Genomic DNA, 461,373 nt, shown 5'->3' with positions numbered 1-461,373 from the left:
ATTGTTAGTTCCTCAACGAGTGCGGCTGATAAAGATAGATCGGAGCGTATAGATGAAGTTAAAGGATTTATAATAAAGCCTATTTCCAAGGAAACTTTTATGGAGGTTTTCAGCAGGGCTTAAATAGTTTGCAGCTTCTTATAATTATCAATGTGGCTGCTAAAAAAACATTAATTGGTAATTCCTGATTAAAGCAGAAGTTTATAGGCCTGAGATTAAGCTTGCCTTTTTATACGCTAAGAACAATCTTTTTGGAACCTGATTTTTTTGCAGCTTTTTCAGTTCTCTTATTTGGAGGAGTAGTAGTCGGGGTCGGTTTTCTCTTTGCCAAAAGAAAACACCTGTAAAATTAAATATCTTTAGTTTATTCTTTTATAATAGAAAGTCTTAAAGAAAAAGCGTTATCAGACTACTGTAGCCAGATAACGCTTTTTCTGCTAAAAGAGCCTTTAACTCCGGTTTAATATGAGCTTTGATCTTGTTTAAAATATACATTAAAAACAGATCCTTTGCCTTCTAAACTTTCTACGGAGATCCGGTCTCCGGTATTTTCTAGCATTTTCTTTACAAGGAATAAGCCAATGCCAGAACCTTCTACATGAGAATGCGCTCTTTTAAACATATTAAAAATTTTGTTTACTTGGTTTTCCGGAATGCCTAATCCATTATCAGCCACTGATAATAGATATTCGCCGGTAGGAGTAATGCTGGTACTTATTCGTATCTGGGGATGGCGGTGCGGATCGGCGTATTTTATAGCATTGGAAACCAGGTTGTACAATATACTCCGCAAATTTTTGCGCGAATAAAATAGCTTCTGGAATTCCTGTTTTTCTACTATTATTTCAGCATTCCGAGTTTTAATTAAATCCCGCATGCTTTCCCTGACATCTTCTAAAACAGCCTGAAAATTTACGCTTTCAACTTTATCTTTTCCTTGTTGGATATTGGTAATATCGGCCAGATCACTTATTACATTTTTTAAGGTAGTAACGGTACTTTCCATCATGAATAGTATTTCCTGATGTTTATCCTTTTCAGTACCTAAATCTTCCCCCAAAGCTAGTAAAAGACCTTCCAGGTTGGATATAGGCGATTTTAAATCATGAGAAGCTGTATATACAAAGTTATCCAGGTCGTTGTTTATGGCAACTAGTTCTTTATTTTTCTTAGTAAGTTCTTCGTTTCGGCGGCGTTCGGTTAAGTCGCGAGTAACCTTGGCAAAACCCAGCAGGCGGTTTTCAGCATTATGCACCGGCGATATTACTACGTTGGCCCAAAAAGCTGTACCATCTTTCCGGATGCGCCAGCCTTCATCCTCAAAACGTCCGGTTTGCAAAGCCCTGGTTAATTCAAATTGCGGAAAGTCGCTTTCTACCGCTTCGCGCGGGTAAAAAGCAGAAAAATGCTTGCCTATAATTTCTGTTGACTTGTACCCTTTAATGCGTTAAGCCCCCGCGTTCCAGCTAACAATAAGCCCATCCGGATTAAGCATAATAATGGCATAATCTTTAACACTCTCTATGAGCATACGGGTTTTTTCTTCACTTTCTTTAAGTTCTTCGTTTATCCGAAACAGTTGTTCTTCCAGTTGCTTTTTCTCACTAAGGTCACGGGTTATTTTAGAAAAACCTATCAGTTCCTGCCGGCTGTTATAAATGGCAGTTATTACCACATTGGCCCAAAAGGCTGTTCCATCTTTCCGGTACCGCCAGCCTTCATCTTCAAACCTGCCGGTGGTCCGGGCCACTGAAAGTTCATATTCCGGGAAGCCTTTTAATACCAGGTCGCGGCTATAAAATTTAGCAAAGTACTTGCCAATTATTTCGGAGGCTTCGTATTGTTTAATACGTCTCGCGCCTGCATTCCAGGTAGCTACATGGCCGGCTGGGTCCAGCATAAAGATAGCGTAATCTGTTACCCCTTCTACCAATAACCGGTACCGCTCTTCACTGTCTTTTAATTCTTCGTAGGCTTTATATAAATCGTCTTCTGCTTTTTTACGTTCTGATAAGTCTCGGGTAACTTTAGAGAAACCAATAAATTCCCCTTTTTTATTATAAATGGTGGTTATAATAACGTTTGCCCAAAAAACCGAACCATCTCTACGCACCCGCCAGCCCTCGTCTTCGAATTTCCCTTTCGCTTTTGCTTCTTTCAGTTCAAAGAGTGGAAATTCCCTGGCATTTGCTTCTGAGGTATAAAAAACTGAAAAATGTTTACCAATTATTTCGGAGGCGTCGTATTGCTTAATGCGTTTGGCGCCTGCGTTCCAGGTAACTATATGGCCGGTAGGGTCCAGCATAAAAATAGCATAATCTGTTACTCCTTCTACCAATAACCGGTACCGGGCATCAGTTATGCGATTTTCATCTGTATTGTGATTTTCCAAACCTGTTGTGCTTCCAGAGGAAAAAGTATCAATATCTGTTACTTTACTCATTATAGTAGTTAAACATTTTAAAGAAAGTTTTCACCTGCCAAATGAGGTGAACAGCACCAACCAACCCTTCTAAAAGCAAAAGAAATAGCTTTGGGAAAACTAACTAAAACTGGGTTTGTAAGTAATAGTAATAGGCTTTTATTTCTTAGCTTCTATAAAACTTATTTTTTACGTATAAATAGTATGAATGGTTATTTATTAGTTGCTGGTTAACGCAAAAATCAAAAGGTAAGTAAGTGTCTTTAAATTTTGGTTTAAGTTATTTATTTAAAAAAGAAAGCGGTAGGCAGGGCAGGAACATTTTATTATTTTGAAAATTTAATCTTTAATGGACTTGTGGGATGAATATAGTAAACTTGAAGTTTACGCCTTCCTTACTTTCCACCTGAATATGGCCGCCATATTTGTCTTGAGTGCGCTTAACAAGGTAGAGTCCAATGCCACTGCCTTCCACATAACTATGAAACCGTTTAAAAATAGTAATAATCGAGATTTTATAAAATTTTAAAATAACTCGACTGCCTTTATGGTATATTTTTATTTTGGTGGATCGGTGGGTACCGGAGGCGGCAAGGTAGAAGTAATAAAAGAATTTATCTAAGCTAATACCTCTAAAGCGGATCATGCATCAATATATTAAGTTTAACAATTAAAAAAAGTCATATCCAAACCTATGGCTTTTTTAATTGTTTTTCAGTACCAAGCAATTAATAAGGACTAGCTCGTTAAAAAGACTGAGGCAGGAAAATAGTGAATTGTGTTCCTACGCCTTCGGTACTGTCTGCTTCAATTCGGCCCCCGTTGTTTTCAATGGTTGCTTTTACAATGTACAGACCAATTCCGCTGCCTTCTACATGGCTATGAAACCGTTTGAATATGGTAAACAGTTGCGAAAGCTGTTTTGGGTTCATGCCTAAACCATTATCTGAAAAATGAATTTCTACGCCGCCTTCTACTTTTTTGGTGCCAATAGTAACAACTAGCTGGCGTTGGGGTGAGCGATATTTAATAGAATTAGAAAGCAAATTGAATAAAACACTGCGCAGGTGTATCTGGGAGAAAACAATAACATCTACTTCATTTAACACTTTTATTTTTGCATTACAAGCTTGGATATCACGGTCCAGCTCCTGCTGGATTTCTTCCATTAACCTCGAAATAGAAACATTAACTTGTAAACCAATAATGGTCTGCTGAGAACGGATAATCTGGGCCAGACCATCTATGGTTCTTTTTAAACTAGAAATAGAGTTTGCCATTAAATGGACCACTTTGACCTCTCCATTCAGAATAGTTTCCAGAGCCGGCCGTAAATCTTCAAACAAAATCTCAATATTATAGATGGGCGTTTTCAGGTCATGACTCGTCATTTGTACAATAAATTCCAGGCCCTGATTTATCCGTAATAGTTCCTTATTCTTGGTTTCCATATCCAGGCTGCTTTTTATTACTTCCTGAGCCATCAGGGCCAGTTCCCGGTTACCCTGTTGCAGTTCAACATTTCGCGATTGCGCTTTATCATGGGCATTTTGCAGCCTGGCATGCGCTTTTTGTAAATGGGCATCAAAGGCGTTTAGCCGTTGGAGGTAAAAATAGGTAAGGGGCAGGGTAATCAGACAAGTCAAGAGAAAAAGGCTCAGAATGCTTAATCCTGGTGGTAAGTGCCACCGGTTCAGGGTAAATAAGTAAAACCCAATGAAAATAGGGGACACCAATAAAAAATAACCAAACGTATAACGGGCGAGGGTGCCACCTGCAAACCGGCTGGAAAGTAATTTTAACCATCCTTTAGATGGACAATAGGTTAATAAGGCTAAACTTTGAAAGCAAAAGCCCAAAATCACCAGATTTGCAACATTATTATAATCAGCCTGGAAGGCCAAGCCGTTTATGCCATAAATATTACCGATTAAAGAGGCGTAGGTCACAATAAAAAGTAATCCTGCCAAAATCTGGGCGGCTCCAATCCAATCGAGGGTAATTATAAAAATGGTAATAGTGAGCAGTAAAAAACAGACGGTACTAAATACCGGCAACCGAATAGGTATAGTTTCTGCGTATTTACTGGAGGCGTAGGAAAGCAGCCAATCATCTATTCCAAGATCAATGCTGAATATATGCTCGTAAAGGGTTGAAAGGCAAACGAAAGATACGGCTACTAGTAATAACCGGGATATGATTATTTTTTTATAAAAAAGTAATAAGGTGCTTACTCCCAGTAAAATAAAGGCTATGGCGGCATTTACTTTTATGGTGGCGCCATCGGAGAAGCCATGTTTAATAACCGGTAAATCCAACATCCAGCCACCTAAACCTAACAAGCCTATTGCAATTACCAACCAGGTAAAAGTTTGAGAAGCAAGGCGCCATGTACTTATTAATTTATGTTTGGCCTGATGCATTTTGTTGGTTATCTAAACCTGGTAAAGAATAATAGTTTTAATCTTTTTATGTTTAATTATTTATTCTCCTCGGATCCAGGTGTTATTTCATTAAAACAGGAGGGAATATTTCCCGGTAGTACAGTACGTATTTTGCCCTGTATTTAATAAAAAAAATTAAAAAATCAAACAATTTTAGGAGAGGATTTTTGGTGCTAAAAATGAAAAACGTTTTAAAATTTAAAAAATTTTAATTCAGGAACTATATAGTGCTTTAAAAGAGAAAGCCATAGCATTTTTGCTATGGCTTTCTCTTTTATTATTGATTTTAATTTAATTTTTAAGAAAATGAATATTGGCGTAACCAGTCTTCTGCTTTGCTTTTATCATCAAAAACCTGGGCCTGAAAAGATTTTAGATTAGAATAAAAGTTGTGAGCGGTAGAGCCTCCAAAGGTTTCCGGTGTGGTAATCATAGCAAAATATTTTAACCCGGCCCGGGCGGCCTTGGGTGCCCAATCATTCAAAACCCATTCTAAAGAATGATCCCAGCCGCCTACTATCAGGCGGGTATCATTTAATACACATTTATAACCAGCTTCTGCCAGGGCATTGGTATAGGCGGCAGCTCCTGTTTTAATATTTTCTTCCGTTAAATAGCCCATCCAGTTTACATGCACCCACTTATTTTTATCATCTACATCTATGGTTAGAAAAACGCGACCAAAAGGATTCCTTAGTTCTTGTATCATGTTAGCTATTGAAAATACAAAGGTATTAAACGAAAGTTTAAGAGTAAAGCCGCCATTAAGTATAGCTTAAATCAAATATCAGATTGTTTCTTTAGTTTATGGTTTTCTCGTTGAAAATGAGAATTTTAAACGTTTAATCTTTTAAAATATCCATAACAAATATATTTAAAAAATAGGTGAAGCTGGCTGTTTGGGTTAAACAATCGATTAAAATACCTGTTTCAAATAAGTAGAAATTATGTACTTTCGCCCAAGCTACAGGTCTTTATTTTCTAAACATTTGCGGGAAATTCAGTTTTAACCCGGTGCCATGCCTACAAACGAATGAAAAATAATACCATCCGATATTTAATTGTTGTTTTTGGCTTTACGCTTGTTTTATTATTAATTAGTTCGGTCGCCTCTTACATAAGCATAAACCGGCTGGTTAGTAGTTCCAATTTCATCAATAAGGCTAATGCTGTTTCGCTGCAGTTAGAAACCATTGTTTCTAACATTAAAGATGCAGAAACCGGTTTCAGAGGTTTTGCTATAACCCAGGACTCCAGTTTTCTAGAGCCTTATAATGGTGCTTATAACCGCGCCATGGAAAACTTTAGCCATACTCAAAATTTAACGGCTGAAAACCCGGTTCAACAAAACCACCTTCGCCAATTAAAGCCCCTTATTGATAAACGGTTTGCTATCTGGGAAAGAGCCTTAAATGGTGAGTTTGTAATAGGCAACCGCCGACGAATTTTTAATGAAGGCAAAGTTGTAATGGATCAGATCAGGGCTCTGGTAGATAAGATGGAGGAAGAAGAGGCCAGTTTAATCTCGAACCAGAACCAGTCACTTAAAAAATATATTACCGCAACTCCCGTTCTGGTCTTAAGTACGGCTTTTATAACGGTACTGATTACACTGTTAGCTTTTTTCCGGATCAGGAGTGATTTCAGAAAAAGTCAGGAGTTACAACAACAGTTGGAGTTGTCTGCCGAAACGATGAAGGAAAGGGTGACCCTGATTTCCGACATGGTGAAAAGAATATCGGAAGGAGACTATCAGGTAAGAATAGAGGACCGGGAGAAAGCAGGTATGGGGGTATTGGCCGATGCTTTAAACCGGATGGCTTCCGATTTGCAAAAAAACCAGGAAGAAGCAGCACAACAGGATTGGTTACGCAAAGGCTACATTGAACTGAATGACCAACTAAAGGGAGAAAAAAGCCCGCAGCAGTTTTCGCAGCATGTATTAACCGAAATGGCTAAATACTTGAATGGTAAAGTAGGCTTATTTTATATGTTAGACGACACTTCTAACCTGTTGAATCCTACCGCTTCGTATGCTTGTTCTTTGGAAGCCAATAAAAACATAGCCATGGGAGAAGGCTTAGTAGGGCAAGCGGCTTTAGATAAGGCTCCTGTGGTTTTAACCAATGTGCCGGATAACCTGGTTAAGGTTAATTCGGGTTTGCTGGAGGGGCCCCCGACTACAATTATTATCCATCCGCTGATTTATAATGACGAGGTGCAGGGCGTGCTGGAACTGGGCCTAATGGGCGAAGTAACAGAAATAGAAAGTCAGTACCTATATTGGTGTGGGCAGAATGTGGCCAATGCCCTGGTAACAGCTAAAAACCGGTGGCGGGTACACGATTTGTTACAGGAAACGCAAGCCCAGGCCGAGGAGCTTCAGGTACAGCAGGAAGAATTACAGCGCAGCAACGCGGAACTGGAAATGCAGTCGCAGAAATTACAGGCTTCGGAAGAGGAACTGCGGGTGCAGCAGGAAGAATTATTGCAATCTAATCAGGAACTAGAGGAGAAAGCGCAAATACTGGAAGAGAAAAACCAGTTTATTGATCAGAAAAGCCGGGAATTAGTGCAGTTGTATAAATCGCTGGAAGAAAAGAACCGGGAGCTTGAGCAGGCCAGTAGATATAAATCGGAGTTTCTGGCGAATATGAGCCACGAATTACGTACGCCCCTGAACTCAATTTTATTGTTAGCCAAGCTGCTGGCCGATAGTAAAGACTTGGATTTAGGAGACGACCGGTACGAGTATGCCCGGGTTATTCATAGCTCTGGTATAGGCTTGCTGGAGCTCATAAACGAGATACTGGATTTATCCAAAATTGAAGCAGGCCAGATGCAGATTTCTATAGAGGAGGTGCCATTTGTAGAAATAAAACAGGATTTAATAGCCATGTTCAATCCCTTAGCTAAGGAAAAAGGATTGGAGCTGGTGTTAGATTTTGATGCCACATTGCCGCATTCGTTTAAATCTGATAAGTCGCGGTTAGAGCAAATTCTGAAAAACTTACTTTCTAATGCCATAAAATTTACCGAATCAGGACAGGTAAGTTTAGAAGTAAGCCGGCAGCCAGTAAGCAATGTAAAGTTCATAAACAGCCAGTTAAATCAGGTTGAAGTAATTGCTTTTAAAGTAACAGATACTGGTATTGGCATTCCGTTAGAAAAGCAGGCCTTGGTTTTTGAAGCTTTCAAGCAGGTGGATGGTTCCAGTAGGCGCAAGTACGGTGGAACCGGATTAGGCTTGTCTATCAGCCGCGAAATAGCCAAGTTATTGGGCGGTGAAATCCAGTTGGAGAGCGAGCCAGGAAAAGGAAGTACGTTCACGCTTTATTTACCTATCTATTTGGTTGATGAAAAAGATCAGACATTGGAGATAGAAGCCCAGCCAGCTTCACCTGCTAAAGAACTAATTAAGGTAACAAAAGCATTAGCGGGAACGGGCACTACCAAAGAAGATACAGAAGCAACCAATAGTCCTGCTCCGGTATTACCGTATATTCAGGTACCAGATGACCGTGATTTTCTTAATCCGCAGGATAAAGCCATATTAATTGTTGAGGATGATATTCCTTTTGTAAAAGCTCTTATTCCTTTTGTGAGAAGTAATGGGTATAAAGCTTTAGTTGCTACCCGTGGCGACGAAGGAGTTTTATTAGCCCGCAAATACCAGCCGGTAGGTATTTTATTAGATATAAATTTGCCGGTAATGGATGGCTGGAGTGTAATGGAGCAATTAAAACAAGATTTTGCTACCCGGCATATTCCTGTACACACCATGTCTTCGGACGAAGCCCGGCGGAAAAGTTTAAATCTTGGTGCCATTGATTTTATTAGTAAGCCCTTAGCTGAGAAAGAACTGAACCAGGTATTGCACCGAATAGAAGAAGTAGGGCAGAAAACAAGCCGGATGTTATTGATTATTGAAAACCATCAGAAACACGCGGATGCCCTATCGCAGTATTTTCAGGAGAATAACATTCAGACAACAGTAGCACTTTCAGGTGAGGAAGGTTTAAGCCTGCTTAAAAAAGAGCCTTTTGATAGTGTTATTCTGGATATATCGGTGGATGAAAAAGTAGCCTTTAGCCTACTGGATCAGATAAAATCTGATAAACGGTTTGAAACGGTGCCGGTAATTGTTTACACGGGTCATACCATAACTACTGAAGATGAGAAGCGCATAAACCAATATGCCGCCACCAGTATTGTCCGAAAAGCCAATACCTACGAAAAGCTTTTAAATGAAGTAAGTATCTTTCTGCACCTGGTACAGGAAAACCAGGAAGGAAATACAAAAGAAAAGCGGAGGAATAAACTTATAGATCGGGATTTGGCCGGAAAAACCATATTGATTGCCGATGATGACGCAAGAAATATTTTTTCTTTATCTAAGGTTTTACAAAACCATGAGGTAAATGTTATTACGGCAGCAAATGGCAAAGAAGTAATGGCTTATTTGGAAAAAGAACTCCATCTGGATGCTATTTTAATAGACATAATGATGCCCGAAATGGATGGATACGAAACAGCAACGGCCATTCGGAAAAATTCTAGGTATAAAAACATTCCCATTATTGCCGTTACGGCCAAAACAATGCCTAACGACCGAAACAAATGTATAGAAGCCGGAGCTTCGGATTACATTGCCAAGCCGGTAGATATAGACCAGTTGCTATCGCTTTTACGCGTGTGGATGTATTAATTTTTTTAGCTGACAAAAGAATATAATGGCAACAGACAAAAAAACTGTTTTAATAGTAGACGACGAGCAAAGTAATATTTTTGCGTTATCGGCCGTGTTAATTCCTCGTGGCTTTACTTGTACCGCTGCCTTGAACGGAGAGCAATGCCTAAATATATTAAGCGAGCGGACGGCTTTTGATATTATATTGATGGATATTATGATGCCTTTTATGGACGGCATTGAAACCATTCAGATGATCCGGGAATTGCCCCAATACAAAAACACCAAAATAATTGTAATAACCGCCGACGATAATCCGGCCCTGCGATTAAGAAGTATGGCGGTAGGAGCCAATGGTTTCCTAAATAAACCAATAGACGTAGATAAACTAGTTGCCCTATTTTAATTCTTGAGCAAAAATGGCTGATAAACCTTTAGTTTTAATTGCTGATGACGATGCCCGCAATATTTTTGCCTTAAAAGCAGTATTAAGTACAAAAGGGTATGCAGTAATTACGGCAACTAATGGCCGCGAGTGCCTGGAAGTCCTGGAAAAAGCTCCTCAGGTGGATATTGTGCTGATGGATATGATGATGCCCGAAATGGATGGATATGAAGCCACGCAGGCAATCCGCAAAAAGCCGGAATTCCAGCATTTACCTATTATAGCCGTTACTGCACAGGCCATGGTAGGCGATAAGGAAAAATGCCTGCAAGCCGGTGCCACCGATTATATTTCTAAACCAATTGATGTAGAACAACTGGTGCAGGTTATGAGTACATATATCACCAAATAATAAGTGATAGGGCATGCAGGAGTTGGCTTTAAAAATTTCCGAGGAAGAGCTGGATCAGTTTTTAAAAGTAATCATTAAAGTTTACCGCTTTGATTTTTCTTCCTACTCGCGGGAGTCGCTAAAAAGGCGGGTAAACCGGGTATTGGCTCTGGAAAAGTTTCCCAGTATTGCGGAGTTGCAGTACCAGGTTATTTCTGATCCGGATTATTTTAGTCATTTTGTAGAAGAACTGACTGTAAACGTAACAGAGATGTTTCGGAATCCTGCTTTTTTCCGGGCTTTGAAAGAAGAGGTGTTTCCAAAACTGGCCCAACAGAAATTTATCCGGATTTGGCATGCAGGTTGTTCTACCGGTGAAGAAGTTTACTCGTTAGCTATTTTACTCCAGGAAGCTAATTTATTGGAGCGATCCCTGTTGTATGGTACCGATTTAAATCCGCAGGTTCTTCACAAAGCAAAATCAGGATTATTTCATATTTCTACCCTTAGAACTTACTCGGAGAATTATATTCAAAGTGGCGGACAATCTAGTTTGTCAGAATATTATACCGTGCGGTACGGACAAGCCCTTTTTAAAGAAGAGTTGCGCCGGAAAATGGTTTATTCTGTGCATAATTTGGCCACCGATCAGTCTTTTAATGAATTTAACCTGATTTTATGCCGCAACGTTCTCATATATTTTAATCGCGACCTGCAGGATAAAGTGTTTGGTTTATTTACTCAAAGTTTACCGAATGGAGGTTTTCTGGCTTTAGGAGCCAAAGAAACCTTACAGCACTCCAATTTTAAAGATTATTATACTTATTTAAACAAACAGGAAAGAATTTGGTTGAAGCTATAAAATAGATTAAATTCTATGCAGGAGCAGGCGTATAAACTAGTTGTAATAGGAGGATCTGTTGGTAGTGTTGGGGCTGTAATGAAAATAATTCCTGAACTATCGCCTAATTTTAAACTCCCTATAATTTTGGTTTTACATCGCAGCGCTACTTCGCACAATGGTTTTATAACTAATATTTTGCAGGATAAATCACCTTTGTTTATTAAGGAGGCTGAAGAAAAAGAACCTGTAGCGCAAGCAACGGTTTATGTAGCTCCGGCTGATCATCATTTACTTATTGAAAGTGATTTTACATTTAGCCTGGATGTTTCTGAAAAGGTACATTACAGCCGGCCCAGTATCGATGTGACCTTTGAAAGTGCTGCCCAGCATTATACATCCAACCTTATAGGTATTTTGTTGACTGGCGCTAACACCGACGGTGCAGAAGGAATAGCAGAAATTGCCAAATCAGGAGGCCTAACCATTGTGCAAAAACCTGAAACAGCTGAAGTGGATACCATGCCCCAAGCAGCTATTAAAACAGGCCAGGTACAACATATATTAACCCTGGACGAAGTAATTAATTTCCTGAACAACCTGTAAAACCTAATTATTACTAGTCTTAATACTTTTGTAATAGTATGTAGCCTGTCCTGACCCACAAGCTTAGTTTTGGCTTTATTAAAAATAAAAGTTTAGATAAGTCTGCTTCAGGGTAATTTTGTGCAAGAAGCAATATTAATATTCTAAAAAAGTATCTAACATTGCCTGGTTATTAAATATATTAACGAATGGTAAAGCGTTTTGCCTGAAATTTACCTACAGAAGCATAATGGAGGAAGTAATTAGTTGGTTAAATAATATTATTTGGAGTAATGCGCTTATCTTATTTTGTCTTGGCGCAGGTATATATTTCTCCGTTGTTACCCGGTTTATGCAAGTCCGCTATTTTCGGGAAATGCTTCGGTTGCTTTTCGCGGGTAAATCTTCGCAGGTAGGAGTAAGTTCTTTTCAGGCTTTTGCTATTGCAATTGCTGGCCGGGTAGGTACCGGAAATATTGCAGGGGTAGCTACGGCTATAGCCATGGGTGGGCCAGGCGCTATTTTCTGGATGTGGGTAATGGCTTTATTAGGCAGTGCAACAGCATTTATTGAGGCTACCTTAGGACAAATTTATAAAGAGGTAAAAGATGGCCAATATAGGGGAGGGCCTGCCTATTATATTCATAAAGGCTTGGGGCTTAAGTGGTATGCGGTACTATTTGCAGGTGTAACTGTATTCAGTTCTGCAATATTTTTCCCGGGAGTGCAAAGCAACAGTATTGCCTCCAGCATGCAAACAGCTTTTGCTGTGCCTCCTTATATCACTGGCCTCGTTATCACCTTTCTGTTAGGACTTATAATTTTCGGCGGCGTAAGACGAATTGGGAAAGTAGCTGAGGTAGTGGTGCCGTTTATGGCAGGTGCTTATATTCTTATGTCGGTTATTGTTATTGCCATTAATTTCAGAGAAGTGCCGGCAGTTTTTAGTTTAATTATTAAATCGGCATTTAATTTGGAGCCCGCTTTTGCTGGAGTTTTTGGTATGGCAGTTTCCTGGGGAGTTAAAAGAGGAATTTACTCCAATGAAGCCGGTATGGGATCGGCTCCTCATGCGGCGGCGGCGGCCGAAGCTAGCCATCCGGCCAAGCAAGGTTTGGTGCAGGCCTTTTCAGTTTATATTGATACTCTATTTGTTTGCTCGGCTACGGCTTTTATGATATTATTCACCGGGCAATACAATGTTCAGAACCCGGAAGGCGGTTTTTTGGTAGAAAATTTACCAGGGGTAGGCATAGGCCCGGTTTTTACCCAACAAGCTGTAAATATCTATTTCCCATCCCTCGGTAGTAGTTTTGTGGCTCTTTCCTTATTGTTCTTTGCCTTTACCACAATTATGGCTTATTACTATATTGCGGAAACAAATCTTAGTTTTTTAACAGCGATTACCAATAAATGGCTGTTGTGGTTATTGCGGCTACTTACGCTGGCAACTACTTTTTATGGTTCCATAAAAGCTGCCGAAACTGTCTGGGGACTGGCCGATATTGGGGTAGGTTTAATGGCCTGGCTTAATATTGTTGCTATTCTTTTGTTACAAAAGCCGGCCTTAAAAACCTTAAAAGATTACCAGGCACAAAAAGCAGCCGGTAAAGAACCTGTGTTTAATCCCACCGCTTTAGGAATTAAAAATACAGAAGTCTGGAATAAATAAGTTTAGATGCCGTGTTTTTGTTTTGGCTGGCAATGGCGAAACTAAAAAAAGTAATCAGGCCCGTAGAGGTGCTTATTTGTGGGGTTAGTAGATACTAAAAAAGCCACAAGCGATAAACTTGTGGCAGAGGTGTATTTATATCTAATTTAGATGCTAGCTAATAAGCTTTACGTTTACCGCATTAAGACCCTTTTGTCCTTTTTCCACTTCAAAAGAAACTTTGTCATTTTCTTTAACCGACACGGTTAGTGCGTTTTGGTGGATGAAAATGCTTTCTTGCGTTACGTGATCTTTTATGAATCCATAACCTTTGGAAGCATTAAAGAAGCTAATAGTGCCTTTCCGGATTAAATCAGCCGGATCAATAGGCGCCTGTCTGGATACGCCAATTTGAATTTCTTCCTGGCTTATTTCTTTTTTCTTCTTTGAGGGATCGGGAGGCGTATTGGTAATATTACCGTTATCATCTACGTAGGCAAACATTTCTTCCAAATCCTGGCCTTTAGCTGAGGTAGCTTTCCGGTCTTCCTTTTTCTGTTCTTTGTCTTGCCGCTTTTTTAATCTTTTTTTCTCTTTTTCTTTTTTACTAAAGGTTTCTTGTGATTTCCCCATATTGTATTGTTAATCTTTCTTTTTTTAAGGTAATAGGATGGAAGGCTTTTAGGCCTGGCCTCAGGTTAATATTGGAACAGGAAATTTGTTCCGTTGCGGATCCACTTTTCGAAAAAGTTATTATCATTAAATTCACCAGAAACTAATCCGGCTTCTGTATTATCTTTATTGGACCGGGTGCCCAAAAAGTTTTCTAAAAACTTTTGATTAGTCGGAGACCAATCTTTTCCCTTTTGCAGAGCTACGCATAGATATTCGCGTGTAATGGGATCTACCAGGTATTTTCTATTCATTTTTAAGAATTTAATTTTTAAACCCTTTTCTGCAATGGCTGCAAGAACTAATTACTTGTTGAAAAAAATAAAAAAGCCCTACTGATTGTAAGGCTTTTTTTTGATGACATTTTTGTTAAAACTAAGCACGCTTAACGTTAACTGCATTCATTCCTTTTTTTCCTTCTTTTAACTCAAAAGTCACTTCGTCATTTTCTCTGACATCGTGTACCAGTCCAGAAACGTGTACAAAATATTCCTGATCTGAATTTGTTTCTTTAATAAAACCAAAACCTTTTGAGTCATTAAAGAATTTTACTGTTCCGCTATGCATGTTATTTTTAATTATTATATACCTACTACATAAATAAGCACGTATATGTTCCAAATTTTTTACAAGATAAGATAAATATTTTACAAGTCTGGTGATAATATTCGTAAAAAGGCTTTTTCTATAAAATACTCCTTAATAAATTTAAGCTATACGATAGGGAGGTTGCTTACATTATAGTATTATTTAATTTTATTACTGAAATCGCAATCCAATTTTATAATTAGATATTTTTAACAAGAAAAGTTGCTTTATAATGGCCCAAGGTTTTCCAAAATGTAAATCTTTTCCATGATAATTGTCTAAATCTGACAGATTAAACTTTTATATACGCTTGTTGCCTACCTGTTTATTGAGTCAGGATTACAAGTTTATAGGTAGGTTATTGTATATATAGATAACGTTTAGCTTTAATAATTGTACCTTTGCCGTTTAAGCTCATTATTAGGGTCTAAACTTATAATTTCCATGGATTTTTCTGCCTTTGGTTTATCTGCTCCTTTACTGAAAGCTATTGCAGCTCAGGGATATGTAACGCCTTATCCTATTCAGGAACAAGCTATTCCAGCTATACTAAATGAACATGACATTTTGGGGATTGCCCAAACTGGTTCCGGAAAGACAGCTAGTTTTGCCCTGCCATTAATAGAGCAATTCCGGGAAAGGAAACCAACGCGCAATAGGTATGTTAAAACATTAGTACTGGTACCTACACGGGAATTGGCTTTGCAGGTGGCTACCGTTTTTCAAAGCTTTAGCTTGTATTTAGGTAATCGGGTTAAAACACTGGCTGTGTTCGGTGGCGTTAGTATCAATCCGCAGATGAAGTCCATGAGTGGTACCGATATATTGGTTGCTACTCCAGGTCGCTTACTTGATTTGATAGAAAACAAGGCCGTTCATCTCTCCGAAGTAGAAGTATTAGTGCTGGATGAAGCCGATAAAATGCTGAATCTAGGCTTTGCAGAGGAGATGGACCGAATTTTTGCCTTGCTGCCTCCTAAACGGCAGAACCTGCTTTTCTCTGCTACCCTGGCCGATGACATAAAAGCTATAAAAGCAAAATTACTCCGTAACCCTGTTGTTATTTCAATCTCATCAGATACTGATGAGACGCAGGTAGAATTGATTAAACAAGTTGCTTACCGGGTTACTCCCGAGCAAAAAGGACCATTCCTACGCTACCTGATTAAACAGCAAAACATGGAGCAGGTGCTAGTGTTTGTGTCCAGTGTCCGGAATGCTGATAACCTGGTAGTAAAGCTGAACAAAAACGGATTGGAAGCAATGGCTTTGCATGGTGAAAAAAGTCAGGGAGCCAGGACCGAAGCGTTACGGCGATTTAAAGCGGGTCTGGTGCGGATATTGGTGGCTACAGATCTGGCCTCACGGGGAATTGACATCCAGTTTCTGCCCTTTGTTATTAATTATGATTTACCCCGGTCGCCTAAAGACTATGTACACCGGATTGGCCGGACAGGCCGGGCTGGGGCTTCTGGTGAGGCCATCTCCCTTATAACCCCAGAAGATGAGCATCATTTTAAAATTATCCAGAAAAAAATGAAACGTTTAGTAGAAACGCACGAAACTGCGGATGTAAATCTGCAGGGCTTCTAAATAAAATGATAAGATAAAATCCAAATAAGTTTTAGGCTTTAATATCAAAATTAGGTTATTAGCTTCTTTCCCCAGATTATATCTTAAGTTTACTTTACTTCTGCTTACAAGTAGCCCAGGTTTACCTGTTAAAAATTGAACTTGGGAATGTATGCAAAAACAGCAGAATGCAACGCTGGTGCGTGTCTATACATTGATTCTTTTATGGTTTTCTGAAATGCAAAGGACCGGCCATATTATTCCTTAATTAATATCTTTTTTATCTCCTTTTAGCAAGCTATCTCTGAAACCAGAAGTTTGATTCACTAAGTACCTCTACGAAAGCCCATATCTGTAGTGAGGTTTATAATAGTTATTTATCCCATTTTTCAATAATATAGATAGTTTCCTTTGCCGGTTGAAACAAACTGGTATAAAACTCCTATACCGGAAAATATAACTATGGAAAATAAAATTATTGTTGGACCCATTTTAGGATTTAGAGGGATGCAGGATGGCAGCTGGTGTACGTCTGCCTTACTAGTTACGCAGGGCAATAGTAATCCGCCACATCTTACTTACACTTCTACAAATGCAACGGAGGTAGCAGCAACGCCAGTTTTATTAAAGCAATTTGAAAATAATTTTTGTTGGCGGATGGACTGGTCGGTGCGTCAAACAGAGGAAGAACAACAAGTAGAATATACGGTAAACAGGTTAAGTACCTTTCGGTATGTTGTTCCGGGGCAGAAAAATCGCTTTCGAATTTGTTATGGTTCGTGTTTTGGTGTGTCAATTCAGAAAGATATAAATAAGGTTCGTAACAAAAATAAAATGTGGAAAGTCCTGGCGCAAGTACATCAGGAAGAGCCATATCACCTGTTTTTTCTGGGAGGGGACCAAATTTATTCTGACCAGGTCTGGGATTTTGTGGAGCCCCTTAAAAAGTGGTTAAGTAAAAAGTTGAAAAAACGCTTACTGGAGCCGTTTACTCCAGATATGGAGCAACAGGTAAACCAATTTTATTTCAAACTTTATATTCAGATTTGGAGCCAGAAAAGACCTGCCGCTATTTTAAGCCAAATTCCAACCCTCATGATGTGGGATGACCATGATATTTTTGATGGTTGGGGCTCTTATATGCCGAAACAGCAAGCCTGTGCTGTATTTCAGGGGGTTTATAAAATAGCCCGTGAGAACTTCCGGCTTTTTCAATTACAGGCAAATGATGAATTTAATTTAGAAAGGGCCACAATATTGGGGGCAGATGGTTTTACTTATGCTTACCAATTAGGAGAATTAGCATTAGTGGCGTTGGATTTGCGTTCGGAACGGACCCAGAATCGGGTAATGCTGCCAGAAACGTGGGAACGATTACATGGATGGTTAGATAAAATAAAAAACCACCAGGCTAATGAGCATAACTCAGATAAACGGTGCAGGCATTTGCTGGTTATGTCTGGTATTCCCATTGTAAATGCTGATTTAACCTTATTGGAAACTGCTTTAAACATTAAGCCGGGGCACCAAAGAATGGAAGATGATTTACGGGATCAATGGCTCAGTAAAGCCCACCAGCAGGAACGTTTGCAGTTTATTCGAAAGTTGTTTGTATTCTCCCAGGAAGCTGCCTGCCGGGTTACAATTATTTCCGGGGATGCGCATGTTGCTTTTACAGGCATATTACAATCCCATAAAGAATCTGGTTCGGTTCCAGAGGCCACCATAATCAACCAGTTTACCTCTTCGGCTATGGTTAATTTACCACCTCCAGCTTTGGTTATTTACATGATGGAAAAATTATTAGCTGGTAAAAGAGAAATATTAGATAAAGAAATTACCGCCCATTTATCTAAGTTTCCGGGAGCATCCCGGCGAATTATTAGTGCCCGTAATTTTTTATCACTTTCTATAGATGAACAGGCAAAACTTAAAGCCGAGTGGTTTGTAGAAGGCATGGAGAAACCGTTTACCAAGGAGGTTTATCCGGTGGGGGCTCGTTCTGCTTAATACCTTATCGTTCTAGTTAGATAAATGGGCGTAAAAAAGTAAACCCTTCCAATCACTTTATTAGGTATTAGCCACTTTTATTCTGTCTATTTATATATTTATTTGTTCCTCCTTTTTACTTAATAATTTATTTAAAGGCTACAAACCACTTTCAAGATCAAAAAAAGATTTATAAAGTTGATTTTACGATAATTTGAAATTCTCAGTGTTTTTATTTTTTGGTTAGGGTAAGAAGGATAGGAGAGAAGACAAAATATTTAATCTAACTGGTTTTGTCGGAATCGCCACAGAGACTAAAAATAAATTGCTGATTTAGGTGGGTGTTGTAAGTAGTTTAAGCCAGTAAAAAGAAGTAAAAATTAAAGAGGATTTTGAATAAGTAAATAAAAAAGAGCCATAGGTATTAACTATGGCTCTTTTTTAGCAAAAGAGGATTATCCCCGGTTATACAAATGGGTCCATTCCTTTAGCGTATTTTCAGCTTGTTGGTTAAGTTGACCGGGAATTAACCGCCAGCCCCAGTTCCCATCAGCGGCACCAGGAGTATTCATGCGTCCCTGCTCATCAATACCTAAAACATCCTGCAGCGGCAATATGGCGGTTTTGGCTACAGAAGCATAGGCCAGGCGGGCAAATACCCAGTTAATATCATGTTCACTTAATCCCCGACCTACATAATGCTCAATCTGCTGGTGATATTTATGGCCTTCCTGGCGGTACCAGCCCAAAGTTGTATTGTTATCGTGGGTGCCGGTGTAAGCGATAAAGTTTCGGGCATAATTATGCGGTATGTAATCATTCTGAGGCATTTCATCGCCAAAAGCAAACTGCAGTATTTTCATACCCGGTAAGTTAAAATCATCGCGCAATTTTAAAACCAGATCATTTATTTCACCTAAGTCTTCGGCTACAAATGGCAAACTTCCCAGTTCCTTCTCCACAAAGGTGAAGAAATCATTTCCTGGTCCAATTTTCCATACCCCGTTTTTAGCAGTACTCTCACCAGCTGGTACTTCCCAGTAGTCGGCAAATGCCCGGAAATGGTCTAGACGCACAATGTCGTATAATTCCATATTCTTGCGCAAGCGGCCAATCCACCAGTCATAGTTGCGATCTTTCAGCACGTCCCACTTAAATACTGGCATCCCCCAAAGCTGACCATCGTCTGAAAAGGAATCGGGTGGTACACCGGCCACACCGGTCATGTTGCCTTCCTCGTCGAGTGCGAATATAGCCTGGTCACCCCATACATCTACCGAGTCGTAGGAAATGTAAAATGGCATATCGCCAAATAACTGGATGTTGCGGTTGTTGCAATAAGTGCGCAGGCGTTTCCACTGCTTCGTGAAAATAAACTGAATCCATTTAATCTTTTCAATAGTTTCAGCATGTTCATCAGCTAGTTTTTCTAAGGCTTCCGGATCACGTTTTTTATATTCTTCCGGCCACTGGAACCAGGCAGCACCATTGTGTTGGCCTTTTAATACCATATATAAGGCAAAATCATTCAGCCAAGCTCCTTCAGTCAGACAAAAATCAACAAACTGTGACTGTAGGGTAGGGAAGTCACCGGATTTGAAGGTGACAAATGCTTTATCCAACAATTCATCTTTTACTCGTTTAGTAGCCTCATAGTCTACAGAACCTGTTTGCGGAAGATGGTATTGAGGTAACTCTGATTCTTGCAATAGACCTTCCTTGGCCAGTACCACCGGGCTAATAAGTAATGGATTCCCAGCCCGGCTTGATATGGAGCTATAAGGGGAATACCCCTGACCTTGCTCTACCGGATTGAGAGGTAACAATTGCCAGTACTTCTGATTAGAGCGATGTAGGAAATCAGCAAATTCCCGAGCCTGCGGACCCATATCACCAATGCCAAACGCAGATGGCAAAGAGGTAATGTGCATTAAAATACCGGCGCCACGTTCGTTAACTGCTTGTAGCTTAAGTAAAGCCAGTGGTACTGTATTAAATAATTCTCTTACGTGCAGTTCGTGCGCATATTGGCCGGTGGTGCGCAGGAGCATATTTGTCCAATCGGCAGGGGCGTCTTCGGGTAGTACTACTTTGGTATCTTTCCAATCAATAGCCAAAACATCCACCCCTTGTTCCTGGCATAATTGTGCTACATGGAGGGGAACTACCGTAACGTACCAGGTACGGAGGTGCTTCCGGGCAAAAGCCAGCACGTATTCGCTATACTCACCTTCTACTTCTAACGGAATGTAATCTCCTTTCTGGAATAAATCAGCATTGTTGCGCCTTTCTGTTAATAAGTTACGAGTTAGCCATAGCTTAATACGGGCATCATACCGGTTCTCCCAAAGCTCTTCCCATAGCCGGTCATACCGGTTCAGGTCGTATTCATCCAGTTCTTCTAAATAACGAAGCCTTTTTTCGTAATCTACCTTGCGGCGGTTATCAGGGTCTACTAAGCTTAAATCCCATAGTTCGGTACCTTGGTAAGTATCCGGTACGCCCGGGCAGGTAAACTTGAGTAATACCTGCGATAAAGAATTAATAATGCCAAAATCAGCTACTTTTTTATGGATGGGCTCAAAGCTTTGCCAGAAAGCTGATTGTTTATCCTGTAGTTTGGTGGCGAAGCTTTGAGCTGCTTTTTCGTATGCTTCGTTAGGGGAAGTCCAGTTAGAATTTATTTTAGCCTCCCGTAAGGCTTTTTGGATATACTCTTCCATCCGTGGGCCGCAGTTGTCCTCATCTTGCCCGGGCATCGGATAGGCTCCCAATAACGTTTGGTAAATAAAATATTCATCGTTTACTTCTGGCTTATTTTCTGTTTTCAGGTCGGCTGTTAACTTTTGCCACTCCTGTACTTTTTTCACCCATTCTTCTGGTAAATCAGTGATCACATTTAAACGAGCCCGTACGTCTTCTCCGCGTTTAGTATCGTGGGTAGAGGTGGTATTAATTGCCAGCGGCCAGTGTTTTTGCCGGTGCAGCATGGCTTCATGAAATTCTGATAAAGTATTAAAGCCAAAGGCTTCCGGAGAATCGCCTACTTCATTATGGCCTGCAAACCGGTTGTAGGTGTACATTAACGTATCCTCAACACCTTTTGCCATTAAAGGGCCACTAAATTGCATCAAGCGCTGATAAAATTTAGTTGCCCGCTCGTTGTAACCCTGGTCACCGGTTTGGGTATTTTCTATGATGACTTTTTGCAGTAAATCTACTGCCGGAGTTACTTCTGGTTTCCGGGTCCGGATATGTTCTAGAATTTTTTTAACCTCAGTTGTTTCTGTTTCGTCCAAGGGTAGCGCATTTCCATAATACCGGTAAACAGGGCACTGGATTAAGAATTCACCTATAGCACCTTTTAAAATTTCCGGATCAACAGCACTTGGTTCATTTTCATTCAGCAGGTTTAATTCCAGAAATAGTGAGTTCAGGTTGTCTAACTCGCCTCCCATGTGCGCAGCTAAAATATGAGCTTTTTTATCATGAATTTGCTCCTGCACTTCGGCTCCTGCACCTACCAGGTCGTGGTAAAACTGCGTAAAAGTTTCTTCTGCTTTTTTGTTTGTGAAAACGTTATTCACGGTGGCCAGAAATTCATAACCCGTGGCTCCCTGAATAGGCCAGCTATGGGGCATATCCTCCCCAGGTTCCAGAATTTTTTCTACTACAATGTAGGCTTCCTCGCCCATCAAAGCTCTTAAATCGTCCAGATAGCTACTGGGGTCATAAAGTCCGTCAATGTGATCGATTCTAACCCCCTGAAATACACCATCATCCTGTAAGGCTTTAATAAACTGGTGATAGGTTTGGAATACTTCCGGATCCTGAATATTTAAACAAATCAGGCCGTTTACAGTAAAGAAACGACGGAAATTAATCTGGTAATCTGTTTCTTTCCAGGAACACAACCGGTAAGCTTGTTCATCAGCAATTTGGCTTAACCGTTCCGGGTCATTATTAATGGCTTCTAAAGCTTTTTCAATTCCTGTTTTAACAGCTTCATTTTTCATTAAACCAGCTAAAGATTGCTGAAAATCTGCAAAACCATTGCTAAAAGCAGTAGCCTCTTCTGTGTTGTGCAGGCTTTCCAATGTTTGCAAGGCCTGTTGAATGGCCTGAGATTGTTCGCCGGCGCCTAATATAGTAGCATAGGAACGGGGACCTACCGGGTAGGCGCTATCGTAATATTTTAAGACCAATTTTTGCTGCGCTTCGTCGTAAGCTAACTTTAGCTCCCCATTCTTAATTACTTCCTCCAGGTCTGCGCCCAGGAAAGGTACCATTATGCGGCCTTGCAGGGATTGGTTGTTCCAGGCTATATCAAAAAATTTAGCATATTCCGATTGTGGCCCTTTCTCCAGTACATCCATTAGCCAGGTATTATTTGGATGGAAGGCCATATGGTTGGGTACAATATCCTGTAACCAGTTTATACCATTTTCTTTTAAGAGGCGGCTGTATTCACGTAATTGCTCCTCGGTACCAATTTCCGGATTAATCCGATGCGGGTTTACGCCGTCGTAGCCGTGTGTACTACCCGGAGTAGCCTCGAATATGGGAGAGGCATAAACAGTACTTACTCCTAGTTTTTGTAAATATGGAATTACTTTTTCGAAGTCTTCGAAGGTAAATTCTTTATGAAATTGAAATCTATAGGTAGTTACGGGGTTATTCATAGATAAATAGTTTCCTAAATTATTAAGCAGTATCTATACTGTAATTGCAAGAATAGGTTTAGCAGAAAAAACTAACATTTAAGTCTTTAGAAGGAGAAGTAGAGGAAAACGTTTTTTTAACTTTATTTCCCTCATGATTTCTTAAAAGTTCACCTTTGCCTTAGTATCATCCTGTTAAAAATTAGGTCAGGGTTAGATTAAATTTTTATTTAAATAAGGCTGAACCAGGTCCTGTTAAGAAAAAATCCCCACTTCATCAGGTGGGGATTTTTGGTTACAATTTTTAGGCGTTGGTATACATTAGAAAGGACTCTGGACCTAAAACAATAGTTGCTCCAGCTTCTACTGTATCTGGACCATCAGCATTTCCCCTCCATTCCGGTGCACCAGAATCCAACAGCTTCTTACTTTGTTTTATGAAGCTAGGTACAGTTATCTTTTGTTCTTCCTGTGAAAAATTCATAAAGCAAGCAATATGCTCAGCATCGTGCCACCGGTGTAAAATCAACGTTTTTTGATTTTCCATTGCTTCCACTTCCAGGTTGTGGCGGTTTAGGTTCTTTAAAGCTGATAGCTCCCGACGCAGTTTTAACAAGGTTTGGTACCACTTAAACATAGTTTGGTGCGGTTCCTGGTTTAGCAAATCCCATTGCAGTTTCGATTCGTTAAAAGTTTCTTCTGCTACCGGATCCGGCGCTTCTCCTTCGGCATGGAACGCTGCAAATTCTTCTTTACGTCCTTTACGTACTGCCTCCGCTAATTCCGGATCGGTGTGGCTTACAAAATACAGAAAAGGATGTGGTTCGCTATATTCTTCCCCCATCCATAGCATGGGGAGGTAAGGGCTTACCATAACAGCACCAGCCAATAATTTCTGCATATCAAAGCTAGTCAGCTGGCTTGTTCGCTCACCCAACATGCGATTGCCTACCTGGTCGTGGTTTTGAGAAAAAACTATAAATTGTTTACCTGGATTTCTCTCTGCTTTTATACCAAATGTTTTATTCCGGTGCGGCGAAAACTGCCCGTCATATACATAAGCATCTTTATAAGTTTTAGCTAAATGAGCAATACCGGTAAAATCACCATAATACCCCGTGTTTTCACCAGTGGCAGTTACCCGTAAGGCATGATGGAACTCATCAATCCACTGGGCATCCATGCCAAAGCCTTGTTCCTCCAGCGGGTTAATAAACCGGTTGTCGTTCAGGTCCAATTCCACAATCATGTAATGGGTGCGGCCAGTTTCCTGCATTAACTGATTTACAAACTGTTTCATTTCCCGCAGAATATGGGTTGGGCTAAAGTCTTTAATGGCATGAACCGCATCCATCCGAACCGCATCAATATGGAAATCGCGGAACCACATGAGCAGGTTCTCTATAAAATACCGCCGCACCCCATCGCACCAGGCATCATCAAAATTTAAAGCCGGGCCCCAGGGTGTATTGTATTTATCTGTAAAGTAGTGCCCATAAACTCCCAGATAATTTCCTTCTGGCCCCAAATGGTTATATACTACATCCAGAATAACGGCTATACCTTTCTGATGGCAGACATCAACCAGGTGCTTTAAGCCTTCAGCGCCACCGTAAGAATCCTGCACGGCATACGGAAATACGCCATCATACCCCCAGTTGCGGCTACCCGGGAATTGGGCCACCGGCATAATTTCAATAGCATTTACCCCTAATTCCTTCAGGTAATCCAGTTTTTCTTCCAGGGCGGCAAAAGTGCCGGTTGGGGTAAAAGTACCGGTATGGAGTTCATATAATACATAGTCTTCCAGCGGAATATTCTGCCAATTCTCATCCGTCCAGTTAAAAGCTTTTACATCCAGGGCCTGCGAATTACCATGCACGCCTTCCGGCTGAGATACCGAGGAGGGATCGGGGTATTCCTGATCTCCATCCAGCACAAACTGATACAAGTCGCCGGGTTTTAATTTCTCGGTAGTGGTGGTCCAGTATCCAAACTCTTCTTTGGTTAAGGCTATTCGGGTGTTATCTTGCTGTAACCGGATTTCCAGTTTTTCTGCTTTGGGAGCCCAAACCTCCACCACGGCCTCGCCGTTCCCGTTAAAATTAACGCCTAATTGTCTTTCCTTTACGCTTATTGCCTTCATTATTCTGCTGCTTTTTCCAATGGGTTTTTTAACACCACTACGGAACGGGTTTCAACCGTAATAGTTTGACTTGCTTCATATAATTCGGCCTGATCTCCAACCTGGTCTTCAAATGTATCTAACACTTTAAACCAGTTTTTACCATATTTTTCTCCAGGTAATTTATAATCCATTGGGTGGTGGGAGGCATTAAAGATAATATAGAAGGAATCATCCAGAATTTTTTCTCCCTGTGGTCCCCGAGTACGTACCCCATATCCGTTCAAATAAACAGCCAAGCATTTTGCATGGTCTTCGTTCCAATGTTCTTCTCCCATTGGAGAACCATCTGGTAAGAACCAGGCAATATCTTCGGTTTCTAGGCCATGAATAGGTTGACCTTGGAACCACCGCCGCCGCCGGAAAACCGGGTGATCTTTCCGCAAGTGGATTAACTTTCGGGTAAATTCTAATAATCCCGTATCAGCTTTATCCCAGTTTAGCCACGAAATTTCATTATCCTGGCAATAAGCATTGTTATTACCGCCCTGGGTACGGCTTATCTCATCGCCGGCCACCAACATCGGAACACCTTGCGAGAGGAATAAAGTAGTTAAAAGATTACGTTTTTGGCGGTCACGCAAAGCGTTTATTTCCGGATCATCGGTTGGTCCTTCTGCTCCACAGTTCCAGGAACGGTTGTGGCTTTCGCCATCATTGTTATTTTCGCCGTTGGCTTCGTTGTGCTTCTCATTGTACGATACTAAATCGTGCATGGTAAAACCATCGTGGGCGGTAATGAAGTTGATACTGGCAGTTGGCCGGCGGTAATCGTCTAAATAAAGATCAGAAGAACCCGTAAATCGTTGCGCAAATTCAGCTAACATACTGTCTTCGCCACGCCAGTAGTCGCGCATACAATCCCGGTATTTACCGTTCCATTCCGTCCAGCCCGGAGGAAAGCCGCCCACCATATAGCCTCCTTCACCAATATCCCAAGGTTCAGCTATTAATTTTACTTGCGAAATAATTGGGTCCTGGTGGATAATATCAAAGAAGGAACTTAGCCGATCTACTTCGTGGAGTTCCCGAGCCAGTGTTGAAGCTAAATCGAAACGGAACCCATCTACGTGCATTTCCAGAATCCAGTAACGCAGGCTGTCCATTATCAGACGGAGTACGTTAGGCAGATTTGCGTTAAGGGTATTACCGGTACCGGTATAATCCATGTAGTAACGCTGGTTGTCTTCCATTAGCCGGTAGTAAGAGGCATTGTCTATTCCTTTAAAGGAAAGAGTGGGTCCTAATTCGTTTCCTTCGCCGGTAGTAAGAGGCATTGTCTATTCCTTTAAAGGAAAGAGTGGGTCCTAATTCGTTTCCTTCGCCGGTAGTAAGAGGCATTGTCTATTCCTTTAAAGGAAAGAGTGGGTCCTAATTCGTTTCCTTCGCCGGTAGTAAGAGGCATTGTCTATTCCTTTAAAGGAAAGAGTGGGTCCTAATTCGTTTCCTTCGCCGGTAGTAAGAGGCATTGTCTATTCCTTTAAAGGAAAGAGTGGGTCCTAATTCGTTTCCTTCGCCGGTAGTAAGAGGCATTGTCTATTCCTTTAAAGGAAAGAGTGGGTCCTAATTCGTTTCCTTCGCCGGTAGTAAGAGGCATTGTCTATTCCTTTAAAGGAAAGAGTGGGTCCTAATTCGTTTCCTTCGCCGGTATGGTTATATACTACATCCAGAATTACTTCTATTCCGGCTTTATGAAACTCTTTTACCATATTTTTAAATTCAATGACCTGCTGGCCTAAAGCGCCACTGCTGGAATACCGTACATCCGGAGCAAAAAAGCCAATGGTATTATACCCCCAGTAGTTGGCAAGCCCTTTATCTTCCAGAATACTATCGTTCACAAAGTGATGCACTGGCATTAGTTCAATGGCTGTAATGCCTAATTCTTTCAGGTACTTAATAGTAACCGGATGAGCTAATGCGGCATAGGTTCCCCGTATCTCTTCCGGAATTTCGGGATGCATTTTTGTAAAGCCTTTTACATGGGTTTCGTAAATAATGGATTGGAAGTAGGGGTATTTCGGAGCTGTGTCACCTTCCCAATCAAAGTTGGGATCTATTACTACAGCTTTTGGAATATACGGAGCACTATCTTCGTCATTAAAGCTTAAATCAGCGTCTTCATGACCCATTTGGTAACCAAATAGGGAATTATGCCATTTGATAGTACCCGATATAGCCTTGGCATATGGGTCTAGCAAAAGTTTATTGGGATTAAAGCGGTGGCCATTATTAGGATCAAAAGTGCCATGAACCCGGTAACCATATAATTGACCGGGTTTTATGTCCGGGAGGTACGCATGCCAGATTTGGTGTGACCGCTCAAACATTTTAATACGATGGGTTTCTGTCTGGTCTTCAGTTGAGTTGAAAAGGCATAAATCTACATCTGTAGCATTTTGGGCAAAAAGGGCAAAGTTTACGCCATTACCATCCCAGGTGGCACCCAAGGGGTAGGGGGTACCCGGATATACTTTTAAATCCATAAATATCTTTTAAAAATTATAGCAAAGAAAAATTAGTGTATAAGGAAAAATTTTACTTGTCCCTTTACGCATAAATATTCAATATGATATATGTTGGATAAAGATATTATAAAGTATTTGCCTCTTATTTGGGTTAAAAGAAAACTGAATTAGTATTAATTTTGTTAGGAGGTGTGAAAAAATGAATTTTCGGAGGCGATCGTATATATTTATTAATTAGAATATAACTAGACTACTTCAGAAAATCTTCAGAATTAAAGGTTATAATACAATTTTTTAAATGCTTTTGTTTCTTTACTGGTTAAAACAAGATCATAAGATTTAAAAAGTATAAAAAACATTATGAAATATAGAATTTATTGATATTTTTGTAAAAAGTATTTTACTTTTAAAAAAAGAGCAGTAAAGAAGGAACGAGGGGGAAATTTGAAAGAAATTTTTTTTAACATAATTCAACCTAAAGACATGGTAAGAAAGTGGGCTTCCTTTTTCTTATTTTGCTTCTTAATTCATACACTGGTATTTGCTTTCTTCCCTAGAAAACATTTAGCAGACAGGTTGCCTTATGCCCTTATTAATGAAACCCTAACAGAAGATATTGAAGAAGAAGAAATACTGGAGGAACCAGAATATTTTGCCCAACACATACTTCTGGAAATTATGGACTTATCAGAAGAGTTTAGTGATATGGGGCAGTCCAATTTCCATCTGAAGCCCAACCGTTTCTATTCTTCCCTGGCTCTTGGTGTTTACTTTTTTTTAAAAGCCCACTATTTTTTATTTCAGGAATCACAGGAGGAGAAACCATCTCCAACTTACAGTGGTATCCTCAATTTATTACCTGAGTATTATTCCTTCCTGTTTCGGCTCACTCCTTTTTAATCCAGTTCCAGGGCTATTTCATAGCCTAGTATTCCCATTTTATTATTCCCGATTTTAACCTTTAGAGGTTAAATCTGCTTGCGCTATTCTGACACTATTGTCGCAATTCCTTAGCGTTTAAAAATTTAATTATGAATAATTTAGAAAAATTTAACTGGATATTTAATTTAGTGATAGGTGCCTTTGTGTTTGGTTGCACCGCCAACGGACAAACCGATAAAAAGCTCACCTCCCCGCCAAGTATGCCGGTTACCCGGGTTGTTACCAAAGATACGTTGTTGCACCAGGATTATGTAGCCGATGTTCAGGCATCTAAGCACGTGGAAATGCGGGCTAGAGTGACTGGGTATTTAGAAAATATTTTGGTAGATGAGGGGCAGATGGTAAAAAAAGGTCAGCCGCTTTTCCGCATAAACCCAACTGAATATAAGGCAGAGGTAGACAAAGCCAAAGCTAATTTAAACAGTGCTATTGCCGAAGCAAAAGGTTTTGAAGTAGAAGTAGAGCAGGTAAAGCTTTTAGTTAACAAAAAAGTGATTTCTGCCTCTGAATTAAAAATGGCTCAATCTAAATTAGGAGCAGCAAAGGCCAGAATAGAAGAAGCCCGATCTGCTTATAACAATGCGGCCACCCGCTTAACTTATACTTATATAAGAGCTCCTTTTGCTGGTGTTATTGACCGGATTCCGCTAAAAGTAGGTAGTTTGATAGATGAAGGAACCTTACTGACCACTATTTCTGATCTGGAAAATGTATTTGTTTACTTTAAAATTTCAGAAAAAGAATACTTAAATTATGTAAAGTCAAAAGATAAAGGTAATTCCAGCAGCAACATTGTAGAACTTATTCTGGCGGATGGATCTACCTACCCTTTAAAAGGGAAAATAGAAACCATGGATGGCATATTTGAATCTAATACCGGTTCCATTGCTTTCCGAGCTAAATTTCCTAATAGAAAACAACTACTAAAGCACCATTCTTCGGGTATGGTACGGCTTACCAGTGAGGTGGATGATGCTTTAATTATACCACAAAAAGCCGCAATAGAAATTCAGGATAGAAACTTTGTTTATGTGGTGGATAAGAATAATCGCGTAAAAATTAGAAGTTTCAAACCTAAAAATAGGTTGTCTCATTTTTATATAGTTGAATCTGGCTTACAAGCGGGAGAACAGGTAGTTTACGAAGGTGTTCAGGACTTAAAAGATGGAACGGTTATTAAGCCGGTACAAGTCCCAATGGATAGCATTTTCGCAGCAGCTTACTAGCCTGTAGATGGATTGGTGTTTGAAAGGCAAGTGAATTTTCGGATTCGCCTGCTATTTGTTTGGCTTTTAGATTCAAGATAAAAATGTTAAAAATGTTCATTGAGCGACCGGTGCTATCACTGGTTATATCGCTCTTCATTACTTTTTTGGGTATTCTGGCCCTATTTAATTTACCTGTTACTTTATTCCCGGAAATTGTTCCGCCTTCGGTGTCGGTTACGGCCAAATATACGGGTGCCAATGCCGAGGTATGTACCAAGGCCGTTGCCACACCGCTGGAGAGAGCCATAAACGGGGTACCCGGCATGACATACATGTCTTCGGTAACGGGTAACAATGGTATTACAATCATTCAGGTTTCATTCGAAGTTGGTACTGACCCGGATCTAGCGGCAGTAAACGTGCAGAACCGGGTTATGACGGTAATTGACGAATTACCGGAAGAAGTTATCAAAGCAGGGGTAAGTACAGAGAAAGAGGTAAACAGTATGTTGCTTTACCTGAACCTGATGAGTGACGACCCAAAGGCTGACGAACGGTTTGTATACAATTTTGCAGATATTAATATTCTCCAGGAATTAAAACGGATTGAAGGAGTAGGTTTCTGCGAAATCATGGGTTCTAAAGATTACTCTATGCGGGTTTGGTTAAAGCCAGACCGTTTAGCAGCCTATAAAGTATCTACGGATGAAGTTATTAATGCCATTCGGGCTCAAAACCTGGAAGCTGCTCCCGGTAAAGCGGGTGAAAGCTCCGGACAGGATGCGCAAATGCTGCAATACGTTTTAAAGTACACGGGTAAATTTAATGAACCAGAACAGTACAAAAACCTGGTAATCCGGGCAAATGAAGATGCTTCCGGCTCTGTTTTACGCTTAAAAGATGTAGCGGATGTTGAATTCGGTTCCTTTGATTATGGTATGGTTTCTAAAACAGACGGAAAACCATCTGCTTCCATCATGATTAAGCAGCGCCCGGGTTCTAATGCAAAAGAAGTAATTGCTAATATCAAAACCCGGATGGCGGAGCTTCAGGGCTCAAATTTCCCGCCAGGTATGAAATATAATATTGCCTATGATGTTTCCCGATTCCTGGATGCCTCTATGCACGAGGTATTCCGGACTTTAATTGAAGCATTTATCCTGGTATTTATTGTCGTATTTGTTTTCCTGCAGGATTTCCGTTCTACTTTAATTCCGGCCTTAGCTGTACCGGTTGCGCTTATAGGTAGCCTTTTCTTTATGCAGATGTTTGGGTTCTCTATTAATATGTTAACCTTGTTTGCCTTAGTGCTAGCCATTGGTATTGTAGTAGATAATGCCATTGTAGTAGTGGAAGCCGTGCACGCAAAAATGGAGGAAAAGCACATGTCGCCGAAGGAAGCTACGCTGGAGTCAATGAACGAAATCAGTGGAGCGATTGTGGCCATCACCCTGGTAATGTCGGCGGTGTTTGTTCCGGTTGCATTCATGACTGGTCCAGTTGGCGTTTTTTATCGCCAGTTTTCTTTAACACTAGCCGTTTCTATTGTTATATCGGGTATTAATGCTTTAACTCTTACGCCAGCACTATGTGCATTAATGTTAAAAAATAACCACGGTAAAGAAAAGAAAAACGGCCCTCTACAACGCTTCTTTAACAAATTTAACTTTGGTTATGGAAAAGTAGAAAATTCTTATCGGGGATTGGTAGCCCGTATAGCCGGCCGCAAAGCTGTTACGGTGGGTATGCTGCTAGTATTCTTTGGTGCTACTTTTGGTTTAGGTAAAATATTGCCTACCAGTTTTATTCCGGTAGAAGACCAGGGAATGATTTATGTAAACGTAGTAACCCCGGTTGGAGCAACTGTAGAGCGTACTGATTATGTATTAGATAGAATTGAGCAGGCGTCTCAGAAAATTGGATCGGTAGAATCTGTATCTACCCTGGCAGGTTATAGCCTTTTAACTGAATCGGCGGGAGCTTCTTACGGGATGGGTATGATTAACCTGAAGAGTTGGGATGACCGTGAAGAATCAGTGGATGATGTTATTGCTATGTTGCAGGAGCAAACCAAAGATTTAAAATCAGCTAAAATCATGTTTTTCTCGCCGCCCACCGTGCCTGGTTTTGGTAACTCGGCTGGTATGGATATGCGGTTACAGGACAGGAGGAGAGATGGCGATTTGCAGGAAGCTTCCAAAGTTACGAATCAATTTATCGAAGCTATTCAGAAATCTCCGGTAATTGATGATGGCGCCTATACCATGTTCGACCCTAATTTCCCGCAGTACATGATTCATGTGGATCAGGATATGGCGGCCAAACAAGGGGTGACTATTGAAAATGCTATGGGTACCTTACAGACCTTAATGGGAAGTTATTATGCTTCTAACTTTATTCGGTTTGGTATGATGTATAAGGTAATGTTACAGGCTGGCCCGGATTACCGCACTAAACCGGAAGATGTACTAAACATGTTTGTGAAGAATAACCGGGGAGAAATGGTGCCATTTTCTACTTTTATTAAGTTAGAAAGGGTTTACGGTCCAGAGCAGATTACCCGGTACAACATGTATTCCTCTCCAATGGTGGCGCTGGAGCCTGATAATGGGTACAGTAGTGGAGATGTTATCAAGGAGGTGCAGCGCATTGCCCAGGATGTATTACCAGATAACTTCACTTATGTATGGTCAGGTATGGCTCGGGAGGAAATTCTTTCGGGTGACCAGACGACAATCATATTTGTTATCTGTTTAATATTCGTTTACATGTTGCTGGCTGCACAATACGAAAGCTTTTTGTTACCACTCCCGGTAATTTTATCCTTGCCTACTGGTATTTTCGGAGCTTTCATGTTCTTAAAATTCCAGGGGTTGGAAAACAATGTGTATGCCCAGGTGGCCCTGGTAATGCTTATTGGTTTGTTAGGTAAAAATGCTATTCTAATTGTAGAATTTGCTATTCAGCGTAACAAAGAAGGCCTTTCAGTTTTACAAGCAGCGGTGGAGGGAGCGGCTTCTCGTTTCCGGCCAATCCTGATGACTTCGTTTGCTTTTATAGCAGGTTTATTGCCTTTGTGTTTTGCAGATGGGGCCGGTGCCATGGGTAACCGATCTATTGGAACAGCTGCGGCAGGAGGGATGCTTATTGGTACTTTATTCGGGGTAGTTCTGATTCCGGGACTATATGTATTGTTTGCCAGCATAGGCAAAAAGAAAAACAATAAGAAAAAGCAGCCCGCTCAGGAATCATCATATCCACTTGTAAAAGAAGAAATTTATAATGTTAATTAATAAATATATATTAAATTCTCTAGTTAGTCTTATTCTTTTAAGTTTGGTAGGAGCCTGTAAAGTGGCTCCTCCGGTTGCCTTACCCCAAACCAAACAAGTACCCAACAGTTTTGGCGGAGCGACTGATTCGGTTAGTATTGGTGCTATCTCCTGGAAAAAGTTTTTTACCGATCCTAACCTGGTTAATTTAATTGATACGGCCTTACAGCAAAATCCGGATTTACAGATGGCCGTGCAACGGATTGAAATGGCACGAGCAAATGTGATGTTGAGCCGGGGCGCTTTTCTGCCAGGTATACAAGGCGTAGCATCTGCCTCCGTAGATAGGTATGGTGAATATACCATGACCGGAGTAGGTAATTATGATACCAATAAATCTCCTAATATAAATCGGGATCAGCGGGTTACAAATCCGGTACAGGATTACCTGGTAGGGTTAAGAAGTTTCTGGGAAGTTGATTTGTGGGGAAAGCTCCGTAATTACAAAAAGGCAGCATATGCCCGTTTCTTAGCTTCTGAAAAAGGCCGTAATCTAGTTCAAACGGCTTTGGTTGCCAATGTTGCCAGTATGTATTATGAGTTATTGGCTTTGGATAATGAGCTGGAAATTTTAGACCGAAATATTGAGTTGCAGCAATTAGCTGTAGAGCTTATTCAGGTGCAGAAGGCTGGAGGTAGAGCTACCGAATTGGCTGTTCAGCAATTTAGAGCACAGTTACTCAATACCCGTAGTTTGCAGGCTATGAAACAACAGGAAATTGTGGCAATCGAAAACCAGTTAAATTCTATGTTAGGCCGGTTTCCGCAACCCATCAACCGGGGATTACCTTTAAATCAGCAGGTACTGCCCGCTAATTTACAAGTGGGTATTCCGGTAAACTTATTAAGCCGTCGGCCAGATATTCAGCAGGCAGAGTTAGAATTAATAGCCGCTAAAGCAAATGTAGCAGCAGTAAGAGCTTCTTTTTTGCCAGCACTTACTATTTCGCCTTATATTGGATTCAATGCTTTTAAAGCACCCTTACTTTTTGATCCGGCTTCTTTAGCCATGGGGGTATTAGGGGGAGTAACGGCGCCTATCTTTAACCAGAATATCTTAAGATCCGAATACAGAAGAAGTGCGGCCGGAAACCGGGAAGCTTTCTACGGGTACCAAAAGGCACTGCTTACCGGTTATCAGGAGGTATTAACCAGTATGCGGGGTATTGAAAACTATCGCCGGGTTGCTGATTTAAAACAGCAGGAGGTAGAAACTTTACGTAGTGCAGTGGCTACTTCCAATGATTTATTTACGGCCGGTTATGCTAATTATCTGGAAATAATTACTGCCCAGAGAGGCGTATTAGAAGCAGAGTTAGTTCTTACCGATACCAGAAAATCAATATTTCTTTCGTCTATAGACCTTTACCGGGCATTAGGCGGTGGTTGGCAATAACCAATCTTTCTGAAAAGGATAAACTTAAAAAAGCTAACAGAAGTCATTCTGTTAGCTTTTTTTATTGCCGTTATAGCAAGCTCTGTAGTTGATAAGTTATCATCAGGCAACTGAAATTCAATCTGTCAGGTAAAAGCATAAAACTATAAGTTTTACAGGCATAGCACCGGCAGTATATGATAAACTATATAGATATCTTAATTGTTATAATTTTTATATCCAGCATTTATAATGGCTGGTACCGAGGTTTTATTTTTGGTCTATTAGATTTAATCAGGTGGGTTGGTAGCTTACTTCTAGCCTTACGGTTTTATCCTTATTTGGCAAATTGGCTCAATGGTAAAACCGATTGGAGTGAGGCCTGGACTTTACCTGTTTCCTTTTTTGTAGTTGCTATTGTAGCCAGTATTTTGTTGCAAACCGCTGGTTTGTGGGTATTACGGAAGTTACCACCCGATATCCATATCCGGAAAGCTAATCATGCTCTGGGTTTAATTCCTGGTTTTATTAATGCTTTTATTACGGTTGCTATTTTATCAGTTTTACTCCTCGCTTTGCCGCTACCCGAAAGCATTGAAAAAGAAGTGCACGAAAGTAAGTTGGCCGATAAATTTGGCTCTTATACCGAAAGGTTAGAAAATGCCATGACGCCCATTTTTGATAAAGCGGTGGGGCGCACCTTAAATAATCTGACGATTCATCCGGAATCTAATAAAACAATTGCCTTACCTTATAAAGTAGCTAAATCTAAACCGCGGCCAGATTTGGAGGCAGAAATGCTGGAGATGATTAATAAGGAAAGAGCAGCAGAAGGATTAAAACCGTTAAAAATGGATACTGCCTTAACTCGGGTAGCCCGGTTGCATTCTGCCGATATGTTCCGGAGAGGGTATTTCTCGCATTATACCCCAGAGGGCAAAGATGCCTTTTACCGGATACGAAAAGGAAACGTTAAATTTATAACGGCGGGTGAAAATTTAGCATTGGCTCCTTCTTTAACTATAGCCCACGAAGGATTAATGGATTCTCCCGGCCACCGGGCCAATATTTTACGCAAGGGTTTTGGTAGGGTAGGTATTGGCGTAATGGCTGCAGGGCCCCACCGGCTCATGATGACTCAAAATTTCAGAAATTAAATTTATTTGTTTTTGCGACGCATTCTTAGCACAAATATTACAACAATGATTAGTAAAATTATCAGGGCAGGTTTCATGACACGTAGATTTAAAAATAATTTTCCAATATAAAGGTTAAAAGTTATTCTTTTGGTATTTCCACAAAAAAAGTGGTGCCTTGGCCTTCCTCACTTGTTACCCAAATGCTGCCATGGTGTAATTCTACCATGTTCTTTACAATACTTAAACCAAGCCCTACAGGTTCTTCGCCTCTGATGCCAGGTCGGCGGGCGGGTGTAAATTTTTCAAAAATGTGCGGCTGTAAATCAGCTGGAATGCCAATGCCATTATCAGTAACCTTTATCAGAACAAAGTCTTCCTCTTCTTCTAAATCAATAACAATGCTGCCCCCTTCATGAGTAAATTTATTAGCATTATGGAGTAGGTTATTTACTACCTGAATTATTTTTACTTCATCAGCAATAATATAAATTACTTCTGCTGTGTAATTAAATTTTACATTTCTTTTAAAATTAATTTCAGCACTTTTAAAGGCGTCTAGTATGTTTTGAATTTTGGGCACTAAGTTAAATCGGATTTTTCGAAGCCCTATTTCGGAAGACTCCAAAAATTCATTAGTCAGTAAATTGGTAATAAGCTTTATACTTTGTTCACAAGTTTGCTGAATGTAAGATAAAGCCTCTGATATTTTGTTGTTGTGGTAATTAAGCGATTCAGTGTCTATAACACGGGCTAAGTTTTTAATCAAATTTATAGGCCCAGACAAATCATGTGACATAGTATGTAAAACTGTATCTTTTTTATCAGCATATTTTAAAAGGGTAGCTTGGTTAACCTTTTTATTTGTTACATCTTCGGCTATACCCACAATACTTTTGGTATCGTCTTCATTTAGGATGTGGAAAGTCTGCAACGATATCCATTTAACCTTATTGCGTGGGGTCAGGTGTTTGAATTCGGTAACGAGCTGGCTCTGCTTTAAAATGCTTTTTACCCGTTTTTTTACATAATCCTGATCTTCGGGATCTATACTTGCCAGGTAAGACTCAGGATTAGTTAATAAACTACTTCTTTCAGTTTCAAAAATTTCTTCGAATGCTGGATTTATATAGCGAAGCTTTTGTGGGGCAACATCATAAATAAAGAAAGCTTTATCCATCTGTTCTACCAACTGCTCTAATATTATGCTGTTTTCCGGACTTGGTTGCAGAATCATAAGGAAGTAATCATCTTAGGTGGTACTGCCGGTTTTTACGCAAGGAAATAAATTAGGTGGAAGTTTTATAAAATAAATAGCATTTATAAAAATATGAGGCATTACGTTTGGTTCAAGCTTTCCAAATTCAGAAAGAACGAATTTTTGTTAAAAAATTTATAATATTTAATTAAAAATTTAAAATATTTAGGTTATCAAAAAAAAAAGAAGTAAATTGTAACAATCTGTAAATAAATACAGTATAAAGCTTATTACATAAACTTGTTCGTCGTTAAATTTTAAAAAGTTAAAAGTTATGAAATTAAATAGCTGGGTTGAATCAGAAAACAATAATGGGAAGGTAAAAATGAACGAGTTTGTGGAAAAAAGTGAAGCTAAAGAATCTAATTGCTTTTATGGCAGAACGTACAATGAATCTGTTCCTTTTACACAAACTAATTTTGATTCGCTGCAAAGTCTATTAGATCAAAGAAATCAATTACTGGGCTCGGTTAAATCATACGACTTAATGTAATTTCATTATTATGATTTTAAAATAAAAAAGCCTGATCAAGATCAGGCTTTTTTATTTTAAGGGAATTTTAACTGTTAGAAAAGTTCTTCTTAAAGAAGATCATCATCTTCTTCCTCTTCCCAATCCTCATCTAAAGCTTCTTCATCCGCAATATCCAGATCCAGTTCATCGATATCAACTAATTCATTTGGCTCTTTTTCTTCCTCTTCAAAAAGATCCAGATCATCATCTAAATTATCTTCGTCATCATCAAAAATATCATCGTCTTCGTCTTCGAAGAAGCTTACCGGTCTGTCGATAAGTAAATCATAATCTTGTGTTGGCGTAAAAGTGTTCATAGTGTTTGTTTAAAAATTTTATTGTTTGCTTAATTGAGGTCTTTGTTTCTATTGTAAAAATAAGGCATTAAGTAATCGCAAGTATATAAAAAAAGAACCAAAGGCCGAATTAATAAATTTATTCTATTGTATGCAGCCAAGCAATAGCATTAGTTTCGTCGCCAAAGTACCGGAATTGAAACGGTAATAAATGTTCGGCATTTAAAGAAAGGTTCTGCAAATTAACTTTAGATTCAAACAAAATATTTTCAGAAAGCAAACGGGCAATCTTTTTAATATTGGTTTTTCCAAATGCTGCTACGAAATATTGGATAATGCTTTCGTCAGGCGCTACTTTGGTATAATGGGTAGTTCTGCCATCTATTAAAAGCTTCTCAATATTTAAATTAAGGGAAAATGCTACAATTGTATCCGCAACAGGCTTAAAATCTTCAAGCGTTTTGCGTTCTGTCCAACTTACCCAAAGAATATCTTCTCTAAGATCTATCTCTAATACAGCATCCTCGTATAATTTCATAGTTTACCTGTTTAAAGCTGCGGCGCATTTGGTAACGTTAAGTTAGCCACGAAAAAAGGAGTTTACCAAAGGTATTTTTTAGAAAATTTTGTTTTGACTGATTATAAGTTGGTTAGGTTTATGTAAAATGGACAGGTGAGGGTTTACTAAATTAAATTCAGCTGCCTAAAATAATTTATTACAACGCTTTTAGTTAATTAAATAGAGAATCTTTTAATCTGTGCCGGAAATATAATAAACCTAATACTAAAGAAAGATCATGAAAATCTCAGTTTCACTCTTTTGTTTTTTACTCGTTTTTCAGGTGGTAAAAGCACAAAGTTCAGTAACCCCAAAACCTGAAGGTGGTGTAATATCTATTGATGTACCTACCACGCCGGGTATTGTAGATGAAAAGTTAATTAAGAGCATGGATTTGGATTTTGATGATCCTGCATTAAATCCTAAAGATCCGGAAAAGCTGGAAAGTAGCTCGGCAGGAGAGAAAAAGAAAATACCAGTTCAGAAGGGCAAACCAGGGACCAAACAAAAATTAAATACTTCTGGTAAAAAGAAAACCAGCAACTCTCCAGTTCTACCAGATGCGCCTAAATATACTAAATATATTTGGGGGCCAGTAATAGTTAATAAATCCACCGTTATTGCTTAATAATACAAAGATTTATCACAACTTAACCTTGTATAATTCTTTAGGCTTTAAAGGTTAGTTAGATGTTCCATAAGCTTTAAAACTTTTTTTTAGGCGGGCGCCCAAACCCGGTGAAATGCCTCTAAACATTCTTCCCTGATAGTATCAGGTAAATTGGAGTCTGGTCTAAAGCCAAAGGAGGAACGATAGGTATCGTAGGAAAAGAATATATGTTGTTCTAATTTCAAGGCTAAAGGTGAAATGTTTAGATTGAAATATTCTGGATGTTTATCTTCAATGTGAGATAGCTCCAAATCCCATTTTGTTTTGCGTTCCTGATATAATTCATCGGTCGATAATTCGTCTATATCTGCCATAATGTGTTCTATAGGTGGTTAGCTATATATACGAATATTAAATAAATTTTACTAAACCGGTAACCTGAAAATCAATATAATAAAAAAAGGGTAACTAAATTTTAGTTACCCTTTATCATTTAAATTCAAATGGCTGGAATACTCTTCTCCGTCGATGTTTCTACTTCACCTGACCAGCATAAATATATACCCAAACTTTTAAGTAAAGGTTGTGAAATAGGTAAAAAAATAGGAAAAAAAGTAGAAAGTTCCCTAGTAATGGATTTGATTGCTAACAACGGGAATCTTAAAATTTTCAATATAAAAAATTGGCAAGAAATTAAAACTAAATTAAAATAACCGCCGTAAATAAATTATTCTTCCAAGCAAAAATTCACAGATATCTTTATAGATAAGTGTTTCAATCAGGTTTAGGACTGATTTGTTTTTGGTTTTATTAACCTTTTACTTTTTCGTATTTTTTATTTTTTTAACTCAAATACTTATGGAGCTAATTAAGTATTTCTTATTTATTTTACTTTTAACCACGGCTCTTTCTTCATTTATATGGCTATTAGTGCGTGATTATGGTGTGAGTATGAATAAAAATATTAGGAATAGCAGCGTTCGGAAAATCAGATATCATAAACCTGATTAAATATTTCTATTAACTTTTTTTAAGCTTTAAAACCTTTATATGAAGAATAATATGCAGCTAAACTATTCTGTTAACAGCGAAAAAAAAGAGTTTTTGCAGGTAAGCAAAGCCTTAGGTAATTCTGAATTAAAATTAGAAACAGAAATTGCTATAAAGAATAAGCGCGAACAAGAACAGAAGGCTAAAGTGTTGTATTATTTGAATATGTGTGGAGATTGAATAAAAATTTTTCTAAATAAAATAAAAGGCTCTGAATTAAACATCAGAGCCTTTTATTTTATTTAGAAACACAAGAAAGTTAAAGTCTCTTTATTTTTAACTTATGCTTAGGCCGTGCTGTCATACGAGCCGGATTTATATTTTTTTTTATATAATCTTTATAAAGCACCCCTATCACTAATAATAAGGTTACAAATCCTATAAAAATATATATATGCTGTAGTAAGAAAGATATCATGGTTATAGTAAAATACCTTAAGGTATATTACGGATATAACGAGTAAAAGTAAAAATTAAATTCCAAAATCTTGATATTTTAGCATAATTATTTGTTTAATTATATATTTGAATGTATTCCCTGTTATTTTCATTTTAAATAAGATTAAGGAAAAATGGCACCTAATAATTTTGAGGAGGCTTTTTACTCGTTTTTGTAGAGTTATAGATAAGTTAAAGAAAACGTTTTATTTTATTTTGATTCAATTTTTTTCCTCTCTCCAGGCCTTATGTAATATTTAGCCTTAGCAATTGTTTTCTTAAAATAATTTCCGAAGGTTTTAATTCTAAAAAAGTTTAGAGAGTTCGTTAAAAACAAAAAGTTGTCTTAACTACGTACAGTCAATAAAAACTTAAATTTAAAAGCTATGAATAAGGAAGATTTAGATAACCAAGGGCTGAAAGAGAACAATTCACCTAATCCTTCAAAAAGTAAAGAAAAGCGGTCTGATAGACCAGAAAATGTTTTTGATGATGATAACTCTTTAGGCAAAGATGCTTTAGGTGAAAACCCGGAACAAATACTTTACAACAACGGAGAGAATGTAGAAGATGCCAAGGATATTATTTCTGATGCCAATAATGAGTAAAAATTTAAAATAATGATAAATTTCTTATTTCTTTATTTGCAGATTACGAGCATCCGTGAATAATATTACAAAAAAAAAGATAGTGTATCCGATCTCTGTTAAGCTGCGCAAATACCTGCGCACTTACGACCGTGAAACAAAATTGCCGGTTAGATACGAAGATCTTCTGCATTATAGTGAATCCTTTCCGTACTACGATAAGCAAGGCAAAGATACGCTTTGGGAAACGGTTTTGTATGAGCAGTTCAGGCAGGATGAATTGAACAAGGCCTTGACTATGATTTACGCCTTACTAAAAACGGACGGTGATATTTCAGTTATTGAGCATTTATTTGTTTCCCGCATAGATTATTGCACCTTCGGAAATACCCATCCTTTCCGAGTACAAATTAAAAATCAGCTGAACGACAACTATGATTATTTCTATGTTAAACGCGCAGATGCTTCCCGTATATACGGGCTCGAATTAGAACATATTTTATCACCAAGCCGAATAAATTATATTGTAGATGGCGATAGCCTCATAGAAGAACATATTGCCGGTATGCCCGGCGATGTATTTATTAAAGAATACCTGAACCGGCCAAATACCAATAGAGTTCGTATTGCCAAAGAGTTTGTAAAATTTAACGAAAGGTGTTTTATCAGGCTTTTAGGCGATATGCGCTCTTATAATTATGTTATAGACATTACGCCGGATTTTGAGGATGAGCAATACCGGGTGCGACCCATAGATTTTGATCAGCAGTCTTACGAAGGTAGAAAAGTTATGTACCTGCCGCAGTTCTTTAAGGATAATTTTAAAGTGGTGGATCTGGTGCTGAGTTTATTAAAACCACAAACGGTACAACAGTATCAGAGCGAAGAGCGGGCTTTGATGTACCACCGACTTAAACTGGCCCGCTATCGGTTGAAAGACCTTATTGATTTAATGCGAAATGATACTGTGTCTACCCAAGAGAAAGTAGAACAATTAAAACAAGAATTGGCTGAACATCATAAATCAGAAGATTTTTTGCGTTGCCGAAACATGGGCGATTTGGTACGCCTGAATATTAAAACTATTTTAAGCCGGGAGCCTCGTATTGTTAATAGTTTATAGCTGCTTCGTTATTGCCTGCTCGATTTATAAAATTATAAACTTATGATAAACACCATTATTTTTGATTTGGGTGCCGTTCTTATTGATTGGAACCCGCATTACCTCTACCGTAAAATGTTTGAAAATGAACAAGACATGCTTCACTTTTTAGAGAACGTTTGTACCTCGGATTGGAATGAAGAGCAGGATGGGGGACGAACTATTCAAGAAGCCACTGACCTGTTGGTAAAACAATATCCAGAACAGGCTCACCACATTAAAGCTTTTTACGGGCGCTGGGAAGAAATGCTGGGAGGTGCTATTGAAGGTACTGTAGAAATATTCCGGGAATTAAAAGAAAGTAGTAAATATAAAATTTATGCTTTAACTAATTGGTCGGCAGAAACTTTCCCAATTGCTTTAGAACGGTTTGAGTTTTTAAAATGGTTTGATGGTATTGTTATGTCAGGGGAGGAGAAAGACCGAAAACCTTTTCCTTCATTTTATCAAACTTTGTTAAATCGTTACCATGTAAAACCAGAAGAGGCTTTATTTATAGATGATAATCTTCGAAATGTGAAAGCGGCAGAAGCTATGGGTATCAAATCAATTCATTTTACTTCGCCGGAGGCTTTACGAACAGCCTTGCAGGAAGATAGAATATTATAAAAGCAAAAAGAGGATGTTAATTACATCCTCTTTTTGCTTTTATATATTATTGGTTATTTATTATCCGGAACAAAATCTAAAGAAACGGAATTTACGCAGTGCCGGGTATTTTTAGGCGTAAATCGTTCTCCTTCAAATACATGCCCCAGGTGACCTTTACAGTTGGCACAAATAATTTCAACCCGATGCCCATCAGCATCCAATACCCGTTCTACTGCACCCGGTAGTTCATCATCAAAGCTGGGCCAGCCGCAGTGGGAGTCAAATTTATCTTCAGATTTATAAAGTGGTGCATTACATTGCCGGCAAACATAGGTGCCAGGTTCTTTGTGTTTGGTAAATTTACCTGTATAAGGAAATTCGGTACCCTTAAAACGAATTACCCGTTCTTCTTCCGGCGTTAATGTATTGTATTTTATATTTTCTCCTGAGGTATTCATTTTAAATTATTAAAAGTAAAGCACAAATATCAAAAAATTTTAAGGGAAAATACCCAACGAGTGGTAACTAACGGCAATTTTCTGGGTAGCATCAAAGAAAGCAGCTGTCCGCAAATCATTTACACTTGGCGTTTGCCGCATCACTTCCCGCATTTCGTGATAGGCCAAAATCATGGTATCTTCCAAGCCAGACCTTACCAGGTCAGTTTCATCGGCACCATGGATCAATAGCTTTCGCTCCTTAGCTCCTATAGATCTACCAGTGGTCGATTCAATGGTATCAACAATCCGTCGTAAGCTGGCTTCTTCGGCTCGTTTTCCCATCCGGCCAAACCGCACATTGGATAAATTTTTTAACCACTCAAAATAAGAAACAGTAACCCCTCCCGCATTTAAATACAGGTCTGGTAACAGGAATACTCCTTTTTGCAATAATATTTTTTCTGCTGCCTGCGTTACGGGGCCGTTGGCACCTTCTGCTATTATTTTAGCTTTAACATCAGCTGCATTATGTTGGTCTATCTGGTTTTCCAGGGCAGCTGGTAGTAAAATGTCACATTCGTAGGTTAACAAATCAAGCGAGTTTTCTACATTACTGGCACCTGGGTAATTTAATATAGAGCCTGATTCTGTCCGGTGCCTGAATACCTCCTGAATATTTAAACCATTGGGATTGAAAATGCCTCCTTCTCGTTCGGCAATACCCGTAATAATTACGCCGTCTTGCTGGCAGAAGTAGGCAGCATGGAAACCAACATTACCAAGACCCTGTACAATCATGCGTTTGCCGCTAAGCCCGGAATTTAAATGGAGCTTCTGAATGATTTCGGTGTCTTGCAAAGCTTCCCGCAAACCGTAATAAATGCCTAAGCCGGTAGCTTCGGTACGTCCGCGAATACCACCCTGGCCCACTGGTTTGCCTGTAACACAACCTAACGCATTGGTTTCTCCATATTTAAAAGTATGATAGGTGTCAGCAATCCAAGCCATTTCCCGGCTACTGGTGCCGTAGTCAGGGGCAGGAACATCCATACCAGGGCCAATTAAGTTTTTCTTTATTAACTCACTGGCATAGCGGCGGGTTACTTTTTCTAAGACTTCCACAGAAGTAGTCCGGGGGTTAATTTTTACCCCACCCTTGGCTCCTCCAAATGGGACATCCACAAGGGCACATTTAAACGTCATCAACGTAGCAAGGGCAATTACTTCGTCTTCATCTACGTGTATACTATAACGAATACCTCCTTTAGTAGGTAGCTTATGGTGGCTGTGCTGGGCACGGATGCCTTCATAAACCACTACTTTTCCGTCAACTTCTACTGGAAAGTTTACTTTATAGACGCTGTTACAGACTTTAATTTGTTCCAGAATGCCGGGATCGATATTCGTGTGCCGGGCAGCCTCATCAAAATAATGGTGGACACTTCTTAGAAATTGTTTTCCTTGCGTTTCTCCATTCATAGTTTTTTTGTTTTGGTAATGCGGTTTTTAGGTAAAACGGTATAGCTCTTACGTTTGTTTAGGCTATTAACAGTAAGCTAATAAGTAATCAATTTAGTAACGGCTAATTCTGTAGTATATTTAAAATGAATATATTAATATTTTAATATTTTTTAAAGACGGCCAAAGTGTTTTAGAACTATCCTAATTTTGAGGGATTTACCTTGTTAGAAAAATAATATTTACTATCTTTACAAAAGGAATATCTACCGGATCAGGGGTTGATTTAACGTTATTCAAGAACATTAAAAAATTAATAGTATGAGTTTAAATGCAGTTTTTCTTTTTATTGGCGGATTGGGCGGTAGCGAGGTAATGGTTATTATGCTTGTAATTCTATTATTATTTGGAGCCAATAAAATTCCAGATTTAGCCAAAGGTTTAGGTCGTGGTATTCGGGAGTTTAAAGATGCTACCAATGGTATTAAAACGGAGATAGAAAAAAGTATTAATGATGAGCCTACCAGCCAACATACTTATACGCCAGAGCCTGTTCATGTAGAAGGACCAAGCATTGATAATATTATGAACAAAAAGCGTCGGCCGGAAACGTTTACGCAAACTGAGCAAGATGTAGCAGCTGTAAATCCTGAAATTTCTTCGCCGGTGGAGGAACCAAAGCAGGAAGAAAATAAAATAGCAGAATAAGCAACATTAACAGATATAACAAAACAGCCACTCTAATTTAGGAGTGGCTGTTCTGTTTGGTAAACATTTTATCTTGTAAATAGCATTGGTTAAAAAACTTCGCCCAGATTAACAAAGAAGCCCCGGGAGCCACCAATTCCAACTCCATAATCTATCCCCACATTTGTCCGGGAGTATTTATTCACTTTTAATCTTATTCCCGCTCCATAACCTGGAATCACTTTAGAAAACTGATTATTTTGTTCTGTAAAAGATTGGGCATTTATAAAGGTAACAGCTCCCAGTAATCCGTTTCGGGTTATCTTAAAACGATACTCTGTTTCAAGGTATAGCATATTTTTACTTCTAAACCTTCCCTGTATGTAACCTCGTCCTGAGTTATTATTTATATCTGTACCTGTACTAGGTAAAAGTAAATAAGGCGGATCTCCGTTTAATGTAAGCCAATTATAATTCCAAAAGGCTAGTACGTTTTCTGAATGGGTCGGAAATTTAACATACTTCCTGGAATCTACTATAAGTGACTGCCAGTTAGAGCTGCTACCCATTAATTTTAAATTTGGCCGGTAGGTACCCTGCATAAAATAGCCTTGATTCGGATTAATGGAATTTTCCCGGTTATCGAAAGAGAGATTAAAGGTAGGTCCAGCAGCTGTACTTTTTTTAGAGTAGCCATAAAGTTGGAAGTCAGTTATCTCATTCGCTGATAAACCAAGTTCCTGTACATTCCAAAGGAAATCTAAATTAAACCCTAAGCCAGCATAAATATTTGATCCTATTGACTTCAAAACAGTTTGGTAAAACCGTAAATGAAAATAATTTATATTATAGCCATTAGAAGGAATGGTATTGCCTCCTAAACCATAAGTAATCGATGGGAATTTTAAAAACCGCCAATCAGTAATTATTTTATATCGGTTTCCTTTGGTCCAGATAGTTGTTTGAAAAGGAAATAAAATTTGATTGTATTGTGAATAAGTAATATTAGTTAATACGCTCGATACATTAGTTTTAACGGTAGTGTCGGTATAGAAGGCTGCATTAGCTACTCCCAAAATAGCAAAGCCGGTTTGTAAACTATAACCAGCCATAGGTAAAACCGAAATATGCAAATTGCTTTTTCCTTGGTGTGGTGAAACTACTGAATCTTCCCTGTTTTTCTTTTTGATTTTCTTGACAACGTCCAGTAAATCCTTTTGTCGGGCTGTAACTCCATCCGAAGTTATTACTGGCTCCACTGTTTGGCATTTCAGCGGATTACTAAAGAAAAGAAAAGGTATTAAAATTAAAAAAAATACAAATTTCACGTTGCTCCCCACTTACAAGTTAATGTTGCTCTAAGATATGGATAAATGCAATATGGTAATTTTCTAAAATAGGTATGGAAATTTATTAAAGTCAATCCACTTACTTAAATAAAATAACTAAAGGTTTCTAAAAATATTAGTATTTTATTTCTTGTTTTACTAAATTTACGTATATAGGAAGGTTTGAAAGCTTTATAATTAGCTTAATGGTAGAAAATAACTTAAAAATTTTAAGGAAAAAGCAAGGTCTTACGCAGGCTCAGTTAGCTGAAAAATTAGAAATTAAACGTTCATTAATAGGGGCTTACGAAGAGGGAAGGGCAGAACCTAAATTAAGTACTTTAGTTTCCATGGCCCGGTTTTTTGGTATTTCCCTCGACCAATTTATAACAGTTGATTTAAGCCAAACAGCAGCCTCTTCGGCTAATGAAACTAGCAACCTGCCGGGCAAGTCTAATTTACGGGTTTTAGCTATAACAGTTGATAAAGATCAGAATGAATTTATCGAGCTGGTGCCTCAAAAAGCCAGTGCTGGTTATTTAAATGGCTATGCCGATCCGGAATTTATTGAGGAACTGCCCCGGTTCCGGTTGCCGATGCTGGATGCAATTGGTACGCACCGGGCTTTCGAGATTAAAGGAGATTCTATGTTACCTATTGCTTCCGGGGCCGTTATTATAGGAAAGTACGTGGAAGATTGGACTGAGATAAAAGACGGTACACCCTGCATTGTGGTTAGCCAGCAGGAAGGAGTGGTATTTAAACGGATCTTTAATAAAATCTCCGAAAGGTCTTTATTAAGATTACACTCGGATAATCCTATTTATGAACCTTATGAGGTTCCGGTAGAAGATGTTTCTGAAATCTGGGAGGCAAAAGCATATATTAGCAGTACGTTTCCTATTGCAGACTTCTCTTTAAGTAAACTAACCTCTATTGTAATGGACTTGCAGCAGGAAGTAATTAAATTAAAGAAAGCATAAGGTAAACGATAATTCATCGTAATAAGGCCAGTTTCTGAACAGAGACTGGCCTTTTTTTAACTGCAAGCAGTAACTAACCAATAGCCTTAGCAAACGTAAATAGTATTTTCAAGATATTTTTGATCTTGAATCACGCAAATAAATCTGCTATACTATGGTCAAACTTATTATTGCTTCTGAAAGGTATAATTCTTCTGCTGGTTGGTTAAATTCCTACTTTCTTTTTTCTTTCGCTGATTATTACGACTTCAATAACGTACATTTTGGGCCTTTGCGGGTTTTTAATGATGACCGGATCGCCGGGAATTCAGGATTTCCGATGCATGCGCATTCAGAAATGGAAATTATCACCATTGTTTTGGAAGGAGAGGTAGCCCACGAAGATAGCCTTGGTAATAAAACTACCATTTCGGCCGGAGAAGTACAACGCATGACGGCTGGTACAGGCATTACACACTCCGAGCGAAACGAGCAAGACAAAGAACTACACTTATACCAGTTATGGTTTATGCCTAATAAGCAAGGTTTGTCTCCATCTTATGAACAAAAAAGCATTGATTTTTATGATGCTAAAAATGAGTTAATTCCGCTGGTATCAGGCCAGAAAGTTTTGGAAGATGTGGTTTATATGAACTCTAACTCCACTATTTATTATGGAAAACTTAACGCTGATAAAGAGCTAAATTTTCAGACTTTTAGCATTCGTAAAACCTTTATCTACCTAATAGATGGGGAAGTATTTGTGAATGGCGTACAGGCAACTAAGGAAGATCAGTTACGGATAGACCAGGTGGATTTGGTGACTATAAAAGCAGCTCAGGATAGTGCTTTTATCCTGATTGATGTACCAGCCGTAGAAGCGAATTATTAGAAGGACTTTTCTCTAATAGTAATAAAATTATACAAAAGAGTTAACTAAAATGGCTCTTTTGTATGATAAAGTTTAAAAGTGTTTAACACCATAAATTCCTGACCTTTATTTTGTTCTTTTAATAAGCTAAAAGAGGTTCGAAGTAAGCCACCATGGCTTTATTGGCTTGGCGGGTGGGCATTACATTTGTAGAGTCTCCTTCTACCAAATGCGTATTGGAAGTCCATTCAGTTTCGGAAGCAACTGTGTATAGCTGTTGGTATTTTAGTGTAAAGCTTTCAATAAAATAATCAGCTTCAGTTTTATAAACTTTTCGGCCTATAAATGAACACAGGATAACTATTTCCAGAGCACGGATAAGTAAATTTTTTTCAATAGGAGAGGAGCGTAAAAAAAGGCTATCCTTTTTTAGAATAGCCTTGAAATTTAGGATAATATTTCTATTAGTTCGGACGCTTGAGGCGTCTGGTCGATTAATTCCAGTTTGCGTAACATATCTATCACGCCTTGTATCATGGACTCAGAAACTCCAGTTGTAGTAGCCCAGCGGGTACTGGTAAACCAGGTTTGGGCATCGGCTGGCTGCAGGTTAAAATTTTGCGATACCAGGTTTACGGCTTCCGGATTTTGTTTGAAAGATTGATTGGCAGTATTAATTATTTTCAGGAGCTTTTTTAAAGGACCGGCCTGCTGATTGATGATTTCCTGGCGGGCAGCAATAACAAAGCATGGCCAAGGAGTTGGAATTTCATCTACCCGCCTAAATTCTCCGGCATCTACCAAAGGCTTCGTCATAAACTTTTCCCATAGAAAAACATCGGCGGTATTATTTTTAAAGGCTACCCGGGCACCATCTATACCTCCTACCAATACCAGTTCTGAATCAGCCGGATTCCATCCCTGCTGGGTAGCGTATACGAAAGCCATTAAATGCGATCCGGATCCCATACGGCTAATGGCAACCCGTTTGCCTTCTAAATCTTTTGCCTCATATAAGTTACTTTGAGCTGGTACATGTACTCCCCAATTTAGAGGAGATTCTACAAAAACCTGAATAATTTTACTCTCGTTTCCTTTTACAATATCGGCTACAATTCCTTCGGTTAAAAGCACCGCAATATCTAAATCGCCGGAACGTAAGTCCTTCGTCATGGCTCCGGTACCACCAAGGTAATCAGTCCATGATAATTGGAGGCCAGCCTGTTCAAATAAACCTTCCTGCATGGCCAGGTGCCAGGGTAAATTAAAATGCTCCGGTACACCACCAATTTTAAAATTTACTTTTTCCATAGGGTAGGTTTTGTAAGAAGAGGTAAAAATAAAATTTTTTTAGTCACTTAAAAGCCCTGCACTAACTTCTTCTGTTTCTGAATCTTTAAGTAAGCTGATATCTAAGGATTTAGAAGTGCGGGCACCCATGTTTTTTAATTGTTCTACTTTCTTAATTAAGTTGCCTTTGCCGTCCGTTAATTTATTCATAGCCGCCTGGTAACTGCTGTGGCTATTATCCAGGTGCTTGCCAATGGCTTTTAAATCTTCAACAAAACCAACAAATTTATCATACAACAAGCCACTTTCTTTCGCAATTTTAAGTACATTATTCTTTTGGTTTTCTTGTTTCCAGACTCCTTCTACGGTACGTAAAGTGGCCAGTAAGGTAGAGGTGGTAACAAAAACAATATTGTGGTTCAGGGCATCTATAAACAAATCCCGGTCATGCTGCATTGCCAGATTAAATGCTGGCTCAATAGGAATGTACATGAGTACAAAATCAGGAGAATGAACACCAATTAAATGGTGGTATTCTTTTTTACTTAATTCCTGGTAATGGGTCCGGATAGATTGAATGTGACTGATAAGGTGTGCTTGTTGCAAGGTTTCATCTTCGCAGTTGCTATAAGCATCATACGCCAATAAAGAAACTTTAGAATCTATAATTAGATGTTTCTGGCCGGGTAAGTTCACAATAACATCGGGGCGGTAGGTTTTATTTTCCTCATTCTTTAACACCACTTCCCGGTTATAATGATCACCCTGCCGCAGGCCAGATTTTTCTAGTAAAACTTCCAATAAATACTCACCCCAGTTGCCCTGCGTTTTTCGTTCACCTTTTAAAGCTTTCGTTAAGTTTATTGCATCCTGACTCATTTGCTGGTTCAGGCTGGCCAGCATCGAAATTTGCTCTTTTAAAGCAATATTCTCCCGCAGACTTTTTTCGTAAGTGGTATCTACTTTCGTTTCAAATTCTTTTATTCGTTCTTTTAAAGGAGTTAATATGTTTTCCAGGTTTTCGGCCGAAGCTTTTTTGAAATGTTCGGCATTGGTAACCAAAACCTGATTGGAGACACTGGCAAATTGTTGTAAAAATGAAGTCCGTAAGGTTTCTAATTCATCTTTCTGGTCGGTAAGTTTTTGTTTCAGATGGTATAAATCAGTTTCTGTTTTGGTTAATTCTGTTTGCAGCGATAGAATATTGGCATTGCTCGTTCTTATCTGTTCTTTTAACTGGGCTATTTCACTTTGTTTTTCCTGTACCTGTAGCTGCAAAACTGATTGGTTTACCTGGGCCTGATTAACCTTCTCTTGTATGGAGGCATTTCTGAATTTAAAAACCATATAGGCCGAAATAAAGCCAATTATCAATCCAACAAAAGCAAAAAGTATTTCCATATATAAAAATAACAAATCTGAGCAGAAGCTACTAAAATAAAATAAAAAACCGGCTCTCTTATGAGAAACCGGTTTAAAGTACCTTTTATTTTATTAAAGAAAAGATAAAATAAAATTATTGAGCCTTTAGCTCCATAGAAGACCCATCTTCCTGTCTTAGAATCATTTCTTTATCATTAAGTTTTACCACTTCAAAATTTTTCACCGCATCAGAGCCAACGTATTGTAATGTTAAATTTTTAATCATTGGATCAAAAGTCCATTTTCCGGAAGTATTTTGTTCGGCCGACCGCATACTGAAAGATCCGTTTGCAAAAAACTGGATTTCTTCATCCCTTTCTTTTTTTGTCATTTTACGCACCTGGCCATCAGCAGCAATACTCTTCCGGGCTATCCAGAGTTTATTTTGGCTACCCGAAATGGTTGCAGCCGTACCTATTGTATTTTTGTCGCCACCGCAACTGGCAAGTAAAAATAGAACAAGTGTTAAGAGGGATAAATAATTCTTCAAAACTGAGATTTTCATAGTTATAGATTTAAGGTTCTTAAAATTTGTTTATAGACTTACAGTCTTTATACCTGGCATTAAAACATTTTATTTTCTGAATGTTACGGAGACTTTTTACAATAGGTTAAATTGTTAAGAATAAAATGAGTAGCTAATAAAGATAATTTTGGAAGAACAGCTTGTATTCGCCTGTAAAGGCAAAGATAAATTAGGAGGGTTCTATAACTAAACCAAGAGGGGGGCGTATGTTAAAATATAGATGGGAGCCATAAAAAGCTTTCCTACAGAATGATAAATATTTTAATATAATAGAAAGAACTATGGGATTATTTGATTTTTTTAAAAAAGGAGATGAGAAGCCAGCAAATCCGCAGGCGACCCCTAAAAATAATGTAGTGAAACCAGCTGCGCCGTCTCAGCCAAGTGTAGCTCAACCACAAGCGGCCCAACCAGCTCAGCCTGCAGCACCTCAAAAAGAATATTATACCGTAAAAAGTGGCGATTCTTTATCTAAAATTGCTAAACAGCTGTACGGAGATGCGAATGCCTGGCACAAAATCCATCAGGCAAATACAGATCAGATAAAAGACCCGAATTTAATTCATCCGGGGCAAAAAATAGTTATTCCGCGTTAAAACATACTTTTGTTTTAACACGTATAAAGCACTATAAGTGAAAAATAAAAAAGGAGCTCCGTGAAGCTCCTTTTTTATTTTAACGGGCACAAATGCCACGGTACACGCAATACTGACAAACCTCCAAATCTTGTGTTTTTTTAATAGGAATTTCCGGGTTTAGCATGTCCTGAATAAATTGAGATAAATATTTTTCAGAATGTTGCATAAAGTCTTCTAATCCAATATTCTTATCATCTTCAAATGCAATATCTGACGTCATTAGCCCTGCATTCAAATTCCGAAATGAAATAATGCCGGCTTCTATGGTTGGTTCAAATAAGGTGTTATCTAATTTGCCTTCTGCTTTTAGCTTTTTAGCCATCAGGTACTTGTATAACCAAAGCTGCCTTACCTTTCCGTACTTTTTGTCGGTTAACAAATGCTCAGCCACATCCTCTGTTTTAATTTTTAAGTCATTAGCAGCTACCATTCCGGTTTTATAGTCTATTACCCGGATGGCTTTTTCGGTTCTGTCAATTCTATCGGCTTTACCGGCAATTTTTACGGGTATCGTTTCATGGCCTATGTTTACCTGTAAGGTTGTTTCCAGTGTTTGCTCTAAACTTAAAATTTGTAGTGGCAGGTCTTTGCTTTCAGTTTGTTTTTTCAGGTAGGCCTCCAAAACCTGGGTAGCTATTTTCAAGAGTAAAAAATTCATGCCCTGTTCTGGTACGTTACCTAAAATACCGGCTTTAAAAGCTTCTTTTACCCGTTGCGGTAGCTTAATCTGCATTACCTCAAAATCTTTGGCTGTTATTAAGGTTTTCTTTTCCCAGAAAGGTTTAAAGTAATCTTCCAGTACTTTATGGACAATATTTCCGAACTGGTCGGCCCCTATTTGTTCTTCTATTTCTTCGGTTTCTTTAATGCCGGCTATTTTGTAGAAATAGTATTGCAATGAACAATTTAGGTACATATTCAGGTGCGACGGATAAAGTCCTTTTTGTAAGGCTTGTTTCATACTAGCCAACAGTTGCTCATCTTTCTGAATAATAATGTCTGGGTGGTATTCTTTGCTTTCCTGTTGTTCTACAATAGCTGTTAAGTCGCGGAAGGTAATGTTCGGGTTGGCCGGAACTAAATGGTGTTGCAGTTGCAGAATAAACCTGCTTTTTTCACCGGAGCCATAGGTGTCAGAAGGTAAGACATAAAGCAAGTGTATGCGCTTGGCCCGCTGTAATAAACGGTAAAAATAGTAAGAGGTAATGCTTTCCTGTTCAGCATAAGTAGGTAGCCCAAAAGATCTAAGAACATCATAGGGCATTAACGATTTATGCTTCTTAGGTGCTGGTAATACGTTCTCATTTACCGATAGTATAATTAGGTTCTCGAAATCAAGTGCTCTGGTTTCCAGGAACCCCATTACCTGAATATCCGAAATCGGCTCCCCGCTAAAAGGTAATCGGGTAGTAGAAATATTCTCGTATAAGAACTTTTTAAAGCTTCGTACCGAAATGCGTTGTTCCCTACAATCAAAAATAGAGTCGAGGCGCTGCACTAGGGTATAAAAAATATAAAGGTACTCGGTTTCGATCGGGTTTTCCGGCTGAAATTGGTATACCTGCTTAAGTAAATCAATCAAGCTATAAAAAGCAGCAATAATATCGTCGCAGTTGCGCCAGGTTTGGAACAACGCCTTAAACAACGCGTGCTCATTACCTAATTTTAAAAGTTCTTTAGCCGAAAGTAGAACCTTGTTTTTAGCAATAATTTCCGCCAGCGTTTTAGAGACAAAACTTTGTTCGGCAGCTTCTTCCGTTACAGAGTCAAAATATTGTTCGTACCTTCGGATAAACGGGTGACTTAAGATTTTTTGCACCGTTAGGTGGTGGTACATATTTACTTTATAGCCCAAATCAGCAGGCTGAATTACACCAGTTAAGTGTAATTCAAAAAGTAAATCAATAAGGTTGTATAGTGGGGTTCCCTTAAAGGTAAGTCCCATGGTAACGTTGTAATCTGTAATCTCTTCCGGAATAGAATGGAGCACCGGAAGTAACATAGTTTCATCGGGAAGTACAATGGCTACCTGGGCAGCGGGATTTTGCTGTCGGATGTCTTGCAGTATTTGGCCGGCTATTTTACCCTGCATACTGGCATTGGCCACGGCAATAGCATTTATTTCTTTTTTGTCAGTTAACAGGTAATTCTGCTGCCATTTCCATTCCTCTAATTTCCAGGTTTTTTTATACCGCCGCAGGAAATTTCCAGCCCTATTCTGCGAGGTGTCCTCCATGTAAAAATCATCCGAATCAAATAATACTTCCGCCTTGTTTTTGCTTAATAAGGTGCGGATAATAATTTCCTCGGAGTGGGTTAAGGCGTTTAAGCCTAAAAAAATAAATTGTTGGCAGGTTGATTTTTGAAGAATATCCTCAATGTTATCAGCCACCAGCCGGTAAGCCATACCGGTGTAGGCTTGTTTATCTTTTTTTAGTTTTTGCCTTAGTCTAATATAGGCTTGTTCTAAGTTATCCCACAGTTTAAAGTATTTTTGAATTAAGGGAGATATTTCAAAACCTGCTTGTTTAGGATCCCAGCGTTCCAGGGCTTTGGCCTGACTCACATACTCAAAAAGTTTAGCAGTATCTACTACTTCATAATCCATCCGGCTGAAATCTTCCAATAAGGTGCTAGCCCAGGTTACGTACTGGTCAAAATCAATATTTGGATCCAGATCCTGTAGGATATCGAACAGATCTAATTGCAGGTGAATAGGCTCCAGTACTTCCACTTTTGCTAAACGAGTAACAAAATCTTCCATAGAAGAAACTTCCGGTGACCAGATTCCTTCCGTAGCCACTTGGGCCAAAGCGTTTTTAAAATAAATGCTGGCCCGGCGCGTAGGCAATACAATACAGATCTGGCTGATGTTCTCCGCGTATTTTTGGTAGATATATTCGGCTGCTGTTTGCAGGAATGATTTCATTTATATTAATATTTTGTCTTTAAGCGGTGTTTTTATTTAATCCGCTAAATAATTGAATAGGGTGCTTCCAGATGAATCTTCAATCGGGTATAAAGCAGAGGTTTCAATCAAGTAATAATAAGTTCTAAGGTTGGCAAGAGGAACTTTTTAACTTAATTCGTTAGATTTAGTTAACTACTGCTTCGCTTGCGTAAGCCCATCTCTCTATTTCTTCTACATCAAAATAATACAGGATGCATTCTATCTCGGAAAAGAAAAGCCCTTTAAATAAACTGGCGTAAAAATTTAAATTATCGGCGTGTTCCTGAGTAAAAGGAGGGGCCTTAAAATCCATCAGTACTACTTTGCTGCCATCCAAGGCAATGCGATTTGGTTTGTAACGGGTCGCCTTTAGGTTTAATATTTCTTTATCTTTTTCTACAAAAGTTTCCGGGCTGAAAAAACGCTTTAATTCCGGATGATGAATAATTTTTGATAACATTTCCTTTAGCTCCGGAGCATCTTTGCTGCTGATAATGCCTTCGTTGACTAGCTGTTTCAAAACTAAAGGGAGCTCGTTGGCTGTTGTAATGCGGGAGAGGGCATAATGCAGTTTTCGGTTTAGTCGGCGGTGTTCCTGCTGGGTAGCAAAGTCGAATACGTTATTGGCATGTTGCTTTAGCTTTAAGCGTTGCGTCCAATTATAGGATTCAAACAAATCTACATGAAAAACATCATCTATAATTTTAGCAGCAGCTTTTTTGGTTGGGGTGCCTTTGGCTAATTGGTAACAAAGTTTTTCTTCCTGCCACAATTCCTGGTGTTGCAAATATTGGTAAAGCAGGTAGCTGATTGTTTTCTGGTTATTAGCTTGTTTAAATTCCTTTTTATTAGAGATAATATAAAGCCGGTCTTCGGGGCGGGTAAACCCAACGTACAGCATATTCAGGTTCTCGATAAATGTTTTCTCCATTTCAGCCTGGTATTGGGGCTGTAAAGATGTTTCTTCTAAGCGTTTGCCCAAATTTACCACTGCTGCCGGAATAAGATTGGCAATAGGCAGCTCAGGAGGCAATTTGCTCCACAATAAAGCTCCCCGCTGCGGCTCCAACGACCAATCAGCAAAAGGAATAATAACAACCGGATAAGCCAGACCTTTGGATTTATGGATACTGGTTATGGTTATGGCATTCCGGTTTTTAGGCGAATTGATACTAAGTTTCTCTTTGTGCATTTCCCAATACTCCAGGAAATTGTTTAAATTATTGCTTTGGTTCAGGCTATACTCCAGTACTACATCCAGAAACCGGAATAAGTATTCACATTCGTTGTTTTTACCCAGCAACCCAAACACCCGGATTATTTTTTCGGTTAGTTCGTAAATAGACAGGTTGCCGGTTTCCTTTTCTTCTAAATCGTACCCAAACTCGCGTAGCTTATCAAAAAAGGCTGTATTATCTTCATAATTAGCAACAGAAGTAAAAGCCTGGGTCAGGTTATTATCCGGCTGCATTTTAACAACAACCTTGCTAACAAGATACATGGCCTCTGAGCGGGCCAAGGTATCATTGGGGCGGTTAAATACCCGAAACAGCGCTACAATTAAATTTACAACTTCTGCAAATTGTAGTGAAAGAGAGTCCTGCGAAATAATATCGAACTTCTTTTCTTTCAGGAAGCCTGCTACCAGGCGGCTGTTGCGGTTCGTACGGCACAAAATGGCTATATCTTTCCATTCGTAACCTTCGGCTATGGCCTTCTGAATTAGCTGTAAGGTTATAGCCAGCGTACTTTCCTGGTAAGTTAGGAGTTGAGGTTTGTTGTAACCTGCGTAAAAGGTTTCGGTGCGTTCGCAGCTATCCAGGTCATGCTCGTAATTAGAATCTTCGTTATGCGTAAAAAGTATCTGAATGTGCCCACCAGTTCGGGCGCTACCAGTTGGAACTTCCTGTTTAAAATTCTCATCGTAGATACTTTGCAGCATCGGGTAGTTCCCGTAAGTATCGCTCACGCACTTAAATAAACTGTTGTTAAAGTCAATAATCTCTTTCGTGCTGCGGTAATTGGTGTTTAGGTCAGCAGGCGAAAGGCTTAAATCTAAAGTCTCGTAGCGGGCTTCCAATAAGTCCTCGTTATTCCAGTTCCGGTACAAAGCAGGCGTATTTTTTTTGTAGAGGTGCAGAATCTGATCCATATCGCCCCCCCGCCAGCGGTAAATGGCCTGTTTGGCATCGCCTACAGCCATATTAAAATGTCCGGAAGCCAGTGAGTTTTCAATTAACGGCAGCAGGTTGTTCCACTGCAACGAGGAGGTATCCTGAAATTCGTCAATTAAGATGTGGTTGTATTTTTCGCCAAGCCGCTCGTAAATAAAAGGCACAGGCTCTTTTAGTACTATATCAGAAATTCGCTTGTTAAATTCCGAAATATGCACCAGGTTTTTATCGCGTTTTATATCCTGAATACACTTTTCTAGTTCATTTAACACTGAGATTTGGTACAGATGCTTGAGAATCTCATTAATAAGTACGTAGTAGGCGGCATGTGTTGTCCGGACGGCCTCTATGGTATGAAAATGTTCTGCTAATTCACCTTTGATGCCGTCTACCCGGGCTTCCACGTCTTTAGGTACTTTGGCACCGCACCATTTATCATTATTAATGGTTTGCCAGGCATAAGAATTGGGCTGGTTAAATTCAAACTTGCCTAGGTACTTATTAAAAAAACCGTAAATACCTTTTTCTTTATAATGTAAAAAAGCCGGATCTACCTGGTTGGCCTGAATTAAATTAATAGCTGCCTGGGCTGTTTCCTGAACTGTATTTTCAATCTGACTCTTTTGATGGTATAGTTCCTTCCGTATTCTTTTAAAATCTTCCAGAGATAGCTTTTGCAGCTCCGAAACCGCTTCGTATACCTGTTCATTTAATAAATTAGCGGCAAAAGAGGCAAGTTCTATTGGCAAGTTGTTCCAACTACGACCTTCTTCGGCTTTTTCCAGGGCGAAGTTTTCCAACGTTTGGGCCAGCAAGCTATTTTCTGGCGCGTTATTCACTTTGTCTAACAACATAGATACCGCAGTAGTTAATAACGTGGCCGTATCCAGGTCAACTTCAAAATTATAGGGGATATTTAATTCCCGGGTAAACGCAGTAACTACTTTATTAACAAAAGCATCAATGGTGCTTACTGAAAATTCGGAATAATTGTATAAAATTTGTTCGAACGTTAGTTGAGCCCGCTTCCGGATAGTTTCAATGTCTGTATCCGGTTGGCCGTATTCGTCCTGTATATCTTTTGTTATACTCTGTAAAAGCTCCTCACTCCGGGCTTTCATTTTTTCATCTAATCCTGCATCATTAAAGTTCCGCATAGCCGACAAAATCCGCTCTTTCATCTCATTGGCGGCATCGTTGGTAAAGGTTATAGCCAGAATAGTTTTGTAATAAGCCGGGCTTTGACTTTGCAAGGCAAGCTTTAAATATTCTTTGGTTAAATGATAGGTTTTCCCAGATCCGGCCGAAGAAGAATATATTTTAAACGTTTGTGGCACTTTTAGCAGGTTAGTTGTTGTTGTAAATAAGAGGTTCGAAAAGGAAGATTTTGAAGTTCGAACAAGCTATTTTGATAAGTTAAAGATACGGCTTTTGCCAAGGTTTTACAAGCAATTCCCTCCCTGAAGAGTAAGGAGGTTTGTAAAGTTCAGGCAGCGAGACAAAAGCCATTCAGATAGAAGAGCGTGAACGCAAAGCAGGCTTTTTTATTTTATAGTTTTTTCCCTATATAGTTTACCTTCCAAATTTATTCCTTATCTTTGAACAAAATTTTGAAATTAGCAGTCAATTATTCACACATGGCTGGTACATTAGCCACGTTTCCGTTAGCATCTAGTATTATCTCGCCGGTATTTTTCTTTCTAAACGTCGTTAAAATAAAGTATCTGCTCGTTTCAAATAGCGTATAAATTATTTTAATCGAAAAACACATGAACAAATTAAGATTTGATGAGCTTCCATTGTCCCAGGAAATGCAGCGTGCTATAGCTGATATGGGATTCGAAGAAGCATCACCGATACAAACGGAGGCGATTCCGTATATTTTAGAAGGCCGCGACGTGATTGGCCAAGCTCAAACCGGAACAGGTAAAACAGCTGCATTTGGTATTCCTACCATTGAAAGCATTGACCCGAAAAACCGCAGTGTACAGGCATTAATATTATGCCCAACCCGCGAATTAGCGGTTCAGGTTTCCGAAGAAATAAGTAAATTAATAAAATATAAAAGAGATATTCAGGTAGTTCCTATTTACGGTGGTCAGTCTTATGACCGGCAGTTACGGGCCCTGAAAAGTGGAGTGCAAATTGTAATTGGTACGCCGGGCCGGGTAATGGACCATATTGAGCGCGGAACTTTACAATTAGACTCCGTTAAAAAAATAATCCTGGATGAAGCCGATGAAATGTTAGACATGGGCTTTAGAGAGGATATTGAATTTGTATTAACCAAGATACCAACTGAACGTCAGACTATTTTCTTCTCGGCTACCATGAGCAAACCAATCATGGAACTGACTAAAAAATATCAGACAAATCCGCAGATTGTTAAAGTTGTACATCAGACCTTAACAGTTTCTAACATTGAGCAATCGTATTACGAGGTTCGTAACAACATGAAAATGGATGTGCTGTCACGGATTATTGACATGTACAACCTGAAATCGATGATTGTTTTCTGTAATACCAAACGGATGGTTGATGAACTGGTAGCTAATTTGCAAGCCAGAGGTTACTTTGCCGATGGTTTACACGGTGATATGAACCAGACGCAACGGAGCAATGTAATGGCTAAATTTAAAGCCGGCACGTTGGAGTTTTTGGTTGCAACCGATGTAGCTGCCCGTGGTATTGACGTTGAAGATCTGGAAGCAGTATTTAACTATGATTTACCACAGGATGAAGAAGCTTATGTACACCGTATTGGTCGTACCGGCCGCGCTGGTAAATCAGGTAGAGCGTTTTCGTTTGTATCGGGTCGCGATATCTATAAATTAAAAGATATTATGCGCTACACCAACGCCAAAATAAAACTGGCGGCGGTACCTAGCTACGAAGATGTTGCGGAGATTAAAACCAATTTATTCCTTGATCAGATTAAAGAGGTTATTGCCAAAGGAAAACTGGAAAAACAAATTTCCCGCATCGAACGCTTATTAGCCGAAGATTTTACTTCGTTGGAAGTGGCTGCGGCTTTGTTGAAAATAAGCATGAAAGAAGCCAAAGCACAAGCTGCATCCGAAGAGATGAAAGGCCCACGCGAAGGTTTTAGCCGTTTATTTGTTACCATTGGTAAAAAAGACCGGGTGCATCCCAAAGATATCATTGAAGCGATAACCGAAAATACATCTGTGCCTACCAGCAAAATTGGAGACATAGATTTGTACGATAAATTCAGTTTTGTTGAAGTTTCTACAGAATATTTATCTGAGGTAATAGATAAAATTGGCCGCACTACATTGTTAGGCAAACCTGTTAGCTTTGAAAAAGCCCAGAAGAAAACGGCAGGTGAAGGCGGAGGGTCTGGTTCTGGCGATAGAGAATCCAGAGGCAGATTTGACGATAAACCTAAGAGACGCTTCGGCGGCGGCGGCGATCGTGATAGAGGTGGAGACCGTGGAGGTGATCGTGACCGTGGCGGAGACAGAGGTGGTGATCGTCGGAAAGAAAAATCCAGACGCTGGTAACCTTCAAATATTAGCTACGTAAAAAATACGGTAGTAAGAGCATACATAAGGATTAAAAGAGGGATTTGCTCTTAAGAAAAGGCTCAACCAGTTTTGGTTGAGCCTTTTTATTTATTGTGAAGTTAAATTTTTGACATAAAAAAAGGAGCATTAACCTCCTTTTTTTTATGCTTGTGTTTTAACCTGAAATTAAGCTGAGTCACGTAAGTCACGAATTCGATCGTGGGCTTCTTTTACCTGCTGATATTGTTTTTGAACAATGGTTTTCAAGTTTCCAGGTAAATCCGCTTGTAAGGCTTTGTCAAAAGCAGCAACAGCATAATCCTCGCCGCGTTCTGCTTCCCGTAAAACTTGTTTTTTATCTTTATTCAACAAGGCAGAAGATAAATCCATCCAGGTACGATGAATAGTACCTTCAATAGAAGTACTTTCATCATCGGTTTTACCCATCTGGTGTAGTTCGTGCTGCAATTCTGTTACCATTTGGTCGCGCTGAACAGAATACTGATGGAATAAAGATTTTAGTTCTGGATCCTCAATATCTTTTGCAGCATGGGCATATCCTATTTGTCCTTCTTTGCAGCGTTCAATCAAGTGGTGAACAACTGAAACAAATTCATTTCCTTTTTCCATAGATTTATATTGACTAATGTTTTGATACAACGATTAATCTTATTTTACTACCAAATGAAAAATTTTGTTTTAATCAGGCGTGAATATTATGGTATTTAAAGATAGAGATTTTAAATTTTAACCTGCCATTGCTTTACCGGCTAAATACCCAGTAGTCCAGGCGGCCTGAAAGTTAAAGCCCCCGGTAACGCCATCTATATCCAGCACCTCACCAGCAAAAAATAAATTAGGAATTAATTTACTTTCCATGGTGGCTGCATTAATTTCGGGTAGGGCGATGCCCCCGCAGGTAACAAATTCATCTTTAAAAGTTGTTTTACCTTTCACCTCAAAAGGTGCCCTAATCAAAGACTCTACTAATTTATTTTGATTTTTGGCCGGTAGTTCTGCCCAGACCGTTTGATCAGGTATCTCAGAAATGGCATTCAATACTTTCCATAAGCGTTGTGGCAAACCAAATATGGGATTGGAGACGACCAGGCGTTTTGGGTATTGCTTGCGGTAATCAGTCAGAAAAGCGCGTAAAGTTTCTTCTGTATAATCCGGAATCCAATTTATTAAGGCGGTAAAATGATAATTTATATCCTGTAATAGGCGCGCTCCCCAAGCCGATAACTTTAAAATGGCAGGTCCGCTAAAGCCCCAGTGCGTTATTAATAGTGGTCCTTCATTTTCTAAAGGTTGCCCGGCTATTTTTACTCTGGCATTAGCTACAGAAATGCCCGGGAGCTCTTTTAATGGCGAATTAGGAACATTGAACGTAAATAAAGAAGGTGCCGGGGCTAGAATGGTGTGGCCTAAATTTGACAACCATTGATAATTTTGGCTTTTTGGATTACCACCAGTACTAACTAATACCTTGGCAGCAAGTATGGTGTCGCCAGAAGTTAAATGTAAAGAGAATGCATTTCCGGCATTACTTTTTACAATGGCTTCTACGCCTACTCCGGTTTTTATAATTACTCCGGTTTTTCGAGCTTCCTGTATTAGGCAATTTACAATGGTTTCGGAATTATCGGTAACCGGAAACATACGGCCATCAGGTTCGGCTTTTAATTTTACGCCCCGCTTTTCAAACCACGCTACCGTTTCGGTAGCACCAAAAATTTTAAAGCAGCTTTTCAGGAACTTGCCGCCCCGGGGATAGAAATGGATAAACTGATTAGGGTTAAACAGCGCATGCGTTACATTGCATCTTCCACCGCCTGAAATTTTAACTTTAGACAAAAGTTTAGTTGTCTTCTCCAGCAGAATAACTTCTACCTCCGGATTATTTTGAGCACAAGTAATAGCGGCAAAAAATCCTGCCGCACCTCCGCCAATTACAACTATTTTTTCTTTTCTTCCCGACATACCAATTATCCTTTAAAAGAATTGCATGGGGTTTGGCTTCTTAAATGCATAACCCAGCTCTTCTTTTAATTTTTTATTGCTAATAATTTTAAAAGAATCAGCAGGGGAGGATGTGGAAAAAGCCGGTGGTAATAAATTTAAATCCTTTGCTGCGGCGGTATAAAACTCCTTGCGGCTCGGATGCTCATCAGCTGCGGCGTTAAAAATTTTATTCCAATGCGCTTCCCGAACAATAGTTTCTATGATAGCCAGGCAATCTTCCAGATGAATTAGGTTTACCGGGCCTTTCGGGTTAGGAACATTGAGCTTTCCGGCGAAAAACCTGCCGGGATGCCGTGCTCCCCCTACCAAACCAGCAAAACGTAAAATGGTAACGGTTTTTTCTTTAAGTGAAGTAATTTCCGCTTCCGCTTGCAGGAGCGGGTTGTTTTCTATAGAAAGAGTTAGGTCTTCTGCTTCCGTTATTGTTTTATTTAAATCAGGATAAACAGAGGTAGAACTTATAAATAAAATTTGCTCTACAGGGGAATTACTAATTGCCTGTTTTAGTAAATGTATTTGTTCCAGGTACATAGCTCCTTGCCCGGCTCGTAGCCGGGGCGGGAAGCTAATGATGAGAATATCCGCTTCCAGGAAGGTAGTTAAATTAGTTCCTGCTGCAGAATCAGATAAATTTATTAAAAAAGGTATAATATTTTTATCTGCCAGTTCTGCCAGTTTGCTATCTGTGGTAGTAGATCCTTTTACTTTATACCCTTTAGTTAAAAAGCTTGTGGCCAAAGGCATACCTAACCAACCACAACCCAGGATACTAATTGTTTTATTTTGTTTCATGGAAAAGCAAAGATAAAACAATTAAGAGTTAAATTCTTAGATTAAGAGGGCTGTATGCCTTGTAAATGTTCCCAATCCTGAAACTTGGATAATTCCTCCTGGAAAGCTTTAATAAACCAAGCCATTAAACTAATGTCATCGGCAAAACCTAAAACCGGAATAAAATCAGGAATTATATCTATTGGTAAAACTACATACAGCAGGGTGGCAATACCTATAACAACAGATTTTGTAGACACATCGCGGTAAGACCCATCAATGTAAGCACGAACAAGGCGAATAAATGAAAACATTATGTCCCTTATCTGGTCAAAGCCGTTTTTGGCGCTTTTCTCATTCACCAGTTTTTTATAGGCATCCTGAAGTAAGAAACCAATTTTAGCTGGCTTACCCATCAGTTTAGTAGCCTTTTGCATTAAGTACCTGAATAAAGCATTTTTAGAAATTTTAAAGCCTTGTTCTGCTAAGCTTGCCATAATTTTATCTTTAAGGTTTGCCTCGTATACGCGAAAATATTTTTCAGGTAATATTTTTATTTACCTATATTTAAGTTTAGATAGTAAAGAATATGTTTACCATTCCAGATCCGTCCGAATATCCGCTATTTTATAAAACTTATATCAGTAAGTTACCTGAGGGGCCGATTGTAGACTTACTTCAGCAGCAAATGCAGGAATTAGATTCCCTTTTAAGTTCTGTACCAGAAGACCAGGCAGAAAAAGCATATGCTCCCGGCAAATGGACTTTAAAACAAGCACTTGGCCATATGATAGATACGGAACGGGTAATGGCTTACCGGTGCATGTGTATTAGTAGAGGCGAAACGAAAGAACTGCCGGGTTTTGATGAGAATACTTATGTCTTGAATAGTAATTTTAATGAGAGAGCAATAGCAAGTTTACTACAAGAATTTAAAGTGGTTCGGGCCGCTACGCTTGGCCTGATTCAAACTTTAAATGAAGAAATGATCAAGCGAAAAGGCATTGCCAATGGCAACCCTGTAACGGTAAATGCACTGGTGGGTATTATTGCCGGCCATTTAAACCACCATTTGGAAATAATCAGAGATCGATACCTGATGGTTTTGTAAAAGCTTTAAACTAACAGAAACCCAAAAGGCCGGCTAATTTTTTTGCCGGCCTTTTTTTATTTTCTGGTGTTACTAAAGTAAATCGTTCGCCAGGTTGGCCAATTCAGAGCGCTCTCCCTTTAATAAGGTGATATGCGCGTACAATGGATGGTTCTTGGCTTTATCTATTAGGTAAGACAGCCCATTACTCTGAGCATCCAGGTAAGGCGTATCTATTTGGTAAATGTCGCCGGTAAACACAATTTTAGTGTTTTCTCCTGCCCTGGAAATAATGGTTTTAATTTCGTGGGGCGTTAGGTTTTGGGCTTCATCCACAATAAAGAAAATATTAGACAAACTGCGGCCTCTGATGTAAGCCAGCGGCGAAATCATAAGCTTTTCCTGTTCTACCAACTCTTTAAGCTTTTGGTGTTCTTTGGTAGTTTCCGGAAACTGGTTCTGAATAAATTTCAGGTTATCCCAAAGTGGTTCCATGTAAGGGTTTAGCTTAGACTTTATATCGCCGGGTAAATAACCGATGTCTTTGTTACTTAGCGGTACAATAGGCCGGGCCAGAAATATTTGTTTATACTCCCGGCGTTGTTCTAAGGCACCAGCAAGAGTTAATAAGGTTTTACCGGTACCAGCCACGCCCTGTATCGAAACAAGCTTAACATTTGGGTTTAAAATGGCGTGCAAAGCAAAAGTTTGCTCAGCACTACGGGGCTTAATTCCATAAGCCGATAATTTATCTACCCGCTCAATTCTTTTCTCGGAAGGATTAAAATAAGCCAAAATAGAGCTTTTATAACTCCTTAAAATAAAATAATGATTATCGGCGGGCGGCTCTGTTAATACATCTTCACTGCTGCAACTGCCTTCATCATAAAGCTGGTCAATAGCATCGGGCGAAACATCCGTTAGCACATCGTTGCCGGTATATAAGGAGTTTACATCCTGAACTTTACCGGTTTCGTAGTCTTCCGCTATCAAATTCAATGCTCTGGCCTTTAACCGGAGGTTTATATCCTTGGTAACCATAATAACCGGCCGGTCGGGGTATTCGTGCTGCAAAAGCAAGGCGGCATTTAATATTTTATGATCGGCCTTTTTCTCACCAAATATTTTATCGGCATCTAATTGGGAAGCCTGAATCATCATGACTTTGAAATTGCCCTTATCTGGCCCGTTTATTGGCAACCAGTTTTGTAACATTAAATCCTGAGAGCGGGCATCAATAAACCTGATAAATTCCCTGGCTTCAAAGTTTTTTATATCATTTCCTTTTTTAAAATTGTCCAATTCTTCTAAAACCGTAATAGGAATGGCCACATCGTGTTCGCCAAAGTGCTCAATCGCGCTGTGGTCATAAAGAATGACGGAGGTATCCAGAACAAATATTTTTTTAGTTTTAGGTGATTCGGAACTGTCAGTTTTAGCTTTTTTAGTAGTGCCTCGAGGCCGCTTAGATTCAGTCATACACAGTTAATAAGTTGTAAGTGGAACTAGGTCAGAAATAAGGAATTAGATTTAGGTATATTACGAGAAAAGTTAATATTTAGCTAATTCTATATTTGTAATTTTTTCTATCTAAAATCTTTCTTATTTTTCTGACTATTTTAGATAATTGTAACAGAATATCTTATACCTTTAAATGGCGTAATAATGTTTTTATTTATTTAGTAATTTAAGGGGGTAGCGCTTCCTGTTAACAATAGGTGGGCAATAAAAAAATGCAGCCTAACTTATAAATAAATTTTAACGTTTTTCCGTTAAGTATAAATTATTAGATCACTAAATCAATAAGGTTATGGCTAAAGCTCAGGACGCCCGTAAAGAAACTAAAAAAAAGCCCGTAAAAACTGCTAAAGAAAAGAAAGCAGAAAAACAAGAAAAGAAAAAGTCTTACGATTAATAAGCGTATGCATATAGTCTGGTTAAATTTTTAACCAGGCTTTTTCTTTTGAACTTCATCAACCCAGTCTTGTTTCTATACTGGAAGCTCGTGAAAATTGGCTTTAAAACAGGTTTAATTTAATCAAGATAGATAAAGAGCATGAAGAAAGTTTTCAGTGTTGTAGCCTTGTTATTCTTATTCGGGAATATGCAGGCGCAGGCACAATTTTTTAAAAATATTTTTATTAACCGGTACGATAAAAACAACTTGCATCACGGTAAATGGAAGTATAAAGAATACATTAATAATAAGAGAAGCCTTATGTCCATTGGTCGGTTCGATCATGGTAAACAGGTAGGCAACTGGAAATATTTTTATCAATCTGGGAATGTTCGGATGACGGAGCATTATACCTGGCATGGCGATAAAAGACTTGTCGACATTACTTACTACCATGAAAACGGACAGATATCTAATATCGGAACGGCATGGATAGAGGATTTAGAGGATAAAATCCACTATTACTGGACTGGCGATTGGAAATATTTTGAAAAAGATGGCACTCCAATTAAAACTGTTTCCTATGCTAATGGTCAGGCCGTAAAAACCATTTATACTGATGGTAGAATAGAGGTGGAAGTTTTTGATATGCCTAAGCATACTTTGGACTTACCAATCAGGAAACAAAATTAACTTTAATGTACCAGGTTTTCGATTTAGGTGCTGCCGAGAAATAAGAGGCTGGCAAAAGCATTTATTGAAAAGCTTATTTCTAAATATGAAAACTAATACTAAAAACTGGCCAGTTGTGTAAAGCGCAACTGGCCAGTTTTTTTAGGGCTAAATGAGCCATTTATCCGTCTGCACCGACTCATCCTTTACCCGTATGTAGGCTCGCCAATCACCTTCTTTTACTTTGGCAAAATGAGGTTTATTTTTGCTTTCAAAAATTATGGTTTTTAAAACTATTTTATCTTCTACTTCTATTTCCTTAAAAAATAATTTTACCGGTGGGTTGCAGTAAAGTTCTGCAGCTTTGGTTAAACTATGTTTTTCTTCCTCGGGATCAATGCCGCTGATAGTACCGTTATCCATTACGCCCACCAAAATGATACCTCCCCGGGAATTGGCAAAAGAAGTTATGGTGCGGGCAATTTTAACAAGCTGGTTTATGGTTTTCTTAAATTCAAGTTTATCTCCTTCGCCAGTGGCAATTAGTTTCTCCAGTTCTTCCATTACCTTTTTTTTCCATGTAAACCAGCATACAAACCAAAATCCTAGGATATTATAGTTTTTCCTATTTACATTTTTTACTGGTTGTACGATTTCAGGAGACAATTGTAGTACCTACTAATAGGGGGTAAGCTACTTACCATTGTTATCGTAACAACATGAAATGGTATTACTGCCATAAAAACATTTAACATTGCACTATTACCAATGTATTTGATGATTCTGGCGGCCCTTTTTTGATAGTTCAGTAAAGATTAACAGAAAATTGGGACATAGAAAACATTCCTTCAATAGCACAGAGCCTGGATGTATCATTCAAATTTATGTAATTGCCTTTTCGCAAAAAAGGTTTCTAGGTATCTGCCTTGATAGATATAGCCATTGTGGCTTACTGCACATTGAGAACCGACAGGATAATTTAAGGTAGGAAAGAATAAAATCAATGTTGAAATAAATATTTTAAATAAAATAGAATCTTTTCTTAGCAGGCTAATTTAATTTACACAAATTATAATGTCGAAGGATGATTTGTATTTTTAAAAAATACATTTTTAATATATTCAACATTCAAGCTCATGGCTTGTGGCAGTTTTACTACCCTTATTTATCGGCTCTACTTCCAACAGTTTCTTAATTTAATTATTTATTAAGTAAAACTAATCATTTAGCATAAAGAACAATAGCCGGAAATAAAACCATTAAAGTTAATCGTACGATATTTTTCCGGTAAATTAACTTCCATCTCATTTGGCAGGCATTCTATTTTGCCACAGTTCAGGCAGCGAAAATGAAAGTGGTTATGGTGGTGGCTTTTCTCTGAACAATTTCTGCAATAGGCAAAGTATTGTTTGCCGTCATCGCCCACTATTTTATGAACAACACCATCTTCATAAAAGCTGTTCAGAACTCTATAAATTGTTGCTCTGTCTACCAAATCCCCTAATTGAGCCTGTAAATTATCCTGACTTATTGCTGATTTTGAAGTTTTTAAAGATTCCAAAATCATCTGCTTTGCTTTAGTATTGCGTTTGATCATTATTTTCCAAACATTCAATAATGCGGCTTTGTTGCATTATTGAAAAAATTATCTTTGAACAAAGTTAAAACGGTATGCCTTACAGGAAAAACTTATTCGGCTTGGGAATTTTACCGTTAGGACAATTTATTTTATAGTCCCTAAGTAAAGTTAAAGTTTTAGTCAATAATAATGTGTTTGAAACAATTTTTGTTGAATTGCCATTATTGCCATAGGTTCAATTTACAAATTATTATATAGGTGTTCTAGAAAATGGCAATTCTGGTTCGACTTAGCCCTGTTAATCATTTACTAACTAATAAACTTACTTTATATACAAACGGACAACTTAGTCTATTACCATAAAAAAATTATAAACTTCAGCAACATGATGTAAAAATAGCTGAGAAAGTAATGAATCAGTAAGGATACAATCAGTGCTAAAATTAACGCCTATCTTCTTAGGATAATTTTCTTGAAAATCTACAGGCGGTATTTTATAAAGCTGGGTTTAAACAGCATTATAAATTCCGGAAAAATATGGGAGCTGTATACCGGAACTTGGATTTTGAAAGTACGTAAATTTTAACGAACCACTGATATTAGATTTTATAAAATTAAGTTTTATAAAAGTAAAAGGGGGAATAAAGGGTAAAAAAAAATGCGGACCAGGGCCCGCATTTTATATATCTGTTTTTTCTAACTAGAATGGCAAATCATTATCCGCTTCATCGCTAATGAAAGAGCTGGCCATAGCTGGTTGTTGTGGCGCGCCAGCAGCACGGTAGTTGTTACCTGCATTGTTGCTGGTATTTGCAGCGCTAGCAGCATCTGCACTTTCAACCCGCCAAGCACTTAAATTAGTGAAGTACATGGTAGTACCGTTTTTTGTAAAAGGTTTGCCAGAAAGGTTAAAAGCTACTTTTACATCATCACCAACTTTAAACTGATCAAGCACGTTGCACTTATCTTGAGTAAGCTGAAATTTAATGTATTGGGTATAAGATCCATCCGGAATCTCCAACACAAATTCTCTCTTCCGAAATTTCTCGCTTACTTGTTGCTCATCGAATATTTCGTACAATTTACCTTGAACATCAAATGACATAATCTAACTTTTCTTTAAATTTTACCTTGAATAATGTATACAAAGATACGTTTTTTAGCCCATTTAAATTCCTTTTTCTACCTTTTATTTTCTACCTCCTAAAATTAATTAACCTAGTTTAAAACTGTAAGAATCGGCTTCCGTTAATGCTTCCATACTTTATAAATACCTTCAGTTGTTATGAATAATATTGCCATTGCTATTCACGGAGGAGCTGGGACAATTTTGCGTTCTGCTTTAACAATAGAGAAAGAACAGGACTATAAAACGGCATTAGAAGGTGCTATTGAGGAAGGGTATAAGGTATTAGCGGCGGGTAAATCGGCGGTGGAAGCCGTGAAAGCAGCTGTAGTGTGTTTGGAGAATAATCCGCTTTTTAATGCAGGCAAAGGCTCTGTCTTTAATCATAAAGGAAAACACGAAATGGATGCAGCTATTATGTGTGGCCAAACGCTGGGAGCCGGAGCAGTAGCAGGAGTGAACCACATTAAAAACCCGATATTGTTGGCGAATAAAATTAGGAGATACTCTGAGCACGTTTTACTTACCGGTGAGGGCGCAGAAGAGTTTGCTCGGGAACATGATTTGCTTTTTGAGTCTGATACTTACTTTTTTGATCCATTCAGGTATCAGCAATGGGTAGCTGCCCAGCACGATAATTCTGTAACCTTAGATCATACCGAAGACCGGAAATTTGGTACTGTGGGAGCTGTGGCCTGCGATACAAATGGTAACCTGGCAGCGGCTACTTCAACGGGGGGCATGACCAATAAGAAATTTAACCGAATTGGTGACAGTCCTATTATAGGAGCTGGTACCTATGCCAACAATGCCACCTGTGCTGTTTCCTGTACCGGGCACGGAGAATATTTTATGCGGGCTGTGGTAGCCTATGATGTTTCTTGCCTGATGGAGTACAAAGGTTTAAGTTTACAGCAGGCATGCGAAGTGGTGGTGCAGGATAAGTTAGTAAAAATAGGCGGAGAGGGTGGCTTGATAGCAGTAGATAGTTACGGCAATATTGAACTGGCTTTCAATTCTGAAGGAATGTATCGGGCCGCTAAAAAAGGTCCCGAGGCTGCTTTTATAGCCATTTATAAAGACTAATTAATTCTAATAAGCTGTTTCCTCCCGGTTGTGGTGGGTTTCCAGATCTCTATAAAAGGTACGCTCTGCAATATCGTACACGTTTCCTTTAGCCAATACATGCATGGTTATGTTTTCGATGGATAAAGCCATGCCTTTTTTTACTTCTTTGGTGTTGTTATGATTTATATGATGACCATCAATAATAATAACCAGATTAGAGCCAATGGTTTCTATTTGATTACCATTCGTAATAAGTACACCGGTATCTTCGCCTAAACCTATGCCGATAGCCCGAGGATGCGTACCTACGGCTTCTATTAACCTGCCAAAACGGCCACGCTTAACAAAGTGAGAATCAATAATTACGTTTTGTACCAGGCCTAATCCGGTACCTAATTTAACGGCTCCTTTCATTAAAGCTTCGGTACTGCTACCTCCTTTTATCATTATCTCAGACATCGCCATAGCACCCGCACTGGTTCCGGCAATTACAAAATTTGGTTCGGTTTGGTACCGGTGCAGGCAACATTCTAAAAAGGAGCTGTTGGCAAAAAAGTCAGCTAGCCGCGATTGATCGCCGCCTGTAAATAATATACCGTCTGTTTCCTGCAGCCGTTTCAGGTAATCAGGGTTGGCTGCATCTTCCCGGCTTCTAATGTGCATAAGGCCGATGTTAACACAACTCAGAATAGAAAAAGCCCCAGTATAGCGTTCGCCCACTTCTTCCGGAATCATAGAAGCAGAGGTGATTACTTCAATACGTGGATTGGTAACATGCAATTCGGTAACAATGCGCTTCAGGATTCCCAATTCGAAAAAATCTAGATAATACTTTTTGCGAGATTTTGGATTGGGATAGGTGCCTTTGTCTTCGTTTCCACCAATTGCAATTAATTTTCCTTTGGGTATAGTCACGTATTAATATCAGGGTTAAGTGTTTGATTGAAAATTTACTTATAATTTATAAATATTATTTCAAATTTAAACAGTTAAAACTATAATTTGGTGCTAATTGTGTAAAAAAAGCATGTAATTTGTTTTCTCCTCACTATAAATGGCTGCACATAAACCGCCAGATATGCTGGCAGAGCATTAAAATAGTAAGGCATCTAACGTGCTGGTTGCCACAGCATGATAATTTGCTCTGGCTTTTGTGTATATACTTTTTGCCTGCTCCGGGTTTTGTTCCCTTAATGCTTTGTATAAAGGTACCAGGAATTTACGTCGGCCTACGTGTAACAGAAAATTTTCTAATACCGCTTCGGCTGGTAGGTATTCCTGCTTTATAGCTTCATGCAACCAAACAGCAAGTATTTCAGCATTACCAGAATCCGTAAAGTTAAAAGTCTGATCTAATTCAGCCATTCGGCCGTACGTAAGCTGGGAACTAACCCCATTCAGAAAATATAGCCATTCATGGGTAGACCAGTTTTCAGTTTTAAGGGCATTGGCCGGCGTAGTATTAAGCCAAAGCGTGACCTGTTCCTGGACTTTTTCAAACCGATTGGAAGTTATTACCGGACCGGTAATTGGTAATCCCGGCTGGTAAATCCATTCTTCGGGGTTTATTATTTTGCTATAAGGTGAATCGGGGGGTAATAATTTTGCCTCTAAATACGCTATGAACTTTTCTGTTGTCATAGATTGAAAAGCAAAATCTTTAAAGTAACCTTTTACAAATTGATCGAAAATTTCCCGGCCTACTGTAGCTTCTATAGCCAGTAAAAATAAATTGCCTTTTTCGTACGCTATTTCTGTTAATCCTTCATCGGGATCCCGGTTGGTGAGGTCGAGTTTTAAGCAGGTATCCTTACTGCTGTGGCCTATTTCCTCCAGGGTATGCTGTAAATCCTGATAACCTAATACTTTCAGCATATCCGCGTAATCCTGACCATGTAAAGCCTCCATAATCCGGCGTTCAAAGTAAACGGTAAAACCTTCGTTCAACCAGAAATCGTTCCAGGTTGCGTTGGTTACTAAGTTGCCAGACCAGGAGTGCGCTAATTCATGTGCGACCAGACTTGTTAGTGAGCGATCCCCGGCAATAATAGTAGGCGTAACAAAAGTAAGCATGGGGTTTTCCATGCCGCCAAAAGGAAAACTAGGTGGAAGCAATAACAAATCGTAACGGTCCCATGAATACTTGCCATATATGTTTTCGGCAACAGCCAGCATTTCCGGAAGTTCTGTAAATTCCTGATAAGCTTGTTCTAACTGGGCAGGTTCTGCATATACACCGGTGGTGCCGCTTATGGGTTTAAATTCCAGATCGCCTACTGCTAAAGCCATCAGGTAGGAGGGGATGGGTTTGGTCATGGAGAAATTATAAGTACCATCCAGGCTTTTCTCCTGGGGATTTAAAGCACTCATCAGGGCTAAATACCCGACTGGTACTTTTACCTGAGCATTATACGTAAACCGGATGCCGGGACTATCCTGGCACGGTAACCAGCTCCGAGCCAATATAGCCTGCGACTGGGTAAATAAAAAGGGATGCTGTTTTCCACCGGTTTGTTCCGGTGCCAGCCATTGCAGAGCGGCCGATTTTGCGGTGGTTTTGTAATGTATACTAAGTTTAGTTGTATGTTGTGGAATTGAAATATGCAAAGGTATGCCTAAATAAAGTTTTTCTTCTCCCAAGGTAAAATCTGCTGCCTGGCCATTTTCCAGTAATACGCTTTCTATTACTAAATCTTTGGTATCAAAAATTATTTCGGCTGCATTTTGACTTGCAGTAACTGTATAAGTAGCCGTGCCTGATATACTTTTATTAGTCAAATTGACGTCCAGATCTAATTCCAAATGTTTTACAACGGCCTCCGTTGGTTTTGCGAACGAATGCGTATCGGTGGGGTACCTGTTAGCTGAATAGTTGTGCATGTATATTGTATGAGTAACTATGAGGTTTAGAGATAAAGTAAACGAAAGGGGATAACTTAATTAAACCGATTTGCCAGCTTTTTGTTTTTGTAATTTTTCCAGTTTATGCTCCTTATAATTAAGAACATTTTTGCCAAATAATAGTAAAAAGAAAATATAAAACTATTTGGGAAAACCGAAAAGTAAAGTAAGTCTTTTATTGAAATTTATAAATATGTATAAAACGTATAAGTATAGAATATTATATTTCTTTTTATCAATCTTAATTCTAGGAACAATTAGTTGTAGTAAAGCAGCTAAAAATAAAGGTGATGTTACAAGTGAAGATGGCAAACAGGGAACACCTTTAAGTAAAACTGATAGTGCCTTTGTAGACAAGTACATTGCACATGAACCTGAGTTTAAAGAACACCGCAATGTTATTATGCGGTTCTACCGCACCCGCAACTACCGCTTAGGCTGGTTTAAGGAAGAAAAGTTAGTGCCGCAGGCAAACACCTTTATTGATGTGGTAAACAAGTCTTATCGCGAAGGCCTGAACCCCAATGATTATAAAATTAAAGATTTTAATAAAATGTTTGCTAGTTATGAGCAAGCCAAAGATGATTCTTTAAAATTTAAACTGAAGCAGGAAATAGATGTAGCCTTAACGGCTTCTTATATGAATTATGCTTCGGATTTCTACCGGGGAACGGTAAATCCCCGTAAACTAGATAATATTGAATGGAGTGTCCGGAAAAATAAAATAAAGCTGGATAAAGCGCTGCAAACTATTTTACAAGAGCGCGATAGTCGTTATCCTTATTATCAATTTGAGCCTTTACATGAGGATTATAACCGGTTACGGACAGCTTTGCAAAAATATCGGGAAATTAAACAAGCTGGCGGATGGCCTAAAATTGAAGGAGTTACCAAACTTAAACAAGGCGATACTTCCCGGGTGGTGCCTATATTGCGTCAGCGGTTGCTGCCAAAAGAACGTTGGAATATTGCCGCACCCAACCAATTTTTATTTGACGATGAGTTAGTTAATGCAGTAAAAGATTTTCAGATACGCCATGGATTAAAAGCTGATGGTGCGTTGGGTCCTACCACGCTTAAAGCCATGAATGTGTCGCTAGATGAACGTATAGATCAGATTATTATCAATATGGAGCGCTGGCGGTGGGTGCCGAAACCTAAAAAGTTTGAAGAAAAGCACATTTTTGTAAATATTCCGGAGTATATGCTTTATGCCCGTGAAAATGGGAAAAATGTTTTGAGCATGCGGGTTATTGTTGGTAAAACCATGACTAGTACTCCTGTATTCAGTGATAAATTAGAGTATATTGTTTTTTCGCCATATTGGAACGTACCCAACAGTATTATAGTAAATGAATTTAAACCAAAACTTATTCGGGATCCCGATTGGTTGAACCGGATGGATATGGAATTGCTTGACAGTTATAATAAAAATGCAAAGCCCATGTCTCCTCATGCTGTTGATTGGGCATCCATTAATGAAAAAACCTTTAAATATCGAATTCGGCAACGGCCTGGCCCTAAAAACCCTTTAGGTGATATTAAATTCATTTTTCCTAATGAGCACGATGTATATCTGCATCATACTTCTTCTGAGTCCTTATTCAACCAGACGGAGCGGGGCTTTAGTCATGGATGTATCCGGGTAGAGAAACCAGTAGACTTAGCCGAATTCCTTTTAAGGGATAAGCCTCAATGGACTACAAGTGAGATTATTTCAGCTATGCACGCAGGTGAGGAAAAATATGAAAACCTTAAGGCAAAGGTACCTGTTTATATTGTATATTTTACCAGCTGGGTAGATGATAATGGTGCTGTTCATTTCCGGGATGATATTTATAGTCATGACCGGGCTTTGGAAAAGGAATATTTTAATTAATACACCTTAAATTGCTTATAATCAAAGTAAAGCTTTTGTAATAAGTATAATTTGAATTGAAATTTTTATAAGACCTTAAAATTAAATTATAAAACTATGAAAAAAATAGCGCATATTCTTGTATTTTCGCTCCTGCTTTGGGGGTTTGGTTGCCAGGAAACGTCTAATACCCAGGAAGGTTATGGGGCTAGTGAAAGTGGCCTGCAAGACGATCGGCAAACTGGTGGCGGACAAGTAGATGACTCGGAAAGAGGGGCTGAGTCCAGTAACAATGGGGGCACCATGAATAACGCAATAACAGGCGATAGTATGCATAACCCGGGTGCAGTAGGAGAAACAGATGCTGCTTCAGCTGCCGAGAAAACGCAGCAACGGGTAGGAAATTCTAATACCAGAGGTGAAGCAAATACTTCTCAAAGCAGAACAACAGTAAATAAACAAATTAAACAATAATTATAAATATTAATCTTTTCTGCTTGTTATGAAAAAAAAGATCTGGATGATGTTTTTATTAGGTAGTTCGCTGTTAGTACAGGCTTGTGATGCTAATCCGAAAACAGACCCTGAAGAGGATGCGGCGCACAAACGTGCTAATCGGGAAGAATATGCTGAGCGTGCTCAGGATTCTAACTAATAAAAAGGAATAAAAATAAAAAGGCAGCTTTAAGCTGCCTTTTTTGTTTAACTGGAGCTAATATAAGAATAAACCTAAAAAAGCGTTATTTTTGTAAACATGCAAACAGCCGCTTCTCCCATACGCTTATCTGAACTTAACCAACTTATACAGGTAAGGTTAGAAGATGCTTTTCGGGATCAGCAGTTTGGAGTTATTGCCGAAACAATGGGTATTTCTCATTACCCCGCTAAAAATCAGTGCTACCTAACTCTTATTGAGAAATGTGATAGTACTAATACGGTAAAAGCATCCATGAGGGCCCGTATTTGGGGAAACAGCTACAAATGCATACAGTTTTTTGAAGAAACAACCGGTCAGGTATTTAAAGATAATATTCAGCTACTTTTAAAAGTTAAAGTGCATTACCATGTGCTTTATGGATTATCGCTGGAAATTGAAGACATTGATTGTAATTATACCATTGGAAAGCTAGCGCTTTCTAAACAGGCCGTTTTACAAAAGCTTTTAGACGATAATCCTCAACATATCCGGGAGGTAAACGGGGAATATATTACCAGTAACAAACAGTTAAAATTTCCCCCCGTTATTCAGCATATAGCTTTGATTTCTTCGGCCCAGGCGGATGGGTATGCAGATTTTATGCACGAGCTGATCTTTAACCGGCATAACTACACTTTTGAAGTAGACGAATACTTTGCCCCGGTACAAGGAGTTGATGCCCATAAAGAAATTTATAAGCAATTAGTTCGCATATATGAATCGGGCATAAAATACGATGCTGTGGTATTGGTTAGAGGAGGGGGTAGCCAGTTAGATTTCCAGGCCTTTGATACTTATTTACTTTCCAGAGCTGTAGCGCGTTTTCCCATCCCTATTATTACCGGTATTGGCCACGAGAAAAACGAATCTGTTTGCGATTTAATGGCCCGGCTTAAAACAAAAACTCCTACTAAGGCGGCGGCAACCATTATAAGCCATAACCGCTCGTTTGCGGAAAAGCTTCAGTATTTACAGAAACAATTAATTCTGAAAACCAACGAAATTATAATTTCTCAGGAACTGGTTCTGAATACTTTAAGAACAACCCTAATTTCAGAATCAAAAGATTTGTTAAACCAGGAAAAACAGTTTTTAAAGGCCCAAATGAATACGGCTATTTATGTTGCTGCCAAGCGCCTGCAAAAGGAAAATGTAAACCTTCTAAAAATAAAGTTTAACCTGCAGTGTAATTCTGAAAATCGATTAAAATCAGAGCAATTTAAACTGCAGCATTTTACAAATACTCTGGTGCATTTAGATCCGGCTAACGTACTTAAAAGGGGGTATGCCCTGGTTTACCAGAACGGCCGACCCATTACAGAAGTAAATCAGGTCGACGTGAAGGCTCCCATTACCACACGTTTGTATTCCGGCGAAATTGAAAGCCAGATAACTTATAAAAAGAAATTCTCAGATGATAACTAATTTAACCTACCAGGAAGCTTTAGACGAACTAACCGATATTATTTCGCGGTTGGAAAGTGAAAGTATTCCTATTGATGAATTAGCACAAAAGGTTAAACGGGCGTCAGAATTAATCCAATACTGTCAATCTAAACTTACTTCTACTGATTCTGAAGTTAAAAAAATTATTTCGCAGTTAGAAGATAAATCTGACTTGTAAAGAACTGACTGGTAACCAATATTTTGTAAGGTATTTTTTTTATGTCCTAGAAAAAGCTTAATAATTATATATTAAGCTTTTTTAATACAAGGATTTGCCCAGACTATCTCGTATATAGAGCTTCCGGATTAAATTTATCTGTTGGATAACGGCATATAAAAATGAAAAGCTTTTCTACATCTTTATTACATACCGCCTGGACAGAAGATGAGAAAAAGCAGTTGGATGATACCATTGCTTTTGTGGAAACTTATACCGAAGCTAATTTTTTGCACGATGTCTGTAGTTATTTATACCAAATTCTAGGAGTAGATTATATTTTAATTGCCCGCTTCCCCAATGGCCAATTGGATAAACTGGAAACAGAATCCTTCTATAAATCTGGTAAAAAACTTAAAAATTCTGTGTATAGAATTTCCGGTCTATTAAGTGCCTGTTTTACAGATTCTAATTTTAGTTATGTACCGGTTGGCGCTCTAAATATTTTTCCGGAGGATACGCTTCTTAAGAAATTTAAAGTAGAAAGTTTTATTGGAGTACCCTTAGTTGATAAAGACGATAGGACCAATGGCTTAATTGCCTTATTTCATCATCGAATTATTGAAAGAGGCGGTTTTGTGGAGGCTGTAATAAATGCTGTTATGCCCCGAATTGAAAAAGAATTATTTTTTCCCCAATCTCTGGACGAACTGACCTATTAAAATTTAAGCTATTTGAGTTAAGTAACTAAAAGAACAGAACTTTACTCCTGTTTGAAAATTTCGTTGATAGAATCAATACGGAGTGCTGCTAATCGGGTTTGAAGCCTCAAAATGTATTTATTTAACTCCAACCTTTCCAAATCATCTTCTTCTTTATCAAACAAATCTTTTAGAACTTTGATTTTTTTCTCACAGTCTTCTATTGTATTTATTTGACCTTTAAAATTTTCAAATTCCGCTAGGGAAAAAGCCATCTAATTATATTTTAACGCCTAAACTAAAATAGGTTTTCTTTTTTACGATAACTAATAATTTGGGTAAAACTTGTAAAATATTAAATTTGTTCCTTTTCCAAAATGCTTTTTTAAAAAATTTTAAATTTTACTATATCATATGAAAGTCAAATACTTTTATTGAAAAAGTAAAAGTTAAATTTTCATTTGGGTTCGAGTAAATTTTCTAAAGTAAAAAAGGCAAGTATTATCGATTTCGGAAATTATTGACCTTGTATTAAAGAAGAATTATTGAAGATTTTTAAGAAAAATGAAAAATAGTTAATCTTAAAGATAAGTTTTCCAGTAATGGTATTTTAATTAGGTATAGTAAGTATAAATATTCCTTATATTAGCGACAGTTTTTATAAAAAAATAAATTGACTCCGGTATTTAAAATAACTGTTTCAGAAGAAGATTTAATCCGCCGTTTACGCGAACAAGATGAATCTGCCATGACCCTTCTTTATGATAATTATGCCGCTGCTTTATATGGGGTAATTTTAAGGATTGTAAAGAAAGAAGAGGTTGCAGAAGATGTAATGCAGGAAACTTTTGTGAAGATTTGGTCTTCTTTTGCGCAATATCAGGAAGATAAAGGCAGGTTGTTCACCTGGATGATAAATATAGCCAGAAATTCATCTATCGATAAAATCCGGTCGCGCGAATATCGCGTAAGTTCTAAAACAAATGCAATCGAGGATAGCCCGGTAAACCATTTACAATCTTCTTACAACATAGTTCCCGAACATGTAGGAATAAAAGAAATCGTTGATAAGCTAAACCCGGACCAAAAGAAAATTATTGATATGATGTATTTTGATGGATATTCCCAGAGTGAAATATCGGAGGAGTTGGATATTCCGCTGGGAACGGTTAAAACCCGGGCTCGTGCCGCCATGAAAGTACTTACTAAACTATTAAGTTAAATTGGATATTAGAGAATACATATCTTCCGGAATATTGGAGCTGTATGCCGCCGGTGTTGTTACAACTGCTGAAAAAGCAGAGGTAGAGGATATGGCGCGTCAATATCCGGAAGTGAAAGCAGCATTAGACGAGGTTCTGGATACCCTTGATGCTTATGCCACTATTCATGCTGTAACGCCACCAGCAGACCTGAAAGCTAAAGTTTTAGGGTCAGTTAAAGCGCAAATGGCATCTTCGGAAGAGCTTGAACCTAAGTTTAGAGAAGAGTCCTCTTTAGGACAGGAAGAAGCTAAAATAATTCCCTTCGGTAATTCAAGTCAGGTAAAAAACACCCCGACCTACCGATGGTTAGCAGCCGCCGCTGTCGCCTTACTGGTTTTAAGTAATGTGTTAACCATTTACTTTTATAATAACTGGAAAAGAGCTGAGCAAAGTTTGCAGGTTGCTGTTGCCAGTCAGCAGCAATACGCACAAAATCTGGAGCGGGTGCAATTAAAGCTTAATCAAAATAGCGAAACAGTTGCCTTGTTAAAAGATCCTCATACTGCCCGGGTAGAGTTAAATGGAGTAGAAAAGTCGCCGGCTTCTAAAGTAACCATTTACTGGCATAAGCCAACTAAGAATGTGTTATTAGCTGTAAATAACTTGCCAGAGCCTCCTAAAGATAGACAATACCAGCTTTGGGCTTTGGTAGATGGTAATCCCATTGATGCCGGACTTTTAGATGAATTAGAAGCTTTCAATTCTATTCAACTTATGAAGAACATAGAGGAAGCTCAGGCCTTTGCTATAACGCTGGAGCCTATGGGCGGAAGTGTAAATCCAACAATGGAAGAAATGTTTGTCATGGGTAAAATCTAAGTTTAACCTAATTATCTTCATCTGCCTTTCAGTTTTTTAGTACTCCTTGCTTATTTATGGCCTGCTAATCTCTAAATATGACTTTATTTCTCAGGGTACTATTTATTGTTTTAATGGTAATTGGGGGCGTAGTGGGTTGTGCCAACAGAGGTGATAAAGCAGTAAATGTATCTGGTGAGGATTCAGGTAATTATTTTCAAAAGGATTGGGCATTAAATAAATTCTGGGATGACGGTTTAGCGGAAGTGGCTACTTACTCGGCAGAAAGAATAATATATAATAAAGTCCGCACCTTTGATTTTGTTTTAATAACGGTTAAGGAGGATTTTAATGAAGAATTCAATGTTAAAACAGATGATTATAAACGGAAAGACTTATTCCCGGTTATAAAAGTAAATCAGTTTTGCCGGATAGAAACAGCCAATTATCCTTACCATTTCCTAAGCTCTTTATTTTTCAAACGCGACAATCCAGTTAGTATCCATAAAGCAACTATTTCATCGCAGGAGTGGTGCGGGAATACTTTCAAGGCTATTACCAAAAAGGGGAATCAGTTAAAATATAGTTTTAATTCCTACTGGGATAATCAGGGGGAGGGGCAAATAAGCTTAAGCGCTGATTTACTTTTAGAAGACCAATTGGTCTATACCTTACGAACACTAAAGTTTGAAAAGGGGGTAAGTTTTTCTGCAAAGGTGGCCGAATGGTTACAAACCAATAAAGCAACTAAACCTACCATTTATCAGGCAAATTTTAAGATAAGTGCAGTTACAACAGAATCCGGAGATTCCGCCTGGCAGGTAAACTTGCAACTAGATGATAAGAAGCTAAATACTTACCTGTTTGCTACGGCCTATCCTAATGTTTTAATAAGCCAGAAAACCTGGGACAACAGAAATTTAAAACTAAAAGAAATAAAACGTAACGCTTACTGGCAACATTAGTTTAAGAAGTAGGGCGGAAAGAGTAGGATTATTTATTTTTAGTTTGTTTAACCTGCCTTATTAAGTTTCTACTGAAAAATGAAAAAGCATTTAGAGAAATCTACCTTACAATTTATTTCTGAATTACAAAAGAATAATACCCGGGAATGGTTTGCCGAGCATAAAAGCAAGTACGAAGCTGCCCGAAAGGATCATATTCAGTTTCTAGATAGCTTATTACAGGAGGCAGCAAAATTTGAACCCATTGCGGCTAAACAACAAGGAAAAGATCTGGTTTTTAGGATTTACCGCGATATCCGTTTTTCACTGAACAAAGATCCTTTCAAAAATCATTTTGGTGCTTTCCTAGCTGAAGGAGGTCGTAAATCTATTAACCCAGGTTATTACTTGCATATTTGCCCTGATAATAAGTCTTTTATTGCCTGTGGGTTATGGCTGCCGCCGGCATCTCCTTTAAAGGTAGTACGCCAGGAAATAGACTATAACTTAGGTGAATTTGAGAAGGTCGTGAAAGACCAGGAGTTTTACGACTATTTTGGAGAGTTAGCGGGAGAGAAATTAAAAACTACTCCTAAAGGGTATGACGCCGATAATCCGGCCATTACCTATTTGCGCCATAAAAGTTGGATGGTTTCCCGGCCCTTACCGGATAAATTGGTTACCTCCGATGGCTTTTTGGACGAATGTATAAAAGCTATAAAACTCTCTAAACCTTTAAAAGAGTTTTTTATGCGGGCAATTCGGGAGGTAAACGGAGCGCTGGAGTAAGACAGCGTTTATTGGTTAGCAATAACATCTTTATCTAAATTAATTACTTTCCGGGTTTCCAGAAAAAGCACGGTAAAAACAATAAAGTATTCCAATGCTACCAGGTATAGGTTTTCTTTATACAATTGTGTTGTATACGTTGCATAAGAAACTATTACAACGCCTGACCACACAATTGGATAGCGCCAGTGAGTGCAGGTGGCAAGGGCTACTAATGGTGTAATGTACCAGGGATGTACAATGGTAGCCAGAAATAAATAAATAGAAACAGCAAGCGTAAAAAAATATGGAAGCTGCTGAGGTATTAAGCTGGAGCGTTTAAAGGCTAACGTTATTATTCCAATAAAAGTAGCAAGAGATAAAAATCGGCCTATATAAGCAATTTCATTATAACCCCGCCAATGGTAGCCCAGCCACCGCAATACATAATATACACTGGCATTAAATTCAAATTTCTGAAAATACAGGTTTACACTATTTAGTATATTATGAAGCAGCTGTATGGAAAGAAAAGGTGCAAACAGCAATGTAAGAAGGAAGCCCACTATAGTGGCGTAAAAAAGAAAAGCTTTTATTTTTAAACTTTTTAAAAGAAACGGCAGAAACATGAGAGGCCATAATTTTACGGCAACTGCCAATGCAAAGGCAATGGCCGAAAGAGCTCTTTTATTTTTGAGAAGCAAGAATAGACTAAGTAGCAAAAAGAAAATTAAGATACCCTCAAAATGAAGGTTCCCGGTTAATTCTACAATTACCAGGGGATTAAAAGCATACCACCAAATTTGTTTAACCGGAAGCTTAACCAGAGGCAGTAGCTTAAGCATTAAAAATAATGAGCCTGTCTCGGCGGCAAATATAAAAAGCCGCATAACCAGGCAATTTAACCAAATAGAATCTCCGCCAATAGCATTAGCCACCCCAAATATAAACTGGCAGACAGGTGGATAAACTGAAAAGTAATCAGGGGAATTAAGTTTCTGAAATAAAAAGGGCGTTAGACCCGGAGGAGCAAATTGGTTTTCGGCATAGTAACTGGGCAAATGCAGAAAAGGATTCTGTCCATTAGCTACTAAAGTCCCATCCCAAATAAACCGGTAAAAATCATCGGAAAGCGCAGGAGTAGCGAATAAAAAGATGGACCGGAAGAATAAGGCCAGAAATAAACCTGATTTATAAGTAATAGGTAGTTTTACCAGCCACAAATAAAGACCAAAAACAAAAGAATGCAGCAGTAGGAGTTGTACAAATTGAGTGCGCTGGGTAAAGTAGCCTATAAGAACATATCCTATAGCTGTAGTGAATGCTATTATACCTGCTTTTACTACTAACTTACTTTCCATTGTTACCGGCTATGCTTAACAGAGTAGTAAAAAATTGCTCCAAAACCAAAGCTAAGCATACTATGAAAGGGCAACATACCAAAGGTTTGGGTTTTAAAAGCCAGATATATGCCAAATAAAAAGTAAAAACAAAGCAAAGCTTCTAAATAAGAAAGTGGTGGAATTCTTTTTACGGTATATAACCGGTTATGCCAGGAATCCTTTTGGGTAACAATATTAAACTTAGGGGTACGAATAAAGGGCGTTTTTATTCCAAAATAACCTTCGGCAACTGCAATGGAATTGTGCAACGAAAGCCCCATAGATAAACACAGGAATAGCACAAACTGTGGGAAGAAAGCTAAGGCTGTTTTAAGGGATGGGGTGCTGAGTTGGCGGTAAGAAATCCAATAAAATGAAAAGATGGCAGTTAAACTTACTATAAAGGCACTTTTGGATTGGAAAAAAGCACCTCCAAAAGAGAAAGAAGTTTTGAAAGCCAAAAGAGGAATGCTTAGTAATGCAGAAAGTAGCACGGCAATAAATATACTACTATTGAGTAAATGGAATATGGCATTAAGTTTAGTGAAAAAGCTTTTATTAGAGGAAAGCACTTTTCCTAAATTCTTACGCGCAGTTTCGGCTGCGCCTTTGGTCCAGCGGAATTGCTGGGATTTTAAAGCCGGCATAGTTACCGGTAGTTCAGCTGGCGCTTCAATATTTTCCAGGTATTTAAATTGCCAGTTGCGCAGTTGAGCCCGGTAGCTTAAATCCAGATCTTCGGTTAGAGTGTCGGCTTCCCAGCCTCCGGCATCAAGTATGCTGCTTTTTCGCCAGACGCCACCAGTGCCGTTAAAATTTATAAAATGCCCGCCAACTGATCTGCCCGTTTGTTCAACTGTAAAATGGGCATTTAAGCCAAAGGCCTGCAATTTGGTTAACCAGTTATAGTTTTGATTTATATGTCCCCAACGCGTTTGAACTACTCCTATTGCAGGATGATTAAATGCTGAAATTGTCTGTTTCAGGAAATCAGGAGTAGGTAAAAAATCGGCATCAAATATAGCTATAAACTCCCCGGTGGAAGTTTGTAATCCGTACTGCAATGCTCCGGCTTTAAAACCGCTTCTGTCCGGTCTCCGGATATGAGCAAAATCTATCCCTCGAGTTTTAAAAAGAGTAGCCTTTTCAGCAATGAGTGTTGTGGTGTTATCAGTGGAATCATCTAACACCTGCACCTGTAATTTTTCAGCCGGATAATCAAAAGCCAGCACCGTCTCTAAAAGCCTTTCCACCACATAAAGCTCATTGTAAAGCGGCAGTTGAACGGTTACAGCAGGCCAAACCGTTGGTTTAGTTGGTAAAGAGGGGGGGCTTGATTTTTTAGCTTTCAAGTAAAGCCAGCATAGTTGTAACTGAATAAGGCTGTAGCAAAAGATAAAGCTAATGTTGAGCCCGTAAATTATTAAAATAATGGTTTCAAAAATCTCCATAGCACTTCCTGACTATAAATATCGGAAGATTGTAAGAATAATTTTATAGCCAGCCTTCAAGGTACCGCTAACCGTGCCCGATATTTTTGAGTAACCAATTCGTTTGCGATAAGTCACGGGTACTTCTGTACTTATAAGCTTATATTTGGCAGCTTTTAATTGCATTTCTACGGTCCAGCCATACGTCTGGTCCTGCATTTTTAATTGTACCAGTTTATCTGTTTTGATAGCTCGGAACGGACCCAAATCAGTGAAACTGGCACCATAGAAAAGTCGGAGCAGGGTAGTAGCTAGCCAATTGCCGAAAATTTGCTGCGGTAACATAGCACCGGGTTCCCGGTTACCTAAGGCGCGGGATCCAATAACGAAATCTGCTTGGTTGTTCAGAATTGGACTAAGGAGTTTAGGTATTTCTTCAGGGTGATCGGAATAATCACCGTCTAAAAAAACAAGAATATCGGGCTTTTGGTCTGCTGGTTTTGCCAGTGCAAATGCAATACCGGTTAAACAAGCCTGACCATACCCTTGTTTGTTTTCTTTAATTACCGTAGCCCCTGCTCTTTTTGCCTCCTCAAAAGTATTATCAGTAGAATTATTATCTACCACAATAATGTCTGCAACCAAACCAGCGGGTATATCTGCAATTACCTTCTGAATGGATTTTTCTTCGTTATAAGCAGGAATAATAACATTTATTAAAGGCATGCAGCTAAAATTATTCAGCAAAGTTGCTCATTTTTGCCGAGGTTTAATAAAAAGTAAAACAAAGTAAAGTCGGTTCAGTTTAAAGAGCCAATCAATAATCAATTTATTCAAAACAAATACCAGCCATTATGTTAGCAGTAGGAGATAATGCCCCCGATTTCGAATTATTAAAACCTGATAAAACGCCGTTTCGGTTGTCGGAGGTTTTGAAAAGTAAAAAAGTGGTGCTTTATTTTTATCCGAAAGATGATACCCGGGGTTGTACCGCCGAAGCCTGTTCTTTCCGGGATCTCTACCAGGTTTTTCAGGAGCAGGGAGCAGAAGTGGTTGGTATTAGCTCAGATGATACGGAATCTCATCATAAGTTTTCGAGTAAGTATAATTTGCCTTTTGTGTTATTAAGTGATAGTACGAGGAAAGTACGTAAACTATACCAGGTGCCTAAAACTTTAGCGCTTATTCCCGGCAGAGTTACGTATGTTATAGACCAAAGCGGCATCGTCCGGTATGCCTTTAATTCTTTAATGAAACCGTTGGAGCATGTTAGTGGAGCCTTGGAGGTGCTTAAAACTATTTGATATGGTTATATTGATAAACTTTATCTAAGCTTTAAACTTTATGAAGAAGACTAATTTTTACTGGTTTTTTGTTTTTGTTGCCTTACACTTTTATGCGATTAAAGGTGCTGCTCAGACAGCTGGCAAAGAAGTTTACAATGCAGAACTAACAACTTATAAATACCCTTACCCGGTTCATTTCTTAAACATTACACTAGAGAAAACACCGGTAAAAATGGCTTATATGGATGTGCCTCCAACCAATAAAGCTGCCAATGCACCGGTAGTGGTGTTGTTGCACGGTAAGAATTTTTTCGGGGCCTATTGGCAGAAAACAGCTCAATTCCTTTCTCAGAATGGCTTTAGGGTTATAATGCCGGATCAGGTAGGGTTTGGGAAATCTACTAAAGCATCTTTACACTATAGTTTTCATCAATTGGCCTCTAATACGAAGAAATTGCTGGATACGCTGCAAGTTAAAAAAGCTATAGTGGTTGGACATTCCATGGGCGGAATGTTGGCTACCCGTTTTGGGCTGATGTATCCGGAATCTACCCAAAAATTAGTTTTAGAAAATCCTATTGGCTTAGAAGATTATCGGGCATTGGTTCCATTTCAGCCGCTAGATAAAGTAGTAGCAAATGAGTTAAAAGCTACTGAAGAATCCATGCGAAATTACCATAAGACTTATTACGTCGCCTGGAAACCTGAGTATGAAGAATTGATTAAAGCTGGAGCGGGCCAAACCCGCAGCCCGGATTTTCTACAAGTGGCCGTAGCTTCGGCTCAAACCTATGATATGATTTATCAGCAGCCCGTTGTACACGAGTTCCCGTTGGTAAAAGTACCTACTCTGGTAATAATTGGGCAAGAAGATAGAACCGTAGTAGGAAAAGCTCAAATTAAAGATAAAGAAGTATTAGCTAAAGCTGGCCAATATCCGCAGCTGGGTAAGAAAACAGCTGCGGCCATTAAAGGCGCTAAACTAGTAGAGCTAAATAATGTGGGGCATATCCCGCATATAGAAGCCACTGATACCTTTCACAGGGCTTTGCTGGATTTTATAAAATAGTTGGTGCGGCTATGGCCGGATAATTAATTCAAAATTCGGATATTTTCCGGGGAAATAAGATTGGTAGGCATATACCTGCCTTCTTGAGGGCCTGTTTCTAAATTTAAAACACCCCGTGGGCAAACAGTAGCACACATGCCACAGCCTACGCAGGAGGCCCTGATTATGGGCTTTCCCTGCTGGGCATACCAGCGAACATCAATGCCCATTTCGCAATAGGTAGAACAATTTCCGCAGGAAATGCACTGGCCGCCGTTGGTAGTAATCCGGAAACGGGAGAAATGTTTTTGTAATAGACCTAAATAAGCCGCCATAGGGCAGCCAAAACGACACCATACCCGTGAACCCATAATCGGGTAAAATCCAACTCCAATTACGCCGGAGAAAATAGCCCCAATAAAAAAGCCATAGGCTTGAGAAAACCCATTAGATAAACTACCCAAAATCCAACCACCCAGCATGGAGTTTAACCAGAGCAGGAGGGTTGTTAAAACTATAAACCCTAAAATAGGGTAGATTATAGCAACCTCATATTTCCAGGCTTTTCTGGATTTATCAGATAATTGCCTATACGGGTCCCCGGCCGTTTCAGCTAACCCGCCACATCCGCACACCCAACTGCAATACCACCTTTTTCCGAAAAAGTAAGTTAGTATAGGTACACCAATCAAAGATATTATTACCGACCAGAAAACCATAAAAACGCCTAAAGCTCCTGGTTCCTTTGCTAGATAACCTAACGTTCCTGGAAATAAATAATCGTATTTCAATGGCCAGAAGTAGCTAAAGTAAAATTCGGGCTCATTCAAAAGCATTAGAAAAGCTGGGATGAGGTAAGCAAATAGGAACTGGAAAAGCATGACGGAAATGGTCCGGATGATCTGGTATGGGCTGTGGCGGTATTTTAAAATAGCCCGAACTCCCATAACCAGAATAGCCAGCGTATAGAAAGAGCCATATAAAAACCAATGATCTGCTGGTTTACCTCTTAACCATTGGCTTGTAGGGTTTAGGGCTTCAATCAGGTTGCCTAAATATTGCGGAAACCAATAAAGAATAATGTAAAAACCAGTAAGGACAACGGCTGTTACCCAGGCAATTTTCCCGCGAGAGGTAGAGCCCCGAAGCCAGACACCATTGTTGCGGACCCCCGGATGACTTTTCTGGTAAGTTCTGAAGAAATATAAGAGCAGCGCCAGGGTAGATAGAGTAGTGCCACCCCAAAGAAAAAATGTATTTACTTCTGGGTTAAAGCTAAAAAGGGGTAGAACCAATAACAATAAGCCTACAGCAAATAAAGCCAGGGCGGCTTTTTGTATGGTATCGGTTTCGTCCTGATAATTATATCCAATAGATAAGCTTTCCTGGTGGTTACTCATGCTTTATGTAGTTCCTAATGGTGGTGATGATGATGTCCATCATCAGGCTTGCTGTTATAATTTATAATGGCGCCAATAACAAATAAAATACTCCAGCAAACATATAATGCCCAAAAGTTTTGAACGGGTGTATCTCGGAACCATAAAATTAAATTAGCTCCTACACTCATAATTATTCCGACTACCGCAACAAACTGGTAGGAATTCATTTCCGTAAAATTATAGATTTTGGATAGTCTCATAACGGTACTTTCTAATGGAAGCTACAAATAATATTAGCCTTTATCTTTTAACGCAAAGGTAGCCGTAAATTGTTCATTAAATTTACGAAGCACTTCCTTCTCATAGCGACGATAAAATTCCGGATCAAAATTAGCTTCTTTTAGGTGCTTTAGAACAAAGTCCAGGGTTTTCTTTTCTCTTATCCAACGTTCACACACTTCGTGCCGGTACCTGATTCCTAATAAATTAAAACCAATAACTTCCTGCGTGTGGAGCAAATAATTGATTCGGATGCTTTTCTTCCGGTTTGGGTGCTGCCATAACAAGGTTCCTTCTTCGGGCCCTAACCGGGCAGAAACTTTACCATACGTCTGATATTCTATATCAAAAAATTTAGCGGAGTTAAACCATATACCCCGCTCATACTTTTTTCTGGTGCCGCATATGCTGTAAGCTACTGTTTCGCCCTGCATCCGGCCAGTATACCACAACTGCTCTACCACCTTTTGCTGATCTGGCTTTTCCAGTTCCGCACAATCGCCGGCCGCAAAAATATCAGGTATATTAGTTTCCAGGTATTCATTTACTAAAATGCCTCTATTGGTTTTTATGCCACAGTTCCGGATTAAATCTATGTTAGGAAAAACCCCAATGCCCAAGCCTACTAGCTGGCAAGGTATTACCTCACCAGATTTTGTTCTGACGCCACTTACCTTTCCAGAAGCATCCCCCAATATTTCCTCGACCTCTGCTTTTAAGTGTAAATCAATTCCATGGGCCAGAATGTGGCTCTGAATCATTTGGGATTCTTCTTTAGGGAGTACACTTCCCCAATAATGCTCTTCCCGCACTAAAAAGCTAACTGGGATGCAACGCGTATAAAGCATTTCGGCTAGTTCTATACCTATTAAGCCGCCACCTACCAATACTGCCCGGTTTACATCTTTCGAGTTTGCCTCTAAAGTTTGTAGGTCGTTCAGGCTATAAAAACCTTGCACCCCATTTAATTCTTTGCCGGGAAGGTTTAAAATATTTGGCTTAGAGCCGGTGGCAATCAATAATTTATCAAAGTTTAATGTGGCTTGATCATCCAAAAGCACCTGTTTTTGCTCCACATCAATATAGGTAACCTGCCCCTGTTGCAGATTTATGTTGTTTTCAGGCCAAAACCAATCTTCGTACGGTTTGATATGCTGGTACTGCATGTGCCCCATATAGACATACATTAAGGCAGTGCGGGAAAAAAAATGTTCAGACTCAGAAGAAATAACAGTAATCTGATGCGTAGCTGAAAGTTTGCGAATGGTGATTGCCGCTGTAATTCCAGTTACGCCATTTCCAATTACTACAACGTGCATGTTAGGTAAAGCTTAAATATTACAGGTGAATCCTAAACTATAACAAAAAAAGAAGGCAGCGGTTAGGCTGCCTTTAGAATTTTAAGAAAATATTTTTATTTACTGCTTAGCATTGCCCGATAAGGCGGCACCTTTGGGATCTGAAAAGGCCAAGTCTGAAGCTGGGCTATGCCTGTAGGCGGCATAAGTATTTAACTGATTTGGGTTTAACATAGCCTTAAGTTTCCGATCATAGCTGGTTTCCAATTCGTAAATTTTTCGGGCTAACATAGCATGGTCATGCTTATATAACTCTGCCAGTTCATCCGCCTTTATAAGCCGATCTGTGTTTAGAGATTTTAACTTCATATACTCAATTTCATTTAACCCTAATTCAGAAGCCATAACCCGGGTAAGTAAACTTATCCGTTTTTCTGTTGAGGATGGAACATTCTGAGCTAAAGTAACCACTGTTACAAAGCAAATGAAACACAAAGTAAGAACAGATCTTTTCATACTTGTAAGTTTAAAGTTAGTGCTGTTTTAGGAATCAGAAACTAGATGCTGTAAATATATTTAAATAATTTTACACAGAATAACTATAATTTTATTTTGTTGAAATAATGCAATATAATAAGGCGATATAGGTATAAATAATTTGATTTTTTATATAAAAAAATTATTAAGTAAAATTATTTATTTGCTATATAGGCTGGAATCTACATATAGAAAAAAGTTTTCTTTTGATAGAATATATAAAAAAAATTATATTTTAAAACTGAGTTATTTTGGGCAGGTAGTAGGTAAGGTTACTAAATGAGGTTTTAAAGATAATAAAATATAAATGTTTAAAACAACGGATCGTTTAATGTTATTTATATTTTATTAATATTGAAACTCCTTAAGGTATTCTCATTTTTTTCGATAAAGAATAAAGGTCCTACTAGTTTCTTTATCAACCTTAAGAAAGCATAAATGTAATAAATAATTAAAATTAGAGGTATGAGCATTCTCTTAAATCCTTTTGATACGCCCTTTCAAACTGTTCCTTTTGATAAAATTGAAACAGTTGATTATTTACCAGCCATTAAAGAAGCCATAGCAATAGGTAAACAAGAAATAGCTACAATTGTTCATAATCCGGAAGCTCCAACTTTCAGTAATACAGTTGAGGCTTTGGAAGCCAGTGGAGAATTGGTTGATAGGATTTCCAGCATATTTTTTAACCTTAATGCTGCTGAAACCAATCCGGAAATTCAGAAGTTAGCCAGGGATATTTCGCCTTTACTTACTGCTTTTTCAAATGATATAACCTTAGATGAAGAGCTTTATAAACGGGTACAGGCTGTTTATAATCAGAAAAGTAATTTAGTCCTTAATACCGAGCAGCAAACTTTACTTGATAAGACGTATAAAGGATTTGTAAGAAATGGTGCAGGATTAGCTGAAGATGGTAAAAATAAACTTAGAGAGATTGATGCAAAATTAGCACAACTATCTCTGGCTTTTGGTGAACATGTGCTGCACGAAACCAATGCTTATACTTTGGAAATAAATGATCCGACTAAACTGGCCGGACTACCCGAAAGTGCTTTGGAGGCAGCTGCCCAAACTGCGCAGGAAAAAGGTAAAGCTGGTAGCTGGATATTTACTTTACAATTCCCGAGCTACATTCCTTTTATGACCTATGCTGAAAACCGGGACTTGCGGGAGGAGCTATACATCGCTTACGCTTCACGATCATTTAAAAATGATGAGAACGATAACCAGTCCATTATTATGGAGATGGTTAACCTGCGGAACCAACGGGCTAAGTTGCTAGGCTTTAAGTCGCATGCTGATTTTGTATTACAGGAACGCATGGCGGAAAGCCCGGAAAAAGTTTTTGATTTTCTGAAAAATCTTTTCCAATATGCTAAACCTGTAGCACAAGAAGAATTATCAGACTTAACAAAATATGCACTGGCCCAAAATGGACCAGCCGAACTACAGCGATGGGATTTATCTTATTATTCAGAAAAACTGAAAAAAGAAAAATACACCATAGACGATGAAATTCTAAAACCTTATTTTCAATTGGAAAAAGTGGTTAAGGGGGTTTTTGAAGTTGCTCGAAAGCTTTACGGCTTAGTATTCAAAGAAAATACCACCATTCCGGTTTATCATCCGGATGTAAAAGCTTTTGAAGTAGAGGAAGAGGGAGGTAAACATATTGGTATTTTTTATGCTGACTTTTTTCCGAGAGCTGGTAAGCGCAATGGCGCCTGGATGACTGCTTACCGGGGCCAGAAAAAATTAGGTGGCCTGGAACAACGACCGCATGTGGCTATAGTTTGTAATTTTACCAAACCAACGTCAACAAAGCCATCCTTACTAACTTTCAACGAAGTAAAAACGCTGTTTCATGAGTTTGGCCATGCTTTACATGGATTATTAGCAAATGGTACTTACGGCAGTTTGTCAGGTACAAATGTTTACTGGGACTTTGTTGAGCTACCCTCGCAGGTAATGGAAAATTGGGCATATGAGAAAGAGTGTCTTGATTTATTTGCGCGGCATTATGAAACAGGGGAGCTTTTACCAGCCGAACTGATTCAAAAGTTGAAAGACAGTTCTAATTATATGGCAGGTTACACTACCGTGCGCCAAATCGGGTTAGCCCGGTTAGATATGGGTTGGCATACCACTGATCCGGCTACTATAACAGATGTTGGCTCTTTTGAAGCGCAGGTACTGCAGGAAACAGAGTTATTACCACCAGTTCCGGGGACTAATACCAGTTGTTCTTTTTCTCATATTTTTCAAGGGGGATATTCATCCGGATATTATAGCTACAAATGGGCCGAAGTATTGGATGCAGACACTTTTGAATTTTTTCAGGAAAAAGGTATATTTAACCGGGAAACAGGTGATTTGTTCCGTCAACATGTTTTATCGGCGGGCGGTAGTGAACATCCTATGCAATTGTATAAGCGGTTCCGGGGCCAGGAGCCATCGCCACAGGCTTTGTTACGCCGGACTGGGTTATTAAAAACAACAGCAAGTATGTCCTCTTAAGATTTTTCAAAAGTTTAAGAAGATTTAATATAAAAAACCTTGTTCTTTTTTCTTTAAGTAGTAAAATTGGCTAATGTGTTTAAATCTTTTTTTTTACTGAGGATTTTACCTGATAATTACCTGTTTAAAGTTTAAAGAACAAGGTTTGCATTTCCTAATTATTCAGGATAAAGCCAAATGTAAGGCATTAACAGAAAAGTGCTGATAAATTTAAAAAGCAGAATCAAAAGGCATTTAAAATTGGTAAGATAAGTCAGATCTTTTTATTGGCTGGACAGCTGAGAAGGTTTGTTTTTAAAGGATTAGATATTGGCTTAGGTCGCTTATAACCTACTTATTTTGAAGACTTTTTTGACTTTGAGTCTGAGGGCTTGCTTCTGTAAATAAATCTATAGTTTTAAAATAATTTTTCCGGCCAATTGTGGTTTAGCTAAATTAAAAATGGAAAAAAATATTCCTAAAGTTACGCGGGCGTGGTGTTTCTACGATTGGGCAAACTCTGTTTATTCTCTGGTTATTATTTCTACTATATTCCCCATATATTATGGAGCTGTAACCCGTAATGCCGATGGAACTGATAATATTATCTTTTTAGGGTTTAATATAAACTCGTCGGTACTGTTTTCCTATAGCATTTCCTTTTCCTACTTAGTAATAGCTTTTCTTAATCCTTTATTGACTGCTATTGCTGATTATAGTGGGCGGAAGAAGTTGTTCCTGCAATTTTTTTGCACCATTGGCGCATTATCCTGTGCCGGGTTATTCTTTTTTACGAAAGAAACCTTTACTACCTCTATGTTTTTATTTATGCTGGCCGCCATGGGGTGGACTGGTAGCATTGTTTTTTATAATTCTTATTTACCTGATATTGCCACAGAAGACCAGTATGATAAATTAAGTGCCCGTGGGTTTGCCCTGGGTTATATTGGTAGCGTACTACAACTAATATTTAACCTAGCCCTGGTTTTACAGCCCGCCCTATTTGGCTTAGATCCGGCTAATGAAAGCCTTCCTCCCCGGATAGCCTTTTTGACAACTGGAATTTGGTGGTTTGCTTTTGCGCAGTATACCTTCTTTTACTTACCTAAATACACGCATACCAAACCCCACCAACACAATTGGATTTTGAATGGCTTTAACGAATTAAAAAAGGTTTTTAACCAAGTGCAGCAACTAGGTCTTTTAAAGCGTTTTTTACTCTCCTTTTTTTTCTATAGTATGGGGGTACAAACCGTGATGAATGTGGCTGCCATTTTTGGAGATAAAGAGTTGCATCTGGAGTCGTATAAACTAATTATTACTATTCTTATTCTGCAATTAGTAGCCATTTTAGGTGCTTACGGTTTTGCTTATTTATCAGAAAAAATAGGAAACATCAAAACCTTGGCTATTGCGGTGGTAATTTGGATTGGCATATGTATTGGGGCATATTTCATTTATAGCGAATTCCCTTTTTATGCTTTAGCTGCGGCAGTTGGTTTGGTAATGGGCGGTATCCAATCCTTATCACGGTCTACCTACAGTAAATTAATTCCTGCTGATACAAAAGACACTGCTTCTTATTTTAGCTTTTATGATATCACTGAAAAGCTGGCCATTGTATTAGGTACTTTTGCTTATGGGGCAATTGCCCAACTAACTGGTTCGATGCGTAACAGTGTGCTGGCCCTGATGGTATTTTTTGTACTAGGACTTATTTGCTTATTGACCATTAAGGATCAAAAATTTAAGCAAGAGCGGGTACTAATTTCTTAAATGATAATTTCTCTTTACCATATATTTTCCTGATTTACCTTAATCAAATGTAAATATCGCCAAAACTTCTGTTAATTTTGCCCCCTTATATAAACAAGGTTAACGGTGGCGTGGTTTTATTTAATATTAGCGGGGTGCTTTGAAGTAGCTTTTACTACCTGCTTAAAACTTTCTAATAATTTTACGAATTTAAAATTTAGTATCGGCTTTTTCCTCAGCATTACCCTTAGTTTTTTATTGTTAAATAAGGCTGTTCAAACCATTCCCATTGGCACCGGATATGCTGTTTGGACGGGAATAGGAGCGGTAGGGACAGTGATTATAGGAATTTTCTTTTTTAATGAACCTTCAGATTTTTGGCGGGTATTTTTTATCTTTTTATTGATTGGATCAATATTAGGATTAAAGCTTGTATCGGTACAATAGCAACAGGTTAATCTATTGCTATTAAGTAATTTAAATAAAACAGCCAGTTGAATTTATCTCATCTGGCTGTTTTATTTTCGTCCGGTTAGTTGTTACTTATCTTTTTAATCATATATCAAGTGCTTAACAGATTCACCCGAATCCCGAAGCTCCAGCATGGCTTCAATGCCAATGTTTAAATGCTTCACTACAAAATTAGTAGTTACTTTGCGGTCGCTTTCAGCTGTTTTTACCCCATCTGGTGTCATAGGATTATCAGAAACCAGTAAAAGGGCACCGTGCGGAATATTATTCATAAAGCCCACTACAAAAATGGTAGCCGTTTCCATATCTATACCGGTTACCCGTACCTTTTTTAAGTATTCTTTAAATTCTTCATCATGCTCCCATACGCGCCGGTTGGTGGTATAAACGGTGCCGGTCCAGTAATCCATTTCATATTTTTTAATCATAGACGAAACGGCCCGTTGTAAACGGAAAGAAGGCAAAGCCGGAATTTCAGGGGGTAGGTAGTCGTTGGAAGTACCTTCGCCTCGGATAGCTGCAATAGGTAAAATTAAATCGCCGAGTTTAACTTTGTCTTTTATAGCGCCGCATTTGCCTAAAAATAAGGCGGCTTTTGGTTTAATGGCCGATAGCAAATCCATAACGGTTGCAGCCATTGGGCTTCCCATACCAAAGTTAATTATGGTTATATTTTCGGCCGTTGCTGTTTGCATGGGTTTATCAAGGCCTTTTACCTCCACATTATATTTTTCGGCAAACATGTGGATGTAATTAACAAAATTTGTAAGTAAAATGTATTCTCCAAATTCGTTTAGAGCCGCTCCGGTATACCGGGGCAGCCAATTTTTAACAATATCCTCTTTTGTTTTCATCTTAAAATTTTATTTCTGTTGGTCTATTCTTTAGGCTTAGTAAACCTTTATTTAAACCTGTAACTTTGCTTTATGCAACTTCTAAACTTGCCGGCTTATGAATATAAAATCAGGCAATCTGCTGACCAGCATTTTATTTTCGATAACATACGTAAAAAATTTGTAATTCTGACGCCCGAAGAATGGGTTCGGCAGCATTTTATCAATTATTTAACAGGACACCGGCAATACCCTAAAGGGCTTATTTCAGTAGAGCGGGGTACGGTATATAATCAATTAGCTAAGCGAACAGATATACGTATCTACGGAACAGACGCTCAGGCGTTGATGTTGGTGGAATGTAAAGCCAGTACGGTTCCTATAACGGCAGCGGTAGTTAAACAGGTAAGTACTTATAATAAAACCATCCGAGCCAGGTTTGTGGTATTAACTAATGGCCTGGAACATTTTTGCTGGGAAATAAATTGGCAAAGCCAGCAAATGATACCCTTATCTGCCATTCCGGCCTATCCTGATTTAGGATTTTCGCATCAGGTCTAAATACATTTTTCTTATTTTTCTTTAATCCAATAATACAAATTGTTATCTATTAAGCCATTTGTAAAATATTGCACATAGGCTTTTAGTTCTTGTCCGTACTTTGCCTGAAGGGCTGGTTCGGGTTTAGGTAATTTTTTGTAATTGTGAGTTTGGTATTGGTAATTAACTACTTCGCCATTCGGACGGAGTTGGGTAATATAATCCTGATGAATAAGCGTGGAAACACCGGCATTAAAATATAATGCTCTTCCGGTTTTGGTAGTATCAAAAACAGAACTGCCAAAAGGCAAAAGTTTATCGGTTTTAATGTTCAGGTAATCCACTACAGTGGGTAATATATCAGCGTGCTGGGTTATCCGATGGGTATTTAAATGATTAAAAGATTTGGAAGGATGAAACAGCAAAAGAGGGACTTTGTGTTTGCCAACCGCATTTGCATAGTCTTGGCGAAAACCTTTTTGGGTATGGTCGCCGGTAATAATAAATAAGGTATTAGGGTACCAAGGTTGTTGTTGTGCTGTTTGAAAAAATCTACTCAAGGCATAATCAGCATAACCCAATGTTTCAATAACCTCAACTTTGCCTTTCGGAAATTTATTCTGATGCTGTTTTGGAATGGTATACGGGTCGTGGGAGCTTAATGTGAAAATGGTGCTGGCAAATGGCTGCTTTTGCGTTTGCAGTACTTGGGTTACATATTGCAGATAAGGCTCATCAAATATACCCCACAGTCCATCGTAGTCCTTTTCTTTTAGGTGTTGAGGGTATTCATCCAGGCCATAGTAATGCTTTATCCCAATTTTCTTGGTAAAAGTATTAAACCCCATTGTGCCGTTGGCTCCGCCATGAAAAAAGGAGGTGGTAAAGCCTGCAGGTTCTAAAATATCACCGATACCAAAAAGTTGGTCAGTCTCATAATTTGAGCTAATAAAAGGGTCTTCCATTAAAGCCGGAAAACCAGCCAGAATGGAGGGGACAGCTAAAATGGATTGTTGACCATTGGCATAGTTTTCCCGGAAAAGGGTGCCTTTAGTGGCCAACGAATCAAAAAAAGGGGTAAAACCCTGGCCGTTGTTTTCAATCCCGGTGTATTCAGATGCCAGGCTTTCGACAATGATTATTACTACATTATCCTTAACCAGGTATTCCTGTTTTTTTAAATAATAAAGAGGGTCAAACCCTAAATAAAGAGCAATTTCTACTTGATTATTAAAATATTCTTTTCTTTCCAGTGATACATGGCCAATGCTACGAACAAAGGTAAAGGTGCTATTTAAGGCAATATTGCCTACCACAGCCGGTTCATGAATAAAGGCATTATTAATGCGTAAAGGTTTGTATTGGGTGCCGCCTCTAATGAAAATAACCATTATCAGGGTCGTAAAAATTACGCCTAAAATTTTCTGAATGCGGTGATAGAAAGTGTAAGTAATATCAGGCTCCCTATAAACAGGGTAAAGCTTAATAAGCAAATAGCCCAATAAACAGGCAAAAAGAATCAGGTACCAATAATGGAAAGCTAGCTGTCCGGCCTGATCCTGAATATCCTGCGTTATAGTAAATAATTCATTGGTGGTGCGCCGGCCAACAAATTTAAAATATTCAATATCAGCCAGGTTAAGGAAAAAGAATGGAATGTTAAGAATGCCATATAGGAAAAGCAGGAACTGCTGAAATCCTACTTTCTTTATAACAGACCTTGGAGCAATTAAAGAAAGTCCTATAAAAGGCAAGTTTAGGGTCAGGAGCGAAGATAAATCGAACCGTAATCCGTGTAATAAAGCCAAAAAAAGTTGTTCCGGATTACTTTCTGCAAAGATATCGCGATTGAAATAGTAAAAAGTAATCCGAAACAACAAATAAAATGGCAATAATAAAACTAGCCTTTTTGCTAAAATCCGGAAAGAATATTCAAACATGCGTAGGGCGTACTCAAATTATAAATCTAAAAATTATAATCTGTAACTTCTGAAAAATTTATTATACAATGGCTTGATTTACAATGAAGCAGCCAGCACCTCATTTACGTTCGCTAAAGGTAGATGCCAGGCTTCGGCTACTCCTTTATAAACAACTTTACCCTGAACTACATTTAAGCCTAATTTTAAATCCTGGTTTTGAGAGCAAGCCACGTTCCAGCCTTTATTGGCTAATTGTAAAACATAAGGTAGCGTAGCATTGGTTAAGGCTAGAGTAGAAGTATAAGGTACGGCTCCCGGCATATTGGCTACACAATAATGCACCACCTCATCAATAATAAATGTTGGATCTTCGTGTGTGGTAGGTCGGCAAGTTTCTATGCAACCGCCCTGATCTACCGCTACATCTACCAGAACGGTACCAGCTTTCATTTCCTTAAGCATATCCCGGGTTATCAGATGCGGTGCTTTAGCCCCAGGAATTAAAACTGCCCCTATAATCAAGTCAGCTTCTTTTATGGCTGCCCGAATGTTATATTCGCTTGACATTTGAGTTATGACATTTTTAGGCATTATATCATCCAGCTCCCGTAACCGGGTGAGGTTAATATCCATGATAGTTACCTGGGCACCTAAACCTGCTGCCATTTTTGCTGCTTGGGTTCCTACCACTCCGCCACCTAAAATTAAAACATTTCCGGGCTTTACGCCAGGTACGCCACCTAATAGAATCCCTCTGCCCTGCAAAGGCTTTTCCAGGTATTTGGCACCTTCCTGTGGAGCCATTCGGCCGGCTACTTCCGACATCGGTATCAATAAAGGCAAAGATTTATCTGGCCTTTCTACTGTTTCATAAGCTAAACAAACCGCACCTCTCTCTAACATAGCATGAGTTAGTTCTTCTGAGGAGGCAAAATGGAAATAGGTAAATAGTAATTGATCTTTCTTAATTAAATTATATTCCGCCGCAATAGGTTCTTTTACCTTAACAATCATTTCGGCGGCGGCATATACGTCTGCTAGGGTTGGTAAAATTGTAGCACCGGCAGTTTCATATTCAGCGTCCTTAAATCCGCTGCCTAAACCGGCGGTAGATTGTACAAATATTGTATGACCTTTTTTACTTAATTCTGAAACACCGCCAGGGGTTAATGCTACACGGTTCTCGTTATTTTTAATTTCTTTTGGGAGTCCTATTAACATGTATAATTTTACTTATGCTGTTGTTAAATCAATGCAAATATACAACCATACGGGGATAATAAAGGCAAAGGTTGGCTGATTGCAAACGAAGCAGAATGAAAAAGGGAGTGTTAATTATAGAAAATAAAAGGCATAAAAAAAGGCAGCGATAAAATCACTGCCATTAGTCAAAATAAAACTATGAAAAAATCTATTTAAAAGGTACAGCGTTGCTGTTAACTTTTAATATGCTTTGTGCCGATAAGTTTTCTACAACCTTAGCATTCAGGTTTATGGCTACTTCTGGCGTTATAATATCGTTAGTATGAATTTTTACTTTCTCTGTTTGATTTCCTAACAACCGTGGACTATAAGTTAGTTCCACAATTTCTTCATTTCCTGGCTTAATTACAGGAGAATTTTTTAAGCTAACACAGTTGCAGGAAGAAGACACAGCATTCAAGGTTAAATCCTGTTTACCTGTATTTTTAATGACTATTTTAGCAACACTTTTCTGGCCGGTTTCCAGCTTTCCAAGATCATGGGAATTTACTTTTAAAGTAGCACGAGGCGAGTTAGCTTTTTCTTCCGGAGAAACAGCGGCTTTAATTTGAGACTTTTCTACTACAGTACCTTTAATATACAGTACTACGCTGCTATTAGTAGCATTGGAGGTTACCGTAATACTTTTATTAAAAGCACCCATAGAGGCCGCATTGTACTGGGCTTTAACAGAACCAGTTTTACCGGGTAAAATAGGCGTGTTGGTCCATTCAGGGGTGGTGCAGCCACAAGATGCCTGAACATTGGAGATAACTAACGGTTCACCGCCCGTATTTTTAAATTTAAACTCATGGGTAGCTGGTACGCCTTGGGCTACATTGCCAAAATCGAAAGTCTCTTTTTCAAACTGAATTTGTGCTTTTTGCACAGCCGAAGCCGAGGATTTAACCTGTGACTTATCCAGTACGGTCCCTTTGATGAACAGAACCAGGCTGCTATTGGATGCATTAGAAGTTACCGTAACGCTTTTGTTGAAGGCACCCATAGAGGCTGCATTATACTGGGCTTTAACAGAACCGGTTTTACCGGGCAAAATAGGCGTTTTTGTCCATTCAGGGGTGGTGCAGCCACAAGAAGCCTGAACGTTAGAAATAATAACCGGCTGGTTTCCTACATTTTTAAATTTAAATTCGTAAGTTGCTGGAACACCCTGAGCAATATTGCCAAAATCATGGGTTTCTTTTTCAAACTGAAGTTTACCTTGGGCGAATAAGGAATTGGTAAATGCCGCCAAGCAAAAACAAATCAGGGAAAGGAATAGGTTTTTGATCATTTTCTCGTTTTATAAATGCGTAAGCACAACTTTGTTAGTAAAAATATAAAGAAAATTAAATAAAAACAAGTTCCCGTTTTTTTCTGATTTTAATAATTTGCTAATCCTAATTAAGCCATTGCCGGTTTGATATGAGGAAGCTTTTACGTAGTTTTGTTTTGGATCTTTCCATTTATAACCTTAAAGATAATACATGCAGAAAGCCGAACTGTTGAGAACCCAAAAGCTTAGCAGAGAAGAAATATTAAGAGATTACCGTATTGCCTGGGAAAGTCGCCAAGCCAGTATGATAGGTCGGAAGGAAGTTTTCATGGGCAAAGCTAAGTTTGGTATATTTGGCGACGGGAAAGAAGTTGCGCAATTAGCAATGGCGCATTTTTTCCGGAATGGAGATTTCAGATCGGGTTATTACCGGGATCAAACTTTTATGTTAGCCATTGAGGAGCTAACTTTAGAGCAATTTTTTGCCCAGTTATATGCCCACACGGATGTAGAAGCGGAGCCTGCCACTGCTGGCCGCTGCATGACAGGGCACTTTGGCACCAGGTTGCTGGACGAAGATGGTCATTGGAAAAAACTATCAGAAGCAAAAAACTCCAGTGCTGATATTTCTCCTACTGCGGCCCAAATGCCCAGATTAGTAGGTTTAGCCTATGCTTCCAAATTATATCGTCAGAATCCTGAATTAAGCCAATTTACTGATTTTTCTCATAATGGGAATGAGGTTGCCTTTGGAACTATTGGCAACGCATCTACCTCTGAAGGATTATTTTTTGAGGCCATAAATGCAGCCGGTGTTTTAAAAATACCCATGCTTATTGCAGTTTGGGATGATGGGTACGGTATATCGGTACCTAATGAATACCAAACCACTAAAGGCAATATTTCAGAAGTTTTAAGTGGTTTCCAAAGAGACGGCGAAGGCGAGTCCGGTTACGAAATATATAAAGTAAAAGGCTGGGATTATGCAGGTTTAGTAGAAGTATTTGCTAAGGCAACAGCCGTTTGCCGGGAAGAGCACGTCCCTGTGCTTATTCACGTAGAAGAAATGACTCAGCCACAAGGGCATTCCACTTCTGGTTCCCATGAGCGGTATAAGTCTAAGGAACGTCTGGCTTGGGAAGAAGAGTATGATTGCATTAAAAAAATGCGGGAGTGGATTTTGGCCAATGAGTTTGCGACCACCGATGTATTAAACGCTATTGAGGCAGAAGCCAAAGAAACTGTACGGATTGCCCGGAACAATGCCTGGAACGCTTACATCAGCGAAATTAAGCATGATCAGGACGAGGCTTTAGACTTATTAGAAAAGGTTATCGCCCAGAGTTCCGGAGAATATGTAGCTCGTTTAACAGAAATTACAGAAGAGCTTCGGAAAACATTGGTTCCGTTACGGTATGATGCAATAAAGGCGGTAAAAAAAGCTTTGCGCCATATCCGGACAGAAAGGATATCGGCTAAACGGGAATTGATTGGTTGGTTGGAAACCGTAATGGGTGAAAATGCAGACCGGTATAATTCTTATGTTATTAGCCAATCGGATGAATCTCCTTTATTAGTAGAAGAAATTAAGCCTATATACACCGAGGATAGTCCTATGGTGGATGCCCGTGAAGTAGTACGTGCTTGTTTTGATGCTGCTTTGAGCCGGGACCCCAGAATATTTGCCATTGGCGAAGATGTAGGTAAAATTGGAGATGTAAACCAAGGGTTTGCCGGGTTGCAGGAAAAGTACGGCGAGTTACGCGTAACGGATACTGGTATTCGGGAAAGTACTATTGTGGGGCAAGGTATTGGTGCTGCTCTGCGGGGGTTAAGACCTATTGCTGAAATTCAGTACCTGGATTACCTGCTTTATGCCATCCAAACCTTATCGGATGATTTAGCTACGTTGCATTACCGAACAAAAGGAGGGCAGAAAGCTCCTTTAATTGTTCGTACCCGTGGTCACCGGTTAGAAGGAGTCTGGCATTCAGGATCTCCCATTGGTATGGTATTGCATGCCTTACGGGGTATGCACGTTTTGGTGCCCCGTAACATGACCCAGGCAGCCGGGTTTTATAATACCTTATTTAAATCGGATGATCCGGCTATTATTATTGAAGCCCTTAATGGCTACCGGTTAAAAGAACTGATGCCAGCGAATATTGGTGAATTTACGGTGCCTTTAGGCGTGCCGGAAGTATTGAAGGAAGGTGAGGATATTACCATTGTTACCTATGGTGCTATGTGCCGGGTAGTTCTGGAAGCTGCGCGTCAGCTAGAAGAATTTGGTATCCGGTGTGAGGTTATAGATGTACAAACCTTATTACCGTTCGATATCCATCATCTTATTGCTGATTCTATTCGGAAAACCAATCGGGTAATCTTTACGGATGAAGATGTACCAGGCGGTGGAACTGGTTTTATGATGCAAAAGGTATTAGATGAACAGGAGGCCTACCAATGGTTAGATTCTCAACCACGGACAGTTTCGGCGCCGGATCATCGTCCGTCTTATTCTTCGGATGGAGATTATTTTTCCAAGCCCAACTCAGAAGATATTTTTGATGCGGTTTATGAAATAATGCACGAAGTGAATCCGCAAAAGTATCCGCCAATCTATTAATACTTAACGTAAATGTTCTAAACAAGAAGCCCTGATCAAAATTTTGATCAGGGCTTCTTGTTAAAGGTATAATATATTTATAATGTAAATAAAGGCAGGGTAGGGCTGGTTTCTATAGTGTTGCTCATGTTTAAAGCTTTATCTCTTACTTTAACTTGAAACTTTAATACATCGCCTTTTTTAATAAGTGAACCTACGTTTCTTTGGTCAATGGTTATGGTGTATTTCAGTTCTCCTTCTAGTGGCCCAACCCGGCCATCCGGTGCCAGGGGCGGGAATCTTCCTCCGAATTTGGCGGGTAATTCTAAAATCTCAAATTGCCCGTTTCTTCGGATAAAAGTTTCAACAAAATAATTAGTACTATTATCTCCTTGATTATATGGGGCTACTTTTAAATCATCGGCAGTTAATCCTAAATCCCCGTCACCATCTTCAAAATCTAAAACAATAACTAATTTGTCTATTCTAGAAGAACCTTCCGGAGTAGAGGTGTGGTCAATCCTTTTGAATTCTATATGAGGCTCTTTAGGAAAAGTTGGTGGCCGCTCACAGGCCAGAGCTCCCATTAAGAGTAAAAGGAAAAAACCTTTTTGAAGGAGTAATAAATTTCTCATTCAGCTATTATAAATTGACAGTAAATTTACTAATTCTAACGATTGAAGTATACAATTGTTATATAAGCTTTTAAGAATGTTTTCAAAATACGATTATAAACAATTATTACATAATCTGCCTGAAATTCAGTTTCAGGATATGGTTTTGGATTTGTTTCGTTACCAGTCTCAAAATAATATTATTTATAAAAAATACCTAGGTTATTTAGGTATAAAAGTAGAAGAAGTTTCGGAGCTTTTTCAAATTCCTTTTTTGCCGATTGAGTTTTTTAAGACGCATGCTATAAAAACAGGAGAATTTGATCCGGAAGCTATTTTTCAAAGCAGTGGTACTACTCAAACTAGCCGGAGTAGGCATTTTCTTCCTGAATTAAATTATTACCTACATCATGCTCAGCGCCTTTTTGAATTTGTTTATGGGCCGGTAACTGATTATATCTTTTTTGCCTTACTACCTTCTTACCTGGAACAAGGAAATTCTTCTTTGGTAGCTATGGTAAATCATTTTATTAAACAATCTGGGCAGCAATTCCAGGGCTTTTATTTAAACGAAATTTCGGAGTTACTCGCAAATCTAGGGCAAGCACGCAAAACTGGTAAAAAGATAATGCTTTTTGGAGTAACCTATGCCTTGCTTGATTTAGCTGAAAATGTAGAAAAGGGTGCTCTTGCTGATGTAATAATTATGGAAACCGGGGGGATGAAAGGACGCCGGAAAGAGATGGTGCGGGAAGAACTACACGTTATTCTTCAGGAGGCTTTTGGTGTCGATTCCATTCATTCTGAGTATGGCATGACCGAACTCTTATCGCAGGCATATTCAAAAGGTAAGGGTATTTTTGAGCCTTCGCCAACGTTAAAAATTTTGCTACGTGATCCAAATGACCCGTTTTCCATGCAAAATAACTTAAGGAGTGGCGGAATAAATGTAATAGATCTGGCAAACATAGATTCCTGTGCTTTTATAGAGACCAAGGATATTGGGAAACTTTATCCGGACGGCCGGTTTGAAGTGCTGGGCCGATTCGATAATTCGGATATAAGGGGGTGTAATTTATTAGTGACGTAGGTTCAAAAAATAAGCCTGTCCGGTAAGATTAAATGACCGGACAGGCTATTATAATTAAAAGGTATATTATTTAAGCAGTGGCAGGTAAGGCAAACGCTTTGGCATCCTCTTCAGTAATTACATCATCACTCATAATAATTAACCGTTCCACCACATTTCGCAATTGCCGGATATTACCACGCCAATCCAGCGTTTGTAAGAAAGTAAGAGCTCCCGGCGTTATAGTTTTAGGCTTATTTCCATAATCCTGAGCAATATCATGCAGGAATTTTTTTACTAAGTCCGGTATATCTTCCCGGCGCTCGTTTAAAGACGGAACATGAATAAGAATAACGCCTAAACGGTGGTATAAATCTTCCCGGAAATTTTTAGCTTCTATTTCCTTTATCAGGTCTTTGTTTGTAGCGGCTACAACGCGCACGTCCACAGCTATTTCTTTTTCGCCGCCTACGCGCGTAATTTTATTTTCCTGTAAAGCCCGCAATACTTTGGCCTGAGCAGATAAACTCATATCCCCAATTTCATCCAGGAATAAGGTGCCGCCATTTGCTTGTTCAAACTTACCAATACGCTGCTTTACCGCAGAAGTAAAAGATCCTTTTTCGTGACCAAAAAGTTCACTCTCAATAAGCTCACTTGGTATGGCAGCGCAGTTTACTTCTACTAATGGTCCATTGGAACGATTGCTTTTTTCATGCAGCAAACGAGCTACCATTTCCTTCCCGGCTCCATTAGGTCCGGTAATCAAAACGCGGGCATCTGTTACGGCAACTTTATCAATAGCTATTCTTACCTTTTCGAGGGCCGGGGAGGTTCCAACCATCTCGAAGGTTTTAGAAATTTTCTTTTTAAGTTTTTTAGTTTCAGTAACCAGGTTAACCTTATCTATGGCATTCCGCACTGTAATCAGCAAGCGGTTTAAATCAGGTGGCTTTTGCAGAAAATCGTAAGCTCCTTTTTTTGTCGCCTCCACTGCTGTTTCAATAGTTCCATGTGCCGATACCATAATAAATGGAACATCCGGGACCATTTCCATAGCCCGGTTTAAGACCTCCAGTCCATCCATCTTTGGCATTTTAATATCACATAGCACTACATCGTACTTGGTTTTGGAAAGCAAATCCAAACCTACTTCTCCGTTTTCAGCTTCGTCTACGGTGTAGTTTTCGTACTCCAGAATTTCTTTTAACGTGTAGCGGATACTCCGTTCATCGTCAATTATTAAAATTTTAGGCATTATAGCACTGGGTTTAGTATTAGATGCGTATGAAAAGTCAAAAATTAAACCAAAAGACGGTTAAACGCAAAAGAAGTTTTTAAATTGGTAAAAGAGCGGGAAATAAAAATACAGCAAGCCTGTAAGCCGGGTTTTGTCCGGGAACAAATGCTCCCGGTCTTATCATTTATCTAGGCCGGAACTCACGCGCCGGCTCCATCAACCTACCCACTGACATCAGACGAGCAGCCCTTAGCCCTGCCGAAGCAGGACACTGTCAGCCTATTTGGTCTTTCAACTCCTAAGGTTTACCCAGCTACTACTGTTGCCAGCAATACTGGTGCGCTCTTACCGCACCTTTTCACCCTTACCGTTTACACGGCGGTTATTTTCTGTGGCACTGGCTGTATCTTTTCTGTTCCCGGAAAAGACCCTTCCCGTTAGGAAGTAAGATGCTCTGTGTTGCCCGGACTTTCCTCTCCGCCCTAAGGCGCAGCGATAAGACGGCTTGCTATATTTTTACAAAATTAATAATAATTACTGGTATTGGTTCTTTAACTTAAAATGTATTTATTTCAATTTTACCATAGTAGCACCGTAGCCAAACTTTTCCTTCCGGGCATCTTCAAAGTATTTAATTAATTTATTTCGGCTCAATATTTTATGTATTTCCTGCCGCAGAACACCATTCCCGGTACCATGAATGAATACAATCTCGTGCATGTTAGCAGCTAGAGCCCGATCCAGGTTATCCTGAAAAGTCCGTAACTGTAATTTTAACATTTCACTGTTGCTCATTAACGCCGGATCAATCTCAGTTAGCTTTTCAATGTGCAAATCAACTTCGTGCGGCGGGGCCTTTAAGGTATAAACTTCAGTGGGCGCCTCTTGTTGTTCGGTTAATTTATCCTGTAGTTTGTTTAAATCAATTGCCTGAGCTTTTACATCTACCTGAAACAGGTATGCTTCTTTATTGATCACCGGAGCTGTTTTTTTGCTTTTATAGAAAGAAGAAGCTTTAAATTTAATTCTTCTGATGCCAGGTTCTAATAAAGTTAAGGTATTTGATCGGTGCTGAATAAACTGTAATACCAGATCCGGCCATTTATCAAAATCTTTCAGGTGTAAATGACCAACTACTTTGGAGGCTTTAGGATGTAATTTATCGCTGGCTACTCCTTTGTATTTATTTTCCCGCTCCTCGCCGTAAGTAAAAAGTAAATCATAATCCGAATTATTAATAATAGTAACAGCTAATAACTCAGAAGATTGATGCGCCAGGGCTACATAAATTCCTAAACTGGAAACAGCGGGTGCTTTTACAGACTCTACTTTTGTTTTACTTGTTTCCGGAACGGGGTTACCATCGTTGCGAAAAAATTGACCTTCTTCAGCTGCAATTAACACAATCTCGCGGCGTAAAACCGGGATCACGAATTCATTATCAATAGCAATTTCTACCTGATCCGGGCCAATAAAGCGGGTAATTATACCTTCTTCCCGGCCATGTAGCAAGCGTACGCGGTCGCCTATATTCATTATATTAACTTTAAGCTAAATTTTAAAAATAAATTGGGTGTATTCTAATTCCCTGGTGCCGGTTATATTCTACGGCTGGGGCCGGCAAATGTACCACACTCAATACGTAAAACACGCCTTTTAAAAATTTATTTTGTGTTTTTATGTTCAGTAGATTTAAATCCAGGGCCAGGTAATATTGGCGGTAGCTAGTGTAGCCAGCTTGTTGATTTGTAAGGTCGTGGGCATGTACCATTCCGTTAGCCCCGTAGCCAAAAGCAATATTCAGCCACTTAGGGTAGCGGGAGGTTTTGGGTAAGAAAGCAGAAATATCCGCTGATAACCAATAGGTTTGGCCGTTGTAATCTTTTAATAATTGTTCAGAAAAAGTACTTCCCAAAACGTTAGGTCGGTTGGCAGCAAAAGGAGTGGGCCGGAAGGAGTATTTAGGAATAACACGTAACTGTCCCCATTTTAATTGTTGGGCAATAACGGCGGCAGATCCCAGCGCATTAGCTCCTAAGTCGCCGAGGGAGGCGCCATAACTGGCTACATATCCATCCAATAATTCAATTGGCGATTGCAAAACAACGCCTAGCAGGCCGCCCCAGATAATAGCTTTCTTTTCAGGAACATTGGCAGATTTTAGAAAGTCTACTCCCAACCGGCTTTGATGAAAGGCACCCCAAAAATGGCCAATTTTATCCATTTGCTTCCACTCATGATTATCATTAAAAAAATGGAAGGAGGTTCTGTCGGCTTTACTGTACCAGGTATTGCTTAAAACAATTAAGGAGGTGGTATAGCCAGTTGCTAATGCTGCTGAACCCCAAATCAGGCGGTTTTTCAGGAGAGTGGTGTCGGGTTCGGGCTTTGCCAACTCCTGAGCAAATAGCAACTGCGGAATCAGGAATAAATAAAGTAACAGCGTATTCCTAAATATTGTCATTTTTCAGGGTTGGGAGCTGATTCTTACGCAGAAAAGAAAAAAGTTAGTGGTTGCACCAAATAAAAAAGGCTTCTGCCTAATGGCGGAAGCCTTTTTTATTTGGTAAACAATATTAAATATCGCCTTTAGCTAAAACCAGGTGGTAATAAACTAAGTTATCTATTGGAGAGCGAATAATAGTACCCATTTCCATGTTATTTTCCTGGGCTACTTCTTCTAAAACGTCCCGGAAATTATAAGCCACAGAACCCACACAGTTAAAAGTATGCTCTTGGTAGCTTGGATAATGGCAAACTAAATTAGTGAAAAAAGTCGCAAATGATTCTTTTACCACTTCCCGTGAGTAAGAAAAATTGTTGTTCTCGTACAAGAATTTGCTAAAGCTGGCCAAAAAGCGGTTAGGTAAAGGCCGGTTGTATAAATGATCAAAGATATCTTCGTTGCTCAGTTCGTAGGTTTCTTTGAAAATTTTTGACATGCCTTCTGGCAAATAGCCGCGCATATAATCACGTAATAAACGTTTACCTAAAAATGAGCCACTGCCTTCATCACCTAAAAAATAACCTAAAGAATCAATATTCAGGGTTACATCTTTACCGTCGTAAAGGCAGGTATTGGTACCAGTTCCTAATATAGCGGCAAAGCCAGCATCAACTCCTAGTAAAGCCCGGGCAGCTGCTAATAAATCATGACCTACTTTTACTTTGGAATTTACAAAAACAGCCCGCATGGCTGCTGCTATTGTTTCATTATTTTCTGGTGTAGAGCAACCGGCACCATAATAATAAACTTCTGAAATTTCTTCTTTATTCAAGTTTTCAGGTAAGTTTTTTTGCAGCGATGCAATAACAGTAGACGTATCCACGAAATAGGGATTATATCCTTCCGTATTAAAATAAACTTTAGAATTCGATTCGGTAATCAAACACCAACTAGTTTTAGTTGAGCCGCCATCAGCAATAATAATCATAAGTAAATGCTAAAGTATTTGGTAGATCAGTTTAAAATAAATTCTCGTTCTTGAAATTATAAATAAGCACCTATATTACGGCCTGATATTAAAAATATTGTTAGCCATTTGCTATAGAGTTGTAAACTTATTGAAAAAAATAATATTTTAATAATAAAAATGTAATAAACTAGATAAAATTATTTGATACGGTACATTACCTGAAGGAAGTGTAAAAATACTTATAAAATAATGTTCTTTATTCAGGTTGTAAGGTCTTTTAATAGAAATAGCTGTAAAAGTAAAATAAAGTAATTATACCTAAGTACCCGTTAGGGTAGTATAAATATAAGCTTTTAACGCAGATTTAATTTTTGGGAACAAATATTTTGGATAAATAAAAACTGCTTATATATTTGCAGCACAATGACGACAAATAGATTACATATTGCTGGTTGGTGGCACCTTTTAGAAAACTAAAGGCGTGAACGCGGCATATCTGTAATTTTACCATAAAGTATAATGGAAAGCCCAAGTTCACTTGGGCTTTCGTCGTTTATAAGCATCTGATTTTTAAATATTTTTCATATTTTTAATGAATAAGTTTAAGTTACATTCCGTCCATAAACACCTGTTAGCCGATACGGTTACCCCGGTGGGTATTTATTTACAACTGCGCGATAAGTTCAGGAACTGTATTTTGCTGGAAAGTTCGGACTACCACGGCAACGAAAACAGCTTCTCCTATATTTGTTGTGAGCCGATGGGCGGATTTGAACTTAAGGATCAGCAAATAAGCCAGTATTACCCGGATGGTACAACTCAGCAGTTTCATCTGGAAGACAGGAGAGACGCCATTAAGCATTTACAGCAGTTTATAAACTGTTTTTATGTAAAGCAGAATGAGTTTAATTTTATTAATAATGGTTTATTTGGGTACATGGCTTATGATGCGGTAACCTATTTTGAGGATATTGCCTTTAGACCCAAAGAAACAGCTCATCCGGGCTTGCCAGAAATTCTGTATAGTTTATACCGGTACATTATTGTATTCGATCATTTTAAAGATGATCTGTATATTTTTGAACACAGCATAAACGAAGAAAATGCGGGATCTGGCATTGCTAACCTGGAAGCACTTATCCGGAACAAAAATATTCCATCATTTACGTTTACGGCCAATCACGACGAAACCTCTAATTTTACAGATGAAGAATTCCTGAAAGTGTTGGCAGAAGGACAGCAGCACTGTATGCTCGGTAACGTTTTTCAGATAGTATTATCCCGTAAATTCTCGCAAGGTTTTAAAGGCGATGAATTTAATGTGTACCGGGCGTTGCGGTCCATTAATCCTTCTCCTTATTTATTTTATTTTGATTATGGTAATTTCAAGATATTTGGATCTTCGCCGGAAGCCCAAATACTTTTGAAAGGAAACAAAGCCAGTATTTTCCCAATTGCCGGTACCTTCCGCCGTACAGGTAATGATGCCTCAGATGCCGAATTAGCACGTAAGCTTTATGATGATCCGAAAGAGAATGCAGAGCATGTAATGTTGGTAGATTTAGCTCGTAACGATCTGGGCCGTCATGGCGACGAGGTAAAAGTAGAGGTGTTTAAAGAGGTTCAGTATTACTCGCACGTTATTCACTTAGTATCAAAAGTTACCAGTATCCGGTCTAAAGAGGTAGCCCCCATGTTAATGGTTGCTGATACTTTCCCGGCTGGTACTTTGTCGGGAGCTCCCAAATATAAAGCCATGAGCATTATTGATGAACTAGAACCAACCGGCCGTGGTTATTATGGCGGTTGTATCGGGTTTATCGGTTTTAACGGTGATTTTAACCATGCTATCATGATCCGATCTTTTCTGAGTGTGCAGAACCAGTTACATTACCAGGCTGGTGCCGGGGTGGTAGCCAAATCAGTTATGGAATCGGAACTAAATGAGGTGCATCACAAATTGGCTGCTTTGCGCAAAGCGTTAGAGCGGGCCTCCGAATTATAATAAATTAGAACAAATAAGCGAAAGCTTTTTAGATAGATTAGAAGATGAAAATTTTAGTGCTGGATAATTATGATTCGTTTACCTATAACCTGGTGCAACTGGTTAAAAAGTTAGGTTATGGATCCAAAATGGATATTCGCCGGAACGATAAAATAGGGGTAGACGAGGTAGAAGAATACGATAGTATTTTGTTATCGCCGGGACCGGGTGTGCCTTCTGAAGCGGGTATCATGCCGGAGTTGATTCAGCGTTATGCACCTACCAAAAAGATATTTGGGGTTTGCTTAGGGCATCAGGCTATTGCTGAAAGTTTTGGCGGGACACTTTATAATTTACCTGAACCAAAACATGGAGTAGCTACCAAAATCCGGGTAACTTCTAAAAGTGAATATATTTTCAAAGGAATTCCTGCTGAATTTAAAGCGTGTCGGTACCACTCCTGGGTGGTAGTGCCAGGATCCATGCCTAGTAGTTTAGAAGTAACTGCTTTAGATGCTGAAGGGCAGATTATGGCGCTCCGCCATAAAGAATACAATGTAAAGGGAGTGCAGTTTCATCCGGAATCTATTTTAACAGAACACGGCGAAACTATGATGCGCAGCTGGTTAAAAGGAAGCATTACACCTAAAAAGAGCTGGATCTAATAATCTTACTGAAAAACTATGAAACAAATATTAATGCAGCTCTTTGAGCAGAAAGCATTAACCAAGGAAACTGCAAAACAGGTACTGCTGGATTTAGGTCAGGGAAAGTTTAATCCGAGCGAAATGGCGGCCTTTCTGACTGTTTTCCTGATGCGGAATATTACGGTCAATGAGTTGGAAGGATTTCGGGATGCCATGCTGGAATTATGTATAAAACCCGAGCTAGGAACCCATGACGTAATAGATTTGTGTGGCACGGGTGGCGATGGAAAAGACACCTTTAATATTTCTACCATTGCTTCTTTTGTAGTTGCCGGAGCGGGTTATAAAGTAGCCAAACACGGTAATTTCGGGGTCTCCTCTATTTGTGGTTCATCTAACGTAATGGCGCATTTTGGTTACCAGTTTACGGATGATTCAGATTATTTAAAACGGAAGCTGGACGAAGCGAATATATGTTTCTTACATGCGCCGGTATTTCATCCGGCTATGGGGCATGTAGGACCAATCCGGAAAGAATTAGGTTTAAAAACCTTTTTCAATATGTTAGGACCTATGGTAAATCCGGCTATGCCTAATTACCAGATGGTAGGGGTGTTTAACCTGGAGTTGTTGCGGTTGTACTCCTATCTTTACCAGCAATCAGATAAACGGTTTATTGTTTTGCATGCATTAGATGGATATGATGAGGTGTCGTTAACTGGTTCGTTTAAAATGGTAATGGCAGATGGCGAACATATCATTACACCTGAAGCCTTAGGGTTTAATTTAATTAAACCAGAAGAGTTAGCAGGGGGCAATACGATTGAAGAGGCTGCCAAAATATTTATAAATGTTTTGGAAGGAACAGGTACAGAAGCGCAGAAAAATGCTGTATTGGCTAATGCCGGGTTAGGTATTTTCTGCTCTGATGCTAAATTAACTATACCGGATGCTATTGCGGCGGCCCGCGAATCTTTAGAATCCGGGAAAGCCCTGGCATCTTTCAAAAAATTATTAGCCTAGATAAAATTTACTACCAGTGGTTTTGAAGCCATAGGATTATAATAAAAAATGAATATTCTTGATAAAATAGTTGCCGTTAAGCAAAAAGAAGTAGCTGATAAAAAGGCTGGTATATCCACAAAGTCCTTGGAGGGTAGTCCTTTTTTTGAAAGACAACCTTTTTCTTTTAAAGACTATTTACTACGCGATGATTTAAATGGCATTATTGCAGAATTTAAGCGAAAGTCGCCTTCCTTAGGAGTAATAAATGGAGAAGCCTCGGTAGCCCAAACTACCAGCGGATATGTACAAGCCGGTGCTTCAGCGCTTTCCGTTTTGACGGATGAGCAATTTTTTGGAGGTACTTATGAAGACCTGACAACAGCCCGCCATGCAAATCAATGCCCGATTTTACGCAAAGATTTTATCATTGATGAATATCAGATAATTGAGGCAAAGTCTATGGGAGCGGATGTTATTTTATTGATTGCAGCCATTCTGGAAGCAGATCAGGTAAATAAATTTGCAAAGTTTGCCCGTTCGTTAGGCATGCAAATTCTACTGGAGGTGCACGATCAGGAGGAACTGGAAAGAACCTTAACTGACCAGGTGGATGCAATAGGGGTGAATAACCGGAATTTGAAAGATTTTTCCCAAACAATCGATACTTCTAAAAATTTAGCTTCTCTGATACCCGATTCTTTTATAAAAGTGTCGGAAAGTGGTATCGGCAAACCGGAAACTATCCTGGATCTAAGAAACTATGGTTATCGGGGATTCTTGATGGGCGAAGCCTTCATGAAAACCAACAATCCGGGCGAAGCCTGCGCTACTTTTATTCAGAGTTTAAAGCAATTAGCAACCGCTTAAAATAAAAATACCCGTGAATAGCCATAATCAGGAAAGTCTTCAGCCGTTACAAATTAAAGTTTGTGGCATGCGCTCGGCACCTAATATGCAGGAAATATTAGCCTTGCAACCTGATTGGATGGGGTTTATATTTTATCCTAAATCTGCCCGGTTTGTAGGGGAGGAATTGGACCTGAATTTAATGCAAAAATTTCCGGCCAGTACCAAAAAAGTGGGTGTTTTTGTTAATGAAACGTTGGGAAATATTCAACATGCTGTTCAAAAGTATAACTTAAATGCAGTCCAGTTACATGGCGAGGAAAGCCCGGAATTATGTAACCATTTGAAGGCCAGTGGGCTTCTTGTGTTTAAAGCTTTTTCAGTGGATGATACTTTCGATTTTGAAAAACTGAAAGCGTTTGAAGGAACCTGCGACTATTACTTGTTTGATACCAAAGGGCAGCAATACGGTGGAAATGGCACTACATTTAATTGGGACATCCTGAAAAAGTATACCTATGATACACCTTATTTTTTAAGCGGGGGCATTGATCTGGAACATGTAGATCAAATTAAAGAATTAAGTCTACCGGGGCTGAAAGGACTGGACATTAATAGTCGGTTTGAAATAAGCCCGGCATTAAAAGATAATTCTAAGGTAGAGGCGTTTTTTAAAGGAATCAGAGGCTTTAAATATAAGAAAAAGAGGTAAGGTTATTCAAAGGCAAAAGGAATTAACATTTACCCAATTATAAAATATAATCTAGTGTTTAACATCTAGAAACAGAAAAAATGAAATATGCAGTTGATGAGCGAGGCTACTACGGAAATTTTGGTGGCGCTTATATTCCCGAAATGCTTTACCCGGCGGTAGAAGAACTACGCCAGCAATACCTGAATATTATTTACGATCCATCCTTTCAGGAAGAATTTAATAATTTACTTCGTGATTACGTTGGCCGCCCCACACCTTTATATTTAGCTAAGCGTTTATCTGAAAAATTTGGCGCTAAAATTTACCTGAAGCGGGAAGATTTGGCTCATACCGGCGCTCATAAGATCAATAACACCATTGGCCAGATTTTATTGGCCAAGCGCATGGGTAAAACCCGCATTATAGCCGAAACCGGAGCCGGACAGCACGGCGTAGCCACAGCTACTGTTTGTGCCTTGGTGGGCTTGGAGTGTGTGGTATATATGGGTAAAATAGATACAGAGCGGCAAAAACCTAATGTTTCCCGGATGCAATTATTAGGAGCTACGGTTGTTCCGGTTACTTCCGGAAGTCAGACTCTGAAAGATGCTACCAATGAAGCGATTCGTGATTGGATTAGTAACCCGGTAGATACGCATTATATTATTGGGTCGGTTGTAGGTCCGCATCCATATCCCGATATGGTAGCCCGTTTCCAGGCAATTATCAGCGAAGAAATAAAAGCGCAACTGCTGGAAAAAGAAGGAACTGATAAACCTGATTATGTAGTAGCGTGTGTAGGCGGGGGAAGTAATGCTGCTGGTGCGTACTATCATTTTTTAGATGAAGAAGAAGTTAACCTGATTGCAGTAGAAGCAGCTGGTCATGGCATTGATACTGGCTTTTCAGCGGCTACTTCGGTTTTAGGTACTTTGGGTATCATTCACGGAAGTAAAACTTTGTTAATGCAAACCGAAGACGGCCAGATTGTAGAGCCACATTCTATATCAGCCGGATTAGATTATCCGGGTATTGGACCGTTACATGCCCATTTAATTGAAAGCGGACGGGCAAAAGTATACAGTGTTACCGATGATGAAGCCATGGAAGCATTGGTAATGTGCAGCAGAATGGAAGGCATTATTCCGGCTATTGAATCATCCCATGCTTTATATGCCTTAAATAAAATGGAGCTGAAGCCAACTGATGTAGTAGTATTAAATCTGTCTGGCCGTGGAGATAAGGATTTAGCCACAATCATTAATTATTTAGATAATATCGACGTACCTCATGGAAAATAGACTAACCCGCCTGTTTCAGGAAAAAAAAGAAAACCTTCTGAATGTATATTTTACTGCTGGTTTCCCGGAGTTAGAAAGTACCGGTACTATCTTGAAAACGTTGGAAAAATCAGGCGCCGATATGATTGAGATTGGTATGCCTTATTCCGATCCAATGGCGGATGGGCCAACTATACAAGCTAGTAATACAGTAGCTTTAAAAAATGGCATGTCCATCAGAAAGCTATTGTTACAATTAGAAGAGGTTCGGAACGAAGTAGAAGTACCTATTATTTTAATGGGATATTTAAACCCGGTCATGCAGTATGGCATTGAGCGGTTTTGTGCCGAAGCTTCGCGGGTAGGGGTAGACGGTTTGATTTTGCCCGATTTGCCTTTACATGATTACGAAGAATTATACCGTCCGTTTTTTGAGCGGCATAACCTAAGTGTCATATTTCTGATTACGCCACAAACGCCGGAAGAACGAATTCGCAAAATAGATAACCTGACCAATTCGTTTATTTACATGGTTTCTTCGGCGAGTACTACCGGTAATAAAGTAGGCGGCGATGAAAAGCAAATTCAGTATTTTGAGCGAATACAAAGCTTAAAGCTGCAAAACCCAAAGCTTATTGGTTTTGGTATTTCTGACCGCGGCTCTTTTGAGTTGGCCTGTAAATATGCCGAAGGAGCCATTATAGGCAGTGCATTTATTAAAGTTATTCAGGAAAAGGAAAACCTGGAACAGAATATTGAGAAGTATATAAGAGAAGTAAAAGCCTCAGAAACGGTAGCTCAATAAATTATATTTTTTAGCTTGATTGTAGAAAATAAAGAAAAATTAAACTAATAAAAAAGCCGTTGTTAAAAGCAGCGGCTTTTTTATTAGGCAAAAAATATTTCAAACTTACTACTAAACAACCTTATATGCGGGTCCGGTATTATTGGGTGCTATTTTTAGCCTTAAATTAAAATCAAAAGAAATCCTACTTTTGCAACCCCATTACAGTTGTACATAACCTTAACATAAACCATGAATAAAACTATTTTTTGCCTCCTGACTTTCTTCTCCATTAATCAGGGAATGGCCCAAAAAGCTACTATATCAGAAGCGGAAGTTACCAGAATAGTTAAAACACTTTCAACTGATGAGATGCAGGGCCGGAAAGTTTTTACTCCTGGCATAACTAAAGCCAGTGCTTTTATTGAACAAGAGTTTAAAAAGATTGGGCTACAGCCTTTCCCGGGTTTACAAAGCTATTCTCAATCTTTTTCTGTTTATTCAGTTGAACCAATAAAACAAGAGGTTTCGCTGAATGAGGTAGTTATTCCTAATCAGCAAATACTCATAAGCTCTTCTCAGGAAGCAGTAAACTGGACTAGTCAAGGCGCACCAGCTCCGGAGCAAGCTATTATTTCGGCTTCCGAAAATTTTGTAGCACGGGCTTCGTCCTTACTTGATCAAAAGAAAAACCTAATTGTTTTGGTAAATCCAGCCCACGCAGAAATATTTCAACGGTATAAAACTTATTTAGGCCGCCGGAACATGCGCCTGGAGAAAGCTGAAAACACAGTAGTGTTTGTCTTGGCTGATTTAACGCAAGCAACTAAATTTTCGGTGAATGCCCAGAATAAGGTTGTTGAACAAAAGCTAAATAACGTGGTGGGAATGTTGCCCGGAAAGTCCAGGAAAGAGGAGTATGTTATTTTCTCAGGGCATTATGACCATATTGGCATTCAGCCGGCCGTAAATGGAGATTCTATTGCTAATGGCGCTGACGATGATGCTTCCGGTATTACGGCCGTTATTGCGTTGGCCAAACATTTTAAACAAAAGAAAAATAATGAAAGATCGTTGCTGTTTGTAGCTTTTACTGCTGAGGAAGTAGGGGGTTACGGGTCCCAGTATTTTTCTAAACAGCTTAATCCGGATCAGGTAGTTGCTATGTTTAATATTGAAATGATAGGAAAGGAAAGCCAGTTTGGCAAAAATGCTGGCTTCATTACTGGCTTCGACCGATCTGATTTTGGTCAGATTGTGCAAAGAAGCTTATCAGGTTATAATTTTCAGTTTCATCCGGATCCTTACGTGAAAGAGAATCTTTTTTACCGGTCGGATAATGCTACGCTGGCCAGGTTAGGTGTGCCGGCTCATAGTTTGTCTACAGATAAAATAGATACCGACAAACTGTACCACTCCGTTGATGATGAATTTGAGTCATTAGATATCTCCAATTTAACCCAAACCATACGGGCTATTGCCAAAGGAGCAGAAAGTATTATAGCAGGTAAAGATACGCCCACCCGGATTGCTCCGGAACCACAGCACTAGCATTAAAAACGCTTAATATGGTAATGGTTTAAGTTTCTGATTATTATATTTTGTTACCCTAAAAATTTTAGACGTAAGCAGCCATGAATATTTTATTAATAGAGGACGAACCCAATGTGGCCGCCTTTATCAAAAAAGGGTTACAGGAACAATCGTATGAGGTGGAGGTAGCTTTCGATGGTAATACAGGTAAAAGCCTGGCTTTCCAGAATTTTTATAATTTAATTATTATGGACGTGATTTTGCCCCACATAAATGGTTTGGATTTATGTAAGCACATCCGCACCTACAATAAGAAAACGCCTATATTAATGCTAACTGCCTTAAGCAGTACCGATGATGTAGTTACCGGCCTGGATAATGGAGCGGATGATTATTTGACTAAACCTTTTAAATTTAAAGAATTATTAGCCCGGGTACGTGCTTTAACGCGGCGGTCATTAGACCAGGAGACTGCTGCAATTCTAACGCTGGCTGATCTGGAACTTAATTTGGATACAAAATCTGCTACCCGAGGTGGTAAAAATATTGTACTTACAGCTCGCGAATTTGCCTTGCTGGAATACTTTATGAAAAATAAGGGTAAAGTGCTTTCAAGAATGGATTTGCTGGAAAATGTCTGGGATTTTAATATGGATTTAGGATCAAATGTGGTGGATGTTTATGTGAATTATTTACGTAATAAAATTGATAAAGAATTTGACCAAAAATTAATTCATACCATTATAGGGATGGGTTATTCTATAAAAGAACCTTCCTGAACATGACCATTCGCAACAGGCTTACCATAATTTTCACCTGCCTGATGGCCGGTTTTTTTCTTTTAGTGGGTATATTTATTTACATCCTGATTGCTAACTATACCCAAAAAGAGTTTTATGAACGGTTACAAGAACGCGCTTCCATAGCTGCTCAAATTCATTTGGAACAAGATGAATTAAGTAAAATTACGCTGGATAAAATTCAGCAAAAGTTTATGCAAAAGCTGCCCCGGGAGGAGGTGCAGGTACTTAATAAAAACCATAAAAACTGGCAGAGCGGGAATACAAAAGAATCTGAAAATTTAAAAAAGCTATTAAATTCTTTAGAAAAAAATACTTATAAAACGTTTAAGTTCGGTAACCGGCAAGGCGTTGCTATTTATTATCCGGATAATCAGGGTGATTTTTACATTGTGGTACAAGCTCAGGATGTTTATGGCAAAAGTAAGTTAACCTATCTGCGAAATATTCTTTTATTAAGCTTTGTGGTTGGTATTTTAGGTATGGCATTGGTGGGGCGAGTGGCTTCTAACCAGGCCTTAAATCCGATAACGGATATAATTAAAAAAGTAAATAAAATTCAAATAACAAACCTGGATCTTCGCTTAAACGAAGGCAACGGGCAGGATGAATTAGCACAGTTGTCTATCACTTTCAACCAAATGCTGGAACGGCTTGAAACAGCCTTTGAAACTCAAAAACATTTTATATCGAATGCTTCGCACGAATTGCGAAATCCTTTAACTGCTATTGCCGGTGAAATAGAAGTGACCCTTACCCGGGTTCGGTCACAAAGTGATTACCAGGAATCTTTAGAAAGGTTACAGTTAGAGGTGGAACGCCTGGAAAAGCTTACTAAAGATTTACTGAACCTTGCTCAGACAGATTATAAAGAAAATCCAAACAAGACAGAAGTATTTCGAATTGATGAAATTTTACTGGAGGTACAGGAGGAGGTTAAAAAAAATTTAAGTTGCCCACCTATAAAACTTTCCTTTGAAAATTTTCCGGAAACTGCTGAGGTTTTAGAAATAAAAGGAAGTCCAAATTTATTTCGGTCTGCAATGAGCAATATTATAGAAAACGCTTGTAAATTCTCTAACGGCAAAGAAATTTTATTAAAGCTTATATATGACAAGACAAGCTTTACCATTTTAGTTCAGGATAATGGGATTGGTATTCCGGCAGACGAAATAAAAAATGTTAAAGAGCCTTTTTACCGGGCCCGTAATGCCCGAGGAGTGGCAGGTACGGGTATTGGGTTGTCTTTAACCGATAAAATTGTCCGGCAGCATAATGGGACTTTACAAATAGAATCTGAACCGGGTAAGGGAACAAAAGTCAGTATACATTTTCCGTTAAAAACAGTATAAAAAAAAGAGGCAGCTAAGCCACCTCCCTTTTTAACTATACAAATAAACAAAATCAAAAAACTTCAAGTTTTTTCCATTTGGGGTTTTTAGCTTCCTTAAGTTCCTTCTGACGATATACCCAATCAAAAATAATTGGGAATACAAACAACGTTAGAATAGTACCACTTATAAGACCTCCAATTACAACAATAGCCAGCGGTTTTTGCGTTTCGGAGCCTATTCCGGTTGATACGGCTGCCGGAACCAAACCAATGGCCGCCATCAGGGCCGTCATTACAACGGGACGAACTCTGCTAAGTACTCCATCCTGGATAGCTTTGGCCATTGGTATTTCCTGGTGCAGGTTGCTTTTAAATACTGAGATCAGGATTACACCATTCTGGATACAGATACCAAATAAGGCAATAAACCCAATACCGGCCGAAATACTAAAGTTTGTACCCGTTATTAATAAGCCGGCAATACCTCCAATAATAGCAAAAGGAACATTTAGTAAAACCAGACCTGCATCTCGCATATTGCCGAATAAACTAAAGAGAATAAAAAAGATAAGCAGAATACTGATTGGTACCACCTGGCTTAACCTATCTTCCGCCCGCCGCTGATTTTCGAAATCGCCTGTCCAGCGGATGGCGTTTTCTTTAGGTAATTTAATTGCTTTCTCAACCTTTTCCTGGGCTTCTTTTACCGCTCCTCCCATATCACGTCCTCTAACCGAAAACTTAACTGCTATAAACCTTTCATTGTTATCCCGGAAAATAAGAGATGGGCCTGTAATAGTTTTAATAGTAGCTATTTCGCTGATAGGAACCTGACCGCCTTTTAGCGTAGGCACCATTAAGCGGGCAATTTCTTTTTCGGTTTGGCGATAAAGGTCCTGGTACCTGATCCGGAGGTCAAATTTACGTTCTCCTTCGAATATCTGGGTAGCGGCTTTACCGCCAATAGCCATTTCTACCACACTCTGCGCATCAGCAGTTGTTACGCCATAAAGAGCCATTTTTATTTCATCTAATTCAACCCGCATTTCTGGCTGCCCTAAATTCTTTAAAATCCCAAGATCTTCAATACCCTGCACAGTAGCTAATTGATTGTAAACCTCCTGCGCTTTATTATCCAAAAAGTCCAGGTCTGTACCATAAATTTTAACCGCAATAGAACCTTTAACCCCGGAAGCAGCTTCTTCCACATTGTCAGAAATGGGCTGCGAAAATCCGAATATTATACCCGGGTATTTTTCCAGTTTCTTCTTCATGCGAGCTATCAACTCTTCTTTTGTTTGCTTTATTTTCCATTCTTCCTTTGGCTTAATGTCCACATGAAATTCAATGTTATAAAAGCCGGTGGGGTCGGTGCCATCGTTCGGGCGCCCTGTTTGGCTCATAACTTGATTTACTTCTTCAAACTCCTGAAAAACGTGACGCATTTCGGTACTTAGCCGCACCGATTCATCTAAGGCAATGCTCATGGGCAAACTTGCCCGCACATAAATAGAACCTTCGTCTAACTGAGGCAAAAATTCTGTACCTAAAAATTTAAAACTAAATAAGCCTAAACCAACCGCTACAGTAGCCACCAAAAGGGTAAATTTTTTGCGTTGGTAACCAAAGTTGAAAATGCGCATGGAGTTATTGGTAATAAACTCAACAAAAACATTTCTTTTTTCCCGCACATTCTTTTTAAGAAGCAGGCTGGCTAAAAGAGGTACAATGGTTAAAGTACAAATTAGAGCACCCAATAAGGCAAAACCCAATGTAAAGGCGAGCGGCGAAAACATTTTACCTTCTACTTTTTGGAAAGCAAAAATGGGAAGCAAACAGGTAATGATAATGAGTTTAGAGAAAAATACGGCTTTCCCCATCTCGGTGCCCGTTTTGCGGATAATACCGACTTTGGACATTTTATTAAATTTTTCCATGCCATGTTTATGCGCATGATGATCCAGGGCCACAAATATACCTTCTACCATTACTACTGCTCCGTCTACTATTATCCCAAAATCTATAGCTCCCATCGACAGCAGGTTAGCCGACATGCCCCGGAGCCGGAGACAGATAAAGGCAAATAGTAAAGCTAAGGGTATTACAATAGAAATTATAAGGGTAGTGCGCCAGTCGGCCATAAAAATGAGCACAATGAAAGATACCAGCAAAATGCCCTCCATGAGGTTGTGCGATACTGTTTTTACGGCATAATTTATCAGCGTTTCGCGATTATAAAATATATCAATTTGAACATCAGCAGGTAAAATACGCGTATTAAGCTCTTCTATTTTATCTTTAATTCTGTTTATTACTACCTGAGCATCTTCACCTTTACGCATAACAATAATGCCTTCTACCACATCATTGTCATTTGCCCGACCAACCTGTCCCATACGGGGCATAGCTGACTCCTGCACCTGCGCTACGTTCTTAATATAAACCGGCGTACCGTCATTATTGGTAATAATTATATTCTCAATATCCTTAATATTATTCAGGAGACCTATGCCCCGGACTACGTAGGCCTGGTTGTTTTTGGAAATGACATCACCACCTACGTTTATGTTACTTTTAGAAACGGCCTCGTATATATCCAGCGGGCTTATCTGATATTTAAATAGCTGCGAAGGGTTTATACTTATTTCATAGGTTTTAACCTCGCCCCCAAAGCTCACAATATCGGCTACCCCGGCTACACTTCGTAAATTCCGGTCTATTACCCAATCCTGAATTGTTTTTAAATCGCGTGCGGTACGGGTTTTGCTTTTTAAAGTATACCGGAATATTTCTCCGGTAGGTCCGTAAGGCGGTTGCACTTCTGGCTTTACACCATCAGGCAGGTCCACATTCATCAGCATATTATTTACCTGAACCCGCGCATAATCATCCGTTACTTCGTCTTCAAAAAGTATTTTAACTACGGATAAGCCAAATAGGGTAGTGGAGCGGACATCCGTTTTTTTAGGAACGGAGTTCATCGCAATTTCTACCGGAATTGTTACAAACTTTTCAATCTCTTCTGCACTCCGGCCTGGCCACTGTGTAATCAAGGTTATTTGAGTGTTTGTAACATCCGGGAAAGCTTCAATAGGAGTACTTCTATAAGAAATTACCCCGGCTATTATTAAAACTACAGTCAGAACAAAAACGAAACCTTTGTTTTTGATGCTAAATCCAATAAGATTAGATATGATTTTTTTCATTAGAAAGAAAATTCTTGGTTTGCGCTGGTGCCATCCCAAAAGGTTTTTAAAGGGTCTTGTTGGTTATTTTTAGTAAGAGCTCGGGTAGGGCAGAAAATAAATAACCTATTATTGATTTCTTAAAGAATTGTATACCAGCAGCTGATTTTGAGACATGAGCATATCGCCTTCTTTCAACCCGCTCTTTATATAAGTTCTATTGCCGGCTGTTTGGAGAATAGAAACTTCGCGCACTTCTAAATCGCATCGTTTCCGGTAAACAACTACATAATTGCGGCTAGAGTCAAAAATGATATCCTGAGAAGGAATGGAAATAGTTGCGTGGTTATTTGTATCGGGGTAAAGCACTTTTACCGTTGCAAACATTTCTGGTTTTAACAGATAATCCGGGTTATCCATCCGAATACGGACTTTCATAACACGCGTTTCCGGATCGATAATATTCATGGTTTTATCAATTTTACCCCGGAAAATTTTATCTGGATAGCTAAGCGTAATAATTTCTACATCCTGTCCGCTTTGAATTTTGGCAATATCCGTTTCATACACATTAGCCATTACCCAAATCTGGTTCATGCTAGAAATGGTAAAAATATTATTTGCATTGTCAGGACGAATTTGGGTATCGCGGTTTATGTTTTTTTCGGCAATAAATCCCGAAGAAGGTGCTTTAACAATGTATTCGGAACCCCTGGAAATACTGTAAATTTTAAAGATTTCCTCAATCTTTTGTAGGTCGGCCTTTGCATTTTGGTGTTCCTTCTTAGCTGCTAAATAGTCACGTTCCGAATTTAAACCGGCCTGATACATATCATTGGCCGCATCTAAATTTTTATGTGCTAATTGCATGGCAGAACGGGCATCAATTAATTGTTTTTCAAAATCTGCAATTTCGCCACTCTTTATTATAGCCAAAACCTGACCTTTTTCAACATAATCTCCCAGTTCTACTTTTACATCCTGAACATAACCTCCTACAAGTGGGTAAACTTTAAAAACCTTTTGTTCATCGAAGGTAACTTTGCCGGATAATACCAATTCGTTCTCCACGCTTTTTACCAGAGCAGTATCTAATTTAATCTGGCTTGCCAAAGAATCACTTAAGCAAAAAGCCTCGGATGGTTCTTTAACTATTTCCATATTCTCGTCCTGGCAGCTAAACATAGAGCAGGTAACGGTTAAGCAAGCAAAAGCACATAATGTTACTTTTCTTTTCATTTATTTAAAATTTAATAAGTTATAATAGGTTGGCCTACAATATGATTGATACTTTCAAGCGCTTGAATCCGGGCCATTTTTAATTGGAGTAACTGGGTTAAGCTTTCGGTATATGTTTCGTAATAATCGGTGAATTCAATCAGGCTAATGTTGCGTTTCCCAAAGCTGTTAGTGACGCCCTCTAGCAGTTTATCAAAGTCGCGGGTGAAATTCTGGTTATAATTGGAAGCTAACCGATCGGTTTCCTGTGCCCTTAAGTAAGCCTGCCAAACCTCTTGCGCTACTTGTTTTTGATAATGCTCATAGTCGGTCTTGCTTTTTGAAATTAAACTTTTTGCCGCTGAAATGTTCCCTTGGTTCCGGTTATAGATGGGTAGCGGCATACTAACCTGCAAGCCAGTATAATTGCGGATAAAAGAACCTTGCCGGTCGTAAATCCCTCCAAGGACCAGGTCGGGAGTTGCTAAAGCTTTCTGAAATGAGTAATTTGTTTCTTGTTGTTTAATGTTGATTTCAAAAATTTTAAGATCAGGTCGGGAGGCAGTGGCCGTTTCTAATAATAAAGAAGCATTATAATTTGCCAGATTATCCTGTAAATTATCCAGATTGAAAACCGGAATCACCACAACATTGGGTTTGGCTCCTGTTAATAGTTTTATGTCCGCTTCCTTTTGATGAATCTGATTTTGCAGGCTCAGCCGCTCATTTTCCAAGGAAAATAATAATGCTTTTAACCGGACTACTTCTTTTAAGGCTATATTTCCTTTTTGGTATTGGCCTTCCATGGCTTGAACCAGTTTTGCTATAGGGGCAATTTTAGAAGTATATAATTTTTGATTTTGCAGCAGATACCCCAGCTCGTAAAAAGTAGTGCGTAATTCAAACCGGAGCGAGCGAAGCAAATCAAAATACTCTAACTCGGTCATCTGAGCGTTTAGCTGTTCCAACTGAATTGCCTTTTTGCGTTTACCAGCTAAAAGAATAAGTTGCTGGTACTCCACTATATTTTGCCCGGACCTGGTTGCATCAAAATACCGGTTATTCAGATTATTGTATATATTCTGTTCAAGCGAAATAGTTGGATTAGGAAAGAGACTAGCCTGCACAATGGCCGCCTTAGAAGCATCTATCTGATACTTTTTTGATAATAACAGTAAATTATTGGAAACAAATTGTCTTTCTGCTTCTTCTAAATTAATACTGATAGTATCTGCTATACTTCCGGGCACCACATTTGCCACTTGAGCACCAGCAGACCAACGTATGCATAAAATCAGGATAAAAGTAATTAGTAGGCGTTGCATAATCTTAAGTTCTTGGGCAAAGCTACAATGGGCATATTAGAGCAACATTAGACGGACATTAGAGTGGGATTAGAAAGTAAAAAAACTGCTTGTTAGGCTATATGGCAGGTTTTATAGTAATAAAAAGCCATTAATATTATACTGTTCAGCAGATTATTTCTTTACCACTGGTTTTAATGCTGTAAATCAGAGTAAAAGGTTTGCGGCGGGTTTAAAGAATTGTTTTTATTGAAATAGGGCTGTTAGAAGTTTTTTAGGATAATATTTGGCCATTAAAAAACAGCTTGTATTTTTATATATTGGTAGCTTCTGTTGGAGAAATGTACGGGCAAGTAACTGCTTAGGAACAGAGGTTTTTGTTAACTTTTAAGCTTAGGTTATGTTTATTGCTTTAAGTACTTTTACTATTGCCAATGAGATGTCCCCGGAAGTTCGGGAAGCATTTGTTAATCGTCCCCATTTAGTTGATTCGGCCCCTGGCTTCCAGCGCATGGAAGTATTTAGTCCGCAAGACAATCCGAACGAAATCTGGTTAATGACTTATTGGGCCGACGAAGATAGTTACCAGGTGTGGCATAAGAGCCATGTTTACCACGATTCCCATCAAGGAATTCCTAAGGGATTAAAATTAGTGCCCCGTAGTGCTAAGGTAAGGTTCTTCTCAAAATTTGCGAATTAAGCTTCTGAAATGCCGGCCATTAAAAAAAGAACAGCAGAGCTCATTTATAAAAATGAACTGGAAATAGCGACTGCTACTACGGAGTTTCAGTACCGGCAATTTCCGGAACTGGAGACAAAGTATGGACCCAAAGGTCGCGCTAAATGCTTGCAAGATGTTCGGTACCACCTTTCTTATTTATCCGAGGCTATTTTATCATCCAGCCCTTTATTGTTTAAAGATTATATTGGTTGGGCCCAGCAAATGCTGGCAGCCAGAAATATTCCGGCCAAAGATTTAATTGTAAATATTAATTGTTTAAAAGAAGTACTAGCCCAGCGCTTACCCATTGAGAACTATATTGTAGCTGCTAAATATTTAAATGGTGCCTTTACCCAGTTGGAAGCTCATTCGGAAGAAATCCAGACCTTCATTCCGGAGTCTTCTCCATATAAAAGATTAGCAGATAATTACCTGCGTTGTTTATTAGAAGGTAACCGGAACAAAGCCTGCCGCTTAATTCTGGAAGCCGTTGAAAACAACGTGAAAGTCCAGGATATTTACCTGCAGGTATTTCAAATGGTTCAGTACGAAATTGGTAGATTGTGGCAGTTAAACCAAATTAGTGTAGCCCAGGAACATTATTGTACAGCGGCCACTCAAATGATTATGTCGCAGCTGTATACTGTAATTTTTGATACCGAACGGAATGGTAAAAAATTAGTAGCAACTTGTGTGGCCGGTGACCTGCATGAAATTGGAATTAGAATGGTAGCTGATTTTTTTGAAATGGATGGCTGGGATACTTATTATTTAGGAGCTAATACGCCTATTGATAGTATTTTAAAGACCATCCGCGATGAAAAAGCAGATTTGTTGTTAGTATCGGCTACCATGACCTATCATGTCCGAGCCATTGCTGATTTAATTACGGCTGTTAGGGCTGATGCCCAATTGGCGCATATAAAAATAATGGTGGGAGGGTATCCATTCAATGCTGCTCCCGAACTCTGGAAAACAGTAGGCGCAGATGCCTGCAGTACTAATGCTTTACAGGCGCTGGAAGTTGCAAATAAATTGATTCCTATTGCCGCTTAGATGAATAACTATACCAAAACATCGGGTTTAGTTTTACGCTGCTCTAAGGAGGCAGTAATTTTAGAAGTACTTTATTCTGAGTTTGCTTTCGACTCAAAAATTATCATCAATAAATCTTTTTCGGCGCTTGCCCAGGTAAATAGCCTGGATCAGGTATTGCATTTTTTAGAAGCTGTCCGTCAATTTGGTTTTGCCGAAGGCTGGCATTTAAATATCCAGATTGAAGAACAGCCGCATTATATTACCTTTAGTGGAGTGCGGATGGGCAACCAGTTTATAATTATTGGCAGCCTTTATGTAGAGCCACAGGAAGATGGCTCTTATAAAAGTAGCAGATTAAGGGAAGTGGGTAAGAGTGCAGAGATTTCAATGGTAGATAATGTTCCTTTTACCGCCGAAATGGATGAAACCGAATTGCTGGATGAGTTAAGCCGCTTAAACAACGAACTCATTAATAACAAACGGGAACTGATCCGGCAGAAAATCGGAAAAGAACGCAAAAAGGGCATAAATTAATAAAGAACTTATAAAACAGTTCTATTAATCATCCTCATAATCTAGTCCCATAAAGCTATTATAAGCTCCCTGCAGTTCAGAGAAAGCATGCATCTGACCTTCCTGCCGGGCTTTTTGCATCCCCTTTTTGTATACATTTTCTGCTTTATCTTTTTCACCGATATGTTCGTACAATTTACCTGCGTGATAGTAAGTTCCAATGTAATTTTCGTGTTCATGCAAAAGTAATTCGTAAAATTCTTTGGCCTTTTGAATATCAATTTTTAAATATTCTGTAGCAATTGCATAAATGGTGAAGGGATCCGTAGGATCTTCTTTATAAAATTCTAAAAGTTGTTCTAAACGAGATGTAGTCATTTCGATTTGAATTAAAAATATTTAACTTCGCCCAAATTTAGAGGTATAAGTCTATATTTCACCTATGAAGATATTAGTTTGTATTAGCAACGTGCCCGATACCACAACTAAAATTGCTTTTACCTCTGATAATAAGGCATTAAATACGGCTGGAGTACAGTTTGTGATTAATCCTTATGATGAGTATGCCCTTACCCGTGCGTTAGAGCTGAAAGAAGCAAATGCTGGAACTTTAACAGTTTTGCATGTGGGTGAAGCGGATGCCGAGCCTACCATTCGGAAAGCTTTAGCGATAGGTGCTGATGACGCTATCCGGATAAATGCTAAACCGACTGATGGTTTTTTTGTAGCGCAGCAAATTGCACATCATGCCAAGTCAGCGGATTACGATTTAATTTTAATGGGAAAGGAATCAGTAGATTATAACGGGTTCCAGGTACACGGCATGGTAGCGGAGTTATTGGGAATAACTGCTATTACGCCGGCTATAAAATTAGAGGTAACAGGACACGCTGCCAACTTAGAACGGGAAATAGAAGGCGGGAAAGAGGTAATAACGGCAGAATTACCTTTAATAGTTAGTTGTCAGCAGCCTATGTGTGAGCCTCGTATACCTAACATGCGGGGTATTATGACTGCCCGTACAAAGCCTTTACAAATACTTGAGCCTGTTAGTGCCGACGTTAAGACACAATATGAAAGCTTTAGTTTGCCGGAGAAGAAGGTAGGTGTTAAAATGATTGATGCTGCCAATGCCGAAGAATTAATTCGGTTATTAAGAAACGAAGCCAAAGTAATTTAAGCTATGTCGGTATTAGTTCTGCTAGAAGGTGCCGATGGGCATGTGAAAAAATCGTCTTTTGAGACAGCTTATTACGGTAGCCAGGTGGCCGCTCAATTAGGAACCACCGCTATTGGATTAGTAATTGGGGAAATAAATCCAGCTGATTTACCTGTAATGGGTAGATATGGATTAAAAAAAGTGTTTTATAACAACGATAGTCAATTAAAGGATTTTGTTCCTGGCGCCTATGTAAGCGTGACTGCGAAGGCAGCTGAACTTACAGGGGCAACCGTAATTATCCTTCCTAATTCCAATACAGCAGCAGCTATTGGATCCCGATTAGCTGTTCGCTTAAATGCTAGCTTGGCATCTAATGTTATTGCCTTGCCCGAAGTAACGGATACCACTTTTAAAGTAAAACAAACAGTATTTTCCGGAAAAGCATTTGCCGACGTTTTGCTTACCAACGACCGTAAAATAATAGCGGTTAAGAAAAATGCTGTGGAAGTGGTAGAACAGGAGGGAGCAGCAGAGGTAGAAGCTCTGATGGTAGATTTGGAAAATACAGATTTAATTGGCAAACCGAAGGAAACAATTAAAGCTACCGGTAAATTGCCAGTAGCCGAAGCAGATATAGTAGTTTCTGGCGGCCGTGGTTTGCGTGGTCCGGAAAACTGGCATTTGCTGGAAAATCTGGCAGATGCTTTGGGGGCAGCCACCGCTTGTTCAAAGCCAGTAGCAGATGCTGGCTGGCGGCCCCACCACGAACACGTGGGGCAAACAGGTATAACTATCAGTCCAAATTTGTATATTGCCGCCGGAATATCCGGGGCCATTCAACATTTAGCGGGAGTTAACTCTTCTAAAGTAATTGTCGTTATCAATAAAGATCCGGAGGCGCCTTTTTTCAAAGCAGCTGATTATGGTATTGTAGGCGATTTGTTTGATGTTTTACCAAAATTAACCGAAGCAGCAAAAGCTTTGAGTCAATAGATACGAAACTGTGAAAAAGATTCAATTAGAAATTTTAGGTTTATCTTCCAGCCAATCTCAAACCGGCTCGTTTGCCTTGGTTTTGGGCGAAAAAGAGGGTAACCGCCGTTTGCCCATTATTATTGGCATGTTTGAAGCGCAATCCATTGCTATCCAGATTGAGAAGATAAGTCCTAACCGACCGCTGACGCACGATTTATTTAAATCTTTTGCCCAACACCTGGATGTGTCCATTTTGGAAGTGCTTATTTCTGATTTAAAAGAAGGAGTATTCTATTCCAAAATTGTTTGTACAGACGGAGAGCGGCAATTTGATCTGGATGCACGACCGTCAGATGCCATTGCCATAGGTTTGCGTTTTGGGGTGCCTATTTATACTGTAGAAAGTGTATTATCAGAAGCAGGCATTATTTTGAGTGACTTGGAAGAGGAGGAAGATGAAGAAACTGATGAAATAGAGACCAGCACCAGCTCATCTGCCAGCTATAGCACCGAAAGTAAAAGCAATTTGCGTGATATTTCGGTAGAAGAACTAAATAAGATGTTAGAAGAAGCCCTGGAAAAAGAAGATTATGAGCGGGCAGCTAAAATCCGGGATGAAATAAATAAAAGAAATTAATTAACCAGAGTTTTTCTGGATTGTTAGTAGAGCCTGTAAATAATATTACAGGCTTTTTTTATACCAGCATATCAGGAGAACCAGGAGGGTCGCCGCCTGCATTGGTCCTGAGATATCTTTCAGTACCTTTAGGAGAATCAGGTGTGTTATTTTCGGCTTTAGCGGCTGTCTCGTCATTATTATCGGCTATGGAGGTTATATCCTCCAAACTACCAAGTTCTTCTTCTACTTTCTTAGCTGCCTTCATTAAGCTGCTGGCAAAAATAAATTCCTGTAACTCCTTTACATCGGTATCCATAATATTATCCCGGCCGCCTTCCCAAAGCTTATTTCCTTTGTGCAGGAACATTATTTTGTCGCCTATCTCCATAACTGAGTTCATATCATGAGTTACAATCACGGTTGTAATATCATATTCCTGGGTAATTTCATAAATTAGTTCATCAATTTTAATAGCAGTTAAGGGGTCCAGACCAGAGTTTGGTTCATCGCAAAATAAATAACTGGAGTTAGGAGCTATGGCTCTGGCAATGCCAACTCGTTTTTTCATACCCCCGCTTATTTCAGAAGGCATTTTCTTACCAGCATTCTCTAAGCCCACGCGTTTCAGGCAAAATTCAACCCGGTCTTTTCGCTCGCCACGACTCATGCTAGTAAGCATTCTAAGCGGAAACTCCACATTTTCTTCTACGGTCATGGAATCGAATAACGCACTTCCTTGAAACAGCATACCTATTTTGCGGCGGATTTCCTGTTTTAAATCAAGCTTATTATTGGTAAATACTTTACCATCGTAAGTAATACTGCCAATATCGGGCTTAACTAAGCCCACTATGCACTGCAGGAGCACGCTTTTTCCGGTACCACTGGCACCAAGAAGCAAATTGGTTTTCCCTGTCTCAAATATGCCTGAAATGCCATTTAAAACTTTTACTCCATTAAACGATTTATGTATATTATGTATTTCAATCATAGTAATAATGAGCTTGTCATTAGTTAGTATTAATTTCCACTAATCAGCTTTACGTATATTTTAAAGAAGTACCTGAGCACAAATAAAATCAGCTATAAGAACCGCAATAATACTGTTGGTAACGGCATTTGTACTGGCTGCGCCCACTTCTAACGCCCCACCTTTGGTATTATACCCCTGAAAAGAAGAAATAGAAGAAATAAGAAAGGCAAATACCACTGATTTTATTAAAGCAAAAACTATGTTGTATGGTATAAAGTTTTGGCGAATACCATCTATGTATTCCTGTCCGGTTAAAGCGCCACTTAAGGAGCCCGCAACATACCCGCCCAGAATGGATAAAAACATAGAAAGGATTACCAGGAGCGGGAACATGAGCATAGAGGCAATTATTTTAGGCAAGACTAAATAAGAAGCTGAGTTAATACCCATCACTTCCAAAGCATCTACTTGTTCTGTAATGCGCATGGTGCCTAAACCACCCGCTATATTAGAGCCTACCTTACCGGCCAGTACAATAGAAGTAATGGTAGGTGCTAATTCCAAAAGCGTCATTTCCCGAACCATAAAGCCAATAGTAGAATTCGGAATAAAGGCACTGGTTAAATTATAAGCTACCTGCACACACGTTACAGCACCAATAAAAGTAGACACAACCCCAACAATAAAAATGGAGTTTATACCTATTAAAACGGCTTCGTCTAGGGTGCGGTTAGCTAATATTCTAAAAGATTCGCCTCTAACCAAAAGGCTTTTTAAAAAGATAAGAAAGCGACCAAAAGTTTTCATGTTGGGTTTATACGAAGGCTATATTATCAGCGTCATGTTTCAAATGACTATATTACGGCGAATATTATAAAATATATAAAAACATGCATAAATATATATTGGTAACAGGTGGCACTAAAGGTATAGGCCGGGCTATTATCGAGAGATTTGCTGCGGATGGTTTTCATATAATAACTTGTGCCCGTAAGGAAGCAGACTTAAAAGCCCTGAAACTGGAGATCGAGCAAAAGTATACTTTTTCAAAAGTATTTTACCAGGCCACTGATGTTAGTGATAAGTTATCTCTAGAATCCTTTATCAGGTATGTACGGTCCTTGAACGTAAAGGTAGATGTGCTGGTAAACAATGCCGGCTTGTACGTTCCGGGTAAGATAACCGAAGAGGATAGCACTACTTTGCAATACATGGTGGAAACCAATTTATATAGTGCTTATTATATAACGAAGGGTTTTGTGGGTGATATGATAAAAAGGAAATCCGGACATATTTTCATGCTTTGCTCTACAGCCAGTATAATACCTTATGCCAATGGCGGCTCTTACTGCATTTCTAAATTTGCCTTGTACGGCATGACAAAAGTATTGCGGGAAGAACTAAAAGACCATCAGGTAAAGGTAACAGCTGTTTTACCTGGAGCCACTTTTACCGCCAGTTGGGAGGGTGTTGATTTGCCATTAGATAGGTTTATGCGGTCCGAAGATGTAGCCTCTGCCATTAGTAACGCTTATTACATGTCCCCCAATTCAGTAGTAGAGGAGATTCTTATCCGTCCCCAATTAGGAGATATAGAAAGTTAGTAATTTAAAGAAATACTTCATTATTGTTCTATTACGTTCTGATTTATAACTACATAATTAAATATAGCAAAAGTTTAATTTGATTTCTAAATAACGTGGATTTGGCTAAAAGATTGGTTGCTAAAAAGAATAGCAAATTTAGTAAGAGGTGAATGACGGTTTACTCTAAGGTGGTACTGCCCTTGATAATAAATACTGGATTAGGTAGAAAAAGTTTTATTCATGATTCTTTAACTTTTAAAAACTAAAATGGATCTAAAAAATAAAGTAGCGGTAGTAACCGGAGTAAGTAGTGGCATTGGTTTAGCAGCGGTAAAAGCATTATTAGAGAAAGGTGCCATTGTGACAGGGTGGGGACGTACTGCCCCCGATATAGAAAACGAAAACTTTTCATTTATTCAAGCCGATATCCGGAACCAAAAAGCGGTGGAGCAGGCTCATCAGGAAACAGTACATAAATTGGGTTCTCCGGTTTCGGTGTTAATAAATAATGCCGGATTGGGGCGGCAAGGCTTGTTGGAAGAGCAAGCAGTAGAGGAGTGGCATCAGATGTTTGATACCAATGTGCATGGTCTCTATTATTGTACCCGGGCGGTAATTCCTGGTATGAAAAGTCAGGATGAAGGACACATAATTAATATTTCTTCTATTGCCGGGTTAAATGGCGTAGAAAAAATGGCGGGGTATTGTGCTACCAAGTTTGCCGTAAGAGGTATGTCGCAGGCCTTGTTCAAGGAGGTGCGGGAATTTGGAATTAAGGTTACCTGTATTTATCCGGGATCAGTAAATACTAATTTCTTTGATCATTTTGAAAACGCCACGTCGCCGGAGAATATGATGCAACCAGAAGATATTGCGTCTACCATTTTGCATGTTTTACAATCGCCGCCTAATTACCATCACGTAGACATTGAGGTAAGACCTTTGCGTCCAAAAGGGAAACGCAGCAAATAGAAGCAATTATTAGTATATTTGCACGTTTTTAAAGGAAGCATTACCTAACCACCCTACATGTCGGTAGAAGTTAAAAACCTGACTAAAATTTTCGGAAGCCAGCGTGCTGTTGATAATATTTCTTTTACAGTTGCAAAAGGACAGATTTTAGGTTTTCTGGGCCCTAATGGTGCCGGGAAATCTACCACCATGAAAATTGCTACCTGTTATTTACCTCCTACAGAAGGCACTATTTTAGTTAATGGAGAAGATGTTACCCTGGCGCCGGTTTCAGTACGGCGACAGGTTGGTTACTTGCCGGAGCATAATCCGCTTTACCTGGACATGTATGTAAAAGAGTACCTACAGTTTGTGGGCAATATGTATGGCCTCAAAGGAGGGTTTTTAAGTAATCGGGTAAAGGAAATGGTGCAGTTGTGCGGGTTAACGGCTGAGCAAACTAAAAAAATAGGTTCTTTATCCAAAGGTTACCGCCAACGAGTAGGTCTGGCTCAAGCCCTGATCCACGATCCGGAGGTTTTAATTCTGGATGAACCTACCACAGGCCTAGATCCAAATCAATTACAGGAAATCCGGGCACTCATTAGAAATATTGGCCAGGAAAAGACTGTTATTTTTTCTACGCATATTATGCAGGAGGTGTCAGCTCTCTGCGATCGGGTGGTTATTATTAACAAAGGAGAGATTGCGGCCGATAGCGAAGTTGCAGCCTTAGCCAATAGGCATAAAGGCGAAGTACACACCATAGCCGAATTTGAATCGGCGGTAAATATTGAATTGCTTCACGAAATAACGGGTATTATTGCGGTAGAAGTTTTAGATCAGCATACCTACCGTATTCGATCTATGCCCGGTAAAGATATAAGGTCGTCCATTTTTGGCCTGGCGTCTGCGCACAACTGGAGTTTAGTAGGCCTTCGGCAGGAAGAAAATTCATTAGAAAAAATATTCCAGGAGTTAACTAATAAGAAATAATTAAAAATAGCATGTTTGCAGTTCTGCAAAAAGAAATAAACAGTTTCTTAAATTCATTAATTGCCTATATTGTTATTGGCGTCTTTTTAGTGGCTATAGGCTTATTTATGTGGGTTTTCCCCGATACCAGCGTGCTGGAATATGGCTACGCCGATATGCTTACTTTATTTAACATGGCACCCTGGGTTTTTCTTTTCCTGATTCCGGCCATAACCATGCGTACATTTTCCGAAGAGAAAAAAGCCGGAACCATGGAGTTGTTGCTCACCAAACCTATAACAGATTTACAACTCATCTTGGGTAAGTATTTGGCCTGCCTTATATTAGCTCTATTGGCCCTTGTTCCTACCGGCCTTTATTATTACAGTGTCTATTCATTAGGCAATCCGGTAGGTAATATTGATACAGCAGCAGTCATTGGCTCCTATATTGGATTATTCTTTTTAGCCGCCATATTTACGGCTATAGGCGTTTTTGCTTCCGCTATAACCGATAACCAGATTGTCTCTTTTATTTTCGCGGTTTTTTTCTGTTTCCTGATTTATACTGGATTTGATTACATAGCTTCCGTAGATGTTTGGGGGAATACCTCATTCTTAATCAGCCAGTTAGGTATATCTTATCACTATGAAGCTTTAAGTAGAGGGTTGATTGATTCGCGCGATATTGTATATTTTGTTAGTGTGGTGGCACTACTTGTTTTGGGTACTAAACTGGTATTGGAAAGTCGGAAATGGTAGAAGAAACAACGCCCACCACCGCCTCCCGGAAACAGCGCGATATTATCGGTTTTCTCATTGCCGCTGGTGTAATTATTTTAATCAATATACTTTTATCGGGGCAGTTTTTCCGGTTAGACTTAACAGAAGATAAACGTTACACCATTGCTCCGGCCACTAAACAATTATTACAAGATTTAAACCAGAACATAACAATTGATGTGTATCTGGAGGGAGATTTCCCTGCCAGGTTTAAACGCTTACAGAACGGAACCAGGGAGTTATTAAATGAATTCCAGGTACATTCAGACCGGGTTACCTTTAACTTCATTAATCCGGATGCCAGTTCGGATATTCAGAAAAGAAATAATTACTATGAACAGTTGGTGCGGAAGGGAATCCAGCCTACTAACTTGTTTGCTAATGAAGGAGAAAAGCGGGTTGAGAAGTTGATTTTTCCAGGAGCAATTATTTCCAGCCAGGGTAAAGAAGTGCCCGTTATGCTGCTTAAAGGCAATCAGGCGGCTTCGGCTGATGAGCGCTTGAATCAATCAATTGAAGGGTTGGAATTTGAATTTGCAGCAGGAATACGGCAGCTTATTCAGAAACAAAAAAAGCGGATTGGCTACATAGAGGGGCATGGTGAATTAAGTACGTTGGAAACTGCTGATTTTATAACTTCGCTCCAGAAAAATTATGACCTGTTTCGGGTAGATTTAACCAAGGTAGCAGACTTAAAGGCGCTGGATGCTATTGTAATTGCCAAGCCTCTTTTAAAATATTCGGAAGCTGAAAAGTTTAAAATTGACCAGTTTATAATAGGAGGTGGCAAAGCTTTGTTCTTGATGGATGCGGTTAATATTGCTTTGGATAGCATCCGGACGGCAGGTACTGTGGCTTTACCCCTGGATGTGAATTTACAAGATATGCTGTTTAAATATGGCGTACGGGTAAATGGTGATTTGATTCAGGATATTAACTCGGGACAAATCCCAATGGTGGTGGGTATGATGGGTAACCAACCGCAAACCCAAATGATGAACTGGCGCTATTATCCAGTGATTAATGGCTTTAGCAAACACCCCATTACCCGTAATTTAGATGCTATTTATGCTAAGTTTATCAGCACCATCGATACAGTTAAAGCTTCAGGAATCCAAAAAACTCCTTTAATAGCTTCATCTCCTTATTCGCGGGTGGTCAGTACTCCGGTAGATGTAAGTTTAAATGAAGCTCGATTACCCGTTGATCCTAAGTTATTTACTGCCGGGCCTCAGGCTGTGGGGTACCTGTTAGAAGGTAAATTTACTTCCGTATTTAAAAACAGACCTATACCGGCCGGAGTGACCAATACTATCGTGCAAGCGGAAGGAAAGCCCACCAAACTAATAGTGGTATCGGATGGCGATTTAATTCGAAATGAAGTGAATGGTAAAACCATGCAGCCTTTCCGTTTAGGCTTTGACCGTTATTCCGGAGCTACCTTTGCCAATAAAGATTTTGTTTCCAATGCAATCGATTATTTACTGGATGAGTCTAACCTAATTTCGCTACGGGCAAAAGAAATAAAGTTAAGACCTCTGGACCGGGTGAAGATAAAAGAAGAAAAAACCAAATGGCAAATAATAAACCTGGTTCTGCCGTTGGTGCTGCTTTTATTATTTGGAGTAGTAAAGTATTACCTTCGGAAGCGGAAATATGCCTCAGCAGATTAAATACTTTTTAACTAGAAAGCTTGGTGATTATTTCTTTTTAAAAATACCATTCATCAATAATAAACCAGGCTAAACTTTCTCAATTGTTTTATATTTCCTTCCAGTTTTAAGATTATTTTGGGAGGAAAAGAGTTTCTGAAATTTTATTTCAAATTTAGAATTGCTGGCACGAAACCTAATAAATTTTACACCGGAAAATTTATTGGGTTTCGTGCTTAAAAGTTTTAATATTTTAATAAATTTAGCCTAATTTGCTACCTTGAATTTATGTTCCTTAGGCAAGCTGCAGATTATATCAAAGCTTGTTTTCAGGTCTTGCAATTCCAGTATAAATAACCAGATTAACCCAAAAATATAAACGACTGATCGGAATGAAATTTATTGTATCGTCTTCGGCATTATTGAAACAGCTTCAGAGCATTAACGGTGTAGTAACCAATAACCCGGTAGTACCTATTCTGGAAAATTTCCTTTTTGAAATTAATGAAGGTACCCTTACTATTACTGCTAGTGATCTGGAAACGTCCATGATTACCGAATTGCATGTGGAGGCTAAAGAAAATGGTCGTATTGCCGCTCCAGCTCGTATTTTGCTAGATACGTTAAAAAACCTTCCGGACCAGCCCGTAACTTTTACCATTGACGAAGAAACTTATACAATAGAATTAAGTTCGGCCAATGGGCGCTATAAACTTTCAGGTGAAAATGCTACCGATTTCCCAAGAGTGCCGGTAGTAAGGGGTAGTAACTCCATTGAAGTACCTTCTAATTTATTAGCCAGAGCCATTAATAAAACAATTTTTGCGGTTAGTACCGATGAACTGCGCCCGGCTATGACTGGTATTTTTGTTCAGTTAAATGATAATAATATCACCTTTGTGGCTACTGATGGACACCGGCTATTACGCTATCGTCGTTTTGATGTGGCAACAGGAAATAGTGCTTCCATTATTATACCGCGTAAAGCGTTTACTTTATTAAAATCTACCTTACCGGCTGAGCCTACTACAGTACGGGTGGAATTTAATAACTCCAATGCTTTCTTTAGCTTTGATAACATCCGGATGGTTTGCCGTTTAATTGATGAGCGTTATCCGGATTATGAAAATGTGATTCCGGTGCAAAACCCAAATAAATTGGTAATTGACCGCTATGATTTATTAAGCTCAATTAAACGGATATCTATTTATTCAAACAAAACAACCCATCAGGTACGCTTGCGCATTGCTGGTAGCGAGTTACACATTTCTGCTGAGGACCTTGATTTCTCCAATGAGGCTAATGAGCGGTTAACGTGCCAGTACGACGGGGAGGACATGGAAATTGGGTTTAACGCTCGTTTCTTAATTGAGATGTTGAATAATATTGATGCAGATGAGATTTCATTAGAGCTTTCCACACCAAACCGGGCAGGTTTATTAATGCCATCCAGCAACGACGAAAACGAAAATATTCTGATGCTGGTAATGCCAGTAATGTTGAACAATTACGTGTAAATAAAAAGCATAAATAAAAAAGGGAGGCCAGCTGGCCTCCCTTTTTTATTTAATGAAAAATTGGTTCATGTTTTCAGGTGCTATTCTATTACCTTTGCAAAAAATTAGCTTAACCCATTTGATATGAAAAAATCAGAGATACATTTTAGTATAGCCTTAGATAACGATCATATACCTGAAGCCATTAGCTGGCGGGCAACAGACGCCGGTGAAGAAATACATTTTGCTAAAGCCATTAATATTTCTTTATGGGACCGCAATAAGGAAGGAACCATGAAAATAGATTTATGGACAAAGGATATGCCCGTAGATGAAATGAAATATTTCTTTATTGATACCATTGGTTCAATGGCCCAAACCATTCAGACTGCCACCAGCGATAACGTAATGGCTGATAAGATGCGTGCACTTTGTAAAGAATTAATGCAGTACGTAGAAGATAGCCAAAAACAATAAACAGATTAAATAATAAACATAAAAGAGGTGCTCCAGATAATTCCGAAGCACCTCTTTTTGTATAAAGGCTATATATTATTATTCGTCGGCTTTTACAAAAGTCTGAGTTTTTGATCCTCCTGTTACAACTTTATCGCCTATTGGCATTTTAACCTTAGCATCGGCAGTTAAAGTTGGTCTTGCTCCAATTTGAGCAGCGAAGTCTCTATCAGCTTTATTATATTGGTTCCGGGAAGCATAGTATTTACTATATTGTTCCGCACTTAAAAAGCTTTGTAATTCACGGTCACGCTCTTTGCAAACACCCTTGCAGTTTTTATCTACTAAGGTTGGATCGTTGGCAAATTCCGTTTCAAAAGCTGCTATCTTTGAAATCTTCTCCTGGTTGATTGCTCTTAATTTATTAGCCTGGAAATTATTAAGGCGTAAATCACGAATCATTTTATCCGTTAAATGATTTGCACGGGCAGCTGCAGGTGAATTATCCTGGGCTATACTGTGGAATGTAGTGGCAAATACTACGCAGGACATCACAATTATCTTCTTCATAATATCTTTCAGTTAGGTGCTATTTAACTAGGCTAATTTAATAACACAATTCAAGCCAAAAAAGTTGACTATTTTATTATATTACGAAAGATTTCAGCAAAAAGTGCTTGTATCTAAATATATTATCGAAAAAATTTAGGAAAGGAGGTTCTGCAGACTGGGGAGTGTTTTAATCAGCTTTTTAGCTACCAATTATTCTTCCACATCATAGATTCTACCGGCTTTACACTCCGCTCATTATATTTGGCCGAAGATTTTTTATTATACAAGTTTTCTATATCACCTTTTACCACAAAATATATAAGCTGACCAATAGGCATTTTGTGATAAACCCGTACTGGTTGCGTAACAGATATTTCTAATGTCCAGGTATTGCAAAAGCCAACATCACCTTTACCGGCTGTAGCATGAATGTCAATGCCTAGCCGCCCAACACTGGACTTTCCCTCCAGAAAAGGAACGTGCGCATGCGACTCAGTATATTCTTCGGTTACACCTAAATATAATGTGTTCGGTTGCAATACAAAACCTTCTTCTGGTATCTCAAAGGATGCAATCTGGTTATGTTTACGGGCATCAATTACGGCATCCTGGTAAGTAGCTAAATATTTGCCTAAATGCACATCGTAGGAATTTGTTCCCAGGCAAGCGCGGTTAAAAGGTTCTATTAAAATATTTCCTTTTTCTATTTCGGCTAATATTTCTTTATCGGTCAGGATCATAAATATAAAAATTCTTTATAGATGTAAAGTTAAGAAGAATCTGGCTTAGTTGAGCATATAAAAAGAAAGAGCACCTGCTTCTTTTAACAAGTGCCCTTCCCATTTATATGCCTGAAATAATTATAAATACTGCCGGAGATCTTTTAAGGTAGCTAAGTTAGCTTCTAAATATTGATCTGCTAAATCATCGGTAATGGCCGTAGAAATAAACAAAGTTTCAAACTGAGACGGTGCCAGGTAAATACCCCGCTGCAACATTCCGTTAAAATATTTACTGAATAATTCCAAGTTTGATTTTTTAGCTGACTCAAAATCAGTGACCGGTTTACGCGTGAAGAACAGGCTGAACATAGAACCTACATGGTTGATAGTATACTCCATACCCACAGACCGCAAATTGTCTCGCATTCCGTGTACCAGTTTATCGGAAATATTATTCAAATAAGCGTAAACTTCATCGTGGCCCTGGAGGAATTTAAGCATACTCAAACCGGCGGCCATGGCAATAGGGTTTCCAGATAATGTTCCAGCCTGGTAAACAGGTCCGGCAGGAGCTACAGAGTCCATTATTTCTTTTTTTCCACCGTAGGCCCCAACAGGTAAACCACCGCCAATTATTTTTCCTAAGGTTGTCATGTCGGGTGTAATGCCATATAACTCCTGGGCGCCACCTCTGGCTAACCGGAAGCCGGTCATTACCTCATCAAAAATCAGCACAATGCCTGCACTAGTACATAGTTCGCGGAGGCCGGCCAGAAATCCGTCTGCTGGTGGTACAAGTCCCATATTGCCCACTACCGGCTCTAGAATAAGGGCTGCAACCTGATTTTCGTTAACAGCTACGGCTTGTTTTACAGCATCTAGATTATTATAAGGTACCGTAATTGTATCATTGGCTGTACCCTTGGTTACACCAGGGCTATCCGGCACGCCTAAGGTTACGGCACCACTACCGGCAGCAATCAAAAAAGAATCGCCGTGGCCATGGTAACATCCTTCAAACTTAATTATTTTATCCCGGCCGGTATATCCCCGGGCCACCCGGATAGCGGACATGGTAGCCTCGGTACCGGAGTTTACCATTCTTACTTTTTCTATGGAAGGAACCATACGAATGATTAGCTCCGCCATTTCTATTTCCCGTTCGGTAGGAGCACCATAAGAAAAAGAATCAGGTAAAACCTCTTTTATGGCGTCTTGTACCATATCACAGGCGTGGCCTAAAATCATGGGCCCCCAGGAATTTATAAAATCAATGTATTGGTTGCCATCTTCATCAAACAAGTAAGGGCCTTTGGCCGATTTCATAAAAACCGGAGTGCCGCCTACCGCCTTGAAGGCCCGAACAGGAGAATTTACGCCCCCAGGTATAGATTTTTGTGCACGTTGAAATAATTGCTGACTAGCAGTATGATTCATAAACTGGATTTTAAATTATTTAAACACTGGATTTGCTACCATGATCTGGAGATTTTCCAATTTTAATAAAGGCACGTACTGGTTGTCTTGTTTACCAGTAAAGTTTATGCCTTGCAAAAAAGCCCCGGAAATAGCCCCTTCAGAAGCCAGAGCTGTATTAAATTTAGACCCATAACGAGACAATATATTACCAAAATAATAAAGTAACTCGAAACCAGTATAGGTGTAAGAAGATGGCGGTATGTTAAAACGGGCCACATAATCTTTTTTAAATTCCCTAACCAAAGGCAAAGTACTGTCTACGTATTTCGGTTGTAAGAAATAAATTTCTTGGTCATCTAACTGTTGCAGACTAAGTTGATTGATTTCTAACCAGGAGGCGGTAGTTATTACGGGCACTTTAGTGCTTAGCCTTTGTAAAGTACTTATGGTATTTACAGCTAAAGCATAGTTATCAGAATAAATTAATAAATGCCCTACCGTGCTAAAATCTATACCTCCATAAACAGTACCACCATAGCTTTTTGGGCTAACGGCTTTTATGGCCGTAATTTTACCACCTCTTTTTTCATACTGCAGCCGGTAAGCACGGGCGAATTCCAGCCCATTTTCGGTATTATCGTAAACTAGCACCGCCGATTTAGATGAAAAATTATCATAAGCAAAATCTGCAGCTTTGGTACCCTGGGAAGTTAATGAGGCCTGAAACAGGTATAAATAAGGATTGTTCTGGATTAATGAAATATCTTCGGATAAAGGATTAATAGCAATTATTTGATGCTGCTGGGCAAAACGTGAAATAATTTTATTAGCCGATTTGTACACCGGGCCAATAATTAAATCCATTCCAGTCATTTCCGGTAAATTTAAAACTTCCTTTACCTTGTTTGTATCAGAAGGAGCATCGTAGGCAAAAAGGTTAATTGTAATATTATTCTTTGCCAGGGAATCTCTCGCCATTATCATACCGCTGTACAAATCAGTAATAAACTGATTTTTCCGGATAGTGGCCGGATCTTTCTCCGTTACCGGGAAGGGCAGGAGTACGGCTACATTGTACTGTCCTTTTCTGGATAAAGCAGCGGAAGCCTTAGGGGTATACTTGCTTTTATCGAGGTTAAATTTAGAAACAATTGTCTCCAATGTATTTTTATCCGGGCTAGCATACCAGCCATTAATTAGCTTATTAGCATACACTACCGCAACGTCTTTATCTTCCGGAAACTGTTGTACTAAGGCGCTTAGCTGCGCTTTATTATTAATCCTTTCCAGGTAATTTTGTTTGATGGCCGATTTATCAGCTTCAAAATCCGGATCTTTTATATCCTGCAGTAAGGTTAAAGCTTTGGCAAAGTTTTGTTGTTCAAAGGCAATATTAGCGCCTACATACCTTGCCTCATCCAGATTATCCCAGGTTTGGTATTCTTGTAATATTTTTTGTACCTGGTCATTTGCTTCTTTTAGCTTATTTGCCTTTAACGCAGCAACACTATATAAATATAGCGCCTGCGGGGCATTTTTAAAGTTATTGCCGGCATTTATTGCCGGCAATAACGCTGTCATGGCCAAAGTATATTTCTGCTGTTCCAGCAAAACTTTACTGTTTTGCACATGTATTTCTAATTCTCTCTGAGATTGTGCTTTTATCTGAAAAGCTGAACCCAGAAGCAGAACAATAAAAAAGGCAGATTTAATTTTAATATATACGTTTAGTTGCACGTTTATTATTCCCATTCAATGGTGGCTGGTGGTTTAGAGCTAATGTCATACACCACGCGGTTTACACCTTTTACTTTGTTTATAATTTCATTGGAGATATTAGCCAAAAACTCATACGGTAAATGTACCCAATCGGCTGTCATGCCATCTACGCTGGAAACAGCCCGTAAGGCTACCACGTTTTCATAAGTACGTTCATCTCCCATTACACCAACCGATTGTACCGGCAACAAAATAGCTCCTGCTTGCCAAACTTGGTTGTATAAGCCATTATTACGTAAGCCCTGAATAAAGATATCATCCACCTGCTGTAAAATAGAAACCTTTTGCGGGGTAATGTCGCCGAGAATGCGGATGGCTAAACCTGGGCCAGGGAAAGGGTGCCGCCCAATAATGTTTTCATCAATGTGTAAGGTTTTACCTACCAGACGAACTTCATCCTTAAATAAGGCTTTTAGTGGCTCAACTATTTTAAGCTTCATAAAGTCAGGTAAACCACCTACGTTATGGTGCGATTTTATAGTGGCAGATGGTCCTTTTACCGATACAGATTCAATTACATCCGGATAAATGGTGCCTTGTGCCAACCACTTTACATCAGTTATCTGGTGCGATTCGTCGTCGAACACTTCAATAAATACACGACCGATGGCTTTCCTTTTTAATTCCGGGTCTGATATTCCAGCAAGAGCTGTATAAAACCGGTCCTTGGCATCAACACCTTTAACATTTAAGCCCATGTGTTTGTACGACTCCAGAACCGATTCAAATTCATTCTTTCGCAACAAACCATTGTCAACAAAAATACAATATAGGTTTTTGCCAATAGCCTGATGAATAAGCATGGCCGCTACCGACGAATCAACACCTCCGGATAATCCCAGTACTACTTTATCGTCACCAATCAAATCTTGAAGTTCGGTAACCGTAGTTTCAATAAACTGATCCGGCGTCCAGTCCTGGCTGCACTCACAAATGTGTACTACAAAGTTACGTAAAATGGTTTTCCCTTCTGAGGAGTGCGTTACTTCCGGATGAAACTGGATACCATAAGTTTCCTGACCTTGTACTTTATAAGCTGCTACCGCAACGGATTCGGTACTGGCTATAACTTCAAAATTTTCTGGTACGTGTTTAATGGTATCACCATGCGACATCCAAACCTGCGAACCAATGGTTATTTCTTTCATTAACCGGTTGGTAGCATGAACCTCACTTAATAAAGCCCGGCCATACTCCCGAATGGTAGATGGTAAAACTTCGCCACCATTTTCATGGGCTAATAATTGGGCACCATAACAAACACCAAGAACAGGTACCTGGTTCTGGTACTGGCTTATATCTGGGTTAGGATGATCTTCGTCCCGAACAGAACAGGGACTGCCGGATAGAATAAGACCTTTTACCTCAGGACTGAGCTCTGGTACTTTATTAAATGGATGGATTTCACAGTAAACGTTTAGCTCGCGAACCCGACGGGCAATAAGTTGTGTATATTGCGAGCCAAAATCGAGAATTATTATTTTTTCTGGCATGTGCAAAGTTAAGGTGCAATTCAGAAGGATGCAAAATTTATTATTTCAATTCCTGTTTCCTAAGCACAATAACTATAAACCACAATAAATAAAAAAACAGAGGTACTTATTTTGGCCAGAAAATAATAAGTTTGCGATTGGAAAAGGGTATTATACTAGTTTATAACTTTTGCAAATAGTTTAAAGTTTAAACAAAAAACAACCTGAATTTTAAGTGGTATTGTAACCGGATTACTTTCAGTTTTTATGATTAGATGTTTTTATTTAGAAGATAATGAGCTGCTATGGGAAAAAGGTCCGGAATCCTTGGCAATGGATAATGCCAATAAAATGGTATGGGTTGATTTGCAGTCGCCGAGTGATGAAGAACAAAAGCAAGTAGAGAATTTTTTCCACATTGAATTCTTTACTCCTCAGGAAGCAGCCGAAATTGAGAGTAGTTCCCGCTATTTTGAAGATGACTCGGGTTTTGAGGCTAATAGTGCCTTTGTGGTTCATGAAAATGCCTCCTATATTACCAAACAAGTTTCCTTTATTTTTAAAGATGACATTCTTTTTACGCATCGGCGTACCGATTTAAAATCGTTTGCCGAAACGGTAAGAAAAATTAAAACCTTTAAAAAAGGGGCGGCCAATAAAGCCATTCAAATTTTCTTATTGCTCCTGGAAACTCAGATTGACCTGGATGCAGACTTTATTGAATTTTTGACCCGGAAAACCAATACCATTAGTAAAAAATTAGTAAATGAACGGTCTATAGAAGAAGAGATTCTGCTCCGCATAACCGGTTTGCAGGAAAATACTATTTTGATTAGGGGCAGTATTGTAGATAAACAACGGTTGGTATCGTCTTTATTAAAAAGCGATTTAGTGGAAGACCCCGAGAAAGAGCGTTTACGTATTATTTTAAAAGATATAAATTCTCTGTTGCAGCATACCCAATTTAGTTTTGAAAGATTGGAGTACCTGCAGAATACCTTTTTAGGTTTGGTAAATATTGATCAAAACCAGGTTATCAAAATATTTACGGTAGTAACAGTTATTTTTATGCCCCCGACACTAATTGCCAGTGTGTATGGTATGAACTTTAAATTTCTGCCGGAGTTGGAATGGGATTATGGTTATCCTTTTGCTTTACTTTTAATGGTTTTGTCGTCGTTAAGCTTCCTGTGGTATTTTAAGCGCAAGAACTGGTTATAGTAATATAATATATTATTAAAAAGAAGAGGCTACCTAAACTAGGTAGCCTCTTCTTTTTAAATTTTATTCTGATTTTTACTCCAGATTAAAAAAACATGGTTTTATTCAGAGCTACTATAGATTTTTTGAAGTCTTCCCGGGCAACGATAAACTGAGCGTTTACTTTTCGCATGGAGAAACCAGCACTTATTATATTAATATTGCTTTCTGCCAATGCATTTGCTGCTTTAGCTAAAACTCCAGGCTGATCTATATTAGAACCAATCATGCAAACTATGGCCACTGGTTCAACAGTAATATGTTGGAAGGCTTGTTCTAAATCATTAATAAGGTCCTGGTTGAAATCTTTTTGCCAGATAACCATGGAAATGCTGTTAGCACTGGTAGATTTAAAAATGTAACTAACGCCATATTTATAGAATAACTGCATTATTTCTAAATCGGAACCTACGTTGCCTACCATTAGCGGATCAAAAATATCAATGATAACAACTTTCTCCGTTCCGGTTATTACTTCCACTCTTTTATGGGAGCAAACATATTCGCGGGTAATCAGCGTACCCGGGTGTTCCGGTTCAAAGGTGTTTTTAATCCGCAGGTTAATGCCATTCATTTCCAATGGCTTGCTCGCCTTGGGGTGAATAGCCTCCATGCCAACATCCGCTAACTGATCGGCCACATCATAATTAGTATTTACTACCGGAACACAATTTTCAATTCCTACCAGGGCAGGATCGGCAGAAGATAAATGATATTCTTTATGAATAATGGCTTCCTGAGGCTTTACCGCCACCGCAATTTTACTAAAGGTAACTTCGGAATATCCGCGGTCAAATTCCCGCATAATACCTTCTGTACCTTTAGTATATCCGGTAACTACACATATGGTTTTGGTAAAATCTATATCTTTAAAAGAATGGGCTATCCGCTGATCAATGGTATAGGGCTCATGGTCATGAAAACCACTTAAGTCAACTAGGGTAGCGTTTATACCACGGTTTTGTAAAATATTTACCAGGTTAAAGGCAGAGTGAGATTCGCCAATAGAAGCTAAAATTTCCCGCGCAGCCTGTAAAATACTTTCCGAACTTACATAACCGGAAGCCAATACATTAACCAGATTTTCTAAAAACTGCTGGGCTTCCTGGATGCGCTGACTAATGAAAGCGTCAGCTGCGGCCACATCTAAACCCAGTGATTCATATTTTTTATTTATTTCCTGTAGTTTGGCCGATACATCATTTAAGGCATGATGAAAATCCTTATGTTCTACTATCCGGTGATAAACACCAGGTTCACCGGTTTTTTTATTTTCTAATAACCAATTGGTAACACCTGAAAAAGCAGATACTACAAAGATACGGTTATACAACGCATCTCCGGACCGTTGGTACAATATAATATTGTCTAAAACATCCTGAAGCGCACTCATGCTGGTGCCGCCAATTTTTTCTACTGTTAGCATTCTAAGCGAAAATCTTTATAAAATCGAATAAATTAAATCTAAAAATCTTATTACAAGTTCAGGTAAGGAGCCTGTAAAATTAGTGGGTGCAAAATTAAAGATATTATTCAGTAACTGTATATAATATTCTATATTGATATTAAATAAATAAGATATTTTAGAGGGGTAAACGGAAAAATTACTGGCCTGATTTTCTGAGGTTAACAAGGAACTTGGAAAATAAACAGGTAAAAAAATAAAAAGTATTTGCATAATCCGAAAACCTGACCTACTTTTGCACCGGCAAATCGGCACGACCAGCTCCTGCTGAACTCCCCCAGGTCTGGAAAGAAGCAAGGGTAGGCGGTTGAAGCGGTGCGATGTTCGGTTTGCCACTTTTTTTTTATCCTCTCCACAGGTACTCCCAATTAAATTCTTTTCTTTTTATTATTTAAATACTGAAGATATACCTTAGATTTGTGGCTTAAACCCATTAATCTTTGATATGAAATTCTTTATTGATACTGCAAACCTAAAAGACATTCAGGAGGCCTACGATTTAGGCGTTCTTGATGGTGTAACTACTAATCCGTCTTTAATGGCTAAAGAAGGCATAAGTGGTCATGACAACGTAATGGCACACTATAAAGCTATTTGCGATATTGTTGATGGTGATATTAGTGCTGAAGTTATTGCGGTAGATTACGAAGGCATTATTCGGGAAGGCGAAATGCTGGCAGAACTACACCCAAATATTGTAGTTAAAGTGCCAATGATTAAAGATGGTGTAAAAGCCATTAAATATTTTTCTGAAAAAGGCATTAAAACTAACTGTACTTTAATTTTCTCAGCTGGTCAGGCATTATTAGCTGCTAAAGCAGGCGCTACGTATGTATCGCCGTTTGTTGGTCGTTTAGATGATGTTGGAACCGATGGTATGTCCTTAATTGAACAAATAGTTCAGATCTATTCCAACTATGGCTTTCAAACTCAGGTATTAGCAGCTTCTGTACGTCACGTAATCCACTTATTACAGTGTGCCGAAGTAGGAGCCGATGTTGTTACCTGTCCATTAAATGTAATTACGTCTCTTCTGAATCACCCGCTTACTGATAGTGGTTTAGCTAAATTTTTAGCCGATCATAAAAAAGTAAATATTTAATTTAGTTGCCGGTTGTTGGTTATGGGTAGTCAGATAATAATAAAATCTGAGACCAGTAACCAACAACTGACACCGACAACTAAAATATGTATATCATAAAAGTTAAAGGCAAAGCCAAAATTCCGGATTATATCCAGTTACGCGATGAGCATTTTGTTTTGATTGCCTATTTTAGAGCTGATCGGCCATTAAAGAATATGGATCGGTACGGCCTGGCAGGAAAAGAAGAGGCATTGGCAGCTTTAATCCAAAACCTGGAATTTGGGAAATTGCAGAAACTTGAATTATAATAAATGACTTTTTCTTCTTCCGTAGTAGTAAGTTTAAAAGATGTTGCCATTTTCCAGGATGTGCATACAATATTAAGTGGAGTATCTTTTGATATTGAAAAAGGGGAATTTGTTTATTTAATAGGCAGAACGGGTAGTGGTAAGAGTTCTTTGTTAAAAACCTTATATGCCGATTTACCTTTATTAAGTGGACAAGCGACCGTTGCTGATTTTAAAATATTTAAAGTTTCGTCAAGCCAGGTACCTTACCTGCGGCGTAAAGTAGGTATAGTTTTCCAGGATTTCCAACTTCTCTCAGACCGTACTGTAACCGAAAACCTTACTTTCGTTTTGAGAGCAACCGGGTGGAAAGAAAAATCAAAAATTAAAAATAGGGTATCAGAAGTATTAATGCGGGTAGGAATGGGATCAGCTGGTCCCAAAATGCCACATCAATTATCGGGCGGTGAACAGCAACGCATAGTAATAGCCCGGGCTTTACTAAACGAACCTGTAATTTTAATTGCTGATGAACCAACTGGAAATTTGGATCCGGATGTATCGGAAGGTATCATGCAGATATTTATGGAAATAAATAATTCAGGTACCGCTGTTTTAATGGCAACACACAACCACCAGATAATCAACAAATATCCTAAACGTATTCTTAAATGTGAAAACGGGAAAGTGCTGGATTCTGCTAAAGTAGCTTTTACTTTAACTGACGGTATTTAAGTAGTCTCTTAATAAAGTTTGTTAAAGGTTTAATTTAGCTTACTCTTTTAGTGCTGGTTTTCCAGAAAAACAAAGGCCAAAATTTTCAAGACAGAAAATTTTGGCCTTTGTTTTTCTATTCAGAAAATGACTCTCAAGAAATATAGAGTTATCTATAAAGGTTTGAATCTAGTCTTCCGTTTGATCATTATCTATTTTGTTATCTACTTTTCGTGCTCCTTTTTTGGCAGTTTGGCCCACAGCATTACCAGCTTTTTTAGTGCCTTTAACGGCACCCTTGCCAACTTTCTTGGCTCCATGTGCAGTAGCGTGAGCACCGCTAACTGCTAAGTCTTTAGTGCCTTTTCCCATGTCCTTGGCACCATCACCTATTTGTTCTACACCGTCTTTGGCTCTTTCCTTATTAGGTCTATCCTGAAGCGGAGCTGCCTGTACAACGTTAAAGGTAACTAATCCCCCAACCAAAAGAGCTGATAATGATTTTATACTTTTCATAGTTCTATTCGCCTTTGTTTTTATTGCTGTATTATAACGGTTGCCTCCATGAAGGGTTACGCTGATAAATTTTTGCGCTAAATTAGAAGGGATTAAAAACTTTTAGTGGATGTGAAAGCACCTAAATAGTAGATTTTTAACTTACTTAGAACAAGTATGAAATAGGACGAAATACAGGATAGCTAATTTTTAATTTTTCTCTTAAGAAGGATGGTTTGAAATTTATCAGTTAGTTCAGGTGCCAACTCAAATACCCAAATACCCGTTCCATAAATTATAGTTATCAAAGCAGATCGGCCCAGTAAATCCAGCAAAGTATTTCCTAAATAAGGCAACCAGAAACCAGCCCCATAGGCAGCTAATGCAATAGCTATAATTTTTAAGGAAGAAGAAGTGAAAGGTTGCATTTTATAAAAATACCAAACAGCTACTAAACGCAAACTATTTATTAAACCCGACACCATCAGATAAACAAAAGCTGCCCCGGCAATATCGTATCTAGGAATAAAGTACATATTGGCTACAATAGTTAAACCCGATAACAAAAGGTTAAAAATCAAATCATAGCGGTACTTTGCGGAAGTAAGTAGAATGTGTCCGTTAATTCCAGTTGCCAAATCATATAACCTGGCGGCACAAATAAAAAAGATTACATATTTGCCAGAAGCATACTCCTGAGGTAAAAGACTAAATAAATTATTAATATTTGCCCAGATCCCAATGAACAACAAACCGCCAATAACCAGATTAATGCGGGTTACTTGTTTATAAAGTTTTAACATGGCCACCATATTTTCGCTCTTCCAGAAATCAGCAATCTGAGGTAATGCAATTTTAAAAATGGAGCTTCCGGCAATTAAAATAATGCTGGCTACATTGGTAGCTGTCGTATATATACCAACTGATGCTAAATTCCGGTAGTGACTGATCATTACTGAATCAATTAAAGTAATAACCATGCTGGAAATATTTCCCATAAAGGCATAAAGGCCATACCGGATCATTGGTTTTATGGGCTTATCCTGAAGCGGAGCAGTGTCTAAGTTAAAATGGAGCTGCTTTAAAAAGACAACATATACCAACAGAACCATGGTAATGCTGCAGTTAACAGCAATAAATAAGAAAAGGAAAGTTTCAAAAGTTATTAATTTAAAATAATAAAGCAAGACACAGGCACTGGTACCAACCCGAAGTAAAAAGTCTTTTGTAAAAGAAGGGATTACTGTTTTATAAAGCGAAGTAAGGTAGGAGGTAAATAAATTATAAAGCAGCGTAAAAAAGCTAAGCGGCAATATATAATAAGAATAAGAGCGTAAAAGTTGGTCCTCTTTACCAAAATAATTCAAGATATAAGGCTTAAAACCATAGAAGATACCGCTAATAAAAAGAAAGCCAAGTAAGGGAATCCCGAACAGTAAAAGTAAAAAGTTATTATGCCTTTTTGCTTTATCCCGAAAAAAAGGAAAATATTTAATACCAGCACTGCCAAAACCCAAGGCTGATAACTGAGCCAGAATAATAGCCACATTCGGCAATAATCTGGTTAGTCCTACCTGGTCAACCGCTAAAACACGCGGAAACAGCACCATTACATTTATATAGCCAATAACTACTCCGGCGTAAGAAATAATACTGTTTTGAATTCCCTGGCGTTTAATTATGCCCATTTATGCGTTAAAATTTTAAAGAACCAACATTGCTGATTGTTTTTTAATATCTATCTAAGGAATGGATATGCTTAGTAATAGGGAAACCAGTGTTCCGAAGCTAAAAGTACTACTTGTAACTGATTAGGCATTAATAGCTTGTTTTTCCGCTAAAAATATTTTGATTTGGTTTAGTGCCAATTCATGGCTTCTGCCCTCAAATTCGGAGCCTAATATGGCATTGTAATATTTTGCCCGTTGGTAAACTTCTGGTCGGTTGGCTTTATATTTTTCCAATTTTGTTATAAGATCTTTTATATCGGATGCTGCTTCTATGAGGTTCTGCTTTAAAAAACCGTAGTAATCATAGGTGAAATTGCTTGTTCCAAAGCGATAATACAAACTTAAAATATTTAGCATAGTGGCCTCCAAATGAATGGAAGAATCAGCTGCAATTAGGGCATCCTGTTTTATAAGAAAATCAAAGACCTGTTCCTGTTTACCATCCGAGAAAATAATGGATGGGTTGATATTATTAATGAAGCTAAAATCCCGACGGTCTCCGGGGTGAGGCCGAAACGTGATGGTCAATTCCGGAAAATGCCTGCTGACTGCCTCCACCAATTCTTTAATGGCTTGAGTATCATCAATTATGTTAGCGCAAATACCTAAATTCTGTATGGTTGTTCCAGTATTTTTAAGAGGTAAAAAACTATCAGCTTTTGGCATGCCAATTAATTTTACTGCTCCTTTTATAGACCCGCATTGCCGGTACTTATTTAAGGAATCTTCGCCTTCCAATAAACTTAAATCAAACTGAAGGGGAGGGAAGCTGGTACTGACGCTGGCATGCTGGATGTAAATAGTCGGGATTTTTAATTTCTTAGCGGCCAAAAGTAACGCCCTGGCATCGGTATTATGATCGTTTGCAAAAATTATAGCATTAGGCTTATACTTTTTTAAATAACGCAGCGATAATTCATAGTACCCGGTAGCCAGAAAAATTAAATCAAAAAAACGTAAAGCTCGCTTACCTTTTAATTTGTATAAGCCCCAAACCAGGATGGGAAATTTGTAGTAATAAAAGATTTTATAGCGGGTGGAAAGCCTGTTGACACTTCTCCTGTAAATACCCACGTCTTTATTTTGCCCGGCAACAAAAACAGCTTCTGGTAGTTGTTCTTTTATAAAGCGCAGCGATTCATAATTGTTTTTACTTAAAACATAAAGCCAGACTTTTCCGGTTATGTTCTCATTTTTAGCTCCTGGCAAAATCAAATTAAGAACCAACCGGCCGAGCAAAAATTGAACTACCCACCATAGACGGGCCAAGACATTATTTCGGGAAATTTGATTAAGAGTGGCTGGGGGAAGATTCGCAAAAGTATCTGTAAACCGGATGTGCAGAATGTTGGCGTACGTTTCTACCAGCTTCTTAAACATGTTATAATAACTCCCAGGTTAAAGGTGTACCGGCTTTTATTTCTGTTTTAGCAATTTTGCCTAAAACCTGCTCATAATATTTGGGAGCTAAGCCTGTACCCGGTCGGATGATTCGGGTATTCTCAGTTGTAAATGTTTCACCGGCTCTAATAGCTTTGGAAACAAAAATGGACCGTTTAAAATTTTGGCTTTTTTGCTCGGCCTTTTGTACGCCATATTGAATATTTCCCAAAGCTAAATAAGCTCTTTCTGATTCAGTTACTAAGGCTTGTAATTCCTGTGGTTCTAGCGAGAAGGCTGAATCTACACCGCCTTCGGCACGGCTAATGGTAAAATGTTTTTCAATAACACAAGCACCTAATGCTACGGCCGCAACTGAAGCCCCAATGCCCATAGTATGGTCAGATAAACCAACCGGCACCTTAAATAGTTGACCTAAATGCGGAATAGTACGTAAGTTAGTGTTTTCCGGGGAAGCAGGGTAGGTGCTGGTGCATTTTAATAAAATAATTTCCTGGCAGCCGTTATCCCGTAACGTCCTAACTGCTTCATCAATATCGGCTATTTGAGCTACCCCTGTTGAAACAATTACAGGTTTGCCGGTAGTAGCTACTTTTTTTAATAATGGCAAATCGGTATTCTCGAAAGAAGCTATTTTGTAACAGGGTACCTGCAAGCTTTCCAGAAAATCAACGGCCGTTTCATCGAACGGTGAACTAAAAGCTAAGATGCCTCTTTCTTTAGCCCGGTTAAAAATAATTTGATGCCAATCCCAAGGGGTATAAGCTTCTTTGTACAAATCATACAACTCCCGGCCTTGCCATAAAGAACCCTCATCCTCAATGGTATATGCTCCTTCCATGGTCATGGTATCAGGCGTATAAGTCTGTAGTTTAATAGCATGGGCTCCGGCATCAGCTGCCGCATCTACAATAGCCAAAGCTTTTTCTAGCGATTGGTTATGATTGCCGGACATTTCGGCAATAATGAAAGGTTTATGGTTGGGGCCTACTTTAACAGGGCCAATTTGAATTTCTTGCATGAATAAATTTCACCAAATACAGCAGATGCGGAATAAAATTACTATTAATTTAAGTACTTCTCAAATGCCAACGCATTTGGTATGGCAGCGGGTATAGTTTGTGAAACAACAAAACCAGCTTTATAAAAAGAATTGACCGATGCTAAATTTTCTTTCTGAACATGTCCAACCAGTTTAATTAAGGAAGGGGAAAGGGTTTGGATGTATTCGGTTCCCTTTTGTAAAACCAATGAGCCCAAACCTTTACCTCTAAAATTTGCTTGTAGTAAGTAGCTAATGGTAGCTATTTTATCACGGATATCATAGCGAATCATGCCTGCTTTCTGATCTTCTACTTCTACAATAAGAATAACGCAATTTGCAGCCGCTACTTTATTTTTAAACCAGATTTTATGTACCTCCAGGGGGATGGCGTCCGGATTAAATGAATTTGCCCGAACTGCCGGATCATTTATCCAATCATATAAAATTAATGTATCATCGGCTGTAGCTGGCCGTAGCTTTACTCCAGCTTCAAAAACAAATTGGTAAAAGATGTTGCGCAGTCGATTAGCACTTCGCCCATCAAAGTAATGTTGCTGTTTTTTTACCTGCTCTTTTCTCAAGGTAAGTAAATCAGGATGAGTTATTATCTCCTGAAAATCTGTAAAAGCAAAAGCTAAACCTTCCTTTATTAAAAAATTACCTAAGTTTGTTTGATTATCAGCTGTTTGGTGAAGGAAAAGAGCGCCTTGTATGGAGCACCACTCGTAGGATACAGAGCTGGGGGGAATAACTGCTGCATCACATTGTTGCATCAGGCTGCAAATTTCCTCGGCCGAAAGCTGCTGGTACAAATGTATATTTGCGGTTGTTTTTTCTAATGCTTCTAATTCAGGTAAAAATTGGTAAGCACCTCCGGTAACAACCTCCAATTGTAGCGCCGGATGGTTTTTAGAAAGATTACTTACTATTTTATAAGTATGGTTTTCCGGATCAGCACCACCCATATTAATGAAAATCCGGCTGACTCCTAAAAATTCCCTGGTTTGTTGTGCTGCCATTAAAAATGGCTGCCGCAGCAAGGCATAATTGGGGCCTAAGCAAAATCTGGTTTCCGGTGTAGCCCTGTATTGTTGTTGTGTTAAGCCACCAGCTTGATTAATTACCACATCAGCTACAAATGGGAATGCATGAATATCATCAATGCAAACCAGTTTAAAGCACTTCTTTTTAATTTGCTCCTGATAGGCAGTATCAAACAAATATCCATCCAAGACAACTATATCAGACTCCGTTAAAATTTGCTCTACTAAAAATGCTGCTTCTTTTAAGTAATCTTTAGTCTCTGGTAAATTTATGATCTGAGTACAAGCTTCTTGCAGCTGATTATTTAATGATGGAGTAGCCGCCTGAATAGCAAACAAACATTTAAAGTCAGGTTTTAAAATAGTAGCCAGAGCTAAGGAACGAATAACATGGCCCAAACCTATCTGGCTGTTACCATCTGCTCGAAAAATGATCCTGTTTGTGAAGCCCAACTTGTTTGCCTTTTATATTTTTTTTTGTTCTACTTGTGCATTTATTTCTACCAGTTCCGGATGGTTGTCTAAAATCTGAATAATCTCGGCAACAGGTAAATTATGAGCTTGGTATTGTTCTATAAGGATTTTAATTAATTCAAAATCCTCTGGCGTATCTAAAGTAATCCGGTAGTGGCTTTTGTCTTTTTCTTGGGTAACATGCTGAAAATGGACTCTACCAGATTTATTCTGATTAATATATGGGGTTACATGTTCGAGTTCTGCCGGAAGCTTAGCCTGCTGAAAAGCTTCCTTTAAAAGAGTAAAAGAGAAAATCTCAAAGTCGAAGCCTCGGGGAAATGTTCGCTCCAGGCAATTGGATAAGTATAGAAAGTTATCCTTTTTTTTAACATATTCTTGGGCGGCAGTAGCTATGATGTTGCCATCTATCAGCGGGCAATCGGAAGTAACCCGAATAATAATATCTAATTGATGTTCAATGGCACAACCATAGTACCTGCTTAAAACATTTTGTTCATCACCTCTAAAAACTGGAATATTTTGCTGTTCGGCAAAAGCCACAATAGGATCATCGGTGGCATTAATGGTGGTAGCTATAAAAATTGGTAATTTGCTTTCCTGAAGTCGCTGCAGATGGTATTGTAGCACCGGAATATTATTAACAGGAAGCAAAACTTTGCCGGGCAGCCGGCTACTGGTCATTCTGGCTTGAGTTATAATACCTATTTTAGGTTTAGCCATATTTATATGTTTAATGGATAAGCTAATTGCTCTACCCGCATTAATTTAAAAACTCTTGTACCCTCTGAATAACATACTCCTGTTCTTCCTTGGTTAAGCTTGGAAACATAGGCAGGCTTAGACACTGAGCATAATAATTTTCAGCCAAAGGGAAATCACCCTTGTTAAAGCCCAGGTCCTGATAATAAGGCATGGTATGTACCGGAATGTAATGTACCTGAGCATATATCTGTTTTGCCCGCAGGTAATCGTACAGACCTTTACGATATTCAATTAAAATTACATATAAATGGTAGGCGTGGTAGAGTTCATTTTTTAAACCCGGTTGGTTAGCAGCCGGATTCAATATTTGGATTTTGGCATTGGTCCGGAAGGCGGTATCATAACGGTTTGCTATTTCCTGACGCTTTCTGAGACCAGCTTCTGCTTGTTTTAATTGGGAGATTCCTAAGGCCGTTAACATATCGGGCATGCGGTAATTGTACCCTAAGGTTTGCATCTCGTAGTACCAGCCTCCGTGATTTTCTTGCAGCAATTCAGGATTTTTAGTAATGCCGTGCGTGCGTAACAACAACAGTTTTTCATGAAGCTCCCTGTTGTTGGTTGTTACCATGCCGCCCTCGCCGGTGGCTATGTGTTTCACCGGATGGAAGGAAAAAATGGCTAAGTCGGCGTAATTGCCATTGCCACAAAGCTGTTTATCTCCTTCGGAGTTTATAAAATAACCACCCGGCGCATGGCACGCATCTTCAATAATCCACAACCCATATTCATCGGCCAAGTTTCGGAAAGCTTCTAAATTTATCGGGTAACCAGCAAAATCTACGGGTATTATGCCGCTAAAATAACCTTTGGGTTTGCTTTGAAGCAGGCTCCGTACTTTATCTATATCCAATAAAGCTGTTTCAGGATCGATATCGGCAAAATATACTTCACCGCCTGCATACTTAATACAGTTTGCAGAAGCTGCAAACGTAATAGGAGTAGTAATAACTCTTGTACCAACCGAAACCCCTAAAGCTAAAGCACATAAATGCAAGGCAGCTGTTCCGTTGGCCACGGCCACGGCATATTTACTTCCTACATAGTTGGCAAAGGCTTGTTCAAATTCCTCTACTTTAGGGCCTTGCGTCAGAAAATCAGAATGCAGCGTTTGTACTACTGCCTGAATATCTTCTTCAGTTATGTGTTGTCGGCCGTACGGAATCGGTTTCATGTAAAGTATGCTTAAGCCGTGAAATTTGGATCCACGTGTAAGCGGATTTGTTCTCTGATTTGTTCCGGCGTTAACCAAACATTGTTGGTTTGGGAATTGTACCGGAAACCAGGTTCTACCATTCTGCCATTAAATGCCTGAATGAACTCCTCCGTAGTCCATTTATTTGGCGTGGAAGGTAAAATTACATAATACTTATCCAGCTCCACAGTTAAGTAAGAATCTGTTTCGGTAATCATTTCTTCATGTAATTTTTCGCCGGGCCGGATACCAACTATTTCCTGGCGGCAATTTGGACCAATGGCTTCTGCCACATCCGTAATTTTATAGGAAGGAATTTTGGGTACATAAATTTCACCTCCCCAGGAATATTGCAGGGCATGCAATACCAGGTCTACGCCTTCTTCTAAAGAAATATTAAAGCGGGTCATATCCGGGTGGGTAATGGGAAGTACTCCTTCCTGGCGTTTATTCAGGAAGAAAGGTACCACCGAACCCCGGGAGCCGATAACATTGCCATACCGTACTACCGAGAAGGTTAAATCCCGGGAACCTTTCATGTTATTGGCTGCCACAAATAATTTGTCGGAGCACAATTTGGTAGCACCATATAAATTAATGGGGGCTGCAGCTTTATCAGTAGAAAGGGCTACAACTTGCTTCACGCCACAATCCAAGGCTGCATTTATTACGTTTTCCGCTCCCCAGATATTGGTTTTAATACATTCCATGGGGTTGTATTCGGCAGCAGGGACTTGCTTTAATGCAGCGGCGTGCACAATTATATCAATCCCTTCGCAGGCGCGGCGCATCCGCTCGCCATCCCGTACATCACCAATAAAAAAACGAATGGCTTTGTATTGGCTATGCGGAAATAACTGCGCCATTTCAAACTGTTTTAATTCATCGCGCGAATAGATAACCAAACGTTTTACATCAGGAAACCGCTCAAATATAGTTTGAACAAACTTTTTCCCAAATGAGCCGGTACCGCCGGTTACTAATATTGATTTATGATTAAGGTTCAAATCCATTTAAAACTTTAATTAAATAAGCCAGTTGATTAATAAAACCGGCATTTTAAATAAGGGGCAAGATACATAAATTATCCGACTAGTTTTGCAAGCCATACGGGATAACCTCTATATTTACCCTCCTGAATTTTGGTGGCATGGTTCTTAAAAAAATATTTCCAAAACTATCTTCCTGGCTTAATTATTATTACACGTTTACTTCTGTTTTTCACTATCCGCAAAAGAAAGTAATAAAGCGTGGTTACTTGGTTCGTTTTACAGCGGAAGAGGAATCTGTTTTAGAATTGTGTGCCTATTCTTTTAATTACGATGTAGACTATTCCAGGGGGTACCGGCAAAAAGAGATCTTTGTCGTTACACTTAAAAATATTTCCTTTTTAGGTAATTCGGGGGCTATTATTGTAAATAATAAAGTTGTGGTGGAGTCAGTGTTTGATCAGTTACGACTTACTAAATCGCCTGCTTTCAGAAGCCCGGCTAAAATGCAGCAGCAACAGAAGCGGGGAGTATTTTCTTCTATTATGCATTTGCCCTGGGCCGCAAGCAGTAATTACCATTGGTTTCTGGATTGTTTGCCCCGGTTAATGAGCTTATTACAGGAACCTGCCAGACCCATGGAGCTCATTGTGCCTAAAAATATTCCTGCTTATCAGTTAGAAACTCTTAAATTTTTTCTTGCCGATAGACCAGAAATAAAGCTCGTGTATATTGGTAAACAAGAAAAGTGGGAACTGGAAGAATTTATAATGCCCTCTTTTATCAATAACCATTACAGTGGTTATTTGCCACCAGATATTGTGGAGCCTATCCGGAAGAAAATCTGGGAAGGGTACAAGGTTATTCCAGAAGATAAACCAAAACGAATTTTTATTAGTCGGCAAAAAGCCAGTAAAAGGCAGATTTTAAATGAGGTTGAGCTTTTTGCAGTAGCTAAACAACACGGTTTTGAATTAATTTTTGCGGAAGATTTAACTTATCAGCAGCAGGTACAGTTATTTTATAATGCTGAATACATAATAGGAGCTCATGGAGCAGGCTTAACCAATACCTTATTTAGTAAAAAAGCTGCCGTATTGGAGCTGCATCCATCTGATATAGTAAAATCTCATTACTTTATGCTTTGCAAAGGCCTAGGCTTTGCTTATCAGTATTTGCTGGGTAGTAAATCTGATGAAAACCAAAGCTTTTCCATAGAGGTGGAAGCTTTCCGTGTAATGCTGGGGAAGCTGCTGGTAAAAGAAAATTAGTGATAATCTTAATTATTTCTTAGTTATAATCTCTGCCAGTTTGCCAGCTAAATTTCGACGGGAGTACCTTTGGTAATTTACAAAAGGAAGATCCAGGTTATGGTTAATCTTCCAGCCCTGGCTTAGCTGATCCAAATAATCTACCATTAAATCATAAGCTGAGTAATGAAAAACACGACCGGCTCCGCATTCGTCAATTATTTTGTCGGCATCACTATGAATGGGGCCGATGCAGATGATGGGTTTATTGGAAGCTAAATATTCAAATAGCTTACCCGGCAGAATACAATAGTTATTCTCCACGTCTGGTATCCCCATCAGCAATATTGTTGTATTCATGAGGTAACGCACTGATTCATTATGGGGCACAAAAGGAACAATTTCTGTCAGGTGCAGTAATCCAGTAGCCTCAATTTGATTTTTTATTTCATCGGAAATTTTTCCGACAAATCTTAATTTATAAGCTATGTCCTGGTGGCGCGAAGCAACCAGGGCGAAAGCTTTTAAGAAAGCTTCAATATTATATGTTTCGGTTATGGTGCCGGTATAGGTAATTAAAAATGCGTCCTGAGGTGGTTGAGACAGATATTGGAAATCTTCCTCATCGTACCCGTTAGGTATTACTTTTATTTTCTTGGTTTTAATATCCGGCGATTTGGCTAAAAGTAGCCGCTTGGTATCCGAGCTGGTAACTAATAAATTAGTAGCATTTTCGATAACCGCTTTCTCGTATTCGGCATCTTTTTTCTTAGCCCAGGCGGTATGCTGCAAGTCCTTGTAATAATAAATATCCGTCCAGGGATCACGTAAGTCAGCAATCCATTTTACGCCAAACTTTTTTTGCAAGGTTAAACCAATAAGTTGGGTAGAGTGCGGCGGGCTGGTTGTAATAATGGCTTCAAATTTTTCATTGGCTAATAATTCGCTGCAGGCTTTTATGGCATATTTATTCCAGCCAACGCGGGCATCCGGAATAAATAAATTACCCCGGAGAAATTTAAAAAATTTCTGAACAGAACTATCTTTTTTTTCATTAGCAAAACCGCCATAAGGAATTTCCTTTCGCCCCGTTAATTTTTTATAAAATTCAAATGGCTCGCTGGTAGATGTTCTGATGACTCTGACACCAGCAGGAATATCGGCTTCCAACGATCTATCCAAAACCGGGTAGGAGGCTTCTTTTTCAGAAACAGTGACTATTGTAGGGGTAATACCAAACTCAGGCAGGTGCTTTACAAATTTAAGACACCGTTGTACTCCGGCACCGCCAGAAGGAGGCCAATAATATGTAATAAATAATACCTGTTTTGTTTGATTTTCCGTTAAAGAAGCCAATCCTGAAATGTTTTTAAGTCGAGCCAATATACGTAGGTTCTTACAAAAATATCCCTTAAGTATTGATTTTTTGCGTATTTTTGTATTTCTAAGCAATAAAAAATTATGTTTGATAATTTAAGTAATAAATTAGACAGAGCTTTTAAAACCCTTAAAGGCCAGGGCAGCATTACTGAAATTAACGTTGCACAAACGATAAAAGAAGTGCGCCGTGCGTTGGTGGATGCGGACGTTAACTACAAGGTAGCCAAAACGGTAACGGATAAAATAAAAGACGAAGCCATGGGAAGAGACGTGTTGATCGCGGTTTCTCCCGGCCAGTTAATGGTTAAGATCGTACACGAAGAGCTTACCGAATTAATGGGTGGCGAAAAGCAGGATATCAATATAAAAGGCGATCCTGCGGTAATTTTAATTGCTGGTTTACAAGGTTCTGGTAAAACAACTTTTACCGGTAAATTGGCTAATTTCCTGAAAAAGCAAAACCGTAATGTATTGGTAGCCGCCTGCGACGTTTACCGTCCGGCTGCGATAGACCAGTTAAAGGTTTTAGCCGAGCAAGTAGGGGTAGAAGTCTATTCTGAAACGGATAATAAAAATCCGGTTGAAATTGCTAAAAATGCGATTGAATACGCGAAAAAGAATAATAAAAAAGTAGTAATTATAGATACGGCTGGTCGTTTAGCAGTAGATGAGGCCATGATGCGCGAAATAGCAGAAGTTAAAAACGCTATCAAGCCTACTGAGACTTTATTTGTGGTTGACTCCATGACTGGCCAGGATGCAGTTAATACTGCTAAAACCTTTAACGAACGCATCAACTTTGATGGCGTGGTTTTAACCAAATTAGACGGGGATAGCCGCGGGGGAGCTGCTTTATCTATCCGGGCGGTAGTAGAGAAGCCGATTAAGTTTATTAGTACTGGGGAGAAGATGGAGGCTTTAGACCTTTTCTATCCTGACCGGATGGCCCAACGTATTTTGGGTATGGGTGACGTGATTTCTTTAGTAGAACGGGCCCAGCAAACCTTCGACGAAGATGAAGCACGTCGGATTAACCAAAAGATTCGTAAAAACCAATTTAATTTTGACGACTTCCTTTCTCAATTAGAGCAAATTAAGAAAATGGGGGATATCAAAGATTTGGTTAGTATGATACCGGGAGTTGGGAAAGCCATGAAGGATGTGGAAATTGATGAAAATGCCTTTAAACCTATTGAAGCAATCATCAAATCTATGACTAAAGAAGAACGGGCTAATCCAGATATTATTAGCGGAAGCCGTCGGAACCGAATTGCAAAGGGTAGTGGTACCTCTATTCAGCAGGTAAATAACCTGATGAAGCAGTTTAACGACATGCGCAAAATGATGAAGAATATGAATAAGCTAACCGGAAAAGGCGGCGCTTTATCCAAAATGAAAATGTTTGGTAAATAATTAGACCAAATATTATAATAAAAAAGGCCTCCGAAAGAGGCCTTTTTTATTTGTTTAATCTTTAGCTTAAAGCAAAAACTTACTTTTTATAGTTAGTTAACCTTTTCTATAGATTAATCTTTTAATAATTTTAATTCCTCCTTTAGATCAATTATTGCGGAGTCGCATATAATTTTTGCCCGCTCAATTAGGCCAGGAACGAGATGGGTTTGCTCCGGATTAAGGGCGTATTTCTGTAAATTCTCAAAAATATCAATTAATTCAGCTATACCTACCAATACTACCGACGATTTCATTTTATGAGCTAACGTTTTAACTTCCTGCCAGCTTTTCTTATTGGCGTAACCCATTAAGGTATTGATATTGTCTGGAGTTTGTTGGATAAACATCGTAATGATTTCGGTCATAAACATGTTATCGCCACAAGCCATTTCTTTTAAATAGTCCAGGTTTAAGGTGTAGCCAGTTGCAGATGAGTCTTTATTTTCAACTGTTTCTTTTGGTTTAGGCAGAACAGGTTTAAAGTTAACGTCTTTGCGAACTAAGGACGCAATTTCCTGAAGCAAGGCTTCCGGTTTAAAAGGTTTGGAAACATAAGCATCGGCACCGGCTTTTATACATTTATCGGCTTCTCCTTTGGTTGCATGGGCTGTAAGGGCAATTATGGGTACATTGCTTTTAGGACCTTTGCTTTTCCGAATATAATCAATGGCTTCATAGCCATCCATTTCCGGCATCTGAATGTCCATTAAAATTACATGATAATTTTTTTCATTAAATAATTCTAAGGCCTCAATTCCATTTTCCGAAGTATCTAAATTAAAGCCCCAGTCCTGCATGACTTTTTTTACCAATAGCTGGTTAATCAGGTTATCTTCAGCTAAAAGAATGTTTAGCTGACCTAGCTCTTCTGCATGTAGAATAGGCTCTTCAGTTTTGATCATAGGGCTTTCGGCTGAGGTGTCAGAATTTTTAAATGGAATCCTAAATATAAAGGAGCTGCCTTCATTCGGAATACTTTTAACAGAAATAGTACCTCCCTGTAATTCAATCAGTTTTTTGGTAATACTTAAGCCCAATCCAGTGCCACCATAACGGCGGGTGGTATCGCTTCGGGCCTGAGTAAAACTATCAAAAATAGTTAAAATTTTATCTTCCGGAATACCGATTCCTGTATCCTGAACCGTAAATTCTATCACAACTGTATCCCGGTTTATAGAACAAACTTCCGTAAATATTTTTACCTGACCATCCTGCGTAAATTTAATGGCATTGCCAATTAAATTATTCAGGATCTGACTCAGTTTACCTGGGTCGCCTTTTATTATTTCAGGCACTTCCGAGTCAATTATAGCTTTTAACCGGTTATTGTTTTCGGAAGCTTTGGCTTCAAAAAGGTTTATGCATTCGAGCAGTAAAGCTTTGGGATTAAAGTTGGTTTCTTCAAATTCTATTTTGCCTGATTCTATTTTAGAAAAATCCAGGATATCATTGATTATAACAAGTAACTTATCGGCTGAGGATTGAATGGCATGCAAATAGTTTTTTTGCTCTTCATCGGTAATCATTCGTTCCAAAACCGAGGTTAAACCAATAATTCCATTCATTGGAGTACGAATTTCGTGACTCATATTTGCCAGAAATTGTTCTTTAACCTTGGCCGAATTTTCGGCCACAATTTTAGCTTGTTTTAATTCCCGCTCGATGGTTATCCGTTCTGTAATATCCTGAGCACTGGCAATTACATACGCTTCTTTTCCTTCTTCCTGGAAATATATGTTGCGGTATAATAAATAATGTTCCGTTTTATGAAAGTTATTACTAACCCTGAAAATACCTGTGGTAAGTTTACTTTCCTGAATATTTACCAGGTACTCATCAAAATCAGCATGAACATGAGGTTTCATGAAGTCTTTGAAGTTACGGCCAATCATATCAGATGGCCTAAGGCCAATAATATCGGCACCGGCTTTGTTAATCGATAATATCGTGCCGTCAAGGCTGTGAGTACAAATAAAGCCCTGGGCATTTTCAAAAAGAGTACGGAAAAGCTTTTCCCTGGAAGCTAAGGCCTCTTCAATCTTTTTACGTTCGGTTATTTTAGTAAAGGTGCCAAGAGAACCCATTACCTCACCTTTTCTGTTAATTAAAGGGCTGCCACCGACTAAAAAGCAATCTAATGTACCATCTTTGGTTCTAAGTTCTATTTCGTATTGATCGGTTACCTGTTTATGCCGTAGTAATGTTTTATTGTAGATTAACTCCCGAACTACTTCATTCGGAATGTATTGATAAAATGAGCTGCCAATTACTTCTTCTTTGGTATAACCAAGCATTTCGCAGAAACGCTTATTGGCAAATAAAATATTTTGTTCATTATCAACGTGCAATACCCCCTCATTCATTGTCTCAATAAGGTTAAGGTAGCGCTGTTCACTTTCCTTTAGCGCAATTTGGGTATTAATACGATCCGAGATATCCTGTAAAGTACCTGCCAGCCCAATAACTTCACCGGCATCATTTAAAATGGGAGTGCCGTGGGTATTAACGTATTTTATTTTATTACCAGGAAAAACAAGCCGGTAATCCTGCTGATAAGGTCTTTTAGTAAGAATTGCTTCCTTATAAATTTTCTTCCAAATTTCCTGGTCATCCGGGTGAATAAAACTTCTGAAACTTTCTAAAGTAATATCAAATTCAGTATCTACTTCTAAAATATTATATAATTCTTCAGACCAAAAAACTTTATTATTTTTCAGATCTAAATTCCAATTGCCTATTTTAGCTAGGTTCTGCGCTTCTTTTAAGCGTTCTTTACTTACTCGTAAAGCATTCTCGGTGGCTACCCGTTCTTTTTCAACTTCATAAACTTTAATGGCGTTTCTAACACTATGTAAAACACCGTCAGGCGTTAGAAAGCTTTTTGAAAGGTAATCAGAAGCACCGCTTCGTAAAGCTTCAGCAGCAATTCTTTCATCGCCCTGGGAGGTTACAATTAAAACGGGAATGTCTATTCCCTGGGCGCGTATTTTCTTTAATAATTCAACCCCATCAGTATCTGGCAATCGGTAATCAACTAAAATACAGTTGTAGGAGTTTTCCAGAAGCATAGCCAACCCTTCTTCTCCTCTTTCGGCCATATCAATAGTGGCAGGAAAATCTACCTTGCGTAATGAGCGTTGAATAGTTATCCGGTCTACTTCATCATCATCAATTATCAACAAGCGGATATTTTCGGACATAAATTCTTGTGCAGTTATTATAATTTAATTCTGGCTGTTGGGCAGCTCTATTAACTGCCAGTAATCTTTTAAGTATTTTATTTTCTGAACCAATTCTGCCTGGTCCGAGCTTTTGAGAATATAACCAGCAACATTTAAATTGTATGCACGGGCTTTTAGTTCCTCTTCATTATAGCTGGTCAGAATGTAAATACTACATGATTTTAATTCCGGGTATTCGCGGAGTACTTTTAAGAAGTCTAACCCATCCATAACCGGCATTTTTATATCTAATAAAATGATGTTAGGCGTGGGTTTGATAATAGGGGCACCTTTACCGGTTAGCATTTCCAGGGCTTCTTTGCCATTTTTAGCTAAGTGCAGGTTGGCAGTTATATTATTGATCTTAAAGGCACGCAAAATATTCTGAATATCTACTTCATCGTCCTCTATTAACAAAATATTGGTTAACTTGTTTTCCAAGGTAAAAAGAAAATTAGTGATATAGATTAGGTTGTGGTTGGTGGTTCGCAGAGCTGCCAGTAGCTATTTAAAGTAGCAACTGAGGTGATGAATTTCTCAAAGGACAAGGGTTTTAAAATATAGCCTGCTATGTTTAAATTATAGGCATTAATCTTATCACTATCCTCATTGGAAGTTGTCATAACAAAAACACTGATATGCTTTAGGTTAGCATCATTCCGCAATTCTTTCAGAAATTCAATCCCATTCATCTTGGGCATATTAATATCCAGGATGATAATTTGGGGCATGGGTACTTTCCCATTTTGTAACATTTCCAAAGCTTCTAAACCATTGCGGGCAATAAAAAGCGGATTGGTAATGTTATTTTTTTTGAAGGCTCGCTGCACATTCATGATGTCAACTTCATCATCTTCAACCAATAGTACATTTAAAACTTTTTGGATCATAGGATAAATATAATATTTTTAATTAGTACTAGCCGGCCATTTAATTAAAAATTTCGTGCCGCTATTTTCCGAGGATTCAAGGGTGATAGAGCCCCCAATAAAATCAATAATTTTCTTACTTATAGCAAGTCCCGCGCCAACGGTATTATGGCGATCTTTAGATTTACCAGTGTAAAAAATATCGAAAACCTTATCTAAGGCCTGAGCGGAAATACCCGATCCATTATCAGATACTAATATTTCTGCTAAGTTATTTTCGGGATAATGTAAGGTTATGGTAATTTCTACTGCTTCCTTATCATTATGGATAACAGCATTTTTTACAAGTTCTTCTATTACAGTTTTAAACTTTTTAAAATAAGTGTTAAAAAGTTGGTTATGAGCATCTTGATGAATATGAATAGACACATGCTCAGCAGTATTAGCTGCTTTAATTTCATCTAATATCTGGCCTAAATCTACTGGCTTTATGTCTAAATCATACCTGCCAACGCGGGAAAGCTGTAAAATAGCATTCATCATTTTTTCCATCCGCTCGGTCCGGTCCCGCAATAACCTGAGGTTATCTTTTACATCTTCCGGAATGTTATCTCCAAGGTCTTCTTCTATCCAGACCGATAAATTATTGATGGCTCGAATTGGGGCTTTTAAGTCGTGGGAAACAATATAAACGAAATCCTCAAATTCGTTGGTTACCCGTTTTAGCTGCTCCTGGTAGAAAGCTTCAGTATTAGATTGCATAAGAATTTGATAACAGTTCAACTTCGGTAGAAGATTTTACTGGCCAGGTAAAATAAAAAGTAGTTCCAACTCCAACTTCAGAATCCAACCAAATTTTACCGCCTTTATCTTCTATAATTTTTTTTACAATGGCTAAGCCAATACCCGTGCTTTCTTTTGTATCCCGGGCTTCAATGGTTTGAAAAACACCAAATATTCTGGAATGAAATTCTTGTGGTATACCAGGGCCATTATCACTTACTGCTATCTCTACCTCTTTGGCTTTTTCTTGTATGGCTACCTGTACCACGCCCGCTGGTTTATCATTATATTTTATTCCATTCCCAATTAAGTTGGCCAGAACTTGTTGTAGTAAAATTTTTTCGGTGGTTAATAAAACATTGGTTTCTGGTAATATTACCTGAATATGGGAAGGGATGGCCAAAGAATCTACAATTTCTAAAAGTATATCCTGCACATTAATAGTAACCTTATCTAATTTTTTACGACCTACTCGCGCGTATTCTAAAATTCCATTAATCAGGTTTTCCATCCGGTGCACGCGCCCCCGCATTAAGTCCAGATTTTGTTTAATTTCGGGGTCTTCCACCTCACCAATGTCTTCTTTAATCCATTCTGCTAAGTTATTAATGGCCCGTAAGGGAGCTTTTAAATCATGTGACACTACATAAGCAAACTGATCCAATTCCTGGTTCATTTTGTTCAGGCGCATAAAACTCTTTTGCAGTTTTTTGGCCATTACATTCATGCTTGCCTCCAAACCGCTTAACTCATCGTGGTAATTATCAGTAAGATTTACTTCAAAGTTCTCTTGCGCCAAATTTCGGGCAACCTTCTTCATGCTGTTTATCCTTCTGGTAATGGTTTTACCCAAAACTATTGTGGTAATAATTCCGATAATTAAAGCAAATATGGTAAGGGCTAATCCCAGAAGATCTGTAAATTCTAAGGAATTTTGTAATTCATTTACCAACTGGTTTTTATAACCAATTTCACTCTTTTCAATATTTTTTAGCTTTCCTTTTATCTTATCTATACTAATTTTGGCGGTTTGCTTGTTGTAAGCAGAGTCATATAATTTATCATAAGCAATGCGAGATTCCGGGCTACTATTAAAATTTCTTTTCGCTTCAATAATAGGCTCAGATATGTTGGAGTTCCAATTCAGGAATTCTATTTCTATTTCTTTTATTGTTTTTAAATAATTTGGATTATCCTTGCATCGCTTTTTAAGCAGGTTTATTTCTATCAGGTAATCTGCCTGACCTTCATAAAAAGAATCAAGGAAATTTTCATTACTGGTTAACAGGTAGCCCCGCAACCCAACCTGCGCATTAATAACTGCCCTATAAATATTTAAAGTAGATTTTATTATTTCAGCTGATTGAAGCGTTTGGTTAAAGGTGGTAATTACATTGCGGTTTTGCTGAAAATAAATAATGGTGGATGAGACAAAGGTTATTAAAATGAGCCCAACGCTTACATAAATTTTGGTAATAAGTTTCATGAGTAAAATCTATGACATTAAGCCATTTATTAAATTGAAATTTCAGATTAAGACAACAGGCCACCAGGGTTTAGTTGATTTAACTTTGCTAATGCTTGTAAACAAAGAGGCTTTTGCAAAGTTTAAAATTTTAAAGTTAATATAAATAAAACATATTTGATATATACCTTTATTTTTTTGATGTAGAATGAGAAAAACAAATTCGGATGTTTTGGGTAATGCGTTACAGGATTATTTTTCAGGAGAAAAAGACGCTTTTATTGAGGTAGAATCAAGTATTACTGAAACAGAGAAAGTACCAGTTGCTTATTTTTTTAGAAGTCACCAGGAAATGCCAGAAATTGAACAGCGGGCTCTGGAAATGTGCAGGGGACAAGTATTAGATGTGGGAGCCGGCGCCGGAAGTCATTCTCTTTATTTACAGCAACAAGGCCTGGATGTAACCGCAATGGACCATTCAGCCGGAGCGTGTGCCATCATGAGAGCCCGGGGAGTAAAAAAGGTAAAAGAGGCAAATTTTGTTGATTTAGATGATGAGCGATATGATACCATATTAATGTTGATGAATGGTATTGGTTTGGTTGGTGATTTGGATGGACTTAAGCAATTTTTATTTAACATAAAAAACAAACTTAAACCAGGTGGGGCTATTGTAGTAGATTCTTCTGATATAACATACATGTTTTATGACGAAGAAGGAGCTTTATGCCTTGATTTAAATGCCGACTATCGTGGTGTAGTTACCTATCAAATGATTTATAAAGGAGAGAAGGGTCTTCCATTTAAATGGTTATTTATTGATTTCCCTTTGTTTCAGGAGTATGCCGAAGAGGCGGGATTTAAAGTAAATTTTATTCAGGAAGATGAGCATTATCATTATTTAATGCAGCTGGTGGTAAAGGAGTAAGAAATTTTGGAGGATAACCAGTTAAGTATTTCGAATACTTTTGATTTACTTGCTTTCCCTTTTTATATTTATTTAATTATTAAAGGACCAATACTTATACATGTTAAAAAATTCCTGGCACCAATTTACAGAAATTCTTCTGGAGCAATTTTCGGAGCCAGTGGTACTTTTTGATAATTACCTAAAAATTGTGGCCATTAATGAGAAGGGGATTAAAATCTTACAATTGCCTCCAGAACAAATTTTTAACCGGGCAGTAGATTCGGTTTTTCCGGGTTTGTTACCATTGCCCTTAACGCATGAGGCTATTTCTTCCTTTAACCAAATAATATATAAATCCTATTATTTGCAGGTGTCTCCATTTATTGGAGTTGACGATAAATTATTAGGGGGTTCAATTTCTTTTATTTATAGGAAAGAAGATAGTAAAAAGAGGATAAGTAAAACTCCTTTAAACTTTCCTGTTTCCCTGGCAGATTTGGATATAAACCAAGTATTAATAGCACATCTGGTAAATTATAATTCAGATGGAGTTATAATTTTTGACCAGGAAGGGAGAATTACTTTAATAAATAGATTTTTAGAAGAGGAGTTTAAGGTTGAAAGCTCAAAAATAAAAGCAAAAAGCTTAACTGATTTTGCTGAAAAAATAAATTCCGAAGTATTATTATCAAAATTAGAAGAAGTTCTGTCCGGGCAGCATCATGAACAAATAAATTTTGAATTGCCTTTTGAAAATAAGACTTATGCGGTTATTCTGCATTTAATAAAAGATAAAATAAATACCGGGGCAGGGGGAGTAGCTATTTTTAAAAAATTGAGTTCAGGAAACTTAGAAAATACTGATTTACGGCGGAAAAAGATAGCAAAAAGAAAAGCCAGACTAGCTATCTGGGTTACGCAAATAGAGGAGCGGAAACGAATAGCAGAGAAAATTCACAATAGCTTAGGACAAATTTTGTTTGGTTTAAAAATGGAGTTTCAGCGCCATGAGGTTAATCTGGAACCCGGCATCAAAGAAACCATAACGGAAATCATTGAAGAAGCAATATCAGAAACCAAGACGTTGGCCTTTGAATTAATGCCAGCCATGCTGGAAGATTTTGGTTTAATTGCCGCCTTAGAGGAACTGGTGAAAAAATGTAGCAGCTCTACCTTAAAAATAACGCTTCAGGTAGATGATTACGCCAGTAAACTAGATGAAAAACTGCAAATTTTAATTTTTAGCGTTGTCCAGGAGTTTTTTAATAATATTGTTAAACATGCTAGAGCAACTAAGGCTAGTCTTTCTTTAAAAGCTTCTGATAAAGCTGTTACGTTAAAAATATTAGATAATGGAGTAGGTTTCGAAAAAGGAGAAATAGTTTTTGCCTCCAAAAGTACAGGATTACGCAATATTAAAAACAGCCTGAAATTATTTGGTGGAGACCTGAAAATTAGTAGCCAGGTCGGCAAAGGAACTTTAATAAAAGTGGAGTTACCAATAAATTATTTTACTGGTTAACAATATTTGAGTTTGGTACAACTTCCGAATGAATTTCCATTAATTCATCCAATCCTATTATTTTGAAAATATGGCGGATATGATTGCTCATATTAAATAAAGAAAAATTGATTTTTTTGTCCTGAATTTCCTGAAACCGGGAAATAAAAACTCCTAATCCTCTGGAAGAAATATATTTAAGGTCTTTGCAATCAACTCGGATAGTATTAGGATGGAGTTTCACCACTTCATCTAAAATTTTTTCGGCGACTTCAGCAGTGTTGGCATCCAATTCTCCCCGCAGCTTAATGATGTAGGACTCTTTATCCTTGTGTGTTAAAATTTCCATAATTTAAGTAGTGCAGAATGCATTAGGTTAAGTATTATGTATATAATAATAAAAGTATTACAATATTTTGTAGATAGCGTCAGCTATTATACCTAATTAAAGGCTCGTATTAATACTTAAATATTTGACGACCTGCTACTTTATACTCTATTCCTTAAGATAATAAAATTTCATATTATATAACAAAAGTGTGATGTTAAATAATATAATTTTTTAATATTGTAGGCAGAAAAAATCAATAGCATGATTAGAGTAATATTAGTTGATGATCACAGGTTAATCCGGAAAGGTTTACGCTCGCTTTTAGAAGAAGAATTAACTGTTCAGGTGGTAGGCGAAGCAGAGTCCGGTTCGCAACTAATAGATTTGTTACAAACAGTTGAAACTGACGTGGTCATTATGGATATCAAAATGCCACATATGGATGGTTTTGATGCCACTCGGTTTTTAACTAAAAACTTTCAATCAGTTAAAGTTCTGGCACTTTCTATGTTTGAAAGCGAAAATTATATTAATAAAATGTTGGAGGTGGGCGCCCAGGGATATATCCTTAAAAATATAACCAGAGAGGAACTTGTGCACGCTGTTCAAATGATCGCCAACGGGAAAAATTATATTTCAGCAGAAATAACCATAAATCTATTAAAGAAAAATAATAGCACTGCAAGTACTGAAAATCAAAATGAATCAACAGAGTTTGTTGAGCTTTCCAAGCGGGAGCTAGAAGTTCTAAAGCTAATTACAGATGGGTTAACAAACGCTGAAATAGCAGAAAAACTATTTACCAGTAAGCGTACTATAGATTCGCATCGGCAGCGAATTATTGAAAAAACTCAAGCCAAAAATACGGCGGCGTTAGTGAAATACGCTTTAAGTAATGGTATTATTAACTAAAAAAGCCGGTTTTAAACCGGCCTTTTTAGTTAATTCTTTATCTATATTATTCACCCAGGTTAGTTCTTAATTTAGAGATTCCAAGTTCTAAAATCTTAAAGAAGATATAAAGTAACCCAACTAATAAACCTACTAGGGCACCTTTAAGGCTATTCTTTAATAATGTTCCACTTGCTGGTTCTTTAAAAGGGGTGAATGGTTCAATGATTTCTATTTCTGAATTAGTGTTTAAAACCTTATCTATTTTCAATTGCTGGTCATAGAGCCGGAAATCTTCTCGATAAACTTCAATAGGATTTACATCTTTACTGTTTAAAGTTACCTGCGTACCAGCTGGATTTGCAGGACCGCTTTTTTGGTTCAGGTAACTCCGAGCCATATAATTTTTAAGCGTATCCAGATTCCGGGATTCTCTTTCTAATTTAATTTTCCTGGCTAAAAGGTTTCTTCTTTCAATAGCAATCCGCCGGTTTATAAATTTATTGTTTTTAATATAATTAACTAATACAGTATCTAAACCAAAAAAAGTGGTTGTGTCGTATACCTGTGCATTTATATGGAAGGTTGAATCATTATGAAAAAGAATTAATGAATCTATGGCGTGCTGGCCGCCTTCTTTTTCTTTATAAATATCTATTAGTAACTGTAAGTTAGGAGACATGGTTTTCTCTACTTCCAGTCTTCTTATTGTTCTTGCTTTTGCTGTTGGTATTTTTAACATCTGAGCCAAAACAGGATAATTTCCTTCTTTACATAACCTATCTAACGTATTAATAGAATTAGTTAGAAAAGCACCGTTATGATAGGCAGAACTAATGGTCATATCAGAATGGTAATAAGGCTCCCTAGCAAAAAAATAGCCTACTCCTAATATCCCACCAATAAGGGTGGCAAGAATTAATAATTTGAAGTTCTTTAGAATTCTATCAATAACTAAAAAGATAAATAGCGCCAATTGCTTACCGGCATAAGCAATACCATTCATCACCTTAGAAAAGAGTAATGATAAATCAATTTCATCATTATTGGAAGGTTTTATGGGGTCATTAAATTTTTTATAATCCTTAGATTCCATTAGTAATTTAGTTCATTCAGGTTCAAAGATAAATAATAGAATGGAATTTAAGAGGAGTAGTTATTATTTGATATAGTTGTCTATTCAATATTAATATAGAATGAGATAAATTATCTTTTCCTTATTTGGTAGATTAAAAATTAAAATATTACAAAAATAAAAGAAATAATTATTTTTTGTTCTTGACAGCCTTTTTACAAAAGAAAGTTATTAAGCCCATATTCGATTTTAGGGTAAATGAATTGATATGAATTTTGGAATTGAATTTAAAATTATGACTATTGATTCTTTTAAATAATAAGTATTGTTACTTTTGAGGGTTCAGAAGCGAAGATGAAATCTAAATCAAAGTCTTCCTATATTTTATAAGAATGTTGGTGGCTAACGTGTCCTTAAAAAAGAAATTATCTCAAATTTTTCTATCTAAAGGAGTAATTCAAAATATAAGTTGGTTATTTATAGATAAGGTTTTCAGAGTTGGGTTAAATTTTCTGTTGACCATTCTAATTGCCAGGTATTTAGGGGCAGATCTATTTGGGTTATGGAACTATGTTATAGCTTTTGTTGCCTTATTTAGTATTCTTTCTACTCTTGGAATAGATAGTATAGTAACAAAATACTTAATAAAAGAAGAAAATAATACAGATTATATTTTAGGGGCTGCATTCATACTTAAATTGGTTGGAAGCTTGTTTGCTGTAATTTTATCTATAATATCAATCTTCCTTTTAAGGTCAGGTGAAACATTGACACACCAAATGGTCCTATTAACTTCTGGAATTTTAGTTTTCCAATCTTTTGATGTTATTGACTACTTCTACCAGTCAAAACTGCAATCTAAGTTTGTTGTATACTCTAGAAATTTAGCATTTTTACTATCTGGTTTGTTAAAGATTGGAATCTTAGTTCTCAAAGGTTCATTAATTTTATTTGTTTGGGCTTCTTTATTAGAAGCTATCCTAACTGCTATAATATTTGTTTTAATGTATAAGCAAAATTATGGCTCAATAGTTAAGTGGAAAATAAATTGGACTTTCACAAAAAGATTGATAAAAGAGGGCTATCCTATGGCATTATCTGTAATGCTTATATTGGTTTACACAAGAACAGACCAAATAATGTTAGGTAGCTTAATCAATAACAATGAGGTTGGTATTTTTTCCGCGGCAGTTAGACTGTCTGAAGCCTGGTGGTTTGTTCCATCCATTATTACAAGCTCCATACTACCTGTATTAATTAAAGAAAAAGAAATAAGTAATGAAGGGTACCTAAATAAATTAAAGCAATCATTTAGAATTATGGCTTATTTAGGTGTATTAACTGCCATAATTGTTACTTTTTTTTCTTCTTTTATTATTAATCTTTTGTATGGTAAAGAATTTGAAGGCGCTGGCGTTATTTTATCTGTTCATACCTGGACAAGTGTATTCGTTTTTTTAGGTTTTGCGTCCGGCAACTGGTTTGTAGTAGAAAATCTTCAGAAATATGTATTTTTTAGAACTTTGGCTGGCGCAATTATCAATGTAACATTAAATTTACTATTGATTCCAAGGTATGGTGGACTTGGAGCAGCAATTGCGACCCTTTTTTCTCAATTTACAGCTTCCTATTTTTTTAACCTTTTTAATAGTAAAACTTATCCTATTTTTATAATGCAGACAAAAGCATTATTAAATGTTATAACCCTTAAAGATTTGATCCATTATTTAAGTAAAAAATAATAAGAATTTTATCATCAATGGGTGTTTGTCCTTTTCAGGATTCAGACAGGCCAAAGAATTTAAAGAGAGAGTTCATATTTACCCTCATATGACTCAAAATATTTTTTAATAAAGATTAGGGCTTCTTCAGATTTCATGTTTAATAAAGCATCAACATCTTTATTATAAGGAAATTTTGAAGTCCTATCTGGTTTATTAACATAACCATCCAAATAAGCCTGCCCTGGTTCCAGTTTGTTAAAATTTTTGTTTTTTTCAGTAGGAATTAAAAAAGCATTGTTATAATAAACTTCTACTAAATCATAATTGTATTCTTTACATAAGAGCTCAACTTGCCCTATGGACTGGCCAAAGAAATGGTTTACTCCCCATACATAATCTCTATTGTACTTTATAGTAAATTTGATCGGGTAAGGAATTTTCTCATTTATTTCTACGCAAATTAAACTCGGTCTAAATTTTTTAAGCAATTCTTTCATGACAAAATAGTCATACCCATCAATATCAAAGCTTAAAAAACCAAAATCAGCTGGAATTTCATATCCTTCTAGTAAACTAACAACATTTTCAGGGTAAATATAGGCCTTACTCAAAAAGACCTTGTCAAATTTTTTATAAGAATTAGATAGGGAGGCAAAGGCAGTATTATCACATTCAACAGCTAAACCACCATATCCATCTTTATACAATTGATAGGTATTAGACATAAAAATTCCATCATTAGCAGCTATGTCCACAGCAATTTTTTTATGGTCTAATTGATTTAGAAATTTTTTGATAATTATTTCTTCACCCAAATTAGAAAAGCCACTCTTCCCCTTTAAGAACCTTTTTATTTTCTCCTTGAGCATTAATTTGCTGATTAATAGTTTATTGAATACCTAATATAATAAATATAAAAAGACCCACAAAGGACTTCTTATTAATCTTTGATTTAATTTTTTTGAGTAGTTATGTTGAATTCTTCTTTTCATCATTTATTATTTAAGAAATTGACTTTATCTGAATTCAAAAAATTTATTTCTTAAATTTGTAACTTAGAAAAATCTATTAAATAGATTTGTATTGATGCCTGAAAAACTTATAACCCCAGTTTTATTTTTAATTTTCAATCGGCCTGAAAATACTCAACTTGTTTTTAATGAAATAAGAAAGGCAGCTCCTGAAAAGTTATTTATTGCTGCCGATGGGCCAAGAGCCAGTCGACCTGGTGAAACCGAAAAATGTGAGTTAACGAGAAGAGTAATAGACCAAATTGATTGGCCATGTGAGGTTTTTACGCTTATAAGGGATCAAAATTTAGGTTGCCGAGTTGCTGTAAGTTCTGCTATAGATTGGTTTTTCGAAAATGTGGAGGAAGGTATTATTCTGGAGGATGATTGTTTGCCTGATCAGAGTTTCTTTTGGTTTTGCCAAGAATTACTTGAAAAGTACAGGAATGATTCTAGAATCATGCACATAACTGGAAGTAATCATCAATATGGCAGAAAAAGAGGAGACGCCTCTTATTATTTTTCTAGGATTCCACATGTTTGGGGGTGGGCTACTTGGCGTAGAGCTTGGGATTTATATGATGTAAATATGGCTTCTTTTCCGGAATTTGTTAGAAGTAATAAAATAGCAGATGTATTTAAAGGAGAAAAAGTGCAGAAGGAATGGATAAAAGTAATGTATAGGATTTATAATGGCCATAACACTTGGGATTACCAATGGTCTTATACTAATTTTATACATAACAGTCTTTGTATTATTCCAAACGTAAATTTAATTTCTAACATTGGTTTTGGCATCGATTCTACACATCCAACTGATCCGACAGATAAATTAGCAAATACACCTACCGAATCAATAAATGAAATTATTCATCCAACAGAATTTGTAGCGGACATGGATGCTGATTACTTTTCCAATACAGAAGTTTTCAACCCTCCGTCCATATCAACCAGGATTAAGAATAGGTTACGTCGGGCCGTATATCAAATAAAACTTTATGCTCGGCATAAATAAAAGAATTAAATACTTTCATTTTACCATTCCTTTTGATGAGATATAGATAACTTTTCTTAAATAAATTTAAACTTATAGTTTTTTAATTATGAGCTTGAGCTCCATTTTTATGAACATCTTACGGGATAAGGTACAAAAAATGAAGCTGTTTAATATTTGTATACTTTGTGTTTTTTTAAGTTTTTATGCTTGTAAATCAGAAGGAAACACAACAGCGAACCCAATTCCCAAGGTTCTCGTTTTTTATAAAACGAATGGGTTCTATCATACTTCTATACCAGCCGGTTTAAAAGCTATTTTAACACTTGGTAAGGAAAATAATTTTTTAGTGGATACAACAAATAACGCCGATGTTTTTGTACCAGATTCACTTAAGAAATATAAGGCAGTAGTTTTTTTTAATACTACCCAAGATGTTTTAGATTTAAAGCAACAAATTTCTTTTGAGAAATATATTCAGGCTGGAAACGGCTTTGTGGGTATTCATTCAGCAACGGATACGGAATATAATTGGCCTTGGTATCATAAACTGGTTGGTGCCTATTTTGCAAGTCACTCAGTTATTCAGAAAGGAACTTTAAAAGTGAAAATTAAAGATCATCCGGCTACCAAATTTTTAGGAGAAACGTGGGAGAGGGAAGATGAGTGGTATAATTTTAAGGATGTACTTCCTGATTTAATGGTATTAATTGAAATTGATGAAAGCAGTTATTCTGGTGGAACACACGGCGAGGACCATCCCATTGCCTGGTATCATGAATATGACGGAGGACGTGCTTTTTATACTGCAGGCGGACATACAGAAGAAAGTTATCAGGACCCTTTATTTTTGAAACATATTACTGGCGGCATCGCATATGCCTTAGGTAGATAGTTCAATTCCTAAATTACCTAAACTTTTTTTTCTCAATATTAAATAAATATCCTGAAAAGAATTATGGATACTGTTGGGCCAATTCTTTTTCAAGTTTAAAACTTTAATTACTATTTTTGACACTCCCATTAAAAGGGTTAGGTAAGCGCATAAGCTTTGAGGAAGAGATGGAGAAGTTGGAAATATTTTAATAAAATTGCAGAATGAAAGTTGCTATTGATTGCCGTTCCTTGCGGAAATCACCATCCGGAATACCGAATTTTTTAGTTTCTGCAATTAATTCTATAGCCACTTTAAATCCTTCCTGGACTTTATTTTTACTGAGTAATGAACCTTTCAACCCTGAACTTGAAAAGCAACTTCTTATAAGTGATAATATAAAAATTATTATTCAACCTTTTTTTGTAGCAAAGAAAATTGCATTAATTTGGTTAGTGTTCAAAGTAAGGACCATCTTAAAACAAATTAAACCTGACCTTTTTTGGGCGCCTGCTTTCCTGACCCCACCTTTTATACCTTCAAATATAAAAACCCTAGTAACAGTTCATGATATGGTTTATAAAGAACATAAAGAAACTATGTCATTGGCTAATAGAGTTTATTTTGATCTTTTTCATGACATATCCATTAAAAATGCGAATTTTTTATGGTCAAACTCAACGTTTACAAAAGAGGGTATTATTAAATATTTTCCTGAAAGGAAATGTAAAGACATCTTTTCAGGTTTTTTTATTAATACTTCTATTTTTAAAAAAGATGAAATAAATTCAGAAGAAAAAGCGGAAATTTGTCTAAAGCACAACCTTAACGATAAATTTTTACTTTTTGTAGGAACATTAGAGCCCAGAAAAAACTTAACTTTCCTTTTATCGCTCATGCCCCAGTTGGCTTTATTAGGTTTTGACTTATTGATAGTTGGAGCTAATGGTTGGGGAGAAACAAAAATAAAAAACGTAGTTGAAGCCGAAGGATTTCCTAAGGAGAAGGTAAAGTTTGCTGGATTTTTAACTACGGATGAGTTAATAAAGATTTTTAATGTTGCATCTGTGTATGTATCTACATCCTTAAATGAAGGTTTTGGGATGCCGCAATTGGAAGCAATGGCTTGTGGTTGTCCGGTTGTTTCACCTCATAATTCAGCTATGGTAGAAGTAGTGGCAGGGGCCGGAGAAACAGTAAGTTCTTGGGATAAGGTTGATTGGGTTAAAACAATAAATAAAGTTTACTTAAATAGAGATTCCTATATTGAAGCAGGATTTAAAAGAGTTGAAGAGTATAATAGAGAATATGTTATTAGGAAACTTCAATCCTATTTAAATGGGGAATTTTAGCTTTTACTGCCTGCAACAATAACATTTTTCATTTTATCATCTTCACTTATTTAAGTATTAATGGGTAATACAGAATCTTTATTAATTGTAAACGCCAGATTTTTAACACAACCTTTAACCGGTGTACAAAGGTTTGCCGTTGAAATAAGTTTGCAATTAAAAAGGTTACTACCTAATATTATTTTTGTATCCCCAAAGAATATCCTGCAAAAAGACATTGCTCTAGAACTTAATGTTCAAACTTTTGGACGGTTTACCAGTCACCTTTGGGAGCAGTTGGAGTTGCCTTTTTTTCTTAAAAAAGAGAAGAATGCTGTTTTATTAAACTTGTGTAATACAGCTCCTTTATTTTATAACAGAAATATTGTAACCATACACGACATTGCCTTCCAAATTAATCCGCAATGGTTTTCTCCTGCTTTTGTAAAGCTTTATAATTTTTTAATACCCAGAATAGCTAAGAAAAGTCTTGAGGTAATTACAGTAAGTAATTGTTCTAAACAAGCACTAGTAGAATACACACAAATTCCGGAAGAAAAAGTTAATGTTATCTATAATGGGATTTCAAAAGTTTTTACTACACTGAATGGTGAAGGAAATAAAGCTGTTCCGGAAGATTTTATACTAGCAGTTTCTTCCATTGATCCCCGGAAAAATTTTATTTCTTTAGTAAAAGCTTTTAAAGGGCTAAATATAAAAGGATTAAATCTGGTGGTAGTAGGGTCAGAATCAAAAGTGTTTTCGGATACTAACCTGAAAGAGGAAATTCAGAATTGCCCTTCTATTATTTTTACCGGATATTTGCCAGATACGGAATTAGCTACCTTATATCGGAAAGCTAAAATATTTGTTTATCCTTCCATCTATGAAGGATTTGGCATACCACCTTTAGAAGCTATGGCTAGTGGAAGCCCTACTATTGTATCTAATACGGCTTCTTTGCCTGAAATATGTGGAGAAGCAAGTTTGTATGTAAATCCGCTGGATGTAAAAGAAATAATGATGAGAATAAGTCAATTATATTTTGATGTTGCTTTGCAAAAAACTCTTACAGAAAAAGGCTTAAAGCAAATCCAAAAATATAGTTGGGAAAAGTCGGCAAAGCAGGTAGAGGCGGTTATTACAAAGTATTTATAGAAAAGAATGAAAAAACTTCTTGTTATAATTACTATAATAGGATTAATAGGAACCGTAACTAACTTAGTTTATATTAGCCCTATTCCTTCTTTATTCGCTGCCATTTTTTTTCCATTAATTCTTACGCACAAAAACCATTTCCCTTTACCGGTTTTCTGGTTATTCGTATTTTTCTTATTTGTGCTTATCAGCACCTCCTTGTATCATCCTGGGTCTTTCTCAAATTTTAAATTTTATAGGTACGATGGAAATTTCATCATTTCCTATTTGCCTTTATTAGTGCTACCGTTCTTTAGTTTCAATTTTAATATTGGAAAATTATTCCGGAATTTTCTTTACATAACCTCCTTTATCAGTATTCTGGCTTTTATTGCTAAAGGATTAAAGTTTCAGGATGGTTTTAGTGGCTTGTTTATAGCAAATAATGCAGCGGGAGGCTTTTACAGCATTGTTACTTCCTTAGCTTTTATTTACTTTTTAGAGCGAAAAACTTATACTAATCTATTTCTTCTGGCATTAAATGCCTTTTTTTTGTATGCTACTTATTCCCGAGGCTCTATATTAGGTTTAGGAGTAGGCCTTATGTGTTTATTCTTATTAAAGAAGCATAAATCTTATTTGATAAGTTTTTTAATTATTGGCATTTCAGCCATTCAAATTTACATATTAGTTGGTACTTATCCCGAATATAAACGGCATATAATGAATAGCCCAACCGCCGATATTTATCGGAATTTAGATGATTATGTTTATGAAAGGTTTGGGAACGTCTCCACCAAATATAAAAATGTACTGATCCGTTCTTATGAGACCTGGCCAAGAGCAGTAGATTGCTTTTTTCATTCTCCTCTGCTTGGTACCGGATTTGGATCTGTTAATGATGTTCCTTTTATTTTTGATAATACTATTCCATTCATTTACAGTTCAAATCAGCAGCAGGTAAAAGATTTTAACGATTCTCATGCGCATCACTCTTTTCTACATTTTCTAGGGGAGTTGGGGTTATTGGGATTAGGGGTATTTTTATGCTTTTGGAGGTCTGTTTATAAGTTTCTGCTAAAAAACAATCAGGAACCTAAAATAAGAGATTTTTTATTGGTGTCTTTTTTTAACCTTACCATCATGAGTTTTACCGAACATCGGATAACTACTCCCTCCAATGCGCTGCCATTCGTGCTTTCCTTTTGCCTATATTACCTGTTTGTGAACTACCAAAAAAAAGCAGCATTAACTACTAATGGTGTTTTATAGTTTTAGATTTCCATGGATTTTAAAACCTATATTAATAAAGCATATTTTATACTGTTGTTGGTAGTTGCCATTACGCTTCCACTAAGTAATAAAATAAATAATGTAGCTGTTGGGTTATTGGTCCTTTATTGGCTACTATCTGGAAACCTTTATGATAAGGTTAAGAATGCTCTTGCTAATAAATATTTCATTTCAGTTTTAGCACTATACCTTCTGCAAATAATTGGCCTTTTTTACAGCACTGATACCAAATATGCCCTGAATATCCTGGAGAAGAAGATGGGTTTGGTATTACTTCCGCTGGTTATTTTAAGTGCCCCCAAACTGACAAGGCAGCAGGTATTCAACCTTATTTTTCTATTTGCTTTTTCCTGTTTGGCTGTACTTGGGTATGCTATATATAATGTTTTAACCTATACTGATGGCATTCTAGAAGGCACCATACTAACAGAAAAGATTGATGACTTTGTTAACATGCATCATGCTTATTCTGGTATGTACCTGGTTTTTGCCATTATAGGGGCTTTGTTTTATTTAACAAATTTTTGGTTCGAGACAAAAGTTTTTTATCGAAGCTTAATCATACTAGCTGTTTTCTTTTTATATGTTGAGTTAGTAGTGTTAGGAGCCAGAATGGCGTTATTTGTTTCATTTGTATTATTAGGCCTACAGGTAATTCAATACTCTATTCAGCGTAAGAATTTTAAGGCTTTAGCCATTGTAGCCGGAGTAGGTGTATTAGGTGTAATAGGTGTTTTAGCTTTGCCCACTACCCGAACTAAGCTTAATGAATTTATTTATTTACGAGGAGTCCATTCTCCTTTTACTCCTAGATTAATACAGTGGGAATGTTGTTTTGATGTGATCCGGAATAAAAATGCTGTTATTTGGGGGGTGGGAACCGGGGATGTGGCACCTAACCTAGTTGCTTGTTATCAGGATAAAAAATTTTGGGGGGCTTTATATAATTATAATGCGCATAATGAATACCTGGAAGAGATGGTGCGGCATGGGGTGCTGGGGCTTTTAGTTTTCTTGGTTGTATTATTTTACCCATTGATTATAGCCTGGCGCCAAAAGAACTGGCTTTATGTCTATTTTTTATTGATTTTTATAGTTGTTTGTATTAGCGAAACAGCTTTAAGCAGGCAAAAAGGTGTGATTTTTTACGCTTTTTTTAATGCACTTTTACTCAGTTCCTTTTCCTATAATAAAAAGGAAAATGAGTTAGCTACCACAGTTTAGATTTCTTTTGACTTTTAAAAAGATATATAAGTGAAATTAGCAATTGTTCACGATGATTTAATGAGACGGGGAGGAGCGGAACAAGTAGCCCGTTGTTTTCATTATGCTTTTCCAGAAGCACCTTTATTTACACTTTGTTACCAACCGGAAGATACTTACCCAGATTTTAAAGAATGTGATGTTCGGACTTCCTGGTACCAGAAAGTGGTTAAAAACGAGAACCAAATGAAAAAGCTATTTTTCCCATTGGGAGTTTTAGCTATGAAACAACTGGATGTGACCGATTATGATGTAGTTTTAATTTCTTCTACTTATTGCGGCAAGTATATAAAGGTTTCTAATAAGGCTTTAGTTATTAATTATTGTCACCAGCCTTTCCGATTGGCCTGGTTTCCGGAATCATACACTGAATATTTACACGCCACAGGTTTAAAAAAGTTGGTAATGAAAACCATGGTAGCTAATTTAAAATACATAGATTACCAGGCTGCCCAACGCACAGATTTTTATCTGGCTAATACAGAGGAAACCAGCCAGAGGATAAAAGAAAAATACAAGTATCAGGGCCATATACCTGTAATTTACCCGCCAGTAGTGGTAAATAATTTTGCAATAGCTGAGAAGATAGAAGATTATTATTTAATGGTTACGCGTTTAGAGTATTATAAACGTGTCGATTTAGCCATTGACGCTTTCAATACCTTAGGTTATAAATTGATAATTGTTGGGAAAGGCACCAAAGGCGAAGAATTAAAAAAGAAAGCTAAATCGAATATTATTTTTAAAAGTGGGTTATCTAAAACAGAATTGCAAAAATTGTATGCCGGGTGTAAAGCCCTTGTATTTCCGCAATATGAAGATTTTGGTATAACAGCCTTAGAGGCTAATGCCTCCGGCAGACCGGTAATTGCTTTTGGGCAAGGAGGTGTGTTAGATACTATGGTTCCACTGGTTGATAAAATAAAGGAAAGCACGGCAATTTTCTTTAAAGAACAAGAAGTGAATAGTTTAATTCAGGCGATACAAAAAATGGAAGAAGTTTATTTAAATTTTGATCCTACATTTATTCGAGAAAATGCCCTTCAATTTGATGAAGGTAAGTTTATTGATAGAATACGCAATTTTGTTAATGCAAAGTTTAAGGAAAACAAAAAGCTTATAGTTACTTAAATTCCTTATAAATTTTAATATTTGCACTATCAATTCATCTTAAAAACTTAATGCCTGCACAAAACGAAAAGTACATTAAAATTATAAATACTTTAGGCGATCTTGCCTTATTAAATCTTGCAGCCTTTGCAAGTAATTTTACTCGTTTTGGTAATACAGAGCATTATAAGTATCCAAACTATTTAAATCTTATTATTTACTTTAACCTGGCCTGGATAGTTTCTGCATCTATTCTTAATATTTATAATATTAAAAGAACGACCCGGATAACTTATATTGTCAGTAACCTGATAAAACATATCGTTTTATTTATTCTGATAATAGAAGCCAGTTTGAATATAACCCAAGAGTATTCTATATCCAGGACATACTTGACCCATACCTACCTGCTAATGGTTCTGTTTATGACCCTGTGGCGAATTGGTTTAACCTTTTTATTACAGCACCATCGGATTAGAGGCGGCAATTATAAAAAAGTTGTTATTGTTGGTTTTAATAAAGCTTCCAATCAACTGCGTAAATATTTTGAGAATAATCCCGAGTATGGCTACCGGTATCTTGGTTTTTTTGATGATAATACTAGGAATAACAGTAAATTTTTAGGTTCCATAAGCGCTGTTCAGAGTTTTGTTAAAGAGTATGAAGTGGATGAAATTTATTGTTCAGCCTTTAATTTAACAAGCACCCAGGTTACGCAACTAATTGATTTTGCTGAAGATAATTTTGTAAGACTGAAATTTATTCCGGAGTCTAACCTGATTCAGTCCAGGAAATTAAGCGTAGATTTTTACGATTTATTGCCTGTAATGAATTTGCGTCCAATTCCTTTGGACGATGTGTTTAATAAGTTTGCTAAAAGAAGTTTTGATATTGTGTTTTCTTCTCTGGTAATTTTATTTCTTCTATCCTGGGTTATTCCATTAATAGGAATTATAATAAAAATAGATTCTCCGGGACCCATCTTCTTTAGGCAAATGCGAAACGGGCGTAATAATAAAGCTTTTGCCTGTTTTAAGTTTAGAAGTATGTATATAAATGACGATGCAGATACTAAACAGGCGACTAAAGGTGATGGTAGAATTACTAAGATAGGAGCATTTCTTCGCAAAAGCAGTTTAGATGAATTGCCTCAGTTTTTTAATGTATTAATTGGCGATATGTCAGTTGTTGGACCAAGGCCACACCCAATTAAATTAAATGAAAATTATCGCCGTATCATCGACCGGTATATGTCGCGGCATTTAATTAAACCTGGTGTTACCGGACTGGCTCAGGTAATGGGTTATAGAGGAGAAACTTCAGAGCCGCATCAAATGAAAAACAGAATTAAATTTGATGTGTTTTATGTAGAAAACTGGACTTTTTTATTCGATATAAAAATAATCCTTATTACTATTTTTAATGCATTTAAAGGCGATAAGAACGCTTATTAGCAAAATAAGGTTTTAATTTATTAATCTACTACAAAACTAAAAAGGCTTCCTGTTTGGGAAGCCTTTTTAGTTTTGTAGTAGATTAGTTCTACTTTTTATATAATACGTCTTTAACAGCCTTAACAGTTCTTTCTATATTAGGCAAAGAGGCTTCAATTAGGGTAGGCGCATAAGGCAAAGGTACATCGCGGCAGGTTACACGTTTAACTGGAGCATCTAAATAGTCAAATGAGTTATGCTGAACGTTGAATGCAATTTCAGATGAGATAGATGCTAAAGGCCAGGCCTCTTCCACTACTACCAATCGGTTGGTTTTCTTTACCGATTCGTTAATAGCTTTATAATCAATCGGACGAACGGTGCGTAAATCGATTACTTCCGCTGAAATACCTTCTTTCTGCAGTTCTTCGGCAGCAGCAATTACAATTTTCATCATTTTCCCGAAAGAAACAATCGTAACATCGTTACCGGCACGTTTCACATCAGCTACACCAATCGGAATAACATATTCTTCTTCTGGCACTTCTCCTTTGTCGCCATACATTTGTTCCGACTCCATAAAAATAACCGGATCTTCATCCCTGATAGAGGCTTTTAAAAGACCTTTTGCATCGTATGGGTTGCTTGGTACTACTACTTTTAATCCAGGAGTATTAGCAAACCAATTTTCAAAGTTTTGTGAGTGCTGAGATGAAAGCATACCTGCACTACCAGTTGGTCCGCGGAAAACCATTGGTGCAGTATATTGACCACCTGACATTGACATTATTTTAGCAGCAGAGTTGATGATTTGGTCTATGGCTACTAAAGAAAAGTTAAAAGTCATGAACTCAATAATAGGACGTAAACCATTCATGGCTGCACCTACACCAATACCGGCAAAACCTAATTCGGCAATTGGGGTATCGATTACGCGTTCCGGACCAAATTCGTCAAGCATTCCTTGGCTTACTTTATAAGCTCCGTTGTACTCGGCAACTTCTTCACCCATCAGAAAAATACGTTCGTCACGTCTCATTTCTTCTGACATGGCTTCGCGTAGGGCTTCTCTAAACTGTATTGTTCGCATGTTATATGGTTATCAAAAATTTTGTAAGCTAAATAATTGAAAGCTTAAAGCTAATTCATCCCTCAAAGGTAAAAATGAAAATGTAATTTTTTACCCTTTTGCTAAATATTTTACTCTTAAAATGAATATTTGTAACAGATTTATTTAAGAGCAGCTTTAAAAAATGGTTGTTGCATATAAGGTTTAAATTCTAAATCTTCAATGGCTTTTCTTACATAAGATTTATCGGCTCTTATGGCTTTGTTCAGGTTATACGCCAGTAGGTTTTTATCTTTAGTACGGGCGGCCAGAATAGCTTGTGAATAATAAGCTAAGGCATCGTTAGGTTTTAAGGCCAGCGCTTCTTCGTAAAATTTAGTTGCCTGGTCATAATTTTCTTTTAGCATGTAGCACAAACCTCTATTAATATAGTTCTGATAACTGGTGCCCGCATACGATAAACTATTCAACGCATCATCTACCTGACCAATTTCTATTTCTAATGCGGCTTTATCTGAAAAAATTTGCTGAAGCAGCGGCAGAGATCCTCCTAGTTTGATGGCGTAATCATAGGCCTGAAGTGCTTCAAGAAAATTGCCAAGCGTTTGGTGGGCAGAAGCTAAATGGTAAAAGTTTTCGGCGTTCGGATTTCGGTGGCTGGCATACGTTAAGTTTTTAATAGCGGCCTCTAACATAGCCTTTTTGGAAACCGGTTTATTTTGCCGCTTGGCCATCTGGAAGTAAACTATTCCCAGATTATGATAATCCTGCCAATAGTCTGATGTAGTGACTGCTTTTTCATAAATTTTTTGTTTTTCAGCTAATAACGGGGTTAAGGTAGCGGAATAACGTAATTCTTCCTCTGATAAGGCTTCCTGGTCTACTTTTTCTTCTACAATTTTTTTGGAAAGCAGATATATTTCGTAATTTTTCTTCTGAACAGGTATAAATTCTATTTTCACTTCCGCAAAGCGGAGTACCGGGTATACATATAAATCTATATACTCGTAAGATTCCAGCTTCTGTAATTTCCTGTCTTTTTCAGCGTCATCTCCCGGACCAGTTGCAATAGCTACTATTTGTTGAATTTCATCTTTTGGTAAAGCAGAACTTTGAATTTTTTGAACAAAAAGATCCCAGGAACTCGAAATACCATGGGTTTGGAAGGAAATATTATTGGCCGTGTTGGTGTAATTGCTTACTTTTAGTTTATGCCGGTAAAATTTTTCCAGATAGGCGGCCCGTCTCTGAGCTAAGTTTCCTTTTTGAGTTTCTTCTTTCTCTGAAGATTGAAAACCTATTATTTCTACTTTATTGGTCTTGTAATTAGCTTCTATAAAATCATTTAAAATTGATATACTGGATCCCATAAAACTCCTGGGATTTAATTCTCCTTTTTCATAGAAAACAGTTAAAGTATTAGTTTCCTCATTATCTGGTTTATAAGCATCCGTTACAAAATTTACCTGGTTGTTGTGAGCTATTAACTTAGATGTTGTTACAATGCCATTCGCCAGCGGGAACATGGTAGTTCTTTTACTACGGCCCTTAGGGGTACTGGCAACTCCTTGTACCCACAGCCGGCCCGGATTTTTTTGAGGCAAATAAGGAAAGGAAAACTGTTGCGTTATAGTAGGTTTTTTATTTTCATAAATAAAATCGCCGGGCAGAAAAACCAGCTGACCAACAGGATCTTCCTTATTAAGGTCATAGCGGTAAAAAAATGCTAAGCTATAAAAGGCTTTCTTCCGGATCATGGCGGGAGGTATCTGAGCTTTTACCTCAAACAATACATTTTCCCCGGAAACCTCTAACAGCTTTGGCTCAACCCATATTTTTTGATTCCGGCTTAAGGTTATCATTTTAGATAATGTGCAGCCATGTATGAAAGGAACCAATAAGGTAAGAAATAAAAAAGTCTGCCGGAAGGGGTATTTAACGTATTTTTTCATATCCTGGTAGCACTTATTTGCGTATAGGGCACATTGTGCAATACTACAAATTAGTAAATAATTAAAGTTTGGTTAATTTATTGGCCAGCTTCCTTTTATATATTATCTTACACATTATTTTTACCGCGGATGGAACGTTTACAATATTTTCTGGAATCGCAAGCGTTTGGGGTCTGCACTAAAATCGGTGAAAAACTTGGTTTTGCTACCAGCAGCATACGCTTATCCTTTATTTACTTATCGTTTTTAACGTTTGGTTCTCCGTTAATCGTGTACCTGATGTTAGCATTTTGGATAAATATCCGGAAATGCTTAAGAAGGCAGCGTAGCACTATCTGGGACTTCTAAACTTTTATAAAAGCGTTTTCCTTTTATAAAATATTGCCAGACCACACTTTTATTATAAATTATTTGTGCCGGCTGATTACTGGTTTTAGGACTTAATTGCCTTTGCTTGTACCAATACTTTCTATTTTTTACTAAATGCCAGTGTGCTTTGAAAACGGCTAATCCATCGCGCCACTGGCCCTCACTGGTAAACTTCAAGGCTGCAATCCAATCTAATATGATGCGGATTAACAGCAGGAAGTACAGGTTTGGATCAGAACTATTCTTGTAAAATAAAGCCAACCCGTTTCTGAAATTTAGGTAAGTTTTCCGGGAGTTAGATTTATGGAGAGTGCCACCGCCAACATGATAAATTTCGCTATGCCCGCAGTACATAACTTTATAACCGGCATTTTGTAAGCGCCAGCACAAATCAATTTCTTCCATGTGGGCAAAAAAGGCTGGCTCCAAGCCACCTAGTTCCCAAAAAGCTTTTGCTCTAACAAACATACAGGCCCCGGTAGCCCAAAATACGGGTTGTATATCATTATATTGCCCGTTATCTTTTTCCAGGGTTTCAAATACACGTCCCCGGCAAAAAGGGTAACCCAAGAAATCTATTAAACCGCCACCGGCTCCGGCATATTCAAAATACGCCCGGTCAAAAAAAGATTTAATTTTAGGCTGGCAAGCGGCAATAGATACATCACCGGACAATAATTGTAGAATAGGGGCTATCCAATTGGGAGTTACCTCAACATCTGAGTTCAACAAGACATAGAATTCTGCCTCCACTAGTTTTAGGGCCGTATTGTAGCCCTCGCAGAACCCCAGGTTTTGTTTATGATGGATTAGTTTTACTTCTGGAAAGTAATTTTCTAAAAAAGAAACAGAATCATCAGTAGAGGCATTATCAGCCACAATTACCTGGGCGCCAGCTGACTGAGCCAAAACACCAGGCAGGAATTGTTCCAGAAATTTCCGGCCATTCCAATTTAAGATTACTATTGCTACGTTTGGAAAGTGATTAGAAACCAAGATTACCTAAATCAAAACCAGGGATATTAGGAATTAAGCCTTCCGTCTGCCGTTTCATTTCATCTTTTGCCTTTTCACTGGCTTCGTCCATAGCTTTGTTAACGGCCGCTACCACCAAATCCGTAACCATATCCTTATCCTCTTTATTTAATAAAGATTCATCTATGTCAATGCTGATTACTCGTTTAAGACCATTAACTTTTGCTTTAACCAAACCGGCACCCGATTCGGCAGTTACGGTAATAAATTGCAAGCTGTCCTGGGCCTCTTTCATTTTGCCCTGTACTTCTTTCAGCTTGTTCATCATATTAAACATATCAAACATAAATTTCCTTTCTTTTATTTAAACTCAAAAATACGCTGTTTTAGCTAAACGTAAAAATAGATTTATCCGCTTATCGTAATAAGGTAATGGTACCTGTTTTATTGTATATTTTGCCGTTATCATCTGTAGCGTTTAAAGCATACGAATAAACACCGGGAGTCGCTTCCTTGCCATTAATCCTTCCATCCCAGGAATGGTTTTGATTGGTGCTTTCAAATATCCCTTCGCCCCACCGGTTATAGATCACCATTTTGAAAGATCTGATAAACTGTCCTTTTACCTCAAACTTATCATTGAGACCATCGCCATTAGGAGTAAAGGCGGTAGGTATCAGTAGCTGAGTCTCTCTTTTTAAGTTTAGGGTATTGGAATAGCTTATCTCATTTGCATGATTACCAACCGCCTTAATTCTAAAATTTACTTGTTGTTCTGTGTTGTTTGTGGTTGTAAAAGTATTGCCGCTCGCAACACTGCTGGTGGTTACCTGGCCTGAAGCATCTACCTGTTCAACCAGATATTGCTGAATACCGTTTGGGAACCCCTGAAATGGCGTCCAGGATAGTTCTATATTACCTAAGGTGAAAGTGCCCGTCAGGAAAATTGGGCAGGTAATATTGGTTAATTCTGAGGCTTGCCCACAGTTATTAGTAAAAAATGCCTGGTAGCAAGGTGTAGGTCCGGTTAAAGTTACTTTATTATCTATCGTAATATTTTGTTCGCCGGTAGCCAAACTAACGAAAGTATTGCTGCCCGCACTTTTTTGAAAGGAATAAGACTTCGGGCTTTCGGAAGTAGGAGGTATCACCGTTAATTGTACCTGATTATTGGGGGTGAAGGTACTTATTAAAAAACCTCCGGCAGGTTTTTGAGTGGAATTGGCAGTAATAGTTACTTCGTTGGAAGTAGAAGTATTACTGCCTAACCTGGCTATTAGTTGATAGCGGTAATTTGTACCGCAGGTAACATTTCTATCAATAAAAGTAATTGAGTCAGGATGAATAGCAGTTTGGTAGTCGGTTCCATTTCGTTTAAGCACGTACCCCGAGGCATTGGGAACCGACGACCAACTTAGTTTTATTTTGTTATTTCCGGCTACAACCGTTAGTGGCAAACTGCTAATACTGTTGGAAGCAGGTAAAGCAGAATTACATACATCTGTAACCCGAATTCTAAAGCTGGAGGAGTTCTGGGTATTCAGGTCTTGGATAGTTCTGGTAACAACTCCTGAAGTGGGATTTTTTACTGTATCAATCGGGATGAAATTATTATTGCTTTGTTTTTCAACAATATAATAATATTCTGCCTGTAAATTGCCAAAAGTAATAGCAACGCTGCCAGAAGTATTTAAATTAGTAATTTGGACTTGTTGCAAGGAAGGAGTAGGGGCTGTTGGTAAAGCCTGAACCCTGGTTTCCTTAGATATTTCACAGGTGGCTCCGGTAAATTTACCGGTTACTGTAATTTTACTGCTAGTGCCCGGCGCATATTGGTGGTTAATGAATGCTCCTTGGCCCACTACTTGTACCCGCGTATTATCATTAAAATTTACAGAAAATTGATTAAGCTTTGTATCCGTAATTTTAACCAGAACCAAGCCATTGGCACAGGCACTAACGGTGTATTCCGGTTCCTGTAAGGCTATAACAGTAATAGTACGTTCATGCTGTTTTATGCCTTCTGCTCCTAAATTTACCAGTTGCGTTACCGTATAGGTGCCAGGAGTATTATAGGTTACATTTTTAGTTGTATCGGTTGAGAATTGGAGACCATTTTTGGCTTCAAAATCATAATATTCTTTATCCGGCTGACTGTTGGGCAAGCAAGATTTCGCCCGAAGTTTTTCTCCCACACAAATAACCGTGGTTTCCTGACCTAAACTGTTAAAGAAGCGAAAACCATTTGGGCATGATTGGGCTATTGCAAATTGGCAGATCCAAACCTGAAATAAAAAGAATAAGGCTAATCTTCTCAAGTTAATGCAATAGGAGTTGTATTTGTAATAAACGTTTGGACTTTTACCAATTGGTCTTTTACTGTTTCTTTAGGAACGTATAAACTGGAATGATAATATGTACCTAAGGTTAAATTTCCTTCGGCTAAATTAAATACTTTTCCTACCTGCGTTACAGACCAGAAGCCTAACGCCATAACTTGTTCGGTTAGCTTAACTAAGATGTTAAATTGTTCATTTAGTACCGGCATGTTCTGCTGGGTTAAGCTAATGCTGGTAACTTGTTGTTGCAGGAATATTGTTAATTCATGCGCTAAAGAAAAGCTGCTAAGGGCAGGAGGCTCCGAAGTAGCCATTAAATTAGTAAACGTTTCTGCTGTGTAAGAAGCTATTAAATTAACAGATTCTGAAAGCGTAACCAAAAAATGGTTGAGAAGGCTTTCTAAATTTTTACTTTGATCCGGAGCTGCTAATTCAGCCTCTACGGCTTCTTGTAGTGCCTCAAAAGCAGTAGTCAGTTCCGAGGCTCCTTTATTTTTACCTTCCACTGGTGAGGCAATTTGCTCAAATACCTTTGATAGATAGGTATACCAATTTAGATATGGTTTTAATTGAATAAGCGAATGGGCCAGGAAAGTAAACCTAAAACTTTTTGTCCGGACAAACATTTGAACTTCTGCTGGCGATAAAGGTAACGGATCCCAACTGAACATTTCCAGTACATCTGCTGCGTTCAATTCATAACTCTGGAAACGCACTTTCCCTTTGCCCAATAAAGGCGCTGCCAATTGTGCTAAAAGGCTTGCTTCCGGGGCAGGTTTCAAAACTATAGGAAATACCTCCCGGTTATAAAAAGCCAACAGCCGGTTTAATATGGAATCAGGTACCGGCGAATCAGGCGTTTTACCAAGCAGGTAAATCTGCAGAGTTAAAGCTAATCGGATGATATCTTCTGGCAACTCCGCCTCAAAACCTATTACATGAGCCTCCAGGTAGGCTTCGGCAACTGCCGTCTGTACTTGCTTGTCTGCTTGCGGTTCTTCTTGTTTCCTGGTTAACGAATCAGCGTCTAATTCCAGTAAAGGTTTTTCCTTCACAACACTGGTCAGATTGGCCAAGGTAAGCTGCCTATTGGTAATAGCTAAAGCCATAGTTATTGCTGTTGCAGGATGGATATAATTTCTTCAGCCCTTAAAGCTTGTTGTTCACCGGTTTGCATATTCTTTAATTGTAAAATCCCGGTTTGCATTTCTTCAGAACCAACCAATAATACAAAAGGTATTTTCTTCTGATCAGCATAAGTCATTTGCTTTTTAAGCTTGGCCGCTTCCGGGTAAAGTTCTGTGGCAATATTACCTTGCCGGAATTGCTGCAACAACGGCAACGAGTATTGTTCAGAAGCTTTATCAAAATTTATTATGAGCAGTTTGGTAATGGTTTGGCCGGAAGCCGGGAATAGATTTAGTTCTTCCATTACATCGTAAATACGGTCTACACCAAAAGAAAAACCAACACCAGATACATCGGGCAAACCAAACATACCGGTTAAGTTATCGTACCGGCCGCCACCGCTAATACTGCCCATATTGGCATTATTAACTTTAACCTCAAATATGCAACCGGTGTAGTAGGAGAGTCCGCGTGCTAAGGCAATGTCCAGCGAAACATTGGCATTTTTAATTTGGAAGTTCTTCAGGTAGGCAAATACCTCCTGTATTTGGCTTAAACCACGCTGCCCTTCTTCCGAATCTTTTAAAATTTCAGTTAGTGCGTTTAAGATAGAGGTATTATCGCCGGCAATATTTAAAATTGGTTCTAATGCCGAGATGGATTCTGCTGTAATGCCTCTTTCAAGAAGTTCTTTTTGTACGCCTTCCAGTCCAATTTTATCGAGTTTATCAATGGCTACACAAATTTCAGCCTCCCGTCCCTTTTGGCCAATAGCTTCGGCAATACCTGCTAAAATGCCACGGTGGTTTATTTTAATAGTAAAATCGGTTATACCTAAATTACTAAGTACTTCATCCATCATCAGCACAATCTCTGCCTCACAAAGCAAGGATCTGGTGCCCACTACGTCGGCATCGCATTGGTAAAATTCCCGGTAACGGCCCCGTTGTGGCCGGTCAGCCCGCCATACCGGCTGAATTTGGTACCGCTTAAACGGGAAACTGATTTCGTTCCGGTTCATTACCACAAAGCGGGCAAAGGGTACCGTTAAATCATAGCGTAAAGCTTTTTCTGAAATCTTGCGCAACAGGTTTTTGCTACCGGCTTCGTAGTCGGTTGCCGTAGTTTTAGTTAAATAGTCGCCAGAATTTAATATTTTAAAGATAAGTTGATCGCCTTCCTCGCCATATTTACCAGTAAGTACTGATAAATTTTCCATGGCTGGTGTTTCTAATGGCTGGTAACCAAACTTCTCGAATGTCTTACGAATTGTAGAAAATATATAATTCCGCTTTACAACTACTTGCGGACCAAAATCACGGGTTCCTTTCGGAATAGAAGGTTTCTCTTTGCTCATGCTCTCTAATAATAGCACGCAAATTTAGTTATTTGATTTTAGTGTTTTGTAAATAGTAGGCAGAATTTAAACTTTAGAATATTTGGTAGTATATAAATAGGTTTGCGAAAAGTATTTTTGGTGCTTATAAATAAAAAAGGCTCCTGCAATTCAGGAGCCTTTTTTATTTATAATTAAGGTTAAAACACTGTATCTGTAATTTCTTTCTTCAATACCCAGCTTAGGCTGTATAGATCTTTCCGGCGGTCGCGCAGGTTTCTTACACTACCAGTAGAATTTAAATCTTTAAGTAAGTCTAAGTCTAAGTCCGCAATTAAAGTCATCTCGGTATTGGGAGTAGCTTCCGCTACCACGGCATCATGAGGAAAGGCAAAATCAGACGGTGAAAAAACAGCCGATTGCGAGTATTGAATATCCATATTCTCCACCCTTGGCAAGTTGCCTACGCTACCGGTTATGGCCACATAACATTCATTTTCGATTGCCCTGGCTTGTGCACAACGGCGTACCCGTAAATAAGCATTTTTGGTATCTGTCCAGTAAGGGACAAATAAAATTTTCATTTCCTCGTCTGAGAGCATCCGCGCTAATTCCGGGAACTCGACATCATAACAAATCAGAATACCAATTTTCCCTATATCCGTATCGAAAGCCTGTAATTTATGGCCTCCCCGTAAACCCCAGTAATGTGCTTCGTCCGGGGTAACGTGTAGTTTATATTGCTTATCGTAAGTGCCATCCCGGCGGCATAAATAACTTACATTATGTAATTGCTTGTTGTTATACTCCGGCATGCTGCCGGCAATAATATTTATGTTATAAGACAAAGCCATATGAATCATGGCTTCCCGAACCTCTGTGGTATAATCTGCTAACGTACGAATAGCTGCAGAAGGAGAGGGGTCATTGGAAAGAGCCATAAGCGGAGCATTAAAAAACTCCGGAAACATAACAATGTCGGCTTTGTAGCTACTTACCGTGTCAACATAAAATTCAATCTGCTGCAGCAAATCATCAATTGATTTTAAGCTACGCATTTGCCATTGCACAATACCAATCCGAACTACTTTTTTCTGCCCGCCAATAATTTCCTCCCGCGGTTCATAATACACATTAATCCATTCCAGCAAAGTGGCATAGGCCTTCGATTCTAAATCGCTCGGCATGTAACTTTTCAGTATTTTCCGAACGTGAAATTCATTACTCAGCTGGAAGGTTAGGATGGGATCATAAATTTCTTTGTTGCGCACCATCTGGATGTACTTTTTTGGCGACATTTTTTCCGAATGCTCCTGGTAACCTGGAATTCTTCCGCCCGCAATAATGGCTCTTAAATTCAGGTTTTCGCACATTTCTTTACGGGCATCATATAAACGCCGGCCTAGGCGTAGGTTCCGGTAGTCAGGATGAACAAAAACATCCACGCCATACAACGTATCGCCATCCGGGTTATGCGTATTAAATTCACCTTTACCTACAATTTCTTCATAGGTATGATTATCTCCATAATCGGAGTATTTTACAATTATACTTAATGCGCCGGCAACTACTTTACCTTTATCTGTAATACATATTTGTCCTTCGGGAAAAGCTCCTAGTAAATTAGCAAACTCGTTTTTAGTCCAGGAACCACCCAAGTTCGAATACACTTTATCCATGATAGCTTTTATAGCCTTATAATCGGATAAGCGTAATTGGCGGAGGGTTAATTTATGTTCAGTTTCTCTATTTTTTTCAGCCATAGCCCTGTAATATCTGTTTTATGCAATAATAGGGATTTGTTTAATTGATAACAGCAGGCTGTTAGAATAAAGTTCTTATTTGGTAAATAAGGCTCTTTGAAGAATTAAAATATTTTTAAAAATAGCGGCAGAACTCCACCTTTTGGGAAAAATAATTTAACCTTTAAAGCAGATTAAGGAGATGATAAAAAACAAAAGAGTGAAGGTTTAATGATTGCTTAAGGCTAGCAATGAGTTTTGTTTGTCTATAAGAAGTTGGGCTTTTAGTGCTTCTAAGCTATTATATTTTTCTTCTGGACGCAGGTACTGGATAAAATGAATGGTTATAAACTGATCGTAAATCTCCTCATTAAAATCAAAAATATTAACCTCCACTGTTTCTGTAGTGCCACCTACTGTAGGGTTGGTTCCTATACTTAACATGCCACAATATAAGTTGTTATTTACTTGTACCTGTACGGCATAGATGCCCTGAGCCGGAATAAGTTTGTAGGCTTCCGGTACCAGAATGTTGGCTGTTGGGTAGCCAATGGTTCGGCCTAATTTCTTGCCGTGAACAACTTGGCCGGTAAGTGAATAGGGCCGGCCCAAATATTTATTGGCTGTAGCTATTTTACCAGACCCTAAAGCGGCTCTTATTTTGGTAGAACTAACGGCCACATGCTCAATGTCATGCTCCGGTATCTCCTCTACCTGAAAGCCATACCGGTGGGCATTTTTACTTAAATAGTCAAAGCTGCCTTCGCGGTTTTTCCCGAAACGGTGATCATAGCCAATCACCAGCACCTTACTTTTAATAGTCTGCACTAATACTTGCTGGATATATTCCTCTGAAGTAAGGTTAGCGAAATCACTGGTAAAAGGAATAATGAGTAAATAATCAATAGGATAAGTACTTAACTGGAAAATACGTTCTTCAATAGTAGACAATAATTTCAAAGAAGCATCACCTGGATTAAGTACCTGCCGGGGATGGGGCCAATAGGTTATCACCACACTTTGACCTCCTGATTGGCTGGCTAATTGAACAAGCCGGTTAATTATTTTCTGATGGCCCTGGTGCACACCATCAAAGGTGCCACTGGTAACAACTGCATGTGCTAATTCCGGAAAATCCTGAAGATTACGAATGACTTCCATCCTGGATTATTTCTTTTCGCAAGGCTAAAATATCATCAAGAGTTAAAGCTTTCTGCAATTCATAAGCACCTATACGGGTACGCACTAATTTAGATAAATGGGCTCCGCAGCCTAAATTTTGACCAAAGTCGCGGGCTAAGCTCCTGATATAAGTGCCTTTAGAACAAATAACTTTAAATGAAACTAAGGGTAACTCAATTCCGGTTATTTCAAAGGCTTTTATTTCTATTTCTTTGGATTTTATTTCAGCCGTATCGCCTCTACGCGCCAAAGTATAAGCCCTTTCACCATTTATTTTAACGGCGGAGTATAACGGAGGCGTTTGTTGGATTAATCCTTCAAAGCTTTTTGCTGCGGCTTTAATGGCTTCTGGTGTTAAGTAAGTATAGTCTTTTACCTCATCCACTTCTGTTTCTAAATCAAAAGAAGGAGTGGTTTGCCCTAAAGTAAAGTGCCCGGTATATTCTTTTTCCTGCGACTGAATTTCTTCAATTTTTTTGGTGAATTTACCGGTACATAAAATTAATAAGCCCTCTGCCAACGGATCCAAGGTTCCGGCATGGCCAATTTTTTTCACCCGTAAAATATTCCGAACTTTTTTTACAACATCAAAAGATGTCCAGGAGAGGGGTTTATTTACTAAAAGTATTTCTCCACTTTCAAAATCAAACTTCATGTCTATACTTTTAGGTCTACACCCATGAGTAACAATACCAATAACAACACGCCTACTATAATGCGGTAATAGCCAAATATTTTAAAGCCGTTTTTGGTTAAAAAGGTTATAAAAAATTTAATTGCTAACATAGCCACCACAAACGCCACCACATTTCCTAGTAATAGCACCTGTAAGTCATGTGCGCTTAATAAATCTAAACTAGCCTGAATTTTAGGTAAATTCATTTTCAGAATATCATCCTTTAAATCCAGGTGCAAAAAATCAGTTAAGAATTTATAGGAAGCAGCGGCCAGCATGGTAGGAATTGCCAGAAAGAAAGAAAATTCGGCGGCAGCTTTCCGGGAAATGCCCTGAGCCAAACCACCAATAATAGAAGCAGCTGATCTGGAAACGCCTGGAACCATGGCAATGCATTGGGCTAACCCAATAACAAAAGCCTGTCGGTTAGAGGGGGTGGTATGAGTAGGATCGTTGTTAAACCACTTGTCAATAAAAAGCAAAACAATACCCCCAAGTACTAAAGAAATGGCTACCGTAGTAACACTTTCCAGGAGCTCATCAATTACATCGTTTAAGGCAAACCCTATTATAATAGCTGGGATGAAAGCAATTAATAATTTCTTATAAAAATCAACAGATTGAAAGAAACGTTTCCAGTACAGTACTACTACAGATAAAATTGCTCCGAACTGGATATTTATCGTAAACATCTTTGTGTATTCAGAAGCACTTATGCCCATCAGGCTGGAAGTGATAATCATGTGTCCGGTAGAAGAAACCGGCAAAAATTCTGTCAGGCCTTCAACAATAGCCAGAATAATAGCGTGCCACCAACTCATTTAAACGTCTTTTTTATCTTTAACCATGATGGCAAAGAATTCAATTATAAAACCTAAGAAAACAACAAGGGGGCCCAAGGTTAAGCCAAAAAAGCCCAATCCGTATTGTTCTTTATCTATTGACATAATGATAAAGCCCAATGCTAACACCGCAATACCGATAAACATGATGATATAGTTTTTCCGGCCGAAGGCAAAATTATTTTTATTCTCCATTCTAAACTTTGAAAAAAGTTTGGTAACTATTATGTAAAGTAATTTTTGAGTTTAATACAGCTCATCCAGCGACATGCCCAGGTACTTTTTTACAGCCCGGTAAGAGCTGAAAAAGCCTAAAATACAGCCTAAAGCAATAAGACATCCAAACAATATGACAATTTGGAGTTCATCGCGGAGCACATACAGTTCATTTAGTTGGTAATAAGCATACTTTAACAAACCCATTAATAAAAGAGATGCCAGTATGCCACTAATAATGCCCTGAAAAGTAGCTCTGTTTAAAAACGGCCGTTGGATAAAATAAGAAGTAGCACCTACTAATTGCATACTCCTGATTAAAAAGCGCTGGGAAAACAATGCCAGTTTTAAAGTGTTATTGATTAAAATAATAACAACCAATACTAGAATACCAGCAAAGCTGATTAGAATAATACTTAATTTTTGAAGGTTCTTATTGATTGAGGTAATCAAGCTTTCTACGTATTGTACTTCAAAAACTCCAGGAATATTTTCAAGGTCGCTTTTAATTTCTTTTAATTGATTTGATTCAGAAAAGTCTGGGTTTATTTTAAGAATATAAGCATCCCGTAAAGGGTTTTCACCCAAGAAGGTTAAAAAGTCTTCGCCACTTTCTTTTATAAATTCTTTAGCGCCTTCTTCTTTAGAAAAAAATCTTACCTGGGCTTCTTTCTCTTTGTAAGCAATGTATTCTTTTTTAGATAATGTCTTTTTTAAAGCAGCTAATTGAGGTTGAGTTAGGTCGCGGTCCAGATAAACCTGAACCTCAATACTTTCTTTGATTATTTTAGAAAGTTTGCCTGCATGAATTAATAAGATTCCAAATAAACCAATCACAAAGAGAGATAGGGTAATACTAAATATTACCATGGTATGCGGGTAATTACCCAACTTCTTTTTCCGGATTGGTTTCAATTGATTTTGTGCCATGCCCAACGTGTTGCCTGCAAAATTAAGAATAAAAACTACAGTAGAAAAAAAGGTTTACTGTACTTGGTCAAATCTGATGTCTGAATCCAGAATTAACCGTTCTCTTTGCGCTTGCTGATACCTTCTGCGTAACCGTCTCCGGCCAAATAATTCCCGAAGGTTATCAAACTGTTCGGTATGTAAAACACTGGCCCGGGTAACGGTGCTGTTCGTTGTACTAAACATTCGGGGGGTAGTATTATATTCTAATCGAAGACGTACTTTTCCGTTGCGGCCTAAGTAATACTCAGCTCGCCAGTCGCCGGCTAAAGAAGACTGGTTGCCGGTAAAGCCCTGATTAGAAAGGTAATTGTTATTTACGCCGCCTTCCCGGGTTAAACGCAAACGGCCTTCTAACAAGCTATAACTTAACCGCACCTGTAAATTATTAATCAAGGATTGATCAATGGCGCCTTGAACACCAATATCTACTTCTAAATTATTATCTACCTGAGACAACCAGTTGCTTAACTGGTTGGTAACCAATTCGCTAATGCTGCCGGTTATTCCTTGTGATACCGCGTTGTTGCCAAAGTTATTACGTTCCGATAAACGCTTTAAAATAAGTAAACTAAATACCTGGCGGTTTAGCTCATCCTGGTCGTTTCGAATATCGGTTAAAAAAGCTGAAAGCACTGCTTGCTGATCGGAAGGCGTATTTACAAATTCTAAATCCAGTTTAATTTGAGGCGTTAATAAATTTCCTGTTAAAATCATAACGGCCGTTACCGGCAACCGGATGTTAGTGTTACCATTAACATTAGTAAGCCCAGGAATTATATTTTGAGTTAAATTAACATTTTGCGTGTAGGTAGCCGTAATGTTCATTACTCCCTGGTAAGGATCTCCGGTCCAGGTAATGGTGCCACCCGGCCTTATTAAAAATTCTTTATTAATAATGTTATACAAATTAAAATTATAAGCCCCCCGAACGATCTCCACCTGGCCTTCCATAAAAAAATCGCCTCTGGTGTCAATATTCATCCGGATACGTCCGTTGCCAGAACCCCGAACAATATCCCCGGTAGCTTCATCCAGTATAATTTCAATATAAGCGTCTGGTGTCACGTTCAAATTAAAATTCATATTGATACCGGCTATTTCGGTGTGAGCAGCTTCGGTTACACTGGCAGAATCAGAGGCATTATGGTTTATAAACTTAATAAAACTTTGGCGGCTAATAGTGTTATTATTATCTAAAGGGATAGACATGCGGGTGCCGGCTTCACTGCGGGCATCAATTTTTATATCTAAATTAGAAGGGGTACCTAAAACCGTAGCAGAACCGGTAGCAATAGCAGTACCATAGTAAACATTGTTTTGCTCCCGGGTAGTATTTAAAACCATAAACCGGCGGAACACCCCTCGTAAATCCAATATCATGTTTTGGAAGCCCTGATGGATAATACTGCCGCTAACTGTACCGGTATTATTAAGTACATCCGTTAGTTTAACATCTCTGAAAGTAATATCATTTTCCGTAAAATAAATGCGATCAGAAAAAGTATAAATCGTGTTTAAATATTTAAAGTTGAACCGGCCGTTGGTAATAAGAGCCGACCCTGCCAGCAGTGGGGCATCTAATTCGCCGGTAATCTTAAGCCGGCCTTCCATGGTTCCTTCTAAATCGCCAAATAAGGAATTTATCAGCGGCTCTATAAGCTTTAAAGGAGCATTATCCATGACTGCCAATAAATCTAATTGATTGGTTTTATTATTGGCGTTGTAATCACCCGTAACGTTTAGCACCTTCATGTTATCCCGAGTTATCCCTAAATTTATATCCAGGTGGTTGTCATGGTTGTCCCAATTAGTGGTGCCGGCTATTGTTCCCACCAAAAACTTATCCATCATAACGGAATCAGCTGTTAGGTTACTGGTAATTTTGGCTTGGCGATAAATATCTGTTATGGAAATGGTGGCATTTAATACCCCACCCAGATGCTGTGCCAGCAATGGGTTAAGGGTTTCCAGTCGAAAATCTTTAACTGAAATATTTAATTCATTTTTAGGATTTTGCGATAGAAGGCCATTAAAGCTTAATTGTTGATTCCCTTGGTAAATAACAAAATTCTCAAAGCTGATCTCTTTTCCTTCTCCAGCAATGCCCAGAGTATTGTTGGGGACAATGGTCCAGTCTTTGCCCAAAATGTTTATTCGGGAATTATTGAATATTATATCTAAATGATTTTCCTGGAAAGAGAGAACACCATTTAAATTAATTCGGTTAGTAGAATTGGATTGAGCTATATTAGAGGTAAACTGGATGGTACTATCGTTCCAAACGCCTTCTACATATAAGTTTTCGGTGTTGCCCCCGGTGGTCAATACCTCATTCCTGGAAGAAATTACAGCATTAGCCAGCACGCTTGGGCTATAAGGTAGTTTAGAAGTATTTAAATCAATTTCATTGCCGAAGAAAACATTCTTTCCATAAAAAACGGTATCGATGTTGCTATGTAAGGTAAAAATAGCGTTTGCTCCCTGGCGGAAGTTTCCTTCTACCTGAGTGTTTCTTGAAATCCGGACTTCAGGAATAAAAGCTTGAATAACAGAATTAAACGATTTTAAATTTATATTATAATTTACTTCGTATTGATCGTTTTCATACTGTGGTTTTTGCCGGTAGTAAGCGTTGGTAACCGGATCATTACTTTCGAAATTGAGCCTGTACTCTTTTATTAGAATGTTTAAATCTCGAAATAAGGTGCTGTATTGCCAGTTGCCAGTAGCTTTAAAATCAGCTAATTCGGAATTAAAGCTCAGGGTACGGGTGCCATTCTGGTAATCAGATAGGATGGAGGTGGTATCCAGGGGAATAACTGTATTTTTTATGAATAAGGTAGTTTGAGCGAAATAACCCTTACCCAATAAGTTATCTAACCGGGATCCGGTAAAGTTTACGGTAGCTTTTGTTTTTATTTTAAAATCATAATCGGCATACCCTAACTGGCGCAAGTTCAATTCATTGATGTCGGTAGTTAGATTATAAACAGGGTCTTCCTGAACCAGATTGATTTGACCGTTGGCGGTAAGGTTTATGTTTGGATCCTTAATTCGGACATCGCCGGCTAAAATCTGTTTTTTTAAAGTTCCCTTGGCTTTGATGTTGCGGTAATTATATCCGTATAAATGGATGGCTTTTATGGTGGCATCTACTGCGAGGTTAGCCTTATCTAAGGTGAACCCGCTTCCTTTAATGCGCCCATCCAGGCTAATACCTTTAATAATATTGGTTATATCCAGAAATCGGCCAACCTGAAAATTATCGGTATGCAGGTACCCGCTGTAGGCTGTGGCTTTGGTATCTTCGTTAATTTTTAAGTTAAGGTCTGTTTTTACGTTTCCCAAAGCCGTTACAAAAGACCCATTGGCTACAAAGTCGTCATAGAAGCCAAGGAAATTTCCTTCCAGTTTTACAGTTCCTAATTTGCGGGAGTAGGTGTATACTTTTTTGGGAATGTATTGCTTAATATCGTTGGCATTAATGGTAGATGGCTGTAGATCCAGTTCCACGAATGTTTCCTGGATGTTTGGTAAACCAGTGGCGGCGATATTTCCCGTTACATGTGAATTCTTGCCATAATAGGCATTTACCCGTTTGGCGCTAAACCGTTTTACCTGGCCGTGTGCATCGCCGGAAAGCTGGATATGATCATGAAGGTTGGCAACCTGAGGGGCAAAATGAGCTATATCATCTGAATAAAAAACGGCATTTCGTAAATTCGCGGTTACGGTTACACTATCATTAAAATACTGAAAATTGCTAAACTTTCGAAAATCAAACCGAACATACTGGGCCAGGTAACTGCGGCCTAAGCGTAAGGTTAAATCTCCAAACTCCCAGTAGGTGCCTGAGTAGGTCATATGAGAGCTAAGTTCTTTTAACCTGGTTTTCGACCGGGATTCTACCGTACTTAAGTTGGTAATGTGCATGCCTATAGTATCACCTAAACTTATTTCCGAAAGAGTTACGTTGATACTGTCATAGACCATGTGCTGGTAATCCATGCCTTTGTAGGTTATAAAAGGCTTTCTTTGGTCGTCGTAAGTAAAATGGCCATTCAGAATTACTATATTATTTATGCTGAATTCAAAAGGAGCTTTTGGGGTTTTGGGTGGAGTTTTTTTTGCAAGAAGTTTATTAATGGCTTCAATAAAAGAAGTCATATTTAACCTTTCGCTATTTTTATAGTGGATTAGGTTGGCTTTCGGCTCTACTAACGTTAAAGTACCTATATATAATTTATTAGGGTTTAAGAGCGAAAATACCTCAATATCAGCATGAAGCTGGCCAATATAAAAAAGGACTTCTTTCTTATCGTCCAGTACCTTAACTTTGTCTAAAACTACGTCTTTAAAGAATTTTATGTCCACGCGCTCAATACTTACCTCGTGGCCTAGCTTTTGAGATAAAATTTCAGAAATTTCGTGAACAGCTCTGGTTTGTACGCTTGGTATACGAATAATAAAAAACAAAGCTATCGCCAAAAACAGCACGAAATCGAGAATCCGATCAAAAATGGTAAAGACCGTTTCTCCTATTTTTAGTAGCCAGTTATTCTGATTTTCCAAGTACTTATGAGTCCTACAATTTTAGCAATTGAATCTTCCTGCGACGATACCTCTGCCGCTGTTATTAAAGACGGCAAAATCTTATCTAATATTGTGGCAACACAGGCGGTTCATGAAAAATATGGAGGTGTTGTTCCGGAACTGGCTTCCCGAGCCCATGAACAAAACATTATTCCAGTTATTTCTCAAGCATTGCTTACGGCAAATATAACAAAAAGTGAATTAAACGCCGTAGCTTTTACCCGGGGGCCAGGATTATTAGGGTCCTTATTAGTCGGCTGCTCCTTTGCAAAGTCGTTTGCGCTGGGGTTGCATTTACCAATTATTGAGGTAAACCACATGCAGGCTCATATTTTAGCTCATTTTATTGATGCCCCCCAACCATCCTTTCCTTTTTTATGCTTAACCGTAAGTGGTGGACATACGCAGATAGTTCTGGTTAACAATCACCTGGATTTTGAAATTTTAGGTCAGACTACTGACGACGCCGTGGGGGAAGCTTTTGATAAATCAGCTAAATTATTAGGATTACCTTACCCTGGAGGTCCGTTACTGGATAAAATAGCACAATCCGGCAATCCGGATAAATATACATTCCCCATTGTAAACATGCCTGGGTACGATTATTCTTTTAGTGGGATTAAAACTTCTATTCTGAATTTTATTAAAAATAATACCCAAGTCAATCCTGATTTTATTTCTGAAAACTTACCGGATATCTGTGCAAGTATTCAAAAGGCCCTTATTCAAACCCTGATGAAAAAGTTGGTATTAGCAACAAAAGAAACTGGAATAAAAGAAATAGCCATAGCTGGGGGCGTTTCTGCCAATTCCGGGTTGCGGCAAACTATGCAGGAGTTTGCCCTGAAATATAAATGGAATACCTATGTTCCTGCTTTTCAATATTGTACTGATAATGCCGCTATGATTGCTATAACGGCACACTATAAATATTTGGCCGGTGAATTTGCAAACCAATATGCCAGCCCTGATCCTCGTTTAAAATTATCTCTTTAAAATTATACTCTTAATTGCATTTGTTTGCTTAACTATGAAACCTATACTTATGATTTTTAGGGGATTATTTAAATCCTTAATTGGGGTAGTATAGGTGGCATAAATCCGTATTAATCCAGTAAATAAAGCTGTGTTTAGTAAAACACTTAAATTTGTGTGACATACACGTATATTTAAATCCATTCAAAACCACCGATTATACAAGGCGTAATTTCCTTACTGGTAGTATTTATTAAAGCCAGTTTGAAAAGATAATTAGTTAACTCCTGACGAAAAAGTACAATTGGCCAGCTAAAAAAAAGGAAGATGTTTTCCTGCTTTTTAGCTGGGGTGGAAGTTTTTTGCCCATTTTTGGTGCCGATACTTACTCGTCAGTAAATGGCAAAGTATGGAACAGAGTAACAATAGAAATCCGCAATACCCGGAGGTTTGGGCTGGGTTGGAATGTACAGTTAACCGGGTAGGTGATGAATATATGGACCAAATGCAACTTAACGGGCATGCTTACCGGGAAGAAGATATTGCTTTATTTGGAGCTATCGGCGTAAAAAAAATGCGGTACCCGTTGCTTTGGGAATTAACCGCGCCTAATGGACCTGCTACCGCCGACTGGAGCTGGGGAGACCGACGCTTAAAGCTACTGCAGGAACATAATATTACGCCCATACTGGGGCTGGTACATCATGGCAGTGGTCCACAACATACTAATCTGGCAGATCCAGCTTTTCCGGAAGGAGTGGCTGAATATGCCCGGGCTGTAGCCGAACGCTACCCGTGGGTAGAATACTTTACACCAGTTAATGAACCGTGGACCACTGCCCGATTTAGTGGCTTATATGGCGTTTGGTATCCACACGGCCGGGATGGGTATACGTTTGGATTAACCTTATTGCACCAATGTAAGGCTACGGTCCTGGCCATGCGGGCTATACGGGAAATAATTCCGCACGCCAAATTAGTTCAAACGGAAGATTTAGGTAAAACCTATAGTACCCCTTTACTAGCTTACCAGGCGGCGGCGGATAATGACCGGAGGTGGGTTAGCTTAGATTTATTAACCGGAAAACTAACGCCGGAACATACCATGTGGAAGTATTTTGTTGCGCATGGCATTCCTGAAGCCGATTTACAATGGTTCAGGGATAATCCTTGTCCGCCCGACATTATTGGTATTAATCATTACCCTACCAGTGAGCGGTACCTGGATGAAAAATTGGAAGGTTATCCGGAATGGTCGCATGGGGGTAATGGCATTCATCAATATGCCGATGTGGAGGCATTACGGGTAAAGACTGAGGATCCAGCCGGGTTTTATTCTGGTCATAAAGTATTGTTGCAGGAAACTTGGGAGCGGTATGGTTTGCCTATTTCCGTAACCGAAGTGCATATATGCGGGGCAAGGGAAGAGCAGGTACAATGGTTTAAACACGTGTGGGATTCTTGTACTGAACTTAAAAGGAATGGGGTAAATATAGTAGGAGTGGCGGCCTGGTCTTTATTAGGTACTTTTGATTGGGTAAACCTGGTAACACGTGCTGACGGATTTTACGAACCGGGCGTATTTGATGTTCGTGGACCTAGTCCCCGACCTACGGCTTTGGCTAAAATGTTGACTAAACTGGCAACCGGACAAAACTATGAACATGCTTTATTTCATTTGCCTGGTTGGTGGCAGCGGCCCGATAGGTTCTTTTATCCTTTTACAGATGAATCCCGGCAGGAACATTCAGAGATATTTTTACGCCGGGAGGAGAGCAGGTTTGGGAGAGGAACAAAAGCTTACTGGCGCCTGAACTGGAATCCCATTTTTGAAACAGAAACGATTCCGGATGGTGATGGGTTAACTGAACAGGAAGTCCATCACCTGGAAAATACCACTCAACCCATTTTAATAACTGGGGCAACTGGTACGTTAGGCAGTGCATTTGCCCGTATCTGCAGCGACCGCCATATTCCTTACCGGTTATTGGGGCGCAAACAAATGAATATAACCGACCCCTTCTCCATTGAGCGGGCAATCAATTATTATAATCCCTGGGCGGTAATAAATGCGGCTGGTTATGTAAAAGTCGATGATGCCGAAGATGATCCGGAAAATTGCCACCTGGTAAATACGCATGGGGCCCTGTTGCTGGCCGCAGCTTGCCAGAAAAGGGGAGTACAATATTTAACGTTTTCCTCTGATTTGGTTTTTGATGGTTTAAAACAACAACCCTACACCGAAAGTGACCCGGTGAACCCTATAAATGTGTATGGACAAAGCAAGGCGAATGCTGAAAAGTTTGTGCTGGATATGTACCCGCAGGCTCTAATTGTCCGGACCAGTTCCTTTTTTGGACCCTGGGATGATTCTAATTTTCTGACTATGATGTTAAACCAGTTAAGTAAAGGAAATACCTTTCTGGCGCCGGAGGATATAATTGTTTCGCCTACCTACGTGCCGGATCTGGTAAATGCTTGCCTGGATTTATTGGTGGATGAAGAATCTGGTATTTGGCATTTAAGCAATGAAGGTGAAATATCCTGGGCCGATTTAGCCCGAAGAGGAGCCGAAATTGCCGGATTAAGTCCGCAACTGGTACAAGGCTTTGTCGCCAATGAACTGCAGGGACTACAGGCTAAACGACCCCGTTATAGTGCCTTAATCAGCGAACGAGGGCAATTGTTGCCGGCTTTGGAAGATGCCTTGATCCGTTATGTAAACCGCATTAAAATCTCTAAAAGAATAGCATTAAGTATTTAGTTTATATTTTTAATTTTATTGAAAAGCCGGCAACCTTTATTGGTGACCGGCTTTTTAGCTTTTATATTTTATCATTTTTGAAAACAAGCATTAAACAATATTTAACTACTGAATTCGCTATATTTACGTTTTAGTATTGTTTTAGGAGAAGACCTTTCATTATGTTATTAATCTGGAGGCTTTTTTAAAAACAGATATGTTCCTTAACAAGAATGTGTTAATTATTAGAGATACAATTGTTAAACTGTAGTTTAAAATCACCTGATTTTTAATTCAAACCGGGCTTAGATGGCAAAAGAAAAAGAGAGAATAAAGAAAACCGTTACTATTCAAAACCGGCGTGCTTCTTACGAATATTCGTTTATAAATAAATATATTGCAGGAATTATGTTAACCGGAACCGAGATAAAATCTATTCGGGAAGGTAATGTAAACTTAACGGATGGTTTTTGTACCTTCCTTAATGGAGAACTTTTCCTGAACCAGGTTAATATTGCCAAGTTTACCGAGGGTACCTATAACAACCATGAACCTACCCGAACCCGCAAATTATTATTAAATAAACGCGAGCTGAACCAACTGGAAAAGAAACTGCAGGAGCAAGGCTTAACCGTAATACCAATAAAGTTGTTTATCAATGATCGGGGTTTTGCTAAAGTAGAAATAGCCCTGGCTAAAGGTAAGAAACTGTTCGATAAGCGGGAAGATATTAAAGAGCGGGATGTTAAACGGGAAATGCAACGGGATCGGTTTTAGGGCTTTTATATAAGCAAATAATAAATTATAAATTAAAATAAGTAATTATTAAATTTTGTTAGGCAAAAGCAATTCTACCAGTTAGGTAGTTGTATTAGAAGCCTATCAGTAATAAAGAAAGTAGTGGATTTTGGAATTTGTGCTTTAAGCCATGTGCCGGTTAGGAATGAGCCATCTGATAAAAGTGAACTGGTAACCGAATTGTTTTTTGGTGAATGTTATTCCCTGATAAATGTGCAGGGTAATTGGTTCCAGGTCCGAATGGCAGGTGATGGCTACGAAGGGTGGATTGATTTTAAACAGCATACACCCGTAAGTGCAACCTATTTTCAGGAATGGAAAGGACAGGCTCATCCCCGTTCCATTGATGTGGTGCAAACCGTAAGTAATTCCCAAACCAGAATTCCCATATTAATGGGCAGTACCTTGCCCTTTTTTGATGGCATCAATATCCGGGTAGGAGAGCAACGTTATATTTACAATGGCAGAGCATCCAACCCTAATTTACCTAATACAGCAAACTTCTTAACTAAAATTGCCTTAAACTATCTCAAAGCTCCGTATGTGTGGGGTGGTCGGTCTATTTTTGGTTTGGATTGTTCGGGCTTTGTGCAACAGGTTTATGGTATTTGCGGGTACCAATTGCCTCGTGATGCCTGGCAACAAGTATCGCATGGCGAGGAGGTTCATTTTGCCGCCTTAACGCAGCCCGGTGATCTTGCCTTTTTTGATAATGCAGAAGGCCGTATTATTCATGTGGGCCTTCTTTTAGAAAACAGCCAGATTATCCATGCCCACGGTGAGGTACGTATTGATCCGCTAGACCACCAGGGAATATTTAATACTACCCGCAGACGCTACTCTCATAATTTACGCATAATAAAGCGGTTATTGCCTTAAAAACTTATTGTTTCAACCTAATTTATTTTTCATGTTTCTAACTTTGATGCTTTCGCAGACGTCCGCGCGATTTGGTTATCATATCTAAAAAATAAACTTAGAATATTGCTGGTTAATATTTTATTTTTGTTAAGGCCGTCACCGCAATTGCTTTGAATAAAAAAAATACGTATGTTAGTACAAGTTAAGGTTCTATGGATCAGAAAGTACTCATACTTAATCAAGACTATTCGGCATTTGCCTTATGTAGCATTCAAAAGGCTTTTGTTCTTTTATATTTAGAGAAGGCCGAAATGGTTCATAGGTCAGAAACAGGTTTTATCCGGACAATCAGTCAAAACTTTCCTATCCCTTCTATTATCCGCTTACACCGATATGTGCATGTTCCTTATAAAGGTATTTCGTTAAGTCGTCATAATATCATGCGGCGCGATCAGTATCAATGTCTCTATTGTGGTTCAACTAAAAATTTAACCCTCGATCATATGGTTCCCCGGTCCAAAGGTGGTGGGTCTAGCTGGACAAATTTAGTAACGGCCTGCATGCGCTGTAATACAAAAAAAGGAGACCGCACCCCTGAGGAGGCAGGATTAATTTTAAAGCAGAAGCCCAAACGGCCTTCTTTAGTAGCCTTTCTGGCCGCTAATGCTGGTGCTTATGATCAAAACTGGGCTACCTATCTGAAGGTGAAAGCCTAAATTAATGGGCTTCCGGGGCTACCAAGTTTAAATTGTTAATCTGCAATCACTTATTAATCAATAGTTTTATTTTATAAAAAATAATTCGTAACTTCGCCGCCTGTTCAAACTGAATAGCTTTGCTTCAGACTGAAGTAAAGAATGTTTAACTTAAAAAGACTGGTGGCCTGGCTCGACTTCCGGTTCTTATTCAGAGCTACTTATAATATGAGTGCAAACGATAATTTTGACTGGGACAAATTTGAATCTCAGAAATTTGGCGGTGCTTATTCTAAAGATGAGCGTGCCCAATTAGAAAAAATGTATGAGGACACCCTCACTACAGTTCAGGAAGAAGAAGTAATCACCGGTACTGTAGTAGGTATCACCGATCGTGACGTTATCCTGAATATCGGCTTTAAATCTGATGGTTTAGTTCCTATTTCGGAATTCCGCGACCAGCCAGATCTTAAAATCGGCGATGAGGTAGAAGTTTTCATAGAAGATCAGGAAGATCCAAATGGCCAGTTAATTCTTTCCCGTAAAAAAGCTAAAATTGTTAAAGCTTGGGATATTATTTATAGCGCATTGGATAACGATACTGTACTGGAAGGTATGGTTAAACGTCGGACTAAAGGTGGTTTAATAATTGACCTTTATGGCGTTGAAGCTTTCTTACCTGGTTCACAAATAGACGTTAAGCCAATCCGCGACTTCGACGTATTTGTTGGTAAGAAAATGGAAGTGAAAGTAGTTAAAATAAATGCTGCTTTCGATAACGTAGTTGTATCTCACAAAGTCCTGATCGAGAAAGATCTGGAGCAACAACGTCAAGGTATCCTAACCAACTTAGAAAAAGGTCAGGTATTAGAAGGTGTTATCAAGAACATGACCAACTTCGGTGTATTCATCGACTTAGGAGGTGTAGATGGCTTGTTACACATCACCGATATTTCATGGGGACGTATCAACCACCCAGAAGAAGTATTAAAATTAGATCAGAAAGTTAACGTAGTAGTTCTTGATTTCGACGAAGACAAGAAACGTATTTCTTTAGGTATGAAGCAATTAACGCCTCATCCTTGGGATGCACTTCCTGCTGATGTTGAAGTTGGTTCACGCGTTAAAGGTAAAATCGTTAATGTAGCTGATTACGGCGCTTTCTTAGAAATTGCTGCAGGCGTTGAAGGTTTAATCCACGTTTCTGAAATGTCTTGGTCACAACACTTACGTAACCCACAAGACTTCATCAAACAAGGTGACGAAATTGAGGCAGTTGTTTTAACTTTAGACCGCGATGAGCGCAAAATGTCTTTAGGTATCAAACAATTAACGGAAGATCCTTGGACTAAAACTGATGTATTAACTAAATATGCGGTAGGTACTAAACACACAGGTGTGGTTCGTAACTTAACCAACTTTGGTTTATTCATTGAGTTAGAAGAAGGCGTTGATGGTTTAGTACACGTTTCTGACCTTTCTTGGACTAAGAAAATTAAGCACCCATCGGAGTTTGTTAAAGTAGGTGAAAACCTGGATGTAGTGGTATTAGAGTTAGACGCTCCTAATCGTCGTTTAGCTTTAGGTCACAAACAACTGGAAGAAAACCCTTGGGATACTTTTGCTACCCTATTTAGCGTAGGTTCTGTACATAAAGCTACTATTTTAGAGAAATCTGATAAAGGAGCCGTATTAGAGTTACCTTATGGTATTGAAGGATTTGCTTATCCTAAAACTTTAGTTAAAGAAGACGGCGCTACTGCTGAAGCTGGTGAAAACTTAGACTTCAAAGTAATGGAGTTCTCTAAAGATGATCGTAAGATCGTTCTTTCACACACTAATGTTTACGCTGATCCGAAAGAAGATGCTTCTAAAGCAGATAAATTCACGAAGAAAAAGCCAACGGGTGATGTTAAGAAAGACGCTAAAACCGATAACAAGAAGAAAGCTGATCCAGAGCGTTCTACTTTAGGTGATTTAGATGCTCTTTCTGCTCTGAGAGAACAAATGATGAGCAATGAAAAACAAGCTAAAGACGATGCAGCAGCTGAGTAATTAGTTTAAATATTTTACTGGAAAGCCTTGAAGAAATTCAAGGCTTTTTTTTTCCTAAAGTGTAGGTTCAGGTGGGTTGTGTATCAGGTTGTTAGTAGTAAAGCTAAGCTTCGGTAAAGAAATTCAAGAAAAAAACATCATTTTTTTAGGCAGAGGCTTTGCATAATATCGATTTCTATGTATGTTTGCACTCCCAATCACGGTAGCGTGGCCGAGTGGCTAGGCAGAGGTCTGCAAAACCTCGTACAGCGGTTCGAATCCGCTCGCTACCTCTCCCTGAAATCCCTGGCTTTGTAAAGAGTCAGGGATTTTGTTTTCTAGCTAAACTGCAATTCTCCTCAGTACTTTCTGAAAAGACCTTGATACGTATATTTACGTCATTGAAAATAATAAATAAGGTTAAATACGTATTTTAAGGTAATTGCTGTTTTGGACGCGCTGTACGAGGTTTCTTAAAATCTTTTTATTTAGCGATACGTATTACAAACACATTTAAATCTTAAAAAAAACGTACTTCTTCAGCTTAGATAGAAGTGGAATCCCCCTGAATACTTAATATCAAACCATAATTCTGAACCATTAGTAGTGGATTATAAACTATTATTTCTGGTAATACTGGTTTATCTATATAGATAAATTATTTATGATAACGCTGCTTATGAGCAAAAAAGCAAACGAGCCTAAAACTACTGGAAAAAAAGAGACCCTTGTCCCGAAAGGCATCTTAATTGCAATTGGAGGTAAAGAAGATAAAGGCCTGGACGAAGAGAATGAAAAAAAGCGCAATGAAAATTTCATTCAGATGGAAATCTTAGAAAGGTTTTGTCAAGAGTTAAAAGGTAAAAATCCTTTGGTAGCAGTTATTCCTACTGCCTCCTCGGTTCCTGAAGAAGCTGGACAGGATTATGTTGATGCTTTTGGAAAATTAGGGCGGAGTAATGTTAAATTAATCGATATCCGGGAACGGGCCGATGTTACCAATCCGGAATATTTGGATTTGGTAAGAAAAGCGGATGGTGTCATGTTTACCGGTGGCGATCAGTTACGCTTAACTGCCATTTTGGGTGGTTCGGAGTTCCTGCTCATACTAAAGCAGCGATATATTCAGGAGCAAATAGTTATAGCAGGTACCAGTGCAGGGGCCGCCGCCATGTCTGCGGGCATGATTTATGAAGGACAAGAGTTACAAGGCATGTTAAAAGGTGATGTTAAACTTACTACAGGCCTAGACTTTTTGAAAAATGTTGCTATTGATACCCATTTTATAACCCGTGGCCGAATGGTAAGAATGGCACACTTATTAGCTACCAATCCGGGTTGTATCGGAATAGGTTTAGAAGAAGATACCGGTATTGTAGTTAAAGGTGGAAAGGAAGCCGAAGTAATTGGTAGTGGCTTAATTGTTATTATGGATGCCCGCGGGTGTACCTCAACAAATATTCATGAAGCTAATAATGGCGAACCAGTAACTATCCGAAACATGGTAGTTCATTTATTGGGTAAAGGAGATTGTTTTAATTTGCCAGAGTTTAACCCTCTTTATACGTATTAAGAAAAACTATTTTAGGTTGATAAATAAATGGAAATTGTAGATTTACGTATCATGCGTGGACCAAATTACTGGTCTGTAAAGCATCCCAAAATAATAGTTCTCAAACTAGATCTTGAAAACTATGCCGGTACTTTAACCAGCGATATAGAAGGGTTTTATGTACGATTAAAGAAAATGTTTCCAAGTTTGCAGGATCATCGGTCGGCAGAAGGAGTGGAGGGTGGTTTTTTCCGTGCCGTGCGTAGGGGGACTAAATTAAGCCATGTGGTAGAACATGTAGCCCTTGAGTTGCAGACACTGGCTGGTATGGAGTGTGGATTTGGACGTACTTACCCGGCTCCGCAGGAAGGTATAGATTACGTAATTTTTTCTTACTCAGAAGAACGGGCCGGTGAATATGCTGCTACAGCCGCAATAAAAATAGTGGAAGCCCTGGCTAAAGACGCCAAAATCAATGTAAAAAAAGTTATTGATAGGTTGCATCAGATTCGGGAAGATGAACATATCGGGCCCAGTACCTATTCTATTGTTTCGGAAGCAGTAAGTCGGGGCATACCTTATCTCCGTTTAAATAAATACTCCTTAATCCAACTGGGTTACGGTGTAAATCAAAAACGCATACAAGCTACTATGACTTGCCGGACAGCCGCTTTTGCGGTGGAACTGGCAGGCGATAAGAATGCTACAAAAGATATGCTGGCTGAAGCGGGGGTACCAGTGCCCAAAGGTACCATTGTGTACGATTTAGACGAATTGAAACAGGCTACCAAAGAATTTGGATATCCATTGGTAACCAAGCCACTTGATGGAAACCATGGTAAAGGAGCTAGTATAAACATTAAAAACTGGAAGGAAGCTCAAAGAGGATTTGTTGAAGCCCGTAAATATTCAAGTGGCATAATTGTAGAGCAATTCATAGAAGGTTTCGATTTCAGGTTATTGGTAGTAAACAAGAAGTTTGTAGCTGCGGCAAAACGAACTCCGGCTATGGTTATCGGAGATGGCGTTTCCACTATCCAGCAATTAATTGAAAAAGTAAATAAAGATCCGCGTAGGGGAGTAGGCCATGAAAAGGAACTAACCCAAATTAAGGTAGATAAATTTACCAGAGCTATTTTAAAAGGTAAGAATTTGACTTTAAAATCGGTTTTAAAAGCGGGTGAAATTTTATACTTAAAAAGCACAGCTAATATCAGTACCGGAGGTACGGCTACCGATGTTACCGATATAATTGACCCGTATAATGTTTTAATGGCTGAGCGAATAGCTGGTATTATCGGTCTTGATATTTGCGGAATAGATGTAATGACAACCGACATTGCCATTCCTTTGAACGAAGCCCGGGGGGCTGTATTAGAAGTAAATGCCGCTCCGGGTTTCCGGATGCACATTGCTCCAACAGAAGGCCTGCCTCGTAACGTAGCCGAACCGGTAATTGATATGCTATTCCCACAGGGTTGCCCGGCTCGGATTCCCATTATTGCTATTACCGGTACCAACGGGAAAACCACCACCACTCGCTTAACCGCCCATATTGTAAAATCAACTGGTTACCGGGTAGGTTATACCACAACCGATGGTATTTATATCCAAGATAAAATGCTGGAAAAAGGCGATACTACCGGGGCCAAAAGTACCGAGTTTGTATTGAAAGATCCAACGGTAAATTTCGCAGTATTGGAATGTGCCCGGGGCGGCATGTTGCGTTCTGGTTTAGGCTTTGAACAATGTGATGTAGGAATTGTGACCAATGTGGCAGCCGACCATTTAGGTTTACGGGATATAAATACTGTTGAGGATATGGCCAATGTGAAGGCCGTTGTTCCAAGGAGTGTTAAAAAAGATGGTTATGCTATTTTGAATGCCGATGATGATCTGGTATATAAAATGGCAAAAGATTTAGAATGCAATGTGGCCTTCTTCAGCTTAGACGAAACCAACACCCGCATTCTAAAACATATTGCCAAAGGTGGCTTAGCTGCCGTTTTGGAAAATGGCTACATTTCTATTTTTAAAAATAGTTACAAAATACGGGTAGACCGCGTAGCAGATGTACCCCTTACTTTCGGGGGACGTGCTAAATTCAATATAGAAAATGTATTAGCGGCTACTTTAGCCGCTTATGTCTCTCATATTCCTATTGAAGATATTAAAATGGCCTTGCGCACATTTATACCTTCGGCTGCTAAAACACCGGGCCGTATGAATCTATTCCAGTTCCCGAATTTCGAAGTAATAGTGGATTATGCGCATAATGCAGCAGGATTGAAAGCCATTGGTGAATTTATTAAAACTTCGGATGCAAATTGTAAAGTTGGTATTATAGCTGGAGTAGGAGACCGTCGGGAACAGGATACCCGTGAATTAGGAGCTATGGCGGCGGATATATTTGATGAAATAATTATCAGGCAGGATAGTGATACCAGGGGTGCCGATCCAAAAGAAATTAATAAAGTAATTAAGGAAGGAATAAGCCAGGTTGATCCGGATAAAACTGTTATTGAAATTCCGGAAGAAGCCCGGGCTATTGCGCATGCGCTCGAAAATGCTTCCCGGGGCTGTTTGATTACTATTTTCTCGGAAGATGTAACCGAAGCTATTAAAATGGTAGAAAATTTTAAAACTATCCAAGACAGAAGGGTTCTAGTAGATTAAACTGATTTATAAAAACAGCTAGACGTAAAACAATAAAGGCCGGAAATTTCCGGCCTTTATTGTTTTACGTCTAGCTATCTTAATTCAGATTTTTGCCTGTTATTTTAATACAAAGGTGGTTTTACCTATTATATAACCATCTGAATATAATTCAATGGTGTGCTGTCCTTTTTTGTATGGAGCACCTTTGGAGTAAATAAAGGTGACATTTTGTTGGGAATTATCGAATACTAAATCCCGCTTGGCTGTGTAAAAGGTTTCTTCACCGTTCAGTAAAAAAGAACCTGAACCGGTTTGTAAATTATACAGCGCTGCTCCATCTGGTTCTATTAGGCGCATTAAAATTTCCTTAGTTTCTTTAGGAGCTACTTCGTTTTTAGCCAGGTTAAACGAAATTTTTATTTTGTCTACACGCTTTGCTTTGTATTCTGCCTCATCATCTTCTTTTTCCTTACCCCGATTATTTATAATATTAACCTCTATTCTTTCGGCTTCTAACCGGGAGGCAAGGGCTACTTTTTCAGCCAAACTCTGATTGTTAGATTTTAATGTACTGATTGTATCAGACAGCTCATTCTGTTTAGTTTTAAGCTGGGTATTTTCACCAAATAAAACTTCGTTATCTTCTTTAAGCTTGGCTATTTCTTCATCTTTCTTGCGCAACTGATTCTCAAAGTTTGCGGCGCGTTGTTTGTATAAGCGTTGGTCGGCCAGGCTAAAGCTCGAATTGCGGAAAGATTGTAGTTTCAATAAATCAGCATTTACGGCCGCAATTTTAGCTTCCAAAGAATCATTAGAAAGGCCCATTGATTGTAGCTCCTCACTTTGGCGCTCGAAATCTGCCTTTAAGGCTTCGTAAACTTTAATCTGATTTTCTAACTCACTGTTTTTTACTTTAATAACTTCTTCTTGCTGCTCCACCTTTTCGGTTTTCTGGTGCTGCATATAAAACAAAATTCCATTAATGCTTAGAAGCACTATGATAAGCCCAATAATTAATAATTTGCGGTTATTATTACGATTTGGTTCGTTATCTGACATAAGTTAAATTTTTGTTTGCTTCGAATATAAATAATCCTCTATTAATGAACAAGAAATAAATAATTTAGCAGGCCATTTTTACGCATTGGTTGTAAATCCTTTCACTACTTATTAATAAATATTTTACTTTTGCTTTGAACATCGTATTGGATGCTAAAGTACAACTGTACTTTTTTGAAATCTAATTAAATTTTAAACATGTTGGAAATACCCAAACTTGCTCATACAACATCTGGTAACTTTTTTTTAATGGCTGGCCCTTGTGCCATCGAAGGCGAAGAAATGGCTTTGGCAATAGCTGAACGCATTAAGAATATAACGGATAAACTACAAATTCCTTATATTTTTAAAGGGTCTTACCGCAAAGCGAACCGATCCCGGATTGATTCTTTTACGGGAATTGGTGACGAAAAGGCTTTGAAAATATTACAAAAAGTAAGTCAGGAATTTGATGTTCCTACTATTACTGATATTCATGAAGCTCACGAAGCAGCTATGGCGGCCGAATATGTGGATGTATTGCAGATACCAGCTTTTTTATGCCGGCAAACAGATTTATTAGTAGCCGCTGCCCAAACTGGTAAAACTATCAGCGTTAAAAAAGGACAATTTTTATCGGGTGAGGCCATGCGCTTTGCGGTAGATAAAATAAAAGAATCAGGTAATGACAAAGTTATTTTAACGGATAGGGGCAACTCTTTTGGTTACTCAGATTTAGTGGTTGATTACCGGAACATTGTAGCCATGAAAGGACATGGCGTGCCCGTTGTAATGGATGTAACACATTCTTTGCAACAACCTAATCAAACTTCAGGAGTTACAGGTGGCAAGCCTGCCTTAATTGAAACAATTGCTAAAGCGGCTATTGCCGTTGGCGCCGATGGCATTTTTATCGAAACGCATCCTGTACCAAGCCAGGCAAAATCCGATGGGGCCAATATGTTGCCTTTAGATCAGCTGGAAGGTTTGTTAGAAAAATTACTTAGAATCCGGCAGGCAATTATTTAATAATAAATAGTAAAATGCTGCTTTGGCTGCTTTTTACGAAAGAATATTAACCCAATCTGGAAAAGGTCTATAGAAATGGTTACGGCAGGATGCTGGCAAATTTCTTTCCAGGCCTTTTCCATTTCCTCTGACCAATAAATATCATCGAATACCAGCACACTATTTTCATTGCTCTTTTCCAGGCACCAGTGAAAGTAACGCATAGTGGGTTCATACCGATGATTTCCATCAAAAAAAACAAAATCTATTGATTTGGTGGAATTAATTACTTCTGGTAATGTATGATCTATATTCCCTGTTATTACTTGTATAGGGGATAGCTGGAGTTTAGTGAAATTTTGTTGCGCTTCTTTTACTAAGTTTGGGCAACCTTCTAACGTATAAATCTTAGCTTTTTTTCGGGCAGCAGCAAGATAGGCTGTTGTTAATCCCAGCGAAGTCCCTAATTCTATAATTACAGAAGGTTGAAAATAATTTACCAGCCGAAATAATAATTGCGCATACTTGGTTGGCTTGGCCGATTTTAAGGCAATTTCTTTTATCTTCCTTTTTGGACCTGAATTTGATCTGGAGCCAGCGCCAAAATCAGTGACAGAAATAATGGTTTCATTCTGGAGCAATTCTTCCCGGATAGCTTCTATTTTGCTATAGGCTTCAAATTCTCCATCATGGCAAATTACCTGATTGTATAAATCAAAAACAAAAGGGGAATGTACCCCATGTAACCGAAAGGACTTTAAGCGGTAAATAAGATACTTGTAAGCGAAACGGATTAATTGCACAAAGGCAAATATAGGATTAATTAAGTTTGTAAGGAACTATAAGAACAAACTCCGGAATTACTACCTGAATCTGCTTTCCATCAACTAAGCGTTCCATTAAATAAGTACCTCGCATTTTACCAATTCCGGTTTTTAAATTGCATCCGGATACATACTCATGCGATTCCCCCGGTTCTAAAACAGGTTGTTGCCCTACAACACCTTCGCCTTCCACTTCCCGTACAACTCCGTTAGTATCATGAATAAACCAGTGGCGGCGTAGTAATTTTACTGTAAATTCACTATTGTTCTCTATATTAATCTTATAGGCAAAAACAAAGTGCTGCTGGGCCGGGCTGGAATAGTCAGGTAGGTAGTTTGTTGTTACCGTTACAGTAACACCTTGTGTGGTTGTTGTTTCCATGGTGCTGCAGTTTTACTCGTATTAACAGCCAATTTTAACTAATAGTTTTGGTTTCACAAGTATTTACGATAAAAAAACTTTTAATTGTTACCTAAATTCTAAAATAAAATTATGGCCGTAAAAATAGAAGAAAGTTGGCATCAAGTATTAAAGGACGAATTTGAAAAAGAATATTTTAAAGAGTTAATAGAGTTTGTAAAGTCAGAATATGCCACTCAGCAGGTGTTTCCTCCTGGAAATCTAATTTTTCATGCCTTTGAAAAAACACCATTTGACCAGGTAAAGGTAGTTTTAATTGGGCAGGATCCATATCATGGTCCTAATCAGGCGCACGGTTTGGCATTCTCGGTACAGGAAGGCGTTACCCCACCACCTTCCCTTCGAAACATTTTTAAAGAAATTAAAGAGGATGTAGGTAAACCCATTCCAAAATCCGGCAACCTGGAGCATTGGGCAGACCAGGGAGTACTTTTACTTAATGCTACTTTAACTGTTCGGGCAAATACGGCTGGGTCTCACCAAAAAAAGGGCTGGGAAGAATTTACGGATGCCGCTATAAGAGCTTTGTCAGAGAAGAAACAGGGCTTGGTATTTTTACTTTGGGGAGCCTATGCCCAAAAAAAGGGAGCCATTATAGATACCAGTAAACACCATGTTCTGCAGGCAGCTCATCCGTCTCCTTTTGCAGCAGATAAAGGATTCTTTGGTTGCAGGCATTTTAGTAAAACCAATGCTTATTTACGGGAGCAGGGCCAGCCTGAAATAAATTGGTAAAACAGGCAATGGTGCCTTTTATTTTTAATTTGATGAATCCTAATTAGTAGTACCCTTAAACTAAAAGAAGCACCTTACACAGGTGCTTCTTTTAGTTACATAAATAATTTTAGTTAGTTACCTTATTATGTTAAAGATCCTGTTCCATCTTATTTTGCCAGTTACGCCACCATTTGGATTGGCTGACATCCAGATTAAAACAGCCTTTCCTACAATATGGTCTTCTGGTACCAACCCCCAGAACCGAGAATCTAATGAATTATGACGGTTATCGCCCATCATAAAATAATAATTTTGTTTAAAGGTATAAGATTGTTGCTCCTTGCCTTCTATAAAAAGTTTATCACCCTTTAGTTCCACGTTTTGATTATCTTCATATTTGCGGATTATGGTTTCGTATAAAGGGATAGTTAAAGAATCTAACTGAATAGTTTCTCCTTTTTTAGGTAGATAAATTGGGCCATAGTTATCTTTATTCCATTTAAACCGGGAAGGTAAATTAGGGTAAACCTGCGGGTCGGCAACGCCAGCAGAATCTTTCCAGACTTTTACAGAGCTTATAAATTCTAAACTGCTTAATTCTTTGGCAATGGCCGGAGTGGTGTAAGCGTAGTAACCTCCTTGCACGGCACCATATTCAGAAATACTTTTATCTGTAAATACTTTATCTGTAATGGCATCTTTAGCGGTTATCAGGTACAGGTACTGCATTTGCACCGGATCTTCGGCCCGTTTTCCGTTCACATACACCTGCATATCTCTGATCTCTATCTTATCACCAGCAATACCAATGCAGCGTTTGATATAGTTAGTCCGCAAGTCAACGGGGTGATGGTCTTCAGGTGGGTAATTGAAAACTACTACATCGTTATTTTTAATGGAAGAAAAACCAGGAAAGCGGAATTGTTTTAGTTGTATGGCTTCAGAATAAGAAGGTATATCCGTTCCCCAGATGGTTTGATGGGTAAGTGGCACCTGTAAAGGGGTTTTAGGAGTGCGCGGGCCATAATGTAATTTACTTACAAATAAGTAATCGCCAACTAACAGCGATTTTTCCATGGAAGGAGTTGGTATTACATAAGCCTCAAAAGTAGCCCACCGAATTAGCGTGGCCGCCACTACTGCAAATAAAATAGCATCACCCCATTCCCGGAAAAAGCCTTTAGGTGCTTTGGGTTGAGTGCTGGCGGTTGTATTCTTGTTTCTGAATTTTAATTTCATAAGAGCAATTGTTGTCTTTATAAATTAAGCAAGTCTTTCATGCCATAAACGCCTTGCTTACCGGGTAACCACTCAGCTGCCATAACAGCACCTTCGGCAAACCCAATCCGGCTGTGGGCATTGTGACTTAATTGTATGGTATCATGTTCTGAGGTGTACCGTACTTCATGTAAACCTACAACATCGCCAATACGTTCGGAAATAATATTTAATTCATTATCACCAGCCGCGGGTGCATCATTTACCCATTTTTCTTTCCAGGAATAGTGTTCCAATATACCCTCGGCCGTAGAAATTCCCGTACCACTAGGTTTATCAGCTTTCTGAGTATGATGGACTTCTATTACCTCCACTTTAAAATCTTGGTAAGCCTGCATTTTGGAGGCAATATATTCATTAAAATGGAAAAATAAATTTACGCCTACACTATAGTTAGATGCATAAAAGAACGACCCACCGGTTTCCTGCACCATTTGCCTGATTTCCGGTAAATGTTCCAGCCAACCTGTGGACCCGCAAACAACCGGTATTTTATTGGCTAAGCAGGCTTTAATATTGGCAGGTGCAGATTCGGGGTGGGTAAATTCGATGGCTACATCAGTATTGGAGGAGTTGTATTGCTGGAGGCTATCCCGGTTATTCAGGTCAATAATTCCAGCAATTTGATGTCCTTTTTGTAAAGCAATGTTTTCAATGGTTTTACCCATTTTGCCGTAGCCAATTAAAAGAATACGCATTATTTTCTATAGTTTAAGCTAAAAGTAAGAACAGGAGTGAAGGTATTGGTAGTAGCCATTCGTAAAATATCGGGCTGAACTTTTAAAGTCAGCTCATCATTTACATTAAATCCTTTTAAGTGAGCATCGACGTAAGCCTCGGCAACATTTAGACCGTAAGCTACTAATGAGTAAAAAATGGAATAATCCCGCCACCGGCGGTGGGTATCACGGGCTCTTTGCAATACCCTAACAGCGTTGGTAGAATCAGTAGCCGCCAACCGGATGGAGTAACGGTCTATATTATTGGTTTTGTCTCTATCTGTCCGCACATTAACGGCCTTATTATATTGCTGATATTCCTGATGATTGAATCGAATGGCGTAAGCCAGCCCCGCACCAGCGGCATAAATAATAGGGACTTTCCAGTAATCACGGTTATAAACCTGACCAGCTCCAGGAATAATGGCAGAAAATAAGGCGGCCTTTCCTGGTTTGCTCCAGCCTTCCTGGTCTTTAACCGGTGTGTCCCCAGGCCGCCTGATTACTGTTGAATCTTTTCCGGCAGTTACCAACTGGGCTACCCCTTCAAGTTGAAAAAAAAAGAAAAGGAAAATAAAACCAACAATAATTTTATTCAATAAACGAATCATTAGGAATAGTTAAGTATTTCCAGAATTCTGTTTAAATCATCTACCGATAAAAAAGGTATCTTAATTTCTCCTTTTCCTCTATTGTTGGATTTTACCTGAATTTTAGTGCCAAAATACGTAGACAGCCGCGACTCCACATGTTTTATTTCACCTGAATATTTCCCGCCTTCGGCTGGTTTCGCCGGCTTTGTTGAGTTTTGCTGCTTGCTAAGATTACGAACGAGTTCTTCTACTTTGCGCACCGATAATTCTTCAGCAACGGCTTTATAGAATACCTCTAACTGTAAATCTACGTTTTCAATATTAATCAGGGCACGGGCATGGCCCATGCTAATTTTGTTATCGCGGATGGCAATCTGAATATCGGGCGGAAGTTTTAGCAGACGCAGGTAATTGGTAATAGTAGTTCTTTTTTTACCTACCCGGTCACCTAATTCCTCTTGTCGTAAGTTACATTCGCTAAGCAGGCGCTGGTAGCTTAAAGCAATTTCAATGGCATTTAAATTTTCCCGCTGAATGTTTTCAATTAGCGCCATTTCCAGCATCTGCTGGTCATTTGCTTTCCGGATATAGGCCGGAATGGCTTCCAGACCCGCTAATTTAGAAGCCTGATACCTGCGTTCTCCCGATATTAACTGAAAAGTAGCATCATCCAGTTGCCTTACTGTAATAGGCTGAATAATACCCTGCGTTTTGATAGATTCAGAAAGCTCTTCTAATGCGTCTTGATCAAAATGCGTTCTGGGTTGAAACGGGTTGGTAACAATTTGATGCAGGGGGATTTCGGCAATGGTATTAACCGGATTGGCCGGAACCGCTACTGTTTTACTACCTTCTATTAAAGCTCCTAAACCTCTACCTAATCCGCTTTTTCTTTTAGCTAAATTTTTATTATCTGACATTTAAAATTTTAATTATTGCGGCTGCAGAATGCCATTCTTTTCCACTATTTCCCGGGCCAGGTTCAAATAACTGATAGCCCCCTTGCTGTCGGCATCGTGCAAGATAGCGGGTACACCAAAGCTAGGCGACTCACTTAATTTAACATTACGCGGTATAATGGTATCAAATACCATTTGTTTAAAATGCAATTGCACTTCTTCTACCACCTGATTAGACAGGCGTAAACGAACATCGTACATGGTTAGCAGAATACCTTCTATTTCAAGTTCCTGGTTTAACCGCGATTGAATAATTTTAATTGTATTCAGTAATTTACCTAAACCTTCCAAGGCAAAATATTCGCATTGTACCGGAATAATTACTGAGTCGGCAGCAACCAATGAGTTTACTGTAATTAAACCTAATGAAGGGGAGCAGTCGATGATTATAAAGTCATAACGGTCTTTAATCGGGTCCAATGATTCCTTCATTTTTACCTCGCGGTTAGGCAGGTTAATCATCTCAACCTCAGCTCCAACCAAATCAATATGCGATGGAATCAGATCCAGGAAATCAATGTTTGAGGGCATGATGATGTCTTCGGCTTTGATACCGTCTACCATGCATTCATAAATACTCTTGGTAATGTCCTTCGGGTCAAAACCAACGCCGGAAGTGGCGTTAGCCTGCGGGTCTGCATCCACCAACAGCGTTTTAAACTCCAGCGCAGCGAGGCTAGCAGCTAAATTGATGGCTGAAGTTGTTTTGCCTACACCACCTTTCTGGTTGGCTACTGCAATTATTTTTCCCATTTGTATTGTAATCTACTTTTAAGCTTAAAGGTTTATTTTCTCGCCAATTTGCATTAGCACCAATTCTTTGCCTGCCTGGCGGGCTGCTTCCATTGCCTCAATATGATCTATTTCAATATTAGGCCAGGTATCAAAATGCATCCCTATAATTTTTTTGGTATTTACCCAATTGGCTGCTGTCACAGCATCGTATATGTCCATGGTTAATCGGCCTCCAATAGGTAAAAAAGCAAAATCCAGATGATATTGCTCGGCTATAATTTTCATATCGTAAGTAAGGCCTGTGTCGCCGGCAAAATAAAAAGTTTTATCGCCGCTCTCTACTACATAACCACCTGGGTTACCACCATAGGTGCCATCTGGTAAAACACTGGAGTGCGCTGCCGTTACCATTTTAACGGTGCCAAACGGTAAATCAGCTTTACCGCCAATATTCATATGTACTACATTCTCAATACCTTTGGCCTTGTACCATTCGCAAACTTCATAAATGGCTACAATGGTTCCGTTGCTTTTTTTAGCAAAATATTCAGCATCGGCCATATGATCCTGATGAGCATGCGAAACCAAAATAAAATCTGCTTCTATGGCTTCTTTATCTACTTCACTCGCTAAGGAGTTATAGGTAATAAAAGGGTCGAAGAGAACTTTTGTTCCGCCCATATCCAACAGAAAACAAGAATGGCCAAAGTACGTTACTTCCATAGTTTTATTTACGGTCTGAAGTGTTCTAATTTAAGAATTTTACTACTTTAACGTTTAACAAAGATACGGCAATTTAGGTACTTTTTTGTACAAGTTTTACACATGTTTCCCACACATTCACTTTTTTTCTTATTGGTTTTAAGCCTGCTTTGTGCCTGCGGAAGAGGGACTAAAAAAGAAACGGACAAAAAAGTTTTTAAGTATAACCAGCCAGAAGCACTCAGTTCCTTAGATCCGGCTTTTGCCCGAAATCAAGCTAACATTTGGGCAACTACCCAGTTGTTTAACGGGCTTATTGAGTTAGACGATGAGCTAAAACCGCAGCCCGCTATTGCCCGAGCCTGGCAAATATCTCCGGACGGATTAAAATATACTTTCTACCTGCGGCCTAATATTTACTTTCATGACCACGAAGTTTTTCCAGGAGGATTGGGGAGGAAAGTGCTTGCTTCTGATTTTGAATATAGTTTTAAACGCCTTCTAGATCCCGCTACCGCCAGTACAGGAAGCTGGGTGTTTAAAGGAAAAGTATTAGAAGATAGTAAAGGAATTGTTTCGGATACTGCATTTAAGGCGCTGAACGATAGTGTTTTGTTAGTTTATTTAAATGAGCCTTTTATTCCTTTCCTGGAAATTTTAAGTATGCCTTACTGCTTTGTGGTTCCCCAGGAAATAACTCAAAGATACGGCAAAGATTTTCGGGAACATCCGGTTGGTACCGGTCCTTTTGAATTTAAGTTTTGGGACGAAGGCAATGGTATTGTTTTGCATAAAAATGAAAAGTACTGGAAAAAAGATGACCACGGCAATCAATTACCTTACCTGGATGCGGTGCAGATTTCGTTTCTAAACGATCGTAAAATGGAATTCCTGACATTCCAGCAAAAAGGGTTGGATTTTCTATCTGGTATTAGGGGTAGCTCTAAGGATTTGATCTTAAATAGGGATGGTACCTTACAGAAAGAATTTGCCAACAAGTTTAACCTCCAAAAATCACCTTACCTGAATACCGAATATATCGGCTTTCAGCTTGATCCAAAAAACCTGAAAGGACCTAATAAGGCCATAAATGATAATAGGGTAAGGCAGGCTTTAAATTATGCGTTAAATAAGAAAGAACTGGTGGTTTATTACCGAAACAACCTGGGCATACCCGGACACTCTGGTATGGTGCCTCCGGCTTTGCCTTCTTATAATGAAAAATTGGTGCCTGGGTATTCCTATGACCCGAAGAAAGCAAGAAATTTATTAAAAGTAGCCGGGTATGGACCTGGCCAACCGCTTAGGCTTACCCTGAATACTGTTGCAGAGCATAAAGAAATAGCGGAGTTTATGCAAAAAAAGTGGGCAGAAATAGGAGCTTTGGTCGAAATAAATATTAGTCAGGCAGCAGCTCATCAGGAATCGGTTGATAACGGCAGGTCCGGATTTTTTATGAAGTCGTGGTTTGGTGATTATCCAGATGCGGAAAACTTTCTGGCCTTGTTTTATAGCAAGAATTTTTCTCCGGCTGGCCCAAATAAAACGCACTTTAAAAACGCCCAGTTCGATAGGTTGTATGAGCAGGCTAAACTAGAGCAAAACCCAGAGAAGCGATACCAGCTTTACCAGCAAATGGATAAAATTGTGGTAGAGGAGAGCCCGGTAATTGTTTTATTTTACGATGAGGTACTTTTGCTTACTCAAAAAAATATTCATGGTCTTAAGGCAGATGCTATGAATAATTTAAGATTGGAAAGAGTAAAAAAACTATAGATATATTGGCTGCCTCTCATTTTTGTTGGGAAGTAGTAATAAAAAAAGCCTAACAGGTTCTGCTAGGCTTTTTTAGGTTAAATAATCTAAAATTATTTTTTAGGCTTTCCTTTTTTCTGCTGAGATTCTCTTTCCTGAGCAGCTTTCATGGCTTCTTGTAAACGTTTCTGGAAACCACCCGGTTTTTTGTCTTTGTTTTTCTGTTGGTTTTCTTCCAGTTTGGCCCGGATTTTATTATCGTCTACAAAACGTCGGATAATAGCTTGCTGGCTAAAGGTGATTATATTAGAAACAAAGTAATACAAGCTTAAGCCGGCCGCAAAGTTGTTTACCACAAACATAATCATAACAGGCATCAGGTACGAATAAAACTTCATTGGGCCCTGAATAGCCGTGTTCATCTGATTATTAGACCAAGTATACAAAATGGTAGAAAGGGTCATGAGTAAAGTAAACATACTCACGTGACTACCATAAAACGGGATGTTAAATGGTAAGCGGGCAAATACATCGTAAGTTGAAAGATCATGGGCCCATAAAAAGCTTTCCTGACGCAGTTCAATGGAGTTCGGGAAGAAATTTAATAAAGCAAACAGAATAGGTATCTGCAATACCATCGGCACGCAACCACTCATGGGATTTACTCCCATACTGGAATAAAGCTTCATGGTCTCGGCCTGCGTTTTTTGCATATCACCGTCATTCTTTTCCTTAATAGCATCAATTTCCGGCTTTAAAACCTTCATTTTAGCCATTGAAAGGTATGACTTATAGGTGAGTGGCAGGAGCAGGGTTTTAATGAACACCACAAGCAAGATAATGATGATGCCATAGTTGCTGAAGAAACCTTCCAGGAAGTTAAAAACAGGGATTACTATTAATTTATTTACCCAGGCAAATAAGGCCCAGCCTAAATCAATATTCTTATGGAAATCATCGGGTAATTTTTTCAGAATTTGGTAATCATTCGGGCCAAAATAAAAAGAGTAGTCACCTTTTCCGGATAATACATCCTTTGCAGGTAGTTGAATCTGGCTGATAAATGTTTTTACTTCAGTGGTGTCATTTTCACTAAAAGAAGCTTTTAATGTGGCATTACCAAAGGTGTTTTTAGCAAAAACAGCCGCTGAAAAGAAGTTTTGTTTATTAGAAACCCATTTAACCGGCTCTTCGGTAGTAATGGTTTCGGGTTCATCGGCTTTTCCGGTTATTTTGTCAAATTCTTCTTCTGTGGTCATGAAGTTCAACGTAGACCGGTCCCGGTTTTGTCTTAAATCATGCTCTAACCGCTTTAAACGATCTGTCCAGGTTAATTGCAAAGGGGCATTGGCTACCAGACCTTCTAAACCTACAAAGTTTAGTTTATAGTCTACTACATAAGAATTAGCAGGCAAGGTATAAATTTGCTCAATAAACCGATTCGGTCCTATTTCCACCCGATAAGTAAGAGACTGGCTCTTGTTGGAAGCGGCAACTGGTAAAGCTTTAAAGTTCAGGTCTGATAAATGGATGGTTTTGTTATCCTGCGTTTTAAAACTAATATCGGTAGAGCTACTTTCCTTGTCAAATAATGTTAATGGCTTTTTATCCCAAGTTAAGTATTTTTTAAGCAGCACTTCATCAATTCGGCCGCCCTGGCTTTCGAAAGTGATTTTTACCAGTTCGTTTTGTAAAATTGCCTCTTCGTTTGTTCCGGTGGCAGCATTGCCAAAAGCACCTAAGGCAGTTCTGCGCTGAGCTAATTGTATTGAATCAGGCGTTGCGTCAGGGCTAGTTTTTGTACTAGGATTAATTGTTGCAGTGGGAGTACCTTTTGTAGTTGGTTCTTCTTTTTTTGGTTCAGGTGCAAAAAAAGTCATGTAAATAATTAGCATGACCGATATAAGCACTAAGCCTACGGCTTGATTTCTATCCATTTTAAGTTTTTGAGAAATTATTTAACGAGTATATTATTTGTTTTATGATGATGTATAGCTGCTTTTACAAACTTTACAAAAAGAGGGTGCGGGTTCTGTACGGTACTTTTTAATTCAGGATGATATTGCGCGGCTACAAACCAAGGGTGGTTCGTTAGTTCTACTACTTCCACTAACCCATTGTCCGGATTTATACCAGAAGCAATCATACCGTGCTGTTCCAATTTTTCCAGATATTGATTATTAAATTCATACCGGTGGCGGTGGCGTTCACTAATCCGGTTTTTGCCGTAAATAGAATATGCTTTTGTTCCTTTTTTCAGTTCGCAAATATAGGCGCCTAAACGCATGGTACCACCTTTCTCAGTAACTTCTTTCTGGCTTTCCATTAAATCTATAACAGGATAAGGTGTTTCGGGGTTCATTTCAGTAGAAGCAGCATCGGTTAAGCCTGCCACGTTACGGGCGAATTCAACCACGGCGCATTGCATACCTAAGCAAATACCCAGGAAGGGAATTTGATTTTCGCGCACAAAGCGAATAGCTTCTAATTTGCCTTCGAAACCACGTTGTCCAAAACCTGGCGCAACTAACACGGCGTCCATTTCGTGCAGATGGTGATAAACATTGTCCCGGTTTAAGTATTCTGACTGAATGGTATGAATATTAACCTTACACTCGTTTTGAGCACCCGCATGGATAAAGGATTCAATAATGGATTTATACGCATCAGGAAGCTCTACATATTTACCTACCAAGGCAATATGTACTTCTTCCGTTGGATTTTTTAAGCGACCCAAAAATTCCTTCCAGGTATCCAGGTTTAATTCCTGTTTAGAGGTAAGTTTTAATTTTTTAATAACCTGCTCATCCAGTTTTTCTTTGCGCATTAATAATGGCACATCGTAAATGGTATCTGCATCCAGCGATTCAATCACAGAATTAACTTTGACGTTGCAGAAAAGAGCAATTTTCTTCCGCATCTCAACCGGAATTGGATGTTCGGAACGGCAAACCAAAATATCTGGTTGTACTCCGGCTTCGGATAGGGAGCGTACGGAATGTTGGGTTGGTTTTGTTTTTAATTCGCCGGCCGCTTTTAAATAAGGCAAAAGGGTTAAGTGGATAACAACTGAATCATTAGCCGGTAATTCCCAGCGTAACTGACGAACTGATTCAATAAATGGCAGGGATTCGATATCGCCTACGCAACCTCCTATTTCTGTAATTACAATATCAAATTCACCGCTTTGACCTAATAAAAGTAATCGGCGCTTAATTTCATCAGTAATATGAGGTACTACCTGTACGGTTTTGCCTAAATAGGCACCACGGCGTTCTTCAGTAATAACATGGTGGTAAATTTTACCGGTAGTAACGTTGTTAGCCTGAGAGGTTGGAATGTTCAGGAAACGTTCGTAGTGACCTAAATCTAAATCGGTTTCGGCGCCATCATCCGTTACAAAGCACTCACCATGCTCATAAGGATTTAACGTTCCCGGATCTATATTTATATAAGGATCAAATTTTTGGATGGTAACTGAAAAGCCTCTTGCCTGAAGTAATTTGGCTAAAGAAGCAGAAATAATACCTTTACCTAAGGAAGATGTTACTCCTCCCGTAACGAAAATATATTTGGAAGCCATAAGTTAAGTAAGTCTTATGGAATGCAAAGGTACGAGAAATAATTGCGAAATACGCATTTGTTTTAACGAATTCGTAAAAGGTTTTCAGCAGAAGTATTCAAATAAAATATTTATTTAAATTATAACTGCTTATTCCGGCAGCCTTGTTTGTTTTAAAGTGGTTAAAGAACCTTTCTGATGATTTTTACAAAAGGTGTAAAGCTCCATTCCGGAACGGAAGGGGGCTTTACACTACTGGTTATTTATTTTGCTAAGGCTAATACTGCCTGGTAATAATTTTCATAAAGTTTTTCCTGGTCCAGCATATAGAGCAACGGTTCTATTAATTCTAGCTCCATTAAAGTGAATATACCATTGCTATTTAAGCCATCTACGCGGGCGTATAAGCAACCCTGGGCAAATGTATTTACCAATTGTTGGGCTGTTTCCAGAATAGAGGCTGGTGGGGTGGTTGGAATTATAGCCCCGCCAAAATAATGTTGTACCCGAAACTCACCGGTTTGAGGCACTTTCAGGACACAATGACTAAACTTTCCGTTATAAAAAAGCAACGACCATTCTCCCTGTGTTTGTACCTCCGGCATAAAAGGCTGCACCAAGTATGGCTCCTCTACCAATAACTCTTCAAAAGTGGGGTAGAAGGTGGCAATCTCTGATTTAGAAACTGCAAAGGTATTTTTGGCTCCGCCACTTATTAACGGTTTGATAATGAGGGTTTGGGTTTGCCACTCTTCATAATAGTCTGGTAAATGTACTTGTTCTCCCTGATAGATTATTTGAGTTGGAACTATAGCAAATCCAGCTTTTTCTACCTCCAGCAGGTATTGCTTATTTGTGTTCCACCGAATAACAGGAATTGGATTTAACACCCTAACCTGCTTTTTTTCTAAAATATCTAACCAACTTAAAAATTGGTGAATCCTATCGAAATAATCCCATGTAGATTTTATTATTACCAAATCATACTCCTCCCATTTTACTTGCGGGTTGGTCCAGTATTCGAAAGTTACCTGTAATCCTTTTTGATTTAAATATTGTTCTAGCCGTTGATCTTCAGAAGAACCTTCTCCGGCATATTTGCCTTCGTCGTAATACGTTACTAAAGCTAATTTCATTTTAAGTTTCCGAACCACCTCAATTGGCCCAAATATTTAATGTTATAATACCCTTACAATCCTAAAACAGTAAATCCGCCATCAATGGCAAGAGTTTGTCCGGTAATAAAACTAGCTGCCGGCAGACATAAAAAGGCTGTGGCTGCCGCTACTTCCTCTGGTTGTCCAATCCGTTTAAGTGGTGTTCTGGAAAGGACTTCATTTAAGAAAGACTCATTTTTAAGTACGGGTTCGGCTAAAGGAGTTTGAATGTACCACGGCGCAATTCCGTTTACCAGAATGTTATCTGAGGCCCATTCTACAGCCAAGTATTTAGTTAATTGCACCATGGCTGCTTTACTCATTCCATAAATAGAACCTGAACGAACATGTTTTAATCCGGCCACCGAAGAAATATTGATGATTCGGCCTTGGGAGCTGTTTTTAAGCAAAGGGTAGGCTAACTGGCATAACTGGTAAGTTGATTTTAAGTTGGTTTCCATTAAAAAGTCGTATTCTTCTTCGGAATATTCCATTGTTTTTTTGCGGATGTTGGTACCAACATTATTAACCAAAATATCCAGAGCACCCCAGCTAGTGGTAATTTCTTTCAATATATTTTGCCGATCAGACTCTTGGCTCATGTCACCGGCGATTCCAAAAATTGGTAAATTTTGTTCTTTCCAGGTATTTACTAAATTTTGTACCTCATCGGCATTACGGGCTACAATAAATACCTCGGCTCCTAAACTTAAAAGTTCTTCGGCAATAGCTTTTCCTATTCCTTTCGTGCCACCGGTTACCAATGCTTTTTTTCCGGCTAATGACCATCTATTGGCAAAATTATTCATGCGTCTTTATTTTAAAATGTTCAGGGTTATACTACGTGATAAAGATTAAAAAAAGGATTGTAATTTAAATGGTAAAAGGTTAGTAACGGTCTAGTTTATTTGCTATCCGATTAAAAGTATTTAGGTTTATCCGTCCAAATTCTTGGTCGTATAGCTGAAAGCCAGTTGCTGTTACGTGTAATTCGCCAGCCTCTACCGTATTTAAATAAGAGTTACAATAAATTATAAAATGGGTAATTTCCCGGCATTCAACTCCCTGAACGGCTAACCCTTTACTAAATATCTGGTCCGGAACATCTTGTATTTCCCGGTTTTCCAGCGATTGGGTATAACTGAGGTAAAAGACCTCTGTGCAATTTGTTAAAACTAAATTTAAAACATCAGTGCCTTGAATAAAATTGGAGGCCATAACAGACTCTACTACTAAGCGTAAAGTTTTCCCATCGTAATTATAATCGATGATTTTATCGCTTTGTAATTTAAAAATTACATCTGTTAGTTGTTCGTGTTCTACCTGCATAATGGAAAAGCTCAAAATAACTTACGCAAATTCCGGAAGAGGTTTTTAATAAATTGCCCGTTTGGATGTGGTTATTTATAGGAGGCAGCAGTTTAACTACTTAGGTAAAGGTTTAAAATAGATACTTTAGTTTTTAATTTATTCTTTATTAACGATTAATAACGTTTTCCAGATACTGCTTGCCTTATACCAAACTTAAATCAGGGGAGCAGTAAAACAAAACAGTCACCCGTTGAAGGGTGACTGTTTTGCAAATTTAGTCTGGATTAATTTAGTTATAGTCCGGTAAGAAGTTGTAATTTTTACCATACTCCAGCATTTGATTTACAAAGTTTACCGGGTACGATACTTTTACATCAATAATTTTACCATCCTGCATAACCGGAGTAAGTTTAGGTTGAATGAAACCAGAATAAGGAGCAGAATCTAGTTTAGCGTAACGTGCTAAAACTTCCTGGTGTAATTCAGGATCTACTTTAACCCCGTAATTTTCGATCAGGTTTTTTGCACCTTCAAAATCACCTTCTGAAGTTACCCGCTGCGTTTCGCGCAGTAACTGCCCAAATAAATCCCGCAGTTTTTCGTAATTATTGATTTTAAAAAATGTTTTACCATCACGGGAAACCTTCTCAATTACGTTATCTGCTTTACCTTTTTCATAAGCCCATTTTGCTACCATCTGGCGGTTACGCATGTGGGCTTCTTCTATATTCTCGCCCGGCGCAATCCGGGATAATTGGGTCATTAATCCGTTGCGGATATAACTTTCGTATTCTGCTTTACCTACTTCCAGCGACGGAATAATTCCCATTTCCACCATTCTTGGGTCTAACAGATAATATAAGGCTACCAAATCTGCCCGGCCTTCTTCAATTGCCGAGGCATAATTCTTCAACGTTTGTTTTGGCGTACCTACACCCGGGTTTATCTGGCCGGAAGCATGGCCAATAACCTCGTGCATATCGGTATGTAGATCGCCAGCTAAAGCTCCATATTTACGGGCCCGGGCGACTTCTTCTTCTGAGAACGCAAACTCAGTTAAAGCAGAACCTTTGGAAGCAGCTTCGTTATAAGCTTTAACAATATTGCCTAAGTTTACTGATTTAGAACCATGTTCTTTTCGGATCCAGTTAGCGTTTGGCAGGTTAATACCAATAGGGGTAGAAGGAGCCGCATCTCCGGCTTCTACCACGGCAGTAATAACCTTAGCCGAAATTCCGGTTACATTCTTCTTTTTGTGTTCGTCTTTTATGGGAGCGTTGTCTTCAAACCATTGGGCTTTATCTCCAATAGCTTTTATGCGTTTAGTAGCTTCCAGATCCTTTATAGAAACTACCGACTCATAAGCAGCCCGGTAGCCCAGTGGATCACCATAAACTTCAATAAAACCATTCACAACATCAATCCGGGATTCTGTATCATTTACCCAGGCAATGCTGTATTCATCAAAAATTTTCAGATCACCGGTTTTGTAGTATTGAATTAGCTTATCAAGAGCTAGTTTTTGCTTTTCATTTTCGGCCACTTCAGAAGCCTTTTCTAACCAATACACAATTTTGGTTATGGCCGGCGAATACATGCCACCCACTTTCCAAACTTTTTCTACAATTTTACCATTCTCTTTTACCAGCTTGGAATTTAGGCCATAAGAAATAGGTTGGGGATCATTTTTTTTTATTTTGTTAGCATAATACTGTTCGGCTTCTTTCTGAGTAACGCCTTCGTAATAATTCATGGCAGAAGTTTTCAGAAGATCTTGTCCGGCTGCTAAATTTACCCGCTTGGCCACAATTTTAGGATCAAAAATAATAGGCGTCAGGGCCGAGATCATTTTATCCAGGGTTTCGCTTTTTTGTAGCGGGAACTTGGCATTAGGCGAGTTCTTTACCAGCTGCGCAAAATAAGCCTGGCTAAATTCAGGTAAAAATTTATTGTTGCCATAATGGTGGTGGATCCCATTAGAAAAATAAACCCGTTTGGCATAGGTCAAAAACTTTTGGAAGTCTTGGCTGTTGCGGTCGCCGGTATAGTTACTAATAATGCCATCTAATGTCCGACGAACACGCAGATTATGCTTAAAATTCTGGTCATAGATAATATCACGACCAGAAAGCCCCGCCTCGTAAAGGTAATAAAGTAGTTCCTTTTGTTTTGGCGTTAGTTCTTCAAAACCTGGAACCTGGTACCGCAGAATGCGCAAATCAGCAAACTGATCTACTACATATTTAAAGGTGTCGATAGGTGTTTCCGGTACAGCTGGTGTAGCAGGAATGGTAGGTACGGCTGTGTTGGCAGTTGAAGTGGTACTTACTTGTTTGGCACAGCCACTCATTAACAGCGTAGCAAGAGCTAGCGCAGATAAGAATTTAGGTTTCTTATTCATGAAAGATGAAAGTTATGGATCAATGCTGGCAATAAACAACTAATGCTTTGCCAATTTCTCTAACGTTTTTATTTTATCAATCTTGCCGGAGGGCGTGGCTTCAAATGTGGTGGTGAAGTAGAATGCCTTTGGTAGTTCGTATTTTGTTAAGACTTTTGCCAGTTCCTGCCGAAGATTTTGCTCTAAAATAGTATCAAATTTTTCGCTTTCCAAAACAGCAATTAACCGTTTGCCTAATTTTTCGTCGGGCAATGCAGTGACAAAGGACCGGCAACCCGTATTAAGCATTAGTAGGGCCTGCGCCAAAAGTACCTCAACCTTTTCCAGCTGAACTTTATAACCTCCAGTATTAATGGTATTATCTGCCCGGCCCAACCATTCAAAACAATTATTGGGGAGCAGGTTTACCAAATCATTGGTAATAATGGTTTGGTGTTGAGTAATATCACCGTTGATAGTTAAACAACCACGTTCATCCTGGGCTAGTTCTATGTCGGGGAATGCCTGGTAATAGTTGTCAGGCGTTTTCCCGTTCAACCGTTTTAAAGCAATGTGAGAAGCTGTTTCAGTCATCCCGTAGGTATGGTAAACCGGGGCTTTAATATTCTGGATTTGGGCTTCCAAATCTGAAGAAACAGGTGCCCCGCCAATTAAAATGGCTTTGGCAAAATTCAGGATTAATTTTTTTGCAGGTGTTTCGAAAATGATAGTTTGAAGCTGATAGGGTACCAGCGAAATAAAATCAAAAGGTTGCTCAGTTTTGGAAAAGGCCAGCGGATTACCAATAGGCTCAATAATGGTTAAATGTAAATCAGCCATAAATGCGCGTACCAGCATCATCATGCCCGCAACTGCTTCTACATTTAAACAAACCAAAACCCGATCGTTTGCCTGTAGGCCCAAGACCTGAATGGTGCGGCGGGCGCTGGCTTCTATTTGGGAACGGGTAAGAATTATATTTTTGGGTTCTCCGGTAGATCCTGAAGTATGGATAAGAAACTCCTGTTGCCCATTGAGCCAGTTTCGACTAAACTCTAAGACCTTGGCCTCATAGCCATTTATATCAATGCTGTTCCGAAACGAATAAGCCGAAATTTCGTCGTAATAAAAGGTTTTTCCGTTTAGTAGCAGCGAATCGGGCATGATGATTTAATTGTTCAGGAACAGAAAATATAGACTAGTTACTGTTTTTGGGTTTATATTATTTATTATCTTTTATACCCAGGAAGAAAGGTATAGAAATGGGTTCGATACCTTCCTAACTAAGTTATATTTATTGTTAATTATAAATTTGTTAATATCCTTATGGGAATTTCGGATACTTGGAAAAATCTGGTTTGCGTTTTTCTAAGAATGCGTTTTTACCTTCTTTGGCTTCGTCAGATAAGTAGTAAAGTAAGGTAGCATTACCAGCCAATTCCTGAATACCAGCCTGACCGTCTAATTCGGCATTAAACGCTGATTTTAACATCCGCAAGGCTAATGGGCTTTTTTCTAAAATTTTCTCGCACCACTCAACGGTTGTTTCTTCCAGTTTTTCCAATGGCACTACTTTGTTCACCAATCCCATTTGTAAAGCTTCCTGGGCATCATACTGGTCGCATAGGAACCAGATTTCCCGAGCCTTTTTCTGGCCAACAATCCGGGCCAGATACGAAGCTCCAAAACCACCGTCGAAAGAACCAACCTTAGGACCAGTTTGGCCAAAACGGGCATTTTCTGCGGCAATACTTAAATCGCAAATAACGTGTAAAACATGGCCGCCACCAATTGCCCAACCAGCTACCATTGCAATAACTGGTTTGGGAATGCGACGGATTTGCATTTGCAGATCAAGCACATTTAACCGTGGTACTGTGTCTTCACCAATATAGCCACCATGCCCACGAACGCTTTGGTCGCCGCCACTACAAAATGCCTTTCCGCCTTCGCCAGTTAATATTATAACACCTACCTTTTCGTTCTGTCTGGCCAGCTCCATGGCTTCGCTCATTTCCTGTACGGTCAGGGGCGTAAAAGCATTGTGCTTATGCGGGCGGTTAATGCTTATTTTAGCAATGCCATTGTAATATTGATAAAGAATTTCTTTGTATTCTTTTAGCGTTTCCCAAGGAAAATTACTTTGCATAGTATTTTACTTCTTAAATATATCCGGATAAAAAACGGCCCGAAGGTAGAGCATCCTACGGGAAAATAAAAATTATGATTTATAGGCTTAAAAAGAAAAGACACGGAATATTTCCCGTGCCTTTCTAAAGTTATTCGTTAAGAGGTTTACATGGAGAAAATCAATCATCGGCATGGTTCCGAAGATAATTATCTACTGTCCATGTACCTGAACCGACATACCAGCAAGTCAGCAAGGCCATCAGGGTAAGTAAAGCAATCCACCATTGTGGGTTAAACAAACTATTATCTAAATCAGCCCAAATAAATAAAACACCTCCCGAAATTATGGGATTGCTAACGCTGTAACCAAAACCAAGGAGTAAGAATATTACGGCGCCTATCAGCACTGGAATTTGTAGCAAAATGGCCGGTCGGGTAAAGAAGCCTAAGGCAATCATGATACCACCGGTAAAATGCACAAAGGCAATGCCTAAAGCATGCCAATAAGATCCCCAGTCTACGTTAATCTGGGAAAGGGTTGTTTGTAAAGAGTATAAATCATTTAAAAAAATAAAACCTTTAAAAAATAAGAAAACGCCTACGCTAATGCGTAAAAAATCAAGCCAGGCTATGGGGTGCGAGGTAGTCCATTGTTCAATTCTTTTGTTTAATAACATGGTAGTTAGATTAAAAGCTTTAATCTTCAGGATGGTTGCGCATGTAATTGTCGACGGACCACGGACCTGAATCAAAGATGTAGAAGACGATAAGCAGGGTTAAGGTTAAAGCAGAAACCCACCATTCGGTGTTAATGGAGTTATAATCCATGCCGGGACGTATTAATAAAACTGCCCCAATTAAGATAGGCAATTGAAAAAGAATAGCCGGACGGGTTAGGAGCCCAAGCGCTATTAAAATACCTCCCACTAAATGGGCAAAGGCGATATAATGGGCAAACCAGAAAGAAGCCCAGTTTATATCGATATTTATGAGCAATCGCTGGAGCTCAGAAATATCACTGATAAAAACGATTCCTTTAATAAACAGGAACACGCCGAGAGCCATGCGAACAACATCGAGCCAGGCAGGGTGATGGGTAATCGCCCAACGATCAATTTTTTGGGTAAGTAACATAGGCTTAATATTTTAGTGAATGTATAGATGTTTTCTATTATACGATTCACTAAAAAAGTTGGGCCACTTTTACCTCATTAACTTTCAGATAAGGTTATATTTTTCTGCAACCTGAATTGTTGAAAGAATTCAGCATTTTCTTTGCTGTTAGTAAATATTTCCAGAATGGCGGCCCCGGTTTCTGATTTGTAGAATTCAGGTAAAATTTCTTTTAACTCCATGTAATTAGTGGCCTTAAAATATTTTAGCTTGAAATCGTTGGCTGTATTGGCCGCATCTAAGGGTTGGTAAGTTTCAAAATATTCCTCTAATTCTGGTTGGTTTCTGGGCCCTTCAATCATCCGGAAAATTCCACCCCCGTGGTTATTAAAAATAATAATCCGAAAGTGGGAAGGGAGGTAATTATGCCACAAAGCATTCCGGTCGTAAAAGAAAGCCATATCTCCGGTTACTAGCGTTACTAAATTTTCGGTTTGAAGAGCAGTGCCTATTGCGGTACTGGTGCTGCCATCGATGCCACTCGTACCCCGGTTAGCAAAAATTTCTATATTCCTGGTGGCCGGCAAACTGATGATATTGCCATAGCGCACGGCCATACTATTGGCTAGGTGCAAAAGGGTATTATCGGGTAAATAATTAAATACCGCTTTGAAAGCTTTAAATTCATTAAAGCTTTCTCCGGTTTTTAAAAACTGGGTTAAGTAGTTATTAGCTTGATCTTCCAGGTTTTGCCAATCCTGCTGGTATGAAGTATGCGTATCAACCTGTGTAGTAGAATGGGCAAGTTCTTTAAAAAATTGTAAAGGCTTAACCCGAATAATTCTGGTAAGAGCCTGAAAGGTATCGGCGACATCTCCGGCCGGCTGTATATGCCAATGAGCTTTCGGTTTGTTATGCCGCAGAAATAACTTCAGATTTTTGGATAGTATAGATAAGCCAAAAGTAATGAGTAAATCAGGTGTTAAGCGTTTTGCTAAATTTTCATCTTTCGGTGAAAGAAAAACATCCTGGTGCCTGATCAAGCCTGGTAGGGTATGGGTGTTTGTAATTAAATCGCCAATAATAGTTACCGGGTACTTATGTTTAAAGGCGTCTAACGCTGTAAGTAATTCTTCATTGTAAGGCTGTTGACCGGCTACTACTACAATTCTTTTAGCGGTAGTTAATTCTTTTTCCAGTTGCGGTATCAAGGAGCCGTCCAACGGGAAAGAATTAGGTAAATCTTCTATAATTTTAATATTTTCATCGAAGACAATTTCCTGACCTGGAGCCGGGTAAAAAGGTTCGCGTAAAGGAACGTTGATATGTACCGGACCGGCTGGGTAGGTGTGTGCCTCGTTTATAGCTTCCGAAATCATGCGGGTGGCAAACCACTGCGCATCCGGATGGCCTAAATCAACGGGAAAATCAAAGCTACGTTTAATGTGCTTTCCATAAATATTTTGTTGCCGGATGGTTTGGCCATCCAGCTGATCAACCCATTCCGGAGGACGGTCGGCGGTAATCACCAATAAAGGAACCTGCTGGAAAAAAGCTTCGGCGATGGCTGGGGCGTAATTATAAGCGGCTGTACCGGAGGTACACACTAAAACAGAAGCTTTTTGGCTCACCTGGGCTAAGCCCAACCCAATAAAAGCTGCGGCCCTTTCGTCCGGAACCGTCCGCACCTTGGTTTTAGGGTGCCGGGCAAAAGCTATGGTTAGCGGAGCGCAGCGGGAGCCTGGTGATAGTACTACATTGGTAACTCCTTTTTGAGCACAAATCTGGGCAATATTATGAACAGGTTGTAAATTATTCATTTGACGTTTTACGGAAAGCCTGGTAAGCCGTATCCATTTTAAGTTCGGTTTCGATCCACTCTTTTTCGGGTTCAGATTCGGCGGTAATGCCCGCGCCGGCATATAATAAAGCCGCCTGCTCAAAAAGCTGCATGCACCGCAGGTTCACAAAAATATGAGATTCACCGTCTATCTGAATCGGACCTAAAAAGCCGCTGTAAAAAGCACGGTCGTAGCCTTCATTCGTTATAATAAAATCAGTGGCGGGTTCTTTGGGCATGCCACAAACCGCAGAAGTTGGGTGAAGTAGCCCTAGCATTTGCGTACCCAAAGTAGGGTAGGGTACCTGCTTTATATCGACAGTAAAATCCGAGCGCAGGTGCATTAAATTACCCGCCACCACAGTTCGGGGGCCTACTTCCTGATAACCCCGGAGCCTGATTTTTTTAAAGTTATTTATGATGTAACGCGAAACAAGCGCCTGTTCTTCAATTTCTTTTTGCCGCCACATGGCATTAGCAGGGCTGGATGCTGGCGAAAGCGGTTGCGTACCGGCTAAAGCTACTGTTTTAAAAATTTTGTTCTTATCTACTGAAACCAAAATTTCCGGCGAAGCCCCGAGCCAGGTGCCTATTTCGGGTACCGAAACCAAAGAAATAAAAGCATCAGGATATGATTTTTGTAACTGACAAAATGCTGTAATTATATCAAAATCTGATGTTAAATTTTCGCTGCGGGTTCTGGATAAAACTACTTTTTCAAAAATACCTTCCTCAATAGCCGAAATAGCCTTTTGAACAGCCTGCAGGTATATTTCTTTACTGGTAGAGGCCGGCAGGGGGTGTTTATTTATATGCCATTGAGTGGCCAGTGCCTCTTCCTTAATCTTTAGGTAATATTCTTGCAGGCGCTTTACTAATGAAACGTATTCAGAATTCTCGTTTAGTTTAAAATTAAATTTAAGCTTAGACGATAAACTGCTATAAGTAATATCTGCTTTAATAAAAGCTGCCGGATTATTAAGGTTTACCTGAAATGGATAAAAAGCAAATCCTGATAAACCACTTTCCAGATGCGGAACACTTTCTAAACTTTGTACCGGTTGTATAGAAACACAAAGTTTTATCTCCTGACTTTTAGGTAAGCGCCATAAGGCTACGGGTAAATTAAACCTGATAGCGGTAGCAAATAAAGCTTTTATAATGGTATTATAATTTCCTTCTAAAATCACTTAATTAGCAGTGAATAAATAGTAAGCGCCTATTTGGTTTAAATTAAAAACGTTATTTAATCAGCCTTATTGAGTTTGTCTAGTACGGCTACGGTGTGGCGGCTGATACAAATTAATTCTCCTTCGTCGTTGGTTATTTTTATTTCCCAAACGTGCGTTTTACGGCCAATGTAAATCGGACTGGCTTTCCCATATACATAACCCGACCGGGCACTTTTTATATGATTCGCATTTATTTCTAAGCCTACACAGGTTTGTTTCTCAGGATCTACCTGTAAAATGGCAGCGGCACTGCCTAATGTTTCAGCAAAGGCTAAGGAAGCTCCACCATGTAAAATTCCCATGGGCTGCTGGGTCCGGTTATCAACGGGCATTTTACCGGTTAAGTAATTGGGGCCTATCTCGGTAAACTCTATTCCCAAAACCTCCACTAAAGTATTTTTGCAAAAGAGATTTAAACTTTCCAAGGAAACTTCTTTATGAAGCATGGTTTTTAAATATTTTAGTAAAATATTTGTTTTAATAGCCAAATTTTAAAAACTTGAGCTAATCCTTAAAAACTTTTGATACGTATAGCTCACAACAAGTAACTTATTTGTATCTTCGTATTATAAACAAAAGTAGAGCAATTTTGAGTACCAAAAAAATTTACCTGCTCCGTCACGGGCAAACCGATTATAATTTACAAGGTATTATTCAGGGTAGTGGGGTCGATTCTTCGTTAAATGAAACTGGTAGGTGGCAAGCCCAGCGTTTTTTTGAAGCCTACAAAGATGTTCCTTTCGATAAAGTTTATACTTCTGTTTTGCAGCGAAGTATCCAGTCAGTTCAAGGTTTTATAGACAAAGGTATTCCGCACGAACGGTATCCGGAGCTAAACGAAATTTGCTGGGGAAACCGGGAAGGTACTTTCGTTTCACCAGAAAATGACAAATATTATTTTGATGTTTTAGACAAGTGGAAAGAAGGGAAATGCGATATAAGCGTAGAAGGAGGTGAAACTCCCGAAGACGTGGCAGCCCGGCAACGCCGGTTCCTGGAGGTTTTATTGTCACGGCCGGAAGAAGAAACGGTTTTAATTTGTATGCACGGCAGAGCTATGCGTATTTTCTTATGTGTGATGCTTAATTATCCGCTAAAAGCTATGGATTTCTTTGGCCACCACAATTTGTGTTTATATGTGTTGCACCATACTGGTTCCATGTTCTCACTGCATAAAGACATGGATATCAAACATCTGGAAGGAGAATTAGTTTAACCCTATACTAACAATAGTTTTGAAAGCCTTCTTTTTAGAAGGCTTTCTTTTTTTAATCCCTTTGCTTTTATTTGGCTACCATAAAGTAACCTTCTGTCCGGAAACAAACTAAAAGTACTCAACTAAAAGCTTACTTGCCATGAATCATTTATTTAGTCCCTTAAAATTAAAGGATGTTGAATTAAAAAATAGGCTGGTGGTTTCGCCTATGTGCCAATACTCCAGTACCGATGGATTTGCCAACGATTGGCATTTGGTGCATTTAGGAAGTAGGGCAGTAGGCGGGGCAGGCTTAATTATTTCGGAAGCTACAGCCGTTTCACCGGAAGGCCGGATTACTCCTTTTGATTTAGGTATCTGGAAAGATGAACATATTCCTTTCCTGAAGAGAATTACTGATTTTATTCATCAGCAAGGCTCAGTAGCTGGTATTCAGTTAGCCCATGCTGGCCGAAAGGCTACCAAAAGTCAACCCTGGACAGGTAACAAACATCTGTCTCCGGAAGAAGGGGGTTGGGAAAACTTTGTAGCACCTAGTCCTATTCCGTTTGAAGAAAATACGCCAGCACCAATAGAATTAGATTTGGAAGGCATTCAAAAAGTGATTGCAGATTTTAAAGCCGCTACCAGCCGGGCCGTAGCGGCTGGTTTTAAAGTAGCAGAGATACATGCAGCTCATGGCTATTTGCTGCATGAGTTTTTATCACCGCTTTCTAACAAACGAACCGATCAATACGGAGGAACTTTCGAGAACCGTATTCGGCTATTATTTGAAATTGTGGCCGCTGTTAAAGAGGTGTGGCCGGAGAACTTACCTTTATTTGTTCGCATTTCTGCAAGCGATTGGGTGCCGGAGGAGGAATCCTGGACCATTCAGGACTCAGTGGTCTTGGGCAAAGAACTTAAAGCAGCAGGAGTCGATTTAATAGATTGTTCTTCCGGGGGAAATTCTACAAAACAGCAAATCAGCGTAGGGCCGGGGTATCAAACTCCTTTTGCCCAGGCAGTCCGGCTGGAAAGCAATATTTTAACCGGTGCCGTAGGTTTAATCAATTCCGCTTCCCAGGCCGATCATATAATCCGGACCGGCCAGGCCGATGTGGTAATAATAGCTCGGGAGTTTTTAAGAAATCCTTACTTTCCGTTACATGCTGCGGCAGAAGTACATAAAGAAATTAAATGGCCAGTACAATACGAAAGAGCAAAACTCAGATAAGCGTAGCTTTGGTTTTTATTTAACTATGATCTTGGAGGTTAAACAGACAAGTTTTAGAATAAAATATATTCCAACTAATTTTTCTACGGATTTATTGCAAAAACCTATTTGATATTTGAATATTTTAAATCTATTTTTGAGGCCTCAAACAAACGATTTATGGCTGAAATCATAAAAATGCCCAAGATGAGTGACACTATGACCGAAGGTGTTATTGCTTCTTGGTTGAAAAAGGTAGGTGATACCGTTAAATCAGGTGATATTTTAGCAGAAGTAGAAACCGACAAAGCTACTATGGAGCTGGAGTCGTATGAAGATGGTACGCTGCTATATATTGGCCCTAAAGAAAAAGATTCTGTTCCGGTAGATGCGGTAATTGCTATACTTGGAAAAGAAGGAGAAGATATTTCTGGTTTATTAAGTCAGATTGAAGGTGGTGCTAGTACCCCTGCTTCTGATCCGAAAACAGAAGCGCAACCTGCTGCCTCCCAATCCATGGCGGCAGAAGCACCAGCAAAAGCTCCCGCCAAAGCCGCAAATGTAAATGCTACTGTCATCCGGATGCCTAAAATGAGCGATACCATGACAGAAGGAACGATTGCTTCCTGGCTGAAAAAAGTAGGTGACAAAATCAAGTCTGGAGATATTCTGGCTGAAGTAGAAACCGATAAGGCTACTATGGAGCTGGAAAACTACGAAGATGGTACTTTATTGTACATTGGTGTAGAAGCCGGTAGCTCCATTCCGGTAGATGGCATTCTGGCTATTGTTGGTGAAGAAGGAGCGGATTATCAACAGTTATTACAAGGTGGAGGTGATGCTCCTGCTTCCCGTCAGGAAGCAGAAGTTGCAGATTCAAGGGTTGAAAACGCTAAAACAGATACCCAGATTCAGGCACAAGCAGCTCCTTCGGCAGCTCAAAATACAACTGTTCCTGCTGGGGCACAAAGTGCGCCGGCGGCATCAGCAAATACCGGAGGCCGTATATTAGCTTCTCCGTTAGCTAAAAAATTAGCGCAGGACAAAGGTATTGATCTTTCTCAGGTAAAAGGTTCCGGCGACAATGGTCGTATAGTTGTAAAAGATGTGGAATCATTTGTGCCAAGTGCGCAACCTGCTGCTGCACCTGCACCGGCCGCTGCGGCTCCGCAACCAATGCTTTCCGGCGAACCTTATACAGAAGTTCCGGTATCGCAAATGCGTAAGGTTATCGCTCGTCGTTTATCTGAAAGCTTATTTACAGCACCGCACTTCTTTTTAACCATGGAAATAGACATGGATAAAGCAATGGAAGCGCGTGCCAGCATTAATGAAGTAAGCCCGGTTAAAATTTCATTTAATGATTTAGTTATTAAAGCGGCGGCCGCTGCTTTGAAAAAGCACCCGGCTGTTAACTCTTCGTGGTTAGGCGATAAAATCCGCTATAACAACGTCGTTAATATTGGAGTTGCCGTAGCTGTAGAAGAAGGATTATTAGTACCGGTTGTGCGCAATGCTGATTTGAAAACTTTATCTCAGATTTCTGGTGAAGTAAAAGAGTTAGGTGGCAAAGCTAAATCTAAGAAATTACAACCATCTGAGTGGGAAGGTAGTACTTTTACTATTTCTAACTTAGGTATGTTTGGTATAGATGAGTTTACCGCAATTATTAATCCGCCGGATGCTTGTATTATGGCTGTTGGTGGTATTAAACAAACGCCGGTAGTTAAGAATGGCCAAATCCAGATTGGCAATATTATGAAAGTAACTTTATCCTGCGACCACCGCGTAGTGGATGGGGCAGTAGGATCAGCGTTCTTACAAACTTTCAAGAGTTTATTAGAAAATCCGGTTAGAATTTTAGTTTAAGCGGGTTTACCTATACAAGAAAAAGCCTTTCAGAAATGGAAGGCTTTTTCTTTTTTATTATTACCGGGTAGTATTTCTATTTAAGGTAAAACCATTTACTCGCAACAGTCCGAAAGGCAATTAAACCAATATCCTTTCCGTAATAAAGGTCAGTAAATGCCTGATCGCCAACATAGGCAGTTCCATGCGCCCACAACACCTGTTTATAGCTTACCCCGTTTAAACTAATTTCTTCATAAAATTTATCCTGCCAATCTTCAGTTACATATTTCTCTGAGATAGCATTAAACCTAATGTCCAGGTTTTTAGCACTAGAATTATTGGCAGAAACTTTAATTGAAACCAATGCCGCATGGCTTAATATAATTTGTACCTGTAGGTCCTGGTCTTGTTGGGTTAATACGGTTTCTATTGTCTCAATGGGATAGGACCCGCAAATCTTATCGTGGCCGTATTGGTTATAGCTTTTGGTTTGAACAGAAAAGGTGGTGGTTTCTCCGGTTGTGCTCTTTAGTTGTATAGTGGCAGGTCCTGTATAAGGGTTCCAACCAAATACACTGGAAGCTAACTTTACTTCTGAATCGTTGCAACAGCCTGCCAATAAATAAGAAAAGCAAAGAATTAATAGGGTTCGGAACAACATGTCAGGAATAAAAAGTAAATTATTTACTTATTTTAAATGTTTATAAATAGCTTTGCGCCAAATTTAACGAAAGAGTTAGTTAAAACTTGCTCTCCTAAAAGTGGAGGAGAGGTAAGCAGTAAGTTGTTTAAAAGGAATAGATAAGATTTAGATATGGCTCCTGTAAAAATTAGATCAACTACGGTATTAGGTGTTTATCATAATGGAGAAGTAGCAGTAGGTGCTGACGGCCAAGCCAGTATGGGTAATACGGTAGCGAAAAGCAATGTTAAAAAAATCCGAAAATTACTGGATGGCAAAATAGTTACGGGTTTTGCTGGTTCTACCGCCGATGCTTTTTCTTTACTGGAAAAGTTTGAAGAAAAACTGAATGGGTATAGCCACAACATGAAGCGGGCAGCTATTGAGTTGGCTAAAGATTGGCGCACCGATCGCTATCTGCGCAAATTAGAGGCGATGATGGTAGTAGCAGATAAAAATGAGCTATTAATTATTTCGGGTACTGGTGATGTGCTGGAACCAGATTTTGGGATCGCTGCTATAGGCTCAGGGAGTATGTATGCCCAGGCCGCTGCTACGGCACTTAAAAAGCATGCACCTCATTTAACGGCAGAAGAAATTGTGCGCGAGGGATTAAACATTGCCGCTGATATTTGTGTGTTCACCAACCACAATTTAATTATTGAAAAGCCACTTTAAAAATTTCCTTAAAACTTGAATCATTAAGGAAGTTTTTAAGTTTTTTAATAGAGTATTATTTACAAGCAATACAGATAAATAAAGCTAAAAACTAAAAAGATAAAATGCAGGTAACCCAATTTTTAAAACATAATTTTCGTCATTTTAATGCAGCTGCTTTAATTGATGCTGCAGAAGGCTATAAAAAGCATTTAGCCGATGGCAATAAGATGTTGGTTACATTAGCCGGAGCTATGTCTACGGCTGAGCTCGGTATTACTTTAGCCGAGATGATCCGTCAGGACAAAATCCATGCGATAAGCTGTACCGGAGCTAACCTGGAAGAAGATATTTTTAACTTGGTTGCGCACGATTTTTATGAGCGTATTCCTAATTATCGCGATTTGACAGCTCAGGACGAAGAAGACCTGCTGAACCGCCACATGAACCGGGTAACTGATACGTGTATTCCAGAAATGGAAGCTATGCGGCGGATTGAAGATACCGTTCTGAAATTTTGGATGAAAGCCGACCAAGCTGGTGAATCTTATTTTCCACACGAGTTCTTCTACCAGATTTTATTATCTGGTGAACTGGAACAATATTACCAGATCGACCCGAAAAATAGCTGGATGCTGGAAGCCGCTAAAAGAAACCTACCGATTATTGTACCAGGTTGGGAAGATTCAACTTTAGGTAATATTTATGCGGGTCACGTCATTAGCGGCGACATTGAAAATGTACATACCATGAAAACCGGAATTCAGTACATGATGTACCTGGCTGATTGGTATACGCAAACGGCAAAAGAAGAATCTACTATTGGTTTCTTCCAAGTTGGTGGTGGTATTGCCGGTGATTTTCCTATTTGCGTTGTACCAATGCTGCACCAAGATTTACAACGTACCGGTGTACCTTTATGGGGTTACTTTGCTCAGATTTCTGATTCGACTACCAGCTATGGTTCTTATTCAGGGGCTGTGCCAAATGAAAAAATTACCTGGGGTAAATTAGGCAAGGATACACCTAAATATATTATTGAGTCGGATGCGACCATTGTGGCACCGCTTATTTTTGCGATAGTGCTGGATATGTAATTTGTTAAGAACTTATAAATAAAAAGAGGGTAATTTTAATTACCCTCTTTTTTTGTTTTAGTAGACCTGGATTTAAAAATATGATTTTTAAGCCGGTATCATTACTTTTTCTTCCCGGTCCCAATGGCGATGTTTACCTATAGCCGTTAGGAATTCCTGCATAAATTCTTCCAGGCCAGCCAAAGGCGAGGCCGTTACTATTCCTTTTGCTGAAACTATTTTCTCGGAGGTTTCACTGGCTAAGTTTAAATCAGGTATTGACGTTGCTTTCAAAAAGGTTATTCCTTCACTGGTAGCTCCAATTGGTTTACAATGTTTAAAGGCTTCTAGAACAAAGTGCAGTGCATCTCCTTCTTTTTGCAAGGCTGCTATACTCTGGGCGCCTCCCGGAATATAAAGAGCATCAAACATAATAGATCCGGTAGTTATGTGGCTTTTATCTGTTTCAATTTCTTCACCGGTAGCAGCTTTGCGCTTTCCCAATAGCTTAGATACAATTTTACTTTGAGCACCGGCTTCTTTTAATGCTTTTTTGACGTGCATTACTTCCTGGTAATTAAAACCATCTTCCAGCAGGATGGCTACTTTCCGCGTTTTTACTGCATCTTTTTTGTTTTTTTCCATACTTACCGAAGCAGCCGTATGGACGGATTTCCCACTTTTTATCTTCTTAGCTGCTTCATCAGCTACAAAATTTCCGGTAGATTCCTGTTCAACATGCTTAGGTACATCCACGCCAATTCCTTCGGCTACCCGTTGAGCCAACTCCGGAGAAATAATATTAAAATGACCCAACATGCGTTCCCGAATGGCTTTGGTTTCTACTTTACCAAGTTCAAAATGGGCTGCCTGTACAATATGTTTCTTTTCTACTTCGGTTAAAGAGTTCCAGAACAAAGTTGCCTGGGTGTAGTGGTCTTTAAAGCTTTCACTTCGGGCCCGTATTTTATGACCTTCTACTTTTTCGGCATAATGAACATAACCTCCTTCTTTTTCCGGTGCCATTTTAGGATAACCATTACCGAGGGAATTTGGAAAATAATTTACTTTGCCCTTGTTAATGGTTTGTCGCATAAAACCTGCCCCGTTGTGGTTATGAACGGGGGCTACTGGCCGGTTGATAGGCAATTCCGTAAAGTTGGAGCTATTGAACCGGTTTAATTGGGTATCCACATAAGAAAACAAACGGCCCTGTAATAACGGATCATTAGTTACATCAATACCAGGTACTACATTGCCCGGATGAAATGCTACCTGTTCGGTTTCGGCAAAAAAGTTATCCGGATTTCTGTTTAATACCATTTTCCCGATGGGTTTAAGTGGCACTAACTCTTCCGGAATTAATTTGGTAGCGTCTAATAAGTCAAAATCAAATTTAAACTCATCCTCCTCCGGTACTAACTGCACGCATAATTCAAATTCCGGGTAATCGCCCATGTCAATGGCTTCGTACAAATCCCGACGGAGATAGTCTGGGTCCTTTCCGGCTAGTTTTTGGGCTTCATCAAAAACTAAAGAATGGGCGCCTAATGTTGGCCGCCAGTGGAATTTTACAAAATGCGCCTTTCCTTCTTCATTAATAAACCTAAAAGTATGGACGCCAAAACCTTCCATCATGCGAAAACTTCGGGGCAGGGCCCTGTCTGATAAAACCCATAGGAGCATATGCATGGTTTCGGGCATAAGGGAAGCAAAATCCCAGAAGGTATCGTGCGCGGCCGATGCTTGTGGCATTTCGTTATCTGGTTGTGGTTTTATGGCGTGTACCAGGTCCGGAAATTTAATGGAATCCTGAATAAAAAAGACCGGAATATTATTGCCTACCAGGTCATAATTTCCATCTTCCGTATAAAATTTGGTGGCAAAGCCCCGAACATCCCTTACTGTATCCGCTGATCCTCTGGATCCAACTACGGTAGAAAAGCGAACAAAAACAGGCGTTTTTACCGCCGGGTTAGACAAAAATTTTGCCTTTGTATATTTTGCAAAAGACTCGTAAGGCTGAAAATAACCATGAGCACCAGAACCGCGGGCATGTACCACCCGCTCCGGAATCGATTCATGGTCTAAATGCGTCATTCTTTCGCGGAAGTGGAAATCTTCCATGATTGTAGGTCCGCGAGAACCTGCTTTTAAAGAATCATCTGTATGATTTACCCGAACTCCCTGATCGGTGGTCATGTATTGATCCTGAGGCTCTTCCCGAAATGATTCTAACTGGTGGTTTTTGCTGTTTTCGTTTACGCCATCAAAAGCCGGATTTTCCTGTGAGTTCTTCATAATTATATAGTTTAGAGCATGGAACAGTTAAATTTTGAAACAAAGACAAATTATTTGTGAGGTGATTTTTACAAAATATGTCTAAGTATTTTTTACTGGACTACCTGAAAATACGGAGAGATATCCTCAAGGGTTAAAATAAATATAATTTTTTTTAGTAGGTATTAAATTAAAGTAGGATTAAATTTGGATTATTAAAGGAGGGAGTTTTGAAGTCTAAATATCTTCTTTGTTCAAATAAAGACGGCTATTTTTATTTAAATAGCAAAAACAATAATCTATTTAATGTCTTAAGTAAAGTTTGAGGAAGGACATTTTTACCTTTATGGGATAAAAGGTGCTATAAATAATTAGGCAATTAGAGGAAAGCTAGTAAAGATAAATATACATACAAAGATTGTACTTATCAGGTATAATAGGATGAGAAAATGAAATTTTAGTAAAGTATAAGCATTCTGGAAAAAAAATAGCAGAAATTTTATTTAACTTATAATAGGCTGGGGTAAAAAGTATTCTGCTTCTTTTTCAAACACAGGAGCTATCTCGCTTCTTTTCAAGATATTTAAATTATCAATTTTTATATCCCAATCAAAATTATATCTAGATAAATACTTGAACATAGGGGTCATCATGTCTAAAGAGGTATCGTGTAAGGCCAGAGAAATATGAGGAAGCCATAATTTCGGTTGAGAAAATTGGCCCACTTCTATGCTTAGCTTAGAAATATCCTTGAAGAGTTGGGCATGAAATTTATTTAGAGGTTGGGTTCGTAAAACCGGAATATAAATTACCGGGTGCTCACCAGGGAAAACACCAATACCAGTGGTATATACATGGAAAGGTTTTGAACAAAAACAAAATCGTTCTAAATAACTTTTTAATAAATTAAGATTGAAAGCTTCGGTGGTAAGGTAAGTTATGTGCGGAAAGGGAGTGGCTTGTATTTGCTTGAGTCCAAATTCATTTTCAAAATCAAAAATAATTTTATTTACAATATCATCATGTTTTGAATCTAAAGTAGAGGTTAATGCTAGCATGAAATTTCTTTTATAGCTCTTTGCATGTATTTAAAGATTTCTCTTCTACGCATAAATAGGCATAAGTTTAGCAACAAAACAAATTTATGGGAGGGTTATATTTTATACTTAATTTTATATTAAAAAAATTATATTAAATAGCCTCAATAAATATAGTATTAAAAGAAAAATACAATTTGTTTGTTTTCGTTTTTTTTACTGCCTACCTTTAAACTTAACAGATGATGTTAATATACCTGCTATGATTTTAGATTCCAAGGCCCTGATTGGTGATTTAGAAGCTGTTTTCCCGGTTTCTTTTTTCCAATTTAAATTATATCCGGATGGAGCCTATGAATTGCCCTACGTTAGTAAAGGCTCATTTGAATTATATGGTCTTACTGCGGAACAGCTGATGGCAGATCCTCAGGTTGTATTAAATATTTTACAAAGTGAAGACCAGGCCGGGTTTATGCAAAGTATTTATGACTCAGCTGAAACTTTGACACCCTGGTTTTTTGAAAAATGGATTACTATACCAACGGGTAATAAAAAATTTTTAAAAGCTAAATCAAAACCTCAGCGGCAGCCAGATGGCAGTACTATCTGGAATGGAATATTTTACGATGAAACTGAGCGGGTACTATCGCAGGATCAATTAGATAAGAATGCTATTTTAGCAAAAGCTACAAACAAATTAGCAAAAGTAGGAGGCTGGTATTGTGAAGTGAATAAGGGCTTTGAGGACCTTTTTTGGTCTGATGAAGCCTATGCCATTCATGACCTGGAACCGGGAACTCCGCTTACCTTTGAGCTGGTGAGTAGTTTTACAGTTGCAGAAATAACGGAATATTCTCATAAATATTGGTTTAACTTATTTTTAACTGGCGAACCTTTTGATATAGAAGTTCCAATAACTACTGCAAAAGGAAATCTGAAATGGATCCGGCAAATTGCTGAGGTTGAATTTAAGAATGGAGTACCTTTTCGGGCATACGGAGCTTTTCAGGATATTTCGGACCGAATTAATCATTTACAGGAATTAAGTTTTAGTGAAGAGCGGTTTAAGAATGTGTTTGATTATGCCCCCATTGGCATGGCCTTATTAAGTAATTCTGGTAAATGGCTGCGGGTAAATAGGTCTTTGTGTAAAATATTAGATTATCAGGAAGCAGAATTATTAAACTTAACTTTCCAGGAGATTACCTATCCAGAAGATTTACAGAAGGATCTGGAGCTACTCCAGCGAATAAAAAACCGGGAAATAGATTCCTACCAACACGAAAAGCGGTACATCAGTAAAAGCGGCAAGCTAATCTGGACACTTTTAAGCGTTTCCTGTATCCGGAACCTGAAAGGAGACAGCCTTTATTTTATTGCTCAGGTTTGTGATATATCAGAACAGAAAGAAGTGCAGCAAATGTTATTTAAAGCCAAAGAGCAGGCAGAACAAGGAACATTAGCCAAATCCCAGTTTCTTTCTACCATGAGTCATGAAATCAGGACTCCAATGAATGCTGTAATTGGAATAACTAATTTGTTGTTGCAAAATAATCCCAAGCCGGATCAGATGGAGAGCCTGAAAGTTTTAAAATTTTCGGCTGAGAATTTATTAGTATTAATTAATGATATTCTGGATTTTACTAAAATAGAGGAAGGAAAAATAGAGTTTGAAGAAGTAGATTTTAGTTTGAGGGACCTGATTAGTAATATCCGCGCTGCGCAATTACAAAAGGCTGATGAGAAAGGACTGCGGCTGAAACTGATGCTGGACGAAGACTTGCCGGAAACCTTGGTTGGTGATCCGGTACGGATTGGCCAGGTTTTAACAAATTTAATAAATAACGCCGTAAAATTTACGGAAGCTGGTGGCGTAACCGTAGAAGTGGTGTTAAAACAACATGATGATGCTTGGGCTACTATTAGTTTTAATATAAAAGATACCGGTATCGGTATTTCGGACGATAAGATACCTTATATTTTTGATTTGTTTACGCAAGCAAGTCCGGATATAACCCGCAAATTTGGAGGAACGGGTTTAGGTCTGGCTATTTCTAAAAAGCTGTTGCAACTACAAGGAAGCGCTATTGATGTAAAAAGTAAACTGGGAGCAGGAACAACCTTTTCTTTTGAATTAAAACTAAAAATATCCGATAAGAAATTAGAAATTAATTCTTCCCGAAATTCTAGTAAGGAGAAAAAGACATTAAAAGGAGTCAGGCTGTTGTTGGTAGAAGATAACCAGTTTAATGTATTTATTGCCCAGCAATTCTTAAACAACTGGGATGTTAATTTTGATGTGGCTGGAAATGGTAAAGACGCCTTAGGCATGCTGCAACAAAATGAATACGATGTGGTTTTAATGGACTTGCAAATGCCTGAGATGGATGGGTATGAAGCAACTGAAGTAATCAGCAACCAAGAAACAACTTATGCCAATATTCCGGTTATTGCCCTTACGGCCTCAGCTATGCTGGATATTAAAGACCGAGCCTTTGCTGTTGGAATGGATGATTATTTAAGTAAACCATTTAACCCGGAGGAGCTTTTCCGGAAAATAAAAAAATACGCGGCCAAACCTGCCTTATAAATAACAAATTTCCTTTTAAGAAAGCTTTTTTAGCAGAAAAGCAGAACACAGCTTTAGATTAGGCTCTTCCGAATTACGCAAAAGGATGTATTGGCTAATGAAATAGCGAACTAAAGCACCTTCTTGTTTCGTTTCAAATTGTTAGCTTTGCATTTTATTTCTGCGAATTCATGATTTCTATTAATAACCTCGATTTTCATTTTGGTAGTCGTACCCTTTACGAAGATGCCAACCTGCACATAAAACCCAAAGATAAAATAGGTTTAATTGGTTTAAATGGTACCGGTAAATCTACTTTGTTACGCGTACTGGTAGGGGAGTATAAACCCGATGCCGGTAGTATTCAAATGAGCCGGGAAACGACTTTGGGTTTCCTTAACCAGGATTTACTTTCTTATGATACTCATGAAAGTATTTTATCGGTGGCCATGCAGGCTTTTCAGGAAGCCCTGGATTTGCAAAAAAAGATTGATGAAGTACTACTTGAATTCGAAACTGATTACCGGGATGAATTGGTAGATAAACTGGCTAAATTACAGGATCAGTTTGAAGCTCTGGATGGTTATAATATTCAAAGCAAAGCCGAAGAAATTTTAGAAGGTTTAGGCTTTTCTACAGATGATTTGCAACGTCCGCTTAAAACTTTTTCGGGTGGATGGCGCATGCGCGTTATGTTGGCTAAAATATTATTGCAGAAACCTTCTTTATTATTATTGGATGAGCCTACCAACCACTTGGATTTACCGTCCATTAAATGGCTGGAAACTTATTTGGAAGGCTATGAGGGATCCGTAATAATTGTATCACATGACCGGGAGTTTTTAGATAAAACAACCAACATGACGGTGGAAGTATCCCAGCAAAAATTAAATGTATATGCCGGGAACTACAGCTTTTATGTAGAGGAAAAAGCACTTCGGAACGAAATCCAAAAAGGAGCTTTCGAAAACCAGCAGGCACAAATACGGCAGACAGAGCGGTTTATTGAGCGGTTTAAAGCTAAAGCAACTAAAGCAAAGCAGGCTCAATCCAGAATGAAAGCGCTCGATCGGATGGAACGGATTGAGGATGTGGCGGCTGATGCCCCTAAAGTAAATTTTAAATTTCAGTTTAAAGTAGAGCCGGGCCGGCATTTGCTACGGCTGGAAAATATAAGTAAGAGCTACGGCGAAAAAGTAATTCTTAAAAATACCCACGTTAATATTGAAAGGGGCGATAAAATCGCCTTAATTGGGGCCAACGGTAAAGGTAAATCTACCTTAATGCGGATTATAGCCGGAACCGAACCAATTGAAGGCAAACGGCAAATGGGCCATAACGTTATTATGGCTTTTTATGCTCAGCACCAGTTGGAATCCCTGAACGTGGAAAACGAAATTTTACAGGAGCTTAGCGAGGCAGGTAGTAACCGTAACGAAATGGAACTTAGGACCATTTTAGGTTCTTTCCTGTTTACAGGTGATGCGGTATTTAAAAAAATAAAGGTGTTATCAGGTGGCGAGAAATCGCGGGTTGCCTTAGCTAAAACCTTAATATCAGAGGCTAACTTTTTGTTACTTGATGAGCCTACCAACCACCTGGATATGCAATCAGTTAACATCCTGATTCAGGCCCTGGAGCAATACGAAGGTACCTTTATGGTTATTTCCCACGACCGGTACTTTGTAGAGAATGTGGCCAATAAAATCTGGTATATTGAGGATTATCAGTTAAAAGAATACCCGGGCACTTACCATGAGTACGAATACTGGCAGGAGCAACGTGATAAGGAAGCCCGTAAACTCGGTGTAAAAAATGATAAGCAGGAAGCTAAAACTATTACGTCTGAAAAACCAAAACCTGTTTTCAACGATAGCAATAACCTCCAAAATGATTTAAAGCGCCTGAATCAGCAGCTAAAACAACTGGAGCAGGAAATAGAAAGCCTGGAAACGGAACTAGCGGGTTACGAAGAACAATTGGCTGACCCGAAAGTATATAGTGATTTAAATACGCTACAGGAAATAACTTCCAAATTCGAAGCCAGGAAGCAAGTACTGGATCAAAAAAATTCCCAATGGGAATCCGTAATGGAATCTATTGATGCTTTAGAAGTAAAATTAAAATCAAACTAAATCCAGAAAATCCGATGCAACAGCCTTGTTATAAAATAATTTATGTCTTTATAATTTTAATGCTGTTGCAGGGATGTGTTCCGGTAACGCAGCAAGCCGGGGTAGAAGGTGGTGGAGGGGCTTCCTATGCCGAGGTTCCTCTACGTTTCGAGGATTATGTTTATAGTCCTAATATTCAATCGGTTCAATGTTATGTCCAGAGTGGCCATCCGGAGGAGGTTTTAAATCCGCCGGTAATTTCTTTAAGTCAGGATCAGCCTATCGTACTGGAATTTGATCAGGTAAATGCGCAGCAGCAACGCTTTGTGGCAAAGCTGATTTACTGTGATGCAGATTGGAAGGAATCGAGGTTGACTCAAAGCCAGTACATGCCTGATTTAAATGAATTTTATATTACCGATATTTCGCCTTCTTATAATACCAAAGTTCCTTATTTTCACTACCGCTTTAGAGTGCCGCCAGTAAAATTAAGCGGTAATTATTTATTGGTAGTCGCAGATCAGAATGGGCGTAATGTATTATCCCGGAGAATTTTGATTTACGAACAAAGTGTAACGGTTGGGGCAACCCCTAATTTAACTACCGGAGGCAATGCCCGGTTTACTAATCAGCAGGTAGATTTTAATATTTTTTATCCGCAGTACCAGTTAGTAAATCCGGCTCAGGAAGTTAAAGTGGTTTTACGGCAAAATTTTAGGTGGGACAATGCCAAACAGAATATTAAACCGCTGTACGTACGGGAAACAGAAAGACGGTTAGAATACAACTTTTTTGAATTGCAACATACTTTCTTGGGACTTAACGAATATCGTTTTTTCGATAACCGGACCCGGCGGGCTTTAGGGGCCAATGTAGCCGCAGCTAACCGAGAAGTGGTACCCGAAGAAATCAGGTTAATACCTGAAAAGAGTAGGGCTAAAGACCCGTTTAGTCAGCAGATTGATATAAATGGTCGGCGGGTGTTTGGCAGCCGCGATTTTAATAATCCTCTTAGTTCCGACTATAACTGGGTAACTTTTCAATTAGCAGCGCCGCAGCCTGCTCCCGGTAATGTTTACATTTTTGGTGAATTAACAGGCTGGAAACTAAACGATGCATTTAAAATGCAATACGATGCTACTTCTCAGTCTTATGTGGGCCGGGTGTATTTAAAACAAGGTTATTATAATTATAGTTACGCAGTGCAACAGGGAGCAACAGCCCCGGACGAAACTTATTTTGAGGGCAGTTTCAGTAATACCGAAAATATGTATGATATTTTAGTTTATTACCGTCCACCCGGGACCCGCACCGATTTATTAATAGGCTACCAGGTAGTTCCGTTTAACCCTAGAAGGTAATAATTATAAGTTAAATTGAGGCTTGTTTAGCTATATTTGTGGAGTACTTAAATACCTAAATCGGTAATATTTATAATATAAAGCATTAAAAAGTTTAATGCTTTTTTTATTCCTAATTTTTATGCCCTACCTCTTTACGAAGCAGAATCTCTGGTTATTCCTGATCCTTATTACCAGCCTGTTCCTTTTTACTGGTGAAGTCATAAACGGCAGGTTTTATATGCACGATTTTGAGGTTTATTATAAAACAGCTAACCGCTTTTTACACGGCCAGGAACTTTACCGGCTAAAGGAAGATGGCCATTTTGTTTTTAAATATTCCCCGACCAGTGCATTTTATTTTATTCCGCTTTCTTTATTGCCTTATTCGGTAGCCAATGTGGTATTCTGGTTTTTGTTAATTATCATTTTTGCATTAACCCTTTATACCTTTTATAAACTTTCGGGAAGGGGAGAGCAGGAGCTGCCGATAGAGCAGAAGCAAAATACAGTATTGCTTTTAACGTTCTTAACGGCCGTTACGCATTTACACCGGGAACTTCATTTGGGGCAGGTAAACCTATTGTTGCTGGCCTTATATGTTTTCATGTTGCAGAACTTGGTATTTAAAAAATATAAAACCGCAGGGTTTCTTTTAGCCACCAGCTTATTTATAAAGCCTTTTGGATTGATATTTCTGCCTTATTTCTTTTTAAGAAAGAAAGCCAAAGCCCTTTTTTATACCTTAATTTTTGTAGGAGTTCTTAGCCTGGTGCCGTTGCTTTTTTACCCGGGTTTAACCGCCTTTAAACATCTTTATATAAATTGGTTCCAGGAATTAGCGGTAGAGTTAAAAGCTAAACAAAGCTTACTGGAGCCCGGCAACCATACTATTTTTTCGGTAGTTGCCCGGTACACGCCTTTACAATACCTGGTTGATAATGCTATTGCTGCTAAGGTATACCAACTAACCATGTTGGCTCTTATTGGTATTAGCTTCTTGTTTTTTATAAAAAAGGGGAATTCCGCCAAACAACCAATTGTGGCCGAAGGAGCCATCTTAATTTGCTTGATTCCTTTATTTGCAGTAACCAGCATGAACGCTTTTCTCTTTGCTGTACCCTGTGTGGTATTCCTCTTGTCTCAGGTAGCCAGATTAAGAACCTTCGCCAAAGTAATGTTGGCAGCAGGTTGTGTGTTATTAGGAGGGAATAATTATGATTTGGTTGGCCGCCGGAATTTTATGGTTTTAGAAGATCTTTCTGTTTATACATTTGGAGCTATTCTTATATTAGGATTGATGTATTACCTCCGGTTTAAAAAGAGCAAACTTGAGCCCAAAGCCAACCCGGAAGCAACGATAGTACCTACCTAAATATTTACTTAATAGCTGCTTAAACACCTTTTAAAGGATAATAACAGCTTCTTTAAATTTAGAAACTAAAAAGAAATGGCGACAATTTATGTGCCGCCATCCCTTTTAAACTATGGTTAAATAAGTTTAAACATTGAATCTGAAGTGCATGATGTCGCCATCCTGAACCACGTATTCTTTGCCCTCTACAGACATTTTACCAGCTTCTTTGATTTTTGCTTCAGTTTTAAATTCCTGGTAATCGGGTAATTTAATTACCTCAGCCCGGATAAAGCCTTTTTCAAAATCAGTGTGAATGACGCCAGCTGCCTGCGGTGCTTTCCAACCTTTCTGGATTGTCCAAGCACGTACTTCTTTAACGCCAGCCGTGAAATACGTAATTAGGTTTAGTAAGCTGTAAGAAGCTTTAATTAATTGATTTAAACCAGATTCTTTTAGACCATATTCTGCTAAAAACATTTCTTTTTCTTCCGGTTCAGTAAGTTCGGCAATTTGCGCTTCAATGGCTGCCGAAATTACTACCACCTGGGCGTTTTCGTCTTTTACATGGTCTTTCAGAGCTTCTACAAACTGGTTACCAGTATTGATAGCGCCTTCGTCCACGTTAGCCACATAAACAACTGGTTTCAACGTCAGCAATTGCAAATCGGCTACTGCTTCTAAATCTTCTTCGGAAGCACCTAAAGAACGGGCATTCTTGCCACTTTCCAGGTGGGCTTTGAAAGCTTGTAAGGACGCAAATTCCTTTTTGGCTTTGGCATCCCCAGATTTAGCGGTACGTTCTACTTTAGCTATTTTTTTATCAATAGATTCCAAATCTTTTAGCTGGAGCTCGGTATCTATTACATCTTTATCAAAAACCGGATCTACCCCCCCGGCTACGTGTACAATATTAGGATCATCAAAGCAGCGTACAACGTGAATAATGGCATCTACTTCCCGGATATTTGCTAAAAATTTATTGCCTAATCCTTCTCCTTTACTAGCTCCTTTTACTAATCCGGCAATATCTACAAATTCTATGATGGTAGGCAAAACCCGCTCCGGGTGCACCAGTTCTTCTAATATTTGCAAACGCTCGTCTGGTACGGTTACTACCCCAACATTAGGTTCAATGGTACAGAATGGATAGTTAGCCGATTCGGCTTTGGCACTAGATATAGCATTGAATAAAGTAGATTTTCCGACGTTAGGCAAGCCTACAATTCCGCAACGAAGTCCCATGTATTTAAAATAATGTAAGGTTAAAAGTATAATTAGAAAAAAGACAAAAAGCATATTATTTGCTTTTACCTCCTTTAAAATCGGGTGCAAATATACTTACTATTTTAGGTAATAGCTATGGGTTTTATTATTTCCTATAATAAGCCGGTTACAAATCTAAAATCTGATATTATTAATCAAGGTATAAAGGTTAAAAGAAAAAGGAGGAACCGGAAAATTTTATGTTTATCACTAGTAGAGAGACTCACCTTAAGATGGTGACTTATTAAGCTCATCTTTTTTTAAGTCCTTTTTAAAGTATAACCTAAACTAAATTTTATAATTTTTGGTCCGTTTAATGAAACCCCTTCGTTTTCTATTAAAGCTCCAAACCGAATGCTTTTAATATTAGCTCCAATACCAATGTTAAAATAAGGATAGAATTTAGAATTATCTATTTCATTTTTAATTATAAAGGCACCAGACAATCCCAGGTTAAAAAAGGGCTTAAATAATTGGTTTGGCGAATAAACAAAATTACGTTGCAAAGAAACCGGAACTCTGATAATTTGCATTTTAGCCGGAACTCTAATTACCTGCTGGAGAATCTTTGATTCGTGAGAAAAATTAAAATCTAACGAAAGGTAATTTATTCCAAAGTAGGTGGCGTATTTGCGGCTGATTTCCGGATTATTTAAAGTCCAAAAATAGCCTAACGGAAATCCTTTCCCATTTGAAAGAAGCGTATTATCTGGTGTTAAATAAGTATTAAAACTTGCTTCAACCCCATGACTTAGGGTAGACTTAATTTTAGCATTAAATTTCTCACTTTTAACTTCAGGGGACTTACATTCATTATACCTTTCTATAAAATTTGAAAAATCTTTTTCGGTAAAGCTAATATTGGCAATCTGGCTTTTTAAATCTTTATCACAATCATTAGCTATAATATTTAAAATGCCCATGTATCGCTTATTTACACTTACTTGGTTATTGGTCCAGTACTCATATTGACCAAGTGTATAATCTTGATTTTCCTTTCTAATGATGAAGACAAAAGTATTATCTGGATTAAAGATTACCCTTCTTTCACCTTCAGGGACCTGAAGTTTGTATAAATTAGTGTATCCTCTTAAAATTAAACGAGCAAAACGAGGCGAAGAAAAAGCCAAAGTATCCTTTCTGATTTCAGCCTTTACAGATTCATAATGCACATCATCTTTTTTAAAACCAAATCCTTTGATTAATTCCGGAGAAAGTAATTCTTCTTTATTTTCATTTATACCAGATTTAAAATACACTACTTTACTTAAGTTAATTTCATCATTTCGTTTTATATAACCTGGAATGGTATCATTGTTTATGATATAATAGCCTTCTTCGAAAAACCGGGATTGTCCAATACCCCTGGTAGTATTTATGATTATAAATAAAAGAATTTATAAGGAAATGCGCATGAAATCAAAATTGCAGTAAAATGTATTTTTATTTTAGGAGATAAAGGAAATAAAAAAAGCCCATGCAAACATGAGCTTCTAAATTATGTAGTTAAGAACTTTTTAAACTATTCCCATTTTAATTCATCATCCATTTCAGCTGGTTGCTGAGCTTGTCTTTCCAGTTCAGCTAATACATCTTCAGTTAGTAATTCAGATTTTACGTGGTCGATAGTGCTCTGAAGTGCTTCTACAAACTTAGCGAAATCTTCCTTGTATAAGAAAATCTTGTGCTTCTCATATGAGTAAGCATCATCTTTAAATTTTCTTTTACTTTCCGTAATCGTAAGGTAGTAATCATTTGACCGTGTTGACTTCACATCAAAGAAATACGTCCTTTTCCCAGCTCTTATTCTTTGAGAATAAATTTCAGCTTTTTCGTTGTTCTCTTCCACTTTTCTAAATTAACTTTTTATCTAATGTATGGCTAAAGTAAAGTATTTAGATGATTTATAAAAATTTTTACTGTTAAATTTACGTTAGTCACGTAACAGTAAACTATTTTTCAATATTTATCTCTTCTTGGCTTTGCTTTAATATTCAACAAATATAATATTTTACTTTATTTAAAAAATTTTTAGATAAAATAATCTATTTTAAAGAGCAAATATTTTTAAACGCCCGTAAATCACCTCTTTTAAAGGCTAAATATATTTATGAAGCAAACTGTTATTGATCTGGCCGCGGTGCGGAAATTTGAGAATTTAGAATTTCTGGCCAAACAACTGGTTGAGGGGTTTATTACAGGTTTGCATCAGTCGCCTTATCATGGCTTTTCAGTTGAATTTTCGGAACACCGGCTTTATAACAGCGGAGAAAGCACCCGGCACATAGATTGGAAAGTTTTTGCCCGAACCGATAAATTATTTGTGAAGCGCTATGAGGAAGAAACCAACCTGCGGTGCCACCTTTTACTGGATGTATCGCCTTCTATGTTTTACCCGGTTGAAACGAATGGCAAAGTTACCTTTAGTGCCTTGTGTGCAGCGGCTATTGCTACTATGCTTCAAAAACAAAGAGATGCTGTGGGTTTAGTTACTTTTTCAGATAAAGTGGAAGCCCAAACACCTGTTCGTTCAACTAGTTCGCATGTACACACCCTATTGTTGCACTTACAGCAGTTAATAAGTAAACCCTCACCGGGCAAGAATACGAATGTTTCGGAGGTAATACACCAGATTGCCCAGCAAATACCTAAACGTTCCCTGGTAATTCTTTTTAGCGATATGTTAAGCCGGAACGAGGATACAGCTGGTTTACTGGCTGCCTTGCAACACCTGAAGCATAATAACCATGAGGTTTTATTATTTCATGTAACTGATAAAAAAACGGAAGAGCAATTCGAATTTGCCGAGCGGCCTTACGTCTTTATAGACATTGAAACCGGGGAAGAGGTGAAGTTGCAACCCTCTCAGGTACGCGATCAATATTTAAGTGCCATGAAAGCTTTTAAACAGGAGTTGGCTTTAAAATGCGGGCAATATAAAATAGATTTTATTCCGGTAGATATTCAGGAGCCATTTGAAAAAATATTGCTTAATTATTTAATCAAGCGGGGAAAAGTAAGGTAACTAGTTACTGCCTGTTCAGGCTTCTGTTTTCCTTTGCTTTTATTGAATAGTAAGGTCTAGTTGTTAGCTTTGCTTAAAACTCTCTCAAGTAGTTTTTTAATGCCTAAAGTTGAATGGTTTTTATTATAACCTTTCGCTGGAATAGCAGATAGGGCAATAGAAAGCAGATTATAGCCAACAAAATCAATATTACCATAGAAAATTTTTCGATCACTTCAGAAGCTAACTTTCCCTCAAAAAGAGTGTACCGGATTGCGGTGGGGTCTTTGTTTTTTTTACTTGGTTTATGTTTTGCAAGCTGGGCCTCCCGTATTCCTACTATCCAGCATAATCTTAAATTGAACGAATCGCAGTTAGGAGCAATATTGTTTTCAATTCCTATTGGGTCCTTAGTTTCTTTACCCTTGGCAGGCTGGCTGGTTGCTAAATTGGGAAGCCGGAAAGTAGTTACGCTGGCTATTTTAATTTACGGAGTTATGCTGGTAGGCATTGGCGCGGCCCAAAGCGTCCTGCATCTAACAATAGCTTTATTCTTTTTTGGTTTTGTCGGAAACCTAACTAATATTTCTATAAATACCCAAGCCATTGGCGTGGAAGCCTTGTATAAGAAATCAATAATGGCATCTTTTCATGGTTTATGGAGTCTGGCCGGTTTTATGGGGGCGGGTTTGGGTGCGTATATGATTGGTAAAGGTATTATACCGGTACAACATTTTTCCCTGGTTTTGGTTTTGGTGGTGGTAGCAGCTTTAATTAGTACTTGGTTTCTACTACCAGAAGATACCAATAAAAATAAAAACCAACCCATTTTTGTAAAACCGGATAAATCTTTAATCAACCTGGGAATAATTGCCTTTTGTTGTATGATTTGTGAAGGCGCTATGTTTGATTGGAGCGGAGTTTATTTTAAAAAGGTGGTACTGGCCAAGCAGGCTTGGGTAGCAGCGGGGTATACGGCATTTATGTGTACCATGGCTTTGAGTCGTTTTTTTGCTGACTCGTTTACCCAAAAGTTTGGGTTCAAAGCCACCATTCAAGTAAGTGGTATTTTAACAGCTTGTGGCTTGATGATTGCTGTTCTTTTTCCGGACCTGATTACGGCTTTAATTGGCTTCCTCCTGGTAGGAGCAGGTGTTTCTTCGGTAGTGCCATTAGTTTATGGGGAAGCTGGTAAGTCTAATAGAATGTCGCCAAGTGTGGCCCTGGCAGCGGTATCAACTATAGGTTTCTTAGGCTTTTTAGTAGGACCGCCTTTAATTGGCTTGGTGGCCGGGGCTACCAGCCTCCGGGTTTCTTTTACCATTATTGCGTTTATGGGGTTATGTATTACCTTCATGGCCAGCAAATCCAGCACCTAAGAGTAAAATCTAAAAAATATCCAGCGATCGCCACAAGTAACGGGAAGCAATGGTACGGTAAGGTCGCCAATGCTGGGCAATTTCTGCCATATCACTTACTAAAGCTTTTCCGGTACTGGTTAAGCCGTAATGTTTTTTCATGGCATTTTGTATGCCTAAGTCATCTGTTGGGAATATATCAGGTCGGCCCAGGGTGAACATCAAAATCATTTCGGCAGTCCACCTTCCTACGCCTTTTATCTGGGTTAAATGTTTGATTAGTGCTTCATCATCCAATGTATTAAGTAAACGAAAAGATAATTGGCCAGCTTGGGCAAATGCTGCTACATTTTTTATGTAATTGAGTTTTTGAAAAGATAGGCCTACACCTTTCATTACCTCCTCCGGGTGGTTTAATACCAATTCAGGCGCAGGATAATTTTCCGGGAAAAGTTGGAGGAAACGTTCTTTAATAACTCGGGCTACTTTTGTAGAAAGTTGTTGATTGATAATAGAACTTAATAAACTAAGGTAAATATCTTCATGGGAACTGGACTCAATAGGTTTGCCGTTCCGGATTATCACAGCCAGTATGGCATCCTGATTTAAAATGCTCTGCCAATCTAAACTTTCTAACCTTTGATTATCCATTTTCTATAAATTATTTCAATAGTTCTAAGGGGCTGTTTTATAATTTTCCGCCTATTGTTAGTTAAAAAAAAGTTCATAAAAGGCAGGGCAAGGCAGTTTTTAACATGACTGTTTTTCCTGTTGGCCTGCCTTATTACAGTCTTTAGCTTAAGTTTTTTTCTGGCTACTATTTAATGTGATATCTGGAGTTAAAAATTCAGTTTTTTCAGTACATCAATTGTGTATTCCAACATACTAGGAGTAAAATCAAGGTGGGTTACCAAGCGTATTTGTTGTGGACCAAACTGAATGGCTAATATATTTTTTTCTTTTAATTTTTGCAGGAATGACTGGGGATTTAGAGCAGGAGCCAGTTTAAAAATCACGATATTAGTTTCTACCGACAAGACTTCTGATACATATGCACACTTTTGTAAGGTTTTGCCTAACTCTTTTGCTCTGGCATGGTCCTCGGCTAAACGGTCTACCTGGTGTTCCAAGGCATAAAGCCCGGCGGCGGCTAAGAAACCAGCCTGGCGCATGCCTCCGCCTAAAACTTTACGGATTCGTTTAGACTTGTAGATTAGCTCTTTACTACCTAATAAAACGGATCCTACCGGGGCGCCTAACCCTTTAGATAGGCAAATAGAAATACTGTTGAAATACTGACCATATGCTTCTGGCGCCTCCTGAGCCGCTAGTAAGGCATTAAACACCCGGGCTCCGTCTAAATGAAAAGCCATATTATGGGTTTTACAAACCTGAGCAATTGTAGCTATTTCGGGTAGTGTATAAAAAGTGCCGCCTCCTTTATTAGAAGTATTTTCTAAACTTACTAACTTAGAAACCGGGTAGTGGAGGTTATCATTTGGCCTGACGGCGCTCTGCACCATTTCAGCGGTTACTTTGCCTCTTTCTCCGTGAAGCAAGGCAACAGAGGCCGCCGAATTAAAAGCAATACCCCCGCCTTCGTATTGGTAAATATGAGCGGTAAAGTCGCAGATTACTTCTGTTAAAGGTTCTGTCTGAGCTTTTATAGCAATTTGGTTTGTCATGGTACCAGAAGGGCAGAAGAGGCCAGCTTCCATACCAAATAAGGCGGCCGTTTTTGCTTCCAGAGCATTTACAGTCGGGTCTTCCTCATATACATCATCGCCAACTTCGGCTTCCATCATGTACTGTAACATGCCCGGAGTTGGGCGGGTAACGGTGTCGCTACGCAAATCAATTAGCATGTAAGTTTAACTTTAAATCTAAATTTGTTGAGAATGTAAAAATAATAGCTTACTTTTGCGTTTCAATTTAAAATTTGAACAATGGCCGTTACAAGATTAAAAAGAAAACACAGAAAAAATATAGCTAGAGCTAACAACAAGCAGCGTGTAATTAAACAATTATTGGCAACCCCGGTAATTAAGAACGTTGACATTGAAGAATTAAAAGCGCAATTCAATAAAGGTGCTGCACCAGCTGCTCCGGCCGCAGCTACTGAAGGCGAAGCCGCTGCTGAATAATACAATTCCGGTAACGGATATTGAATTAAATTTGAAGATATTTCAGAAGAGTAATGTAGACGTACGTTACTCTTTTTTTATGCCCGCTTTCCAAGTTCCACAACCTGAAGGTTCTCTATTTTTCCGTTGTTAATTTCAAATTTTACCAGCGTACGAATGTGGTGAAAGCCATGCCTGCCGGCTGCTCCCGGATTAATATGCAAAAGATTAAGGCTTTTATCCGGCATTACTTTTAGAATATGCGAGTGCCCAGAAATAAATAACTGGGGCGGATTAGTTTTAATCAATGTGCTTATATCAGGATGGTACTTCCCTGGGTAGCCGCCGATGTGGGTCATCAGTACATCTAAACTGGCCACAGAAAAGCGTTGCACCTTAGGATGGACACTCCGGAGAGTTATATCATCAATGTTGCCGTACACGCCCCGCAGAGGCGCTAAGGCTGCTAAAGCATCCGAGACAGCTAAAGAGCCAAAATCCCCGCCATGCCAAATTTCATCACATTCCCCCATATGCCGGAGAATCTGTTCATCTACATAACTATGGGTATCTGATATAAGGCCAATTTTCATTTTGCTGTTTCAGGTTTTAGAAAAGGGAGAAGTAACTATTTCCGGATGGAAATTAGTTACTTCTCCAAACCAAAATAATTATTTCTTCCACTTATCCGGAGCCTTGCGCCAGGCGCTCAAGGTATCCAGCATATCGGCTTTTATATAGCCTTTTTCCAAAGCTATACCTAATAAGTTTTGGTAGTTACTTAAACAAATAATGGGTATATTAGCCTCTTGGAAATTATGGGCAGCCTTATCAAAGCCATAAGTGAAAATTGCGGCCATGCCAATCACTTCGGCACCAGCATTATTTACAGCTTGTGCAGCTTTAAGGGAGCTTCCGCCGGTAGAAATTAAATCTTCTATTAAAACTACTTTTTGCCCTATTTGCAGGCGTCCTTCAATCTGGTTGCCCATGCCGTGGTTTTTAGGCTCGGGGCGTACATAAATATATGGCAGGTCCAGGGCATCGGCCACTAAAGCACCTTGGGAGATACCAGCAGTGGCCACGCCACCAATTACTTCAACTTCCGGGAAACGATTACGTATTTCTTCGGATAATGCGTTTTTGATAAAACTACGTATAGCCGGAAAAGAAAGGGTTACACGATTATCGCAATAGATAGGAGAAAGCCATCCGGAACTCCAGGTAAACGGAACGTCCGGACGCAGTTTTACGGCCTCGGTTTCTAATAAATACGAGGCAATTTGTAGAGCTGTATTAGACTTTTGCATGGGGCGAAGGTACGTAATAATATTTTTTGGATTTTTATCCCCACCAATTTTTGTTTACGATTTATTTTTTTTGATTTGTAGTTCGAATCTTACGTTTTAAGAAATTAGCAGATGAACGTCTTTATTAATGACATTCCTTTAATCATCAAAAAAGCAGGTGAAAAAGTATATAAGCACCACTACGATTTGATTTTGGATGAAGGGGAGTCATTTTCTTCCAAAGAATTAGTAGGTGACATACTTATTCGAAATGTAAACGATGCCATCATCGATCGTATTGTGCGGCTAATGGAGGTAAAAAAGCTAAAAAAGCTTTCTACCCTTACGCTTATCACTGATAAGAAAAAAAAACTCATTCTGCATCTTAAAGATCAGTTTAAGATTGTTAAAGCTGGCGGTGGTTTAGTTGTAAAAGATGGTAAAATCTTAATGATTTACCGGCTGGGCATGTGGGATTTACCAAAAGGTAAACTAAACAAAAAAGAAGACCCGCAAGAGGGAGCCCTGCGGGAAGTGGAAGAGGAATGTAATATCAAGGTTAAAGCCATTGATAAATTACCGAAAACCTGGCATTCCTACGCCTATAAAGGCAATAAAATTTTGAAGAGAACCAGCTGGTACCTGATGGAATGCGAAGATGATTCGCTGATGAAACCGCAGGCCGAAGAATTTATTGAGCAGGTAAAATTTATGACGCCTGAGGAAGTAGAGGCGGTATTACCAGAAGCTTATGCCTCTATTGCATTTGTTGTCCGCTATTATCTACGTGCTGCGAAATCTGGAAAGGTATAAAATCATCTACATTGCCGCCGTACATGTGAATTTCCCGGATGATGGTGGAGCTAATGGCAGCTAGGTGCGGTGAGGTGATTAAGAATACTGTTTCCAGTTCTTTGTTTACGTGCCGGTTAGCTTGGGCAATGGTATTTTCGTACTCAAAATCTGTTGTGTTACGTAAGCCCCTCAGCAGAAATTTGGCTCCTACGCTTTTTGCAAAATCAGCTGTTAGCCCTTTATAAGCTTGTACCGAGATAGCAGCATCTTGTTTGAAGATTTCAGAAATAATCTCTACCATTAGGTCTACGGGTATATAACGTTTTTTGCTGCTGTTATTTCCTATGGCTATTATTATCTGATCAAATAAGCCTATGCTCCGCTTTACTACATCGTAATGCCCATTGGTAAAAGGATCAAAAGAGCCGGGAAATATTGCTATGCGGTTCATTCTTGCAGCTAAGTTTTAATAGTTGGGGAATTTTTTACGTGGAGATTTTTACTAAAAAGTAGGTGATTTTATAATAGTTTTAAGCAGTACTTATAACCAAGGTTTCTTATTCACAAAAATGTAAACTATAGACATCAAGGAAACGGTGTTCAAAATGATCTTCCAATTTGTAACTGTACTCTACGCCGTTAGGTTTATTACCAAAATTTACATGCCTGATATACTTGCGCATAAGAGTAAATAAAGCAGAGTCGTGGGTTAAATCGCCCCAAATAGTAACGGCGTCAGCATCTGGATTTAGCTTTTGCTCTTGCATAACAAACACCAGAAAATACATAAAATCTTCGGGCGTGGTGTAATGGAATATATTACAAAACTCCAGAGTACCATCCCGCATTACCAGAATAGTTAAGTTGTTTTTCTCAGCTACGGCATACAAGCGTCGTTGCTGAGTCCGTTCGCCATAATGTAAAAGCCCCTCCATGTAAGCACTTGTTTGGTGCAGGTAACGGATAGGCTTTTCTGGAAAAGTTTCGTTTATAACTTTTATAAAATAATTGTCAAAAGCGAAAATATTTACAGCATCAATACTGGAATGCTTGTAAGTAAATACCTGCTCGTGAAAAGCATCAAAGTCACTGGTGATTTTAAGATAATCTGCGGCAGCCTGCTCTTCAAAAAGGGTATTGGGAATTAAAGTAAATTTTTGGCTTTTAACGGCCGCCCGCACTTGTTTCCAGCTTTCTTTTCTTAAAAAGCTGTGATCTGCTAAAATATCTTCTAGTTGTTGGGCTACCTGAATAGGGGTAAAAACATTTATAAGTTCATAATCCTCCAGCAAAATAAATTTATTGCGTTCGGCATCAGTAGCTCCAAAACGAATAGAATGTTTGCCAGCAGTTATATACAGATAGTATCTATCTAAATGCTGCGGATCAAAAGTCTCATCGACGATTTTGGTTGTGAGCCGGTAATTTTTTGTTTCAGGAGCCAACGTATTTGTAACTAAATAAAAGAAGCTGATTTTTTTTCATTTCAGCTGAAAATTTAAAATATAAGAAACAGGAAGCTATCTCAGTTTTTATAAACAGGCTGTGCATAGCCTTACAAAAGGAAAGCAACTGACAATTTATTTAAACCGGTGAATTGGTATAAATAAATCATCTAAATCTATCAAATCTATGAAGATATGATGTAAATCCTTTGGCTTTTCTTGGCGCAATTCTGGCAGGGATTTAAATGCCACTTCCCGAATTAATTGGGAATTGGTATCTAATTCCGGATCAATTCCGGTTTTTAATTGTCCTCCGGTAATGTGTACTTCAAAAAATAACTCCAGGGCATGTAACGGATCTTGTAAAAACTCATTCATAAATAAGAAACGTCCGGGTATTACTTCTAATCCGGTTTCTTCAGCGAATTCCCGCACCAGGCATTCTTTTATTTTTTCGCCAAATTGTAGCCCTCCGCCCGGCGGAGACCACAAATTATAACTGCCATTTATATCCTTATGGTTGACCACCAGTATTTTTTTATCCTGCAAACAAATACCACAAACCCGCACCCGAAGCTTGCCGGTGTAATGCTGCACTAATTGTGTAAGTTCTGTTACGTTTGTTTCCAAGAGGTTTCGTTCTTAGTTTTACCTAATGATTAAGACCTACAATCCAGACTTCAAAAATACAATACTTCAGAAATTGGAGCGCCAATCTTTTATCAACTTTATTGGCTTTCAAATTACAAATATAGCAGAAGGACTGATAGAAGGAGAATTAGATTTAGAAGAAAGGCATTTGCAGAGTAGAGGCATTGTTCATGGAGGCGTTATTGCGACTATAGCAGATACCGCCATTGGTTTTGCGGCAACTACGTTGGTACCAAAAGATTGCGCCGTGGTTACAGCAGAATTAAAGGTATCTTATTTAAATCCGGGAATAGGTACCAAACTTTTAGCTAAAGGCTGGGTTCTGAAACAAGGTAAAAATTTGAACTTTTGTGAGGCAGAAGTTTTTTGTATTAATAAAGATAATGTTGCGGTTTTGATTGCAAAAGCTTCGGCTTCTATGGCAACTGTTAGTCCAGAATAATAAAATTAAAAATTCTCTATTATCTTTAAAATCATACATTTATACGTGCCACGTCTTTAAATGCGTCCCGAAGAAGCCTTACTTAAAAATTTCCCGTTTGAGCCAACTGCTGACCAGTCGGCCTTGTTTAAAAAATTAGAAGCTTTCTTCCTGAATAAAGCGGGCAACCGCGAAGTTTTTTTATTAAAAGGCTTTGCAGGAACAGGTAAAACTACCGTTGTGCGGGCTTTGGTTAAAATCCTGAATACTTTTGGCTATAAATATGTTTTGTTAGCACCAACCGGTAGAGCAGCTAAAGTAATGGCTACTTATACCCGGATACAGGCTTCCACCATTCATAAAAAAATTTACCGGCAATCGTCCAATGGTTTTTCAGATGGCTTAGCTTTTACTCGCCAACCTAATAAGTTATCCGACACCGTTTTTATTGTCGATGAAGCCTCTATGATTTCAGACGAAAAAGCTTTTGGGGATAGTGGCTTGTTGCAGGACCTGATACAATACGTATTCGAAAAGAAAAATAATAAATTATTACTTATTGGCGACACGGCTCAGTTGCCACCGGTAAATCAAACCATCAGCCCATCGTTAGATGCCAGTTATTTGCGGAACAACTTCCGGTGTAATGTGCAGGAAATAGAACTGCGCCAGGTCATGCGGCAGGCACAGGAATCGGGCATTTTAATGAATGCTACCAACCTACGGGAACAGTTAAGGCAGGAAGAGCCACAGCTGCAACTGCGTACCAAGAGCTATAAAGATATTTACCGGATGACAGGGGAGAAGCTGGAAGATGGGTTGCGGTACGCTTATGATAAATTCGGGATTGAAAATACTACCGTAATTTGCCGCTCCAATAAGAATGCAAACCTCTATAACCAACACATCCGGCGACAGATATTTTTTGCTGAGGATGAAATTGGGGTGGGGGATTACCTGATGATTGTGCGGAATAATTATTATTGGGTGCCAAAAGAATCTACTATTGGATTTATGGCCAACGGCGATTTTGTGGAAATTACTAAAATAGTGCGTTACGAAGACCTCTATGGATTTAGGTTTGCAGATGTACAAATAAGGTTTGTTGATTATCCGGAAGAGCCCGAAATGGAAGTAAAGGTTTTATTGGATACTTTGTATACCGAGGCTCCGGCTTTACCGGCCGATATGGGTAAAAAACTGTACGAAGAGGTGCTTAAAGATTATTCTGATTTAGGTACTAAACGGGAGCGCATGCAGCAAATAAAGAAAAATCCTTACTTAAATGCCCTGCAGGTAAAATTTGCTTATGCCTTAACCTGCCATAAAGCGCAGGGTGGTCAATGGAAAGCTGTATTTGTAGATCACGGATTTTTAAAAGAGGATATGGTAAATACTGAATTTGCCCGTTGGTTATATACCGCAATAACCCGTTCGGCAGAAGAATTGTTTTTATTGAACTTTAATTCACAATTGTTAGTAGATTAATACATTACCTTAAACAAATAAAAAATACCAAACAGAACCGCATATTATTAATTTTATCAAAACATGAAAAAAATCTTAACTCTTGCTTTTTGCCTGTCATTTGGTTTTACGGTAGCTAATGCCCAAACTGCTACCCCGGCGGCCAATCAAAAAGTGGTAACGGATGGTCCGGTGATAACATTTACAGAAAACAAATTTGATTTTGGCACTATAAAAGAAGGGGATGTGGTAAACCATACTTTTACTTTTAAGAATACCGGTAACCAGCCGCTATTAATTTCTGATGTACGGGTTACCTGCGGGTGCACTACTCCAGATTGGACTAAAACCCCGGTTGCTCCTGGCAAAACCGGATTTATTACGGCTCAATTTAACAGTGCCGGGAAAGCAGGACAAAATAATAAAGTTATCACAGTGGTGTCTAACTCCGTTACGGGTAATGCTTCTTTGTCTTTCGTAACTAACGTTACATCAAAAAATACGGCTACTTCCTCTATCAAGTAAGGCAGTTGTTTACATAAAAGCAGAAAGCTCCAATAAAATTGGAGCTTTCTGCTTTTATCTTGGTTAGCTTCTATAAAAGTTTTCTTAAATCCTGCTTAGCCTCTTGCCGCACCGACTTTTTTAAACTGCGGTTAGCGTTTTTGGCTTCCAGTTTATCGTCGCGGGTAGAGAATTTACCAAACTTGCTGGTTCCAGGTTTAAACTTTTCCTGCCCCTGTTTTTTATCTGAAACGTAAGGCTTCATTTTACCGGAACTACCCTTGCTGTCTTTCTTTTCTTGTGCCATGGTTATCTCTGCTGATCCTTTATATTAAACGGCAACAGACTAAAATAGGCAAAGACAAATGTTATTTTTTAGGCCAGTAATGAAAGATGCCATGTCCCAGGCTCAGCCAGCCGGCAATTAAAAACAAGCCGCCTATAGGTGTAATTGCTCCCAACCATTTTATGTTGGTTAAACTAAGAATGTATAAAGAGCCCGAGAAGATTAAAACCCCTATCAGGAAAAATAAACCAGCCAGGTGAATAAACTTGGAAGGCACATTAAATAAAATCAAGCCGGTGACCAACATGGCCAGGGCATGATACATGTGGTATTTAACGGCAGTCTCAAAAGTTTCTGTGCGACCATTAGCTTCTAAAATTTTAGCTAAACCATGGGCTCCAAAAGCACCAATCATTACCCCTAAAGCGCCTAGCAGGGCACCAATAACTAATATTGTTTTGTGTGACATTGGTATATTATTTTGAATAATTTCTTGCTCCAAAAATGGAGCTTCCGACGCGTACCATCGTACTTCCTTCTTCTATGGCCAGCTTAAAATCAGAGCTCATGCCCATTGATATTTCTTTAAAATGGTCTGAATCAAAGAAGTATTTTACTTTTAAATCCTCAAAACATTTTTTCAAGGTTCTGAATTCTTTGCGTAATTGGGTTTCGGAACTGGTATTGGTGGCTATCCCCATTACGCCCGTAATCTGGATATTTAATAATGACTTGAATTCTTCGGAGGCTAAGAGTGCTATTGCTTCCTGCTGATCTAATCCAAATTTGCTTTCTTCTTCGGCAATATAAATCTGTAATAGGCAATTCTGAACCCGATTATGCTTCTGGGCCTGCTTATTGATTTCCTGAAGCAGCTTTAAACTATCGACAGATTGAATGGTGTGAACAAAAGGAGCCACATACTTTACTTTATTAGTTTGTAAATGTCCGATTAAATGCCATTCAATATCCTTAGGTAAGGCCTCATATTTTGCCGTTAGTTCCTGAACTTTATTCTCCCCAAAAATTCGTTGGCCAGCCTCATAAGCTTCTAAAATAGCCTCATTTGGCTGAGTTTTAGAAACTGCAATCAATTTACAATTGGTGCCTCTTAGTTCTTCCTGAAAATGAGCTATATTTTCTGCAACTGACATAATTTTCTGTACCGGTTATTGATCACAAATATACATATTAAGGTTTAGGTACTAAGTTTAAACATTAAATATGTTATTTCTCCTTATATTAAGGGCAGATAAACCGGATAAAAAGCCTTAACTAATTTTTAGCAGTTTAATCTTCCAGGGCATTGGCCAGAAAGGTGTTTTTTATAACCAGCCAAAGTAAAAAACAAATTATAGCCCAGGTTAAGTATACCTGGTAGTAATCACGGGTATCGCGGAAGCGGCTTTCCTGGATTTTAGCTTTTTCCAGACGATTGATCCGGGAAAATATAGCATTTAAAGCTTTTTTATCCGAAGCCCTGAAAAATGTTCCGGAGGCAGCTTTAGCTATTTCCCGGAGGTTTGTTTCGTCCAGGCGCGTCTGGATGTAACTGGTTTTACCTGTTTCATCGGTGTAAGGTATTTGACCATCTTTGCCTATACCTATGGTATAAATTTTAATATTAAACCCATAAGCCAATTTTGCCGCGGTGGCCGGATCTATATTGCCACCGGTATTTTCGCCATCACTTATTAAAATACAAACTTTTGATTTTCCTTCTGATTCCCGCATTCGGTTTATGGCAACCCCTAACGCACTTCCAATGGACGTACCATCATTAGCAATCATTCCTAACTGAACATCATTAATGCTTTCGCGGAGTAAATCATAATCAGTGGTTAAGGGAGTTAAGGAATAAGCATCACCAGCAAAAACTACTAAACCTATCCGGTCGTGTGAGCGTCCTTGAATAAAATTTCGGGCCACTTCTTTGGCTGCTTCCAGGCGGTTTGGCTTAAAGTCTTTTAGCTCCATTGAGCCAGAAACATCCAGTACCAGGGTAATATCTATACCTTCCGAATATTGTTCTACCCGTTCGTTTGTTAGCTGCGGACGGGCCAGTGCTACCAAAACAAAAATAATAAATAAAGCAAAATAAATATCTGGTATATAACGCAATATGCTGCTCCAGTGCCAAATGGCTTTACCTTCAAAAAAGGCAATTTCCAGTTTTTTCCTAAACCGGAAATGGATAAGCCAGCGAAGTAAAAAAAGGAAAGGTACCGCCGGAATAAAATAAAGAAAAAGCGGCTCAATCCAGTCGTAAGACTGAAAGGTACTGTAGCGGAACCAATCCAGGTCAAACCAGTTGAGGTATGATTTCAGGGTTTGTAGCATTTCTGGTTTGTTCTTTTATATATTCATATCTCCGGTCGGCAAAGTGATGGAGCAGGTAAAAGGCAATAATAGTTTCTGACGATTTATCGGAAACGATATTGCCATAAATAGCTTTATCGAAAAGGCGAAGTGCCGTAGTTACGTCTTCATCGTCGTTATAATAGGCGGCAATTTCTTTGGTGGTAAAACTATTAATAGCATTACCTTCCAAGTCGGTCAGGTAATTTTTCCAAAGCGTAATGGTTTGCTCAATAATGGTCAGAGATTCAGATTTATTAAACTGATCTATTTGTGCTGTAAACTTATTAATGAATTGAGAATGATCTTTTTTAAGGATGTAAAGCCGGTACCGGACTATAATTTTTTTACCCAGCAATAGCCATAATCCAACTAACAGCAGCAAACCAATTCCTAAGCCTATGAGCCAGTAAGCATAATTAAATCTTTCTGGTACCGGTAATAAATTTACTTCAGCTTTTAACTTTTCCGGGTCAGGATTGTCAGTTACTAATTGTTTAACAAAAATTTCTGAAGGACTGGATTGTATTATAAGGGTGTCCTGATTTTGTAAAATGGTAATGGGTAAAGCAATTGTTTGTACGGGGGCAATGGCAAAGGTGCGTAGGGTATAAACCACACTATCCACGCTTTGCCCATCTTTTGTTTTAGTAGGAAAAAACTGACGGGTAACGTATTCAAATGGAGCAAAGTTAAAACTTGAATCAGGTAAAATAATTTCCTGCTCAGCAGGATGCTGAAAATAAAATATAAAATTTACCGGCTCCCCAATTTTTATAGAATCCAACGAAAATATACCTTGGGGTTTGTTTTCTTTAGATACTTGTGCCTGGGATAATACAGGCAACAGGAGAAAGAATATAAATAGCTTTTTAAGCACTTTTTCTAAATTTATTGCGCAACCGGAATAAGTTTACCAATTGCAAAACATAATCTTCATTGGTATAAATTGTCAGGTAGTTGGATTTATATTTCCGGCAAATTTTAGCAATTTTTTCCTGATTTTCGGAATAAGTATTAATATAGGTTTGCCGGAATTCTTCAGAAGAAGTATTAACCCAAATAGTTTTTCCGCTTTCTTTATCCAATAAAGGTATAATACCCATGGCCGGAAACTCCTTCTCCCGTTTGTCTACCAGCTGTATAACAATCAAGTCATGTTTTTTGGCCAGCATGCCCATTTCGCGTTCGTAGTTAAGATCTATAAAATCAGAAATCAATAAAATTAAACTACGACGTTTAATAATGCCCAGTGAAACCTTGATACCAGTTGCCAAATCGGTTTTATCGGAGGCCGGAGTTAATTCAAATAATGATTTTATCAAGGCATAGGCATGTTCAGTGCCTCGGCCCGGTTTAATGTATTTCTCTTTTTGGTCGCTGAAACAAACCATTCCAATTTGGCTGGTTTGTCTGGCGGCAGCCAAAGCCAATACCCCACAAATTTCTTTACCAACTTCTATTTTTTGCTGACCGTTTGTACCCAAGGCCTGCGATGCACTAACGTCCAATATTAAAAAAACGGATTGCTCTTTTTCTTCTTTATAAGTTTTAACAAAGGTACCATGGCCTTTGGCAGACACGTTCCAATCAATAGATCGCACATCATCGCCGTATTGGTAGGAACGCACATCATCAAACTCAAGTCCGGTACCTTTAAAAACAGAATGGAAATCGCCTTGCATTTGGTCATGGATGGCCTGACGAATTCTGATTTCGTATTTTTGTAATTTCTTAATGAGTTCTTTCATACTAAATACTAACGCAGACGTTATATTTTAAATATTCAGGCAAAATACCTAATTTAGCTCCGTGAAAAAAGCTTTTTTTGTCTTGCTCTTTTGCTCAGCTGTTTACGCTTGTACCTCTCCAATTAGCCCTCCACCTCCGGATCTTTTGCCGGAGAAGAAAATGACTAATATTTTATTTGATATTCATGTCGCCGAGGCCAGAGTAGAACGAATGGGACTTGCGTTGGATACTGCCTCGTTTCACTATAAGGCTTTGCAGCAGAATATCCTAAAAAAACATAACGTAACACCAGCCCAATTTTATAAAAGCTACAGTTATTATTTGCGGAACGTTAGTGAGCTCGATAAAATTTACGAAAAAATTGTTGATAGCCTTAGCTTAAAAGAAGTAGAGGCGGGGAGTGCTCAAAATAAACCTTAAAAACTTTAGAACAGCCTGCTTCCGTTTGGAACAGGTAGGCCAGGTTGGGTTAATACTATATTATTATTCGAATCCGGGAAGCCGGTGATCAATATTTCCGAAACAAAATTAGCTACTTGTTTGGGCTTAAAATTTACTACACAAACAACCTGTCTGCCAAGCAACTCTGCTGCAGAATAATTTACCGTTATTTGGGCACTTGATTTTTTAATTCCTAATTCCGGGCCTAAATCCACCTTTATCTTATAAGCGGGTTTACGGGCTTCCGGAAATGGCTGCACTTCAATAATGGTACCTACCCGTATATCTATTTTTTCAAAATCTGACCAATCTATATTATTCATATGAAATAAAAGGTAACAAGTTAAAGCAAACAAAACTTCAGTAATTCAGGCTCGTATCCTTCAATAAATATAGAAAAATCTATTTATTAAACTTGCTTCAATACTAAGTTTAATAGCCTGATCTTATTTGAGACCCAAAAACTATGAAAAAAAATACAGGAAGTACCTTATCGCCTTGGATGCACGGCACTACATTTCCCGTAACAACCGCCCTTACCGAGGATTTAACCTGCGATGTTTGTGTAGTAGGTGCTGGTATAGCCGGAATGACTACTGCTTATTTATTAGCTCAGGAAGGGAAATCGGTGGTGGTGTTAGAATCAAAAGGAATTGGCAGTGGAGAAACGTCCCGGACAACAGCACATTTATCTAATGCGTTTGATGACCGCTACCACATAATGGTAGATTTAATAGGTGAAAAAAAAGCCCGGATTTTGGCTGAAAGCCACACCTATGCCATTAAAAAAATAGAAGAAATTTGTGCAACAGAAAATATTGATTGCGATTTTGAACGGTTAAACGGTTACCTGTTTTTACAACCCAGCAGTACCGAAGATCAGCTAGATAAAGAACTGGCTGCCGCCAGACAATTAGGTTTTGCAAACCTCGTTAAATTAAAAAATACACCCATTCCATCCTTATCTAACGGGCCTTGTTTATGCTTTCCGGATCAGGCCATTTTTCATCCGTTGAAGTATTTAGTTGGTTTAAGTCATGCTTTACTAGCTAAAGGAGGCAAAATTTTTACCGATTCGCATGTGATTTCTTTTGAAAAAGGGTTAGATCATATTGTTAGAACAAGTGGTGGTTTTACGGTTACCGCAAAACAGGTAGTAGTTGCCACTAATTCGCCGGTTAATGATACAGTCGCTATTCATACCAAACAAGCACCTTACCGCACCTATGTAATTGGCTTCAAAGTATTACCAGGAACAATTCCTAACGGATTATATTGGGACGATTCTGAACCTTACCACTATATTAGGTTAGTAAAAGATACGCACCCGGATAGTTTACAATCGGGTGAAGATGCTTATAATCTATTAATTGTTGGAGGAGAAGACCACAAAACAGGGCAGGAAGAAAATGAACAGGAACGGCTTGAATGTTTAGAAGAATGGGTAAGGGAAAAATTACCCATGGCTGGCGATGTGGTTTATCGCTGGTCTGGTCAGGTAATGGAGCCAACCGATTATGTAGCTTATATAGGCAAAAATCCGGGAGAAGACAATGTGTATATAGCTACCGGAGATTCTGGTCAGGGAATGACGCACGGCACCATTGCTGGAGTTTTAATTACTGATTTAATCATGGGCCGCCCAAATGCATGGGCCAATGTTTATGATCCTGGAAGAATAAGGGTTAAATCTGCTCCGGAATTTCTGAAGGAAAATTTAAATGTTGCTGCCCAATATAAAGATTGGGTTACCCCAGGAGAAGTGACTGATCCTTCCGAGATTATGCCCGGAACAGGCCGGGTGATCAGGCGCGGTATAAATAAAGTAGCCGTATATTGTGATGCTCTGGGGCAGAAACACGAAATGTCGGCGGTGTGCTCCCATATGGGTTGTATCGTAAATTGGAACGAAGTAGAAAATACCTGGGATTGTCCATGCCATGGATCCAGGTTTGATGCTACAGGCGAAGTACTTTCTGGTCCTGCTATTAAAGGTTTAGGTAAACCCGAGTAGGCATAATCAAAAAGGGCTGCTAAATTATTAGCAGCCCTTTTTGATTACTGAATGGCGGGTTCCTTATAAGAATAAGCAGCCAGAGCATTTAATCGTTGCCCGATAGCATCTTCCCATTCTTTTTGTTTTTCCCGGTTTAAACCGTGTTTGGATTCGTGGTCGTAAACATCCTGCTCTTTCTTCCAGTCGGCAAAGGCCTGGTCAACTACTTTATCTAAACCTGTTCTTTTTGAGCCACAAAAATCATTTAACAGACTTAATTTTTTCCGCAGTAGCCGGGCATGTACTTCACTTAAATCAAAGTGTAATTGTTCATGAGCCAGCAATCGTTGCGACTGCTTGTTTTTTGTCCAGGAATCGTTTGTTACAAAAACACATTTAACCTCGTACCGGAGAGTATTTCCATAGCAGTTGGCCCGCACATCTAAATTGGTGGAGGTCATAGCGTGCAAGGGATCTTTGCCATCGGCTTCTGATTTAAAATCATCCCAGGTTAACCGGCGGTTTTCCTGCCAGATTAATCCTTTTTCATCGGTTTTAGTGGTACTAACTGGGGACTCTGTTTTTAGATTAGATAGGTTAGTTAAGAATAAAAACAGAACAAGAATCTGCGTAAACATTAAATATACAATCTGGATTTAGAGGTGGTTTCTTCGTTACTTTTACTACAAAATCCAGAATATTTAAATTCACTTCACTAAACTTAATTTTTTAAATCTAAGAAAAATAAGCAAGGCTGCTAATGAAAGGCCTGCTAATAAGCCAGTCCAGATGCCGTTAACCCCAAACCCTAACCGAAAACATAAAATGTATCCCATTGGAAGGCCTAATACCCAATAGGCCAAAAGCGAAATAATGCTTGGTACTTTAACATCTTCCAATCCTCTTAAAGCGCCCAGCCCTACAACTTGTACACCATCCGAAATCTGAAATAAGGCAGCTATTATAAGTAATCCGGCCGCAAGGGTAATTACTTCCTGATCTTGAATATATAATTGAGGAATAAAATTCTTGGCAATAATTAAAATTAAACCGCATACAGACATGAAAGCTACTGCCATTATAAAGCTTATAAAGCCAGCACTGCGCATTTCAGAGATATATCCCTGTCCGAAGAGGTTTCCTACCCGGATGGTAGCGGCAGCCGCAATTCCACTTGCCATCATATAAGTAACAGAAGCAATGCTAATAGCAATTTGATGCGCGGCTAATTCTTTGGCACCTAACCACCCAATCATGACCGCTGAGAAACTAAAGGCACCCATTTCAAATAGCATCTGCACAGAAATAGGGAACCCTAATTTCACTATTCGGAACATGTATAGCATAGAAATAAACTGCCTTTCCCAATGCAGGCGGTAAGGCTTAAGTTCTTCAGAATAAAGAATATAAATGCCCATGATACCCGCCATAATTACCCGGGCCAATAGCGTAGAGATGGCTGCGCCAATAAATCCTAAGGCTGGTGCGCCGAATTTACCATAAATAAGTATGTAGTTGCCAATAATATTCAGGGCATTAGCAAAAACCGAGATGTACATGGATTGCTTGGTGAGCGATAGCCCTTCTGCAAATTGCTTAAAGCCTTGAAAAACCATAAGTGGTATCAAAGAAAAGAAACAGATATTTAAATAAGGAATGGTAAGGGCAACTACTGCTTCAGGTTGATCTAAAAAATATAAATAAGGCGAAAGTAAGTAACCAGCTAAAAATAAAATAACACCCGTAATAACAGACACCATTACCCCATTAATAAGCAATAATGAAATACGGTTTTTATTTTTTCGGCCATCCGCCGCCGCCACCAGGGGCGTAATACCGTAAGAAATACCCAATCCGAAAACCAGAATAACCGTAAATATGCTGTTGCTTAAAGAAGCCGCCGCCAAAGGTACTGTTCCTAACTGACCCACCATCATGCTATCTACAACATTAACCATTATATGGCCAAGTTGGCTAAGAATAACTGGGAAGGCCAAACGGAAATTAGCTTTAAAATGCTTTTTATAATCCTCGGAAATCATAGGTTCAATTTAGGCCTGCAAAGGTAAGGACCTTTACGGTTCTCAATGGTTATCCGGATAAATAAAAGCAGTTAAGAAAGATTTTTAATTTGTGTAAATGCTTCCTGAAGTCTTTTAAGAGCTTCTATTAATTTGTTTTTCTGAATAGCAAAGGAAAGTCGGGCAAAACCTGGCGCTCCAAATAAATCGCCAGGTAATATTTCTACCTTATAATTACGTTTCAAGTAATCAGCTAATTGATAGCTGTCTGGAACAACATCATTCAAATATCCAGATAAATCAGGAAAGTAGTAATAAGCGGCTTCTGATTTGAAATAAGGTATGTGCTGGTCTACTAAAAACAATTCCATTTGCTGTTTGTTTTCTTTTAAAGCAGTAAAAATTGGAGCTTGCACGGCGGATATGTTTTCCAAAATTGCTACTCCAGCATCCTGGATAAATTCGGGCACATTGCCATAAATAATATGTTGAAATTCAATGCATTTTTGGGATAGTTCTAATGGGCAAATTAAATATCCTAAGCGCCACCCGGTCATGGCAAAGGATTTAGAGAATCCATTTACTACCAAAAACCGGTTGAATTTATCCTCGAATTCATATAAAGAAGGTATAGACTTTTCAAACGTAACCAAATCATATACCTCATCGGATAAAACATAAACTTCCGGATGGTTATCTAATACTTCAAGCCACTGGCTTATTTCTGTTTTGTTGTATATGCGCCCGCTAGGATTATTAGGGTTGGTGAATAAAAATAGTTTTGTATTAGCAGTAATTAAAGAGGCAAGTGCTTCGGGATTTATGGTATATCCATCTTCCGGTGATGTTGGAAGCAAAACAATTTTAGCTTTTAAATGCTGCAGCACCTGATATAAGCCTCCCCAATTGGGTATGGGTACTATTACTTCATCTCCTGGTTGCAGAATTGCCTGTAAAATATTGTATAAGGCTTGTTTAGTACCCGGAGTTACAATCACCTGACCTAAATTTACCGAGGCATTATTTACTTGTTTATACCGGTTTACTATTGCCTGGCGTAATGCCAAAGTGCCTTCCGGAGAGCCATAAAATGTTTTATGTTCCTGAATTCCTTTGATGGCAACCTGGCTGGCTACTGATGGAGTATGAAAATAAGAGGCTCCGGAGGCTAAACTTATAAGTTCCAATTTTATATAGTAGTGAGATGAATGTTAAGGGCAAGATAAAATTTTAATTTAATTTCAAAGAAAAATCCGAAGCTTCAGCAGAAAGTAAATAGGCAATAGTTTATCTGAAAAGGCAACTTATCTTTGTTCTTCATAAACCTTTTATCATTTTTTTATGGCCCTGCAAATAGAAATAATACCTCATACCCTGCAATTTAAATTTAGTGCCCGTACTTCCCGCGGGGCTATGCAGCAACACCAGGTGTTTTTTCTAAAGTTAGCAGATTCTGAAATGCCCCATATATTTGGAATAGGAGAGTGCGCACCTTTACCAGGATTAAGTTTGGAGCACCATGCAGGCTTTAACCATACCCTAAGCCTTTTGGTCGCAGACTTAAATAAAGAATTGACTATATCGGGCCTTGTTGCCTTAAAATCAATATTAAATAGCGGAAAATACAATAAATATCCTTCGTTAATTTTTGCACTTGAAACGGCCATAATGGATTATGAAGCAGGCGGCAACCGGATGCTTTACCAGAATAGCTTTTCAAAAGGTGAAGCTGGTATTCCCATAAATGGGCTGATTTGGATGGGAGATGAAAAGTTTATGAAGGAGCAAATTAGTAAAAAGCTAAACGAAGGGTATTCCTGCTTAAAATTAAAAATTGGAAGCTTAGATTTTGATACCGAATTAGCAATTTTAAAATCTATTAGGGCTGTGGCATCAGCAGCTGAGCTAATTATTCGGGTAGATGCTAATGGGGCTTTTAACCCACAAGATGCCTTACCAAAATTAGAGCAGTTGGCAGCCTTTCATATTCATTCTATTGAACAGCCTATAAAGCAGGGGCAGGCTGAATTAATGAAAAGTTTATGCCAGGAATCGCCGGTTGCCATAGCCTTGGACGAAGAGCTTATTTGTATTTCAGAGAAAAGCTGTAAAGTAGAGCTGCTGAATTTTATTCAGCCGCAGTATATCATCCTGAAACCTACCTTAATAGGAGGCTTACAAGCTTCGGCTGAATGGATTAGCTTGGCAGAAGAAAGAAGAATTGGTTGGTGGGTTACTTCTGCCTTAGAATCTAATATTGGCCTGAATGCCATAAGTCAGTTTACGGCGCAATATCCCATAAAACTACAACAAGGCCTTGGTACCGGGCAGTTATATTATAATAATATTACTTCTCCGCTATTCATATATCAGGGAGAACTTTATTACCAATCAATGGCCAAATGGTCGCTGGAATTTTAAATCTCCAGTTAAGCAGCTAATAATAACTTTGTTACTAAGTCCGGTAAGGCTACTCCAGCTTTTTCAGGTATCAAATGTAAGTTGGGTTGCTTGGTTATTTCGGGCAAATGGGGATCTATGACGTAAACCGGTACCTGTTTTGAAACATAATGTACCAGGCCGGCAGCCGGATAAACTACTAAGGAAGTTCCTACTACCATAAATATATCAGCTTCTTGTGTTTCTTTGATAGATGATTCCATGAGAGGTACCAATTCACCAAACCAAACGATATTAGGCCTTAGTTGAGAACCTTTTTCACAAGTGTGGCCAGCATTCAATTCCCAGCCATTAATATCATAAACTAAGTTTTCGTCGATAGTACTCCGGGATTGAAACAAGCTGCCATGCAAATGAATAACCTTAGTAGAACCAGCTCTTTCGTGTAAATTATCTACATTTTGCGTAATAATGGTAACCTCATACTTTTGTTCTAGTTGCGCCAGCGCAAAATGTCCAGGATTAGGTTTGGCATCCAGGGCATTTTTTCTCCGCTGGTTATAAAACTCAAGTACCAGATCCGGATTTTTTCGCCAGCCTTCCGGTGAGGCCACTTCCATTACATCGTGTCCTTCCCACAGACCATTAGCATCTCTAAAGGTAGCAATACCGCTTTCGGCACTTATGCCAGCCCCTGTAAGTATTACAATTTTTTTCTTTTCCATGAAGCGATAACATAAGGTAAGAGAATAAAAAACGCCTTTACCTTTTACTTTTCCGACTAGAAAATATAAAAGGTAAAGGCGTTTTTCAAATTCAGATTTATCCTAAGATTTAGGAATTATTTCTTTTTAGCGGCTGCTGTAGTTTTTTTAGCAGTAGTGGCTTTTTTTGCAGCTGGTTTCTTTTTAGCTGGTGTGGCCTCTTTTTCAGTTTCTTTCGAAGCAGCCTTCTTTTTAAATCCGCCCCGGGCAGGTTTATCGGGTGTTTGTTCGGCTAAAGTTAAACACTCTTCTAAGGTAAGTTCACTTGGTTCTTTTCCTTTAGGTATTTTAACATTCTTTTTGCCTACACAAATGTATGGACCAAAACGGCCATTTAATATTTGTACTTCCGGGTTTTCCTCGAAGGATTTAATAAGTTTTTCTGCATCCGCTTTGCGCTTGGCTTGTATAAGCTCAATAGCCTCTTCAGCTGTTACAGTATACGGGTCAAGCGTCTTCGGCAACGAAAAAAATTTATTGTCGTGCCGGATAAACGGACCAAACCGGCCAATGGCGGCTGTCATATCTTTTTCTTCAAAAGTGCCTGCAACGCGTGGTAATTTAAAGAGCTCCAAAGCAGTTTCTATTGAAATGCTTTCTAAAAACTGCCCTTTCCGCAGGCTGGCATAAACAGGCTTTTCACCAGTTTCCTCATTTTCCTCGCCTAGCTGTACATAAGGCCCAAACCGACCTAGTTTGGCAATTACTTTTTTACCTGTTTGCGGATCTGCTCCTAACTCCCGGGCTCCACCCACTGTAGACCGATCAATATTCTGACTGGATTCTACGGTTTCATGAAAACTGCCATAGAAATTACCTATCATTTTGTCCCAATCCTGGGTGCCGGCAGCAATCTGGTCAAATTCTTCTTCTACTTTTGCCGTAAAAGAATAATCAATAATATTAGGGAAGTAATCTTTTAGGAAATCGTTTACTACCATAGCCATATCCGTTGGAAATAACTTAGCTTTTTCGGCGCCGGTTATTTCGGTTTTGGTTTCGGTAGCAATGGAATCATCAGCCAGGGTTAAAACCCTGTAAGCCCGTTCTTTTCCTTCACGGTTATCTTTCTCAACATAGCCCCGTTTCTGAATGGTAGAAATGGTAGGAGCGTAGGTAGAAGGGCGGCCAATACCCATTTCTTCCAGTTTCTTAACTAAGCTTGCTTCGGTATACCTGGGTGCAGGACGTGAATACCTTTCGGTAGCCTGCATCCGGTTTAATTGCAACGTCTGACCAATTGCTAAAGGAGGCAACATTCCCTGCACATCGTCATCCTGTTCGCCATCGTCTTTAGACTCAATATATACTTTTAAAAAGCCTTCAAAAGTAATGACCTCACCGGTAGCTATTAATTTAGCCGATGATTGAGTGGAAATACCAATGGTAGCCGTTGTTTTTTCAATCTCTGCATCCGCCATCTGGGAAGCAATGGCCCGTTTCCGGATAAGGTCATACAAGCGCTGTTCACTTCTGTCGGAGCTTGCATCTTTTGCACTAAAATCGGTTGGCCGGATAGCTTCGTGGGCTTCCTGCGCTGAACTGGATTTGGTGCGATATTGACGGGTTTTTACAAATTTATCCCCAAAAGAGCTGGCAATTTCGGCAGCGGCTCCATTAATGGCATCTTGAGATAGATTAGTAGAGTCGGTCCGCATATACGATATTTTACCGGCTTCATATAACTTTTGTGCTACCGTCATGGTTTGCGCTACCGAAAAGCCCAGTTTGCGGCTGGCTTCCTGTTGTAAGGTGGAGGTAGTAAAAGGTGCGGCAGGACTTCTTTTAGTAGGTTTTTTCTCTAGGTTTTCAATGGTGTAAGTAGCCCCTTTGCATTTCTCCAGAAAAGACTGCGCTTCTTCCTGCGTTTTAAAACGGGAAGGCAATTCTGCTTCCAGTTTTTTGCCATCTACTTGTAAGTAGGCAACAATTCTGTAGGCCGATTCTGCTTTAAAGCGTTCAATTTCTCTTTCTCTTTCCACAACCAATCGCACCGCCACGGATTGCACCCGACCAGCAGAAAGGCCGGTTTTTATCTTTTTCCATAGAATAGGAGAGAGTTCAAAACCTACCAAACGATCTAATACCCGACGGGCTTGCTGCGCATTAACCCGATCTATATCTATTTTACGCGGTGATTCTATCGCATTAAGAATAGCGTTTTTAGTAATTTCCCGAAAAACAATCCGGCGGGTTTTTTCGTCATTTAGGTTTAAAGCCTCAGATAAGTGCCAGGAAATAGCTTCACCTTCACGGTCATCATCCGATGCGAGCCATACCATTTCGGCCTCCTTAGCAAGCTTTTTTAATTGAGAAACAACTTCTTTTTTATCTTCAGAAACTACATAGGTAGGTTTAAAACCATTTTTTATATCAATGGCATTATTATCTTTAGGCAAATCGCGCACGTGTCCGAAGCTGGACTTCACCACAAAATCCTTTCCTAAATAGCCTTCAATAGTTTTTGCTTTGGCCGGTGACTCAACAATTACTAAATTTTTAATCATTCTGCTGCTATATAACCTGGCCTATTTTGCCAAATTTTCTCCAAGATTTGTAATTTTTTTCTAATAAAACAACTCTCACTAATTTTGGAAAGTTCGTTTACCCCAATTTTTACGTAACTTTTTTCTATATATACGTATAAATCCTGTTAATTAGATTTATGCCTAAAAACCTCTTTCTTTGCCGCCATGCTGACGCATTACTGGCCATAACAGGACAAACAGATTCTAATAGAAATATTTCTGCGAAGGGTATTTCTGAGGCTCAGACAGCAGCCCAATGGATGGCTAATTTTGGTTTACCTGTTGATGCGGTTGTTAGTAGTGCTGCGGTAAGAACAACAGAAACAGCTCGCATTTTAGCTTCTGGTCTTGGTTTACCATTGCATCAGATCTATTCGGTAAAAGAGCTGTATAATTGTGCAACAGCCACTCTTTTGCGGTTTCTTGCTCAGTTGGCTCCCCACTGGAATACGGTTGTAGTGGTGGCACATAATCCGGCTGTTTCGGAGGTAAGCAGTAAATTAAATAATGATAATAACCTGTATGTGCCAACTGCCGGGGTAAATTATTTTACTTTTTTAACTCATGATTGGTTTGAAATAGAGGTTTCTGATTTCAAGTTAAAAGTTAATTTTTAAAGTGCCGGAGTTTTTTGTCAAAAAATAATTAGGGCAGGAAAGGAAAAGGGAACGGGTGGTAAAAAAGTAATACAGTATATATAAATAAAATATTATTTTGATTTATAGGTACTTATTAAATACAGTTGCTGAATTCGAAAATATTTATGTAATATTAAACAGAAAATGAATATTTGATTTTGAGCCAAAGTGTGAATATTCAAAATTTGTAGTAAGATTTTAGTAACATTTTATAGTATAGTATCCGGAAATAAAGAGCAACATAACATCACGACAACTTTTCTATCTAATAGATGGCAGCAACCATAATATCTGTGATAAATCAAAAAGGAGGCACAGGTAAAACTACTACCACAATAAATTTAGGAAGTGCATTAAGTAAGTTAGGCAAAAAGATATTGCTGGTCGATTTAGATCCACAGGCTAATTTATCTTATTCCTTGGGCGTAACAGAACCTGCTGTTACGTTAGCAGATGTTTTTACCGGAACAAAACAATTAGCTGATATTCTGGTTCATCAAGGAAACCTTAGTATTGCCCCCGGATCCAATGAACTAGTGGATATTGAAATTTCATTAGTAACGCAGGAAAAGCGGGAAAGCTTTTTAAAAAATATTTTGGCTGATGCCAAAGGATTTGATTATATTCTGATCGATTGTCCGCCTTCACTTTCTATACTTACGGTTAATGCCCTGGCGGCTTCTCAGGAAGTGCTGATTCCTTTACAAATGGAAGTTTTAACCTTACAAGGTCTTAATCAAATATTAAACACTGTCGCTCAGGTTCGGAAAGCGTTCAACCCAAAATTACGGGTAAAAGGCATTGTGGTAGTTATGTATGATAAGCGCCGGAAATTAAGTTTAGAAGTGGAAGAATACTTGCAGGAAAATGTGGATGAATACATTTTCTCTTCGCGTGTCCGGCAAAATGTAAAGTTAGCTGAAGCGCCATCATTCGGGAAAAGTGTAATCGATTATGATCCGGCATCCAACGGAGCCAAAGATTATATGGCCTTAGCCGAGGAATTTCTGGTAAAATAAGCACCGGAATTTTTCGTTTTTTATTGTTATACATTAGAGTTAAAACAGATCCTTCGGGGTTTAATTAATAGATCCACCCAGTATATTTTAATATAGAGCGCAAGTTATGGCTTTAGGAAAAAACATGAAGTTGAACAAAGACAAACTGATTGGTCAAGCGGAAAATAACAATCCGCCTGAGCAACCAGCAGAAGGGAAAGTGGTGCCAGAACCGGTAACCACACCGGCAGCAGAGGCTACTCCGGAGCCGGCTGATCTGCCAAAGAAAAATGGCAAAAAGGTTGGTGCCTTGCCAGTGGGGGAGTCAGGTTCAGCTAAATCTGTTTCTGAAAAAAGAAAAGAAGAAAAACCGGTATCAGCACCAGCTGCTCCTGATACTACCAAAAGTGCGTCATTAGATAACCCTTATATTAATGATCAGCTGAACCGGGTATTATACGCCCTGGATGCTTTCAAAAAGGGTGATGTGTCCGTCCGGTTAACAAAGCAGAACAATGATATTTTTGCTGATATCGCCGAAGCTTATAACTCCATGGTGGAGATGATAGGGGGCGTAGGGGGCGAAGTGTCGCGTATTTCTAAAGTTGCCGGAGTAGAAGGAAACCTGAAAGCGCGGGCATCGGCTGAGAATGCCTCCGGTTTCTGGAAAGACATGATTAATAATATCAATGGTCTGGTTGATTCGATTGCTGTTCCGGTATTGGAGGTAGGTAAAGTACTTAAAAATATATCCCGCGGAAACCTGGATGAAACATTCCAGATTCCGGTATCGGGCGACTTTAAAGTAATGGCCGAGACCATTAACCGAACCATTGATAACCTAAACTTATTTGCCGGGGAAGTAACCCGGGTAGCGCTGGAAGTAGGTTCAGAAGGAAAGCTGGGTGGGCAAGCTTCTGTACCGAACGTAGCCGGGGTTTGGAAAGAATTAACAGACAATGTAAATATAATGGCTGGTAACCTTACTGCTCAGGTAAGGGATATTGCCAAAGTATCCACCGCAGTTGCGCAGGGTAACCTGACGCAAAAGGTAACGGTAGATGTAAAAGGAGAATTCCTGCAATTAAAAGAGAACATCAATTTCATGGTGGACTCGCTGAACATCTTTGGGGATGAAGTAACCCGGGTAGCGCGGGAAGTAGGTACCGAAGGTAAATTGGGTGGCCAGGCAAAGGTGCCTAACGTTGGTGGCGTTTGGAAAGAACTTACCGACAATGTAAATACCATGGCCAGCAATCTGACCTCACAAATGCGTGATATTGCAAATGTGGCGGCGGCTGTAGCGAAAGGCGATTTAACGCAGAAGATTACCGTTAACGTACGGGGTGAGATTGCCGAGTTAAAGGATATTCTGAACCAGATGGTGGATTCCCTGAATATCTTCTCGGACGAGGTAACCCGCGTGGCACGTGAAGTAGGAACCGAAGGTAAACTTGGCGGACAAGCCAATGTGCCGCGTGTGGAAGGAACCTGGAAAGAATTGACCGATAATGTAAACTACATGGCTTCTAACCTTACCTCTCAGGTACGGGATATTGCCAATGTAGCTACTGCTGTGGCCCGTGGAGATTTAAATCAAAAAATTACGGTTGAGGTAAAAGGCGAATTGGCGGATCTGAAAAACATCATGAATGCCATGGTGGACCGGTTAAATGTATTTGCCGGGGAGGTGACCCGGGTAGCGCGCGAAGTAGGAACCGAAGGTATTTTGGGTGGCCAGGCCAATGTGCCGGATGTGGCCGGAGTTTGGAAGGACCTGACCGATAATGTAAATATTATGGCCGGTAACCTTACCACGCAGGTGCGTTCTATTGCCGAGGTAACCACAGCCATTGCTACCGGAGACTTGTCTAAGAAGATTACCGCTGATGTACGTGGGGAGATTCTGGAAGTAAAAAATACTGTAAATACCATGGTTGACCAGTTAAGCTCTTTTGCTTCTGAAGTAACCCGGGTGGCGCGGGAAGTAGGTTCTGAAGGCAAACTGGGCGGCCAGGCCGAAGTAAGAGGTGTTGGCGGTGTATGGAAAGATCTGACCGACAATGTAAATATGATGGCCGGTAATTTAACGGGCCAGGTACGGAATATTGCCGAAGTAACCACTGCTATTGCCACCGGCGATTTAGGTAAGAAAATTACCATTGATGCCCGTGGTGAGATATCAGAACTGAAAAATACCATTAATACGATGGTTGATCAGCTGAACGCCTTTGCCGGGGAAGTAACCCGGGTAGCAAGGGAAGTAGGTACCGAAGGTAAACTGGGAGGCCAGGCCGAAGTACAGGGCGTATCTGGTACCTGGAAAGACCTAACTGATAACGTAAACATAATGGCTGGTAATTTAACCGGTCAGGTGCGTGATATTGCTAAAGTAGCCACGGCAGTAGCCAATGGCGACTTATCGAAGAAAATTACCATTGATGCCCGGGGCGAAATTCTGGAGCTGAAAGATAATATTAACCAAATGGTGGATTACCTCAATATCTTCGGGGATGAGGTAACCCGGGTGGCTCGTGAAGTAGGTACCGAAGGTAAACTGGGCGGCCAGGCAATTGTACCAAATGTAGGAGGTACCTGGAAGGAATTAACCGATAACGTTAATACCATGACCAGCAACCTGACCTCACAAATCAGGGACATTGCCAAAGTAGCTACGGCTGTAGCGCGGGGCGATTTAACCCAGAAAATCACCGTGGAAGTACGCGGTGAATTCTTAGATCTGAAAGAAAACCTGAACCAGATGGTGGATTCCCTGAACATTTTCGGGGATGAGGTAACCCGGGTGGCTCGTGAAGTAGGTACTGAAGGTAAACTGGGCGGCCAGGCCAATGTGCCCAAAGTTCGGGGCACCTGGAAGGAGTTAACCGACAATGTAAATATTATGGCCTCTAACCTGACCGGTCAGGTGCGTAATATTGCTGAGGTAACTACTGCGGTTGCTAACGGGGATTTATCTAAGAAAATTACCATTGATGCCCGCGGCGAGATTCTTGATCTGAAAGAGAATATTAACCGGATGGTGGATTCTCTGAATATATTTGCCGGGGAGGTAACCCGGGTAGCATTGGAAGTGGGTACTGAAGGTAAGCTAGGTGGTCAGGCCGATGTAAAAGGAGTAGGCGGGGTTTGGAAAGACCTAACCGATAATGTAAACTACATGGCTGGTAACTTAACGGGCCAGGTACGTAATATTGCTGAGGTAACCACGGCAGTGGCAACCGGTAATTTATCTAAAAAAATTACAATTGATGCCCGTGGTGAAATTCTGGAACTGAAGAACACCATCAATACCATGGTGGACCAACTAAACGCTTTTGCTTCTGAGGTAACCCGGGTAGCGCGTGAAGTAGGTTCCGAAGGTAAGCTAGGCGGTCAGGCTGATGTTAAAGGAATAGGCGGAGTTTGGAAAGACTTGACCGATAACGTAAACCTGATGGCGGGTAACCTTACCACGCAGGTACGGAATATTGCAGATGTAACCACTGCGGTAGCTACCGGAGATTTATCGAAAAAAATCACCATTGATGTAAAAGGGGAAATATTAGAGCTGAAGAATACCATAAATACCATGGTAGATCAGCTGAACGCTTTTGCTGGTGAGGTAACCCGGGTGGCACGTGAAGTAGGTACCGAAGGTAAACTAGGCGGCCAAGCGGAAGTAACAGGTGTGGGTGGCGTTTGGAAAGACCTGACCGACAATGTAAATATGATGGCTGGTAATTTAACGGGTCAGGTACGTAATATTGCCGAAGTAACCACTGCGGTGGCAATTGGAGATTTCTCCAAGAAAATTACGATTGATGCCCGCGGTGAAATTCTGGAACTGAAGAACACCATTAATACCATGGTGGATTTACTGAACTCCTTTACTTCGGAAGTAACGCGCGTGGCCCGTGAGGTGGGTACCGAAGGTAAATTGGGCGGTCAGGCCAATGTACAGGGTGTAGCCGGTACCTGGAAAGACTTGTCTGATAACGTAAATATAATGGCTGGTAACCTGACAACCCAGGTTCGCGGAATTGTAAAAGTTGTAACGGCTGTATCAAAAGGCGACTTAACGCAGAAGTTAACGCTGGAAGCAAAAGGCGAGGTAGCCGACCTGGCAGATACTATTAACCGGATGGTGGATGACCTGAACCGTTTAGCAGGTGAAGTAAGCCGGGTAGCAAGAGTAGCAGGGGTAGAAGGAAAATTAACAGAGCGTGCCACAGTACATGGAGTAGGCGGAAGCTGGAAGGAACTGGTTGATACCCTGAATGACCTGTTAGAGTCTATTGTAACGCCAGTATTGGAAGTATCCAGAGTGGTGCGGTCTATTTCGGAAGGTGATTTAACCCAAAAAGTAGAGATACACACCGCTGGTGATATTTTAGCGATGGCCAATGCACTAAACCTGGCGGTTGATAACCTGAATTCCTTATTAGGAGAAATCAATGATAGCTCTTTAGTAGTTGGGTCTTCGTCAGAAGAAATGGCTGCTAAAGGTTTAGAAATGAGCCGGGTAACCGTAGATGTGGCCTTAGCTATGCAACAAATGGCAGAAGGTGCTCAGAACCAGGCGTTAAAAACGGATCAGGCCTTTAAGCTGATTGAGGAAATCATGAAAGCGACCAAGGAAACTGCTAATAAAGCGGATGTGGTAAACAAATCAGCTATTATGGGTGAGGAAACTTCCCAATTAGGTTTGAAAACTGTGGCTGAGGTGGTGAAAAACATGGAAGAAATTTCTACTGCTGCTGCTTTAACGGCCAAAACCATTGAAGTATTAAGTACCCGTTCCCAGGAAATTTCTAAATCATTGGGTGTAATTACAGATATCGCAGCACAAACCAACTTATTGGCCTTGAATGCGGCCATTGAGGCAGCTCGTGCGGGCGAAGCCGGTAGAGGTTTCGCGGTAGTAGCCGAAGAAATCCGGAAACTGGCCGAGGGATCCCGAAAATCGGCAAGTGAAATTGCTACTCTGGTAGAAGATGTTAAAAAAGATACTTCTTCTGCCGCAGCTGCAATTTCTACGATGGAGGGTCGGGTATTAAAAGGTAAGAATGCAACCTTTGAAGCGTCCGGAGCCTTTAAGAATATTGCGACTTCCAGTGGTGAAACCTTACGTTCTTCACAGGATATCTTAACTGCTACTGAAATGCAGAAATCTTCTATTGGAGATGTAGTTAAGTATGTAGAAGAAGTGGTAGCAATTGCTGAACAAACAGCATCAGGTACGCAACAGGTTGCAAGTACTGCCAAACAATTATCTGGTTCGATGCAGGAGTTAACAGCATCCAGCCAGCAGTTGAATGAAATTGCAGAAGACTTACAGGAAGGAATCTCAGCCTTTAAACTTTTAAACGGAAGTTACATTCCACAAGGTAAAACATTCCGGAAAATGTCTGCCATGTCCAACTATCGGGCTTCTGGTAGATCAGTGGATGTTCGGGCTCCGGAAATGAACCGTCCTGGAATGCCAGGTGTACCTGAACCTAGAAGTACCTCTAAAAATATTCCTCTTTCGCAGGTTCCTAATCCGCCTTCTGTACAGGCACCAACGCCGGGACCTGATGCACAGGATGCTAAAAAAGATTCGGGTAAAAAAGGGGGAGCTAAGTATAAATAACCAGCATGGCAAAGGAAGAAGAAGCTACTACAGGCAGAAGGGATTTGGTGGTGGAACCGGTTATACATTTAATAGTATTTAAACTGGGCAGCGAAGAATATGGTATCCGGATAGAGCAGGTAAAAGAAGTAACCATTACGCCTGAAATTACCCGGATGCCAAAAACTCCTTCGTTTATAAAGGGTGTTGCTAATATCCGCGGCGATATTATTGCCATTATGGACCTGGAGGAACGGTTTAAAATAACTCCGGTAGTAGAGGAATATGATTCTTTGAAACCTAAAAAAACTTATACCCTTGCTCTGGAAGCGAAGGATTATACTATTGGTTTGATTGTGCGGGATGTGCCGCAGTCCTTATCTATCCCGGTTTCCCGAATAGATAAAGCACCTGCCTTTATTCAGGACATCAACATTAATGATAACTTCATTGAAGGAATAGGAAAGCATGAGGGGCGTTTGATTATTGTTCTTGATATATTTAAAATTTTAACCAGTGAAGAAGTTCAGCAACTTAAAGAATAACTTTAAGGTACAAAGCATCTTCAGATTATAGCATACATAAAATTATGAAAAAGAGAATATTAATTGTAGATGATTCATTTTACATGCGAACCATGTTGAAAAACATGCTAACTGACGCTGGTTATGAAGTGGTAGGAGAGGCGCCTAATGGGCAAACCGCCTTACAAATGGCCAAAGAAACCAATCCTGATTTAGTTACCCTGGATGTAATTTTACCAGATAATACCGGATTGGATGTATTGAAAGGAATCAAAAAGGATCAGCCTGACATGAAGGTAATAATTGTGAGTGCCGTTGGTCAGGAAGTTATTGTAACTGAAGCCATGGATCATGGAGCATTGGCTTATATCGTAAAACCTTTTTCTGAAGATAAGGTGCTGGAAGTGGTTGGAAATGCTTTAAAGGAAAATGCCTAACCCTTTTAGCTAAGGACATTTCTTGATAATAAAGCAGTAGCGTGATAGTAAGGTTTGGTTATAAAGAAGATTAAAATAATTATAGCTGATTATTCCAGTTTTTCAAGGTTGGTACTTTCTGATATACTAAATACAGAAGTAGACTTGGAAGTTATGGATACTGCTGAGAACGGGGAAGAGTTACTTCAGAAAATTAAAGAGCATACTCCTGATTTGGTTATTGCAGATTACCATCTGCCGAAAAACAGCAGGATGTTTACTTTTCGAAGAATCCAGCAGGAGTTTAAGGTGCCTATTTTAGGAATTATAGGAACAGAAAACTTGCCGGAGGATTTTATTTTTGAAGCATTGAAAGTGGGTGTTTACGATTTTGTGCACATTTCCAGTTATACTGGATTTCCTCAGTTTCGGAAAATTCAGGATGAAATAATCCAGAAAGTGCGGGCAGTAATGGATATAAAACACGAGCAATTACAAATATATCAGGCAGGTACTGGTAAACGAGTAACGGATGCTTCTGTAATAAATAGAAATACTGCAAGGTTTCTGAATCCGAGTTCATATGTAGTAATGGGAGCTTCTACTGGCGGAACAAAGGCTCTGGAAGCCATAATAAAAGATTTGTCGGTTGATTTAAGCTCCGCCGTTTTGATTGCAGTGCATTTACCTGGCAAATTTACCAGGACATTTACCCAACGCCTTAAAGGCCTTACTGCCTTAAAGGTGGTAGAAGGTAAAACGGGTACACGGTTAGAAGCAGGAAAAATTATTGTAGCACCAGGAGATAAAAATATGATTGTAAACCGACATATGGGGATTAAAACAGATTTACGAGTGGATTTCTCTCTGGAGCCGTCTCATGAATTTGATCGTCCGTCGGTGGATTTATTAATGAAATCTGTAGCAAAAGTTGCAGGGGCTAATACCTTAGGGGTCATCTTAACCGGAATGGGAAAGGACGGTACCGCCGGAGCTAAAGCTATCATTGGCAAGGGAGGAGAAACCGTTGCCCAGGATGAAGCTTCTTCTGCCATTTTTGGAATGGCCAAGTCTGCGATTGATAAAGGCTATATTTCAAAAGTGATAAGTTTAACGCAAATACCTGAATATATAAATAGGTTTGCAGAATATCATCGGATTTAAGCGCTCCGGTAAATACGAATGAAATCGAGAGAACAAGAATATAAAGAAATATTTATTGCCGAAGCGCTAGAGTACTATGATGCTTTAAACCGCCATATCAGCGAGCTGGAAAAAGATCCTAATAATGATGGATTGCTTGCTGAAATATTCCGGTTATTGCACAATATGAAGGCTAATGCCAAAGCTATCGGGTATATTCAGATTTCGGATTTATCGCATAAGCTGGAAACTGCCTTTGAACTGATCCGGAACAAAGAGCTAGCTTTTACCGACGAAACCGTTACAGTTTTATTCGACGGAATTGATTTATTAGGAGAATTAATCAACAACGTTGATAATGAAGGCTACCAGGTGGCGGATGAGAATATTATCCGGAACCTGGAATTAGTAGTTGAGAATGCCAATGAACAGGAAAATGGTGGCGATAAACAAAAAGAGCTTTCCCGTTCAGCTAAATATATCAATGCAAAAAATATTACCCTCTCGGACCTGGTTTATATCCAGATTAAAAAACTGGATCATTTATTAAACCTGGTGGGGGAGTTAATTATAGACCGGGACCGGATTCTATCCATTAGTAAAGAACTGAATCACTCGGACCTGGCTGCTGTAAGTGCGCACCTTTACCGCATTACTGAAGATTTGCAGTACAGTGTAATGGATGCGCGGCTTGTAACAATAGGTTCTTTGTTTAATAAATTTCCGCGCATTGTCCGGGATATAGCAGTTGCTGAGAAAAAGGACATTCACCTGGAAGTAAGTGGACAGGATATTCAAATAGACCGGAACATCCTCCAGATAATAACGGATTCACTATTGCACATTATGCGGAATGCCATTTCGCATGGTATAGAACCGGCCGATGTACGCGAAAAAGTTGGAAAACCCAAAGTAGGTAATATAACCTTGTCCGCCCAGAGCGACCGGGAGATGGTACAGATTAAATTAAGGGATGATGGAAAGGGAATAGACTTAGCAGATGTAAGACGCGGTATTGTGCAGAAAGGTTTTTTACCGGCAGACGTGGTAAAAGATTTACGAGACTCGGAAGCTTTATCTTACATATTTGAACCAGGGTTTTCATTGGCCAAAGAGATTACTGAATTTTCTGGGCGCGGGGTTGGCCTGGACGTGGTGAAAAATGCTATTGATTCTATTGGCGGTCGGATTCGGGTAGATTCGGAAAAAGGCAAAGGAACCACCTTTACCTTGCATTTACCTACTTCTATAGCCGTTAAAGGAGCTTTGCTGTTTGAAGTAGCCGAAAATTTTTACGCTATTCCGCTCATGCATACCGATTCGGTAGTGGCTTTTGAGACTTCTGAATTGCATGAGATTGGCGGCCTTTTGGTGGCTGAAATAAAAAATGAAACCATTACAGTTATTTACCTGAACGAATTTTTAAATGGTGATCCTGGAACAATGGATTTGGGAAGTAAAAGCCGTTTAAAAGGGTTGGTTCAGAATATAATAATTGTTACATATAATAATAGAAAATTAGGTCTGATAGTAGATAAGCTTTTCAGGCAGCAGGATATCGTGGTAAAACCTTTAAACAAACCAGTTGATGCCATCGAGATTTACGGAGGGGTAACCCTGTTAGGCTCGGGTAAGGTTTGCTTAGTATTAGATGTACCGGCGATAACGCGTTATTTTTTAACTAAAAAATAGGAACCGGGCTAATTACCTTTATTTAAAGAGTTGTACATGGAACTTCAAATTAGCGATTTAGAGAAAGACATTATTAAGGAAATCCTGAATATAGGTTTGGCCCGGGCAGCTGATTCTTTTGCCTCCATTTCTAAGGATAGGGTTTTACTTAAGGTGCCCGATATGGAGCTAATCAATGCGAATGAAGTATTGGAGATTTTAAAGAAATTTGAACGAACCCATGAAATCATTCAATCTGATATTAAAGGCGACTTTAATGGCACTACTTTAATGGTTTTCTCAGCTAAACATATTGAAAAGCTATCCCAGGTTTGTTTGTATATGGAGCTTCCTTACGAAAACGCTCTAAACGAAATGCAGGAATCATTACTCCTGGAAATCAGCAATATTATTACCGGCGCTTTTGTGACGCAGTTGGCAAATATTTTAAAGGCTGATATATATGGTTCTCCGCCGTCTCACCCACAAAAAGGAGCTTTAGCCGATTCGCTTAAAAATGTCTTTTCGAATAGTCCTATTTTTCAGCCGATCATTTTTACAGTAATTACCCATTTTACTAATTTTGAAGAAATGGTTGAACTACCGTTATTTTTATTTTTTGATACCCAGACATTTACTAAAATTTTGGATATAATTAGATCCTATAATTTTTATGAATTAAACTAAAATAGGAAGGTATAAGCATTTGGTTTAAATATTATAATATTAGCAGCGCTTACTTTTTAATATTTTGTTGCCTGCAGCAATAACGCACGAATTAAAAAATTGCTGTAGGTTAGCTGATGCTGGCATTATACACCGGCCAAAGCATAGAAGTATGTTTCCTGATAAGGTCCTGGCAAAAAACTATCACTTTTAAAATAAAGTAAAACCCACCATATTTAAGTATCTTTTCCAGAAATTTGTTCTGGAAATAAATTTATAAAAACCCTCCGGATATTACCCAATCCTTATATTTAGCGAAAAATTATTACTCATTTTATGGACGATAAGTCAGCATTTGCAAAAAGCAAACAAGAAAAAATTGATGCCTTTGATCCGAGTGGTGTAGGAAATACCACCAGTGGAATTTACGGGTTACCATTTTCCGTAGAAGAGGCCGAAGTGGTTCTGATACCAGTCCCTTGGGAAGTAACTGTATCTTATAATGCCGGTACTGCTTATGGTCCGCAAGCTATAAAAGAAGCTTCCTTTCAGTTAGATTTATTTGAGCCAGCCATAGAACATGCGTGGAAGTTGGGAATTGCTATGGAAGAAATTTCAGAAGAATGGCTGCAAACCAGCACCGACCTACGGCATAAAGCAGAAAATTACATCACTTGGTTAGAAGGCGGAGGAACAGATTTATCCGAGGAAACAGTTGGCGAATTGTTACAAACTGTAACGGGTAAAGGTCAGGAATTATTGGAGTGGTTAAAAGCCAAAGCGGCTAATCATTTAGCTGCCGGAAAATTAGTTGGCGTAATTGGTGGAGATCATAGTACTCCATTAGGTCTGATTCATGCTTTGGCTGAAAGAAACGAAGAGTTTGGTATTTTACAAATAGATGCGCATGCTGATTTACGTGTGGCATATGAAGGGTTTGAGTATTCTCATGCTTCTATTATGTATAATGCTCTGAAACTAAAACAAGTTAAAAAATTGGTTCAGGTAGGTATCCGGGATATGGCTGAATCAGAAGCAGAATTAGTTCGGTTATCTAACGGGCGTATTGCTACTTTTTACGATGCGGTACTAAAAGAAGACATGTACGAAGGTGATTCCTGGAAGAAACAATGCAAAAAAATAATAGCCCAATTGCCGCAAAAGGTTTACATTAGTTTTGATATTGATGGTTTAGATCCGAAACTATGCCCGGCTACCGGCACACCGGTACCTGGTGGTTTAGCCTTCGAAGAAGCTATTTACCTGATTAAAGCTTTAGTACGTTCTGGCCGGGAAATAATTGGTTTTGATTTATGCGAAGTAGCGCCAGGCGATTCGGATTGGAATGGAAACGTGGGGGCCCGGTTATTATATAAACTGTGTAACTGGATGGCGGTATCGCAGAGGAAATTAGTGGCTAGTGGTTATTCAGTACCGGAGAAATAGCCGCTTTTAGCAAGATTCCGTAAAGCTAATCTTTATAATCATTTACTAAATTGATCTGAAATAAATATAGCTATGGGATTTATTATAAAAATAGTATTAACAGGTCTGGCAGCTATGATTGCGGCCTATATTTTGCCTGGTGTTACAATAGCTGGTTTTACCAGTGCCATACTTTTAGCAGTTGTGTTAGCTATTTTAAATGCTATTGTGAGGCCAGTTTTGGTAGCCTTAACCATTCCGGTAACTATATTAAGTTTAGGCCTTTTTTTATTAGTAATTAACGCAGTGATTATTTTGCTGGCAGATTTTTTACTAGCTGGCTTTAGTGTTAATGGCTTTTTTTGGGCCTTGATCTTTAGCTTGATTCTTTCTGTAATAACATCCATTATAGATATGTTTCGTTAATTTTAATAGTAAGATAGAAAAAGAAAAAGCCCGATTTATCGGGCTTTTTCTTTTTCTATCTTACATAGTTGTTGTTTTGCTGGCTAACCAATCTTTGCAGGCATCTACACATTCCTGACAGGCCTCGGCGCATTTTTGGCAATGGTCATGTTCATGTTTAGCACATTCATCATGGCAAGCCTGGCAAATCTCTATGCATTCCCGCATAACGTGTTGGGCATGGGGCGAATTCCGGGCCACAAACCTGGAAGTAAGGGCACATATATCAGCACAATCCCTGTCAAGTTGTATACACTTCACCATCATTTTTACATGGTCTTCCTGCAGGCATAAGGTAGCACAGGTTTCGCAGGCTGTGATACATTTGATCAGAATGTGTTCCAGGTTATTAGTTTTTTCTGATTTCATAGTTTTAAAGTAGGTTTAGGGTTAAAAGAACTAGGTCACAGTCATTTAATAGTTTATAACAACGGGTATTAATATTTGAGGTTTAGTTTGCCCAGACATTTAAGTATCTTTGTGTTTCAGGTTGGACTATAATGAAGCAGGGAAATCCTCATTTAATTTTAAAACAATATTTCGGGTTTGAGTCTTTCAGACCCATGCAGCAGGAAATTGTAGAGACAGTATTAGCGGGCAATGATTGTTTAGCGTTAATGCCTACCGGTGGCGGAAAATCGGTGTGCTTTCAGGTACCGGCTTTAACCTTGCCTGGTATATGCATAGTAGTGTCGCCGCTCATAGCCTTGATGAAAGATCAGGTGGAAGCCCTGCATGCAAATGGGGTATCGGCGGGGTTTTTAAATAGTACCCAATCAGCAGAAGCGCAATACAAACTGGAAAACGACTGTTTAGCAGGTAATATAAAATTATTATACGTTTCGCCGGAAAAGCTTTTATCGGCAGGCTTCTTTTCCTTTTTAAAACGGCTGACCGTAAATCTATTTGCCATTGATGAAGCACATTGTATTTCGGCCTGGGGACATGATTTTCGTCCGGAATATACCCAACTCAAATACATAAAAGAACAATTCCCAAATGTTCCAATTATTGCCTTAACTGCCACCGCAGATCGGTTAACCCGACAGGATATAACAAAACAGCTTGGCTTGGCAAATCCGGAGGTTTTTGTTTCTTCCTTTGATCGGCCTAATCTGAGCCTAGCCGTACGGCCAGCTAAAAAGCGATTAAATGTTATATATGATTTTTTAAATACCCATAAGAATCAGCCTGGTATAATTTATTGCTTAAGCCGGAATATGGCCGAACAGCTAACCCAGAAACTGGTAAATGAAGGGTACAAAGCCGCCTGCTACCATGCTGGTTTATCAGTAAATGCGCGCTCTAAGGCACAGGAAAATTTTCTGAAGGATAACATTCAGATAATTTGTGCTACCATTGCTTTTGGTATGGGGATTGATAAATCAAACGTACGTTGGGTAATCCATTATAATCTTCCTAAAAATATTGAGGGTTATTACCAGGAAATAGGACGCGCTGGTCGGGACGGAGCAAAAGCCAATGCTTTATTATTTTATAGTTACTCCGATGTAATGTTGCTGCGTAATATGCTGGGCGAAGGAGTAAAAGAACAGGTAGATTTGCAGCTGACCAAGTTGGAACGGATGCAGCAATTTGCAGAGGCTACTATGTGTCGCCGGCGGATACTATTACAGTATTTTGGGGAGACACTGGTTAAAGATTGTGGTAATTGCGATATCTGCAGAAATCCGCCTGCCACTTTTGATGGTACATTATTAGCTCAAAAAGCCTTATCGGCAGTGGCGCGAATGCAGGAAAAAGCCAGTTTGGGTACAGTAATAGATGTGTTACGGGGTTCCAGAAGCCAGGTAATAATGCAAAAAGGCTACCATACCATTAAAACCTATGGTGCTGGCCGGGATGTACCTTATTTAGATTGGCTGAGTTATTTACATCAGTTCCTGAACAGCGGCTTATTGGAAATAGCCTACGACGAAGGGTATGCTCTTAAACTAACGGAGCGAGGTAAAGCTGTTTTGTTTAATGCCGCAAAAGTTGATTTAGTTAAATTTGAACCTTATGCCGAAAAAGAAGAGGCGAAAGAAGATAAACGAACTAAAAAAGAAATTATTCAGGACGAGTTATTTGAAAAGCTACGCAGTTTAAGAAAAAAGTTAGCAGATGCCAACCAGGTGCCACCTTATGTCATTTTTTCGGATAGTACCCTACAGGAAATGGCTCAGGAGAAACCTACTAATCGCGTAGCCATGTTAGCCATTACTGGTGTTGGTATGGTGAAATATGAAAACTACGGACATGAGTTTATTAATGAAATAATTCAGTTTGTTACCAGCCAGCAGGAGCAAGGCAATAAAGTAAAAGGAGCAACCCATTTAATAACTTATGAAGCTTATAAACGAGGCTTATCGTTAGAGGCCATAGCTACTGAGCGAAAATTAAATTTAGTTACGGTTTATTCGCATATGGCCACTCTATACGAACAGGGATACGATATCGATATTAGTCGTTACATAAGTAAGAAAGAGTATCTGGCTATAGAACCCGTTATTGCCAAATGGGGCGCAGATGCAAAACTGAAGGATATTTATGAAGCGTTAGGTGAGCAGGTGGATTATCAAAAAATAAGATTAGCCATTTCCATATTTAAAAGAAGGAACAGTTAACTTACATTATATTAAAAACAAAGAAGGCCACTTAATAAGTGGCCTTCTTTGTTTTTAATATAATGTTTCTAATTACAGTTTAGCCACTGGATCAGGCGTGTTATCCTTATCACCGATTACGGTGCCATCAGTGCCCATTGCGTTTCCTTTTAAAAGAAGTAAACCAGCTACGTGCGGAGCAGCGAATGAAGTACCATTGCCATAAGAAGTATAACCACCACCTTTAGTAGTTGTTGTAATATTTACAGCTGGTGCACTGCGATCCACGGGTGCACCAAAGTTCGATTTGTTCCAGAAATATTTATTGTAGTCCATACCAGAAACGGTATAAACATTAGTAGCATTTACCCGCTGTGGAGAATTGTTGCTGCAATCTACAGCACTGTTACCAGCAGCAATGGATATGAATATACCCTTAGCAGCACAGTTTTTAATAGCAGTATCCAAAGTAGAAGAAGCGCCCGCGCTGATACTGATATTGACTACATCACCGGCTTTGCCCGTATTGGTTACGTGGTTTACAGCTTTAATAAGGTTAGATAAGCTACCCGCACCATTATCATCTAATACCCGCAGTGCTACAATGGTTGCATTAGCGGCTACCCCAATAATACCAGAGCCATTGTTTTTAGCACCGATAACACCAGCTACCATGGTGCCATGGCCAAAACCATCCTGTACAGAGGTAACTCCAGTAACAAAGGATACACTGCGGCTGGCATCAACATTTAGATCAGAATGGTTTAAATCCACACCACTATCTATAACCCAAGCTGTTTTGCCTGCACCATCTCCGTAACCTACCATAGCCACACCAGCCGGAATAGTCTCACCGCTTGCCACGGAAAGGCTGGTATAAGTAGGGGAGCTAGTAGTAGTAGTAGTAGTAGTAGTAGTAGTAGTAGTAGTAGTAGTAGTAGTAGGGGAGGTAGTGGTTGTTGTTGGGGAAGTGGTAGTTGTGGTGCTCTTGGTTGGTTTGCCCAAGATAATCAACTGATCTTGTTCAATAGTGGCAACATCCGGATTTTTCAGTAATAGTTGTACCTGTTCTTTAGATAAGGAGCCAAAGAAACCTTGAATTCTTCCATCCAGTCTGCCTTTTATCCCTTTACTTTCAACAGCATGAGAAGCAACTAAATCATTAATAATTTCAGAAGTACTTTCACTTCCGCTTTTGAAAACTACAATGTACTGCCCTTCAATTTTATTATCAGCGGCCTGAATGTTTTCTTTAACAACTGGTGCTGTTGCTTTTTCTTCTAAAAGATCCTCTTTTTGGCAACTTGCCATTGTAAAAGCGGAAGCAAGTGCAAAGTAAGAAACTGCTTTTTTAAATTTAGCTGCTTTCATAGAATTTAATTGGTGATGTAAAAATTTAACCATTACTGCGTTTTACCTGTTTTCCTTTTGTTTGCTTTTCCACTAACATTTTCAAGATATAATAGTTCAGCCGGGGAAATATTTATTTGCTTAAAAATGCTCCTTGTATTGAAAAGGTTATATAAATATAATGATTTTAAATATTATTTAAGTTATTGTAATTATAAATTTACTAAATAATAGGTAGAAAATTAATTATAATTAAAAAATATTCAATGTTTAAGCTGTTGTTTCTTTTTATTAAACATTTTTAAATTATAAAATTAATTAAAATAATGCAAAATATAATATAACCATTTGGTCTCAAATCAGTATATATCTGATTGTGTTGGCTATAATGGAGGTATTTTTTTTTAATTCCAAATATCAATCCTAAAAAATTTCAAGTTTGCCTTATTTAGAATCAGTAAAATTAATTGTTAAAAATTTAATAATTTAATAATATTGGTATAGTTATAAATAAGGTTGTAATAAGTCAATAGGTTTAGGTAATTTTCTTGGAGTAGGTTTTAATGCGAAGGTGGATATTCAACCTGCTTAACAGAGAACAGAACTTGTTATCTATAAAAAGTAAATAAATTTTATTTAAGATTTAATCAAAGGTTTCTTTTATTCTATTAGAAAGGATTAAAATTATTGAACTAGAAGGGAGTAAAATAAATCTCAGAAACTATTAATAAACTTTACCAACTTAGTTAATTTCGCCTGATTTTTAGAAGAAATGTAAACTATAAATGTGAAGCTTTAGTAAGTACTTATATGGAGATTTTAGAAAAACCTTTTGGTTTAACCAGTAATGGCTTAGAAATAACAAAATATACTTTGCAAAACCTAAATGGTCTGCAGGTATCCGTTATTAACTATGGAGGTATAATTACTACAATTTTAACTCCGGACTTACAAGGAAAATTGGGGGACATTGTTTTAGGCTTTGATAGCCTTGATGCATATGAAGAAGATCATCCTTATTTTGGCGCCCTTATTGGCAGAGTAGGTAATCGGATCGCCAAAGGAAAATTCACGCTGGATGGCCAGGAGTATCAGGTAGCTGTAAATAATGGCCCAAATAGTTTGCATGGAGGCCTAAAAGGTTTTGATAAGGTTGTATGGGAGGCCGAGGCCATGCCAGGTAGTAATAGTGTTAGGCTAACTTATTTAAGTAAGGATGGGGAAGAAAACTATCCGGGCAATTTAAGCTGTGCTGTAATTTATACTTTAACAGAGGATAACGAACTCAAAATTGATTACCATGCCACTACTGATAAGCCTACTCCGGTAAACTTAACTAATCACAGTTATTTTAATTTATCAGCGGGAGAAGAAGAATCTATTCTAAATCATGAACTGTATTTGAATGCTGATAAATATACAGTAGTAGATGAAGATTTAACGCCTACGGGAGAATTAAGGCCGGTTGTTGGCACCGAAATGGATTTTACTTCTCCTAAAATTATAGGTAGTCGCATTGCACACGTAGCAGGGGGGTACGATCATAATTATGTTCTGAATAAAAATGGACAGGAAATGTCGGTAGCCGGCCGGGTGTACGATGCTGTTACAGGACGTGAAATGGAAGTTTATACTACTCAGCCAGGCGTCCAATTTTATTCCGGAAATTTCCTGGACGGTAGTTTAACCGGAAAATACGGGAAGGTTTACCAGAAACATTATGGATTTTGTTTAGAGACCCAACATTTTCCGGATGCTCCTAATCAACCTGCCTTTCCTTCTATAATTTTACGGCCAGGAGAAGAATATCAGGAAACAACCATTTATAAGTTTACGGTTCGCAATCTGCCCGTATAAAAACTACTTGGTTGGTAAGGTTTAAGCAGGGAAAACATTCTTTAGCAGAAAGTTTTAAGATTATTTGTAACCGCTCTAATATCTGCTTCCGTTTTATTTTAAACTAATTATTCTTTAGATGAACTCATTTGATTTAGCTGAGCATCCGCACAGAAGATATAATGCCTTAACCGGAGAATGGATTCTGGTTTCACCGCATCGGTCCAAACGTCCGTGGCAGGGGCAGCAGGAAGAAGTACAGAAAGAGGTTCGTCCGCAATACGACCCAAAATGTTATTTATGTCCGGGCAATGAGCGGGCAAATGGGGAGCATAATCCTGCTTATCAGGAAACCTTTGTTTTTGAAAACGATTTTGGAGCCCTGCAAAGTGAGGTGCCCGAGGGGTCATCTGATAAAGAAGGTTTGTTAAAGGTACATAGCGAGAGGGGTATCTGTAAAGTTATTTGTTTTTCACCGCGCCATGATTTGGCGTTGCCGGAAATGGAGGTCAACGATATTAGACGGGTAATAGACGTTTGGCAGCGGGAATTTCAGGAATTAGGTAGTTTGGACTACATTAATTACGTGCAGATTTTTGAAAACAAAGGCTCGGTTATGGGAAGCAGTAACCCTCATCCGCACGGCCAGATCTGGGCGCAAAGTTCTGTTCCGGTAGAACCCGCAAAAGAAACTATCCAACAGTTTGCTTATTACCAGCAACATGGAAAAAGTTTATTAGAAAATTACCTGAACCTGGAATTGCAGGAAAAGCAACGGATTGTATTAGTAACGGAAGCCTTCGTGGCCCTGGTACCTTTTTGGGCTGTCTGGCCTTTTGAAACAATAATCATCAGCAAACGGCATATCCAAAATATTCTGCAATTAACGGAAGTAGAAAAAGATGATTTTGCTCAGATGATTAAAGGGCTTACAGCCATTTATGATAAATTATTTAATGTATCATTCCCGTATTCGGCCGGCTTACATCAAAGTCCAACGGATGGACAAGAGCATCCGGAATGGCATTTTCACATGCATTTCTACCCGCCGCTTTTACGATCTGCTTCAGTAAAGAAATTCATGGTTGGTTATGAGATGTTAGGTAATCCGCAGCGGGATATTACTCCGGAATGGGCGGCAGAGCGCCTAAGGAGCTTAAGCTGATTTAGATCAGAAAACGGAATTTTGTATGGGTGCAACAAATTGTATTTGCTCTCTCCGCCTTACTCACTTTAGTTCCTTATTTGGCAATTAGTTACTGGGGAAAAGTGTTTGTATAAACCTGGTAAAACAGCTGATTTGGGTTTAGAAATAGGTTTTAAAGATTCTGTTGAAATTTTCAATATTTTGAAAGAAACATTATATAAATGCGATAAAACAAGCCGAAATCCATGGTAAAACCTTAAAAAATTTGTATCTTTACATAATATAAATAACCTGAGGTTAATATCTATACATGAACGAAGTACAAGAGCAAAAAACATCAAATTATTCAGCAGATAGTATACAGGTTTTAGAAGGTTTAGAAGCAGTTCGTAAACGTCCGGCCATGTACATTGGCGACATTGGCGTTAAAGGCTTGCACCACTTAGTTTGGGAAGTAGTTGATAACTCTATTGACGAAGCATTAGCTGGTTACTGCGATACCATAGATGTTTTCATTCACGAAGATAATTCTATCACTGTTTCTGATAATGGTCGGGGCATTCCAACTGATTTTCACCAAAAAGAAGGAAGATCAGCCCTGGAAGTTGTAATGACTGTATTGCATGCTGGTGGTAAGTTTGATAAAGATACATACAAGGTTTCGGGTGGATTGCACGGTGTGGGGGTTTCCTGCGTAAACGCCTTGTCCACTGATTTAACCGTAACTGTTCATCGCAACGGTAAAACATACGAGCAGGGTTATAAAATTGGTATTCCGCAGTATGAGGTACGGGAAATAGGAGAAACCGAACGTCATGGAACTACGGTTCACTTTAAACCAGATGATTCAATTTTTACCTTTACGGAATATAAATATGATACGGTTGCCAGCCGTTTACGGGAGCTTTCTTTCTTAAACAAGGGTATCCGGATTAATTTAACAGATCTGCGTGAGAAAAAAGCCGACGGGAGTGTACTTAATGAATCCTTTTTCTCGGAAGGTGGCTTAAAAGAATTTGTTTCCTATATAGAAGAAACCCGTGAAAACTTAATTCCGGAACCCATCTATGTGGAAAGTGAGAAAAACGGTATTCCGATTGAAATTGCGCTGCAATATAATTCTTCCTATACCGAGAATATTTTCTCTTATGTAAACAACATTAATACCATTGAAGGTGGTACCCACGTAGCAGGTTTCAGAAGAGCTTTAACCCGTACTTTAAAAGGTTATGCGGACCGTTCTGGTATGTTGGAAAAGGCTAAGGTAGAAATTCAGGGCGATGACTTCCGGGAAGGACTTACAGCTGTTATATCGGTAAAAGTACAGGAGCCTCAATTTGAAGGCCAAACCAAAACAAAGTTAGGCAACTCTGATGTAATGGGCGCCGTGGATGTAGCCGTAGGAGAAATGCTAACTAACTTTCTGGAGGAGAACCCGCGTGAAGCTAAAATTATTATCCAGAAAGTAATTCTGGCGGCGCAGGCGCGACAGGCAGCCCGCAAAGCCCGCGAAATGGTACAGCGCAAAAGCGTACTGTCCGGTACTGGTTTGCCTGGTAAATTAGCAGACTGTTCTGAATCAGATCCAGCAAAATGCGAAATCTATTTAGTAGAGGGTGACTCGGCTGGTGGATCTGCGAAGCAGGGTCGGGATCGTAAGTTTCAGGCAATTTTGCCTCTAAGAGGTAAAATCCTGAACGTGGAGAAAGCTCAGGAACACCGCATTTACGAGAACGATGAAATTAAGAATATGATTACGGCTTTAGGGGTAAGCTTTGGAACAGCTGAAGACCATAAAGCTTTAAACATGGAAAAATTACGGTATCATCGGGTGATAATCATGACCGATGCGGACATCGATGGTAGCCACATCCGTACCTTAATCCTGACCTTCTTCTTCCGGTACATGCGGGAGCTAATCGATAAAGGTTATATTTACATTGCTTTGCCTCCTCTTTATTTAGTAAAAAAAGGAAAAGAAGAACGGTACTGCTGGACAGAACAAGAACGTGCTGAAGCTATCAAAGAATTAGCGAAAGGTGGCAAAGAAGATTCGGTAGGAGTACAGCGCTATAAAGGTTTAGGCGAAATGAACCCAGAGCAGCTTTGGACTACTACCATGCGCCCAGAAACCCGCAGTTTAAAACAAGTAACCATTGAATCCGCGGCTGAAGCAGATCATTTGTTCTCGATGTTAATGGGGGATGAGGTGGCTCCTCGCCGCGATTTTATTGAACGTAATGCTAAATATGCAAATATTGACGTCTAATATAAAAGCAGAGAAAATATTTTAAGAGACAAAATAAAAAAGCTTGCTTCGGCAAGCTTTTTTATTTTAAAAAATGAAAATTTAACTTGGTTTCATGCTGGATAAATTAAGATATTTAACCAGAAATTAAAGTAGTTTTTAGAATCTTACGTAAAAGCAAAAGTAGTAACGTAACGCCCTTTTGCCGGGCTTAGTGAAAGTATAGAAGCATGCATCCGAATAAAATATCCGATCAGATTAAGAAGAGTAAGTACATTAGCCGCGATCTAAGTTGGTTACGATTTAACTATAGGGTATTGGATCAGGTTAAAAACCCAACTAAGAGTTTATTTGATCGGCTTAAGTTCCTGGCTATTACAGCCTCTAACCTGGATGAATTTTTCATGATCCGGGTAGGCAGTTTATATAACTACATTGATTACAATAAAGAGCGGGTTGATTATTCAGGTTTACGGGAAATGCCTTTCCGGAAAAAGCTGTTAGAGTTTGCTCATAGATTTGTTAATGATGCTTATCAAACGTATCAGAATGAGTTGGTTCCGCTCTTTGAGAAACAGGGTTTTGGTATATGTAAAATTGACGAATTAACGGAAATAGAACAACGGAAAGCTAGTTACTATTTTAAAAATACCATATTCCCGTTACTTACACCAATGGTTTTTGATAACTACCATGGGTTCCCATTGCTTATGAACCAGATATTAATATTTGGGGTGGTTACTAAAACAGATGAAGCAAAAGCACAAAACAGGTTAACCTTTATTCAGATACCGCAAAATCTTGCCCGATTCTATGAAATTCAAAGAAAAGACAAACTAATATTTGTTCCTATTGAAGAAATAATCCGGTGGAAGATTGGGAAATTGTTCCGGAATGTAGAAGTTGTTTCGGTTAACCTTTTCCGGATTACCCGCAACGGAGATTTTACCTTAGAGGAAAGTGATGATATTGATGCGGACTTTATCCAGGAAATAAAATTAAAACTGAAGACCCGGAAAAAAGGAAGGGTTGTAAGGGTAGAAATTGAACGAAATGCTTCCCAGTTTATGCTCAAGACTTTGAAAGAACGCTGGAGCATAGATAACGGGAATATATTTTCTGTTAGTAATATCAATTTAATTGATTTTAAAGGTTTATGGCAAATTATCCGGCACACAAATTTTAAAGATAAGCTTACTAAACAACCTTCACCCGTTTTACCATTAAGCCTTCCGCTGGAGCAAACGGATAACCTATTCACTTACCTGAAAAAGCGGGATGTTTTATTGCATCACCCATACAATAGTATGGAGCCGGTAGTACGGTTATTAGAACAAGCTGCTGAAGATCCTTATGTTTTGGGTATAAAACAAACCATTTACCGGTTGGCAGATCAGTCGCGGGTAACGGCTGCTTTATTAAAAGCAGCTGAAAACGGGAAGCACGTTTCAGTGTTGTTTGAAGTAAAAGCCCGATTTGACGAGGAACGAAATATAAAAGAAGGAGAGAAGCTGGAGAAAGCGGGGTGCTTTGTTATTTACGGCATAAGTAAATATAAAACGCATACCAAAATGCTTATGATTATCCGGAAAGAAGGAGAAAAAGTAACGCGGTATATTCATATTGGTAGTGGTAACTACAACGAGCAAACCAGTAAGCTTTATACCGATATAAGTTTATTAACTACCGATGAGACCTATGCCCATGATGTGTCAGAGTTTTTTAATGTAATTACAGGACACTCATTGCCAAACGACTACCAATATTTAATTACGGCGCCTAAAGACATGCGTCAGCAGATTATTGAGCTGATTCGGGCAGAAGCCAAAAATGCTAAAAAAGGTCTTGCCAGTGGAATTGTCATGAAAATGAATTCTTTAGAGGATAAAGAAATCATAGATGAGTTTTATAAAGCTTCTAAAGCCGGGGTTCCTGTACGGTTAATCGTGCGGGGAATCTGCTGTTTACGTCCTGGGCGTAAGGGCTTAAGTGAAAATATTGCTGTAAGCTCTATTGTTGGTGAATTTCTGGAACATAGCCGGTTATTTTACTTCCATAACAACGGTGAGTCTAAAGTATATGGGGGTAGTGCCGATATGATGGTCCGTAGCTTTGACCGCCGGATTGAGGCCATGTTTTTAATAGTAAATGAGGACCTAAAACGGGAGGCGATCAAAATCTTAAGCTACAACCTAAAAGACAATCAAAATACCTATATCATGCGCGAAGATGGAGCTTACATTAAAAAGCGGGAAGCGCATGAAAAGGCATTTAATATTCACCGGGAGTTTTACAAGCTGCGTGTTGAGCCGGAAGAACCTATTGATTTATTTGAGTATTGTTCTAAAGAAAGGGTTGAGGCTATTAAAGAGGTAGCACCCAATCCAGAATAAAAATTATTTATACTTTTCGTATAAGGCATGTAATATACCGTCTTTTAAACCAACGGTAGGAACCAGCATGCTTTCTATTTTCGCCCATTTCATGGCTGACAAATAAATTCTTGATGCCGGAACAATTACATCGGCCCGATCAGGGTTAAGTAGCAGTACACTCAATTTATCTTCCATTGACATGACTTCTAATTGCTCAACAATTTCTTCAATTTGCTTTCTGAAGATAGGCTTACCGGCCATTTTGCCGGCCATTTCATAAATTTTACCAATGTTACCACCCGTACCAATAGCGCGGGTAACGTGGTTTTTACGTGCATTTTCCTTTACCCATGCCTTCATATCGGCCCACATCTGGTTATCATCAACGTTTTGCTGATAACGTATAGAACCCATCTCAAATGAGCGGGAGGCTACTTTCTGGTGATTTACATAAACATTAAATTCTGTACTACCTCCACCAACATCAATGTGCAGGTAATTTTTATCATCCAGTAAATTATATATAACTTTATTAATTAAATCAGCCTCTGTTTCGCCATCAATAACATTAATTTTCATTTGAAGCTTTTCACATACTTCCCGAATTATATCCGGGGCATTGGTAGCCTGCCGCATAGCAGAGGTGGCACAAATCATGTAATCTTTTACTTCATGCAACTCCATTAATAATTTTAAGGCATGAAGAAATTTAATGAATTTTTCTTTTTTTTCGTCTGAGATAAATCCACGGGTAAAAACGTCATCCCCAAATTTCATGGGGTAACGAATGTATTCAACTCTTTTAAAAATATTTGTTTCGTTATAAACCAGAACATTAGAGATTTGACATCTTACTGCATTTGACCCTATATCAATAGCTGCTAACTTCAATCTTTAGATTTTTAAATTGTTAAATTTTTACCAAATATATAACACAAATAAAAAAAACAGGAATAATGTTGTTTGTTTTTTAAATAACGTTTAATGTTTATAAATAATATATTGTAAAAGAGGTTATTACCTTGTATTTTTACAATTAAGGTTATTTCTTTTGAATTCATTTAATGAAAGCCCAGCCTAGTCAGATAAGCTTAAATAAATATACTATTATTATAAAAAACTTAATGTTTGCCGGCATTATATTCTGATACTTCAACTGTAGGAAATAGTTATAATATCTTTAGAAGGGTGATATTTTTTTGATACTTAATCAGGCGTATTGAAATCTTCTTTCCAATCAAATTATTTAACAGATTTAAGGCTTTCCCATAAATTTAGATAAGCTTGTTTAGAAATTTAATTTAACTTTGAGTATCTAAGTTACCTGCCTTATTGCTTGTCTTTCGGCAAGGTTAAATTGATTTTAATATTCCATGAATAAAACAATTGTAGATATTTTTATTCCCTGTTTTATAGACCAGCTTTACCCCGAAACGGGCCTAAATATGGTAAAGGTTTTAGAGAAGCTGGGCTGTGAGGTACGTTATAACCCTAACCAATCTTGTTGCGGGCAACCTGCCTTTAATGCTGGCTTTATAGAAGAAAGTAGTAGGGTAGCGCATAAATTTTTAAAGGATTTTTCAAACGAAGAAACGCATTATATAGTCAGTCCATCAGCCTCCTGCGTAGGGATGGTCCGTAATGCCTATCCGGATATTTTTGTTACTTCTTCGGAGTTTACCAACTACCGTAATCTAGAAAAAAAGGTAATGGAATTTAGTGAATTCCTGATTAATGTTTTGCAGGTAACTAAAATACCAGATGCTACCTTACCGGCAAAGATTACTTATCACGACTCTTGTAGTGCTTTACGGGAATGTGGCATTAAAGCCGGGCCTCGGTTGCTTCTGCAAAATATAAGCGGGCTTGAATTAATTGAGATGGACGATTCAGAAACCTGCTGTGGGTTTGGCGGTACTTTTGCCGTTAAATTTGAATCTATTTCGGCGGCAATGGCTGAACAAAAAGTTGAAAATGCGCTGGCTTCAGGTGCCGAATATATTGTGTCTACAGACACCAGTTGCTTGATGCACTTGCAGGCCTATATTAAGAAAAATAATAAACCCTTAAAAGTGTTGCATTTAGCTGATGTCCTTGCTAAGGCCATTTAAATACAAAAGGCTACCAATTCGGTAGCCTTTTGTATTTAAAATCTATATTCTAATTTGTCAATAACGGTTTTCTTTACTTTTTCGATTTTAACAAGTTTCGTTGTTTCAAACATCGTACTTTGTTATGAACAGGTACTATGGCTAAAAATGTAGCAACATTGAGTGCTACACAAAAAAGCAATACATAATTGATAATTTGATTCTTGCTTTCTGCTATTTTCGCAAACCCAAATGTTATTAAACTTATTGCGGTTAATATCAAACCAAGCGTAAAAAATAAGTTTTTAGCATATATTAACTTATTTAGCTTATGCTGATAGTCAGATTGGTCATCGTAGGAATTATTTCTCATTAATTTTACAGAGTTAGTATCTATCTCCATAAACAAGATTCCTTTCTAATCCAGAACTATATCAACCCCTTGTTTAGTGGTTAATTCAAATTAATAAAATTAATATTAAAAATACAATAAATATTTAATATAATCCTATTGGTAACACAGTTGAATAATTACTATAGGTGATCCTGTATTCTGTCTCTTAATGAAGGGGAGGCCTCTACTAATGGTAATCTTACAGAAGCACTACAAATTCCAAACATCTCTAATATTGCTTTAACACCTACTGGATTGCTCTCTTCGTACATAAGTGGATTGATATCTACCAGTTCAAACAGAATGGAACTCGCCTCAGTAAAATTAGCGTCCATGCCTAAACGAACCATTTTAGAAAATTTACCAGGGAATGCATTGGCAAGAACTGATATCACCCCTTCGGCCCCAAAAGTAAGCATAGGAAGCGTTAGCATGTCGTCGCCGCTAATTAGCATAAAACCGGCTGGTTTGTTTTTGGCAATTTGCATACATTGCTCCAGGTTGCCAGAAGCTTCCTTGATACCAATAATATTATTATGCTTAGCCAGGCGCAGGGTGGTTTCAGCGCTAATATTACTGCCCGTTCTGCCAGGCACATTATACAAAATTACTGGTACCGGGCTTGTCTCAGCTATTTGCACATAATGCTGGTAAATGCCCTGTTGTGAGGGCTTATTATAATAAGGAGAAACAGATAATAAAGCTGTTATGCCGGTAAAATCGGTAGCTTTTATGCTTTCCAGAACACTTGCTGTACTATTACCACCTAAACCATATACCAGAGGTACCTTACCATTTACATATTGTTTTATAAAAGCCAGCAGTTGTTCTTTCTCAACTTGGGTTGTTGAAGCAGATTCAGCTGTTGTGCCGTTTATAACTAAATAATCTACCCCTTCAGTTAGGGTAAAATGAAGGAGTTTTTCCAGCCCTTCATAATCTATTTGATAATCTTTTGTAAAGGGTGTAACCAGGGCAACGCCCGTACCTCTTAGTTTATTCATTTTTAATAGTTAATAACGGAAATAGGTAATCTTCTAAATTCCGAACGTCAAAAATAGGTACTCTAAATCGTAATTCAAAAGATATTACCCGCTTATCATGGCTAATAACTCTTGTTCCGAAATAATTTTTATACCCAATTCATTTGCTTTTTCCAGTTTAGACGGACCCATTTTATCGCCGGCAACTAAATAAGAAAGCTTTTTAGAAATAGAGCTGACAATCTTGCCCCCGTTTCCTGTTATAATGTCTTGTAATTCTTCCCGGCTATACAATTCAAAAACACCCGAAATAACAAAAGTTAATCCGGCTAATTTTGTGCTTAAAGCTTCCGCTTTCTGTTGGTTGCTCTTTAGTTGCAGACCTGCCTGATGAAGACGCTCAACTAAAAGAATATGTTCCGGATCCTGAAAATAACTTATGATTGATAACGCGATGCGGTCACCAATTTCCGGTATTTCAATCAGGTCTTGGTAGGAAGCGTGGCGCATGGCAGTTAAATCTGGAAAATGCTGGGCTAGTTTGGTAGCTACCGTACTACCCACAAAACGAATTCCCAGCGCAAATAAAACCCGATCAAATGGAGCTTCTTTTGACTTCTGAATAGCATTCAATATATTTTCTACTGTTTTTTCCCGGAAACTTACCTTGCGGGATTTACCAGTCAACTCATCTTCAAACACTTTTTCCAGGCCAAAAAGCTTATCAAAGGTTAAATCATAAAAGTCTGCCGCTGATCTAACTAAACCTTTATCATAAAGCAACTCAATTTTTCCTTCTCCCAGGCTTTCTATATTCATGGCTTTCCGGCTAATAAAATGCTCCAGTTTTCCTTTTACCTGGGGTGGGCAGCTTTTATCGTTTGAGCAATAAAAATGCGCTTCGCCTTCTGTACGCACCAAAGGAGTGCCACAGGCAGGGCAATTCTCCAGGTACTTTATTGGTTGACTGCCAGGTATGCGCTGTGCTTTATCTACGCCCGTTATCTTTGGAATAATTTCGCCCCCTTTTTCTACAAACACTACATCTCCTTCATGTATATCGAGGCGTAATATTTCATTGGCATTATGGAGGGAAGCCCGCTTTACGGTAGTTCCGGCTAATTGAACTGGGGTTAATAAGGCTACTGGGGTAACTGCCCCGGTACGGCCTACCTGGTATTGAATGGCTTTTAAGCGGGAAGAAGCACTCATTGCTTTGTATTTATAGGCAATGGCCCACCGTGGGCTTTTAGCGGTATAACCTAATTCTTCCTGCTGATGAAAATTATTAACCTTTACAACAATACCATCTGTAGCAATAGGTAATTCAAAGCGTTTGGTTTCCCATTGGTTTATATAAGCCAATACTTCATCAATAGAAGCACATTTTTGGTAGGTATCAGAAACCTGGAAACCCCAGGATTTTAAGGCAGCTAAGGCTTCAGCATGCGTTTCAAAAGGTAAGGAGCTGCTTAAAAAAGCATAGGCAAAGCAACTTAACTTCCGTTTGGCTACCATGCCTGAGTCTTGTAATTTTAAAGTGCCTGATGCCGCGTTTCTTGGATTAGCTAATAATCCTTCGCCGATATCTTCGCGTTCAGCATTTAATTGTTCAAAAACAGGTAGGGGCATAAAAACCTCGCCGCGGACTTCAAACTCTTCCGGATAATCCTGCCCCTGTAATTGCAAAGGAATTGATTTTATAGTTCGTACATTTTCTGTTATATCATCGCCACGTGTACCATCGCCGCGGGTTACACCTTGCGTTAGTTGCCCATTCTGGTAAGTTAAGCTAATAGCTACCCCATCAAACTTTTGCTCGCAAACATATTCAAAATCACCTTCCAAAACTTTCATTACCCGTTTATCAAATTCCCGCAAGTCTTCTTCTGAGTAGGTATTTCCCAGAGAAAGCATTGGATACTTATGAAAAACAGTTTTAAAGTTTTTGGTAATACTGCCGCCTACCCGCTGCGTGGGGGAATTGGGGTGCCTATAGTCTGGATACTGAGCTTCTAATTTTGTTAGTTCTTCCAGCAGCATATCAAATTCATAATCTGATACCTCAGAAGTACTGTTTTGATAATATTGGTGATTTAAATGGTGAATACGATTGGTTAAATCTTTAATTCTAGTCGCGGCTTGTTCTTCGGTCATGAATGGCTACTATTTTACTGTTTTTACAGGGCTAAAACGGGGAAGTTCCTGGCTTTTTTCTGGTTTGTTAAACCGGGATATTAAGCTAAAGTTAAATTATCTGGCAATTTCAGAATAATTTATTAAATTAAGGCAATACTTTTTTACTCTACTTTACGATATAATTAAAAAGCAACTTACAGCAAAAGTACAACCCTTAAATATTTTTATAGTATAGCACAATAGGCTGGCTAATAATATAAAAGGGTGCGACGACAGAAGGAGAATTATAAATGAATTTCGACAAAAAAAATAAAATTAATACCCCACGAGATTCTGCTTTTTCTAAAATAGAAAAAGTACATCCTTTCATGATGATGCTTTATTTAAGTATTGGGGGCATAGCTATTTTATTTCTGATATTAGTAGTAGCTTATTTACAAACCAGATCTTTGGATGCTAATGCCGTTCAGTATAAATTTCCTAAATATTTTAATATTAGCACTTTACTGTTATTAGTCAGTAGTTTTACATTAAGAAAAACGTTGCCGGCCTATAAAAAAGAAAATTTACCTAAGCTTAAAAGATTTTTCCTTTACACCATTCTTTTAACATTTTGTTTCGTTTTCTCCCAATTAGGCGGCTGGAATGAAATATCCAGAAGTGGCGTGAGTTTTGCCGGTATGGCCACAGGTACCTATATTTATTTGTTATCGGCATTGCATGCTGTGCATATACTAGCTGGTTTGGGGTTTTTATCTTTTTTATATTTTAAGGCACAGCATATGGCTGCTGATCCAATCCGGACCCTGATTTATATCAGAAACCCATTTGTATTGCAGCAAATTAAAATGCTCAATTTATTCTGGCATTTTATGGGTGGTTTGTGGTTGTTTTTATACCTGGTATTCTTATTTACTATGAATGGGTGATTTTCTTAAAGTTCAGCTGTTAAACCTTGTTGTTACCAGAAGAAATTTATTTATAAGTGGCAGCTAAACTGTAGTGCCGATACTGGAACAGAGGACTAAGTTTCGAATTTTCTTTTAGTTCTAAAATTTTTCTTGTTCAAATTTCTGATTTAATAATAAGATAAATCAGCATCTGCTATAATTGCGTTCAAACCTATCTCCATAGGTTAGGTATAATTTTTTCTTTGCTTAAAGCAACATTATTATTTCTTTTTCGAATACTAGGGTTTTTGAACTAAAAAATTCGCCTGCTAATGATGTACGATACGCCTATTATGACTGAAACTACAAAGAATCTGGCTTTAAAGCAGCGCCTTTTAACTGAATGTATAAAAATTCAGAATGCGCAGATACAGAATGCTAAAAGCGCAATGGATGAAGCTCAGGAAAGTGCCAATGAACACCAGGGAGCCATAGAAGATAAATTTGAATCGTTTAGGGAAGCATGCCAGATACAACGGGATATGTTTGCTAAGCAACTGGACGAGTCTATCTCTACAATGGCTATATTAAAAAGAATTAATGCAACTAAAGAGAATAAAAATATTATGTTAGGTAGTGTTATTATTACTAACCTGCAGAAGTTTTTTATTTCGGTAAGCATAGGTGAAATAACTGTAGAAGGGGAGAAGTTCTTTGCAATCTCAGCTATGTCACCTTTATTTAAAGCAATGGTTGATAAAACGGAAGGGGAGGAATTTTCTTTTCGGGATAAAACTTATAGAATTGAAAGTATTTTCTAAAATAAAAAAGGCTGGTTTTAAACCAGCCTTTTTTATTTCTATTCAACCCGGGTCCATGTTTGCGACCGTCCAATCAGTGAAATTCCAATATACCCTTTCACCTCCATTTTGTTATTACTAATAACCTTCATAAAGCAGGAGTAGGTTTTACCATTTTTTGGATCATAAATAGTACCGTCTTCCCATTTATTATTACCAGCAGGTTTAAAATCTTTCATAAATACCAGTCCAATAAGCGGACGGTTTCTTAAATTTTCCTGAGGGTTGTTTTCATCCACTTTTGGTTTGCCATTTCGCAAAGGTTCTTTCAACCAGGTTATTCTGCCGTGTAGCTTATCACCCGATTTAAAAATTTCAAATTTAGCTTCCTTTTCTTCGTTCATCCAGGTTCCTATGGGGATGTCTTTTTTATTTTGAATAAAAGAGGATAAAAAAATTACTGCTAGTAGTAAAATAAAGATGAATGGATTTTTCATATAACAGGAGTTTTGGTAGGGGGCCTATTTCGAAATATACCAAAATAATTTTAATAGTTATATTACCTACCGTACAACATACAACAGTATTTTTTATTGGTAGTAAAAGAGAAGTTAAAATAAATTTTTGGCTTAGATTTAATAACATGAAAACCCCAGTGAAATTACTTTGGTTACAAGGAATTTACTTTTTTATTACCGGAGTCTGGCCTATACTACACATTACCAGTTTTTTACTAGTAACCGGCCCTAAAACTGATATCTGGCTGGTTAAAACTTTTGGCTTAATAGTAGCTATAATAGGTTTAAGTTTATTGGTAGCGGCCTTAAAAAAAGAATTTTCTGCCTCCGTTTATACGCTTGGTGTTGGAGGAGCTTTTTCCTTAATGGTGGCAGATATTTATTACGCCACCAATGATGTGATACCTGATGTTTATTTATTAGATGCAGCTGCTGAAGGAGTTATACTTTTAGGATGGGTTTGGTGTTTTATTAGGCGCTAAATAAAACTCTGTAGCTTGTTGTTTTTCAATGTGTTTCAATATTAAATACTATTATATAATATATTTTTAAATAAAAAAGTGCTTAATTTCTTTTCTTTCAAAGACTTGAAAAAAATATATAAAAAAAAGTGCAATTAATTTTGAATCTTAATTCATTAATTTTAGTTTAGTATTATATAAGTAGCGAGTGCTACGGCTTTCGGCTAATAACCATAAGATGCTTGGTGAAACCCAGAAAGAGATGTCGGATTTAAAGAAAGGAGGTCTAAATGTCTAGTCCCAAACAAATTTTGTCAAGCCTGAACAATGTTGAACCTTCTAATGGTGTTCAGTTTTAACACAGACTTCCGTCTGGTTTGAGACACAACAATTGTTCTTTAAGATCGAAAGATAGTTAACTTGAACAACAGGTTAATTGCTTGACGGGATTTTAAAGGATTTATAGAGCCTGGTAGCTTCATCAACAGATGGGGTACCAGGCTTTTTCTTTTAGCAATTATTTACAGCACCCTTCTTACTTGTAAAAATCGTTTTGTATAGCCGGTGCTATCCACTTTGCTGATTTTTACACCTCCATCGGAAGACGCATGTATAAATTCTAGCTTCTCCCCGGGGTGCGTAAGTACAATACCAACATGACCTGGTGTTCGGTCTGCCTCATTAGTACCTGTAAATATGAGTAAATCTCCTTTACGTGCCTGGCTCAGATCTACTGGAACTCCTTCCTTCGCTAGTAGGGCAGAAGAATGCGGTAATTTTATACCATGTTTATCATAAACATGAGATACAAAACCAGAGCAGTCAAAGCCTTCTTGAGTAATGCCCGCTGCTAAATAAGGTGTGCCTTTTAAGCTTAAGCCAAAGGCAATAATGCTGTCGGCTACAAATTCTTTTGAAATTTCCGTTTTAGCAATACCAGAGCCGTTTGGTTTTTTCCCTAAGAAGCTCTGTTTGGAGGCGGCACTTCCGCCATTTGCACTGGTTGCTTCGTATGATTGTGGTTTATCTGATACAATATTTTCATGTTTTATATTTTTATTTTGCCAGATAGCAAATGCAAGTAATGAGCACATAGTAAAGGCAAATAAAATCCAGGCTAGTTTCATCTTGTAAGCTTAGTTAGGTATTTATACTAGATACTTATTACGTATAATTTCTTATGTTGCCATATTGGTGCCAATTTTATTCTGAAAAGAAAAAAGCTCTTCTGCTTAATGCAAAAGAGCTTTTAATTATTTTATCTAAATCGAAATTAATTACTTTATCCGGATAAGTTCTACTTCCCTTACAGGTTTTATAATAAGTGGTACTTTCTCAACTTTTACAGAACTGGTGTCCAGGCCAAACCACTTATCTTCAGAATTGGTAAAATCTTTAATATAAAAATAGGCTTCCATTATAAGCTTTTCCATGAAAGGTAAATCATTTTCCATGGATAAGTATTTCTCCAGTACAACAAATCGGAAATCACCAATAACATTAGCCTTATTTAAAGATTGATAGCGGCTGGTTATATCTACTTCTTTATTCTTTACCAGGTTCTCAATAACTTTTCTAAAAAATAAATTAATGCGTTGTTCTACCCTAAAACCTAATCTAAAATCTACCCTAATAACATCATTCTCGGCAATATGATGCACTTTATATTCCATGGTATAAGGTTCATCGGTAATGTCAACGTGCAAAAACCAGTAGATATCTGCTCTTTTGGGCCGCTTTTGAAAAATGGAATAAATTATTTTAGATTCAATCTCATTTTTGCGATCTGCACTTGTCATAAAAATTAAGTGAGTAGAATATTTGGGAACCGTGTTATCCTCACTTAATTCTTTCAGGAATTCTATGTATTGGTTTAATTTAACATATTCAGTTAACCGGCGCTTGATATAGAAAGCTCGTAACCAAATATACATTACCCCTATAAGGGTTAAACCAATAGCCACTGATACCCAGCCCCCATGCGGGAATTTAATTAAGTTTGCTACCAGGAAGGAAAGTTCTATACTTAAATACACCAGTAAAAATAATATAATGGTGATTATTGGAAACTTCTTCATGTAGAGGTAATAACACAATAAAATGGTGGTAGCCAACATGGTAATGGTTATGGATAAACCATAAGCTGCTTCCATGTTTGAAGATTCCCGGAAATATAATACAACCGCAATACAACCAAGCCAAAGTAAACGGTTCATGCTGGGGACATAGAGTTGGCCTTTTACATTAGTGGGATAAATTAGCCTAACCTTAGGCCACATATTTAGTCTTATTGCCTCACTGATAAGCGTAAAAGAGCCGGTTATTAATGCTTGGCTGGCAATAATAGCCGCAATGGTGGCAATGGTAATACCTATAATTAAAAACCACTCGGGCATGATCAGATAAAACGGGTTGTCATTTTCATCTAAAGCCGTTCCCAGGTGCAAGGTTAGCCAGGCACCTTGCCCGAAATAGTTTAATAAGAGGCAAATTTTAACAAAAATCCAGCTTATCCGAATATTACCCCGTCCACAGTGGCCTAGGTCCGAATATAAAGCTTCAGCCCCAGTAGTACATAAAAAGACAGCTCCCAATAACCAGAAACCACCCGGGTAAGACGTCAATAAATGAAAAGCATAATACGGATTGATGGCGGCAAATATTTCCGGATGGTGTAAGGTGTTGAGCAAACCTAGGGTGCCCAGCATGGTAAACCAAATAAACATGATTGGGCCAAATGCTTTACCTACTATTTGCGTACCAAAACTTTGAAGTAGAAATAAAACCGCTAGAATAGCTATAACAATGGGAACAGTAGGAATATCCGGTTTAATGAGTCGAAGTCCTTCTACTGCTGATGAAACCGAAATAGGAGGTGTTATAATACCATCGGCCAGCAAAGCACTACCACCAATAATGGCCGGAATGGTAAGCCATTTAGCTTTACGCCGTACAAGGGTATATAAAGAAAAAATACCTCCTTCCCCATTGTTATCGGCCCTTAAGGTAAGAATTACATATTTTAAGGTGGTTTGCAGGGTCAGGGTCCAGAAAATACAGGAGATACCGCCGTAGATCAGGTCGGTATTTATAATATTTCCTCCTTCTTTTATAATGGCTTTCATTACGTAAAGTGGAGAAGTTCCAATATCACCGTATATAATTCCAAGGGAAATTAGCAAACCAGCCGTAGAAACCCGGTGTGTATGATGATGATTACTTGCCATCAAAGTAAAAGTTTACTCAAATTTATAATATTAGAAGCATACCTGCATGTTTCAGAATCCTTAAACCGGGATTCAGGGTTAAAAACAACAGGAAAGGATAAACAAATTGGGTGGAAAGGAGAGAGAACAAGAATTAAGGCTTCGTTAGTGAAAACGGAACAAAACCTCTTTAACAATAAGAAGATGTTATGGCAAAAAAAAGAAGCATAAAACAGATATATAGTTTTATGCTTCTTCAAGAATTTACTTATTAACAGAAAGTAATTCAACATCAAAAATTAAAGTGGAGTTTGGTCCAATATCTTCACCAGCTCCCTGTGCACCGTATGCCAGGTTAGAAGGTAAAAACAAACGCCATTTAGCACCTTCCTGCATTTTCATAAGGGCTTCCGTCCAACCAGCAATAACACCATTTACCGGAAAAGTAGCTGGCTGGCCGCGGTCATAGGAACTATCGAAAACAGTACCATCTATTAAAGTACCGTGGTAATGAGTGGTAACCTTATCAGTACGGCCAGGAGTAGCTCCGTTTCCTTCTCTTAGTACCTGGTACTGTAAACCGCTTGGCAACGTAACAACACCTTCTTTATTTTTATTTTCAGCCAGGAAGGCTTCTCCTTCTGCTTTATTGATTTCGCCTGCACGGCCGGCAGTTTCGGCCTGACGAGCTTGCATTAATTGTTGCAGCTCCATCATGGCGGACTGAACTTCTTCCTGGGATAAAGAGGAGTTAGTATTATTTAATACTTCCTGAAAACCTTTAAAAAAGTTAGTAGTTTCTACTTCAATACCTTGCTTAAGCAAATTATTGGCAATATCCCGGCCAATTATATAACTGATTTTTTCTTGGGTGCTGTTGAAGCTCATTTTAATTAAAGTTATGCACGGGTAAGTGCGCTGTTAGTTTTATTAAAAAGTGGCACAAAGCTACACTTTTACTTCCTGAACGAAAACACTTTTCAGGAGTTACTTTAAAGAATTATTCCTTTTACTTTATTACCTCATTTAAGTTTAAATTAAAATAAAGTCTGTCAATTACTTAGCATTATAATGTTATACTAAACTAACTAGGTATCTGAAGTTCTGCTAATTTTAAATTTTTAAAACATTTGTTAGCCTAAAGGGATACATATAAAGTCAAGTCCCTTTGATGTATAAAGAATTTGAGGATATACTTAACGGCACTTTAAAGCTGTACGATGGAAAGAACAAAAGAAAATAAGAAAGAAAATATACTGAACGTAGCTGAAAGGATATTTTCTGAACTGGGATATGAAGGTACTTCGACTCGGTATCTGGCCAGTGAAGCCGGAGTAAATATGGCCATGCTAAACTATTACTTTGGTTCTAAAAATGGGGTATTAAAAGCTGTACTGGAACGAAAAATTAAAGGCATGCGGCAAATGTTGCTGGTGGTTAAAGAACAAGAAATATCCTCGTGGCAAAAATTAACTACTGCTTTTGAAATTTATGTAAATCGTTTGACCCTTAACGATAGTTTTTACCGGATTATCCATCGGGAAATATCTCTTGTAAGCCGCACAGAACTAAGCGACTTTGTAGTAGAAAATGTTTTAGCTAATATAGGAATATTAAGAGAAATCATAGAAGAAGGAATTCAGAATAAATCTTTTAAAGCGGTAGATGTTGAAATGACCATATCCAGCATGTTGGGTACTATTTATTATATTCTTAATTCAAAGTTTGTTAGTTCTGAGCTGCTTAACCTGGATCTTTTAGATCCGGAGGTAATGGAAAAACAATTAAGGCCCCGAATTAAAAATTATATGAAAGAAAACTTAGAAGCCTTTTTACTAAATAAAGAGGAGCTTGTTTAGGTACTTGTAAGGATTTAAAATCTTTTAAATACCTTGTTATTAAGTGCTTAAAGTAAAAATGTTAGCCAACAATGTTCAGGTTGTTTTGGAGTTCTGGTAAAAGAATAGTTGGCTCTCGCTATTTAAGCAACTTAGTTTTGATGACGTATTTAATGTAGACTTTTCATAAATTTATAAATACAGCATCAGGAGGTAAATAAGCCATAATTATAGTTAAGGTTCTTTTCTTAGATTAGAGGTAACAAAAAAAGCCAATCTTACAGGATTGGCTTTTTTTGCAATATCATAGTTTCTATAAATAAAGATGAATATCTTCATCAAGTAAGTTTAATTGGATGTCTTCAGGTGTTACCCAAACTTTAACAAAATAACCTAGTGTGCCTAATACCAGAATGGAGGAGAGTGTAGCGATCTTTTTCATGGGAATACCTGTTAAATCTTTTACTAAATAAACGCTAAAAGCCTAAAATTGTTATATTCAAATGTTATTATAATGTTAATTTTAAAGATTTTTATTAAAATTAATTTAATATATCAGCATTTGAACGAGCTTGTATTGAAAATTAACTAAAAAATTCCAAAAAAGCAACTCCAGTTAAAGTTATTTTACATATTTCTTCTGTACTGCCCGCCTACTTCAAATAATGCATGTGTAATCTGACCCAGTGAGCAATATTTTACCACCTCCATTAAAGCCTCAAAAATATTACCGTTACTAATAGCTACCTGTTGTAAGTTATTTATAACTTCCTCTGTAGCATTGGCATGGCGGGCTTGTAAATTTTGGAGCATGGAAATCTGGTATTGCTTTTCTCCTTCAGTTGCCCGGATGACCTCATCCGGAATAACGGTAGGTGATCCCTTGCTGCTTAAGAACGTATTTACCCCAATAATCGGGTATTCGCCAGTATGCTTGAGGGTTTCGTAGTACAAGCTTTCTTCTTGAATCTTGCCACGTTGATACATAGTTTCCATCGCACCTAATACACCTCCACGTTCAGTAATCCGGTCAAATTCTAGTAAAACAGCTTCCTCTACTAAATTGGTCAGTTCTTCTATAATAAAAGATCCTTGCAGTGGGTTTTCGTTTTTAGCTAAGCCCAGCTCCCGGTTTATGATTAGTTGAATGGCCATTGCCCGGCGGACGGAATCTTCGGTTGGCGTGGTAATGGCCTCGTCGTAAGCATTAGTATGTAGCGAATTACAGTTGTCGTAAATAGCATACAAGGCTTGCAGCGTGGTACGGATATCGTTAAAATCAATTTCCTGGGCGTGCAGCGAGCGGCCTGAAGTTTGAATATGGTACTTCAACATCTGGGAGCGCGCGTTAGCCCCGTATTTCAGCTTCATGGCTTTGGCCCAAATACGACGGGCCACCCGGCCAATTACTGCGTATTCCGGGTCGATGCCGTTGGAGAAGAAGAATGAAAGATTAGGGGCGAAGGCATTAATATCCATACCGCGACTCACATAATATTCCACAAAGGTAAAGCCATTAGCTAGGGTAAAGGCTAATTGCGAAATCGGGTTGGCGCCCGCTTCGGCAATGTGGTAACCCGATATAGAAACCGAATAGAAGTTGCGTACCTTCTGGTCGATGAAGTATTGCTGTACATCGCCCATTAAGCGTAACGAAAATTCGGTACTGAAAATACAGGTATTCTGCGCCTGGTCTTCTTTTAAAATATCGGCCTGTACGGTACCCCGAACAGCAGCTAAGGTTTTAGCTTTAATTTCTTCGTAAAGGTCTTTTGGCAACACCTGGTCCCCAGTTACACCCAAAAACATTAAACCCAAACCATCGTTACCTTCAGGCAATTCGCCTTGGTAGCGCGGCCGTTCCTGACCTTTGGCCCGAAATATTTCTTCAATCTTCTGGTTTACTTCTTCCTCTAGATTGTTCTGTTTAACATAAATTTCGCACTGTTGGTCAATGGCGGCGTTCATGAAGAAAGCCGTTAATACAGCAGCCGGACCGTTGATGGTCATGGAAACAGAAGTTTTCGGGTCGGCGAGGTTAAAGCCGGAGTACAACTTTTTGGCATCATCTAAACAGCAAACCGATACGCCGGAATTGCCAATTTTACCGTAAATATCCGGTCGAAAATCCGGGTCTTCGCCGTAAAGTGTAACCGAATCGAAAGCCGTAGATAAGCGTTTGGCAGGCATGCCTAAGCTCACGTAGTGGAAGCGGCGGTTCGTGCGTTCCGGGCCGCCTTCGCCGGCAAACATCCTGGTTGGGTCTTCACCTTCGCGCTTAAACGGGAATACGCCGGACGTGTACGGGAACTCGCCGGGTACATTTTCCTGGAGATTCCACTTTAATAAATCGCCCCAGGCTTCGTAGCGGGGGAGGGAAATTTTAGGGATATCGAGCTGTGATAAGGATTTGGTATAGGTTTTAATCCGCAGTTCCTTATCGCGCACCTTAAAAATAAAATCTTCATTTTTGTACGATTGTACTTTTTCCGGCCAGCGTTCCAGCAGCTTTTTATTTTGCCCATCCAGTTGCAGTTCCAGTTCGGTAAAAGCCTGGTCCAATTGTTTAATCAGCCGGTCCTTATCTTCTATGTTTAAGGCCAGTATGGCTTCCTTTGATTTCTGAATGCCGTAGAGCTTCTGGGCAATATCAGCTTGTTTTTCTACCCATTTATCGTAGTTGCGGTTGGTTTCGGAAATTTCTGATAAATAACGGGTGCGGCTGGGCGGAATGATATATACTTTCTCCGACATTTCGCCGGTAGCCAATAGTTGCGAATCAAATATTACCCCGGTTTTTCCGGATAACTTCAGCATTACCGCCTTGTACAACTGGTTCATGCCCGGGTCGTTGAACTGGGAAGCAATGGTGCCGAAGACCGGTACCTGATCGTCGGGGGTGTCCCAAAGCTGGTGGTTGCGCTTGTATTGTTTTTTTACATCGCGTATGGCATCCAGGGCGCCACGTTTGTCAAATTTATTCAGGGCAATAACATCGGCAAAATCCAGCATATCGATCTTTTCAAGTTGCGTGGCGGCTCCGTATTCCGGCGTCATCACGTACAAACTCATATCCGAATGCTCAATAATTTCCGTATCCGATTGGCCGATGCCCGACGTTTCCAGGATGATCAAATCAAAACTGGCGGCCTTTACAATATCTACCGCATCCTGCACATATTTGCTTAAAGCCAGGTTGCTTTGCCGCGTTGCCAGCGAACGCATATAAACCCGCTCGTTGCTAATCGCATTCATCCGGATTCTGTCGCCTAGCAAAGCTCCGCCTGTTTTACGTTTAGAAGGGTCTACCGAAATAATGGCAATGGTTTTATCCGGAAAATCAGCTAAAAACCGGCGCACCAGTTCATCTACTAAACTCGATTTACCCGCGCCGCCAGTGCCGGTAATACCCAAGACCGGAGTATTTCTATAATTAATATCTGATGTTCCTTGATCAGATAAAGAAATAAGCTGCGCTTTTATTTTCTCGTATTCAGCAGGGAAGTTTTCGGCGGCGGAAATTAGGCGGGCTATAGATTTGGCATCTTTTGCTTTAATGTGGTTTACTTCGCCGTTCAAGTTTTGGCCGGTAGGAAAGTCACAGCGTTGCAACATGTCATTTATCATACCTTGTAATCCCATGGCACGGCCGTCGTCGGGAGAATAAATGCGGGCAATGCCGTAGCGGTGGAGTTCTTCAATTTCAGAGGGAAGAATTACACCTCCGCCGCCGCCAAATATCTGAATATGTCCGCAGCCGCGCTCCTGCAATAAATCGTACATGTATTTAAAGTATTCCAAATGGCCGCCTTGGTACGAGGTCAAAGCAATGGCCTGCACGTCTTCCTGAATGGCACAGTCTACAATTTCCATCACCGAGCGGTTGTGGCCCAAGTGAATCACTTCGGCCCCGGAAGCCTGGATAATCCGGCGCATAATATTAATAGCAGCATCGTGCCCATCAAATAAAGAAGCAGCGGTTACTATCCGGATGTGATTTTTGGGTTTATATATTTCTGTCGAGGTTGGCAGCATGGTTATAATATAAAAGCACCTTTTGTTTAAATAACGAAGGTACAGAAAATAACTAGGTATAATTATTAGGAATTATCCATTCAGCGTAACCTTAAGCGGTAAAATAATATATAGATATTTCGGTATTCGGGTATTTGGATTACCTTTTATAATAAAAAGAAGAGAGGAAAATTTACTTCCTATCCAGAACACCGTAAAACAATACAAAATTTTAGGAACTACCATAAACTTATGTCTGATTTGCTTCAGTTGTTAATTAAAGATTTTTTAGATAAAGAAATTATTGAGAACCTGATTTGGCTTTTCCCAATAAGTTTGTCCTTTCTGTTTCAGTATCTTTCTGAAACAGGGGAGGTACGACCAGAAATCCAATTCGGAGAATTATTTAAGGCTGTTCAGCTTAAAGCCATATTCGCAGATTCTAAAACCTTCCCGGATTGTATTCCGGTGCTGGAGCCGGAAATTATTATGGAGGCTTATGAAGCCGAGAAAGATCATCCGGATTTTGATTTAAAGGAATTTGTGCTGCGTAATTTTAAGCTGCCTGCCGAACCAGGTACTAATTTTACCTCTGATTCTAATCTTTCAGTTACGGAGCATATTAAAAAGCTCTGGCCTATTTTAACCCGTCCGGTTGTTAACGATTTTAGTTCGCGTATACATTTGCCTTATCCTTATGTGGTGCCAGGGGGGCGTTTTCGGGAAATTTATTACTGGGATAGTTATTTTACCATGTTAGGTTTACAGGAAGATGGGGAGATAGAGCTAATTGAACAAATGGTGGATAATTTTACCTACCTCATATACACGGTGGGGCATATACCTAACGGTAACCGGAGTTACTACAAAAGCCGTTCACAACCACCTTTTTATGCCTTAATGTTAAAGTTGTTATGTGAAATAAAAGGGGAAGGAGTTTATAAAACGTATGGTCCGGCTTTAAGAAAAGAATATGAATTTTGGATGGACGGTGCCGACAGTCTAAACGAAAAAAATATTTGTTACCGACGGGTAGTCAGGTTACCGGATGGGTCTATACTAAACCGTTTCTATGATGATTGTGCTGAACCTAGACCGGAGTCCTATATAGAAGATATAGCCACGTCCCGGTTTAGTCCGCAGAATCCGGAAGACTTGTATCGGAATATCCGGGCCGGAGCAGAATCGGGTTGGGATTTTACCAGCCGGTGGTTTGCAGACGGAAAAACAATGGAAACTATACATACCTGCGATTTAATTCCGGTAGATTTAAATTGTTTGGTTTATTACATGGAGTGTACCTTATCTCATGTAGCTACCTTAAACGGAGACGATGAGGAAGCAGAGTTTTTTAAAGAGAAAGCGACCAAAAGAAAACGGGCTATTTTAAAATACTGCTGGAGCCCCAAGCTGCGTTTTTTTATGGACTATAATTTTAAGACGCATCATCATACATCGGCATTAACCTTGGCGGCAGTTTACCCATTGTATTTTAACATTGCCTTACCTAAACAAGCCGAGTGCGTAGCTGAAAGGTTAAACAATGACTTCTTAAAGCCAGGTGGATTGGTTATCACTTTAAATCACACCCACGAACAATGGGATGCCCCAAATGGTTGGGCAGCGCTCCAATGGATGGCTATTCAGGGGCTCCGGCATTATGGTTTTATTGGCCTGGCAAACCGTATCAAAGAAAGGTGGATACACTTAAATATTGAAATTTATAAAGCTACTGGTAAACTGGTAGAAAAATATAATGTAGAGGATCCGCATGCACCTGCAGGAGGGGGAGAATATGCGTTGCAAGATGGTTTTGGCTGGACAAATGGGGTACTTTTAAAATTACTATCCGAAGCTTCTGTTGATGGAACAGAACATCATGGGCATATTTAGGTTTAGAATTTAATAAAATCTTTAAACGAAGAGTATTTACAGGTTTCCAAATTCTAAAAGCAAGATATTTCAACATAAAATTTGTACTTTTGTACTTCGTTTAAAGCACGTATGAAGAACATTCGTAATTTTTGTATAATTGCCCATATTGACCACGGAAAAAGTACGCTTGCTGACCGTTTGTTGGAGTTTACCTCTACGGTTGCAGAGCGTGAAATGCAGGATCAGTTATTAGATAACATGGACCTGGAGCGGGAGCGCGGTATCACGATTAAGAGCCACGCCATTCAGATGGTTTATCATTATAAAGGCGAAGATTATATACTAAACCTGATTGATACCCCAGGCCACGTAGACTTTTCTTATGAAGTGTCCCGGTCTATTGCCGCTTGTGAAGGTGCCCTTTTAATTGTAGATTCCTCACAAGGTATCGAGGCTCAGACTATTTCAAATTTATATTTAGCTATTGGAAACGACCTGGAAATTATTCCGGTTTTAAATAAAATTGATTTACCACATTCCATGCCGGAAGAAGTTTCCGACGAAATTATTGATTTAATTGGGTGCGATAAAAGTGATATTATTCATGCTTCCGGCAAAGCCGGTATTGGTATCGAAAATATATTAAATGCTATTTGCGAGCGTATCCCAGCTCCTAAAGGCGATCCTAAAGCTCCGTTACAAGCTCTTATCTTCGATTCGGTTTTTAACTCGTACCGCGGTATAGAGGTTTACTTCCGGATTATGAACGGTACGCTGAAAAAAGGCGACAAAGTTAAATTTGTAAATACTGATAAAGTGTATAACGCCGATGAAATTGGCGTATTAAAGCTAAACCAGGAGCCTCGCAATGAAATGGAGGCGGGTAATGTAGGTTACCTGATTTCAGGTATTAAAAATGCCAAAGAAGTAAAAGTAGGGGATACCATTACTACCGTAGAAAATCCAACAAAAGAATCTATCCAGGGTTTTGAGGAAGTTAAGCCTATGGTTTTCGCCGGTATTTATCCGGTAGAAACCAGTGAGTTTGAAGAACTACGGTCGGCAATGGAAAAATTGCAGCTAAATGATGCTTCCCTGGTTTGGGAACCAGAAAGCTCAGTGGCCTTAGGTTTCGGTTTTCGCTGCGGTTTCTTAGGGATGTTGCACATGGAAATTGTGCAGGAACGCCTGGAGCGGGAATTCAACATGACGGTTATTACAACTGTGCCTAGTGTTCAATTTAAAGTATTCTCGACCAAAGGCGAAGAAGTTACCGTTAATGCGCCTTCTGATATGCCGGAACCGAATTATATCGACCGGATTGAAGAGCCATTTATTAAAGCCCAGATTATAACTAAATCTGATTATGTTGGTGCTATTATCTCCCTTTGTATGGATAAGAGGGGCCAAATTAAAAATCAGAATTATTTAACATCTGACCGGGTAGAAATGGTATTTGAAATGCCATTAGCCGAAATTGTTTTTGACTTTTTCGATAAGCTGAAAACCCTGTCCCGTGGTTATGCTTCCTTAGATTATGAATTAATCGGCTTCCGTACTTCGCATCTGGTAAAACTGGATATTATGCTGAATGGGGAAAAAGTGGATGCTTTAAGTGCTATTGTACACCGCGACAAAGCCTATGACTGGGGCCGGCGTTTGTGCGAAAAATTGAAAGAATTGCTTCCGCGCCAAATGTTTGAAATTGCTATTCAGGCAGCTATTGGGCAAAAGATTATTTCCCGCGAAACCATTTCTGCCTTAAGTAAAAACGTATTGGCTAAATGTTATGGTGGTGATATTTCGCGGAAGCGGAAACTCCTAGAGAAGCAGAAGAAAGGTAAGAAACGGATGCGCCAGGTAGGTAACGTAGAAATTCCTCAAGAAGCTTTCTTGGCTGTACTTAAACTAGACTAAGAAAAGAATTTGTAAAAAGTGAGACGTAAAATGATAAGTTTTCGTCTCACTTTTTACTTTTAATCTCTGAACACCAAATAATTCATAATAAACTTTTAACTCTTAACTTTTTATTTTTCGTGGAACTCATTGACGGTAAAAAAATATCGGAACAGATAAAAGAAGAAATTGCAACAGAAGTAAACCAGATTAAAGCAGAAGGAGGAAAGGTACCTCATTTGGCCGCTATATTGATAGGCCATGATGGAGGCAGCATTACCTATGTAAATCACAAAGTAGCCGATTGCCAACATGTAGGTTTCCGGTCTTCTTTATTTCATTATGAGGACGATATTACCGAAGAGTTTTTATTAGCAAAAGTAGAAGAAATAAATAATGATGCGGATATAGATGGGTTAATTGTGCAGTTGCCTTTGCCTAAACACATAAATTCCCAAAAAATCCTGGAAGCTATTAATCCGCAAAAAGATGTGGATGGTTTTCATCCAGCCAATGTTGGCCGAATGGCAGTAGGCTTACCTACCTTTTTACCAGCTACTCCGGCCGGTATCATAGAATTAATTCGCCGCTACAATATCGAAACCTTTGCCAAGCACGTTGTAGTAGTAGGACGTAGCAATATTGTTGGTTCGCCGGTTAGTATTTTACTGGCTAAAAATGCAACTCCAGGTAATGCTACTGTAACGCTTTGCCATCGGTATACTGAGAACCTAAAACAATATACCTTACAAGCTGATATTTTAATTGTGGCAGTAGGTATACCAGGTTTAATTACCGAAGAAATGGTAAAAGAAGGAGCTGTTGTAATTGATGTAGGAACTACCCGGGTAAAAAGTGATGTTACCAAATCAGGGTTTAAGTTAAAAGGCGACGTGGATTTTGAAGCAGTAGCGCCTAAATGCAGTTATATAACCCCGGTACCAGGTGGTGTAGGTCCGCTTACCCGCATGATGCTCCTTAAAAATACGCTGAAGTCAGCTAAAAAAGAAGTTTATCAATAAGTAGAATAGTTGGAATTAGTTAAAGATAAAATTATAGCGTCTATTCATTCGGTTCCAAAGGATGGTAGTACGTTGCCGGTTATGGAATCCTTCTATACCATACAAGGGGAAGGATTCTATTCTGGACATGCCGCTTATTTTATTCGGTTAGGCGGTTGTGATGTTGGGTGCCATTGGTGTGATGTAAAAGAATCATGGGATGCCGAAGCCCATCCACTCACAAAAATAGACGAAATTGTCTCTAATGCTCTTCAGTACCCGGGAAGGTTAGTAGTAATTACCGGAGGAGAGCCGTTAATTTATAATCTTCAACCGTTAACGCAGAAATTGAAAGAAGCAGGTTTCCAGATAAATCTGGAAACATCTGGTGCTTATCCGTTGACCGGAACGTGGGATTGGGTTTGTGTTTCGCCTAAAAAGTTTAAAGCCCCGGTTCCCGAAATATTACCTCAGGCTCACGAACTTAAGTTAATAATATTTAATAAATCGGATTTTACCTGGGCAGAGCAATATGCCGCTCAGGCAGGAGCTCAAACCAAGCTCTTCTTACAAACCGAATGGAGCCGAAGCGCTGAAATGCTGCCGTTAATTGTTGATTATATAAAAATGAATCCGCAATGGCAAATCTCTTTACAAACACACAAGTATTTAGATATTCCGTAAACATGATAAAGCTGCTGGTTAGTATATGGTGTTTGTTTTTACCTTTAGGTATACTCGCTCAGCAATCCAAACTCACTACTACTTCTAAAAAAGCAGTGGACCTTTATAATAAAGCTAATGATTATATAAAAGAACGTAATCTGCCGAAGGCGATTGATGCCTTACATGATGCAACGAAAAAGGATTCCACGTTTGGCGAAGCCTATATAAAATTGGCTGGCCTTTATAAAATGGCTGGTGACAAACAGAAAGCTTTTTCAAGCTACAGACAAGGACTACGAGTTTTGCCATATGCTCCAGGTTTGCAAATGGAATATTATACTTTTGCGCAGTTATGTTTGAATGCTGGCTATTACTCGCTGGCTAAAGAAAACTACGATAAATTTTTACAGGCTACACCCAAAGGAACCAAAGCTTTTAATTATGCCCAACGGCAGCAAAAGAATATTGCTTTTGCAGAAGAGGCTATCAAAAATCCGGTAAATTTTAAGCCATTAAGGCTGGAAGCTCCTTTGAATGCCTTTGCTTTGCAATACTTTCCGGCCCTTACCGCCGATCAGAAACATATTTTATTTACAGCCAGAGCCGGGAACAGGCCAGAGCACGACGAGAACTTATTTGTTTCAGTAAAACGGGGCGAAAATTGGAGCGAGCCGGTTTCTATTTCTCCTAATATTAATTCCCGTAAAAATGAAGGGGCCGGTAGCATCTCCGGCGATGGAAAAACCTTGGTATTTGCTTCCTGTGATCGGCCAGACTCTTTTGGTAGTTGTGATTTATATATTTCTTACCGATCCGGAGAACAATGGAGCAAGCCGGTAAATTTAGGACGAACGGTTAATTCGAGTAGCTGGGATTCCCAACCTTGTTTGTCTGCCGACGGACGTACTTTATTTTTTGCATCCTCACGAAGCGGTGGAGTCGGAAGCGAAGATATTTGGATGACTACCCTTAATGAAGATGATACCTGGACAGTACCAGTGAATTTGGGTAATAAAGTAAATACTGCCGGTAACGAAAATTCTCCTTTTATTCATTCCAGCGGTTCTACTTTATATTTTTCAAGTGACGGACATATTGGAATGGGCGGAACAGATATCTATAAAGTTACGCAAAGCGGAAATGGCGCGTGGGAGGAAGAACCTCAAAATTTGGGTTATCCTCTTAATACTTTCGAAAATGAAAATTCATTGTTTATTACCACCGACAACAAATCAGGCTATTATTCCCGGCAGATAACGAGCACCCAGGGAGTAGCCAGCATCCAGTTGTTTCAGTTTGAGGTGCCGTTGAAATGGAAAAGCAAAGAAGAAAGCACCTATGCTCAGGGAAATGTTTTTGATTTTTCCACTAAAAAACCATTGGGAGCTATGGTCCAAGTATACGATGTGGCTACAGGCAAACTGGTGCAACAGGTACAAAGTGATCCTCAAATAGGTGATTATACCGTAGTATTAACCGAAGGTAAACAATATGCCATGTATGCTTCCGCACCTAATTATTTACTTAAAAGCTTAAGCTTCGATTATACTGGTAAACACGATTTTAATCCTTTAACACTGGATATTTATTTAGAGCCTATAAACAGTGGTGCAGCTATAGTATTAAATAATTTGTTTTTTCCAACCAGAGAATTTTCTTTGGAGGCAAAATCCAAAACAGAATTAAATAAACTTATTCAGTTTTTAACTCTTAATAAAAAAGTTAACATTGAGATTTCTGGACATACGGATGATGTGGGCAATGATAAGTTTAACCTGGACCTCTCTATAAAACGAGCTGAATCGGTAGTAAAATATTTAACTGCCAATGGAATTGCTCCTGCCAGAATTAAAGCCAAAGGCTTTGGAGAGTCTAAACCATTAAAACCAAACAATTCTGAGGAAAACCGACAAATTAACAGAAGAATTGAATTGCGGGTGCTTTAAAAGCTACTTTACAGCAGTTATAAATAAAAGAGGCCACAAAAGTGGCCTCTTTTATTTTATTAATTAAGTTCTTATTTTTCCCGGTCTGCATATTGTTCATACCGGGCCGGGTCCTTCTTCCGGTCTTTTTTACGGCCTATTGCACCACCAGCAGCTGTACCTGCGGCGGCTCCAATAATTGTACCTTTGGTTCCGCCACCAATAACACGACCAGCTACGGCGCCACCAGCACCACCAATTGCGGCTCCTTTAGCTTTTTTACTCCATCCTTTTTTTTGTTGCGGCTGAGTTGTTTGGGCTTCGGCAACACTACCGCCTAATATGACGGTTGAAAATAAAACTGCTATATATAAACGAATATTCTTCATGATAAAATATATTTTAATTGTATATATAGGATTAAACGAAGAGTTTGATATTTGGTTAGGCTAAAAAGGTGCTATTCATTTACCGAAAGATGCATTTCATAAAAAAAATAAATTTTAAGATAGAATAATTTTAATATGCATTTTGACTGAGGAAATAGGACTAAGAGTAAACCTGGTTTTTAGAAGTTAATCAGCATAGGCAGGAAGGAGTTAGAATCACGTTAAATAAGGGTTTTATATTAGTAGATTTTTGGGCGACTAATCTTTATTGTTCAACAGATGTTTAAGATTGTTAATCGAAAAAGAGGATATATAAATATATAAATATTTAGTTTTGTTTATCGGTTAAGTCTATATAAGCATGATAAAACAAATTTCTCTACTATTTTTGTTACTGGTACTTTCAAAAGTAGGTGCGGATAAAAGGGATACTGATGCTAAAGAATTGCAGGTTTCTCTTACAGTCGAATTAGAGAATCAGGTTTGGCAAATACCAGCGGCTAATTGGCTTCAGGAAAAAAAGGAAGCTTTATTACCTAATGTAGCCCAGGCTAGGTTTCCTAAAAAAGAACTACCTGCTGAAAAAGATAATACAACTTTGGAAGCTTCTTATACGCAAAAATTATTTAAGCTAAACTAAGGTCTTGAGGAGGTAAAAAAAGACCTGAGGAAATAACAGTTTACTGGAAATAAATATATTCTCTTCAGGAAAATGTGTAAAAAGAAAAAGCCGGCTACAACACCGGCTTTTAGTAGAAATTTAAAAATTAACGGGCATCTATGGCTACGTAATCGCGCTCATTTTCGCCTGTATAAATCTGCCGCGGACGACCGATAGGTTCTTTTTGTTCATGTAATTCCTTCCATTGAGCAATCCAACCTGGTAAACGGCCAATGGCAAACATTACTGTAAACATTTCATTTGGAATACCTAAAGCTTTATAAATAATTCCGGAATAAAAATCTACGTTTGGATAAAGCTTACGGTCTACAAAGTAAGGATCTGTTAAAGCGGCTTCTTCCAGTTCTTTGGCAATATCTAAAGCCTGATCTTTTATACCTAAGTTGCTTAGTATATTATCGCAGGCAGCTTTTATTATTTTAGCCCGAGGATCAAAGTTTTTGTAAACCCGGTGACCAAAACCCATTAAACGGAAAGGGTCGTTTTTATCTTTTGCTTTTTCAATCCATTTTTTAGAATTGCCTCCATCAGCTTTAATGGCTTCCAGCATCTCAATTACTTCCTGATTAGCTCCGCCATGTAACGGGCCCCATAGGGCATTTACACCGCCGGAAATAGAAGTATATAAACTGGCATTAGAGGAACCTACTAAACGAACAGTAGAAGTAGAGCAATTTTGTTCGTGATCGGCATGCAGAATCAATAACTTATTTAAGGCATCAACCACCACCGGGCTAACTTCATATTCACTGTTATTTCCGCCAAACATCATCGACATAAAATTGGCACAATAATCAATGTTGCTGTTAGGAGCTGATGACACAGAACCGGAAGAATGATTATGAATGGCAGCGGCTATAGTCGTAATTTGACCAATTAAACGGACAATATTGTTATTTACTTCGTCTTTAGGCTGATTAGGATTTAGTGATTCCGGATAGAAAGCAGTTAAAGAGCTTATTAACGCTGATAAAACACCCATGGGGTGAGCCGTTGTAGGAAATCCACTTAATATTTTTTGCACACCTTCAGGAATGGAAAGCTGCTCTTTAATCTGTTTATCAAAATCAGCAAGTTCATTGGTAGTTGGAAGTTTACCGTAGATAAGCAGGTAAGCAACTTCAATAAAACTAGATTTTTCAGCAAGTTGCTCAATAGGGTAGCCCCGGTAACGCAATATACCTTCTTCACCATCCAAAAAAGTTATGGCACTTTTTGTAGCTCCGGTATTTTTATAACCAGAATCTAATGTAATATAACTCGTTTGGGCGCGCAGGGAAGAAATATCAATTGCTCTTTCATTCTCAGTACCTACTACAACGGGCAATTTATAGGATTTACCCTCAATTATAAGTTCAGCGGAATCAGACATGGTGTGTTTAAGTGTTTAAGATATGGTTATTTATCTTTTGGAAGCGAAATTAGATAAAAATGAATAAAGATGAAATGAAATATTTTTTATTTCTCCTTTAATTTAATAAATATAAAATTCATAACCAATCCCTCTATTTATTATTAATTATCCAAACATTTAAGGTAAAAATTATTAATCAGCCTTTATTTTTCAAGCCTACCACTTTTAGCTTCTCTTTACTTAAAAAATTGCTGCTTAATTAGAGGTTTATCGGTTAAAAAATACCTTAACCTAAATCAATAGTAGGTTTTTAGAGGAATCACCATAAAAAAAGAAGGGATAAGTTTAAAAACGTGTATTTTTTTTTAAAAAACTCATGAAAAATTAAAGGTATTTAACAAGTGTTCTAATTTGAGCTATTAAGACTGTTAAAATTTTATCAATCAAAGTTAAAAATTAGTTAAAAAATTATTAAAAGGACATTAAAAATCAAGGGTAGATTATAAAAACGCTATTTTTTTAAAGAGGTGTATCAAAAACTAACAGATATTTTTACATTTGTTCATAAATAAACGGAAATACCTGTAAAAAATTAGGTGTTGATTTGAATAAAAGGATCAAAAAATAAAATAAGCCTTTAAAAATTAGGTGAAATCTTAAAAATTATAAACCATTTCAAGCTTTTAAACCCTTAAAAATTATCTACTAAAACATCTTAAACATGAAAAGAAGAATTACACTATTGTTATTATCTGCAGTATTTTCTCTTGGAGTTTCGAAATCTAAAGCTCAGGATGTTCGCGGCACTACACAAAGCGAACACCCTTTCAGCATGACTGTTACTCTGAATTCTGATCAATTTTTTGGCTTTTATCCATTTTTTCAAGGTTCATATGGTTTGACTGAGAAAACTGCGTTTACCTTCTATGGAATATTATGGTCAGGAGGAACCGGCTCTGCGTGGGGAAACTGGACTGAATTTGGAATGGGCGTTAGCCTAAAACCATCACAAAGCCTTACTGTTACCCCACAAATCGGTGTACTTAGCGGAAGTCTTTTGTCTGGACTTGGAGGGGCTGAATTTGGAGATGGTATTGTGCCCAATTTAACTATAGGTGCCAATACAGATAAATTTTTAGGAGAACTTTATGGAGGATATTACTATGGATTAAAACATGGCAACCCTACCACATTAAATTATCTTCACTATTGGACTAATGGCGGTTATAAATTCAATAATTTCTTTGCTGTTGGTGCACACTTGGAACATCTGAGGTTTATGGGAGGAAACAACAAAGCAGAAGCTGGAAATGCTAAGGATTATTATATATCTGCTGGTCCTTTTGTCCAGTTTTCCAATCCAAATGGTACTTCCTATGCAAGATTCCATGTCGGCCCAAATTTGGCTAATGAATCTAAGCGTGAAGTAGCTTCTGATTCGTTCTGGAAACTTACTTTAGGACATACTTTTTAATTTGTATCTAAGATATACCTTAAGGAAAGGACTAGCTGTTTTCACTATTTATACAAACTTTATCTGTTATCTTCAAATATTTCACATATAAGAGCGGGTTATTTTGATGATTCGAATAAAATACATTACTAAGGTATATTTTCCGGCTATGGTCTTACTTTAAGAGTATTGCGAAATTGTTAGAAAGTCTTTTTACTTTTAAACCTGAACATCGCATTTATTCGGCAAACTATATCCATAACAAGGATGTGTATGGAGATTTTAACAAGAAATCCCAGGTAAATTTTGCACGGCCTTTATTTATACTTTCGGCTTTACAAAATAATAGTTTGAACAATAGCTGAAAATTCCTGGCTTATGGGTAGCACCTAAAGACCAGGAATTTTTATTTTCTTACGCTAATAGTTAACAATCACAGGTAAAGTCCTGAATATCGTAGCCAGGGGCAGGCTTACCTTCTAACCGAACAATTTTGTCTAATCTAACTTCTTCGCCTGTATTCAATTCTAAAAACTCACCGGAAGGCTTACTTATGAATTCTTTTATAAGGGCCGCAGTAGATATGTACTCATGGAAGTCGTTAAAATAATGCAACCGAATATATTTTCTTTGCGCTTTCAGGTCTTTTAGTTCCTGAAGGAAAGGAACCGATACAGGCTCATAATTTTCTTTTATATCTTTCATAAATATTAGTGGCTAGTACCTCTTATTATACGAAGACAAGTAATAGGAAGTACGTATTAAAAGGAAAGTGAAAAAGTGTTTTCAGGATTATCTAATTTCGTACTTTTGCGGATATTTTTAATGGTTACGTGCACCATATTAGTTTGTCCTGCATGTTCCTCGAAAAGTATATCGTTTTTTATTTCAATGTTTTTAACCTGAGCAATATTGGGGGCTTCCAGATAACACCAGGCTGCTTCGCCTTCAATTTCAAAGCCTAAATAAGTTAATGGAACAATTTTTCCTTCAACCTTTACCTGTAAATGTTTTTGTAAGTAATCAAGTATGAACTTATCTGCTTGTTCATTACTGCCTGGTTTTAAAATATTTAATTTTGTTTGGTATTTTTTTACCAGAGCGGCTTCTAAATCATCCGTAAAAATGCGGCAGGAAATTTCCAGGTTTTTTGATTTTGAATTGTGTTTTACATCCGTAACACTGACATAAAAGGGATGCAGTAAACTAATAAAATGAATGAAACAAATATATAAATAATACATGCCGAAAGATAGAGAACTATTTGCTAACACAAATTTAAGAAAAGGAATTCATGAATGACTTTTCTTTATATTTTGGTTTAGGGTTAGAACATATTCTGGATTTACAGGGATATGACCATATTTTATTTGTGTCGGTTTTATGTGGCATTTACTTGTTTTCGGATTGGCAAAAAATACTGGTATTAGTAACGGCTTTTACTATTGGGCATTCTATAACTTTAATCCTAAGTGTTTTTGAAAAAATTCAGGTATCCGTTGGCTGGATTGAATTTCTGATTCCGGTTACCATTATGTTTACCGCCATAAGTAATTTAATTTCAGTAAATAAGGTTGCTAGTATTAAAGTTAGAAACTATGGGTTAACGTTATTGTTTGGGTTAATTCATGGCTTAGGATTTTCTTTTTATTTGAAAAGTTTATTAGGTAGAAACGCCAACATTCTTTTAGAATTACTGGCCTTTAATGTAGGCCTGGAAGTTGGACAAATTTTAATTGTTATATTTGTGCTGCTATTTTCTTACCTGGTTGTAAATCGCCTGAAAGTTTCACAGCGGAATTGGAACATACTTTTATCCTCTCTTATTTTGGTTGTTTCACTTTACATGGCAATTGAGCGCCTACGGGAATTATTATAATTTTTATTTTAGCTATTGTATAATAGCCTTTTCAAGAAATGATTGAGTACAAAAATCTAAATTTATGAAATACAGCCTCCTTTCTTTTGTATTGGGATTAGGCATTAGTACAGCGGCTTTGGGGCAGCAGGCTAATAACCCGGATTCTAATCATGGTAATAAATTTGAACAGTTAGGTACTATTATTCAGGACCCTAATGTTTATCGTTCAGCCTCCGGAGCACCTGGACCAAAATATTGGCAACAACGGGCTGATTATGATATAAATGTGGATCTGGATGACGAAAAACAACGCATTACAGGTTCCGAAACAGTTACTTATTATAATAATTCGCCTGATCCGCTGACCTACATCTGGATGCAGCTGGATGAAAATGAACATGACCCGAAAAGCGACAACCAGAAGTTTGATGAAAGTCGGATGAAGGAGCGTATGACGGTAAGAGACCTGACTTCCATCATGGGGCACGGGCAGGACTTAGGGGTAAAACTTAAAAAAGTTACCGATGCTAATAATAAGAACCTGAAATACACCGTAAATCAGACCATGATGCGGATAGAGTTGCCGGCAAAATTAATGCCTGGCCAACGTTTCCGGTTTAAAATTGACTGGTACTATAATATTTCTGACCGCATGACCATTGGTGGACGGGGTGGTTATGAGTATTTCGCGGAGGATAAAAATTATTTGTATACCATTACCCAATGGTATCCCCGCTTAGCAGTTTATTCCGATTTCCAGGGTTGGCAAAATAAGCAATTTACCGGTCGTGGCGAGTTTGCATTAACTTTCGGTAATTTTAAAGTGAACATTACAGCCCCAGCCGATCATATTATTGGAGCCACAGGCGAGTGCCAAAATTACAATCAGGTTTTATCAGGTACGCAGTTAAGCCGCTGGAATAAAGCCCAAACAGCTAAAGAACCTATAGAGATTGTTACGCTGGAAGAGGCTAAACAAGCCATGAAAGCAAAAGCAGCTAAAAAGAAAACCTGGACTTATGTAGCCAATAATGTTCGGGATTTTGCCTTTGTTTCTTCCCGGCGCTTGGTATGGGATGCCATGGGAACTAATGTAGAAGGTAAAAAAGTAATGGCTATGTCTTATTACGGACCGGAAGCCTATCCATTGTACCGCCGGTATTCTACTAAAGTGGTTGCCCATACCTTAAAAACCTATTCTAAACATACCATTGCCTATCCTTACCCGGTAGCCATTTCAGTAGAGGCCGCCAATGGTATGGAGTATCCCATGATTTGCTTTAACTACGGTCGGGCAGATAAAGATGGTACTTATTCTGAAACCATAAAATACGGAATGCTTGGCGTTATCATCCACGAAGTAGGGCACAATTTCTTTCCTATGATTGTGAATTCGGATGAGCGGCAATGGTCTTGGATGGATGAGGGGTTAAATACATTTTTACAATACCTGACAGAGCAGGAATGGGATAACAATTATCCATCAAAGCGTGGGCCTGCCCATAAAATAGTGGATTACATGAAGCTTCCTAAAAACCAGTTGGAGCCTATCATGACCAATTCCGAGAACATCATAAATTTCGGACCAAATGCTTATGCTAAGCCTGCTACTGCCCTAAATATTTTGCGCGAAACCGTAATGGGGCGGGAGCTGTTTGATTACGCATTTAAAGAATATGCCCAACGTTGGGCATTTAAACACCCAACGCCTGCTGATTTCTTCCGGACGATGGAAGATGCCTCCGCAGTTGATTTGGATTGGTTCTGGCGCGGGTGGTTCTATAGCATTGATCCGGTAGATATTGCTATTTCCGACGTAAGGTATTATCGCATGGATACTAAAAATCCGGAAATAGAAAACGCCCAGGCCAAGAAGGAACTGGAGCGGGATGATTACATTATTAGCCGCGAACGAAATAAAGCTGCTGGAATTAATTTTGCTGTAGACCAGGATACCAGCTTAAAGGATTTTTATAACAAATGGAATCCTTTTGCCATAACGGAAGCTTCGCGGGAAAGCTTTAGAAGATACTACAACTCTTTAACACCTCAGGAAAAAACGTTGTACGATGCTAAAAACTTCTTTTATGAAATAGATTTCACTAACATAGGAGGTCTGGTGATGCCTATTATATTAGAATGGACGTTTGCTGACGGGACAAAGGAGACTGAAAAAGTACCGGCTTATATCTGGCGCAAAAATGAGAATAAGGTGACTAAAGTATTTGCTAAAACCAAAGAGGTAACTGGCATTAAATTAGATCCTTTTTTAGAAACCGGTGACATAGACGAAGGTAATAATTCCTGGCCGCGTATTTTTGCACCATCACGTTTTGAGTTATTTAAGCAAAGAGAAGGAGCCGCACGTGGTTCATCTACCGGTTCAAATCCGATGCGGGATAGCAGACAAACTAAATAAAAACAATAAAGAAATTAATTTTAAAAAGGTAGGCCAAAAGCTTACCTTTTTTTATGCCTTGCCAGTTTTATTATAGCAGGTTAACATCTGGTAATTTTTTTCACAACAGTACGTTGCAATAAAAAATTGATTTCTTTTAATGAGGGATGATTTTTAGCCAACTTTAGATTGCTAATTCAGCAAAACAAAATAAAAGACTGTAATGTCTAGGATTTTGCTGTACTAACCTAGCATGATCGGGAAATAAGGCAGCACTACAGGTTAAAATTGCGCAGGGTGCCAAACTTGGGAGACCTGAGAACCTGACCAATGAAGCCCGGGCCGCTGGTGTCCAGGTTCTACGGGAGAAAGCCTTGGACAATGAAAACAATAAACGGGCCTCGGCTATGGTGCGGCTCTACCGGGAACAAGGGTTAACACTAGAGGGTATTGCTGAAAAATAAATTAAGCTGGATCAAAAGCTAGCCTGAGAGGTGGATTTCCTATTTCTGAATAGTTAAACTAAGGATAAATTAACATCCCTTGCTTTACTCACATTATTATATTTTAAACTCTCAGAGTTTGCTATGAATTATTCAAAATACCATCAAGCACATGATGCTTATAGAATTAGTTTAAACCAAAACAATTTTCTCGGGGGGTTGGTAAATTTAATCAATGATCATTTAAATGAATTCTCAATTCAGGTTAAAGATGGTTCAAGTAATTATTACTTCCCTGATTTTCTTTCATCAAGGTTGGATAATTTTTGCCTTTTCTTTGAATCAACTTTAAAGCCTTTTATAAGCAGAATGCCCATTTCCTCCAGAAATCCTGTTTCTAAGGTTCTAGAATCATGGGATGTGCAAATTGGTAAAGATATTCTGAAATTACCAGAAGCCTTAAAAGCCATAGTAAATTTATACTACCTGGGCAGAGTAAATGAAGCCTCAAAAACTTTAGAGGTGATATTGAAAGAGGTTTTTATCAAGCAGATAGGTATGAATCAAGAATTATATATAATTAACTCAATACCTGCAAAGCAAAACTTCTATAGAGCCAGGCCAAATGGGGAGAAACCATTTGAAAGGCTTGAATTGTTTCATCACAATTTTGAAAACAGACATCTTGTTTCTACAAACAGATACAGCATTCCAGGAGTACCTGCATTATATTTAGGGAGTGATCCAGTAATTTGTAATATGGAATTAAATACTCCAGGCTTTGATAATTTATCCTTTTCACGGTTAGAAAATAATATCCCTTTAAATGTATTAAATATTCAAAGAGTTGAAGATGCAGTATTTTCAGTATTAAGACCAAACTATAATTTTTTAAACAAAGGGAACGATATAGTTGCCGCCTATTGTGCCGAATATATTTGTAATTATATAAGTTCTTTCCCTCTTATAATTGCTTGTACTTGCTTAGTAAAAAAACCTGAAGGGAACTTCAAGCCAGAATACATAATTCCCCAACTTCTATTACAGAATGTGCTGAATGAAAGTAAGATTGATGGTATAAAGTACCCGTCCACAAAAGTAGTATATCCTGAAGGTTGCAGTGTTGATCTTTCCTATAACTATGTTTTTCCTGTTAAAACAACAAAAAAAGTAGGGCTCTGTGATAGACTTTCGCAGATGTTTAATATTACCGAACCTACTTCGCTAAAGCTGCATGACATTTTAAATGAGCATTTAGATGAGCAAAATCAATATAATGATTTAAGAGATATTATATATCCACTTTGGAAAATCTTAGATAACAAACCAGCTTTATCTATAAGCTAAAATATTTATCATATATGTTGAAGTGCATAGGTGATGAATGTAGGTCATATTTCATTTCTGTTTTTCCTTAAATTTAAACTAAGCAGCCAGAGCTTTAATGGATTTCACTTAAGAGTTAGCTGAATTCAAACGTTCCGCCTTGTTACTTAATTTTATAGAACCAAGTATGTTCCTCCTATTTCATGCTTTCCCTATCCAGTTGAACTTAGCTATAATTTGAATCGTACCGGGACCTGCTAATAAAAAATAAGTTAATGTAAAGGGACTTTATTCATACTCACTACTGGTTTTAGCCTGAAGCTCCGGAAGAAATTCCGGAGCTTTTTGTTTTTAGCAGCAGGGTTACGTAAACAAATAAAAGTTAAGGAATTAACCTGGTAAAATTGTCGACTACAAATTTGAAACAGATTTAGGATGTAGATTACAAGATATAAAACAAACTATTGGCAGGCAATGCAAAAGATTTATGCTTTATTTCTGTTTTTGGTCTTTCTATTAACCTCCCAGGGTTCGTATGGACAATCTTTTTCCATTCAGGGACAGGTAAAAAATGCCGCAGATAAATCCGCCATACCAGGAGCCGTTGTTTCGTTACAAAAAGTAACCGATGAAAAGCCTACAAATGGCGTAATGACGGATGCCGAAGGGGTTTTTAAATTAGATAGAGTTGCTCCGGGCCAATACATCGTTAAGGTAAATTATATTGGTTACCAACCTTTAACCAAAACCGTTCAGGTGCAAGCTGCTTCCGTTAATGTAGGTGTTTTATTAATCCAGGAAGAAAGTCAAACGCTGCAGGAAGTACAAATAATTGGTAGGGCACCTACCGGCGAGTTAAAAAACGATACCGCCCAGTTTAATGCCGCCGCCTTTAAAACAGCCAAGGATGCGAGTGCGCAGGAGCTTATTCAGAAGCTGCCGGGCGTAACGTTAGAAGATGGTAAGATGCAAGCGCAGGGCGAAGAAATTCAGCAGATACTAATAGATGGAAAACCGTACTTTGGTGATGATGTAGCAACGGCCTTACAGAATTTACCAGCCGAGGTAATTGCCAATATCCAAATTTTTGATAAAAAAAGTGACAAGGCCGAAATGAGTGGTTTTGATGATAATGAAAAACTTAAAACAATAAACATAGTAACCAAGCCCAACCGTAAAAAAGGTCAGTTCGGTAAATTTACCGGTGGCTATGGAACCAACGACCGTTATTTAACCGGGGCTAGTGTAAATATATTTAACGAAGATCGCCGAATTACCATAACAGGATTACGTAATAATATAAACACTTTAAATTTTAGTGCAGACCAAAATAATCAGGGCAATAATACGCCTCAAAACGGCATTATCACTACCAATTCAATAGGCCTTAACTATTCTGATGTTTGGGCTAAAAAGATTGAAGCCAGTGGTAGTTATTTTTTTACAAACCGGCAAAACCAGGGCATTCAGGAAAGGCACCGGAACTTTGTAAGTCCGGGGGATTCGGGCCGGTTTTATGATGAAAGTAGCCGGAACACCAATACCAGTGCTAATCATCGTGCTAATATGCGGATTGATTACAAGATCAACGACCGGAACCGGATATTAATCCGACCTAATTTAAATATCCAAAGCTCTGATAATTTTTCTTACTTCCTGGGCCGGACGGAGAATATGAATAGCCCGCTGAATCAGACTGAAAATACTTCTAACGCCAATAACCAAAGCTTTAATTTTAATAATAGTATTTTGTATAGCCACCGGTTTAACCGGGTTGGCCGTAGCGTTACTATCCGGTTTAATACCGGTTTCAGTAATAACAATAATGATATTTTCCGCCTAGCCGATAATATTTACTTCAGAACACCAGAAAAAAGTAACCGCTTAAACCAGTTTACAAATTTTAACCGGAACGGGCACTCCTGGCGTACCGAAGTTTCCTATACCGAGCCAATCGGGAAAAATGGCCGGATTGAAATAGAGCATGAACGAGGAAACCGTTTTGATGATTCGGACCGGCGCTTATATGATTATTCCGAACAAACAGGAGAATATTCCATACCCAATATTGGCCTGAGCAATACGTTTAAAAGCTTGTATTTAACTGAAGAAACAGACTTGAGTTATCAATACCGAACTGAAAAAGTAAGGTTTGAAGTAGCAGGTGAGTACCAAAAAGCAAAGCTACAGAATGATCAGCTTTTCCCGGGGGAGTACCGGCTGGATCGGGTTTTTAATACCATTTTACCTTCTGCCCGGTTTGACTACCGTTTTAGCAAAACCAAAAATGTAGAATTCGAATACCGTACCTGGACCAATGCTCCTGCTATAAATCAGTTACAAAATGTAATTGATTATACCAACCCATTATTTGTAAGAACCGGTAATCCTAATTTAAATCAATCGGTTCAGAATATGTTTAGAACCAGGTATCGTGCCCAGAATCCAAACAATAACCACACTTTCTTTGCCATGATGGAGGCTTCATTTGTGCCTAACTATATTGGAAACAGTACCCTGACGGCCCAGCAACCAATACAATTAACTTCCAGCAACGTTTTGGAAACGGGTTCTCAATTAACGCGACCCGTAAATCTGGATGGTTATTTTACTTTCCGGTCATTCTTTAATTATGGGCAACCCGTAAACTTTATCAGCTCAAAAATAGGTTTTAATGGTTCTATAAACCATACGCAACTGCCTAGTTTAATAAACGAACAATTTAATTTTACTAACTCTAGTAATTTCAGATTAGGAGTTTCTTTAAGTAGCAATATCAGCGAAAACGTAGATTTCCACTTATCTACTCAATCTGGCTATAATATTGTACAAAGCTCTTTACGCAATACAACCAATAACTTCTTTAACCAAAACACACGGTTTCGTTATAACTGGATAATATGGAAAGGCCTTGTATACAGGACTGACTTAGTCCATCAGTTTAACCGGGGGCTTTCGGCCGGGTTTAACAACAGTTATATGATCTGGAACATGAGCATTGGTAAAAAGGTTTTTGCCAACCAACGTGGAGAGTTCAGCTTAAGTGTTTATGATTTGCTAAAGCAAAATATCAGCATAAGAAGAAATGTAACTGATATTTATGTGGAAGATGTGCAGTCTAATGTCTTGCAGCGGTATTTTATGGTGTCCTTTACTTATAACCTGCGCCACTTTAGTACCGGAGCCAGTGAAAAAGATTTTAAAGGTAATGCTCCGGACCAATCAGGTCCTGGAAGAAACTAATCAAGTTTTAATTCCCTGATAATGAAATTCTGTTACTCCGAAAAGGTAGCAGAATTTCATTTTGAGAGCCTGGGTATTTTAAAACTAAGATATAAGGTCCTTTATCCGCTCCCATTTTTTACGGGATGTTTTTTTCCGCAAACCCATTTCTATATCTAACCGGCGCTTCATTACAGAAATTTCCCAGAGCAAGGCCACCGTACATACAACTCCGGAACCACTAATGATGGTAAGAAATAAAGGATTTGCTAAAACCTGCATAATATTCATATCTATACAAGCTTAAAATAAATAAATAAAATATTTAGTTCCGTCCATTGCATAAAAGCCTCCTCCCTGAATTGCCAATATCAAAAGTTGGTATGAATTTAGTTAATAACGGAGGGAAAGTGGGGGCTAGTATGGTAGGGATTATTATTTTATTTGTTCTTTTAATTATTTGTGGAATCTATAACCGGGATAATTAAAGCGTGATAATGCTAGAGAAGAAAAATAAAAAAGGAAGGATTTAAAGTAAAACCTTCCTTTTTAAGAAATACAATCAGCTTATTAATTTATTTTTTAGCCATGTCCAAAACTTCGGCACAACGGGTGCTTAACCATTCGTAGCCTTCAGTGGCGTTAGTTGGTTTTTCGAATAATTTTGAACCTAAACCAACGGCCGTTACGCCGGCACTAAACCATTCGCCAATGCTTTCCTGGGTAGGTGAAACACCACCAGTTGGCATAAATAACATGTTCGGGAATAAAGCTTTAATAGCTTTTAAGAAGCCAGAGCCTAAGGTATCGCCAGGAAATAATTTTACTAAAGAAGCACCTGCTTTTTCGGCCTGGTTTATTTCGGTTGGGGTCATACAACCCGGTATCCATAAGATAGCATGCTTATGTACCGCTTCAGCTACCGAGGCTTCCATTATCGGGCTAACCACAAAATCGGCACCCAATTGAATAAAGGCTTCAGCACTTTCAGCGTCCTTGATAGTACCAATTCCTAATTTCATATCCGGGTACTTCTGGCCGGCAACTTCTTTTAATATTTTAAAGTTAGCCAACGCCTGAGCGCCACGGTTTACAAACTCAAAAACCCGAAAGCCACCGGCGTAACAAGCAGCTACCACTTGCTTACAAACTTCCGGATCAGCATTATAATATACCGGAATTACTGGGGTTTCTTTTATTTTGGCTAAAACCTGGTTTTTATCTACTGCCATTTTTATATGTATATAATTTATTTAACCGCTAAAATATTTTCTTTTACCTGCTCTAAGGTACTTTTACCAAAATCGCCATGAACAAATAGCTTCTGGAAGGCTGCTGAGGTGGTAAAATCTATTACTTCCTGACCTGCTAAGCCATTGTATAAGCTGTAAATCAATCCGGCCATAAAAGCATCTCCGCTACCAATCCGGTCTATTAATTCATTGGTTTCATAAACCGCCGAGTTGTATTGTTTGCTGCCATCATAATACGTACCATAAAATAAGTTATGGCCGGGATTATCCATAAACCGGTACGTGAAGGCGACATGCTTGCACTGTGGATGCTTCTCAATAATAGCTTTAGAAGTTAATTCTGCATATTCCAGATATCGCTCCACGCCGGTATTGCGATCCAGTGATTCATCTATGGGAGTGCCCAACATTTTATTGGAGGCCCAGATATTGCCCATGATAATATCGCAGTATTGTACTAGTTCCGGCATTATTTCCAGCGGCGTTTTACCATAATCCCATAGGCGGTTCCGGTAATTTAAATCTACCGAAATAGTCAGGCCTTTCCGGTGCGCAACCTCTAAAGCTTCTTTACAAACACCCGCTAAATTTTCGCTCAGGGCAGGAGTAAGGGCACTCCAGTGGAACCAGCTATAATCATCCAGAATGGTTTCCCAATCAATCATGCCGGGTGTTAGTTGACTAAAAGCTGAGTATTTACGGTCGTATACTACCTGCCCGGTGGTTAAGCCATTAGCTGATAAAAGAAAGTATAAACCCATCCGGTCGCCTTGCTTAATGGTAACACTGGTGTCTACTCCGGCATTTTCCAGTTCACCAAGTGCCTTAGCCGAAAGTTCATTATCCGGAACCACAGTTAAATAGGAAATAGGAATCTGCCAAAGGCCCAGGTTAGAAACAGCATTGGCTTCGGCACCACCCGGAAAAACCTGTAAATGTTCTGCTGGTCCAAATGTTTTACTTACTGAAGCTAAACGCCATAATAATTCTCCGAAAGCCAGTACTTTCCCTTTTTCCATATTTTTAATTGTAAGACTAAGTGGGTTAATAAACTGATTATTAAAATTGCCTAAAATTAAAGAGAACTCCTTTGGATACAAACTATTTCCAAGGATATTACTGCGAAGAACTTACTGGTTCCTTAATATTTTAACCGGAGTAGGAAATAATTTCAAAACCAAAAGGATTAGCATTTATAATATAAGGCTGGTAAAGAAATAATTTTATGGATTTTTATCATCCATTCCTTATTATTGAAGCTATAAGTTTATCTGATCAAATTTTTCTATGCGCAAATGTATCCACCCTTTAATAAGTTTATCTCTGGCATTAGTACTAACCCAGGGGTGCACCAACAAAAATAGTTCTATGGAAAATTCGGCTGAAACCAAGGATACTGTTCAGGACAATATAAAGTTAATTACCCTGGATCCGGGTCATTTCCATGCAGCCTTAGTACAGAAATCAATGCCCGGGGGGGTTAGCCCGATGGTGCACGTGTATGCCCCGGTAGGTCCGGATGTTAAAGGTCATTTAAACCTGATTGAAAAATACAATATCCGTCCGGAGAACCCTACTGCCTGGGAAGAAAAAGTTTATACCGGACCTGATTACCTGGAAAAAATGCTGCAGGAAAAAGCAGGTAATGTAGTAGTGCTGGCGGGAAATAACCAAAAGAAAACGGCATATATCAAAAAATCTGTGGAGGCCGGATTGCATGTTCTGGCGGATAAACCAATGGCTATTAGCCAAAAAGACTTTAATCTTTTAAGAGAAGCTTTTGCTGAAGCAGAAAAGAACAAGGTGCTGTTATACGATATTATGACCGAGCGCTATGAAATTACCAATATCCTGCAAAAAGAACTATCCCGGCTACCGGAGGTTTTTGGGCAGTTAGAGAAAGGTACTTTTGAGAATCCGGCTATTACGAAAGAAAGTGTTCATCATTATTATAAAATTGTATCCGGGGCTCCTTTAGTAAGGCCTTCCTGGTTTTTTGATGTTAGCCAGGCCGGAAGTGGACTGGTAGATGTAACCACTCATTTAGTAGATTTAATTCAATGGGAGTGTTTTCCGGAACAGGTAATTGATTATAATAAAGAAATAAATATGATTTCTGCCCGGCAATGGCCAACCAAAATTACCATCGACCAATTTAAACAGGTAACTAAACAAGATGCCTTTCCGAGCTATTTAACTAAAGATATTAAAAACAATGTTTTAGAAGCTAATTCCAACGGCGAAATGCATTATACTATCCGGGGTACGCACGCCAAAGTATCGGTATTGTGGAACTTTGAAGCTCCGGAAGGTGCCGGTGATACGCATTTTTCTATTATGCGGGGTACCAAAGCTAATTTGATTATCCGGCAAGGGAAAGAGCAACAGTATAAACCAACTTTATATATTGAAAAAACAGCTGGCAATACAGAGGCTGGTTACGAAACTTTAGTACAAAATAACTTAAACCAATTAGCACAAAAATTTCCGGGTGTAAACCTGCAGAAAAATGCCAAAGGGTGGGAGGTTATAATACCAGAACAGTACAAAGTAGGTCATGAGGCTCATTTTGGCCAGGTAACCGAAAAATACCTGGAGTTTTTGAAAGCAGGTAAATTACCAGCCTGGGAGGTACCAAACATGATAGCCAAATATTTTACCACTACTACCGCTTTAGAAAAAGCTAAATAAAGCAGTTCTATATTGCTGTTTCTAATAGGTTCAGGTGCAATTGGCGAAAATAAGTCGCCAATTCAAAAGCTACTGCTACTTCTGCTGCCCGGTTAAAACAGGCAGCAGAAGTAGCAACTTTATCATATCTGTATATTGGGAAACAACTGTAGAATTTTTTGTATGGTTTTACCCGGGGCTAAAATAGTTTAGCACCAGCAATTAAGAATTATTAGAATAAGTTAAATATTTAACCAATACATGGCGGTGCTATAGTCCGTAAATAATTCACATTTACAATCAGTTTGTGCGGCAAAATTAGCTTTTATTCGCTCAAAATACTTACTTGAAACCAAAAAGGCCATTGGTTCTTCCGATACAATTCGGGCAAATTTTTTAACATTCGCGGATAAAAACTGTGGTACAATTTCCCGCAGCAACCAGTTATGGATATCAATGCTTAAATAAGAAAGGTTGGTAGTATCGTGCAGTATTCTTCTGATATAGAAAGCTTTTGCCATTTTAGCAGCCAGTATAAAAGATGCTTTAACGTCCGGAGATTCCGTAAACGGATGCCATTTTATCGATAATAAGGATAAATCAAGATCAACATTAATAATTGAATTATTGGTATTGATGTGTATGAGCTTATTAAATCCTAAGTCTGAATTAATCCCAACTGCACTAACTGTTCCCATTTGCCTAAAACGTCTCCAAATAAATTTTATTACTTTATTTAGGCCAAGAGGGTTTTGAAAACGGAGCTAAATATCGTGTAATTCAAATTCAATTAGTTGTTTAATTCCTTTATACCATACAAGCTTAAATTTGCTTTTGTTATGTAAAAGAAGTTTATCCTAAATTTATCAGCATCAAGTGTTTCCATACTTATATTAAACTTCCGTTTTTTGTATAACGGCCTCTACAGGTAGATTTTCTAATTGTTTACCTACTATCAACCGGTTGCTTTTATCATAACTTAAATAACTCCAAACCCAGTTGACTAAAACCAGGAATCGGTTCCGGAATCCTATAACTGAAATAAGGTGGATGAACATCCAGATAATCCAGGCAATAAAGCCTTGGGTACGGAATTCAGAGCTAAATATTTTTAAATCGGCAACTGCATGATTCCGGCCAATGGTAGCCATTGAGCCTTTATCATCATATTCAAAAGATTGCAGCGGTTTATTTTGGATTAAGTTAACCAAGTTTTTAGCTAACTGCTTACCTTGTTGAATGGCAGGCTGGGCCATCATAGGATGTCCTTGGGGATAGGTATCGGTTATCATGGCGGCAATATCACCAATGGCAAATATATTATTATAGCCAGCCACTTTATTGTGAGTATCTACCTGCAACCTGTTGCCACGCAAAATACTTTCTTTCCGGATGCCTTCAATGGGGGAACCAATTACACCGGCTGCCCAAATAAGGGTGCGGGAAATTAATTTTTCTCCATTATCCAAAGTAACGGTGTACCCATCATAAGATTTTACCTTCCGATCGAGCCAAACTTGAACGCCAAATTTTTGTAAGTAGTCCAGGGCTTTTTTAGAGGCTTCTTCAGACATGCCCTTTAATAAATGGTCACCACTTTGAATGAGGTGGATATCCATTTGTTTAAAATCCAGTTCTTTGTAATCTTTAGGAAAAATATGGCTGCGTAATTCGCTTAAAGCACCAGCTAGTTCTACACCCGTTGGCCCTCCACCCACAATGACATAATCCATGAGGCTGTTTAACTGTTCGTCATCATCTATTTGCAGGGCTTTTTCAAAATTGCTTAGAACAGTATTTCGTAACTCAATAGCGTCTTCAATGCTTTTTAATGGAATAGCTACTTTTTCTAATTGTTCATCTCCGTAGTAATTAGTTTTTGCACCGGTGGCTATAACTAAGTAGTTGTAGTGCAGCAAACCAATAGTCGTTTCCACGATCTGGGTTTCTGTTTTTATCTGCTGCACTTCGGCCAACCGGAAATACAGATTTTTTTGTTCTTCAAATACTTTCCGGAAAGGATATATTATGGAATCAGTTTCCAGTCCGGCGGTACCTACCTGGTAAAGTAAAGGCTGAAAGGTATGGAAATTCTTTTTATCAATTAAAACAACCTGTACCGGAGCATTTTCTAATGATTTTGCTAATTCTAAACCAGCGAAACCACCACCAATTATAACTACTCTAGGATATTCTGTTTCAGGTATTTTAGCATGAACCATATAAAAAGATTTATTTATAATTTTAGATTTGCCTTCTAAAACCGTTGTTTACGGATAAATTAATAGGAATGTAGCAAACAGGTAGTATATAAAAGGTAGGTAAAGTAGTTACAATGAAATAAAACCTGCCAGAAAGCCCAAACTACCAGGTTTAGGAAGCCATGATGTGGCGGAAAATTTTGGCAGCATGTTCTCTGGAGTTTTCTATAAACCAGACATGGGTATCCATTCCGCCACAAATAACACCAGCCAGGTAAACGTTAGGCAGGTTTGTTTCCATCGTTTCTGGGTCGTAAAAAGGGTATTTTTTGTCATCATCGGAAAGCTGAATGCCAATTTTTTCCAGTAAACTAAAATTTGGCTGATATCCGGTCATGGCCATCACATAATCATTTTCTATGGTCAGGAGGCCGTCCGGGGTTAAAATGTCAACTTCTGTCTCCCGAATTTCTACTAAACGGGATATAAAATGGGCTTTAATGGAGCCTTCATTTATGCGGTTTTCTAAATCAGGTTTGGTCCAGTATTTTATTCTGCCCAATTCTGCTTCTCTAATAACCATAGTTACCTCGGCACCTTTTCGCCAGGTTTCCAGGGCTACATCAGCAGAAGAGTTATTGGCACCCACTACCAATACTTTTTGCTTGTAATAATAATGCGGATCAAAATAATAATGCTTTACCTTCGGTAACTCTTCTCCCTTAATTTTTAAAAGATTTGGGATATCGTAAAAACCCACCGCTATAACTAATTGCTTTGCCGCATATTCAGCTTTACTGGTAGTAATCTGGTAATGCCCTCCGGCAGGCTTAACATGCCATACTTCCTCAAAAAGTTTTACCTGAAGTTGTTTATAATCCGTTACCCGGCGATAATACTCCAGGGCCTCGGAGCGATTGGGTTTAGAATGGATACAGGTAAAAGGTATTTCTCCAATCTCCAGCTTGTCGGCCGTTGAAAAGAATGTCATGTTGAGGGGGTAATTATATAGTGAATTTACCAAACAACCTTTTTCTACTATTACGTAACTTAAGCCGGCTGTTTGGGCTTCTATACCACAAGCCAAGCCAATGGGGCCAGCTCCTACAATTAATACATCAAGCGTATTTTCCAAAATAGATTAATTAAATTAAATTCTTAAGGCTGTTTTCCAGTAGGGTAAATTTTAAATTTATCAAACATGTAAAACCGATAAGTGTCAAAACGGAATTATACGGCGCCCGGACCGTTTTTACTACCTGCAGGTTAATTATTTATACTGGCTTCAGCCAAAGCTCATCTACCAGATTTACCCAACCGTCGACTTTATAAGTCCAATTATATAATTTATAATCGTTAATATTCTGTTTTTCCTATAATTGTTACAGTTGTTTTACTTGTTTAATTATTTACCACCACAAATTTTAACCCTATGATAAAGAAAGTTTTATTTTCAGCCTTGTTAGTTTGTACCCTATTGTCTTATTGCTTTGCCGCAGCCTTAGATGGCAAATGGAAGGGCGCTTTTGGGGACGGTCAGTTTGAAATCACCCTCGACTTGAAAGTACAGGGAAACAAACTAACCGGAACCATTACCTCTCCAAGAGGTGAAAATCCTATAACGGATGGTAAAGTTACGGGCAATGAGTTTACTTTTAACCGCACCTTTAACGAAAATACTATTGTTTATAAAGGAAAGCTAAACGGCGATAAAATTGACTTAACTGTTAATTTTCAGGGTAATGATATGAGTGCCACGCTAACTCGCGTGCCATAATAGGAAATTTGCTTTGATAAATGAAAAACAGCTTGCTTTAGATGAAAGTAAGCTGTTTTGTTTTCTAAGATTATTTAAGTTTTACTATATTACCTCATTGAACAATTGACCATTAATCCAAAATCCACAACCATGATTAGAAAAAGTTTATTAGCAACAGCCTTCTTATTTATTGTAATTACATATTGTTGGGCCGCCAGCTTAGACGGGAAATGGACCGGTTCGGTAGGCGATGGTTTCGGTATAACCCTAAATTTAAAGGTTGCCGGTGAAAAATTAACCGGTACCATTACAACCGAAATGGGTGAAAATCCAATATCGGATGGTAAAGTAAAAGGAAACGAATTTTCTTTTAATGCTGGCCGCGACGGTGAGCCTATTCCTATGAAAGGTAAAATTGATGGTGATAAAATGGAAGTACTGGTAAATTACCAGGGGCAGGATTATCCGGGTGCCTTAACCCGGGCTAATTAAGAATTCAATTTTACGTTTTTAACAAAAAGAGCCTGCTTTAATAAAGCAGGCTCTTTTTGTAAGTATACCTATAAGGTTCTTCAGCCTACCGGTTGAGACCTATAATTTTGAAATTTTAAGGAAGATTATGGTGCCAAAATTCTGAAATCAGTTATTTATTTAATACTTTTCTGCCTTGCAAAAAAAACAGTACAAAAAATATGACATTATTACAAAGCTGGCGGTGGTTTGGGCCAAACGATCCGGTTTCTTTATCTGATGTAAAACAGGCTGGAGCTACAGGTATTGTTTCGGCTTTACATCATATTCCAAACGGGCAGGTCTGGACAGTAGAAGAAATCAATAAAAGAAAAAAAAATATTGAAAATGCTGGTTTAGTTTGGAGTGTGGTAGAAAGTGTGCCGGTGCATGAAGGCATTAAAACCCAGTCTGGTAATTTCCAGGAATATATAGAGAATTATAAAGAATCGATCCGGAATTTAGCGGCCTGCGGAATCAAAATTGTTACTTACAATTTTATGCCCGTTTTAGATTGGACCCGAACCGATTTAAGTTATGAAATGCCAGATGGCTCTAAGGCTTTACGGTTTGAAAAAGCAGCCTTTGTAGCCTTTGATGTATTAATGCTGAAGCGGGAAGGAGCCGAAAAGGATTATTCAATACAAGACTTAGAAAGAGCGGAAAAACGTTTTCGGGAAATGAGTGAGGCCGAAAAGCTGCAATTGCAGCGCAACGTAATTGCCGGCCTACCGGGTAGCGAAGAAAGTTTTACGCTGGAGCAGTTTCAGGCGGCTTTAGATACTTATGCAGGTATTGATGCAACTAAACTACGTCAGAACCTGATATATTTCCTTCAGCAAATTATTCCGGTTGCCGATGAGGTGGGTGTGCAAATGGTTATTCATCCGGATGATCCGCCTTACGCAATATTAGGTTTACCCCGGGTGGTAAGTACAGCCGCCGACGTACAGGCGCTGATTGATGCCGTACCTTCTTTAAATAATGGCCTATGCTTTTGCACCGGTTCTTTTGGCGTAAGGGCTGATAATGATCTGCCGGAGATAGTTCGCCAATTTGGTAAAAGAATTAATTTTATTCATTTGCGCAGTACCCAGCGGGATGCCGAAGGCAATTTCTACGAAGCCAACCATTTAGAAGGCGATGTAGATATGTATGCGGTTATGAAAGAATTGATTCTGGTAATGGCAAAAAGGCAGATACGAATCCCGATGCGACCGGATCATGGTCATCAGATGCTGGATGATTTAGCTAAAAAAACCAATCCGGGATACTCAGGTATTGGCCGTTTACGTGGGTTGGCCGAACTAAGAGGTTTGGAATTAGGAATAGCGCGTTCTATGAAAGATAATTAATATATTATGCTGATCATCAGGCTTTAAAACAGGTTTATCTTTAAGTTTAGTTTAAGAAAGAATATGTCTTCAAGAAGAGAGTTTATAAAAAAAACAACTATTGCGGGTACCGGTATTTATTTGGGTGCATTAGGTTTTAGCGCTAAAAGTTATGGACGTATTTTAGGTGCTAATGATAGGGTTCGGGTTGGGGTAGTTGGGTATTCTGATCGTTTCCGGAGCTCCTTGTTGCCATCTTTCTTAAACCATTATAAAAACAAAGATTTAAACTTTGATATTGTTGCTGTTTCGGATATCTGGAAAGTTCGGCGGGAAGAAGGGCAGGAGAACCTGAAAAAGAAATTAGGCCACGATATTAAAGGTTTCCGAAATAACGAGGAGCTTTATAATGCCAAAGAAGTAGATGCGGTAATTATTAGTACTGCCGATTTTCAGCATGCCCTACACGCCATTGAAGCGGTGCAGGCGGGCTGTGATGCTTACGTAGAAAAGCCTTTTGCCGAAACCATGGAAGATAACCGGGCGGCTTTAAAAGCCATTAAGGCTACTGATCGGATCGTGCAAATTGGTTCGCAGCGGCGGAGTGGGGCCAATTACCAGGCAGGTGCGGGGTTTGTTCAGAGCGGCAAATTTGGCGATATCACCATGGTGGAACTTACCTGGAATGTCAATCAACCTGGCCGGTGGCGCAGACCCAAATTAGTAGAAAAAATAAGAGAGGAAGATACTGACTGGAAACGTTTTTTAATGAACCGCCCATTCGAAGCCTGGAATCCTAGAATTTATTTAGAGTACCGGTTGTTCTGGCCTTATTCTTCCGGAATGCCGGGGCAATGGATGGCGCACCAGATTGATACGGTCCATTGGTTTTCAGGCATAACGCATCCACGGAGTGTAGTTGCCAACGGAGGAATTTATCAGTGGAAAGATGGCCGCCGCAACTGGGATACCATGACCGCTGTATTTGATTATGGCCCTAATGAAGATTTAAGTAAAGGTTTCCAGGTAACGTTTAGTTCGCGCATGCACAACGGAGATGAGAACCCGGCTGAAATTTACTTTTCTAACGGCGGAGAAATGAATTTGATTACCAATACCATTTCGCCTAAAGGTGGTTTGCGCAAGGAGTTTGCTAGTGCCATGAATATGGAGGCTAATTTATTACCGAAGATGAGTTTAGCTGATAAATCGTTAAGAGCAGTTGCCTCGGCCAATACCGGAGCTGATAATTTAACCTCGAACCACATGCGCAACTGGATGGAATGCATACGGACCCGCAGGCAACCAAATGCGCCCGTTGAAGCTGGGTACTACCATTCAATTGCTAATATCATGACCACTGCCGCCGCACAAACAGGTTATAAATCTACTTTTGATGAAAAGACTCAGGAAGTAATGGTGAACGGTAGAGTCTTTAAATTTTAAGTTTACCTTTTACCTTAAATAAGTTGGTATATCTATATGAGAATTAGCGTTCTGTTATTTGTTGTTCTTGGTTTGATTTGTTTTCCAGCACCTGCTCAACGAAATAATACCGGGCAATGGGAAAACTTATTTAATGGTACAGATTTACGGGGCTGGAAACAACTTAATGGAAAAGCGAAGTACGAGGTAAAGGATAATGCCATAATAGTTACTACGGTAGCCAATGAACCCAACTCCTTTTTAGCTACTGAAAAAGAATACGGGGATTTTATCCTGGAACTGGAATTAAAAGTTCATCCTCAGATGAATTCAGGTATTCAGATCAGGAGCCTTTCTAAGCCGGAATACCTGAACGGGCGTGTACATGGTTACCAGGTAGAAATAGATCCTTCGGCCCGTGCCTGGAGTGGTGGCATTTACGATGAAGCCAGACGTGGCTGGTTATACACTCTGGAATATAATGAAGCGGGTAAAAAAGCCTTTAAGGTTAATGACTGGAATGTTTATCGCATTGAATGCATTGGCAATACTATCCGTACCTGGGTAAACGGCATACCTACAGCTCATTTAATTGATGCGGAAACCAGTCGTGGGATTATTGCCCTGCAGGTCCATTCCATTGGCAAGCCCGAAGAAGCGGGGCGGCAAATCCAATGGCGTAATATCCGTATTCAAACCCAAAATTTAAGACCAGCTCCTGCCACTGATATTTTCGTGGTAAATACTTTGCCGAACCAACTCTCGGAAGCAGAAAAAGTTAATGGTTATACCATGCTTTGGGATGGAAAAACTTCTACAGGGTGGCAAAGTGCTAAACATAAAAAATTTCCAGAAAAAGGTTGGGAAATAGAAGATGGTATTATAAGCATTCCTAAAGCTACTGGTAAAGGTCACCGTACTGGAGGTGATATTGTAACTACGAAAGAATATAGCGCCTTTGAATTACAATTTGATTTTAAACTAACCGAAGGGGCAAACAGTGGTTTAAAATATTTTGTAACCAACAACAAAGGTAGTGTAGTAGGGTTAGAATACCAAATTCTGGATGATGCCCGTCATCCGGATGCCAAAATGGGCAGCAATGGCAACCGTACGCTTGGTTCTTTATACGATTTAATTCCGGCCGTAAAGCCTGGTCAGTCACTGCGGAAAATCGGGGATTGGAACAGAGGCATGGTTCGGGTTTATCCTAACGGAAAAGTGCAGCACCTTCTTAATGGTTATGTGGTAGTTGAGTACACCAGAGGTTCTCCGGAGTATAAGGAGTTAGTCTCCAAAAGTAAGTATAAAGACTTTCCAAATTTTGGTATGGCTGCAAAAGGGAAAATATTGCTGCAGGATCACGGCGATAATGTTTCTTTCCAGAATTTAAAGATCAAAGAATTAAAGTAAAAGATCGCTTACATTTTACCTTTTTATTGTATTCTTCCTTAGAATTAATTTTACCAGAATTTTTTCTTCTTTGCTTTGTATCATTTTTTGATGCCTTTCTTGCAACTGCTGCAATAAGAAACGGTATTCTTTCACGTTTTTATCAAAATATAATCTTAATTTACCAATATGGTTTATAGGGTAAAATTTTGGTTATTTTTATCTCCACTATTTCTAAATAATTAAACTTTATTAATGGAAAAACCAATTAAAGTAAACATTCAAACCTTTAAAAAAATACCGTTGGTCTTTAAGGCTGGTATCCTGGCAGCACTCTGTCTGCTGGTTACAGCCGGTTTATTTTCCTTCAGGAGCAATGAGCAGAAGATACTGGTATTTACCCGGCCAGGCGGCATGGAAAATACAAAACTGGCTCATTTAAATGTTATCCGGCAATTAGGAAACAAGCGCAATATTCTGGTAGATACAACTGGCAGTTCCGCCAACATTTCCGAAGATTCCCTGAAACAGTACAAAGCCATTATTTTCCTGCAAACACCCCCTGAGGCTTTAGAATTCAGGAACCAGGTAGAATTGGAACGTTATGTGCAGGCCGGTGGCGGTTTTATGGTTTTAAATGCAGCCACAGATACCGTGCGTAACTGGCCATGGTACAAAACCTTAAACGATTCTCGTTTAAAAGTAGCTAAAACGCCATGGCAGGCTAAATACGATGGCGGCCGGGCTTTCTTTGCGCAATTAGATGCTAATTTTGCACCTAAAGCGCTGGATAAAATGCTGGACAAAGCCCTTAAATTTACAATGGGCGATGGAAACCTGAATTTTAGCAAAGCCAAATCTGAGCGGGTGCCGGAATCTAACCGGTTTATTACAGAAGTACTGGAAACGTACATGTACGAACCGATGGAGATGGTAATCTTTAAAGACGGTCGGGTACTGTATCTGGAGCGCCGGGGTGATGTAAAATTATATGATCCGGCTCAGAAGAAATCTAAAGTAATTGCCCGTTTTGATGTAAGCATTACCGGAAATTACGAAGATGGTATGCTGGGGGTAGCCTTAGATCCAAATTACGAACAAAACCATTGGATTTATATCAATTACTCACCTGCCGGTAAGGTTGCTAAGCAAAACGTTTCGCGGTTTACCATGATTGGTGATAACCTGGATATGAAATCCGAAAAAATCATTCTGGAAATTCCAACCCAACGGGAAACCTGCTGCCACTCCGGTGGACACTTAACATTTGGGCCAAACGGAGATTTATATATTTCAACCGGTGATAATACCAGCTCAAAAGAATCAGACGGTTTTTCGCCGATTGACGAAAGACCAGGCCGTGGACCATTTGATGCGCAGAAATCATCGGGCAATACGAACGATTTAAGAGGTAAAATTTTACGAATTCACCCGGAGCCAGACGGCACTTATACCATTCCGGAAGGAAATTTATTTGCGAAAGGAACACCTAATACCCGGCCGGAAATTTATATTATGGGTACCCGTAATGCTTTTCGCTTTACCGTAGACAAACGTAATGGATATGTGTATTGGGGGGATGTAGGACCAGACGGCGGTGTAACTACGGAACGTGGCCCGGAAAGCTTTGACGAGTGGAATCAGGCGCGTAAAGCGGGTAATTATGGCTGGCCTTATTTTGTAGGAAACAATTTTGCTTACGCTGATTTTGATTTTGCTACAAATAAAATCGGACCAAGATTTAATCCGGAAAGACCAGAAAACGATTCTCCGTATAATACAGGCTTAAAAGTATTGCCACCGGCTCAAAAGCCAATGATCTGGTACCCGTACGGTGAATCTAAAGAATTCCCTTCCTTAGGAAAAGGATCGCGTAGTGCCATGGGTGGTCCTATGTATTTAGCCGAAGATTATCCGGCTGCTACCCGTTTTCCTAAGTACTTTGATGGGAAGCTATTCATTTATGAGTGGGCCCGTAGTTGGGTAAAAGTTTTATCATTTGACCAAAATCAGAATTTAACCCGGATCGAACCTTTCTTGCCAGAACAACAATGGTATAAGCCTATCGATATGAAATTTGGTCCGGATGGTTCATTGTATGTGTTACAATACGGCGCCAATTACTTTGAACACAATGCTGATTCCCGTCTCGTAAAAATTACTTATGTAGAAGGTAATCGTCAGCCAATTGCTGTTTTAACGGCCGATAAAACAGTAGGTGCAGCTCCATTAACGGTTAATTTATCCGCTGAAAAATCTTATGATTACGATAAGAAAGATAAGTTAACCTACACATTTGCTAATGGATCTAAAGGAACCACCAGTGCGGATGCTAAAACTACCCTTACGTTTACACAGCCGGGTATCTACCGGCCGTCGGTAAAAGTAACGGACAGTGAAGGTAAAAGCACTACGGCCGAAATTGAAATTAAAGTAGGAAATGAGCCGCCAAAAGTAACCGTAGATTTAGGCAACGCTAACCGGACTTTCTACTTCGATAATCAGAAAATTAACTACAAAGTTAATATAACAGATAAAGAAGATGGTACCTTACAAAAAGGTATTGACCAAAGTAATGTGTTTGTTTCTTTTGATTACCTGCGCGAAGGTCGTGATTTAGCTTTATTGGCTTCTAATGCCCAAATGACCGGCGGGTTGAAATTTTTACGAGGTAAAACCTTAGTGGCAAACAGCGATTGTAAATCATGCCACGCGGTGGACACCCGTAATATTGGGCCTAGCTACCTGGAAATTGCCGAACGGTACCGGGAACAACGGGATGCGGCTGATGTATTAGCCGTTAAGATTATAAAAGGAGGAAATGGTAACTGGGGTAAAAACATGATGGCTGCGCACCCGCAACATAGCACCGAAGAAGCTACCGAAATGGTGAAATATATTTTATCTTTAAGCAACAAGAAAAATATGGGTTTACCATTACAAGGTACAGTTACAACAGCTGACCATGTAGGGGCGAAAACGGCAGGAGCTTACATAGTAAGAGCTAGCTATGCCGATAAAGGTACGCCGGTGGTAGGTTCGCTTACTTCTACTGAAATCATGGTATTACGTAACCCAAAAGTGCAGGCCGAAGATTTTGAAGAAAGCAAAAATATTGGCCGCCGCCACATTGATGGTTCTACTATTAGCTATATTACCGATGTGCAGAATGGCTCTTATATTGGTCTGAAGAATGTTGACCTAACCGGTATTTCTAAAATTGTATTCTTCGGTAATAGCCGTCAGGCTGGTACTACGATTGAAATCCGGTTGGATAGCCCAACGGGTAAGGTGTTAACAACGGCGGAAGTACCTTTAGCTAAATCCGATAATATGTTAAGCTTCCAAACCAATGTTTCCAATCCGGGCGGACCACATAATTTATATTTTGTTTTCCGGAACAACGAAACCAAATCTAATTTCTTGAACTTGGATTGGGTTTACTTTGATAATGGCCAGCAGGCTGTTCCTAAGGAGTAGTATTCTGAATTTTACGGAGGAAGCAAAGTTATTTGCTTCCTCTTTTTTTATAACCTAAAACAATCTTAATCCACCGTAAAACATGTCAAACAGACGTAACTTTTTAAAAAGCGCAACCGCGTTGGCTTTAGGAAGCTTAATTTTACCTGCTTGTAATTCAGGTCAGAAACAAGAGCAAGCTGCTGGTACAGAAACCGGCACCGGTGTTGCTGCAGATTCAACCAGTACGGCTTCTGCAACCGGAAATTTAGGCGCCATTGGTATTCAGTTATATTCCGTTAAAGATGTAATTGAACAAGACCTGCCAGGTACTTTAAAGCAATTAGCTAATTATGGGTACAAAGAAATTGAAGCCTACCCGGGACAAAAAGGTCATTACTTTGGCCAGGAGCCAAAAGAATTTAAAAAGATGCTGAACGATCTGGGGCTGGAGTTAGTAAGCAGCCACTTTGGTTCAGGTTCTAAAACGGCCAAAGCTGCCGACTGGCGTCAGGGCACCATGTTATCTAACTTTCAGGAGTTAGTAGACAAAGCTGCTGAAACCGGTCAGAAGTATTTAACTTGCTCCTGGTTAGATGAAAGCCTGCGCAAAGACTTAAATGCTGTAGCTGATTTATTTAATAAATCCGGAGAAATTATTAATAAAGCCGGAATGAAATTCGCTTACCACAACCACAGCTTTGAATTTGAAAAAGTAGGCGGGCAGGTGCTATATGATGCTTTACTCCAGAAAACTGATCCGAAATTAGTGAATTATGAAATGGATATTTACTGGTTAGCCGAAACGGGCAACGACCCAATTGCTTACCTGAACAAGTACAAAAACCGCTTCCCGCTGGTGCACGTGAAAGACATGGATAAGCAGGATAAATCGAAGAACACCGAAATTGGAACAGGTTCTATTGATTATAAATCAATATTAAGAGCGGCTAAAGACAACGGGACCGAGCATTTGTTTGTAGAGCAGGAAAGCTTTACGCGTCCGTCTTTGGAAAGCATGAAAATGAACTATGATTATTTAGCTAGTTTATCTATATAAAAACTCGCTTAACTTTTTATAAGTAGTGGTTTAGGCGCTAAGTTTAGCAATTAAGCCACTACTTCTTTTTTTTACCGGGAAATTAAATCTTTATTGCCGCATAATTGTTAATTTAATGTGTAATATTACTTATAAGCAACAGACCTTAAGCTATTTATTTATATGAAATTATTTAATTTTACAGAAGTAGCTACTTACTTCTTCCGCAAAAAAGATCCGAACCGGAAAACCAACTTTAACCTGAAGAGCATGCACTTTATTAATAAGTTATCGATGCTGATGTTCCTGGTAGCTTTAATAATAATTTTGTTCCGGCACGTGTTGTAATGAATATTGAGGAGTTTCGGGATTATTGTCTGGCTAAACCGGGTGTAACCGAAGAAACACCATTTGGTCCGGAGACACTGGTATTTAAGGTAGGGGGTAAAATCTTTGCTTTAACTGATATTGAAAGTTTTGAAAGTATAAACCTGAAATGTGACCCCGAAATGGCTATCCAGTTGCGGGAGGAATACCCAGAGGTAAAACCGGGTTACCACATGGATAAAAAGCATTGGAATACCATAACCATGGGTACTACTATTCCGGATAAGTTGATTGAACAATGGATTGACCAATCTTTTTATTTGGTGTATGCAAAATTAACCAAAGCTCAAAAGCTGGCCTTAGCAAGGCCAAATGAAATACCTAAATAAAAGTATACTTACTTATAAAATAAAACCCCGGTGAATAACTAATTCACCGGGGTTTGTGTATTCAGGCAAGGCCGTATTAAACTACTACGTTTACAATTTTATTAGGCACCACAATAATTTTCTTTGGTGTTTTGCCTTCTAAATATTTATCGATAACGCCGGAAGAGAGAACTTCTTTTTCTATTTCTTCTTTTGGTTTATCCGTTGGGAAGGTGATTTTACCCCTCATTTTACCATTTACTGAAACCGGATATTCAAACGTGCTTTCGGTTAAATATTCTTCTTTCCAAGCCGGGAAGGCTGCGTAGGTAATGCTTTCCTGGTGCCCCAATACCTGCCACAACTCTTCTGTAATATGCGGTGCATAAGGAGCCAGAATAATGGTTAACGGTTCCAGAATAGCCTTTTTATTACACTTCAGCGTGGTTAGCTCATTTACGGCAATCATGAAGGTACTTACAGAAGTATTAAACGATAACCGGTCTAAATCTTCTTCTACCTTTTTAATAGTCTTGTGCAAAGTCTTTAATTCGGCAGGGGTAGGTGCTTCATCCGAAAGAACCAGGTTGCCGTTGTTGTCAAAGAATAATTTCCAGAAACGTTTCAGGAATTTATGTACACCGTCTATGCCATTGGTGTTCCAGGGTTTAAATTGCTCTAAAGGGCCTAGGAACATTTCGTACATCCGTAAGGTATCGGCACCAACGCGGTGAATAATATCGTCTGGGTTAACCACATTATATTTGGACTTAGACATCTTTTCGATCTCTACGCCACAAATGTATTTCCCATCTTCTAACACAAACTCGGCCTCTGCATTTTCCTGACGCCAGGTTTTAAAGGCCTCCACGTCCAGTACATCGTTCTCTACAATGTTCACATCTACGTGCAACGGCGTTACGTCATATTGCTCGCGTAGGCCGTGCGACACATATTTATTGGTGCCGTTAATGCGGTAAACAAAATTAGACCGTCCCTGAATCATGCCCTGGTTTACCAGTTTGTGGAACGGTTCTGCATTTGATACCAAGCCTAAATCAAAAAGAAACTTATACCAGAAACGGGAATACAATAAGTGACCGGTTGCGTGCTCGGAACCGCCAATGTATAAATCTACATCTTTCCAGTATTGTTCGTCTTCCGCGGTAACAAAGCGCTCCGTATTTTCCGGCGACATGTACCGGAGGTAGTACCAGCTAGAGCCCGCCCAACCCGGCATGGTACTTAATTCATAAGCATATTGGTTTTGGTATTTCCATTCGGTGGCGCGGCCCAACGGCGGCTCACCGGTTTCAGTTGGCAGGTAAGCATCAATTTCCGGCAAAACCAGCGGTAACTCAGATTCAGGTAGGGCATTAGGCACGCCATCTTTATAATAAATAGGAATTGGTTCGCCCCAGTACCGTTGCCGGCCAAAAATAGCATCGCGCATGCGGTACATAATTTTGCCTTTTCCAATACCCATTTCTTCTATTCTGGCAATGGCCGCTTTCATGGCATCCTTAACTTCCAGACCATTCAGGAACCCGGAATTTATCATTTTGCCTTCTTTGGCTTCGTACACTTCGTCAGTGCTGGTACCTTCAATTACGGAAACAATAGGTAAGTTAAAGTGATTGGCAAAGTTGAAGTCGCGGATATCGCTGGCTGGTACAGCCATAACCACTCCCGTGCCATAGCCGGCTAATACATAATCGGCTACCCAAATCGGAATTTCTTCGCCGCTAAGCGGATTAATTACATATGAACCGGTAAAGGCACCACTAATGGTTTTTACATCGCTCATCCGGTCACGTTCCGAGCGATTTTTTGCCGTACTTACATATTCTTCAACGGTAGCTCTTTGGCCGGTAGTGGTCAGCTCGGGTACCCATTCGTGCTCCGGGGCAATGGCTAAGTAAGTTACGCCATAAAGCGTATCGATGCGGGTGGTAAATACTTTTAAACTGCGTTCCGAATCTTTTACTTTAAAGCTAACTTCAGCTCCCATGGATTTTCCAATCCAGTTCCGCTGCATCTCCTTAATAGCTTCGGACCAGTCTACTGTTTCAATATCGTTTAATAAGCGCTCCGCATAGGCTGTAATCCGTAAGCTCCATTGCTGCATTTTTTTGCGCTCTACCGGGTAACCACCTCGTTCCGAAACGCCATCTTTTACTTCGTCGTTAGCCAAAACAGTACCCAAAGCCGGGCACCAGTTTACGGTTGCCTCTGATAAAAAGGCCAGACGGTACTGTAACAGGATATCAGATTGCTGTTTTTCACTAAAGCTTTTCCATTCCTCTGCCGTAAAACGGGTAATCTCGTCCTCGTCGCAAGCAGCTTTTACTTGGGCCGAGCCATTTGCTTCAAATTTGGCAATAAGGGTAGAAACAGGTTCTGCTTTATTGCTTTCTTGATTATACCAGGAGTTAAATAACTGGATAAAAATCCATTGGGTCCATTTATAATATTCCGGGTCAGAAGTACGTACTTCACGGCTCCAGTCGTATGAAAAACCAAGACTACCTAATTGCTCTATGTAGCGGGCAATATTTTGTTTGGTCGTAATGGCCGGGTGTTGGCCGGTCTGAATAGCATACTGTTCAGCAGGTAAACCAAAGGCATCAAAACCCATTGGGTGCAATACATTAAACCCTCGTAACCTTTTATAACGGGCCACAATATCGGAGGCAATATAGCCTAGCGGGTGACCAACGTGTAAACCAGCACCGGATGGATACGGAAACATATCCAGGGCATAAAATTTAGGTTTAGATTGGTTAGTAGTTGTTTTAAAGGTTTGGTTGTCAGCCCAATATTGCTGCCACTTTTTTTCAATTACGCTGAAGTTGTATTCTGACATGCTGTACTTTTTTATAAAAGCCTTTTGGTTAGAACAGGTCAGTATTTTCCTGTACTGACCTGTGGCTAGTTTTATTTAATCCTGCAATATAAGAGAATATTAAAGATATTTTCAACCAAAAAGGCTTTTCGTTTTTAAAAAATAAACGAAAAGCCTATCAGTTTAAATAAAGCCATAAAATTAGATAATGATTGGATTAGGTGTGATTATAAATCTTCCAGGACCTTTTCCACCCAGCCTTTTCCCCATTCCTCTAATTCTTTTTCAGACCATATTTCCGGGAAAAAGATTCTTTTCTGAAATTTAGGAGGTAAATATTGTCGCCAATTGGTACCGCCGGTGGCCGCCAAAGTACCTTGTTCATTTTGTAAATACCGCACCGCCGACTTATAATGCATTAAGGGCCAGTTTACATTAACGTTGCTGTCAAGTTCTTTTAATTGCCTGATAAGCTTAGGGTTATTTTGGTCATGTTCGGGTAAACGTTTAACCATCAACCAAACATTCTTATCCTTAAACTCCTGGGCGTGCTTTATCAGAAAATCGGTGTACTTATGCTCGAACTGAAGCAGGGTTAAGGTTTTGGTCCCGGTTTCAATTTCGGTGGCACCGGCTTTCCAGTAAATGCAACCCATCATTTCATCGTGGGTTATTTCTAAGCCCAACGTTTTTCTTTTTTCCTGATCGGTCAGGTTGCGTAAATCGGTGGAGCATATTTCAATCATCCGGAATTGAACCGATTGGAAACCACTGGCCGGCATAAGGGCCATCCGGAACTGCAGGAACTGTTTTGGATCCATACCATCTACCATCACATCAAAAGAATCTATCAGATTCTCAAAATAACGGTTGATGCGTTTAATCCGCATGAGAAGCATAGATAATGTTATATGCGGATCATTACCAATCATCTCATATTCATTTAAGCAAAGCTTAAAATACAATTCGGTTATCTGGTGGTATATAATAAATATCTTTTCATCCGGAAAGTTAGTGCGCGGTGTTTGCAGACTAAGCAAAGTATCCAGGTGAATATAATCCCAGTAATTGGTGAAATCTGCATGGTACAAACCTTCCAGGTAAGCGGCTAAATCCTGACCAAGGGCTGCATACTTTTCTTTTAATCGCCGGAGCTGTTCCAGTACTTCAGGGTTAAATTCCTGCTCCATTTCCTAAGTATATGGTTTTGCTTGTATTTGGGGCGTAAACTTAATAACTAAAACTTATTAATTGCTATTAAAGCGGACCAAGTTCTGATTTAGCCGCAATTTTATTATTACCCATTATAAGGACTTTGAGTTTTTAATAATTTTAAGAAATGCGAGGTATTTCGTTTAAATATTTCCGGTGGAGCTTACTTATTACATTTTAATTTCAGAATATTGTAGTTAGTAGGGTCTAGTAGTTTTAAGAATTGCGGCAGGTAAAATCAGAGGTTCCCTGTTTGGAATATTACTACTTCCGGTGCTGGTACTTTTATTTTATTCGTAAATCGTTGATGTTACTTTCCAAGAAGTTATGGCTGGGGATAGCTTTATTTTTTAGCATTGGGTTATGCGAATCTTCCCGGGCTCAATCTGTAAAAACAACCTGGACTTTGCAGGAGTGTATTGATTATGCGCTGAAAAATAATCTCCAGATAAAGCAGGCAGAACTAAATGCCCAGTTAGCTAAAGTTAATATAAACCAGGCTAAAAGTAATTTATTGCCTGCTCTTAATGGGTCTACCTATTACGGTTTTAGTTTTGGCCGATCTATAAATCCAACCGAAAATATATTTGTTGATAAAGAAATACAGGTTAGTAATACATCTGTTAACGGAAATATTACCCTGTTTAATGGCCTACAATTACAAAATAATATAAAGCGCAACCGGTTAGATAATGAAGCCGCCCTGGCAGATATTGATCAGGCCAGGAATGATATGATCTTGAACCTCGTATCAGCGTATTTGCAGATTTTATTAAGCGAAGAATTATTACAACGGGCTAATGTGCAGCTTGCCAGTTCCCAGTCTCAGGCCGAAAGGACCCAAAAGCTGTTTAGAGCGGGTAGTGTAGCTGAAAATAATGTTCTGGAAATAAATGCCCAGGTAGCCACAGATGAGTTAGCCATTATAAATGCCCAAAACCAAAAAGACTTAGCTGAATTAACTTTAATACAGCTATTAGATTTAAAAGATATCAGGGATTTTGAAGTTGTGAAACCCGAGATTAAAGATCCGGATCAGGATGTAATTGTTTTTGATGCTAATACGGTTTTTGATGTGGCCCAACAAAAAATGCCCCAGGTGAAAGCTGCCGAAATCAGGGTCCGGAGTGCTTTAAGAGGAATAGATATTTCCCGGGGAGCTTATTATCCAAGACTTAGTTTAGGGAGTACGTTGGCCACCAACTATTCTACCGCTGCCAAAAGATATGAGGTTATTCAAACCCCGGTTACCATTATTTCGGGTTATGTAAATAACGACCGAAGCATGCCGGTTTATTTACAGGGAATGAACCCAACACAACAGGAATTGGATTATCCTTACTGGGATCAGTTTCGGAATAACCTGGGCCGAACGATAACCTTAAATTTAAGTGTTCCTATTCTAAATGGCTTTCAGGTACGCAATAATGTAACCCGCTCGGTAATAAACCATAAAAGTGCGGTGCTGAATACCGAAATTGTTCGGAACCAATTGCGCAGAAATATTCAGCAGGCTTACGCCGATGCTACTGCGGCCCAAAAAAGGTTTGCCGCTACCCGTCGTCAGTTAGAAGCTTTCCAGCAATCATTCCGGAGTGCCGAAATCAGGTTTAGTAATGGCTTAATAAACCCAACGGATTTTAATGTAGCCCGCAATAATTTTCTGAAAGCGCAGTCCGATTTAATTCAGGCTAAATACGAATACACGTTTAAACTCAAAATTTTAGATTTTTACCAGGATAAACCCCTGTCGCTATAATCCCCGCTATGGTCAAAAAAAATCAAAACCGCCAATTATATATTGTAGGGGCTCTTTTTATTGTGCTTGCTTTTGGTATTGTTATTGCCAAAACACAAGGCTGGATTGGTCAGGATAAAAGTATTGATGTGACGGTAGCTCCGGCACAATACACCGAAATTATTGAAAAAGTAAGTGCCTCCGGCAAGATCCAACCTGAAACAGAGGTTCGGATAAGTCCGGATGTTCCGGGTGAAATCACCGATTTATATGTGGAGGAAGGGGACTCTGTAATTAAAGGGCAATTGTTATTACGCATCCGGGCTGATAATTACCAATCGGTGGTAGAAATGCAACAGGCTCAGGTAAGTTCGCAACGGGCCAATTTAGCCCAGGCCCGGGCGCAATTAGCTCAGACCCATGCCAACAGCCAGCAAACTCAGTTAACCTACCGCCGCAACACCGAATTGTTTAACCAGAAGGTAATATCACCGGCTGACTATGAAGCCAGTAAAGCCGCTTATGAAGTAAGCCTGCAAGAAATAGAAGCTTCGCGCCAACGCTTACGGGCAGCGGAGTATAATTTACAAAATGCTTTAGCCAGTTTGGGCGAGTCCCAGAAAAACCTGCGGAAAACAACTTTGTATGCGCCCGTAAATGGTACTATATCTAAATTAAGCGTAGAAAAAGGAGAACGGGTTGTGGGAACTTCGCAAATGGCAGGTACAGAGCTCTTACGGATTGCCAATTTAAATACCATGGAGGTGCGGGTAAATGTAAATGAAAACGATATTATCCGGATAAATGTGGGCGATTCGGCCATTGTGGAAGTAGACTCTTATTCCGGCAAGGATGAAAAATTTAAAGGTATTGTAACACAAATAGCCAATACCGCCAACGATGCAGTTTCCCTGGAAGCAGTAACGGAGTTTGAGGTAAGGATTCGGTTGCTGAACGACTCCTTTAAACACCTGGTAAAACAAAAAGGTAGCATTACGCCCTTTCGTCCAGGCATGACGGCTTCGGTGGACATTATTACGGACCGTAAAAATAAAACGCTTTCGGTTCCGCTTTCGGCCGTAACTACCCGCAGTACCACTACAGCAACTAAAACTAACCAGAACAAGGCTATTGGAGCCAATAATGCAGCGCCCGGCAAAAAAGAAGAAGTAGAAGAAATAGTATTTGTGCACCAAAAAGGGAAAGTTTTAGCCAGAAAAGTAAAAACCGGCATTAGCGATTTTGATAATATTGAAATTTTAAATGGTTTAAAAGAAGGGGAAGAAGTAATTTCGGGTCCGTTTCGGGCGGTTTCGCAACAGCTCAAGGATGGTGATAGCATTATTATTAAAGATGAGGCCGCATTAGCGCAGTCGGAAAACAAGGAAGAAAATAAATAATTTCATTTATATAAAGCATAAGTAATCTGTTGGAACGCGTAGCAGTTATAGGTGGGGGCAGTTGGGCTACTGCTCTGGTTAAAATTTTATCAGAAAATAAAGTACAGGTAAATTGGTGGCTCAGAAACCCGGAGGATGTGCAGCATTTGTTGCATTACCAGCACAATCCCCGGTACATTAGCGGGGTTACATTTGATTTAACTTATGTGCATCCTGCAACTGATCTGATCCATTGTATTAAAGAAGCTAAATGGATAATTCTGGCTGTACCAGCTGCTTTTTTGCATACTGCTTTAGTACCCTTAGCTAATTGCACGTTCGAGGATAAGATTTTGGTATCCGCCATCAAAGGTATGATCCCGCATCAGAATATCCTGGTTACCGATTACCTGGAGCAAACCTTTAACGTGCCCTCTACCCACCAATGCGTTATTGCAGGTCCTTGCCACGCCGAAGAAGTTGCCCTGGAAAAACAATCTTACCTGACTATTGGCTCCTGTGATTTAGAGCATGCCGAGCAATTTTGCCGGTTATTGCGCAATCGCTATGTAAAAGCCTCGCCTTTAGATGATATTGAAGGAATAGAGTATTGTGCGGTAATGAAAAATATCATTGCCCTGGCATGCGGTATTTGCCACGGTTTAGGGTATGGCGATAATTTTCAGGCGGTTTTGGTTTCTAATGCCATGCACGAAATAAATACTTTTCTGCACGCCATCATGCCAGTACCTCGTGACTTAAGTGGCTCGGCTTACTTAGGAGATTTATTGGTAACGGCTTATTCTCAGTTTAGCCGAAACCGCACCTTTGGCAATATGATTGGTCGGGGATACACTGTTAAATCGGCCCAGTTCGAAATGAACATGGTAGCCGAAGGATATTATGCGGTGGAAAGCATCCACGAAATGAATAAGAAGTTACAACTGGAAATGCCCATCACAGAAGCCGTTTATCGCATATTATACGAGAAGGTATCGCCGGCAGTAGAAATTCAGATTTTAAAGGAAAAGTTTAAGTAACACCAGAACACCAGAAATGATGCAGAGGAAACAAATAGCCTCCGGTTTCAATCCGAATAAACTTTTTTTGCCGTATATAAACAAGTAACAGAACATACTGTTATATTACTTTCTAAAAGGTAACGCTTGTTTCGGCCAAAACTCCATACTGCCCTGGTTTTGTTTACGCGCACTTCTGCCGAAGAAGTGGCTATCAAGCCTTTACTCCATTGGGAGGGGTACGGAATGCAAATTAAGGTTTTTGAGGAGTTTATAGCAGAAAAAAAAAGGGCCTTTGCAAAAACACATTTACCTTATTTTGTAATTGCCACTCCGGAACAAAAAGGAAATAGCTTTGGCGAACGCCTGTACCAGGCTTTTGCCAGTATTTTTGCTCAAGGGTATAACCGGGTTATTGTGGTAGGCAATGATTGTCCGGAGCTTAAAGCGCCAGACCTTTTAAAATCAGAACAGTTACTGCAAAATAATGAGGTGGTGTTGGGGCCGGATACTTCGGGCGGAATTTACCTGCTGGGGTTAACCAAAGAAGCCTTCTCTAAAATTAAATCTTTTGATCAGGTTCGGTGGCAAACTTCCCAGGTTTATAAAGATTGTAAAGCCTTTCTTGCACAATTAAATTTAAGTCAGGCAACTTTAAGCGTATACCATAATATAAATACAAAACAGGAATTAAAGGTAGCCTTTAACCGGAAATTTTTTAGTTCGCAGTTGCACCGGGTTCTTTCCTGCCTGTTGGCAGTTTTAATTAAGCCTGTTCGTGTTCCATTTTTCTATAACCCGCAGTTGATTCACACTGTCTTCTTTTTTCGGGGTCCCCCGGTTCAGTACCATTTTTAGTCTTAAATTTTATTTTATTGTTATTTTATTGATCCTCTACTAGATATGGTAGTAGGTATTAAGTTTTTATTTACTCAAATTATATAATATATACCATCATGAGCAATACATATTACAATCCTGAAGATTTAAAGAAATTTGGTAAAATAGGTGAATTTTCTCCCAATCTGGCAGAAAAATTTTTTAGCTATTACGGCGAGGTGTTTGCCGAAGGCGAGCTTACTGCCCGTGAAAAATCTTTAATTGCACTGGCCGTGGCACATACCGTTCAATGCCCTTATTGTATTGATGCCTATACCGTAGATTCATTGGAAAAAGGATCTACCGAAGGCCAGATGATGGAAGCTATTCACGTAGCAGCAGCTATCAGAGGTGGAGCCTCGCTGGTACATGGGGTACAAATGATGAATAAAGTAAAAGAAATTGTAATGTAGTTCATGCAATCCTTAAAAAGAAAAAATCACGAATTAGCGGATACGCTGATCCAGTTAGAAGTTTTAAATAAGGCAACGCAGCAGGGAATTCAGTTCCCTGCTTTTACCCAGAAACTACGGGATATTAATCTGTTTCCGCTAAAACCAACACAATTGGAAATTTTCCAGGTTAATGTTGGTAAAATGTGTAATCAGGTTTGCAAGCATTGCCACGTAGATGCCGGGCCAGACCGAAAAGAAATTATGACCCGCGCAACCATGCAGCAATGCCTGGACGCACTGGCGTTGACCAATGTTAAAACAGTGGATCTTACCGGTGGTGCACCCGAAATGAATCCGGATTTTCGGTGGTTTGTAGAAGAAATAAGCAAACTGGGACGGGAAATTATTGTTCGCTGCAACCTGACTATAATAGTGGCCAATAAAAAGTACTACGACCTGCCGGAGTTTTTTAAAGCGCATAAGGTGCACGTAATTTCTTCTTTGCCTTATTTTTCGGCTGCCCGCACCAATGCCCAGCGCGGTGATGGGGTTTTTGAGGATTCAGTAAAAGCTTTGAAGATGTTAAATGCTGTAGGCTACGGGCAGGAGGGCAGTGATCTGGTGCTGGATCTGGTATATAATCCTTCCGGAGCTTTTTTACCTGCAAGCCAGGGTGGTTTGGAAAAAGAATTTAAGCAAAAGTTGAAGCAAGGATTTGGTATTGATTTTAATAATCTTTTTGCCATAACCAATTTACCTATCAGCCGCTTTTTAGATTACTTATTGGAAAGCAAAAACTATGATGGCTACATGGAAAAGCTTGTGAATGCTTTTAATCCTGTGGCAGCCACTAACGTTATGTGCCGCAATACTATATCTGTTAGCTGGGATGGGTTTATGTATGACTGTGATTTTAACCAGATGCTGGATTTAAAAGTAGCTAAAATAGCTCCACAGCACATTAGCGAATTTAATGAAGCAGCATTAAATAACCGTTCTATTGTGCTGAATCAACATTGTTATGGCTGCACGGCCGGGGCCGGCTCCAGTTGTGGCGGAACAACTACTTAATTTAACATATAGTAAGATGCTCCGGTATCTGTTTCTAATACTTATGCTGATAACCCTGAATAGATGCAGCCAGAAATTATACCATGCACAACTTAAAACATTGTATACAGGAACAGTGCCCGTGGTGCATCCACCGGAATTAGCTAACTGGCTCAACACCAACGATTCGGTTTTCCTGCTGGATATCCGATCAGCGAAAGAATACCAGGTAAGCCAAATTGCCGGGGCCTGTTTCATGGATTATAAAAAGTTTTCTTTAGCTAACTTACCAGTCATGCCCCAAAATGCCAAAGTAGTAGTTTATTGTACAGTTGGCGTAAGGAGTGAGCGGGTAGGAGAACAAATAAAAGCAGCCGGTTATAAAAAAGTATATAATCTATATGGGGGAATCATAAATTGGAAAAATATGGGATATCCGGTAGTGGATACCATCGGTAATCAATCAGATAAAGTGCATACCTATAACCGCTATTGGGGCACCTGGCTTTTAAAGGGTATCAAGGTTTATGACTAAAAATTTACTAATTATATTTGTTAAAAATCCTGAGCTGGGGAAAGTAAAAACGCGTTTAGCCGCAACAGTCGGGAACATAGAAGCTCTTCGAATTTATCAATTATTACTGGACCGGACCCGGAACATTACTGCTGATTTAGCCTGTGATAAGATAGTTTATTATGCTGGTTTTATTCCTGAATTGGATAGCTGGGATAAGGAAATTTATCAGAAAACAGTACAGGAAGGTGCTGATTTAGGTATCCGTATGCTTCATGCTTTTGAACAAGGGTTCCAGGCGGGGTATACCCGTATTTGCATCATCGGGAGCGATTGCTATGAACTAACGCCGTCTATTCTGGATCAGGCCTTTGAAGAATTGCAGACCAAGGAGGTGGTAATTGGTCCTTCTACTGATGGTGGTTATTATTTATTAGGCATGAATTCCCTGCAGCCGGAGCTATTTCAGAATAAGAACTGGAGCACGGCTACCGTTCTGCCCGAAACCCTGGAAACCCTGCAGGAAAAAGCGCTTGCTTATGGCTTGTTACCGGTCTTAACCGATATTGATGAAGAAAAGGACCTACATACTTTAAATGTAGTCTCCGGATAATTTTTATTTCGGCATTATTTTCCGGACAATTTTTTCAAGCAGGCCGGGAGCAAAACGTTTTAAATAAACCCCCAGTGTTTCTTTACCGCCAATAACAGTTTCCTGCTCTTTGCGGGCCACGGCTTTCAGTATTTTGGCGGCACATTTTTCGGGGGCCATACCTTGTTCCTGATTAGCATCCATCTGGTTGTGCTTTTCGCCTTTTTCATTTAAAGCATTATAAGAAATTTGAGTCCTAATATACCCGGGGCATACCATAGTAACTTGAATATTACGGTTATATACTTCAGCTCTTAAAGATTCAAAGAAGCCATGTAAGGCATGTTTGGAGGCGGCATAAGCCGAACGCATAGGCGTGCCAAACTTGCCCACTAAGCTACTAATAACAACAAACTGGCCTTTTTTCTGTTTCAGAAAGTAAGGCAAAATAGCTTTGGTTAAGGCTACTGCGCCAAAATAGTTAATGGCCATTACTTTCTGATCCAATGCTAAAGGGGCATCTTTTACCAAGGCTCGTTGGCTAATTCCACCATTATGAACTACAATATCAATTTGATAAAAATAAAGGACAGCCTGTTGAACCAGGGCAGGAAATTCTTCTGGTTTTTCTAAATCTAAAGGTAATATTAGTGAATGGTCCTGACGTATGGGGAGGGAATTTTTCACCCGCAGCAGTTCTGCTTCACGCCGGCCTGATAAAATAAGTTTGGCTCCGGCTGCGGCAAAAGCGTGGGCTAAAGCTTCGCCGATGCCTGAGGAGGCACCCGTAATCCAAACCACTTTATTCTGAAAATTTTTCACTTACAACTAATTAAAGAAGGCTTTAAATTAATATATATAAGTAAATTTCCAGTTATTAAGCGTAAATATTTCAGAAAACATTTTATGTTCTATTCCTGTTTGCGGGTTCTAATGCAGCTGGTTCTGCGGGTTTGGTTCCGGAAAGTATTTATTTCGGGAGCTGAAAAAATTCCGGTTAATCAACCAGTAATTCTGGCCTGTAATCATCCTAATTCCTTTATGGATGCGGTGTTGCTAGCCGTAACCCTGGAGCAACCCTTGTATTTTTTAGCCCGCTCCGATGTATTTAATACTCCATTGAAAAAATGGTTGCTTAACCAAATGCACCTGATTCCTATTTATCGGTTACAGGAAGGAGCTGAAAACCTCCACAAGAATAAGGATACCTTTGATCAATGTTATGAAATTTTGAAGAACAACGGGTCCATTCTTATATTTTCAGAAGGTATTTGTGTGCAGGAAAAACGCCTGCGTCCGCTTAAAAAGGGTACTGCCCGATTGGCATTTGGAGCAACAGAAGCTTATAATTTCAACCTGAATGTACAGGTAATACCTGTAGCGCTAAATTACACGTTACCGGCTTCTTTCAGAAAAGAGGTAATGGTTAGCGTAGCTGATCCTATTGAAATAAGCAACTATCAGCCAATTTACCGAGCAAATCCAGCCAAAGCTATCGTGGCTTTAAATAAAGAAATAGAACAAAGGTTAATTAATAATATGGTTATTTTACCCAAGGGGTATGAAGTTGCTGTGGAGCAACACCTGGAACAAGAAAGAATAAATCAGGTGGAATTTAAAAATAAAAAGTGGCGCAGCCAGAGTAATTTACTTTTAAAAATGGAGCAGAAAGTTGTTAAGAGTTTTTTAGCTCAGGTTGAAAACGAATATTCAGAAATATTTTTTGAAGAACCTATATCCATTGATAACTACACCCAAGGAAAATGCAGAAGCCTTTACCACTACGCCTGGCGGGTTTTGTTCCTGATCGGGTATGGATTAAATATTTGGCCATTAAAACTGGCACAGGTAATAACCAACAAGAAAGTAAAAACTATAGAATTTTACGCTTCCGTTTTAATGACTTTAGGGATGGTTTTTTACTTGCTTTATTTTTTATTTTTGGTTATTCTTTTTTCCTCATCCTGGGGCCTAACCGGATTTTTAGGAAGTCTGGTAATACCTTTTATGGGTTATGGATCTTTGCTTTATTTAGATAAACAACGGTTAAACCCCATGAAATAAGAGTTCCTTAATTATCACGAACTTTGTTAAACTCTAAGGTTTTTAGCATCCAGTCCGGCAAAGCTTTTTGCGGATTTCTTTTTCGCATATTTAAGTACCAGCCTAGTTTTTTCAGAATAGGTATTTTGTGAGTTTCTACGAATTCAATCAAGGTGCCGTCCGGATCTTCAATATAAGCAAAATGCCCGGCCGCTTCGCCCATATCAAACGTCTGGCTGCTGTTTATGGTAAAAGGAAAGCCTTTCGCCTGGCATTCCTGCTCCAGTTCCTGCATACCAATAATATCATAACATAAATGAATAAAGCCTAAATCGCCCCAGAAACGGTTGTGGTATATTTTTTTAGCCGGGCGGTCCAGGACCTGAATTAATTCTAATTCGCTGGGACCCAGTAACCGGCTGAATCCCCCTTGCCGCGGTTGGCTGTGCCGAAGCAAAACCCGGCGGAACTGGTGCTCCCCGCCTGGCAAGGATGCTAAATCTTCGAAATAACCCTGGCAATCATAAATTGCTTCGTCATAACCTAATATATCTGTATAAAGCTTTCTGGATTTTTCTATATCCGAAACCCCAATCATACAACCGGCCAATCCGCCGGTCAGACTCTTATTGTCTTTAAACCAACCGGAGCAGGTTATCAACTGAAATAAATTGCCATAAGGGTCTTTTACAAAAAAAGTACTTCCGGCTGCATTTACCGAATTGGTTTGGCTTACAAGTTCCAGATTTTTATCCCGGAATAATTGATAAGCCTTCTGAACGTCCCGGCATTTTATTTTAGCAGCATAAATACCTAAATCGCCCACCTGTACTTCAAAAGCAGGCGATTGGGGCGTACGTTCTGTAAACTGCCAGATTTCGAAACCGCCGCCTCCCTGAATGTTGATAGCTAAAATGGCATGCCGGCTATGCGGGTGTCCGCCTGTATAGGGCACCATTAAATTAGCTATGGCAGCTTCTTCAAAAATGGGAATATCTATCCCAAAATGCTGACGGTACCATTTCCAGGCAGCATGTACATCCGGAATACCAATACCTATCTGCTGAATACCACTAATGATTTTTGCCATAGATCTGGTAAGTTAAAGTTTTGGGTGGTTAATCAAACGTTTATAGGTATTCAGCATCAGCAACTGAGAGCAACCGGCATAAAACATTAAAAATACGGTCAGGTTAGCTAAGTTAACGCGCAAATAACTGTTGTTATCATACTTACGGGCCGATACCAGTACGTCTTTGGGAATGATTTTAAACGAGTATTTTTTTCTGGCCCGAATAATAAAATCATATTCCTCCATAATAACATAGTTGTCTTTGTAAGACCCCAACTCTTCAAAAACCGTTTTTAATACAAATAAGGACTGGTCGCCACCCCGGCACATTATGCGATCGAAACGGGTGCAATAAGAGTTTAGCCGGAGCATAAGCTTGTCTGACCGGAACTTAAACCGGTAGCAACCCAGTTGGTAACCAGCTGCTATGGCCTCCAGAATATCCTGCACATAAGTAGCCGGCGGCCAGGAATCCGCGTGCACAAAGTAGTAAATATTACCGGTGGCCAGGGTGGTTCCGTAGTTCATTTGGGCTGCCCTTCCTTTGCGCGGCGAAAGCACCGCCCGGGCGCCTGCTTTTTCAGCCGCCGCCAGCGTATTATCCTGGCTACCACCATCAGTTACTATTATTTCGGCTACCTGGTTCTGGCTAAACTGCCACAAATGATGCACCAATGCTCCAACGTGTTCTTCTTCGTTATAAGTGGGAATAATAATACTGATGGCGGCCATACTTATTATTCGTTTTAAAAACTGAATGGTGTTTTAATTACGTACTTCTATGGGTAAGCGGATTTCTTTTTTAGTTAATTCGCTTGTAATATAACAATCCTTTTACCTATTTGTTAGCTAATTATTCCTGAAACCTCCTTTTAACAGGTATCCTAAAAGGGCGGCCAGGGAAAATATAATTCATATGAAAATACTAAAAAGTATCCTGTTTCTATTCTTGTTTTTAGGAGTTTTACAATTAAGTGCCCAGGCAGCCGTTTCGCACGAAATTTTAGATGGGCTCCTGAAAAAGCACGTATCGGAAACCGGAAAAGTAAATTACAGGGGTTTCATCCAGGATAGTACCCAGCTGAATAAATACCTGAAAAATTTAAGCGACAATCCACCACAAAAGAATTGGAGCAAAGAAGACAAGTTAGCTTACTGGATTAACGCTTATAATGCCTATACCATTCAGCTAATAATCCGGAATTACCCATTAAAAAGCATTAAAGATATAGGCAGCAAGATTAAAATACCATTTGTGAATACTCCCTGGGATATAAAATTTATAAAAATAGGGAAGGAGCGGTACGACTTAAATAATATTGAGCACGGTATTTTACGGAAAGATTTTAATGAACCCCGCATACATTTTGCCATTGTTTGTGCTTCCGTATCCTGCCCGAAGTTGCGTAATGAAGCATTCGTAGCTTCGCGCCTTAATGCCCAGTTAGATGATCAGGCCCGGGATTTTATAAACGATCCAAGCCGGAATAAAATTAAAGCCAACCAGGCGCAGGTTTCCGAAATATTCAGTTGGTTTAGAGGTGATTTTACCAAGAGCGGTAATTTGATCAGTTTTCTGAATAAGTATTCCCAGGTTAAAATTAATAGTAATGCCCAAATTTCTAACCTGAACTACAACTGGAATTTGAATGAGTAATATCGTTATAATTCAGATGCTTAAAAAAAATGATATCCCTTTTTGATAGTCGGCAGCAAAGTAATTAAATGGAATAGCTTACCACTGCAATCACGTAATTCTCTGTTATATGCTGTACATGCTGATAGTTTTAGCTACTTTGTTTCTGGCGTATTCTAACGGGGCAAATGATAATTTTAAAGGAGTAGCCACTCTTTACGGAAGCGGTACTACCACTTTTAAACAGGCCCTGACCTGGGCTACGCTTATGGCTGTAGCCGGATCTATTACGTCAGTGTTTCTGGCGCATAAACTGGTTAGCAATTTTTCCGGTAAAGGTTTAGTGCCCGATGCTATTATTCAGGCGCCAGCTTTTACCATTGCAGTAGCCTTGGGGGCTGCCCTAACCATTTTTTTAGCCACCCGGCTGGGTATGCCTGTTTCTACTACCCATGGGTTGGTTGGCGCTTTAGTGGGGGCAGGTTTGGTTTCGGCCGGGGCCGAAGTAAATTTGTTTAAATTAGGCAAAACCTTTTTGCTGCCGCTTTTGGTTAGTCCCATTTTAGCGGCCCTGCTGAGCTTACTCGTTTACCTTTTATTTTCTAAAAGCCGGAAAACACTGCGAATAACCAAAGAAAGTGAAGTATACCTAAAACCGGTACCTAAACCAGGAGGTAATTTTTACACGGCCTCTGCTTTATCGGTACCAGAACCAGGGGTGCAGGCACCCGGTGTGGTTTCCTTAACGGAGGCTTATAAAGGCAGTTTAATTGGTATAAACGCACAAGCCTTATTAAATGCTTTCCATTTCTTGAGTGCCGGTATTGTTTGTTTTGCCCGGGCTTTAAATGATACTCCTAAAATTGTTGGTTTATTGCTATTTATTCAGTTTTTAGATTTGCGGATTGGTTTGCTGGCGGTAGGTTTGGCTATGGCAGTAGGTGGGTGGCTAAACTCCCGGAAGGTAGCCGAAACAGTGAGCAACAAAATAACTTCTTTAAATAGCGGACAAGGTTTTACCGCCAATTTAGTAACAGGTATTCTAGTAACCACGGCCAGTATAAGCGGGCTGCCGGTTTCTACCACCCATGTAAGTGTAGGTGCTTTGTTTGGTATAGGATTGGTTACAAAACAAACCAATAGCCAAGTAATTTCCGGAATCCTCTTTTCCTGGATTTTAACCTTACCGGTAGCTGCGGCGCTAAGCGGCCTGATTTATTTCTTTATTTCAAAAATTATGTAAAATATATGGAGACGTATTTAGAAACTACCAAAGATGTATACAAACAGGCGGCCTTAACACCGGATGTTGGTTTATGCTGCACCACCACACCGGTTTGGCAATTACCGGGTTTATCTATACCCAAGATAATGTTGGAAATGAATTACGGCTGCGGCAGCACCGTTAATCCGCGCGACCTGGTAAATAATCCAAACATCCTGTATGTGGGAGTAGGAGGCGGAATGGAACTATTGCAGTTTGCCTATTTCAGCCGGAAAAAAGAAGGAGTAATAGGCGTAGATGTAGTGGATGAAATGCTGGAGGCCAGCCGAAAAAATTTTAAAGAGGCGGAAGAACTGAACCCGTGGTTTAAATCAGAATTTGTGCAGTTGCGCAAAGGCGATGCCCTGAACTTACCGGTAGAAGATAATAGTATAGATGTGGCAGCCCAAAATTGTTTATTTAATATTTTTAAAGCCGACGACCTGAAGAAAGCATTACAGGAAATGTATCGGGTCCTAAAGCCTCACGGTCGTTTAGTTTTATCGGACCCCACCTGTGAAGCAGAAATGCCGGATACTCTGAAAAACGATGAGCGGCTGCGAGCGCTTTGTTTAAGTGGTGCCTTACCGCTTCAGGAATATATAAACATGATAACAGAAGTAGGTTTTGGTACCGTGGAAATCAGGGCCCGGCGGCCATACCGTATTTTAGCTCCCGGCCATTATAATACCAATAAATTAATTTTCATTGAAAGCGTGGAAGTATGTGCTATTAAAGATCCCATGCCAGCCGATGGTCCGTGCGTATTTACCGGAAAGTCAGCCATTTATTTTGGAGACGAAACGCTATTCGACGATGGCAAGGGCCATACTTTGTTGCACAACCAACCGTTGGCGGTGTGCGATAAAACAGCCGGCGCCTTAGCGGCTTTAGGTAAACCCGATATTTATATATCCGAATCGACTTACTTCTACGATGGTGGCGGGTGTTGTTAAGTAGCCAGATAAATAGGTAAAAAATGGCTGTGCGGGAAACGCATAGCCATTTTTTTAATAAGGTTCAGGATATGTAAGTTGCTTTTTCCGGATTATCAATTATTAGTTAGCGATAATTGCCGAAGGTAATTTATAATTAACTTACCCCCGTTATTGGTACCAACTAAACTATTTTACCTGGTGAAAAAGAGGCGTATTTGCTTTAAATATCTTTTTGTTATAGGTACCCTGGTGTTTCATGTAAAAGCCAACTTAGTGACGGCACAACAATTATCGGTTAAGGCCCGCAACGGGGCCGTGGTTTCTATTGATAAATATGCTTCCCAGGTTGGGGTTGGTATCATGAAAAAAGGGGGCAATGCTATAGATGCGGCGGTAGCTACTGCTTTTGCCCTGGCTGTGACGCATCCTTTTGCCGGGAATATTGGAGGTGGTGGGTTTATGCTTATCCGGTTAGCGAGCGGCGAAGAAATTGGTATTGATTACCGCGAAATGGCTCCGGCTTTGGCTACACCCGAAATGTTTTTAAAACCCGATGGTAGCGTAGATATCGAGAAAAGCAATTTCGGGTATTTGGTGGCGGGGGTGCCGGGTACGGTAAAAGGACTGGAAACAGCCTGGCAAAAGTATGGGAAATTGCCCTGGCGCACCTTATTACAACCGGCTATTGAACTGGCCGAAAATGGTTGTTATCTTAATAAATATGATGCTAAAAGTTTAGCATTAAATAAGCAAAACCTGGCCCGTTACCCGGAAACCCGAAAAATATTTTTTAAACCAGACGGCAATACCTACGCTACCGAGGATTTATTAATTCAAAAAGACTTAGCGGCTACCCTAAAAGCTATTGCCCGCCGTGGCTCCAAAACCTTTTACCGCGGCCGGATTGCAAATAAAATAGTAAAAGATTTTCAGGCCAATGGTGGTATTCTTACCAAAGAGGACCTGAAAAATTACGAAGTAAAAATCCGGAAACCTATTAAACATAATTTCCAGGGCTATGAGGTAATTGGTATGCCCTTGCCTTCTTCGGGAGGTATTGCTATAGCGGAAATGTTAAATATCCTGCAACAGGTGGGGCTAAACAAAGAAACCCCTTTAGACCCCGAAAACCTGCACGTGCTTATCGAGACTATGCGCTACGTATTTCTGGATCGCACCCGCTATTTAGGCGATGAGGATTTTGTGGAGGTGCCGGTAAATAAATTGCTTTCAGAGCAACATGCAGCCGTAATCGCCAAAAAAATAAATAAGGAAAAAGCTACCCTTAGCGAGTCGCTTTACCAGAATGTGTCGGTGCACGACGAAAACATGGAAACCACGCACTTTTCGGTTATTGACAAAGAAGGCAACATAGTATCCAACACCTATACTTTAGAAGAAGCTTTTGGCTCTAAAGCAGTGGTGAAAGGATTGGGCTTTTTGCTTAATAATGAAATGCACGATTTTAATATCAACCCCAATCAAGCCAATATTCAGGGCGGATTAGGCACCAACCCCAATGGCATTGCGCCTAAAAAAAGAATGCTGAGCTCTATGGCGCCAACTTTGGTTTTAAAAGCTGGTAAGCCTTATTTAATTACGGGTTCTCCCGGGGGGCGTACTATCCTGAACACTGTTTTGCAGATGGTACTGGCTACCACTACCTATAAGTTGTCTTTAGAAGAAGCTATGAAGTTGCCCCGGCTTAGCCACCACTGGATGCCGGATTTGGTATATATTGAAAAAGGCCTTTGGGATAACCAAATCATTAAAGCCTTAGAAGACAAAGGCCATAAATTTGCCGAGGTGGAATTTCTGGGCGACCTGCACTCCATCCGGGTTAACCCGGAAACCGGGGAATACGAAGCGGTTGCGGACCCCAGACGGGCCGGGTGGGCAGAAGGATATTAAAATAAAAAGCAAAATTCTGCAGCTTTTATAGACAGAAGGGGTACGTATTGGCGAGGTGATTAACTTAAAAATCCTGCTTTTACTAAGAGGCGGTAAAGGCAAGAAAGATCGTACTACACTTCTTTCCCAGAAGTTATTGCAGCGTTTACGATTGTATTACAGAGCGTATAAACCAAAGGAATGGCTTTTTGAGGGGCAATATGGAGGTCAGTATACCACCGACAGTATCCGACATGTGTTTAATGACTGCGTAAAGAAAGCAGGCATAAGAAGTAAACCTACCCCACATACCTTAAGGCATAGTTTTGCCACGCATTTACTGGAAGCAGGAACAGACTTAAGGTACATCCAAACGCTGCTCGGGCATAATTCAAGCAAGACAACAAAAATTTATACCCACATTACTACCTATGCTTTAGATAAAATTCAGAGTCCTCTGGACAATATATGAAATACTACTATATTGTGGAATGAACAAGAATGGGTTAAATTATAACAAGTCAACCTTTACAGTTAAAAATGGCTTGTAATACCTCCACCCAACTACCGGCTAACCGGAATAAACTCCGTTTAGCCGGTAGTTGGCAATAATTATCATCTTCGTAAATAAAAAAATGAAAAAATCTAAAATTGTATTAACAATCATTTTTGCAATATTCTTAACTACTTTATCTACTGGGTTATTTGCACAGAATCAAACATATGCATATGTGTCAATAGGCGGTAAACCATTTTCTAAAAAACTCAAAGTAACAGTCGATTTTGGAGACACTCCAGAACAAATAGCAGAAGGTGAGAAATATTCAGACCTGTTAACAAATAAAAAGTCATACGCAGCAGTATTAAACTATCTAGTCGATAACCAATTTGAACTCGTGGAAACGCTTGATTATACCGCTACCTCTCAAGGAACAGGTGGAACTTCGGGTATTGTTTTTATAATGAGAAAGCGAAAATAACTTTTGCCAACCACACCTAAAAACCAATAAATCGCTTTTTAGCTTAGAAGAGTTATGCGGCATTTCATGAATTTAACTTAAATGGATAGTTATAAAGAAACTTTTGAGACTTGGAATAAAATTGCCTCGGTGTACGAAGGCCAATTTATGGGCTTGGACTTGTATAATGAAACGTATGATTATTTATGCAACACAATAAACAAGAAAGAAGCATTAATTCTAGATGTTGGCTGCGGTCCAGGCAATATCACTAAATACTTCTTATCAAAACGACCAGACTTCCAAATCAACGGGATAGATATAGCACCGAACATGGTTAGACTTGCAAAAAATAATAACCCAACAGCAAGCTTTCACATTATGGATAGCAGGCATATATCTGAGCTTAAAACTAAATATGAAGGAATAATCTGTGGTTTTTGTTTGCCATATTTATCTGAAGCAGATTGTACTAAGCTGATTTATGACACTCATGGTTTACTTTCAGATACAGGATTTTTGTATTTAAGCTTTGTTGAAGGAAACCAAAAAGATTCAGGATTTAAAGTTGGAAGCAGTGGCGACAGGATGTACTTCTACTACCATAATCTGAATTTTATAAAAGCACAATTAATTGAAAATGAATTTAGTGTATTAGAAATATTTCACATTGAATATGTAAAAACTGAAACATTTAAAGAGACACATACAATAGTAATAGCAAAGAAAAAAACGACCGCATAACAACACCTAAAAGCCAGCCTCAGCCGCCCTTTAGCCCAACCGTTAACCGCAATACATGATTAATATTCTACAAAATTTTGAGCAAGAAATTACCGATATGTACAAAGCATATCGAATGTCTCACTTTTCATTGTATTTAATGGAATTTAAATTTTATGAATTTAAAGGTTCTAATCCACAAATTGAGAATTTTGTAATACAATATCCTGATACAGATGAAGAAGTAAGATTCACAGAAGAGGAGGTAAATAAGAATTCTGAAAATGGACTATATCAAAGAATACTTGCTGGTAACACAATTGCAATGTTTTATAATTTGTGGGATGATAAATACAGAAAATTGATTGCTAACAATCTAAAAGTTGAAAAAAATGCTGTTCAAAACGATTTCTTCGGAGAACTCAGAATTATTAGACAATCTATTACTCACAATAACTATAATGCAATTTCAGATCTAAAAAAATTGAAAATAACAAGCTTTATCTATGAAACTAACTTATTACTATTAACAAGTATGGAAGTTGAAAAAATATATAATGGAATAAAATTACAAATTACAGAATTTAAAAATTTGTACTGCAGCTAACAACACCTTTACGATAGCAATGCCACCTCAAAGCCACGTACGTTAGCAACAAGTAATAAAAATGGAAAATTTTGACTGGACTTCTTTTACAAAGCGAATAGCGGTTAAATCTAGTTTGCCGCAAATTTATGATGCTTGGACGAAAGCTAGTGAATTGGAAAAATGGTTTTTAAAGAAAGTTAATTTCTTCAGTTCAAATAAAAAATCCTTCGAATACCACATTAACGTTTTAGAAAATACGCATTTTGAGTGGTTTTGGTATTTGTACGACGAACCTATGAAAGGAAGGATTACAAGTGTGAATGGGAAAGACTTTATACAGTTTACTTTTGAAGGCGAGTGTCTAGTGAATGTGAACCTCGAGGAAATGGATGCATATGTTGTAGTCACACTGCGGCATCATAATATACCATTAGATAGTAATTCTAAACAATATATTCGCTTAGGTTGCTCCAATGGATGGGCATTCTATTTGACTAACTTAAAGTCAATTTATGAAGGTGGACTGGACTTAAGGAATAAAAATGAGAAGTTTCCCCCAATGATTAATAATTAGAAATACCAGTTGCTAACATTATATAAAAATCATGCTTCGGCCGACGGCCCAGCACGTTTTTTTACTAACCGTTGTGCATCATACTAAGAAACGTTTTTATTTCTATTCCTTCCCAAAAAATAACTTCTCTCGATGTTTTAGCCCCCAGTCCTTTAAAGCATCAATTATAGGTACTAAAGTGTTGACATAGATGTCCGGTTGATATAGAATTTTTGCTGGAAAGTCATCGATAACAGTGCGCTTTATCAATTGATGTTCTTCTAAATCCTTTAACTCCTTGGCCAATACTTTGGGTGTGATACCTGGGATACTATGTTGGATATCCGTAAAGCGTTTATTGCCTACCATTACAGAAATAATGATTGGTAATTTCCACTTTCCGTTGATTACATCTAAGGCGTCCCGTACGGGTTTTAGCGTATCCAAACAAGATAAATAAGTTTGTTTTTTAGTCATACCAAGCTATATTAAATTCGCTTCCCTTTAGGAAAGCACTATACAAAGGAAAGTATTTATTTGATAACTTTGTACATTAATTTTAATTAAACGCTAAATATCAAATAGATAGAAAATGAAAATAGGAATTTTAGGTGTAGGCCACATTGGTAAAACTTTAGCTTTAAAGTTAGCTAAAGCCGGTCACGAAGTGAGTGTGGCTAATTCCAGAGGTCCGGAAACTATAAGCACCGATGTACTTGCAACGGGAGCTAAAGCAGTATCTGCACAAGAGGCAATATTAGGCAAAGATGCTATTATTCTATCCATTCCCTTACTTCATATCCCCAAGACAGCACCTCTTTTTGCAGATGTTCCTGAAGAGACTGTTGTGATTGATACCTCAAACTATTATCCGCAAAGAGATAACAAAATTGAAAGTATAGAAGCCGGACAGGTAGAAAGTTTATGGGTAAAGGAACAATTAGGGCGCCCTATTGCAAAAGCGTGGAATGCCATTGGTTCAGACTCCTTTGCTAAAAAAGGCAAATCCTCTGAAAGCACTGACCGGGTTGCGATTCCCATAGCCGCTGATCGAGAGACAGACAGGGAGTTGACTATGAAATTAGTAAATGACACCGGATTTGATGCATTCTATACTGGCTCGTTAAGCGATTCGTGGAGACTGCAACCCGGAGCTCCCATTTATTGTACAGACCTTACGGTAAAAGAAATAGAAGATTTTATAAACACAACTGAAAAAGAGCGCTTGCCTAAACGAAGGGATATAGCAGTAGAAGCAATTACAGAACGTGTAGGGGACGGTAAGACTAATCCAAGTGCAGATTATGGTATCCGTTTAAATAGAGCGTTGTTTATGTGATTTAAAAAAATACATGAAACATTAAAAAAGGCAGAGTAAATTTACTCTGCCTTTTTTAATCTGAAACTAAGCAGAATTGAAAAAGTACGAACGCACAACAACACCTAAACGCCAGCCTTGGCCGATGGCCTTGCCCGCCGTTTAGCCCAACTGTTAGCTGTCATTGTTGCTAAACGGCTAATATCCAGCCAACATCAAAAGCATCAGTTACTTCAATTAGTTTTTGGTCATCGGAATTCTTGGCGATAAGATTTTTTTTATCAAATTCCAGTTTTTTAATAAGCTCTTTTCTATCATAAGTATTTTTACAATAAAGGAAAATAGAAATATAGTTGCCGAGTTTTCTTCCTTCGTTGTGTACCAGGTCTGAGCCGTGAATAATTACCCTGTCAGAAACCAGCGACCCACTAACGACAGGCATTTCTGCATAACCATGTAATTCTTCTTCAAAAGTTTCAAATTGCAACCTGCCCCCAAAGCAAGATTGGTAAAATGAGAGTGCTTTCTTGCAATTTCCCGAAAATGTTATAAAAGTCCCGCTTGTTAATCTATCATTATTAGGCTCAATCATGGTAGAATAAATTAAGCATCAGGAATTTCAGGTTCTACAAGTTTTATCAACTTCTCCAGCGATTCCTGCCAGCCTAAATAGCATATTTCAGTGGGTATTACATCAGGAATTCCTTCTTGTAATACTTTAAGTTCAGTCCCGCAGAAAACCTTGTTCAGCCATATAGTAGTTGTTATTTCTCCGGGTAAATTGGGATCGTCAAATCTATCAACGTATTTAATAAATTCATTAGTTTTTATTTCCAGGTATTCTCCACCGAAGGAGTGTCCGTTACCTGTACTGAAATTAATAAAGGTCATTTTAAACTGACCGCCTACCTTAAAATCCATCTGCTGTACCGTGCATACAAAGCCATAAGGGGGGAGCCAGTTTGAATGCGCTATAGGATCTGCAAATGCCCGAAATACTTTTTCCGGGCTTGCCTTAATTACCCTGTGTAGTGATACACTATTGTTTTCCATTTTATTACAAATTAAGTTTGAGTTGATTGAATATTCCTTTTTATTCTTTCCTTTCCCTCATTCTCCTTCTTCCTGAAGGTCACAATTTCTGTAATGAGTTGTTCAGGCAGTGGTTGAGATGTTGTAATCTGAATGGCAGATTTATTTGTTTTATACCCCGCCAAATCTTCTTTAAAGTGGTTCCAAAACGCCTTGCTATAGGGGTTCGATAAAGTAATATGTTTGGGAAATGCGCAGTAGTATATCAGATACCCGTGGTATTTATAGCAAGGTTTCTGATAACTGATACATTCCTCTGCCTCAGGTACTACATCGTTAATGATTTTCCGGATGGTCTGCATTCTCGCTAACGCCTCACCACTAAAAGCCTGGTGGTACTCATCAATTGACTGATAATTTGTTTTGGCCATAATCCTGGATCTTATTGTAATAAACATAAGAGACTGCCAGAATGCCCAGTACCACAATTGGCATTAGCATAAACCCAATGTTTTTATCTACAGAGGCATGACTGATGAAGGCAAATATTAAATTAAAGGTTAGCCCCGCATAGGCCCATTCTTTAAGTTTACCGGGTGTTTTAGGATAGGAAATAGCTAAAACCCCGAGTACTTTACAAATGATAAGCGAATAGGCAAAGTAATCTGGATAGCCCAAAGGTTTTGTACCAGCATTTACATACTCTGGTGCAAACAGTATGGTGCTAAGGGGCATTACACCTTCCCAAAGTATAATGACGGTAGTTGCCACCCAAAAGATTATTTTAATTTTTTTCATAACATTAAGATATCTATGGTTTATTGATTGAATGATTCAATATAATTCACAAAGTTGTTCAGGATAGCCTGCCATCCTTGTTTCTGAAACTCAGGGTCATTTTCTGTTTCAGCATCAAATGTGGTTGCTATTTGTGTTTTACCGTCTTGCTCTGTAAACAAAGTAGTAGCTTTTCTTCCATCACTCATGGTGTAAGCAATTTCTTTATGCAACTCCACCTTGTCATAAGTCCCTTCAAAGTCGAAACCGAAGCTGCCATCTTTGGCTTCCATTCTATTCTTAAACTTACCACCTGCTCTCAGGTCGTTTTCACTACTTGCAGTATGCCAGCTTGGGTCAGGAGTGTTCCATTGCATAATGTTGCTGGGAGTATTCCAGGCTTTCCAAACTTTTGCTACGGGTGCATGTATTGTTCCTTCTACCACCAATCTAGTTGCTTGTATCATAGTTATTTAGCTTTTATGTTTATTAGATTTTACATTACAAAGATAAAGCAGGGTATAAAACTATATCTGTTGTGAAAATGACAATTGTAGGGGTGAATTATGACAAAACTATTTTTTATCTTTAGAACTTAACACGCTAGTTGATATGCGAATTTCAGTCTTTGTGCCTGAGTATGGGGTAATTGAAGCCGTTACACCACCATTTAGAAGCTTTCATACTGCCAATGAGTTTTTAACTGCATTTGGTAAAAAGCCCATTTTCGAGGTAGAGTATGTGGGCTTAAACGAATATGTACCTGCTAACAATGGCGAGTACACTATTAAAACCGATAGGTTGCTCAAAGATGTTACTGAAACGGACTTACTTATTATACCACCTACATTTGGCGATACCACCAAAGGAATACAAGCCAACGCAGAAGCAATACCTTATTTCAAACAGTTACACCAGAAAGGTTCAAGCCTTGCCAGTTTGTGTATCGGTGCTTTTCTTTTAGCTGAAACAGGGTTACTCAATGGTAAAAAATGCTCTACGCACTGGGCTCATATTAATGAGTTTAAGGAAAGGTACCCTCAAGTAGAAGTAGAAGACGGAGCTATCATAACAGAATACGAAAATATTTATAGTAGTGGTGGGGCAAGCAGTTTATGGAATTTAATATTATACCTGATTGAAAAGTTCTCTGATAGAGAAACAGCCGTTATGATTTCAAAATATTTTGCATTAGATATAGGAAGAGATAGTCAATCCCAATTCGCAATATTCAGAGGTCAAAGAAATCACCAGGATGCTGATATTCATAAAGTACAGGATTATGTGGAAAAACATTATGAAGATAAAATAACAATAGACACTTTAACAAAGCTAACTAACGCCGGTCGCAGAACATTTGAAAGAAGATTTAAAGAGGCTACCAACAATACACCCATAGAGTATATTCAAAGAGTAAGAATAGAAGCTGCCAAAATCTTTTTTGAAGCATCAAGAAAGAATGTAACAGAAATAATGTTTGATGTGGGTTATACGGATACGAAAGCGTTTAGAGATATATTTAAAAAGATTACAGGGCTTACTCCAATTGAGTACAGAAATAAGTTTGCCAGGGTGGCAAATGAGGGGTAAATTATAGTACCAAATAGAAAAAACACGAACGGCTAACAAGGCATAAACAAAACCCGTGCTTCGCTTCGGGCTTTGCATATACTAACCGTTATGCTTGAGCGTAAAAATCAAAATTTCACTTTTACTCAAACATTAAAGAATAATGTGATGGACCTAAATGAAGCATTTGACAAAATTTATAACTATACTCATATGTGGAATTGGGGACCTGACTGGGATGTACTTAGAAGAGTGTATTTAGCTTTCCCAGACTCTTATTCTGTATTGACACCTTTTGCATATTCTTACCTTGAAGAAATGATTAGATCAACAACAAGTGAATATGGTAGAGATTTATTCAATACAGATGGTACCCCAAAAAAATACCGAAAAGTTGGCATTAAACTGATCGATTTAGCAATTGCTGAAAATAAAGTTAGAAAGCCAGAATTTGTTAAAATTTTACCTGAAATAAAGTCCTATTTCACTCAATCTGAACCTACCGATATTGGAAATAATCGAAATAGCGTAGCTCATGGATATATGCACCCTAGATTTTGGGATCAGGAATCATTTGAAAAGTTAATTTTTGACATTGCAAAACTATCAAAACATGCTGGATTCTAGATGCCCATGTATTTTTGACGTTTTATAGCATTGTAAGATTTTGAAATAAACTGTCAAAGAAAAAAAATCCTAAGCATTACAATGTATAAAAATAATTGCCTGTTTAGAAGTTTTTTTTAATGGCATTTATTCACTTCATATTACTACATTTCGATAAGAAATTTGCAAGCTAATGGCTACTATTTTTAAACTAACCGTTGTAGGCAACCTTAAATAACCAGCCATGACACACAGCCAATTAAGTAGAAGAAGAGTAATGCAGCTACTGGCTGCTACAATGGTCGGCAGTGCAACCATTCCATTGAGCTCCTTCGCTCAACCTATCAGGGATGAAGAGCAATCTAGTGATGAGCCGAAGCCATTGTACATTCCCTCTGGAAAAGGGGAAAAAGGAAAGATTGCTGTTAATGAAATCACCTTTAAGCTGAATAAAGAACAGACATCAGGAAATTTAGGCTCCGCCGAAACCACACTTTTTCCTGGCTACATGGGTGCCGTTCCTCACAGGCATAAAAGCTTTGACGAAGTATGCCGGGTACTGCAAGGAACACTGACGATTATGGTCGGTGAAGAAATTTTTAAGGTAGAAGCAGGTGGCTGGCACCTGCGACCCAGAGGTCTTGTACATAGCTTTTGGAACAGAGGAAAAGTGCCGGTTAAATTTATCGAACTGTATCTACCCGGCGGACATGAAGTCTACATGCAGCAGCTCACTGATTTATTTGTTAATGGTAGAACACCTAAACCCGAGGAAGTGGATGCTCTTGCTAAGAAGCACGACATAGAGTTCTTTTGGGACCAATTACCCCCTCTTCTCAAAAAATATAAAGTTCGCTTGTAAATTGGCTGCCTACAACAGTTGCTTACCACAATAGCGGGTGAAATGCTATAATAAACGGAAGAACAAATTGTCTGCTTTTATAATACATATTAATTGAAGTACTGCCAAACCCGCTACTGCGGCAAGCAGTAGGACGGTGGTCATAACTTAAGAAATGAAAGTTTTATTTTACCTGGTAGTAATGACTTTTTTATTAAGTTGCTCTGAAGAGAAGACTAATTCTGATGACTCAGAAATAAAGAATAATCTAAGGTCAGATTTTGACTCCATCCAGATTAGAAAAGGGTTTAATGAAAGTATGTATTTTGATTTCTTGGGTAATAATAGAGTGCTTTCCAGTATGGATGACACTACTACCGAAAGAGCCACCAGTAGGATGGAGGTTGTAAAAGTTAGCGATTCTTTAGATCAAAGAGTTGGGGTGGAAACAATTTATAGGTGTAAAGCTTACTTATCCAAGGATACTATAAATATTTATATTACAAACAGCTTTGAAGTTGGTTATGGAATTAAATTAAAAGTTGTTAATGAAAAATTTCAGGCCTTGCCTTATTCCTCAACGCTTATAGTTGAAACAGATACTATTCCAGTAGTTATATTAAATCAACGCCTACGGTTACACAAAACAAAATTTGTTGTTGGAGATAGTATTTTTGGTGAATTACATGTAAGAGCAAAGGAAGGTATTATGAATTGGTATGCTGATGGTTTATTTAAAGCTAAAATTGAAAAAGAAGAAAAACTTTGACTAACAAAACCTAAACGTCAGTCTTCGGTCGATGGCCTCGCCCGCCGTTTAGCCCAGTCGTTGTGTGTAATGCCACCCTCTCTATTTAAGTTTGCGAAAATGGATGCTGAATTGAAAACTATAAAGTTTGATAAAGCCCAGTGTGGGGTGGAAGTTTTACTACGGGTAGGGGCAGGCGATGAGCTAAAGGAAGCCTACGTAGATACAGATATTTACAAGACCGACTATTTTGAAATCTTATTCTTTAAAGAGGCAAGTGGTTACCTATTATTAAACCAGCAAAAGATTACCATTGCCAATCACACCATTGTTTTCATTTCACCTTTCCAGAAACGGCAATGGAAGTTAGACCCTCAACATTTAGATTTTACCTTTCTCATTTTTCAGGAAGACTTTCTCAACGATTTCTTTTCAGACAAACTTTTCACTTTCCGCTTACTTTTTTTCTATCAGTTAGATTATCCGCTGAAACTGGCGGTGACAGATGGAGATATGCAAAAGGCTTGCAGCATCCTTACTGAAATTAACGCGGAACTAAAGCAATCAAAATTGGACAGTGAGCATATCATCCGCTCACTACTTTACTATTTGCTGCTGAAACTTAACCGGGATTATGCTTTTAAAAACAAGATGCCACTGGAAAAGCCTGAGAACACCCATGCTTATGAGTTTAAGAAGCTAATGGAGCAGCATATCAAAGAAAAGAAGCGGGTAAGTGAATATGCCTCACTTTTAGGCATTAGCAGAATAACGCTGAATAAAGCTGTTCAAGCGCAGTTTGGCATTACGGCCAGCCATTTACTGAAGCAACGCCTGCTTTTGGAAGTCAAAAGCTTTCTGCTACATTCCCAGTTTACGGTTGCTGAAATAGCCAACGAACTCAACTTTTCTGAACCCAATCATCTGATGCGGTTTTTCAAGACGCAAACTGGGCTGACGATTTCTGAATTTTTAACAGATTATCAAAATGGTAGTATTCAGTAATGCTTTGGTAGAAGCTAAATAAGCTTGCACTCCGACCTTTGCCTCTAATTTTAAACCTAAAAATTAAAATGACTATGGCAATAAGTGCAAGCATACAGTTCATCAGAAATGCTACCTTACTCCTTCAATACAATGGGAAAAAAATATTGGTAGACCCTATGTTCTTTCCCAAGGGAGCGTTTGACCCGATTGCAGGAAAAGAACGTAACCCAATGGTAGAGTTGCCTGTTTCTGCTGAAGAAATCATTAAGGACCTTGACTTGGTTTTAGTAACCCATACCCATCCTGACCATTTTGACCCAGTGGCCATGGAGGCATTAGACAAGTCTATCAAACTCTTCAATCAGCCAGCGGATGAAGAATACTTCAAAAATGCCAATTTTACCAATGCTGAGACAATAACCGATAGTATTGTTTGGAATGGAATCACTATCTACCGAACAGGTGGCGAGCACGGCAGCGGTGAAGTTTTGCAGCATATGGGCACTGTTTCCGGCTTTGTACTAAAGGCGGAAAACCAGCCGACCATTTACCTTGTAGGCGATAGCGTTTGGATGAATGAAGTAGCGGGAGCAATAGAGCAATTTAAACCAGATTATATTGTTACCAACTCAGGCGGTGCAGAAATGCCAGGCTTTGAAGGAACACGTATCATTTTAAACGAAGAGCAAACAATAACTTTAGTTGAAGCCAGTGGCCATGCAAAAGTAATAGCAATACACATGGAGGCTCTGGACCATTGCCTTACCACAAGAGCTTCCTTACGCAGAAAAGCAGACGAGGCGAACATTGCTTTAGAGAAGTTGCTAATACCTAAAGACGGTGAAAGATTTAACCTCTAAACTAACCAACGCACTACTACAACAATACCTTGTTAAAATGCCGGCTGTTTGTTTATCAGCCGGCATTTTGTCCCTTATTCAACTTCCTTTAACTTACCTGCCTAATAGAAGTGAATTCCTGCACTTGAGCAAGGATTACCTATTATAATTTATTCTCCACCACACGCAAGGGAGATAAATTCTTTTGCTAACGGCAAAGTGAAAGGGACTAAGTGAATCGGATATGATAATTTCTGGTAATTTGCAAGTAGGTGAGATTCAGTAAAAAAAATCGACCTCTGTCACGATTATAAACCCAAAATCATAGAAGTGATTGTTTAAATAATAACTTTGATAAAAAATTAAAGAGTATGAAAAAACTTGTTTTATTTATCACGCTAATGATTTTTATTCAAAGTTGTGAGAAAGATAATGACGATATAAAAGTTTTTTTAAATGAAAACTGGAAACGATTACCTATTGAAACTGACGCCAACTTGACAAAAATATTTTTTATAGATGATCAAACTGGTTTTGTAGCAAGTGAGCCTTCGATAGATACAATAAAACATATTACAAAATATAACTTTGATTACAAAAATCTTCTCGGGACACCTACAATTATAAGAGATTCAACTAAGTATTATTCATACCAGGCAAAAATTGTTTTATCAAAAAATCATGGACCTTCTTTTTTCAAAACAACCGATAAAGGAAATACCTGGACCAGCCTAGCGACACCTTTTGCTTCACAAATTACTGACATTTTCTTTCTTGATGAAAATTATGGATTTGTAACGACAGAATACGAGGGGGTATTTAAAACTACTGATGGAGGTAAAGTTTGGACGAAAGTTATGGCCAGCTTTTCTTTTCCTGGCGATGGTGCGATAGTTCTCCATCCCCATTATATGATTCGGTTTTTTAATAAAATGGAAGGTTTTGTTCAAATTGATAATGGAAATTATTATATGCGTGTCCAAACGCAGGACGGAGGTTTAAGCTGGAACTTTCTTTCTAATAACGCCGATAAGTCAAAACCTCTCATTATTTCTCATAGAGCAAGCATATTGCCAGACAATAAAACCGGTTTGCTCATTAATAGATACGGAAAAATCTATAAAACAACAGATAGAGGCGCAAACTGGAACCTGATAAGGGAAACGAACGGATTTTCCAGCGATGCCTCTTTTCTAAATGAAGATATGGGATATTATATCACTCCACAGGGCATTCTTAAAACTAACGATGGCGGAAAGAACTGGGAGGAAATACAAACACATTTTCCTAATACACCTCTCATTGATCCTTATAGCCAAATATTTGCATTTGAAACGGGTGAAATCATTACAACTAATTTATCTGATGGTAAAATTTATTTATCAAAAGATGGAGGTGCAAATTTTAGCTTAACATTAGATGTAGGTGAAAAGCAATTGAATGACATTAGCTTTCCAACCCACAACACAGGGTTTGCAATAGGGAATCATGGTCAAATTTTTAAATATTCAAAAAAATAACACATTATAACAGTTCCTATGAGGGTTAAGTAACAGCTTTTACCTAAGCCTTCAACAAAATTCTGATTGTGAAGTTCTTTGGACTGGGTGGCCCGAACCTAAATGGTTAGCTCTTTTCCCTTTTATACCTGGATGATATTGTCTTGGAAAATTTCAGTATATAAACACCCATGCCTAAGTAAGGCTGAAGTAACAAAGTAAAACCAGCTCTATAATTTGAAGCACACAACGGCTGATTTGCTCATCAATAGAATTGTTGTGCTACTTATAGAATGTAAAGAGCAGCCGCTAAACAAGCCTTTAAGGCAGCCTCGCCATCGCAAAGCGAAGTGCGGTATGCTCTACTTAGGGATAGACAGAATCGTTAAGAATAAGTAAGTTAAAATGACAAAGCCAAGAGTAAAAATTTGCTGTATTAGTAGTATTGATGAAGCAAGAATTGCTATTGAACACGGAGCGTCTGCATTGGGTTTGGTTGGACATATGCCAAGCGGACCAGGTGTTATTGGAGATGAGCTCATAAGTCAAATTGCAAAGACAGTTCCACCACCTATTTCAACTTTCTTGCTGACAAGCGAAACGAACCCAAAAGACATAATTAAACATTACAGACGTGTCAATACATCAACGATTCAAATTGTAGATGAATTAGAGAGGCGGGAGTATGAAATGCTTCGCAGCGAATTGCCAAATGTCAAGTTGGTGCAAGTTATTCACGTAATTGACCAGAATTCAGTAAAAGAAGCTATCGAAGTTTCAGCATATGTCGATGCCATTTTATTAGACAGTGGAAATCCAAAACTATCGGTAAAAGAATTGGGTGGTACAGGAAGAGTACACAATTGGGAATTAAGTAAGGAAATCAGAAGGTCGATACCAATCCCATTGTTTCTGGCAGGCGGACTGAACAAAGACAATGTGAAAAAAGCTATTGAAACGGTTCAACCATTTGGCCTTGACCACTGAATGGATCCTGATCCAGCGCTGTTACCCGGTTCAGTTCTTTTTGCCAGCGACGCAATTCTGCCACGTAAGGCACACATTCTTTCCGCTGCAGCAGTTCGCCTTCTGCTTCCAGGTCGAAAAGGCCGTTGTGCAGCCATTCGTTGGTATGCCAGTCGGGCATGTCTACTGCCGGAAAAAGACAAATACCGTGTAAATCAATACCCGCTTCTACCGCCGCCAATGATTCGTCCATGACATCCCGCAGCCAATCTTCCCAACCTTCCTTCATGCCACTGGTTTCGCCAATAATCATGGGGCGTTTGTACCTTTCCCAAACCAAATGCAACAGGTCGCACAGCGGCTTAATGCGGTCGTCATCCGGGGGCAGCGCTTCGTGCGGGCCTTGTTCCCGGTATTCCATCTGGCCAAAAGAATAATTATTGGCCCCTACAATGTCTAATATGTCGGGAGAGCCGCCCAATTCCGGATGTTCTTTACCATATAATATATCCCATGCCAGAAAGGTATCAACATATGTTTCGTGCCAGGCGGCCTGTTTCTGGTCCGGCCGGTTGTGGGGTGCCACTACCTGCACCAGGGGATCGATGTTAATCATGCGGGCATCGGGCACTACCTGCCTTATGGCTTTTACCCCGGCAATAGCGGCTTTGCACAGTGCCAGCCGGAGTTTATACCGATCTTCCCGGGTGTTTCGGTAAGGTGCGACCCATCCCCATTCGCCGCCACAAAAAGAAAAAAAAGTAATTTCGTTTATGGGCGTAAAGAAATAAGGGCCGGGCAGTTTTGGAGTTACATATTCGGCTACGGCCTTGCAATAGTCGGCAAACCGCTGAATAAACGCATCGCTAAAAGGATCCAGATCATCCGGATAGCCATAATGACAAAGGTCCCATACCGGCAGTATTTTTTGCTGCTGCATGGCTTCAATCATGGGATCGATGGATGAGAAATCGTAGGACCCGTTTTTATCTACCATGGGCCAAGAGATGCCTTCGCGGGAAACCGCAATACCTAAATCCCGCAGCAAGGCATAATCTTTAGCGGCAAAGCGATCGTGTTGGGTTTCAGCTATCAAATTACGTCTTTTTTTATCTTTCCACAAGAAGGTAGAACACTCAAATCCGGAAATAAAAAATGTAGGGAAAATGCCAGGTCGCTTTGTCATCGATTGTTTTAAACTCTTCAATTTTAAAAAATGTTTTGCGGAGCCGGCCTGACGATAGTATGGGCTTTCTTGTCTTTAAATTTCTTACTACCATGCATCTTGCTAATGATTTGCTACTATCTGCTTTAATCCATATCTTCAACTAATTGGGCAACACACAGAACACCTAAACGCCAGCCTCGGCCGACGCCGTTAACCTAACTGCTATATTTTAAAGTTTGTATGAACCTATTTAATAGAAAAACTGATAATGTTTTCCCTTTGCAAGTTAAAATAGTAGGATTCGCACTGGTGTTTTGTGGAATTATTTCCTTCCTGCAAATCCCGCTATTAGGAGTTGGATTACTACTATTATCTATTTTAATATTATTTACTCATTATGGAGTAGTCTTGAATTTAGATACCTTATATTATAAGGAATATTGGGGCTTATTTGGCTTGAAATTCGGGAACTGGAAAAGTTTGCCTAAACTTTGGCGAATTACCATAACAAATGATAAAATAATAATTAGAAATCAAAGCTATAATACTGGGTTAAGTACTTATTCAAGTAATACTCAAACAGCCTTAAATATAAGAATTAATGAATTTGAATATATCCGTATTGCAAAAGGAAAATACAAAGATATTAAAGCAGATGCTTTGTTTTTATCGGATCAATTTAAATTAGAAATCCTGGATGCAACAACCGATAAGAAAGAAATAATTACTCCGAAATAAAAATAACTTTGTTTAGGAATAGCGAAAGAACATCTAGGTGTGCCTTAGCCAACGGTTGGCAACAATATTAAAGCAGTAAATACAACGATTTAAAATAAAATGTCTGAATCTAAGGTAGGGGAACAGTAGCAAATGGTTTTATGAGCTCTTTAAATTTTTGCTTTGTACTGTTTGTATTGCTGTTGGTGGGATTGAAATGGTAAGACTGGAATTTTTTAGCGCGTTGAGAAAACTATTTATTTACCCTATTCAGGTTTCTTGTTATTGTTAGCCGCAGATTAATTATTATAAAATATTGATAATTTATTATTAAACAGTTTAATAATAAATTAAAACTTTAAGTAATTTCCTTTCCTAACGCCTTTTCTTTTAGTTGACGTACTTGCTTTTCCAAGCTTCATTTTTTCAAGAACTTTATATACAGGATTACAATAACACCTTGATCAGACATTATCTTGTTAATATTAGCTGAAGGCTATTATATTATTCTAGATCTGTTGCTACTCAGCAACTAATATTTAAAGGATACATATCCAAAAAATTAGAGAGATAAGCAACTTATTTAATGCTAATACTATTTGCGGGCTTCTTTTTGCTTTTCTTCATGATATTTAGGGAAGCCTAAGATATTACTGTATTCATTTTTATCCTTTCTTCTTTCTCATTTTTGCTTTTCAACCGCATTTTTAAAATCCGTTACTGTTTTATTCCCGTTAAGGATCGATTTAGGACATAACTGGCCTTATTTATATTTTAGTTAATATTATACCACCGATTAGGGATATTTTATATTATGGCAGGCAATTTTGATATTTTGGTTTATTTATAATTTAGGTTTTATTTCGTTGGGATTTTAGCTTTGGAAGTGGAAAGGAAAAAATATATAGTAGTTAAAATAAAGGGGAAAGCGCAATTACCCACAAGATTATCTATTATTTATGGTGGGTTTGTAGATACAGATAGTGAATTCGAAGGGGAGTGTGATGCAGATGGCGAATTTTGAGCGCATAATATAAAAAAAGTGTTTTAAGGAATTGCTCCTTTACTTTAGCCACGCCACTGTCTGGCCTAAAATGGTATAGATCATGATAAATAGCAACAATGAAATTACTAGCAAAAAGCTTTTATGATCTACTTATCGGTCTAAAAGGTTTATGGGTGCGAAAAAATTAAAATGCCTGGCATTGCCAAAATGGAATTTTAATATATAAAACCACGGCTAATATACCTAAGCTGTGAGGCAATTTAACCCTAAGAATTAATGAATATAAGTTGAAAACTATTACTTTCAGGAAAAACCAACTTTATATATGCAGGAAACATCCATACGCCTCAATAAATTTATAAGCGAAAGCGGTTTATGTTCCAGGCGCGAAGCCGATCGTTTTATAGCCCAAGGCGTTGTATTTATAAACGGGCGCAAAGCCAATGTGGGCGATCAGGTGAAAGTGGGTGACAGGGTACGGGTGAATGGAACCGAACTGGAACCTAGGCAAGGCGATGATATTATTTTTATTGCCTTGAATAAACCTGTTGGTGTTACATCAACAACCGAAGAAAATGTAAAGGATAACATTGTTCGATTTGTAAACCACAGCAAACGTATTTTCCCTATCGGTCGGCTGGATAAAGATTCACAGGGTCTTATATTTTTGACCAACAATGGCGATATGGTGAATAAGATTTTGCGAGCTGGAAATAACCATGAAAAGGAATACGTGGTAACGGTGAACAAGCCTTTAACTCCGGATGTGATCACCGCCATGGCAAATGGCGTTCCTATTCTTGGCGTTACTACCAAAAAGTGCAAAGTGGTTCAGGAAGGCGTAAATATTTTCCGGATTACTTTAATACAAGGTTTGAACCGGCAGATACGAAGGATGTGTGAACATTTTGGATATGAGGTTAAAAAACTGGAACGGGTTCGCATAATGAACATAAGTTTGAAAGGCTTGCAGGTAGGCGATTGGAGAGATTTAACCGAAAGCGAAATGAAAGTTATTTACAGTTTATTGAAAGAATCATCCAGCGTAGACCAGAAAAAGTCATCCGGTGTAGATTCAAAAAAGACATCCGGTGTAGATCAGAAAAAACCAAATCCAAAACAACTTCCTAGAAAAGATAAACCTGCGAATTCAAAACCATCACGCGAGCAAAAAACTAAACCAAAAACCTCATCCAATTCCAGTTTTGGTAAGACGGGCAGAAAAAATGATAGTAGCCGGAACAATAAAACCAAACCCGCTGCCCGTAAATCAGGCCGGCGATAATAACAGCTGAGAAGTAAAGCCAGTGGAGCAGGTTTAAGGCCCAATACCTGCGGTTAATGCAAGTGGGGTGACGGCCTTTGTATACAGGTTGTGGAAATTCGAATATTACAGCTTCGCAGAAAGTTAAGAAGTTTATCATTCGGCTACTTATGTGAAGTTACAACTTCCATACTCACACATATTTTCCAGAATTATTGAGCCTCAGCAATTTTATAGAAAAGCAGTTACATTGATTTTTCTCCTTTATTTATCCAAAAAAGCAAACGGGTGCCCTGCTGTTTGAAAAAATTATTATAAATATAATGCTAATGGAAAATTAATAGGTTTATAATTTTAAATAGCTAAAAGCCCATTAGATTAGTAATGGATGAGAAACCGTGTAATAATATTACTTAACTTCAAAATAAGTGGAAGAATAGCGGTTTTTTCTGCTATTTTATCATTTATCCTGCTTGGTATTAATTACCAAAAACTGGTAATGCCTAAAATAGTATTCTGTTTGATATGTAGTAGTTTGACAACTTTAGGGCTTATAGCATACTTTGCTCAAATTTATTGGTCTTTCTACTTTTGGAGCCAATTTACCTTAGGAGCGAGGATAGGTCAAGTTCTTAAAATGAGCTGATTAGGATTTCTATTAAGTATTTCCTCTTATATAAGCTTAAAACTTTTCCTTTTATATATTAAATACAATTTAAACTTACGATGCTATTGAGTAGGTGTAAAGGTATTAACTATAGCCAAAGCAATTCATAACAAACCCTTTATTCCCCAGTGAAACCCTAATGCGCATGGCAAATTGTGTGGCAAAATGAATCAGCCTACTTGATAAATCTAAATCCTATCACGGAAAAAATGAAAGCAGTAATTTGTTCTAAATATGGACCTCCGGAGGTTCTTCAATTTAAAGAGGTGGATAAACCTTTTCCTAAAGACAATGAAGTTTTGATAAAAGTTAAGGCTACAACTGTGCACATAGGAGATACCAAGGTTCGGCGTTTAGCGCCTGGTTTAGGACCTGTTAGAGATTTCTTTTTCAAACCTATGTTGCGAATGATGTTAGGTTTTAACGGGCCCAGAAAAAAAATACTTGGAATGGAACTGGCTGGAGAAATTGAAGCAGTCGGCAAGGAGGTTACCCTTTTCAAGATAGGTGACTCCGTATTTGCATCTACTGAATTGGAATTTGGGACGTATGTTGAATATCGTTGTATGGCCGAGGATAAGGTTCTGGCTAAAAAGCCTTCCAATATGTCTTATGAAGAAGCCGCTCCGCTTTCTAATGGTGGATTAACCGCTTTACTAAATCTGAGAAAAGCTAATATTCAAAAAGGTCAAAAGGTTCTAATTTATGGCGCGTCCGGTAGTGTTGGCACTTATGCAATACAGCTGGCTAAACACTTTGGTGCAGAAGTAAACGGAGTTTGCAGCACTCCGAATCTGGAAATGGTAAAATCGCTGGGGGCTGATCAGGTTATTGATTACACGAAAGAAGACTTTACACAACGTGCAGATTTATTTGATGTTATTTTTGATGCAGTTGGCAAAATTGCACCTTCAAAACGTAAAAAGAACTTGACGAAATCAGGGATCTATCTAAATGTTCTTTCTTTATCAAAAAACTTTAAATTAAAGGTTGAAGACCTGAATTTTCTTAAAGAACTCTGCGAGGCAAGAAAATTAAGAACTATAATAGACAAACGCTACCCCATTACACATATAGTAGAGGCTCATAGGTATGTTGACAAAGGACATAAAAAAGGGAATGTCGTTATTACTATATAACACGGAGATAGTGAAAGTTACGAACGTGCAACGGTATGGATATACTAAACCGCTAGTAGCTATGCCTCCTCAGATTAATCACTACCTGTAAAATAACTAACAAAAGCTTAATGAGCTAGAAGTTGTTAGGTAGACGTTTAATATTCTTGTCAATCAAGTTTAGATTTGACTGGACTTTACACCCTAAAATACATTTTTTACGGATTGTTGGTAGTGATAAAGTTCTTTTATTTCAGAAGATAAACGTTTATATTACAGGTTGTTATTGAGGTAAAAAAGAAACCTGATGAAAATATCAATTACTTGTATGGCTCTACTCTTGACAGTAGAATTCTCTTTCGCTCAGCAAGCCACTCCTGCACCTACCCAAAGCAGGGAAAACTATCTGAATAAAAGTCAAAATCAAAAGATTGGTGCGTGGTTTCTTATGTTAGGTGGTGTTGCTTTATTAGTACGTACTGCAGGTAATCATGCTGTTAATTCCATTAGTAATGTGCCACCTCCTTTTCCAATCGTTCCGGTTGCTTTAAGTGCTGGCTGTATAGGTGGTAGCATTGCCTTGTTCAAGGCGTCCTCCAGAAACAAGAAAAAAACATTAGGGGCGGCGGCATATTTCAATATTTTAAGTATTCCGTCTACTCAATCTGCTACTTCTGGCACTACTTTCGTTCCTGCTTTTTCGATCAAATTAAATTAATAGTTGGCGAATAAAAAATAATTGTTCCAACCTCAATTATGAGCATCAAAGCCATTGTTAGCTGATTGCGTTAGCGATTATAAAAACTTAACATGATAAGAAGCACCAAAAATGGATTGCTGCTAATAACATTATTCTTGTTAAGTGCCATAAACTTTGTTTATGGGCAAGAAGATAATAACCAAAAAGTAAAATTGTATAAAAATGCCCTTTATTCAAATGTAGGAATTGGTCCTATATACTTTACAGGTACCGGCTATTATGAACGAATGCTAACACAAAAAAATAAAATTTCAACTTTTGTAAAAATAGGTATTGGCGGGTACTCGATTTGGGGAACTGGTGGGCAATACCTTTTGGCTCAATATGGAATTATTACTGGTGCAAAAAGACACCATTTTGAACTGGGTGCCGGGCCGGCTTACTTTTTGAGTGGAGATTTAAAAGAAGGAGAGCCGCCCATTACTGCAACCATTGGTTTGCGTAATCAAAAACCCGGAGGGAAATTTATGTTTAGGATGGGGATTTCTTGGCCGGAAGCTCTCTATTTTGGTTTAGGAGTTTCTTTTTAGGTAAAACAATTTTTAATTCTGTGTGTGATTCTACTAAATAAGGGGATAAAAAACGCTACTAAAACCTAAATTATAACTAGATAGAATTTAATAATTAATTTGCTTATGTTACTGTAAATGCTAAACACTCAATTAGTAATAAATAATTTTTTATAGGGTTCTGAATAATTATCAGAACGGGTGTAAGGCACTTATGAGGTTTTATAAACTTTTATAGTTTATCTGTTATAGTCGGAAAAACCGGTTTCATCAGGACCTGCTTTTACTCAGCAGGTGGCCTACAATAAACCTTTGCTGTCACTATTTTATTTAGTAAACCCTAATATGACCTCACATGTTATGATTTTGTTAAAACCTTAATCTGCCTTTTTGTGAATTTTAAAATCTATTCTAGAGGCGTATAATGCTTGGGAATTTTTAGTTTAGTACTAATTAAGTATAAAATATTTCTGTATAAAAGTTCATAATTACTTAGTTGAATATTATCTATACCCAGTTGTACTTAGAATACATATATTAATGTCATATTCAGAACTTGCCTTTTATTCAGGAATTAGCATCCACATTGAATTCAATATCAAATTATTTAATTAGCTAAATATTCATGAAAAATTTCTTGATGCTTTTTCTTGTAATACCAATTTTGTTTAGTTGCAAAGAAGATAGGGAGGAGGAAATGCTAGTTAAAATGGCTGCTAGCTTGTCAAAGGATTGGCAGCTTCATTCGATTAAAATTATAGAGCCTGCAAAGTTCAAACGCATCGAAACTGTAGATGATTGTTCTATTCTGAAAACCTGGAGTTTTAAAAAGAATGGATTTTTCAACTTTAAAGAAGAGTTTGCTTGCAACCCTTACCAATTTGTGCATGCTGGCTCCTGGAAGATTGAAAGTGGAAAATTTCTTAGAATTGTCTGGCAGGAAATAGCCTATGGGCAACCTGGAGGCGAAATGAAGTTTTTAATAGAAGAAGTTTCTGCTGACTCCTTAAAATTAAATTTAGAAGTTAACCTTTATGATGAAGACATAAAATATTCAGTTCCAGGCGTTAAAAAATATTCCTTCACTCGAAAATAAATATCCAGCATCTTTTGCAGCAATTTTTAGAACAGATTATTTTAAATTCAGAGGCACAGGAGAAACAAAAATTGCCTTTAAGGGATAAAAGACCGTGGTTGGCAACGGGTTTAAATAAACTGTAACAGTCGGAGTTGCGCCACACAGGCCCGGAATCGTTTTGCAATTTGCCCTCTGAAAAGTGAAAGTACGGAGCTAGTCGGGATAAATTAAAGTTATAAAAAATGGGCAAGGAGAGAAGCTGTTAGGTAAATTATTTTATCAATGTTTAGATACCATTTTATTGATACATTATGGAACAAGGTAATTTAATAAAAACAAAGGCATACGTAAACGGGCAATGGGTGGGGGCCGCAAGCAGGAAAACCTTTGAGGTAATTAACCCAGCTACGGGCGAAGTGCTGGCGGCAGTTCCCGATATGAACCGCGAGGACGTCCGCAAAGCCATTGACGCTGCCGACGCTGCCTGGGCTGGCTACCGTGATTTAACTGCCAAAGAACGATCCGCTATACTCCGAAACTGGTTCAACCTGATGCTGGAGCACAAAGAAGAATTGGCGCGGATTATGACCATGGAATCCGGCAAGGTAATGGCTGAAAGCCTGGGAGAAGTAAACTATGGCGCCTCTTTTATTGAATGGTTTGCCGAGGAAGCCAAGCGTGCTTACGGTGATGTTATCCCGCCCCATACCAAAGACAGGCGATTAGTGGTTATTAAACAATCTGTAGGAGTAGCCGCCGCTATCACTCCCTGGAACTTCCCGCTAGCTATGATTACCCGCAAAGTGGCTCCGGCGCTGGCTGCCGGAAGCCCGGTTATCATAAAGCCCCCATCTGAAACACCGCTCACGGCACTGGCTATTTCTGAATTGGCTCAAAATGCGGGCTTTCCCCCAGGCGTTTATAATACAGTTACCTCTACTGAAAGTAGCGAGATCGGAAAAGAGCTGTGTGAGAATCCAAAAGTTCGTAAGTTGTCTTTCACAGGTTCTACGCCGGTGGGCAAAATACTGATGAGCCAGTGCGCCTCCACCCTAAAAAAACTTTCTTTGGAGCTGGGTGGCAACGCTCCCTTTATCGTTTTTGATGATGCCGATATTGATGAAGCAGTGAAAGGTGCTCTTGTCTCAAAATACCGTCATAACGGGCAAACGTGTGTGTGCGTGAACCGCATACTGGTGCAGGACCAAGTTTATGATGAATTCGTGGAAAAGTTTACCCATGCAGTACAGGGCCTTAAAACAGGCAATGTGCTAAATACCGATGTACAGGTAGGACCTTTGATAAATGAAAAAGGTCTGAAAAAGGTAAAGGAACATATACGGGATGCAGTAGCGAAAGGCGCCAAAGTTACGACAGGAGGAGATATAATTGAAGGATTGTTCTTTCAGCCAACAGTGCTGGCAGACGCCACCAGAGATATGATTATTGCGCGGGAAGAGGTATTTGGGCCGGTTGCACCCATTTTCCGCTTTAGCACGGAGGAAGAGGCCATACAAATGGCCAATGACACGGAATATGGCTTAGCCTCTTACTTCTACAGCAAAGATGTAAACCGCTGCTGGCGCGTGGCCGAGGCGCTTGAGTACGGTATGGTAGGCATCAACGAAGGCTTAATATCTACAGAAGTAGCTCCTTTTGGAGGGATAAAAGAATCCGGCTTTGGGCGCGAAGGTTCTAAGTATGGCATGGACTACTTTATGGAAATAAAGTACATGTGCTTTGGCGGGATAACTAAATAAAGAGACTCGCATCTTACACAAACAGATGGATCCAGCATTTGTAAATAAGATCACTAAGAAAAAGGGCAATAAAGTGTGAAAAGCTTTTACCTGCCTGAAAATCCTGAATCAGAAATGGTTTAGGATTTTTTATTAACTTTTACTTTATATAAACATAGTGAAAAAATTGATAAGTAAAGATTTAAGCGGGAGGTATTTCCGATATAGTTGTATTTAATACTTTCTTTTACCGTGGCTCACCTTTAAAAGATAAGCTTTCTATAGATCTACTTGCTTGGTGATGCGTAAAGTAAGATACCTACATCTATTCCAATTGTATGATTGCAACTATTGTTGGTTTTTTAGTTATGCTAAACCCATTTGCCCTCTTTCTGTACTTGAAGCCTATCATGAATGATTTGTCTGATGATGATTTTCGTTCAGTATTTATAAAAGCCAGCATCATCTCCTTTGGAATTTTTCTGGGGTTTCTACTGCTAGGAGATATTATTTTTCAAAAGGTATTTCGTATAAATTTTGAGTCATTTCGCATCTTCGGGGGCATTGTGCTCTTCTCATTCGCCTATATTTTAATTGTGCAGGGCAAAAAAGGGTTTATCCAGATAAAAGGAGACCTTCATGATTTGGCATCGGAAATCGCGTTGCCATTTATGGTGGGAGCAGGTACGATTTCGCTGACGATCCTAATGTCTGAGCAGTTGGTGTTATGGCAAGGCGTTCTGTCGCTGGCAATCATCATGCTGATCAACTTTGCCATTGTTATGGGCCTGAAAAGTATGCGCCGCGGCATGCGTTCTAAAAATCTGCAAAAAGCTTTTGATAAAAATATGGAGCTCCTGCTGCGCATCAACGGCTTCTTTCTGGGAGCTATAGGGGTTGATATGGTGGTGACAGGAATAAGCCATCTTGTTTCACAAGGAGTGGTGCAATAGTGCCCTGTTGTTTTTTATATGTTCTTTTCCTGTCACAACCTTTGTTTAATAATATCCTCAGAGTAAACCAGCCAAAGCGGAATATTAATATCGGTATTGTATAACTCCGTAGGCACACTGCCCAGGCTCAGTGAAGGCAGTGGGTTATTACCCTTCAGACCCAGTACCAGCAGGTTGTGACGGCCTTTTTCCAGGTGCAGGGTAATGCGCTCTGCTATACTTTTATTCGCAGCTCTTACCAGCGTGTAAGGAATACTGGCAATTTCCTGGTGCTTTTTCTGCAGGTCAGAAAATTTTCTTTTTACCACTTCCTCTGCTTTTTTAACAGCCTTTTCCTCCGAGATCAGCGGAAAAAACTGACGTGGGAGGCGGTAGACGTGCATAATCTCCAGTTGAAGGCCTAACTGGTCAGAAAGATTTTTACTTAGCCTGAGCGCGTGGAGGGAAGTATCTGAAAAATCTATGGGCACCAGCACTTTTTGTATATCAAGGCTAGCTGTTTCAGGAAAAACAAGCATGCTGCAAGGTAGTACACGCAACAGTTTTGAGCCAAGGGCCCCGGTGCTTTTGTCGCTCATCTTCTTGCCTAGTATGGTTAGCCCTATATTATAGCGTTTTACCAGGTCGGCAAGAATGACTTCTGTGTTAGGCTCTTCGCTAACGAGTACTTCATGAGCGGTTGCGATGCCAAAATTTTCGGCCACAATATCCCGGATATTACCTTCAATCTCACCTGCCAGGTCAACGTCTCCGTACCATTCCTTAAAATCTTCGCTTAGCTCGTATACTTTAATGTTATGAACAAAATATACTTTACCCACCTCCAGTCGCTCACATAAGGAACGGGTAAAGGCGACCAGCTTCTCGTCTATATCGCTCAGGTCAAGGCAAACCATTAGGGCATCAATCGTAATCATAAAGCATCAGGATTTGGTGGTGTTGGATTATCTTTTCTGGCTCCGGGCAGGCTGGAGTCCTGTTTCTGGGCACGCTTAACCAACATTTCGGCTACGAGCTGCTGGTAGGCTTTTCGCTGTTGTGCCTTGCCTAGTTTTGCTTCTTCTGCGGCTTCCTCGTTCAGGCCGCGGTAAAGGCTGTAACACATGAGTAACAGTATAATGGCAAATGGAAGCCCCGTAATGATAACGGCCGTTTGCAAAGCTTTTAAGCCTCCACCAAGCAAGAGTACTGCGGCCACAGCGCCACCTGCCAGCGCCCAGAAAATACGTATACCCACCGAAGGGTTGGGGTTGCCGCCGGAGGTAAGGCTTACTACCACCAACGAACCAGAGTCGGAGGAGGTCACAAAAAAGCCTGTTACCAGCAGAACGCCTACAACAGACAGAAAGGTGGAGAAGGGTAGCTGTTCAAAGAATATAAACAGGGCAGTAGAAATATCCGCTGCCACTGCATCAGAAATGGCTGTGTTGCCAGCCAGGGTTTCGCGCAATGCCGTACTTCCAAATGCTGTCATCCATAAGAAACACAGAAGAGAAGGGGCAATGAGCACGCCCAATACAAATTCCTTAATGGTTCGGCCTTTGGATACTCTGGCAATAAATATACCTACAAAAGGTGCCCATGATATCCACCAGGCCCAGTAAAATACCGTCCAGGTACCCTGCCAGTTAGTATTAGAGTAAGCTTCATTCCAGAAGGAAAGCTGCATAAAGTTACCTATATAAGAACCTGTGTTCTGAACATAAGAACCAAGGATAAAAACAGTTGGTCCCAGCACCATCACAGCCACAAGCACAAACAAGGCAATGCGGATATTCCATTCACTCAGGATGCGGACCCCTTTATCTACCCCAGTTACTACCGAGACAGTGGCAATACCCGTGATGATGACAATAAGGATGATTTGGGTAGTAATATTGTTCACGATGGCAGGGAAAACATGATTCAGGCCAGCCGCTATTTGTTGCACTCCAAAACCAAGAGAGGTTGCCAGGCCAAAAAGAGTTGCGATGACAGCCAGGGTATCAATGATGTGCCCCACAATACCGTGAATCCGCTCCCCTAAAAAAGGATAGAAGGCTGAGCGCACCGTTAGCGGCAGCTGGCGGTTATAGGTAAAATAGGCCAGTGCTAGCCCCACTAAAGCATAAATAGCCCAGGCGTGCAGCCCCCAGTGCAGAAAAGTAAAATTCATGGCTTGCCGGGCGGCGGCAGGCGTGCCTGGTTCCCCTAATGGAGGGGTTTGAAAGTGGTTGATGGGCTCAGCAATACTCCAGAATAGCAAGCCAATCCCCATGCCCGCGCTGAAAAGCATAGCAAACCAGGCTGATGTAGTGAATTCAGGTTTAGCGGCTTTGCCGCCTAATTTTATTGAACCAAATCGGCTGAAGGCTACAAAAAGGCAGAAGGCTACAAAAAGATTCACGCTGATGATGAAAAGCCAACCCATGTTAGTCGTTATGGCGGCCTGCACCTCACTAAAAATAGCCTCGGCACTTTCCTGAAAAAGGAGTACCAGGCTGATGCTTACCACCAGAAAAATAATGGACGACCAAAATACAGGACCGTTTACTTCCAGTCCCAAAGATTTTTGTGTGTTACTTCCTACTTTACTCATTCATATAATATTAAAGAATCAGAAATAATATCCCATGTTAATGTTAAAGCGCATATGCCATTTTGTGTCGCCCGGCGTGCCTGCGGCAAGGGCATTCGTCCATTCCGGACCTAGCCAGGGCTGGTTGTACCCAAAGGCGGCGTCGGTGTAAATATACATTGGCCCTGCCGTCCATAAGGCGCCCAACACGTTCATGTGGGAGTTCTCAAAATCCCTAATGCGTTTGTTGTAGTAGCCGTAATTATTATAAATGTCTATACCTTGCAGCAGCTTTGTGGCAACAGGAATGTGATAGGAAATGCCTGCCGTATAAATTTCTCCTTTGTTAGCTACATTGTAATTGGCGCCATAGGCACCCATTTCCACAAAGTTTAGTTCAGCTCCCGGGGTATACGCAGGGTTCCTACGGTATAGCATAGCCTGCAGCTTGATATTCCAGGGGCTGTGCTCGGCCTGGTATTCATAATGCATGGCACCAGCATAGCGGGTGCCATTGCGTTCCGTGTCAATGTTGTAAAGAAGTCCGCCCTGCAGCGAAATACCCAAATTATGCGCCAAGCTATCGCCTAACCGCCGCACAGCCTTTAAGTCGACCTGGTTATTTTCTTTGTTGCGCCCGGTAATGTCGTAGGAGTAGCGATTGGGGCTCGGTTCGGCCAGACCAAACATAAACTCCTCAGCATTTTTGTAATATGCTGCCTGCCACTGCCACTGACCTTCATCATGTATGTACTTCACGCCCATGTCGTGGTCGTCTTCAAACCCTACATAATAAGTCATGTTAAAAAACCAGTTGTTGGAGTTATACTGCTGTATACCAAAAGGCACCTGGTGCAGCCCTACCTGTATCTGAGAGTGCTCGGAGAAATCGTATTGGAACCAGCCTTGTTTCAAAAAGGAACCACCAAAGGCCTGGGAGTAATGTCGGAACTCAGCATTCAGTTTAATGCCTTTGAACTCTGCTTCAGCGTTCAGGCGGAAAACATCATAGCCAAAATCCCCGACACGTTCTAACTGATCCTTCTTCCAGGTTGAGAGGTTATAGTTAAAACGAACAGCGCCGCCTAATTTCAAATAAGGTTTATTTTCGGGCTTTTCCTCCGGGTGTTGTGCAGCACAGATTGTCCTGATAAATAAGAAAAGAAAGAGTAAAATTATTCTTATCATGGGCAAAAGCACCAGAAAATTAGTTAATTCCTTTCAATTGGACGTGTTTCGGGCTGAAATGTTGCTTGGAAAATGGCTCTTTACATTTTAGATATATCCAAATTAGATCCACCGGGTTTCACTATATTCTCTTACTAACTACTCTTCGGCGTTCTGCAACTGGAGATCAAATCGCGGTACTCACCTATATACCTACGCTCATGGTAACAATGCCCGACCCCAGATGTGTGATGGTTACCCTTCCGCAAGCTGGAATGTTAAAGGATACAATCTTACTAAGGATCCTAGTTAAACACAATAACCTTGTTATTATGGGAGGTGGAAAGTTTCCTTGTGCTGGAGTGTATGCGGTTGTTACGGAGGAAGGCATAGTTTGTATTGGCGACACGGTGAAACTTTGTTAACTCTAAATGGTTAATTACGAAATATATGGCCGTTTTTAAAAAGTTTTACTGTAAGTGGGCTTTTGAAAAAATTTTATGGTTTAGAATCAGTATAACAGCTCATCCATCAGCTAAAAGAAATAAGGACCGAGTAGTTAAATATTGAATTTATTATCTTCAATCAGCAGCAGGAAGTAATGAAATTCTCATTTTTCTAATGCTACAGGGAGACTTTATGAATCCTCATTTGTGATAATTCAATGTGTAGATTTTAATAAAAGGTACGGCTGTACCACTCATTCACTTAATCAAACACCTTTGATTTTTGCTGAACTAAATAAACTTGATTGGCGATTTTGAAGGGCTTGTTAGTGTTGAAAGTCCGCGATCGTTTGCGCTGAATGAGTTGCAGGGTGCAAATGGTATTATTGATACTTATACTAAGAAGAAAAAAAGCTTTAACTAACAAATTACAGCTTTAACCTTTGCTTCGTTTCGGACTTCGGCTGCACGCGTAACGTTGGTGGCCAAACGGGTAGTTATACTTGCCAAACGCAGCAGGCATAATACCAACAACTGCCAGAGAGCAAATTTGTAAAATGCTGCACGAATCAAAAAGTATTTATACTTTCGTCCACTCATTAAAATTCCCATGGCTGAGAAGGAAGAAGAACTACAACGGTTTGAGGAACTATTTCGGCGTTATTATCCAGGTTTGTGTCAGCGCGTGTGCCGTATCACGCAGAACATGGAGGCGGCTGAGGATATTGTTCAGGAGGTCTTTATACACTTCTGGGACAGTGATCTCCTACAAACCATTGCGCTTCCTGAATCTTACCTTTTTAAAGCGGCGCTGAACAAAGCCTTAAATTATACCACTGGTCAAAAACGGAGAGCCACCCTTGGTGGTCAGTATAGTGCCCAGCAACCGGTTTCCGGTAACAATACAGAACAGGAACTGGAGCTGGCAGAGCTGCAAAAAAAAACTGATGAAGCCATTGCCTCATTGCCGCCCGTCTGCCGCAAAGTTTTCCTGCTGAGCAGGTATGAAGAAATGAGCCACAAAGAAATCGCTGAATTTCTTCAAATTTCGCCTAATACCGTGGACAACCACATCAAAAAGGCTCTCTCCATCCTCAGGAAAGTGCTTTTGAGTTCATTGTTACCACTCGCCCCAATTTATTTTACTTTTTTTCTATAAGCGAATAGCGGTAAACAATTTTTCACTTGTCTTATAAAAGAACGACCTAATCAACTATGTTATGGATATTCATTTCTGGGATTTAGCTGCAAAGCAACTGAACAGCAAGGCCACGCCTGCTGAAGCGGAAGCATTGGAGCGTTGGCGATCATCGGATCCAGAACATGAGGCGCAATACCAGCAACAGTTGCTGCTTTGGCAAGCAACCGTTCCTGCCCCAACAGGAGAAGTAAACACAGATATTTCTTGGCAAAAGGTGAGAAATCGCTTGGCTGCCAAAGAACAGCAGAACGAGGTAAAGGTGATTCCAATGTACAGCAGGTTAATGCGGGTAGCGGCAGCTGTAACGTTGCTAATTGGCATGGCCTGGTTAGCACAGTACCTTTTCTTTCCTTATATGGGCAGGCAGGTGGTAAGCTCCGGTGATAACACGATGTCGGTGCTACTGCCGGACAGCAGCCAGGTATGGCTAAATAAGAGCAGCAAATTGGTCTATAGCAAACAATTTGATGGTGAAACGCGGGAGGTAATATTGGAGGGTGAAGGCTTTTTTGAAGTGAAGCGAAACCCGCAGCGGCCCTTTATTATCCTGACAAAGCGTACCCAGACCCAGGTATTAGGCACTTCTTTTAATTTGCGCGATATAGATTCGGAAGAAACAGCAGAACTAGTTGTGGCGACCGGCAAAGTAGCTTTTGCCAGCGTGAACGGGAAAGGTAAAAAACAGGTGATTGCCGGATATGCTGCCGCACTGGACAAGAAGACTGATAATATTACCGAAATGCCGATACAAGCTGAAAACGTCTGGGCCTGGAAAACAGGCCGATTGGTTTTCAAAAATCAGATGCTAGACCAGGTGATTCAGGATGTGGCGCGCATTTATGGGGTCCGTATCCGGTTGCAAAATGCCGGGTTGGCCAAGTGTCGCTTTACCGCCAGTTTCCAGGATGCAGAGCTGAAAGAAGTATTGGAGATACTCCAGGCATCCCTCCAACTTGACTATCAGATACAGGATAAACTGACTTATACCCTCACCGGAAAAGGCTGCATGTAATAAATATAAACCTATTCTATTTAAGTTAAATGAGTAAACGCTTACTTCTCTTTGGCGTGGTCTGGCTGTTCTGTGCTTTTCCAACGCTGGCCCAAACAAATATTCTTAATCAAAAAGTATCCATTCACCAGGTCAATAGCTCCGTTTCCGAAGTGCTAGAAGCGCTTTCGACCAAGTATAACCTTAGTTTCTCCTACAGCGAAGACCTGGTTCCGCTAAAGGAAAAAATAACTATAAAAGGGGATGGTCTGCCGCTGCACCAGGTACTGGGAATTATATTCAAAGATACCGGTATACGCTATGTGCTAATCGGGAAACAAATTGTGCTGCAACCTGCTTTAAAGTCGAAAGGCAAAAAAATACAGCCAAACCTGAGTGGCTATGTGCGGGATATCTCTTCAGGCGAAGCCCTGGCAGGCACTACACTTTCCATAAGACCGGCTGGTAGCACAACAAATAATTATGGATTTTACAGTCTGCCGCTTTCTGCCGGGGAAGCAATGTTGGAAATAAGGTACCTGGGTTATGCACCCTTGCAAGTGGTATTGCCGGCTGTTTCAAAAGACACCACGATTACCTTTCTGTTACAGCCCACCAGTAGTAACTTAAGCGAAGTGGAGATTTTGTCAGCTAATGTGTCGGACCTGGAACAGGCTAATAAGTTAACCATGCGAGGGGCGGATATCAAACAACTGCCCCGTCTTATGGGAGAAGCAGATGCCGTGAAAGCGCTGCAGTTGATGCCGGGGGTGCAGGGCGGAAAAGAAGGGACCTCTGATCTGATCGTACGCGGGGGCAGTCCGGATCAAAATCTGATCCTGCTCGATGGGGTGCCGGTTTATAACGTATCGCACTTGCTGGGTACTTTTTCAATTTTTAACCCTGATGCTATCCGGAATGTAGAGTTGATAAAGGGCGGCTTCCCGGCTCCTTATGGCGGCAGACTGTCTTCGGTGGTAGATGTGCAACTGAAGGAAGGCAATAACCAGCGCTTTGCGGGGGAAGGTGCCGCAGGGCTTATGTCCTCCAAGTTGCTCCTGGAAGGACCTATCAAAAATGAGAAAACAGCTTTCCTTATTGCTGGCCGCCGCACATATCTGGATTTGCTTGGTGCAGCGGCGGCGGCTTTAAGTGGCGAAAGCATGAGTAAATACCATTTCTATGATCTCAATGCTAAAGTAAACCATACCTTTTCGGCGAAAGACCGGTTGTACCTGAGTGTTTATGCCGGGCAGGATGCCTTTTCTGACAAACAGGAGTTTGGAGATGCTACCGGGATGGAGCAGCAGCGGTTTAACATGCGCTGGGGCAATTCAACCGGCGCACTGCGCTGGAATCATGTTTTTGGTAAACGCCTTTTCAGCAATCTGACCCTGACGCATAGCCGCTATGGTTTCAGTCAAAACTCTGAAAACAAGATTAAACAGAGAGATAAACAAACCCAACGCCTGGTCGATTATGAATCCAGTATTGAGGACTGGGGAGCCAAAGCTGAATTTGATTTTGCGGCAGGCCTGCGACACAGCATCCGGTTCGGGGGAAGCTATACCTTCCATACCTTTCGTCCGGAGCAGACAATATTAAAAACCGATAGCATTACCTTGCTATCTGATTCTTTTTCTGAGATACAGGCGCAGGAATTTTATACTTATGCCGAAGACCGGATTCAGCTGGGAGAGCGGCTACAGGTTACAACAGGGGTGCACCTTTCGGGATTCTCTGTAAATGGCAAAAACTTCTCATCGCTGCAGCCACGCCTGGCCATGGGCTATACTTTCCCCAAAAGCATTAGTGTACGGGCTTCTTATGCTACTATGGCGCAGTACCTGCACTTGCTCAGCAATACTGCTACCGGCACGCCCACCGACATCTGGGCACCTGCCACCGACAAGGTAAAACCGCAGCGCTCCTGGCAGGCAACACTGGGAGCTGCCAAACTGCTCTCCCAAAACCAGCTCGAACTAACCTCTGACTTATATTATAAAGAAATGAAGGATGTGGCGGAGTTTAGAGACGGGGCTGACTTTATCAGCGACTTTCTGCGAAGCGGCCCTGAAACAGATTTCTCTAACTTTGCAGCCCCACCTTACGAAACGCGCATTGCTAGCGGCAGAGGCTGGAGCTATGGTTCAGAATGGATGCTGCGCAAGCGACAAGGCCAAACCACCGGCTGGGTTGGCTATACCTTGTCCTGGTCCTGGCGGCAACTTAATGGCATCAACCACAATCAAAAATACCCTTATACTTACGACAGCCGGCACAGCATTTCGGTTGTAGCCAATCACCAACTTACGCCGAAACTGAGCCTCGGCGGCAGCTGGGTATATCGTACAGGCTATGTTACCACTCTGCCTGCCGCGCATTACAAAGCCTATAATGAACCTGTTGCTAATCCCGGTAGTACTTCGCCACATGTTGCATCAGTGGACTACCTTGGGGAGCGTAATAATTACCGCATGCCCGGCTACCACCGTTTGGATTTAAGCCTGACGCACACTAAAAAGAAATCGTGGGGAGAGCGCAGTTGGAACATTTCCATTTACAATGCCTATAATCGTAAAAATCCTTATTTCATGCAATTGTCCAGCCCCAACCTAAGCACCAGTAGCAGCTCCACACGCCAGTTGTATCAGGTGTCGCTGTTCCCAATTTTACCGTCCTTTAGCTATGGATTTAAATTTTAAAAGAATGAAAGAAATAAAATTAACAATAGCGTTGGTATTTAGCTTATTGCTGTTGGCTGGGTGCGAAACCCTGGTGGAGCTTGATTTGCCAGACCATAAGCCAAGAATAGTTGTGAATGCCGTTTTTAATCCGGATAGTTTGTTTACTGTGGACTTGAGTTCAAGTCAGAGTGTGTTTACGGATCATACTTACACGCCCATTACTGATGCGACCATAAAGGTATACAAGGACGGGCAGTATTTATTTGCTGTTGAGCACAAAGGGAAAGGTATTTACAAGGCTGATCGTAAACCTGAAGCACTAAAACACTATGAACTGCAAGTGAGTGCACCAGGTCACGCATCTATAAAAGCCGCCAGCTATGTGCCAGCAGCTCCATCGGTGCGCGACCTAAAAGCAACCAGAGTACCAGCTACCAATAACCAGTCTGCAGGCATCCAGCTTTCATTCGTGTTAGAAGACGAGCCAGGCCAGGAAAATTATTATTATATACAAGCCTATGCTCCTGATATAAATCCTTTTAATAACCAGGCCTATAACAGGGCAATCCGGATAGAATTTAATAAACCTATAAAATATGAGTTTAACATGGAAAACCGTTGGTTTTTCAGCGATAAGTTGTTTAATGGTCAGAAAATACCTTTAGACTTGTTCTTGGAAACCAACCAGCGGGAAATGCGGCATGTGCAAATAGCTCATATTACGAAAAAATACTACGACTATGTACGCACGCTGGAAAAGCAATCTTATAGTGACAATTTTGGGGTAATGCCCATGCCGGTTGCCAATAATATTGAGCAGGGCCTAGGCCTTTTTGCCGGTTACAATTCAGTTACAGTTAAAATTCTGCCTTAGCAGCAATTTGCTCCTCAAAACCACATTTTTATATTTGTAAAATGAGTTCTAAAACTGCAATCAAAATATTGTTATGGTTATTCACTGCTGTAACTATCTTTCATTTTTGTATCTTAATAAAGATCATTCCTTATGAAATTACCTGGGGAGGGCGGCTAAAAAACGATGCTGAAATGTATGTTTTTGAATCACTTTCCTTAACCATCAATATACTTTTAATCTTTACGCTGTTAATTAAAGGGAACTACATAAAACGTATATTTTCAATAAGATTGGTGAATATAATTCTTTGGGCCTTCTTGGTCTTATTTGGGTTAAATACCATCGGAAATTTGTTTGCAACTACCAATTTTGAAAAATTATTTGCCGTACTAACACTTGCTGCTTCCGTTCTGATTTGGATAACTTTAAAAGCTAAAGAACAAACAACTCAACTTAAACACCAATAAATCAAGTTATTAATTAAGATAATAAGTTGCAGGACATTCTATCTAAAATTGAACCTTATACAGCCTTAGATTTTGAATAATAATTGGGAACCAGTACTACTGGTAATTTTGCTGGCCTTTTTAGTATAGATTCTTTCTTTTCCTCTGCCATTAGGCCTTTATTATGAAACCTAAGCAATAGATATTAAGCACCAGAAGCTTTTCCTTTAATCCTTTTAATTCTAAAGGTTTAAAATGAAGTATTTCTGAGAATTGCTTTTTAATAACTCTGGGTTGATTCTTTAGGTAATTAACCTTAAGCTTATAATTAATATAGCCTATCCTTCAAACTTAGTTTAAAATAATCAGTATTAACTTCATTATTTCTGAAGATAATATATGATAAAAATAGGATATCAAGCATCACATGAGCAGTTTAAGCCAAGTGTTCTGTTAGAATATGTAAAGTTAGCGGAGAAGGCAGGTTTTACAGCAGCAAACTCATCCGATCATTTTCATCCCTGGAGCAACACCCAGGGCGAAAGTGGGTTTGCCTGGGCTTGGTTAGGTGCGGCCATGCAAGCTACCAATTTAAGTTTTGGCGTGGTAAATGCCCCCGGTCAGCGGTATCATCCGGCAATAATTGCCCAAGCAGCAGCTACGTTGGCAGAAATGTTCCCGGAACGGTTCTGGATAGCAGTTGGCTCGGGAGAGGCCCTGAATGAATGCATAACCGGAGACAAATTTCCAATAAAAGCAGATAGGAATGCCCGGTTGAAAGAATGTGTTGACATTATGAGGGCTTTATGGGCAGGCGAAACGGTGACTCATAGGGGCTTGGTTACAGTAGAAGAAGCTAAATTATATACGCGCCCTGCGGTAAATCCATTAATTATTGGGGCTGCCGTTACTGCTAAAACCGCAGAATGGATGGGTAGTTGGGTAGATGGGTTAATAACTATTTCGCAACCAAAAGAAGAACAGCAAAAAGTAGTAGATGCTTTCCGGAGAGGAGGCGGAGAAGGTAAACCCATGTATTTAAAGGTTCAACTTTCCTATGATAAAACAGATGAGAAAGCCAAAATGGGCGCTTACGAACAATGGAGGGTAAATGTATTCCAGAGTAATTTGTTAGGCGAACTAAGAACCCCTGAGCAATTTGAAGCGGCTGGTAAGTTTGTAACACCGGATGAAGCAGCACGCATGATTCGGGTTTCTTCAGACCTGGATCAGCAGGCGGCTTGGTTAATGGAAGATTTGGATATGGGGTTTGAACAACTTGTGCTTCACAATATTAACCTGGATCAGGAACAGTTTATTGAAGCCTTTGGCGCCAAAGTGATTCCGCAGCTACTAAAATAAAAATAATCCGGGCCAGTTGAAAATAAATCCATTGTAGGAATTAGATTTCATAACTGGTCCGGATTATTTTACCTAATAGTATGTAAATAATTATTGTGACCAGGAAGTTGGTTCGCGATCCCAGCGGTGAGTTTTTAACTGGGCCAATAATTCTTCTGATAAACCATTGCCATCACTTGTAGCCATGTTTGCCTGTACATTACGGATTTTACGCATACCCGGAATAACAGTGCCTACGTGTTTGTTAGCCAGAATAAAACGTAAAGCTAGTTCGGGCATGGTCATACCAGCCGGAATGAGTGGTCGCAGGGTTTCAGCATGATCTACGCTGGAGTTCAGGTTTTCCGGAACAAAGTACGTACTGCGCCAATCATCAGCTGGGAAGGTAGTTTCTTTGGTAAAGGTACCGGTTAAAGTGCCTTCATCAAATGGTACCCGGGCAATTACCCCAATATCCAACTTTTCGCAGGTTGGAAACAATAAATCTTCTGGTGCCTGATCAAAAATATTGTAAATAACCTGTACCGCGTCTATTAAACCGGTTTTTAAAGTTTCGATGCAGTTATTAGGTTCCCAGCGGTTTACACTAACACCCATGGCCTGGATTTTACCTTCGCGTTTCAGGTCTTCTACTGCACGTTGCCATTCGTCCATAGTAGCCCACTCATCTTCCCAAACGTGGAATTGCTGCAGGTCAATGGTCTCCACACCTAAATTCTTCAGACTTTTCTCGGTATATTCTTTAATATGATCAGCCGGGAAACAATCTTCTAATTTAAAACTCTTACGGGATGGCCAGGTAAAGTTTTTAGGCGGAATTTTGGTGGCCATATAAATCTTTTTACCCGCGTGCCGTTTTTGTAATTGGCCTAATACTTGTTCGCTGCGGCCTTCGCCGTATCCCCAGGCGGTATCAAAAAAGTTACAGCCCTTTTCAATAGATAAGTCCAGGGCTTTTTCATATTCTTCTGCTTCCGAGCCGGTCCAGCCAGCCAGGCCCCACATACCGTAACCAACTTCGCTTACTTCCCAGTTGGTTCGTCCGAATCTTCTGTATTCCATATAGCTTTATTTTGACGTTTATTTTTGCCGAAAGTACAATTAAAATTTTACTTAAAGTAAAAGTTAAAGTTCCGTTTCCAAATTTTGGAATGAATTGTGCATACACCAAAACAGATTAATCATTCTAAAATAAAATATATGAAAGCACCTCAACTAATTGCCTGCTTGGGTCTGGCGCTATCGGTTTTGTTAGTAGCAGGAGAGAGCCGGGCTTCTCATGTAAACCCACATAACCAATCAGTGCAGAAAGATGATCCGAAGGGGAAGTATAAATATTATGCCGCCAGTTCTTTATCCGGTATCCATATTCTCCCAAATAAAGCTTCCGGCACTTTCTTATTAACCTTTGACCAGCACATTTCTGAAATGGGAAGTTTACTCATTAAAGATACATCTGGTAAAGTCATTTATACTGGTTTGGTAAACCCAGGGCCGGGTAATACTGCCCGAACTATGGATGTGGGAAAACTTACGCCTGGCCTTTATACCATAGAAGTAAAAAGCGCTGATACTACCTTCTGGAAAAAAGTACGCATCCGGAAATAAAGTAATTCTGTTTTAAACAATAAAGAAAAGCATTGCGGTACCGCAGTGCTTTTCTTTATTGTTACAGTTAAAATTTCTGCAACTGTTCGTAAAGTTTATGTACCGGTAATCCCATTACATTAAAGTATGAACCCTCTATGTGATCGATGGCAACCATCCCCAACCATTCCTGGGCACCGTAAGCTCCTGCTTTATCGTAGGGCTTATACTTATGAGTATAATAGGTTATCTCTTCCTCACTTAAAGTTTTAAAGTAAACTTTTGTTTGGTCATGAAAGATTATTTTTTTTTCTTTGCTTAAGAGGCATACCCCGGTAAAAACTTCGTGCATCCGCCCTGAAAGAAGCTTTAACATACTAATAGCTTCGTTTTCATCTTCGGGTTTATTTAAAATCTGATCATCTACGCATACAATAGTATCAGCGGTAATAAGTATCTCGTCATCAAGATCGGTTATATAAGCTTCGGCCTTTCGGTTGGCTAAATATTCTGCTACTTGTTCGCGTTTCAGCGTATCCGGAAAATCTTCCGGGACCTCCCGTAAGCGTACTTCATAAGAGAAATCCAGTTTGCTCAATAATTCCTTCCGCCGCGGCGAGTTAGAAGCAAGAATCAACTTCCGATTCAAATTCATGTTGTTTAAGGGTGCTAAAGATTAAACCTGTTATTACTTTAGGATAAAAAAACGTTGATTTTTGAGGTAAGGTGGCCCCACTGGCGCAAACCTGCTTTACTTCTTCTATAGTTACCTCATTAACAATAAAAGCAGCTTTTGCCTGACCATTGTTTACCAGGGTTAAGCATTGGGCAAAATTACGTTCGTATAATATGCCAGGAAAGCTTCTTTGTTTTTCCCGAACCAGGCCTAAGATTTTTTCAAATACAAAAAAATGTAAAACCGTCAGATCTAGTTCTTTTACAATAGCCGGAAAGTTCCAATAGATTTGCTGATGGACATCTGGTTTTAAAGTTAATTTATACGCTCCTACGGCCAGGTATAAACCAAAAGTCCATTTTTTGCCTGCTATTACTTCATTTAATGTACAAGCTTCTTCCTGAGGAGTAATATTAAAATAATTGGTTAAAGCTTTAATCAGCTCCTCCTCCGAAAGTGGCAATTCTTTCAGAACCCGATGGGTGGGCAAGATTTTCAGATCATCCGATTCGGTATTGGTCAGGTACATAAAATGATAATGGTACCCTTCCTTCCCGGTATTCTGCGGGTTGGCTTCCATCATTTTTTTTCGATACCAAAGCGAACTTTCGTACCGGTGGTGCCCATCAGCCAATAATACCTGCTTATCCCGAAGTACCTCTTTGAATAATTTAATTACCCGCGCATCATGAATGACTGAAAGAACATTTCGAATTCCCTGGTAATCTTCTGCTTCATAAAGCGGGGAAACCATGCTCTCGTTCAGGTAAGGTTCTAAAACAAATGCCGGATCTGTATACAAACCATGAGTAGGGCTGGTTTGTAGTAAGGTTTTTGCCAAAAGTTCTTTTTGTTTATTTACGGCGTCCGGAATGGTATTTTCGTGCCGCAGTATAACCTTCTCTGACCAATCGTAAGCTTTGATATGGCAGATAAATCCTTTGCGGCAATATTCTTTTTTAGAACCAGGGAGCCGGAAATACTGGTAAAAACCATAGATGCCGGGCACTATATCCTGTTTTAATATACCAGAACTTTTCCAGGCTTCCAATAAGTTGGCTGCCCTGTTGGCTGCATTGGGCTCTTGTGGTACCGAGAGGTGCAGGCTGTTAAAAGGCTGGTGGTATAAAGCTTGTCGGTGTTTTTCGGATACCACATCAAACAAGGGCGATATAAGGGTATCCTTTTCCCTAGTAAGGGCAGGGGCATAACGCCAACCTTTTATGGGTCTTATTTCAGCCATTTTCCTTTTAAATTTTAGTAGCTTTTAAGGAGCAAGCCGATCTAGTTGCCAGTTAGTATTTTCGTCAGGTCGGGTAAAAACTAACCGGTCGTGCAGTCGGTTCATTCTTCCTTGCCAAAATTCTATAAGCGTAGGTATTACCTCGTAGCCACCCCAGTGTGGCGGACGGGGAATTACTTCGGTATTAGAAAACTGCTGTTCAAAATCATCAATCTTTTGTTCTAAGGCTTCCCGGCTGCTAATAGGCTGACTTTGCGGCGATACCCAAGCGCCTATTTGGCTGCCCCGGGGGCGGCTGTGGTAATAGCTGTCCGACTGGGCAGGTTCCACTTTCCGGACTGTTCCTTCTACTCTTACCTGGCGTTCCAGTTCCGGCCAGAAAAATGTAAGTGCGGCAAAACCGGTTTGGGCTAGTTCCTGGCCTTTGCGGCTGTTATAATTGGTATAAAAAACAAATTTATTATGTTCTAATCCTTTCAATAAAACTACCCGGGCCGATGGTTTTCCTTCCTGATTTACCGTTGATAAAACCATGGCTGTAGGTTCTTCTACCTGGGCTTGTAAGGCCTCATTTAGCCAAACCTGAAACTGCTCCATCGGATCCGGTAAAATGCTCTTTTCTGTTAATTCCTGACGGGTGTATGATTTCCGGATATCGGCTAAGTTAAAAGGTGCAGGCATATATTCTTACTATTTTGTAGCTAAATTAGCAATTAACTATACTTTTAATCTGATATTTTCTGAATAGAGTAAATTTGAGGCAATTTACTGCCTTAAATAAGAAAATTTTATACGAATTCTTTAGCAACATACGTAATAAAAAAAGGTGTTTTTAAATAATTGCCACTTTCATTAATTTATCTCGTAAAGTGGTACTAAACTTAAATCACCTATGTAAAAGGAAAATTAATACGCGATAATGATGAAGACAGTACGAAGCGGTAGTATTTTAATTTCAGAACCTTTCTTAGGTGATCCAAATTTCGAAAGAACTGTGGTGTTGATTTGCCGGCACGATGAGGAGGGAACCTTTGGTTTAGTTTTAAACCGGAAATCGAATCTGAAGCTTTCAGATGTATTGGATATTGAACAAGGTAATGGCGATATGGAATTGAATATTGGTGGCCCAATGCAGTATAACACTCTGCATTATATCCATCAATTAGAAGCCCTACAGGAATCTATTCCTTTAGGCAAATCTGTATTCTGGGGAGGTGATTATGATCAACTGCAGGAAATGTTGGCAGCGGGACAAATAGAGCCAGATGAAATCAGATTTTTCCTGGGGTACTCGGGCTGGTCGCCGGGTCAGTTAGAAGAAGAAATTGAACGGGACTCCTGGATAATAAACAATACTTACACGGATAGATTATTTGATTTAGACCAGGATAAGCTTTGGCGGGAAATTTTAAAACAAATGGGAGGAAAGTATAAAGTTTTAGCTAATTACCCCATAGACCCTAGTTTAAATTAAAATTTTATAATTTAGCAACGACAAACAAAACATAAAGCATCATGCTAGACCCTAATAATAATACAGCGGGTAATAATGGAGCAGAAGAGCAAGGAGGGGAGGAATCACCGCAAAGTATTCTTGAGAAAAGATTAGCAGAAATCAATTCCCGGAGCACTGAAGAAAATAATACTGCCCCAGGTGAAGAAGAAAATTCTGCCGGAGGTATAATAGGAGGCGCTGTTGCCGCTCATGAAGTAATTCCGCCGGTTGCGGCTGTTCCCCTAGTTGGTGATGTTACTGAACCAAATAATCTATCAGGAGCTGAATCTAAACCTGAGCCTTCCGGTGAAGTAGTACTGGAAACAGAGCCTGGTGCCACTCAATTAAATGCCTTGCCTCTTGCGGGGCAGGAGTTAAATGAACCGGGTGGTACGGCCGAGGTAGCACCGATACCAGTAGCTGAGCCTACTGCATCAGCCAAGGAACCAAGTGCTCCTGCTGAAACAACAACACCAGCTGTTGCCGCTACTACTTCTGCTGAAACCGCCATTGCCGAAACAACCGTGAAGGTTGAAACGGGGGATGATGTAAAAAGTGATTTAGTCATAGAGGATGAAGGCGCAGAAGATTTGGTCTCGGAAGCTGACTATAGCCAGCTTCCTATAGATGAGCTGCGGAAGAAATTGCTGGGAGTTTTAAAAACCGCTACCCGCAAAAACTCCCGCCAAATTTTTGATATGCACCGGCAGTACGAAGAAAAACTGGCAACGGAGCGTCATGATGCATTACAGAAGTTTATTGCGGACGGTGCATCCGCTGATGATTTTGAATACCACGCAGGCCCGGCTCATCAGGAATTAGAAAAAGCGTTTCAGTTATTCCGGGAGAATCGTAACCGCGAGCAGCGTCAGGAAGAAGAGCAAAAAATAAAAAATACCCGACGCAAACAAGAATTACTGGAGCAGTTGCGGGAGCTGGTGGAGTCGCCGGAAACCAAGAGCAGTTCTGAAAGAATTAAAGCTATTCAGGCCGAGTGGAAAGCCATAGGGGCGGTGCCTGCCGGAGACGCTCAGCAGTTATGGAACTCGTACCATGCCTTATTAGATATTTTCTACAATAATCGCAGCATCTTTTACGAATTAAAAGAGCTGGACCGCAGGAAAAACTTGCAGCATAAAGTTCAGTTATGTGAAAGGGCTGAAGCCTTAGTAGACAATCCGTCTATTAATACGGCTTTACAGGAATTGCGGCACCTGCACGAAGAGTGGAAAAATGTGGGCCCGGTACCAAACGAATTCCGGGATAGCATCTGGGACCGCTTTATATTAGCCTCTGAAAAAATTCATGCCCGTAAAAAGGATTTTATTACGGAGCGTAAAACCAAGGAACAGGAAAACCTGGTTAAAAAACAGGAATTACTTAACCGAATAGAAGCTTTCCAGGGTTTCCAGACCGATCGGATTAACGATTGGCGCGACAAAACTGATGAAATTCAGAAGTTAAAAGAAGAATGGGATAGCATTGGTTTAGTTCCTAAAGAAAAGGCTGACGAAGTAAATAAACGTTTCTGGAGTAGCTATAAGGGGTTCTTCAATCATAAAAATGCTTTTTTTAAGTCGTTGGATGAGCAAAAAATGCAAAATCTGCGCTTAAAAACCGAATTGTGCGAGGAAGCAGAAAGCTTAAAAGACAGCACTGACTGGGACGAAACGAAAGAGAAACTAATTCAGCTCCAGAAAAAGTGGAAAACCATTGGCCGGGTACCTGATAAATACTCAGATAAGCTGTGGCAACGGTTCCGGGCCGCCTGTAACGAATTTTTCGACCGGAAACAAAATCAGGTGCAGGAGCGGGAAGTCGAGTTAAATCGTCTTAATGCTGAAAAGAGCGCGTATTACGAAAAAGTAACTTCCCGGATAGCTAATATGCAGACACAGCCAGGCTCGCTGGAAGAGTTAGGTGAAATGCGTGCCAAATGGCAGGAGTTTCCGGCCGTGAAAGGAAGTTCTAAATTAGATGAGCGTTTTTATGATTTATTGTTGCAATATGCGGATTCTATTCCAACGCTTTCTAACGAAGAAAAAAATAACCTGGTAGTGGAACTGCAGGTGAACCGCCTGAAGCAGGGGCCTGACGCTTCTCACAAAATTCATCAGAAGGAGCAAAGTATTCGGAAAGATATTGTTCACCTGGAAAATGATATTAGAACTTTGCGTACTAATATTGAATTCTTTGGCCGCTCTAAAAATGCCGATAAATTGCGGGAGGAATATCAGGCTCGGATTGTAGAAGCAGAAGGAAAGATACATCAGTTGCAGCGGCAACTATATGCTTTTAGAAATGCATAATTTTTTTTTGTTGTGAGTATCAGGAGATTAAAGGGATATATTCAAAATAAAGCATACAACCGGTTTGCATTTTAAATTCTAAATACTACTTTTGTATCGCTTTAAGAAAAAGCACTACAAAAGAAGCCTCCATAGCTCAGCTGGTAGAGCAACTGACTTGTAATCAGTAGGTCGTTGGTTCGATTCCGACTGGGGGCTCAATTTGAAAAGCACTTATTTCCAATCGGAGTAAGTGCTTTTTTATTTATACGCTTTTCCAGCAAACTTTTCAAGTGCTTTTCTCCTCATACAAAAGTCAAATCAGTTTTTCTTTATGGACAATTTCGATAATAATTTAGAAATACCGGTTACCTACAAAGGTGAAGAATATTCTTTTCCGGCCAGGGTGGTTATAACTGGTTACACCCATAAAATAGGAGTGGAAGTAGATAATCAACTTATCTTATTTGAGCCGGATGAAGAAAGAAATTACCGGGCAGTTTTAGGCCCCGCCCAGCTTGAAAAAGGCATAAAAGTAGATATAGCATTATTGAAGGCCATTGCAGCTGTAATAGAATCGGTAGTAAAGTAGAATATATAACTTCTACTTATTATGCACCAAAGCAGAAAAAGCTCTTTGTTGATAGCTTAAGACATTCAACAAAGAGCTTTGCTATTTTTTAAATTCAGCTGAAGATTCGGGTAAATGACAAAGAATGACTAATGGGGTTGTTATTGTTTTAAATACGAAGATATAGATGCTGAAATACCTAAAAGAAATTAAACCTTAATCCTCCGGAAAGATTACTGCTGGCATTGGTTATAATTGTGCCAGTTTACTTTTTTAAAGGTAAAGCTGCCTCGGTTAAAAGTTAATGAGTCGAGCGGGTTATCTTTGTTATAAAGCGTGCCAGAGAATGTAGCAGCAATGCCAGGAATAGTGGTACCAGGCAGTGGAATTAACTCATTTACTTGTACATAAAAGTTCTTGGCGTGCGCTTTATTAATGTATTGCTTAAATTTTCCCTCTGGTGTCTTTAATGAAAATATAGCAAAAGATTCAAAATGATCGAGGTAAGAGCCAGCTAGATAATAGATTCCGGGCTTTTGTAGATTTGTTATCTGCATGTTTAAACCGGTTTCGTTTTTAAAGAAAGTTTCTGCCTGTGGATCCTGAAAGGCCGAAAGCGTAAAATAAGGATTTTTGTTTTGCCCGTTAAATGACCACGCTCCTTTAAATTTACAAAGACAATCATCTGTTCCTATTTGGGAAGGCTGCCAGTCTTGCCCGTTTACCAGCATAGCCAATTTATTTAATCGTACTTTTTTGGGTTCTTTTACTGATTCATCCTGTTTACAACCTATTAAAAGCAGAAATACAGAATAGGCCATAATAATCTGGAAAAAATGAGCATAACGTAGCATCTAATAAAATTTAGTAAGATAGAATTTTGTTGTCAGGCTATTTTTTAGCCTTTCCATAGTTGCAATTTCATCAATTCAGGTCGTATAATTTTTTTGATAAAGGTTATTAGATTGTTAAACTTTTAAAGTATAATCATTCTCCTCTAGTAGTAGCAAGCCTTAACTTTGTTTATAACCTTATTAATGAGTTTTCCCTTTTCCAAACCATAAATAGTCTGGTCTAAGAAGAAACATTATTGAGATAGAAATCTTAAGTATTAAAATAAATTTACTGAAAGAATAGATCTATCTGGTTTATTTGGGATTGGCTTTTCTAAATAAGCTTTTTACTTCATATACTTCCGATAAAACCTTTCAACCAGGTAAAATTTTGTTCGTCCAGAACTTATGACTACCATGATCAGCATCTTTCAGGAGGTAACTAAGGCGAGTTTGAGTAAAACCATAAAAATTATTTACTGCAATCAGTATACCCTTCGCTAATTAATACAGGTGCGAAAGAAAAAGGGTTAGGAGGTATAGCCGAAGTAGGTAAGGTTTGATAAGTCTAAAAAGCTTATTGAAGGTTGGGTTTAAAAGAATAAAATCTGGAGATCTCTGACAATACTTAAAATTTTAGAAATGGGTGGCATGGTAAAATATTTGTATATCAGATTGTTAATATTATTTAGTTTCTCCTTTATCAACTTTCGCTTCTAGAATGGCTTCAATATTATCCGGAAGTTCAGAAAGTAAATCATATCCGGTGGCTTTTTCTATGGCATCTACAGTTGTGCGGTATACCCCCCAGTTTGGATTAAGATCATTGTTATTGGGAGTTTTTATAGCAATTACTCTGGTATTGGTATTAATCCTGCTTAAGTCGTTTTCCCCTTCCGGAAGCACTACCAGTACTTTCCAGATTTGCTTGGGTACAGTAATCCTTCCCTGATCTATAGTTTCTGCATAGCCATTACTTCCAGTGCCTCCTTTTCCATAGTTACCCATAATTACATACACTTCAGTACCTCTGCTAACTAACAAACGGGTATAGCTTTCCAGGTTCTCCCAAGTTTCCCTATTATTATTAGGCGCCTGTGGTATCATATTTGTCATCAGAAAAGTGGCAGAGTTATCTTCTACTGACTTTGTTCTATCTCCTGAAGGGGCGTTGTGACCCCGGTCAAATCCGCTACCTGTATAGGCACTCGCCGCAACTCTGTACCACCCAGCTGGTAAAGCATTATCTATCTTAAAATCATCTTGCCGGGGACTATTGCCTAGCCAATGTTTACTTACGTGCCAACTCACCCAATTGGGAATGCCTTTATCTTTATTGTAAGAAAGTACATATTGGTTTTTGGTAATTAAAAAGTTGTTACTGTTACGCAACTCAGCCGTGGCATTACTAGGATTTCCTAAACGGGTATGAACCTCCGGTATAAGGTCAAAAGGTTTTTGAGGAGCATCATCTTTCTGGCAGGCAAACGCCAACAAGTAAATAAAAAATAAATAATATAATCTTATCCGCATGGCTTTAAATAATGGCCGAAGCTAATTGAAATCTAGTTTAGGTTTAGAATAAATTTTTTTTAAATAATAAAGCTAATTTCCTGCCAATGAAAAGAAGTGCTAATTTGATTTAGTTTTATGCTTTTTCTAAATTTAAGGAAAAGTAAATTTAAAAAGTAAAGGTGAAGGATGAGGTTTAATATTTTACTTTTGTTATAACTGGCAATTTTGATTAACCATTTTGGAATTAAAGCTACTGTAGAAGGTTAGATAAAGCCACTAATGAAACTATTCCCAAACAGAGTTTTTATTATTGAGAATAAGATTGGATTTTATATTGAAAGGGTTGTTGGATAGGATTGATAGTTAATAAAAAAAGAAAGGCCACCCGTCTGGCCGCCTTTCTTTTTTTCACCAATGTTTTTACACATGTTTCTATACGTGGTGTTATTTATTAAAGTTTAAAAGAACTTCTTAACACACATTAACATCTAATGGTTTGGATAAAAGTATTAATAAATTCTTACTATTCCTCCTTTACTTCCTCTCCCAAATTTATAGTGTTTTTTAATGGTAACACATTATTTGTCAATATATTAAACTCATATGGAGCTGCTGGAATTTTACAAAAGGATTTAAAAGCAAGAAAAAAATTATTTTGGCGGTATGGATAATACCTGACAGTCCGTTTGGAGGGTGATTATTTGTGGTGCTTTATAGTATTAGTAACTTTTTGATGAAATCTGGTTTAACCACAAATAAAAGCAAGTGAAACAGGTGAGAGACTATAAGCATCAGCATTTTCGGGAGCCATTCCTGTTTACTATATCATTAAATTTTTTCTCGAAAACTAAGAGTACTTTTATATAAGTGGCTAATTATATGTGGTTTTTGATGTTATTATAAACTATTCAATTAATTACCAAACCTCTGTAGCACCTTTAACTATTCCAATAAATAATTTGTTGATTGTCTAGTAATTCATTTCCTTTTAATGCTTCTAAATCTTTACAGGCTTCAACGTGCAATTTCCGGATAATATAGGAATCAACTGCGGCCTCTTTAAGGAGTCCACAAATATTTTCTAATTTAGTAACAGGGGTCAAATCCTTCTGTATTTCCAGTAAAAGCTCAATTTTAGTATGCAGGGGATTTAATTCAGCAAACCGTGCGGAATAAGCTTCAATGGTTTTAAATATTCTTTCAATAATGAAGTTGAAATCTTGGTTGGCAATTTCCCCTAATTTATTGCCGGTAGTTTGGAATTTTTTCATATTATCAACTACTTAAATCTGAAGCAATTATAATAGTAGGAAAGTACCTAAAACTGAGAGCAATAAAAAAAAATTGGAAGTAAATTAAGGAACTAAACCGAAATTTCAGTATTAATTCTGTTACTATAAGTATAATTAAACCTTAGTACCATTAAATTGGATAAGGAGGAAAAACAGCCTAATAAAATTTCAAAAAGGTGAGTGGTTTATCGAATTAATTAAAATCTGGTAATTATTACCAAAAGTTTATAATTTATTAATTGAAATATGATTCAATAAAATTTATTCTAATATTCCTTTTTTAAGGCTGGGGCCTACCTATATTCTGAAAATTTACTTGTTGGAATAAAATTCACTTGATTTATTTTTGAAAATTTTGATTACAACCAAGTCCGTAAACAACAGTTGGTAAAGGAGTAACAGGCATTCATGAGTTACTCCTTTGCTCATTGAATTCCAAAAATCTATTCCCGAATTTAGGAACAATGGTTATAAATCAAATATTCTTTTTTTTCTAAAATAAATCTATAAAAACAAAAAATCTAAAACCATCATATAAAAATTAAGGAAAGTTACTCGGGTGATTTAGAGAAAATGGCTTCTATTTTTTTTCTATTTAAAGGTTTAGAAATATAGCCGGCAATGGGCAATGGCAACGAAAAGGCTTTTTGAATATCTGTAGGGTCTTCGGAACTGGAATAAAAGAATAGTTTTACCTTAGATAAATCTATTTTTGCTTTTTCTAATTCTTCAATCAATTCAAAACCATCTAAATCGGGCATATTTATATCAAGCAGGACCGTTTCGGGTAATATATCTCCCGACAAAGTAACTTCTTTAAACCAATGCAGTGCCTCAATAGATCCTTCCAAAGAAATGACATTACATTCAGGTACCTCATTACTTAAAATTTTTTTTACTAAAAATGTGCTTACCTTGTCATCATCAATAATAAGAAAGGAAGGAGTTTGAGGCATGTAAGAGCGTGTTGTTCATTACAAAATTATATTATAAAAAGGGTAATATTACTTAATTTAGCTGAACCTGATAATTACCCGGTTGAACCAATACAATTCTAAGGTGAGCAATTTTAGTATCGCAATTACCTTAACCATTCATAAATATTAGTTTTAAAATTTGAACTCCGGAATAACAGTTAAGATAAGATAAACCTTAAGAGGAAACTACTACTATCAGGTAAGCAAAATATTTAGGCCTTTTTTAATAATCTTAAGTGTTGTAATTATTAAATAGTTAGCTAAACTTTATTAGTTTTTGCCAACTTATAATATTTTGATAATTAATGTTTTATAGATTTATTTTATTCTCTAATTTATCTAATTAATTCTGCTTTTTTGACCAGCCCATATATATTAAATATATAAAAGTTGCTGTAACTTTATGGAGGCAAGGTATTAAGAGGTCGACCCTTGGGCCCTATTATATATGTAGTTAACCTAGACGTGTTCGGACGTAGAATACTTGGATTTAGGACAATACTATTTCGCCATGGAGGTTTAATGGCCGGCGCAATACCTTTTAAATGCAGAAAATATTATCTTAAAAAAGAAAAAGCTTTTTAGAATTTATTTAGCTTTGTCCCTTAAAAATATCCTATTCTATGGCTTTAAGGGGATGAATGTATAGCCCTGGAGAAATTGGATGAATAAATAATATGATTAAAAAAAATGCTATAACTCTTATTTCTGGAAAATCAGCCGAAACTGATTTAGTAGTTAAGGTTTTAGAGGAAAGTGACCTGGAATTTGATTTAGAGGCAATTGGAAGCCACGAAGTAGGATTAACCACAGCTTTAGCTTTTCATATTCCTGATATTATTATATTTTGCTTCTTAGATTTAGATTTACATGCAGATCAGGTGATCGTTAGCGTTTTAAAATCTGCTTTCAAGGTTCCTCTGATTGTAATAACTAATGCCAAAAAAGAAAAAGAGGCACTAGCTTTAACTAAAAAAGGTGTAACTGATTATCTGTTTTTCGATAGGCTGGACAGGCTTCCTTTTACCATTCAAAAAGAACTGAATGTCTATAAAATCCAACAGGAAAAAAACTATTTAATAAAGCAGCTAAGCCAGAAGGAGCAGCATTCAAATTTAATTTCCGGTCTGGATACAAAAGCTTATTTAGAAGTAAATGAATCACGACTCAGAGCTATTGTTCAATCGCAAACCAATTACCTGATACGGGTAAACCTGGAAGGTAAATATACCTATTGTAATGAAAAATTCATGGTTGATTTTGCCTGGATTTATCCAAATAGTGAAGTGGTCGGTCAGGATTCAATGGTTTCTATTATTCCCTATCATCACCAACGGGTAGTGGAGGCTTCTGAAAAATGTTTAGCTAACCCGGGTACTGTAATTCAAGTTGAAATAGATAAACCAAAAGAAGCCGGAGAAGTAAGAACTACACTTTGGGATTTTGTTTGTATAACGAATCAGGCTGGCGAACCCACCGAAATTCAATGTGTGGGTATAGATATTTCGGACAGGAAAAAAGCGGAGCAGGCACTAAAGGAAAGCAAAATCTTGCACGAATTTGTCTCTAAGGCCACTTCTGATGTTATTTATGATTGGGATTTAGTTTCAGGTAAAATTTATTGGGGTGAAGGGTTTAACACGCTTTTTGGGTATGAGTTAGGAGAAACTACTCCTGATATTAGTTCCTGGTCTAATCAGGTACATCCCGACGACCTCAACCGGGTAACTAAAAGTTTAAATGCTGCAATTAATGGTACTAAGACTAAATGGGAGGATGAGTACAAGTTCAAGAAAGCCAATGGCCAGTATGGTTACATCATGGAAAAAGGCTTTATCATTAGAGATGATAAAAATAAAGCTATTAGAATGGTGGGAGCCATGCAGGATGTTACTGAGAAAAGAAGGTTAGAAGAACTTTTAACTAAAGCCAATTACTTAGCTCAAATTGGCAGTTACGAACTGGATTTGGTCAATAACACTTTATTTTGGTCTGAGATCACTAAAGAAATCCACGAAGTAAAAAAGAATTATAAACCTACACTGGAAGCAGCCCTTAATTTTTATAAACCAGGCACAAATAGAGACTTAATTACTAATGCTGTAAAGACCTGCCTTGAACATGAAACTTCCTTTGATCTGGAACTTCAGATAATAACAGCCAATGGGAATGAAAGGTGGATTAGAGTTATTGGTGAAGTTGAGCAGGAAGAAAATAAAAGTATCCGGTTATATGGTAGTTTCCAGAACATTGATTCCAGAAAAAAAGCGGAGATTGCTGTTTTAGAGGCTTACGAAGATAGAAATAGCATACTGGAAAGTATCGATGACGCTTTTCTGGCAGTAAATAAAGCTGGGAAAGTAACTTATTGGAATAAAAAAGCTGAAACTATTATAGGCCGTTCCAGGCAAGAAGTCTTGCACCAGGATTTTTGGGAGGCCTTTGTTGATGCAATAGATAGTCCTTTCAATACTTTTTATTATAAAGCTTTAACTGATAATAAGGTACAACGTTTTGAGGCCTTTTATAATTTAATAGGAGCTTGGTTGGACGTAAATATTTATCCTTCTGCAAACGGGTTGTCCATTTTTTTTAAAGACGTTACTGAGCGGAAGATGGCAGAAATTCAACTGCTGGAATTAAATGAGAAACTTAAAACCTCTACTGAGGAATTATTGGTATCGAATAAAAGCATGGAACAATTTTCTTTTATTGTTTCACATAATCTCCGAGCTCCGGTAGCCAATTTACTAGGGTTAGCTGAAATGCTAATCCAAGATAATTACCCGGCAGAAATTAAATTAGATATTGTTAAAGGCTTGTTAGAAAATGTCAAGCGATTAGATAATATTATTAGAGATTTGAATGCTATTTTAAAAGTAAAGAAAGAGTTAATGGAGCTAAAGCAGGAGGTAAACCTGCCGGAATTAATCCAAAGCATAGAAGATAGTATTGGAAATTTGGTGGTAAAGGAGCAGGTGCTGATTAAATCCGACTTTTCAGCTGTAAATAACTTATATACCATTAAAAGTTATTTGCATAGTGTTTTCTATAATCTCATCACAAATAGTATCAAATACCGGCAACCTCAATCAACGCCATTTATCCAAATTAAATCAGAAATTTTAAATGGTAAACTGTTTATTCATTTCCAGGATAATGGTTTAGGAATTGATTTAGAGAGGAAAAAGGACCAGGTTTTTGGACTTTATAAACGGTTTCATAAACATGTAGAGGGCAAAGGATTGGGCTTATATATGGTAAAAACGCAGGTAGAAGCTTTAGGAGGCAAGGTATCTATAGAAAGTGAAGTTAACAAAGGAACTAAATTTACAATAGAATTTAAATATCAGGATGTAATGGTTAAGTAAAAGATATTTATTACGCAATTTTCTTAGGTGTTTGGTCTATAAGATTTAAAGTTTAATCAGTCTAGGTTTTAAATTATAAAGAAGGCTTACTTGATATATTTCAATACTTTTCTGATACTTAAATAAATTTATATAGCTATTTGGTTAATTGTCTTTTTCAAGTAAAAAATTTAAATTTGTTTATTTTATTACCAACTAGTAAATTAGACCATGGATGCCTTAAAGGATTATTGGCTACTCATTTTAGCCGTTCTATTTCTACTTTGCGCTTTGGGTTATACCTTTTATAAACTCATAGATTATATTTGGTATGAAATTCAACTTAAAAAGAGAAGACAAGGCAAAAATAATTTAGAAATAAGATCCAACATTCCTACATCTAAAAGAAGAAAAGGCTTTTTTTAATTTAATGAGTTATTGCTTGCAATTACTTCTATTTCCTAAAGGCAATCTGGTTAAATATCCCTGAACCACTAAAAGTAATTGATTATTTATGCTGGGTTAAATTTAATCAGCCAATTACTTTTGCTTTACAATTAATCTCAATTTATATAAGGTGGCCCTTGAAAACTATAACTAATCTGCCTGGTCTTAAGCCTCCTTCCTTACAAATTACATTTCTTCTGCGGCTCCATTGAGCTTTTTAAGTCGTTGCTCTACAACAATAGATGTTTAACAGGTTTAAAATATTTTAAGCTTACTGTGTCCATTAACATACAAAGATTTAAAAGAATTCCGGATAGTATTGAAGCGAAAAATACTTATTGTAAGACTGTTTGATACAGTACCTGAATTTGTACATAAGTAATAGTACTTAACTTTAAGAAATGTTTTTTTACTAAGTAATAATTTTGCAACTTTAGCTAATTAATTAAAATTAAGGGTTTTACAATTGGAAATTCATTTAACTAAATTAAACATGCTATTATAAATTTTATTTAAATTCGTAGGGTTAATAAATAACTATAACACATTTATTTGCTGTACCTAATAATAAAAAGTAGATGAATTTTTACCAAGAATAGTGGTCCGGAAATGAATCCATTATTTATTTTTGATCCATAATTCTTTTGAGTAAAATATCCTTACATTGTTATTTATAATTTAAGTAAACAGGGCAATATGAAAATCTTTCATATTATTTTAGGTCTAGGGTTCTTTTTGATTTTTTGTCTTTCAATTATTACAACTATTTATGTAGGTAAAAATTTGAAAGGTTTAAGAAGAATGATGGATATGCGTTCTAAAAAGAAGTTGATCAAAAAAAATAATTTAAAAGTAAATTAACTTTCAACCAGTATTATTCTCCTTCGCCTAATTATTAGGTATTCTCTTTCACTTTTACTGATTTGAATTATCTCATTTATCTAATCTTTCCTGCTGCAAAATTGTCTTTGGGTTAGGCCTTATTCTAACATCTATAAAGCAAATATTTAATAATTTTCTCCTCCCTTTTATGTACAAACAAAAAAAGGTTAATAATTATCAATTAGGTTTTAAAGAAGTATAGTTGCCGGTTCTAAAAAGACTCTTTTGCTGATGAACTGGTGATATTGAAAACAATTTTTTCTCCTGGTAGTTTGTAGGTTTAAAATTAAAAAATGAGCTTTTATACTTTAGAAAGAATTCAGCGGCTTCCTATTAACCTCGAAACGGCTTGGGATTTTTTTTCCTCACCGCATAATCTAAATCGCATAACTCCTCCTGAAATGAGTATGGAGGTAATTTCTTATTCTGGGTCAGCACAAATGTATGAAGGGCAAATTATTACTTATAATATATCACCTTTTCTCAATTTGAAATTGTTTTGGATGACGGAGATAACTCATGTTAAGGAGAAACAATATTTTGTAGATGAGCAAAGGTTTGGGCCTTATAGCTTTTGGCACCACACCCACTTCTTTAAAGAGGTAGAAGGCGGAGTTGAAATGCGGGATCAAGTACATTACAAATTGCCTTTTGGTTTTTTAGGCCAATTAGTGCATGCTCTGCTGGTTAAAAAGAAGTTAAATAAAATTTTTGATTACAGGTACAAGGTGCTAGATCAGGAATTTGGTAAATTTCTTTAACAAATAAAGGCAGCTAAGCAATGGAATTCTAAAATTGTATTTAATGTAAAAATAAATATTATCTCCATTTTCAATTAAAATAGAAATAACTTAGATTACCAACTAAATAGAAGTGAATGGTTTAAAAAATTAAAAAGCCAGAGATTTTGGAAGCCGAAGATCCTTTTTTACATATTTACCTAGATCCTGAATTAACTTTAATACATCTATCCTGGGTTAGGGAAGTAAATATCCTTGAATTTGAGTCTGGTTTCAGGTACGCAATTAAATTGGTAGAGGAAAATCAGTTTAAATTATGGGTAAATGATTTTTCTTTAATTGATATACCTGATACCACAATTTTATATAATGACCTTTTACCAGCTTTAGTTGAATCTGGATTTAAAAAAGGTACAGCCATCGTACCCAGAGATTCTTCTTATCTGCTTCGGTTCCATCAGTTAAAAAGTCACATATTTGATAGGTATGGGGCAACCCATGATTTTAAAATGGAGGTATTTAGCAATTTAGACCTGGCCTTTATGTGGTTAGGAATTTCAGGATTACCCCATTATACCCAGCAGATAATCCTTTAGCTAAGTTTGTTGCCAGCTAAAGTACCTCGTTGTTGATTTCAATTTCTGCTAATAATGGAAGATGGTCAGAAAAATACCGGCCTTCTTTATGGTCTGTTAAAATAGCGTGTTGCAGTACTTTGAAGAACTTACTTACAAAAATATAGTCAATTTTCCGGGTAATCTGTTCCCTAACAAAAAATCCACTTATTGAGCCGGCGGGTCCCTGGTGTGGAGTTTTCGAGACAAGTTGAGCATCGAACAGACCTGTGTTGGCCACTAATATTTCGTAAGGTTTGGAAGAGGGCAAACTGTTAAAATCACCTGTTAACACCACGGCCGAATTCCCAGCTATTTCCTTGATTTTTTGAGCCAATAATTCAGAACTCTTTTCCCGGGCTACTTTACCCCGGTGGTCGTAATGAGTATTAAAGTGATAAAAAACTACTCCTGTATTTTTGTCCTTAAGTTTACACCAGGAAGCTACCCTTGGCAAGGCTGCGTCCCAACCTTTAGAGCCTGCTCTGGAAGGTTTACGGGAAAACCAAAAAGAACCAGTATCTAAAAGGTCAAAACGACTTTTCCGGTAAAATATGGCACTGAATTCGCCTCTTTTTTTGCCATTATTTCGCCCAACCCCATACCAGCCAAATTCAGGTAACCGAGTTTCTAAATCTTTTATTTGCTTGCTCTTGGCTTCCTGAACTCCAAACAAGTCAGGATGATAGGACATAATTAGCCCGGCTACATTATCCCGGCGAAAATTCCAGTTATTAATTTTATCTTCTTTATTTAGAAAACGAATATTATAAGACATTACCCGAAAAACTTTAGCGTCTGTATTCGGTAATACCTGGCCAATTCCTGTAAATGAATAGAATAATATAAATAATGTGCAAATATACTTCAGTAACATATTTTGTTAATTTCTCAAAATAATCCTTATTATTAACTAATTGCTATTACGTAAAATATAGCGAAAAGTGTACGTATAAGGGTGTTATTAAAAAATTAACATTCTGTTAAGTAATTTGTTGTTCCTTAATCTTGGATTATTTAAAAAATTAACTTTTCATTAGGCTTTTAATTACTTGCACGGTTACTAATAATTGTCCTAAATGGCGCATAGTATGTTCAGCCGCATGAAAAAGCAAGCCAATTTGGGTAGAAGGTAACTTACCCCGACCAACTGCTCTGTATTCGGTTAGGGAAATTTCATTTGTATGCTTAAACTGATGAAGCGCCTTTTCTATTTCTTTATTAAAAGCAGTAAGTAATTCTGTTGTTGTTATTTCGGCAGCTGGTTTTCCCTCTGCCTGTAAGTAGTCCAATTGTTCTTCAGTTAGAACCTTATTTTCAGCATAAGTTAAAAGTCGATCTAGTACGCCCCGCAAGTGTTGTAGATGAAATCCTACTGAAGCCATATTAGCAGGTTTTTCCCATAATAGCTTATCCGGGAAATCATTCATTAGCGCATTTACTTCTTCCTGAGCTTGTAATAAGGCATGGGCAGCCGGTTGCAGAAGGGGAGGAATTTCTGGTAAGGGACCTCTTAACCAAACCTCAGGTTTATTTTCAGTTGCCATATTTAAAATTAGAAATTTACCTAAAGCAGTAATTTCTTTTAAATTAAGTGTTTTGCCGCATCATTATAAAAGAAATAAACTACATACAGGTACTAAATTTCTTCATAAGTATAAATTACTTTTTTTTACCTTTTTTATGCTTCTCAAACTCCTGTACTTCTTTCATCAGGTTTTTTAAATCATAATTCACATCTTGGGTAAAATCCAGTGTCTCTGTTCGGTCGGCTTGAGTAATTTCCAATACTTTGATTGACTTAGTTAAATAGCTTTCAATTTCATCAAGGATTGATTTTTCTTCTGTACTGCAGAAAGAGAGAGCCTGGCCCTTTTGAGTACCGCGGCCAGTACGGCCAACCCGGTGTACATAATTTTCTGCTTGTTCCGGAAGGTCATAGTTTATAACAAAATCTACCAGCGGGATATCAATGCCGCGGGCACTTACATCTGTTGCGATTAAAACTTTAATTTCTCCGCTCTTAAACTGCTTTAGAGCTAGTAACCGGTCTTTTTGTTCTTTATCACCATGAATAGTAACGGTTTGAATACTGGCCCGCTCCATAGCCTTTAGTACCCGTTCTGCCCTAACTTTTGTCCGGACAAATACCAGAATTTTTTTGTCTGGATTTTCCCGGATCATGCGCTCCAGGAAAAACCGCTTGTCATCCATTTCTACAAAGGCAACCGCATGATCAATATTTTTAGCTACCGGATCTTTGGGTGAAACCTGAATACGAATAGCATTGTGCACGAGCGAATAAGCAAGCTTTTTAATGTTTTCATTGATAGTAGCCGAGAAAAACAAGGTTTGTCTGTTCCGGGGCAGGTGCTTCATTAAATCCCGGATATCTTTAATAAACCCTAAGTCCAGCATATGGTCAGCTTCATCCAAAATTAAAATTTCTACCCGGTGTAATTGAAGGTGCCCCTGACTTACCAGATCAAATAACCGACCTGGCGTAGCTACCAGTATATCTACACCTTTTTCCAGTTTTGCTATTTGGGGAGCCTGCTCAACTCCGCCAAACAAGCTAAAGGTTTTTACCCGGGTGTATTTACCTATTTGCTCAAAAACTTCGGTTATTTGAATGGCTAATTCCCTAGTCGGTACCATTACTACGCATTTTATTCCGTCGGGGCGGGCAGCTTTTTGTTTAAGATTATGCAGGTGATGTATCACCGGGATAGCAAAAGCCGCCGTTTTACCTGTACCCGTCTGAGCTATGGCCAAAACATCTTCGCCTTTTAAAATAGCTGGTATCGACTTAAACTGGATATCAGTAGGACGTTTAAAGCCAGCTTCTTCCAGACTTCTTTTAATTTCAGGTACAATTGGGTATTCTTCGAACTTCATGTGCGTATTGTTTTCTTTATCAAAATCAGAAAGGCTGGTAAAGGTACTTATAATTTAAGAATCTACTGTTTTTACGGGCTAGAAAGGATTTGGAAAGGTTTTATTATCTAAATTTTTATTAGCATAAACCAGGGGATTTGAACGATAAAGAAATTGCCCTAAAATAAACGTGTGTTGGTTAAATGGAAAATAAAGAAGGGTATTCCTGCATGTGTAAACTGATTTAATTCTTATGGTACAAAAGAGTTTTTAATTTATAGCTGAATAAAATAGTCCAAGAGATCAAATTATAGGCTTTCTGAGTACAGCCAATGCTGGCGAATTAAATTCTATGGCTGTAAGTACTTGTAATTAAGAGCTGGTAATATTTGATTTAAAATTTTTAAAGTCTTAAAATGGTTTCTTTTGGCTATAAAAGCATTTTTAAAAAATGTTAACTATTCTTTTCCTCGTAAAGTACTTTAATTTTAGATATCCTAATTAAATTGGCCTTTATTTTTAAATAAAAAGACCTGTAATAATGAATATGAACTATGAAATCCGGCATGCCATTGGCCCGCGCGAAGCAAAAGCCATGGATACAGAAAGCCTTAGAAGTAACTTTTTGATTGAAACGGTTTTTGAAGCTGATGTAATAAACCTGTCTTATCTGCATTACGATAGGTTTATAGTGGGTGGTGCCAAACCGGTAAAAGAAACTTTAACCTTGGAAACCATTGATCCCTTAAAGGCACCTTACTTTCTGGAAAGACGCGAGTTAGGCATCATTAACATTGGCGGAAAAGGTACAGTAACGGCAGATGGTGTAGCTTATGAGCTGGATTTTAAAGAAGCTTTGTATTTGGGAAAAGGAACTCAGGAAGTAACCTTTGCCAGCGCAGATGCTCAGAATCCGGCCAAATTTTATTTAAACTCAGCTCCGGCTCATCATGCTTATCCTTCCAAAAAAGTATCTCAAGAGCAGGCGGAAAGGGTACAATTAGGTTCTCAGGAAACTGCAAATGCCCGTACCATTAATAAATTATTAGTGAATAGTGTAGTAGAAACCTGCCAGCTGCAAATGGGTATGACCGAATTACACCCGGGCAGTGTCTGGAATACCATGCCGGCCCACGTACACGACCGCCGGATGGAGGTGTATTTGTATTTTGAGGTGCCAGCAGAGCAGGGGGTTTGTCATTTTTTAGGAGAACCACAGGAAACGCGCCATATCTGGATGCAGAATGACCAGGCTGTAATTTCTCCACCGTGGTCAATCCATTCGGGCTCTGGCACGGCAAACTATACCTTTATATGGGGAATGGCCGGCGAAAACCTGGATTATGGCGATATGGATGTTTGCAAAGTTGCTACACTACGTTAAGGTACGGTTATATGGTATTAAAACAATTTGATTTAACCGGTAAAATTGCCTGGGTAACCGGTGCTACACATGGTTTAGGAATGGCTATGGCCAGAGCATTAGGCGAAGCAGGGGCGACTTTAGTTATAAACGGTAATTCATCTCAGGAAAAAATAGAAGAGGCCCTAAAGCTATACCAAGAAGCCGGACTGCGGGTTCACGGGTTTCGTTGCGATGTAACCAACCAGGGTCAGGTAAGAGAAGCTGTAGCCCGAATTGAACAGGAAATAGGCCCTATTGATATTTTAGTGAATAACGCCGGCATAATAAAACGGATTCCATTAGTAGATATGGAACTGGCTGAATGGCAACAGGTAATAGATGTAGACCTAACTTCACCCTTTATTGTATCGCAGGCTGTAGTGAAAGGCATGATAGAACGAGGTGGCGGTAAAATAATAAATATTTGTTCTATGATGAGTGAGCTTGGCCGGCAAAACGTAGGTGCTTATGCTGCAGCCAAAGGTGGTTTAAAAATGCTTACCAAAAACATGGCCACCGAATGGGCAAAGTATAATATTCAGGTAAACGGTATTGGGCCAGGTTATTTTGCAACCAGCCAGACTGCGCCATTACGGGTGCCTGGCAATGCCTTTAACGAATTTATTATTAACCGTACACCTGCCGGAAAATGGGGCGACCCGGATGAGTTAGGAGGGGCTACCGTTTTTTTGGCTTCCCGGGCTAGTAATTTTGTAAATGGCCAAATTGTTTATGTAGATGGTGGTATTCTGGCTACCATAGGCAAACCCATGGGAGAATAAACAATCAACTAAAATTAAATTGCAAGAACAAAAAGGTCATCAAATTGATGGCCTTTTTTATTTAAGACTTAAACTTTATATAGGGTGTTTTAACTCTTTTTAGTTCAGGAGCCAGTCTTTCCATTTGATGGGTTATTTCATTTAACCGGGCAGGATCCTTTTCCCGTTTTTCTAAGTAAGAAAGAACCGTTAAAAAGTCTTCCTTGTCCTGGTTGGTTAAAGAAGAAACATCAAGTGAACCAAGTCTATTTAAATAATCAACAACCATTATTTATTGAAGCTTTAGGGTGATGGCCTATTGGCAGGTTTATATAATTAACGTAAAAAAAAAACAGGTGTTTTCTAGTACTATAGAAATGTAAAATAATTTACTGGAATAGATCAATTCTTTACCAGGTAGCTTCAGGTTGATTAATGCCAGGATTATTTACCGGTTGCTGATGATTCTTTCAATATATATTAAGGTATATACTTTAACTAATCTTCTCCGTATAAAAAGCAAAAAATTAAAACATAAAATGAAACAACGGGAAGTACAGGCAGAAGATGGTACCAGATGGACTTGTGTACAAGCATACGCAGGATTGAATCATACTGAAGAAAATGAAGAGGCCGCCACAGTAGGTGCAAATGACGACAAAAGAACAGTAGTTTGTACCCCAAGTGGTGGCGCCCAAACTGTAAGATTGGAACTACCTGCCAATTGGGAAGAAGCTTATTCAGATGAAGAGTTATTGCAGGAAATAGAAGCTAATCAAGGATAATAAGAGTAAAAGGACCTTAAGCCAACTTCAACCTCTGCTATCCGTAAATCTAAATAAAACTAAGCAATAACTACCATGGGAATATTTGAAGACGACGACGACGAAAATAAAACACGTAGCACCAAAAATATCTTCGAGAAAGATAAAAGGGAACAAACGAATGGCAATATACCGGATCCAAGTGCCAAGCGCAATGTAGGTCCAAACGGCGACCTGGAAAGAAAAGGTCAAATGGACAGGTTAGAGAATTTACACATTGGCGGTAACGAGGCAACCGGTTATGGTGCCAATGATCCGGATAGTGTAGAATCTATTTCTCAAGGACCTGGTTTTGAAGTTGAAGGTAGCTATGAAGCCGGGGAGGATGGAGCTGTTAATGGAATAAGAAGTGGCGATCAGGAGTTTGGCAGCAAAGAGGTTAAGCCAAACGAAAATGTTTCCGGTTACGAAAATATCTAATCTATACCTTGACTAATAAAAAAGGCTTACTGTTCAGTAAGCCTTTTTTATTTTGTTATTATACCTTATCCTAATTCAGGTCAAAATAAAAATACTTTTATAAATAAGTAGTTATACCGAAAAAGTTTACAGTTTAAATCTGTAACGCCTTCAACTTCTTGCCGTTTAGTAAAAACCATTATTTCAATAATGGATATTTAAAATAAAAAGGTATGGAGTTTAAACAATTGCCGGTACTATACAACGAGCAGGGAGAGCTAAGAAAAGTAGGGTTTGAATTAGAGTTTGCTAATCTAGGAATAGATGAAATAGTAAAAATAATTCTGGACATCTACGGAGGAAGAGTTGAAAAAGAAAATCGGTTTCTCCAAAAAGTTTGCGATACCCGTATTGGAAACTTTTCCGTTGAGTTTGATTTAACCTTACTGACCGAAAAGAAATACATAAAATTTTTTGATTCGTTCAACATCAATTTGCAGGAATATAAATGTGGAGTGGGCACCTTGGAGGATAGTGTTGAGGCTGCTTTGGAAGGTATAGTGGGTAAAATATTTCCATATGAAATAGCTACGCCACCCGTACCGTGTACCGAAATAGCTCAGTTTGAAGAACTCCGGCAGGCGCTGTTCGAACACAACGCCAAAGGAACAGAAGCTTTTCCAACTAATGCTTTTGGAACGCATATAAATATTGAGTTACCTGCAACTGATGCTGAAACTATAATAAGTTATTTAAAAGCATTTGTCTTACTTTATCCTTGGTTGTTGGAAGTGGGCGAAACTGATTTAGCCCGTAAGCTGAGCCCGTTTATTGATCCTTTTCCGGAAGAATACGCCCAGTTGATTTTAGCTCAAAATTATGCTCCGGATCTGGATACATTGGTAGCGGATTACCATAGGTATAATCCTGATAGAAACCGACCCATAGACATGTATCCTTTATTTGCCGCTATAAATCCAGATAAAGTAAATCAATTTCAGGATGTTGGAAAAGTTAAACCTCGTAAAACTTTTCATTACCGTTTACCTAATAGTAGTATATCAAAACCCGATTGGACCTTAGCCCAGGAATGGAATAATTGGGTGGTGGTAGAAGAATTAGCTCATAATCCTGAAAAAATAGAAGCTATAAAAGAAGCTTATTTTAGGTTAAAGCAAGATACCATTCTGGGTTTTGAAGGTAAATGGATAAAACAAATTTCTGCATGGCTTACTTAAAGGAACAAATAAAAATCAATCGGAAACGGCCAACAATAGGGATAACCGGACCTGATAAGGGTGGCGGAGTGGCCTGGTTTTTTACCGCTTTGGGAGTAAGGTTAGCAGGCGGGAAACCAGTAAGAATAACGCCTGGTAAGCCACGTACTGCTGATGGGTTACAAGCCTTGATTATAGGTGGAGGGGCTGATGTGGACCCAGATACGTATCAGAAGCAAAATGTGGTGGAGGAATATTTAGCCCGCACCATTCAAAATAAAAAAATCTCTTTTTGGAGAAGAATTGGGCGGTTCGTTCGCTGGATTTATTATCCGGGGTTATTTCTGGTGCGAAAATTATTTAGCCGTAAAATCAAATGGACCATTGACCGGAACCGGGATCATCTGGAATTTCAACTGCTGAATCAGGCAGTTAAGAAAAATCTGCCGGTTATGGGCATCTGCCGGGGGTCGCAATTATTGAATGTTTATTTTGGCGGAAGCTTGTACCAGGACATAAATTCATTTTACTCGGAAGAACCAAACCCAATCAGTATATTTCCAGTCAAAAAAATAAGAATTAAAAAAGAAAGTAAATTAGCCAATATTTTAGGAGCCGAAAAATTAAAAGTAAATGCCATTCACCACCAGGCTATAAAAGATCCTGGACAAAATATTATAATTGTTGCTAAAGAAGCTAATGGTGTAGTTCAGGCGGTAGAAAACAGTGAATTGCCTTATGTGGTGGGGGTACAATGGCATCCGGAATACCTGCCCCAACGACCAGAACAGCGACGGTTATTTCAGGCATTGGTACATCATGCCAAAAATGTTAATATGCAGATTGAAGAACAAGATATGCGGGAAGCACTTTCTCAACCAAAAGCTCCGCAAATAGTAAAGTTGGAGCAAAAGGAATTATCAGAATTTAAAGCTAGAAAATAAAATCCAAGCGATTTATAAAATCTTATTAAAATTATTCTTATTCAAATTCTAATTAACTTCTAATCAGGGTTTCCTAAACCTGGCACTTTTTTAGCAATCACCAAGAAGCTTATTGTAATAATAAATAAGCTTAAATTCGTTTATACGCTAAATAAAAGGAAACCATTGATGAAATTTAGGCTCTTTACACACTTATTCTTTGCTTTAATTATTGCGCTTGCGGCTGCCAGCTGTCGTACTTCACCCATAGCTCGGTACCCTAATCCGTATCCATCTCCAGGAGGACATTCCAGAGGGTTACCACCAGGCCAAGCTAAAAAAGTGTATGGCCATCAATCGGCGCGGGCTTTTGCACCTGGCCAGCAGAAAAAACATGGTCATTATCATGGCAACGGAAAAGGTAAGGGCAAAAGGAAATAGGTATTTTCTTTAATTACAAAAAGCTCCTTATCCGGAGCTTTTTGTTTAAAATTTATTCTACCTGAAAGAAGTTTTGTAGATAATTATATTCAGGGGATTCCCTAGTTACTAAGCAGGAGCGGGGTATTTATACTTGTAGATTTTAGGTATTAGTGTCGCAGGAAATACATAGGAGTTCTTTCACCAAAACAATCAAAAGGCATCTGGTGTAAAGAAAGCAAAATGTTTATGGCAATTCCTTTTTTAGAGTTAATACAATATATGCCTGCTCTTAACTTTATTTAGCTTATGGCAGCTCTTTTTTCAGTTGATGAGCACAGGTTTTTCACCTGGAATTGGGAGTAGAATTACACGGGAGAGGCTTCTTCCTGGTAAGATTCCAATGGGTTTTTGCCTTTCCAGCTGCCTGTTGCGCCTAATACCTCAAATCGGGCAAATAATTCCTCACTGTACCAATTATCCGTTCGGGTTTTTTTAATTACTTGCTGGTGTTGGGCCGATTTATAGGCGTATTGTATAATATCATTTTCTGTTTTCCAGATACTAAAGGTAGCTTGCCGCACAAAAGGTAACTCCCCTAAACCAACGGCTGCAATTAAGCCTTCAGCCTGTTCAATAGCTTTGCTGGTGGCAGCACCATGTTTCCAAAATGCAGGTATAGCCCGTACATTTATGGAGGCTCTGGTAAGTACAGCAATTGGTTTGGTTAGGTGAGGGGTTGCTTTTGTTACCTGAAATGGATTTACGCCATCCCAAAGGCCATGAGCTTTAATAGGGTTTAATTTTATAGTCCAGGTTTCATTACAATGTTGCTGGTATTCATAAAAGATAGAGGAGTTCTTGAAAAAGTTATCAGCAACTGCTTCCGATTCCCAAACCCCGAACATCCCGTATAAATAAAAATCAGGTTTTATATTAAAAACGCCACCTTTGGGACTGCCTAATAACTTAAAAAATTGAAGGCCCTTCACCTGTTTCAGAAGGGGAGGCATAGTTCCCATTTGGGCCAATCCCCAGCACCAATGGCCTTTTTTTATCCCAAATAAAGTTAACGTTGTAATAGATTGCGCAGACAAGAAGTTTATAATAAACTGTTTAGTAAGAATAAAAATAAAATAAAAACAGGAGAAACTAAGTTCTCCTGTTTGTTTATTTGTCAATACTTAATTTTTCGTTATCACCCGGATGATAGGCTTCACCGGTTAAAATTGCTTTAGCAAACCCTATGGCATGTACTACCGGGCCGGAAGAACTATCCCAGTATTCAGCTGAATTTACAGCTACGCGCAATACAGCCACGTTTGGATCGTCTTTGCCTTCCGGAAACCAAGCTTTAAAGGCTGGATGCCAAAGTTCCTCTATTTTTTTAGGATCTTTACTTACAGTAGCTTTACCTGAAATAGATACATACACATTGCTGCTGTCGTCGGCAAAACTCACATTTACGTGACTATCATTTTTAATTTCGTGGGTTTTGCCGGAAGCATAACCAGTTAGGAATAAGATATCGGTTCCAGAAATCTGTAGGTACCGCATCGGTCGGCTACGCAAGCTGCCATCTTCCTCAATGGTTACCAGCATCCCGTTTTTAATATTTTTTATCTTATCCGCAATTTTCTGCATTTCAGGATTTGCGTTTTTTTCCATAGTTTTAATTAGGTTAATTCCGTAAAAAGTACGCGGCCACTTTACAAAGGTTCTTTCGTAAATCTTTTTACTTGCTGAATAACCTACTCGTGCACTATTTGTTTTGCTTTAAAAACTAAACTTATTGAATTACTTAGCCCATTGTTTTTTATCTGGCAACGATGAAGAATTATTAGTAGGAAATTTTATTGCTGATTCTGTGCGAGGTAGCCAATTACAATTATTTCCGGAACGGATTGCCGCCGGAATTATACTGCACCGCCAGATAGATGCCTTTACAGACAGCCATCCAATAGTTCAGAAGTCCAAAGAGCGCTTACGGCCTTCTTACCGGAAATATGCAGGCGTTATTGCTGATATTTACTACGATCATTTCTTGGCGGCAAATTTTCCGGAGTATTCTTCTGTTCCCTTGCTTACCTATGCACAGCAAGTTTATACTACTATACAAAAGTACCAGTTTATTTTACCTGAGCGGGTACAGTATTTTCTGCCTTACATGGTGCAGCAAAACTGGCTTTTTAATTATGCCAATTTCGAGGGTATTCGCAAATCGCTCACTGGTTTAAGTCGCCGTACCTCCTTTGTTTCAAATATGGAAACGGCAGCTGATGAACTGGAAAATAATTATCCTTTTTACAAAGAAGATTTTAATAAATTTTTTCCTGATTTACAGCAGTTTGTACAACCTAAGTTTTAGAAGAACTTTCTTTATTATTTTTCTTTAAAGCTTCTTATTATTAAATAAAATAAATATATTAAGAAGCTAATTCTTATACCGAATTCCTATATAGTTTACTTGCAAATGCTTTAAACCTTATTAGCTATAATTTTCCTTTTACTAAAACATTTTATACATATGCCCTATATCAAAAATGAAAAGGTTTATGATGTTTGTATAGTGGGCTCAGGAGCCGGAGGGGGAATGGCCGCCAAAGTGCTAACCGAAGGAGGGGCCAATGTAGTGATGCTGGAAGCCGGCCCCATGTTTGATTCGGCCACGAGCGGCAATATGTTTAAATGGCCATACGACTCGCCCAGAAGAGGAGCAGGTACGCACCGGCCTTTCGGGGAATTTGATGCTGCATTTGGAGGCTGGAATATAGAAGGAGAACCCTACACCACCACTACCGGTACTAAGTTTGACTGGTTTCGGTCCAGAATGCTGGGAGGCCGCACGAACCATTGGGGACGAATCTCTTTGCGTTTTGGGCCGCTGGATTTCCGGCGGAAAAGCATCGATGGATTAGGCGACGATTGGCCAATTTCCTATGATGAGTTAAAACCTTATTACGATAAGTTGGATCGGCTGGTAGGAATATTTGGTTCTAAAGAAGGGCTTTATAACGAACCCGATGGTATTTTTATGCCTCCGCCCAAGCCCCGTTGTTATGAGCTTATGGTAAAGAAAGGATGTGATAAATTAGGGATTCCGGTAATTCCTTCCCGGCTTTCTATTTTAACACAACCTTTAAACGGTCGGCCAGCTTGCCATTACTGTTCCCAATGTAACCGGGGCTGCTCCACCCATTCCAATTTTTCTTCGCCGTCAGTACTTATTCCGCCTGCTTTAAAAACCGGCCGATTAAAAATAGTACCAGGAGCTATGGCACGGGAAGTAATGGTAAATAAAGAAGGATTAGCTACCGGTGTTTCTTATGTAGACGTAAATAGTGGCAAAGAATTTTTAGTGAACGCCAAGATTGTTGTATTGGCGGCCAGTGCCTGTGAATCGGCCAGGTTGTTGTTAAATTCCAGATCAAGTCGGTTCCCGAATGGTCTGGCTAATTCAAGTGATGTGGTAGGCCGTTATTTAACAGATTCTACCGGTACTGATGTAACTGGCTTTTTCCCGCAAATGATGAACAACCACCCGCATAACGAAGATGGGGTAGGTGGCATGCACATGTACATGCCCTGGTGGCTTGAAAATAAAAAATTGGATTTCCCCAGAGGTTACCACATAGAATTTGGTGGCGGACGCCGCATGCCCAGCTATGGTTTTATGGGAGGCTTGCACAATTATAACTCAGCTCAACCCATTGAAGGTAAATACGGGGCTACGCAAAAATTAGACCCAACGCAACTTACCGGAGGTGGCTATGGCCAAAAGCTCAAAGAAGATTACCGACGATTTTACGGCGCCACCATCGGTTTCTCCGGCCGCGGCGAAATGATTGCCCGCCGTGATAATTACTGTGAAATAGACCCCAGCGTAGTAGATAAATATGGTATTCCGGTGTTGCGGTTCAATTTTACCTGGAGCAACTATGAGTACAACCAGGTAAAACACATGCAGCAAACATTCCGGGAAATTATTGATACCCTTGGAGGAGTAGCCTTGTCTAAAATGCCTACCAAAGAAGAAGGCTACGGCATTGCAGCTCCTGGTCGTATTATTCATGAATTAGGTACTACCCGCATGGGCAACGACCCAAAACATTCTGTGCTGAATAGAAACTGCCAGGCCCATGATGTTAAAAACCTGTTTGTTGCCGACGGTGGCCCCTTTGTTTCGCAAGCCGATAAAAATGCCACCTGGACCATTATGGCTTTATCCATGCGTACGTCAGAATTTATAGTAGATCAGAAACGAAAAGGAAATATTTAGAAAGCTTTTAATATGGGAAAGATTAATC

The 461,373-nt window shown here is 38.8% G+C and carries 407 protein-coding genes, 2 tRNA genes, 2 other RNA genes and 3 pseudogenes (1 of these 414 cut by a window edge); 221 read left to right on the top strand and 193 right to left on the bottom strand.

Annotation, left to right across the window (positions count from 1 at the left end; all coding sequences use genetic code 11):
- A protein-coding gene (locus ADHAQ_RS0123145; RefSeq protein WP_211240608.1) for a response regulator crosses the window boundary here: on the top strand, positions 1-123 show its 3' end. Its footprint begins 261 nt before the window's first position; only the last 123 of its 384 coding nucleotides appear in the window; its start codon lies beyond the left edge, outside the window; the stop codon is at positions 121-123.
- 337 nt (positions 124-460) lie between these two features.
- Here ADHAQ_RS0123145 and ADHAQ_RS28760 read toward each other — a convergent pair whose 3' ends face one another.
- From ADHAQ_RS28760 to ADHAQ_RS0123120, 5 genes are all read right to left on the bottom strand, one after another.
- Positions 461-1,444 (bottom strand): sensor histidine kinase, encoded by a 984-nt coding sequence (locus ADHAQ_RS28760; RefSeq protein ID WP_281172393.1) that lies wholly within the window; start codon positions 1,442-1,444, stop codon positions 461-463.
- 3 nt (positions 1,445-1,447) lie between these two features.
- Positions 1,448-2,443, bottom strand: a complete 996-nt coding sequence (locus ADHAQ_RS28755) for a PAS domain-containing protein (RefSeq protein WP_245590653.1) — start codon at positions 2,441-2,443, stop codon at positions 1,448-1,450.
- 325 nt (positions 2,444-2,768) lie between these two features.
- Positions 2,769-3,068 carry a sensor histidine kinase gene (locus tag ADHAQ_RS0123135; protein ID WP_026464956.1) on the bottom strand — a complete coding sequence of 100 codons (300 nt, stop codon included), beginning with the start codon at positions 3,066-3,068 and terminating at the stop codon, positions 2,769-2,771.
- A gap of 100 nt (positions 3,069-3,168) precedes the next feature.
- Positions 3,169-4,845, bottom strand: a complete 1,677-nt coding sequence (locus ADHAQ_RS27475; protein WP_051360117.1) for a sensor histidine kinase — start codon at positions 4,843-4,845, stop codon at positions 3,169-3,171.
- 319 nt (positions 4,846-5,164) lie between these two features.
- The gene (locus ADHAQ_RS0123120; RefSeq protein WP_026464955.1) at positions 5,165-5,575 is read right to left on the bottom strand and encodes a hypothetical protein; all 411 of its coding nucleotides are present in this window, start codon (positions 5,573-5,575) and stop codon (positions 5,165-5,167) included.
- Between the two features lie 324 nt (positions 5,576-5,899).
- Here ADHAQ_RS0123120 and ADHAQ_RS0123115 point away from each other — a divergent pair, with 324 nt between their 5' ends.
- The 6 genes from ADHAQ_RS0123115 to ADHAQ_RS0123090 all read left to right on the top strand — a co-directional run bounded on the left by ADHAQ_RS0123115 (position 5,900) and on the right by ADHAQ_RS0123090 (position 13,430).
- Positions 5,900-9,574: a response regulator gene (locus tag ADHAQ_RS0123115; RefSeq protein WP_026464954.1), complete on the top strand. Its 3,675-nt coding sequence runs from the start codon at positions 5,900-5,902 to the stop codon at positions 9,572-9,574.
- A gap of 25 nt (positions 9,575-9,599) precedes the next feature.
- A complete protein-coding gene (locus ADHAQ_RS0123110) occupies positions 9,600-9,962 on the top strand; it encodes a response regulator (protein WP_026464953.1) in 363 nt (120 codons plus the stop codon).
- A 13-nt stretch (positions 9,963-9,975) separates the two neighbouring features.
- Entirely contained in the window at positions 9,976-10,353 is a 378-nt protein-coding gene (locus ADHAQ_RS0123105) for a response regulator (protein WP_026464952.1), read from the top strand.
- Positions 10,354-10,366: 13 nt separating this feature from the next.
- The gene (locus ADHAQ_RS0123100) at positions 10,367-11,194 is read left to right on the top strand and encodes a CheR family methyltransferase (RefSeq protein WP_026464951.1); all 828 of its coding nucleotides are present in this window, start codon (positions 10,367-10,369) and stop codon (positions 11,192-11,194) included.
- 15 nt (positions 11,195-11,209) lie between these two features.
- Positions 11,210-11,779 carry a chemotaxis protein CheB gene (locus tag ADHAQ_RS0123095; protein WP_026464950.1) on the top strand — a complete coding sequence of 190 codons (570 nt, stop codon included), beginning with the start codon at positions 11,210-11,212 and terminating at the stop codon, positions 11,777-11,779.
- A gap of 229 nt (positions 11,780-12,008) precedes the next feature.
- Positions 12,009-13,430 (top strand): alanine/glycine:cation symporter family protein, encoded by a 1,422-nt coding sequence (locus ADHAQ_RS0123090; protein WP_026464949.1) that lies wholly within the window; start codon positions 12,009-12,011, stop codon positions 13,428-13,430.
- A gap of 153 nt (positions 13,431-13,583) precedes the next feature.
- Here ADHAQ_RS0123090 and ADHAQ_RS0123085 read toward each other — a convergent pair whose 3' ends face one another.
- The 3 genes from ADHAQ_RS0123085 to ADHAQ_RS0123075 form a co-directional block, all read right to left on the bottom strand.
- Complete coding sequence (locus tag ADHAQ_RS0123085) at positions 13,584-14,042, bottom strand: cold-shock protein (protein WP_026464948.1); 459 nt, start codon at positions 14,040-14,042, stop codon at positions 13,584-13,586.
- Positions 14,043-14,107: 65 nt separating this feature from the next.
- Positions 14,108-14,335 (bottom strand): type 2 periplasmic-binding domain-containing protein, encoded by a 228-nt coding sequence (locus tag ADHAQ_RS0123080; protein ID WP_026464947.1) that lies wholly within the window; start codon positions 14,333-14,335, stop codon positions 14,108-14,110.
- Positions 14,336-14,456: 121 nt separating this feature from the next.
- Positions 14,457-14,648, bottom strand: a complete 192-nt coding sequence (locus ADHAQ_RS0123075; protein WP_026464946.1) for a cold-shock protein — start codon at positions 14,646-14,648, stop codon at positions 14,457-14,459.
- A 465-nt stretch (positions 14,649-15,113) separates the two neighbouring features.
- Between ADHAQ_RS0123075 and ADHAQ_RS0123070 the strand changes: the two genes are divergently transcribed.
- Together ADHAQ_RS0123070 and ADHAQ_RS0123065 are read left to right on the top strand one after the other, a co-directional pair.
- On the top strand, positions 15,114-16,262 hold the full coding sequence (locus ADHAQ_RS0123070) for a DEAD/DEAH box helicase (protein ID WP_026464945.1): 1,149 nt from the start codon (positions 15,114-15,116) through the stop codon (positions 16,260-16,262).
- A gap of 441 nt (positions 16,263-16,703) precedes the next feature.
- Positions 16,704-18,251 carry an alkaline phosphatase D family protein gene (locus ADHAQ_RS0123065; protein WP_157433492.1) on the top strand — a complete coding sequence of 516 codons (1,548 nt, stop codon included), beginning with the start codon at positions 16,704-16,706 and terminating at the stop codon, positions 18,249-18,251.
- A 434-nt stretch (positions 18,252-18,685) separates the two neighbouring features.
- Here the strand turns inward: ADHAQ_RS0123065 and treY are convergent, their stop codons facing one another.
- The 4 genes and pseudogenes from treY to ADHAQ_RS26855 all read right to left on the bottom strand — a co-directional run.
- Complete coding sequence (gene treY, locus ADHAQ_RS0123060; RefSeq protein ID WP_026464943.1) at positions 18,686-22,912, bottom strand: malto-oligosyltrehalose synthase; 4,227 nt, start codon at positions 22,910-22,912, stop codon at positions 18,686-18,688.
- Positions 22,913-23,195: 283 nt separating this feature from the next.
- Positions 23,196-25,037: a malto-oligosyltrehalose trehalohydrolase gene (gene treZ / locus ADHAQ_RS0123055; protein ID WP_034257042.1), complete on the bottom strand. Its 1,842-nt coding sequence runs from the start codon at positions 25,035-25,037 to the stop codon at positions 23,196-23,198.
- Positions 25,037-26,341 (bottom strand): annotated as a pseudogene (locus tag ADHAQ_RS26860) (glycogen debranching protein); the annotation flags it as partial. The gene treZ and the pseudogene ADHAQ_RS26860, both read right to left, overlap by 1 nt.
- A gap of 318 nt (positions 26,342-26,659) precedes the next feature.
- A pseudogene (locus ADHAQ_RS26855) lies at positions 26,660-27,562 on the bottom strand (alpha-amylase family glycosyl hydrolase); the annotation flags it as partial.
- 426 nt (positions 27,563-27,988) lie between these two features.
- Here ADHAQ_RS26855 and ADHAQ_RS0123045 point away from each other — a divergent pair.
- The 5 genes from ADHAQ_RS0123045 (at position 27,989) to ADHAQ_RS0123025 (ending at position 35,558) form a co-directional block, all read left to right on the top strand.
- Complete coding sequence (locus ADHAQ_RS0123045; protein WP_026464941.1) at positions 27,989-28,444, top strand: hypothetical protein; 456 nt, start codon at positions 27,989-27,991, stop codon at positions 28,442-28,444.
- Between the two features lie 131 nt (positions 28,445-28,575).
- Complete coding sequence (locus ADHAQ_RS0123040) at positions 28,576-29,712, top strand: efflux RND transporter periplasmic adaptor subunit (RefSeq protein ID WP_034257041.1); 1,137 nt, start codon at positions 28,576-28,578, stop codon at positions 29,710-29,712.
- A gap of 83 nt (positions 29,713-29,795) precedes the next feature.
- Positions 29,796-32,987, top strand: a complete 3,192-nt coding sequence (locus ADHAQ_RS0123035; RefSeq protein ID WP_026464939.1) for an efflux RND transporter permease subunit — start codon at positions 29,796-29,798, stop codon at positions 32,985-32,987.
- Positions 32,977-34,422, top strand: a complete 1,446-nt coding sequence (locus tag ADHAQ_RS0123030) for an efflux transporter outer membrane subunit (protein WP_034257039.1) — start codon at positions 32,977-32,979, stop codon at positions 34,420-34,422. The genes ADHAQ_RS0123035 and ADHAQ_RS0123030 overlap by 11 nt, the downstream gene beginning before the upstream one ends.
- Positions 34,423-34,598: 176 nt before the next feature.
- On the top strand, positions 34,599-35,558 hold the full coding sequence (locus ADHAQ_RS0123025; protein WP_071781147.1) for a CvpA family protein: 960 nt from the start codon (positions 34,599-34,601) through the stop codon (positions 35,556-35,558).
- A 121-nt stretch (positions 35,559-35,679) separates the two neighbouring features.
- On the opposite strand, the gene ADHAQ_RS0123020 is transcribed toward ADHAQ_RS0123025, so the two are convergent.
- Positions 35,680-36,774: a PAS domain-containing sensor histidine kinase gene (locus ADHAQ_RS0123020; RefSeq protein WP_026464936.1), complete on the bottom strand. Its 1,095-nt coding sequence runs from the start codon at positions 36,772-36,774 to the stop codon at positions 35,680-35,682.
- Between the two features lie 295 nt (positions 36,775-37,069).
- Between ADHAQ_RS0123020 and ADHAQ_RS0123010 the strand changes: the two genes are divergently transcribed.
- Positions 37,070-37,288 carry a hypothetical protein gene (locus ADHAQ_RS0123010; protein WP_026464935.1) on the top strand — a complete coding sequence of 73 codons (219 nt, stop codon included), beginning with the start codon at positions 37,070-37,072 and terminating at the stop codon, positions 37,286-37,288.
- A gap of 89 nt (positions 37,289-37,377) precedes the next feature.
- Here the strand turns inward: ADHAQ_RS0123010 and ADHAQ_RS26850 are convergent, their stop codons facing one another.
- Both ADHAQ_RS26850 and ADHAQ_RS0123000 read right to left on the bottom strand, forming a co-directional pair.
- On the bottom strand, positions 37,378-37,626 hold the full coding sequence (locus ADHAQ_RS26850; protein ID WP_051360116.1) for a hypothetical protein: 249 nt from the start codon (positions 37,624-37,626) through the stop codon (positions 37,378-37,380).
- Between the two features lie 118 nt (positions 37,627-37,744).
- Positions 37,745-38,143 carry a hypothetical protein gene (locus ADHAQ_RS0123000; protein WP_026464934.1) on the bottom strand — a complete coding sequence of 133 codons (399 nt, stop codon included), beginning with the start codon at positions 38,141-38,143 and terminating at the stop codon, positions 37,745-37,747.
- Positions 38,144-38,402: 259 nt separating this feature from the next.
- On the opposite strand from ADHAQ_RS0123000, the gene ADHAQ_RS0122995 reads away from it, so the two are divergent.
- Positions 38,403-38,792, top strand: coding sequence for a hypothetical protein (locus tag ADHAQ_RS0122995; RefSeq protein WP_026464933.1), 390 nt, complete (start codon positions 38,403-38,405; stop codon positions 38,790-38,792).
- Between the two features lie 89 nt (positions 38,793-38,881).
- On the opposite strand, the gene ADHAQ_RS0122990 is transcribed toward ADHAQ_RS0122995, so the two are convergent.
- Positions 38,882-39,148, bottom strand: a complete 267-nt coding sequence (locus ADHAQ_RS0122990) for a hypothetical protein (RefSeq protein ID WP_026464932.1) — start codon at positions 39,146-39,148, stop codon at positions 38,882-38,884.
- Positions 39,149-39,277: 129 nt separating this feature from the next.
- On the opposite strand from ADHAQ_RS0122990, the gene ADHAQ_RS0122985 reads away from it, so the two are divergent.
- The 5 genes from ADHAQ_RS0122985 to ADHAQ_RS0122965 all read left to right on the top strand — a co-directional run bounded on the left by ADHAQ_RS0122985 (position 39,278) and on the right by ADHAQ_RS0122965 (position 42,620).
- The gene (locus ADHAQ_RS0122985; RefSeq protein ID WP_026464931.1) at positions 39,278-39,487 is read left to right on the top strand and encodes a hypothetical protein; all 210 of its coding nucleotides are present in this window, start codon (positions 39,278-39,280) and stop codon (positions 39,485-39,487) included.
- Between the two features lie 337 nt (positions 39,488-39,824).
- The gene (locus tag ADHAQ_RS0122980) at positions 39,825-40,004 is read left to right on the top strand and encodes a hypothetical protein (RefSeq protein WP_026464930.1); all 180 of its coding nucleotides are present in this window, start codon (positions 39,825-39,827) and stop codon (positions 40,002-40,004) included.
- Between the two features lie 644 nt (positions 40,005-40,648).
- Positions 40,649-40,870 carry a hypothetical protein gene (locus ADHAQ_RS0122975; protein WP_026464929.1) on the top strand — a complete coding sequence of 74 codons (222 nt, stop codon included), beginning with the start codon at positions 40,649-40,651 and terminating at the stop codon, positions 40,868-40,870.
- Positions 40,871-40,925: 55 nt separating this feature from the next.
- A complete protein-coding gene (locus ADHAQ_RS0122970; protein WP_026464928.1) occupies positions 40,926-41,972 on the top strand; it encodes a hypothetical protein in 1,047 nt (348 codons plus the stop codon).
- A 42-nt stretch (positions 41,973-42,014) separates the two neighbouring features.
- Positions 42,015-42,620, top strand: a complete 606-nt coding sequence (locus ADHAQ_RS0122965; RefSeq protein ID WP_026464927.1) for an HAD family hydrolase — start codon at positions 42,015-42,017, stop codon at positions 42,618-42,620.
- A 53-nt stretch (positions 42,621-42,673) separates the two neighbouring features.
- On the opposite strand, the gene ADHAQ_RS0122960 is transcribed toward ADHAQ_RS0122965, so the two are convergent.
- Both ADHAQ_RS0122960 and ADHAQ_RS0122955 read right to left on the bottom strand, forming a co-directional pair.
- Entirely contained in the window at positions 42,674-43,060 is a 387-nt protein-coding gene (locus ADHAQ_RS0122960) for a methionine-R-sulfoxide reductase (RefSeq protein ID WP_071781146.1), read from the bottom strand.
- A gap of 39 nt (positions 43,061-43,099) precedes the next feature.
- Complete coding sequence (locus tag ADHAQ_RS0122955) at positions 43,100-44,521, bottom strand: Glu/Leu/Phe/Val family dehydrogenase (protein ID WP_026464925.1); 1,422 nt, start codon at positions 44,519-44,521, stop codon at positions 43,100-43,102.
- A gap of 300 nt (positions 44,522-44,821) precedes the next feature.
- Here ADHAQ_RS0122955 and ADHAQ_RS28965 point away from each other — a divergent pair, with 300 nt between their 5' ends.
- Positions 44,822-45,208, top strand: coding sequence for a twin-arginine translocase TatA/TatE family subunit (locus ADHAQ_RS28965; protein ID WP_071781145.1), 387 nt, complete (start codon positions 44,822-44,824; stop codon positions 45,206-45,208).
- 89 nt (positions 45,209-45,297) lie between these two features.
- Here the strand turns inward: ADHAQ_RS28965 and ADHAQ_RS0122945 are convergent, their stop codons facing one another.
- Positions 45,298-46,446: a BamA/TamA family outer membrane protein gene (locus ADHAQ_RS0122945; protein ID WP_157433490.1), complete on the bottom strand. Its 1,149-nt coding sequence runs from the start codon at positions 46,444-46,446 to the stop codon at positions 45,298-45,300.
- A gap of 275 nt (positions 46,447-46,721) precedes the next feature.
- Between ADHAQ_RS0122945 and ADHAQ_RS0122940 the strand changes: the two genes are divergently transcribed.
- Both ADHAQ_RS0122940 and ADHAQ_RS0122935 read left to right on the top strand, forming a co-directional pair.
- Positions 46,722-47,498 carry a LexA family transcriptional regulator gene (locus tag ADHAQ_RS0122940; protein ID WP_026464923.1) on the top strand — a complete coding sequence of 259 codons (777 nt, stop codon included), beginning with the start codon at positions 46,722-46,724 and terminating at the stop codon, positions 47,496-47,498.
- 154 nt (positions 47,499-47,652) lie between these two features.
- Positions 47,653-48,369: a pirin family protein gene (locus tag ADHAQ_RS0122935; RefSeq protein WP_026464922.1), complete on the top strand. Its 717-nt coding sequence runs from the start codon at positions 47,653-47,655 to the stop codon at positions 48,367-48,369.
- 426 nt (positions 48,370-48,795) lie between these two features.
- On the opposite strand, the gene ADHAQ_RS0122930 is transcribed toward ADHAQ_RS0122935, so the two are convergent.
- The 3 genes from ADHAQ_RS0122930 to ADHAQ_RS26840 all read right to left on the bottom strand — a co-directional run bounded on the left by ADHAQ_RS0122930 (position 48,796) and on the right by ADHAQ_RS26840 (position 51,565).
- Positions 48,796-49,659, bottom strand: a complete 864-nt coding sequence (locus ADHAQ_RS0122930) for a substrate-binding domain-containing protein (protein WP_026464921.1) — start codon at positions 49,657-49,659, stop codon at positions 48,796-48,798.
- Positions 49,660-49,698: 39 nt separating this feature from the next.
- The gene (locus ADHAQ_RS0122925; protein WP_026464920.1) at positions 49,699-51,039 is read right to left on the bottom strand and encodes a DNA recombination protein RmuC; all 1,341 of its coding nucleotides are present in this window, start codon (positions 51,037-51,039) and stop codon (positions 49,699-49,701) included.
- 115 nt (positions 51,040-51,154) lie between these two features.
- Positions 51,155-51,565, bottom strand: coding sequence for a lipocalin family protein (locus ADHAQ_RS26840; RefSeq protein WP_051360115.1), 411 nt, complete (start codon positions 51,563-51,565; stop codon positions 51,155-51,157).
- Between the two features lie 302 nt (positions 51,566-51,867).
- Here ADHAQ_RS26840 and ADHAQ_RS0122915 point away from each other — a divergent pair, with 302 nt between their 5' ends.
- Entirely contained in the window at positions 51,868-52,182 is a 315-nt protein-coding gene (locus ADHAQ_RS0122915) for a LysM peptidoglycan-binding domain-containing protein (protein ID WP_026464919.1), read from the top strand.
- 79 nt (positions 52,183-52,261) lie between these two features.
- On the opposite strand, the gene ADHAQ_RS0122910 is transcribed toward ADHAQ_RS0122915, so the two are convergent.
- Positions 52,262-55,153: a PD-(D/E)XK nuclease family protein gene (locus tag ADHAQ_RS0122910; RefSeq protein WP_026464918.1), complete on the bottom strand. Its 2,892-nt coding sequence runs from the start codon at positions 55,151-55,153 to the stop codon at positions 52,262-52,264.
- 166 nt (positions 55,154-55,319) lie between these two features.
- Positions 55,320-58,685, bottom strand: a complete 3,366-nt coding sequence (locus ADHAQ_RS0122905; RefSeq protein ID WP_026464917.1) for a UvrD-helicase domain-containing protein — start codon at positions 58,683-58,685, stop codon at positions 55,320-55,322.
- A 432-nt stretch (positions 58,686-59,117) separates the two neighbouring features.
- Between ADHAQ_RS0122905 and ADHAQ_RS0122900 the strand changes: the two genes are divergently transcribed.
- Positions 59,118-60,872: a DEAD/DEAH box helicase gene (locus ADHAQ_RS0122900; protein WP_026464916.1), complete on the top strand. Its 1,755-nt coding sequence runs from the start codon at positions 59,118-59,120 to the stop codon at positions 60,870-60,872.
- Between the two features lie 189 nt (positions 60,873-61,061).
- Here the strand turns inward: ADHAQ_RS0122900 and ADHAQ_RS0122895 are convergent, their stop codons facing one another.
- From ADHAQ_RS0122895 to ADHAQ_RS0122880, 4 genes are all read right to left on the bottom strand, one after another.
- Entirely contained in the window at positions 61,062-61,505 is a 444-nt protein-coding gene (locus tag ADHAQ_RS0122895; protein WP_026464915.1) for a PA2169 family four-helix-bundle protein, read from the bottom strand.
- A 117-nt stretch (positions 61,506-61,622) separates the two neighbouring features.
- Positions 61,623-62,858 (bottom strand): BaiN/RdsA family NAD(P)/FAD-dependent oxidoreductase, encoded by a 1,236-nt coding sequence (locus ADHAQ_RS0122890; protein WP_026464914.1) that lies wholly within the window; start codon positions 62,856-62,858, stop codon positions 61,623-61,625.
- 12 nt (positions 62,859-62,870) lie between these two features.
- Entirely contained in the window at positions 62,871-63,692 is an 822-nt protein-coding gene (locus tag ADHAQ_RS0122885) for an SDR family oxidoreductase (protein ID WP_026464913.1), read from the bottom strand.
- A 41-nt stretch (positions 63,693-63,733) separates the two neighbouring features.
- Positions 63,734-64,168 (bottom strand): YkvA family protein, encoded by a 435-nt coding sequence (locus ADHAQ_RS0122880; protein ID WP_157433489.1) that lies wholly within the window; start codon positions 64,166-64,168, stop codon positions 63,734-63,736.
- A 92-nt stretch (positions 64,169-64,260) separates the two neighbouring features.
- On the opposite strand from ADHAQ_RS0122880, the gene ADHAQ_RS0122875 reads away from it, so the two are divergent.
- Positions 64,261-64,782, top strand: coding sequence for a DinB family protein (locus tag ADHAQ_RS0122875; protein ID WP_026464911.1), 522 nt, complete (start codon positions 64,261-64,263; stop codon positions 64,780-64,782).
- 72 nt (positions 64,783-64,854) lie between these two features.
- Here ADHAQ_RS0122875 and ADHAQ_RS0122870 read toward each other — a convergent pair whose 3' ends face one another.
- Positions 64,855-66,240 carry a PhoH family protein gene (locus ADHAQ_RS0122870; protein ID WP_051360114.1) on the bottom strand — a complete coding sequence of 462 codons (1,386 nt, stop codon included), beginning with the start codon at positions 66,238-66,240 and terminating at the stop codon, positions 64,855-64,857.
- Positions 66,241-66,817: 577 nt separating this feature from the next.
- Here ADHAQ_RS0122870 and ADHAQ_RS0122860 point away from each other — a divergent pair.
- Positions 66,818-67,351, top strand: coding sequence for a toxin-antitoxin system YwqK family antitoxin (locus tag ADHAQ_RS0122860; protein ID WP_026464909.1), 534 nt, complete (start codon positions 66,818-66,820; stop codon positions 67,349-67,351).
- A 147-nt stretch (positions 67,352-67,498) separates the two neighbouring features.
- Here ADHAQ_RS0122860 and ADHAQ_RS26835 read toward each other — a convergent pair whose 3' ends face one another.
- The 3 genes from ADHAQ_RS26835 to ADHAQ_RS0122845 form a co-directional block, all read right to left on the bottom strand.
- The gene (locus ADHAQ_RS26835; RefSeq protein WP_157433488.1) at positions 67,499-67,894 is read right to left on the bottom strand and encodes an AlbA family DNA-binding domain-containing protein; all 396 of its coding nucleotides are present in this window, start codon (positions 67,892-67,894) and stop codon (positions 67,499-67,501) included.
- Positions 67,895-68,555: 661 nt separating this feature from the next.
- Positions 68,556-68,927 carry a Fur family transcriptional regulator gene (locus tag ADHAQ_RS0122850; RefSeq protein ID WP_026464908.1) on the bottom strand — a complete coding sequence of 124 codons (372 nt, stop codon included), beginning with the start codon at positions 68,925-68,927 and terminating at the stop codon, positions 68,556-68,558.
- A 682-nt stretch (positions 68,928-69,609) separates the two neighbouring features.
- Complete coding sequence (locus ADHAQ_RS0122845) at positions 69,610-70,014, bottom strand: DUF3127 domain-containing protein (RefSeq protein WP_026464907.1); 405 nt, start codon at positions 70,012-70,014, stop codon at positions 69,610-69,612.
- A 180-nt stretch (positions 70,015-70,194) separates the two neighbouring features.
- Between ADHAQ_RS0122845 and ADHAQ_RS0122840 the strand changes: the two genes are divergently transcribed.
- Positions 70,195-71,121: an isoaspartyl peptidase/L-asparaginase family protein gene (locus ADHAQ_RS0122840; RefSeq protein ID WP_026464906.1), complete on the top strand. Its 927-nt coding sequence runs from the start codon at positions 70,195-70,197 to the stop codon at positions 71,119-71,121.
- 6 nt (positions 71,122-71,127) lie between these two features.
- Here the strand turns inward: ADHAQ_RS0122840 and ADHAQ_RS26830 are convergent, their stop codons facing one another.
- Positions 71,128-72,018, bottom strand: coding sequence for a cyanophycinase (locus ADHAQ_RS26830; protein ID WP_034257036.1), 891 nt, complete (start codon positions 72,016-72,018; stop codon positions 71,128-71,130).
- 177 nt (positions 72,019-72,195) lie between these two features.
- Positions 72,196-73,983 carry a M1 family metallopeptidase gene (locus ADHAQ_RS0122830; RefSeq protein WP_034257035.1) on the bottom strand — a complete coding sequence of 596 codons (1,788 nt, stop codon included), beginning with the start codon at positions 73,981-73,983 and terminating at the stop codon, positions 72,196-72,198.
- Positions 73,984-74,197: 214 nt separating this feature from the next.
- On the opposite strand from ADHAQ_RS0122830, the gene ADHAQ_RS0122825 reads away from it, so the two are divergent.
- The 6 genes from ADHAQ_RS0122825 (at position 74,198) to ADHAQ_RS0122800 (ending at position 78,884) form a co-directional block, all read left to right on the top strand.
- Positions 74,198-75,883 (top strand): L,D-transpeptidase family protein, encoded by a 1,686-nt coding sequence (locus ADHAQ_RS0122825; protein ID WP_034257034.1) that lies wholly within the window; start codon positions 74,198-74,200, stop codon positions 75,881-75,883.
- 96 nt (positions 75,884-75,979) lie between these two features.
- A complete protein-coding gene (locus ADHAQ_RS0122820; protein WP_026464903.1) occupies positions 75,980-76,336 on the top strand; it encodes a hypothetical protein in 357 nt (118 codons plus the stop codon).
- Between the two features lie 28 nt (positions 76,337-76,364).
- Positions 76,365-76,517 (top strand): hypothetical protein, encoded by a 153-nt coding sequence (locus ADHAQ_RS28240; protein ID WP_157433487.1) that lies wholly within the window; start codon positions 76,365-76,367, stop codon positions 76,515-76,517.
- 99 nt (positions 76,518-76,616) lie between these two features.
- Positions 76,617-77,984 carry an exodeoxyribonuclease VII large subunit gene (gene xseA, locus ADHAQ_RS26825; protein WP_051360112.1) on the top strand — a complete coding sequence of 456 codons (1,368 nt, stop codon included), beginning with the start codon at positions 76,617-76,619 and terminating at the stop codon, positions 77,982-77,984.
- Positions 77,974-78,183, top strand: a complete 210-nt coding sequence (gene xseB, locus ADHAQ_RS0122805) for an exodeoxyribonuclease VII small subunit (protein ID WP_026464902.1) — start codon at positions 77,974-77,976, stop codon at positions 78,181-78,183. The genes xseA and xseB overlap by 11 nt, the downstream gene beginning before the upstream one ends.
- 161 nt (positions 78,184-78,344) lie before the next feature.
- On the top strand, positions 78,345-78,884 hold the full coding sequence (locus tag ADHAQ_RS0122800; protein WP_026464901.1) for a GAF domain-containing protein: 540 nt from the start codon (positions 78,345-78,347) through the stop codon (positions 78,882-78,884).
- A gap of 41 nt (positions 78,885-78,925) precedes the next feature.
- On the opposite strand, the gene ADHAQ_RS0122795 is transcribed toward ADHAQ_RS0122800, so the two are convergent.
- Entirely contained in the window at positions 78,926-79,138 is a 213-nt protein-coding gene (locus ADHAQ_RS0122795; RefSeq protein ID WP_026464900.1) for a hypothetical protein, read from the bottom strand.
- Positions 79,139-79,536: 398 nt separating this feature from the next.
- Between ADHAQ_RS0122795 and ADHAQ_RS0122790 the strand changes: the two genes are divergently transcribed.
- The 4 genes from ADHAQ_RS0122790 (at position 79,537) to ADHAQ_RS0122775 (ending at position 82,659) form a co-directional block, all read left to right on the top strand.
- The gene (locus ADHAQ_RS0122790) at positions 79,537-80,085 is read left to right on the top strand and encodes an RNA polymerase sigma factor (protein ID WP_026464899.1); all 549 of its coding nucleotides are present in this window, start codon (positions 79,537-79,539) and stop codon (positions 80,083-80,085) included.
- Position 80,086: 1 nt separating this feature from the next.
- Positions 80,087-80,947, top strand: a complete 861-nt coding sequence (locus ADHAQ_RS0122785; RefSeq protein ID WP_026464898.1) for an anti-sigma factor — start codon at positions 80,087-80,089, stop codon at positions 80,945-80,947.
- Between the two features lie 77 nt (positions 80,948-81,024).
- Positions 81,025-81,891: a hypothetical protein gene (locus ADHAQ_RS0122780; RefSeq protein WP_026464897.1), complete on the top strand. Its 867-nt coding sequence runs from the start codon at positions 81,025-81,027 to the stop codon at positions 81,889-81,891.
- A gap of 78 nt (positions 81,892-81,969) precedes the next feature.
- On the top strand, positions 81,970-82,659 hold the full coding sequence (locus ADHAQ_RS0122775; protein WP_026464896.1) for a DUF2461 domain-containing protein: 690 nt from the start codon (positions 81,970-81,972) through the stop codon (positions 82,657-82,659).
- 8 nt (positions 82,660-82,667) lie between these two features.
- Here the strand turns inward: ADHAQ_RS0122775 and ADHAQ_RS26820 are convergent, their stop codons facing one another.
- The 3 genes from ADHAQ_RS26820 to ADHAQ_RS0122760 are packed head-to-tail and all read right to left on the bottom strand — an operon-like array spanning position 82,668 to position 86,176.
- A complete protein-coding gene (locus ADHAQ_RS26820; protein ID WP_034257033.1) occupies positions 82,668-83,999 on the bottom strand; it encodes an MptA/MptB family glycosyltransferase in 1,332 nt (443 codons plus the stop codon).
- 2 nt (positions 84,000-84,001) lie between these two features.
- A complete protein-coding gene (locus ADHAQ_RS0122765) occupies positions 84,002-85,471 on the bottom strand; it encodes a cellulose synthase family protein (protein ID WP_026464895.1) in 1,470 nt (489 codons plus the stop codon).
- Positions 85,472-85,483: 12 nt separating this feature from the next.
- A complete protein-coding gene (locus tag ADHAQ_RS0122760) occupies positions 85,484-86,176 on the bottom strand; it encodes a glycosyltransferase family 2 protein (protein ID WP_026464894.1) in 693 nt (230 codons plus the stop codon).
- Between the two features lie 128 nt (positions 86,177-86,304).
- Between ADHAQ_RS0122760 and ADHAQ_RS0122755 the strand changes: the two genes are divergently transcribed.
- Both ADHAQ_RS0122755 and ADHAQ_RS0122750 read left to right on the top strand, forming a co-directional pair.
- A complete protein-coding gene (locus ADHAQ_RS0122755; protein WP_211240607.1) occupies positions 86,305-86,754 on the top strand; it encodes a peroxiredoxin in 450 nt (149 codons plus the stop codon).
- 40 nt (positions 86,755-86,794) lie between these two features.
- A complete protein-coding gene (locus ADHAQ_RS0122750) occupies positions 86,795-87,805 on the top strand; it encodes an alpha/beta fold hydrolase (RefSeq protein ID WP_026464892.1) in 1,011 nt (336 codons plus the stop codon).
- Positions 87,806-87,828: 23 nt separating this feature from the next.
- On the opposite strand, the gene ADHAQ_RS0122745 is transcribed toward ADHAQ_RS0122750, so the two are convergent.
- The 4 genes from ADHAQ_RS0122745 to ADHAQ_RS0122735 all read right to left on the bottom strand — a co-directional run bounded on the left by ADHAQ_RS0122745 (position 87,829) and on the right by ADHAQ_RS0122735 (position 91,259).
- The gene (locus tag ADHAQ_RS0122745) at positions 87,829-89,184 is read right to left on the bottom strand and encodes a 4Fe-4S binding protein (RefSeq protein WP_084523954.1); all 1,356 of its coding nucleotides are present in this window, start codon (positions 89,182-89,184) and stop codon (positions 87,829-87,831) included.
- A gap of 14 nt (positions 89,185-89,198) precedes the next feature.
- Positions 89,199-89,393, bottom strand: coding sequence for a hypothetical protein (locus tag ADHAQ_RS27715; RefSeq protein WP_245590652.1), 195 nt, complete (start codon positions 89,391-89,393; stop codon positions 89,199-89,201).
- 66 nt (positions 89,394-89,459) lie between these two features.
- Positions 89,460-90,764 (bottom strand): NAD(P)/FAD-dependent oxidoreductase, encoded by a 1,305-nt coding sequence (locus ADHAQ_RS26815; RefSeq protein WP_034257031.1) that lies wholly within the window; start codon positions 90,762-90,764, stop codon positions 89,460-89,462.
- A 99-nt stretch (positions 90,765-90,863) separates the two neighbouring features.
- On the bottom strand, positions 90,864-91,259 hold the full coding sequence (locus ADHAQ_RS0122735) for a hypothetical protein (RefSeq protein ID WP_026464890.1): 396 nt from the start codon (positions 91,257-91,259) through the stop codon (positions 90,864-90,866).
- A 486-nt stretch (positions 91,260-91,745) separates the two neighbouring features.
- On the opposite strand from ADHAQ_RS0122735, the gene ADHAQ_RS0122725 reads away from it, so the two are divergent.
- The 3 genes from ADHAQ_RS0122725 (at position 91,746) to ADHAQ_RS0122715 (ending at position 95,981) form a co-directional block, all read left to right on the top strand.
- Positions 91,746-93,800: a M3 family metallopeptidase gene (locus tag ADHAQ_RS0122725; protein ID WP_026464889.1), complete on the top strand. Its 2,055-nt coding sequence runs from the start codon at positions 91,746-91,748 to the stop codon at positions 93,798-93,800.
- 441 nt (positions 93,801-94,241) lie between these two features.
- Positions 94,242-95,555: an MFS transporter gene (locus tag ADHAQ_RS0122720; RefSeq protein ID WP_026464888.1), complete on the top strand. Its 1,314-nt coding sequence runs from the start codon at positions 94,242-94,244 to the stop codon at positions 95,553-95,555.
- Between the two features lie 105 nt (positions 95,556-95,660).
- Complete coding sequence (locus ADHAQ_RS0122715) at positions 95,661-95,981, top strand: DMT family transporter (protein ID WP_026464887.1); 321 nt, start codon at positions 95,661-95,663, stop codon at positions 95,979-95,981.
- A 104-nt stretch (positions 95,982-96,085) separates the two neighbouring features.
- On the opposite strand, the gene ADHAQ_RS0122710 is transcribed toward ADHAQ_RS0122715, so the two are convergent.
- On the bottom strand, positions 96,086-96,859 hold the full coding sequence (locus ADHAQ_RS0122710; protein WP_026464886.1) for an AMP nucleosidase: 774 nt from the start codon (positions 96,857-96,859) through the stop codon (positions 96,086-96,088).
- Positions 96,860-96,931: 72 nt separating this feature from the next.
- On the opposite strand from ADHAQ_RS0122710, the gene ADHAQ_RS0122705 reads away from it, so the two are divergent.
- On the top strand, positions 96,932-97,399 hold the full coding sequence (locus tag ADHAQ_RS0122705; RefSeq protein WP_026464885.1) for a type I restriction enzyme HsdR N-terminal domain-containing protein: 468 nt from the start codon (positions 96,932-96,934) through the stop codon (positions 97,397-97,399).
- Between the two features lie 11 nt (positions 97,400-97,410).
- On the opposite strand, the gene ADHAQ_RS0122700 is transcribed toward ADHAQ_RS0122705, so the two are convergent.
- The 3 genes from ADHAQ_RS0122700 to ADHAQ_RS0122690 all read right to left on the bottom strand — a co-directional run bounded on the left by ADHAQ_RS0122700 (position 97,411) and on the right by ADHAQ_RS0122690 (position 101,836).
- The gene (locus ADHAQ_RS0122700; protein ID WP_026464884.1) at positions 97,411-99,318 is read right to left on the bottom strand and encodes an LTA synthase family protein; all 1,908 of its coding nucleotides are present in this window, start codon (positions 99,316-99,318) and stop codon (positions 97,411-97,413) included.
- Positions 99,319-99,396: 78 nt separating this feature from the next.
- Positions 99,397-100,521, bottom strand: a complete 1,125-nt coding sequence (gene ald / locus ADHAQ_RS0122695) for an alanine dehydrogenase (RefSeq protein WP_026464883.1) — start codon at positions 100,519-100,521, stop codon at positions 99,397-99,399.
- Positions 100,522-100,711: 190 nt separating this feature from the next.
- The gene (locus ADHAQ_RS0122690) at positions 100,712-101,836 is read right to left on the bottom strand and encodes a DUF1573 domain-containing protein (protein ID WP_084523952.1); all 1,125 of its coding nucleotides are present in this window, start codon (positions 101,834-101,836) and stop codon (positions 100,712-100,714) included.
- A gap of 193 nt (positions 101,837-102,029) precedes the next feature.
- Here ADHAQ_RS0122690 and ADHAQ_RS0122680 point away from each other — a divergent pair, with 193 nt between their 5' ends.
- On the top strand, positions 102,030-104,444 hold the full coding sequence (locus ADHAQ_RS0122680; protein ID WP_026464882.1) for an alpha-ketoacid dehydrogenase subunit alpha/beta: 2,415 nt from the start codon (positions 102,030-102,032) through the stop codon (positions 104,442-104,444).
- 77 nt (positions 104,445-104,521) lie between these two features.
- Here the strand turns inward: ADHAQ_RS0122680 and ADHAQ_RS0122675 are convergent, their stop codons facing one another.
- Positions 104,522-105,058 carry a hypothetical protein gene (locus ADHAQ_RS0122675; RefSeq protein ID WP_026464881.1) on the bottom strand — a complete coding sequence of 179 codons (537 nt, stop codon included), beginning with the start codon at positions 105,056-105,058 and terminating at the stop codon, positions 104,522-104,524.
- Between the two features lie 76 nt (positions 105,059-105,134).
- Between ADHAQ_RS0122675 and ADHAQ_RS0122670 the strand changes: the two genes are divergently transcribed.
- A complete protein-coding gene (locus tag ADHAQ_RS0122670) occupies positions 105,135-106,127 on the top strand; it encodes an acyltransferase (protein WP_026464880.1) in 993 nt (330 codons plus the stop codon).
- A 70-nt stretch (positions 106,128-106,197) separates the two neighbouring features.
- Here ADHAQ_RS0122670 and ADHAQ_RS0122665 read toward each other — a convergent pair whose 3' ends face one another.
- The 5 genes from ADHAQ_RS0122665 to ADHAQ_RS0122650 form a co-directional block, all read right to left on the bottom strand.
- The gene (locus tag ADHAQ_RS0122665; RefSeq protein WP_026464879.1) at positions 106,198-107,364 is read right to left on the bottom strand and encodes a sigma-54-dependent transcriptional regulator; all 1,167 of its coding nucleotides are present in this window, start codon (positions 107,362-107,364) and stop codon (positions 106,198-106,200) included.
- Positions 107,365-107,470: 106 nt separating this feature from the next.
- Positions 107,471-107,858, bottom strand: an RNA gene (gene rnpB / locus ADHAQ_RS27510) — RNase P RNA component class A.
- A gap of 55 nt (positions 107,859-107,913) precedes the next feature.
- On the bottom strand, positions 107,914-108,882 hold the full coding sequence (locus tag ADHAQ_RS0122660; protein WP_026464878.1) for a Smr/MutS family protein: 969 nt from the start codon (positions 108,880-108,882) through the stop codon (positions 107,914-107,916).
- A 22-nt stretch (positions 108,883-108,904) separates the two neighbouring features.
- Complete coding sequence (locus ADHAQ_RS0122655; protein ID WP_034257028.1) at positions 108,905-109,810, bottom strand: DUF2279 domain-containing protein; 906 nt, start codon at positions 109,808-109,810, stop codon at positions 108,905-108,907.
- 112 nt (positions 109,811-109,922) lie between these two features.
- Positions 109,923-110,780, bottom strand: coding sequence for an N-acetylglucosamine kinase (locus ADHAQ_RS0122650; protein ID WP_026464876.1), 858 nt, complete (start codon positions 110,778-110,780; stop codon positions 109,923-109,925).
- A 574-nt stretch (positions 110,781-111,354) separates the two neighbouring features.
- On the opposite strand from ADHAQ_RS0122650, the gene ADHAQ_RS0122645 reads away from it, so the two are divergent.
- The 10 genes from ADHAQ_RS0122645 to ADHAQ_RS0122595 all read left to right on the top strand — a co-directional run bounded on the left by ADHAQ_RS0122645 (position 111,355) and on the right by ADHAQ_RS0122595 (position 121,687).
- Complete coding sequence (locus tag ADHAQ_RS0122645; RefSeq protein ID WP_026464875.1) at positions 111,355-112,767, top strand: anthranilate synthase component I family protein; 1,413 nt, start codon at positions 111,355-111,357, stop codon at positions 112,765-112,767.
- Positions 112,768-112,811: 44 nt separating this feature from the next.
- Positions 112,812-113,411 (top strand): anthranilate synthase component II, encoded by a 600-nt coding sequence (locus ADHAQ_RS0122640; protein ID WP_026464874.1) that lies wholly within the window; start codon positions 112,812-112,814, stop codon positions 113,409-113,411.
- 18 nt (positions 113,412-113,429) lie between these two features.
- Positions 113,430-114,416, top strand: coding sequence for an anthranilate phosphoribosyltransferase (trpD, locus tag ADHAQ_RS0122635; protein ID WP_026464873.1), 987 nt, complete (start codon positions 113,430-113,432; stop codon positions 114,414-114,416).
- 48 nt (positions 114,417-114,464) lie between these two features.
- The gene (gene trpC, locus ADHAQ_RS0122630) at positions 114,465-115,265 is read left to right on the top strand and encodes an indole-3-glycerol phosphate synthase TrpC (RefSeq protein WP_026464872.1); all 801 of its coding nucleotides are present in this window, start codon (positions 114,465-114,467) and stop codon (positions 115,263-115,265) included.
- A 13-nt stretch (positions 115,266-115,278) separates the two neighbouring features.
- Positions 115,279-115,956 (top strand): phosphoribosylanthranilate isomerase, encoded by a 678-nt coding sequence (locus ADHAQ_RS0122625; RefSeq protein ID WP_026464871.1) that lies wholly within the window; start codon positions 115,279-115,281, stop codon positions 115,954-115,956.
- An 80-nt stretch (positions 115,957-116,036) separates the two neighbouring features.
- Positions 116,037-117,239 carry a tryptophan synthase subunit beta gene (gene trpB, locus ADHAQ_RS0122620; protein WP_026464870.1) on the top strand — a complete coding sequence of 401 codons (1,203 nt, stop codon included), beginning with the start codon at positions 116,037-116,039 and terminating at the stop codon, positions 117,237-117,239.
- A complete protein-coding gene (gene trpA, locus ADHAQ_RS0122615; RefSeq protein WP_026464869.1) occupies positions 117,229-118,023 on the top strand; it encodes a tryptophan synthase subunit alpha in 795 nt (264 codons plus the stop codon). The genes trpB and trpA overlap by 11 nt, the downstream gene beginning before the upstream one ends.
- 231 nt (positions 118,024-118,254) lie before the next feature.
- The gene (locus tag ADHAQ_RS26805; RefSeq protein WP_034257026.1) at positions 118,255-119,553 is read left to right on the top strand and encodes a M20/M25/M40 family metallo-hydrolase; all 1,299 of its coding nucleotides are present in this window, start codon (positions 118,255-118,257) and stop codon (positions 119,551-119,553) included.
- An 83-nt stretch (positions 119,554-119,636) separates the two neighbouring features.
- Positions 119,637-120,314, top strand: coding sequence for a response regulator transcription factor (locus tag ADHAQ_RS0122600; RefSeq protein ID WP_026464868.1), 678 nt, complete (start codon positions 119,637-119,639; stop codon positions 120,312-120,314).
- 2 nt (positions 120,315-120,316) lie between these two features.
- Positions 120,317-121,687 (top strand): sensor histidine kinase, encoded by a 1,371-nt coding sequence (locus ADHAQ_RS0122595; protein WP_026464867.1) that lies wholly within the window; start codon positions 120,317-120,319, stop codon positions 121,685-121,687.
- Between the two features lie 52 nt (positions 121,688-121,739).
- On the opposite strand, the gene ADHAQ_RS0122590 is transcribed toward ADHAQ_RS0122595, so the two are convergent.
- The 3 genes from ADHAQ_RS0122590 to ADHAQ_RS26800 all read right to left on the bottom strand — a co-directional run bounded on the left by ADHAQ_RS0122590 (position 121,740) and on the right by ADHAQ_RS26800 (position 127,396).
- Positions 121,740-124,874, bottom strand: coding sequence for an efflux RND transporter permease subunit (locus ADHAQ_RS0122590; RefSeq protein ID WP_026464866.1), 3,135 nt, complete (start codon positions 124,872-124,874; stop codon positions 121,740-121,742).
- A 108-nt stretch (positions 124,875-124,982) separates the two neighbouring features.
- The gene (locus ADHAQ_RS0122585) at positions 124,983-126,092 is read right to left on the bottom strand and encodes an efflux RND transporter periplasmic adaptor subunit (RefSeq protein WP_026464865.1); all 1,110 of its coding nucleotides are present in this window, start codon (positions 126,090-126,092) and stop codon (positions 124,983-124,985) included.
- Positions 126,093-126,103: 11 nt separating this feature from the next.
- Positions 126,104-127,396 carry a TolC family protein gene (locus tag ADHAQ_RS26800; protein ID WP_051360110.1) on the bottom strand — a complete coding sequence of 431 codons (1,293 nt, stop codon included), beginning with the start codon at positions 127,394-127,396 and terminating at the stop codon, positions 126,104-126,106.
- A 379-nt stretch (positions 127,397-127,775) separates the two neighbouring features.
- Here ADHAQ_RS26800 and ADHAQ_RS27470 point away from each other — a divergent pair, with 379 nt between their 5' ends.
- Genes ADHAQ_RS27470 through ADHAQ_RS0122565 form a run of 3 tightly spaced genes read left to right on the top strand, consistent with a single transcriptional unit; the run spans position 127,776 to position 129,668 of the window.
- Positions 127,776-128,075, top strand: a complete 300-nt coding sequence (locus tag ADHAQ_RS27470) for an antibiotic biosynthesis monooxygenase family protein (protein ID WP_026464864.1) — start codon at positions 127,776-127,778, stop codon at positions 128,073-128,075.
- Between the two features lie 9 nt (positions 128,076-128,084).
- Entirely contained in the window at positions 128,085-129,152 is a 1,068-nt protein-coding gene (locus tag ADHAQ_RS0122570; protein WP_026464863.1) for a cobalamin-dependent protein, read from the top strand.
- A complete protein-coding gene (locus ADHAQ_RS0122565) occupies positions 129,153-129,668 on the top strand; it encodes a hypothetical protein (RefSeq protein ID WP_026464862.1) in 516 nt (171 codons plus the stop codon).
- 24 nt (positions 129,669-129,692) lie between these two features.
- Here the strand turns inward: ADHAQ_RS0122565 and ADHAQ_RS0122560 are convergent, their stop codons facing one another.
- The gene (locus ADHAQ_RS0122560; protein WP_026464861.1) at positions 129,693-130,025 is read right to left on the bottom strand and encodes a hypothetical protein; all 333 of its coding nucleotides are present in this window, start codon (positions 130,023-130,025) and stop codon (positions 129,693-129,695) included.
- Positions 130,026-130,089: 64 nt separating this feature from the next.
- Between ADHAQ_RS0122560 and ADHAQ_RS0122555 the strand changes: the two genes are divergently transcribed.
- The 3 genes from ADHAQ_RS0122555 to ADHAQ_RS0122545 are packed head-to-tail and all read left to right on the top strand — an operon-like array spanning position 130,090 to position 132,421.
- Complete coding sequence (locus tag ADHAQ_RS0122555; RefSeq protein ID WP_026464860.1) at positions 130,090-130,827, top strand: electron transfer flavoprotein subunit beta/FixA family protein; 738 nt, start codon at positions 130,090-130,092, stop codon at positions 130,825-130,827.
- A gap of 3 nt (positions 130,828-130,830) precedes the next feature.
- A complete protein-coding gene (locus tag ADHAQ_RS0122550; RefSeq protein ID WP_026464859.1) occupies positions 130,831-131,802 on the top strand; it encodes an electron transfer flavoprotein subunit alpha/FixB family protein in 972 nt (323 codons plus the stop codon).
- Positions 131,803-131,812: 10 nt separating this feature from the next.
- Positions 131,813-132,421 carry a bifunctional nuclease family protein gene (locus tag ADHAQ_RS0122545; protein ID WP_026464858.1) on the top strand — a complete coding sequence of 203 codons (609 nt, stop codon included), beginning with the start codon at positions 131,813-131,815 and terminating at the stop codon, positions 132,419-132,421.
- A gap of 232 nt (positions 132,422-132,653) precedes the next feature.
- On the opposite strand, the pseudogene ADHAQ_RS26790 reads toward ADHAQ_RS0122545, so the two are convergent.
- Together ADHAQ_RS26790 and ADHAQ_RS0122535 are read right to left on the bottom strand one after the other, a co-directional pair.
- Positions 132,654-133,394, bottom strand: a pseudogene (locus tag ADHAQ_RS26790) (ABC transporter ATP-binding protein); the annotation flags it as partial.
- A gap of 60 nt (positions 133,395-133,454) precedes the next feature.
- On the bottom strand, positions 133,455-134,183 hold the full coding sequence (locus ADHAQ_RS0122535; RefSeq protein WP_026464857.1) for an MlaE family ABC transporter permease: 729 nt from the start codon (positions 134,181-134,183) through the stop codon (positions 133,455-133,457).
- A gap of 83 nt (positions 134,184-134,266) precedes the next feature.
- Here ADHAQ_RS0122535 and ADHAQ_RS0122530 point away from each other — a divergent pair, with 83 nt between their 5' ends.
- The 7 genes from ADHAQ_RS0122530 to gldC all read left to right on the top strand — a co-directional run bounded on the left by ADHAQ_RS0122530 (position 134,267) and on the right by gldC (position 141,295).
- Entirely contained in the window at positions 134,267-134,980 is a 714-nt protein-coding gene (locus ADHAQ_RS0122530; RefSeq protein WP_026464856.1) for an SDR family NAD(P)-dependent oxidoreductase, read from the top strand.
- Between the two features lie 249 nt (positions 134,981-135,229).
- Positions 135,230-135,934, top strand: a complete 705-nt coding sequence (locus tag ADHAQ_RS0122525; RefSeq protein WP_026464855.1) for an SDR family oxidoreductase — start codon at positions 135,230-135,232, stop codon at positions 135,932-135,934.
- A gap of 57 nt (positions 135,935-135,991) precedes the next feature.
- A complete protein-coding gene (gldA, locus tag ADHAQ_RS0122520) occupies positions 135,992-136,909 on the top strand; it encodes a gliding motility-associated ABC transporter ATP-binding subunit GldA (RefSeq protein WP_026464854.1) in 918 nt (305 codons plus the stop codon).
- Positions 136,910-136,920: 11 nt separating this feature from the next.
- Positions 136,921-137,649, top strand: a complete 729-nt coding sequence (gene gldF, locus ADHAQ_RS0122515; RefSeq protein ID WP_026464853.1) for a gliding motility-associated ABC transporter permease subunit GldF — start codon at positions 136,921-136,923, stop codon at positions 137,647-137,649.
- The gene (gldG, locus tag ADHAQ_RS0122510; RefSeq protein WP_026464852.1) at positions 137,643-139,343 is read left to right on the top strand and encodes a gliding motility-associated ABC transporter substrate-binding protein GldG; all 1,701 of its coding nucleotides are present in this window, start codon (positions 137,643-137,645) and stop codon (positions 139,341-139,343) included. Before gldF ends, gldG begins: the two co-directional genes overlap by 7 nt.
- A 371-nt stretch (positions 139,344-139,714) precedes the next feature.
- Positions 139,715-140,839 (top strand): DNA polymerase III subunit beta, encoded by a 1,125-nt coding sequence (dnaN, locus tag ADHAQ_RS0122505; RefSeq protein ID WP_026464851.1) that lies wholly within the window; start codon positions 139,715-139,717, stop codon positions 140,837-140,839.
- Between the two features lie 123 nt (positions 140,840-140,962).
- Positions 140,963-141,295, top strand: coding sequence for a gliding motility protein GldC (gldC, locus tag ADHAQ_RS0122500; RefSeq protein WP_026464850.1), 333 nt, complete (start codon positions 140,963-140,965; stop codon positions 141,293-141,295).
- Positions 141,296-141,373: 78 nt separating this feature from the next.
- On the opposite strand, the gene ADHAQ_RS26785 is transcribed toward gldC, so the two are convergent.
- The 5 genes from ADHAQ_RS26785 to guaA form a co-directional block, all read right to left on the bottom strand.
- Positions 141,374-141,844 carry a hypothetical protein gene (locus ADHAQ_RS26785; RefSeq protein ID WP_157433486.1) on the bottom strand — a complete coding sequence of 157 codons (471 nt, stop codon included), beginning with the start codon at positions 141,842-141,844 and terminating at the stop codon, positions 141,374-141,376.
- Positions 141,845-142,029: 185 nt separating this feature from the next.
- Positions 142,030-142,566, bottom strand: coding sequence for a dCTP deaminase (gene dcd / locus ADHAQ_RS0122490; RefSeq protein ID WP_026464849.1), 537 nt, complete (start codon positions 142,564-142,566; stop codon positions 142,030-142,032).
- 120 nt (positions 142,567-142,686) lie between these two features.
- Positions 142,687-143,985 carry a glutamate-1-semialdehyde 2,1-aminomutase gene (hemL, locus tag ADHAQ_RS0122485; RefSeq protein ID WP_026464848.1) on the bottom strand — a complete coding sequence of 433 codons (1,299 nt, stop codon included), beginning with the start codon at positions 143,983-143,985 and terminating at the stop codon, positions 142,687-142,689.
- Positions 143,986-144,000: 15 nt separating this feature from the next.
- Positions 144,001-145,719 carry an ABC transporter substrate-binding protein gene (locus ADHAQ_RS0122480; RefSeq protein WP_051360108.1) on the bottom strand — a complete coding sequence of 573 codons (1,719 nt, stop codon included), beginning with the start codon at positions 145,717-145,719 and terminating at the stop codon, positions 144,001-144,003.
- Positions 145,710-147,239 (bottom strand): glutamine-hydrolyzing GMP synthase, encoded by a 1,530-nt coding sequence (gene guaA / locus ADHAQ_RS0122475; RefSeq protein ID WP_026464846.1) that lies wholly within the window; start codon positions 147,237-147,239, stop codon positions 145,710-145,712. Before guaA ends, ADHAQ_RS0122480 begins: the two co-directional genes overlap by 10 nt.
- Positions 147,240-147,485: 246 nt before the next feature.
- Here guaA and corA point away from each other — a divergent pair, with 246 nt between their 5' ends.
- A complete protein-coding gene (gene corA, locus ADHAQ_RS0122470) occupies positions 147,486-148,439 on the top strand; it encodes a magnesium/cobalt transporter CorA (protein ID WP_026464845.1) in 954 nt (317 codons plus the stop codon).
- An 85-nt stretch (positions 148,440-148,524) separates the two neighbouring features.
- Here corA and ADHAQ_RS0122465 read toward each other — a convergent pair whose 3' ends face one another.
- Entirely contained in the window at positions 148,525-149,904 is a 1,380-nt protein-coding gene (locus ADHAQ_RS0122465) for an aspartate kinase (protein ID WP_026464844.1), read from the bottom strand.
- A gap of 281 nt (positions 149,905-150,185) precedes the next feature.
- On the opposite strand from ADHAQ_RS0122465, the gene ffs reads away from it, so the two are divergent.
- The 4 genes from ffs (at position 150,186) to ADHAQ_RS0122445 (ending at position 152,049) form a co-directional block, all read left to right on the top strand.
- Positions 150,186-150,280: signal recognition particle sRNA small type (gene ffs, locus ADHAQ_RS27710), an RNA gene on the top strand.
- A gap of 108 nt (positions 150,281-150,388) precedes the next feature.
- Entirely contained in the window at positions 150,389-151,045 is a 657-nt protein-coding gene (gene fsa, locus ADHAQ_RS0122455; RefSeq protein WP_026464842.1) for a fructose-6-phosphate aldolase, read from the top strand.
- 86 nt (positions 151,046-151,131) lie between these two features.
- On the top strand, positions 151,132-151,335 hold the full coding sequence (locus ADHAQ_RS0122450; protein WP_026464841.1) for a hypothetical protein: 204 nt from the start codon (positions 151,132-151,134) through the stop codon (positions 151,333-151,335).
- A gap of 3 nt (positions 151,336-151,338) precedes the next feature.
- Positions 151,339-152,049 (top strand): cell division ATP-binding protein FtsE, encoded by a 711-nt coding sequence (locus ADHAQ_RS0122445; protein WP_026464840.1) that lies wholly within the window; start codon positions 151,339-151,341, stop codon positions 152,047-152,049.
- 168 nt (positions 152,050-152,217) lie between these two features.
- Here ADHAQ_RS0122445 and ADHAQ_RS26780 read toward each other — a convergent pair whose 3' ends face one another.
- From ADHAQ_RS26780 to pseB, 8 genes are all read right to left on the bottom strand, one after another.
- On the bottom strand, positions 152,218-152,544 hold the full coding sequence (locus ADHAQ_RS26780; RefSeq protein WP_034257024.1) for a hypothetical protein: 327 nt from the start codon (positions 152,542-152,544) through the stop codon (positions 152,218-152,220).
- 182 nt (positions 152,545-152,726) lie between these two features.
- Positions 152,727-154,211: a lipopolysaccharide biosynthesis protein gene (locus ADHAQ_RS0122435; protein ID WP_026464839.1), complete on the bottom strand. Its 1,485-nt coding sequence runs from the start codon at positions 154,209-154,211 to the stop codon at positions 152,727-152,729.
- A 123-nt stretch (positions 154,212-154,334) separates the two neighbouring features.
- Positions 154,335-155,633: a glycosyltransferase family protein gene (locus ADHAQ_RS0122430; RefSeq protein WP_051360107.1), complete on the bottom strand. Its 1,299-nt coding sequence runs from the start codon at positions 155,631-155,633 to the stop codon at positions 154,335-154,337.
- Between the two features lies 1 nt (position 155,634).
- Positions 155,635-156,675 (bottom strand): pseudaminic acid synthase, encoded by a 1,041-nt coding sequence (gene pseI, locus ADHAQ_RS0122425; protein WP_026464837.1) that lies wholly within the window; start codon positions 156,673-156,675, stop codon positions 155,635-155,637.
- A gap of 44 nt (positions 156,676-156,719) precedes the next feature.
- Positions 156,720-158,195 (bottom strand): UDP-2,4-diacetamido-2,4,6-trideoxy-beta-L-altropyranose hydrolase, encoded by a 1,476-nt coding sequence (pseG, locus tag ADHAQ_RS26775; RefSeq protein ID WP_051360106.1) that lies wholly within the window; start codon positions 158,193-158,195, stop codon positions 156,720-156,722.
- Between the two features lie 12 nt (positions 158,196-158,207).
- Positions 158,208-158,939: a cytidylyltransferase domain-containing protein gene (locus ADHAQ_RS0122415; RefSeq protein ID WP_026464836.1), complete on the bottom strand. Its 732-nt coding sequence runs from the start codon at positions 158,937-158,939 to the stop codon at positions 158,208-158,210.
- 40 nt (positions 158,940-158,979) lie between these two features.
- A complete protein-coding gene (gene pseC, locus ADHAQ_RS0122410; RefSeq protein WP_026464835.1) occupies positions 158,980-160,155 on the bottom strand; it encodes a UDP-4-amino-4,6-dideoxy-N-acetyl-beta-L-altrosamine transaminase in 1,176 nt (391 codons plus the stop codon).
- Between the two features lie 11 nt (positions 160,156-160,166).
- On the bottom strand, positions 160,167-161,189 hold the full coding sequence (gene pseB / locus ADHAQ_RS0122405; RefSeq protein WP_026464834.1) for a UDP-N-acetylglucosamine 4,6-dehydratase (inverting): 1,023 nt from the start codon (positions 161,187-161,189) through the stop codon (positions 160,167-160,169).
- 245 nt (positions 161,190-161,434) lie between these two features.
- Here pseB and ADHAQ_RS0122400 point away from each other — a divergent pair, with 245 nt between their 5' ends.
- A complete protein-coding gene (locus ADHAQ_RS0122400; protein WP_169728030.1) occupies positions 161,435-162,436 on the top strand; it encodes a glycosyltransferase family 61 protein in 1,002 nt (333 codons plus the stop codon).
- A gap of 12 nt (positions 162,437-162,448) precedes the next feature.
- On the opposite strand, the gene ADHAQ_RS0122395 is transcribed toward ADHAQ_RS0122400, so the two are convergent.
- Complete coding sequence (locus ADHAQ_RS0122395; protein ID WP_245590651.1) at positions 162,449-163,798, bottom strand: glycosyltransferase family 4 protein; 1,350 nt, start codon at positions 163,796-163,798, stop codon at positions 162,449-162,451.
- Between the two features lie 78 nt (positions 163,799-163,876).
- Between ADHAQ_RS0122395 and ffh the strand changes: the two genes are divergently transcribed.
- Positions 163,877-165,208 carry a signal recognition particle protein gene (ffh, locus tag ADHAQ_RS0122390; protein ID WP_026464831.1) on the top strand — a complete coding sequence of 444 codons (1,332 nt, stop codon included), beginning with the start codon at positions 163,877-163,879 and terminating at the stop codon, positions 165,206-165,208.
- Positions 165,209-165,321: 113 nt separating this feature from the next.
- Here ffh and ADHAQ_RS27465 read toward each other — a convergent pair whose 3' ends face one another.
- The 5 genes from ADHAQ_RS27465 to ADHAQ_RS27460 are packed head-to-tail and all read right to left on the bottom strand — an operon-like array spanning position 165,322 to position 171,609.
- Complete coding sequence (locus ADHAQ_RS27465; protein ID WP_051360105.1) at positions 165,322-168,450, bottom strand: response regulator; 3,129 nt, start codon at positions 168,448-168,450, stop codon at positions 165,322-165,324.
- A gap of 24 nt (positions 168,451-168,474) precedes the next feature.
- A complete protein-coding gene (locus tag ADHAQ_RS0122380; protein ID WP_034257020.1) occupies positions 168,475-168,912 on the bottom strand; it encodes a response regulator in 438 nt (145 codons plus the stop codon).
- Positions 168,913-168,938: 26 nt separating this feature from the next.
- Positions 168,939-169,361 (bottom strand): response regulator, encoded by a 423-nt coding sequence (locus tag ADHAQ_RS0122375; protein WP_034257018.1) that lies wholly within the window; start codon positions 169,359-169,361, stop codon positions 168,939-168,941.
- A gap of 18 nt (positions 169,362-169,379) precedes the next feature.
- Positions 169,380-170,102, bottom strand: coding sequence for a sensor histidine kinase (locus ADHAQ_RS26765; protein ID WP_051360104.1), 723 nt, complete (start codon positions 170,100-170,102; stop codon positions 169,380-169,382).
- Positions 170,092-171,609, bottom strand: coding sequence for an ATP-binding protein (locus ADHAQ_RS27460; RefSeq protein WP_051360103.1), 1,518 nt, complete (start codon positions 171,607-171,609; stop codon positions 170,092-170,094). The genes ADHAQ_RS26765 and ADHAQ_RS27460 overlap by 11 nt, the downstream gene beginning before the upstream one ends.
- 187 nt (positions 171,610-171,796) lie before the next feature.
- Here ADHAQ_RS27460 and ADHAQ_RS0122355 point away from each other — a divergent pair, with 187 nt between their 5' ends.
- Both ADHAQ_RS0122355 and ADHAQ_RS0122350 read left to right on the top strand, forming a co-directional pair.
- Positions 171,797-172,516, top strand: coding sequence for a class I SAM-dependent methyltransferase (locus tag ADHAQ_RS0122355; RefSeq protein ID WP_026464828.1), 720 nt, complete (start codon positions 171,797-171,799; stop codon positions 172,514-172,516).
- Positions 172,517-172,616: 100 nt separating this feature from the next.
- Positions 172,617-174,020 carry a sensor histidine kinase gene (locus ADHAQ_RS0122350; protein WP_026464827.1) on the top strand — a complete coding sequence of 468 codons (1,404 nt, stop codon included), beginning with the start codon at positions 172,617-172,619 and terminating at the stop codon, positions 174,018-174,020.
- Here ADHAQ_RS0122350 and ADHAQ_RS0122345 read toward each other — a convergent pair.
- Positions 174,010-174,348 carry an STAS domain-containing protein gene (locus tag ADHAQ_RS0122345; protein WP_026464826.1) on the bottom strand — a complete coding sequence of 113 codons (339 nt, stop codon included), beginning with the start codon at positions 174,346-174,348 and terminating at the stop codon, positions 174,010-174,012. The genes ADHAQ_RS0122350 and ADHAQ_RS0122345 overlap by 11 nt on opposite strands.
- 243 nt (positions 174,349-174,591) lie before the next feature.
- On the opposite strand from ADHAQ_RS0122345, the gene ADHAQ_RS0122340 reads away from it, so the two are divergent.
- The gene (locus ADHAQ_RS0122340) at positions 174,592-175,242 is read left to right on the top strand and encodes a response regulator transcription factor (RefSeq protein WP_026464825.1); all 651 of its coding nucleotides are present in this window, start codon (positions 174,592-174,594) and stop codon (positions 175,240-175,242) included.
- A gap of 46 nt (positions 175,243-175,288) precedes the next feature.
- Here the strand turns inward: ADHAQ_RS0122340 and ADHAQ_RS0122330 are convergent, their stop codons facing one another.
- Positions 175,289-176,317, bottom strand: coding sequence for a YveK family protein (locus tag ADHAQ_RS0122330; protein ID WP_026464824.1), 1,029 nt, complete (start codon positions 176,315-176,317; stop codon positions 175,289-175,291).
- A 371-nt stretch (positions 176,318-176,688) separates the two neighbouring features.
- Between ADHAQ_RS0122330 and ADHAQ_RS0122325 the strand changes: the two genes are divergently transcribed.
- Positions 176,689-178,038 (top strand): flippase, encoded by a 1,350-nt coding sequence (locus ADHAQ_RS0122325; protein ID WP_034257017.1) that lies wholly within the window; start codon positions 176,689-176,691, stop codon positions 178,036-178,038.
- Positions 178,039-178,097: 59 nt separating this feature from the next.
- Here ADHAQ_RS0122325 and ADHAQ_RS0122320 read toward each other — a convergent pair whose 3' ends face one another.
- Entirely contained in the window at positions 178,098-178,889 is a 792-nt protein-coding gene (locus ADHAQ_RS0122320; RefSeq protein ID WP_026464822.1) for an FkbM family methyltransferase, read from the bottom strand.
- Between the two features lie 217 nt (positions 178,890-179,106).
- Here ADHAQ_RS0122320 and ADHAQ_RS0122315 point away from each other — a divergent pair, with 217 nt between their 5' ends.
- The 8 genes from ADHAQ_RS0122315 to ADHAQ_RS0122275 all read left to right on the top strand — a co-directional run bounded on the left by ADHAQ_RS0122315 (position 179,107) and on the right by ADHAQ_RS0122275 (position 188,486).
- The gene (locus ADHAQ_RS0122315; protein ID WP_026464821.1) at positions 179,107-180,045 is read left to right on the top strand and encodes a hypothetical protein; all 939 of its coding nucleotides are present in this window, start codon (positions 179,107-179,109) and stop codon (positions 180,043-180,045) included.
- Between the two features lie 139 nt (positions 180,046-180,184).
- Entirely contained in the window at positions 180,185-180,919 is a 735-nt protein-coding gene (locus ADHAQ_RS0122310) for a ThuA domain-containing protein (RefSeq protein ID WP_084524059.1), read from the top strand.
- 203 nt (positions 180,920-181,122) lie between these two features.
- Complete coding sequence (locus ADHAQ_RS0122300) at positions 181,123-182,250, top strand: glycosyltransferase family 4 protein (protein WP_026464819.1); 1,128 nt, start codon at positions 181,123-181,125, stop codon at positions 182,248-182,250.
- Between the two features lie 60 nt (positions 182,251-182,310).
- Positions 182,311-183,387, top strand: coding sequence for a glycosyltransferase family 4 protein (locus tag ADHAQ_RS0122295; RefSeq protein ID WP_026464818.1), 1,077 nt, complete (start codon positions 182,311-182,313; stop codon positions 183,385-183,387).
- Positions 183,388-183,393: 6 nt separating this feature from the next.
- Complete coding sequence (locus ADHAQ_RS0122290; protein ID WP_026464817.1) at positions 183,394-184,638, top strand: O-antigen ligase family protein; 1,245 nt, start codon at positions 183,394-183,396, stop codon at positions 184,636-184,638.
- Positions 184,639-184,650: 12 nt separating this feature from the next.
- Positions 184,651-185,883, top strand: a complete 1,233-nt coding sequence (locus tag ADHAQ_RS0122285) for an O-antigen ligase family protein (protein ID WP_026464816.1) — start codon at positions 184,651-184,653, stop codon at positions 185,881-185,883.
- Positions 185,884-185,913: 30 nt separating this feature from the next.
- A complete protein-coding gene (locus ADHAQ_RS0122280; protein ID WP_026464815.1) occupies positions 185,914-187,053 on the top strand; it encodes a glycosyltransferase in 1,140 nt (379 codons plus the stop codon).
- A 50-nt stretch (positions 187,054-187,103) separates the two neighbouring features.
- Complete coding sequence (locus ADHAQ_RS0122275; protein ID WP_026464814.1) at positions 187,104-188,486, top strand: undecaprenyl-phosphate glucose phosphotransferase; 1,383 nt, start codon at positions 187,104-187,106, stop codon at positions 188,484-188,486.
- 88 nt (positions 188,487-188,574) lie between these two features.
- Here the strand turns inward: ADHAQ_RS0122275 and ADHAQ_RS0122270 are convergent, their stop codons facing one another.
- From ADHAQ_RS0122270 to ADHAQ_RS0122205, 14 genes are all read right to left on the bottom strand, one after another.
- The gene (locus ADHAQ_RS0122270; RefSeq protein ID WP_026464813.1) at positions 188,575-189,555 is read right to left on the bottom strand and encodes a pyruvate dehydrogenase complex E1 component subunit beta; all 981 of its coding nucleotides are present in this window, start codon (positions 189,553-189,555) and stop codon (positions 188,575-188,577) included.
- Between the two features lie 140 nt (positions 189,556-189,695).
- A complete protein-coding gene (locus ADHAQ_RS0122265) occupies positions 189,696-191,396 on the bottom strand; it encodes a tetratricopeptide repeat protein (protein WP_211240606.1) in 1,701 nt (566 codons plus the stop codon).
- Positions 191,397-191,798: 402 nt separating this feature from the next.
- A complete protein-coding gene (locus ADHAQ_RS0122260; protein WP_245590650.1) occupies positions 191,799-192,851 on the bottom strand; it encodes a glycosyltransferase family 2 protein in 1,053 nt (350 codons plus the stop codon).
- The gene (locus ADHAQ_RS0122255; RefSeq protein WP_026464810.1) at positions 192,841-193,176 is read right to left on the bottom strand and encodes a YbaB/EbfC family nucleoid-associated protein; all 336 of its coding nucleotides are present in this window, start codon (positions 193,174-193,176) and stop codon (positions 192,841-192,843) included. Before ADHAQ_RS0122255 ends, ADHAQ_RS0122260 begins: the two co-directional genes overlap by 11 nt.
- Before the next feature lie 70 nt (positions 193,177-193,246).
- Positions 193,247-195,148 carry a T9SS C-terminal target domain-containing protein gene (locus ADHAQ_RS0122250; protein ID WP_026464809.1) on the bottom strand — a complete coding sequence of 634 codons (1,902 nt, stop codon included), beginning with the start codon at positions 195,146-195,148 and terminating at the stop codon, positions 193,247-193,249.
- Positions 195,145-196,278 carry an aromatic amino acid lyase gene (locus ADHAQ_RS0122245; RefSeq protein WP_026464808.1) on the bottom strand — a complete coding sequence of 378 codons (1,134 nt, stop codon included), beginning with the start codon at positions 196,276-196,278 and terminating at the stop codon, positions 195,145-195,147. Before ADHAQ_RS0122245 ends, ADHAQ_RS0122250 begins: the two co-directional genes overlap by 4 nt.
- Before the next feature lie 2 nt (positions 196,279-196,280).
- Complete coding sequence (gene hisS / locus ADHAQ_RS0122240) at positions 196,281-197,654, bottom strand: histidine--tRNA ligase (RefSeq protein WP_026464807.1); 1,374 nt, start codon at positions 197,652-197,654, stop codon at positions 196,281-196,283.
- Positions 197,655-197,833: 179 nt separating this feature from the next.
- A complete protein-coding gene (locus tag ADHAQ_RS0122235; RefSeq protein ID WP_026464806.1) occupies positions 197,834-199,396 on the bottom strand; it encodes a bifunctional GNAT family N-acetyltransferase/carbon-nitrogen hydrolase family protein in 1,563 nt (520 codons plus the stop codon).
- A gap of 207 nt (positions 199,397-199,603) precedes the next feature.
- Positions 199,604-200,536 (bottom strand): bifunctional riboflavin kinase/FAD synthetase, encoded by a 933-nt coding sequence (locus ADHAQ_RS0122230; protein ID WP_026464805.1) that lies wholly within the window; start codon positions 200,534-200,536, stop codon positions 199,604-199,606.
- Positions 200,520-201,212: a tRNA pseudouridine(55) synthase TruB gene (gene truB, locus ADHAQ_RS0122225; protein ID WP_026464804.1), complete on the bottom strand. Its 693-nt coding sequence runs from the start codon at positions 201,210-201,212 to the stop codon at positions 200,520-200,522. The genes ADHAQ_RS0122230 and truB overlap by 17 nt, the downstream gene beginning before the upstream one ends.
- A gap of 2 nt (positions 201,213-201,214) precedes the next feature.
- Positions 201,215-202,054, bottom strand: coding sequence for an undecaprenyl-diphosphate phosphatase (locus tag ADHAQ_RS0122220; RefSeq protein ID WP_026464803.1), 840 nt, complete (start codon positions 202,052-202,054; stop codon positions 201,215-201,217).
- A complete protein-coding gene (locus ADHAQ_RS0122215; protein WP_026464802.1) occupies positions 202,055-202,270 on the bottom strand; it encodes a DUF3098 domain-containing protein in 216 nt (71 codons plus the stop codon).
- Positions 202,271-202,321: 51 nt separating this feature from the next.
- Positions 202,322-203,221, bottom strand: a complete 900-nt coding sequence (locus ADHAQ_RS0122210) for a cell division protein FtsX (RefSeq protein ID WP_026464801.1) — start codon at positions 203,219-203,221, stop codon at positions 202,322-202,324.
- 54 nt (positions 203,222-203,275) lie between these two features.
- Positions 203,276-207,835 carry a translocation/assembly module TamB domain-containing protein gene (locus ADHAQ_RS0122205; protein WP_026464800.1) on the bottom strand — a complete coding sequence of 1,520 codons (4,560 nt, stop codon included), beginning with the start codon at positions 207,833-207,835 and terminating at the stop codon, positions 203,276-203,278.
- A gap of 6 nt (positions 207,836-207,841) precedes the next feature.
- Between ADHAQ_RS0122205 and tsaD the strand changes: the two genes are divergently transcribed.
- The 9 genes from tsaD to cphA all read left to right on the top strand — a co-directional run bounded on the left by tsaD (position 207,842) and on the right by cphA (position 220,190).
- Complete coding sequence (tsaD, locus tag ADHAQ_RS0122200; protein WP_026464799.1) at positions 207,842-208,852, top strand: tRNA (adenosine(37)-N6)-threonylcarbamoyltransferase complex transferase subunit TsaD; 1,011 nt, start codon at positions 207,842-207,844, stop codon at positions 208,850-208,852.
- Between the two features lie 388 nt (positions 208,853-209,240).
- Complete coding sequence (locus ADHAQ_RS26755) at positions 209,241-211,595, top strand: family 1 glycosylhydrolase (RefSeq protein WP_034257015.1); 2,355 nt, start codon at positions 209,241-209,243, stop codon at positions 211,593-211,595.
- 288 nt (positions 211,596-211,883) lie between these two features.
- Positions 211,884-212,351 (top strand): SsrA-binding protein SmpB, encoded by a 468-nt coding sequence (gene smpB, locus ADHAQ_RS0122190; RefSeq protein ID WP_026464798.1) that lies wholly within the window; start codon positions 211,884-211,886, stop codon positions 212,349-212,351.
- Between the two features lie 123 nt (positions 212,352-212,474).
- The gene (locus ADHAQ_RS0122185) at positions 212,475-213,251 is read left to right on the top strand and encodes a C40 family peptidase (RefSeq protein WP_026464797.1); all 777 of its coding nucleotides are present in this window, start codon (positions 212,475-212,477) and stop codon (positions 213,249-213,251) included.
- Between the two features lie 194 nt (positions 213,252-213,445).
- Entirely contained in the window at positions 213,446-213,949 is a 504-nt protein-coding gene (locus tag ADHAQ_RS0122180; RefSeq protein WP_026464796.1) for an HNH endonuclease, read from the top strand.
- Between the two features lie 207 nt (positions 213,950-214,156).
- Positions 214,157-215,983: a 30S ribosomal protein S1 gene (gene rpsA / locus ADHAQ_RS26750; protein WP_034257554.1), complete on the top strand. Its 1,827-nt coding sequence runs from the start codon at positions 214,157-214,159 to the stop codon at positions 215,981-215,983.
- A 201-nt stretch (positions 215,984-216,184) separates the two neighbouring features.
- Positions 216,185-216,255, top strand: a tRNA-Cys gene (locus ADHAQ_RS0122170).
- Positions 216,256-216,626: 371 nt separating this feature from the next.
- On the top strand, positions 216,627-217,535 hold the full coding sequence (locus ADHAQ_RS0122165) for a cyanophycinase (RefSeq protein ID WP_245590649.1): 909 nt from the start codon (positions 216,627-216,629) through the stop codon (positions 217,533-217,535).
- Positions 217,536-217,562: 27 nt separating this feature from the next.
- Positions 217,563-220,190 (top strand): cyanophycin synthetase, encoded by a 2,628-nt coding sequence (cphA, locus tag ADHAQ_RS0122160; protein WP_026464794.1) that lies wholly within the window; start codon positions 217,563-217,565, stop codon positions 220,188-220,190.
- A 99-nt stretch (positions 220,191-220,289) separates the two neighbouring features.
- Here cphA and ADHAQ_RS26745 read toward each other — a convergent pair whose 3' ends face one another.
- On the bottom strand, positions 220,290-221,231 hold the full coding sequence (locus tag ADHAQ_RS26745) for a hypothetical protein (protein WP_051360102.1): 942 nt from the start codon (positions 221,229-221,231) through the stop codon (positions 220,290-220,292).
- Between the two features lie 198 nt (positions 221,232-221,429).
- On the opposite strand from ADHAQ_RS26745, the gene kdsA reads away from it, so the two are divergent.
- A complete protein-coding gene (kdsA, locus tag ADHAQ_RS0122150; RefSeq protein ID WP_026464793.1) occupies positions 221,430-222,239 on the top strand; it encodes a 3-deoxy-8-phosphooctulonate synthase in 810 nt (269 codons plus the stop codon).
- Here the strand turns inward: kdsA and ADHAQ_RS0122145 are convergent.
- Positions 222,236-223,021: an O-methyltransferase gene (locus tag ADHAQ_RS0122145; RefSeq protein WP_034257013.1), complete on the bottom strand. Its 786-nt coding sequence runs from the start codon at positions 223,019-223,021 to the stop codon at positions 222,236-222,238. The genes kdsA and ADHAQ_RS0122145 overlap by 4 nt on opposite strands.
- A gap of 16 nt (positions 223,022-223,037) precedes the next feature.
- Complete coding sequence (gene apaG / locus ADHAQ_RS0122140; RefSeq protein WP_026464791.1) at positions 223,038-223,424, bottom strand: Co2+/Mg2+ efflux protein ApaG; 387 nt, start codon at positions 223,422-223,424, stop codon at positions 223,038-223,040.
- A 111-nt stretch (positions 223,425-223,535) separates the two neighbouring features.
- Between apaG and ung the strand changes: the two genes are divergently transcribed.
- Complete coding sequence (gene ung / locus ADHAQ_RS0122135; protein ID WP_026464790.1) at positions 223,536-224,198, top strand: uracil-DNA glycosylase; 663 nt, start codon at positions 223,536-223,538, stop codon at positions 224,196-224,198.
- Positions 224,199-224,315: 117 nt separating this feature from the next.
- On the opposite strand, the gene lepB is transcribed toward ung, so the two are convergent.
- The 6 genes from lepB to ADHAQ_RS0122105 are packed head-to-tail and all read right to left on the bottom strand — an operon-like array spanning position 224,316 to position 229,187.
- Positions 224,316-225,419 (bottom strand): signal peptidase I, encoded by a 1,104-nt coding sequence (gene lepB / locus ADHAQ_RS0122130; protein WP_026464789.1) that lies wholly within the window; start codon positions 225,417-225,419, stop codon positions 224,316-224,318.
- A gap of 17 nt (positions 225,420-225,436) precedes the next feature.
- Positions 225,437-226,156 carry a 4-hydroxy-tetrahydrodipicolinate reductase gene (gene dapB / locus ADHAQ_RS0122125; RefSeq protein WP_026464788.1) on the bottom strand — a complete coding sequence of 240 codons (720 nt, stop codon included), beginning with the start codon at positions 226,154-226,156 and terminating at the stop codon, positions 225,437-225,439.
- On the bottom strand, positions 226,156-226,788 hold the full coding sequence (locus ADHAQ_RS0122120) for a DUF5683 domain-containing protein (RefSeq protein ID WP_051360101.1): 633 nt from the start codon (positions 226,786-226,788) through the stop codon (positions 226,156-226,158). Before ADHAQ_RS0122120 ends, dapB begins: the two co-directional genes overlap by 1 nt.
- Positions 226,788-227,690 (bottom strand): ParB/RepB/Spo0J family partition protein, encoded by a 903-nt coding sequence (locus ADHAQ_RS0122115; RefSeq protein WP_026464786.1) that lies wholly within the window; start codon positions 227,688-227,690, stop codon positions 226,788-226,790. The genes ADHAQ_RS0122120 and ADHAQ_RS0122115 overlap by 1 nt, the downstream gene beginning before the upstream one ends.
- Before the next feature lie 12 nt (positions 227,691-227,702).
- A complete protein-coding gene (locus ADHAQ_RS0122110) occupies positions 227,703-228,482 on the bottom strand; it encodes a ParA family protein (protein ID WP_026464785.1) in 780 nt (259 codons plus the stop codon).
- Between the two features lie 24 nt (positions 228,483-228,506).
- Positions 228,507-229,187 carry a metal-dependent hydrolase gene (locus tag ADHAQ_RS0122105; protein WP_026464784.1) on the bottom strand — a complete coding sequence of 227 codons (681 nt, stop codon included), beginning with the start codon at positions 229,185-229,187 and terminating at the stop codon, positions 228,507-228,509.
- Between the two features lie 102 nt (positions 229,188-229,289).
- Between ADHAQ_RS0122105 and ADHAQ_RS0122100 the strand changes: the two genes are divergently transcribed.
- The gene (locus tag ADHAQ_RS0122100; protein ID WP_026464783.1) at positions 229,290-230,942 is read left to right on the top strand and encodes an ABC transporter substrate-binding protein; all 1,653 of its coding nucleotides are present in this window, start codon (positions 229,290-229,292) and stop codon (positions 230,940-230,942) included.
- A gap of 92 nt (positions 230,943-231,034) precedes the next feature.
- Here the strand turns inward: ADHAQ_RS0122100 and yidC are convergent, their stop codons facing one another.
- From yidC to ADHAQ_RS0122035, 13 genes are all read right to left on the bottom strand, one after another.
- The gene (gene yidC, locus ADHAQ_RS0122095; RefSeq protein ID WP_026464782.1) at positions 231,035-232,858 is read right to left on the bottom strand and encodes a membrane protein insertase YidC; all 1,824 of its coding nucleotides are present in this window, start codon (positions 232,856-232,858) and stop codon (positions 231,035-231,037) included.
- A 17-nt stretch (positions 232,859-232,875) separates the two neighbouring features.
- Entirely contained in the window at positions 232,876-234,504 is a 1,629-nt protein-coding gene (locus tag ADHAQ_RS26740; RefSeq protein WP_034257011.1) for a CTP synthase, read from the bottom strand.
- Positions 234,505-234,746: 242 nt separating this feature from the next.
- Positions 234,747-235,619 carry an ATP-grasp domain-containing protein gene (locus ADHAQ_RS0122085; protein ID WP_026464781.1) on the bottom strand — a complete coding sequence of 291 codons (873 nt, stop codon included), beginning with the start codon at positions 235,617-235,619 and terminating at the stop codon, positions 234,747-234,749.
- 53 nt (positions 235,620-235,672) lie between these two features.
- On the bottom strand, positions 235,673-236,449 hold the full coding sequence (locus ADHAQ_RS0122080) for an SDR family oxidoreductase (protein ID WP_026464780.1): 777 nt from the start codon (positions 236,447-236,449) through the stop codon (positions 235,673-235,675).
- A gap of 79 nt (positions 236,450-236,528) precedes the next feature.
- The gene (locus tag ADHAQ_RS0122075; RefSeq protein WP_026464779.1) at positions 236,529-236,984 is read right to left on the bottom strand and encodes a hypothetical protein; all 456 of its coding nucleotides are present in this window, start codon (positions 236,982-236,984) and stop codon (positions 236,529-236,531) included.
- Between the two features lie 256 nt (positions 236,985-237,240).
- Positions 237,241-239,352: a dipeptidyl-peptidase 3 family protein gene (locus ADHAQ_RS0122070; protein ID WP_026464778.1), complete on the bottom strand. Its 2,112-nt coding sequence runs from the start codon at positions 239,350-239,352 to the stop codon at positions 237,241-237,243.
- Between the two features lie 39 nt (positions 239,353-239,391).
- Positions 239,392-240,495, bottom strand: coding sequence for an AMP-binding protein (locus ADHAQ_RS0122065; protein WP_034257009.1), 1,104 nt, complete (start codon positions 240,493-240,495; stop codon positions 239,392-239,394).
- A gap of 160 nt (positions 240,496-240,655) precedes the next feature.
- The gene (gene menB, locus ADHAQ_RS0122060) at positions 240,656-241,480 is read right to left on the bottom strand and encodes a 1,4-dihydroxy-2-naphthoyl-CoA synthase (protein ID WP_026464776.1); all 825 of its coding nucleotides are present in this window, start codon (positions 241,478-241,480) and stop codon (positions 240,656-240,658) included.
- Between the two features lie 160 nt (positions 241,481-241,640).
- On the bottom strand, positions 241,641-242,138 hold the full coding sequence (locus ADHAQ_RS26735) for a DoxX family protein (RefSeq protein ID WP_026464775.1): 498 nt from the start codon (positions 242,136-242,138) through the stop codon (positions 241,641-241,643).
- Positions 242,139-242,157: 19 nt separating this feature from the next.
- On the bottom strand, positions 242,158-242,526 hold the full coding sequence (locus ADHAQ_RS0122050; RefSeq protein ID WP_245590648.1) for a DoxX family protein: 369 nt from the start codon (positions 242,524-242,526) through the stop codon (positions 242,158-242,160).
- A gap of 146 nt (positions 242,527-242,672) precedes the next feature.
- The gene (menD, locus tag ADHAQ_RS0122045) at positions 242,673-244,394 is read right to left on the bottom strand and encodes a 2-succinyl-5-enolpyruvyl-6-hydroxy-3-cyclohexene-1-carboxylic-acid synthase (protein ID WP_026464773.1); all 1,722 of its coding nucleotides are present in this window, start codon (positions 244,392-244,394) and stop codon (positions 242,673-242,675) included.
- On the bottom strand, positions 244,387-245,604 hold the full coding sequence (locus tag ADHAQ_RS26730) for a chorismate-binding protein (protein WP_051360100.1): 1,218 nt from the start codon (positions 245,602-245,604) through the stop codon (positions 244,387-244,389). Before ADHAQ_RS26730 ends, menD begins: the two co-directional genes overlap by 8 nt.
- A 56-nt stretch (positions 245,605-245,660) precedes the next feature.
- On the bottom strand, positions 245,661-246,092 hold the full coding sequence (locus ADHAQ_RS0122035) for a PaaI family thioesterase (protein ID WP_026464772.1): 432 nt from the start codon (positions 246,090-246,092) through the stop codon (positions 245,661-245,663).
- 143 nt (positions 246,093-246,235) lie between these two features.
- On the opposite strand from ADHAQ_RS0122035, the gene ADHAQ_RS0122030 reads away from it, so the two are divergent.
- The 3 genes from ADHAQ_RS0122030 to ADHAQ_RS0122010 all read left to right on the top strand — a co-directional run bounded on the left by ADHAQ_RS0122030 (position 246,236) and on the right by ADHAQ_RS0122010 (position 249,926).
- The gene (locus ADHAQ_RS0122030) at positions 246,236-246,862 is read left to right on the top strand and encodes a histidine phosphatase family protein (protein WP_026464771.1); all 627 of its coding nucleotides are present in this window, start codon (positions 246,236-246,238) and stop codon (positions 246,860-246,862) included.
- 139 nt (positions 246,863-247,001) lie between these two features.
- Positions 247,002-248,078 (top strand): NADH:flavin oxidoreductase/NADH oxidase, encoded by a 1,077-nt coding sequence (locus tag ADHAQ_RS0122020; protein WP_026464770.1) that lies wholly within the window; start codon positions 247,002-247,004, stop codon positions 248,076-248,078.
- Between the two features lie 159 nt (positions 248,079-248,237).
- A complete protein-coding gene (locus ADHAQ_RS0122010; protein WP_026464769.1) occupies positions 248,238-249,926 on the top strand; it encodes a pyruvate dehydrogenase complex dihydrolipoamide acetyltransferase in 1,689 nt (562 codons plus the stop codon).
- Between the two features lie 76 nt (positions 249,927-250,002).
- Here the strand turns inward: ADHAQ_RS0122010 and ADHAQ_RS0122005 are convergent, their stop codons facing one another.
- Positions 250,003-250,569 carry a hypothetical protein gene (locus ADHAQ_RS0122005; protein WP_026464768.1) on the bottom strand — a complete coding sequence of 189 codons (567 nt, stop codon included), beginning with the start codon at positions 250,567-250,569 and terminating at the stop codon, positions 250,003-250,005.
- Positions 250,570-250,722: 153 nt separating this feature from the next.
- On the opposite strand from ADHAQ_RS0122005, the gene hslV reads away from it, so the two are divergent.
- Both hslV and ADHAQ_RS0121995 read left to right on the top strand, forming a co-directional pair.
- Positions 250,723-251,268, top strand: a complete 546-nt coding sequence (gene hslV / locus ADHAQ_RS0122000) for an ATP-dependent protease subunit HslV (RefSeq protein WP_026464767.1) — start codon at positions 250,723-250,725, stop codon at positions 251,266-251,268.
- Positions 251,269-251,372: 104 nt separating this feature from the next.
- Positions 251,373-252,344: a deoxyhypusine synthase family protein gene (locus ADHAQ_RS0121995; protein WP_026464766.1), complete on the top strand. Its 972-nt coding sequence runs from the start codon at positions 251,373-251,375 to the stop codon at positions 252,342-252,344.
- 87 nt (positions 252,345-252,431) lie between these two features.
- Here the strand turns inward: ADHAQ_RS0121995 and ADHAQ_RS0121990 are convergent, their stop codons facing one another.
- Both ADHAQ_RS0121990 and ADHAQ_RS26725 read right to left on the bottom strand, forming a co-directional pair.
- Positions 252,432-254,624, bottom strand: a complete 2,193-nt coding sequence (locus ADHAQ_RS0121990; RefSeq protein ID WP_026464765.1) for a catalase — start codon at positions 254,622-254,624, stop codon at positions 252,432-252,434.
- A 482-nt stretch (positions 254,625-255,106) separates the two neighbouring features.
- Positions 255,107-255,661, bottom strand: coding sequence for a 2'-5' RNA ligase family protein (locus ADHAQ_RS26725; RefSeq protein WP_051360099.1), 555 nt, complete (start codon positions 255,659-255,661; stop codon positions 255,107-255,109).
- 241 nt (positions 255,662-255,902) lie between these two features.
- Here ADHAQ_RS26725 and ADHAQ_RS27455 point away from each other — a divergent pair, with 241 nt between their 5' ends.
- The 4 genes from ADHAQ_RS27455 (at position 255,903) to ADHAQ_RS0121965 (ending at position 263,038) form a co-directional block, all read left to right on the top strand.
- Positions 255,903-258,230, top strand: coding sequence for a PAS domain S-box protein (locus ADHAQ_RS27455; protein ID WP_051360098.1), 2,328 nt, complete (start codon positions 255,903-255,905; stop codon positions 258,228-258,230).
- A gap of 170 nt (positions 258,231-258,400) precedes the next feature.
- Positions 258,401-260,344 carry a ribosomal protection-like ABC-F family protein gene (gene abc-f / locus ADHAQ_RS0121975; protein WP_026464764.1) on the top strand — a complete coding sequence of 648 codons (1,944 nt, stop codon included), beginning with the start codon at positions 258,401-258,403 and terminating at the stop codon, positions 260,342-260,344.
- Positions 260,345-260,358: 14 nt separating this feature from the next.
- Positions 260,359-261,684 carry a type IX secretion system plug protein gene (locus tag ADHAQ_RS0121970; RefSeq protein ID WP_051360097.1) on the top strand — a complete coding sequence of 442 codons (1,326 nt, stop codon included), beginning with the start codon at positions 260,359-260,361 and terminating at the stop codon, positions 261,682-261,684.
- 121 nt (positions 261,685-261,805) lie between these two features.
- Positions 261,806-263,038 carry a glycosyltransferase family 87 protein gene (locus tag ADHAQ_RS0121965; RefSeq protein ID WP_169728029.1) on the top strand — a complete coding sequence of 411 codons (1,233 nt, stop codon included), beginning with the start codon at positions 261,806-261,808 and terminating at the stop codon, positions 263,036-263,038.
- 126 nt (positions 263,039-263,164) lie between these two features.
- Here ADHAQ_RS0121965 and ychF read toward each other — a convergent pair whose 3' ends face one another.
- The 3 genes from ychF to ADHAQ_RS0121950 form a co-directional block, all read right to left on the bottom strand.
- On the bottom strand, positions 263,165-264,262 hold the full coding sequence (gene ychF / locus ADHAQ_RS0121960) for a redox-regulated ATPase YchF (protein WP_026464761.1): 1,098 nt from the start codon (positions 264,260-264,262) through the stop codon (positions 263,165-263,167).
- 281 nt (positions 264,263-264,543) lie between these two features.
- Entirely contained in the window at positions 264,544-265,542 is a 999-nt protein-coding gene (locus tag ADHAQ_RS0121955) for a hypothetical protein (protein WP_026464760.1), read from the bottom strand.
- 263 nt (positions 265,543-265,805) lie between these two features.
- Positions 265,806-266,132 (bottom strand): DUF3276 family protein, encoded by a 327-nt coding sequence (locus tag ADHAQ_RS0121950; protein ID WP_026464759.1) that lies wholly within the window; start codon positions 266,130-266,132, stop codon positions 265,806-265,808.
- A 261-nt stretch (positions 266,133-266,393) separates the two neighbouring features.
- Between ADHAQ_RS0121950 and ADHAQ_RS0121945 the strand changes: the two genes are divergently transcribed.
- Together ADHAQ_RS0121945 and ADHAQ_RS0121940 are read left to right on the top strand one after the other, a co-directional pair.
- A complete protein-coding gene (locus ADHAQ_RS0121945; protein WP_026464758.1) occupies positions 266,394-267,308 on the top strand; it encodes a DUF58 domain-containing protein in 915 nt (304 codons plus the stop codon).
- 242 nt (positions 267,309-267,550) lie between these two features.
- A complete protein-coding gene (locus ADHAQ_RS0121940) occupies positions 267,551-268,666 on the top strand; it encodes an MFS transporter (RefSeq protein ID WP_026464757.1) in 1,116 nt (371 codons plus the stop codon).
- Positions 268,667-268,675: 9 nt separating this feature from the next.
- Here ADHAQ_RS0121940 and ADHAQ_RS0121935 read toward each other — a convergent pair whose 3' ends face one another.
- Positions 268,676-269,296: a DNA-3-methyladenine glycosylase family protein gene (locus ADHAQ_RS0121935; protein WP_026464756.1), complete on the bottom strand. Its 621-nt coding sequence runs from the start codon at positions 269,294-269,296 to the stop codon at positions 268,676-268,678.
- A gap of 188 nt (positions 269,297-269,484) precedes the next feature.
- Complete coding sequence (locus ADHAQ_RS0121930; protein ID WP_026464755.1) at positions 269,485-270,510, bottom strand: threonine aldolase family protein; 1,026 nt, start codon at positions 270,508-270,510, stop codon at positions 269,485-269,487.
- An 81-nt stretch (positions 270,511-270,591) separates the two neighbouring features.
- Here ADHAQ_RS0121930 and ADHAQ_RS0121925 point away from each other — a divergent pair, with 81 nt between their 5' ends.
- Positions 270,592-270,789: a hypothetical protein gene (locus tag ADHAQ_RS0121925; RefSeq protein ID WP_026464754.1), complete on the top strand. Its 198-nt coding sequence runs from the start codon at positions 270,592-270,594 to the stop codon at positions 270,787-270,789.
- A gap of 77 nt (positions 270,790-270,866) precedes the next feature.
- On the opposite strand, the gene ADHAQ_RS0121920 is transcribed toward ADHAQ_RS0121925, so the two are convergent.
- Entirely contained in the window at positions 270,867-271,361 is a 495-nt protein-coding gene (locus ADHAQ_RS0121920; RefSeq protein WP_026464753.1) for a metallophosphoesterase family protein, read from the bottom strand.
- A 78-nt stretch (positions 271,362-271,439) separates the two neighbouring features.
- Positions 271,440-272,078: an orotate phosphoribosyltransferase gene (gene pyrE / locus ADHAQ_RS0121915; protein WP_026464752.1), complete on the bottom strand. Its 639-nt coding sequence runs from the start codon at positions 272,076-272,078 to the stop codon at positions 271,440-271,442.
- A gap of 111 nt (positions 272,079-272,189) precedes the next feature.
- On the opposite strand from pyrE, the gene ADHAQ_RS0121910 reads away from it, so the two are divergent.
- On the top strand, positions 272,190-272,870 hold the full coding sequence (locus ADHAQ_RS0121910) for an NUDIX hydrolase (RefSeq protein ID WP_026464751.1): 681 nt from the start codon (positions 272,190-272,192) through the stop codon (positions 272,868-272,870).
- Here ADHAQ_RS0121910 and coaD read toward each other — a convergent pair.
- The 3 genes from coaD to ADHAQ_RS0121895 form a co-directional block, all read right to left on the bottom strand.
- Complete coding sequence (coaD, locus tag ADHAQ_RS0121905; RefSeq protein ID WP_026464750.1) at positions 272,815-273,303, bottom strand: pantetheine-phosphate adenylyltransferase; 489 nt, start codon at positions 273,301-273,303, stop codon at positions 272,815-272,817. The genes ADHAQ_RS0121910 and coaD overlap by 56 nt on opposite strands.
- A gap of 106 nt (positions 273,304-273,409) precedes the next feature.
- A complete protein-coding gene (locus ADHAQ_RS0121900) occupies positions 273,410-274,297 on the bottom strand; it encodes a DUF3822 family protein (protein ID WP_026464749.1) in 888 nt (295 codons plus the stop codon).
- A 135-nt stretch (positions 274,298-274,432) separates the two neighbouring features.
- Positions 274,433-274,927, bottom strand: coding sequence for an NUDIX domain-containing protein (locus tag ADHAQ_RS0121895; protein ID WP_026464748.1), 495 nt, complete (start codon positions 274,925-274,927; stop codon positions 274,433-274,435).
- Positions 274,928-274,952: 25 nt separating this feature from the next.
- Between ADHAQ_RS0121895 and ADHAQ_RS0121890 the strand changes: the two genes are divergently transcribed.
- The 3 genes from ADHAQ_RS0121890 to ADHAQ_RS26715 all read left to right on the top strand — a co-directional run bounded on the left by ADHAQ_RS0121890 (position 274,953) and on the right by ADHAQ_RS26715 (position 277,361).
- The gene (locus ADHAQ_RS0121890; RefSeq protein ID WP_026464747.1) at positions 274,953-275,390 is read left to right on the top strand and encodes a PaaI family thioesterase; all 438 of its coding nucleotides are present in this window, start codon (positions 274,953-274,955) and stop codon (positions 275,388-275,390) included.
- A gap of 60 nt (positions 275,391-275,450) precedes the next feature.
- Positions 275,451-276,857, top strand: coding sequence for an ATP-dependent DNA helicase (locus ADHAQ_RS0121885; protein WP_026464746.1), 1,407 nt, complete (start codon positions 275,451-275,453; stop codon positions 276,855-276,857).
- A gap of 63 nt (positions 276,858-276,920) precedes the next feature.
- The gene (locus tag ADHAQ_RS26715; protein WP_034257005.1) at positions 276,921-277,361 is read left to right on the top strand and encodes a DUF1573 domain-containing protein; all 441 of its coding nucleotides are present in this window, start codon (positions 276,921-276,923) and stop codon (positions 277,359-277,361) included.
- 70 nt (positions 277,362-277,431) lie between these two features.
- On the opposite strand, the gene ADHAQ_RS0121875 is transcribed toward ADHAQ_RS26715, so the two are convergent.
- The 6 genes from ADHAQ_RS0121875 to ADHAQ_RS0121850 form a co-directional block, all read right to left on the bottom strand.
- The gene (locus tag ADHAQ_RS0121875) at positions 277,432-277,647 is read right to left on the bottom strand and encodes a hypothetical protein (protein ID WP_026464745.1); all 216 of its coding nucleotides are present in this window, start codon (positions 277,645-277,647) and stop codon (positions 277,432-277,434) included.
- Between the two features lie 61 nt (positions 277,648-277,708).
- Positions 277,709-278,095 carry a DUF423 domain-containing protein gene (locus tag ADHAQ_RS0121870; RefSeq protein ID WP_026464744.1) on the bottom strand — a complete coding sequence of 129 codons (387 nt, stop codon included), beginning with the start codon at positions 278,093-278,095 and terminating at the stop codon, positions 277,709-277,711.
- Between the two features lie 7 nt (positions 278,096-278,102).
- A complete protein-coding gene (locus tag ADHAQ_RS0121865; RefSeq protein ID WP_026464743.1) occupies positions 278,103-278,780 on the bottom strand; it encodes a YggS family pyridoxal phosphate-dependent enzyme in 678 nt (225 codons plus the stop codon).
- A 136-nt stretch (positions 278,781-278,916) separates the two neighbouring features.
- Positions 278,917-279,966, bottom strand: coding sequence for a vWA domain-containing protein (locus ADHAQ_RS0121860; protein ID WP_026464742.1), 1,050 nt, complete (start codon positions 279,964-279,966; stop codon positions 278,917-278,919).
- Complete coding sequence (locus tag ADHAQ_RS0121855) at positions 279,929-280,864, bottom strand: hypothetical protein (RefSeq protein ID WP_157433484.1); 936 nt, start codon at positions 280,862-280,864, stop codon at positions 279,929-279,931. The genes ADHAQ_RS0121860 and ADHAQ_RS0121855 overlap by 38 nt, the downstream gene beginning before the upstream one ends.
- Positions 280,857-281,735 carry a DUF58 domain-containing protein gene (locus tag ADHAQ_RS0121850; protein ID WP_026464740.1) on the bottom strand — a complete coding sequence of 293 codons (879 nt, stop codon included), beginning with the start codon at positions 281,733-281,735 and terminating at the stop codon, positions 280,857-280,859. Before ADHAQ_RS0121850 ends, ADHAQ_RS0121855 begins: the two co-directional genes overlap by 8 nt.
- A gap of 61 nt (positions 281,736-281,796) precedes the next feature.
- Here ADHAQ_RS0121850 and ADHAQ_RS26710 point away from each other — a divergent pair, with 61 nt between their 5' ends.
- Positions 281,797-282,156 (top strand): DUF4296 domain-containing protein, encoded by a 360-nt coding sequence (locus tag ADHAQ_RS26710; RefSeq protein WP_281172379.1) that lies wholly within the window; start codon positions 281,797-281,799, stop codon positions 282,154-282,156.
- A 5-nt stretch (positions 282,157-282,161) separates the two neighbouring features.
- On the opposite strand, the gene ADHAQ_RS0121840 is transcribed toward ADHAQ_RS26710, so the two are convergent.
- Complete coding sequence (locus tag ADHAQ_RS0121840; protein ID WP_026464739.1) at positions 282,162-282,500, bottom strand: tRNA-binding protein; 339 nt, start codon at positions 282,498-282,500, stop codon at positions 282,162-282,164.
- Positions 282,501-282,643: 143 nt separating this feature from the next.
- Here ADHAQ_RS0121840 and ADHAQ_RS0121835 point away from each other — a divergent pair, with 143 nt between their 5' ends.
- Positions 282,644-284,191: an FAD-dependent oxidoreductase gene (locus ADHAQ_RS0121835; protein WP_026464738.1), complete on the top strand. Its 1,548-nt coding sequence runs from the start codon at positions 282,644-282,646 to the stop codon at positions 284,189-284,191.
- Positions 284,192-284,235: 44 nt separating this feature from the next.
- On the opposite strand, the gene ADHAQ_RS26705 is transcribed toward ADHAQ_RS0121835, so the two are convergent.
- From ADHAQ_RS26705 to ADHAQ_RS0121820, 3 genes are all read right to left on the bottom strand, one after another.
- Positions 284,236-284,811 carry a DUF922 domain-containing protein gene (locus ADHAQ_RS26705; RefSeq protein ID WP_051360095.1) on the bottom strand — a complete coding sequence of 192 codons (576 nt, stop codon included), beginning with the start codon at positions 284,809-284,811 and terminating at the stop codon, positions 284,236-284,238.
- 69 nt (positions 284,812-284,880) lie between these two features.
- Positions 284,881-286,215 (bottom strand): MATE family efflux transporter, encoded by a 1,335-nt coding sequence (locus ADHAQ_RS0121825; protein WP_026464737.1) that lies wholly within the window; start codon positions 286,213-286,215, stop codon positions 284,881-284,883.
- A gap of 71 nt (positions 286,216-286,286) precedes the next feature.
- Complete coding sequence (locus ADHAQ_RS0121820) at positions 286,287-287,381, bottom strand: pyridoxal phosphate-dependent aminotransferase (RefSeq protein WP_026464736.1); 1,095 nt, start codon at positions 287,379-287,381, stop codon at positions 286,287-286,289.
- Positions 287,382-287,535: 154 nt separating this feature from the next.
- Between ADHAQ_RS0121820 and ADHAQ_RS0121815 the strand changes: the two genes are divergently transcribed.
- The gene (locus tag ADHAQ_RS0121815) at positions 287,536-288,615 is read left to right on the top strand and encodes an o-succinylbenzoate synthase (protein WP_026464735.1); all 1,080 of its coding nucleotides are present in this window, start codon (positions 287,536-287,538) and stop codon (positions 288,613-288,615) included.
- Between the two features lie 8 nt (positions 288,616-288,623).
- Here the strand turns inward: ADHAQ_RS0121815 and ADHAQ_RS0121810 are convergent, their stop codons facing one another.
- Positions 288,624-289,319 carry an SIR2 family NAD-dependent protein deacylase gene (locus tag ADHAQ_RS0121810; protein WP_026464734.1) on the bottom strand — a complete coding sequence of 232 codons (696 nt, stop codon included), beginning with the start codon at positions 289,317-289,319 and terminating at the stop codon, positions 288,624-288,626.
- Positions 289,320-289,435: 116 nt separating this feature from the next.
- The gene (gene topA, locus ADHAQ_RS0121805) at positions 289,436-291,865 is read right to left on the bottom strand and encodes a type I DNA topoisomerase (RefSeq protein WP_026464733.1); all 2,430 of its coding nucleotides are present in this window, start codon (positions 291,863-291,865) and stop codon (positions 289,436-289,438) included.
- A gap of 158 nt (positions 291,866-292,023) precedes the next feature.
- Between topA and ADHAQ_RS27450 the strand changes: the two genes are divergently transcribed.
- From ADHAQ_RS27450 to ADHAQ_RS0121755, 10 genes are all read left to right on the top strand, one after another.
- Positions 292,024-292,503, top strand: coding sequence for a SixA phosphatase family protein (locus tag ADHAQ_RS27450; RefSeq protein WP_051360094.1), 480 nt, complete (start codon positions 292,024-292,026; stop codon positions 292,501-292,503).
- Between the two features lie 293 nt (positions 292,504-292,796).
- Positions 292,797-293,543, top strand: coding sequence for a ParA family protein (locus ADHAQ_RS0121795; RefSeq protein WP_026464732.1), 747 nt, complete (start codon positions 292,797-292,799; stop codon positions 293,541-293,543).
- Positions 293,544-293,649: 106 nt separating this feature from the next.
- Complete coding sequence (locus ADHAQ_RS27880) at positions 293,650-299,154, top strand: HAMP domain-containing protein (protein ID WP_084523940.1); 5,505 nt, start codon at positions 293,650-293,652, stop codon at positions 299,152-299,154.
- A gap of 5 nt (positions 299,155-299,159) precedes the next feature.
- Entirely contained in the window at positions 299,160-299,678 is a 519-nt protein-coding gene (locus ADHAQ_RS0121785; protein ID WP_026464731.1) for a chemotaxis protein CheW, read from the top strand.
- Between the two features lie 44 nt (positions 299,679-299,722).
- On the top strand, positions 299,723-300,094 hold the full coding sequence (locus tag ADHAQ_RS0121780; protein ID WP_026464730.1) for a response regulator: 372 nt from the start codon (positions 299,723-299,725) through the stop codon (positions 300,092-300,094).
- A 54-nt stretch (positions 300,095-300,148) separates the two neighbouring features.
- The gene (locus ADHAQ_RS0121775) at positions 300,149-301,237 is read left to right on the top strand and encodes a chemotaxis protein CheB (RefSeq protein WP_026464729.1); all 1,089 of its coding nucleotides are present in this window, start codon (positions 300,149-300,151) and stop codon (positions 301,235-301,237) included.
- A gap of 18 nt (positions 301,238-301,255) precedes the next feature.
- Entirely contained in the window at positions 301,256-302,908 is a 1,653-nt protein-coding gene (locus tag ADHAQ_RS0121770) for a chemotaxis protein CheA (RefSeq protein ID WP_026464728.1), read from the top strand.
- A gap of 36 nt (positions 302,909-302,944) precedes the next feature.
- Positions 302,945-303,574 carry a chemotaxis protein CheC gene (locus ADHAQ_RS0121765; protein WP_034257002.1) on the top strand — a complete coding sequence of 210 codons (630 nt, stop codon included), beginning with the start codon at positions 302,945-302,947 and terminating at the stop codon, positions 303,572-303,574.
- 315 nt (positions 303,575-303,889) lie between these two features.
- Positions 303,890-304,999: an agmatinase family protein gene (locus ADHAQ_RS0121760; RefSeq protein ID WP_026464726.1), complete on the top strand. Its 1,110-nt coding sequence runs from the start codon at positions 303,890-303,892 to the stop codon at positions 304,997-304,999.
- 72 nt (positions 305,000-305,071) lie between these two features.
- Positions 305,072-305,404, top strand: a complete 333-nt coding sequence (locus tag ADHAQ_RS0121755) for a phage holin family protein (protein WP_026464725.1) — start codon at positions 305,072-305,074, stop codon at positions 305,402-305,404.
- A 60-nt stretch (positions 305,405-305,464) separates the two neighbouring features.
- Here the strand turns inward: ADHAQ_RS0121755 and ADHAQ_RS0121750 are convergent, their stop codons facing one another.
- Entirely contained in the window at positions 305,465-305,812 is a 348-nt protein-coding gene (locus ADHAQ_RS0121750) for a four-helix bundle copper-binding protein (RefSeq protein ID WP_026464724.1), read from the bottom strand.
- Positions 305,813-305,943: 131 nt separating this feature from the next.
- On the opposite strand from ADHAQ_RS0121750, the gene recQ reads away from it, so the two are divergent.
- The gene (gene recQ / locus ADHAQ_RS0121745) at positions 305,944-308,070 is read left to right on the top strand and encodes a DNA helicase RecQ (protein ID WP_034257001.1); all 2,127 of its coding nucleotides are present in this window, start codon (positions 305,944-305,946) and stop codon (positions 308,068-308,070) included.
- 72 nt (positions 308,071-308,142) lie between these two features.
- Here recQ and ADHAQ_RS0121740 read toward each other — a convergent pair whose 3' ends face one another.
- Positions 308,143-309,420, bottom strand: a complete 1,278-nt coding sequence (locus ADHAQ_RS0121740) for a S8 family serine peptidase (protein ID WP_026464722.1) — start codon at positions 309,418-309,420, stop codon at positions 308,143-308,145.
- A gap of 789 nt (positions 309,421-310,209) precedes the next feature.
- Here ADHAQ_RS0121740 and ADHAQ_RS26690 point away from each other — a divergent pair.
- From ADHAQ_RS26690 to ppk1, 4 genes are all read left to right on the top strand, one after another.
- Positions 310,210-311,256 (top strand): aldose epimerase family protein, encoded by a 1,047-nt coding sequence (locus ADHAQ_RS26690; protein ID WP_034257000.1) that lies wholly within the window; start codon positions 310,210-310,212, stop codon positions 311,254-311,256.
- Between the two features lie 118 nt (positions 311,257-311,374).
- Positions 311,375-312,400, top strand: coding sequence for a UDP-glucose--hexose-1-phosphate uridylyltransferase (locus tag ADHAQ_RS0121730; RefSeq protein ID WP_026464721.1), 1,026 nt, complete (start codon positions 311,375-311,377; stop codon positions 312,398-312,400).
- A 292-nt stretch (positions 312,401-312,692) separates the two neighbouring features.
- Entirely contained in the window at positions 312,693-314,651 is a 1,959-nt protein-coding gene (gene gyrB / locus ADHAQ_RS0121720; protein WP_026464720.1) for a DNA topoisomerase (ATP-hydrolyzing) subunit B, read from the top strand.
- Between the two features lie 209 nt (positions 314,652-314,860).
- Positions 314,861-317,023: a polyphosphate kinase 1 gene (gene ppk1 / locus ADHAQ_RS0121715; protein ID WP_026464719.1), complete on the top strand. Its 2,163-nt coding sequence runs from the start codon at positions 314,861-314,863 to the stop codon at positions 317,021-317,023.
- 3 nt (positions 317,024-317,026) lie between these two features.
- Here the strand turns inward: ppk1 and ADHAQ_RS0121710 are convergent, their stop codons facing one another.
- Complete coding sequence (locus tag ADHAQ_RS0121710) at positions 317,027-317,896, bottom strand: Ppx/GppA phosphatase family protein (protein WP_026464718.1); 870 nt, start codon at positions 317,894-317,896, stop codon at positions 317,027-317,029.
- 482 nt (positions 317,897-318,378) lie between these two features.
- Here ADHAQ_RS0121710 and ADHAQ_RS0121700 point away from each other — a divergent pair, with 482 nt between their 5' ends.
- Positions 318,379-319,116, top strand: a complete 738-nt coding sequence (locus ADHAQ_RS0121700) for a (Fe-S)-binding protein (protein ID WP_026464717.1) — start codon at positions 318,379-318,381, stop codon at positions 319,114-319,116.
- A 513-nt stretch (positions 319,117-319,629) separates the two neighbouring features.
- On the opposite strand, the gene dapA is transcribed toward ADHAQ_RS0121700, so the two are convergent.
- Together dapA and ligA are read right to left on the bottom strand one after the other, a co-directional pair.
- Positions 319,630-320,493, bottom strand: a complete 864-nt coding sequence (gene dapA, locus ADHAQ_RS0121690; protein ID WP_026464715.1) for a 4-hydroxy-tetrahydrodipicolinate synthase — start codon at positions 320,491-320,493, stop codon at positions 319,630-319,632.
- Between the two features lie 84 nt (positions 320,494-320,577).
- Positions 320,578-322,629 (bottom strand): NAD-dependent DNA ligase LigA, encoded by a 2,052-nt coding sequence (gene ligA / locus ADHAQ_RS0121685; protein ID WP_026464714.1) that lies wholly within the window; start codon positions 322,627-322,629, stop codon positions 320,578-320,580.
- Positions 322,630-322,901: 272 nt separating this feature from the next.
- Between ligA and ADHAQ_RS0121675 the strand changes: the two genes are divergently transcribed.
- Both ADHAQ_RS0121675 and ADHAQ_RS0121670 read left to right on the top strand, forming a co-directional pair.
- Positions 322,902-323,540, top strand: a complete 639-nt coding sequence (locus ADHAQ_RS0121675; protein ID WP_026464713.1) for a cytochrome c oxidase subunit 3 — start codon at positions 322,902-322,904, stop codon at positions 323,538-323,540.
- Positions 323,541-323,833: 293 nt separating this feature from the next.
- Positions 323,834-324,322, top strand: a complete 489-nt coding sequence (locus ADHAQ_RS0121670; RefSeq protein ID WP_245590647.1) for a hypothetical protein — start codon at positions 323,834-323,836, stop codon at positions 324,320-324,322.
- Positions 324,323-324,360: 38 nt separating this feature from the next.
- On the opposite strand, the gene ADHAQ_RS0121665 is transcribed toward ADHAQ_RS0121670, so the two are convergent.
- The gene (locus tag ADHAQ_RS0121665) at positions 324,361-324,798 is read right to left on the bottom strand and encodes a DUF2147 domain-containing protein (RefSeq protein WP_026464711.1); all 438 of its coding nucleotides are present in this window, start codon (positions 324,796-324,798) and stop codon (positions 324,361-324,363) included.
- A 146-nt stretch (positions 324,799-324,944) separates the two neighbouring features.
- Here ADHAQ_RS0121665 and ADHAQ_RS0121660 point away from each other — a divergent pair, with 146 nt between their 5' ends.
- The gene (locus ADHAQ_RS0121660) at positions 324,945-325,301 is read left to right on the top strand and encodes a hypothetical protein (protein WP_026464710.1); all 357 of its coding nucleotides are present in this window, start codon (positions 324,945-324,947) and stop codon (positions 325,299-325,301) included.
- A gap of 500 nt (positions 325,302-325,801) precedes the next feature.
- Here the strand turns inward: ADHAQ_RS0121660 and ADHAQ_RS27445 are convergent, their stop codons facing one another.
- A complete protein-coding gene (locus ADHAQ_RS27445) occupies positions 325,802-326,407 on the bottom strand; it encodes a C40 family peptidase (RefSeq protein WP_051360092.1) in 606 nt (201 codons plus the stop codon).
- 150 nt (positions 326,408-326,557) lie between these two features.
- Positions 326,558-328,507, bottom strand: a complete 1,950-nt coding sequence (locus ADHAQ_RS0121650; RefSeq protein ID WP_034256999.1) for a KUP/HAK/KT family potassium transporter — start codon at positions 328,505-328,507, stop codon at positions 326,558-326,560.
- On the opposite strand from ADHAQ_RS0121650, the gene ADHAQ_RS28565 reads away from it, so the two are divergent.
- Positions 328,487-328,717: a hypothetical protein gene (locus ADHAQ_RS28565; RefSeq protein WP_211240605.1), complete on the top strand. Its 231-nt coding sequence runs from the start codon at positions 328,487-328,489 to the stop codon at positions 328,715-328,717. The two genes, ADHAQ_RS0121650 and ADHAQ_RS28565, sit on opposite strands and share 21 nt — an antisense overlap.
- 33 nt (positions 328,718-328,750) lie before the next feature.
- Here ADHAQ_RS28565 and bamJ read toward each other — a convergent pair whose 3' ends face one another.
- The gene (gene bamJ, locus ADHAQ_RS0121640) at positions 328,751-329,374 is read right to left on the bottom strand and encodes a BamJ family beta-barrel-assembly machinery protein (RefSeq protein WP_026464707.1); all 624 of its coding nucleotides are present in this window, start codon (positions 329,372-329,374) and stop codon (positions 328,751-328,753) included.
- 332 nt (positions 329,375-329,706) lie between these two features.
- Between bamJ and ADHAQ_RS0121635 the strand changes: the two genes are divergently transcribed.
- A complete protein-coding gene (locus ADHAQ_RS0121635; RefSeq protein WP_026464706.1) occupies positions 329,707-330,345 on the top strand; it encodes a TetR/AcrR family transcriptional regulator in 639 nt (212 codons plus the stop codon).
- A gap of 292 nt (positions 330,346-330,637) precedes the next feature.
- Here ADHAQ_RS0121635 and ADHAQ_RS28920 read toward each other — a convergent pair whose 3' ends face one another.
- Both ADHAQ_RS28920 and ADHAQ_RS0121630 read right to left on the bottom strand, forming a co-directional pair.
- Positions 330,638-330,766, bottom strand: coding sequence for a hypothetical protein (locus tag ADHAQ_RS28920; protein WP_281172378.1), 129 nt, complete (start codon positions 330,764-330,766; stop codon positions 330,638-330,640).
- A 185-nt stretch (positions 330,767-330,951) separates the two neighbouring features.
- Positions 330,952-334,359, bottom strand: a complete 3,408-nt coding sequence (locus tag ADHAQ_RS0121630) for a methylmalonyl-CoA mutase family protein (RefSeq protein WP_026464705.1) — start codon at positions 334,357-334,359, stop codon at positions 330,952-330,954.
- A 231-nt stretch (positions 334,360-334,590) separates the two neighbouring features.
- Between ADHAQ_RS0121630 and treF the strand changes: the two genes are divergently transcribed.
- The 5 genes from treF (at position 334,591) to ADHAQ_RS0121605 (ending at position 341,722) form a co-directional block, all read left to right on the top strand.
- Positions 334,591-336,231: an alpha,alpha-trehalase TreF gene (treF, locus tag ADHAQ_RS26680; protein WP_051360091.1), complete on the top strand. Its 1,641-nt coding sequence runs from the start codon at positions 334,591-334,593 to the stop codon at positions 336,229-336,231.
- Between the two features lie 111 nt (positions 336,232-336,342).
- Positions 336,343-338,130, top strand: coding sequence for a translation elongation factor 4 (gene lepA / locus ADHAQ_RS0121620; RefSeq protein ID WP_026464704.1), 1,788 nt, complete (start codon positions 336,343-336,345; stop codon positions 338,128-338,130).
- A gap of 119 nt (positions 338,131-338,249) precedes the next feature.
- Positions 338,250-339,131, top strand: a complete 882-nt coding sequence (locus ADHAQ_RS0121615) for a bifunctional 5,10-methylenetetrahydrofolate dehydrogenase/5,10-methenyltetrahydrofolate cyclohydrolase (protein WP_026464703.1) — start codon at positions 338,250-338,252, stop codon at positions 339,129-339,131.
- Between the two features lie 81 nt (positions 339,132-339,212).
- Complete coding sequence (locus tag ADHAQ_RS0121610; RefSeq protein ID WP_084524056.1) at positions 339,213-339,794, top strand: 7-carboxy-7-deazaguanine synthase QueE; 582 nt, start codon at positions 339,213-339,215, stop codon at positions 339,792-339,794.
- A 2-nt stretch (positions 339,795-339,796) separates the two neighbouring features.
- Positions 339,797-341,722, top strand: a complete 1,926-nt coding sequence (locus ADHAQ_RS0121605) for an OmpA family protein (protein ID WP_034256996.1) — start codon at positions 339,797-339,799, stop codon at positions 341,720-341,722.
- A gap of 71 nt (positions 341,723-341,793) precedes the next feature.
- On the opposite strand, the gene ADHAQ_RS26675 is transcribed toward ADHAQ_RS0121605, so the two are convergent.
- On the bottom strand, positions 341,794-342,090 hold the full coding sequence (locus ADHAQ_RS26675; RefSeq protein ID WP_051360089.1) for a YMGG-like glycine zipper-containing protein: 297 nt from the start codon (positions 342,088-342,090) through the stop codon (positions 341,794-341,796).
- A 361-nt stretch (positions 342,091-342,451) separates the two neighbouring features.
- Here ADHAQ_RS26675 and ADHAQ_RS0121595 point away from each other — a divergent pair, with 361 nt between their 5' ends.
- Positions 342,452-342,730, top strand: coding sequence for a hypothetical protein (locus ADHAQ_RS0121595; RefSeq protein ID WP_026464700.1), 279 nt, complete (start codon positions 342,452-342,454; stop codon positions 342,728-342,730).
- A 127-nt stretch (positions 342,731-342,857) separates the two neighbouring features.
- On the opposite strand, the gene ADHAQ_RS0121590 is transcribed toward ADHAQ_RS0121595, so the two are convergent.
- Entirely contained in the window at positions 342,858-344,144 is a 1,287-nt protein-coding gene (locus ADHAQ_RS0121590) for a citrate synthase (protein WP_026464699.1), read from the bottom strand.
- Between the two features lie 703 nt (positions 344,145-344,847).
- Between ADHAQ_RS0121590 and ADHAQ_RS0121585 the strand changes: the two genes are divergently transcribed.
- On the top strand, positions 344,848-345,600 hold the full coding sequence (locus ADHAQ_RS0121585) for a DUF6733 family protein (RefSeq protein ID WP_026464698.1): 753 nt from the start codon (positions 344,848-344,850) through the stop codon (positions 345,598-345,600).
- Positions 345,601-346,005: 405 nt separating this feature from the next.
- Here ADHAQ_RS0121585 and ADHAQ_RS0121580 read toward each other — a convergent pair whose 3' ends face one another.
- Positions 346,006-346,284, bottom strand: a complete 279-nt coding sequence (locus tag ADHAQ_RS0121580; RefSeq protein WP_026464697.1) for a hypothetical protein — start codon at positions 346,282-346,284, stop codon at positions 346,006-346,008.
- A 56-nt stretch (positions 346,285-346,340) separates the two neighbouring features.
- On the bottom strand, positions 346,341-346,823 hold the full coding sequence (locus ADHAQ_RS26670) for a DUF6702 family protein (RefSeq protein WP_034256994.1): 483 nt from the start codon (positions 346,821-346,823) through the stop codon (positions 346,341-346,343).
- A gap of 50 nt (positions 346,824-346,873) precedes the next feature.
- Between ADHAQ_RS26670 and ADHAQ_RS0121570 the strand changes: the two genes are divergently transcribed.
- From ADHAQ_RS0121570 to ADHAQ_RS26665, 4 genes are all read left to right on the top strand, one after another.
- On the top strand, positions 346,874-347,458 hold the full coding sequence (locus tag ADHAQ_RS0121570) for a HupE/UreJ family protein (RefSeq protein ID WP_026464696.1): 585 nt from the start codon (positions 346,874-346,876) through the stop codon (positions 347,456-347,458).
- Positions 347,459-347,522: 64 nt separating this feature from the next.
- Positions 347,523-349,859: a M1 family metallopeptidase gene (locus ADHAQ_RS0121565; protein WP_026464695.1), complete on the top strand. Its 2,337-nt coding sequence runs from the start codon at positions 347,523-347,525 to the stop codon at positions 349,857-349,859.
- A 566-nt stretch (positions 349,860-350,425) separates the two neighbouring features.
- Complete coding sequence (locus tag ADHAQ_RS0121555; protein ID WP_026464694.1) at positions 350,426-351,628, top strand: hypothetical protein; 1,203 nt, start codon at positions 350,426-350,428, stop codon at positions 351,626-351,628.
- Positions 351,629-352,081: 453 nt separating this feature from the next.
- Complete coding sequence (locus ADHAQ_RS26665; RefSeq protein WP_051360088.1) at positions 352,082-354,850, top strand: TonB-dependent receptor; 2,769 nt, start codon at positions 352,082-352,084, stop codon at positions 354,848-354,850.
- 84 nt (positions 354,851-354,934) lie between these two features.
- On the opposite strand, the gene ADHAQ_RS0121545 is transcribed toward ADHAQ_RS26665, so the two are convergent.
- From ADHAQ_RS0121545 to ADHAQ_RS26660, 3 genes are all read right to left on the bottom strand, one after another.
- Positions 354,935-355,120 carry a hypothetical protein gene (locus tag ADHAQ_RS0121545; protein WP_026464693.1) on the bottom strand — a complete coding sequence of 62 codons (186 nt, stop codon included), beginning with the start codon at positions 355,118-355,120 and terminating at the stop codon, positions 354,935-354,937.
- A 284-nt stretch (positions 355,121-355,404) separates the two neighbouring features.
- Positions 355,405-356,061 (bottom strand): beta/alpha barrel domain-containing protein, encoded by a 657-nt coding sequence (locus tag ADHAQ_RS0121535; RefSeq protein ID WP_026464692.1) that lies wholly within the window; start codon positions 356,059-356,061, stop codon positions 355,405-355,407.
- Between the two features lie 17 nt (positions 356,062-356,078).
- Positions 356,079-357,101, bottom strand: coding sequence for a sugar kinase (locus ADHAQ_RS26660; protein WP_034256992.1), 1,023 nt, complete (start codon positions 357,099-357,101; stop codon positions 356,079-356,081).
- Positions 357,102-357,369: 268 nt separating this feature from the next.
- On the opposite strand from ADHAQ_RS26660, the gene ADHAQ_RS0121525 reads away from it, so the two are divergent.
- Positions 357,370-358,773, top strand: coding sequence for a putative oxidoreductase C-terminal domain-containing protein (locus ADHAQ_RS0121525; RefSeq protein WP_026464691.1), 1,404 nt, complete (start codon positions 357,370-357,372; stop codon positions 358,771-358,773).
- A gap of 221 nt (positions 358,774-358,994) precedes the next feature.
- Here the strand turns inward: ADHAQ_RS0121525 and ADHAQ_RS0121520 are convergent, their stop codons facing one another.
- The 3 genes from ADHAQ_RS0121520 to ADHAQ_RS0121510 form a co-directional block, all read right to left on the bottom strand.
- Positions 358,995-359,450: a hypothetical protein gene (locus tag ADHAQ_RS0121520; RefSeq protein ID WP_026464690.1), complete on the bottom strand. Its 456-nt coding sequence runs from the start codon at positions 359,448-359,450 to the stop codon at positions 358,995-358,997.
- Positions 359,451-359,645: 195 nt separating this feature from the next.
- On the bottom strand, positions 359,646-360,974 hold the full coding sequence (locus ADHAQ_RS26655) for an NAD(P)/FAD-dependent oxidoreductase (RefSeq protein WP_034256991.1): 1,329 nt from the start codon (positions 360,972-360,974) through the stop codon (positions 359,646-359,648).
- Between the two features lie 151 nt (positions 360,975-361,125).
- Positions 361,126-362,088 carry a YpdA family putative bacillithiol disulfide reductase gene (locus ADHAQ_RS0121510; protein WP_084523938.1) on the bottom strand — a complete coding sequence of 321 codons (963 nt, stop codon included), beginning with the start codon at positions 362,086-362,088 and terminating at the stop codon, positions 361,126-361,128.
- Between the two features lie 297 nt (positions 362,089-362,385).
- On the opposite strand from ADHAQ_RS0121510, the gene ADHAQ_RS26650 reads away from it, so the two are divergent.
- From ADHAQ_RS26650 to ADHAQ_RS0121465, 9 genes are all read left to right on the top strand, one after another.
- The gene (locus ADHAQ_RS26650; protein ID WP_034256989.1) at positions 362,386-362,730 is read left to right on the top strand and encodes a hypothetical protein; all 345 of its coding nucleotides are present in this window, start codon (positions 362,386-362,388) and stop codon (positions 362,728-362,730) included.
- 132 nt (positions 362,731-362,862) lie between these two features.
- Positions 362,863-363,204, top strand: coding sequence for a hypothetical protein (locus tag ADHAQ_RS0121500; RefSeq protein ID WP_026464688.1), 342 nt, complete (start codon positions 362,863-362,865; stop codon positions 363,202-363,204).
- A 200-nt stretch (positions 363,205-363,404) separates the two neighbouring features.
- Positions 363,405-364,577 carry a mannonate dehydratase gene (uxuA, locus tag ADHAQ_RS0121495; RefSeq protein ID WP_026464687.1) on the top strand — a complete coding sequence of 391 codons (1,173 nt, stop codon included), beginning with the start codon at positions 363,405-363,407 and terminating at the stop codon, positions 364,575-364,577.
- Positions 364,578-364,640: 63 nt separating this feature from the next.
- Positions 364,641-366,002, top strand: coding sequence for a Gfo/Idh/MocA family protein (locus tag ADHAQ_RS0121490; RefSeq protein WP_026464686.1), 1,362 nt, complete (start codon positions 364,641-364,643; stop codon positions 366,000-366,002).
- Positions 366,003-366,038: 36 nt separating this feature from the next.
- Entirely contained in the window at positions 366,039-367,394 is a 1,356-nt protein-coding gene (locus ADHAQ_RS0121485; RefSeq protein ID WP_026464685.1) for a 3-keto-disaccharide hydrolase, read from the top strand.
- A gap of 234 nt (positions 367,395-367,628) precedes the next feature.
- On the top strand, positions 367,629-370,853 hold the full coding sequence (locus ADHAQ_RS26645; protein WP_051360087.1) for a PQQ-dependent sugar dehydrogenase: 3,225 nt from the start codon (positions 367,629-367,631) through the stop codon (positions 370,851-370,853).
- An 82-nt stretch (positions 370,854-370,935) separates the two neighbouring features.
- Complete coding sequence (locus ADHAQ_RS0121475) at positions 370,936-371,892, top strand: sugar phosphate isomerase/epimerase family protein (protein ID WP_034256988.1); 957 nt, start codon at positions 370,936-370,938, stop codon at positions 371,890-371,892.
- Positions 371,893-372,054: 162 nt separating this feature from the next.
- Positions 372,055-372,219: a DUF6728 family protein gene (locus tag ADHAQ_RS28430; protein ID WP_169728028.1), complete on the top strand. Its 165-nt coding sequence runs from the start codon at positions 372,055-372,057 to the stop codon at positions 372,217-372,219.
- The gene (locus ADHAQ_RS0121465) at positions 372,219-372,587 is read left to right on the top strand and encodes an MmcQ/YjbR family DNA-binding protein (RefSeq protein ID WP_026464683.1); all 369 of its coding nucleotides are present in this window, start codon (positions 372,219-372,221) and stop codon (positions 372,585-372,587) included. Before ADHAQ_RS28430 ends, ADHAQ_RS0121465 begins: the two co-directional genes overlap by 1 nt.
- Before the next feature lie 76 nt (positions 372,588-372,663).
- Here the strand turns inward: ADHAQ_RS0121465 and leuS are convergent, their stop codons facing one another.
- Positions 372,664-375,432: a leucine--tRNA ligase gene (gene leuS / locus ADHAQ_RS0121460; RefSeq protein ID WP_026464682.1), complete on the bottom strand. Its 2,769-nt coding sequence runs from the start codon at positions 375,430-375,432 to the stop codon at positions 372,664-372,666.
- A 206-nt stretch (positions 375,433-375,638) separates the two neighbouring features.
- A complete protein-coding gene (locus tag ADHAQ_RS0121455) occupies positions 375,639-376,601 on the bottom strand; it encodes a tryptophan 2,3-dioxygenase family protein (RefSeq protein WP_026464681.1) in 963 nt (320 codons plus the stop codon).
- Positions 376,602-376,930: 329 nt separating this feature from the next.
- Between ADHAQ_RS0121455 and ADHAQ_RS0121450 the strand changes: the two genes are divergently transcribed.
- The 8 genes from ADHAQ_RS0121450 to ADHAQ_RS0121415 all read left to right on the top strand — a co-directional run bounded on the left by ADHAQ_RS0121450 (position 376,931) and on the right by ADHAQ_RS0121415 (position 384,210).
- On the top strand, positions 376,931-378,382 hold the full coding sequence (locus ADHAQ_RS0121450) for a TolC family protein (protein WP_034257530.1): 1,452 nt from the start codon (positions 376,931-376,933) through the stop codon (positions 378,380-378,382).
- 8 nt (positions 378,383-378,390) lie between these two features.
- The gene (locus ADHAQ_RS0121445) at positions 378,391-379,761 is read left to right on the top strand and encodes an efflux RND transporter periplasmic adaptor subunit (RefSeq protein ID WP_026464679.1); all 1,371 of its coding nucleotides are present in this window, start codon (positions 378,391-378,393) and stop codon (positions 379,759-379,761) included.
- 29 nt (positions 379,762-379,790) lie between these two features.
- Positions 379,791-380,780, top strand: coding sequence for an NAD(P)H-dependent glycerol-3-phosphate dehydrogenase (locus tag ADHAQ_RS0121440; RefSeq protein WP_026464678.1), 990 nt, complete (start codon positions 379,791-379,793; stop codon positions 380,778-380,780).
- 126 nt (positions 380,781-380,906) lie between these two features.
- A complete protein-coding gene (locus tag ADHAQ_RS27440) occupies positions 380,907-381,617 on the top strand; it encodes a DUF2064 domain-containing protein (protein WP_051360085.1) in 711 nt (236 codons plus the stop codon).
- 98 nt (positions 381,618-381,715) lie between these two features.
- Complete coding sequence (locus ADHAQ_RS0121430; protein ID WP_026464677.1) at positions 381,716-382,051, top strand: arsenosugar biosynthesis-associated peroxidase-like protein; 336 nt, start codon at positions 381,716-381,718, stop codon at positions 382,049-382,051.
- A gap of 3 nt (positions 382,052-382,054) precedes the next feature.
- Positions 382,055-383,104 carry an arsenosugar biosynthesis radical SAM (seleno)protein ArsS gene (gene arsS / locus ADHAQ_RS0121425; RefSeq protein ID WP_026464676.1) on the top strand — a complete coding sequence of 350 codons (1,050 nt, stop codon included), beginning with the start codon at positions 382,055-382,057 and terminating at the stop codon, positions 383,102-383,104.
- Positions 383,105-383,204: 100 nt separating this feature from the next.
- Positions 383,205-383,618, top strand: a complete 414-nt coding sequence (locus ADHAQ_RS0121420; protein ID WP_169728027.1) for a rhodanese-like domain-containing protein — start codon at positions 383,205-383,207, stop codon at positions 383,616-383,618.
- Positions 383,611-384,210, top strand: coding sequence for a TIGR04282 family arsenosugar biosynthesis glycosyltransferase (locus ADHAQ_RS0121415; protein ID WP_026464674.1), 600 nt, complete (start codon positions 383,611-383,613; stop codon positions 384,208-384,210). Before ADHAQ_RS0121420 ends, ADHAQ_RS0121415 begins: the two co-directional genes overlap by 8 nt.
- Before the next feature lie 3 nt (positions 384,211-384,213).
- On the opposite strand, the gene ADHAQ_RS0121410 is transcribed toward ADHAQ_RS0121415, so the two are convergent.
- On the bottom strand, positions 384,214-385,011 hold the full coding sequence (locus ADHAQ_RS0121410) for an SDR family oxidoreductase (RefSeq protein ID WP_026464673.1): 798 nt from the start codon (positions 385,009-385,011) through the stop codon (positions 384,214-384,216).
- An 84-nt stretch (positions 385,012-385,095) separates the two neighbouring features.
- On the opposite strand from ADHAQ_RS0121410, the gene ADHAQ_RS27435 reads away from it, so the two are divergent.
- Positions 385,096-386,253 (top strand): lysophospholipid acyltransferase family protein, encoded by a 1,158-nt coding sequence (locus ADHAQ_RS27435; protein WP_051360083.1) that lies wholly within the window; start codon positions 385,096-385,098, stop codon positions 386,251-386,253.
- A 7-nt stretch (positions 386,254-386,260) separates the two neighbouring features.
- On the opposite strand, the gene ADHAQ_RS0121400 is transcribed toward ADHAQ_RS27435, so the two are convergent.
- Together ADHAQ_RS0121400 and ADHAQ_RS0121395 are read right to left on the bottom strand one after the other, a co-directional pair.
- Positions 386,261-387,322, bottom strand: coding sequence for a VOC family protein (locus tag ADHAQ_RS0121400; RefSeq protein ID WP_026464672.1), 1,062 nt, complete (start codon positions 387,320-387,322; stop codon positions 386,261-386,263).
- A 12-nt stretch (positions 387,323-387,334) separates the two neighbouring features.
- The gene (locus ADHAQ_RS0121395; RefSeq protein ID WP_034256986.1) at positions 387,335-388,036 is read right to left on the bottom strand and encodes a TIGR04283 family arsenosugar biosynthesis glycosyltransferase; all 702 of its coding nucleotides are present in this window, start codon (positions 388,034-388,036) and stop codon (positions 387,335-387,337) included.
- Positions 388,037-388,220: 184 nt separating this feature from the next.
- Between ADHAQ_RS0121395 and ADHAQ_RS0121390 the strand changes: the two genes are divergently transcribed.
- The 9 genes from ADHAQ_RS0121390 to ADHAQ_RS0121350 all read left to right on the top strand — a co-directional run bounded on the left by ADHAQ_RS0121390 (position 388,221) and on the right by ADHAQ_RS0121350 (position 395,877).
- Positions 388,221-388,961 (top strand): DUF547 domain-containing protein, encoded by a 741-nt coding sequence (locus tag ADHAQ_RS0121390; protein WP_026464670.1) that lies wholly within the window; start codon positions 388,221-388,223, stop codon positions 388,959-388,961.
- Positions 388,962-389,079: 118 nt separating this feature from the next.
- On the top strand, positions 389,080-390,183 hold the full coding sequence (locus ADHAQ_RS0121385; protein WP_211240604.1) for an inorganic phosphate transporter: 1,104 nt from the start codon (positions 389,080-389,082) through the stop codon (positions 390,181-390,183).
- Positions 390,184-390,188: 5 nt separating this feature from the next.
- Positions 390,189-391,160 (top strand): arsenosugar biosynthesis arsenite methyltransferase ArsM, encoded by a 972-nt coding sequence (gene arsM, locus ADHAQ_RS0121380; protein ID WP_026464668.1) that lies wholly within the window; start codon positions 390,189-390,191, stop codon positions 391,158-391,160.
- A gap of 180 nt (positions 391,161-391,340) precedes the next feature.
- Positions 391,341-393,053 carry a gamma-glutamyltransferase gene (gene ggt, locus ADHAQ_RS0121375; protein ID WP_169728025.1) on the top strand — a complete coding sequence of 571 codons (1,713 nt, stop codon included), beginning with the start codon at positions 391,341-391,343 and terminating at the stop codon, positions 393,051-393,053.
- Positions 393,054-393,099: 46 nt separating this feature from the next.
- Positions 393,100-393,504, top strand: a complete 405-nt coding sequence (locus ADHAQ_RS26630) for a tyrosine-type recombinase/integrase (RefSeq protein WP_157433482.1) — start codon at positions 393,100-393,102, stop codon at positions 393,502-393,504.
- 163 nt (positions 393,505-393,667) lie between these two features.
- Positions 393,668-394,012 carry a hypothetical protein gene (locus tag ADHAQ_RS0121365; protein ID WP_157433481.1) on the top strand — a complete coding sequence of 115 codons (345 nt, stop codon included), beginning with the start codon at positions 393,668-393,670 and terminating at the stop codon, positions 394,010-394,012.
- A gap of 81 nt (positions 394,013-394,093) precedes the next feature.
- Positions 394,094-394,735: a class I SAM-dependent DNA methyltransferase gene (locus ADHAQ_RS0121360; RefSeq protein WP_026464665.1), complete on the top strand. Its 642-nt coding sequence runs from the start codon at positions 394,094-394,096 to the stop codon at positions 394,733-394,735.
- Positions 394,736-394,790: 55 nt separating this feature from the next.
- On the top strand, positions 394,791-395,321 hold the full coding sequence (locus tag ADHAQ_RS0121355; RefSeq protein ID WP_026464664.1) for a hypothetical protein: 531 nt from the start codon (positions 394,791-394,793) through the stop codon (positions 395,319-395,321).
- Between the two features lie 61 nt (positions 395,322-395,382).
- Positions 395,383-395,877, top strand: coding sequence for an SRPBCC family protein (locus tag ADHAQ_RS0121350; RefSeq protein ID WP_026464663.1), 495 nt, complete (start codon positions 395,383-395,385; stop codon positions 395,875-395,877).
- Positions 395,878-395,979: 102 nt separating this feature from the next.
- On the opposite strand, the gene ADHAQ_RS0121345 is transcribed toward ADHAQ_RS0121350, so the two are convergent.
- Positions 395,980-396,333 (bottom strand): winged helix-turn-helix transcriptional regulator, encoded by a 354-nt coding sequence (locus tag ADHAQ_RS0121345; protein ID WP_026464662.1) that lies wholly within the window; start codon positions 396,331-396,333, stop codon positions 395,980-395,982.
- A gap of 115 nt (positions 396,334-396,448) precedes the next feature.
- Between ADHAQ_RS0121345 and ADHAQ_RS0121340 the strand changes: the two genes are divergently transcribed.
- Positions 396,449-397,195: an NADPH-dependent F420 reductase gene (locus tag ADHAQ_RS0121340; protein ID WP_026464661.1), complete on the top strand. Its 747-nt coding sequence runs from the start codon at positions 396,449-396,451 to the stop codon at positions 397,193-397,195.
- A 169-nt stretch (positions 397,196-397,364) separates the two neighbouring features.
- Here ADHAQ_RS0121340 and ADHAQ_RS0121335 read toward each other — a convergent pair whose 3' ends face one another.
- The 5 genes from ADHAQ_RS0121335 to ADHAQ_RS0121315 are packed head-to-tail and all read right to left on the bottom strand — an operon-like array spanning position 397,365 to position 399,450.
- A complete protein-coding gene (locus tag ADHAQ_RS0121335) occupies positions 397,365-397,766 on the bottom strand; it encodes a VOC family protein (protein ID WP_026464660.1) in 402 nt (133 codons plus the stop codon).
- A gap of 11 nt (positions 397,767-397,777) precedes the next feature.
- Positions 397,778-398,227, bottom strand: coding sequence for an SRPBCC family protein (locus tag ADHAQ_RS0121330; protein ID WP_026464659.1), 450 nt, complete (start codon positions 398,225-398,227; stop codon positions 397,778-397,780).
- Positions 398,228-398,238: 11 nt separating this feature from the next.
- A complete protein-coding gene (locus ADHAQ_RS26625; RefSeq protein ID WP_245590646.1) occupies positions 398,239-398,664 on the bottom strand; it encodes an iron chaperone in 426 nt (141 codons plus the stop codon).
- Positions 398,609-399,004 carry a DoxX family protein gene (locus tag ADHAQ_RS0121320; RefSeq protein ID WP_026464658.1) on the bottom strand — a complete coding sequence of 132 codons (396 nt, stop codon included), beginning with the start codon at positions 399,002-399,004 and terminating at the stop codon, positions 398,609-398,611. The genes ADHAQ_RS26625 and ADHAQ_RS0121320 overlap by 56 nt, the downstream gene beginning before the upstream one ends.
- 20 nt (positions 399,005-399,024) lie before the next feature.
- A complete protein-coding gene (locus ADHAQ_RS0121315) occupies positions 399,025-399,450 on the bottom strand; it encodes an SRPBCC family protein (protein ID WP_026464657.1) in 426 nt (141 codons plus the stop codon).
- 145 nt (positions 399,451-399,595) lie between these two features.
- On the opposite strand from ADHAQ_RS0121315, the gene ADHAQ_RS0121310 reads away from it, so the two are divergent.
- The 8 genes from ADHAQ_RS0121310 (at position 399,596) to ADHAQ_RS26615 (ending at position 407,059) form a co-directional block, all read left to right on the top strand.
- A complete protein-coding gene (locus tag ADHAQ_RS0121310; RefSeq protein WP_026464656.1) occupies positions 399,596-400,573 on the top strand; it encodes a GlxA family transcriptional regulator in 978 nt (325 codons plus the stop codon).
- A 90-nt stretch (positions 400,574-400,663) separates the two neighbouring features.
- The gene (locus ADHAQ_RS0121305; RefSeq protein WP_051360080.1) at positions 400,664-401,179 is read left to right on the top strand and encodes a hypothetical protein; all 516 of its coding nucleotides are present in this window, start codon (positions 400,664-400,666) and stop codon (positions 401,177-401,179) included.
- 223 nt (positions 401,180-401,402) lie between these two features.
- Entirely contained in the window at positions 401,403-402,020 is a 618-nt protein-coding gene (locus ADHAQ_RS27430; RefSeq protein ID WP_084523932.1) for a cupin domain-containing protein, read from the top strand.
- Between the two features lie 154 nt (positions 402,021-402,174).
- On the top strand, positions 402,175-402,768 hold the full coding sequence (locus ADHAQ_RS0121295) for a hypothetical protein (RefSeq protein WP_026464654.1): 594 nt from the start codon (positions 402,175-402,177) through the stop codon (positions 402,766-402,768).
- Between the two features lie 99 nt (positions 402,769-402,867).
- Positions 402,868-403,752, top strand: a complete 885-nt coding sequence (locus tag ADHAQ_RS0121290; protein WP_026464653.1) for a helix-turn-helix domain-containing protein — start codon at positions 402,868-402,870, stop codon at positions 403,750-403,752.
- A gap of 74 nt (positions 403,753-403,826) precedes the next feature.
- Complete coding sequence (locus ADHAQ_RS0121285; RefSeq protein WP_026464652.1) at positions 403,827-404,594, top strand: MBL fold metallo-hydrolase; 768 nt, start codon at positions 403,827-403,829, stop codon at positions 404,592-404,594.
- Between the two features lie 350 nt (positions 404,595-404,944).
- Complete coding sequence (locus ADHAQ_RS0121280) at positions 404,945-406,093, top strand: WD40/YVTN/BNR-like repeat-containing protein (RefSeq protein WP_026464651.1); 1,149 nt, start codon at positions 404,945-404,947, stop codon at positions 406,091-406,093.
- A 384-nt stretch (positions 406,094-406,477) separates the two neighbouring features.
- Positions 406,478-407,059: a phosphoribosylanthranilate isomerase gene (locus tag ADHAQ_RS26615; RefSeq protein WP_084523930.1), complete on the top strand. Its 582-nt coding sequence runs from the start codon at positions 406,478-406,480 to the stop codon at positions 407,057-407,059.
- Here the strand turns inward: ADHAQ_RS26615 and ADHAQ_RS26610 are convergent.
- The gene (locus ADHAQ_RS26610; protein ID WP_034256983.1) at positions 407,022-408,224 is read right to left on the bottom strand and encodes a family 1 glycosylhydrolase; all 1,203 of its coding nucleotides are present in this window, start codon (positions 408,222-408,224) and stop codon (positions 407,022-407,024) included. The genes ADHAQ_RS26615 and ADHAQ_RS26610 overlap by 38 nt on opposite strands.
- Before the next feature lie 222 nt (positions 408,225-408,446).
- Here ADHAQ_RS26610 and ADHAQ_RS0121265 point away from each other — a divergent pair, with 222 nt between their 5' ends.
- The 8 genes from ADHAQ_RS0121265 to ADHAQ_RS0121215 all read left to right on the top strand — a co-directional run bounded on the left by ADHAQ_RS0121265 (position 408,447) and on the right by ADHAQ_RS0121215 (position 418,017).
- Entirely contained in the window at positions 408,447-408,944 is a 498-nt protein-coding gene (locus ADHAQ_RS0121265) for a hypothetical protein (RefSeq protein ID WP_026464650.1), read from the top strand.
- Positions 408,945-410,254: 1,310 nt separating this feature from the next.
- The gene (gene rluF / locus ADHAQ_RS0121255; RefSeq protein WP_026464649.1) at positions 410,255-411,214 is read left to right on the top strand and encodes a 23S rRNA pseudouridine(2604) synthase RluF; all 960 of its coding nucleotides are present in this window, start codon (positions 410,255-410,257) and stop codon (positions 411,212-411,214) included.
- A gap of 855 nt (positions 411,215-412,069) precedes the next feature.
- Complete coding sequence (locus tag ADHAQ_RS0121245) at positions 412,070-412,999, top strand: NAD(P)-dependent alcohol dehydrogenase (RefSeq protein ID WP_026464647.1); 930 nt, start codon at positions 412,070-412,072, stop codon at positions 412,997-412,999.
- Between the two features lie 307 nt (positions 413,000-413,306).
- Positions 413,307-413,696 (top strand): hypothetical protein, encoded by a 390-nt coding sequence (locus ADHAQ_RS0121240; protein ID WP_034256981.1) that lies wholly within the window; start codon positions 413,307-413,309, stop codon positions 413,694-413,696.
- Between the two features lie 92 nt (positions 413,697-413,788).
- Positions 413,789-414,268: a hypothetical protein gene (locus ADHAQ_RS0121235; RefSeq protein ID WP_026464645.1), complete on the top strand. Its 480-nt coding sequence runs from the start codon at positions 413,789-413,791 to the stop codon at positions 414,266-414,268.
- Between the two features lie 604 nt (positions 414,269-414,872).
- Positions 414,873-415,343 (top strand): hypothetical protein, encoded by a 471-nt coding sequence (locus ADHAQ_RS0121230; protein ID WP_026464644.1) that lies wholly within the window; start codon positions 414,873-414,875, stop codon positions 415,341-415,343.
- A 293-nt stretch (positions 415,344-415,636) separates the two neighbouring features.
- Complete coding sequence (locus tag ADHAQ_RS0121220; protein ID WP_026464643.1) at positions 415,637-417,085, top strand: NAD-dependent succinate-semialdehyde dehydrogenase; 1,449 nt, start codon at positions 415,637-415,639, stop codon at positions 417,083-417,085.
- A gap of 317 nt (positions 417,086-417,402) precedes the next feature.
- Entirely contained in the window at positions 417,403-418,017 is a 615-nt protein-coding gene (locus ADHAQ_RS0121215; RefSeq protein ID WP_071781140.1) for a MarC family protein, read from the top strand.
- 32 nt (positions 418,018-418,049) lie between these two features.
- On the opposite strand, the gene ADHAQ_RS0121210 is transcribed toward ADHAQ_RS0121215, so the two are convergent.
- The 4 genes from ADHAQ_RS0121210 to ADHAQ_RS0121185 all read right to left on the bottom strand — a co-directional run bounded on the left by ADHAQ_RS0121210 (position 418,050) and on the right by ADHAQ_RS0121185 (position 422,787).
- The gene (locus tag ADHAQ_RS0121210) at positions 418,050-418,934 is read right to left on the bottom strand and encodes a universal stress protein (RefSeq protein ID WP_026464641.1); all 885 of its coding nucleotides are present in this window, start codon (positions 418,932-418,934) and stop codon (positions 418,050-418,052) included.
- The gene (locus ADHAQ_RS0121205) at positions 418,931-420,595 is read right to left on the bottom strand and encodes a BCCT family transporter (protein WP_026464640.1); all 1,665 of its coding nucleotides are present in this window, start codon (positions 420,593-420,595) and stop codon (positions 418,931-418,933) included. The genes ADHAQ_RS0121210 and ADHAQ_RS0121205 overlap by 4 nt, the downstream gene beginning before the upstream one ends.
- Positions 420,596-420,613: 18 nt before the next feature.
- On the bottom strand, positions 420,614-421,762 hold the full coding sequence (locus ADHAQ_RS0121200; protein WP_051360077.1) for a hypothetical protein: 1,149 nt from the start codon (positions 421,760-421,762) through the stop codon (positions 420,614-420,616).
- An 845-nt stretch (positions 421,763-422,607) separates the two neighbouring features.
- On the bottom strand, positions 422,608-422,787 hold the full coding sequence (locus ADHAQ_RS0121185) for a hypothetical protein (RefSeq protein ID WP_169728024.1): 180 nt from the start codon (positions 422,785-422,787) through the stop codon (positions 422,608-422,610).
- Positions 422,788-422,797: 10 nt separating this feature from the next.
- On the opposite strand from ADHAQ_RS0121185, the gene ADHAQ_RS26605 reads away from it, so the two are divergent.
- The 6 genes from ADHAQ_RS26605 to ADHAQ_RS0121155 all read left to right on the top strand — a co-directional run bounded on the left by ADHAQ_RS26605 (position 422,798) and on the right by ADHAQ_RS0121155 (position 429,730).
- The gene (locus ADHAQ_RS26605; RefSeq protein WP_051360076.1) at positions 422,798-423,346 is read left to right on the top strand and encodes an RNA polymerase sigma-70 factor; all 549 of its coding nucleotides are present in this window, start codon (positions 422,798-422,800) and stop codon (positions 423,344-423,346) included.
- A gap of 61 nt (positions 423,347-423,407) precedes the next feature.
- The gene (locus ADHAQ_RS0121175) at positions 423,408-424,400 is read left to right on the top strand and encodes a FecR family protein (protein WP_026464636.1); all 993 of its coding nucleotides are present in this window, start codon (positions 423,408-423,410) and stop codon (positions 424,398-424,400) included.
- 29 nt (positions 424,401-424,429) lie between these two features.
- On the top strand, positions 424,430-427,084 hold the full coding sequence (locus tag ADHAQ_RS0121170; RefSeq protein WP_051360075.1) for a TonB-dependent receptor: 2,655 nt from the start codon (positions 424,430-424,432) through the stop codon (positions 427,082-427,084).
- 4 nt (positions 427,085-427,088) lie between these two features.
- Positions 427,089-427,940 (top strand): DUF4249 domain-containing protein, encoded by an 852-nt coding sequence (locus tag ADHAQ_RS0121165; RefSeq protein WP_169728023.1) that lies wholly within the window; start codon positions 427,089-427,091, stop codon positions 427,938-427,940.
- Between the two features lie 41 nt (positions 427,941-427,981).
- On the top strand, positions 427,982-428,389 hold the full coding sequence (locus ADHAQ_RS0121160) for a hypothetical protein (RefSeq protein WP_026464633.1): 408 nt from the start codon (positions 427,982-427,984) through the stop codon (positions 428,387-428,389).
- A gap of 378 nt (positions 428,390-428,767) precedes the next feature.
- Positions 428,768-429,730, top strand: a complete 963-nt coding sequence (locus ADHAQ_RS0121155) for a TIGR03885 family FMN-dependent LLM class oxidoreductase (RefSeq protein WP_026464632.1) — start codon at positions 428,768-428,770, stop codon at positions 429,728-429,730.
- Between the two features lie 90 nt (positions 429,731-429,820).
- Here the strand turns inward: ADHAQ_RS0121155 and ADHAQ_RS0121150 are convergent, their stop codons facing one another.
- Positions 429,821-430,792, bottom strand: a complete 972-nt coding sequence (locus ADHAQ_RS0121150) for an aldo/keto reductase (protein ID WP_026464631.1) — start codon at positions 430,790-430,792, stop codon at positions 429,821-429,823.
- Between the two features lie 138 nt (positions 430,793-430,930).
- On the opposite strand from ADHAQ_RS0121150, the gene ADHAQ_RS27425 reads away from it, so the two are divergent.
- Positions 430,931-431,338 (top strand): T9SS type A sorting domain-containing protein, encoded by a 408-nt coding sequence (locus ADHAQ_RS27425; protein WP_051360074.1) that lies wholly within the window; start codon positions 430,931-430,933, stop codon positions 431,336-431,338.
- 67 nt (positions 431,339-431,405) lie between these two features.
- Here the strand turns inward: ADHAQ_RS27425 and ADHAQ_RS0121140 are convergent, their stop codons facing one another.
- From ADHAQ_RS0121140 to pdxH, 3 genes are read right to left on the bottom strand one after another with little or no spacing between them, the layout of a single operon-like run.
- Positions 431,406-431,972 (bottom strand): Maf family nucleotide pyrophosphatase, encoded by a 567-nt coding sequence (locus ADHAQ_RS0121140; protein WP_026464630.1) that lies wholly within the window; start codon positions 431,970-431,972, stop codon positions 431,406-431,408.
- Positions 431,938-433,236: a DUF1015 domain-containing protein gene (locus ADHAQ_RS0121135; protein WP_026464629.1), complete on the bottom strand. Its 1,299-nt coding sequence runs from the start codon at positions 433,234-433,236 to the stop codon at positions 431,938-431,940. The genes ADHAQ_RS0121140 and ADHAQ_RS0121135 overlap by 35 nt, the downstream gene beginning before the upstream one ends.
- Before the next feature lie 24 nt (positions 433,237-433,260).
- Complete coding sequence (gene pdxH / locus ADHAQ_RS0121130) at positions 433,261-433,917, bottom strand: pyridoxamine 5'-phosphate oxidase (protein WP_026464628.1); 657 nt, start codon at positions 433,915-433,917, stop codon at positions 433,261-433,263.
- A gap of 238 nt (positions 433,918-434,155) precedes the next feature.
- Here pdxH and ADHAQ_RS0121125 point away from each other — a divergent pair, with 238 nt between their 5' ends.
- The 4 genes from ADHAQ_RS0121125 (at position 434,156) to ADHAQ_RS0121110 (ending at position 437,611) form a co-directional block, all read left to right on the top strand.
- Positions 434,156-434,710 carry a YqgE/AlgH family protein gene (locus tag ADHAQ_RS0121125; protein ID WP_026464627.1) on the top strand — a complete coding sequence of 185 codons (555 nt, stop codon included), beginning with the start codon at positions 434,156-434,158 and terminating at the stop codon, positions 434,708-434,710.
- Positions 434,711-434,751: 41 nt separating this feature from the next.
- Complete coding sequence (locus ADHAQ_RS26595) at positions 434,752-437,040, top strand: DUF349 domain-containing protein (protein WP_051360073.1); 2,289 nt, start codon at positions 434,752-434,754, stop codon at positions 437,038-437,040.
- A gap of 125 nt (positions 437,041-437,165) precedes the next feature.
- Positions 437,166-437,238, top strand: a tRNA-Thr gene (locus ADHAQ_RS0121115).
- 115 nt (positions 437,239-437,353) lie between these two features.
- The gene (locus tag ADHAQ_RS0121110) at positions 437,354-437,611 is read left to right on the top strand and encodes a hypothetical protein (RefSeq protein ID WP_026464626.1); all 258 of its coding nucleotides are present in this window, start codon (positions 437,354-437,356) and stop codon (positions 437,609-437,611) included.
- Between the two features lie 212 nt (positions 437,612-437,823).
- Here the strand turns inward: ADHAQ_RS0121110 and ADHAQ_RS0121105 are convergent, their stop codons facing one another.
- The 4 genes from ADHAQ_RS0121105 to ADHAQ_RS0121085 all read right to left on the bottom strand — a co-directional run bounded on the left by ADHAQ_RS0121105 (position 437,824) and on the right by ADHAQ_RS0121085 (position 442,186).
- Positions 437,824-438,444: a DUF5025 domain-containing protein gene (locus tag ADHAQ_RS0121105; protein ID WP_026464625.1), complete on the bottom strand. Its 621-nt coding sequence runs from the start codon at positions 438,442-438,444 to the stop codon at positions 437,824-437,826.
- A gap of 663 nt (positions 438,445-439,107) precedes the next feature.
- Entirely contained in the window at positions 439,108-439,956 is an 849-nt protein-coding gene (locus ADHAQ_RS26590; RefSeq protein WP_051360072.1) for a DNA/RNA non-specific endonuclease, read from the bottom strand.
- A 920-nt stretch (positions 439,957-440,876) separates the two neighbouring features.
- Positions 440,877-441,209 (bottom strand): hypothetical protein, encoded by a 333-nt coding sequence (locus ADHAQ_RS0121090; protein WP_026464623.1) that lies wholly within the window; start codon positions 441,207-441,209, stop codon positions 440,877-440,879.
- 572 nt (positions 441,210-441,781) lie between these two features.
- Positions 441,782-442,186, bottom strand: coding sequence for a response regulator (locus ADHAQ_RS0121085; RefSeq protein ID WP_026464622.1), 405 nt, complete (start codon positions 442,184-442,186; stop codon positions 441,782-441,784).
- A 698-nt stretch (positions 442,187-442,884) separates the two neighbouring features.
- Here ADHAQ_RS0121085 and ADHAQ_RS0121080 point away from each other — a divergent pair.
- The 4 genes from ADHAQ_RS0121080 (at position 442,885) to ADHAQ_RS0121060 (ending at position 448,222) form a co-directional block, all read left to right on the top strand.
- Positions 442,885-445,578, top strand: a complete 2,694-nt coding sequence (locus ADHAQ_RS0121080) for a PAS domain-containing sensor histidine kinase (protein WP_026464621.1) — start codon at positions 442,885-442,887, stop codon at positions 445,576-445,578.
- 210 nt (positions 445,579-445,788) lie between these two features.
- Positions 445,789-445,983, top strand: coding sequence for a hypothetical protein (locus ADHAQ_RS28425; RefSeq protein WP_026464620.1), 195 nt, complete (start codon positions 445,789-445,791; stop codon positions 445,981-445,983).
- A gap of 1,196 nt (positions 445,984-447,179) precedes the next feature.
- On the top strand, positions 447,180-447,647 hold the full coding sequence (locus ADHAQ_RS0121065) for an SRPBCC family protein (RefSeq protein WP_026464619.1): 468 nt from the start codon (positions 447,180-447,182) through the stop codon (positions 447,645-447,647).
- 146 nt (positions 447,648-447,793) lie between these two features.
- On the top strand, positions 447,794-448,222 hold the full coding sequence (locus tag ADHAQ_RS0121060) for a hypothetical protein (protein WP_026464618.1): 429 nt from the start codon (positions 447,794-447,796) through the stop codon (positions 448,220-448,222).
- Between the two features lie 16 nt (positions 448,223-448,238).
- Here ADHAQ_RS0121060 and ADHAQ_RS0121055 read toward each other — a convergent pair whose 3' ends face one another.
- The 3 genes from ADHAQ_RS0121055 to ADHAQ_RS0121045 form a co-directional block, all read right to left on the bottom strand.
- Positions 448,239-449,018: an endonuclease/exonuclease/phosphatase family protein gene (locus ADHAQ_RS0121055; RefSeq protein ID WP_071781197.1), complete on the bottom strand. Its 780-nt coding sequence runs from the start codon at positions 449,016-449,018 to the stop codon at positions 448,239-448,241.
- A 247-nt stretch (positions 449,019-449,265) separates the two neighbouring features.
- A complete protein-coding gene (locus ADHAQ_RS0121050; RefSeq protein WP_026464616.1) occupies positions 449,266-449,787 on the bottom strand; it encodes a DinB family protein in 522 nt (173 codons plus the stop codon).
- A 115-nt stretch (positions 449,788-449,902) separates the two neighbouring features.
- Positions 449,903-451,138: a DEAD/DEAH box helicase gene (locus tag ADHAQ_RS0121045; protein WP_026464615.1), complete on the bottom strand. Its 1,236-nt coding sequence runs from the start codon at positions 451,136-451,138 to the stop codon at positions 449,903-449,905.
- Between the two features lie 520 nt (positions 451,139-451,658).
- Between ADHAQ_RS0121045 and kduI the strand changes: the two genes are divergently transcribed.
- A complete protein-coding gene (gene kduI, locus ADHAQ_RS0121040) occupies positions 451,659-452,501 on the top strand; it encodes a 5-dehydro-4-deoxy-D-glucuronate isomerase (RefSeq protein ID WP_026464614.1) in 843 nt (280 codons plus the stop codon).
- A gap of 11 nt (positions 452,502-452,512) precedes the next feature.
- The gene (locus tag ADHAQ_RS0121035) at positions 452,513-453,304 is read left to right on the top strand and encodes a gluconate 5-dehydrogenase (protein WP_026464613.1); all 792 of its coding nucleotides are present in this window, start codon (positions 452,513-452,515) and stop codon (positions 453,302-453,304) included.
- A 61-nt stretch (positions 453,305-453,365) separates the two neighbouring features.
- Here the strand turns inward: ADHAQ_RS0121035 and ADHAQ_RS0121030 are convergent, their stop codons facing one another.
- Positions 453,366-453,572: a hypothetical protein gene (locus tag ADHAQ_RS0121030; RefSeq protein ID WP_026464612.1), complete on the bottom strand. Its 207-nt coding sequence runs from the start codon at positions 453,570-453,572 to the stop codon at positions 453,366-453,368.
- A gap of 250 nt (positions 453,573-453,822) precedes the next feature.
- On the opposite strand from ADHAQ_RS0121030, the gene ADHAQ_RS0121025 reads away from it, so the two are divergent.
- The 5 genes from ADHAQ_RS0121025 (at position 453,823) to ADHAQ_RS26585 (ending at position 457,087) form a co-directional block, all read left to right on the top strand.
- Positions 453,823-454,068, top strand: a complete 246-nt coding sequence (locus tag ADHAQ_RS0121025; RefSeq protein ID WP_026464611.1) for a hypothetical protein — start codon at positions 453,823-453,825, stop codon at positions 454,066-454,068.
- Between the two features lie 75 nt (positions 454,069-454,143).
- Positions 454,144-454,527: a hypothetical protein gene (locus tag ADHAQ_RS0121020; protein ID WP_026464610.1), complete on the top strand. Its 384-nt coding sequence runs from the start codon at positions 454,144-454,146 to the stop codon at positions 454,525-454,527.
- 212 nt (positions 454,528-454,739) lie between these two features.
- On the top strand, positions 454,740-455,744 hold the full coding sequence (locus tag ADHAQ_RS0121010; protein ID WP_026464609.1) for an amidoligase family protein: 1,005 nt from the start codon (positions 454,740-454,742) through the stop codon (positions 455,742-455,744).
- Complete coding sequence (locus ADHAQ_RS0121005; protein WP_026464608.1) at positions 455,732-456,667, top strand: gamma-glutamyl-gamma-aminobutyrate hydrolase family protein; 936 nt, start codon at positions 455,732-455,734, stop codon at positions 456,665-456,667. Before ADHAQ_RS0121010 ends, ADHAQ_RS0121005 begins: the two co-directional genes overlap by 13 nt.
- Before the next feature lie 168 nt (positions 456,668-456,835).
- Positions 456,836-457,087, top strand: a complete 252-nt coding sequence (locus tag ADHAQ_RS26585) for a hypothetical protein (RefSeq protein WP_051360070.1) — start codon at positions 456,836-456,838, stop codon at positions 457,085-457,087.
- A gap of 347 nt (positions 457,088-457,434) precedes the next feature.
- Here ADHAQ_RS26585 and ADHAQ_RS0120995 read toward each other — a convergent pair whose 3' ends face one another.
- Together ADHAQ_RS0120995 and ADHAQ_RS0120990 are read right to left on the bottom strand one after the other, a co-directional pair.
- On the bottom strand, positions 457,435-458,163 hold the full coding sequence (locus ADHAQ_RS0120995; protein WP_034257517.1) for a hypothetical protein: 729 nt from the start codon (positions 458,161-458,163) through the stop codon (positions 457,435-457,437).
- 73 nt (positions 458,164-458,236) lie between these two features.
- Positions 458,237-458,734, bottom strand: coding sequence for a pyridoxamine 5'-phosphate oxidase family protein (locus ADHAQ_RS0120990; protein WP_034256979.1), 498 nt, complete (start codon positions 458,732-458,734; stop codon positions 458,237-458,239).
- Positions 458,735-458,858: 124 nt separating this feature from the next.
- Here ADHAQ_RS0120990 and ADHAQ_RS0120985 point away from each other — a divergent pair, with 124 nt between their 5' ends.
- Both ADHAQ_RS0120985 and ADHAQ_RS0120980 read left to right on the top strand, forming a co-directional pair.
- Positions 458,859-459,434, top strand: a complete 576-nt coding sequence (locus ADHAQ_RS0120985) for an acyl carrier protein phosphodiesterase (RefSeq protein ID WP_026464605.1) — start codon at positions 458,859-458,861, stop codon at positions 459,432-459,434.
- A gap of 159 nt (positions 459,435-459,593) precedes the next feature.
- A complete protein-coding gene (locus ADHAQ_RS0120980; protein WP_026464604.1) occupies positions 459,594-461,345 on the top strand; it encodes a GMC family oxidoreductase in 1,752 nt (583 codons plus the stop codon).
- The last annotated feature ends 28 nt before the right edge of the window (positions 461,346-461,373 follow it).

Origin of the sequence: Adhaeribacter aquaticus DSM 16391, assembly GCF_000473365.1 — a bacterium.
Taxonomy (GTDB): Bacteria; Bacteroidota; Bacteroidia; order Cytophagales; family Hymenobacteraceae; genus Adhaeribacter; species Adhaeribacter aquaticus.
Note: the sequence above shows the minus strand (reverse complement) of the source record. Positions and strands in the feature narration are given on the sequence as shown.

What these genes read in the sequence shown, in the direction of transcription:
- ADHAQ_RS0121105 (WP_026464625.1), bottom strand. Translation starts at nt 438,444, where the DNA reads ATGCTACGTTATGCTCATTTTTTCCAGATTATTATGGCCTATTCTGTA.
- lepB (WP_026464789.1), bottom strand. Translation starts at nt 225,419, where the DNA reads ATGAAATTAAAATTCAGAAACAAGAATACAACCGCCAGCACTCAACCC.
- ADHAQ_RS0121910 (WP_026464751.1), top strand. Translation starts at nt 272,190, where the DNA reads ATGAACGTCTTTATTAATGACATTCCTTTAATCATCAAAAAAGCAGGT.
- ADHAQ_RS26650 (WP_034256989.1), top strand. Translation starts at nt 362,386, where the DNA reads ATGATAAAGAAAGTTTTATTTTCAGCCTTGTTAGTTTGTACCCTATTG.
- ADHAQ_RS0121125 (WP_026464627.1), top strand. Translation starts at nt 434,156, where the DNA reads ATGATGAAGACAGTACGAAGCGGTAGTATTTTAATTTCAGAACCTTTC.
- ADHAQ_RS0122550 (WP_026464859.1), top strand. Translation starts at nt 130,831, where the DNA reads ATGTCGGTATTAGTTCTGCTAGAAGGTGCCGATGGGCATGTGAAAAAA.
- ADHAQ_RS0122850 (WP_026464908.1), bottom strand. Translation starts at nt 68,927, where the DNA reads ATGATCAAACGCAATACTAAAGCAAAGCAGATGATTTTGGAATCTTTA.
- ald (WP_026464883.1), bottom strand. Translation starts at nt 100,521, where the DNA reads ATGTTAATAGGACTCCCAAAAGAAATTAAAAATAACGAGAACCGTGTA.
- ADHAQ_RS0121835 (WP_026464738.1), top strand. Translation starts at nt 282,644, where the DNA reads ATGAAAAAAAATACAGGAAGTACCTTATCGCCTTGGATGCACGGCACT.
- yidC (WP_026464782.1), bottom strand. Translation starts at nt 232,858, where the DNA reads ATGGATAGAAATCAAGCCGTAGGCTTAGTGCTTATATCGGTCATGCTA.
- dnaN (WP_026464851.1), top strand. Translation starts at nt 139,715, where the DNA reads ATGAAATTTATTGTATCGTCTTCGGCATTATTGAAACAGCTTCAGAGC.
- ADHAQ_RS0122800 (WP_026464901.1), top strand. Translation starts at nt 78,345, where the DNA reads ATGAAAAGCTTTTCTACATCTTTATTACATACCGCCTGGACAGAAGAT.
- pyrE (WP_026464752.1), bottom strand. Translation starts at nt 272,078, where the DNA reads ATGCAAAAGTCTAATACAGCTCTACAAATTGCCTCGTATTTATTAGAA.
- ADHAQ_RS0122450 (WP_026464841.1), top strand. Translation starts at nt 151,132, where the DNA reads ATGTATATCATAAAAGTTAAAGGCAAAGCCAAAATTCCGGATTATATC.
- ADHAQ_RS26850 (WP_051360116.1), bottom strand. Translation starts at nt 37,626, where the DNA reads ATGAACACTTTTACGCCAACACAAGATTATGATTTACTTATCGACAGA.
- ADHAQ_RS0123105 (WP_026464952.1), top strand. Translation starts at nt 9,976, where the DNA reads ATGGCTGATAAACCTTTAGTTTTAATTGCTGATGACGATGCCCGCAAT.
- ADHAQ_RS0123075 (WP_026464946.1), bottom strand. Translation starts at nt 14,648, where the DNA reads ATGCATAGCGGAACAGTAAAATTCTTTAATGACTCAAAAGGTTTTGGT.
- ADHAQ_RS0122680 (WP_026464882.1), top strand. Translation starts at nt 102,030, where the DNA reads ATGCAGAAAGCCGAACTGTTGAGAACCCAAAAGCTTAGCAGAGAAGAA.
- ADHAQ_RS0121430 (WP_026464677.1), top strand. Translation starts at nt 381,716, where the DNA reads ATGAGCAATACATATTACAATCCTGAAGATTTAAAGAAATTTGGTAAA.
- ADHAQ_RS0121245 (WP_026464647.1), top strand. Translation starts at nt 412,070, where the DNA reads ATGAAAGCAGTAATTTGTTCTAAATATGGACCTCCGGAGGTTCTTCAA.
- ADHAQ_RS0122050 (WP_245590648.1), bottom strand. Translation starts at nt 242,526, where the DNA reads ATGGCTCTCGGCGTGTTCCTGTTTATTAAAGGAATCGTTTTTATCAGT.
- ADHAQ_RS0122310 (WP_084524059.1), top strand. Translation starts at nt 180,185, where the DNA reads ATGAAGCTGTTTAATATTTGTATACTTTGTGTTTTTTTAAGTTTTTAT.
- ADHAQ_RS0122705 (WP_026464885.1), top strand. Translation starts at nt 96,932, where the DNA reads ATGCAACTTCTAAACTTGCCGGCTTATGAATATAAAATCAGGCAATCT.
- ADHAQ_RS0121610 (WP_084524056.1), top strand. Translation starts at nt 339,213, where the DNA reads ATGGAATCCTTCTATACCATACAAGGGGAAGGATTCTATTCTGGACAT.
- ADHAQ_RS0122115 (WP_026464786.1), bottom strand. Translation starts at nt 227,690, where the DNA reads ATGTCAGATAATAAAAATTTAGCTAAAAGAAAAAGCGGATTAGGTAGA.
- ADHAQ_RS0122010 (WP_026464769.1), top strand. Translation starts at nt 248,238, where the DNA reads ATGGCTGAAATCATAAAAATGCCCAAGATGAGTGACACTATGACCGAA.
- ADHAQ_RS0121925 (WP_026464754.1), top strand. Translation starts at nt 270,592, where the DNA reads ATGGCCGTTACAAGATTAAAAAGAAAACACAGAAAAAATATAGCTAGA.
- ADHAQ_RS0122665 (WP_026464879.1), bottom strand. Translation starts at nt 107,364, where the DNA reads ATGCCTAAAATTTTAATAATTGACGATGAACGGAGTATCCGCTACACG.
- uxuA (WP_026464687.1), top strand. Translation starts at nt 363,405, where the DNA reads ATGACATTATTACAAAGCTGGCGGTGGTTTGGGCCAAACGATCCGGTT.
- ADHAQ_RS26780 (WP_034257024.1), bottom strand. Translation starts at nt 152,544, where the DNA reads ATGAAAAGTATAAAATCATTATCAGCTCTTTTGGTTGGGGGATTAGTT.
- ADHAQ_RS0123085 (WP_026464948.1), bottom strand. Translation starts at nt 14,042, where the DNA reads ATGGGGAAATCACAAGAAACCTTTAGTAAAAAAGAAAAAGAGAAAAAA.
- ADHAQ_RS0122430 (WP_051360107.1), bottom strand. Translation starts at nt 155,633, where the DNA reads ATGTTTAAGAAGCTGGTAGAAACGTACGCCAACATTCTGCACATCCGG.
- treF (WP_051360091.1), top strand. Translation starts at nt 334,591, where the DNA reads ATGTCTGATTTGCTTCAGTTGTTAATTAAAGATTTTTTAGATAAAGAA.
- ADHAQ_RS0122710 (WP_026464886.1), bottom strand. Translation starts at nt 96,859, where the DNA reads ATGAAAACAAAAGAGGATATTGTTAAAAATTGGCTGCCCCGGTATACC.
- ADHAQ_RS0122840 (WP_026464906.1), top strand. Translation starts at nt 70,195, where the DNA reads ATGAATAATATTGCCATTGCTATTCACGGAGGAGCTGGGACAATTTTG.
- ADHAQ_RS0121770 (WP_026464728.1), top strand. Translation starts at nt 301,256, where the DNA reads ATGAAATCGAGAGAACAAGAATATAAAGAAATATTTATTGCCGAAGCG.
- ADHAQ_RS0121350 (WP_026464663.1), top strand. Translation starts at nt 395,383, where the DNA reads ATGGAAAATTTTGACTGGACTTCTTTTACAAAGCGAATAGCGGTTAAA.
- ADHAQ_RS0123115 (WP_026464954.1), top strand. Translation starts at nt 5,900, where the DNA reads ATGAAAAATAATACCATCCGATATTTAATTGTTGTTTTTGGCTTTACG.
- ADHAQ_RS0123035 (WP_026464939.1), top strand. Translation starts at nt 29,796, where the DNA reads ATGTTAAAAATGTTCATTGAGCGACCGGTGCTATCACTGGTTATATCG.
- ADHAQ_RS0122165 (WP_245590649.1), top strand. Translation starts at nt 216,627, where the DNA reads ATGATAACGCTGCTTATGAGCAAAAAAGCAAACGAGCCTAAAACTACT.
- ADHAQ_RS0122720 (WP_026464888.1), top strand. Translation starts at nt 94,242, where the DNA reads ATGGAAAAAAATATTCCTAAAGTTACGCGGGCGTGGTGTTTCTACGAT.
- ADHAQ_RS0121630 (WP_026464705.1), bottom strand. Translation starts at nt 334,359, where the DNA reads ATGCTGCCAACCTCGACAGAAATATATAAACCCAAAAATCACATCCGG.
- tsaD (WP_026464799.1), top strand. Translation starts at nt 207,842, where the DNA reads ATGAGTCCTACAATTTTAGCAATTGAATCTTCCTGCGACGATACCTCT.
- ADHAQ_RS0121365 (WP_157433481.1), top strand. Translation starts at nt 393,668, where the DNA reads ATGAAAAAATCTAAAATTGTATTAACAATCATTTTTGCAATATTCTTA.
- ADHAQ_RS0123135 (WP_026464956.1), bottom strand. Translation starts at nt 3,068, where the DNA reads ATGATCCGCTTTAGAGGTATTAGCTTAGATAAATTCTTTTATTACTTC.
- ADHAQ_RS0121525 (WP_026464691.1), top strand. Translation starts at nt 357,370, where the DNA reads ATGCGCAAATGTATCCACCCTTTAATAAGTTTATCTCTGGCATTAGTA.
- ADHAQ_RS0121185 (WP_169728024.1), bottom strand. Translation starts at nt 422,787, where the DNA reads ATGAGTGGACGAAAGTATAAATACTTTTTGATTCGTGCAGCATTTTAC.
- ADHAQ_RS0121165 (WP_169728023.1), top strand. Translation starts at nt 427,089, where the DNA reads ATGAAAGAAATAAAATTAACAATAGCGTTGGTATTTAGCTTATTGCTG.
- gldF (WP_026464853.1), top strand. Translation starts at nt 136,921, where the DNA reads ATGTTTGCAGTTCTGCAAAAAGAAATAAACAGTTTCTTAAATTCATTA.
- ADHAQ_RS0121765 (WP_034257002.1), top strand. Translation starts at nt 302,945, where the DNA reads ATGGAACTTCAAATTAGCGATTTAGAGAAAGACATTATTAAGGAAATC.
- ADHAQ_RS0121175 (WP_026464636.1), top strand. Translation starts at nt 423,408, where the DNA reads ATGGATATTCATTTCTGGGATTTAGCTGCAAAGCAACTGAACAGCAAG.
- ADHAQ_RS0122355 (WP_026464828.1), top strand. Translation starts at nt 171,797, where the DNA reads ATGAGAAAAACAAATTCGGATGTTTTGGGTAATGCGTTACAGGATTAT.
- xseA (WP_051360112.1), top strand. Translation starts at nt 76,617, where the DNA reads ATGCAAACAGCCGCTTCTCCCATACGCTTATCTGAACTTAACCAACTT.
- ligA (WP_026464714.1), bottom strand. Translation starts at nt 322,629, where the DNA reads ATGACCGAAGAACAAGCCGCGACTAGAATTAAAGATTTAACCAATCGT.
- pseB (WP_026464834.1), bottom strand. Translation starts at nt 161,189, where the DNA reads ATGGATTTGAACCTTAATCATAAATCAATATTAGTAACCGGCGGTACC.
- ADHAQ_RS0122565 (WP_026464862.1), top strand. Translation starts at nt 129,153, where the DNA reads ATGAATAACTATACCAAAACATCGGGTTTAGTTTTACGCTGCTCTAAG.
- ADHAQ_RS0121455 (WP_026464681.1), bottom strand. Translation starts at nt 376,601, where the DNA reads ATGGAGCAGGAATTTAACCCTGAAGTACTGGAACAGCTCCGGCGATTA.
- ADHAQ_RS0122245 (WP_026464808.1), bottom strand. Translation starts at nt 196,278, where the DNA reads ATGGCTTTAGCTATTACCAATAGGCAGCTTACCTTGGCCAATCTGACC.
- ADHAQ_RS0122270 (WP_026464813.1), bottom strand. Translation starts at nt 189,555, where the DNA reads ATGCGAACAATACAGTTTAGAGAAGCCCTACGCGAAGCCATGTCAGAA.
- ADHAQ_RS0121815 (WP_026464735.1), top strand. Translation starts at nt 287,536, where the DNA reads ATGGCCCTGCAAATAGAAATAATACCTCATACCCTGCAATTTAAATTT.
- ADHAQ_RS26705 (WP_051360095.1), bottom strand. Translation starts at nt 284,811, where the DNA reads ATGTTTACGCAGATTCTTGTTCTGTTTTTATTCTTAACTAACCTATCT.
- ADHAQ_RS0121080 (WP_026464621.1), top strand. Translation starts at nt 442,885, where the DNA reads ATGATTAAAAAAAATGCTATAACTCTTATTTCTGGAAAATCAGCCGAA.
- ADHAQ_RS0121595 (WP_026464700.1), top strand. Translation starts at nt 342,452, where the DNA reads ATGATAAAACAAATTTCTCTACTATTTTTGTTACTGGTACTTTCAAAA.
- ADHAQ_RS0121490 (WP_026464686.1), top strand. Translation starts at nt 364,641, where the DNA reads ATGTCTTCAAGAAGAGAGTTTATAAAAAAAACAACTATTGCGGGTACC.
- coaD (WP_026464750.1), bottom strand. Translation starts at nt 273,303, where the DNA reads ATGAACCGCATAGCAATATTTCCCGGCTCTTTTGATCCTTTTACCAAT.
- ADHAQ_RS0121005 (WP_026464608.1), top strand. Translation starts at nt 455,732, where the DNA reads ATGGCTTACTTAAAGGAACAAATAAAAATCAATCGGAAACGGCCAACA.
- ADHAQ_RS0122845 (WP_026464907.1), bottom strand. Translation starts at nt 70,014, where the DNA reads ATGTCATTTGATGTTCAAGGTAAATTGTACGAAATATTCGATGAGCAA.
- fsa (WP_026464842.1), top strand. Translation starts at nt 150,389, where the DNA reads ATGAAATTCTTTATTGATACTGCAAACCTAAAAGACATTCAGGAGGCC.
- ADHAQ_RS0122925 (WP_026464920.1), bottom strand. Translation starts at nt 51,039, where the DNA reads ATGGAAATACTTTTTGCTTTTGTTGGATTGATAATTGGCTTTATTTCG.
- ADHAQ_RS26655 (WP_034256991.1), bottom strand. Translation starts at nt 360,974, where the DNA reads ATGGTTCATGCTAAAATACCTGAAACAGAATATCCTAGAGTAGTTATA.
- ADHAQ_RS0122465 (WP_026464844.1), bottom strand. Translation starts at nt 149,904, where the DNA reads ATGCTAACAGTAGAAAAAATTGGCGGCACCAGCATGAGTGCGCTTCAG.
- pdxH (WP_026464628.1), bottom strand. Translation starts at nt 433,917, where the DNA reads ATGCCTGCACCTTTTAACTTAGCCGATATCCGGAAATCATACACCCGT.
- ADHAQ_RS0123010 (WP_026464935.1), top strand. Translation starts at nt 37,070, where the DNA reads ATGAAATTAAATAGCTGGGTTGAATCAGAAAACAATAATGGGAAGGTA.
- ADHAQ_RS0121780 (WP_026464730.1), top strand. Translation starts at nt 299,723, where the DNA reads ATGAAAAAGAGAATATTAATTGTAGATGATTCATTTTACATGCGAACC.
- ADHAQ_RS0121990 (WP_026464765.1), bottom strand. Translation starts at nt 254,624, where the DNA reads ATGAAGAACTCACAGGAAAATCCGGCTTTTGATGGCGTAAACGAAAAC.
- ADHAQ_RS0122820 (WP_026464903.1), top strand. Translation starts at nt 75,980, where the DNA reads ATGAAAAAAATAGCGCATATTCTTGTATTTTCGCTCCTGCTTTGGGGG.
- ADHAQ_RS0121150 (WP_026464631.1), bottom strand. Translation starts at nt 430,792, where the DNA reads ATGGAATACAGAAGATTCGGACGAACCAACTGGGAAGTAAGCGAAGTT.
- ADHAQ_RS0122020 (WP_026464770.1), top strand. Translation starts at nt 247,002, where the DNA reads ATGAATCATTTATTTAGTCCCTTAAAATTAAAGGATGTTGAATTAAAA.
- ADHAQ_RS0121090 (WP_026464623.1), bottom strand. Translation starts at nt 441,209, where the DNA reads ATGAAAAAATTCCAAACTACCGGCAATAAATTAGGGGAAATTGCCAAC.
- ADHAQ_RS0123110 (WP_026464953.1), top strand. Translation starts at nt 9,600, where the DNA reads ATGGCAACAGACAAAAAAACTGTTTTAATAGTAGACGACGAGCAAAGT.
- ADHAQ_RS0121205 (WP_026464640.1), bottom strand. Translation starts at nt 420,595, where the DNA reads ATGAGTAAAGTAGGAAGTAACACACAAAAATCTTTGGGACTGGAAGTA.
- ADHAQ_RS0121760 (WP_026464726.1), top strand. Translation starts at nt 303,890, where the DNA reads ATGGACGATAAGTCAGCATTTGCAAAAAGCAAACAAGAAAAAATTGAT.
- ADHAQ_RS0121310 (WP_026464656.1), top strand. Translation starts at nt 399,596, where the DNA reads ATGCGAATTTCAGTCTTTGTGCCTGAGTATGGGGTAATTGAAGCCGTT.
- ADHAQ_RS0122210 (WP_026464801.1), bottom strand. Translation starts at nt 203,221, where the DNA reads ATGGCACAAAATCAATTGAAACCAATCCGGAAAAAGAAGTTGGGTAAT.
- ADHAQ_RS0121340 (WP_026464661.1), top strand. Translation starts at nt 396,449, where the DNA reads ATGAAAATAGGAATTTTAGGTGTAGGCCACATTGGTAAAACTTTAGCT.
- ADHAQ_RS0122525 (WP_026464855.1), top strand. Translation starts at nt 135,230, where the DNA reads ATGGATCTAAAAAATAAAGTAGCGGTAGTAACCGGAGTAAGTAGTGGC.
- ppk1 (WP_026464719.1), top strand. Translation starts at nt 314,861, where the DNA reads ATGCATCCGAATAAAATATCCGATCAGATTAAGAAGAGTAAGTACATT.
- ADHAQ_RS0121315 (WP_026464657.1), bottom strand. Translation starts at nt 399,450, where the DNA reads ATGATACAAGCAACTAGATTGGTGGTAGAAGGAACAATACATGCACCC.
- ADHAQ_RS0121170 (WP_051360075.1), top strand. Translation starts at nt 424,430, where the DNA reads ATGAGTAAACGCTTACTTCTCTTTGGCGTGGTCTGGCTGTTCTGTGCT.
- ADHAQ_RS0123120 (WP_026464955.1), bottom strand. Translation starts at nt 5,575, where the DNA reads ATGATACAAGAACTAAGGAATCCTTTTGGTCGCGTTTTTCTAACCATA.
- ADHAQ_RS0121665 (WP_026464711.1), bottom strand. Translation starts at nt 324,798, where the DNA reads ATGAAAAATCCATTCATCTTTATTTTACTACTAGCAGTAATTTTTTTA.
- ADHAQ_RS26590 (WP_051360072.1), bottom strand. Translation starts at nt 439,956, where the DNA reads ATGCGGATAAGATTATATTATTTATTTTTTATTTACTTGTTGGCGTTT.
- ADHAQ_RS0122080 (WP_026464780.1), bottom strand. Translation starts at nt 236,449, where the DNA reads ATGAATAATTTTGCCAATAGATGGTCATTAGCCGGAAAAAAAGCATTG.
- ADHAQ_RS0122105 (WP_026464784.1), bottom strand. Translation starts at nt 229,187, where the DNA reads ATGGAAGTAACGTACTTTGGCCATTCTTGTTTTCTGTTGGATATGGGC.
- apaG (WP_026464791.1), bottom strand. Translation starts at nt 223,424, where the DNA reads ATGGAAACAACAACCACACAAGGTGTTACTGTAACGGTAACAACAAAC.
- ADHAQ_RS0121965 (WP_169728029.1), top strand. Translation starts at nt 261,806, where the DNA reads ATGCCCTACCTCTTTACGAAGCAGAATCTCTGGTTATTCCTGATCCTT.
- ADHAQ_RS26610 (WP_034256983.1), bottom strand. Translation starts at nt 408,224, where the DNA reads ATGACAAAGCGACCTGGCATTTTCCCTACATTTTTTATTTCCGGATTT.
- ADHAQ_RS0121675 (WP_026464713.1), top strand. Translation starts at nt 322,902, where the DNA reads ATGAATTTCGACAAAAAAAATAAAATTAATACCCCACGAGATTCTGCT.
- ADHAQ_RS0121360 (WP_026464665.1), top strand. Translation starts at nt 394,094, where the DNA reads ATGGATAGTTATAAAGAAACTTTTGAGACTTGGAATAAAATTGCCTCG.
- ADHAQ_RS0122290 (WP_026464817.1), top strand. Translation starts at nt 183,394, where the DNA reads ATGAAAAAACTTCTTGTTATAATTACTATAATAGGATTAATAGGAACC.
- ADHAQ_RS0121995 (WP_026464766.1), top strand. Translation starts at nt 251,373, where the DNA reads ATGCAGGTAACCCAATTTTTAAAACATAATTTTCGTCATTTTAATGCA.
- ADHAQ_RS0121475 (WP_034256988.1), top strand. Translation starts at nt 370,936, where the DNA reads ATGTCAAACAGACGTAACTTTTTAAAAAGCGCAACCGCGTTGGCTTTA.
- ADHAQ_RS0121415 (WP_026464674.1), top strand. Translation starts at nt 383,611, where the DNA reads ATGACTAAAAATTTACTAATTATATTTGTTAAAAATCCTGAGCTGGGG.
- ADHAQ_RS27465 (WP_051360105.1), bottom strand. Translation starts at nt 168,450, where the DNA reads ATGTCCGAAAATATCCGCTTGTTGATAATTGATGATGATGAAGTAGAC.
- ADHAQ_RS0122180 (WP_026464796.1), top strand. Translation starts at nt 213,446, where the DNA reads ATGGATCAGAAAGTACTCATACTTAATCAAGACTATTCGGCATTTGCC.
- ADHAQ_RS0122295 (WP_026464818.1), top strand. Translation starts at nt 182,311, where the DNA reads ATGGGTAATACAGAATCTTTATTAATTGTAAACGCCAGATTTTTAACA.
- ADHAQ_RS0121215 (WP_071781140.1), top strand. Translation starts at nt 417,403, where the DNA reads ATGATTGCAACTATTGTTGGTTTTTTAGTTATGCTAAACCCATTTGCC.
- corA (WP_026464845.1), top strand. Translation starts at nt 147,486, where the DNA reads ATGATTAGATGTTTTTATTTAGAAGATAATGAGCTGCTATGGGAAAAA.
- ADHAQ_RS0122110 (WP_026464785.1), bottom strand. Translation starts at nt 228,482, where the DNA reads ATGGGAAAAATAATTGCAGTAGCCAACCAGAAAGGTGGTGTAGGCAAA.
- ADHAQ_RS0122415 (WP_026464836.1), bottom strand. Translation starts at nt 158,939, where the DNA reads ATGGCTAAACCTAAAATAGGTATTATAACTCAAGCCAGAATGACCAGT.
- ADHAQ_RS0122595 (WP_026464867.1), top strand. Translation starts at nt 120,317, where the DNA reads ATGACCATTCGCAACAGGCTTACCATAATTTTCACCTGCCTGATGGCC.
- ADHAQ_RS0122065 (WP_034257009.1), bottom strand. Translation starts at nt 240,495, where the DNA reads ATGCCCGATTCGCTGCTACTAAACGGAAAAACCTTTTATTACGACGAA.
- ADHAQ_RS0121700 (WP_026464717.1), top strand. Translation starts at nt 318,379, where the DNA reads ATGAATAAAACAATTGTAGATATTTTTATTCCCTGTTTTATAGACCAG.
- ADHAQ_RS0121335 (WP_026464660.1), bottom strand. Translation starts at nt 397,766, where the DNA reads ATGATTGAGCCTAATAATGATAGATTAACAAGCGGGACTTTTATAACA.
- ADHAQ_RS0121110 (WP_026464626.1), top strand. Translation starts at nt 437,354, where the DNA reads ATGGACAATTTCGATAATAATTTAGAAATACCGGTTACCTACAAAGGT.
- ADHAQ_RS0123090 (WP_026464949.1), top strand. Translation starts at nt 12,009, where the DNA reads ATGGAGGAAGTAATTAGTTGGTTAAATAATATTATTTGGAGTAATGCG.
- ADHAQ_RS0122085 (WP_026464781.1), bottom strand. Translation starts at nt 235,619, where the DNA reads ATGAAATTAGCTTTAGTAACGTATTACGACGAAGGCAAATATGCCGGA.
- lepA (WP_026464704.1), top strand. Translation starts at nt 336,343, where the DNA reads ATGAAGAACATTCGTAATTTTTGTATAATTGCCCATATTGACCACGGA.
- ADHAQ_RS0122655 (WP_034257028.1), bottom strand. Translation starts at nt 109,810, where the DNA reads ATGACAATATTTAGGAATACGCTGTTACTTTATTTATTCCTGATTCCG.
- ADHAQ_RS0121795 (WP_026464732.1), top strand. Translation starts at nt 292,797, where the DNA reads ATGGCAGCAACCATAATATCTGTGATAAATCAAAAAGGAGGCACAGGT.
- hemL (WP_026464848.1), bottom strand. Translation starts at nt 143,985, where the DNA reads ATGAATCATACTGCTAGTCAGCAATTATTTCAACGTGCACAAAAATCT.
- ADHAQ_RS0121085 (WP_026464622.1), bottom strand. Translation starts at nt 442,186, where the DNA reads ATGCCTCAAACTCCTTCCTTTCTTATTATTGATGATGACAAGGTAAGC.
- ADHAQ_RS0121055 (WP_071781197.1), bottom strand. Translation starts at nt 449,018, where the DNA reads ATGTCTTATAATATTCGTTTTCTAAATAAAGAAGATAAAATTAATAAC.
- arsS (WP_026464676.1), top strand. Translation starts at nt 382,055, where the DNA reads ATGCAATCCTTAAAAAGAAAAAATCACGAATTAGCGGATACGCTGATC.
- ffh (WP_026464831.1), top strand. Translation starts at nt 163,877, where the DNA reads ATGTTTGATAATTTAAGTAATAAATTAGACAGAGCTTTTAAAACCCTT.
- ADHAQ_RS26755 (WP_034257015.1), top strand. Translation starts at nt 209,241, where the DNA reads ATGGAACAGAGTAACAATAGAAATCCGCAATACCCGGAGGTTTGGGCT.
- ADHAQ_RS27880 (WP_084523940.1), top strand. Translation starts at nt 293,650, where the DNA reads ATGGCTTTAGGAAAAAACATGAAGTTGAACAAAGACAAACTGATTGGT.
- ADHAQ_RS26585 (WP_051360070.1), top strand. Translation starts at nt 456,836, where the DNA reads ATGAAATTTAGGCTCTTTACACACTTATTCTTTGCTTTAATTATTGCG.
- ADHAQ_RS0121885 (WP_026464746.1), top strand. Translation starts at nt 275,451, where the DNA reads ATGCGTCCCGAAGAAGCCTTACTTAAAAATTTCCCGTTTGAGCCAACT.
- ADHAQ_RS0121635 (WP_026464706.1), top strand. Translation starts at nt 329,707, where the DNA reads ATGGAAAGAACAAAAGAAAATAAGAAAGAAAATATACTGAACGTAGCT.
- ADHAQ_RS26725 (WP_051360099.1), bottom strand. Translation starts at nt 255,661, where the DNA reads ATGCTAGCATTAACCTCTACTTTAGATTCAAAACATGATGATATTGTA.
- ADHAQ_RS27715 (WP_245590652.1), bottom strand. Translation starts at nt 89,393, where the DNA reads ATGAATTCCTACCAGTTTGTTGCGGTAGTCGGAATAATTATGAGTGTA.
- ADHAQ_RS0123080 (WP_026464947.1), bottom strand. Translation starts at nt 14,335, where the DNA reads ATGAATAGAAAATACCTGGTAGATCCCATTACACGCGAATATCTATGC.
- ADHAQ_RS0122340 (WP_026464825.1), top strand. Translation starts at nt 174,592, where the DNA reads ATGATTAGAGTAATATTAGTTGATGATCACAGGTTAATCCGGAAAGGT.
- ADHAQ_RS0122915 (WP_026464919.1), top strand. Translation starts at nt 51,868, where the DNA reads ATGGGATTATTTGATTTTTTTAAAAAAGGAGATGAGAAGCCAGCAAAT.
- ADHAQ_RS0121860 (WP_026464742.1), bottom strand. Translation starts at nt 279,966, where the DNA reads ATGCTACAAACCCTGAAATCATACCTCAACTGGTTTGACCTGGATTGG.
- ADHAQ_RS27475 (WP_051360117.1), bottom strand. Translation starts at nt 4,845, where the DNA reads ATGCATCAGGCCAAACATAAATTAATAAGTACATGGCGCCTTGCTTCT.
- ADHAQ_RS0121750 (WP_026464724.1), bottom strand. Translation starts at nt 305,812, where the DNA reads ATGAAATCAGAAAAAACTAATAACCTGGAACACATTCTGATCAAATGT.
- gldG (WP_026464852.1), top strand. Translation starts at nt 137,643, where the DNA reads ATGGTAGAAGAAACAACGCCCACCACCGCCTCCCGGAAACAGCGCGAT.
- rpsA (WP_034257554.1), top strand. Translation starts at nt 214,157, where the DNA reads ATGAGTGCAAACGATAATTTTGACTGGGACAAATTTGAATCTCAGAAA.
- ADHAQ_RS0122735 (WP_026464890.1), bottom strand. Translation starts at nt 91,259, where the DNA reads ATGAAAAGATCTGTTCTTACTTTGTGTTTCATTTGCTTTGTAACAGTG.
- ADHAQ_RS0122750 (WP_026464892.1), top strand. Translation starts at nt 86,795, where the DNA reads ATGAAGAAGACTAATTTTTACTGGTTTTTTGTTTTTGTTGCCTTACAC.
- ADHAQ_RS0122320 (WP_026464822.1), bottom strand. Translation starts at nt 178,889, where the DNA reads ATGCTCAAGGAGAAAATAAAAAGGTTCTTAAAGGGGAAGAGTGGCTTT.
- gldC (WP_026464850.1), top strand. Translation starts at nt 140,963, where the DNA reads ATGAAAAAATCAGAGATACATTTTAGTATAGCCTTAGATAACGATCAT.
- ADHAQ_RS0122890 (WP_026464914.1), bottom strand. Translation starts at nt 62,858, where the DNA reads ATGTCGGGAAGAAAAGAAAAAATAGTTGTAATTGGCGGAGGTGCGGCA.
- ADHAQ_RS26605 (WP_051360076.1), top strand. Translation starts at nt 422,798, where the DNA reads ATGGCTGAGAAGGAAGAAGAACTACAACGGTTTGAGGAACTATTTCGG.
- ADHAQ_RS26625 (WP_245590646.1), bottom strand. Translation starts at nt 398,664, where the DNA reads ATGTTTATTACAATAAGATCCAGGATTATGGCCAAAACAAATTATCAG.
- ADHAQ_RS0122560 (WP_026464861.1), bottom strand. Translation starts at nt 130,025, where the DNA reads ATGACTACATCTCGTTTAGAACAACTTTTAGAATTTTATAAAGAAGAT.
- ychF (WP_026464761.1), bottom strand. Translation starts at nt 264,262, where the DNA reads ATGGGACTTCGTTGCGGAATTGTAGGCTTGCCTAACGTCGGAAAATCT.
- ADHAQ_RS0121890 (WP_026464747.1), top strand. Translation starts at nt 274,953, where the DNA reads ATGATTAAGACCTACAATCCAGACTTCAAAAATACAATACTTCAGAAA.
- ADHAQ_RS0122700 (WP_026464884.1), bottom strand. Translation starts at nt 99,318, where the DNA reads ATGTTTGAATATTCTTTCCGGATTTTAGCAAAAAGGCTAGTTTTATTA.
- ADHAQ_RS0122775 (WP_026464896.1), top strand. Translation starts at nt 81,970, where the DNA reads ATGAAAAAGCATTTAGAGAAATCTACCTTACAATTTATTTCTGAATTA.
- ADHAQ_RS27435 (WP_051360083.1), top strand. Translation starts at nt 385,096, where the DNA reads ATGTTCTATTCCTGTTTGCGGGTTCTAATGCAGCTGGTTCTGCGGGTT.
- ADHAQ_RS26660 (WP_034256992.1), bottom strand. Translation starts at nt 357,101, where the DNA reads ATGGAAAAAGGGAAAGTACTGGCTTTCGGAGAATTATTATGGCGTTTA.
- ADHAQ_RS27430 (WP_084523932.1), top strand. Translation starts at nt 401,403, where the DNA reads ATGACACACAGCCAATTAAGTAGAAGAAGAGTAATGCAGCTACTGGCT.
- ADHAQ_RS0122985 (WP_026464931.1), top strand. Translation starts at nt 39,278, where the DNA reads ATGGCTGGAATACTCTTCTCCGTCGATGTTTCTACTTCACCTGACCAG.
- ADHAQ_RS0121785 (WP_026464731.1), top strand. Translation starts at nt 299,160, where the DNA reads ATGGCAAAGGAAGAAGAAGCTACTACAGGCAGAAGGGATTTGGTGGTG.
- dapB (WP_026464788.1), bottom strand. Translation starts at nt 226,156, where the DNA reads ATGCGTATTCTTTTAATTGGCTACGGCAAAATGGGTAAAACCATTGAA.
- ADHAQ_RS0122530 (WP_026464856.1), top strand. Translation starts at nt 134,267, where the DNA reads ATGCATAAATATATATTGGTAACAGGTGGCACTAAAGGTATAGGCCGG.
- ADHAQ_RS26715 (WP_034257005.1), top strand. Translation starts at nt 276,921, where the DNA reads ATGAAAAAAATCTTAACTCTTGCTTTTTGCCTGTCATTTGGTTTTACG.
- ADHAQ_RS0122255 (WP_026464810.1), bottom strand. Translation starts at nt 193,176, where the DNA reads ATGTTTGATATGTTTAATATGATGAACAAGCTGAAAGAAGTACAGGGC.
- ADHAQ_RS0122265 (WP_211240606.1), bottom strand. Translation starts at nt 191,396, where the DNA reads ATGATAACCTTAAGCCGGAATCAAAAAATATGGGTTGAGCCAAAGCTG.
- ADHAQ_RS0121445 (WP_026464679.1), top strand. Translation starts at nt 378,391, where the DNA reads ATGGTCAAAAAAAATCAAAACCGCCAATTATATATTGTAGGGGCTCTT.
- ADHAQ_RS0122650 (WP_026464876.1), bottom strand. Translation starts at nt 110,780, where the DNA reads ATGATTATTATTGCTGATGGCGGCTCAACTAAAACTAGTTGGTGTTTG.
- ADHAQ_RS0122830 (WP_034257035.1), bottom strand. Translation starts at nt 73,983, where the DNA reads ATGCACAACTATTCAGCTAACAGGTACCCCACCGATACGCATTCGTTC.
- ADHAQ_RS0122645 (WP_026464875.1), top strand. Translation starts at nt 111,355, where the DNA reads ATGAATAAGTTTAAGTTACATTCCGTCCATAAACACCTGTTAGCCGAT.
- ADHAQ_RS0121390 (WP_026464670.1), top strand. Translation starts at nt 388,221, where the DNA reads ATGAAAATACTAAAAAGTATCCTGTTTCTATTCTTGTTTTTAGGAGTT.
- ADHAQ_RS0122675 (WP_026464881.1), bottom strand. Translation starts at nt 105,058, where the DNA reads ATGAGAAATTTATTACTCCTTCAAAAAGGTTTTTTCCTTTTACTCTTA.
- ADHAQ_RS0123025 (WP_071781147.1), top strand. Translation starts at nt 34,599, where the DNA reads ATGATAAACTATATAGATATCTTAATTGTTATAATTTTTATATCCAGC.
- ADHAQ_RS0122285 (WP_026464816.1), top strand. Translation starts at nt 184,651, where the DNA reads ATGGATTTTAAAACCTATATTAATAAAGCATATTTTATACTGTTGTTG.
- ADHAQ_RS0123040 (WP_034257041.1), top strand. Translation starts at nt 28,576, where the DNA reads ATGAATAATTTAGAAAAATTTAACTGGATATTTAATTTAGTGATAGGT.
- topA (WP_026464733.1), bottom strand. Translation starts at nt 291,865, where the DNA reads ATGATTAAAAATTTAGTAATTGTTGAGTCACCGGCCAAAGCAAAAACT.
- hisS (WP_026464807.1), bottom strand. Translation starts at nt 197,654, where the DNA reads ATGAGCAAAGAGAAACCTTCTATTCCGAAAGGAACCCGTGATTTTGGT.
- ADHAQ_RS26735 (WP_026464775.1), bottom strand. Translation starts at nt 242,138, where the DNA reads ATGTTATTAAACAAAAGAATTGAACAATGGACTACCTCGCACCCCATA.
- ADHAQ_RS0122885 (WP_026464913.1), bottom strand. Translation starts at nt 63,692, where the DNA reads ATGAAACAAAATAAAACAATTAGTATCCTGGGTTGTGGTTGGTTAGGT.
- ADHAQ_RS0121865 (WP_026464743.1), bottom strand. Translation starts at nt 278,780, where the DNA reads ATGTCAGTTGCAGAAAATATAGCTCATTTTCAGGAAGAACTAAGAGGC.
- ADHAQ_RS0122600 (WP_026464868.1), top strand. Translation starts at nt 119,637, where the DNA reads ATGAATATTTTATTAATAGAGGACGAACCCAATGTGGCCGCCTTTATC.
- ADHAQ_RS0121045 (WP_026464615.1), bottom strand. Translation starts at nt 451,138, where the DNA reads ATGAAGTTCGAAGAATACCCAATTGTACCTGAAATTAAAAGAAGTCTG.
- ADHAQ_RS0122535 (WP_026464857.1), bottom strand. Translation starts at nt 134,183, where the DNA reads ATGAAAACTTTTGGTCGCTTTCTTATCTTTTTAAAAAGCCTTTTGGTT.
- ADHAQ_RS0122780 (WP_026464897.1), top strand. Translation starts at nt 81,025, where the DNA reads ATGACTTTATTTCTCAGGGTACTATTTATTGTTTTAATGGTAATTGGG.
- ADHAQ_RS0121500 (WP_026464688.1), top strand. Translation starts at nt 362,863, where the DNA reads ATGATTAGAAAAAGTTTATTAGCAACAGCCTTCTTATTTATTGTAATT.
- gyrB (WP_026464720.1), top strand. Translation starts at nt 312,693, where the DNA reads ATGAACGAAGTACAAGAGCAAAAAACATCAAATTATTCAGCAGATAGT.
- ADHAQ_RS0121235 (WP_026464645.1), top strand. Translation starts at nt 413,789, where the DNA reads ATGATAAGAAGCACCAAAAATGGATTGCTGCTAATAACATTATTCTTG.
- kdsA (WP_026464793.1), top strand. Translation starts at nt 221,430, where the DNA reads ATGTTGGAAATACCCAAACTTGCTCATACAACATCTGGTAACTTTTTT.
- ADHAQ_RS0121755 (WP_026464725.1), top strand. Translation starts at nt 305,072, where the DNA reads ATGGGATTTATTATAAAAATAGTATTAACAGGTCTGGCAGCTATGATT.
- ADHAQ_RS0121030 (WP_026464612.1), bottom strand. Translation starts at nt 453,572, where the DNA reads ATGGTTGTTGATTATTTAAATAGACTTGGTTCACTTGATGTTTCTTCT.
- ADHAQ_RS0121605 (WP_034256996.1), top strand. Translation starts at nt 339,797, where the DNA reads ATGATAAAGCTGCTGGTTAGTATATGGTGTTTGTTTTTACCTTTAGGT.
- ADHAQ_RS0121160 (WP_026464633.1), top strand. Translation starts at nt 427,982, where the DNA reads ATGAGTTCTAAAACTGCAATCAAAATATTGTTATGGTTATTCACTGCT.
- ADHAQ_RS26690 (WP_034257000.1), top strand. Translation starts at nt 310,210, where the DNA reads ATGGAGATTTTAGAAAAACCTTTTGGTTTAACCAGTAATGGCTTAGAA.
- ADHAQ_RS0122375 (WP_034257018.1), bottom strand. Translation starts at nt 169,361, where the DNA reads ATGATCCAAAAAGTTTTAAATGTACTATTGGTTGAAGATGATGAAGTT.
- ADHAQ_RS0121555 (WP_026464694.1), top strand. Translation starts at nt 350,426, where the DNA reads ATGAATTATTCAAAATACCATCAAGCACATGATGCTTATAGAATTAGT.
- ADHAQ_RS0121740 (WP_026464722.1), bottom strand. Translation starts at nt 309,420, where the DNA reads ATGAAAGCAGCTAAATTTAAAAAAGCAGTTTCTTACTTTGCACTTGCT.
- ung (WP_026464790.1), top strand. Translation starts at nt 223,536, where the DNA reads ATGGCCGTAAAAATAGAAGAAAGTTGGCATCAAGTATTAAAGGACGAA.
- ADHAQ_RS0120990 (WP_034256979.1), bottom strand. Translation starts at nt 458,734, where the DNA reads ATGGAAAAAAACGCAAATCCTGAAATGCAGAAAATTGCGGATAAGATA.
- ADHAQ_RS0121320 (WP_026464658.1), bottom strand. Translation starts at nt 399,004, where the DNA reads ATGAAAAAAATTAAAATAATCTTTTGGGTGGCAACTACCGTCATTATA.
- ADHAQ_RS0123070 (WP_026464945.1), top strand. Translation starts at nt 15,114, where the DNA reads ATGGATTTTTCTGCCTTTGGTTTATCTGCTCCTTTACTGAAAGCTATT.
- trpD (WP_026464873.1), top strand. Translation starts at nt 113,430, where the DNA reads ATGAAACAAATATTAATGCAGCTCTTTGAGCAGAAAGCATTAACCAAG.
- ADHAQ_RS0121970 (WP_051360097.1), top strand. Translation starts at nt 260,359, where the DNA reads ATGCAACAGCCTTGTTATAAAATAATTTATGTCTTTATAATTTTAATG.
- ADHAQ_RS0122660 (WP_026464878.1), bottom strand. Translation starts at nt 108,882, where the DNA reads ATGAATATAGGCGACCGCGTACGCTTGCTACATGGCCGGGAAGAAGGT.
- trpB (WP_026464870.1), top strand. Translation starts at nt 116,037, where the DNA reads ATGAAATATGCAGTTGATGAGCGAGGCTACTACGGAAATTTTGGTGGC.
- ADHAQ_RS0122825 (WP_034257034.1), top strand. Translation starts at nt 74,198, where the DNA reads ATGTATAAAACGTATAAGTATAGAATATTATATTTCTTTTTATCAATC.
- ADHAQ_RS0122910 (WP_026464918.1), bottom strand. Translation starts at nt 55,153, where the DNA reads ATGAAATCATTCCTGCAAACAGCAGCCGAATATATCTACCAAAAATAC.
- ADHAQ_RS0121220 (WP_026464643.1), top strand. Translation starts at nt 415,637, where the DNA reads ATGGAACAAGGTAATTTAATAAAAACAAAGGCATACGTAAACGGGCAA.
- abc-f (WP_026464764.1), top strand. Translation starts at nt 258,401, where the DNA reads ATGATTTCTATTAATAACCTCGATTTTCATTTTGGTAGTCGTACCCTT.
- ADHAQ_RS0122220 (WP_026464803.1), bottom strand. Translation starts at nt 202,054, where the DNA reads ATGAGTTGGTGGCACGCTATTATTCTGGCTATTGTTGAAGGCCTGACA.
- ADHAQ_RS0122435 (WP_026464839.1), bottom strand. Translation starts at nt 154,211, where the DNA reads ATGGGCATAATTAAACGCCAGGGAATTCAAAACAGTATTATTTCTTAC.
- ADHAQ_RS0121465 (WP_026464683.1), top strand. Translation starts at nt 372,219, where the DNA reads ATGAATATTGAGGAGTTTCGGGATTATTGTCTGGCTAAACCGGGTGTA.
- ADHAQ_RS0121730 (WP_026464721.1), top strand. Translation starts at nt 311,375, where the DNA reads ATGAACTCATTTGATTTAGCTGAGCATCCGCACAGAAGATATAATGCC.
- ADHAQ_RS0122480 (WP_051360108.1), bottom strand. Translation starts at nt 145,719, where the DNA reads ATGGGAATAATAAACGTGCAACTAAACGTATATATTAAAATTAAATCT.
- ADHAQ_RS26785 (WP_157433486.1), bottom strand. Translation starts at nt 141,844, where the DNA reads ATGAAGAAGATAATTGTGATGTCCTGCGTAGTATTTGCCACTACATTC.
- ADHAQ_RS0122980 (WP_026464930.1), top strand. Translation starts at nt 39,825, where the DNA reads ATGAAGAATAATATGCAGCTAAACTATTCTGTTAACAGCGAAAAAAAA.
- ADHAQ_RS0121520 (WP_026464690.1), bottom strand. Translation starts at nt 359,450, where the DNA reads ATGGGAACAGTTAGTGCAGTTGGGATTAATTCAGACTTAGGATTTAAT.
- ADHAQ_RS26740 (WP_034257011.1), bottom strand. Translation starts at nt 234,504, where the DNA reads ATGGCTTCCAAATATATTTTCGTTACGGGAGGAGTAACATCTTCCTTA.
- ADHAQ_RS26805 (WP_034257026.1), top strand. Translation starts at nt 118,255, where the DNA reads ATGAATAAAACTATTTTTTGCCTCCTGACTTTCTTCTCCATTAATCAG.
- ADHAQ_RS0121545 (WP_026464693.1), bottom strand. Translation starts at nt 355,120, where the DNA reads ATGAATATTATGCAGGTTTTAGCAAATCCTTTATTTCTTACCATCATT.
- ADHAQ_RS0121025 (WP_026464611.1), top strand. Translation starts at nt 453,823, where the DNA reads ATGAAACAACGGGAAGTACAGGCAGAAGATGGTACCAGATGGACTTGT.
- ADHAQ_RS0123020 (WP_026464936.1), bottom strand. Translation starts at nt 36,774, where the DNA reads ATGATTCTGCAACCAAGTCCGGAAAACAGCATAATATTAGAGCAGTTG.
- ADHAQ_RS0122880 (WP_157433489.1), bottom strand. Translation starts at nt 64,168, where the DNA reads ATGGCAAGCTTAGCAGAACAAGGCTTTAAAATTTCTAAAAATGCTTTA.
- ADHAQ_RS0121395 (WP_034256986.1), bottom strand. Translation starts at nt 388,036, where the DNA reads ATGGCCGCCATCAGTATTATTATTCCCACTTATAACGAAGAAGAACAC.
- kduI (WP_026464614.1), top strand. Translation starts at nt 451,659, where the DNA reads ATGAATATGAACTATGAAATCCGGCATGCCATTGGCCCGCGCGAAGCA.
- ADHAQ_RS0121230 (WP_026464644.1), top strand. Translation starts at nt 414,873, where the DNA reads ATGAAAAATTTCTTGATGCTTTTTCTTGTAATACCAATTTTGTTTAGT.
- ADHAQ_RS0122995 (WP_026464933.1), top strand. Translation starts at nt 38,403, where the DNA reads ATGAAAATCTCAGTTTCACTCTTTTGTTTTTTACTCGTTTTTCAGGTG.
- ADHAQ_RS0122230 (WP_026464805.1), bottom strand. Translation starts at nt 200,536, where the DNA reads ATGGAAGTCATTCGTAATCTTCAGGATTTTCCGGAATTAGCACATGCA.
- ADHAQ_RS0121535 (WP_026464692.1), bottom strand. Translation starts at nt 356,061, where the DNA reads ATGGCAGTAGATAAAAACCAGGTTTTAGCCAAAATAAAAGAAACCCCA.
- ADHAQ_RS0121485 (WP_026464685.1), top strand. Translation starts at nt 366,039, where the DNA reads ATGAGAATTAGCGTTCTGTTATTTGTTGTTCTTGGTTTGATTTGTTTT.
- ADHAQ_RS0121945 (WP_026464758.1), top strand. Translation starts at nt 266,394, where the DNA reads ATGAAGCAAACTGTTATTGATCTGGCCGCGGTGCGGAAATTTGAGAAT.
- ADHAQ_RS0120980 (WP_026464604.1), top strand. Translation starts at nt 459,594, where the DNA reads ATGCCCTATATCAAAAATGAAAAGGTTTATGATGTTTGTATAGTGGGC.
- ADHAQ_RS0122330 (WP_026464824.1), bottom strand. Translation starts at nt 176,317, where the DNA reads ATGGAATCTAAGGATTATAAAAAATTTAATGACCCCATAAAACCTTCC.
- ADHAQ_RS0121065 (WP_026464619.1), top strand. Translation starts at nt 447,180, where the DNA reads ATGAGCTTTTATACTTTAGAAAGAATTCAGCGGCTTCCTATTAACCTC.
- ADHAQ_RS28425 (WP_026464620.1), top strand. Translation starts at nt 445,789, where the DNA reads ATGGATGCCTTAAAGGATTATTGGCTACTCATTTTAGCCGTTCTATTT.
- ADHAQ_RS0122670 (WP_026464880.1), top strand. Translation starts at nt 105,135, where the DNA reads ATGTTTTCAAAATACGATTATAAACAATTATTACATAATCTGCCTGAA.
- ADHAQ_RS0121580 (WP_026464697.1), bottom strand. Translation starts at nt 346,284, where the DNA reads ATGAAAGATATAAAAGAAAATTATGAGCCTGTATCGGTTCCTTTCCTT.
- ADHAQ_RS0122100 (WP_026464783.1), top strand. Translation starts at nt 229,290, where the DNA reads ATGTTTCCCACACATTCACTTTTTTTCTTATTGGTTTTAAGCCTGCTT.
- ADHAQ_RS0121870 (WP_026464744.1), bottom strand. Translation starts at nt 278,095, where the DNA reads ATGTCACACAAAACAATATTAGTTATTGGTGCCCTGCTAGGCGCTTTA.
- ADHAQ_RS26595 (WP_051360073.1), top strand. Translation starts at nt 434,752, where the DNA reads ATGCTAGACCCTAATAATAATACAGCGGGTAATAATGGAGCAGAAGAG.
- arsM (WP_026464668.1), top strand. Translation starts at nt 390,189, where the DNA reads ATGGAGACGTATTTAGAAACTACCAAAGATGTATACAAACAGGCGGCC.
- ADHAQ_RS0121280 (WP_026464651.1), top strand. Translation starts at nt 404,945, where the DNA reads ATGAAAAAACTTGTTTTATTTATCACGCTAATGATTTTTATTCAAAGT.
- ADHAQ_RS26815 (WP_034257031.1), bottom strand. Translation starts at nt 90,764, where the DNA reads ATGCACGTTGTAGTAATTGGAAATGGCGTAACTGGAATTACAGCGGCA.
- ADHAQ_RS0123065 (WP_157433492.1), top strand. Translation starts at nt 16,704, where the DNA reads ATGGAAAATAAAATTATTGTTGGACCCATTTTAGGATTTAGAGGGATG.
- ADHAQ_RS0123095 (WP_026464950.1), top strand. Translation starts at nt 11,210, where the DNA reads ATGCAGGAGCAGGCGTATAAACTAGTTGTAATAGGAGGATCTGTTGGT.
- leuS (WP_026464682.1), bottom strand. Translation starts at nt 375,432, where the DNA reads ATGTCAGAATACAACTTCAGCGTAATTGAAAAAAAGTGGCAGCAATAT.
- trpA (WP_026464869.1), top strand. Translation starts at nt 117,229, where the DNA reads ATGGAAAATAGACTAACCCGCCTGTTTCAGGAAAAAAAAGAAAACCTT.
- ADHAQ_RS0122935 (WP_026464922.1), top strand. Translation starts at nt 47,653, where the DNA reads ATGGTCAAACTTATTATTGCTTCTGAAAGGTATAATTCTTCTGCTGGT.
- ADHAQ_RS0122350 (WP_026464827.1), top strand. Translation starts at nt 172,617, where the DNA reads ATGTTAAAAAATTCCTGGCACCAATTTACAGAAATTCTTCTGGAGCAA.
- ADHAQ_RS26665 (WP_051360088.1), top strand. Translation starts at nt 352,082, where the DNA reads ATGCAAAAGATTTATGCTTTATTTCTGTTTTTGGTCTTTCTATTAACC.
- ADHAQ_RS0122895 (WP_026464915.1), bottom strand. Translation starts at nt 61,505, where the DNA reads ATGGAAAAAGGAAATGAATTTGTTTCAGTTGTTCACCACTTGATTGAA.
- ADHAQ_RS0122070 (WP_026464778.1), bottom strand. Translation starts at nt 239,352, where the DNA reads ATGAATAAGAAACCTAAATTCTTATCTGCGCTAGCTCTTGCTACGCTG.
- ADHAQ_RS0121660 (WP_026464710.1), top strand. Translation starts at nt 324,945, where the DNA reads ATGAAAACCCCAGTGAAATTACTTTGGTTACAAGGAATTTACTTTTTT.
- ADHAQ_RS0121305 (WP_051360080.1), top strand. Translation starts at nt 400,664, where the DNA reads ATGCTTGAGCGTAAAAATCAAAATTTCACTTTTACTCAAACATTAAAG.
- ADHAQ_RS0121850 (WP_026464740.1), bottom strand. Translation starts at nt 281,735, where the DNA reads ATGAAAGAACTCATTAAGAAATTACAAAAATACGAAATCAGAATTCGT.
- ADHAQ_RS0121875 (WP_026464745.1), bottom strand. Translation starts at nt 277,647, where the DNA reads ATGGCACAAGAAAAGAAAGACAGCAAGGGTAGTTCCGGTAAAATGAAG.
- ADHAQ_RS0122870 (WP_051360114.1), bottom strand. Translation starts at nt 66,240, where the DNA reads ATGACTGAATCTAAGCGGCCTCGAGGCACTACTAAAAAAGCTAAAACT.
- ADHAQ_RS0122875 (WP_026464911.1), top strand. Translation starts at nt 64,261, where the DNA reads ATGTTTACCATTCCAGATCCGTCCGAATATCCGCTATTTTATAAAACT.
- ADHAQ_RS26615 (WP_084523930.1), top strand. Translation starts at nt 406,478, where the DNA reads ATGACAAAGCCAAGAGTAAAAATTTGCTGTATTAGTAGTATTGATGAA.
- ADHAQ_RS0122555 (WP_026464860.1), top strand. Translation starts at nt 130,090, where the DNA reads ATGAAGATATTAGTTTGTATTAGCAACGTGCCCGATACCACAACTAAA.
- ADHAQ_RS26645 (WP_051360087.1), top strand. Translation starts at nt 367,629, where the DNA reads ATGGAAAAACCAATTAAAGTAAACATTCAAACCTTTAAAAAAATACCG.
- ADHAQ_RS0122955 (WP_026464925.1), bottom strand. Translation starts at nt 44,521, where the DNA reads ATGAATGGAGAAACGCAAGGAAAACAATTTCTAAGAAGTGTCCACCAT.
- ADHAQ_RS0122760 (WP_026464894.1), bottom strand. Translation starts at nt 86,176, where the DNA reads ATGCCTTTAATAAATGTTATTATTCCTGCTTATAACGAAGAAAAATCC.
- recQ (WP_034257001.1), top strand. Translation starts at nt 305,944, where the DNA reads ATGAAGCAGGGAAATCCTCATTTAATTTTAAAACAATATTTCGGGTTT.
- ADHAQ_RS0122690 (WP_084523952.1), bottom strand. Translation starts at nt 101,836, where the DNA reads ATGATCAAAAACCTATTCCTTTCCCTGATTTGTTTTTGCTTGGCGGCA.
- ADHAQ_RS0121295 (WP_026464654.1), top strand. Translation starts at nt 402,175, where the DNA reads ATGAAAGTTTTATTTTACCTGGTAGTAATGACTTTTTTATTAAGTTGC.
- ADHAQ_RS0122900 (WP_026464916.1), top strand. Translation starts at nt 59,118, where the DNA reads ATGAACAAATTAAGATTTGATGAGCTTCCATTGTCCCAGGAAATGCAG.
- ADHAQ_RS0122930 (WP_026464921.1), bottom strand. Translation starts at nt 49,659, where the DNA reads ATGGAAAAAGTAAATTTTAAAATTGGTGGTGTACCGGAGCATTTTAAT.
- ADHAQ_RS26670 (WP_034256994.1), bottom strand. Translation starts at nt 346,823, where the DNA reads ATGTATTATTTATATATTTGTTTCATTCATTTTATTAGTTTACTGCAT.
- xseB (WP_026464902.1), top strand. Translation starts at nt 77,974, where the DNA reads ATGATAACTAATTTAACCTACCAGGAAGCTTTAGACGAACTAACCGAT.
- bamJ (WP_026464707.1), bottom strand. Translation starts at nt 329,374, where the DNA reads ATGAGCTTCAACAGCACCCAAGAAAAAATCAGTTATATAATTGGCCGG.
- ADHAQ_RS0121200 (WP_051360077.1), bottom strand. Translation starts at nt 421,762, where the DNA reads ATGATAAGAATAATTTTACTCTTTCTTTTCTTATTTATCAGGACAATC.
- ADHAQ_RS0121240 (WP_034256981.1), top strand. Translation starts at nt 413,307, where the DNA reads ATGGCTCTACTCTTGACAGTAGAATTCTCTTTCGCTCAGCAAGCCACT.
- smpB (WP_026464798.1), top strand. Translation starts at nt 211,884, where the DNA reads ATGGCAAAAGAAAAAGAGAGAATAAAGAAAACCGTTACTATTCAAAAC.
- ADHAQ_RS0122215 (WP_026464802.1), bottom strand. Translation starts at nt 202,270, where the DNA reads ATGGAGAATAAAAATAATTTTGCCTTCGGCCGGAAAAACTATATCATC.
- ADHAQ_RS0122975 (WP_026464929.1), top strand. Translation starts at nt 40,649, where the DNA reads ATGAATAAGGAAGATTTAGATAACCAAGGGCTGAAAGAGAACAATTCA.
- ADHAQ_RS0121140 (WP_026464630.1), bottom strand. Translation starts at nt 431,972, where the DNA reads ATGAATTTGAATCGGAAGTTGATTCTTGCTTCTAACTCGCCGCGGCGG.
- ADHAQ_RS0121935 (WP_026464756.1), bottom strand. Translation starts at nt 269,296, where the DNA reads ATGGATAATCAAAGGTTAGAAAGTTTAGATTGGCAGAGCATTTTAAAT.
- ADHAQ_RS0121400 (WP_026464672.1), bottom strand. Translation starts at nt 387,322, where the DNA reads ATGGCAAAAATCATTAGTGGTATTCAGCAGATAGGTATTGGTATTCCG.
- ADHAQ_RS27425 (WP_051360074.1), top strand. Translation starts at nt 430,931, where the DNA reads ATGAAAGCACCTCAACTAATTGCCTGCTTGGGTCTGGCGCTATCGGTT.
- ADHAQ_RS27460 (WP_051360103.1), bottom strand. Translation starts at nt 171,609, where the DNA reads ATGAAACTTATTACCAAAATTTATGTAAGCGTTGGGCTCATTTTAATA.
- ADHAQ_RS0121345 (WP_026464662.1), bottom strand. Translation starts at nt 396,333, where the DNA reads ATGACTAAAAAACAAACTTATTTATCTTGTTTGGATACGCTAAAACCC.
- ADHAQ_RS26820 (WP_034257033.1), bottom strand. Translation starts at nt 83,999, where the DNA reads ATGGAAAGTAAGTTAGTAGTAAAAGCAGGTATAATAGCATTCACTACA.
- treY (WP_026464943.1), bottom strand. Translation starts at nt 22,912, where the DNA reads ATGAATAACCCCGTAACTACCTATAGATTTCAATTTCATAAAGAATTT.
- ADHAQ_RS0122035 (WP_026464772.1), bottom strand. Translation starts at nt 246,092, where the DNA reads ATGCTTCATAAAGAAGTTTCCTTGGAAAGTTTAAATCTCTTTTGCAAA.
- ADHAQ_RS0121135 (WP_026464629.1), bottom strand. Translation starts at nt 433,236, where the DNA reads ATGGCTGAAATAAGACCCATAAAAGGTTGGCGTTATGCCCCTGCCCTT.
- ADHAQ_RS0122275 (WP_026464814.1), top strand. Translation starts at nt 187,104, where the DNA reads ATGCCTGCACAAAACGAAAAGTACATTAAAATTATAAATACTTTAGGC.
- ADHAQ_RS0121565 (WP_026464695.1), top strand. Translation starts at nt 347,523, where the DNA reads ATGAAATACAGCCTCCTTTCTTTTGTATTGGGATTAGGCATTAGTACA.
- guaA (WP_026464846.1), bottom strand. Translation starts at nt 147,239, where the DNA reads ATGCCAGAAAAAATAATAATTCTCGATTTTGGCTCGCAATATACACAA.
- ADHAQ_RS0122235 (WP_026464806.1), bottom strand. Translation starts at nt 199,396, where the DNA reads ATGGCTGAAAAAAATAGAGAAACTGAACATAAATTAACCCTCCGCCAA.
- ADHAQ_RS0121355 (WP_026464664.1), top strand. Translation starts at nt 394,791, where the DNA reads ATGATTAATATTCTACAAAATTTTGAGCAAGAAATTACCGATATGTAC.
- ADHAQ_RS0122120 (WP_051360101.1), bottom strand. Translation starts at nt 226,788, where the DNA reads ATGATTCGTTTATTGAATAAAATTATTGTTGGTTTTATTTTCCTTTTC.
- ADHAQ_RS0123030 (WP_034257039.1), top strand. Translation starts at nt 32,977, where the DNA reads ATGTTAATTAATAAATATATATTAAATTCTCTAGTTAGTCTTATTCTT.
- ADHAQ_RS0123100 (WP_026464951.1), top strand. Translation starts at nt 10,367, where the DNA reads ATGCAGGAGTTGGCTTTAAAAATTTCCGAGGAAGAGCTGGATCAGTTT.
- ADHAQ_RS27455 (WP_051360098.1), top strand. Translation starts at nt 255,903, where the DNA reads ATGATTTTAGATTCCAAGGCCCTGATTGGTGATTTAGAAGCTGTTTTC.
- ADHAQ_RS0121810 (WP_026464734.1), bottom strand. Translation starts at nt 289,319, where the DNA reads ATGGAAAAGAAAAAAATTGTAATACTTACAGGGGCTGGCATAAGTGCC.
- ADHAQ_RS0122585 (WP_026464865.1), bottom strand. Translation starts at nt 126,092, where the DNA reads ATGAAAAGAAAAGTAACATTATGTGCTTTTGCTTGCTTAACCGTTACC.
- ADHAQ_RS26840 (WP_051360115.1), bottom strand. Translation starts at nt 51,565, where the DNA reads ATGAAAATCTCAGTTTTGAAGAATTATTTATCCCTCTTAACACTTGTT.
- ADHAQ_RS0122965 (WP_026464927.1), top strand. Translation starts at nt 42,015, where the DNA reads ATGATAAACACCATTATTTTTGATTTGGGTGCCGTTCTTATTGATTGG.
- ADHAQ_RS27450 (WP_051360094.1), top strand. Translation starts at nt 292,024, where the DNA reads ATGCCTAAAAACCTCTTTCTTTGCCGCCATGCTGACGCATTACTGGCC.
- ADHAQ_RS0122990 (WP_026464932.1), bottom strand. Translation starts at nt 39,148, where the DNA reads ATGGCAGATATAGACGAATTATCGACCGATGAATTATATCAGGAACGC.
- ADHAQ_RS26835 (WP_157433488.1), bottom strand. Translation starts at nt 67,894, where the DNA reads ATGGAAGAACTGGAGAAACTAATTGCCACTGGCGAAGGAGATAAACTT.
- ADHAQ_RS0121210 (WP_026464641.1), bottom strand. Translation starts at nt 418,934, where the DNA reads ATGATTACGATTGATGCCCTAATGGTTTGCCTTGACCTGAGCGATATA.
- ADHAQ_RS0122445 (WP_026464840.1), top strand. Translation starts at nt 151,339, where the DNA reads ATGACTTTTTCTTCTTCCGTAGTAGTAAGTTTAAAAGATGTTGCCATT.
- ADHAQ_RS0121920 (WP_026464753.1), bottom strand. Translation starts at nt 271,361, where the DNA reads ATGAAAATTGGCCTTATATCAGATACCCATAGTTATGTAGATGAACAG.
- ADHAQ_RS28755 (WP_245590653.1), bottom strand. Translation starts at nt 2,443, where the DNA reads ATGAGTAAAGTAACAGATATTGATACTTTTTCCTCTGGAAGCACAACA.
- ADHAQ_RS28565 (WP_211240605.1), top strand. Translation starts at nt 328,487, where the DNA reads ATGATGATGATTACTTGCCATCAAAGTAAAAGTTTACTCAAATTTATA.
- ADHAQ_RS0121840 (WP_026464739.1), bottom strand. Translation starts at nt 282,500, where the DNA reads ATGAATAATATAGATTGGTCAGATTTTGAAAAAATAGATATACGGGTA.
- ADHAQ_RS0121020 (WP_026464610.1), top strand. Translation starts at nt 454,144, where the DNA reads ATGGGAATATTTGAAGACGACGACGACGAAAATAAAACACGTAGCACC.
- ADHAQ_RS0122795 (WP_026464900.1), bottom strand. Translation starts at nt 79,138, where the DNA reads ATGGCTTTTTCCCTAGCGGAATTTGAAAATTTTAAAGGTCAAATAAAT.
- ADHAQ_RS0121450 (WP_034257530.1), top strand. Translation starts at nt 376,931, where the DNA reads ATGTTACTTTCCAAGAAGTTATGGCTGGGGATAGCTTTATTTTTTAGC.
- treZ (WP_034257042.1), bottom strand. Translation starts at nt 25,037, where the DNA reads ATGAAGGCAATAAGCGTAAAGGAAAGACAATTAGGCGTTAATTTTAAC.
- ADHAQ_RS0122300 (WP_026464819.1), top strand. Translation starts at nt 181,123, where the DNA reads ATGAAAGTTGCTATTGATTGCCGTTCCTTGCGGAAATCACCATCCGGA.
- ADHAQ_RS0122960 (WP_071781146.1), bottom strand. Translation starts at nt 43,060, where the DNA reads ATGAATACCTCAGGAGAAAATATAAAATACAATACATTAACGCCGGAA.
- ADHAQ_RS0122640 (WP_026464874.1), top strand. Translation starts at nt 112,812, where the DNA reads ATGAAAATTTTAGTGCTGGATAATTATGATTCGTTTACCTATAACCTG.
- ADHAQ_RS0122940 (WP_026464923.1), top strand. Translation starts at nt 46,722, where the DNA reads ATGGTAGAAAATAACTTAAAAATTTTAAGGAAAAAGCAAGGTCTTACG.
- ADHAQ_RS0121590 (WP_026464699.1), bottom strand. Translation starts at nt 344,144, where the DNA reads ATGTCTGATTCCGCTGAACTTATAATTGAGGGTAAATCCTATAAATTG.
- ADHAQ_RS0121385 (WP_211240604.1), top strand. Translation starts at nt 389,080, where the DNA reads ATGCTGATAGTTTTAGCTACTTTGTTTCTGGCGTATTCTAACGGGGCA.
- ADHAQ_RS0121155 (WP_026464632.1), top strand. Translation starts at nt 428,768, where the DNA reads ATGATAAAAATAGGATATCAAGCATCACATGAGCAGTTTAAGCCAAGT.
- ADHAQ_RS0122745 (WP_084523954.1), bottom strand. Translation starts at nt 89,184, where the DNA reads ATGAGTAACCACCAGGAAAGCTTATCTATTGGATATAATTATCAGGAC.
- ADHAQ_RS0122765 (WP_026464895.1), bottom strand. Translation starts at nt 85,471, where the DNA reads ATGGAGATTTTTGAAACCATTATTTTAATAATTTACGGGCTCAACATT.
- ADHAQ_RS0122570 (WP_026464863.1), top strand. Translation starts at nt 128,085, where the DNA reads ATGCCGGCCATTAAAAAAAGAACAGCAGAGCTCATTTATAAAAATGAA.
- ADHAQ_RS28430 (WP_169728028.1), top strand. Translation starts at nt 372,055, where the DNA reads ATGAAATTATTTAATTTTACAGAAGTAGCTACTTACTTCTTCCGCAAA.
- ADHAQ_RS0122590 (WP_026464866.1), bottom strand. Translation starts at nt 124,874, where the DNA reads ATGAAAAAAATCATATCTAATCTTATTGGATTTAGCATCAAAAACAAA.
- ADHAQ_RS0121585 (WP_026464698.1), top strand. Translation starts at nt 344,848, where the DNA reads ATGAAAAGAAGAATTACACTATTGTTATTATCTGCAGTATTTTCTCTT.
- ADHAQ_RS0122755 (WP_211240607.1), top strand. Translation starts at nt 86,305, where the DNA reads ATGTTAGCAGTAGGAGATAATGCCCCCGATTTCGAATTATTAAAACCT.
- ADHAQ_RS0121265 (WP_026464650.1), top strand. Translation starts at nt 408,447, where the DNA reads ATGAACCTATTTAATAGAAAAACTGATAATGTTTTCCCTTTGCAAGTT.
- ADHAQ_RS0121285 (WP_026464652.1), top strand. Translation starts at nt 403,827, where the DNA reads ATGGCAATAAGTGCAAGCATACAGTTCATCAGAAATGCTACCTTACTC.
- ADHAQ_RS0121570 (WP_026464696.1), top strand. Translation starts at nt 346,874, where the DNA reads ATGAATGACTTTTCTTTATATTTTGGTTTAGGGTTAGAACATATTCTG.
- ADHAQ_RS0121825 (WP_026464737.1), bottom strand. Translation starts at nt 286,215, where the DNA reads ATGATTTCCGAGGATTATAAAAAGCATTTTAAAGCTAATTTCCGTTTG.
- ADHAQ_RS28240 (WP_157433487.1), top strand. Translation starts at nt 76,365, where the DNA reads ATGAAAAAAAAGATCTGGATGATGTTTTTATTAGGTAGTTCGCTGTTA.
- ADHAQ_RS26800 (WP_051360110.1), bottom strand. Translation starts at nt 127,396, where the DNA reads ATGCAACGCCTACTAATTACTTTTATCCTGATTTTATGCATACGTTGG.
- gldA (WP_026464854.1), top strand. Translation starts at nt 135,992, where the DNA reads ATGTCGGTAGAAGTTAAAAACCTGACTAAAATTTTCGGAAGCCAGCGT.
- rluF (WP_026464649.1), top strand. Translation starts at nt 410,255, where the DNA reads ATGCAGGAAACATCCATACGCCTCAATAAATTTATAAGCGAAAGCGGT.
- ADHAQ_RS0122345 (WP_026464826.1), bottom strand. Translation starts at nt 174,348, where the DNA reads ATGGAAATTTTAACACACAAGGATAAAGAGTCCTACATCATTAAGCTG.
- ADHAQ_RS28965 (WP_071781145.1), top strand. Translation starts at nt 44,822, where the DNA reads ATGAGTTTAAATGCAGTTTTTCTTTTTATTGGCGGATTGGGCGGTAGC.
- ADHAQ_RS0121330 (WP_026464659.1), bottom strand. Translation starts at nt 398,227, where the DNA reads ATGGAAAACAATAGTGTATCACTACACAGGGTAATTAAGGCAAGCCCG.
- pseI (WP_026464837.1), bottom strand. Translation starts at nt 156,675, where the DNA reads ATGCAAGAAATTCAAATTGGCCCTGTTAAAGTAGGCCCCAACCATAAA.
- ADHAQ_RS0121010 (WP_026464609.1), top strand. Translation starts at nt 454,740, where the DNA reads ATGGAGTTTAAACAATTGCCGGTACTATACAACGAGCAGGGAGAGCTA.
- ADHAQ_RS26675 (WP_051360089.1), bottom strand. Translation starts at nt 342,090, where the DNA reads ATGAAGAATATTCGTTTATATATAGCAGTTTTATTTTCAACCGTCATA.
- dcd (WP_026464849.1), bottom strand. Translation starts at nt 142,566, where the DNA reads ATGATCCTGACCGATAAAGAAATATTAGCCGAAATAGAAAAAGGAAAT.
- ADHAQ_RS0122725 (WP_026464889.1), top strand. Translation starts at nt 91,746, where the DNA reads ATGAGCATTCTCTTAAATCCTTTTGATACGCCCTTTCAAACTGTTCCT.
- hslV (WP_026464767.1), top strand. Translation starts at nt 250,723, where the DNA reads ATGGCTCCTGTAAAAATTAGATCAACTACGGTATTAGGTGTTTATCAT.
- menD (WP_026464773.1), bottom strand. Translation starts at nt 244,394, where the DNA reads ATGAATAATTTACAACCTGTTCATAATATTGCCCAGATTTGTGCTCAA.
- ADHAQ_RS0122005 (WP_026464768.1), bottom strand. Translation starts at nt 250,569, where the DNA reads ATGTTGTTCCGAACCCTATTAATTCTTTGCTTTTCTTATTTATTGGCA.
- menB (WP_026464776.1), bottom strand. Translation starts at nt 241,480, where the DNA reads ATGCAAAGTAATTTTCCTTGGGAAACGCTAAAAGAATACAAAGAAATT.
- truB (WP_026464804.1), bottom strand. Translation starts at nt 201,212, where the DNA reads ATGAAGTTTGATTTTGAAAGTGGAGAAATACTTTTAGTAAATAAACCC.
- ADHAQ_RS0121670 (WP_245590647.1), top strand. Translation starts at nt 323,834, where the DNA reads ATGATGTACGATACGCCTATTATGACTGAAACTACAAAGAATCTGGCT.
- cphA (WP_026464794.1), top strand. Translation starts at nt 217,563, where the DNA reads ATGGAAATTGTAGATTTACGTATCATGCGTGGACCAAATTACTGGTCT.
- ADHAQ_RS0122860 (WP_026464909.1), top strand. Translation starts at nt 66,818, where the DNA reads ATGAAGAAAGTTTTCAGTGTTGTAGCCTTGTTATTCTTATTCGGGAAT.
- ADHAQ_RS0121050 (WP_026464616.1), bottom strand. Translation starts at nt 449,787, where the DNA reads ATGGCAACTGAAAATAAACCTGAGGTTTGGTTAAGAGGTCCCTTACCA.
- ADHAQ_RS0122325 (WP_034257017.1), top strand. Translation starts at nt 176,689, where the DNA reads ATGTTGGTGGCTAACGTGTCCTTAAAAAAGAAATTATCTCAAATTTTT.
- trpC (WP_026464872.1), top strand. Translation starts at nt 114,465, where the DNA reads ATGAATATTCTTGATAAAATAGTTGCCGTTAAGCAAAAAGAAGTAGCT.
- ADHAQ_RS0121290 (WP_026464653.1), top strand. Translation starts at nt 402,868, where the DNA reads ATGGATGCTGAATTGAAAACTATAAAGTTTGATAAAGCCCAGTGTGGG.
- ADHAQ_RS28920 (WP_281172378.1), bottom strand. Translation starts at nt 330,766, where the DNA reads ATGAAAAAGATCGCTACACTCTCCTCCATTCTGGTATTAGGCACACTA.
- pseC (WP_026464835.1), bottom strand. Translation starts at nt 160,155, where the DNA reads ATGAAACCGATTCCGTACGGCCGACAACACATAACTGAAGAAGATATT.
- ADHAQ_RS0121930 (WP_026464755.1), bottom strand. Translation starts at nt 270,510, where the DNA reads ATGCTAATTGATTTGCGTAGCGACACCGTTACCCGCCCAACTCCGGGC.
- ADHAQ_RS0121650 (WP_034256999.1), bottom strand. Translation starts at nt 328,507, where the DNA reads ATGGCAAGTAATCATCATCATACACACCGGGTTTCTACGGCTGGTTTG.
- ADHAQ_RS26745 (WP_051360102.1), bottom strand. Translation starts at nt 221,231, where the DNA reads ATGTCAGATAACGAACCAAATCGTAATAATAACCGCAAATTATTAATT.
- ADHAQ_RS27470 (WP_026464864.1), top strand. Translation starts at nt 127,776, where the DNA reads ATGTTTATTGCTTTAAGTACTTTTACTATTGCCAATGAGATGTCCCCG.
- ADHAQ_RS0122315 (WP_026464821.1), top strand. Translation starts at nt 179,107, where the DNA reads ATGCCTGAAAAACTTATAACCCCAGTTTTATTTTTAATTTTCAATCGG.
- dapA (WP_026464715.1), bottom strand. Translation starts at nt 320,493, where the DNA reads ATGAATAAACTAAGAGGTACGGGCGTTGCCCTGGTTACACCCTTTACA.
- ADHAQ_RS0121035 (WP_026464613.1), top strand. Translation starts at nt 452,513, where the DNA reads ATGGTATTAAAACAATTTGATTTAACCGGTAAAATTGCCTGGGTAACC.
- ADHAQ_RS0123000 (WP_026464934.1), bottom strand. Translation starts at nt 38,143, where the DNA reads ATGAAATTATACGAGGATGCTGTATTAGAGATAGATCTTAGAGAAGAT.
- ADHAQ_RS27445 (WP_051360092.1), bottom strand. Translation starts at nt 326,407, where the DNA reads ATGAAACTAGCCTGGATTTTATTTGCCTTTACTATGTGCTCATTACTT.
- ADHAQ_RS26765 (WP_051360104.1), bottom strand. Translation starts at nt 170,102, where the DNA reads ATGCAATCTAATACTGAAGCTTTCTACCAGGAGCAGCTAAAACGGGTA.